At 54.3% G+C, this 460,099-nt stretch carries 425 protein-coding genes, 7 pseudogenes and 2 riboswitches (1 of these 434 cut by a window edge); of the genes and pseudogenes, 156 read left to right on the top strand and 276 right to left on the bottom strand.

The genetic code is table 11. The annotated features are described in order from the left end of the window. From PGQ95_RS07975 to PGQ95_RS07960, 4 genes are all read left to right on the top strand, one after another. Positions 1–135, top strand: the final stretch of a protein-coding gene (locus tag PGQ95_RS07975; RefSeq protein WP_087860770.1) for a CS1 type fimbrial major subunit. 372 nt of this gene lie to the left of the window's left edge; only the last 135 of its 507 coding nucleotides appear in the window; its start codon lies off the left edge, out of view; the stop codon is at positions 133–135. A 74-nt stretch (positions 136–209) separates the two neighbouring features. Next, on the top strand, positions 210–2,927 hold the full coding sequence (locus PGQ95_RS07970) for a TcfC E-set like domain-containing protein (protein WP_430917634.1): 2,718 nt from the start codon (positions 210–212) through the stop codon (positions 2,925–2,927). Position 2,928: 1 nt separating this feature from the next. Further along, the gene (locus tag PGQ95_RS07965) at positions 2,929–4,086 is read left to right on the top strand and encodes a CfaE/CblD family pilus tip adhesin (RefSeq protein ID WP_213794056.1); all 1,158 of its coding nucleotides are present in this window, start codon (positions 2,929–2,931) and stop codon (positions 4,084–4,086) included. 10 nt (positions 4,087–4,096) lie between these two features. Beyond that, a complete protein-coding gene (locus PGQ95_RS07960) occupies positions 4,097–4,648 on the top strand; it encodes a LuxR C-terminal-related transcriptional regulator (protein ID WP_087860773.1) in 552 nt (183 codons plus the stop codon). On the opposite strand, the gene PGQ95_RS07955 is transcribed toward PGQ95_RS07960, so the two are convergent. Beyond that, complete coding sequence (locus PGQ95_RS07955; RefSeq protein ID WP_213794055.1) at positions 4,631–5,554, bottom strand: LysR family transcriptional regulator; 924 nt, start codon at positions 5,552–5,554, stop codon at positions 4,631–4,633. The genes PGQ95_RS07960 and PGQ95_RS07955 overlap by 18 nt on opposite strands. Before the next feature lie 130 nt (positions 5,555–5,684). On the opposite strand from PGQ95_RS07955, the gene PGQ95_RS07950 reads away from it, so the two are divergent. Then, on the top strand, positions 5,685–7,073 hold the full coding sequence (locus tag PGQ95_RS07950; protein WP_430917631.1) for an MFS transporter: 1,389 nt from the start codon (positions 5,685–5,687) through the stop codon (positions 7,071–7,073). Between the two features lie 43 nt (positions 7,074–7,116). On the opposite strand, the gene hpxK is transcribed toward PGQ95_RS07950, so the two are convergent. The 7 genes from hpxK to hpxU all read right to left on the bottom strand — a co-directional run bounded on the left by hpxK (position 7,117) and on the right by hpxU (position 13,482). Then, positions 7,117–8,343, bottom strand: a complete 1,227-nt coding sequence (hpxK, locus tag PGQ95_RS07945) for an allantoate amidohydrolase (protein ID WP_430917629.1) — start codon at positions 8,341–8,343, stop codon at positions 7,117–7,119. Beyond that, the gene (locus PGQ95_RS07940; protein ID WP_348854667.1) at positions 8,340–9,581 is read right to left on the bottom strand and encodes a pyridoxal-phosphate-dependent aminotransferase family protein; all 1,242 of its coding nucleotides are present in this window, start codon (positions 9,579–9,581) and stop codon (positions 8,340–8,342) included. Before PGQ95_RS07940 ends, hpxK begins: the two co-directional genes overlap by 4 nt. A gap of 14 nt (positions 9,582–9,595) precedes the next feature. Next, the gene (locus tag PGQ95_RS07935) at positions 9,596–10,333 is read right to left on the bottom strand and encodes an amino acid ABC transporter ATP-binding protein (RefSeq protein WP_015705410.1); all 738 of its coding nucleotides are present in this window, start codon (positions 10,331–10,333) and stop codon (positions 9,596–9,598) included. Next, positions 10,314–10,970: an amino acid ABC transporter permease gene (locus PGQ95_RS07930; RefSeq protein ID WP_032715563.1), complete on the bottom strand. Its 657-nt coding sequence runs from the start codon at positions 10,968–10,970 to the stop codon at positions 10,314–10,316. Before PGQ95_RS07930 ends, PGQ95_RS07935 begins: the two co-directional genes overlap by 20 nt. Continuing rightward, entirely contained in the window at positions 10,970–11,635 is a 666-nt protein-coding gene (locus tag PGQ95_RS07925; RefSeq protein ID WP_430917626.1) for an amino acid ABC transporter permease, read from the bottom strand. The genes PGQ95_RS07930 and PGQ95_RS07925 overlap by 1 nt, the downstream gene beginning before the upstream one ends. A gap of 9 nt (positions 11,636–11,644) precedes the next feature. Continuing rightward, positions 11,645–12,430, bottom strand: a complete 786-nt coding sequence (locus PGQ95_RS07920) for a transporter substrate-binding domain-containing protein (protein WP_032712624.1) — start codon at positions 12,428–12,430, stop codon at positions 11,645–11,647. 212 nt (positions 12,431–12,642) lie between these two features. Further along, positions 12,643–13,482 (bottom strand): MurR/RpiR family transcriptional regulator HpxU, encoded by an 840-nt coding sequence (gene hpxU / locus PGQ95_RS07915; protein ID WP_430917624.1) that lies wholly within the window; start codon positions 13,480–13,482, stop codon positions 12,643–12,645. 178 nt (positions 13,483–13,660) lie between these two features. Here hpxU and hpxW point away from each other — a divergent pair, with 178 nt between their 5' ends. From hpxW to hpxZ, 4 genes are read left to right on the top strand one after another with little or no spacing between them, the layout of a single operon-like run. After that, positions 13,661–15,244, top strand: a complete 1,584-nt coding sequence (gene hpxW / locus PGQ95_RS07910) for an oxamate amidohydrolase (RefSeq protein ID WP_430917622.1) — start codon at positions 13,661–13,663, stop codon at positions 15,242–15,244. Positions 15,245–15,254: 10 nt separating this feature from the next. Next, positions 15,255–15,443, top strand: coding sequence for an oxalurate catabolism protein HpxX (gene hpxX, locus PGQ95_RS07905; RefSeq protein WP_430917620.1), 189 nt, complete (start codon positions 15,255–15,257; stop codon positions 15,441–15,443). Further along, the gene (locus tag PGQ95_RS07900; RefSeq protein WP_430917618.1) at positions 15,440–16,837 is read left to right on the top strand and encodes an AtzE family amidohydrolase; all 1,398 of its coding nucleotides are present in this window, start codon (positions 15,440–15,442) and stop codon (positions 16,835–16,837) included. Before hpxX ends, PGQ95_RS07900 begins: the two co-directional genes overlap by 4 nt. After that, entirely contained in the window at positions 16,834–17,223 is a 390-nt protein-coding gene (gene hpxZ / locus PGQ95_RS07895) for an oxalurate catabolism protein HpxZ (protein WP_430917616.1), read from the top strand. Before PGQ95_RS07900 ends, hpxZ begins: the two co-directional genes overlap by 4 nt. Positions 17,224–17,310: 87 nt before the next feature. On the opposite strand, the gene PGQ95_RS07890 is transcribed toward hpxZ, so the two are convergent. From PGQ95_RS07890 to PGQ95_RS07875, 4 genes are read right to left on the bottom strand one after another with little or no spacing between them, the layout of a single operon-like run. Beyond that, positions 17,311–17,520, bottom strand: a complete 210-nt coding sequence (locus PGQ95_RS07890) for a hypothetical protein (RefSeq protein WP_430917614.1) — start codon at positions 17,518–17,520, stop codon at positions 17,311–17,313. Between the two features lie 11 nt (positions 17,521–17,531). Then, a complete protein-coding gene (gene puuE, locus PGQ95_RS07885; protein ID WP_430917612.1) occupies positions 17,532–18,464 on the bottom strand; it encodes an allantoinase PuuE in 933 nt (310 codons plus the stop codon). A gap of 15 nt (positions 18,465–18,479) precedes the next feature. Then, positions 18,480–19,220 carry an allantoin racemase gene (gene hpxA, locus PGQ95_RS07880; protein WP_430917610.1) on the bottom strand — a complete coding sequence of 247 codons (741 nt, stop codon included), beginning with the start codon at positions 19,218–19,220 and terminating at the stop codon, positions 18,480–18,482. Then, the gene (locus PGQ95_RS07875) at positions 19,220–19,936 is read right to left on the bottom strand and encodes a GntR family transcriptional regulator (protein ID WP_087860784.1); all 717 of its coding nucleotides are present in this window, start codon (positions 19,934–19,936) and stop codon (positions 19,220–19,222) included. The genes hpxA and PGQ95_RS07875 overlap by 1 nt, the downstream gene beginning before the upstream one ends. Positions 19,937–20,079: 143 nt before the next feature. Between PGQ95_RS07875 and PGQ95_RS07870 the strand changes: the two genes are divergently transcribed. Both PGQ95_RS07870 and guaD read left to right on the top strand, forming a co-directional pair. Next, positions 20,080–21,576 (top strand): NCS1 family nucleobase:cation symporter-1, encoded by a 1,497-nt coding sequence (locus PGQ95_RS07870; RefSeq protein ID WP_430917607.1) that lies wholly within the window; start codon positions 20,080–20,082, stop codon positions 21,574–21,576. A gap of 94 nt (positions 21,577–21,670) precedes the next feature. Next, positions 21,671–22,984, top strand: a complete 1,314-nt coding sequence (guaD, locus tag PGQ95_RS07865) for a guanine deaminase (protein ID WP_430917605.1) — start codon at positions 21,671–21,673, stop codon at positions 22,982–22,984. Positions 22,985–23,027: 43 nt separating this feature from the next. Here the strand turns inward: guaD and uraH are convergent, their stop codons facing one another. From uraH to PGQ95_RS07850, 3 genes are read right to left on the bottom strand one after another with little or no spacing between them, the layout of a single operon-like run. Further along, positions 23,028–23,354 carry a hydroxyisourate hydrolase gene (gene uraH / locus PGQ95_RS07860; protein WP_087860786.1) on the bottom strand — a complete coding sequence of 109 codons (327 nt, stop codon included), beginning with the start codon at positions 23,352–23,354 and terminating at the stop codon, positions 23,028–23,030. Then, positions 23,351–23,851, bottom strand: coding sequence for a 2-oxo-4-hydroxy-4-carboxy-5-ureidoimidazoline decarboxylase (gene uraD, locus PGQ95_RS07855; protein WP_430917741.1), 501 nt, complete (start codon positions 23,849–23,851; stop codon positions 23,351–23,353). The genes uraH and uraD overlap by 4 nt, the downstream gene beginning before the upstream one ends. After that, entirely contained in the window at positions 23,829–25,211 is a 1,383-nt protein-coding gene (locus PGQ95_RS07850; RefSeq protein WP_430917603.1) for a nucleobase:cation symporter-2 family protein, read from the bottom strand. The genes uraD and PGQ95_RS07850 overlap by 23 nt, the downstream gene beginning before the upstream one ends. A 358-nt stretch (positions 25,212–25,569) precedes the next feature. Between PGQ95_RS07850 and hpxO the strand changes: the two genes are divergently transcribed. Beyond that, positions 25,570–26,724 carry an FAD-dependent urate hydroxylase HpxO gene (gene hpxO / locus PGQ95_RS07845; protein WP_430917601.1) on the top strand — a complete coding sequence of 385 codons (1,155 nt, stop codon included), beginning with the start codon at positions 25,570–25,572 and terminating at the stop codon, positions 26,722–26,724. Here the strand turns inward: hpxO and hpxR are convergent. Next, positions 26,703–27,638: a LysR family hpxDE operon transcriptional regulator HpxR gene (gene hpxR, locus PGQ95_RS07840; protein ID WP_430917599.1), complete on the bottom strand. Its 936-nt coding sequence runs from the start codon at positions 27,636–27,638 to the stop codon at positions 26,703–26,705. The genes hpxO and hpxR overlap by 22 nt on opposite strands. Positions 27,639–27,763: 125 nt before the next feature. Here hpxR and hpxD point away from each other — a divergent pair, with 125 nt between their 5' ends. Both hpxD and PGQ95_RS07830 read left to right on the top strand, forming a co-directional pair. Beyond that, positions 27,764–28,801, top strand: coding sequence for a molybdenum cofactor-independent xanthine hydroxylase subunit HpxD (gene hpxD, locus PGQ95_RS07835; RefSeq protein WP_430917597.1), 1,038 nt, complete (start codon positions 27,764–27,766; stop codon positions 28,799–28,801). 15 nt (positions 28,802–28,816) lie between these two features. Then, the gene (locus PGQ95_RS07830; protein WP_430917595.1) at positions 28,817–29,785 is read left to right on the top strand and encodes a PDR/VanB family oxidoreductase; all 969 of its coding nucleotides are present in this window, start codon (positions 28,817–28,819) and stop codon (positions 29,783–29,785) included. A 39-nt stretch (positions 29,786–29,824) separates the two neighbouring features. On the opposite strand, the gene PGQ95_RS07825 is transcribed toward PGQ95_RS07830, so the two are convergent. Together PGQ95_RS07825 and PGQ95_RS07820 are read right to left on the bottom strand one after the other, a co-directional pair. Then, positions 29,825–30,430, bottom strand: coding sequence for a hypothetical protein (locus PGQ95_RS07825; protein ID WP_430917593.1), 606 nt, complete (start codon positions 30,428–30,430; stop codon positions 29,825–29,827). A gap of 40 nt (positions 30,431–30,470) precedes the next feature. Beyond that, a complete protein-coding gene (locus tag PGQ95_RS07820; protein ID WP_087860792.1) occupies positions 30,471–31,730 on the bottom strand; it encodes a mechanosensitive ion channel family protein in 1,260 nt (419 codons plus the stop codon). A gap of 224 nt (positions 31,731–31,954) precedes the next feature. Between PGQ95_RS07820 and ivy the strand changes: the two genes are divergently transcribed. Then, positions 31,955–32,404, top strand: a complete 450-nt coding sequence (ivy, locus tag PGQ95_RS07815) for an Ivy family C-type lysozyme inhibitor (protein WP_430917591.1) — start codon at positions 31,955–31,957, stop codon at positions 32,402–32,404. Positions 32,405–32,652: 248 nt separating this feature from the next. Here ivy and PGQ95_RS07810 read toward each other — a convergent pair whose 3' ends face one another. The 38 genes from PGQ95_RS07810 to PGQ95_RS07625 form a co-directional block, all read right to left on the bottom strand. Then, positions 32,653–32,985 carry a thioredoxin family protein gene (locus PGQ95_RS07810; RefSeq protein WP_411324913.1) on the bottom strand — a complete coding sequence of 111 codons (333 nt, stop codon included), beginning with the start codon at positions 32,983–32,985 and terminating at the stop codon, positions 32,653–32,655. Positions 32,986–33,059: 74 nt separating this feature from the next. Beyond that, positions 33,060–33,452 carry a DUF4150 domain-containing protein gene (locus tag PGQ95_RS07805; protein WP_015366584.1) on the bottom strand — a complete coding sequence of 131 codons (393 nt, stop codon included), beginning with the start codon at positions 33,450–33,452 and terminating at the stop codon, positions 33,060–33,062. Positions 33,453–33,462: 10 nt separating this feature from the next. After that, positions 33,463–34,068, bottom strand: a complete 606-nt coding sequence (locus PGQ95_RS07800) for a DUF3540 domain-containing protein (RefSeq protein WP_015366583.1) — start codon at positions 34,066–34,068, stop codon at positions 33,463–33,465. A gap of 11 nt (positions 34,069–34,079) precedes the next feature. Further along, positions 34,080–35,150: a pentapeptide repeat-containing protein gene (locus tag PGQ95_RS07795; RefSeq protein WP_430917588.1), complete on the bottom strand. Its 1,071-nt coding sequence runs from the start codon at positions 35,148–35,150 to the stop codon at positions 34,080–34,082. Further along, positions 35,147–37,687 (bottom strand): DUF2169 family type VI secretion system accessory protein, encoded by a 2,541-nt coding sequence (locus PGQ95_RS07790; protein WP_430917586.1) that lies wholly within the window; start codon positions 37,685–37,687, stop codon positions 35,147–35,149. The genes PGQ95_RS07795 and PGQ95_RS07790 overlap by 4 nt, the downstream gene beginning before the upstream one ends. A 45-nt stretch (positions 37,688–37,732) precedes the next feature. After that, on the bottom strand, positions 37,733–38,104 hold the full coding sequence (locus tag PGQ95_RS07785; protein WP_045394322.1) for a hypothetical protein: 372 nt from the start codon (positions 38,102–38,104) through the stop codon (positions 37,733–37,735). 19 nt (positions 38,105–38,123) lie between these two features. Further along, positions 38,124–38,504, bottom strand: coding sequence for a DUF3592 domain-containing protein (locus tag PGQ95_RS07780; RefSeq protein ID WP_430917584.1), 381 nt, complete (start codon positions 38,502–38,504; stop codon positions 38,124–38,126). Between the two features lie 189 nt (positions 38,505–38,693). Continuing rightward, positions 38,694–39,041, bottom strand: coding sequence for a DUF3592 domain-containing protein (locus PGQ95_RS07775; RefSeq protein ID WP_430917582.1), 348 nt, complete (start codon positions 39,039–39,041; stop codon positions 38,694–38,696). A 328-nt stretch (positions 39,042–39,369) separates the two neighbouring features. Beyond that, positions 39,370–39,747, bottom strand: coding sequence for a hypothetical protein (locus PGQ95_RS07770; RefSeq protein ID WP_430917580.1), 378 nt, complete (start codon positions 39,745–39,747; stop codon positions 39,370–39,372). Positions 39,748–39,820: 73 nt separating this feature from the next. Beyond that, positions 39,821–40,195 (bottom strand): hypothetical protein, encoded by a 375-nt coding sequence (locus tag PGQ95_RS07765; protein WP_271032534.1) that lies wholly within the window; start codon positions 40,193–40,195, stop codon positions 39,821–39,823. Between the two features lie 32 nt (positions 40,196–40,227). Continuing rightward, the gene (locus PGQ95_RS07760; protein WP_045360889.1) at positions 40,228–40,626 is read right to left on the bottom strand and encodes a hypothetical protein; all 399 of its coding nucleotides are present in this window, start codon (positions 40,624–40,626) and stop codon (positions 40,228–40,230) included. Between the two features lie 12 nt (positions 40,627–40,638). Beyond that, positions 40,639–42,897 (bottom strand): type VI secretion system Vgr family protein, encoded by a 2,259-nt coding sequence (locus tag PGQ95_RS07755; RefSeq protein ID WP_271032535.1) that lies wholly within the window; start codon positions 42,895–42,897, stop codon positions 40,639–40,641. A 38-nt stretch (positions 42,898–42,935) separates the two neighbouring features. Further along, the gene (locus PGQ95_RS07750) at positions 42,936–43,310 is read right to left on the bottom strand and encodes a DUF3592 domain-containing protein (RefSeq protein ID WP_032708080.1); all 375 of its coding nucleotides are present in this window, start codon (positions 43,308–43,310) and stop codon (positions 42,936–42,938) included. 24 nt (positions 43,311–43,334) lie between these two features. Next, positions 43,335–44,774 carry a serine/threonine protein kinase gene (locus PGQ95_RS07745; RefSeq protein ID WP_430917577.1) on the bottom strand — a complete coding sequence of 480 codons (1,440 nt, stop codon included), beginning with the start codon at positions 44,772–44,774 and terminating at the stop codon, positions 43,335–43,337. 24 nt (positions 44,775–44,798) lie between these two features. Further along, entirely contained in the window at positions 44,799–47,411 is a 2,613-nt protein-coding gene (tssH, locus tag PGQ95_RS07740; protein WP_430917575.1) for a type VI secretion system ATPase TssH, read from the bottom strand. A 49-nt stretch (positions 47,412–47,460) separates the two neighbouring features. Further along, positions 47,461–48,504: a type VI secretion system baseplate subunit TssG gene (gene tssG / locus PGQ95_RS07735; RefSeq protein ID WP_430917573.1), complete on the bottom strand. Its 1,044-nt coding sequence runs from the start codon at positions 48,502–48,504 to the stop codon at positions 47,461–47,463. After that, positions 48,501–50,372, bottom strand: a complete 1,872-nt coding sequence (gene tssF, locus PGQ95_RS07730) for a type VI secretion system baseplate subunit TssF (RefSeq protein WP_020078759.1) — start codon at positions 50,370–50,372, stop codon at positions 48,501–48,503. The genes tssG (PGQ95_RS07735) and tssF (PGQ95_RS07730) overlap by 4 nt, the downstream gene beginning before the upstream one ends. A gap of 2 nt (positions 50,373–50,374) precedes the next feature. Further along, entirely contained in the window at positions 50,375–50,938 is a 564-nt protein-coding gene (gene tssE / locus PGQ95_RS07725) for a type VI secretion system baseplate subunit TssE (RefSeq protein WP_015705452.1), read from the bottom strand. Then, positions 50,935–51,729 carry a type VI secretion system accessory protein TagJ gene (locus PGQ95_RS07720; RefSeq protein ID WP_430917571.1) on the bottom strand — a complete coding sequence of 265 codons (795 nt, stop codon included), beginning with the start codon at positions 51,727–51,729 and terminating at the stop codon, positions 50,935–50,937. The genes tssE (PGQ95_RS07725) and PGQ95_RS07720 overlap by 4 nt, the downstream gene beginning before the upstream one ends. A gap of 9 nt (positions 51,730–51,738) precedes the next feature. Then, on the bottom strand, positions 51,739–52,719 hold the full coding sequence (locus tag PGQ95_RS07715) for a hypothetical protein (RefSeq protein WP_430917569.1): 981 nt from the start codon (positions 52,717–52,719) through the stop codon (positions 51,739–51,741). Positions 52,720–52,740: 21 nt separating this feature from the next. Continuing rightward, positions 52,741–53,535 (bottom strand): PP2C family protein-serine/threonine phosphatase, encoded by a 795-nt coding sequence (locus PGQ95_RS07710; RefSeq protein ID WP_015705455.1) that lies wholly within the window; start codon positions 53,533–53,535, stop codon positions 52,741–52,743. Beyond that, the gene (gene tagH, locus PGQ95_RS07705) at positions 53,535–55,262 is read right to left on the bottom strand and encodes a type VI secretion system-associated FHA domain protein TagH (protein ID WP_348854682.1); all 1,728 of its coding nucleotides are present in this window, start codon (positions 55,260–55,262) and stop codon (positions 53,535–53,537) included. The genes PGQ95_RS07710 and tagH overlap by 1 nt, the downstream gene beginning before the upstream one ends. An 80-nt stretch (positions 55,263–55,342) precedes the next feature. Next, entirely contained in the window at positions 55,343–55,750 is a 408-nt protein-coding gene (locus PGQ95_RS07700; protein WP_213316095.1) for a putative T6SS immunity periplasmic lipoprotein, read from the bottom strand. Between the two features lie 9 nt (positions 55,751–55,759). Then, positions 55,760–55,939: a hypothetical protein gene (locus tag PGQ95_RS07695; RefSeq protein WP_113373352.1), complete on the bottom strand. Its 180-nt coding sequence runs from the start codon at positions 55,937–55,939 to the stop codon at positions 55,760–55,762. Positions 55,940–55,994: 55 nt separating this feature from the next. Further along, positions 55,995–56,477: an Hcp family type VI secretion system effector gene (locus tag PGQ95_RS07690; RefSeq protein ID WP_015366565.1), complete on the bottom strand. Its 483-nt coding sequence runs from the start codon at positions 56,475–56,477 to the stop codon at positions 55,995–55,997. Between the two features lie 179 nt (positions 56,478–56,656). Beyond that, the gene (locus tag PGQ95_RS07685) at positions 56,657–57,079 is read right to left on the bottom strand and encodes a T6SS amidase immunity protein Tai4 family protein (RefSeq protein ID WP_113373351.1); all 423 of its coding nucleotides are present in this window, start codon (positions 57,077–57,079) and stop codon (positions 56,657–56,659) included. Continuing rightward, positions 57,076–57,582, bottom strand: coding sequence for a type VI secretion system amidase effector protein Tae4 (locus tag PGQ95_RS07680; protein WP_182941316.1), 507 nt, complete (start codon positions 57,580–57,582; stop codon positions 57,076–57,078). The genes PGQ95_RS07685 and PGQ95_RS07680 overlap by 4 nt, the downstream gene beginning before the upstream one ends. A gap of 16 nt (positions 57,583–57,598) precedes the next feature. Beyond that, positions 57,599–57,985, bottom strand: a complete 387-nt coding sequence (locus tag PGQ95_RS07675; protein ID WP_228302251.1) for a Rap1a/Tai family immunity protein — start codon at positions 57,983–57,985, stop codon at positions 57,599–57,601. 59 nt (positions 57,986–58,044) lie between these two features. Continuing rightward, positions 58,045–59,544 carry a type VI secretion system contractile sheath large subunit gene (gene tssC / locus PGQ95_RS07670; protein ID WP_015705459.1) on the bottom strand — a complete coding sequence of 500 codons (1,500 nt, stop codon included), beginning with the start codon at positions 59,542–59,544 and terminating at the stop codon, positions 58,045–58,047. Positions 59,545–59,547: 3 nt separating this feature from the next. Next, positions 59,548–60,072 (bottom strand): type VI secretion system contractile sheath small subunit, encoded by a 525-nt coding sequence (gene tssB / locus PGQ95_RS07665; protein WP_015366559.1) that lies wholly within the window; start codon positions 60,070–60,072, stop codon positions 59,548–59,550. Between the two features lie 75 nt (positions 60,073–60,147). Beyond that, a complete protein-coding gene (tssA, locus tag PGQ95_RS07660; protein ID WP_430917566.1) occupies positions 60,148–61,158 on the bottom strand; it encodes a type VI secretion system protein TssA in 1,011 nt (336 codons plus the stop codon). An 11-nt stretch (positions 61,159–61,169) separates the two neighbouring features. Then, positions 61,170–61,877 carry a type VI secretion system-associated protein TagF gene (tagF, locus tag PGQ95_RS07655; RefSeq protein WP_015366557.1) on the bottom strand — a complete coding sequence of 236 codons (708 nt, stop codon included), beginning with the start codon at positions 61,875–61,877 and terminating at the stop codon, positions 61,170–61,172. Positions 61,878–61,893: 16 nt separating this feature from the next. Further along, positions 61,894–65,505 carry a type VI secretion system membrane subunit TssM gene (tssM, locus tag PGQ95_RS07650; protein ID WP_430917564.1) on the bottom strand — a complete coding sequence of 1,204 codons (3,612 nt, stop codon included), beginning with the start codon at positions 65,503–65,505 and terminating at the stop codon, positions 61,894–61,896. A gap of 2 nt (positions 65,506–65,507) precedes the next feature. Continuing rightward, complete coding sequence (locus tag PGQ95_RS07645; protein ID WP_032714535.1) at positions 65,508–66,737, bottom strand: DotU family type VI secretion system protein; 1,230 nt, start codon at positions 66,735–66,737, stop codon at positions 65,508–65,510. A 14-nt stretch (positions 66,738–66,751) separates the two neighbouring features. Then, entirely contained in the window at positions 66,752–68,095 is a 1,344-nt protein-coding gene (tssK, locus tag PGQ95_RS07640; RefSeq protein WP_271032544.1) for a type VI secretion system baseplate subunit TssK, read from the bottom strand. 24 nt (positions 68,096–68,119) lie between these two features. After that, the gene (tssJ, locus tag PGQ95_RS07635) at positions 68,120–68,626 is read right to left on the bottom strand and encodes a type VI secretion system lipoprotein TssJ (RefSeq protein WP_101704605.1); all 507 of its coding nucleotides are present in this window, start codon (positions 68,624–68,626) and stop codon (positions 68,120–68,122) included. A gap of 24 nt (positions 68,627–68,650) precedes the next feature. Beyond that, entirely contained in the window at positions 68,651–69,145 is a 495-nt protein-coding gene (locus PGQ95_RS07630) for a hypothetical protein (protein ID WP_015366552.1), read from the bottom strand. 646 nt (positions 69,146–69,791) lie between these two features. Then, entirely contained in the window at positions 69,792–70,106 is a 315-nt protein-coding gene (locus PGQ95_RS07625) for a DUF2502 domain-containing protein (protein WP_015705463.1), read from the bottom strand. A 280-nt stretch (positions 70,107–70,386) separates the two neighbouring features. On the opposite strand from PGQ95_RS07625, the gene PGQ95_RS07620 reads away from it, so the two are divergent. After that, positions 70,387–71,670, top strand: a complete 1,284-nt coding sequence (locus PGQ95_RS07620) for a glycoside hydrolase family 10 protein (protein ID WP_430917739.1) — start codon at positions 70,387–70,389, stop codon at positions 71,668–71,670. A 74-nt stretch (positions 71,671–71,744) separates the two neighbouring features. On the opposite strand, the gene PGQ95_RS07615 is transcribed toward PGQ95_RS07620, so the two are convergent. Next, positions 71,745–72,722 (bottom strand): NAD(P)H-dependent flavin oxidoreductase, encoded by a 978-nt coding sequence (locus PGQ95_RS07615; protein WP_015705465.1) that lies wholly within the window; start codon positions 72,720–72,722, stop codon positions 71,745–71,747. A 162-nt stretch (positions 72,723–72,884) separates the two neighbouring features. Between PGQ95_RS07615 and PGQ95_RS07610 the strand changes: the two genes are divergently transcribed. Next, the gene (locus PGQ95_RS07610; protein WP_113373345.1) at positions 72,885–73,769 is read left to right on the top strand and encodes a LysR family transcriptional regulator; all 885 of its coding nucleotides are present in this window, start codon (positions 72,885–72,887) and stop codon (positions 73,767–73,769) included. A 47-nt stretch (positions 73,770–73,816) separates the two neighbouring features. Here the strand turns inward: PGQ95_RS07610 and PGQ95_RS07605 are convergent, their stop codons facing one another. From PGQ95_RS07605 to PGQ95_RS07580, 6 genes are all read right to left on the bottom strand, one after another. Further along, positions 73,817–74,365 (bottom strand): RNA polymerase sigma factor, encoded by a 549-nt coding sequence (locus PGQ95_RS07605; RefSeq protein ID WP_015366547.1) that lies wholly within the window; start codon positions 74,363–74,365, stop codon positions 73,817–73,819. A 17-nt stretch (positions 74,366–74,382) separates the two neighbouring features. Further along, complete coding sequence (locus PGQ95_RS07600) at positions 74,383–74,805, bottom strand: hypothetical protein (RefSeq protein WP_430917560.1); 423 nt, start codon at positions 74,803–74,805, stop codon at positions 74,383–74,385. A gap of 108 nt (positions 74,806–74,913) precedes the next feature. Then, positions 74,914–75,867 (bottom strand): hypothetical protein, encoded by a 954-nt coding sequence (locus PGQ95_RS07595; RefSeq protein ID WP_430917558.1) that lies wholly within the window; start codon positions 75,865–75,867, stop codon positions 74,914–74,916. Positions 75,868–75,939: 72 nt separating this feature from the next. Continuing rightward, positions 75,940–77,046, bottom strand: coding sequence for a DUF4056 domain-containing protein (locus PGQ95_RS07590; protein ID WP_430917556.1), 1,107 nt, complete (start codon positions 77,044–77,046; stop codon positions 75,940–75,942). A 66-nt stretch (positions 77,047–77,112) separates the two neighbouring features. Then, positions 77,113–78,066: a hypothetical protein gene (locus PGQ95_RS07585; protein WP_430917554.1), complete on the bottom strand. Its 954-nt coding sequence runs from the start codon at positions 78,064–78,066 to the stop codon at positions 77,113–77,115. A gap of 14 nt (positions 78,067–78,080) precedes the next feature. Beyond that, positions 78,081–79,205 (bottom strand): BamA/TamA family outer membrane protein, encoded by a 1,125-nt coding sequence (locus tag PGQ95_RS07580; RefSeq protein WP_430917552.1) that lies wholly within the window; start codon positions 79,203–79,205, stop codon positions 78,081–78,083. Between the two features lie 257 nt (positions 79,206–79,462). Next, a riboswitch (TPP riboswitch) is annotated at positions 79,463–79,566 on the top strand. Between the two features lie 66 nt (positions 79,567–79,632). On the opposite strand from PGQ95_RS07580, the gene PGQ95_RS07575 reads away from it, so the two are divergent. The 6 genes from PGQ95_RS07575 (at position 79,633) to PGQ95_RS07550 (ending at position 85,928) form a co-directional block, all read left to right on the top strand. Further along, positions 79,633–80,328 carry a TenA family protein gene (locus PGQ95_RS07575; protein ID WP_087860820.1) on the top strand — a complete coding sequence of 232 codons (696 nt, stop codon included), beginning with the start codon at positions 79,633–79,635 and terminating at the stop codon, positions 80,326–80,328. After that, complete coding sequence (locus PGQ95_RS07570) at positions 80,325–81,050, top strand: ABC transporter ATP-binding protein (protein WP_430917550.1); 726 nt, start codon at positions 80,325–80,327, stop codon at positions 81,048–81,050. The genes PGQ95_RS07575 and PGQ95_RS07570 overlap by 4 nt, the downstream gene beginning before the upstream one ends. Then, on the top strand, positions 81,047–81,787 hold the full coding sequence (locus PGQ95_RS07565; RefSeq protein ID WP_113373339.1) for an ABC transporter permease: 741 nt from the start codon (positions 81,047–81,049) through the stop codon (positions 81,785–81,787). The genes PGQ95_RS07570 and PGQ95_RS07565 overlap by 4 nt, the downstream gene beginning before the upstream one ends. A 27-nt stretch (positions 81,788–81,814) precedes the next feature. Continuing rightward, complete coding sequence (locus tag PGQ95_RS07560) at positions 81,815–82,744, top strand: ABC transporter substrate-binding protein (RefSeq protein ID WP_230249658.1); 930 nt, start codon at positions 81,815–81,817, stop codon at positions 82,742–82,744. A gap of 307 nt (positions 82,745–83,051) precedes the next feature. Beyond that, entirely contained in the window at positions 83,052–84,437 is a 1,386-nt protein-coding gene (locus tag PGQ95_RS07555) for a diaminobutyrate--2-oxoglutarate transaminase (protein ID WP_015366536.1), read from the top strand. Positions 84,438–84,446: 9 nt separating this feature from the next. Further along, a complete protein-coding gene (locus PGQ95_RS07550) occupies positions 84,447–85,928 on the top strand; it encodes a pyridoxal phosphate-dependent decarboxylase family protein (RefSeq protein ID WP_430917546.1) in 1,482 nt (493 codons plus the stop codon). Positions 85,929–85,996: 68 nt separating this feature from the next. Here the strand turns inward: PGQ95_RS07550 and PGQ95_RS07545 are convergent, their stop codons facing one another. The 4 genes from PGQ95_RS07545 to PGQ95_RS07530 all read right to left on the bottom strand — a co-directional run bounded on the left by PGQ95_RS07545 (position 85,997) and on the right by PGQ95_RS07530 (position 90,444). Then, positions 85,997–87,187, bottom strand: a complete 1,191-nt coding sequence (locus PGQ95_RS07545) for a cytochrome c biogenesis protein DipZ (RefSeq protein WP_430917544.1) — start codon at positions 87,185–87,187, stop codon at positions 85,997–85,999. 88 nt (positions 87,188–87,275) lie between these two features. Next, the gene (locus PGQ95_RS07540) at positions 87,276–88,628 is read right to left on the bottom strand and encodes an ATP-binding protein (RefSeq protein ID WP_430917542.1); all 1,353 of its coding nucleotides are present in this window, start codon (positions 88,626–88,628) and stop codon (positions 87,276–87,278) included. Further along, positions 88,628–89,365 carry a response regulator gene (locus PGQ95_RS07535; RefSeq protein WP_213316112.1) on the bottom strand — a complete coding sequence of 246 codons (738 nt, stop codon included), beginning with the start codon at positions 89,363–89,365 and terminating at the stop codon, positions 88,628–88,630. The genes PGQ95_RS07540 and PGQ95_RS07535 overlap by 1 nt, the downstream gene beginning before the upstream one ends. Before the next feature lie 86 nt (positions 89,366–89,451). Further along, the gene (locus PGQ95_RS07530) at positions 89,452–90,444 is read right to left on the bottom strand and encodes an alpha/beta fold hydrolase (RefSeq protein WP_430917540.1); all 993 of its coding nucleotides are present in this window, start codon (positions 90,442–90,444) and stop codon (positions 89,452–89,454) included. A gap of 247 nt (positions 90,445–90,691) precedes the next feature. Here PGQ95_RS07530 and PGQ95_RS07525 point away from each other — a divergent pair, with 247 nt between their 5' ends. The 7 genes from PGQ95_RS07525 (at position 90,692) to pqqF (ending at position 97,358) form a co-directional block, all read left to right on the top strand. After that, complete coding sequence (locus PGQ95_RS07525) at positions 90,692–91,711, top strand: dipeptidase (protein ID WP_430917538.1); 1,020 nt, start codon at positions 90,692–90,694, stop codon at positions 91,709–91,711. A gap of 138 nt (positions 91,712–91,849) precedes the next feature. Further along, positions 91,850–91,921 carry a pyrroloquinoline quinone precursor peptide PqqA gene (pqqA, locus tag PGQ95_RS07520; RefSeq protein WP_002905689.1) on the top strand — a complete coding sequence of 24 codons (72 nt, stop codon included), beginning with the start codon at positions 91,850–91,852 and terminating at the stop codon, positions 91,919–91,921. A 54-nt stretch (positions 91,922–91,975) separates the two neighbouring features. Continuing rightward, the gene (pqqB, locus tag PGQ95_RS07515) at positions 91,976–92,893 is read left to right on the top strand and encodes a pyrroloquinoline quinone biosynthesis protein PqqB (RefSeq protein ID WP_042897361.1); all 918 of its coding nucleotides are present in this window, start codon (positions 91,976–91,978) and stop codon (positions 92,891–92,893) included. A 2-nt stretch (positions 92,894–92,895) separates the two neighbouring features. Continuing rightward, positions 92,896–93,651 carry a pyrroloquinoline-quinone synthase PqqC gene (pqqC, locus tag PGQ95_RS07510; protein ID WP_045394234.1) on the top strand — a complete coding sequence of 252 codons (756 nt, stop codon included), beginning with the start codon at positions 92,896–92,898 and terminating at the stop codon, positions 93,649–93,651. A 2-nt stretch (positions 93,652–93,653) separates the two neighbouring features. After that, positions 93,654–93,932: a pyrroloquinoline quinone biosynthesis peptide chaperone PqqD gene (gene pqqD / locus PGQ95_RS07505; protein WP_430917535.1), complete on the top strand. Its 279-nt coding sequence runs from the start codon at positions 93,654–93,656 to the stop codon at positions 93,930–93,932. Then, the gene (pqqE, locus tag PGQ95_RS07500) at positions 93,919–95,061 is read left to right on the top strand and encodes a pyrroloquinoline quinone biosynthesis protein PqqE (protein WP_430917533.1); all 1,143 of its coding nucleotides are present in this window, start codon (positions 93,919–93,921) and stop codon (positions 95,059–95,061) included. Before pqqD ends, pqqE begins: the two co-directional genes overlap by 14 nt. Next, entirely contained in the window at positions 95,061–97,358 is a 2,298-nt protein-coding gene (gene pqqF / locus PGQ95_RS07495) for a pyrroloquinoline quinone biosynthesis protein PqqF (protein WP_430917531.1), read from the top strand. The genes pqqE and pqqF overlap by 1 nt, the downstream gene beginning before the upstream one ends. A gap of 5 nt (positions 97,359–97,363) precedes the next feature. Here the strand turns inward: pqqF and mrdA are convergent, their stop codons facing one another. Then, positions 97,364–99,283 (bottom strand): penicillin-binding protein 2, encoded by a 1,920-nt coding sequence (mrdA, locus tag PGQ95_RS07490; protein ID WP_183269073.1) that lies wholly within the window; start codon positions 99,281–99,283, stop codon positions 97,364–97,366. Positions 99,284–99,469: 186 nt separating this feature from the next. Next, positions 99,470–100,102, bottom strand: coding sequence for a LysE family translocator (locus tag PGQ95_RS07485; protein WP_087859615.1), 633 nt, complete (start codon positions 100,100–100,102; stop codon positions 99,470–99,472). 17 nt (positions 100,103–100,119) lie between these two features. Then, positions 100,120–100,199: riboswitch (ZMP/ZTP riboswitch) on the bottom strand. A 363-nt stretch (positions 100,200–100,562) separates the two neighbouring features. Here PGQ95_RS07485 and katG point away from each other — a divergent pair. Beyond that, a complete protein-coding gene (katG, locus tag PGQ95_RS07480; RefSeq protein WP_430917528.1) occupies positions 100,563–102,740 on the top strand; it encodes a catalase/peroxidase HPI in 2,178 nt (725 codons plus the stop codon). A 76-nt stretch (positions 102,741–102,816) separates the two neighbouring features. On the opposite strand, the gene zapE is transcribed toward katG, so the two are convergent. Both zapE and PGQ95_RS07470 read right to left on the bottom strand, forming a co-directional pair. Further along, on the bottom strand, positions 102,817–103,839 hold the full coding sequence (zapE, locus tag PGQ95_RS07475; protein ID WP_213316118.1) for a cell division protein ZapE: 1,023 nt from the start codon (positions 103,837–103,839) through the stop codon (positions 102,817–102,819). Next, the gene (locus PGQ95_RS07470; protein WP_087859612.1) at positions 103,823–104,431 is read right to left on the bottom strand and encodes a TetR/AcrR family transcriptional regulator; all 609 of its coding nucleotides are present in this window, start codon (positions 104,429–104,431) and stop codon (positions 103,823–103,825) included. The genes zapE and PGQ95_RS07470 overlap by 17 nt, the downstream gene beginning before the upstream one ends. 167 nt (positions 104,432–104,598) lie before the next feature. Here PGQ95_RS07470 and PGQ95_RS07465 point away from each other — a divergent pair, with 167 nt between their 5' ends. Further along, positions 104,599–105,468 carry an arginase family protein gene (locus PGQ95_RS07465; RefSeq protein WP_087859611.1) on the top strand — a complete coding sequence of 290 codons (870 nt, stop codon included), beginning with the start codon at positions 104,599–104,601 and terminating at the stop codon, positions 105,466–105,468. Positions 105,469–105,566: 98 nt separating this feature from the next. Here PGQ95_RS07465 and mgtU read toward each other — a convergent pair whose 3' ends face one another. Genes mgtU through mgtA form a run of 3 tightly spaced genes read right to left on the bottom strand, consistent with a single transcriptional unit; the run spans position 105,567 to position 108,510 of the window. Continuing rightward, a complete protein-coding gene (gene mgtU, locus PGQ95_RS07460; RefSeq protein WP_257880777.1) occupies positions 105,567–105,653 on the bottom strand; it encodes a magnesium transporter protection protein MgtU in 87 nt (28 codons plus the stop codon). Positions 105,654–105,664: 11 nt separating this feature from the next. Then, positions 105,665–105,757 (bottom strand): protein MgtR, encoded by a 93-nt coding sequence (gene mgtR, locus PGQ95_RS07455; protein WP_020078726.1) that lies wholly within the window; start codon positions 105,755–105,757, stop codon positions 105,665–105,667. 20 nt (positions 105,758–105,777) lie between these two features. Then, a complete protein-coding gene (gene mgtA / locus PGQ95_RS07450; RefSeq protein WP_430917526.1) occupies positions 105,778–108,510 on the bottom strand; it encodes a magnesium-translocating P-type ATPase in 2,733 nt (910 codons plus the stop codon). A 687-nt stretch (positions 108,511–109,197) separates the two neighbouring features. Here mgtA and PGQ95_RS07445 point away from each other — a divergent pair. Further along, positions 109,198–110,319 (top strand): polysaccharide pyruvyl transferase family protein, encoded by a 1,122-nt coding sequence (locus PGQ95_RS07445; RefSeq protein WP_113373328.1) that lies wholly within the window; start codon positions 109,198–109,200, stop codon positions 110,317–110,319. A 39-nt stretch (positions 110,320–110,358) separates the two neighbouring features. Here the strand turns inward: PGQ95_RS07445 and PGQ95_RS07440 are convergent, their stop codons facing one another. Further along, positions 110,359–110,877, bottom strand: coding sequence for an anti-virulence regulator CigR family protein (locus PGQ95_RS07440; RefSeq protein ID WP_087859608.1), 519 nt, complete (start codon positions 110,875–110,877; stop codon positions 110,359–110,361). A 272-nt stretch (positions 110,878–111,149) separates the two neighbouring features. On the opposite strand from PGQ95_RS07440, the gene PGQ95_RS07435 reads away from it, so the two are divergent. Further along, complete coding sequence (locus tag PGQ95_RS07435; protein ID WP_430917524.1) at positions 111,150–112,556, top strand: MFS transporter; 1,407 nt, start codon at positions 111,150–111,152, stop codon at positions 112,554–112,556. Here the strand turns inward: PGQ95_RS07435 and PGQ95_RS07430 are convergent. Beyond that, positions 112,553–112,753, bottom strand: coding sequence for a hypothetical protein (locus PGQ95_RS07430; RefSeq protein WP_228302254.1), 201 nt, complete (start codon positions 112,751–112,753; stop codon positions 112,553–112,555). The two genes, PGQ95_RS07435 and PGQ95_RS07430, sit on opposite strands and share 4 nt — an antisense overlap. Between PGQ95_RS07430 and PGQ95_RS07425 the strand changes: the two are divergent. Beyond that, positions 112,686–113,313: pseudogene (locus PGQ95_RS07425) on the top strand (substrate binding domain-containing protein); the annotation flags it as partial. The gene PGQ95_RS07430 and the pseudogene PGQ95_RS07425 sit on opposite strands and share 68 nt — an antisense overlap. On the opposite strand, the gene PGQ95_RS07420 reads toward PGQ95_RS07425, so the two are convergent. Both PGQ95_RS07420 and PGQ95_RS07415 read right to left on the bottom strand, forming a co-directional pair. Then, positions 113,310–114,206 carry a LysR family transcriptional regulator gene (locus PGQ95_RS07420; RefSeq protein WP_271032566.1) on the bottom strand — a complete coding sequence of 299 codons (897 nt, stop codon included), beginning with the start codon at positions 114,204–114,206 and terminating at the stop codon, positions 113,310–113,312. The pseudogene PGQ95_RS07425 and the gene PGQ95_RS07420 overlap by 4 nt on opposite strands. A 161-nt stretch (positions 114,207–114,367) precedes the next feature. After that, entirely contained in the window at positions 114,368–116,668 is a 2,301-nt protein-coding gene (locus tag PGQ95_RS07415; protein WP_430917521.1) for an FdhF/YdeP family oxidoreductase, read from the bottom strand. A 453-nt stretch (positions 116,669–117,121) separates the two neighbouring features. Between PGQ95_RS07415 and PGQ95_RS07410 the strand changes: the two genes are divergently transcribed. From PGQ95_RS07410 to PGQ95_RS07400, 3 genes are read left to right on the top strand one after another with little or no spacing between them, the layout of a single operon-like run. Then, positions 117,122–118,531: a cytochrome ubiquinol oxidase subunit I gene (locus tag PGQ95_RS07410; protein WP_015366505.1), complete on the top strand. Its 1,410-nt coding sequence runs from the start codon at positions 117,122–117,124 to the stop codon at positions 118,529–118,531. 1 nt (position 118,532) lies between these two features. Next, positions 118,533–119,543 (top strand): cytochrome d ubiquinol oxidase subunit II, encoded by a 1,011-nt coding sequence (cydB, locus tag PGQ95_RS07405; protein ID WP_015705494.1) that lies wholly within the window; start codon positions 118,533–118,535, stop codon positions 119,541–119,543. Beyond that, positions 119,543–119,704 carry a DUF2474 domain-containing protein gene (locus PGQ95_RS07400; RefSeq protein WP_064568862.1) on the top strand — a complete coding sequence of 54 codons (162 nt, stop codon included), beginning with the start codon at positions 119,543–119,545 and terminating at the stop codon, positions 119,702–119,704. Before cydB (PGQ95_RS07405) ends, PGQ95_RS07400 begins: the two co-directional genes overlap by 1 nt. 38 nt (positions 119,705–119,742) lie before the next feature. On the opposite strand, the gene PGQ95_RS07395 is transcribed toward PGQ95_RS07400, so the two are convergent. From PGQ95_RS07395 to PGQ95_RS07370, 6 genes are all read right to left on the bottom strand, one after another. Then, positions 119,743–120,660, bottom strand: a complete 918-nt coding sequence (locus PGQ95_RS07395) for a bestrophin family protein (RefSeq protein WP_113373325.1) — start codon at positions 120,658–120,660, stop codon at positions 119,743–119,745. Between the two features lie 458 nt (positions 120,661–121,118). Then, positions 121,119–122,063, bottom strand: coding sequence for a Dyp-type peroxidase (locus PGQ95_RS07390; protein ID WP_430917518.1), 945 nt, complete (start codon positions 122,061–122,063; stop codon positions 121,119–121,121). Positions 122,064–122,133: 70 nt separating this feature from the next. Next, a complete protein-coding gene (locus tag PGQ95_RS07385; protein WP_430917516.1) occupies positions 122,134–123,060 on the bottom strand; it encodes a cation diffusion facilitator family transporter in 927 nt (308 codons plus the stop codon). A gap of 166 nt (positions 123,061–123,226) precedes the next feature. Next, the gene (locus PGQ95_RS07380; RefSeq protein WP_430917513.1) at positions 123,227–124,096 is read right to left on the bottom strand and encodes an oxygenase MpaB family protein; all 870 of its coding nucleotides are present in this window, start codon (positions 124,094–124,096) and stop codon (positions 123,227–123,229) included. A gap of 117 nt (positions 124,097–124,213) precedes the next feature. After that, positions 124,214–124,645: an OsmC family protein gene (locus PGQ95_RS07375; RefSeq protein ID WP_015366497.1), complete on the bottom strand. Its 432-nt coding sequence runs from the start codon at positions 124,643–124,645 to the stop codon at positions 124,214–124,216. 44 nt (positions 124,646–124,689) lie between these two features. Next, entirely contained in the window at positions 124,690–125,574 is an 885-nt protein-coding gene (locus PGQ95_RS07370; RefSeq protein WP_430917510.1) for a LysR family transcriptional regulator, read from the bottom strand. Positions 125,575–125,686: 112 nt separating this feature from the next. Between PGQ95_RS07370 and PGQ95_RS07365 the strand changes: the two genes are divergently transcribed. From PGQ95_RS07365 to PGQ95_RS07330, 8 genes are all read left to right on the top strand, one after another. Further along, positions 125,687–126,538: a Vmh family MBL fold metallo-hydrolase gene (locus PGQ95_RS07365; protein ID WP_087859600.1), complete on the top strand. Its 852-nt coding sequence runs from the start codon at positions 125,687–125,689 to the stop codon at positions 126,536–126,538. Positions 126,539–126,712: 174 nt separating this feature from the next. Then, complete coding sequence (gene sra, locus PGQ95_RS07360; RefSeq protein ID WP_015366494.1) at positions 126,713–126,853, top strand: stationary-phase-induced ribosome-associated protein; 141 nt, start codon at positions 126,713–126,715, stop codon at positions 126,851–126,853. A 185-nt stretch (positions 126,854–127,038) separates the two neighbouring features. Further along, positions 127,039–128,736 (top strand): NAD-dependent malic enzyme, encoded by a 1,698-nt coding sequence (locus tag PGQ95_RS07355; protein WP_015366493.1) that lies wholly within the window; start codon positions 127,039–127,041, stop codon positions 128,734–128,736. Positions 128,737–128,974: 238 nt separating this feature from the next. After that, positions 128,975–130,021: a LacI family DNA-binding transcriptional regulator gene (locus PGQ95_RS07350; RefSeq protein WP_213316127.1), complete on the top strand. Its 1,047-nt coding sequence runs from the start codon at positions 128,975–128,977 to the stop codon at positions 130,019–130,021. 142 nt (positions 130,022–130,163) lie between these two features. Further along, the gene (locus tag PGQ95_RS07345) at positions 130,164–131,471 is read left to right on the top strand and encodes an MFS transporter (RefSeq protein WP_015705501.1); all 1,308 of its coding nucleotides are present in this window, start codon (positions 130,164–130,166) and stop codon (positions 131,469–131,471) included. A 17-nt stretch (positions 131,472–131,488) separates the two neighbouring features. Beyond that, a complete protein-coding gene (locus PGQ95_RS07340) occupies positions 131,489–132,253 on the top strand; it encodes an SDR family NAD(P)-dependent oxidoreductase (protein ID WP_087859597.1) in 765 nt (254 codons plus the stop codon). A 45-nt stretch (positions 132,254–132,298) separates the two neighbouring features. Further along, the gene (locus PGQ95_RS07335; protein WP_045360957.1) at positions 132,299–132,712 is read left to right on the top strand and encodes an RbsD/FucU domain-containing protein; all 414 of its coding nucleotides are present in this window, start codon (positions 132,299–132,301) and stop codon (positions 132,710–132,712) included. Between the two features lie 322 nt (positions 132,713–133,034). Next, positions 133,035–134,750, top strand: coding sequence for an ABC-F family ATP-binding cassette domain-containing protein (locus tag PGQ95_RS07330; protein WP_430917507.1), 1,716 nt, complete (start codon positions 133,035–133,037; stop codon positions 134,748–134,750). 45 nt (positions 134,751–134,795) lie between these two features. Here PGQ95_RS07330 and PGQ95_RS07325 read toward each other — a convergent pair whose 3' ends face one another. Continuing rightward, positions 134,796–135,737: a bifunctional helix-turn-helix transcriptional regulator/GNAT family N-acetyltransferase gene (locus PGQ95_RS07325; protein ID WP_430917504.1), complete on the bottom strand. Its 942-nt coding sequence runs from the start codon at positions 135,735–135,737 to the stop codon at positions 134,796–134,798. A 254-nt stretch (positions 135,738–135,991) separates the two neighbouring features. Between PGQ95_RS07325 and adhP the strand changes: the two genes are divergently transcribed. The 7 genes from adhP to PGQ95_RS07290 all read left to right on the top strand — a co-directional run bounded on the left by adhP (position 135,992) and on the right by PGQ95_RS07290 (position 144,270). Further along, positions 135,992–137,002, top strand: a complete 1,011-nt coding sequence (gene adhP, locus PGQ95_RS07320) for an alcohol dehydrogenase AdhP (protein ID WP_015366486.1) — start codon at positions 135,992–135,994, stop codon at positions 137,000–137,002. Between the two features lie 158 nt (positions 137,003–137,160). Further along, complete coding sequence (locus PGQ95_RS07315; RefSeq protein WP_430917502.1) at positions 137,161–138,783, top strand: TIGR04028 family ABC transporter substrate-binding protein; 1,623 nt, start codon at positions 137,161–137,163, stop codon at positions 138,781–138,783. A gap of 9 nt (positions 138,784–138,792) precedes the next feature. Next, positions 138,793–139,737, top strand: a complete 945-nt coding sequence (locus PGQ95_RS07310; protein WP_430917500.1) for an ABC transporter permease — start codon at positions 138,793–138,795, stop codon at positions 139,735–139,737. Then, positions 139,734–140,585 (top strand): ABC transporter permease, encoded by an 852-nt coding sequence (locus tag PGQ95_RS07305; RefSeq protein WP_430917498.1) that lies wholly within the window; start codon positions 139,734–139,736, stop codon positions 140,583–140,585. The genes PGQ95_RS07310 and PGQ95_RS07305 overlap by 4 nt, the downstream gene beginning before the upstream one ends. Next, positions 140,582–142,183, top strand: a complete 1,602-nt coding sequence (locus PGQ95_RS07300; protein WP_430917496.1) for a dipeptide ABC transporter ATP-binding protein — start codon at positions 140,582–140,584, stop codon at positions 142,181–142,183. The genes PGQ95_RS07305 and PGQ95_RS07300 overlap by 4 nt, the downstream gene beginning before the upstream one ends. After that, positions 142,183–143,169 carry a putative FMN-dependent luciferase-like monooxygenase gene (locus tag PGQ95_RS07295; protein ID WP_183269077.1) on the top strand — a complete coding sequence of 329 codons (987 nt, stop codon included), beginning with the start codon at positions 142,183–142,185 and terminating at the stop codon, positions 143,167–143,169. Before PGQ95_RS07300 ends, PGQ95_RS07295 begins: the two co-directional genes overlap by 1 nt. A 9-nt stretch (positions 143,170–143,178) precedes the next feature. Further along, a complete protein-coding gene (locus tag PGQ95_RS07290; RefSeq protein ID WP_430917494.1) occupies positions 143,179–144,270 on the top strand; it encodes an alkylhydroperoxidase domain protein in 1,092 nt (363 codons plus the stop codon). Here the strand turns inward: PGQ95_RS07290 and araJ are convergent, their stop codons facing one another. The 6 genes from araJ to PGQ95_RS07260 form a co-directional block, all read right to left on the bottom strand. Next, complete coding sequence (araJ, locus tag PGQ95_RS07285) at positions 144,271–145,452, bottom strand: MFS transporter AraJ (protein WP_213793988.1); 1,182 nt, start codon at positions 145,450–145,452, stop codon at positions 144,271–144,273. A gap of 84 nt (positions 145,453–145,536) precedes the next feature. Continuing rightward, the gene (locus tag PGQ95_RS07280; RefSeq protein ID WP_087859587.1) at positions 145,537–146,253 is read right to left on the bottom strand and encodes an ABC transporter ATP-binding protein; all 717 of its coding nucleotides are present in this window, start codon (positions 146,251–146,253) and stop codon (positions 145,537–145,539) included. Next, positions 146,253–147,125, bottom strand: a complete 873-nt coding sequence (locus PGQ95_RS07275; RefSeq protein ID WP_087859586.1) for an ABC transporter ATP-binding protein — start codon at positions 147,123–147,125, stop codon at positions 146,253–146,255. The genes PGQ95_RS07280 and PGQ95_RS07275 overlap by 1 nt, the downstream gene beginning before the upstream one ends. Further along, positions 147,122–148,408 carry a high-affinity branched-chain amino acid ABC transporter permease LivM gene (livM, locus tag PGQ95_RS07270; protein WP_430917491.1) on the bottom strand — a complete coding sequence of 429 codons (1,287 nt, stop codon included), beginning with the start codon at positions 148,406–148,408 and terminating at the stop codon, positions 147,122–147,124. The genes PGQ95_RS07275 and livM overlap by 4 nt, the downstream gene beginning before the upstream one ends. A 9-nt stretch (positions 148,409–148,417) precedes the next feature. Then, entirely contained in the window at positions 148,418–149,332 is a 915-nt protein-coding gene (locus tag PGQ95_RS07265; RefSeq protein ID WP_032711708.1) for an ABC transporter permease subunit, read from the bottom strand. Between the two features lie 111 nt (positions 149,333–149,443). After that, positions 149,444–150,559 carry a branched-chain amino acid ABC transporter substrate-binding protein gene (locus PGQ95_RS07260; protein WP_015366474.1) on the bottom strand — a complete coding sequence of 372 codons (1,116 nt, stop codon included), beginning with the start codon at positions 150,557–150,559 and terminating at the stop codon, positions 149,444–149,446. Positions 150,560–151,120: 561 nt separating this feature from the next. On the opposite strand from PGQ95_RS07260, the gene PGQ95_RS07255 reads away from it, so the two are divergent. Beyond that, on the top strand, positions 151,121–151,399 hold the full coding sequence (locus PGQ95_RS07255) for a hypothetical protein (protein ID WP_087859583.1): 279 nt from the start codon (positions 151,121–151,123) through the stop codon (positions 151,397–151,399). Positions 151,400–151,452: 53 nt separating this feature from the next. After that, on the top strand, positions 151,453–151,638 hold the full coding sequence (locus PGQ95_RS07250) for a hypothetical protein (protein ID WP_045382390.1): 186 nt from the start codon (positions 151,453–151,455) through the stop codon (positions 151,636–151,638). 13 nt (positions 151,639–151,651) lie between these two features. On the opposite strand, the gene PGQ95_RS07245 is transcribed toward PGQ95_RS07250, so the two are convergent. Next, a complete protein-coding gene (locus tag PGQ95_RS07245; RefSeq protein ID WP_213793987.1) occupies positions 151,652–151,960 on the bottom strand; it encodes a monooxygenase in 309 nt (102 codons plus the stop codon). 193 nt (positions 151,961–152,153) lie between these two features. Here PGQ95_RS07245 and ppk2 point away from each other — a divergent pair, with 193 nt between their 5' ends. From ppk2 to PGQ95_RS07230, 3 genes are all read left to right on the top strand, one after another. Further along, positions 152,154–152,972 (top strand): polyphosphate kinase 2, encoded by an 819-nt coding sequence (gene ppk2 / locus PGQ95_RS07240; protein WP_430917489.1) that lies wholly within the window; start codon positions 152,154–152,156, stop codon positions 152,970–152,972. A gap of 187 nt (positions 152,973–153,159) precedes the next feature. After that, positions 153,160–153,345: a hypothetical protein gene (locus tag PGQ95_RS07235; protein ID WP_113373308.1), complete on the top strand. Its 186-nt coding sequence runs from the start codon at positions 153,160–153,162 to the stop codon at positions 153,343–153,345. Next, positions 153,342–153,668 carry a CcdB family protein gene (locus tag PGQ95_RS07230; RefSeq protein ID WP_015705519.1) on the top strand — a complete coding sequence of 109 codons (327 nt, stop codon included), beginning with the start codon at positions 153,342–153,344 and terminating at the stop codon, positions 153,666–153,668. The genes PGQ95_RS07235 and PGQ95_RS07230 overlap by 4 nt, the downstream gene beginning before the upstream one ends. A 51-nt stretch (positions 153,669–153,719) precedes the next feature. Here the strand turns inward: PGQ95_RS07230 and fdnI are convergent, their stop codons facing one another. From fdnI to fdnG, 3 genes are read right to left on the bottom strand one after another with little or no spacing between them, the layout of a single operon-like run. Next, positions 153,720–154,376, bottom strand: coding sequence for a formate dehydrogenase-N subunit gamma (gene fdnI / locus PGQ95_RS07225; RefSeq protein ID WP_087859580.1), 657 nt, complete (start codon positions 154,374–154,376; stop codon positions 153,720–153,722). Beyond that, on the bottom strand, positions 154,369–155,253 hold the full coding sequence (gene fdxH / locus PGQ95_RS07220) for a formate dehydrogenase subunit beta (protein WP_430917486.1): 885 nt from the start codon (positions 155,251–155,253) through the stop codon (positions 154,369–154,371). The genes fdnI and fdxH overlap by 8 nt, the downstream gene beginning before the upstream one ends. An 11-nt stretch (positions 155,254–155,264) precedes the next feature. Then, the gene (gene fdnG, locus PGQ95_RS07215) at positions 155,265–158,312 is read right to left on the bottom strand and encodes a formate dehydrogenase-N subunit alpha (RefSeq protein WP_430917484.1); all 3,048 of its coding nucleotides are present in this window, start codon (positions 158,310–158,312) and stop codon (positions 155,265–155,267) included. Positions 158,313–158,536: 224 nt separating this feature from the next. On the opposite strand from fdnG, the gene yddG reads away from it, so the two are divergent. Beyond that, entirely contained in the window at positions 158,537–159,415 is an 879-nt protein-coding gene (yddG, locus tag PGQ95_RS07210) for an aromatic amino acid DMT transporter YddG (protein ID WP_087859576.1), read from the top strand. Here the strand turns inward: yddG and PGQ95_RS07205 are convergent. The 7 genes and pseudogenes from PGQ95_RS07205 to PGQ95_RS07175 all read right to left on the bottom strand — a co-directional run bounded on the left by PGQ95_RS07205 (position 159,412) and on the right by PGQ95_RS07175 (position 165,661). Continuing rightward, complete coding sequence (locus PGQ95_RS07205; protein WP_430917736.1) at positions 159,412–160,185, bottom strand: 1,6-dihydroxycyclohexa-2,4-diene-1-carboxylate dehydrogenase; 774 nt, start codon at positions 160,183–160,185, stop codon at positions 159,412–159,414. The genes yddG and PGQ95_RS07205 overlap by 4 nt on opposite strands. A 9-nt stretch (positions 160,186–160,194) precedes the next feature. Further along, entirely contained in the window at positions 160,195–161,211 is a 1,017-nt protein-coding gene (gene benC / locus PGQ95_RS07200; RefSeq protein ID WP_430917482.1) for a benzoate 1,2-dioxygenase electron transfer component BenC, read from the bottom strand. A 9-nt stretch (positions 161,212–161,220) separates the two neighbouring features. After that, on the bottom strand, positions 161,221–161,706 hold the full coding sequence (benB, locus tag PGQ95_RS07195; RefSeq protein WP_015366457.1) for a benzoate 1,2-dioxygenase small subunit: 486 nt from the start codon (positions 161,704–161,706) through the stop codon (positions 161,221–161,223). Further along, positions 161,706–163,088 carry a Rieske 2Fe-2S domain-containing protein gene (locus PGQ95_RS07190; protein ID WP_430917480.1) on the bottom strand — a complete coding sequence of 461 codons (1,383 nt, stop codon included), beginning with the start codon at positions 163,086–163,088 and terminating at the stop codon, positions 161,706–161,708. The genes benB and PGQ95_RS07190 overlap by 1 nt, the downstream gene beginning before the upstream one ends. Positions 163,089–163,199: 111 nt before the next feature. Continuing rightward, a complete protein-coding gene (gene catA, locus PGQ95_RS07185) occupies positions 163,200–164,126 on the bottom strand; it encodes a catechol 1,2-dioxygenase (RefSeq protein ID WP_087859571.1) in 927 nt (308 codons plus the stop codon). A gap of 69 nt (positions 164,127–164,195) precedes the next feature. Further along, the gene (gene catC / locus PGQ95_RS07180; RefSeq protein ID WP_015366454.1) at positions 164,196–164,486 is read right to left on the bottom strand and encodes a muconolactone Delta-isomerase; all 291 of its coding nucleotides are present in this window, start codon (positions 164,484–164,486) and stop codon (positions 164,196–164,198) included. A 12-nt stretch (positions 164,487–164,498) separates the two neighbouring features. Beyond that, a pseudogene (locus PGQ95_RS07175) lies at positions 164,499–165,661 on the bottom strand (muconate cycloisomerase family protein). 170 nt (positions 165,662–165,831) lie between these two features. On the opposite strand from PGQ95_RS07175, the gene PGQ95_RS07170 reads away from it, so the two are divergent. Further along, entirely contained in the window at positions 165,832–166,668 is an 837-nt protein-coding gene (locus PGQ95_RS07170; RefSeq protein WP_162750138.1) for an IclR family transcriptional regulator domain-containing protein, read from the top strand. Positions 166,669–166,670: 2 nt separating this feature from the next. Here PGQ95_RS07170 and PGQ95_RS07165 read toward each other — a convergent pair whose 3' ends face one another. Beyond that, entirely contained in the window at positions 166,671–168,161 is a 1,491-nt protein-coding gene (locus PGQ95_RS07165) for an MFS transporter (RefSeq protein WP_430917477.1), read from the bottom strand. 121 nt (positions 168,162–168,282) lie between these two features. Here PGQ95_RS07165 and PGQ95_RS07160 point away from each other — a divergent pair, with 121 nt between their 5' ends. The 6 genes from PGQ95_RS07160 (at position 168,283) to narI (ending at position 177,142) form a co-directional block, all read left to right on the top strand. Next, positions 168,283–168,864: a TetR family transcriptional regulator gene (locus PGQ95_RS07160; protein ID WP_087859567.1), complete on the top strand. Its 582-nt coding sequence runs from the start codon at positions 168,283–168,285 to the stop codon at positions 168,862–168,864. 180 nt (positions 168,865–169,044) lie between these two features. Next, positions 169,045–170,433: a NarK family nitrate/nitrite MFS transporter gene (locus PGQ95_RS07155; protein ID WP_087859566.1), complete on the top strand. Its 1,389-nt coding sequence runs from the start codon at positions 169,045–169,047 to the stop codon at positions 170,431–170,433. Between the two features lie 55 nt (positions 170,434–170,488). Next, a complete protein-coding gene (locus PGQ95_RS07150; RefSeq protein WP_430917475.1) occupies positions 170,489–174,229 on the top strand; it encodes a nitrate reductase subunit alpha in 3,741 nt (1,246 codons plus the stop codon). Continuing rightward, on the top strand, positions 174,226–175,770 hold the full coding sequence (narH, locus tag PGQ95_RS07145) for a nitrate reductase subunit beta (RefSeq protein ID WP_430917473.1): 1,545 nt from the start codon (positions 174,226–174,228) through the stop codon (positions 175,768–175,770). The genes PGQ95_RS07150 and narH overlap by 4 nt, the downstream gene beginning before the upstream one ends. After that, entirely contained in the window at positions 175,770–176,465 is a 696-nt protein-coding gene (gene narW / locus PGQ95_RS07140; protein ID WP_015705535.1) for a nitrate reductase molybdenum cofactor assembly chaperone, read from the top strand. Before narH ends, narW begins: the two co-directional genes overlap by 1 nt. Further along, positions 176,462–177,142, top strand: a complete 681-nt coding sequence (narI, locus tag PGQ95_RS07135; protein ID WP_015366445.1) for a respiratory nitrate reductase subunit gamma — start codon at positions 176,462–176,464, stop codon at positions 177,140–177,142. The genes narW and narI overlap by 4 nt, the downstream gene beginning before the upstream one ends. Positions 177,143–177,301: 159 nt before the next feature. On the opposite strand, the gene nhoA is transcribed toward narI, so the two are convergent. Further along, complete coding sequence (gene nhoA / locus PGQ95_RS07130; RefSeq protein ID WP_213316148.1) at positions 177,302–178,147, bottom strand: N-hydroxyarylamine O-acetyltransferase; 846 nt, start codon at positions 178,145–178,147, stop codon at positions 177,302–177,304. Positions 178,148–178,321: 174 nt separating this feature from the next. Between nhoA and PGQ95_RS07125 the strand changes: the two genes are divergently transcribed. Next, complete coding sequence (locus PGQ95_RS07125; RefSeq protein WP_213316149.1) at positions 178,322–178,903, top strand: flavin reductase family protein; 582 nt, start codon at positions 178,322–178,324, stop codon at positions 178,901–178,903. 42 nt (positions 178,904–178,945) lie between these two features. Here PGQ95_RS07125 and PGQ95_RS07120 read toward each other — a convergent pair whose 3' ends face one another. From PGQ95_RS07120 to PGQ95_RS07065, 12 genes and pseudogenes are all read right to left on the bottom strand, one after another. Continuing rightward, positions 178,946–179,539, bottom strand: a complete 594-nt coding sequence (locus tag PGQ95_RS07120) for a helix-turn-helix transcriptional regulator (RefSeq protein WP_223848511.1) — start codon at positions 179,537–179,539, stop codon at positions 178,946–178,948. Positions 179,540–179,605: 66 nt separating this feature from the next. Beyond that, complete coding sequence (locus tag PGQ95_RS07115; RefSeq protein WP_015705537.1) at positions 179,606–180,040, bottom strand: winged helix-turn-helix domain-containing protein; 435 nt, start codon at positions 180,038–180,040, stop codon at positions 179,606–179,608. Between the two features lie 355 nt (positions 180,041–180,395). Further along, positions 180,396–180,623 carry a tautomerase PptA gene (gene pptA / locus PGQ95_RS07110; protein WP_015366439.1) on the bottom strand — a complete coding sequence of 76 codons (228 nt, stop codon included), beginning with the start codon at positions 180,621–180,623 and terminating at the stop codon, positions 180,396–180,398. A 68-nt stretch (positions 180,624–180,691) separates the two neighbouring features. Beyond that, positions 180,692–181,309, bottom strand: coding sequence for a glutathione S-transferase family protein (locus PGQ95_RS07105; RefSeq protein ID WP_430917470.1), 618 nt, complete (start codon positions 181,307–181,309; stop codon positions 180,692–180,694). Positions 181,310–181,344: 35 nt separating this feature from the next. Continuing rightward, a complete protein-coding gene (locus PGQ95_RS07100) occupies positions 181,345–182,043 on the bottom strand; it encodes a YoaK family protein (RefSeq protein WP_430917468.1) in 699 nt (232 codons plus the stop codon). A 74-nt stretch (positions 182,044–182,117) separates the two neighbouring features. Next, on the bottom strand, positions 182,118–182,987 hold the full coding sequence (locus tag PGQ95_RS07095) for an ABC transporter substrate-binding protein (protein WP_113373291.1): 870 nt from the start codon (positions 182,985–182,987) through the stop codon (positions 182,118–182,120). A gap of 20 nt (positions 182,988–183,007) precedes the next feature. Further along, positions 183,008–183,784 (bottom strand): amino acid ABC transporter ATP-binding protein, encoded by a 777-nt coding sequence (locus PGQ95_RS07090; RefSeq protein ID WP_430917466.1) that lies wholly within the window; start codon positions 183,782–183,784, stop codon positions 183,008–183,010. Next, positions 183,768–184,688 (bottom strand): amino acid ABC transporter permease, encoded by a 921-nt coding sequence (locus tag PGQ95_RS07085; protein ID WP_087859556.1) that lies wholly within the window; start codon positions 184,686–184,688, stop codon positions 183,768–183,770. The genes PGQ95_RS07090 and PGQ95_RS07085 overlap by 17 nt, the downstream gene beginning before the upstream one ends. A gap of 9 nt (positions 184,689–184,697) precedes the next feature. Next, the gene (locus tag PGQ95_RS07080; RefSeq protein WP_430917463.1) at positions 184,698–185,207 is read right to left on the bottom strand and encodes a GNAT family N-acetyltransferase; all 510 of its coding nucleotides are present in this window, start codon (positions 185,205–185,207) and stop codon (positions 184,698–184,700) included. A gap of 11 nt (positions 185,208–185,218) precedes the next feature. Beyond that, positions 185,219–187,482: pseudogene (locus PGQ95_RS07075) on the bottom strand (NtaA/DmoA family FMN-dependent monooxygenase). A 24-nt stretch (positions 187,483–187,506) separates the two neighbouring features. After that, positions 187,507–188,628 carry an amidohydrolase gene (locus PGQ95_RS07070; protein ID WP_430917461.1) on the bottom strand — a complete coding sequence of 374 codons (1,122 nt, stop codon included), beginning with the start codon at positions 188,626–188,628 and terminating at the stop codon, positions 187,507–187,509. After that, complete coding sequence (locus tag PGQ95_RS07065) at positions 188,625–189,626, bottom strand: MsnO8 family LLM class oxidoreductase (RefSeq protein ID WP_087859551.1); 1,002 nt, start codon at positions 189,624–189,626, stop codon at positions 188,625–188,627. The genes PGQ95_RS07070 and PGQ95_RS07065 overlap by 4 nt, the downstream gene beginning before the upstream one ends. Positions 189,627–189,831: 205 nt before the next feature. On the opposite strand from PGQ95_RS07065, the gene PGQ95_RS07060 reads away from it, so the two are divergent. Continuing rightward, positions 189,832–190,719, top strand: coding sequence for a LysR family transcriptional regulator (locus tag PGQ95_RS07060; RefSeq protein ID WP_430917459.1), 888 nt, complete (start codon positions 189,832–189,834; stop codon positions 190,717–190,719). A gap of 187 nt (positions 190,720–190,906) precedes the next feature. After that, positions 190,907–192,364 (top strand): L-asparagine permease, encoded by a 1,458-nt coding sequence (gene ansP, locus PGQ95_RS07055; protein WP_045382500.1) that lies wholly within the window; start codon positions 190,907–190,909, stop codon positions 192,362–192,364. 51 nt (positions 192,365–192,415) lie between these two features. On the opposite strand, the gene PGQ95_RS07050 is transcribed toward ansP, so the two are convergent. Next, positions 192,416–192,637, bottom strand: a complete 222-nt coding sequence (locus PGQ95_RS07050) for a YgdI/YgdR family lipoprotein (RefSeq protein WP_015366425.1) — start codon at positions 192,635–192,637, stop codon at positions 192,416–192,418. A 144-nt stretch (positions 192,638–192,781) separates the two neighbouring features. After that, positions 192,782–193,843 carry a YncE family protein gene (locus tag PGQ95_RS07045; protein WP_430917457.1) on the bottom strand — a complete coding sequence of 354 codons (1,062 nt, stop codon included), beginning with the start codon at positions 193,841–193,843 and terminating at the stop codon, positions 192,782–192,784. 264 nt (positions 193,844–194,107) lie between these two features. Between PGQ95_RS07045 and pqqU the strand changes: the two genes are divergently transcribed. Then, a complete protein-coding gene (gene pqqU, locus PGQ95_RS07040; RefSeq protein WP_430917455.1) occupies positions 194,108–196,219 on the top strand; it encodes a TonB-dependent receptor PqqU in 2,112 nt (703 codons plus the stop codon). Between the two features lie 72 nt (positions 196,220–196,291). Here the strand turns inward: pqqU and PGQ95_RS07035 are convergent, their stop codons facing one another. The 3 genes from PGQ95_RS07035 to PGQ95_RS07025 all read right to left on the bottom strand — a co-directional run bounded on the left by PGQ95_RS07035 (position 196,292) and on the right by PGQ95_RS07025 (position 198,413). Next, positions 196,292–196,585, bottom strand: coding sequence for a DUF406 domain-containing protein (locus PGQ95_RS07035; RefSeq protein ID WP_047054792.1), 294 nt, complete (start codon positions 196,583–196,585; stop codon positions 196,292–196,294). Positions 196,586–196,734: 149 nt separating this feature from the next. After that, entirely contained in the window at positions 196,735–197,772 is a 1,038-nt protein-coding gene (locus PGQ95_RS07030) for an NADP-dependent oxidoreductase (protein WP_213316161.1), read from the bottom strand. A gap of 65 nt (positions 197,773–197,837) precedes the next feature. Further along, positions 197,838–198,413 (bottom strand): helix-turn-helix domain-containing protein, encoded by a 576-nt coding sequence (locus PGQ95_RS07025; protein WP_271032618.1) that lies wholly within the window; start codon positions 198,411–198,413, stop codon positions 197,838–197,840. A 159-nt stretch (positions 198,414–198,572) separates the two neighbouring features. Here PGQ95_RS07025 and PGQ95_RS07020 point away from each other — a divergent pair, with 159 nt between their 5' ends. Further along, entirely contained in the window at positions 198,573–199,091 is a 519-nt protein-coding gene (locus PGQ95_RS07020; protein ID WP_430917453.1) for a GNAT family N-acetyltransferase, read from the top strand. After that, positions 199,088–199,537, top strand: a complete 450-nt coding sequence (locus PGQ95_RS07015; protein ID WP_032708166.1) for a DMT family transporter — start codon at positions 199,088–199,090, stop codon at positions 199,535–199,537. Before PGQ95_RS07020 ends, PGQ95_RS07015 begins: the two co-directional genes overlap by 4 nt. Before the next feature lie 8 nt (positions 199,538–199,545). Here PGQ95_RS07015 and PGQ95_RS07010 read toward each other — a convergent pair whose 3' ends face one another. Further along, positions 199,546–199,779: a YdcY family protein gene (locus PGQ95_RS07010; protein WP_113373278.1), complete on the bottom strand. Its 234-nt coding sequence runs from the start codon at positions 199,777–199,779 to the stop codon at positions 199,546–199,548. Between the two features lie 17 nt (positions 199,780–199,796). Continuing rightward, a complete protein-coding gene (locus PGQ95_RS07005; protein WP_430917451.1) occupies positions 199,797–201,395 on the bottom strand; it encodes an ABC transporter substrate-binding protein in 1,599 nt (532 codons plus the stop codon). 233 nt (positions 201,396–201,628) lie between these two features. On the opposite strand from PGQ95_RS07005, the gene PGQ95_RS07000 reads away from it, so the two are divergent. Next, complete coding sequence (locus tag PGQ95_RS07000; protein ID WP_087859541.1) at positions 201,629–202,297, top strand: hypothetical protein; 669 nt, start codon at positions 201,629–201,631, stop codon at positions 202,295–202,297. Between the two features lie 188 nt (positions 202,298–202,485). Next, complete coding sequence (locus PGQ95_RS06995) at positions 202,486–203,919, top strand: aldehyde dehydrogenase (RefSeq protein ID WP_430917449.1); 1,434 nt, start codon at positions 202,486–202,488, stop codon at positions 203,917–203,919. A gap of 120 nt (positions 203,920–204,039) precedes the next feature. On the opposite strand, the gene PGQ95_RS06990 is transcribed toward PGQ95_RS06995, so the two are convergent. Further along, positions 204,040–204,213, bottom strand: a complete 174-nt coding sequence (locus PGQ95_RS06990; RefSeq protein WP_015366412.1) for a GhoT/OrtT family toxin — start codon at positions 204,211–204,213, stop codon at positions 204,040–204,042. Between the two features lie 193 nt (positions 204,214–204,406). Between PGQ95_RS06990 and yncL the strand changes: the two genes are divergently transcribed. Then, the gene (gene yncL / locus PGQ95_RS06985) at positions 204,407–204,499 is read left to right on the top strand and encodes a stress response membrane protein YncL (RefSeq protein WP_064571558.1); all 93 of its coding nucleotides are present in this window, start codon (positions 204,407–204,409) and stop codon (positions 204,497–204,499) included. A 51-nt stretch (positions 204,500–204,550) separates the two neighbouring features. Here the strand turns inward: yncL and PGQ95_RS06980 are convergent, their stop codons facing one another. Beyond that, positions 204,551–204,835 (bottom strand): hypothetical protein, encoded by a 285-nt coding sequence (locus tag PGQ95_RS06980; RefSeq protein ID WP_228302255.1) that lies wholly within the window; start codon positions 204,833–204,835, stop codon positions 204,551–204,553. 451 nt (positions 204,836–205,286) lie between these two features. Here PGQ95_RS06980 and PGQ95_RS06975 point away from each other — a divergent pair, with 451 nt between their 5' ends. Further along, on the top strand, positions 205,287–205,409 hold the full coding sequence (locus PGQ95_RS06975) for a small membrane protein (RefSeq protein ID WP_087859538.1): 123 nt from the start codon (positions 205,287–205,289) through the stop codon (positions 205,407–205,409). Between the two features lie 227 nt (positions 205,410–205,636). Here the strand turns inward: PGQ95_RS06975 and patD are convergent, their stop codons facing one another. From patD to PGQ95_RS06945, 6 genes are all read right to left on the bottom strand, one after another. Next, positions 205,637–207,061, bottom strand: coding sequence for an aminobutyraldehyde dehydrogenase (gene patD, locus PGQ95_RS06970; protein ID WP_430917447.1), 1,425 nt, complete (start codon positions 207,059–207,061; stop codon positions 205,637–205,639). Between the two features lie 21 nt (positions 207,062–207,082). Further along, the gene (locus PGQ95_RS06965; protein WP_113373273.1) at positions 207,083–207,889 is read right to left on the bottom strand and encodes an ABC transporter permease; all 807 of its coding nucleotides are present in this window, start codon (positions 207,887–207,889) and stop codon (positions 207,083–207,085) included. Then, positions 207,879–208,808 (bottom strand): ABC transporter permease, encoded by a 930-nt coding sequence (locus PGQ95_RS06960; RefSeq protein ID WP_087859534.1) that lies wholly within the window; start codon positions 208,806–208,808, stop codon positions 207,879–207,881. Before PGQ95_RS06960 ends, PGQ95_RS06965 begins: the two co-directional genes overlap by 11 nt. A 1-nt stretch (position 208,809) precedes the next feature. Further along, positions 208,810–209,823: an ABC transporter ATP-binding protein gene (locus PGQ95_RS06955; RefSeq protein ID WP_271032624.1), complete on the bottom strand. Its 1,014-nt coding sequence runs from the start codon at positions 209,821–209,823 to the stop codon at positions 208,810–208,812. 17 nt (positions 209,824–209,840) lie between these two features. Then, positions 209,841–210,986 carry a putative ABC transporter substrate-binding protein YdcS gene (ydcS, locus tag PGQ95_RS06950; protein WP_087859531.1) on the bottom strand — a complete coding sequence of 382 codons (1,146 nt, stop codon included), beginning with the start codon at positions 210,984–210,986 and terminating at the stop codon, positions 209,841–209,843. 318 nt (positions 210,987–211,304) lie between these two features. Further along, complete coding sequence (locus PGQ95_RS06945) at positions 211,305–212,717, bottom strand: PLP-dependent aminotransferase family protein (protein ID WP_087859530.1); 1,413 nt, start codon at positions 212,715–212,717, stop codon at positions 211,305–211,307. An 866-nt stretch (positions 212,718–213,583) separates the two neighbouring features. Between PGQ95_RS06945 and PGQ95_RS06940 the strand changes: the two genes are divergently transcribed. The 4 genes from PGQ95_RS06940 to PGQ95_RS06925 all read left to right on the top strand — a co-directional run bounded on the left by PGQ95_RS06940 (position 213,584) and on the right by PGQ95_RS06925 (position 216,517). Beyond that, positions 213,584–214,981: a cytochrome ubiquinol oxidase subunit I gene (locus PGQ95_RS06940; RefSeq protein ID WP_430917444.1), complete on the top strand. Its 1,398-nt coding sequence runs from the start codon at positions 213,584–213,586 to the stop codon at positions 214,979–214,981. After that, positions 214,981–215,991 carry a cytochrome d ubiquinol oxidase subunit II gene (cydB, locus tag PGQ95_RS06935; RefSeq protein ID WP_430917442.1) on the top strand — a complete coding sequence of 337 codons (1,011 nt, stop codon included), beginning with the start codon at positions 214,981–214,983 and terminating at the stop codon, positions 215,989–215,991. The genes PGQ95_RS06940 and cydB (PGQ95_RS06935) overlap by 1 nt, the downstream gene beginning before the upstream one ends. Continuing rightward, complete coding sequence (locus PGQ95_RS06930; RefSeq protein WP_087859527.1) at positions 215,991–216,116, top strand: DUF2474 domain-containing protein; 126 nt, start codon at positions 215,991–215,993, stop codon at positions 216,114–216,116. The genes cydB (PGQ95_RS06935) and PGQ95_RS06930 overlap by 1 nt, the downstream gene beginning before the upstream one ends. 164 nt (positions 216,117–216,280) lie before the next feature. After that, complete coding sequence (locus PGQ95_RS06925) at positions 216,281–216,517, top strand: DUF2554 family protein (RefSeq protein ID WP_087859526.1); 237 nt, start codon at positions 216,281–216,283, stop codon at positions 216,515–216,517. A 9-nt stretch (positions 216,518–216,526) separates the two neighbouring features. Here PGQ95_RS06925 and PGQ95_RS06920 read toward each other — a convergent pair whose 3' ends face one another. Further along, complete coding sequence (locus PGQ95_RS06920; protein ID WP_430917440.1) at positions 216,527–218,488, bottom strand: peptidase U32 family protein; 1,962 nt, start codon at positions 218,486–218,488, stop codon at positions 216,527–216,529. A 233-nt stretch (positions 218,489–218,721) separates the two neighbouring features. After that, complete coding sequence (locus PGQ95_RS06915) at positions 218,722–219,267, bottom strand: helix-turn-helix domain-containing protein (protein ID WP_430917438.1); 546 nt, start codon at positions 219,265–219,267, stop codon at positions 218,722–218,724. A gap of 88 nt (positions 219,268–219,355) precedes the next feature. On the opposite strand from PGQ95_RS06915, the gene PGQ95_RS06910 reads away from it, so the two are divergent. Further along, complete coding sequence (locus PGQ95_RS06910) at positions 219,356–220,528, top strand: benzoate/H(+) symporter BenE family transporter (RefSeq protein WP_271032627.1); 1,173 nt, start codon at positions 219,356–219,358, stop codon at positions 220,526–220,528. Here the strand turns inward: PGQ95_RS06910 and PGQ95_RS06905 are convergent. Continuing rightward, positions 220,505–221,374, bottom strand: coding sequence for a helix-turn-helix domain-containing protein (locus tag PGQ95_RS06905; RefSeq protein WP_087859524.1), 870 nt, complete (start codon positions 221,372–221,374; stop codon positions 220,505–220,507). The genes PGQ95_RS06910 and PGQ95_RS06905 overlap by 24 nt on opposite strands. 183 nt (positions 221,375–221,557) lie before the next feature. Here PGQ95_RS06905 and PGQ95_RS06900 point away from each other — a divergent pair, with 183 nt between their 5' ends. Continuing rightward, on the top strand, positions 221,558–222,454 hold the full coding sequence (locus PGQ95_RS06900; protein ID WP_213316169.1) for a DMT family transporter: 897 nt from the start codon (positions 221,558–221,560) through the stop codon (positions 222,452–222,454). Positions 222,455–222,499: 45 nt separating this feature from the next. Here the strand turns inward: PGQ95_RS06900 and PGQ95_RS06895 are convergent, their stop codons facing one another. Further along, on the bottom strand, positions 222,500–223,168 hold the full coding sequence (locus PGQ95_RS06895) for a DUF3313 domain-containing protein (protein WP_087859521.1): 669 nt from the start codon (positions 223,166–223,168) through the stop codon (positions 222,500–222,502). A gap of 135 nt (positions 223,169–223,303) precedes the next feature. Next, positions 223,304–224,896 carry an ABC transporter substrate-binding protein gene (locus tag PGQ95_RS06890; RefSeq protein WP_183269070.1) on the bottom strand — a complete coding sequence of 531 codons (1,593 nt, stop codon included), beginning with the start codon at positions 224,894–224,896 and terminating at the stop codon, positions 223,304–223,306. Positions 224,897–225,008: 112 nt separating this feature from the next. On the opposite strand from PGQ95_RS06890, the gene pepT reads away from it, so the two are divergent. Next, positions 225,009–226,238 (top strand): peptidase T, encoded by a 1,230-nt coding sequence (pepT, locus tag PGQ95_RS06885; RefSeq protein WP_430917435.1) that lies wholly within the window; start codon positions 225,009–225,011, stop codon positions 226,236–226,238. On the opposite strand, the gene tehB is transcribed toward pepT, so the two are convergent. Together tehB and tehA are read right to left on the bottom strand one after the other, a co-directional pair. After that, positions 226,235–226,831, bottom strand: a complete 597-nt coding sequence (tehB, locus tag PGQ95_RS06880; RefSeq protein WP_430917433.1) for a tellurite resistance methyltransferase TehB — start codon at positions 226,829–226,831, stop codon at positions 226,235–226,237. The two genes, pepT and tehB, sit on opposite strands and share 4 nt — an antisense overlap. A gap of 2 nt (positions 226,832–226,833) precedes the next feature. Continuing rightward, positions 226,834–227,832 (bottom strand): dicarboxylate transporter/tellurite-resistance protein TehA, encoded by a 999-nt coding sequence (tehA, locus tag PGQ95_RS06875; protein WP_430917431.1) that lies wholly within the window; start codon positions 227,830–227,832, stop codon positions 226,834–226,836. A gap of 111 nt (positions 227,833–227,943) precedes the next feature. Here tehA and ydcK point away from each other — a divergent pair, with 111 nt between their 5' ends. Continuing rightward, positions 227,944–228,924 (top strand): YdcK family protein, encoded by a 981-nt coding sequence (gene ydcK, locus PGQ95_RS06870; protein ID WP_430917429.1) that lies wholly within the window; start codon positions 227,944–227,946, stop codon positions 228,922–228,924. A 4-nt stretch (positions 228,925–228,928) separates the two neighbouring features. Here ydcK and rimL read toward each other — a convergent pair whose 3' ends face one another. After that, a complete protein-coding gene (rimL, locus tag PGQ95_RS06865; protein WP_430917427.1) occupies positions 228,929–229,489 on the bottom strand; it encodes a 50S ribosomal protein L7/L12-serine acetyltransferase in 561 nt (186 codons plus the stop codon). Between the two features lie 67 nt (positions 229,490–229,556). Then, a complete protein-coding gene (locus PGQ95_RS06860) occupies positions 229,557–231,212 on the bottom strand; it encodes a glucan biosynthesis protein D (protein WP_087859511.1) in 1,656 nt (551 codons plus the stop codon). Between the two features lie 322 nt (positions 231,213–231,534). Between PGQ95_RS06860 and PGQ95_RS06855 the strand changes: the two genes are divergently transcribed. Beyond that, complete coding sequence (locus tag PGQ95_RS06855; RefSeq protein ID WP_430917425.1) at positions 231,535–232,623, top strand: NAD(P)-dependent alcohol dehydrogenase; 1,089 nt, start codon at positions 231,535–231,537, stop codon at positions 232,621–232,623. 41 nt (positions 232,624–232,664) lie between these two features. On the opposite strand, the gene PGQ95_RS06850 is transcribed toward PGQ95_RS06855, so the two are convergent. Together PGQ95_RS06850 and PGQ95_RS06845 are read right to left on the bottom strand one after the other, a co-directional pair. Further along, positions 232,665–233,438 (bottom strand): ABC transporter substrate-binding protein, encoded by a 774-nt coding sequence (locus PGQ95_RS06850; RefSeq protein ID WP_087859510.1) that lies wholly within the window; start codon positions 233,436–233,438, stop codon positions 232,665–232,667. Positions 233,439–233,449: 11 nt separating this feature from the next. Continuing rightward, positions 233,450–234,619: a pyridoxal phosphate-dependent aminotransferase gene (locus PGQ95_RS06845; RefSeq protein ID WP_087859509.1), complete on the bottom strand. Its 1,170-nt coding sequence runs from the start codon at positions 234,617–234,619 to the stop codon at positions 233,450–233,452. A gap of 285 nt (positions 234,620–234,904) precedes the next feature. Here PGQ95_RS06845 and PGQ95_RS06840 point away from each other — a divergent pair, with 285 nt between their 5' ends. Further along, positions 234,905–236,251: a cation:dicarboxylate symporter family transporter gene (locus tag PGQ95_RS06840; RefSeq protein WP_430917422.1), complete on the top strand. Its 1,347-nt coding sequence runs from the start codon at positions 234,905–234,907 to the stop codon at positions 236,249–236,251. 50 nt (positions 236,252–236,301) lie between these two features. Here PGQ95_RS06840 and ycaC read toward each other — a convergent pair whose 3' ends face one another. After that, on the bottom strand, positions 236,302–236,925 hold the full coding sequence (ycaC, locus tag PGQ95_RS06835) for an isochorismate family cysteine hydrolase YcaC (protein WP_015366381.1): 624 nt from the start codon (positions 236,923–236,925) through the stop codon (positions 236,302–236,304). Positions 236,926–237,097: 172 nt separating this feature from the next. Here ycaC and PGQ95_RS06830 point away from each other — a divergent pair, with 172 nt between their 5' ends. Further along, a complete protein-coding gene (locus PGQ95_RS06830; protein WP_087859507.1) occupies positions 237,098–237,994 on the top strand; it encodes a LysR substrate-binding domain-containing protein in 897 nt (298 codons plus the stop codon). Here PGQ95_RS06830 and PGQ95_RS06825 read toward each other — a convergent pair. Further along, on the bottom strand, positions 237,933–239,441 hold the full coding sequence (locus PGQ95_RS06825) for a carboxylesterase/lipase family protein (protein ID WP_213316176.1): 1,509 nt from the start codon (positions 239,439–239,441) through the stop codon (positions 237,933–237,935). The two genes, PGQ95_RS06830 and PGQ95_RS06825, sit on opposite strands and share 62 nt — an antisense overlap. A 42-nt stretch (positions 239,442–239,483) precedes the next feature. Further along, on the bottom strand, positions 239,484–240,827 hold the full coding sequence (gene hglS, locus PGQ95_RS06820; protein ID WP_087859505.1) for a 2-oxoadipate dioxygenase/decarboxylase HglS: 1,344 nt from the start codon (positions 240,825–240,827) through the stop codon (positions 239,484–239,486). Between the two features lie 236 nt (positions 240,828–241,063). On the opposite strand from hglS, the gene pcaH reads away from it, so the two are divergent. The 6 genes from pcaH (at position 241,064) to PGQ95_RS06790 (ending at position 246,963) form a co-directional block, all read left to right on the top strand. After that, positions 241,064–241,804 (top strand): protocatechuate 3,4-dioxygenase subunit beta, encoded by a 741-nt coding sequence (gene pcaH, locus PGQ95_RS06815; RefSeq protein ID WP_087859504.1) that lies wholly within the window; start codon positions 241,064–241,066, stop codon positions 241,802–241,804. Continuing rightward, the gene (pcaG, locus tag PGQ95_RS06810; RefSeq protein ID WP_087859503.1) at positions 241,801–242,421 is read left to right on the top strand and encodes a protocatechuate 3,4-dioxygenase subunit alpha; all 621 of its coding nucleotides are present in this window, start codon (positions 241,801–241,803) and stop codon (positions 242,419–242,421) included. Before pcaH ends, pcaG begins: the two co-directional genes overlap by 4 nt. 177 nt (positions 242,422–242,598) lie before the next feature. After that, positions 242,599–243,522: a LysR substrate-binding domain-containing protein gene (locus tag PGQ95_RS06805; protein ID WP_045382604.1), complete on the top strand. Its 924-nt coding sequence runs from the start codon at positions 242,599–242,601 to the stop codon at positions 243,520–243,522. 300 nt (positions 243,523–243,822) lie between these two features. Next, entirely contained in the window at positions 243,823–246,195 is a 2,373-nt protein-coding gene (locus tag PGQ95_RS06800) for a glucose/quinate/shikimate family membrane-bound PQQ-dependent dehydrogenase (protein ID WP_430917420.1), read from the top strand. A gap of 83 nt (positions 246,196–246,278) precedes the next feature. Further along, on the top strand, positions 246,279–246,593 hold the full coding sequence (locus tag PGQ95_RS06795; protein WP_228302256.1) for a hypothetical protein: 315 nt from the start codon (positions 246,279–246,281) through the stop codon (positions 246,591–246,593). Positions 246,594–246,684: 91 nt separating this feature from the next. Continuing rightward, positions 246,685–246,963, top strand: coding sequence for a hypothetical protein (locus PGQ95_RS06790; RefSeq protein WP_430917418.1), 279 nt, complete (start codon positions 246,685–246,687; stop codon positions 246,961–246,963). 56 nt (positions 246,964–247,019) lie between these two features. Here the strand turns inward: PGQ95_RS06790 and PGQ95_RS06785 are convergent, their stop codons facing one another. From PGQ95_RS06785 to PGQ95_RS06740, 10 genes are all read right to left on the bottom strand, one after another. Then, entirely contained in the window at positions 247,020–248,138 is a 1,119-nt protein-coding gene (locus tag PGQ95_RS06785; RefSeq protein WP_045393936.1) for an S-(hydroxymethyl)glutathione dehydrogenase/class III alcohol dehydrogenase, read from the bottom strand. 23 nt (positions 248,139–248,161) lie between these two features. Beyond that, the gene (locus PGQ95_RS06780) at positions 248,162–248,437 is read right to left on the bottom strand and encodes a metal/formaldehyde-sensitive transcriptional repressor (RefSeq protein ID WP_015705585.1); all 276 of its coding nucleotides are present in this window, start codon (positions 248,435–248,437) and stop codon (positions 248,162–248,164) included. Between the two features lie 104 nt (positions 248,438–248,541). Beyond that, positions 248,542–249,015 (bottom strand): GNAT family N-acetyltransferase, encoded by a 474-nt coding sequence (locus PGQ95_RS06775; protein ID WP_430917416.1) that lies wholly within the window; start codon positions 249,013–249,015, stop codon positions 248,542–248,544. Between the two features lie 19 nt (positions 249,016–249,034). Next, complete coding sequence (hpaX, locus tag PGQ95_RS06770) at positions 249,035–250,417, bottom strand: 4-hydroxyphenylacetate permease (protein WP_430917414.1); 1,383 nt, start codon at positions 250,415–250,417, stop codon at positions 249,035–249,037. 285 nt (positions 250,418–250,702) lie between these two features. Beyond that, positions 250,703–251,230 (bottom strand): cytochrome b561, encoded by a 528-nt coding sequence (gene cybB, locus PGQ95_RS06765; protein WP_087859494.1) that lies wholly within the window; start codon positions 251,228–251,230, stop codon positions 250,703–250,705. 142 nt (positions 251,231–251,372) lie between these two features. Further along, on the bottom strand, positions 251,373–252,275 hold the full coding sequence (locus tag PGQ95_RS06760) for an endonuclease/exonuclease/phosphatase family protein (RefSeq protein ID WP_087859493.1): 903 nt from the start codon (positions 252,273–252,275) through the stop codon (positions 251,373–251,375). 267 nt (positions 252,276–252,542) lie between these two features. Then, on the bottom strand, positions 252,543–254,654 hold the full coding sequence (locus PGQ95_RS06755) for a peptidase domain-containing ABC transporter (RefSeq protein ID WP_430917412.1): 2,112 nt from the start codon (positions 254,652–254,654) through the stop codon (positions 252,543–252,545). Further along, entirely contained in the window at positions 254,644–255,921 is a 1,278-nt protein-coding gene (locus tag PGQ95_RS06750; protein WP_430917410.1) for an HlyD family secretion protein, read from the bottom strand. Before PGQ95_RS06750 ends, PGQ95_RS06755 begins: the two co-directional genes overlap by 11 nt. Positions 255,922–255,939: 18 nt before the next feature. Continuing rightward, positions 255,940–256,638 (bottom strand): lysostaphin resistance A-like protein, encoded by a 699-nt coding sequence (locus PGQ95_RS06745; protein ID WP_430917408.1) that lies wholly within the window; start codon positions 256,636–256,638, stop codon positions 255,940–255,942. 177 nt (positions 256,639–256,815) lie between these two features. Continuing rightward, on the bottom strand, positions 256,816–257,133 hold the full coding sequence (locus PGQ95_RS06740; RefSeq protein WP_042894619.1) for a colicin V family bacteriocin: 318 nt from the start codon (positions 257,131–257,133) through the stop codon (positions 256,816–256,818). 780 nt (positions 257,134–257,913) lie between these two features. Here PGQ95_RS06740 and gap point away from each other — a divergent pair. Next, complete coding sequence (gene gap, locus PGQ95_RS06735) at positions 257,914–258,912, top strand: type I glyceraldehyde-3-phosphate dehydrogenase (protein ID WP_015366361.1); 999 nt, start codon at positions 257,914–257,916, stop codon at positions 258,910–258,912. A gap of 41 nt (positions 258,913–258,953) precedes the next feature. Here the strand turns inward: gap and PGQ95_RS06730 are convergent, their stop codons facing one another. The 7 genes from PGQ95_RS06730 to PGQ95_RS06700 all read right to left on the bottom strand — a co-directional run bounded on the left by PGQ95_RS06730 (position 258,954) and on the right by PGQ95_RS06700 (position 267,375). Beyond that, positions 258,954–259,745, bottom strand: a complete 792-nt coding sequence (locus PGQ95_RS06730; protein WP_430917406.1) for a YdcF family protein — start codon at positions 259,743–259,745, stop codon at positions 258,954–258,956. Between the two features lie 110 nt (positions 259,746–259,855). Next, on the bottom strand, positions 259,856–261,292 hold the full coding sequence (locus PGQ95_RS06725) for an amino acid permease (protein WP_430917404.1): 1,437 nt from the start codon (positions 261,290–261,292) through the stop codon (positions 259,856–259,858). 10 nt (positions 261,293–261,302) lie between these two features. Further along, on the bottom strand, positions 261,303–262,298 hold the full coding sequence (gene astE, locus PGQ95_RS06720) for a succinylglutamate desuccinylase (protein ID WP_430917402.1): 996 nt from the start codon (positions 262,296–262,298) through the stop codon (positions 261,303–261,305). 10 nt (positions 262,299–262,308) lie between these two features. After that, positions 262,309–263,649, bottom strand: coding sequence for an N-succinylarginine dihydrolase (gene astB, locus PGQ95_RS06715; RefSeq protein WP_430917400.1), 1,341 nt, complete (start codon positions 263,647–263,649; stop codon positions 262,309–262,311). 22 nt (positions 263,650–263,671) lie between these two features. Beyond that, complete coding sequence (astD, locus tag PGQ95_RS06710) at positions 263,672–265,138, bottom strand: succinylglutamate-semialdehyde dehydrogenase (protein ID WP_015366356.1); 1,467 nt, start codon at positions 265,136–265,138, stop codon at positions 263,672–263,674. Continuing rightward, complete coding sequence (gene astA, locus PGQ95_RS06705) at positions 265,129–266,151, bottom strand: arginine N-succinyltransferase (RefSeq protein WP_161798757.1); 1,023 nt, start codon at positions 266,149–266,151, stop codon at positions 265,129–265,131. The genes astD and astA overlap by 10 nt, the downstream gene beginning before the upstream one ends. An 18-nt stretch (positions 266,152–266,169) precedes the next feature. Continuing rightward, the gene (locus PGQ95_RS06700; protein ID WP_015366354.1) at positions 266,170–267,375 is read right to left on the bottom strand and encodes a bifunctional succinylornithine transaminase/acetylornithine transaminase; all 1,206 of its coding nucleotides are present in this window, start codon (positions 267,373–267,375) and stop codon (positions 266,170–266,172) included. A 531-nt stretch (positions 267,376–267,906) separates the two neighbouring features. Between PGQ95_RS06700 and PGQ95_RS06695 the strand changes: the two genes are divergently transcribed. The 6 genes from PGQ95_RS06695 (at position 267,907) to PGQ95_RS06670 (ending at position 274,613) form a co-directional block, all read left to right on the top strand. Then, on the top strand, positions 267,907–269,181 hold the full coding sequence (locus tag PGQ95_RS06695) for a Glu/Leu/Phe/Val family dehydrogenase (RefSeq protein WP_015366353.1): 1,275 nt from the start codon (positions 267,907–267,909) through the stop codon (positions 269,179–269,181). 184 nt (positions 269,182–269,365) lie between these two features. After that, positions 269,366–269,797, top strand: coding sequence for a MarR family winged helix-turn-helix transcriptional regulator (locus PGQ95_RS06690; RefSeq protein WP_015366352.1), 432 nt, complete (start codon positions 269,366–269,368; stop codon positions 269,795–269,797). After that, positions 269,797–271,449, top strand: a complete 1,653-nt coding sequence (locus PGQ95_RS06685; protein ID WP_015366351.1) for an MFS transporter — start codon at positions 269,797–269,799, stop codon at positions 271,447–271,449. Before PGQ95_RS06690 ends, PGQ95_RS06685 begins: the two co-directional genes overlap by 1 nt. A gap of 27 nt (positions 271,450–271,476) precedes the next feature. Continuing rightward, entirely contained in the window at positions 271,477–272,562 is a 1,086-nt protein-coding gene (locus PGQ95_RS06680; protein ID WP_015366350.1) for an HlyD family secretion protein, read from the top strand. Continuing rightward, positions 272,559–273,938, top strand: coding sequence for an efflux transporter outer membrane subunit (locus PGQ95_RS06675; protein ID WP_015366349.1), 1,380 nt, complete (start codon positions 272,559–272,561; stop codon positions 273,936–273,938). The genes PGQ95_RS06680 and PGQ95_RS06675 overlap by 4 nt, the downstream gene beginning before the upstream one ends. Then, positions 273,939–274,613, top strand: coding sequence for an O-methyltransferase (locus PGQ95_RS06670; protein WP_072269040.1), 675 nt, complete (start codon positions 273,939–273,941; stop codon positions 274,611–274,613). Positions 274,614–274,660: 47 nt separating this feature from the next. Here PGQ95_RS06670 and hrpA read toward each other — a convergent pair whose 3' ends face one another. Then, positions 274,661–278,563 (bottom strand): ATP-dependent RNA helicase HrpA, encoded by a 3,903-nt coding sequence (hrpA, locus tag PGQ95_RS06665; RefSeq protein WP_430917396.1) that lies wholly within the window; start codon positions 278,561–278,563, stop codon positions 274,661–274,663. Between the two features lie 201 nt (positions 278,564–278,764). On the opposite strand from hrpA, the gene azoR reads away from it, so the two are divergent. Then, a complete protein-coding gene (gene azoR / locus PGQ95_RS06660) occupies positions 278,765–279,370 on the top strand; it encodes an FMN-dependent NADH-azoreductase (RefSeq protein ID WP_395226313.1) in 606 nt (201 codons plus the stop codon). A 47-nt stretch (positions 279,371–279,417) separates the two neighbouring features. Here the strand turns inward: azoR and PGQ95_RS06655 are convergent, their stop codons facing one another. Genes PGQ95_RS06655 through PGQ95_RS06630 form a run of 6 tightly spaced genes read right to left on the bottom strand, consistent with a single transcriptional unit; the run spans position 279,418 to position 283,945 of the window. Then, complete coding sequence (locus PGQ95_RS06655; RefSeq protein ID WP_087859478.1) at positions 279,418–279,993, bottom strand: TerD family protein; 576 nt, start codon at positions 279,991–279,993, stop codon at positions 279,418–279,420. 57 nt (positions 279,994–280,050) lie between these two features. Next, a complete protein-coding gene (locus PGQ95_RS06650; protein WP_087859477.1) occupies positions 280,051–280,629 on the bottom strand; it encodes a TerD family protein in 579 nt (192 codons plus the stop codon). Positions 280,630–280,675: 46 nt separating this feature from the next. Then, on the bottom strand, positions 280,676–281,716 hold the full coding sequence (locus PGQ95_RS06645; protein ID WP_087859476.1) for a TerC/Alx family metal homeostasis membrane protein: 1,041 nt from the start codon (positions 281,714–281,716) through the stop codon (positions 280,676–280,678). Between the two features lie 22 nt (positions 281,717–281,738). Beyond that, complete coding sequence (locus PGQ95_RS06640; RefSeq protein WP_087859475.1) at positions 281,739–282,194, bottom strand: tellurite resistance TerB family protein; 456 nt, start codon at positions 282,192–282,194, stop codon at positions 281,739–281,741. 21 nt (positions 282,195–282,215) lie between these two features. After that, a complete protein-coding gene (locus PGQ95_RS06635) occupies positions 282,216–283,355 on the bottom strand; it encodes a TerD family protein (RefSeq protein ID WP_213316196.1) in 1,140 nt (379 codons plus the stop codon). Further along, positions 283,355–283,945: a TerD family protein gene (locus PGQ95_RS06630; protein ID WP_395226316.1), complete on the bottom strand. Its 591-nt coding sequence runs from the start codon at positions 283,943–283,945 to the stop codon at positions 283,355–283,357. The genes PGQ95_RS06635 and PGQ95_RS06630 overlap by 1 nt, the downstream gene beginning before the upstream one ends. 286 nt (positions 283,946–284,231) lie before the next feature. On the opposite strand from PGQ95_RS06630, the gene PGQ95_RS06625 reads away from it, so the two are divergent. The 6 genes from PGQ95_RS06625 to PGQ95_RS06600 are packed head-to-tail and all read left to right on the top strand — an operon-like array spanning position 284,232 to position 289,738. Next, the gene (locus tag PGQ95_RS06625; protein WP_348854730.1) at positions 284,232–285,317 is read left to right on the top strand and encodes an ATP-grasp domain-containing protein; all 1,086 of its coding nucleotides are present in this window, start codon (positions 284,232–284,234) and stop codon (positions 285,315–285,317) included. After that, positions 285,314–286,444 (top strand): phosphoribosyltransferase domain-containing protein, encoded by a 1,131-nt coding sequence (locus PGQ95_RS06620; protein ID WP_308958703.1) that lies wholly within the window; start codon positions 285,314–285,316, stop codon positions 286,442–286,444. The genes PGQ95_RS06625 and PGQ95_RS06620 overlap by 4 nt, the downstream gene beginning before the upstream one ends. Beyond that, positions 286,437–287,210, top strand: coding sequence for a hypothetical protein (locus tag PGQ95_RS06615; RefSeq protein ID WP_113373232.1), 774 nt, complete (start codon positions 286,437–286,439; stop codon positions 287,208–287,210). The genes PGQ95_RS06620 and PGQ95_RS06615 overlap by 8 nt, the downstream gene beginning before the upstream one ends. A gap of 1 nt (position 287,211) precedes the next feature. After that, entirely contained in the window at positions 287,212–288,285 is a 1,074-nt protein-coding gene (locus PGQ95_RS06610; protein ID WP_087859470.1) for a cysteine protease StiP family protein, read from the top strand. After that, positions 288,285–289,232: an HpcH/HpaI aldolase/citrate lyase family protein gene (locus tag PGQ95_RS06605; protein WP_271032659.1), complete on the top strand. Its 948-nt coding sequence runs from the start codon at positions 288,285–288,287 to the stop codon at positions 289,230–289,232. Before PGQ95_RS06610 ends, PGQ95_RS06605 begins: the two co-directional genes overlap by 1 nt. A gap of 38 nt (positions 289,233–289,270) precedes the next feature. After that, positions 289,271–289,738: a tellurium resistance protein TerW gene (locus PGQ95_RS06600; RefSeq protein ID WP_113373229.1), complete on the top strand. Its 468-nt coding sequence runs from the start codon at positions 289,271–289,273 to the stop codon at positions 289,736–289,738. 101 nt (positions 289,739–289,839) lie between these two features. On the opposite strand, the gene PGQ95_RS06595 is transcribed toward PGQ95_RS06600, so the two are convergent. The 16 genes from PGQ95_RS06595 to paaA all read right to left on the bottom strand — a co-directional run bounded on the left by PGQ95_RS06595 (position 289,840) and on the right by paaA (position 303,264). Beyond that, complete coding sequence (locus PGQ95_RS06595) at positions 289,840–290,472, bottom strand: lysophospholipid acyltransferase family protein (protein WP_373431812.1); 633 nt, start codon at positions 290,470–290,472, stop codon at positions 289,840–289,842. A 4-nt stretch (positions 290,473–290,476) separates the two neighbouring features. Further along, a complete protein-coding gene (locus tag PGQ95_RS06590; protein ID WP_430917391.1) occupies positions 290,477–291,394 on the bottom strand; it encodes a phosphatidate cytidylyltransferase in 918 nt (305 codons plus the stop codon). Further along, positions 291,391–291,993 (bottom strand): CDP-alcohol phosphatidyltransferase family protein, encoded by a 603-nt coding sequence (locus tag PGQ95_RS06585; protein WP_430917389.1) that lies wholly within the window; start codon positions 291,991–291,993, stop codon positions 291,391–291,393. Before PGQ95_RS06585 ends, PGQ95_RS06590 begins: the two co-directional genes overlap by 4 nt. Positions 291,994–292,113: 120 nt before the next feature. Then, complete coding sequence (gene paaY, locus PGQ95_RS06580) at positions 292,114–292,710, bottom strand: phenylacetic acid degradation protein PaaY (protein WP_113373226.1); 597 nt, start codon at positions 292,708–292,710, stop codon at positions 292,114–292,116. Between the two features lie 9 nt (positions 292,711–292,719). Then, positions 292,720–293,646, bottom strand: coding sequence for a phenylacetic acid degradation operon negative regulatory protein PaaX (gene paaX, locus PGQ95_RS06575; RefSeq protein ID WP_430917387.1), 927 nt, complete (start codon positions 293,644–293,646; stop codon positions 292,720–292,722). Between the two features lie 99 nt (positions 293,647–293,745). Beyond that, on the bottom strand, positions 293,746–295,062 hold the full coding sequence (gene paaK, locus PGQ95_RS06570) for a phenylacetate--CoA ligase PaaK (protein WP_004224503.1): 1,317 nt from the start codon (positions 295,060–295,062) through the stop codon (positions 293,746–293,748). 26 nt (positions 295,063–295,088) lie between these two features. Next, on the bottom strand, positions 295,089–296,294 hold the full coding sequence (gene pcaF / locus PGQ95_RS06565; RefSeq protein ID WP_430917385.1) for a 3-oxoadipyl-CoA thiolase: 1,206 nt from the start codon (positions 296,292–296,294) through the stop codon (positions 295,089–295,091). Beyond that, entirely contained in the window at positions 296,294–296,716 is a 423-nt protein-coding gene (gene paaI, locus PGQ95_RS06560) for a hydroxyphenylacetyl-CoA thioesterase PaaI (RefSeq protein ID WP_023279988.1), read from the bottom strand. Before paaI ends, pcaF begins: the two co-directional genes overlap by 1 nt. After that, positions 296,706–298,127, bottom strand: a complete 1,422-nt coding sequence (locus PGQ95_RS06555) for a 3-hydroxyacyl-CoA dehydrogenase (RefSeq protein WP_430917383.1) — start codon at positions 298,125–298,127, stop codon at positions 296,706–296,708. Before PGQ95_RS06555 ends, paaI begins: the two co-directional genes overlap by 11 nt. A 3-nt stretch (positions 298,128–298,130) precedes the next feature. Further along, positions 298,131–298,919 (bottom strand): 2-(1,2-epoxy-1,2-dihydrophenyl)acetyl-CoA isomerase PaaG, encoded by a 789-nt coding sequence (paaG, locus tag PGQ95_RS06550; RefSeq protein WP_316424018.1) that lies wholly within the window; start codon positions 298,917–298,919, stop codon positions 298,131–298,133. Positions 298,920–298,921: 2 nt separating this feature from the next. Continuing rightward, a complete protein-coding gene (gene paaF / locus PGQ95_RS06545; protein WP_113373222.1) occupies positions 298,922–299,689 on the bottom strand; it encodes a 2,3-dehydroadipyl-CoA hydratase PaaF in 768 nt (255 codons plus the stop codon). Continuing rightward, complete coding sequence (paaE, locus tag PGQ95_RS06540) at positions 299,686–300,756, bottom strand: 1,2-phenylacetyl-CoA epoxidase subunit PaaE (RefSeq protein WP_430917380.1); 1,071 nt, start codon at positions 300,754–300,756, stop codon at positions 299,686–299,688. Before paaE ends, paaF begins: the two co-directional genes overlap by 4 nt. Before the next feature lie 7 nt (positions 300,757–300,763). Further along, a complete protein-coding gene (gene paaD, locus PGQ95_RS06535) occupies positions 300,764–301,261 on the bottom strand; it encodes a 1,2-phenylacetyl-CoA epoxidase subunit PaaD (RefSeq protein WP_136026575.1) in 498 nt (165 codons plus the stop codon). 11 nt (positions 301,262–301,272) lie between these two features. Next, complete coding sequence (gene paaC / locus PGQ95_RS06530; RefSeq protein WP_213793924.1) at positions 301,273–302,028, bottom strand: 1,2-phenylacetyl-CoA epoxidase subunit PaaC; 756 nt, start codon at positions 302,026–302,028, stop codon at positions 301,273–301,275. Between the two features lie 7 nt (positions 302,029–302,035). Beyond that, positions 302,036–302,323, bottom strand: coding sequence for a 1,2-phenylacetyl-CoA epoxidase subunit PaaB (gene paaB, locus PGQ95_RS06525; protein ID WP_004224492.1), 288 nt, complete (start codon positions 302,321–302,323; stop codon positions 302,036–302,038). A gap of 11 nt (positions 302,324–302,334) precedes the next feature. After that, positions 302,335–303,264 carry a 1,2-phenylacetyl-CoA epoxidase subunit PaaA gene (gene paaA / locus PGQ95_RS06520; protein WP_025713674.1) on the bottom strand — a complete coding sequence of 310 codons (930 nt, stop codon included), beginning with the start codon at positions 303,262–303,264 and terminating at the stop codon, positions 302,335–302,337. A 286-nt stretch (positions 303,265–303,550) separates the two neighbouring features. On the opposite strand from paaA, the gene paaZ reads away from it, so the two are divergent. Further along, entirely contained in the window at positions 303,551–305,596 is a 2,046-nt protein-coding gene (gene paaZ, locus PGQ95_RS06515; protein WP_430917378.1) for a phenylacetic acid degradation bifunctional protein PaaZ, read from the top strand. Between the two features lie 183 nt (positions 305,597–305,779). Then, complete coding sequence (gene tynA, locus PGQ95_RS06510; RefSeq protein ID WP_430917376.1) at positions 305,780–308,047, top strand: primary-amine oxidase; 2,268 nt, start codon at positions 305,780–305,782, stop codon at positions 308,045–308,047. A 2-nt stretch (positions 308,048–308,049) separates the two neighbouring features. Here the strand turns inward: tynA and PGQ95_RS06505 are convergent, their stop codons facing one another. Together PGQ95_RS06505 and PGQ95_RS06500 are read right to left on the bottom strand one after the other, a co-directional pair. Next, positions 308,050–309,000: a zinc-dependent alcohol dehydrogenase family protein gene (locus PGQ95_RS06505; protein ID WP_430917374.1), complete on the bottom strand. Its 951-nt coding sequence runs from the start codon at positions 308,998–309,000 to the stop codon at positions 308,050–308,052. Between the two features lie 259 nt (positions 309,001–309,259). Then, the gene (locus PGQ95_RS06500) at positions 309,260–310,759 is read right to left on the bottom strand and encodes an aldehyde dehydrogenase family protein (protein ID WP_395226332.1); all 1,500 of its coding nucleotides are present in this window, start codon (positions 310,757–310,759) and stop codon (positions 309,260–309,262) included. A 235-nt stretch (positions 310,760–310,994) separates the two neighbouring features. On the opposite strand from PGQ95_RS06500, the gene feaR reads away from it, so the two are divergent. Next, on the top strand, positions 310,995–311,903 hold the full coding sequence (gene feaR / locus PGQ95_RS06495) for a transcriptional regulator FeaR (protein ID WP_430917372.1): 909 nt from the start codon (positions 310,995–310,997) through the stop codon (positions 311,901–311,903). Here feaR and PGQ95_RS06490 read toward each other — a convergent pair whose 3' ends face one another. Genes PGQ95_RS06490 through PGQ95_RS06480 form a run of 3 tightly spaced genes read right to left on the bottom strand, consistent with a single transcriptional unit; the run spans position 311,904 to position 315,050 of the window. Next, positions 311,904–312,227, bottom strand: coding sequence for a YdbL family protein (locus tag PGQ95_RS06490; protein ID WP_015366327.1), 324 nt, complete (start codon positions 312,225–312,227; stop codon positions 311,904–311,906). A gap of 7 nt (positions 312,228–312,234) precedes the next feature. Further along, a complete protein-coding gene (locus PGQ95_RS06485; protein ID WP_015366326.1) occupies positions 312,235–312,420 on the bottom strand; it encodes a YnbE family lipoprotein in 186 nt (61 codons plus the stop codon). Further along, positions 312,417–315,050, bottom strand: a complete 2,634-nt coding sequence (locus PGQ95_RS06480) for a YdbH family protein (protein ID WP_430917370.1) — start codon at positions 315,048–315,050, stop codon at positions 312,417–312,419. Before PGQ95_RS06480 ends, PGQ95_RS06485 begins: the two co-directional genes overlap by 4 nt. Positions 315,051–315,236: 186 nt before the next feature. Between PGQ95_RS06480 and PGQ95_RS06475 the strand changes: the two genes are divergently transcribed. From PGQ95_RS06475 to hslJ, 3 genes are all read left to right on the top strand, one after another. Further along, positions 315,237–315,737, top strand: a complete 501-nt coding sequence (locus PGQ95_RS06475; protein WP_087859452.1) for a DedA family protein — start codon at positions 315,237–315,239, stop codon at positions 315,735–315,737. A 146-nt stretch (positions 315,738–315,883) separates the two neighbouring features. Beyond that, positions 315,884–316,873, top strand: coding sequence for a 2-hydroxyacid dehydrogenase (locus PGQ95_RS06470; RefSeq protein WP_015366323.1), 990 nt, complete (start codon positions 315,884–315,886; stop codon positions 316,871–316,873). 125 nt (positions 316,874–316,998) lie between these two features. Beyond that, positions 316,999–317,421 (top strand): heat shock protein HslJ, encoded by a 423-nt coding sequence (gene hslJ / locus PGQ95_RS06465; RefSeq protein ID WP_430917368.1) that lies wholly within the window; start codon positions 316,999–317,001, stop codon positions 317,419–317,421. 16 nt (positions 317,422–317,437) lie between these two features. Here hslJ and PGQ95_RS06460 read toward each other — a convergent pair whose 3' ends face one another. Further along, positions 317,438–317,704, bottom strand: coding sequence for a putative hemolysin (locus PGQ95_RS06460; RefSeq protein WP_032711780.1), 267 nt, complete (start codon positions 317,702–317,704; stop codon positions 317,438–317,440). A 655-nt stretch (positions 317,705–318,359) separates the two neighbouring features. Here PGQ95_RS06460 and nifJ point away from each other — a divergent pair. The 7 genes and pseudogenes from nifJ to ttcA all read left to right on the top strand — a co-directional run bounded on the left by nifJ (position 318,360) and on the right by ttcA (position 326,185). Then, positions 318,360–321,887, top strand: coding sequence for a pyruvate:ferredoxin (flavodoxin) oxidoreductase (gene nifJ, locus PGQ95_RS06455; RefSeq protein ID WP_430917366.1), 3,528 nt, complete (start codon positions 318,360–318,362; stop codon positions 321,885–321,887). Positions 321,888–322,248: 361 nt separating this feature from the next. Further along, a complete protein-coding gene (gene ompC, locus PGQ95_RS06450; RefSeq protein WP_087859449.1) occupies positions 322,249–323,391 on the top strand; it encodes a porin OmpC in 1,143 nt (380 codons plus the stop codon). Positions 323,392–323,535: 144 nt separating this feature from the next. Beyond that, the gene (gene uspF / locus PGQ95_RS06445; RefSeq protein WP_430917364.1) at positions 323,536–323,970 is read left to right on the top strand and encodes a universal stress protein UspF; all 435 of its coding nucleotides are present in this window, start codon (positions 323,536–323,538) and stop codon (positions 323,968–323,970) included. Positions 323,971–324,205: 235 nt separating this feature from the next. After that, complete coding sequence (locus PGQ95_RS06440; RefSeq protein WP_113373210.1) at positions 324,206–324,502, top strand: type II toxin-antitoxin system RelE/ParE family toxin; 297 nt, start codon at positions 324,206–324,208, stop codon at positions 324,500–324,502. A 58-nt stretch (positions 324,503–324,560) separates the two neighbouring features. After that, positions 324,561–324,896, top strand: coding sequence for a HigA family addiction module antitoxin (locus PGQ95_RS06435; protein ID WP_113373209.1), 336 nt, complete (start codon positions 324,561–324,563; stop codon positions 324,894–324,896). Positions 324,897–324,925: 29 nt separating this feature from the next. Further along, positions 324,926–325,201, top strand: a pseudogene (locus tag PGQ95_RS06430) (tyrosine-type recombinase/integrase); the annotation flags it as partial. 48 nt (positions 325,202–325,249) lie between these two features. Beyond that, positions 325,250–326,185 (top strand): tRNA 2-thiocytidine(32) synthetase TtcA, encoded by a 936-nt coding sequence (ttcA, locus tag PGQ95_RS06425; protein WP_032711785.1) that lies wholly within the window; start codon positions 325,250–325,252, stop codon positions 326,183–326,185. A gap of 47 nt (positions 326,186–326,232) precedes the next feature. Here ttcA and dbpA read toward each other — a convergent pair whose 3' ends face one another. The 3 genes from dbpA to zntB form a co-directional block, all read right to left on the bottom strand. Beyond that, positions 326,233–327,606 (bottom strand): ATP-dependent RNA helicase DbpA, encoded by a 1,374-nt coding sequence (gene dbpA, locus PGQ95_RS06420; protein ID WP_087859635.1) that lies wholly within the window; start codon positions 327,604–327,606, stop codon positions 326,233–326,235. A 14-nt stretch (positions 327,607–327,620) separates the two neighbouring features. Continuing rightward, positions 327,621–327,812 carry a hypothetical protein gene (locus tag PGQ95_RS06415; protein WP_087859447.1) on the bottom strand — a complete coding sequence of 64 codons (192 nt, stop codon included), beginning with the start codon at positions 327,810–327,812 and terminating at the stop codon, positions 327,621–327,623. Between the two features lie 278 nt (positions 327,813–328,090). Then, positions 328,091–329,074, bottom strand: coding sequence for a zinc transporter ZntB (gene zntB, locus PGQ95_RS06410; protein WP_045397470.1), 984 nt, complete (start codon positions 329,072–329,074; stop codon positions 328,091–328,093). Positions 329,075–329,254: 180 nt separating this feature from the next. Between zntB and PGQ95_RS06405 the strand changes: the two genes are divergently transcribed. Further along, positions 329,255–329,698: a GNAT family N-acetyltransferase gene (locus tag PGQ95_RS06405; protein ID WP_430917361.1), complete on the top strand. Its 444-nt coding sequence runs from the start codon at positions 329,255–329,257 to the stop codon at positions 329,696–329,698. A 403-nt stretch (positions 329,699–330,101) separates the two neighbouring features. On the opposite strand, the gene PGQ95_RS06400 is transcribed toward PGQ95_RS06405, so the two are convergent. Genes PGQ95_RS06400 through PGQ95_RS06385 form a run of 4 tightly spaced genes read right to left on the bottom strand, consistent with a single transcriptional unit; the run spans position 330,102 to position 334,355 of the window. Continuing rightward, positions 330,102–331,019 carry an ROK family protein gene (locus PGQ95_RS06400; protein WP_430917359.1) on the bottom strand — a complete coding sequence of 306 codons (918 nt, stop codon included), beginning with the start codon at positions 331,017–331,019 and terminating at the stop codon, positions 330,102–330,104. Continuing rightward, on the bottom strand, positions 331,016–331,876 hold the full coding sequence (locus tag PGQ95_RS06395; protein ID WP_101704734.1) for an ABC transporter permease: 861 nt from the start codon (positions 331,874–331,876) through the stop codon (positions 331,016–331,018). The genes PGQ95_RS06400 and PGQ95_RS06395 overlap by 4 nt, the downstream gene beginning before the upstream one ends. Position 331,877: 1 nt before the next feature. Further along, the gene (locus PGQ95_RS06390; protein WP_032711787.1) at positions 331,878–332,798 is read right to left on the bottom strand and encodes an ABC transporter permease; all 921 of its coding nucleotides are present in this window, start codon (positions 332,796–332,798) and stop codon (positions 331,878–331,880) included. A gap of 24 nt (positions 332,799–332,822) precedes the next feature. Beyond that, the gene (locus tag PGQ95_RS06385) at positions 332,823–334,355 is read right to left on the bottom strand and encodes an ABC transporter substrate-binding protein (RefSeq protein WP_430917356.1); all 1,533 of its coding nucleotides are present in this window, start codon (positions 334,353–334,355) and stop codon (positions 332,823–332,825) included. 232 nt (positions 334,356–334,587) lie between these two features. On the opposite strand from PGQ95_RS06385, the gene PGQ95_RS06380 reads away from it, so the two are divergent. The 5 genes from PGQ95_RS06380 to PGQ95_RS06360 all read left to right on the top strand — a co-directional run bounded on the left by PGQ95_RS06380 (position 334,588) and on the right by PGQ95_RS06360 (position 341,037). Beyond that, entirely contained in the window at positions 334,588–335,721 is a 1,134-nt protein-coding gene (locus PGQ95_RS06380; protein WP_430917354.1) for an ROK family transcriptional regulator, read from the top strand. 13 nt (positions 335,722–335,734) lie between these two features. Then, entirely contained in the window at positions 335,735–337,186 is a 1,452-nt protein-coding gene (locus PGQ95_RS06375) for a M81 family metallopeptidase (RefSeq protein ID WP_087859441.1), read from the top strand. A 3-nt stretch (positions 337,187–337,189) separates the two neighbouring features. Further along, entirely contained in the window at positions 337,190–339,007 is a 1,818-nt protein-coding gene (locus PGQ95_RS06370) for an ABC transporter ATP-binding protein (protein ID WP_213793913.1), read from the top strand. A gap of 187 nt (positions 339,008–339,194) precedes the next feature. Continuing rightward, complete coding sequence (locus PGQ95_RS06365; protein WP_430917351.1) at positions 339,195–339,941, top strand: DeoR/GlpR family DNA-binding transcription regulator; 747 nt, start codon at positions 339,195–339,197, stop codon at positions 339,939–339,941. A gap of 13 nt (positions 339,942–339,954) precedes the next feature. Beyond that, positions 339,955–341,037 (top strand): oxidoreductase, encoded by a 1,083-nt coding sequence (locus PGQ95_RS06360; RefSeq protein WP_087859438.1) that lies wholly within the window; start codon positions 339,955–339,957, stop codon positions 341,035–341,037. Between the two features lie 39 nt (positions 341,038–341,076). Here PGQ95_RS06360 and PGQ95_RS06355 read toward each other — a convergent pair whose 3' ends face one another. Both PGQ95_RS06355 and PGQ95_RS06350 read right to left on the bottom strand, forming a co-directional pair. After that, positions 341,077–341,709: a helix-turn-helix transcriptional regulator gene (locus PGQ95_RS06355; RefSeq protein WP_087859437.1), complete on the bottom strand. Its 633-nt coding sequence runs from the start codon at positions 341,707–341,709 to the stop codon at positions 341,077–341,079. After that, positions 341,706–342,683 carry a threo-3-hydroxy-L-aspartate ammonia-lyase gene (locus tag PGQ95_RS06350; RefSeq protein ID WP_430917348.1) on the bottom strand — a complete coding sequence of 326 codons (978 nt, stop codon included), beginning with the start codon at positions 342,681–342,683 and terminating at the stop codon, positions 341,706–341,708. The genes PGQ95_RS06355 and PGQ95_RS06350 overlap by 4 nt, the downstream gene beginning before the upstream one ends. A gap of 248 nt (positions 342,684–342,931) precedes the next feature. On the opposite strand from PGQ95_RS06350, the gene PGQ95_RS06345 reads away from it, so the two are divergent. After that, a complete protein-coding gene (locus tag PGQ95_RS06345) occupies positions 342,932–343,126 on the top strand; it encodes a hypothetical protein (protein ID WP_015366303.1) in 195 nt (64 codons plus the stop codon). 80 nt (positions 343,127–343,206) lie between these two features. Here the strand turns inward: PGQ95_RS06345 and PGQ95_RS06340 are convergent, their stop codons facing one another. Continuing rightward, positions 343,207–343,965, bottom strand: coding sequence for a hypothetical protein (locus PGQ95_RS06340; protein ID WP_430917346.1), 759 nt, complete (start codon positions 343,963–343,965; stop codon positions 343,207–343,209). 464 nt (positions 343,966–344,429) lie between these two features. Between PGQ95_RS06340 and PGQ95_RS06335 the strand changes: the two genes are divergently transcribed. Together PGQ95_RS06335 and bdcA are read left to right on the top strand one after the other, a co-directional pair. Then, positions 344,430–344,996 carry a DJ-1/PfpI family protein gene (locus tag PGQ95_RS06335; RefSeq protein WP_113373199.1) on the top strand — a complete coding sequence of 189 codons (567 nt, stop codon included), beginning with the start codon at positions 344,430–344,432 and terminating at the stop codon, positions 344,994–344,996. A 162-nt stretch (positions 344,997–345,158) separates the two neighbouring features. Then, the gene (gene bdcA / locus PGQ95_RS06330) at positions 345,159–345,872 is read left to right on the top strand and encodes an SDR family oxidoreductase (protein ID WP_087859433.1); all 714 of its coding nucleotides are present in this window, start codon (positions 345,159–345,161) and stop codon (positions 345,870–345,872) included. 50 nt (positions 345,873–345,922) lie between these two features. On the opposite strand, the gene PGQ95_RS06325 is transcribed toward bdcA, so the two are convergent. The 20 genes from PGQ95_RS06325 to PGQ95_RS06230 form a co-directional block, all read right to left on the bottom strand. Continuing rightward, a complete protein-coding gene (locus PGQ95_RS06325; protein WP_430917344.1) occupies positions 345,923–347,269 on the bottom strand; it encodes a VasL domain-containing protein in 1,347 nt (448 codons plus the stop codon). 21 nt (positions 347,270–347,290) lie between these two features. Then, positions 347,291–347,734: a type VI secretion system baseplate subunit TssE gene (gene tssE, locus PGQ95_RS06320; protein WP_087859431.1), complete on the bottom strand. Its 444-nt coding sequence runs from the start codon at positions 347,732–347,734 to the stop codon at positions 347,291–347,293. A gap of 1 nt (position 347,735) precedes the next feature. Then, positions 347,736–348,272 carry a type VI secretion system lipoprotein TssJ gene (gene tssJ / locus PGQ95_RS06315; protein ID WP_183269068.1) on the bottom strand — a complete coding sequence of 179 codons (537 nt, stop codon included), beginning with the start codon at positions 348,270–348,272 and terminating at the stop codon, positions 347,736–347,738. Further along, entirely contained in the window at positions 348,253–349,278 is a 1,026-nt protein-coding gene (tssG, locus tag PGQ95_RS06310; RefSeq protein ID WP_228306453.1) for a type VI secretion system baseplate subunit TssG, read from the bottom strand. Before tssG (PGQ95_RS06310) ends, tssJ (PGQ95_RS06315) begins: the two co-directional genes overlap by 20 nt. A 29-nt stretch (positions 349,279–349,307) precedes the next feature. Next, the gene (gene tssF, locus PGQ95_RS06305) at positions 349,308–351,071 is read right to left on the bottom strand and encodes a type VI secretion system baseplate subunit TssF (RefSeq protein ID WP_430917341.1); all 1,764 of its coding nucleotides are present in this window, start codon (positions 351,069–351,071) and stop codon (positions 349,308–349,310) included. Between the two features lie 38 nt (positions 351,072–351,109). Next, on the bottom strand, positions 351,110–352,681 hold the full coding sequence (gene tssA, locus PGQ95_RS06300) for a type VI secretion system protein TssA (protein ID WP_087859427.1): 1,572 nt from the start codon (positions 352,679–352,681) through the stop codon (positions 351,110–351,112). After that, positions 352,681–356,127, bottom strand: coding sequence for an ImcF-related family protein (locus tag PGQ95_RS06295; protein WP_430917339.1), 3,447 nt, complete (start codon positions 356,125–356,127; stop codon positions 352,681–352,683). Before PGQ95_RS06295 ends, tssA (PGQ95_RS06300) begins: the two co-directional genes overlap by 1 nt. Continuing rightward, positions 356,114–357,283, bottom strand: a complete 1,170-nt coding sequence (locus PGQ95_RS06290) for a hypothetical protein (protein WP_430917337.1) — start codon at positions 357,281–357,283, stop codon at positions 356,114–356,116. Before PGQ95_RS06290 ends, PGQ95_RS06295 begins: the two co-directional genes overlap by 14 nt. A 4-nt stretch (positions 357,284–357,287) precedes the next feature. Then, the gene (locus tag PGQ95_RS06285) at positions 357,288–357,554 is read right to left on the bottom strand and encodes a PAAR domain-containing protein (protein ID WP_430917335.1); all 267 of its coding nucleotides are present in this window, start codon (positions 357,552–357,554) and stop codon (positions 357,288–357,290) included. A 159-nt stretch (positions 357,555–357,713) separates the two neighbouring features. Beyond that, positions 357,714–360,602 carry a T6SS effector BTH_I2691 family protein gene (locus tag PGQ95_RS06280; RefSeq protein WP_430917333.1) on the bottom strand — a complete coding sequence of 963 codons (2,889 nt, stop codon included), beginning with the start codon at positions 360,600–360,602 and terminating at the stop codon, positions 357,714–357,716. Between the two features lie 13 nt (positions 360,603–360,615). Further along, a complete protein-coding gene (locus tag PGQ95_RS06275; protein ID WP_430917331.1) occupies positions 360,616–361,611 on the bottom strand; it encodes a DUF4123 domain-containing protein in 996 nt (331 codons plus the stop codon). Positions 361,612–361,621: 10 nt separating this feature from the next. After that, complete coding sequence (locus tag PGQ95_RS06270) at positions 361,622–363,991, bottom strand: type VI secretion system Vgr family protein (protein WP_430917733.1); 2,370 nt, start codon at positions 363,989–363,991, stop codon at positions 361,622–361,624. Positions 363,992–364,104: 113 nt separating this feature from the next. Next, positions 364,105–366,735 (bottom strand): type VI secretion system ATPase TssH, encoded by a 2,631-nt coding sequence (gene tssH / locus PGQ95_RS06265; RefSeq protein ID WP_430917329.1) that lies wholly within the window; start codon positions 366,733–366,735, stop codon positions 364,105–364,107. Positions 366,736–366,906: 171 nt separating this feature from the next. Further along, positions 366,907–367,398, bottom strand: a complete 492-nt coding sequence (hcp, locus tag PGQ95_RS06260) for a type VI secretion system effector Hcp (RefSeq protein ID WP_047067878.1) — start codon at positions 367,396–367,398, stop codon at positions 366,907–366,909. A gap of 5 nt (positions 367,399–367,403) precedes the next feature. Beyond that, a complete protein-coding gene (locus PGQ95_RS06255; protein ID WP_348854739.1) occupies positions 367,404–369,113 on the bottom strand; it encodes an OmpA family protein in 1,710 nt (569 codons plus the stop codon). Between the two features lie 3 nt (positions 369,114–369,116). Then, entirely contained in the window at positions 369,117–369,770 is a 654-nt protein-coding gene (gene tssL / locus PGQ95_RS06250; protein ID WP_411325013.1) for a type VI secretion system protein TssL, short form, read from the bottom strand. Continuing rightward, positions 369,767–371,107, bottom strand: coding sequence for a type VI secretion system baseplate subunit TssK (gene tssK, locus PGQ95_RS06245; RefSeq protein WP_087859418.1), 1,341 nt, complete (start codon positions 371,105–371,107; stop codon positions 369,767–369,769). The genes tssL and tssK (PGQ95_RS06245) overlap by 4 nt, the downstream gene beginning before the upstream one ends. A gap of 15 nt (positions 371,108–371,122) precedes the next feature. Further along, a complete protein-coding gene (tssC, locus tag PGQ95_RS06240) occupies positions 371,123–372,658 on the bottom strand; it encodes a type VI secretion system contractile sheath large subunit (protein WP_087859632.1) in 1,536 nt (511 codons plus the stop codon). Positions 372,659–372,699: 41 nt separating this feature from the next. After that, a complete protein-coding gene (tssB, locus tag PGQ95_RS06235) occupies positions 372,700–373,191 on the bottom strand; it encodes a type VI secretion system contractile sheath small subunit (protein ID WP_087859417.1) in 492 nt (163 codons plus the stop codon). Between the two features lie 526 nt (positions 373,192–373,717). Next, positions 373,718–375,100 (bottom strand): carbohydrate porin, encoded by a 1,383-nt coding sequence (locus PGQ95_RS06230; RefSeq protein WP_087859416.1) that lies wholly within the window; start codon positions 375,098–375,100, stop codon positions 373,718–373,720. A 594-nt stretch (positions 375,101–375,694) separates the two neighbouring features. Between PGQ95_RS06230 and PGQ95_RS06225 the strand changes: the two genes are divergently transcribed. Beyond that, positions 375,695–377,134, top strand: a complete 1,440-nt coding sequence (locus PGQ95_RS06225) for an MFS transporter (protein ID WP_308958413.1) — start codon at positions 375,695–375,697, stop codon at positions 377,132–377,134. A gap of 43 nt (positions 377,135–377,177) precedes the next feature. Continuing rightward, positions 377,178–378,857 carry a glycoside hydrolase family 43 protein gene (locus PGQ95_RS06220; RefSeq protein ID WP_430917326.1) on the top strand — a complete coding sequence of 560 codons (1,680 nt, stop codon included), beginning with the start codon at positions 377,178–377,180 and terminating at the stop codon, positions 378,855–378,857. A gap of 184 nt (positions 378,858–379,041) precedes the next feature. On the opposite strand, the gene PGQ95_RS06215 is transcribed toward PGQ95_RS06220, so the two are convergent. The 3 genes and pseudogenes from PGQ95_RS06215 to PGQ95_RS06205 form a co-directional block, all read right to left on the bottom strand. After that, positions 379,042–379,602, bottom strand: a complete 561-nt coding sequence (locus PGQ95_RS06215; RefSeq protein ID WP_113373183.1) for an Ail/Lom family outer membrane beta-barrel protein — start codon at positions 379,600–379,602, stop codon at positions 379,042–379,044. A 165-nt stretch (positions 379,603–379,767) separates the two neighbouring features. Beyond that, the gene (locus PGQ95_RS06210) at positions 379,768–379,947 is read right to left on the bottom strand and encodes a hypothetical protein (protein ID WP_430917324.1); all 180 of its coding nucleotides are present in this window, start codon (positions 379,945–379,947) and stop codon (positions 379,768–379,770) included. A gap of 8 nt (positions 379,948–379,955) precedes the next feature. Continuing rightward, a pseudogene (locus tag PGQ95_RS06205) lies at positions 379,956–380,863 on the bottom strand (LysR substrate-binding domain-containing protein). A gap of 141 nt (positions 380,864–381,004) precedes the next feature. On the opposite strand from PGQ95_RS06205, the gene PGQ95_RS06200 reads away from it, so the two are divergent. Further along, positions 381,005–381,934, top strand: a complete 930-nt coding sequence (locus tag PGQ95_RS06200) for an aromatic alcohol reductase (RefSeq protein WP_430917322.1) — start codon at positions 381,005–381,007, stop codon at positions 381,932–381,934. A 115-nt stretch (positions 381,935–382,049) separates the two neighbouring features. Here the strand turns inward: PGQ95_RS06200 and PGQ95_RS06195 are convergent, their stop codons facing one another. The 4 genes from PGQ95_RS06195 to PGQ95_RS06180 all read right to left on the bottom strand — a co-directional run bounded on the left by PGQ95_RS06195 (position 382,050) and on the right by PGQ95_RS06180 (position 386,496). After that, entirely contained in the window at positions 382,050–382,643 is a 594-nt protein-coding gene (locus tag PGQ95_RS06195; protein ID WP_259678458.1) for a TetR/AcrR family transcriptional regulator, read from the bottom strand. A 247-nt stretch (positions 382,644–382,890) separates the two neighbouring features. Continuing rightward, positions 382,891–383,760: an aldo/keto reductase gene (locus PGQ95_RS06190; protein WP_113373179.1), complete on the bottom strand. Its 870-nt coding sequence runs from the start codon at positions 383,758–383,760 to the stop codon at positions 382,891–382,893. Positions 383,761–384,126: 366 nt separating this feature from the next. Further along, entirely contained in the window at positions 384,127–385,329 is a 1,203-nt protein-coding gene (locus PGQ95_RS06185; protein WP_430917319.1) for a multidrug effflux MFS transporter, read from the bottom strand. Between the two features lie 375 nt (positions 385,330–385,704). Further along, positions 385,705–386,496, bottom strand: a complete 792-nt coding sequence (locus PGQ95_RS06180; protein ID WP_430917317.1) for an SDR family oxidoreductase — start codon at positions 386,494–386,496, stop codon at positions 385,705–385,707. Positions 386,497–386,643: 147 nt separating this feature from the next. On the opposite strand from PGQ95_RS06180, the gene PGQ95_RS06175 reads away from it, so the two are divergent. Beyond that, entirely contained in the window at positions 386,644–387,537 is an 894-nt protein-coding gene (locus tag PGQ95_RS06175; RefSeq protein WP_086630276.1) for a LysR family transcriptional regulator, read from the top strand. A 33-nt stretch (positions 387,538–387,570) separates the two neighbouring features. On the opposite strand, the gene PGQ95_RS06170 is transcribed toward PGQ95_RS06175, so the two are convergent. The 4 genes from PGQ95_RS06170 to PGQ95_RS06155 form a co-directional block, all read right to left on the bottom strand. Continuing rightward, entirely contained in the window at positions 387,571–388,560 is a 990-nt protein-coding gene (locus PGQ95_RS06170; protein ID WP_430917315.1) for an aldo/keto reductase, read from the bottom strand. A gap of 26 nt (positions 388,561–388,586) precedes the next feature. After that, the gene (locus tag PGQ95_RS06165) at positions 388,587–389,438 is read right to left on the bottom strand and encodes an aldo/keto reductase (RefSeq protein WP_430917313.1); all 852 of its coding nucleotides are present in this window, start codon (positions 389,436–389,438) and stop codon (positions 388,587–388,589) included. A 206-nt stretch (positions 389,439–389,644) separates the two neighbouring features. Beyond that, positions 389,645–390,127: a DMT family transporter gene (locus PGQ95_RS06160; RefSeq protein ID WP_430917311.1), complete on the bottom strand. Its 483-nt coding sequence runs from the start codon at positions 390,125–390,127 to the stop codon at positions 389,645–389,647. 8 nt (positions 390,128–390,135) lie between these two features. Further along, positions 390,136–390,570 (bottom strand): DMT family transporter, encoded by a 435-nt coding sequence (locus PGQ95_RS06155; protein WP_079774349.1) that lies wholly within the window; start codon positions 390,568–390,570, stop codon positions 390,136–390,138. A 99-nt stretch (positions 390,571–390,669) separates the two neighbouring features. On the opposite strand from PGQ95_RS06155, the gene PGQ95_RS06150 reads away from it, so the two are divergent. After that, positions 390,670–391,620, top strand: coding sequence for a LysR substrate-binding domain-containing protein (locus tag PGQ95_RS06150; RefSeq protein WP_430917309.1), 951 nt, complete (start codon positions 390,670–390,672; stop codon positions 391,618–391,620). Between the two features lie 166 nt (positions 391,621–391,786). On the opposite strand, the gene PGQ95_RS06145 is transcribed toward PGQ95_RS06150, so the two are convergent. From PGQ95_RS06145 to PGQ95_RS06115, 7 genes are all read right to left on the bottom strand, one after another. Then, positions 391,787–392,893 carry a PTS fructose transporter subunit IIC gene (locus PGQ95_RS06145; RefSeq protein WP_430917307.1) on the bottom strand — a complete coding sequence of 369 codons (1,107 nt, stop codon included), beginning with the start codon at positions 392,891–392,893 and terminating at the stop codon, positions 391,787–391,789. 43 nt (positions 392,894–392,936) lie between these two features. Continuing rightward, positions 392,937–393,248 (bottom strand): PTS fructose transporter subunit IIB, encoded by a 312-nt coding sequence (locus PGQ95_RS06140; protein ID WP_001028229.1) that lies wholly within the window; start codon positions 393,246–393,248, stop codon positions 392,937–392,939. A gap of 55 nt (positions 393,249–393,303) precedes the next feature. After that, the gene (locus PGQ95_RS06135) at positions 393,304–393,768 is read right to left on the bottom strand and encodes a PTS sugar transporter subunit IIA (RefSeq protein WP_430917305.1); all 465 of its coding nucleotides are present in this window, start codon (positions 393,766–393,768) and stop codon (positions 393,304–393,306) included. A 266-nt stretch (positions 393,769–394,034) separates the two neighbouring features. Then, the gene (gene alsE / locus PGQ95_RS06130) at positions 394,035–394,712 is read right to left on the bottom strand and encodes a D-allulose 6-phosphate 3-epimerase (protein ID WP_213316255.1); all 678 of its coding nucleotides are present in this window, start codon (positions 394,710–394,712) and stop codon (positions 394,035–394,037) included. A gap of 21 nt (positions 394,713–394,733) precedes the next feature. Next, on the bottom strand, positions 394,734–395,996 hold the full coding sequence (locus PGQ95_RS06125; protein ID WP_430917303.1) for a PTS ascorbate transporter subunit IIC: 1,263 nt from the start codon (positions 395,994–395,996) through the stop codon (positions 394,734–394,736). A 31-nt stretch (positions 395,997–396,027) separates the two neighbouring features. Next, on the bottom strand, positions 396,028–396,294 hold the full coding sequence (locus tag PGQ95_RS06120) for a PTS sugar transporter subunit IIB (RefSeq protein WP_087859397.1): 267 nt from the start codon (positions 396,292–396,294) through the stop codon (positions 396,028–396,030). Between the two features lie 10 nt (positions 396,295–396,304). Further along, the gene (locus PGQ95_RS06115) at positions 396,305–396,745 is read right to left on the bottom strand and encodes a PTS sugar transporter subunit IIA (RefSeq protein WP_020078611.1); all 441 of its coding nucleotides are present in this window, start codon (positions 396,743–396,745) and stop codon (positions 396,305–396,307) included. A gap of 222 nt (positions 396,746–396,967) precedes the next feature. Here PGQ95_RS06115 and PGQ95_RS06110 point away from each other — a divergent pair, with 222 nt between their 5' ends. Then, complete coding sequence (locus tag PGQ95_RS06110; RefSeq protein WP_015366285.1) at positions 396,968–398,020, top strand: LacI family DNA-binding transcriptional regulator; 1,053 nt, start codon at positions 396,968–396,970, stop codon at positions 398,018–398,020. Between the two features lie 51 nt (positions 398,021–398,071). Here PGQ95_RS06110 and PGQ95_RS06105 read toward each other — a convergent pair whose 3' ends face one another. Beyond that, positions 398,072–399,034: a LysR family transcriptional regulator gene (locus PGQ95_RS06105; protein WP_213795062.1), complete on the bottom strand. Its 963-nt coding sequence runs from the start codon at positions 399,032–399,034 to the stop codon at positions 398,072–398,074. Positions 399,035–399,166: 132 nt separating this feature from the next. Between PGQ95_RS06105 and PGQ95_RS06100 the strand changes: the two genes are divergently transcribed. The 5 genes from PGQ95_RS06100 (at position 399,167) to PGQ95_RS06080 (ending at position 403,883) form a co-directional block, all read left to right on the top strand. Then, positions 399,167–400,315, top strand: a complete 1,149-nt coding sequence (locus PGQ95_RS06100) for an iron-containing alcohol dehydrogenase (RefSeq protein ID WP_430917301.1) — start codon at positions 399,167–399,169, stop codon at positions 400,313–400,315. Between the two features lie 72 nt (positions 400,316–400,387). Further along, a complete protein-coding gene (locus tag PGQ95_RS06095; protein ID WP_430917299.1) occupies positions 400,388–401,215 on the top strand; it encodes an SDR family oxidoreductase in 828 nt (275 codons plus the stop codon). A gap of 334 nt (positions 401,216–401,549) precedes the next feature. Next, the gene (locus PGQ95_RS06090) at positions 401,550–402,461 is read left to right on the top strand and encodes an ArdC family protein (protein ID WP_430917297.1); all 912 of its coding nucleotides are present in this window, start codon (positions 401,550–401,552) and stop codon (positions 402,459–402,461) included. A 124-nt stretch (positions 402,462–402,585) separates the two neighbouring features. After that, entirely contained in the window at positions 402,586–402,948 is a 363-nt protein-coding gene (locus tag PGQ95_RS06085; protein ID WP_430917295.1) for a TraI domain-containing protein, read from the top strand. Continuing rightward, complete coding sequence (locus PGQ95_RS06080) at positions 402,945–403,883, top strand: TraI domain-containing protein (RefSeq protein ID WP_430917730.1); 939 nt, start codon at positions 402,945–402,947, stop codon at positions 403,881–403,883. Before PGQ95_RS06085 ends, PGQ95_RS06080 begins: the two co-directional genes overlap by 4 nt. On the opposite strand, the gene PGQ95_RS06075 is transcribed toward PGQ95_RS06080, so the two are convergent. Then, positions 403,812–405,428 (bottom strand): peptide ABC transporter substrate-binding protein, encoded by a 1,617-nt coding sequence (locus PGQ95_RS06075; protein WP_213795066.1) that lies wholly within the window; start codon positions 405,426–405,428, stop codon positions 403,812–403,814. The genes PGQ95_RS06080 and PGQ95_RS06075 overlap by 72 nt on opposite strands. 188 nt (positions 405,429–405,616) lie before the next feature. Here PGQ95_RS06075 and mpaA point away from each other — a divergent pair, with 188 nt between their 5' ends. Next, positions 405,617–406,330 (top strand): murein tripeptide amidase MpaA, encoded by a 714-nt coding sequence (gene mpaA / locus PGQ95_RS06070; RefSeq protein ID WP_015366282.1) that lies wholly within the window; start codon positions 405,617–405,619, stop codon positions 406,328–406,330. Here mpaA and ycjG read toward each other — a convergent pair. Then, the gene (gene ycjG / locus PGQ95_RS06065; protein ID WP_113373172.1) at positions 406,321–407,286 is read right to left on the bottom strand and encodes an L-Ala-D/L-Glu epimerase; all 966 of its coding nucleotides are present in this window, start codon (positions 407,284–407,286) and stop codon (positions 406,321–406,323) included. The two genes, mpaA and ycjG, sit on opposite strands and share 10 nt — an antisense overlap. A 102-nt stretch (positions 407,287–407,388) precedes the next feature. Here ycjG and tpx point away from each other — a divergent pair, with 102 nt between their 5' ends. Next, positions 407,389–407,895 (top strand): thiol peroxidase, encoded by a 507-nt coding sequence (gene tpx, locus PGQ95_RS06060; RefSeq protein ID WP_430917292.1) that lies wholly within the window; start codon positions 407,389–407,391, stop codon positions 407,893–407,895. A 28-nt stretch (positions 407,896–407,923) separates the two neighbouring features. On the opposite strand, the gene PGQ95_RS06055 is transcribed toward tpx, so the two are convergent. The 8 genes from PGQ95_RS06055 to pspA form a co-directional block, all read right to left on the bottom strand. Next, the gene (locus tag PGQ95_RS06055; RefSeq protein ID WP_430917290.1) at positions 407,924–408,961 is read right to left on the bottom strand and encodes an AbrB family transcriptional regulator; all 1,038 of its coding nucleotides are present in this window, start codon (positions 408,959–408,961) and stop codon (positions 407,924–407,926) included. Between the two features lie 133 nt (positions 408,962–409,094). Further along, a complete protein-coding gene (tyrR, locus tag PGQ95_RS06050; protein WP_015366278.1) occupies positions 409,095–410,636 on the bottom strand; it encodes a transcriptional regulator TyrR in 1,542 nt (513 codons plus the stop codon). A gap of 317 nt (positions 410,637–410,953) precedes the next feature. After that, positions 410,954–412,015 (bottom strand): TIGR01620 family protein, encoded by a 1,062-nt coding sequence (locus tag PGQ95_RS06045; RefSeq protein ID WP_045374644.1) that lies wholly within the window; start codon positions 412,013–412,015, stop codon positions 410,954–410,956. Continuing rightward, entirely contained in the window at positions 412,012–413,409 is a 1,398-nt protein-coding gene (locus PGQ95_RS06040) for a YcjX family protein (protein ID WP_113373168.1), read from the bottom strand. Before PGQ95_RS06040 ends, PGQ95_RS06045 begins: the two co-directional genes overlap by 4 nt. A 105-nt stretch (positions 413,410–413,514) precedes the next feature. Next, positions 413,515–413,733: a phage shock protein PspD gene (pspD, locus tag PGQ95_RS06035; protein ID WP_015366275.1), complete on the bottom strand. Its 219-nt coding sequence runs from the start codon at positions 413,731–413,733 to the stop codon at positions 413,515–413,517. 30 nt (positions 413,734–413,763) lie between these two features. Further along, complete coding sequence (gene pspC / locus PGQ95_RS06030; RefSeq protein WP_015366274.1) at positions 413,764–414,123, bottom strand: envelope stress response membrane protein PspC; 360 nt, start codon at positions 414,121–414,123, stop codon at positions 413,764–413,766. After that, on the bottom strand, positions 414,123–414,347 hold the full coding sequence (gene pspB, locus PGQ95_RS06025; RefSeq protein WP_045393114.1) for an envelope stress response membrane protein PspB: 225 nt from the start codon (positions 414,345–414,347) through the stop codon (positions 414,123–414,125). Before pspB ends, pspC begins: the two co-directional genes overlap by 1 nt. Before the next feature lie 55 nt (positions 414,348–414,402). After that, complete coding sequence (gene pspA / locus PGQ95_RS06020; protein ID WP_087859389.1) at positions 414,403–415,071, bottom strand: phage shock protein PspA; 669 nt, start codon at positions 415,069–415,071, stop codon at positions 414,403–414,405. Between the two features lie 152 nt (positions 415,072–415,223). Between pspA and pspF the strand changes: the two genes are divergently transcribed. After that, entirely contained in the window at positions 415,224–416,210 is a 987-nt protein-coding gene (gene pspF, locus PGQ95_RS06015) for a phage shock protein operon transcriptional activator (RefSeq protein WP_271032392.1), read from the top strand. On the opposite strand, the gene PGQ95_RS06010 is transcribed toward pspF, so the two are convergent. Both PGQ95_RS06010 and PGQ95_RS06005 read right to left on the bottom strand, forming a co-directional pair. Beyond that, a complete protein-coding gene (locus PGQ95_RS06010) occupies positions 416,201–417,592 on the bottom strand; it encodes an MFS transporter (protein WP_337071906.1) in 1,392 nt (463 codons plus the stop codon). The two genes, pspF and PGQ95_RS06010, sit on opposite strands and share 10 nt — an antisense overlap. A 25-nt stretch (positions 417,593–417,617) precedes the next feature. Then, positions 417,618–418,787 (bottom strand): M20 aminoacylase family protein, encoded by a 1,170-nt coding sequence (locus PGQ95_RS06005; protein WP_313768971.1) that lies wholly within the window; start codon positions 418,785–418,787, stop codon positions 417,618–417,620. A 171-nt stretch (positions 418,788–418,958) separates the two neighbouring features. Between PGQ95_RS06005 and PGQ95_RS06000 the strand changes: the two genes are divergently transcribed. From PGQ95_RS06000 to PGQ95_RS05980, 5 genes and pseudogenes are all read left to right on the top strand, one after another. Next, positions 418,959–421,256, top strand: coding sequence for a helix-turn-helix domain-containing protein (locus PGQ95_RS06000; protein ID WP_430917286.1), 2,298 nt, complete (start codon positions 418,959–418,961; stop codon positions 421,254–421,256). A 124-nt stretch (positions 421,257–421,380) separates the two neighbouring features. Further along, on the top strand, positions 421,381–421,665 hold the full coding sequence (locus PGQ95_RS05995; protein WP_015366267.1) for a hypothetical protein: 285 nt from the start codon (positions 421,381–421,383) through the stop codon (positions 421,663–421,665). A 238-nt stretch (positions 421,666–421,903) separates the two neighbouring features. Beyond that, on the top strand, positions 421,904–423,556 hold the full coding sequence (sapA, locus tag PGQ95_RS05990) for an ABC transporter substrate-binding protein SapA (RefSeq protein WP_087859384.1): 1,653 nt from the start codon (positions 421,904–421,906) through the stop codon (positions 423,554–423,556). After that, entirely contained in the window at positions 423,553–424,518 is a 966-nt protein-coding gene (gene sapB / locus PGQ95_RS05985; protein ID WP_015366265.1) for a putrescine export ABC transporter permease SapB, read from the top strand. Before sapA ends, sapB begins: the two co-directional genes overlap by 4 nt. 201 nt (positions 424,519–424,719) lie before the next feature. Next, positions 424,720–425,377 (top strand): annotated as a pseudogene (locus tag PGQ95_RS05980) (SOS response-associated peptidase). 433 nt (positions 425,378–425,810) lie between these two features. On the opposite strand, the gene PGQ95_RS05975 reads toward PGQ95_RS05980, so the two are convergent. Then, positions 425,811–426,038, bottom strand: coding sequence for a hypothetical protein (locus PGQ95_RS05975; protein WP_072051401.1), 228 nt, complete (start codon positions 426,036–426,038; stop codon positions 425,811–425,813). 380 nt (positions 426,039–426,418) lie between these two features. Beyond that, positions 426,419–426,637, bottom strand: coding sequence for a cold shock domain-containing protein (locus PGQ95_RS05970; protein WP_023279058.1), 219 nt, complete (start codon positions 426,635–426,637; stop codon positions 426,419–426,421). 279 nt (positions 426,638–426,916) lie between these two features. On the opposite strand from PGQ95_RS05970, the gene PGQ95_RS05965 reads away from it, so the two are divergent. The 3 genes from PGQ95_RS05965 (at position 426,917) to PGQ95_RS05955 (ending at position 436,099) form a co-directional block, all read left to right on the top strand. Then, the gene (locus PGQ95_RS05965) at positions 426,917–427,114 is read left to right on the top strand and encodes a cold shock domain-containing protein (protein ID WP_430917284.1); all 198 of its coding nucleotides are present in this window, start codon (positions 426,917–426,919) and stop codon (positions 427,112–427,114) included. 75 nt (positions 427,115–427,189) lie between these two features. After that, positions 427,190–427,360, top strand: coding sequence for a YnfU family zinc-binding protein (locus PGQ95_RS05960; RefSeq protein WP_306305617.1), 171 nt, complete (start codon positions 427,190–427,192; stop codon positions 427,358–427,360). A 156-nt stretch (positions 427,361–427,516) separates the two neighbouring features. After that, complete coding sequence (locus PGQ95_RS05955; RefSeq protein ID WP_320482703.1) at positions 427,517–436,099, top strand: GH36-type glycosyl hydrolase domain-containing protein; 8,583 nt, start codon at positions 427,517–427,519, stop codon at positions 436,097–436,099. Between the two features lie 19 nt (positions 436,100–436,118). Here the strand turns inward: PGQ95_RS05955 and PGQ95_RS05950 are convergent, their stop codons facing one another. Further along, a complete protein-coding gene (locus PGQ95_RS05950; RefSeq protein WP_004132711.1) occupies positions 436,119–436,352 on the bottom strand; it encodes a hypothetical protein in 234 nt (77 codons plus the stop codon). A 93-nt stretch (positions 436,353–436,445) separates the two neighbouring features. On the opposite strand from PGQ95_RS05950, the gene PGQ95_RS05945 reads away from it, so the two are divergent. From PGQ95_RS05945 to lpxP, 3 genes are all read left to right on the top strand, one after another. Then, on the top strand, positions 436,446–436,682 hold the full coding sequence (locus PGQ95_RS05945; protein WP_353888876.1) for a YnfU family zinc-binding protein: 237 nt from the start codon (positions 436,446–436,448) through the stop codon (positions 436,680–436,682). Between the two features lie 79 nt (positions 436,683–436,761). Further along, complete coding sequence (locus PGQ95_RS05940) at positions 436,762–437,034, top strand: hypothetical protein (protein WP_023279061.1); 273 nt, start codon at positions 436,762–436,764, stop codon at positions 437,032–437,034. 200 nt (positions 437,035–437,234) lie between these two features. Next, positions 437,235–438,143 carry a kdo(2)-lipid IV(A) palmitoleoyltransferase gene (gene lpxP / locus PGQ95_RS05935; protein ID WP_047053427.1) on the top strand — a complete coding sequence of 303 codons (909 nt, stop codon included), beginning with the start codon at positions 437,235–437,237 and terminating at the stop codon, positions 438,141–438,143. A gap of 431 nt (positions 438,144–438,574) precedes the next feature. Here the strand turns inward: lpxP and PGQ95_RS05930 are convergent, their stop codons facing one another. After that, positions 438,575–439,147 carry a recombinase family protein gene (locus PGQ95_RS05930; RefSeq protein ID WP_224108436.1) on the bottom strand — a complete coding sequence of 191 codons (573 nt, stop codon included), beginning with the start codon at positions 439,145–439,147 and terminating at the stop codon, positions 438,575–438,577. Positions 439,148–439,238: 91 nt separating this feature from the next. On the opposite strand from PGQ95_RS05930, the gene PGQ95_RS05925 reads away from it, so the two are divergent. Both PGQ95_RS05925 and PGQ95_RS05920 read left to right on the top strand, forming a co-directional pair. Further along, positions 439,239–441,530, top strand: coding sequence for a hypothetical protein (locus tag PGQ95_RS05925; protein WP_337071908.1), 2,292 nt, complete (start codon positions 439,239–439,241; stop codon positions 441,528–441,530). After that, positions 441,530–442,426, top strand: coding sequence for a hypothetical protein (locus PGQ95_RS05920; protein WP_320482700.1), 897 nt, complete (start codon positions 441,530–441,532; stop codon positions 442,424–442,426). Before PGQ95_RS05925 ends, PGQ95_RS05920 begins: the two co-directional genes overlap by 1 nt. A 112-nt stretch (positions 442,427–442,538) precedes the next feature. Here PGQ95_RS05920 and PGQ95_RS05915 read toward each other — a convergent pair whose 3' ends face one another. The 20 genes and pseudogenes from PGQ95_RS05915 to PGQ95_RS05820 form a co-directional block, all read right to left on the bottom strand. Further along, on the bottom strand, positions 442,539–443,237 hold the full coding sequence (locus PGQ95_RS05915; protein ID WP_320482701.1) for a LamG-like jellyroll fold domain-containing protein: 699 nt from the start codon (positions 443,235–443,237) through the stop codon (positions 442,539–442,541). Beyond that, the gene (locus PGQ95_RS05910; RefSeq protein WP_320482702.1) at positions 443,234–445,000 is read right to left on the bottom strand and encodes a GDSL-type esterase/lipase family protein; all 1,767 of its coding nucleotides are present in this window, start codon (positions 444,998–445,000) and stop codon (positions 443,234–443,236) included. The genes PGQ95_RS05915 and PGQ95_RS05910 overlap by 4 nt, the downstream gene beginning before the upstream one ends. A gap of 76 nt (positions 445,001–445,076) precedes the next feature. Next, positions 445,077–448,124, bottom strand: a complete 3,048-nt coding sequence (locus PGQ95_RS05905) for a host specificity factor TipJ family phage tail protein (protein WP_430917280.1) — start codon at positions 448,122–448,124, stop codon at positions 445,077–445,079. Beyond that, positions 448,121–448,501, bottom strand: a complete 381-nt coding sequence (locus PGQ95_RS05900) for a nitrite transporter (RefSeq protein ID WP_113373153.1) — start codon at positions 448,499–448,501, stop codon at positions 448,121–448,123. Before PGQ95_RS05900 ends, PGQ95_RS05905 begins: the two co-directional genes overlap by 4 nt. Before the next feature lie 9 nt (positions 448,502–448,510). Further along, positions 448,511–448,993 (bottom strand): DUF1833 family protein, encoded by a 483-nt coding sequence (locus PGQ95_RS05895; protein ID WP_113373152.1) that lies wholly within the window; start codon positions 448,991–448,993, stop codon positions 448,511–448,513. Next, positions 448,980–449,453: a hypothetical protein gene (locus PGQ95_RS05890; protein WP_113373151.1), complete on the bottom strand. Its 474-nt coding sequence runs from the start codon at positions 449,451–449,453 to the stop codon at positions 448,980–448,982. The genes PGQ95_RS05895 and PGQ95_RS05890 overlap by 14 nt, the downstream gene beginning before the upstream one ends. A gap of 1 nt (position 449,454) precedes the next feature. Continuing rightward, positions 449,455–452,157: a phage tail length tape measure family protein gene (locus PGQ95_RS05885; protein WP_430917278.1), complete on the bottom strand. Its 2,703-nt coding sequence runs from the start codon at positions 452,155–452,157 to the stop codon at positions 449,455–449,457. A 71-nt stretch (positions 452,158–452,228) separates the two neighbouring features. Next, entirely contained in the window at positions 452,229–452,660 is a 432-nt protein-coding gene (locus tag PGQ95_RS05880; protein ID WP_337071911.1) for a zinc ribbon domain-containing protein, read from the bottom strand. Positions 452,661–452,720: 60 nt separating this feature from the next. Continuing rightward, positions 452,721–453,392, bottom strand: a complete 672-nt coding sequence (locus PGQ95_RS05875) for a hypothetical protein (RefSeq protein WP_113373695.1) — start codon at positions 453,390–453,392, stop codon at positions 452,721–452,723. Positions 453,393–453,458: 66 nt separating this feature from the next. After that, the gene (locus tag PGQ95_RS05870; RefSeq protein WP_337071912.1) at positions 453,459–453,725 is read right to left on the bottom strand and encodes a hypothetical protein; all 267 of its coding nucleotides are present in this window, start codon (positions 453,723–453,725) and stop codon (positions 453,459–453,461) included. A gap of 68 nt (positions 453,726–453,793) precedes the next feature. Further along, positions 453,794–454,276: a hypothetical protein gene (locus PGQ95_RS05865; protein ID WP_113373694.1), complete on the bottom strand. Its 483-nt coding sequence runs from the start codon at positions 454,274–454,276 to the stop codon at positions 453,794–453,796. A 54-nt stretch (positions 454,277–454,330) separates the two neighbouring features. Beyond that, positions 454,331–455,503 (bottom strand): phage tail tube protein, encoded by a 1,173-nt coding sequence (locus PGQ95_RS05860; protein ID WP_113373693.1) that lies wholly within the window; start codon positions 455,501–455,503, stop codon positions 454,331–454,333. A gap of 23 nt (positions 455,504–455,526) precedes the next feature. Continuing rightward, positions 455,527–455,919, bottom strand: coding sequence for a phage tail terminator-like protein (locus tag PGQ95_RS05855; protein ID WP_113373692.1), 393 nt, complete (start codon positions 455,917–455,919; stop codon positions 455,527–455,529). Then, a complete protein-coding gene (locus tag PGQ95_RS05850; RefSeq protein ID WP_113373691.1) occupies positions 455,916–456,467 on the bottom strand; it encodes a hypothetical protein in 552 nt (183 codons plus the stop codon). The genes PGQ95_RS05855 and PGQ95_RS05850 overlap by 4 nt, the downstream gene beginning before the upstream one ends. 1 nt (position 456,468) lies before the next feature. Continuing rightward, on the bottom strand, positions 456,469–456,852 hold the full coding sequence (locus tag PGQ95_RS05845) for a glutamate 5-kinase (protein ID WP_113373690.1): 384 nt from the start codon (positions 456,850–456,852) through the stop codon (positions 456,469–456,471). A 1-nt stretch (position 456,853) separates the two neighbouring features. After that, entirely contained in the window at positions 456,854–457,264 is a 411-nt protein-coding gene (locus PGQ95_RS05840) for a protein singed (protein WP_113373689.1), read from the bottom strand. A 3-nt stretch (positions 457,265–457,267) separates the two neighbouring features. After that, positions 457,268–457,480, bottom strand: a complete 213-nt coding sequence (locus tag PGQ95_RS05835; protein WP_113373688.1) for a hypothetical protein — start codon at positions 457,478–457,480, stop codon at positions 457,268–457,270. A 40-nt stretch (positions 457,481–457,520) separates the two neighbouring features. Next, complete coding sequence (locus PGQ95_RS05830; protein ID WP_113373687.1) at positions 457,521–458,657, bottom strand: P22 phage major capsid protein family protein; 1,137 nt, start codon at positions 458,655–458,657, stop codon at positions 457,521–457,523. 87 nt (positions 458,658–458,744) lie between these two features. Then, on the bottom strand, positions 458,745–459,509 hold the full coding sequence (locus PGQ95_RS05825) for a DUF6651 domain-containing protein (protein ID WP_113373686.1): 765 nt from the start codon (positions 459,507–459,509) through the stop codon (positions 458,745–458,747). 106 nt (positions 459,510–459,615) lie between these two features. Further along, positions 459,616–460,020: pseudogene (locus tag PGQ95_RS05820) on the bottom strand (hypothetical protein); the annotation flags it as partial. Positions 460,021–460,099: the final 79 nt, after the last annotated feature.

Genomic DNA, 460,099 nt, shown 5'->3' with positions numbered 1-460,099 from the left:
AGCGTTGAAAACGGTTCTGCGGTCCTGCCGCTGACCATCTCTCAGACCACCAAAGGCATTCTGAAAACTGGTCAGTACAGCGGCGTGGTTAGCCTGATGCTGACTCAGGCGACTACCGCGGAAGGCGGCGCGTAACTCCATAATACGTATAAGGAAGTACATCAGAGGGCGCCTGCCCTCTGATGTCAGGATGACGTCGAGGCTCGTTCATGGCTTTTCACAGAAATGCTCTTCTTTTTGTCGTTTTGTTACCCGCTTCCGTTCAATTAGCCAGCGCCAGCATCGTCGTACCTGCGGGTTTTGAAGATCTGGCGAAAACGCAGCGCCTGTGGACGGAAGTCAGTCTGTATGGCGCGTCGCTCGGACTGTTTGAAGCCGATATTACGCTTGAAACGGTCACCTTTGTGGCGCCGGAAACGCTTGTCGCGGCAATTAAACGTCAGTTCAACGATGATCCTGCCTTGATCGCCTCTGTGACCGGCGCCCTTTCCTCTCCGCTTGCGCGTAACGGCAATCTCGCCTGCAGCAGCAATGGTTCCGCGCCGGGTTGCGATTTTATCGACACCAAAAGCGTGGCCCTGATTTATGACGAGAACAACGCGCGCATAAACCTGTTTTTCGACAGGCAGTATCTACCCAAACAAACGGCGGAAAATCAGTGGTATCAGCCTACGCGCAATACTGAAAATGCGTTGATCCACCAGCAAAATATCAATTTCGTGGCCGACGAAAACTATCAGTCGATGACCGTGCAGGGAAATGGCGCGCTGGCCATGACTGAGGACGGGTATTTTAACCTCGACTGGACCTGGCTTGGGCAGCGCTCTCGCCATCAACAGCAGCAGGAGATCACGGTCAATAACGCCTGGTTCCGTCAGGATCTGTGGCATGAATATTACGTGCAGTTAGGGGAAATGGATACGCGCGATCTCTTCAGCGCGGCGGGCGGCAATATCAACCTCAGCCAGTTACCGCTTGGAAAAATTCGCGGTTTGCGTGCCGGCTCGACGCGGGCGTGGATCAACCCCGTGCAGCAGTCCAGCGGAACGCCTATTACGGTGCTGCTTTCCCATGACGCGCGTATAGACGCCCGCCGAGGCAATCAACTGCTGGCCAGTTTTTATCTTAATGCCGGGGCGCAAACCCTGGACACCCGTTCGTTTCCGGACGGGAGCTATACCGTGACGCTGGCGATTTATGAAAACAACCGCCTGACCCGCACCGAGCAGGTTCCGTTTACCCGCACCGGCATCACGCCATTCGACCGCGTCGAGTGGTTTATGCAGGCCGGTGAAACCGATAACGACGATATGAGCGACGAACGCAGCGCCGTGGCGCAAGCGGGCATTCGCCTGCCGGTGACTTCTACGCTTGCGGTCACCAGCGGAGCAACGGTGAAAAAGAACCAGCGTTTTGTGGAAAGCGCCGTCGACTGGAGCCGCGGATTCAATACCGGCCCCATTGATGGGGTACTCAGCACACGCTTTAGCTACCTTTATGGCAGCCATGGCCAACGCGGCAATATCCAGCAAATCAGCTATAACGATGGCTTTTCACTGAGCTTTTATCGCAATGCCTTATCGGCCGACAACTGTAATTCCAACAGTACCGGATTTGACGCGGTGAATGGTTGCTACCGAAGCCTTTCGGTGATGTTCTCCGTTCCTGTCGGCTCGTGGTATGCCAACCTGGGTTATTCCGATAACCGCAATGAAGGCCGTTATGTCTCGCGGCGCGAATTACCGAATAATGACGATCGGCGCGACGACGGTTTGCCCTGGGAATCGGTGTATATGACCCGTTCCCGTTCGCAGGCATGGCAGGCCGGACTTAGCAACGCGTTCAGCACCCGCGGATTGAATATCAACAGCAGCATAAACCTGTTTATGCGTAACGATCATTCTGGTGATGGTAAGGATAAAGGCGGCTTCCTCAGCGTAAGCCTGTCGCTGGCACATAATCGTCAGGGCGATGCCTCCAGCTACACCTCGGTGGGGGCCACGTGGCAACAGCAGAAGCATGAAAAAAATCAGCTCAACTATAACGTCGCGCACAACTGGTACACCGATGCGCGCGGTGAAAATGAGTATGGTCTCAACGCATCCGGGATTAATAGCGACTCGCTGAATACTTCAGCCTATACCCGTCAGGGCGGCCGATTTGGTAACGGAAGTTTGACCGTCAGTGATTCGTGGGATCGCCAGGATCATCGCCACCGGTTCAGCAGCAGCGGAAACTATAGTTCTACGCTGGCGTTATCTCGTTCCGGCCTGTGGTTTGGCCGCTGGGGGGACGGACGCCCGGCGTCAGCCATTGCGGTCAATGTCGCCACACCGGAAGCGACTCCTGATTCTCGCATAGCTGTATCGCTTGATAACAGCGGTAGCGCCGATATCCCGGCAAACGCCCGTGCGTTGTTCGCCCTGCCCGGCTATCAGCAAACCACGCTGACTATTAATGAGTCGACGGACATTTCCCACGGCGCCAACAGTGAAATCACGCAGGGCTCAGGAAGCAGAACGGTATTTATGGTGCCAGGAAAAATGCTGCACAGAGAGGTGCAAACCACCACGCGTTACACCTGGCTTGGCCAGTTGACCGATGAACAACATACGCCGTTTATCGGCGGTATGCCGCTTAACGTCAGCGGCTGGAGCGATTTGGGTAACGGCGGCTTTAGCGCGGAAAGCGACAGCCTGATCCAGTCGCTCTACCTGGTAAAACAGCAACAGTTTTACCAGTGTGCGCTGAAGGTGAAGACCATGCGTGACGTCGTGCGCTATGTCGGCACGGTGACCTGCGAAGAACTGACTTATTCCGCGTTACCGGAAACCGTGCAGCAGCAGGCGCAATTGTTACTGGCTGGCCGTACGCCGGCGGTCAGCCCAACGGCGATGAATAACTCTACTCTCTCTACAGGAAAATGATGTGATAACGCGTCTTTTGATTTTACTGCTCGCCAGCATCTGTTTTGCCGAGGCTCAGGCCGGTAGTCCTGCCGGCAGAAATACCAGCGTGGCGTTTGCTTTCGATCGCCAGTCTCCGCCTGCCCGGATGGATATCTGGCTGCACGAATCCGGCGGTTATGATACGAGCGATCCGCAAAAATGGGGACGAAATACCCTGACCTGTCAGTCACGTACCGACACAACCTATGGCGCCTGCATGACCGCGCCGGTATGGTTTCCTGCGAACCCGGCCGCGCCGTATCCGATAAATCTGCGCTTTACCCACGCAATAACCAACAAGACGGTGGATGTAAAAGTCTATGGTGAACACCACATGTTCATTAATAACAAAACCTTTGTTTTCGCCAGCTACGTAACGGGCGGAACAGTAGATGCGTCAGCCTGGAACAGTGCGCCGTACTTCGATTTTTACATCGTTCGTAGCGAATTAAATAAACTCGATCAGGCCGGTATCTGGACGGCGACGCTGAAGCAGGATTTGCGCGAATGGGGAAGCGCCAGCTGCGGCGGCGACTTCAATAACGTCAATATTGGTTGTCCGGGTTATCTCACCATCGCCAAATGGCAGGCTAACCTGCGTATTGAGGTGGTCGACCCGGGCAATCAGCAGATTTATTTACCGGCATTTCCGCACTCCACGCCGGTGGTGAACCTCAACCTCACCAATTTCCCCGGCAGACCCGGCGGCAGTGAAATTAAGGGCGAAAACTCGTTGGATATGTGCCTCTATGACGGCAACAACAGCACCAGTTCGCGGGCGTTTCTACGCTTTGAAGACGATGGGCTTGACGCGACCGGGCGTGCCGAAGGGGCATTCTCCATCCGGCGGCGAGGGGGCAGCCAGACAGACCCAAGAGATCGTCTCGATTATCAGGTGCTGGTGACCAACCCGACCACCGGCGCAACTGAAGTTGCCGCTAACGGTAAAACGTTGACCTGGGAGGGCACCAATAATCGCCGCTATTTGCGCCAGGTGGTATTGCCGGGCGGCCGCGAAAGCGTGTTATGCATCCCGGCCCCCATTACCCTGAAGACCCCCGCCTTTGCCGCCAGCAGCAAAAACGCGGGTGACTATACCGGTACGTTACGCGTTATCTATACCCCCAGTACGTTATAAAGAGGCTACTGTGAGCTACGTTGTTCTTGATAATAATCGCTTTTATGCGGAGGGGCTGCGCTACGCCCTTCTCCGTCGTAACGTTAAGACGAAAGTGCATAGCGGCACGGTGCAGTGGCAGCCCTTACTGTTAGAGAGCACCACCCTTGTTATTCGCTGCCGTTTCTCCATTACCGGTACGCATCAGTCGCTGGTTGATATTTTACTTACCCTCGAAGCCCATGGCTGGCAGGGAACGGGCTACCTGGTGTGTAATGAAAAAAGCTGGGGGCTGGCCACCTATCTGCGCAAGCGTTTTGAAACGTTAACGTTGCATATCATTGATGACCGCATCTCCGTGGCGGATGCTGCCTGGCTGTTATCTAAAGAGCCAAGGCGGATCCGCACCCTGCGTTGTTGCCTGACTGAGATGGAATTTAACGTCCTCGACAGGCTGGTTAAGGGGCAGTCGGTAAGATATGTCGCGCATATGACGAAGATGAGTGAAAAACAGGTCTCGACCTATAAATGTAATGCCCTGAAGAAACTCAATGCGAATAATCTTCTACAGCTTCTGGTGTAACGACTTGTCCACGCGACATATCGCCACAATTTTCTCTCTGAGCCAGCGGTGAGCGGGATCGCGTTCCATTCTCGGGTGCCACATCTGCGAGACGGTAATCCGCCGGCTTTTAAACGGCAGCTCAAAAAGATGTACCTGCTCCATGACCTGCTGATTGACTATATAGAGAGCGGGGATCATGGCGATAAGATCCGATTGCAGCGCCACGGACAGCGCGGTCGGGAATCCGGGGACGACGCTGGCGATTTTGCGTTTCATGCCGAGCTCGGCCAGCACATCATCAACCGAACCGTGCAGTGTACCTTCAGGTGAAGCCACCACATGCCCCCAGGCAACATAATCCGCCACGGTTATCTCTCTCAGGGCGGCCAGCGGGTGCCGCTTACGCACCACCCCCACAAACCGATCTTCAAACAGTCGTTGCAGACGTATTTCAGGCCCCATATTGCTCTGGACGCCAATCTCCAGATCGACCAGCCCTTCCCGTAGATAGCGTGACGTTTTTTCGGGCTTAGGCGCAAAGCGTAGACAGACATTGGGCGCGGCTTCGGCTACTGCCGCAATGAGCGAAGGGCCAAACGCCACCACAAAACCATCGTTTGCCCTGATGGTAAAAAGACGCTCCAGATTTTGTACGTTGAGCGCTTCGGCCGCTGGCTGCAGCACCGCCTTCGCCTCGAGGACCGCGCGACGGGCGCGATCGCGGGTCGCCTCCGCCCACGGCGTTAGCACCATGTTACGCCCGGCGCGAACCAGTATCGGATCTCCGGTGACGTCGCGTAACCGGCTTAGCGTGCGGCTCATGGCTGACGTACTGAGATTCAAACGACGTGCTGCGCCCGCCACGCTGGCTTCGTTCAGTAATACATCGAGTGCAATCAATAAATTAAAATCGGGGTCTGACATGACCACAACTCCTGGAACATTCAGATAAGGCGTTTCATGCAACTATAGAGTGTAAATGGTGCGCCTTCCGCCCGGTAAAAGCCATCTTTATAGTTTCGTCATCCAGATATCCTCTGCAGGAGACAACACGATGACACTATTTTCCAGCCAACCTGGCGATGACGGCCTGCCAGGCCCGGCGCGAGCGCGGGTTATGGCCGCGGTAATGACCACCACCTTAATGGGCGTCTTTGATGGCACTATGGTAAACATTGCTCTGCCGTCGATGGCGCAGGAACTGCAGGCGTCAGCCAGTACCGCCGTCTGGTTCGCCAACGGGTATCTGCTGGCGGCGGCGATGACGCTGGCGATATTCGCCGCGCTGGCGGCGCGCTTCGGCTACCGCCCGGTGTTTCTGGCCGGACTGCCGACATTTATTGTGGCATCAGCAGGTTGCGCGCTGGCGACGACGCCTGAGCTGCTCATCGGCATGCGGGTGCTGCAGGGGATCGGCGGCGCGGCAACGCTCAGTATCGCACCCGCCATATTGCGCTCCATTTTTCCGGCGCGACTGCTGGGGCGTATTCTCGGGATACACGCCCTGCTTATCGCTTCAAGCTCCGCCATCGGGCCGGTATTGGGTGGCACGATCCTGCATACTTTGAGCTGGCAATGGCTGTTTGCAATAAACGTGCTCCCCGGTACCGTCGCCCTACTGCTGGCGGTCAGATCGCTCCCGCGGCCGACCGTTGACAGGCAAGCCGCTTTCGATACTCCCGGAGCGATATTGTCGGCGCTGCTATTGGGTTCAACGATCATGGCGGCGAATAGCATGCAGAGCGCTTCGCAGCATATCGATAGTCTGTACTGGACGTTGCTCGCAGCGATAAGCGGCACCGCCTTTATCTGGCGCATCCGGCAGACGGACAACCCGCTGCTGCCGCCTGCGATGTTTAAAAATGAACGCTTTACCCTTTCGGCCTTTACATCGCTGATCGCCTTCGTAAGCCAGGGGATCACTTTTATTGCCCTGCCGTTCCTGTTCCAGAACGAGTATGGCTATAGTCCGGTGCTCTCAGCGCTGCTGTTTACTCCGTGGCCATTAGGGATAGTGCTGATCGCACCGCACGCCGGCCGCTGGGCGGACTCAATCTCCGCTCCGCTCATCTCGACGCTGGGACTGATGATTTTTGTCGCGGGTTTAATCCTTCTGGCGATGCTCCCCGCTACGCCCGCCGCGTGGGATATCTGCCTGCGGAGCCTGCTATGCGGTATTGGCTTTGGCTGCTTCCAGAGCCCGAATAACCGGGAAATGCTGTCAAACGTGAGTCGCGAACAGGCGAGCTATGCCTCGGGCGTTTTATCCATCATGCGCACGTTCGGGCAGTGTCTGGGCGCCGCCGTGATGGGCGTACTGTTGGCAAAAGACGAAAGCGCCGTTCATCTTGCGCTGTGGATTGCCGCCGCGGCCTCGGCGTTGTCGGCGGCCGTCAGCGCCAGCCGACTGCGGAAAATAGCTTCTCCTGCAGGGGCGAGATAAGTCTGCGGCGCATCCCCGAAAAGAGGATGCGCCCGTTAGTGATTTACCCGGCAATTTTTATCACCGCCCGGCTGAAGGCATCAATCGCCAGTTCGACATCGGCTTCGCTGACCGCTTCCGCCGGATGGTGACTAATTCCCCCTTTACAGCGCACAAATAACATCCCTACCGGCCAGCGTTCCGCAATGGCAATCGCATCATGTCCGGCGCCGCTTGGCAGCGTCAATGCCGCGCCCTGTACCTCGCATACCGCTTCGGCAATCACCGCCTGTAATCGCGGATCGCAGGCGGTTGCCGCTATGCGATAGAACTCCTCAGCGGCAAACTGCAGGCCGCGACGCCCGGCAATCTCTGCGGCGGCCGCCAGCAATGACTCCAGTAATGCATCGAGCGGTTGATCCTGCGGACCGCGGATATCCAGAGTCAACGCGGCCTCGCCGGGAATGACGTTGACCGCCGCCGGCGAGCAGCGCAATGTCCCGACGGTGGCGACCAGGTTGCCTCCCTGCTGGCGCGTCGTGCTCTCAATATACAGCATCCACTCCGCGGCGGCGGCAAGCGCGTCCCGGCGCTGGTCCATCGGCACCGTGCCTGCATGACCTGCCTCGCCGGTAAAACAGCAATTGAGCCGCCGCGCGCCGTTGATCGCCTCGACCACGCCGAGTGCCGAACCGGCCTGTTCCAGCCTGGGCCCCTGCTCGATATGCAGTTCCAGATAGGCGGAAAAATCTTCCGCCGGGCGCGAGGCTGAATGGACGCGTGATGGATCCAACCCGGCGTTGACCATCGCCTGCGCCAGACTAATGCCTTCGGCATCGCGCTGGTCCAGCCAGGTTTGCGGCCAGCTTCCCGTCAGCCCCTTGCTGCCCAATAGCGTGATACCAAAGCGCGTTCCTTCTTCATCGCAGAAGCCGACGATTTCGATGGCCTGCGCCAGGCGGCGCGCCTGATTATGTAAGCTCTGCACCATTTCAATGGCGGCTAACACCCCCAACATGCCATCATATCGCCCGGCGTTGCGTACCGTATCGAGATGCGATCCGAGCAAAATCGCCGGCGCCCCTTCTTCTCTGCCTTCATAGCGCCCACAAATATTACCGACGCTGTCCTGCCAGACAATCATGCCTGCCTGACGCATCCAGTGGGCAACCTGCTGATTAGCTTCAAGATGTTGTGGCGAAAGGTAAACCCGCGTCAGGCCTTCCGGCGTTTCGCTTATCGCCGCTAATCTCTCTGCCCGCGCCATCACTCGCGCTGCGGCCAGGTTCATAGCGGTTTCTCGCTGCGATAATGATCCCACGCCGCCTGCATGGCTGCCCCTTGCGTGGTGGGGAATTTCAGGTAATTGAGTACTGATTCCAGCGCGCTGAGGGTGGTCATGACGCAATCTTTGCGCGCGTTGTAACCCATTGTGCCTATACGCCACACTTTGCCGTGCAGCGGGCCGAATGAGGTGCCAATCTCAATGGCGAAATCTTCCAGCATCAGTTGGCGTACCTGGTCGCCATTAATGCCCTGCGGGATGATCACGCCCAGTACGTTATTCATTTTGTGTTGCAGGTCGCCAAAAATTTCCAGCCCCATCGCCTGAATCCCTTTCACCAGCGCGTCGCCGTGTAGTTTGTGGCGGGCAATGCCGTTATCGAGCCCTTCTTCAAGCATCAGGCGCGCGCATTCGCGGGCGGCGAACAGTGCGGATGTCGCTTCAGTATGATGGTTAAGGCGTTCTGGCCCCCAGTAATCCATCACCATCCCGAGATCGAAATAGTTGGAGTAAACCATCTCATCGACGCCATCAAGGTGCTCGGCGGTGCGGATCCCCTGCTCAACGCATTTACGTCGACGAATAGTCTCTTCCATCCGCGGGCTCAGGGTAATGGGCGAGGTGCCGGAGGGGCCGCCGAGGCACTTTTGCATTCCCGCCGATACCGCATCCAGCCCCCAGGCATCGGTCTCCAGCGCATTGCCGCCCAATGAGGCGGTGGCGTCGGTATAAAACAGCACATCATAACGACGGCAGATCTCGCCCAGCTCCGCCAGCGGCTGCAGCATGGTGGTCGAGGTGTCTCCCTGCACCGTCAGCAGCATACGTGGACGCACCCGTTTGATCGCATCTTCAATCTGCTCGGGAGAGAACACTTCACCCCACGGCACCTCAATGGTATGCACTTCCGCCCGGCAGCGGCGAGCAATTTCACATAACAGATGGCCAAAGCGGCCAAATACCGGCACCAGTACTTTGTCGCCGGGGCGGATCGCGGAGATCAGAATGGCTTCAATCCCCGCTCGTGAGGTGCCATCCACCAGCATGGTCCAGCGGTTGCTGGTGCGGAATACCCCGCGGTATAACACCATGACTTCGTTCATATAGTGCGTCATTGCCGGATCGTATTGGCCGATAAGCTGGCTGGACATCGCGCGCAGGACGCGCGGGTCGGCGTTGATCGGCCCCGGCCCCATCAGCAGACGATGCGGAGGATTGATTGGTGAAAATTGAGCGATATCCATCGTAGATTCCTTTATTAATTCAGTCCGCGCACGGAGGAGATAAATTGTTTGAGTTCATTGGTTTGCGGCTGGCTGAACAGCGTTTTGCTGTCGCCCTGCTCCCAGACTCGCCCCTGGTGCATAAACACCACCCGGTCGCCGACTTCACGGGCAAAATTCATTTCATGAGTAACCAGAATCAGCGTCATTCCTTCCGCGGCCAGCTGTTCCAGCACTTTGAGCACCTCGCCCACCAGTTCCGGATCCAGCGCGGAGGTGATTTCGTCACAGAGTAAAACTTTTGGCGACATCGCCAGCGCGCGGGCGATAGCTACCCGCTGCTGTTGCCCGCCGGAGAGGCTGGAGGGATAGAAATCCAGCCGATCGCCAAGCCCGACTTTAACCAGCATTTGCTGCGCCAGTTCGCGGCATTCGGCAGGTTTTTTTTTCAATACCCGCCGCGGCGCCAGCATCACGTTTTCCAGCGCCGTCATATGCGGAAATAAATTGAAGTTCTGGAATACCATGCCAACGGAGCGGCTAATCTCCCGCGCCTGCGAATCGCTGTCGGTAATGGTCATGCCGCCGAGCTTAATACTGCCTTCCTGGTACCCCTCCAGCCCGTTAATGCAGCGCAATAAGGTGCTTTTCCCCGAGCCGCTTCGGCCGATGATGGAGATCACCTCACCCATATTGATATCGAGATCAACTCCCTTCAGCACGTGATTATCGCCGTAGAATTTCTGCACCTGATTAATGGTGATGAGCGGCATTGAATTTATTCTCCAGATAGCGGCTGTAACGGGACAGCGGATAACACAAGATGAAGTAGCCCAGCGCGACCAGCGCGAAAACTTTAAACGGCTGATATGTCACGTTGGTGAGCATGGTGCCAGCCTTGGTGAGCTCGACGAAACCGATAATCGACGCCAGCGCGGTGCCCTTTATTACCTGTACGGCGAAACCCACGGTGGGAGCGATGGCGATACGCACCGCCTGCGGCGCCACCACGCGACATAACGTCTGGGTGAAATTTAATCCCAGGCAACGCGATGCCTCCCACTGTCCTTTCGGCAAGGCCCGAATACTGCCGTACCAGATATCCAGCAAAAAGGCGCTGGTATAGAGGGTCAGCGCCAGCGCGGCGGCGGTCCATGGCGACACATCGATCCCGAATAACGCCACGCCGAAAAAGGCGAGAAACAGCTGCATCAGCAATGGCGTCCCCTGAAATAGCTCGATATAGCCGCGAATGAGGCGCTGCACCCACAATTTACCCCGCAGGCGCAGCAGCAACAGCGGTAATGTCACCAGCGCGCCGCCAATAAAGGCCGTCAGCGATAGCAGCACGGTCCAGCGTCCGGCCAGCAGCAGGTTGCGTACGATGTCCCAGTCGGTAAAGGTTGTTATCATGCCTGTACCCTCAGCCATCTACGTCCAGCCGCCATTAGCAGCTGGCGCATCGCTATCGATAACGCTAAATAGAGACCGGTCGTCACCAGATACACCTCGAAGCTCAAAAACGTTCGCGATTGAATTAAGTTGGCGGCAAAGGTCAGCTCTTCATAAGAGACCTGCGATACTACCGACGATCCGAGCATTACGATAATGCACTGGCTCACCAGCGCCGGATAAATACGCTGCAACGCCGGCGGTAAAACCACCTGAATAAAGGTCTGACTCCGGCTGAGCCCCAGTACCCGGCCGGCCTCCCACTGCCCTTTTGACGTCACCTGGATCCCGGCGCGGACGATCTCCGTACTGTAGGCGCCCAGGTTGACGATCATCGCCAGCAGCGCCGCTTCGCCCGCCGTCATCTTCAATCCCAGATTCGGCAGGCCGAAGACAATAAAGAACAGTTGAACCACGAACGGCGTATTACGGATAACCTCAACGTAAGCCCCCCATATCCGACTCAGCCAGCTTGTCCGTCCGCTACGCAGAGCGGCACCGATGATCCCGATAGCCAGGCCGCCGAGCGTGGCGAGTACCGTGAGTTGGATAGTGACCCAGAGTCCCGCCACGAGCTCCGGCCAATAAGGCCAGAGCGCGGAAAAATGTAATTGCTCCGTCATCGCCGTACCTTAAGCGGCAAAGTCGCTGGGCAACGGCGCTTTCAGCCACTGCTGCGATAACGTATTGAGGGTGCCGTCCTTAATGCCCTGCGCGATTAAGGCATTCACCTTTTCCTTCAGCGCCGGTTCATTTTTTTTCAGGCCAATCACGCACGGTGAATCCTTAAGCATAAAGTTGGCGACCGGGGCTTTCGCCGGGTTTTGCCGTGAGATAGCCGCCACCACCAGATTACCCGTCGCCACGTATTGCACCTGACCAGAAAGCCAGGCCGACAGCGTGGTGTTGTTATCTTCGTAACGCTTAATCTGCGCCGCTTTCGGCGCAATGCTGGTCAGCACCATATCCTCCACCGCGCCGCGGGTCACGCCGATACTCTTACCGCTCAGTTCGGCTGCGTCTTTCAGGGCAGCTCCCTGCGGGCCGAAGACGCCAAGGAAAAACGGCGCGTAGGGTTGGCTGAAATCGATGACCTTTTCACGCTCGGCGTTCTTACCCAGGCTTGAGATCACCAGATCCACTTTATCGGTCTGCAGATACGGTACCCGGTTGGCGCTGCTCACCGGAACCAGCTGCAGTTTTAGCTTCATCTGCTTTGCCAGATAGCGGGCCATATCAATGTCATACCCCTGTGGCTGGAGATCGGTGCCGACAGAACCAAACGGCGGGAAATCCTGGGGAACGGCGACGCGGATCACCCCGCGTTTTTCAATATCCTGGAGTTGGTCCGCGTGTGCGGCGGTGATTTGTGTCAACAGACAAGCGACCCCGGTCAGCGCAATCAGCAGTTTTTTCATCATCATTACCCGTTACGTTAGTATGAAACAAAAGATTCTTTAAATAAACTTCTGCAACTAATGTGCCAGATACGGACAAAAGAAATTTGCGCTGCTTAATCGGCTTTTAGCGAGAAATGACGCGAATATTAACCATGGCGGTAAGAAGAGTCGCCCTTCTCCTTACCGCACTTTGGCACCAAAAAGGTGCAAAGCACCAGACTGGCTCCCCATTATCGTTGTTCAAGCTCATCCAACTGCTGGTATAACGTGGCGATGTCATGAATGCGCGGGCGACCGCTATCGAGAATTTCATGTAGCAAGGCGTTCGCCAGCAGGTTGATAAGACTATTGGCCGATGCGTAGCTGTCGAAAGCCGACACGCTGTCCAGCGGGGCGCAAAGCCGCCAGCGGGCCAGAGTAAACAGGCTATGCGCCTGCGGCTCGCAGATTAGCAGCTGCGGAACTCCCCGCTGTTGCAGTTGCTGCATCAGAGGACGAATAATTCGCGGCCTACGGCGAAACGCCATCACCACCACGATATCTTCCGCGCTTAAATCGACCAGCTCTTCACTGAAACTTTGCCCCGGTTGCGGCAGCACCACCACTTGCCCGCGCGCCTGAAGTAACTGCTGGCGCAAATGCAGCGCCAGCGGCCAGGAGTTACGCATCCCAATAATGACGACGCGCCTGGCTTTCACCAGCGCGTTAATGGCTTCGGCAAACTGGCGGGCATCCAGCGCGTTTACCCACTGCGTCAGGTTTGCCATCTCCTGTTTATAATGCCGCGCCAGCAGCGTATTACCCTGCACCGCCTCGCGATGATCGGTCAACGGCATCCCGCTCTGGCGTAACGTGCGCAGCTCATCGCGCATATCGCGATACTTTTCATATCCCAGCCGTTTAAACAGGCGGCTTACCGTCGCTTTTGATACCCCGCTCAGTTGGGCCAGCTCGGCGCTGTTGTAGCTTATCAGGTCGTCAAAGTGGTCGACAATGAAATCCGCCACCCGCTGCTCCTGGGGGGATAACGACGCATATTGCGCTTTCAGCCGTTCATCGAGTTGTTCCATAGCGCCTCTGTAACTTTTGTTTCACTGAACTATACCGCTAACCCCCTTCACAATGCATGCCACAATGAGAAAAGACAAACGGCCGCCGCATCATTGAAACTTTCTTTTCAAAGTGGAACAGCTTTTGCACGGACAGCATTCGCAGCAGTGGCTGTACGATTCGTTACGAGGATAAGTTATGCAGAGTCATTTCTCGACCCAGGGGATGGCGGTCGCCCCCCATCATCTGGCTAGCCAAAGCGCGCTGTCCGTGCTGCGCGAAGGCGGAAGCGCAATAGAAGCGATGGTCGCCGCCGCCGCGACCATCGCGGTGGTCTATCCGCATATGAATGGTCTTGGCGGCGATGGATTCTGGCTGATCGTGCCGCCGCAGGGCGATCCGATCGCCATTGACGCCAGCGGCGCCGCGGGTTCACTGGCGACGCCGGAAGCCTATGCCGGGCTAACGCACATCCCGCATCGCGGCCCGCAATCCGCCCTGACCGTCGCCGGCACCGTCAGCGGCTGGGATGAGGCGCTGAAAGTTTCACACTCGCTGACCGGTAAATCACTACCGCTTTCGCGCCTGTTACAGGACGCGATTGGCTATGCCGATAACGGTATTCCGGTGACCGCCTCGCAAGCCAGCGCCACCGCCGGAAAATTAGATGAACTTCAGCGCCAGCCGGGCTTCGCTGAGACCTTTCTGGTCAATGGCCGCCCTCCGCAAAGCGGCAGCCGCTTTTGTCAGCCTGCGCTGGCCTCCACGCTAAAACGGCTGGTTGCGGAAGGGCTTGATAGTTTCTATCGCGGCTCTCTGGCGGAACAACTGGCGGCCGGCATGGCCCGTTATGGCCTGCCTATTACGCTTGACGATCTGCGCCAGCATCGCGCGCGCCGTCCGCAACCACTGCGGCTACAGCATCAACACGGTGAGTTATGGAACCTGGCGCCGCCGACGCAGGGGCTGGTATCGCTGGCCATCCTCGGCATCACTGACCGGCTGGCGATGGAACAGGCCGACGATGCGCAGACCATCCACCGTATCGTGGAAGCGACAAAAAAGGCCTTTAGCCTGCGAGATAAACATATTACCGACCCGCAGCATCTGGACGTGGATATTCAAAGCCTGCTGTCCCCGCAGGCGTTACAACCGCTGGCGGAGAAGATCGACGACCAGCGCGCCGCGCCATGGGGCGCAGGCAAAGGCCCCGGCGATACCGTTTGGATGGGCGTGATGGATAGTAGCGGGCTGGCGGTTTCCTTTATCCAGAGTCTCTATCATGAGTTTGGCAGCGGCGTGGTGCTGGCGGACAGCGGTATTGTCTGGCAAAACCGCGGTGCGTCGTTCAGCCTCGACCCGGCGCATTTGCTGGCCCTGGCGCCGGGCAAGCAACCCTTCCATACCCTTAATCCCGCCGCCGCGCGCCTGAACGATGGCCGGGTGATGGTTTATGGCTCAATGGGCGGCGACGGGCAGCCGCAAACGCAGGCGGCGCTTTTCACCCGCTATATCCTGCAGAATGTCCCGCTTCAGGAGAGTATTTCTCGTCCGCGCTGGCTGCTTGGACGCACCTGGGGACAGACCTCGGACTCACTAAAAGTAGAAGGCCGCTTTGCGCCGCAAACCCTCGCCCGGCTCAGGGACCTGGGGCATGAGGTTGAGGTACTGGCCGACTTCAGCGAGGCCATGGGACATGCCGGGGCTATTGTCCGCCATCCTGACGGCCTGTTTGAAGGCGCGTCTGACCCGCGCAGTAACGGCACCGCCGCTGGCTATTAGGGGGAGAAGCATGAAACAAACCGAAAAAGAGTGGCGCGACTGGCTTCTACAGATGGAACAGATCCTCACCCTTGAACTGGATGAATCGCGCCGCGCTGAGCTGCTGGCGCAATTTCGCCGCATTGCCGATATGGCTGAACCGCTGATGGCCTATCCGCTCGATCAGCGTCTGGAAATCGCCGGAGTGTATAAAGCATGAAGCTACATCAGATGACCATTGCCGACATTCAGCAGTCGCTGAGTCGCGGTGAATTTAGCGCCAGAGAGGTGGCTCGCCAGACGCTTGATGATATTGCGCAAAGTAACCCACTGCTCAATGCCTGGACGACTGTCACCGGGAAACGGATGCTCGACGAAGCGGACGCCATTGATGCCCTACGGCGCACGAATCAGCCGCTGCCTGCGCTGGCAGGCATTCCCTACGCGGTCAAAAATCTGTTTGATGTCGCGGGAGAAACCACCCTCGCCGGCGCGCAACTGTTCAGCAATAACCCGCCTGCCCGCGTCGATAGCTGGGCGGTAAGTCAAATCCATACCGCAGGCGGCCTGCTCAGCGGGATGCTGAATATGGACGCCTATGCTTACGGTTTTACTACGGAAAACAGCCACTATGGCGCGACGCGCAATCCGCACGATCTTAACCGCATTGCCGGCGGATCCTCCGGCGGCTCAGCGGCGGCGGTCGCCGCCGGGCTGGTTAATTTCTCGCTCGGTAGCGACACCAATGGTTCGATTCGCGTTCCGGCATCCCTGAGCGGGATTTTTGGTCTCAAGCCAACCTTCGGCCGTCTGTCGCGTACCGGCAGCCACCCTTTTGTTCCCAGCCTCGATCATATTGGTCCGTTTGCCCGTACGGTAGAGGATTTAGCCACAGTCTACGATGTTCTTCAGGGGCGAGACGTTAATGACGGTTTTCAGGCCGAACGCGGCGTCACCCCAGCTACGCCGCATCTGCAATATAGCCTCCAGGGGCTGCGTTGCGCGGTTTTAGGCGGCTATTTCAGCCGCTGGTGCGATGACGATGCCCGCGCGGCGGTGGCTCGCGTCGCCCGCTATCTCGAAGCCTCTGAAGAGTATCTCTTCCCCGAGGCGGAGCTGGCGCGCGCTTCTGCTTTTATCATTAGCGCTTCTGAAGGCGGAAACCAGTACCTGCCAGCCTTACGGCGTGAGCCGGAGCGCTTTGAACCGCACTCGCGCGAACGTCTGCTGGCGGGTGCGATGATCCCTTCCGCCTGGTACCTGCAGGCGCAGCGCTTCCGTCGGCACGCCCAGCAGCAAGTCGCGTCGCTATTCACCCATGCCGACGTGCTCATCGCCCCGGCAACACCATGCAGCGCCACGCTTATTGGCGAGCAGACGATGGAGATCAACGGCGAGTCTTTACCGATACGCGCCAGCATGGGCATGCTCACTCAACCAATCTCCTTTATCGGTCTGCCGGTGGTAACCGTCCCGCTACGTACCGCGACAGGGCTACCTGTCGGGGTGCAGTTAATTGCCGCACCGTTTAATGAACAGGCCTGTCTGCGCGCCGCCTATGCGCTGGAAGCGATGGGAATGACCGATTCCCGCCCGGTGGAGGTAGCCGCATGATCGCGTCGCAAGAAATCAATATTCCGCAGGTGGTCGCCGAAGTAACGGCGGCTTTTTATCGCTATGAACAGGCGCTGGTGAGTAACGATATCGCGGTGCTGGATGCGTTGTTCTGGCACGATACGCGCACGGTTCGCCTCGGCGCCGGAGAGAATCTGTATGGTATTGATGAGATCCGCGCCTTCCGCGCCGCACGCCCTGCCGCAGGGCTTGCGCGGGAGTTACGCCATACGGTGATCACCACCTATGGAGAGGATTATGCGGTATGCAGTACCGAGTTCACCCGTGAAGGCAGCGAACGTATCGGCCGTCAGCAGCAAACCTGGGTTCGTTTTTCCTGCGGCTGGCGTATCGTTGCCGCACAGGTTAGTTTGATGGGACATTGATGCCGTTGTCGCCCCCTGCTTGCGCTGCGCTTAGCAGGCCTACAGATCACATGCCGGCGTAGATACTGTTATCGATTTGCAACTTTTTTAAGAGGTTTTCCCGGACGCGGCGCGTTGCGCCTTCTCCGGGCTACCAAATCGCATTGTGCTGTAGCCCCGGTAAGCGGCAGCGCCACCGGGGATTTTGAGGCTACCAACACCGGCAGTTTCAGCCAGCGCGGTGAAGACATTAGGCAGGTCGTAATGACCGTAGGTCGGGTAAGGCGTTAGCCGCCACCCGACAAAATAACGGCGCAATGGGTCTGCCGCTATGGCTGGTACGGATGCACCCGCCGCCAGTGGTCGGCAATCTGCTGGCGGGTACAAATCCACACGCGCTCATGCTGCTGCACGTAATCGAGAAAACGTTGCAGAGCGCGAAAGCGTCCAGGGCGGCCCAGCAACCGGCAGTGCATGCCGATAGACATCATTTTCGGCGACGTTTCACCTTCCGCGTACAGCACATCAAAGCTGTCTTTCAGATAGGTATAAAACTGTTCAGCGGTATTAAACCCCTGAGCGGTGGCAAAGCGCATATCGTTGGCATCGAGCGTGTAAGGCACGATGAGATGCGGTTTACGCTGCCCGTCGGCGCAAGGCACTTCCGTCCAGAACGGCAAATCATCGCCATAATAGTCGCTGTCGTAATCAAATCCGCCATGTTCGACCACCAGTTGCCGGGTGTTAGGGCTATCGCGCCCTGTGTACCAGCCGGTGGGCGGTTTGCCAAACAGGTCGGTCAGCACCTGCACCGCTTTATGCAGATGGTCGCGCTCCTGTCCAATCGCCATATGCTGATAGTGGATCCAACGCCACCCGTGGCTGACCACATCGTAGTTGGCCGCTTTGATCGCCGCGACGATATCCGGATGACGCGCCAGCGCCATTGCCACGCCAAACACCGTCAGCGGTAACCCCCGCTCCTGAAAGGCATGATGGATACGCCAGAAACCCGCGCGGCTGCCATATTCATACAATGAGTCCATCGACATATGGCGGTCGGGATAGCTGGCAGCGCCGATGATATCGGAGAGAAACTGTTCAGAACCCGCATCGCCGTGCAGGACGTGATTCTCGGCGCCTTCTTCGTAATTAAGCACAAACTGCACCGCGATACGCGCCTGGTTTGGCCACTGCGCGTGCGGCGGCTTTCCCGCGTAGCCGCGCAAATCGCGCGGATATAATTCTGCTGCTGGTATCATCTCCCACCCCTTCATTTAATCATTAAACACGGCAAATTTACCGCTAAGCGTTTTACGTTCCGGATAAGCTAAATCGCCGTGCTTGCTGGTTGTCAGGCCTAGCGACACCAGAGATTCCACCATCTTCACCGCCGCGCTGACGCCATCAATAACGGGTACCTGAAGTTCCCGGGTCAGTTGCTGCGCCAGGGTCGCCATGCCGCCGCAGCCCAGCACGATAGCGCCGCAGCCATCCTCCTGTAGCGCCTGAATACAGCGGGCGCGTACTTTTTCCTGCGCCACGCCGCTGCCATCTTCCAGCGCCAGCACCGGTAGATCGATCGCATGCAGACCGGCGCAATGCTCATGGAAACCATACTGATGTAGCAGATGGCGAGCGATAATCAGCGTGCGCGGCAAGGTAGTGACCACCGAGAAGCGGGTAGCGACCAGCGTCGCCATATGCATCGCCGCCTCGGCAATACCAATAACCGGCCCCTGGGCCAGTTCACGGGCGGCAAGTAACCCCGGATCGCCAAAACAGGCGATAACATGCCCGGAAACGCCCTGCTGCTGCCCGGCTTTTATTTGCTCCAGCACGCCGACGGCGGCGATGGCTTCGTCAAAATGCCCTTCAATCGACGGCACGCCGTCTGGTGGACAGACCGCGACAATATCGGTTCCTGGCGACGCCGCGGCGCGGGCCGCCTCGGCGATGGTTTGCGTCATACCGGGATCGGTATTGGGATTGATAACTTGTATATAGATGGTGGACATTACCGCTCCTTATAGCCGGCAAACAGCCGGGCGAAATCGGGAACCGACTCCCCCGTGCGGGAAAAACATAAACTGGCGACGATGTGTTCAAAGTGATGGTTGAGTGCCTCGGTCAGCGCGGTTAGCGCTTTTTCGCGTAACAGGCCGACAAGGCGCTCGTGGTCATCGCAGCGGCACCCCTGCCGCCACGGCGCGCCCCAGGCGGCAATCACCAGCGATGAGCGTTGACTGAGTCGGGTGACCATCTCCGTTAGTACCTGGTTGCCGGAAATGGCCTGTAACTGAATATGAAAATTAGCGGAATGGCGGATAGCGGACGGGCCATCATAGGCCTCATGCGCCAGTTGCTCCTGCTGAATAATGGCTTCCAGCGCCGCCAGATGCGGAGGCTGGCAGCGTTGCAGTACATCCGGCAGATTCGCCACTTCCAGTAGCGCGCGGGTGCGGAATATATCCCGTGCCTCGTCAACCGTCGGACTGGCGACCTGTGCACCACGTTTGGGCGTTAATGTCACCATTTGCACAGCGGCGAGTCGTTGTAGCGCTTTGCGTACCCCCGTTCGGCTGACGCCAAACACCTCCGCCAGCGCCTCTTCCGGCAATTTGCTGCCCGGCAGCAGTTGTTGCTCGACAATCGCAGTCAGCAAGGCTTGGTAGATAGACTCATCCTTGTCATGCAGTCCGGCTGCGGCCTGCAGCGGATTTTCATTGCCCATTGGTCCACTCCACTTTCCATTTCGATATCAAATCGTATACATAAAATAAATATTTTGTATACAAGATTAACTATTCTGGCCTGGATCCTGCAACGCCTTCCGCTATCAACGGCAAAACGTTTGTCTTCAGAGGAGCAGGATCCATGCCAAATACACAAAACACGCATCAGCTCAACGCCGGAGACCCGGCATCAGGCTACAGCCCGCGTCTTTGCAACGAGGATCTGGCGCCGACGCGCGAGCAAAACTGGAACTGGTACAACATTTTTTCTTTCTGGATGTCGGACGTGCATAGCATGGGCGGCTATGTGGTGGCGGCGAGTTTCTTTACGCTGGGGCTGGCGAGCTGGCAGGTGCTTATCTGTCTGTTAGCCGGAATTGTTATCGTCCAGCTTTGCGCCAATCTGGTAGCCAAACCCAGCCAGATTGCCGGCGTGCCCTATGCGGTCATCTGCCGTCAGGCGTTCGGCGTATTCGGCGCCAATATTCCGGCGGTGATACGCGGGCTGATTGCTTTCGCCTGGTACGGGATCCAAACCTATCTGGCTGCGAACGCCTTAATGCTGGTGCTGCTGAAGTTCTGGCCCTCGCTGGCGGCAATGACGCAAACGTCATTGCTGGGTCTTTCATCGCTTGGCTGGATCTGTTTCGCCACCATGTGGCTGTTGCAGGCGATGGTGTTCTGGCACGGCATGAACGCGATTAAGCGCTTTATTGATATCGCCGGCCCGGCGGTATATGTGGTGATGCTGGCCCTGGCGGGCTGGATTGTATACAAGACAGGCCTCGATGGTATCTCCTTTACCCTCGCCAGTAAGACGCTGACCGCCGGTGAGCAAAGCTGGCAGATGATCACCGCCACCGCGCTGGTGGTCTCTTACTTCTCCGGTCCGCTGCTTAATTTTGGCGATTTCTCCCGTTATGCCAGAAGCATGGGCGAAATTCGCCGCGGCAACCGCTGGGGGCTGCCGTTTAACTTCCTGCTGTTCTCGGTAGTGACCGTAGTAATCGTCTCCGGAACGCAATCTTTATTTGGCCGGATGATCACCGACCCGATTGAAACGGTGAGCCATGTGGGTAACGATCTGGCGGTGGCCATCGGCCTGCTGACCATGATCACCGCCACTATCGGCATCAATATTGTCGCCAACTTCGTCTCGCCGGCATTTGATTTTTCCAACTGCGCGCCGCAAAAAATCAGCTTCCGCACTGGCGGGATGATTGCCGCCGTCGGCTCGATACTGCTCACCCCATGGAATCTGTTTAACTCCCCAGAACTTATCCACTACACACTGGATGTATTGGGAGCGTTTATCGGGCCGTTGTTTGGCATTCTGCTGGTTGATTTCTATTTGATTAAACGCGGGCAGGTATCGATCGACGATCTTTTCGATGATACCCCTAAAGGCAAATACTGGTACCGCAACGGCTTTAACCCGAAGGCCATCGCCGCGCTGCTGCCCTCGGTGGCGGTCGGCCTGATTATCAGCTTTATTCCCGCTCTGCATGAGGTGGCCAATTTTAGCTGGTTCATCGGCGTGCTGTTAAGCGGCAGCCTGTATCGCTGGATTGCCCGCGACGAGCGGCAGGCCGCTTCCTACGCCCGCTTTACCCCCGGCGCGCTGGCGCAGAAAGAATAATCCCGCCCGGCCGCGGTGCCTTCCGCGGCCTCCTGGCATTAAATTTGCAAATATTTGCGCAATAGCTATCACCCTACTTATATAAGGCGGCAACATGCTGGAATACCACACCGCGTTACGCGGTGCGTTTTTTGATATTAGCCAACCCGCCGCCAGCGCTGACGATATCGCCCGCTACGCGCGATATATTGATGATGGCGTGCTGTTTATTTACGCCGGGAAGATTCAGGCGCTACTGCCATGGCAGGAAGGCGAAGCATTACTCGATCCACATAAAGGCTATCGCGATCTGCGCGGTAAACTGCTGCTGCCGGGGTTTGTCGACGCCCATATTCATTATCCTCAAACTGAAATGATCGGCGCCTTTGGCGAACAACTGCTGGAATGGCTGACCACTTATACCTTTCCGGTGGAAAGCCAGTTTGCCGATGAACGGTACGCGGCAGATATCGCCCGTTTTTTTGTCAACCAGTTGCTCAGCCATGGCACTACCACCGCGCTGGTGTTTTGTACGCTTCATCCTGCGTCCGTGGAGGCTCTGTTTACCGAGGCGTTGCGCCTGAATATGCGCCTGCTGGCCGGTAAGGTGATGATGGATCGCCATACGCCGGAGTATTTAACCGAAACCGCCGAACAAAGCTATTGCCAGACCCGCGAACTGATCCAGCGCTGGCACCGGCGCGGCCGTCTGGGCTACGCTATTACGCCGCGTTTCGCTCCCACCTCTACGCCGGAACTCTTGCAAGCGGTTCAGCGGCTGCGGGAGGAGTTTCCTGATACCTGGCTGCATACCCATCTGAGTGAAAACCTTAATGAAATCGCGTGGGTAAAGCAGTTATGGCCGGAGCATGAGCACTATCTTGATGTTTATCATCACTATCAATTGACCGGTGCGCGCAGCGTCTTCGCCCACGGGATCCATCTGGCGGAGAAAGAGTGGCGGTGTTTGCATGAGACCGGTTCGGCAATCGCCTTTTGCCCGACGTCAAACCTGTTTCTGGGTAGCGGTCTATTTCGCCTGCCCGCCAGCTGGCAACATCAAGTCCGGATTGGCATCGGCAGCGATGTTGGCGCCGGAACCACCTTCAGCCTGCTGCGCACCCTCGGCGAGGCCTATAAAGTGGCGCAGCTACAGAGCTATCGCCTGCGCGCCTGCGAAGCGTTTTATCATGCGACATTGGGCGGCGCGCACGCGTTACGCCTGGATGACAAAATTGGTAATTTCCAGTCGGGAAAAGAGGCCGATTTGGTGGTTATCGACCCGGCGGTGACGCCGCTACAAAAGCTGCGCGGCGCACGCTGTCATGATGTCTATGAGCAGCTGTTCGTATTGATGACCTTAGGCGATGAACGGAACATTAGTGAAACCTGGGTCAATGGCGAACAGGTATGGTGTAACGAAGGCTGAACCGCTGCCCGGCGCTTTATTCTGGCCGGGCGGCGGACTCAACTTAACTTCCGCGATAGGTCGACCAGCCGCCGGGGGCAATTAAAAATGGCAGATGAAAATGGTCTTTGTCATCAATGGTAATCATAAAATCGATCTGCGCCTGCCGGTACAGGGTCTGGCGGCCATCGCGCGCAAACCACGATTGCAGTTCGGCCACCAGCTGATAGTTTCCGGGACGCAGTTGTCCCGTCGCCAGCTCGCCCAGGCGGCCATGGCTGTCTGTCACGCCTGATGCCAGGCTACGCCCTTCGCAGAACAGGGTGACCGCCACGCCTTGTGCAGGCTTGCCGGTAGAAATATCAAGAATATGGGTGCTCAGGGTGATCATTCGCTAATAACTCCCGCCAGTCTGAGTAAGGTGATTTCACGTAATTGTTCCAGTGCCGCTTCAATTTCCTGCGCGTCATTATGGGTCAGCCGTTGGGTCAGCGCCTGCAGGATCTCGGCGGCGCTGCGCCCTTTGGCGCGGATCAGAAACACGCGGCCAAAACGGGCTTCGTAACGGGCGTTCCCTTCTTTCAGCGCCCGAGCGATATCGGCATCGTCGGCATTAACCTCCGCCTGCTCCTGGCGAGACAGCGCGGCATGCGCTTCCCCGCCCGTCGGCTTTTCCCCGATCCGCGGATGGGCGCAGAGCGCCCGCGCCAGATCTGCCTCTCCCCAGTGCTGCATAAGTTGTTGCGCGCGATCCGTTAAGGCCGTAAGTGTGGCATAGGGCCGCTCCAGCGCCAGCGCTTCGCGCCAGGCGGGGAGCGCCACGCAGGGTTCAAGCTGGCGAATGGCTTCCGCCTGCGGCAGCTGATTAAAGTGGTTGAGTGTTATCATCATTGCTCCTTGCCGCTGCCGTCATGGCGGCTTTCTCTTGCGGAATAATCAGATTCAGTACAATCGCCACCAGCCCACCGCTGGTGGCCGCAGATCCAAACAGGTTGCCGATGATAGGCGGGAAATGGGCAAGGAAAGCGGGAACCGCCTCAATGCCGAGGCCAAAACCAAATGCCAGGCCAACAATCAGCATATCGCGGCGGGTTAGCGGGTTCTGGGTGATGATGCGGATCCCGGCCGCCACGACACAGCCAAACATGACCATCGTCGCGCCGCCTAACACCGGCGTGGGGATCTGGCGCAGGATCTCGCCAAAGGGAGGAAACAGCCCAAGCAGAATCAGCAATACGCCAATATAACGCCCGACATAGCGGCTGGCGACGCCGGTCATCTGGATGACGCCGTTATTCTGCGCGAAGGTGGTATTGGGAAACGCGCAGATCGCCGCGGCGATCAGGCAGCTAATGCCATCCGCGAGGATCCCGCCTTTCAGGCGTGAGCGAAACGCGCCGTCATCAATGGACTGTTTTGAGATCAGGCAGTTGGCGGTTAAATCGCCGACGGCTTCAAGAATGCAAACCAGCGATACCAGCGCGACCGGTAAAAATATGGCGCTATTAAACTGAAAGCCAAAAGGAAATATCGCCGGCAGACGAAACCAGCTATCGCCAATCGGCGCCAGATGAAATTTTCCGCTTAGCGCGGCGGCGATACAGCCCACCGCCATGCCGATGACCACCGACGATAAACGCAGCCAGCGGTTTTTCGCGCAGCTCAGCACCACGATAATCCCTAACGTTATGCCGCCCAATGCGATATTGCCCGGGCTGGCGAAATCCTTCGCGTGATCGCCGCCGCTCCAGTTAATAATACTGACCTTTATCAGGCTAATGCCGATCAGCGCAATGACGCTGCCGGTAATAATCGGGGTAAAGAGTTTTTTCAGCGGTTCGATAAAGCGGCTGACGACGACCGGTACCAGCGCGGCAACAACGTTAACACCGAACAGCATGGCCATAATGTCCTGCGGGCCGCCACCCTGTGCTTTTACCCACATGCCGCCGGCAATCGCTACGCCGAGAAAAGCGAAGCTGGTGCCCTGCATACAGATCATGCCCGCACCGATCCCCCAGACGCGGTTAGCCTGAAGAAAGGTGCCAATCCCGGAAGCCATTAGCGACATACTAATTAAATATGGCAGCCATTCGCCAAGCCCTAGCGCGGCGCCAATAATCAGCGGCGGCGTAATAATGCCGACCAGCCCCGCCAGCACGTGCTGTAAGGCGCTAAAAAAAGCCGGTAGCAGTGGGATGCGCTGCTCCAGGCCATAAAGCAGGTTGCTGTTCTTTTCATCAGACATGGGGTCACCGTCTCGTCGTGGATAAGCGTTGACGATGTAGTGCACAAAGCAGGCCACATTGCTTATTCCCTCTATCTTTATCCACGTAACAATCGTTTTATCTATTATTTTTCAGTGAAATAGCTTCATTAAAGAGCGGGTTTCTGTAACGAACGTTGGCGCGGGACGTTGAAACTTTTGATTCCTTAATTCACTAAAAGAAATCTTTGATTCATAAAAAGGCAACATAATCGCAACTTTGCCCTTCTTTGGTGCACCTCTCCGCTATCACCCGTCCGTCTACCGCTGATTTCGCAGGTTCTGCTACCTGGTATGCAAATTGCTGAACCCCTTAAACAACACACCTAAGGGGAAGACAATGAAAGCAATCGTGATTGGCGCGGGAATCGGCGGGTTGAGCGCCGCGGTGGCGCTACGTAATGCAGGCATCGCCTGCGAAGTGTTCGAAGCGGTAAAAGAGATTAAGCCGGTTGGCGCCGCGATCTCTATCTGGCCCAACGGCGTCAAGTGTATGAACCGCCTGGGGATGGGCGAGATCATCGACGCTTATGGCGGCCCGATGCATTATCTGGCGTATAAGGAGTATCAACGCGGGGAAACACTCACCCGCTTCAGCCTCGCGCCGCTGGTAGAACGTACGCAGGGCCGCCCTTCGCCAGTGTCGCGAACGGAACTGCAGCGCGAGATGCTCGATTTCTGGGGGCGTGAGCAGGTGCAGTTCGGCAAGCGGGTCACCCGCGTGGAAGAACATACCGACGGCGTCACCGTCTGGTTTACCGATGGTAGCGAGGCGCACGGCGATATGGTCATCGCCGCCGACGGCAGCCATTCGGCGCTGCGGCCATATGTGCTCGGCTATACGCCGGAACGCCGCTATGCCGGTTACGTTAACTGGAATGGTCTGGTCGATATTGATGAGTCCATTGCTCCCGCCGATCAGTGGACGACGTTTGTCGGCGAAGGGAAACGCGTGTCGCTGATGCCGGTGGCGGGCGGACGTTTCTACTTCTTCTTCGATGTGCCGTTGCCGGCCGGATTAGCGGAAGATCGCCTCACCCTGCGCGACGATTTAACCCGCTACTTCGCCGGCTGGGCGCCGCCGGTGCAAAAGCTTATCGCCGTACTCGACCCGCAGACCACCAATCGGATAGAAATTCACGATATTGAACCTTTTGATAAGCTGGTGCGTGGCAAGGTGGCGCTACTGGGCGATGCCGGGCACAGCACTACGCCGGATATCGGCCAGGGCGGCTGCGCGGCGATGGAGGACGCGGTCGTGCTGGATAATGTACTGCGCGACAATAGCGATATTGTCACCGCGCTGCGCCAGTACGAAGCATTGCGTTGTGAACGGGTGCGTGACCTGGTGCTCAAAGCGCGTAAACGCTGTGATATCACCCACGGTAAGGATATGGCGTTAACCAAAGCCTGGTACCAGGAACTGAAAACGGAAACCGGCGAGCGTATTATCAACGGCTTGTGCGAAACCATTCAGGGCGGGCCATTAGGCTGAGAGTGAGCAGCGCTACGCATCTCCTCCATCACCAGCGTTAGTTTTTGAATCGCCATTTGCGCCGGACGAGATAGCTGGCGCGATGGCGCGGTGCATAGCGCCAGGGTCAAAGGTCGCAGCAGCTTATTACGTAGCGGCACAAACGCCAGCGAACCGTTGTTTACCTCGTCCTGCACGTCCAGCAGGCTCAGGACCGTCACCCCGCCGCCTTTAAGCACCAGCGATTTAATCAGACGAATATCATTGCAGCTAACGGTGTTGGGCGGCGAAAAATCATAATGGCGATAGAGCATTGCCACCCGGTCATGCACTATTAACGGCGCGCCGGGAATAATATGCCGTTCATCGCTAAGTTCCCCCAGCGAGATCGCGGGCGCGGCGGCAAAAGGATGGTGCGGATGCAGTACCACCCCGACTTCCATTTCAATAAACGCCAGTACGTTGAGACCCGCCTGACCTTCAGGATCGAGGATCAGACCAAAATCGACATCGGACTGACGTACTCTGTCGCTGATGCTCTGGCTATCGGCGACCTGCAACATCAGTTCCAGCCACTCGCACTGGTTGATAATCTCTGCCAGCGCCGCGGCAAAACTCCCTTCGGCCAGCGCCTGCACCATACCGACATTCACCGTTCCGCGTTTTAGCCCCTGCAGTTCATCAAATTTCTGTTGGGTCACGCGAAACTCTTTTTGCCAGCGCAGCAGGTTGTCATACAACAGCTCGCCTGCGGTGGTCATCCGCAAACCTTCCGGCAGCCGTTCAAACAGCGGCGTGCCGAAGGACGCTTCAGCCTGCAGTATCTGGCGGTTAATCGCCGAAGCCGAAATATGCAGTTTTTCCGCCGCCCGGCGCAGGCTGCCGCTGCGGGCCACTTCCATAAAATAATTCGCAAAGCGCGAGAAAGGACTCATCGGTTACCTGTACTGATTTTTGCAACGGATAGCTGAATTAATGCTGATGGATGTCAACACCCTACTATGGCAACAATAAACTCACAACAATTAAACAATCAACTTAGCCATCAGGAAGCAAGACGATGAACAGACAACCGCTCGCGCCCCCCGCGCATTGCACCTTTGAACCCCAGGACTGGCTGCGGCTGGCAAAATGCTGGCATCCGGTGGCGCGTAGCGCGGATATCGGCCCGCAACCGGTGAAAGCCACCCTGCTGGATGAAAAACTGGTTATCTATCGCCTGCACGAACGAGTCGTGGTCGCCCGCGATGCCTGTCCCCACCGCGGGGTACCATTGACGTTAGGTTTTCATGACGAAGAAGGTATCATTTGCCCTTATCACGGCCTGCGCTTTGGGGAAGATGGCCGCTGTAACCGAATCCCCTCCAGCCCAAATCAGCCGATACCGGCGAAATTAAATCTGACCTGCTACGCGGCGGAAGAACACTATGGTCTGGTGTGGGTGTGTCTCGATTATGATGCTGACAATCCCCCGCGGTTACCGACCATGCCGCACTGGGCAGACGACGGATTCCAGCAACTGACCTGCCCGGCGTTTGAGGTCAATGGCTTTGCAGGCCGTCAGGTTGAAGGGTTTCTTGATGTGGCGCATTTTGCGTGGATCCATACCGACACCTTCGCCGATGCGGAGAATCAACAGGTTCCTGACTACCTGCCTGAGGAAACGGAAAACGGGTTTGTCGTCGACTACTGGAGTACGGTCGGCAATTATCCGGCGAGCGCCGGCTACCGCGCTCCGGAGGGATTTCAATGGCTGCGTCGCTTTGAGATGCATTTGCCCTTTACCGCCACCCTGACGATCCATTTTCCCGGCGAAGCCCGGCTGGTTATTATGAATGCCGCCTCGCCCGTCTCATCACGGGTCACGCGGATGTTTGCCCCTATCGCCCGCAATTTCGACCTGCATGTGCCGGTGGAGGAGGTCTACGCCTTCAACCTTCGCGTGTTCGAAGAAGACCGGCTGATGGTCGAGAGCCAGCGCCCGGAGACGCTACCTCTGGATCTTACCCTGGAAGCACATATTCCAGCCGACCGTAGCTCAATTGCCTACCGTCGCGGCTTGAAGCGGCTGGGTTTCGGTGAGTTTTTCCTGGTCTGAGCAAGGAGTTATACGATGAGTACTCTAATTGAGGTGGTTGTCGATGGTCTCTGGCGTGAAGGAGAACATAATCTGGCAGTCAGGCTGGTGACGCCTGACGGCGACCCATTACCCGCATGGCAGCCCGGCGCCCATATCGATCTGCATCTGGCGAACGGCGTGACCCGTCAGTACTCACTCACCGGGAGCCACCGTAGGCTGGAACGTTATCTGATTTGCGTGGCGCGATCGGCAGAGTCGCGCGGCGGTTCGCGCTACATCCATGAGACGCTGCGACCGGGTCAGAGGCTGATGATATCACCGCCGAGAAATCAGTTTGCCCTGCAGACGGCGCGACACGTCACCCTGCTGGCCGCCGGGATTGGCATTACGCCGCTGTATAGCATGGCACGGGCGTTAGCGGCGCAGGGAAATCCGTTTACCTTACAGTATTACCTCAAACGCCTTGAAAACGGCGCCCTGCTAGCCGCGATTGCTCGCAAGCTGGCACCTGAAAACGTGAGGATTTTTAGCTCAGCTGAAGGCGAGAGCCCGCGAGAAAATTTGCCAGGAAGGTTGAGCGTTCCTCATCGTGAAGATCGGCTTTACGTGTGTGGTCCGGCGGGATTTATGGCCGCCGCGCGCCAGGCGGCGGCGATACAAGGCTGGCAGGCCGAGCAGATCCATGAGGAGGCGTTTCAGGCGTCAATGCCCGCCAACGACGTTCGGCAGGAAGAGACGTTTACGGTGACGCTCGCCTCTTCTGGCCAGTGCTGGCCTGTCGCCGCCAATCAAACCATCGCGCAGGTATTGCAGGAAAATGGTGTGGCAGTGCCGCTCTCTTGTGAGATGGGGATTTGCGGCGCCTGTCTGACCAGGGTGGTTGAGGGAGAGGTGGATCATCGTGATACGGTGCAGTCATCAGCAGAAAAATGCGCCATCGTGCAGCATGTCGCGCTGTGCTGCTCCCGCAGCCGCAGCACGAATTTGCTCATTGATTTATAAAATAAGGCCAGGCTAAAACTGGCCTGTTGCCGCCCTTTTCTAACGTGAAGCGCGGCGCAGCGTCTGGCGCTGAATATTAAGCTGTTTTCGCCAGACCCTGTTATGTAGATAAAGGGCGTTTGCCCGGTAAAAAGTCTGGCTATTAATGCATCGGATACCGCCTAAAATGAATACTAGCCCCAGCACGGCGCTAATGAGAAATCCTGGTTTTAGTCCGGCGCCGAATAATGCCCCCAGGCAAACAGAAAGAAAATAAACAATCGCAAGCAGACCGCTAAAAGCCATCAAAGCCAGTGATAATTTAAGCGCCAGAAAATTGCCTCTGGCAACGAAGTACATCGTCAGAACCATTATCAGACTATAAATTAGCGATACAGGCACAATCGCCGCCATCACGGCATACTGCGGCAGCCCAAATAGCTCGAACACCGCCAACCAGAGATAAGGTTGAGCCAGGGCAAAAGCGAACATACTCAGAATCATAGCCCCTACCAGCGGTATTCCTGACATATGCCAGCCGACCGGAATACCCATCCGGTCTTTTAATCTGTCTTTAAGCTTTTCAAGCAACTGCGGATCGTTGGTTTTCATTCTGTCCCTGACGGCCGCACTGAGCAGCAAACTGTATTTAATGAACTTCAGCATCCTCTGAACATCCTGTTGCCGAGATGGATATACGCGCCAATTATGGCCCTTCCGTCGACGGCGGTGTCGTCGTCCGTGAACTGTTTTCCTGCGATAAGCGCCAGAAATCATGCCCGGCGGGATACTGGTAAAGACGCAGTGAAAACTGCCCGGCCACGGCGGTAATGTATTCAAAAATAGCGGACTGGGTGTTCTCGTAATCCATCCACAGCGTCGAGGAGGTAAAGCAGTAGATTTCCAGCGGCAGCCCGGACGGCGACGGTTTTAACGTTCGCGCCACGATGTACATATCTTTAACGATATCTGGCCGTTCGGCGAGATAGCTCATCAGGTAATGGCGAAACAGCGTCAGGTTAGTCAACCCGTTATCAATAAACCAGCGATCCGCGACGCCGCCCGGATCCCGGCCATCCAGTAATTTACTGAGCGGCTCACTCACCCCGCGGATTGCCAGCATCGGGGTTAACATCTCCTGATTCAGGAAGGTCACCGAGTGCTGATCGATATTAATACTACGCATGATCCGCCGTGCGCCGGACGAGAACATCGCCTGCCAGTTGGTATACGTTTCTGTAAGGAAATTCTTGGTCGGAATACGCGAAATGGTGTTGTCCCAGTTACGGATAGTAATGGTATGCAGCGCGATATCCGTCACTTCCCCGCTCAGGTTCTTGTCGGGCATTTCGATCCAGTCGCCCAGTTGCAGGACATCGTTGGACGATAGCTGGACGTTGGCCACCAGCGACAGCAAGGTATGTTGAAACACTAACATCAGCACCGCCGCGACGGCGCCGAGGCTGGAAATGATAATCACCGGTGATTTATTCGACATCACGGCGAGGATCATAATCGCGGCCAGAATGTGAACTAAGATTTTGCCTATCTGGATATAGCCTTTGATGGAATGGTTTTTGCGCTTGGTCTTACGCAGATAAGAGCTATTGACGATATCCAGCATTTCGTTGAAGAAGATCGACAGAAAAATAAAAAACAAAATTCCGCAGATGGTATTAATCGCCGTTACCAGCGATGCCGGCATATTGGGCATAAACTGCAGAACGTAGTAGACGATAATAACCGGAATGAAGTTTGACAGTTTCTCGGCGATACGGCGGTCTTTTTCCAGCGGTACGTCCTGCTTATGGCTGGCGAAGAACACCTTGCGTATCACTTTAATCAGCAAAAACTTGCACAAAAGATGGGCAAATATGCCGGAGACGACCAGCAGAATAAGGTTAAAGCCGATCGCTAATGCCGGATTACTTTCAATAAACGTCAACAGATGATTCAAATACGCCATGCGTTATCGCCTGAATAAATATGCCCTTTTGTATTAGCCCTTCACTCTCGGCTATTAATACAAAAATTTAACCAATGTGCATCATGACATGTCAAAGCCGGATAAGTCCACGCTTTGCGCGGGCGATGACATTCATTGTATAAATATGTTCATTTGCATTAATGATGCTCTGCGCCCACTATTAAGGGGCCCGAAATGAGGACATATCAACTCCAGGAGGAAACATGTTCAAAGCACTTGCCGCCATCGTCGCACTCACCGCATCCGCCAGCGTTATGGCGCAAAGTGATGTCACGCTGACTTCACTTGCCAAAGATAATGCGACCAAAGCGTCGTTCAGCCAGATGGTGAAAGGCCATAAACTCCCGGCCTGGGTTAACAGCGGCGGTACCGGTTCTCCGGCACAGACCGTGAAACTGGGCTCTGAGTCCTGGCAGGTATTAAGCGCCTGTAAACCACACGATTGTGGTCGCGAACGTATCGCCGTGATCTGGTCGGAAAAATCCAAACAGATGTCGGGCGTCTTCTCGGTGGTAGATGAGAAAACATCGCAGGAAAAACTGACCTGGCTTAACGTCAGCGATGCGCTGTCGATTGATGGCAAAACCGTGCTGTTTGCCGCGCTGAGCGGCAGCCTTGAAAACCATCCTGACGCGTTTAACTACCCGCAATAAACAAAACCCCTGGCTATCCGTTGATAGTCAGGGGTTGCTCACCGTCTTCGCCGCTCTCTATTTGCGCTGCCGGCGTAGTTTGCCCGCGAGAAGAGCCAACCGCTGGCTACGACAATAAATCGTGAACAGCACGAATCCCTGGCGGTTAAATATTAGCCGGCAACACAGTAATGCCAGCGCGGCGAATGCCCGACCATGCTGCAGGAGATCGTAGAAGACGGGCCCTACTATCGGAGAAACTATCGACATCAGATGAGGGCCTGGGCGCGAATTATCGCTGCCAAAATAGCGCTGAATGTTTGAGGGCCGCTAAGTCGCTCCACCACCTGACCATCGCGAAAAACAAGCGTATTAGGTAACCCCCAGACGCTATATTTCGCCGCCAGCACCGGAGCCTGAACGACATTTACTGTACCGACTAATACATCAGACGGTAGCCGGTCTGCCGCCTGGAGAAACAGACTTTCGCTGCTTTGACAAGGGCCGCACCACGGCGCATGAAAACGCACAACAGCCACGCCGTTATAGCGTTCAACTTGCGAGAAATTGTCTTCATTCCACTGAATAACGCTCGGATTCATCTTGACCCTTATAACTCTGCACAAAAAGTGATTCAGTTGGGCGATTGTAATCGTTTTCTCGCATAGCCGACAGCTTACGGCGCCAGCATCAATACCTTGAACTGGCTGGGGACGATGCGCATACCGACCGCATTTGTCGAATTTTGCAGGCTAACGCTGGTTAGACGCGTCGCCGGCGTGCCTTTCAGCAGCACGGTAAATGCGCCGGTCAGATGACGCGACGGCCCCATCACCGTACCTGACGCCACCCCGGTCGCCACGCCGGGGTTATCGCCGTTAGTGAGCGGCGTCACCGTCGCCATATTGTGCGCGGGCATGCCCATAAACAGAATATTGAGCGCGTTAGGGATCGCCGTCGGTCCCAGCGCGATGTCCGGATAGGGAATCGGCGTCGGCGCCGGCATCGGCGTCAGACAAACGTCGGGGAAGGCTAAATCGACACCGAATAGCTGGCAGTTAGCAAACATGATTAGCTCCTTAACCCATGTGGATCTGTTCTGAATCGACTTTGGTGATCGCTTTTGAGGTGATAACCGTATTGTGCGCATGCAGGCGGGCGTAATCTTCCGCTTTCATATCCAACTGCCCGGCGCGCACCTGCTCGGTCTGCCGGGTAGTGCGCAGCAGATTGTGGCTAATTTGCGTCACCGTTTGCCAGACCGATTCGGCGCGTTTGCCAACAATACGTGACAGTGTCACCCATGCCGATAGCTTATCGCCGCTGTAGTTCATCTCGCTGATATGGCAGTCCCCCTGCGCGGCATTGACGCACAGGCGCTGACCGCTGAGGCTGAGTTCCCCCTGGCTTTGAATATGCAGGTCACCCGGTACGCTGAGCTCCGCCTGGCGGCTTTCATCACGCTCCAGCACCGCTAACAGCCAGATCTGGTTGTCCACGCTGCTGATGAGTACGCGATCCCCAGCCTGCGGCGCGATCAGACAACTGACCGCTCGCCGACAGTGCCAGCCGCGCCCTTCGCTCTCGACGGTCACGCTACCGTCGGCAAAGCAATGGGTCACCGTGCCGGAAGCCTGCGCCGGCGGCATCACCGCCTGAGCCAGTTTGTGATTAATGGTTGTCATCTGTTGTCTCCTTAACAACGGCTGTGGCGCTGGGCGCTCCACGCCTCAGCGGCTAATAACTCTTCATCGTATTCCAGGATCCCCTGGCGGCCGGTAAACAGCGCTTCGTCCTGGCGGGCGCGATGCAGCCGGGTGCGGGAAAAGGTCGCACCGCGCAGATCCGCCTGGCGCAGGTCGGCGGCGGAAAAATCGCTCCACGTCAGATCGCAGAGCGCGAATCGCGCCCCGGCGGCCTGAACCCGCTGTAAAACGCTCTGGAACAACCTGCTCTGGCTAAAGTCGGCCTGCTCCAGTATCGCGCCGACAAATATCGCCTGGTCGAACAGGCTGCCGCGACACTGGGCGCCGCGCAGATCGGCCTCCATAAACAGCGCCTGGCTGGCGTTCACCTGATTGAGCTCTGCTTCACGCAATGACGCGCCTTTGAAATTGCACTGAGTTAGCTGGGCGCCGTTAAACTTCGCGCCGTCCAGCGGACAATCGGTGAACTGGCAGCCGGTAAAACCCTGCCTTGAATAGTCTTTGCCGCGCTGATCGCACTGGAAAAACACCAGCCGGTCGCACTGCATTCCGTCCAGCGCGGTGTACCGCAAATCGATATGGTAAAAGGTGGTCAACAGACCGCGGCTTTGTGCAAAGCTGGCGTGAGTCAGATCAGCCTCATAAAACACGCTGCGTTCCAGCGTTGAACCGCGAAAACGGCTCCTGCTCATCTGGCAACGCATAAACTGGCTGCTTTGCAGCGTCGTCGCCGAGAAATCGCTCTCTTGCAGGTCGCACTGATTAAACACGCAACTATCAAGCGTGGTTTCAGCGGCCTGAAGATGGGCCATTTCACACTGATTGAAGGTCGTCTGCTTAAGTTGGGCGCCTTGCAGCTGCAGGTTCTGCAGCTGGCACTCGGTAAACAGGGCTTCATGCAGATTGGCATTTTGCAGATTAGCGCCGCGTAGCGACACCTCCTGAAACAGTCCGCCGGAGAGATCGCAGCCCTGCAGGTTGATACCATCCAGCGATATTTCATTGAGTGGCTCGCCGTTTTTGATGCGCTGAACGATCTCCTCCGGGCTCAGTATCGTCATATCACTTCTCCATCGCGCTTCGGCAGGGTTTTAATGCGTTTGGTCCATGCGCCGTCCAGCCGCGTGGTTTTACTGGTAAAGGATTGTGAAAGATCGGCGCGGAACAGATTGGCACCTTCGAAATTGGCCCCGGCAAGCTGGCTTTTTTGCAGCAGCGCGCCCATCAGGTTGGCGTCGGTAAAATCGGCCTCGCGAAAGTCGGTGCGAACAAACAGACTGCCGACCAGATTCGCGCGCACAAAGCTGGCATCACGGCAATCGGCCTCACTCAGATCGCTGTTTTCGATTTTTGCCAGCGCAAAGCGCGCGCCCTGTAATGGCGTCTGGCGTAAATTGCTCTGCTGCAGCGTCGCGTGGCTGAAGTCGGCGCCGATAAGTGAACTTTCCGACACCGCAGCGCTGGCTAGCCATGTTGCAGCGCTAAAATCAGCGCGCTCCGCTATGGTCTGCACCAGCGAACAGCTTTCCAGCGTCGCCTGATGGAAAATGGCATGCTCCAGTTCAGATTGTAAAAACGAGCATTTGTGCAGCCGCGCGTGGCTGAAATCAGGTTGTGCCAGCGTCAGTTCCATAAAGACGCAGCCATCCAGGTCGGCACGCTGAAAACGGCAGTCAATCAGGCTGATTTCCCGAAGGATCAGCGTTTTTAGCGTCGCGTTATCGAAAATGCATTGCGCAAACAGCGCGTTCTGTAGCTGACTATCTTCAAAGCGAGCGCCGGTGAAGTCGCTTTGATGGCACTCCGCCAGTACCAGGCTGGCGCCGCTAAAATCACAGTTACGCAGCGACGAATGCTGTAGCTCCGTTCTGGCCAGCACGGCCCCCTGAAAAGAGGCGTTATCCAGCTGACAGTGGCTAAGGTCCGCGCATTCCAGTAACGCCTTTTCAAAATTGGCGCCGCGAAAATCCATGCCGGAAAAATCAACGCCGGTCAGATCCATCCCGCTAAAATTGCCGCCCTGCGCCATGGTACGCTCGGCGCGTTGGCGCAGGATCATCGCCAGATCGCCCTTCAGCCGGACCGCCGGCGGCTGATGCTGCACCGCGGCCAGGTACATCTGATGTAGCGCCTCGCGCGTTTGGGCGCGCTTTTTCTCGCTCAGTTCCTGCTGGTGCTGATGCAGCATTTCCTGCATCCGGTGCATGGATTCGGGGCCGCGCGGTTGGTTTTCATCGTTATTCAACTGCGGATAGTGCGCCTCCATCTCACGCTTGCGCTGTTGTGCATCATTCTCCATTTCCTGCGCCTGACGCTCCATGTCGGCGATAAACTCCGGCAGGTCTTCAAGCTTAGGCAACGTGGGTTCGTCGATATCCGCCAACAGGCTATCGATATCACCGCCGCTGGCTTCAATGGCGGCGCGGTGCTGTTCACGCAGCAGACGAGCGCGGTTTTTCATATTCTCCTGCTGCGGACTCGGCGACTGTTCAATTTCATTGTCGATCCACGGGCCGATGGTCTCTTCCGGTATGAGATCTTTTTCACGAAAGGAGAAGAGCGCGCCCTTCTCTTTATCCATTCGCTGGGCCAGTACCTTGCGATAGTGATTAAGCGAACGGGCGGCGCCCTCTTTTTCCAGCGCCGGGATCAGCTGCAGGACGTCGGCGGCATCGTCTTCATTGATACGAATGTGCCCCTGCCAGATAAGCATCATCTGTTCCCGATGGGGAAAGAACCATACCGTGGTGGCGCGTAAGGCAATTTCTTCGAATAGCGTTTCATCCGCGCGCTGGCGATGAATAAAACAGCGAGCCTGCCACGGCGGCAACTGGCCCTCCTGCATTGATTTCTCAGGATGCATATTCCAGATCCGCCATTTCGCCCCTGGCGGCAAGGTATCCCGATCCTCCCACCATTGATCCGAACTGGCGGCGTTAAAGACTTTCCAGTCAATATCGCGGGCAAAACCGGGAAACTCCTGTTGTAGCCAACTGGCATCATATTTTTTGCCCATTCGGCTAAAGCGCCGCGGCCACTGGATATCCAACGGGCCAAAACTTGCAGGCTGCGGTTTCTGCTGCGGCGAGCTTACTCTTCCCTCCAGCGGTTCAATATTCGGCAGAGGATGATGCTCGCGCCCCTGCTGTTTTACCGGCGCGACACCAAGACCGTGCGGGTTGTCGGCATAATCACCGCCGCCAAAGGCGCGGCTCCAGTCGAGGCGCATTTCGCTAAACGGCTGCGGTCGGGTCATACGTTGCCCCGTCCACTCGCGATCGCCGAACACCACCAACGACTTACTCAGTTTGTCGATATCGATGCGCGCCACGCAGGCGCTTTTTTCCTGCTGATGATGGGTATAGGCAAAACCGGTGGTAAGAAATTCGGCGCGGACTTTAGGGATGGCCATATCCACCACGCCGCCGCTGGTTTGCAGTTCGTCGGCGGCAAGCTGCCACAGTTCCATCTCGGGGCGCAGCTGGGGGTTTGGCCCCATATCCGCCAACGCCAGCACCGAAACGCCAAGATAATTTTTGCCCTGCCAGCGGAATGGCCGGTTCAGTACGCTCAGGCGTAAGGGTTTAATGATTTTCATATAGCCCTAATGCGATAGGTTCTTAAGGGGAATTGATGCTTAGCATCAGACATTACGATAATCGAGGTAGTAGAAATGTTGTGGGTCGTCCTGGTGAACGCGAATATTGATTAATTGATTCACCTGAACCTCAGATTGGTCTTGCGCGGGGAATATAACGCCGCGGATGCCCTGCAGTTCTTGCTCATGCCAATGATAACGAAGGGTCAAAATGGCTGAGTAGTGATTATTAATTCGCTGGTCGCGATCGTATTTGATCTGCAGGATGGTGGCCTTAACATTGACACCATTCATTTTCGTTTTTTTATCTTGTCGCGCAGAGCGTATATTCTGCATCGCAACCCAGGCCACAAAGAGCAATACTACCAGCGGAATGGCCCATGCCATGGTTAGCATTATGGTAGAGACGATTTCCATGTTATCTCCTGATTAGCTGTCACAAAAAAAGCGGCCTGTCATATAGCGCAATTCTCTGCGGGTTCGCCGGATCGTATTTAATCGTTGTGCCATTACCCGGCTTAAAACGCTCAATGTCGCTGAAATTCAGGGTGTAATTCAGGCTAGCCTGGACTTCCACCTGCTCGCGGGTCTTAAATTTAAAGATGAGACGATAGACCGGTTTACTTCCGCTCCAGGCGCTGGTCTGGTGTGCGGCAATTATATCCGCGTTGACCGCAATGCCGGATTGCAGGACCTCACTGTGGGTGAAACTATCCTTTAAATACGGGTAAAAATCCTGATAAAGAAAACGGGCCATGGGATAGATACCAAACACCAGGACAATCAGCCCCATGACGACAAAAAAGAGTATATCCATAGTGAATTAACCAGACTCCTCAATTTGCATTGCGGCAATTTTATTGCCACGCCCTTTTTTAACGACAATAGGTAACCCTTCATGTAATAAATGTATTTGTGATGGTGATATTAGCGCCTTGGCGCAAAGCAATGGGGGATGCCATCGATGCTAAAATATATATCGAAAAATAGATTATTACCGAGCATTTCACTCCATCTCCCAAGGTGTTGGTAATAACTTTTTGGGATTATCAGGCATGTAGTAGATGTAAATAGTATTGTTTCTCATGATTTTTACTATATTTTGCGGGGAAATATATTGTTTAGCCGTTGCCGTCACCGGCCCTGAGTCAGTATTGAAAGACAATTCCATTTTAAGTTTAGTGCTCCCTCCGCCACCCGCGCCAATTTTTTCCATGCTTAATATTTTAGCCTCGGTACGAATGCCATTTGCCTTAAATTTATCATAATTGGAGCCTGAACGATAACAATATAAGAACAAGCCAAACAAAATCACAATGGCTAGTATTAATGTTCCCCACATAGAGTCAAACATAATGATCCATTAATAATGAAGTTCACCACAAATTAGAAATTCTAAATGGTATATTGGCTTATTTCCACCCCACATACTAGTTTGATGTGCAGCAATAATATCGGCATTTACTGCGATTCCTGTTTTAAGAACAGCACTTTCAATAAACCCTGCTTTAATCATAGGGATAACGGAACTACGAAAATCTCGCCCAATAATATAGAATGCTATAAGGCATGCCGCAAGCAGAATATAAAACCACTTCGTATTTAAAAATCCATTTAATCAATTCCAGGTTATGATTTTATAGGCAGAATAAAACATCAAATATTACAGCGCCATTTAACATTTAATAATTAACGGAAGTAACCGCTATCTTTACAGGCGTGTCATTACTGTACTTTACTGATAATAACATTCCTTTCTTTAATTTATGAATGTCATTAGATCTCACAATGCCTTTCGCAATGTATTTTTTCACAGAGCCGGTTATATTCGCACTAAAATAGAAATCATAAATATAATCATTGCCGTACTTTGTTTCTGTCTGACGCCATGATTCTACCGGAACCTGGATTGTTTGACCGGGCCACTTATCTCTCGACAACCAGTTTTTAATTGCTGAAACTTCAGTTTTATTCGGTTTGAATGCAGCAAATGATATACCTAATGCTATGATTGTTATCATAATGCCAAAGATAAAAGATGGTTCCGTGATGACACTCATAGGGTTGCATCCGTTCTATTAACAAAAACATCATCGACAGTTTACTCCATATTATGTCGTGCATCGACTAGTATTAGCCTACGCTCATGACTGCTGTTTTTTTTGGGGGTACTCCCTGGTATTTGAACATTACAGGCATATCCTTTTTTAATTTAATGACTTCAGAGGTCTTTAACACAGTTGCTGCTTTATATATTTGAGCTTCACCACTCAAATTAGACTCGATAGTAAAAATATAGAAATGGTCAAAATTATTGGTAGTTGATGTTTGTTTCCATTCTTTTAATTTCCCTGTTGCTAATTCGCCGTTCCAGTTGTCCCTTGCAACCCAATTTCTTATTTCACTAAAATCTTCCTTCTGTCCCTTTAATCCTCTGAGACAGATGAAGATGAATATCAACATTACACCTAACGCAATAGGGCCTGAGTGTTCAGAAAGAAAATTCATACCTGCACCTGGCATGTTAAAACGCGTCGTTTCTAACGAGGCACATTAGAAATTGCCAAAGGTTTCCCATTGGAAGGGTCTGTAACAAAAACAATGGATTTAGTTTTACTATCTAGTTTAGCTCTATAAATAGAACCAACCTGGTAAGCATCAAGAGCTATTAATTGTATGGTTTCATCATGTTTTTCGAGTAGCCATGTTTTGTTATCAGCAGCATTTGCCACCCTCAAGTCCATTGTTACTACAGGATTATTGTTTATGAAAACCCCGCTTTGCTTCATTGATAAAATTGTAACATAAACATCGTCTCCCTGTTCCATTATACTGTGCTCTCTCTGTTGTGAATTTTTCACAATTCTATTTGCGAAATAAAAACACACAAAAATAATTAAAAACGTCAATACTGCATTTATAACCCAAGAGATAGACATATAATCCTCTGACTACATTAACATATGAAGTGCAAATAATGCGGTTCTTAGACTGCCGCTGTCAACCCGAGCCCCTTCGACTCGTTGAGCATTGATAACGGTACGACCAAATGTCATTCCTTGATGTGAAATATTTATTCCTGTTGCTGCATAGCTAACACCCTTAAAGGCGACACTTCCTGTTGAAATTGTAACATATTGGCCGATGAAATCCATTGCATTTTGGGCAAAGCTTTTCTTTTCTACATCGTTATGTTCAAAAACAGGAGAGTCAATAAAAACTTTTGTTTTGCTTTTTATTACTATTTCTTCTGGTGATTCAATCTTCACTTTTCCTGTAACGGCTTGCATCCAGGTGCCATCTATATCTACATTAACTTCCCCCTGAATATTTTGTTTTTGCCCTCCAGATTTTATAGTGAATACATCTCCGTTACCAATTGTCGTTTCTTTTTTTCCATTGATATGAATGGTTTCATTGGAGAGAACTTCCTCATTGTTATTCCCATCCAGAGTTAGCTTGCGATCACCTTTAATTTTTCGGATGTCACCTCCATTTTGTATATCTGTTTTTCGACCGTTTTTAATTATAGTTTCTTCACCATTATTATATTCTTTCAGCTCCAGATCTTCTACCTTAGTTGTTCTTTTCTTCTGATAATGAAAGGATGAATCACCAACGACAGTATCGCTTTGCTCTTTACCTATTGTGGTAGTACGGCAACCATCAATATTGACATGTTTATCATTCTCTACCGAGATCTTCATATCTTTCTCTGAATGCATCTCGACAGATTCATTGCCCGGATTATCTTCGAAGAACAAGAAACTGCTGTTATCAATATTCCCATCCTTACTCCGCGTCATAAAGCCCATCCGGGTGGCGTCGCCGGGGAGATCCCATGGCGGCATGCTGGCTTCATTATACACACGTCCGGTAACGATCGGGCGGTCAGGATCGCCGTTGATAAAATCAATGACCACTTCATCGCCGACGCGGGGAATTTGCACGCCGCCAAAGCCCTGGCCTGCCCAAGCGCTCGACACGCGAACCCAGCAGGAGCTGGTGTCATCGCCTTTAGCGTGGCGGTCCCAGTGAAACTTCACTTTGATGCGGCCATACCTGTCGGTCCAGATGCTTTCCCCTTCAGGCCCGACAACTTTCGCCGTCTGCGGGCCATAGGTGCGCGGCCAGTCGGTTACCTGCGCCGGGCGATAGACTACCGAAGAGGGGATCACTCTAAAATGGATTTGGTGCGAGATATCGCTATTGCCGCCGCTGGCGTAGCTGTTCTCTTCAAACAAGTAATCTGCGGCGGTCGTCAAATATTCGCCGTTATCGCTAAAGAATGGCGCATTGGTTAGGGTAAATGTTGCGCCGGGAGCGATGCCTACCGCGGTGGCGGACGCCTGGATCTGCTGATGTTCTACCTGCCAGCGCTCCTGGCGGATACGGGCGTAGAATTCACCGTGTCCGTGATCGACAAACCGCCCCGGCCAGTCGTACACGTCGATACTGCCCGGCGAGGGCGATGCCGGGTTCTGCCGCGCCTGAAACAGCCAGGCGTTAGGTTTACGGAAATCATAGTCATCGAGGCTGTAAATCCCCGGCGTCACGCTATCTTCCAGCGCCCACTGACCGATCCCCTCTTCAGTGGTAATACCGCCCGATGCTGTCTGGTGGTAGGGAATGGTTTCATAGCCGCTTACCGGTTGATGCTGGGTGGCTGAATCGGTCAGAACCATCGTATGTTTACCCGCCTCGTGGCGGAAATGGTAGGCAATCCCCTCCAGCTCCATCAGGCGGCTGATAAAGGCGAAACTACTTTCCTGATACTGGACGCAGTAATCCCAGACGCGGTAACTGCCGTTCAGCTTATCCTCAACGTTGACCTGGTATTCACTCAGCAACGTATTGATGATCTGCGGTACCGTCTGCCCCTGGAATATACGCAGGTTGCGGTCGCGTTTCATCGGCCATAAGTCGGGTTCAACGATCAGTTGGTAAGCGGCGTAGCGGATACCGCTCAGTTCAACGGCGCTCACCGCCACGCGGGTAATTTTACCGTTGAAATAACGCGAACTCAGCGCGTTTTGCGTCGGAATGGTCACGGTGACCGGCTGGCCAAGCAGCTTGCTGCGATCCAGACGCGCATCGCTGCCAAGCAGCGTTAAGCTGAGCTCGAACATTTCCGACATGGCTTCATGTCCGCTGAGTTTCCAGAAAAGCAGCCCCTCAACGGGGAGCTGAACGGTGATCCTGTTAGACATAATATTATTCCATTCAGGGGGATACAGTATATGCAGCACTAGCTGCGCGTTAACAATGGGTTCGGCAGATCGACCAGCACCTGTTGCGGGTCAAGGCGCAAGTAGCGTAACGGAATCGGCTTTCCCGGTTGAAAGTTTTGGATACGCGTAATATCAATAACGATATCCCGCTGACCGGTCAGCAATTCACCCTTTTCGTTAACGTAATTAAAATCGACGCTAATATTAATAAACCCGGAATTACCGCCCGAGCGGCTTCTCACATTTGTGATGGTGCCAGATACCGCAACGCCATCATTGTGGATAGCCGCTTTGAGTTTTTTATTTTTCGCATCGCGAATCAGCAATGACGCAAAAATATAAATAAACAGTAGGACCACGGCCAGAACGATTACGTTAGTAAAAATACTCATCTTCCACTCGTCAGTTTTGGCTTATCAACTCGATGGATTAATAAGCCAGGTTCCCGGTTTGGCGATCTCCAGCGTCTGCTCGCGGGTTTGTCCATTACCCTGCAGGGAAATTTCATAATGTCCCGGCGCCAGTTTCAGCGAGGCGAAGCCGTTTGTGGCCGGTTGCGTATTATGAGGTTCGCCATTGAGTTTAAGCTTTTCCCCTTCCCGCATGCGCACGTAAACCTGAGCAACAGGCGCCGCCGCGGCGGCAGGTTTGCTCTCTTGAACAGCAACGGGCGGAGCGGACTGCACGTTAGCGGACTGCACGTTAGCGGTCTGCGTTGTTACCGGTGGCGTAACTGCCGCTGGCGGCTGGGCGCTGGCGCTCTGTGCAGGTTGCACCTCGCTGCCGCCGCCGCTGAACAGCATACCGCCGGCAATAATGCCGACCAGTACGCCTGCGGCGACCATCCCCGGAACCTTATAGCGCCGCCAGTCTGTCGCGGCCGGCGCCTGTTCTTCCTCTTCGACCAGCGCCAGCATGGTGCCGGTTTTTTTGACCGACAAGACGTCATCGATACTGGACACCGGCATTTCAATCAGCTCGGCGAACGCGTCGATTGACTGGGGACGATCTTCCACCCGCAGCGCCAGAGCTTTATCCACCGCCTGTAGCAGCGGCAGCGAGTAACCCGCCGGCTTCAGTTCCGCCAGCGGCTGATAGTTGTCCTGAATACTCCGCACCACGCTCACCGGCGGCGGTGAACCCACGATCAGCGTATGCAGCACAGCGCCGACGGCATAAATATCGGTCCAGGCGCCCTGTTCGCTGTCATTATCGTCGGTATACTGCTCGATAGGCGCATAACCCGGGCGCAGCATAGTTTCGGTTTCGTCGGAGAGATTACCGATGGTCCGGCGCGCCGAACCGAAATCGAGTAGCACCGGCAGGCCGTTATCCTGGATCTGGATATTTTCCGGTGAGATATCACGGTGCAAATAGCCGGCGTCGTGAATGGTTTTAATGGCGCCGAATAGCATCGGCAGCATCCGGCGGATCCATGCCTCATCGATGAGGTTTGGCTGCTGTTCGCGCAGGCGGCTCAAGGTGGTGCCGCTATAAAACAGCGTGCCCATATAGGCGGTGTCGTTCTGAACCCAAAAGCGCAGCACGTGCAGCAAGTTGGGATGATTAAAGCGCGCCAGCAGCCGCGCCTCCTGGATAAAGCTGTTTAATCCAGCGGAGAACGCTTTGCTGAAGCGTTCGCTACGCAGTACCAGGGTCATATCTTCGTTACGTACCGCCAGCGACGAAGGCATAAACTCTTTTATCGCGATGGTACGTTCCAGCTGATGGTCCCAGGCGCGATACACAATGCCGAAACCGCCGCCGCCAATCACTTCCTTTATTTCAAATTCGTTAAAACGATACCCGACCGGCAGCGCGTTCAGGACAGTCCGATTGTTTTCGTGATCCGTCATCTTAAGACTCACTTTCTGATGGTGTTACGCGGCAAACTGACAATGAAACTCGCCTTGCGCATAGCTGATGCGCAGTTGCGTAAACTGCTCATCGTTACGGTTGGCGGTTAACAGAATTTGGCTCATCTGCGGCAGCAGCGTGTTGGTCAGAATCGCATCGACCATACGCCCGCCGGATTCCACTTCGGTACAACGCTGAACCACCTGCTCGACGACGCTGTCGTCAATCTCGCAGACAATGTTGTGATTGTCCTGCAGACGGCGCTGAATACGCGCCAGCTGCAGGCGCACGATTTGCCCCAGCATCGCATCGCTCAGCGGGTAGTACGGCACCACCAACAGGCGGCCGAGCAGCGCTGGCGGGAAGACCTGTAATAGCGGCTGACGCAGCGCGCCGCTCAGCGCGTCCGGCTCGGGTATCAGATCCGGGTCGGCACACATAGCGCTAATCAGCTCGGTACCGACGTTAGACGTTAAAATAATGATTGTATTGCGGAAATCGATATGGCGGCCTTCACCGTCTTCCATCCAGCCTTTATCAAACACCTGGAAAAAGATTTCGTGCACGTCCGGATGCGCCTTCTCGATTTCATCCAGCAGCACCACGCTATACGGGCGGCGACGCACCGCTTCAGTCAGCACCCCGCCTTCGCCGTAACCCACGTAACCCGGCGGCGCGCCCTTCAGGGTCGAGACGGTATGCGCCTCCTGGAACTCACTCATGTTGATGGTGATAACGTTCTGTTCGCCGCCGTACAGCGCTTCCGCCAGCGCCAGCGCGGTTTCGGTCTTACCCACGCCGGATGGCCCGCAAAGCATAAAGACGCCGACCGGCTTATTGGGATCGTCGAGCCGCGCGCGTGAAGTGCGCACACGTTTGGCGATCAGATCCAGACCGTGGCGTTGGCCAATCACTCGCTGGTTGAGCGTGTCGGCCAGGCTCAGTACGGCGTCAATTTCATTTTTGACCATCCGCCCCAGCGGAATGCCGGTCCAGTCAGCGACCACCGCCGCCACTACGTTCTCATCTACCGCCGCGAACAGCAGCGGCATCTCACCCTGCAGGGTTTTTAGCGCCAGCTGTTTTTCATTAAGCGTCTGGCGCAGCGCCGGCTCGGCGTCGTCATCAGCCTCCTGCAATTGCGCGCGCAACGCGATGACTTCATCAACCAACGCGCGTTCCTGCTCCCAGCGACGACTCAAGGTATCGCGTTCGGTTTCCTGCTGCTGACGCGCCTGCTTGAGTTGCTCAATGCGCTGAGCATCGCCAATCGCCACCCGGTTCTCGCGTTGGGCAATCTCCAGTTCCACATCCAGGGCGGCAATGCGCTGCAGGCAATCTTCCAACTGCGGCGGCGGCGCGCTTTGGCTGACGGCGACGCGGGCGCAGGCGGTATCCAGCAACGCGACCGCTTTATCCGGCAACTGCCGCGCGGGAATATAACGATGCGACAGCTTCACCGCCGCGTTAACCGCTTCATCAAGCAGCAGCACCCGATGGTGTTTCTCCAGCGGCGATACAGTACTGCGCAGCATCAGCAACGCTTTCTCTTCATCCGGCTCGTGGATTTGCACCGTCTGGAAACGGCGGGTCAGCGCCGGATCTTTTTCAATATATTTTTTGTACTCCGCCCAGGTGGTCGCGCCGATGGTGCGTAACTGTCCGCGCGCCAGCGCCGGTTTCAGCAGGTTCGCCGCATCGCCGGTGCCCTGCTGGCCGCCTGCGCCAATCAGGGTGTGGATCTCGTCGATAAACAGCACGATCGGCGTCGGGCTGGATTGCACTTCGTTAATTAACGCCTGAAGACGGGCTTCAAATTCGCCTTTCATGCCCGCACCGGCCTGCAGCATACCGATGTCCAGCAGCCACAGCTCAATATTACGCAACGGCTGCGGAACATCGCCTGCGGCGATCCGCCGCGCCAGCCCTTCCACCACCGCGGTTTTGCCGACGCCGGCTTCCCCGGTCAGCAGCGGGTTGTTCTGCCTGCGCCGCATCAGGATATCCACCATCTGGCGGATCTCCTCATCGCGGCCAACCACCGGATCGATCTTGCCCTCCTGCGCCCGCAGCGTCAGGTTCTGTCCGTACTGGGCCAGCGTACCCTGCGCCGTCGGCGTCGCGCCCGTGTTGGCCGTCTCCACCGCCGCCTGCTGGCTCTCTTTACTGGCGGTCAGCAGCGCTTCAAAGCTCTCGCTCAAGGCATCGACATTGATTTTGCTAAACTGCGGCGAAATGCCTTTCAGAACGTTAGCCAGATTCCAGGTTTTCAGCAGCCCTATTAACAAATGGCCGCCGCGGATGCGGTTGACGCCATATTTCAGCGAGCCATAAACCCACGCGCGTTCGACGGCGCTATCGATATGCTCAGAAAGGTCGGAGACCGAGCTGGCGCCGCGCGGCAGCGCATCCAGGGCCGCGATGATATCGCGGGTCAGCGCCTGCTCATCAAGGGCGAAATGGCGGATAATGTGTTGCAGATCGCCGTCCTGCTGCTGCATCAGCTGATGCAGCCAGTGCACCAGCTCAACGTAAGGGTTGCCGCGCAGTTTACAAAAGGCGGTTGCGCTTTCCAGCGAGGTAAACAACAGCGTATCCAGTTTGCCGAAGAGTACGGCACGGCTGATTTCTGACATGTTCGGTTCCATTGATAACATTAATAAAGGTGTCAGAGAGCAGACGACATCAGGCGTCGCTCTGCTCCACGCTAAACACTAAATCGCCACGCGGCTCGGGGGCTGGCTGGTGGCCAAGCCAGGTGCTGTAACCCAGTTTGCCGTCGCCGCTGAGGACCGTACCGGGTATTTCATCGCCGCGGATAAGTACCCTGACATCCCATGCATATTCGATCCCAAGATACTGACGGATCCAGTCGCGTAATTCGTTCACCGCGTTTTCGCCCGGCAAAAAACGGGCGTATTCGGCGGCGCTAAGCGGGCCGATTTCAAGGCGGAATTTATGCTGAACATCGCGTACCGCGACGCCGAGAAACGCCGAGACGCCCAGGCGAGGTAAACGCCTTCCCGCCCCCAGTTGCGCTTGTTCTCGCGAGGTCAGCGGCATCCACTGCGGCACGTTGCTGATAATGTTGACCGGGACTTTGAAGTAATTTCGCAGGATCTTCTCCAGCCCTTCCGGATCCCGACCATGGCGGCTGAGATGGCCTGCGTGGGTGAAACGCGCATGCGGGCTCAGGTCGCCCTTCTCCAGTTGCCCCGGCTGACCCATGCCGATGAGTGAGGCGAGATAGCGCTCAAAGCGGCGGTTATCCGCACGGTCTAACGATACCGTTGGCTGCGCGTCGGCCCAGGCGCGGTAGAACAGTAGTGTCAGGCGGTGGTGAAAGAGATCGGCAAAAGCGCTCAGGCTGTCGTCCTGATGATGATGAATACGCTCGCGGGCGTATTCGGTCATATGAACCGGCAGCGGGCCATTGGGGCCGAACAGACCGAAGCTGAGAATCGATATCTCATGCACCGCGCTATTTGCCCGTTTTTGCGCGCTGGCCAGCGTTGCTGGCGCAAACCCCATTGATGGCGTTTGCCCGATGCGCAGCGATTCAAATTTCGGCAGCGGCGCGCGCCCAAGCGGGTAACGTTCGCCCCCTTGCGCGTCAATGCGGCGCAGCAGATGAAAAAGATCGTAGCGCCAGGGCGCGGCGGTAACCTCGCGCCAGAAAACGTCCGCCAGCGGCTTCAGGCGATGAATGGTAGCCAACGTGTCACTCATATCAGCGCCCTTTTCCCCATTCGCGGCGCCCAGTAACCGATTTCGCCGCGCTGCTGGCTACATAAGGTGAATTCGGTAAAGCTGTTGAGCGACACCAGCCGGGCAAAGACCCGTTCCAGTACGCTGCCAAACAGCCACGGGCTGGCGCCGGAAAAAGCGCGTTCATCAACGGTTAAGGTAATGCCGATACCGCGGGCGAAGACGATCGGCCCCGGCTCCGGAACCCGGCGATGAACCGGCTCCAGCACGCAGTGGCGTACCCCTTCGATTTGGCGAGCCACGGCGGTCTCCGCCAGCCCGGCATACAGCCCAAGCAACTGGCGCAGCGCCGCGGCGCCTTCGCCATTTTCACCGTCCATCAGGCTGAGATAGTTCATCTGCAGCTGGCTTATCAGCCGCCAGGTGCTGAGCCCTTCCGCCAGCGCCGGTCGCGGCGGCGTTGGGCCGCTACGCATTTTCAATGTTTTTACCGGTAGCGAATCCGCCAGCACGAATTGCCCCAGCTCCTGTTGTAGCATCAACGGCAGATCGCGGCTGGTGCACAGCACCTCGGCGGTGATGTAACGCAGATCTTCCTGCCACGGCGCATGCTGCTCATCGACCAGTGAGACAAAGGTCTCAGAGCCGGTATAGCCGGTACGCGTGCCATAGCGCAGCGCGTGTTCGGAAAGCACCCGCTGTTCGCGGCGCAGTGAAAAATAAGCGCCGTAATCTCCGGCATCCTTGCTCCATGAACTCCAGAATGGACGGAACTCGCGATCGTCGCGGTGACCATCGGCACTGCCGTGAATTTTACTCACCGAATAGATTTCATAATCCAGCGGGCGGATGTTATCGACCACCAGATGGTATTCATGTTGGCTGTCGCTCAGCGACTGGCGGGCGGCGATTTTCGGAAACAGGTTAATCACCGGCGTGCAGTGCAACGCGAAGTGGTTAGCTTCCACCACTTGTTCCAGCCGGTCGTCGGTTTTATCCAGCAGAACAATAATATCGAAGGATTTTTCTTCCTTGCACTGACCGATTAACTTGCTGAGGCCGTTAATACTGATAAAGCGGAAGCGCGCCGGGAAGGCAAAGTATTCGTGCAGCAACCGGTAGCCGTCAAAATTGCGAAGATCTTCCGGTAACAGCGCCTGATTGGCGGCGAAACCCTCTTGTTGTATAGCCTCTTCGCTCAGCGAAAAACGCAGCGGATCGCGCCCGGTGGTCTGGCACACCACGCCGACCTGGTGGGCAAGAATCAGCTCCAGCAGGCGTAGCGCCTCAATATCCGGGCCGCTTAAGAAAAACGCCAGCCGGTCAAAGGTCAGATGGCCAAGATGTTGAGCCCCTTCACAGCTGATACGCAGGCGCAAAGCGCTGACGGCGCCGCGCTGGCTTAGCCCAAGCGCGGCCAGCGGCACATCGGCGGGGATCCCACCGAGTTCGGCTTTCTCAATACGCAGCGGCAACAGCGTGACATCGTGCGCGGTGGTATAGCTACAGGTGACGCCGTTTTTCTTCAGTACCTGGCTGTCCATCATCGTACCGCGCGGCACCACGAAACCTTTACTCAGATCGCCTTTATTAATGTCCGGCTGCAGTTCGGCTATCGCCATCGACGGCGTAGGCGCCAGATAATTGGGCGCGATCATCTCCAGCAGGCGCTGTGAAAAGCGCGGGAATTCGGCGTCCATTTTTAGCTGCACGCGCGAAGTCAGAAAGGCGAAACCCTCCATCATCCGCTCAACGTAAGGATCGGCGACCTCAATACCGCGCATGCCCAACCTGCCGGCAACCTTCGGATAGCGTTCGGCGAATTCAGCGCCCATCTCACGCAGATAGGCCAGCTCGCGGTTGTAATATTCAAGCAGTTTGCCTTCCATCGTTACCCCGCGTCTTTCAATTCAAAGTGGCCATTTTCGAGATCCACATCGGTACGGAACAAAAACTCTAATGGATACGGTACGCACCACAGACGCCCTTTAATTTCAATCGACAGGACGTTATGTAAATCCAGTGACTGGGTATCAGAAATACAGCGGACCTGCAGCCCCTGCGGCAGAATGCGCGGTTCGAAGCTAATAATCGCCTCGGTAAGTTTGCGTTGTATATCCTGCCATTCAATATCCGACATCCGTTTCCCGGCCAGCGGCGCGACGCCGAAATTAACCACCGAACGGCGCACGTGCGCCAACGCGGCCAACGCCTGCGGATCGTCATGATTGATGGTATTAAACAGCCACTGCAGATCGCGCAGCACGTGACGGCGCAGCGTACTGTGGGTGATCAGGTTGCTGTTAAGCGGCTCCGATTTTTTCTGCGGCTGATTATCGGTCAGGCGGTCGAGCAGCGACGGCTGCATCTTATCGCGGGCGCCAATGGTCTCTTGCTTACTACGCGCCTGCCAGCCGCTGCGCAGCGCGTCACCGTCGCGTACCGGTTTGTTCATGCAAAACTCACCACGTCGAGAGAGAGAATCGGGAATTCATCGTTATCGTTAAGCCACACTTTCTGCCCGTGGCCCTGATACAGCGCGCCTTCGTCGTCCAGCGGCTGCCACTCGGTGGCGCGGCCCAGCTGGAAGCGCGCCTCCGCCTGCGGCGTGACAGGGTAACGCGCGGGGATCTGACACACTTGCTCGCTACCATCGGTCAGGCGTACCAGCGCATGTCGCCACACCAGACAGGTGACACTCGCCGGGGCCTGAAAACGAATTTCGGCGATAGCGGCGAACGGCAGCCAGCAATACCGGCCATTGACGATAAGTTCGCAAACCGGGCCCAGACGCGCGTCGCCGTCCATCAACCAGTGAAAAGCGACCGCGGGGGTATCCGCCTGATTGAGATTGCCAGGATTAAGGGGCGCCTGTTCAAAGGCGGCCAGCCGCTGTCGCTGGGCGGTTTCTGAATCAGCACAAAGCGCGGAGGCCAGCGCAGACAGCCACGGCCACTGGCTGTCCGGCATCTGCGGGCGGGCGCTGCCGGCAAATACCGCATCGCGCTGCTGCTCGCCCTGAATGCTCTGTTCCAGCAGGGTGACCGTTGGCCTGGCCTGCGGCTTCAGCGCCAGCCAGCTTTTTAGCTGCGCCAACGCGCGCGTCCAGTTACCGCTCAGGCATAGAAACTGGACGAACGCCGCACGTAAATCGGCATCGGCGGGACGGCTTTTGATCTCGCTTTCCAGGCGCTGCAGCGCCGCGCCGACGCTTTCGCCAGCCAGCTGTTGATATAGCGTGTTCATCGTCGCTCCTTAGTTCGCCGCGCGCCATGCGCCTGCCGCCGGGTTACGCAGCAGCGGGTGCAGGCCGTCGATCAGCACAACGTTGAGTTTGATATCCGGCGCCAGCCACGGCGTCCAGACGCTACGCGCCGCCTCTATCCGCGCCTGTAGACGCGACGGATCGTTGGCCAGTTCGCGAGACATTTCGATAGCCAGCGTGCCGGTCATCTGCCAACCGTTTTGCCCGGGGTCATAAGGCAGGATCATCCAGCTTTGTTGAGCGTTTTCATTGCTGACTACCATGCGTTGGTTATTGACCGCGGTGATCAGCAGTTTGTTGGGGTCAGCGGCGGCATTGAGACCCGCCACCGGGAAGCCGTGCACAAACGTCACGGTGCTCTGCTTTTCTTTACCGTTAACGGATTGAGTGATGACGGTGCGACCGCTCAGCCAGCCGCCCTTTTCGCAACTACCGGATTCAACAGCGGGAATGAATAAGGCGGCGGCGCTTTCCTGCCAGAAGGTGCGCAGTCGACAGCCGCCCTGCAATGTGAACTCCTGCCACGGCGTACGGTCGGCGGCGGGGGACAGTTTTTCCGCCTTCTCTTCCGGCGGCAGCCAGGCTGGCGCGACGGGCTTTTCCGCCGCCGCGGTATCGGCCGGCGCGACTTTTACCGCCCATTTTTTGTTTTTCGCCGCGCTCCCCTGAGCGATATGCCCATTGTTAGCGTCAACCAGCGTCCAGTTCAACTGCTGCAAACGCGAACACTGATGCTCCATTAATGCGCCGACGCGCGGTAGGAAGTTATCCAGTATCTTAACGTTCTTATTGCCATTGGCGACGATGCGTAGCGCCACTTCATTAGCGCACCAGCTCTGCGCGGTATTACCCTTGATGTTATCGATCCAGACATCCAGTTTTTGCGAAGGCGATTGCACGATACGGTAGTTTTCCGCCTGCGCGACGCCGGTGGCGGCAAATAGTGCCGCACCCAATATCCAATGTTTCATAAAAATCCTTCTTAGCCTGTCTCAATCCCGCAGGGGGAAAAATTGCGCGGCGTCGGCCAGCGAGTGCAGCAGCGTCGCCTCTTCCGGACTGCCCATCCATACCGCGACGGCGCTGTAGTTGTCCTGCGAGGCCTGGTCGCCGTCATTGTTTCTCTGAAGATACTGATTCATCAGGGTTAACCACTCCTGCGGGGTGTTGACCATCTGCAGGGAGGATTTCATCTGCTCTTCGCCGACGCCGTGCCAGAAACCGTCGGTACAGAGCAAAAAGGCATCGCCATCTTCTACCGGCACCACATCGCTATAGCTGGCTTCCGCGCCGTCGCTGGCCATGCCTAACGCCCGGTACAGCAGATTACTGTTAATATCGTCGGTCTGATGTCCGGCATCTTTCATCTGTTGGACCAGACTGTGGTCAGTGGTGACGTGGTACAGCCAGCCGCGGCGAAACAGGTATAACCGGCTATCACCGGCGTGGGCCCAATAGGCCAGCTTATAATCGCGATCGATAAACAGGCTCACCAGCGTGGTGCCCATTCGCCGATAATCCGGCGTCGCCTGCTGTTGCTGGAGAATGGCGCCGTTGGCCTGCTGTACATACTGGCGAATGGTCTGGGCGTTCAGATGATTATCGCCGTCAAACCGATCCAGAATCGCGTTGCGCGCCAGTTCCGCCGCCACCTCGCCGCCGGGCAACCCGGCAATACCGTCGCAGACCACAAAGCAGGCGGAGCGCTCACCCACGCATTCGCCGGTCTGATCCTGATTGCTGGCGCGCGTTCCCTGGCGGGAAAGAGAAGCCGTGGTAATGTCCATTATTCTTCCGATCCGCTCTGTGAGTCTTTGTACTGATTCACTTCCATGTCATAGGCATAGAGGAACGCTTCGCCAAACAGGGTGTGGAAATCGTCTTCAATTTCCCCGGCGGTTTCGCCGTAGGTACGGACAAAATAGTCCCATAACGCCGCTTTGCGGCTGGCCGGAAGCGCCAGACGCGAAGTGTGGCCATCGCGTTTAGCCTCTTCTTCCAGCTGCTCGGGGTTAAAGGACTGCAGCATCGCGGCGATAATCGCGCGGATCCCCGAGATCATCCCTAACTGATGGGCCTGCAGGTCAATCAACGCATCGCGTACCGATTTTTTCGGCGGCATAAAGCCCGGCATCCGCGCGCCGAACATCTGCATCAGCACGGTTTTGCCCGAAGGCAACAGCTTGAACGGGTTATTGGCGTCGTCCAGTACCATGGTCATATCGGCTTTGACACCGCGTTTGAGGATCGAACGCGAAGAGAGCAGCGCGACGGTTCCCTGCGAGAACATGCTCAGCATTTGGCCAAGCTGTCGCATATTCTCTTTGTCGAACTGCGGGACCGGCTGCATATCGCCGAGCCCCATGCCTTCCAGTAAGGCCTCCAGTAACTCTCCCTGCAGCACTTCGCCGTTACTCGGCTGCGGCGTGCTGGTCGCCTGATGTTCATGACGCACGGGATCGATACGCAAGCGCCCTTTTGGCGTTTGGGCGGCTTGCCGCGCCACGGCCTGCGGCGTCGGTAAGGTTATTTCCGGCGCTTCTTCACGCGCTGCCGCGGGCGGCTCCTGCGGCGGCTGGGCCATCAATAATGGCGAATCAAAAGCGGCATCAGGCTCGTCGGCAACCGTTTTAGCAGGCTCTTCGTTGCTGAAGGCATCTACCGATGTCAGCGGCGCGCCGCCCATTAGCCCCAGCGGATCGTCATGACGCGCGGTTTTGGCGCTAGCGTCGCCGCCAAAGAGCGCCAGCGGATCTAATTCTGCCTGCGGCTCATCGGCGACAGGCTGAGCCGGTTTTTCAACTGGCGGCACCAGCGTCGTTGGCGTAACGTCGGCAAAGATACTATCGCGATCAAATGGGGTGTCATCGGCAAACAGGTCGTCCGTCGCCACCGGCGGGCGCTCAAACAGCGGTTCGCTATCAGCGAACATCGCCAGCGGATCTTCCGGATTACGTTCAGCAGGCTTCGGCTCTGCGAAGGGATTCGGCGCATTATCGGCCTGCGGCTTAGCCCGGCTGCTGGAAATACTGTCGGCAATCGAGAATTCCTGCATCAGGCTATCCCAGATTTCTGACGGCACCGCGGTTGGCGCGGCTTCCGCCACGGTGGGCGCTGCGGATGGCGCAGGTGTTGACGGTTTCGCAGTGACAGGCGGCTGACCGCTCGCCGCCATTCGGCTTATCGGTTGGCTATCCTGCAGCAGATCGCTGACTTCGATACGATAGTCGTCAATGGCGAGGATATCGCCATCCTGGAGTTCAACCTGACGCCCCCGCTCCAGCGGGATCTCGTTGAGTACCACCCGCGTCACGTTGCCGCGATTGGTAATTTTGCACTCGCCGTCTGCCGCCACGTGAACGATGGCCTGCAGGCGAGAAATGGCGCGGTCGTCATCCGGCAGCACCAGGTTATTGTCCGTACCGCGCCCAATGGTACCGCCCGGCGCGTAAAAGTCACAGCTGCCCTGCGGGGGCTGATGACCGGCTTTGGTCGAAATAATCGTGAATCGCATAGCCTATTCCTGCTGATATGATTGGCGCACAAACGCTGCCGCTCTCGAAATAAGAACGGCGGCGTTTGCGGGGGCACATTTTATTCAGTCTGTGTAAGCTTAAATTGCCCTGAAGCACTTTCTACTAAGGAGAATCGAGCACCATAACGAACGGAATCGTTTTTACCAGACACCTTTAGTGCAACATCATATTCTCCAGCTTGCCATGTAATACCACTCCATTGGTGACACTGCTGGCTATTTAACATCGCGGTAGGGCTGAACGTCGCTGGCGGTGATATTGGTTTCCATTCATTGGCCGTTTTTTTCATAATGGTGGGCGAAGAACTAGTGATAGGCGCTTCCAGCCCTGAGTTAACGGGGAGAGCAAAACAAGGTTCATTGTTTTTTAGTGTTACTGAAAACGTCTGATATTGTGCCGGGTGAGGTACACAGGCGTTTATCATGATTGTGAACGCCAATATAATAAAAAATTTACTCATAACCATGCCCGCCGATCAATACATTTCACCATTAGGCGTCATTACAACATTATTTGATTGCATGTTAAATGGTAAGTAAATTTTATTATGTCCTTTAACTTCAGAATATTTTATTGCGTCGCCAAAAACCAAACGTGCTAATGCTATCTCGCCGATAGTAAGAGAACGATAACCCCCTTCCTGCAAATTTGCCATGTATCCTTCCTCCTTGATTGAGAATGGCCGGGGAAAATCCCCGGCACGTAGGCAATTATGCTTCTTTATTTTCTTTGATATTCCAGCCGGCGCTGCTTTCTGCCCCTTTACCGCCAGCGGAAGTCTGCTCCCAGTACTGCTGTTTCACTTTCGCCGCCTGGAAGGCATAGGTTACGCCAACGGTGTCGCCGTTATCGGCGCCGGTGTACTGCACGGAAGTCACCAGTACATCTTCGAGGGTGATTCGCGCATATTCAACCTGCTGACCACCGGCTTTGCAGACCGAAAGTTCAACTTTGGTCAGGTGCTTGCCGCTGGAGCAGTGCTTCAGAATCGCGGTGGTGGATTTGTCGATCAGCGCATTTACGTGCAGGTCGTTGAAATTCACTTTACCCGCACCGCCACCGCCGCCCACGCTCATATTACCCGGCTGGGATGCGCCCCAGGAAAAAGAGGTAATATCAGTCCAACCGGTGTGATTAGAATCTTTTGATTCACCGGTTACACCCTCGACCTTCAGAAACATATCAATAGCCATAATATCTACTCTTCGTTAATGAAAATTATTGCTTTCGAAAAAGCACTTATATGGCAAACAGGAAAGCATGGGGCTGAATAAAACCATCCATATTTTACCTCTGCCTCAGAGCAACAGGCTTAAGCCCATTGCTGGTCTTAACACTCATGCTGTGAAATAGCAGGAATGCAAAGTTGAAATTAATGCGGGTTATCCTGATTCCAGGTTTTATTAGGATCACCGATGATTATCTGCGAAGTTAATTGATCCAGTTCCGTACTATGATAAAGGCGCAAACAATTCAAAGTGACGCCCTGAATTGCGGGTTGTCTCTCGGAATGAAAGTCATTGGTGGCACTTTTGTATTTAGTAATAATGGCGTTAATTTTGTCATTACCGTTTTCAATATCGAAAGGCACCCACTCCAGCAACGCATTGCTACTGCGCGCAGCATCCACAGAAAACTGACTTTTATCATCGGCTACCTGCGCCAGACAGCGGGATAAAACCACGTCTTTAACAACCTGCTTATAGGGTAGCTGTTTAACAAACAATACCGGGTCGTCCCAGGCATAAGCCGACGCACTGCTAGCAAGCAGCAGACTGATAATGATTCTGTTCATGGCAACTCCCAAAAATTGGCTTTGGTCGTCGTGTAATTAGTGTCCTGGGCATTGAAATAACAGTGATCCGAACAGGTTAAGCCATTCCAAAAAGTGGCATGGCCAGCGGCATCGCTCCAGCCCTGTACTTCGAACAAAATCACGCCTTTTGTATTAGCTAACTGCTGAACGGGTAAAGAAGGATAACTAACGATCATATCGGGGTTACCCCACTGGCGGGTCAGCCAGGCGATAACATCTTTAACCCGGAAGAAATACCATTTGTTATCTGCGCCAGATACTGTCAGTCCGGCAATACGCGGCACTGGATGCCCGGTATAGTTCAACACATAGCTCATGCGTACGGCACAGCTATTTGACCAGCCACCCTGCTGTTCCGGTATTTCAAAGTTGTGTTTCACTTTTCCACCGATGACTCGCTTAACTTTACCAATAGGATCGTTAGCGTCGTAAATGCGCGTTGCCGCCGCCCATGCGGCAACAAAAGAAGGTCTGGCGTTCATTTTTATTCTCCAGTGGTTATCCATGACAAGGCAACTCCTTCGCCAACGCTTCGGTAATCAGCATCGCCGCAGGCTGTTTTATTCGCTCGTCGGGCAGCTTTTTGAAATAGCTGTAGACGCTTTCTCGAAGCGATCCCGGCAGTGCCTGCTGATAACCGCACCAGGCTTTACCTTCTGTTGCATCCATCACGCCAAGCAGATACATATTGGCCTTTAACTGCTGCTGGGTATTGTCTTGCGCCAGCCAGGCCTTGAGAAACTTTTCGCCGCTCAACCGCACATCATTACGTGATAGTTGATTGGGATCGCGTAGTAAATTGGCGGAATCATCAGCCGCCTGGACGACAGTAAATGGCGTCAGCACCGTGAGCAGTCCCAGCGTGCAGAGTGGTAATAATTTCATTTCTTTACCTCCTTCCATGGCGTTGTACCTGCCGGGAGTCGCCTCCCGGCGGCATCATATTACGCTTCCTTGGTTTTCAGCGACGGCAGCTTGGAAACCAGACGCAGCGACACGGTAAGCCCTTCCAGCTGGTAGTGCGGACGCAGGAAGAACTTCGCGGTGTAGTAACCCGGGTTGTCTTCGATCTCCGCTACCTGCACTTCAGCCGCCGCCAGCGGTTTGCGCGCTTTGGTCTCCTGCGACGAGTTAGCCGGATCGCCATCAACGTAGTTCATCACCCAGTCGTTCAGCCAGCGTTCCATGTCATCGCGCTCGCGGAAGGAGCCGATTTTGTCGCGCACAATGCACTTCAGGTAGTGAGCAAAACGGCAGCAGGCGAACAAGTACGGCAGACGCGCGGCCAGACGTGCATTCGCCGTGGCGTCGGCATCATGATATTCCGCCGGTTTCTGCAACGACTGCGCGCCGATAAAGGCGGCAAAGTCGGAGTTTTTGCGATGGATCAGCGGCATAAAGCCGTTTTTCGCCAGCTCCGCCTCGCGGCGATCGCTGATGGCGATCTCGGTCGGGCATTTCATGTCCACGCCGCCATCGTCGCTCGGGAAGGTGTGGCAAGGCAGATTTTCCACCGCGCCGCCGGATTCCACGCCGCGAATGGAGGTGCACCAGCCAAACTCTTTGAAAGAGCGGTTAATGTTCGCCGCCATCGCATACGCCGAGTTGGCCCACGCGTAATTGTTGTGATCCGCGCCGTCGGTCTGCTCTTCAAAATCAAAACTGTCCACCGGGTTGGTTCGAATCCCGTAAGGCAGGCGCGACAGGAAGCGCGGCATCACCAGCCCCAGATAACGCGCGTCTTCCGACTCGCGCAGCGAACGCCAGGCGGCGTATTCGGTATTCTGGAAGATTTTGGTGAGGTCGCGCGGGTTCGCCAGCTCCTGCCAGGACTCCATCTGCATCACTTCCGGTGCGGTACCGGTAATAAACGGACAGTGCGCAGCCGATCCGATACGCGCCATTTCACCCAGTAATTCCACATCCTGCGGACTATGGTCGAAATAGTAATCGCCGACGATGCAGCCGAATGGCTCGCCGCCAAACTGGCCGTACTCCTGTTCATAAATTTTCTTAAAGATCGGGCTCTGGTCCCAGCCCACGCCTTTGTAGCGCTTCAGGGTACGCCCAAGCTCCTGCTTGGAGATGCTCATAAAGCGGATTTTCAGCATCTCGTCGGTTTCGCTGTTGTTGACCAGGTAGCTCAGGCCGCGCCATGCGCTTTCCAGTTTCTGGAACTCGTCATGATGCAGGATCTGATTCACCTGGCGCGACAGCTGCTCATCGATACCGGCAATCAGGTTTTGAATGGTGCGATAGGTGTCGTTGGAGAACGTGACGGTGTTTTCCAGCGCCTGCTGCGCGAGGGTTTTTACCGCGCTCTCAACGGCGGAACGCGCCTGGTCGGTTTTCGGGCGAAACTCTTTGTTCAGCAGCGCGCTGAATTCATCCTGGCTAAAGGCCTGGCTGGACTGCTGCTCATGTTGTTGAGTCGGGTTGCTCATCGATTACTCCTCGCTACCTTTCGCACTGTCGTCTTGTTTCGGCATCTGGCTCAACGATTTGAGCAGCGTCGGATCCTGCAAAATTTTGGCAATCAGCTCTTCCGCGCCGTTTTTACCGTCCATGTAGGTGAGCAGATTTGAAAGCTGGGTACGGGCTTCCAGCAGTTTGTTCAGCGGCTCCACTTTGCGGGCCACGGCATCCGGCAGGAAGTCGTCCATGCTGTCGAAGGTTAAGTCGACGTTCAGTTTGCCTTCGTTGGTCAGCGTATTGTCGACCTGGAAAGCGACGCGCGGTTTCAGCGCTTTCATACGTTCGTCGAAGTTATCAATGTCGATGTCGAGGAACTTACGTTCATCGACCGCCGGTTGATTGTCGACCGGTTTACCCACCAGATCCGCCATCACCCCCATTACAAACGGAAGCTGGATTTTGCGTTCCGCACCATAAATCTCTACGTCGTACTCGATCTGTACGCGGGGCGCACGGTTGCGTGCGATAAATTTCTGCCCACTTTTACTTATTGCCATGATGTTCTCCATCGAAGATGCGCGGTAAAGGTTGAGCGCCAGACCTTATGCCTGTCGCCATAATGTCCGGACGCGTCAGTCGCGACGTCCAAAAATGTTTTCCAGTTGATGAACGCCGTCCGGCGCTAAATCGCGGATGATGTCCATAAAATCCAGCTCAATCAGCCGCTGTACCCGTTCAATCATCAGCGGCGCGGGGTGACTCGGTTCGTGCTGAGCGAAGTACTGTTTTACTTTTTCCAGCATCTGCTGCGCCTCGGCGCGGCTGCTGATTTGCGCGCTGCGCCAGTCAACGGCAGACGGCGGCGGCGCGTTGGGAATCGCTTGATGTTCACTCACGGCACTCTCCTCGCGGGACGCGTGAAAGGACGAAATATCGGTTATCTGGCAGGCGCCGGCGACGATACCGACGGTCTTCTGCAGTTGTTCCATTTCCGGCACGCCGCTTTCACCCAGACAATCGCTTAATATTTCGCGGATGGTCTGCAAGCGCTGGTGAATGGCGAGGATGGCGTCAATCCCCGGCTGTCCGCCGCGGGCCAGTTCATCAATCAATCGCGAACGGCCGCCGGGATAATCCGCGCATTCGGTTTTACTGCCATCGAGCAGCGCCTGCGCATCGCGCAATAGCAGTTCATCGCCATTACTGCGTAACAATACGGCATTGCGTAACGCGCTGGTCAGCGCTGATTTATCACTCAGCCCCGCGAGCGCATTGATGCGGTAAAACGGATCAGTTTCGCCATACTCTTCCAGCAACGGGTAAATTGGCTGCCAGTAAAGCGACAGCGCCTGTTGCACCAACAGCAGGCCATCCGCGTAGCCACTCAGGCCGCGGCGTTTTGTCCACGCCTGAGTCAGCGCCAGCATGACGCGTAAATCTTTGGTGCGGCTAAGTAGCCCAGCCGCCAGCTTTTCTACCGTCGTCCAGTCAGCGGGTTCCGCCGGGATAATGGTGTCGCCGAACTGCTGCTCGGCTTTACCCTGCATCGCTTGTTCCATTGCCTGGAAATCGGCGTCATATTCGAGGTTTTCACCGCAGGGCTGCTCCTCGCTAATCGGAGCAAGGAATTCATCAATATTCATGGCCTACCTGCTTATTCAAACATCGGCGGATACAGACCGTGACGGCCCGGTCTCGCGCCCCCGGCGGGATCAAACAGCAGCGTGAACAGCTGGCCGGTCAAATTACCGCTATGGACGTGGGTATAGAGCGGATAACCATCGGCGCGGTTGGTCCACCAAAAACTGGTCTGACGCTGCGGATCAAAACAGTCCGCCGCCTGCTGCCAACCAAGGGAGCTTTGCCCATCTTGCTGATAGCCAATCACGTCGAGTATTTCCGAACGCTTTTCCGCCTCTACCAGCTTTGGCGCCGGAATGGCGAGTAGCGCCTGGTCAAGTTGTTCAGCGGAAAAGCCATTACGTACCGCATGCAGCAGCGTTCTGCCCACCTGTTGATACCACTCTCCGGCCTGAGTGAGGATTGAAGGCGACCACTCCAGCGGGTTGAAGGCCATTTGCGCGCAGATGGGATACTGGCGGCCTACCCGATCGCGTCCGGGGATCAGACACCCCATCTGTACCATCTGGCCGCTCAACATCGGCGGGACGATAAAATTCCAAACCGGCGCGTTGCTGAACTGGCGTTCGCCGCTACGCTGTTGCTCCTGTTGCCAGGCCAACAGCCCCACCTGAAACCATTGCGACCACTGGCGAACCAGCATGTCCGGAAATCGACGTTGTAAAAAATCGCCGGTACTGGGGAGTTTCCCGTACCAGCTCATCGCAGGGGCGTGAGTCATTCGGCTTTCCTTGCGGTTATGGACATGAGAAACGGGGAAGCTGGAACGGATTGCGAATACTGTTCGGCGCAAACTCCAGCGTGACCTGATAACCATCGACGTTAAACGTTGCCTGACGGCTCAAACTGCTGCTGCCGGGCGCGGTGCGCGCTTTATCAAAGAAGCGGTTCAGCGCCCATGAGCCGCTGGTCACCAGCGTCGAGGTGGTACCATCGGCCAGACCGAGTTGCATACGCACCTGATTGGTGCCGCCCGGCCCTGGCCAGCTCATCATTTGCACCGCCTGCGGACCGTGGCTGTAGCGCAACTGCTGGCCATCAACATCCAGCGTCAGGTTGAGGATCCGGTTGTCCATGCTGATGGTGCGCACCGTCACTTTAAATGACGGCGTGGTTGCGCCATTGGCAAAGAACGCGTCGCGGATCGATTGCGCCTGCTGGAAAGGCCTTAATAACCCTTCACTACCCGGCAACGTTTTGCCATCGATGCCGGGCATAAAACGCCAGCTGGACTGCGTGGTATCGACTTTATTGGTCAGGTTGTCACGGAAGAAGGTATCCATCATGCCGGTGCCCGGCGCGAACATACGCGCCAGATCGTCCGGCGTGACTTCGCTACTGGCGCTGCGAACCAGCGGATAGCGCCCGGCGATAGCCTGGCGGCAGAAACCGCCGACCTCCACGCTAATCCGTTTACGTACGTTTTCGAGATCGCGGCGCTGGGTATCACTACTGGCGCCGACCGCCATTTTGCTGAACATGGTTTGCAGGCCGCCCGGTAAGCGCCCGGCGCTGGCCTGCAGACGGCTAATGGCATCGCCGCCCGGCGGTTGCATACCGCTGTTGGCGGCATCCTGTACCGCCGTCAGGTAGCGATAAAGTTCGTCGATCTGTTTGAGGAAATCATCGAACACAATCGTTTTGCCGCCCTTTTCCAACGGCTGCGCCAGCTCGATCAGCGGCGCGTAGTGTTCGGTTACCAGCTGTTCCGGCGTCTGGCTAAGCGCCGCGCCCTGGGTTGCGCCGCCCTCATCATGGCGGAAAAGCGCTTCCAGCGTTCGGGTCGCGCGGTTGCCCTGCTCGGCTGAACTTTCGCTTTTAACCGTATCCGGCTCGGCGCGCGCCAGGTTCAGCACCTGACTCAGGCTGATAACCAGACGGCGCAGCGGCGAGTTACTGGCTGAAAGCAGACGCGCGGTGTTGATCCGCGATGACAGATCGGCGCTATTGTTGAGCTGAATATCGGCAAGGAAGCGATCCCAGTTGGCGATAAAATCACGCATATAGAGCTGACGGACGGCGTTATCGGTTTGCTGTTTATCTTCCGACGCGCTGGCGGCGCCCAGCACCCAGATATCATCTTCATGCAGCGCGCTGGTCACGTTATCGATCTGTTTATTGAACACCTGCCAGTAGCCATCTGGCGTGTACAGCCCGGGCACGCCTTCTGCGATCGGTGTACCGCTTTTACGCGAGAACACCAGTTCGCTCTGCGGCCCGCCGAGCGTCGCCAGCGAGACCGCTTTCAGATTGTCGTCATGCTCAAGCAGACGTTTCAGCCGACCATACACTCTTGAGGAGAGCGGCTGCTGGTTAATCAACGCCCGTTCGCGGGCGATCAGCGCATCGTCTTTGGCATACGGCGAGGACTGGATTTGCGGTTCCAGTAGCTGGACCAGATGCCCTTCCAGCTGCCGAAGCTGCGCCTGCGTCACGTTTTGCGGCAGGTTACGCTGCAGGTTAAGCATCACCCAGGAGAGTAAAAACTTGCCGTCATACTGCTTGGGCTGATAGAGCATTTGATAGGCTTTCAACGCCTCGTAGCTATATTCGGCGTCACTGCCATTGTCGTTGCGTAACCAGGTAGTGATACGCATGGCGACATCCGGTAGCAGCATTTGCTGCAGCGCTTTTTGATACAGCGTCTGCGAGGCGTCGCTGACATCATTACCGCGGTAGAGTCCCATCCGGCGGCTAACCGGCGGGTCGTTGACGTCAAAGTCGGCGCTCTTCGGCAATTCCAGCAGGCCGTTGAGTAGCGGCAGCATGGCGAACAGATCGCGCTGCTCGGGGTTTTGCAGCGCTTTGCTCTGCTGCTCAACCTGCGGCACTTTCGCCGAGACTTCTTGCAGGTAGGCCTTATTTTTGCCGTAGCTTGTCAGCCATAGTACGCATGAAATGATTAACAGCGCCGCGAGCGCCGCATAGCCTGACCAGATCGCTGCGCGGTTACGCAGTTCCCACCAACGGTTCTGCCCGGCGATGCCGGCTTCCTGGAAAATCACGTTTTGCAGCAGGTTTTTAATGAAATAACTCTGGCCCTTGGCGCCGGGGATGGGCGCTTCTTTACTGACCGAGTCCCAGTTGTCGTTTTCATTTCCCTGCGGCAAAGATAGCGCGCGATTGAGTTCGCCCATCACGCGGTCGAACGGTAACCCTTCCTGGGTGCCGCTGGCGAAATAAATGCCGCGCGGTGAAAACTCGGTTTCAAAGTTAGAGCGGGCAAAAACGGTACTAAGATAGTCCGCTAACAGCGGCCGCAACGCCGCAAACTCTTGCGGGAACAGCCAGGCTTCGGCGCGGGTTTTGGCATCATGCTCTTGCAGCATCGTATCCGGCAGCCCCGCTTCAAGCCGTTGTTGCAGTAACGCAAACTCCTGGGTAAAGCGGCCCATCAGATCGAAGTCAGCAAGGCTTGCCTGCTCCCACGGGAAAGTGAAGCCCCAGATTTGATCGCGCTGCGCCTTGTCGTAACCGGCAAACCAGGCGCGAAAGCCTTTAAGCAGGTCGGCCTTCGTCACCAGTACGTACACTGGGAAACGAATACCCAATTGTTCATGTAGTTCAGAGAGACGCTGGCGCAGATTAACCGCCTGCTGCCGCGAGGCCTCCGTCGATTGCGTTAACAGATCGGAGATACTTACCGTGACGATAACGCCGTTAATTGGCTGGCGGCGGCGGTATTTCCGCAATAACCCCATAAACTTCAGCCACTCGCTGGCGTCCTGCGCCTGCTCGCTCTCCTGGGTGGTATAGCGCCCGGCGGTGTCCAGCAGCACGGCTTCGTTGGTAAACCACCAGTCACAGTTGCGCGTGCCGCCGATGCCGCGTAACGCCGTTTTACCGAAGCGGTCGGCTAGCGGAAACTGCAGCCCGGAGTTGGCTAAGGCGGTGGTTTTACCGGAGCCGGATGCGCCAATAATCACATACCACGGCAGCTGATACAGATAGTGGGTGCTAAACCGCTGGGTCCACTGACCATTACCGGTTTTGCTGAAGTGCGCTTTTTTCAACATTTGCGCGGCTTCATCAAAGCGATCGGCGAGGATCTGGTCTTCGCTATTGAGGCGCTGCTGCGGATCGTTGCCCTTCGGCGTGTCTTCCTTCAGGTTATCCATCAGCTTGCGGTTGAGCCAGGCGTTGTACAGACGCGGCAGAATGTGGCTTTGCGCCCAGATGAGGTAGACCAGCGCAATAGATATAACGCGGTTTTGTTCCGATTCCAGCGGCCGGGTATCGACAATCGACAATAGCGGGCCAATCATCCAGATGACGGCCGCCACCGCCGTGGCGCCGAGAAAACCCCACAGCAGCCGGTTGGTCAGTATGGAAAGCAGAAGTGTCAGCATCCTTAATTTCCTTGGGGCAATCCGTTCAGCTCAGCCCGGGTATTATCGGGCGACACCAGCAGAGTAATTTCCACACGGCGGTTACGGGCACGGTTCTCAGGAGTGGTATTCGGCGCGATGGGGTTCATTTCCCCTCGCCCTTCGGCTTTTACGCGTTCGGGCTGCGTCAGATGATTTTGCAGTTGTTTTTGTACCGAACGCGCGCGTTCCAGGGACAGCTCGTAGTTCGAGGCAAAGCGCGCGCTGCGGATAGGCACGTTATCGCTATAGCCGACCACCAGAATGCGGCCGCTGACGTTGTTCATCGCTTGCGCAATACGGTCAATGACCGGGTCGTAGCGATCGCGCACCACCGTTGAGGCCGAAGCAAAGAGCCCGTCGCCTTTGAGAATCACGACGCTGCGGTCCGCTTCGTCACGGACCGCAACCAGCCCTTCGGCAATTTCCGGGCGCAGAAAACCTCGCAGGTTAAGTACCGCCGGCAATTTTTCCGCCGGCTGAGCAATCGATGCTTCCGGCAACGGCGTCTGGTAAATTTTCGCCAACACCGGGTTGGTGGCATCGCCAAGCCGCCAGTTAAGAATGATATAGAACAGACAGGCGGCGAACCCCGCCAGCGCGACGCAGGCCCATAGCGGCACCACCGGACGCCACAGTTTACGCAGCACCGGGCGATCCTCGCCGTGAACCGATAACGGCGGCGCGTAGCCGCCGCGTACGCCGCAAATCATCTGCCACAGGCGCTGTTTGATGGTTTCCAACTGCGTGCGGCCGTTATCCATTACCCGGTAGCGCCCTTCAAAACCGAGCAACAAACAGTAGTTGATCAGTTCCAAAAGATTGATGTGTTCGCGTGGATTCTGCGAAAGGCGCGCCAATAGCTGGAAGAACTTCTCCCCGCCCCAGGTTTCGTTATGAAAGGTCACTAAAAGACCACTGCCCGACCAGACGCCGCTACTCCCCCATGGCGTTAAAGCCGCAGCTTCGTCCAGCGCGGTACACAGGCAGTAACGAGCGCCGACTATCACCTCGTAGGGTAACCCCGCCTGCTGACCGCGCACTTCAAAACGGCGGATTTCATCAATCAAACGCTGGCGCAAACCGGCCTGGTCATCGTGCGATACCGAATGACGGATCTGGGGAATCGCATTTAGCAATGGGTTGGCGGCCGTCACCAGGGGATTATTGCCGCTCACGCCATGGCTGGCAGCGGCCTGTTGTTCCTGCATCATCAACGCTCGCTTTCTTATTCCGACGGGCTACGGATAGCCCAAAATTCCATATCCAGGCCGGGGAACTCGCCTGCCAGATGCAGGGCGAAGGCGCCGGATTTCTCCATGTCGTTCCACAGCTCGCCGCCCTTTTCGACTGCAAAGTAGTTGTAACCGGCATGCCACGGAATTTGCGGCGGCGCGGCGGGCATAGCGCGCAGAATTAAACCCGGTAGCTGTAGTTGCACCAGATCGCGAATTTTGCTCACCGGCGCGACTTTCATCTGCGCCGGGAAGTGCGTTTGCAGTACATCACCCGGTACGCTAGCTTTAACCGCCAATACGAATCCGAAATCGCGCACCATGCTGCTCTCAGGTACGGTCGCGATGTTTAGCCCATGCGACCGTTCTATCAGCGGCAGCTGGATGGCATTGTCTTCCATTACCTGTGATAACCCCTGGCGCAGCAACAACATCAGTTTGCCGAAGCAGCTCGCGAGATCGTCATGGTCATAAATCGGCAGCGCGGCATCCGGACCGCGCTGCGCCATCCAGGTCGTCAGCTCGGCGGCGAACGGCAGCCAGCTATTCCACAATGACTCGGGGTGAATTAACGGCAACGTTTTGAGATGTGAGAGATGGCCGAGATGGCGATTGACCAGCGCAAGTAGAGTGAACTCAATTAATTCAGAAGTATTAAAACGCCCCGGCTGTCGCAGCCGGCTGCCGATTTGCTGGCTACGCTGCGCCAGCAGACCATGCAAGTCGTTGATCATCGAGTAAATCAAAGGATGATTGATGCCGTTGAGCATCGGCGGGATATAGCCATTATCGAGTTTTACGGCGTTATCGTTGCGCTTTTCGGCGATGAACGCCACGCCGATGGCCGTCCACTCGGCGGTCAAATCCTTTTCCAGCATCAGGGTGAGCCGCGGGCGGGCAAACTGCACGGTGGCATCGCCGACCGACAGCGCATTGTCATCTTCCACATCCTGTTCAAACGCGGTAAATCGCGCCAGCGAGTCTTTTTCCTCGCTGAAGATAACCTCTTCCCGACCGCCGCGACGAACCGGCAAGGCCAATACGACTTTTTCGCCCGTGACGTTATCCGGGATTTGCAACGGCGCCGGGCCCTGACGAGCATCGCGAAACTGGAAGAACGTCCCATCCGGCAGCAGGCCGCTGGCATAGCTCAGGGCAATACAGCCCTGACGCAGCATCGCATCATCAAGTTCAATCTCAAGAAAACCCCACAGCCAGGAGCGCTGTAATCCGCCCCATTCGCGAATTTGCGTTTGCAGGTAGCTTTCTGCCCGCTGAAAGTGATGCGGACGCAAAAACATGCCTTCGGTCCAGACCACCTTTTCTGCTTTATTCATACAAATTTCCTGTTAGGGCTCGCGCTATTGCTGCACGACGCGGATCCCGTTAACGTCAAGATATAAATTGGCTTGCAGCTGATCTGCTGACAGTTTCCAGAACTGCCAGAAAGGGGTTTCGCCAGGCGTTGGCAGAGGAAGAGAAATGCGCCACTTTTTACCATCGAGAGATTGGTATTCCGCCATCACTCCGATATAACGCGCCTCCGGCGAGGACTGCCCGCTGAGTTTTTTTGCCAGTTGCCCCGGCATCAGGAAAAATTCATCGCTGTTCAGCAAGTTGCCGGCGAGAACTTTTTGCGCGTTATTTTGTAAGGAGTAGAAATCGGCGGACATGAATTCCGCATCGGATTTCAGCACTAACACTCTGACCTTTAATGGCGCAGAGCTGTTAATTTGCGGGTGGGCCTGGAACTGAAGATTGTATCGGGCAGGGTCGCTGTGTGAAGACGAACCACATCCACTAACCAACGTAAAAAGAAACAAATAAAACGCCAGCATGACCTGGCGTAAAAGAGAGTTATTATTCATACGGTGTCGCTCGTAAAGGCGGGATTAATCCAGAATCCAGGTACCGTTATTGCCGTTTTTGCAGGCTTTGGTATTTCCGTCGACGCTCACGCAGGTCGCTTTCTTACGCGCCTTCGGGCGCTTCGACTGTTCGCGAACCGTTTTATCATACAGCTCACTTTTGACAACGGCATTGGCCGGAGCATAGCCAATTAAATTTTCCTGACCTTCATTGGCTAACGCTATCCAGCCGTCCTGGGCCTGTCCCAATGCAATATAATTAGCACCTGGAACTAATTGCACAATCACTTTGCCGCCATACCCGGCCTGGCTCATTACCGCGGCGGAATACAGCGCGCGATATTCTGCGTTAATCGGGGTAAATTCCGTTGGAGGAACAACAATATGGCGATGGGTCAAATTGACGCCGTTAACCTGCGTGGTTTCAATGGTGTCATCGGTAATTTGCGGCTTCGGCGGCGCTTCGCACCCTGCCAGTGAAACCGCAATCATAGCGGCTAAAAACACTCGCGTTTTCATATGCTTTTCCATTGCAATGCTATTATTTTCTTAAGGGTTATCCCTGCTTGAATAACAAGTCTGAATATCCTTAATCACTGTGCGTAAAAGGGTTCCCGGTGTGGTATGGGCATAGCTACCGCACGAATCTTCACCGCAGCGGATCCCTTTATTACATTTCATTAACTATCACCACACAATTTTACAGATCGATCGAGTCAATTCAACACGCAATTTCGCCTCGTAGTTATGGGTGGTTAGCGTATTTAAATTTTTAGGATTAATCTCACTCACGCATTTAGCGCTGAAAGACGAACAATCGCCAAAAAAGTGTAATCCCAAAAACCATACAAAATAAAGTGTAATTTAACCATGTGATTTAAAAGATATATTTAATTATTTTGCAAATCGGATTTTTCATTCGCTGTGAATATGGAATAGTCTTAAAAAATATTTGGCGGCAAAATTGCCCACCAATCTTGGTAGGCTATTTTTATTGTCATCAGGTAATGCTGACACTGTAAAAACTCAAAGCGATATTTGACATTATTGCGGGGGGCTTCTAAAAGCAGATTACGCGAAGCAACTATAACAGCGCATAATGAGTTGAATCTTAGGAAGATGAAATGCAGGAACTAAAACGGAGCCTGATGGCCCCGTTGTTGTTTTAGTGATGATGATTCTTGTGGTGTTTATAGTATTCTTTCTCACGCTTCTTCGCGTCTTTACGACCGTCGTGATAGCCCTTCTCGTAGGCTTTACGCTGTTTTTTCTCTAGCTTTCGCCAGTGCTTGTCACGATATTCATAATGACGATGCCAGTAGTCTTTATCACGCCAACGGCCGCCGTCCCAGTAATGACCGTAGGAATCCCGGTCGCCTATCTGCAGTTTAATAGCCGGCAAAAGCGTAATCTCTTCGGCTTGGGTGACGATCGGTGCGGATGCCAGCAAAACGGCGGCCAGCAATAATATTTTTCGCATCGGATTCTCCTTAGCTGTGCGTCTCGTAATATGTTGTAACACAACTGGCCAGCTAATTATCCAGGTTAATTCTGCTTTTTCAGCTAACTGCTGTGAAAGGTTGTCGTTAGTTCTGCACGTAACGCGTACAGATACCAGACAAAAGGCATTTTCTTTTTCTTTGCATCGGAGCGCGGCTTGCCCTGGTGGGGGAATCATAAGACAATGTGATTTTTCAAGCGTCTACATGCCTACGGGAGTAATGATTATCGCTTCTCGTCGCCTTCTCTCCGTCACCTGCATGCCCCGGCTCGGCGCGGTTGCCGCCGCCGTACTGCTGCTCGTGACTTGCACCAGTAAAGCGCCAAAATCGCTGGTGACCGCCAGTAAACCGCCCGTTACGCAAAAATCGGCAAAAAATCAGCAGCCAGTACGCGGCGTCTGGATCACCACGGTTTCTCGTCTCGACTGGCCGCCGGTGGGTTCAATTATCGCCAGTAGCCCGGAAAGCCGCATCAGCCAGCAGAAGCTGGCGCTGATCGCCAAACTCGACAATCTGCAACGCCTGGGCATCAATACCGTCTTCTTCCAGGTCAAACCGGACGGCACCGCGCTGTGGGATTCCCACATCTTGCCGTGGTCAGACATGCTGACCGGCAAAATTGGCGAAAATCCCGGCTACGATCCGCTGCAGTTTATGCTCGATGAAGCGCATAAACGCGGGATGAAAGTTCACGCGTGGTTCAACCCGTATCGGGTATCGGTTAATACAAAACCCGCTACCATCGCCGAGCTTAACCACACCCTGACTCAGGTCCCCGCCAGCGTATTTGTCCTGCACCGCAACTGGATACGCACCGCCAGCGATCGCTTTGTGCTCGACCCTGGGATCCCGGAAGTCCGTGACTGGATAACCAGTATCGTGGCGGAAGTGGTGCAAAACTATCCCATCGACGGCGTGCAGTTTGATGACTATTTCTATACTGAGACGCCGGGATCGACGCTGAACGATAATCAAACCTATCAGCGATATGGTCAGGGTTATGCCTCAAAAGCCGACTGGCGGCGTCATAACACCCAACAGTTGATAGCGCAGGTCTCACAGACCATCAAGAAACTCAATCCGCAGGTTGAGTTTGGCGTCAGCCCGGCGGGGGTATGGCGCAACCGCTCCCACGATCCGGCCGGCTCTGACACCCGCGGCGCGGCGGCCTATGACGAGTCATATGCCGATACCCGCAGTTGGGTTCAACAAGGGCTGTTGGATTATATCGCGCCGCAGCTGTACTGGCCGTTCGCCCGCGACGCCGCGCGCTATGATGTGCTGGCTAAGTGGTGGGCCGATGTCGTGAAACCCACTCACACCCGGCTCTATATCGGCGTGGCGCTGTATAAAGTCGGTGCACCATCAAAAAATGAACCAGACTGGATGGTTGGCGGCGGCGTGCCGGAGCTGAAAAAGCAGATCGATCTCAATGAAACCACGCCGGGTATTCAGGGGACGATTCTGTTTCGTGAAAACAACCTTAACCAGCCGCAAACCCAGCAGGCGGTTCAGTATCTGCAGCAGCGCTGGGGGAGCTAATTTCTGCTAATCACCCTCCCCGTTGTCGCAAACGGGGAGTTTCTGTTTTCCGCATGAGAGCGCGGGAAGGCAGATTAAACCGTCAGTTCCTCCACCACTTCCGCTACGCTCTTGATCCGCTGAATACTGCCGATGCCGGTTCCCAGTGAAATGTAGCCTTCGTCAGTGTTGCCCTCCAGCATACCAATTCGCAGGCCGCGTAAACCGCCCATTTCCGCGGCTATGGTTTCATTACTGGCGCCGGATTTATCTAACGCCACCAGCCTGGCGGCTAATTTACCCGGCAGCGAACGATAGTAATCTGGCAATGTGCGAAATAGCTGCAAATCCAGACCGTTAGCTTGCACGATCATCTCTTTCACCGATGGCGGCACGCGGCTCTCGGTGGTGCTGATAAACACGGAGCCGGCAAATACCCCCTGCGCGCCCAGCGCGTGGGCGGCCCTGGCGGTGCGCCGGTCGGTAATCCCGCCAGCCGCCAGCACCGGCACACGCTTCACCGCATCAACAATCAATGGCACGATTGAAAACGTACCTAGCGCCGTTCCCGGAAGCGTTCCGCCTTCGTCGAAGCCGGTGGCGACAATAACATCAGCGCCCATCTCCTCGGCCTCGCGGCTGTTTTCCGGTGTTGGGTTAATATCACGATAAATAATGCTGATCCCGGCCTGCTTAAGCGTGGCAAACAGCGAGGGAATGATAGCTCCTTGACCATAGCCGGTATAAACCACCGCTTTAACCCCCTCTTCTTTTACTACTTCTACAATCGGCGGCGTCCAGATATCGTTTTCAACCGTCGGAATGAGATTTACAGCGAAAGGTTTCTCGGTGAGTCGTTTCGTTTTACGGATCTCTTCACGCATCTTTTCTGCCGTTTCCTGCGGCGTCGAGACGGCGGTTTGTGCGGTTAAACCTGCGTTCGGCCCTAATACGCCCAGCCCGCCGGCATTACTGACTGCGGCGACTAACCGGGCGTCGGTTAGCCAGGATAGCGGCCCCTGAATGACAGGTTTTTCAATACCGAGAATATGGCTAACAGAATGGTTTTGCATGATGCGGCTTCCTTAGTGTGTTTTCTGGCGCTTAGCGCTGGGATGACGCCACTGTAGGCCGCTTTATTGTTGGGAAAAATAGTAAAAGTTATCCTTCACTGTTATTAAATAAGTAATAATCAAAGTGAAATACGATGTTGTCATCGGAGCACATTGGCACAAATGAACTTAAATCTGTTTGAATCTATTAAGATTTTTATCGAGATTATCGAGTCTGGCAGCTTTACGCGCGCCGCCGAGAATCTGCAGATCCATCGCCCGGCGGTTACGAAAGCGCTACAGCAGCTTGAGCAGCACTGCGGCGTTCGGCTTCTGCAGCGTACCACCCGACAGATCCACCTCACCCCTGATGGCGAGGCGTTTTATCGTCGTAGTAAACCTCTGCTGGCGCAGGCCGATGATCTTATGGAGTCTTTCGCCCCGCAGCGTCCGCTACGTGGTCAACTGCGCATAGATATGCCTATCGCTCTGGCGAAGTTAGTGGTCGTGCCGAATCTCCCCGCCTTTTATCAGCAACATCCGGAGATTGAAATTGTGCTGAGCAGCTCCGACCGGCGGCGGGATATGCTTCGCGAGGGCCTCGATTGCGTCCTGCGCATTGGCGAGCTTGAAGACGGTGACTATATCGCACGTCATCTCGGTACCGTCGGTATGAAAACCTGCGCCAGCCCGGCCTATCTGGCGAAATACGGCGTTCCCGCAACCCTTGACGACCTGCGGCATCATCAGGCGATCAACTGGCTGAATAACAGTAATCATCAGACCATGCGCTGGGTGTTTCAGACTGACGCCGGGCAGCAGGACATTTCGCTAGCGGGTAAACTGGTGGTGGATAATTCAGAGACTTACATCGCCGCTGGCCTTGCTGGACTCGGCATTATGCAGGGTCTGGATCTTTTCCTTCACCCCTGGTTGAAAAGCGGCGAGCTGGTTGAAGTCCTGCCGAATAATCCGGTTCCCTCCAGGAAGTTATCGCTTATTTATCCCCATCGTCATGTATCGCGCAAGGTGCGCGTCTTCGCCGAGTGGCTGGCGACAATGTTATAGGAATACGGATAAAATAAAGCCCGGCGCTATCTGCCGCCGGGCATGAATTAAGGTGCGGTAAGTTCATCGTAAAGCGTTCGCAAACGGCTGCGCAGAAACAGCACCGCTTTGTGTTTACGCGACAGCCACGCCTGCTCGCTGGCGCCGCTCTCTGCCGCCAGCTCCCTGTAGCTATAGCCCTGCAGCTCGGTTTTCTCGAAGGCTTCACGCTGCAGCGGCGGCAGCTCCGCCAGCGCCTCGGTTAAAGCCTCCCACAGCAGTTCTTTAAGATAGGCTTCCTCCGGCGTCTGCGCGACGCCAAACAGCGTTTCCGCCAGCTCATCCTCGGCAAAGCCGCCATCGCCATCTTCATCAGTATCGAATGTTAATGGCAACTCGCGCTTCTTACGCGACCGGTCGGTCATTTCATTACGCGCCGCCCGGAATAACCATGCCGCCACGTTCTCCACCGGTTGCTCGACCTTCATCAGTTGCAGGGTGACTTCCTGCAGGATGTCATCGGCATCGTCACGTACGGCGGTTCTACCGCGAATAAACGCGCTTAGTCGCGCACGGCAGGCGGCAAGCGCGGACAGCAGCCGTGATTCCCCCGCCATCGCGTTTTTCACCTCGTTCACTCGGCATCCGGCGTTTTCGCCGATGGGTTATCGTCAGTCGGTTGCCCGCCGCGACGTTCATGCCAACCGCAGCGGCCGTGATGTCCGTGGCGGCCAAAACGTTGAGCAAACTCCTCTCGCTGCTCCGGGGTCATGGTCATCCAGCGTTCATGCATGCGTCGACGCGCCTGCGCCATACCAAACATACCGCGATGAAAACCTAAACCGCCAAACAAAATACGGCACAGCGCCAGTAATCCCAAAGCCTGCCAGAAACCGATGCTTTTCACCCCGAAGATAGCTGGCAGCAATGCGTTCCATAGCGACATCACGACCAGACTCAGCACCACAACAATCACCGCGCCGATAATCAGCGGCCGCGCCATTCTGTGACGTCCAAAACCCTGGTGATGATGCCCGTGTCGTTCAAAATCTCTCATCGTCAATTACCTCATAAAAATGTATGTATCGAGGTAGACGAATCAGCGAAGAAAATATTGCCAATAAAAATGAAAAAAATAGCGCAATCATGAAAACGGGTAAATCACTCAGAAACTCATCGCTAAACCGAGGCCATACCCTTCTGTGTTATTACCGAACATATAGCGGGCCACCAGTCGGGTGCGGGTGATGAATACCGGATACTGGCTGCTGTCGAGCTCCAGGCCAATGCCGAGCGAACTCAGGCTATCAAAGCCGAGTTCACCGCGCTGGTCGCCAAGATAGATAGTATGAGCCCCTTCCAGCACATAGCGTACCGGGCTTTTCAGCAACATCCAATCGGCTATCGGCGCGCGTCGACGAAGGTAGATACCCAGATTTTCGGCGCTGGCCTGCCCCTGGACCGCTTCTGATGTGCTACCGAAGGTTTGCAAATTCATCGCGGAATAGCGCGCTTCTATGTCAATATCCTGCGTGTTGGAAAACAGTTCATAATCAAGCATTAACGAACCGCCCAACCCATAAGCGTTCAGTCGCCCACCATCGAGGAAGCGAATATCGGCATCCGTTTTACGTTCGAGCGCCCAGCGACCGAGGCGCGCATCACTGGCCATGGTGCCCAGCATCATATTGAAGATAGGCCGTAGCACCAGTTTTCCGCCCCATCGGTCCTGATACAATGGAAAGTCCCAGCCGACGCCGCCAGTAGCGGTCAGACTGTTCCATTTGGTGGGAATGGTACGGCTCTGGGCACCATCGCTGACCACAAATTGCGGATCGTAGCGACTGTAACCGAGGGTGCCTTCCAGATAGAGCGGAAAAACCTCACTCAAGGTGGCGCCGCCGCCAAATTGCGTGAGGGTTAGTTCGTTTTTCTCATTCGCGCCGGAGCCAATATTCAGATCGCTGGCGGTAACGTCAGGTACCACGGTGTAACTCATTAAGGTGAGCACCGCATCCGCGCGCTGCTTTAGCCGACTGCCGTCAAGGGCATAGCATTCCTGACTAACTAAAAGCACCGTCAGTAGCAGCCAGCACGCACGCGGAACACCAAATACCATAGCCTGATGCTACCTCATCAATAACGGGGGAATTCGTTTGATTGAGTATAGCCAGCAGCGTCCAAACGTTAGTTATTTTTCAATACGCTGCAGCTGAATGGCATCCGCCTGCTGCGCTTTATCAGCAAGCTGCTGGAACTGTTGCGGAGAATAAAAAATATGCGGCGCTGGCAGCGACTGCATATCCTGCCCCGGATGGATTTGCAGTTGACCCAGTTCAGCGAGCGTAAATCCGGCAACTTCCTTTGGCATCGTCAGGCGATACGGCGGCGTGCGTTCAAAAGGAACCGGCGTTGGTAGGCGATTTTCGCTGAGATCGTAATTCCGCTTCAGCACCAAAAATTTGTCCGGTACCCTGCGCTTACTGTTCCACCAGTCGCCATCAATCTCGCGAAACATCCGTTCCGTCTCACTTTGCGGCGCGACCAGCAGTTTGACCAACGCCTGTTTTAACGCCGCTTCCATCGCCCGGTTGTAGGCATCGACTGAACCGGCTTGCCCTTGCAATATGACGTTGATCGCCAGACGTGCGCCTAGCAGATTGGAATAGAGATCTTCCGGTGAAAAGGCGGAAATTTCTTCTGAAAAACCCGGAACCGACTGGAAACCATACCATTGGGCGATCTCATGCCACTGCGCAATTTCGAAGGCCAGATGGCCGGCAAGCCAGGCGGCAATGGTATATCGCTGCGGCATTGAAGCCGGCGGCGTAAAGGCATTTAACTGGACGCGGCGTATGCCCAGTTCCTCGCTATAAAAGATGCGTCCTGACTGCCCGAGCGTCGGGTAAATTCGGCTGAATAAATAAAAGGTGTAATCAGCGGTATCACGCACATGGGCAATATCAATAAAACCGCCGCGGCGGGTATAAATAAGGCCATTGTGCTCATCGCTTAAGCCAACCAGATTTTTGACCGCGCCGAGCGCGCTATCGTTGTAATGATGCTCACCTAAGGTATCGAGCGTCAGCACATTGCCAATCTGATAAACCGGGATTGGCACGCCAATGGCGCGCACCCGCAGATCGAAACCGAAGGCGCAGCATGGGCGCAGCGATTCCGGCGGCGATAATTCACCCACTACCGGGCTGACATGGTTAACGGGAATCGTCGGTAATACCGGGTCCTGGGCAAATACCGAAAAAGCAGCCGCCAATAACCACCACAAACTCTTACGCATCAAAAGCGTTCTCCATGACACAAAAACAGCGCGCATCATACTCGCCGATGGCTACACGCCGTTAAGTCAAAAACGGTATTCACCGGCGACAAAGAAACTATTGCGATCGTTAAAGCCAAATTCGGTCAGAACGTTGAAGTTACGCGTGATTTCGTACTGGGCGCCGATCAGCATATTCCATGGTGAAGTGAGTTTCTGTTTGACATCAAACTTGCCGTTGCCGTCTTTATTGACCGCGGCAATCAATGGCTGCAGCTGTGGCGGCATATGCAAATCGGCCAGGTTGCCTTTAAATTCCTGCTGCACATCCTGATACATACTGCCGACCCACACGCTGAGATGCGAAGGGCCGGAAATCCCCTGAAGGTTGAAGCGATAGCCAACGCGAGGTGACACTGTCACGGCAGAAATACTGCCGTCGAGAATATCGAAATCGGTGCGGGTGTAGTTTGTATCGACGAGGGCAAACCAGTTCTCATAGCCGCCAGCCAGCGTGAACCCGCCTCCCCAGGTGGTACCTTTGAAATCAAGAACAAAATCGATGTTTTGCAACTCGCCGCTTTGGTTGAGGTTATGCACCGCGCCGGCGATGATGCGATCCAGACCGCGGTATTGCGTTGGGTCGGCATCGACCGACACATTCGACACTGACGAACCGCGGGTGTGGCCTAGAATCCCGTAGATATTAAGGAAGGGAAACACCCACATATCGAGCCGCAGGTTCTCAGTTTTGCTCTTCTCTCGCGTGTGTCCGGCATCAATGGCGAACATATCGCTGGGGATCGGATGGTTACCCAGCTTCAGTCCGGAAAAGGTGATGCTGTCGACCATAATATCCTGGCGCATATTCATATAGCTGAGATTGACGCCAAACGGCAGCGGGATGGAATAACCGCGGGCGCGCGCTTCGTCTCCCCAGATGGGAAAGTAGCTATCACTGTCGTCACTTTCCGCCGCACAGGCATTCCACACGGCGCCAGAGGTCAACAGCAGCGTGATGACGGTTGTTTTCCATCTCATTTTTATTCGTACCTTTACAGTCCGGAACCCACGTTAAAATAGACCGCCTGCTCGTGTTCGCTAAATGCGACATCGACGCCGGTAAATAAACCATACTGACGGGCGACCAGATAACGAAAACCGGTGCCCCACGCCACTTCGTTTTGCTGCCACAGCGACCTCGCCTCATCGCTCGCGCTGCCGATACCGACAAACCCTTGCAGGATCCAGCGCGGCGCAAACTGCCAGGCCAGTTGCGTCTGGGCGACAGCGACATAATCGCCCTGATAGCGAAAACGCGAGATGCCGCGCAGTTCGATGTAAGGCCGGGCCATTGGCGTTAGATGCTTGTCATGATGAGTTAGCGACTGATAATTCGCCGCCAGCGCCAGGGTTAAGGTCGGCGCCAGCGGTAGAAAGAATTTACCATCCAGCGACAACTGATTGTAATGATAGTCGCCGCCGAGAAGAGCGCGGTAAAAACGGTACTCGCCCTGCAGCGATAACCCTTTCTTAGGGTAGAAAAAATTATCGGTAGTGTCATATTCCGCCACCACGCCCACCGCCGAAGAGGTGCTGTTTTCCCCCAGCACCCGTTGCCACACCTTGTTGATCAGCGGATTGTCCGCGGTTACATCGGTGTGCGCATAGAATTGCGAGGCGCCAAGAAAAACCGGTGAATCCCCCACGCGGAATAACAGCTTTTGTAAACCGCCAAAGCCTTTGGTATGGGTTTGCACTGCCACATTTTTGTTAAACCCGGCAATGTCACCGGAGTAGATATCGAGATTCACATTGGCGTAACCCGCGCCAACCAGATAACGAATACTGTCGTGATTCCAGGTATGACGATGCGCGGCGCCGATGAACCAGGTCCCATTTTGCGTCCCACCACCGCCGAACCCGGTCAGCGCCGGTGGAATAAAACGATCGCCCTCGCGGGAGCCTTTACCATGCAGAAATAAACCAAACAGACCGCCGCCGTAGCCGATAGCCGGCTCGGTAATCATCACAGGTACCGGCAGAAAACCGTACGGGTTATCCTGCAGATACTGGCTCATATCGAGCATGCCGTCTTCAGGGTCGAATAATTGCGCTGCGATAGACGCGCCAGGCGCGAGGGCAAGCATCAGTAAAAGAGTAAGGCCTGCCAGCTTCATGCGGTCTCCAGCACTGACGCATTCATAAGAGGATATTAATGTAATGTGCTAAAAATATATCGTAAGCCCTTGTTCTACGCCAACTTACCCTCTTCTTACTTTGCTTATTTTTGGATAAAAAAGCGTGGTTAATCACACAAATTGATAAATGTTATTTATCGATCCGTCCCATCGCTCCTTAAAAGTGACAGCGTCACAGATATCGCCGTTTTTTACCTTGCCGCCGTTGTAATCAAAAAGTGAATGACGTATAACATGTCTCAACCGAGGGGTGTCCCGTGAGGGCTGAGATGGCGTAAAAGCCGAACCCTTTGAACCTGATCTGGGTCATGCCAGCGAAGGGACGGGTCGGCATGTTCGCCAGTTTTCAGTTTTGCCTGTTCACACTTCTGCACGCCCGGATCTCCCCCTATTTTCAGGAGGTCCCATGATGATTCCCGCTTTTACCCAAGGTCTTTACGGCCGACTGCGCGAGCAGGCCGGTGGCGAATGGCAACGCTACGTGTCGCACCCTTTCCTCCAGCAATTAGCCGCAGGCACGCTACCGCAGGCAGCCTTTCGTCGTTATTTGACCCAGGATTATCTGTTCCTGATCCATTTCGCTCGCAGCTACGCCCTGCTGGTCAGCAAACTTCGCACATTACCAGAGATGCGCGCCGCCGCCGCCTCGATGAATGCCATCCTTGCTGAGCTACCGCTACATGTAGGCTATTGCGAGCAATGGGGATTAAATGAAGACGCTATGGCCCTGCAAAGCGAAGCGATGGAAACCGTCAACTACACCCGTTACGTTCTGGATATCGGTCACTCCGGCGACGCGTTGGATCTGCTGGCGGCGCTGCTGCCCTGCGTTGCGGGTTATGCGGAAATCGGGCTCGGTCTGTTGCACAACCCACAAACCAACTTGCACGATAATCCCTATGCTTCATGGATCCGCAACTACGGCGACGAGAGCTATCTACAGGGCGTCAATGCAGCGATCGGCCTGCTGGAAACGCTCTGGCAACAGCGCGGCGCGGAATCACGGTTCGCCGGGCTGAGCGACATATTTACTACCGCTACCCGGCTGGAAGGCAATTTCTGGCAAATGGGACTGAATGCCGCCGGGCAGGACAAGGCGTGATGGCGCCAGGTATTCACGTTCGCGATTTATGTCTGCGTTTTGGCTCGCGGGAGATCTTTCACGATCTCTCTTTCGATATTGCCGCCGGGCAATGGGTGTCGCTCCTTGGCGCCAGCGGCGCGGGCAAAACCAGCCTGTTGCGTATTATCGCCGGGCTGGCGGCGCCAACCCGCGGAACCGTAATCGCCAGCGATGGCCTTCCCGTCACTACACGACTGGCGTGGATGGGGCAAAAAGATCTGCTCTATCCGTGGCTTAACGTGCGGGAAAATGTCGCCCTCGGCGCCAGGCTGCGCGGTGAGAAGGTCGACAACGCCCGCGTCAACGAGCTTCTTGAGCAGGTAGGACTGGCCTCCTGCGCTGATGAACGCCCGGCCGCGCTGTCTGGCGGGATGCGCCAGCGCGCGGCGTTGGCGCGCACCCTTTATGAAGATCGCCCCATTGTGCTGATGGATGAACCGTTTTCCGCTCTCGATACCCTCACCCGCACACGCATTCAGACCCTGGCCGCGCGCTTACTGACCGGACGTACCGTGGTGCTCATCACTCATGACCCGATGGAAGCCTGCCGCCTCAGCCATCGTCTGCTGGTACTCTCGCCTGATGGTGAAATTGATGATAGCCATCATTTAAGTGGCGTCCCGCCTCGCGCCCCGGATGATGGCGCGCTGCTGGCAAGCCAGGCGCAGCTGCTGCAGCAATTGATGAGGGCGAACGGATGAGGGGCAAGTTACTGCGCGGGTGCAGCGTATTTTGTGGCCTACTGTTGCTCTGGCAGCTGGCGTGCTACAGCGGCATTCCCACTTTTTTGTTGCCTTCTCCGGCGGCGGTCGCTGAAGCGCTGTGGAATAACCGCAGCTATCTGGCCAGCCACACTCTGGTCACCCTAAGCGAAATTCTCAGCGGAATGGCGCTCGGCGTCGCGCTCGGTATGGTGTTAGCGTTCTGTATGACCATGTCTCCGCGATTACAACGGTGGGTAATGCCGCTGGTACTGACCAGCCAGGCCATTCCGGTATTCGCCCTCGCCCCGCTGCTGGTACTGTGGTTTGGTTTTGGTATGAGCGCCAAGGTTATGATGGCGGTGCTGGTTATCTTCTTCCCCGTTACCTCGGCTTTCTTTGACGGTCTGCAACGGGTCAATCGCGACTATCTCGATCTGGCCCGTACCATGGGCGCCTCCTTTGGTGCTCAATTGCGCCATGTTCGACTGATGGCGGCGCTACCCGCGCTCGGTTCCGGCCTGCGGATGGCCGCCGCCGTCGCCCCCATTGGCGCGATTATTGGCGAATGGGTCGGCTCCGCCGAGGGGCTTGGCTACGTAATGCTGAATGCCAATGCTCGCCTGCAAACCGATATCTGCTTCGCCGCATTGTTTATTTTAGTGCTGCTGACCATCGCGCTGTGGTTGGCGGTCGACGCCTTTTTGCACCGGCTGATCAACTGGTCGCCGGAATAACTTATCAAGAGATAATAAGGAAGAGATATGCGTATACCTCTGTTGGCCGGCCTCACTCTGCTGGTCTGCGGCCAGGCATCGGCAAATGAAAAGTTGACCCTGGTACTGGACTGGTACATCAACCCGGATCATGCGCCCATTATGGTGGCGGAACAGATTGGCGCCTTTCGGGATGCCGGGCTGGATGTCAACATCATCCCCCCTTCCGACCCGGCGCTCCCTCCGCGTCTGGTTGCCGCTCGCCAGGCGGATTTAGCGATAACCTATCAACCGCAGGTTCACTTCTTCGCCGATGAAGGACTGCCGCTGGTTCGCGTCGGGACGCTGATCCATTCGCCGCTGAATACCGTGATTGCGCTGGATCCGCGCATCAAATCTCCGGCCGATCTGCAAGGGAAAAAAGTGGGATACTCGGTGAGCGGTATTGAACAAGCGACGCTGGCCACCATGGCGCAGCACGCCAACATCGACCCTAACAGCATTAAACTGATCAACGTTAATTTCCAGCTCACCAGCGCTCTGCTGGCCGGCCAGGTCGATGCTGTTATCGGCGGTTATCGCAATATTGAAGCGCTGGAACTCAAACTGCAGGGCAAAAAACCGGTGGTCATGAATGTGGAAGACTATGGCGTGCCCGCTTACGACGAACTGGTGATCGTGGCAAACAAAGCCGAGGTCAACGCCCCTAAAATCAAAAAATTCCTCGACGCATTACAGCAGGGAGTGAGCTATTTGCGCGCGCATCCGCAACAAACCTGGCAGCGATTTGCCAAAGCGCATCCGGAACTCAATACCGAACTGAACCAGCAGGCGTGGTTGCAGAGCGTGCCGCTGTTCGCCACCGATCCGGCAGCGTTAGATAAGCCGCGCTACGACGCGTATGAACAATTTTTATATAACAATAAGTTGGTGAAAAAAGTAACACCTTTAGCAAATTATGCGATCGAACTGCGTTAAGTAACCATAAAACTGACGGAAGTATTTCCGTCAGTCATTCAGCGAAGCGGTAATAAAAATATATAGACTTTCTCACTAATAATTACACTTTCCATGGTTTTAAAAACAATCGAAATTTACTTTTAAAATCAGCCAATTATATTGACATTCCTGTATGTAATAATCGCGTCAAAATAGCGCCTTAAATTAAAGATTGAATGCGGATTTAAAAAGCCATATATTGTGCGCGCTTTATGAATGCCGATTCAATTTTCTAAACCTTTTTATTCAACCAGAGTTCAAACGTAACGCTGGTTGTGGGAGTGATATGATGACGGATAAAGTCCGTATTGATACTTTAAGTGCAGATTTATTGGACGCGAACAACGAAACCTTTTTGGCCCGTCAGGCTGAATTCGAATCGAATGTCAGGAGTTACCCTCGCAAGTTGCCGCTCGCCATCACCAAAGCCGAAGGCGTTTGGCTGACCGATGCGGATAACAAACAGTACCTGGACTGCCTCGCCGGCGCCGGGACCCTCGCTCTGGGCCATAACCATCCTGAAGTACTGCAGAGCATCCAAAGTGTCATTACCAGCGGCTTGCCGTTACATACCCTCGATCTGACAACACCGTTAAAAGATCGCTTTTCTGAATACCTGCTCTCCTGCCTGCCAGGCGAAGGGAAAGAGTATTGCCTGCAATTCACCGGTCCTTCCGGCGCTGACGCCGTTGAAGCCGCGCTGAAGCTGGCGAAAAAATACACCGGCCGTACGGCGGTGATCAGCTTCTCCGGCGGTTATCACGGGATGACCCACGGCGCGCTGTCCGTGACCGGTAATCTGTCGCCAAAAGCGGCGGTCAACGGCATGATGCCGGAAGTCCAGTTTATGCCTTATCCGCACCTGTATCGTTGCCCGCTGGGCATCGGCGGCGAAGCGGGCGTGAAGGCATTGACCTATTACTTCGAAAACCTGATCAACGACGTGGAAAGCGGCGTTCGCAAACCTGCAGCGGTTATCCTTGAAGCCGTGCAGGGTGAAGGCGGCGTGAACCCGGCGCCGGTTGAGTGGCTGCAACGCATCCGCAAAGTCACCAAAGAGCACGGCATTCTGCTGATCATCGATGAAGTTCAGGCAGGCTTTGCCCGTACCGGTAAATTCTTCGCCTTCGAACACGCCGGCATCGAGCCGGACATTATCGTGATGTCTAAAGCCGTCGGCGGTGGTCTGCCAATGGCGGTTCTGGGCATTAAGAAAGAGTTCGATGCCTGGGAACCTGGCCATCATACCGGCACCTTCCGCGGCAACCAGCTGGCGATGGCCACCGGCCTGACCACCCTGCGCCACCTGCGTGATAACAAGATTGCCGACAAAGTCGCCGCCCAGGGCGAGTGGCTGAAAGGCAAACTGGCGGAAATGCAGAAACGCTATCCGGTTATCGGTCACGTGCGCGGTCTCGGTCTGATGATCGGTATCGAAATCGTGAAGCCGAACGAGGCGCAGGATCATATGGGCTGCTACCCGGCTGACGGCGAACTCTCCGCGCTGCTGCAGAAGAAATGCTTCGAAGCTGGCCTGATCCTGGAACGCGGTGGCCGTCACGGTTGCGTACTGCGTCTGCTGCCGTCCCTGCTGATTAGCGACGCGGAGCTGGAAGTGTTCCTCGATAAATTTGAACAGGCCCTGCTGGCCGCCGGCGTAAAACCGGTCTGAGTGGAGTAAGTGACCGCAATGTCCAAATTGAATCCGATTCTGGCTGGGTCCGCGGCAAGCATTGACGCTTACCAGCAGGTCATTTCCCAGACCAGCCAGGCGGTTGCGCAGTGGCTGCAACAACCTGAAATGTATCAGGGGAAAAGCGTTGATGAACTCCGTGAGCGCATCACCCTTGATTTTAACGAACAGGGTCTGGGCAACCAGGCGGCGATTGAACGTGCGATCGAGTACTTCCTGAAAGACAGCCTGTCGGTGCACCATCCGCAGTGCGTGGCGCACCTGCACTGCCCAAGCCTGGTTATCAGCCAGGCGGCGGAAGTGCTGATCAACGCCACCAACCAGAGCATGGACTCCTGGGATCAGAGCCCTTCAGCCACCATCATTGAGATGAAGCTGATCGAATGGCTGCGCGCCCAGGTTGGTTATCCGGCTGGCGATGCCGGCGTCTTCACCAGCGGCGGTACCCAGAGTAACCTGATGGGCCTGATGCTGGCGCGCGACGCCTTCTTTGCCCGTCAGGGGCATTCCATCCAGCAGGATGGTATTCCGGGCGACATTCGTCAGTACAAAGTACTGTGCTCGGAAAACGCCCACTTCTCGGTGCAGAAGAACATGGCGCTGATGGGGCTTGGCTATCGCTCGGTCACGTTGGTGAAAACCGATGAATTCGCCCGTATGGACGTCACCGACCTGAAGGCGAAGATTGCGCAAGCGCAGGCCAACGGCGAGCAGATCATGGCCATCGTCGCCACCGCCGGTACCACCGACGCGGGCGCGATTGACCCGCTGCGTGATATTGCCGGTATCGCGGCGGAGCACCAGATCTGGCTGCACGTTGATGCCGCATGGGGCGGCGCGCTGCTGCTGTCCGAGCAGTATCGCGATTACCTTGACGGCCTGGAGTTAGTGGATTCAGTAACCCTGGACTTCCATAAGCAGTTCTTCCAGACCATTAGCTGCGGCGCCTTCCTGCTGAAAGATGCTCGCCACTACGAGCTGATGCGCTATCAGGCGGCCTATCTGAACTCCGAGTTTGATGAAGAACACGGCGTTCCGAACCTGGTCTCCAAATCGCTGCAGACCACCCGCCGCTTCGATGCGCTGAAGCTGTGGATGGGGCTTGAGGCACTGGGCAAGAAACAGTACGCTTCAATCATCGATCATGGCGTGACGATGGCGAAAAACGTCGCGGAATTCGTGAAGTCTCAGCCAACGCTGGAGCTGGTCATGCAGCCGCAGCTGGCAAGCGTGCTGTTCCGCTCACGTCCGGCGCAAATGGCTGGTAGTGATACCGCCGCGATCGCCCTGCTCAACCAGCGCGTGGGCGACGCCCTGCTGGAATCCGGCCGCGCCAACGTCGGCGTGACCGAGCATAACGGCGTAACCTGCCTGAAGCTGACGCTGCTCAACCCGGTGGTGACGCTGGACGATGTGAAGGTCTTGCTGAGCCTCGTTGAACGCACCGCCCAGGAACTGCTGGCGAAATAAGACGCTGCCGATTAGCGAGTGTCCTGCAAAAGCCGATAACTGCTGTTATCGGCTTTTTTATTTCCTCCTCACGTCCGCGCTTCGCGCAGCAGTTGTTGGATCACCTGCTCCTGACGGGCATAATCACCTTCGCCAAAGGCGGTATAACGCAGTTGTCCCCGCGCATCGAAGAAATAATGCGCCGGCCAGTACTGATTACCAAACGCATTCCAGATGGCGTAGTTGTTATCTGCGACAACCGGATAGTTTAGCTGCCGCTGGCTGACCGCTTCACGAAGCTGCGGCAACGACCGTTCCCACGGATATTCCGGCGTATGTACGCCAATCACCACCAGCCCCGCATCGCGATACTTATTGGCCCACGCCCGTACATAAGGCAGCGTATGCTGACAGTTGATGCAATCGCGGGTCCAAAAATCAATCAGCACCACCTTACCCTTTAACGCCGCATTGGTAAGGGGTGGGCTATTAATCCATGCGGTACCGCCTTGCAATTCTGGCATAGCGCTGGTTGGCCGCGGCGCAACGATCGGCTCCAGCCGAACTCGTTGTGGATCCTGGGGCATAAACGCGCTGAGCCGCTGCTCCAGACGATGGGTTAAACCGCTGGCGCCCTGCAGATAACGATCGCTACCGCTGGCGATTAATGCCACTGCGGCCAACATTGCCACGCCAGCCAGTTGGCGTAACCGCCCACTTATCACCTGACCACCGCGCAAACGGGAAATCAGCCGCGCCCCGAACCACCCCAATAGCAGCAACATCAGCGCGCATCCGCTGGCATAGGAAAGCAGCAAGATGCCGGTCGTCACTGAATTTCCTTGCAACAACGCCAGGCTAAATATCGCCCCCAGCACCGGTCCCGCGCACGGCGCCCAAAGTAGTCCAATCGCCAGTCCGGCGAATACTGAAGCGAGCCCACTGCCATAACGATAGCTCTGTTGGTTAAGTTGATTACCCAACGCAACCGCTGGCGATCCGAGCCAGCCTGCAACGCGTGTTGACAGCAAACTGATAGCCACAACGACCAAAAAGCCCAGCGCCAGCCAACGCCCGACGATAGTCAGATTGACTAACCATCCCCCTGCCGCCGTGGCCAGCAGCGATACAGCGGTAAACATCAACCCCATACCGAACAACAACAGGATGAGTTGTCCCTTACGCCCGCTTACGCTGGCAAACACCAGCGGGATCACCGGTAAGGTACAGGGGCTAAGCAGCGTCAACATACCGGCCAAAAATGCAATCACAACAGCCATGATCATTCTCCTTTGCAACGTTGCCGAAGTGGCAACGTCAGCATTACAACAGGCGATTGTATGGCGGATATGTCCGTGAAACGGCGGTTTAGTATAGGGATTTATCTGCAGTTGGAATGGATACAGAAGGATACAAAGCGGCGGCATTGAGACGTACCCGCGCCTCAAGACCGCCCTGTTGAAGATTGTGCAGGGTCAAACTTCCCTGCATCTGTCCGGCGAGCTGGGCGGCGATTGCCAGCCCCAAACCGGTACCGCCGGTATCGCGATTACGTGACTGCTCGAGCCGATAAAACGGCTGCAGTACGGCGGTGAGCTCTTCTTCCGGGATGCCGGGGCCATCATCAGCAACGTGAATGATAACATCGCCATTCGGCGAATAACTCAGGCTGATTTCCACCTTTTCGGCGTATTTCAGCCCATTATCGATTAAATTACTAATGATTCGCCGCAGCGCCTGCGGCTGAAGCGCCATGACGTCCGCCCCTTTAGCGGCATGAAAACTGACCGCTTTACCGATGTCGGCATAATCACAGGCGATGCTATCCAGTAATGCATTGAGACTCATCCGCTGCGGCGCTTCTGCCAGCGGTTCGGCCGATCGTGCCAGCGCGATGCCTTCACGGACCAGCCGGGTCATGCTATCGAGATCCTGTAACAGCTTATCGCGGAGTGCCGGTTGCTCGGCCATCTCGACCCTTAGCTTCATACGGGTAATCGGCGTCTGCAAATCGTGGGAGACCGCCGCCAGGATCCGCGTGCGCTCCTGCAAATGGTCCTGTATTCGCTTTTGCATCGCGTTGAAGGCGCGCGCCGCGCGCTGCACCTCTTGTGGTCCCTTCTCGGCCAGCGGCCCTGCAGCCGGAGTAGCCGGTTGCAGCGTATCAATGGCGCGGGTAAAGCGGGTCATCGGTGCGACCACCTGGCGGACGGCGTACCAGGCGCAAAATAGCAGTAACAGAAACTGCGCGACCAGCACCAGCGGTAGCCAACGTGCGATGGCCGGCAGCTTTGGCCACAGGTCAATGCTGAGCGGCGCGCCGTCGCGCAGGGTGACGTGGGCCTGAATATGTTCGCGCGGTCCAGGGACGGCGATAATACTCACAGGATAGCGACCGCTCAGGGCTTCCTGTAACGAGCGTACCGCATCGCGGGTACGCCAGCTGGTGGGATAATCGCCAGTTTGTCCGGCAGAAAGCTGATAGCGGTAGTTACCGCGCGCCAGACGCGCCAACCAATGCGGCCGTTCTTGCGCAGGAAGACGATCAAGGATAGCCACGCTGGTGGCGACATCGTATTCAAGGTTGCCCAGCATGACGCTACGGGCGCTGCTCATGCGCTCGTAGAGCAGAAGCGATAGCGTCAGGGCATTCGCGAGCAGCAGAGCGAGGAAAATCATTATCATTAAGCGCGACTGCAGTGACGCCGGCCACACTTTCATTATCGCGCCTCGCGGATCGACACCGGCACTGACAGCACGTAACCCTCGCTGCGCACGGTTTTGATATAGGCGGGCTCACGCGCGTCCTCCCGCAGGCGCTGACGCAGGCGGCTCACCAACAGATCGATAGACCGTTCAAACAGTTCGGCATCACGCCCCTGGGTAAGATTCAACAACTGATCGCGGTTGAGCACCCGTTGAGGATGATCAAGAAACACCCGCAGCAGGCGATATTCCGCCCCGCTTAGCGCCACAATTGTGCCACTCTCGTCCAATAGATGCCGCGCCGAGGTATCGAGCTGCCAGTCGCCAAAAGCGATAAGCCTGCCGGCTTCGCTGATTTGTAAATTGGGGGGAAGCGCGCGGGCGCGGCGTAAGATGGCTTTGATCCGCGCCAGTAGCTCCCGCGCCACGAAGGGTTTCACCAGATAATCGTCGGCCCCCATCTCGAGACCAAGTATACGGTCGCTATCTTCGCTACGCGCGGTCAACATCAGCACCGGGATATCCTGTTGGTCATCATTGCGCAACTGGCGACAAAGGGTTAAACCATCGTCGCCGGGCAGCATGATATCGAGGACAATCAGATCGATTTGATGGTTTTTAAGTACAGACCACATCGCTTTGCCATTAGCTGCGCCGCTGGCGCGATAGCCCGATTTCTCCAGATAACCCACGATCAGTTCGCGGATATCGCGATCGTCATCGACAACCAGGATGTGGTCAATACGTTCCAAAGGCGTCTCCTGCGGAAAAATAAGCTCATGAAAAGCATATGCGGCTTCTCCGTAAGCGCAACTCTGCGCTTGCGGCGCGGTGAGGCTTATAAGCGATCGGCGTCAATAACCGCCTGAACAAATTCCGCTGGCGCCTCCTGCGGCGGGTTATGTCCCACTGCGCCTTTGAAATCCCGATGCTCATATTTACCGGTGAATTTCGCCCGATAGCTATCCGGCGCCGGATGCGGCGCGCCATTGTTTTCCCCCTCGATGGTAATCGTGGGTACGATAATCGCCGGCAGTTTCGCGAGTCGCTGTTCGTAGGCCGCATATTTCGCTTCACCCTGCTCCAACCCCAGGCGCCAGCGGTAGTTGCTGATGGTGACGGCAACGTGATCCGGGTTATCCAGCGCTTTCGCGCTATTGGCGAACGTGGCATCCGTGAATGTCCACCGCGGCGAAGCCTGATGCCAGATAAATTTAGCAAAGTCATGGGTATTTTGCCGGTAGCCCGCCTCGCCGCGCGGGGTGGCAAAGTAGAATTGATACCACCACGACAGTTCCGCCTGCGGCGGTAACGGCTTCTCGCCAATTTGCTGGCTGCTAATCAGATATCCGCTCACCGATACCAGCGACTTAACCCGCTGCGGCCAGAGCGCCGCGACGATATCCGCTGTACGCGCGCCCCAGTCAAAGCCGGCGAAATCCGCTTGCTTAATATTTAGCGCATCCATTAGATGCACAATATCCGCCGCCATCGCCGATGGCTGACCGTTACGCGGCGTTTTAGCCGACAGGAAACGGGTGGAGCCGTAGCCGCGCAGATACGGCACGATGACCCGGTAACCCTTCTGCGCCAGCGCCGGGGCCACCTGCGCGTAGCTTTGAATATCATACGGCCAGCCGTGCAGCAAAATTACCGCCTGGCCATCGCGTGGCCCCATATCGACATAACCGATATTCAAATCGCCGGCGTTGATTTGTTGCACCTTGTCGAAAGCGCCTGCGTCTTCAGCAGCGCACACGCTGGCAGACCACAGCGCGGAGAGACACAGCGCCGCCGCGCTGACATGACGGATTGCGGATAATCTGTTCATCCTCATTTCACCTTTTATCTGGAAGTGTTAAGCAAGTACGTGAACAGTTAATCAGGCCTGTGTATCCAGCATGTGTGGGATTTATCGTGTTTTTGCATCGCCATGTATGTGGATTGCCGATTGATACAGTGTGATACAAACGCCAGATTTGGCGATTGTTGCTAAGTTGTGAATTTCCGCTTGCCGCAGCGAACAAATCAGTTACCGTGTCAGGCATTTCCAGTACAACCAGCAGATGGAGCGCGCTATGGCGATTTTTGATGGTCACAATGACCTGCTGCTCAATTTATGGCTTCACCATCGCGAGGATCCTGCAACCGCTTTCTTTGCCGGGATTGAGAACGGTCATCTCGACTATCCGCGCATGCAGCGAGGCGGATTTGCCGGCGGGCTGTTCGCGCTATTCGTGCCGCCGCAGGAATATATTGCCCGTATGGCGCCGCAACACGCCAACCAACGGTGGGATCCGATCGCTATCCTCTGGCAGCAACTGGCCATTCTGAAGCAACTTGTCGCGCAGTCCGCTGGACGCGTGAGATTGTGTCTGAGCGCGGCGGATATCGAACGCTGCCGCCAGGATAATGTACTGGCGATGGTGGCGCATATTGAGGGCGCCGGGGGTTTTGATGGCGAGGGCCGCGACCTGCAGGCCTTTTATGCCGCCGGGGTACGCAGCATTGGTCCGTTCTGGAATATTGCAAACCGCTTCGGCAGCGGCGTTAACGGTTCGTTTCCCGGTAGCCCGGACACTGGACCTGGACTGACAGCGGCAGGTATCTTTCTGATTAAGCAGGCCAATGCCTTGAAGCTGCAGATTGACGTGTCTCATATGAATGAAAAAGCGTTCTGGGATACCGCCCATCACTCGACGTCTCCGCTGGTCGCCACCCACTCTAATGCCCATGCGCTATGCCCGCAGCCGCGTAATCTTACCGATGAACAACTGCTGGCGATTCGCGACAGCGGCGGCGTGGTCGGCGTCAATTTTGGCAACGCCTTCCTGCGCGCCGACGGCAAACGCGACAGCGATACTCCATTACGTACCATCGTTCACCATATCGACTATCTTATTAACATCATGGGCGTCGATCACGTGGCGCTGGGATCCGATTTTGACGGCATTACGCTACCGGACGAATTGGGCGACGTCAGCGGTTTACCACGGCTAATCAACGCATTGCGCGATAGCGGTTATGAACAATTGGTGCTGGATAAACTGCTGTGGGGTAACTGGCAAAGCGTATTAAAAAATGTTTGGCAACAATAGGTTATATTGTAAACATAAGGTTAAATACTTACATGTTGCCGGTTGACCTTTATCCCCCTGAGGGGCAATATTTGATTGCCATCACAAAACCGACACAACCGACGATGTTGATGTCGCATTTTTATAGAGGAAAAAACAATGTGGAAGAAACCTGCTTTTATTGATTTACGTCTGGGTCTGGAAGTTACGCTGTACATTTCCAACCGCTAATCGCTCCGCCCGCCGTCCGTGCGGGCATTTTGTTTTTTTATCTGGTCCGTCTTCATGTTTATAAAAGTCCTCGGTTCCGCCGCTGGCGGAGGCTTTCCCCAGTGGAATTGTAACTGCGCCAACTGTCAGGGTCTGCGCAATGGCACGATTCAGGCCACCGCCCGTACTCAATCTTCCATTATCGTGAGTGATAACGGTAAAGAGTGGGTGCTGTGTAACGCCTCTCCCGATATCAGCCAGCAGATTGCCCATACGCCAGAGTTAAATAAACAAGGCGTTCTGCGCGGCACGCATATTGGCGGCATTATCCTTACCGATAGCCAGATTGACCATACAACCGGGCTGCTGAGCCTGCGCGAAGGGTGTCCCCATCAGGTCTGGTGCACGCCGGAGGTACATGAGGATCTCAGCACGGGTTTTCCCATTTTTACTATGTTACGGCACTGGAACGGCGGCCTGATTCACCATCCTGTCACCCCGCTGGATAGTTTTACCGTTGACGCCTGTCCCGACCTGCAGTTTACCGCCGTCCCCATCGCCAGCAATGCGCCGCCCTACTCGCCGTTTCGCGATCGCCCGCTGCCGGGCCATAACGTGGCGCTGTTTATCGAAAACCGCCGTAACGGCCAGACGCTGTTCTATGCGCCAGGGCTTGGCGAACCGGACGAAGCGCTCCTGCCGTGGCTGAAAAAAGCGGACTGCCTGCTAATTGACGGTACCGTCTGGCAGGATGATGAACTGCAGGCTGCCGGCGTCGGGCGCAATACCGGTCGTGATATGGGCCACCTGGCGCTTGGCGATGAACACGGCATGATGGCGTTGCTGGCCTCACTCCCGGCAAAGCGCAAAATTCTGATTCATATCAATAACACGAATCCTATCCTTAACGAGCAATCGCCGCAGCGCAAGGCCCTGACGCAACAGGGAATTGAAGTGAGCTGGGACGGGATGCCTATCACGCTTCAGGACTAACTATGCAGATACGCGAAACCCTATCGCCACAAGCGTTTGAACAAGCGCTACGGGAAAAAGGCGCCTACTACCATATCCATCATCCGTACCATATTGCGATGCATAACGGCGAGGCCAGCCGCGAACAAATCCAGGGCTGGGTGGCGAACCGTTTTTACTACCAGACCAATATCCCGCTAAAAGACGCGGCGATTATGGCAAACTGCCCCGATCCACACACCCGACGCAAATGGGTACAGCGGATCCTCGACCACGATGGCAGTCACGGCCAGGAAGGCGGTATTGAAGCCTGGCTGCAGTTGGGTGAAGCCGTGGGGCTAAGCCGTGATGAGTTACTCAGCGAGCGCCACGTGCTGCCCGGGGTGCGTTTTGCCGTCGACGCCTACGTCAATTTTGCCCGCAGGGCCAACTGGCAGGAAGCGGCGTGCAGTTCGCTGACCGAACTGTTTGCCCCGCAAATTCATCAGTCGCGCCTCGACAGCTGGCCGCAGCACTATCCATGGATCAAAGAAGAAGGCTATTTCTACTTCCGCAGCCGCTTAAGCCAGGCCAATCGCGACGTCGAACATGGGCTGGAGCTGGCGAAGATCTACTGCGATAGCGCGGAAAAGCAGAACCGGATGCTGGAGATCCTGCAGTTTAAGCTCGACATTCTGTGGTCGATGCTGGATGCCATGACCATGGCCTACGCGTTGCAGCGCCCGCCCTATCATACGGTCACCGACAAGGCGGCCTGGCACACGACCCGACTGGTATAACTATGCAAAAAAGCGCAATCATCGCCTTTCGTCGCGGCTACCGCCTGCAGTGGGAAGCTGCTCAGGATAGCCACGTGATCCTCTATCCGGAAGGAATGGCGAAACTGAATGAGACCGCCGCCGCGATCCTCGAACTGGTCGATGGTCAACGCGACGCGTCAAAAATAATCGCCGAACTCAACGCCCGTTTCCCGGAAGCCGGCGGCGTCGATGACGACGTCATCGAATTCCTGCAGATAGCTTACCAACAGAAGTGGATTATCTTCCGTGAGCCAGAATAAACCCGCCGTTAATCCGCCGCTGTGGCTACTGGCGGAGCTGACCTATCGCTGTCCGTTGCAGTGCCCCTACTGCTCTAACCCGCTGGACTTTGCTCAGCAGGAGAAAGAACTCACCACCGAACAGTGGATTGAGGTCTTTCGCCAGGCGCGGGCCATGGGTAGCGTGCAGATGGGGTTCTCCGGCGGCGAACCGCTGACGCGTAAAGATCTGCCGGAGCTGATTCGCGCCGCGCGCGACCTCGGTTTTTACACCAATCTGATTACGTCAGGCATTGGGCTCACCGAGAGCAAACTCGACGCCTTCAGCGAGGCCGGGCTGGATCATATCCAGATTAGCTTCCAGGCCAGCGATGAAGTGCTTAACGCGGCGCTGGCGGGCAACAAAAAAGCGTTCCAGCAGAAGCTGGCGATGGCGAAAGCGGTAAAAGCACGCGACTACCCGATGGTGCTGAACTTTGTCCTGCATCGCCACAACATCGACCAGATCGATAAAATCATCGAGCTGTGTATCGAGCTGGAAGCGGATGACGTTGAGCTCGCCACCTGCCAGTTTTACGGCTGGGCGTTCCTCAATCGTCAAGGGTTACTGCCGACCCGCGAACAGATCGCCCGTGCTGAACAGGTCGTTGCTGATTACCGACACAAAATGGCGGCTAACGGTAATCTGACCAATCTGCTTTTTGTCACCCCGGACTACTACGAAGAACGACCCAAAGGCTGTATGGGCGGCTGGGGCTCGATATTCCTCAGCGTAACCCCGGAAGGCACCGCACTGCCGTGCCACAGCGCTCGCCAGTTACCGGTCGAGTTCCCGTCGGTGCTGGAACAGAGTCTGGAATCGATCTGGTATGACTCATTTGGCTTCAACCGCTACCGCGGATTTGAATGGATGCCGGAGCCGTGCCGTTCCTGTGATGAAAAAGAGAAAGATTTCGGCGGTTGCCGCTGTCAGGCCTTTATGCTAACCGGCAATGCCGATAACGCTGACCCGGTGTGCAGCAAATCGCCGCACCACCATAAAATCCTCGAAGCGCGGCGCGAAGCGGCCTGCAGCGACATAAAAATCAGCCAGCTGCAGTTCCGCAACCGCACCCGTTCACAGCTGATTTATAAAACCCGGGAATTGTGATGACCACCGCCACCCGCATCGTGGAACTGGCAGGCGGCATGCGCGCAACGCTGATTCATCAGCCGCAGACGACGCGTGCGGCGGCGTTGGTTAAGGTGGGCGCCGGAAGCCATCACGAAACCGATGCCCTGCCGGGGCTGGCCCATTTACTGGAACATTTGCTGTTTCGCGGCAGCCAGCGCTATCACGATGATGAGCGATTAATGGCGTGGATCCAACGCCAGGGCGGCAGCATCAACGCCACCACCCTTGCCCGCCACAGCGCCTATTTCTTCGAGGTCGCCCCCAATAGTCTGGCCGAGGGCATCACCCGTCTACGGGATACGCTCCAGGCGCCGCTGCTGTCGCCTGAAGATATCCGTCAGGAACTGGCGGTCATCGATGCGGAAAATCGGCTTATCCAGCAGCACGATCCCTCCCGCCGTGAAGCCGCGGCCCGTCACGCGATGGCGGCGCCCACGGCTTTTCGCCGTTTTCAGGTCGGCAGCATGGATTCGCTGGGCGGAAACTTGCCTGCGTTGCGGAGCGCGCTCGGCGAGTTTCATCAGCGCTATTATGTCGCCAGCCATCTGCAGCTATGGCTTCAGGGGCCGCAGTCGCTTGATGAATTAGCCGAATTGGCCCATTTTTTTGCCGCGGGGTTCCCTGGCGGCCTGCCGCCGGAAAGCCCGTCGTCTGCGTATTTTAGCAATAATGTGGATTTTCAACTGGCCGTTGAAGACAAACCGGCGGTATGGCGTTGTCCGCTGATCGATATAAGTGACAACGTCACTACTTTTCGCGAATTCTTACTGGATGAAGCGCCCGGCAGCCTGCTGGCCGGGCTGCGTGAATGCGGGCTCGCGGACGATATCGCGTTGAACTGGCTTTATCAGGATGAACGCGTCGGCTGGCTGGCGCTGGTATTTAGCAGCGACCATCCCGACGCCATCTATCAGCATGTCGAGCAATGGCTGCAGGCATTGCGGCACACCTCGCCTGAACAGCAGATGCACTATTACAGGCTGGCGCAGCGGCGTTTTGACGCACTGACCCCGCTCGAACAGCTCCGCCAGCGGGCATTGGGTTTTGCGCCCGATTCCCCGCCCGTCGATTTTGCTGGCTTCTGCGCCAGCTTGCTGTCTGCACCTGCCTCTTCGCTGGTTTGCCGCAAAATAGCGGCTGGCGATGGCGTGGCAACCCAGGGCTTTACCTTACCGCTCAGCCGCTGGCAGCCACGGACAGTCGTGATTGATCCGCTGGCATTTAGCTTTTATCCGCAGGCGGCGACCATTGTTACATCTGACCTGCCGCCAACGACCAGCCCGCTGTTGCACGTCATTGCAGATAATCAAACGCCAACGCTGATCGTTCGCAAACCTTTCTATAGCGTGCTTAGCCAGGCGCAAGGGATGGCGATAAGCCAGCAGATCCGTCCCTTGCTCGCGCAACTTCGCCATACAGGCGGCAGCGGCGAGTGGCAAACGGTGGACGGCAACTGGCAGCTTACTCTACAGCTACCTGAATCCGACGGCGTAGCGGAGCGCGTCGTCACCGCGCTCATGCGCCGATTATCTCAACCCGCGCCGGGGACGACATTCGCGTCTGAAACCGTTGCGATTCGCCAGCTACTGCAACAATTACCTGAACATCTGACTAACACCCCGGCGCAAGAGGGTTGGCTGGCGGCGATGGTGGGCGGCAGCGGCAATCTGGCGCAGCAGGTTGCCCGTCAGTTGACGCTGCTCAACGCCCCGGTCAACGCCGAACTTCACTCTTCGGCGGGCTGTAACCGCGGTATTCAGCGTATTCCTCATGCCAGCTCTGATAGCGCGCTACTGGTTTTTATTCCATTGCCTGAGGGGGCATCGCTGGCCGCGCTGCAACTGCTGGCGCTACTTTGCGAGCCGCAATTCTTCCAGCGTCTGCGGGTCGAACAGCAGATTGGCTACGTGGTGAGCTGCCGTTTTCAGCGGATCGCCGATCGCGATGGCCTGCTGCTGGCGCTGCAGTCGCCAGATCGTTCTATCAGTAATCTACTACGCTGCTGTAAAATCTTTCTCCGCCAGTTAACGCTGTGTGGGCAAGCCGAGTTCAGCCAGTTACAACACCAACTGGCTGAGCAGAACGGTCAGGCGCGGGACGCCAGCGCAACCGCGCTCGCCGCCCTGCGCCAGCGCTATCATCTACCGTTAGCCACGCCGCAGGACGTTAACGAGCTGCAGTTGGGCGAGGTCATCGCGCTATGGCGTGAGATAACTCGCCGTCGCCGTAGTTGGCAAATCTTATATAGCGCGCCGACGACTTCCACCACTTAAGGTCGTTACTGCGCATCAGCGCTTTCGACCTGCGGAACGTTGCTTTGCGCGCTATCCGCAGCTGGCGCATTCGCCGGGTCGAAGATATGGTCGAGAATCGCGCGCGCCGTCGGGCCAGCGACAACGCCATCGCCGCCGCCATTTTCGAGAATGAGCGCCATCGCCACTTTCGGATGCTGATACGGCGCAAACAGGGTATAAAAAATATGGTCGCGCAGACGCACCGGGATCATTTTGGCATTGTAGGTTTGATTCTCCTTCAGGCTAAATACCTGCGAGGTCCCCGATTTCGCCGCAATCTGGTACGGCGCGGTATGGAACAGCTTATATCCCGTTCCGTTCGGCAGGTTCGCCATCCCATACATACCATTGCGGACAATCCCCCAGTATGGCGATTTCGGGTCGCCGACCTGCGGTAAATTGGCCGGCTGCTGGAAGCGTTCGACCTTATTCCCCTGCTTCATTGAATACAAAAGATGCGGGTTTTGTACCTTGCCGTTGTTGATTAGGGTGGTCAGCGCTTTCACCATTTGAATAGGAGTGGCGATCCAGTAGCCCTGGCCGATACCGACGGAAATCGTATCGCCCTGATACCACGGTTTTTTATGGACCCGCTGTTTCCATTCGCGGCTCGGCAAAACCCCGGCGTATTCTTCATTGAGATCGATGCCGGTCGATTGTCCGTAACCAAACTTGCTCAACCACTCGTGTATACGGTCGATGCCCATCTCAAAAGCGACCTGGTAGAAGAAGGTATCCGCCGACTCTTCAATCGCTTTGGTCACATTCAACATACCATGTCCCGTTTTTAACCAGTCGCGATAGCGGCGCTGAGTACCCGGTAGCGTCCAGGTCGGCGCGCCAAAGAAGGTGGTATTTGGCGTAATCACCCCGGCGGAAAGTGCTGAGAGCGCCATATACGGCTTGACCGTGGAAGCCGGGGGATACAAGCCCTGAGTGACGCGGTTAATCAGCGGGCGATCCTGGTTATCGAGCAGCGATTTGTAAGCCTGGTAGCCAATCCCCTTAACGAAGGGATTAGGGTCATAGCTGGGGCTGGAGACCATTGCCAGTACGCCGCCGTCGCGCGGGTCGACGGCCACGACCGCGGCGCGCTGGCCCTTCAGGACCGACTCAATATACTGCTGCAAATGCAGGTCGAGCGTCAGATAGATATTTTTGCCGGCGACCGGCGGGACTTCTTTCAACAGGCGAACAACGCGGCCATGATTGTCTACCTCGACTTCCTGATAACCAGTGGTGCCGTGTAGTTCTTTTTCGTAATAGCCTTCAATCCCCTGTTTACCGATATTGCGATCGGCCGCGTAGTTTTCTGCTTCGCCGTTTTTCGCCAGCCGTTGCAAATCGTTATCGTTAATTTTCGAAACGTAACCGACAACGTGCGCCAGTTCCGCGCCATAGGGATAACTTCGCTGCTGGTAGCTCTCGACGGTGACGCCTGGAAAACGGAATTCGTTGACCGCGAAGCGCGCCACTTCCACATCGGTAAGATCGGATTTCAGCGTCACTTCTTTATAGCGGCTATTGTGGTGCATATCGTCGCGGAAACTGGCGATATCATCCGCCGTCAGGTCGACAATCGGGCTTAACGCCTGAAGCAGCGCCGACATATCGGCAATCTTGCTGGGGATCACCTGCAGGCGATACAGGGTGATATTTTGCACCAGCGGAATACCGTTGCGGTCGAAAATCAGCCCCCGGCTTGGCGCGATCGGCAGCATTTTAATGTCGTTTTGATTGGAACGAGTCTGATAAAAATCGTGCTGCTCTACCTGGAGATGGTAGAGATTGAAAATCAACACGCCAAAGCAAACCACCACCAACAGGAAAGCAATAACGGCGCGGCGGATAAACAGCATCTCTTCTGCCGAGTGGTCGCGGATCTCATCTCTCAATAGGGGCATTGGCGGCAATTTACCTGCGTCACTGGAAAGCACAAAAAATAAAGGCGGGGAAGAATAGCTTTATTGACGCATTAGCCCTACAGAAAGGTTGCTAATGAACTGGCAGAAATGTATCAGTATGTTAGAACGTGAGATGCCTTTCTCCGGTTGAGAAAGGCATAAGCATGCGGGGTTTGCCAGCAACGGTTATTTTCTGGCCTCAAAAGCTATTTTCACGGCCATTCCGGCAAGTACCGTCGCCATCAGCCAACGTTGAAATTGTTGCCAGCCCGGCCGCCGCCCAAGAAAAAGCGCCACCTGTCCGGCCAGCATAATAATAAGTCCGTTTACCGCCACGCTTATTAGCGCCTGGGTGCAGCCTAGTATGAGCGACTGACTCAGCACGCTGCCGAGTCCGGGGGTGATAAACTGCGGCAGCAAAGACAAATACATAATAGCCACTTTAGGATTCGCCAGGCTGGTAAGAAAGCCCATCAGAAACAGCTTACGCCCGCTATCTGCCGGTAAGTCGCGTACCGCGAAAATCGGCCGCCCGCCGGGTTTAATCGCCTGCCACGCTAAATAGAGTAAATAAGCCACTCCGCAAATTCGCAACGCATCGTAGGCATAGGGTACGGCGAAAACCAGCGCGGTTATGCCAAAAGCGGCGCACAGCATATAACAGAAAAATCCCACCGCAACGCCAGCAAGAGATATAAAGCCGGCGCGTTTTCCCTGGCAAATCGACCGTGAAGTGAGGTACATCATGTTGGGGCCAGGCGTTAACACCAACCCCAACGCCACCGCGGCAAAAGCCGATAATGAAGCTAATTCAGGCATAACTTATCTCCAGATAGGGGTAATGCCCAGGCGCGCGGCGTACTTGACCATGCTCCCCAACAGTATTCTGTCTTTAGCGCCAGTCACATGGTGTCTAAGTATTAGCTTATTCCCGTTCGGTCGACAACCATTTCGCCCTTCCCGACCGTTTGGGTTTACCGGCGTTTTCGGCACGCCGCTTGACTGGCAACGCTAATCCTTTCATCGCAGTAAAATTGTCATATCTCAAACAATTAGCGATCCGTAGCGGTTAACGCATCATAACGTTTCCTTTACCGCTGCGTTACGACTATGTTTAAAGGTGTGGTTTTGAATTTCGCCGATTACACACAATAAAACGCTGGTTTTATTTATGTTTGTTGAACGGTAAAAGCTATTAAATCCGTAGACTCATTCAAATATCGCTTATTGGTAGCAGTGTATATCGTAATGGCATTCACAAAAGCAAACGGAGCCTGATATGAGCACGTCAAATGATCCCACTAACAACCCATCCGCAGGGAAATGCCCTTTCCACGCCGAGACGCCGAAGCAAAGCGCCGGCAGCGGTACCGCTAACCGTGATTGGTGGCCCAACCAACTTCGTGTTGACCTGCTGAATCAGCACTCCAACCGTTCTAACCCGCTGGGTGAAAACTTCAACTATCGGGAAGAGTTTAAAAAGCTCGACTACTCCGCATTAAAAGCCGACCTTCGCGCACTGCTGACCGACTCCCAGGAGTGGTGGCCCGCCGATTGGGGTAGCTACATTGGCCTGTTTATTCGCATGGCGTGGCACGGCGCGGGGACCTACCGTACCGTTGATGGCCGCGGCGGCGCGGGTCGCGGGCAGCAGCGTTTCGCTCCGCTTAACTCCTGGCCGGATAACGTCAGCCTTGATAAAGCCCGTCGCCTGCTGTGGCCGGTAAAACAAAAATACGGTCAGAAAATTTCCTGGGCCGACCTGTATATACTGGCGGGTAACGTCGCATTAGAAAACGCCGGCTTCCGTACCTTCGGTTTCGGCGCAGGCCGCGAAGACGTGTGGGAACCAGACCTCGACGTTGACTGGGGCGATGAAAAAGAGTGGTTGAAGCACCGCCACCCGGAAAGCCTGGAAAAACAAGCGCTGGGCGCCACCGAAATGGGTCTGATCTATGTCAACCCGGAAGGCCCTAACGCCAGCGGCGATCCGCTTTCCGCCGCGGCAGCCATTCGTGCCACCTTCGGCAATATGGCGATGGACGATGAAGAAATCGTCGCGCTGATCGCCGGCGGGCATACGCTGGGTAAAACGCACGGCGCCGCACCGGCAAGCCACGTTGGCCCAGAACCAGAAGCCGCCCCGCTGGAATCTCAGGGTCTCGGCTGGAGCAGTACTTACGGCAGCGGTGTAGGCGCGGACGCTATCACTTCGGGTCTGGAAGTGGTATGGACGCAAACCCCGACCCAATGGAGCAACTACTTCTTCGAGAACCTGTTCAAATATGAATGGGTGCAGACGCGCAGCCCGGCGGGCGCAATTCAGTTTGAAGCGAAAGATGCGCCGGAGATTATTCCCGATCCGTTTGATCCGAATAAAAAACGTAAACCGACGATGCTGGTAACGGACCTGACGCTGCGCTTCGACCCGGAATTCGGCAAAATCTCACGCCGTTTCCTGAACGATCCGCAGGCCTTCAACGAAGCCTTCGCACGTGCCTGGTTTAAGCTGATTCACCGTGATATGGGGCCAAAATCCCGTTATCTCGGCCCGGAAGTGCCAAAAGAAGATCTGATTTGGCAGGATCCATTACCGGCACCGACACATAACCCAACCGCCTCCGATATCGCCACATTGAAAACGGCCATTGCGGATTCAGGCCTGTCGGTTAGCGAACTGGTCTCCGTTGCCTGGGCTTCCGCCTCAACCTTCCGCGGCGGTGACAAGCGCGGCGGCGCTAACGGCGCGCGTCTGGCCCTGCTGCCACAGAGAGAATGGCCGGTAAATGCCATTGCCAGCAAAGTGCTGCCAACGCTACAGGCAATCCAGAAAGCATCCGGTAAAGCTTCGTTGGCGGATATCATTGTTCTGGCGGGCGTCGTGGGAGTTGAGCAAGCCGCTGCCGCTGCCGGCGTTCGCGTAAACGTGCCATTCGCGCCGGGTCGCGTTGATGCGCGCCAGGATCAGACCGATGTTGAAGCAATGGATCTGCTGCAGCCGCTGGCCGACGGTTTCCGTAATTACCGTCGCATCGAAGGCGGAGTGTCGACGGAAACGCTGCTGATCGATAAGGCGCAGCAGCTCACCCTGACGGCGCCGGAAATGACGGCGCTGGTCGGCGGCCTGCGCGTGTTGGGCGCTAACTTCGATGGCAGCCAACATGGCGTCTTCACCGATCGCGTCGGCGTCCTCAGCACTGATTTCTTCGTCAACCTGCTGGATATGGGCACGGTCTGGAAAGCCGCTGATGATCAGGCGGAGCTGTTTACCGGTCGCGACCGTAAGAGCGGCGAAGAGAAATATACCGCCACTCGCGTCGATCTGGTGTTCGGTTCTAACTCGGTCCTGCGCGCGTTGGCCGAAGTCTATGCCTGCGCCGATGCGCAACAGAAATTCGTCACGGATTTCGTTGCCGCGTGGACGAAAGTGATGAATCTGGACCGCTTCGATCTGTAATTCCCCTGCCCGCCGGTGAATAACCAGCGGCAGGTTACTCGGTTAAAGCGCCGCTCATTATCGAGAGGCGCTTTTTTTATGCTTCCCGCGCGAGCTGCTGTAACCGACTAAAGGTGCGTTGAATATCATCCAGCTCCACATCCGCCACCAGTGTTTCCAGCCCGCAATCGGTAATTAATATTAAGCGGCACTGCTTTTCATACAAGATATCCACCACGTTGATAAAACGCTGCTGCGCCGCAGGGCTAACTCGCCCCAACGGTGGAACATTCTCGACGAGCCAGTTCTTATGCTGCTCACATAGCGTCAGGTAATCCATGACCGAGGTAGGCGCAAGGCAGAGCTGGTCGAAAGTGAAATGTAAAAAAGCGCTGCCTTGCGATGCCGTTTGCAAGGTCCGGTAACCCACCTCCAGAGTCTGCGCCTGCTGGGCAATATCCGGCAATCCGAGCGCCGCGCGGGTGCTGAGAGTTGGCTGTTCCAGCAGCTTCCCCCGGCAGAAATCATTCTCCAGCGAGGTATGTCGCTCGCGATAATCCTGTTCGCCGTTTAGCGCCGTTACCCTCATATGGTGTTTAATGAGGTTAATGGAAGGCAAAAAGCGTTCGTGATAAAGCGGATTCGCCAGCAAACGGTCGGGCGGATAATTGGAAGTCGCTAATAAGACGATATTTCGCGCGAACAAATGCTCCAGTAGCACCTTTATCAACATCGCATCAGCCGGGTCATGAAGATGAAACTCATCAAAACAGAGCAGACGACAGTTGTCGGTCATTTGCGCGACGACTTGCGGCAATCGCGGCGCCGAAGGGGCGTTCAGCCGCTGATGGAGCTCGCGGAAAAAGTGATGAAAATGCACCCGCCGCTTTTCACGCAGCGGCAAGCTGGCAAAGAAACTATCGAGAATAAAGCTCTTCCCGCGCCCGGTTCGCCCCCAGACGTACAATCCTTGTATTGCCGTTTGCTGCCGGAATAACTGCTGGCTCAGCGTTTGCAAGTTGGCGACCAACGCGAGCTGGTCGGCATCAAGGGTGAGATTTTCTTTTGCCGCCCGTTGGGCCATCACGGCGCTAAAACAGAAATCAGCGTACTGTGGCATGCGATTCACTGGCGCTATTTTTATCGAGAATGGCCGCCATGACGTTGTCAAAATGCGGCAGATCCGTAGCCACGCTAAATGCGGGATTCATCGCTTTACGGCCAATCAGGCCATCGATGAACGCAAAGATGGTGAGCGTTGCTTCTTCGACGTTAACGTGTGGGCTGAGCTCGCCTGCGGCAATTCCTTGAGCAATAATCTGTGCCATTCCGTCGCGCATAACCCTGTCGCTTTTGACGAAAATCTGCCGCAGCGCCGGCTTTCTTGCCGATTCCGCAATAATTTCCACCCACAGCTGATGCGAAGAGGGATACCCCACTTCTTCTATACAGGAAACGGCTAAGGCGCAAATCTGCGCAAAATGGGAACCTTCGAAGCGCTCCTGATGCTTAGCTAATGCCGATTTTTGCTCTTCAAGGATAATCGCCTCAATGAGTTCATCTTTGCCTTTGAAGTAGGTGTACATCGCGCCGAGGCTAATACCTGCGCGCAGTGCAATTTCGCGCACGCTGGTTCCATTAAATCCTTTTTCGGCAAAGCACGCCGCCGCGGCGACAATCAGCTTATGGTACGTTTCTGAATTATTTAACATTTCAACTACCTCCGGCGATGGGCAATTCTACCTGCTTCAACCGCTTTTTGGCTAGCAACCTAATGTTAGGGTAAATAACCATTTTACTTGCCATCACCGACAGTGCGCTTCATTATAAATGAATGAACGTTCGTTCATTTACTATGATAAATATGAGGAGAACCATGATGCCAAATACCCAAGCCAGTCTGCGTTTACTTTTCCCGCAGTGGCAAGGCGGTAACAATCCGCCCTACTTTTTCGGTTCGCAGCTACTGGCCTGGCTGGCGCCCCCAGCGCAAGGCGTCGTTCTGGAAATCAGCGTACCTGAACCCACAGACGCTGAACTCGCAAATGAAGAAGGTATTGTCGGCCGCCGGGCGATCGTTGAACAGTTGCTTGAGGCACAAGACAAAATCACGCGAAATCAGCCAGAGACCATCGTCACCTTAGGGGGCGATTGCCTGGTCTCTCTGGCTCCTTTTGCCTGGCTTGCGGAAAAATATGGCGATAAATTGGGGGTGTTATGGATTGATTCTCACCCTGACGTCATGACGCCCCAGCAGTACCCACATGCCCATGCCCACGTTCTTGGGGCGTTAATGGGCAATGGCGACGTGGAACTAACCCAGGTGGTCAGAAAGCCATTATCGCCTGGCAAAGCCCTTATTGCCGGGATCCATAGCCCGCTGGATGTTGAAAGGCAGTTTATCAGCGAACACGGTATTACGACCTTGAGCCCGGCAGAACTACGCCAACATCCTCAAGCAATAGACGAGTGGATTGCGCGGGAAGGTATTGAGTACCTTGCCGTCCACCTCGATCTGGATGTCCTCGACCCGGCCCTGTTTCGCGCGGTGCTGTTTGCCCGACCGGGGCGCGGCGTACACGATTTTGGCGACGTCGCAGAAGGGAAACTAACAATTGACGAAGTGGTTAACCTTATCCACAAGGCCGCCGTGCAGGCCAAACCGGTGGGGCTCACCGTCGCCGAACACTTGCCCTGGGATGCCTTAAACCTGAAGAATATGCTCGAAGCTCTACCATTATTGAGCTAATCGTCGTGGGAAGTGTCGTTTGCCATGTTGCAGGCGCCAGAGCGAATACCGCAGGGACGTTACATCATGCCCGGAGCAATAATGCCCCGGGCCTTAAACTACCTAATCCAGACGGTGAGTAAGACTATCACCACCATCATCAACACAGCCTGGATAAAGATTGGGTCTAACGACGTTTTGCGCATAGTCCCCTCCGCTATTCAAAAATTTGCCGTATCGCCAGCGCCAGTACCAGCAAACCGGCCAGTAAAAACATCCAGGCGATGAGATCCTCCGGTGAACGATTCATCGTCATCCTCCTTTTTGTCATCAGAACCACTGGCCGAAGCGCTTGATATAGAAACGTTTCATACCCTGCGCCACCAGGCAGTAGCTCAGCAGCGTGGCAACCAACCACGGGAAATAACTTAGCGGCAGCGGCTCAAGCCCCACCATGGCGCCAAGCGGCGAGAATGGGATATAAATGCCGATGGCCATAATAGCGGCGGTGGTGAGCAATACAGGGAGCGTCGCGCGGCTTTGGATGAACGGTATTTTCTGCGTCCTCAACATATGCACCACCAGCGTCTGCGACAGCAGCCCTTCGATAAACCAGCCGGACTGGAACAGCGCCTGCGCCTCCACATGATTGGCGGCGAAGACGTACCACATCAGAGCAAAGGTGGTGATATCGAATATCGACGATGTGGGGCCAATCCACAGCATAAAGCGGCCAATGTTCTTCGCATCCCACTTGCGCGGTTTACGCAAAAACTCCTTATCCATTTTGTCCCACGGCAGCGACAGCTGTGAGATGTCGTACATCAGATTCTGGATCAGCAGATGAATAGCCAGCATCGGCAGGAACGGGATAAAGGCGCTGGCGACTAACACCGAAAACACGTTGCCGAAGTTGGAGCTGGCGGTCATGTTCAGGTATTTAATAATGTTGCCAAAGGTCTCACGTCCTTTAATAACGCCCTCTTCCAGCACCATCAGGTCTTTTTCCAGCAGAATAATATCCGATGACTCCTTCGCGATATCCGCCGCGCTATCGACGGAAATACCCACATCGGCATCGCGCAGCGCCGGGGCATCGTTAATGCCATCGCCCAGAAAACCAACGGTATGGCCATTTTTCTGTAGCATCTGCAGAATGCGCGACTTCTGCAGCGGCGTCAGTTTGGCGAACACCGCGCGTTTCTCCACCTCCTGCTGAAGCTGACGGTCAGTCATTGACTCAACCTGTTGGCCGGTGAGAATGTCGTGCGCATCAATACCCACTTCAAGACAAATCCGCGCCGTTACGACCGGGTTATCACCGGTAAGCACCTTAACCGCGACACCGTTATCACGCAGTGCGGTAATGGCTTTGCCCGCGCTTTCCTTCGGCGGGTCGAGGAACGTCAACATGCCTTCGACAGTGAGCCCCTGTTCGTCGGCGGCAGTGAGCGGTACGCTTATCGCGGCATCATCCAGCTTGCGGGTAGCGACCAGCAATACCCGGAAGCCCTGAGCGTTATAATCTTCGGTTTTCGTCAGCAGTAGTTCCCGGCGCAGCGCGTCCAGTTCAACGACCTTGTCGCCCTCACGGATATGGGTCGCGGCTTCGAGCATCTCTTCAACCGCCCCTTTGCAAATCAGGCTCTTATCGCCATAGCGGCTATCTTCCACCGAGACCGATACGCGGCGGCGAACAAAATCGAACGGCAGTTCATCGAGCTTCACAAAGCGCTCTTTTTCCGTCGGCGCCAGCCGTCCTTCTCCATAACGAAGCACGGCTCTATCCATCAGATTGCGCGCCCCGCTTTGGCTGCTGCTATTCAGCCACGCCAGCATTAATACCCGATTGCTTTCCGCGCCGCCGACGTCGAGATGATGCTCAAGGATGATATTATCCTGGGTCAGAGTGCCGGTTTTATCCGTACACAGCACATCCATTGCGCCGAAGTTTTGAATGGCATTGAGACGCTTAACGATCACTTTGCGTCGCGACATGGCGATCGCGCCCTTCGCCAGATTCGAACTGACGATCATGGGTAACATTTCCGGCGTTAAACCGACCGCCACCGCCAGGGCGAAAAGCGAGGCTTCCACCCAATCACCTTTACTGAAGCCGTTAATCAACAACACGATCGGTACCATGATCAGCATGAAGCGAATTAACAACCAGCTGACGCTATTCACGCCGCGATCGAATGCGGTCTGCGTACGGGTGCCGACGATCGATTTTGCCAGTGAGCCAAACCAGGTTCGGTCGCCGGTCGCCACCACTACCGCCTGCGCTCTACCGCTGGTAACGTTCGTCCCCATCAGACAGATATTACCCATCTCTAACAGACTGTTATTTTTATCCGGCGTCGGTAAACGATCGCTGCATTTACCCGACACGCTGGCCATGAGATCATATTTTTCTACCGGTAGTGATTCACCGCTAAGAATAGACTGACTGACAAAGAGGTCCCGTGATTCCAGCAGACGAACATCTGCCGGCACCAGATCGCCTGCGGCAAGAAATATAATATCTCCCGGCACCAGCTCTTCTATGGGTATTTCCTCCTGGCTGGGGCCAATATTGCCCGGCCCGCGGCGCAGTACCGTTGCGGTGGTACGGACCATGGATTTCAGCGCCTGCGCGGCTTTGTTGGTCCTGAACTCCTGCCAGAAGCGTAATAAACCGCTCAAACTTACCATCGTCAGGATAATAATGACGCCGGTAAGATCGGTCTCTTCACCGTTACGCAGCGGTAGCCAGTAATCGGTAATAAAACTGACCGCCGCCAGCGCCATCAGCACGTAAATAAACGGGTTATTAAATGCCTGCAGTAATTGAATAAAAAACGGCGGCGCGGTTTCTCGTGCCACTTCGTTACGGCCATAGTCTTCCAGCCGCTCCAGCGCATCGGCGGTCGTCAGCCCCTGCCGACTGCTATTTAAACGCGCCAGCGTGTGATCCGGGCTATTAAAGGCCTCCGTTTCAATCGCAAAGCACTTTTTATGCTGCTTATCATTTTCTGACGCAGACCGGTTGGTATTCCGGTTTTCTAATTTCATGTCAGTCATGATTCATCCCCAAATTTAGATGTGGTTGTCCCTGCATAAATAAATCATGCATAGCTAGATATTATTTTTTTCACACTCACCAATTCCGCGCAGTAAATATCCCTACGTAGTTTGCTAAACCGCAGTGAGATAGCCTTAAGGGCCTGTGTGAGCGTGTATTACCGCGTCAAAGGCGGAGGGAACAGCGCGTAGAAAAATAATAGCATGGTGAATTACCTCGCAAAAAAGCGAATTCCAGTTCTCAGGAGGCAATCAGGGGCGGGAAAGGATTGCTGCCTGCCGGTTGGCAAACAGCGCAGAGTAGATAGCGTCAGTTTGCCTTGATGTTTAAATAAGGGTGACTGTCCAACATATCTCTCCAGTGTAAAGTTGTGCTTAGTATAGACGTGACTAGCAAGGAGTAAAGTGCCGCAAGCCCGTCAGTGAGGTTTGGTTTAGATTCGAGTTCGTTCAAAGCCTCTCGTTGGAGGGGGCACAGCGCGCATTCAGCCGACGCCTCACGCGCCCGGCCGCCAGCATGCTGCAGTCATTGTGAACATTGTGCCACCCACATCACCAAATCAGACTACATACCTATACGATAAACATTATTTATATTAACATCTTAAATATTCGCATTATTTATTTATCTGTACGAAATACCATCATAATTTAAGCAAATTTACACAACTACATAAAGGAAACGGTATGAGCAAGAGAGTTTATTTGGTTTCATGTTCCGGAAGACCAAATTATGGCGATGAATTAATCACCGCCACCTGGCTATCTTTCCTTTATAAAAATTATCCACAGTATGAAGTTTGGCTTGATACCCCTGAACCGGGTAACGTGCAATCGTTGTTTATGAAATATCACCCAAATTTCAAAGCCATTAATACTCTGTGGAAAATATGCTGGCGTTCCGTCAACGATCTTAAGGATATAAATCATAAAACCGCCAGTCTTATTAAGGATTATGGTTCTCCTGATATTGACCTGAATATCGATATTTTACGCTCGGCTGATATTGTTCACATTCTCGGCGGCGGCTATATCAATGCCAACTGGAAGGAAAATTATGCCATCCTGTTCGCTTGCCAGGCGTTAAAACAGGTCTCTCATGCTAAAACGATTGCTACCGGCATCAGCATTTACCCGCACGAAGAGTTCCTTGCCGCTGAAATTTTTAACGATGCGATAACCTCTTTTGATTACTTTTCCGTTCGCGATCCTGCTACTGCCAGTCGATTTGCGGTTGAAAATACTCAGGACGATGTGTTCCTGGGTTATGACCTGGATGTGGTATACAAAAACGATAGCCCCGATCTGCCGGATATTTTATGCTGCATTCAGAATGAACTCTCTGAAGACGATATATTTCAAAAACTTGTTTCCCAGGTTGCCGATTACCTTCAGCAACAGCATCAATGCGGCAAGAAAATAGGTTATATAGAAGCTATTCCAGGCGCCGACAACACGGCATTTGTCGAACTGCAGAAGGCCATCCCTGATATTGAGTTTTATCCTTTCTCGCATGTCTGGCATGGAGGTATCCCGGTTCAGGCTGATGGGGAGATGATTAGTACCCGTTTTCATCACCATCTGGTAGGCGCTTGCCTTGGGATTAAAGGCACCGCACTTAATATTGATAGTGAATATTATAAGAACAAGCACGAATCGTTGAACCTGCTGGGCACCGGCTGGAATGTGCAATCGGCAGACACCCTTGCTGGTAATTTACACTCAACTATCAATGACGATTTTCAAGCGCAACTCAGTAATATTGCCTCTGCCAAGTCAATAAAGGCTTTGGCGCTGTATCAGGAATAACGACACTCCAGTCCCCCGGCAACGCCGGGGGCTTCAGGTTTAATCAAATACGCTATTAATAATCGCGGTGACCACAGCGGTACTCAGCGCAATCAGTACCAGATCGTCACCGACGACCCGCCACTCATAGCCAGGATAATAAGGTAATTGGTTGAGCATCGAGGCGGGCACCGCTTTTTTAGCGATGCCCGGAGGTAATGGTTTTCCTCGTGCAAGATTTTTCGCAATCCCCGGAGGCAGCGCCTGATAGCCGGTTAAACCATAGTTCACCGCCAGCGCGCGAGCAGTGGTATAGCTGATATCACTGTTGACGTGATCCGGTTTGCCGTAGTTCTTACGCTGTCCCTTGCCTGCGGCGTTATCGCTTTGGCTGGCGCTATGGCCATTGTTGCCTTTGTCTCCATGGTTGCCGTTATTACCACTATTACCATGGTTGCCGCTATTACCATGACCACCGTTGCCATTACCGTTTCCGGGATTAGCAAGCGCCGGTGCCGCGGCCATTGTTAGCGACAGCACCATAGCCAATGTCGCTTTCACTACCTGACGCTTTAACATGATCTTTTCCTTTAAATGCACAGAGTACACGCTGCAAATGTAGGTGATATTCGCCAACGATACCATTTCACTTATTCTGATTTCTATCGCCGGTCGTTTACTTCAATTCCGCCGTGACTCCAGGCAAAAAACCAGCATATTCGCCATCCATAAACGCATTAAGCATGATTTCTGACTGTTAAATCGTGATGCCGCTAACAATTAAAAATTTAAAACCATTAACAACCAATTAACATTAGCAGGCAAACATTTCTCCTGAGGAAAATAATAATATGTCTACCACCCAGGTTCTCGGCGAGGCCTCCTTTAGCCCGCCAGGACAACATCCCGACAGCTTAACCGCGCGTATCGACGCTTTGCCCTCTTCGCCCGGTCTTTGGTCTTTTATCACCCTGCTGGCATTAGGCGGTTTTTTCGAACTCTACGACCTGTTCCAGACCGGTTATATCAGCACTGGCCTGCTCGCCGAGAATATTTTTCATACCGGAAAAGACGGGGTATTCGGTATTGCCGATCAGGCAGCCTTCGCTTCCTCGACCTTTATGGGGTTGTTTATCGGCGCCAGTCTGCTCGCGCCGCTCGCTGACAGGCTCGGACGCCGCCTGACCTTTATGTTCGCGCTGGCATGGTATGGCATCTTTTCGCTGATTATGGCGCTACAAAATAGCGCTGAAGGGGTCATTTTCTTTCGTTTCCTGGTCGGGGTCGGCCTGGGGATTGAACTGGTAACAATTGATACTTATCTCAGCGAGTGGATGCCGACGCATTTACGTAATAAAGCCTTCGCCTACGCCTTCTTTATTCAGTTTCTCTCGGTCCCGACGGTCGCGCTGATGTCCTGGCTACTGGTGCCAATGACCATCCTCGGCCTGAGCGGCTGGCGTTGGGTGATTATTCTTGGCGCCCTGTGTTCATTGGTCATTTGGGTCATCCGTAAAAAGCTGCCGGAATCCGCCCGCTGGCTGGAAAGCAAAGGCCGCCACGATGACGCGCACCGGGTGATGTGTGAAATGGAACAGCGCTGCGGTTTATCGCCTTCCCGACGCCCTGCTACGTCGGCGGTAGCGGCGCCGCAGCGCGGTAATTTTAAAGAAATTTGGGCGCCGCATTACCGGCAACGTACCCTCATGTTAATGGTGATGAACTTTTTCCAGGCCATCGGCTTCTTTGGTTTCGGTAACTGGCTGCCCGCGCTGCTTTCCGGCCAGGGCGCCAGCATTACCCACAGCCTGCTGTACGCCTTCTTTATCACCCTTGCCTATCCGCTTGGTTGCCTGTTCTGCACTCGTTTTGTCCATCGTTTTGAAAACAAATGGCAAATTGTCCTGTCAGCGCTGATGACGGTGATCTTCGGCACACTGTTCGCTTTACAAAATAACCCAGTACTGCTGGTTATCTGCGGCTTTATGATCACCTGGTCTAATGCCTGGCTCACTATCAGCTATCACGCGTATCAGGCCGAAGTGTTCCCGACCCACATCCGCGCTCGGGCGGTAGGTTTTTGCTACTCCTTTAGCCGTCTGTCTACCGCGGTCACCAGTATTATGATTGGTGTGATCCTGCAATATGCCGGTACCCCGGGAGTAATTAGCTTTATCGTCGCCAGTATGTTGATGGTCATGTTGTCGGTAGGCGTGTTTGGGCCAAGAACCCGGGGAATTCGCCTGGAGAATATTTAAACCTCACTAACGCCGCCGGGCGCCCGTTCGGCGGCGTTGCGTACGAGTATTTTTTCTTGATAGCGCAGTAAACATGGCAGCAGCAAGGCGCTAACTCCGCTAAATGCAATCAAGCCAGTAGACGCCTGCCGACTCATCTCGCCATCGGCCAGCCACAGTGAGCAGAGCATAAAAGCAAGCGCGGTACTGAATGACATGAAACCTCCTTGCAGTCAACAGCAGGCCGATCCTGAAGGACTGTTGCGCTTATGTCTGCCCAACGAGATAGGACCGACGATTTTTGGCCCCTTGCTGGCGCAGTTCGCCATGCGTTATCCCAACATTGAAGTAAGCTGTGTGGTCAGCCTTGCCGGAGCCGACGCGCTTAAAGAGGATATTGACATTGCCGTCGCCATCGTTCGTGGCAAGATGGATGATGCCAGCTATATCGCCAGGCCGTTAGCGACATTTCCCTGCTGTGTTGTCGCAGCACCTTCTCTGTTAGAAAAATACGGCCAACCAGTACGTTGCGAGCAGCTTGCCTCGCTTCCCTGTATCACCACCGTCAGCGCGCTGAAGGGGCAAGCCTGGCAATTCATCACCGCACGGAACGTGTTTAAAAAAGTGAACGTCCAGGCCCACTTTCGGGTGAATAGCGGAGAGATCGCCCTTCATGCCGCCGTCGCTGGCGTGGGTTTCGCCATCCTTGCTGAACAGGCCTGCCGCCCGATCTCGCGTCTGGCTCGATTTCATGCAACAACATTTTGCCGCCGATTAAGTGTGCGGCGTTTCGCCAAAAATCATCTGCGCATCGGCGAAACATTTTTCCGCCAGCGACGACACCGGCTCCTGATTGCGCATGATGAGCGCAAGCGTGGAATCTACTTCGGTTTCCGCGATGGGAATAATCGCCAGATTGTCGCTCAGCGCTTCCAGGCCGTTATTGAGCGGCATGATGGCGCAACAGATCCCGGCCTGTACCGCCTGGATTATCTGAAATGTCGAATCGCTTTCAAAGACATATTTCGGCGTTAGCCCTTTGGCTTTGAAGCTCATTTCGATCGATTCACGATAATACATTCCCTTGGTAAGGAAACCGAGCGGTAGCCCCGCTAATGTCTCCCACTCGGGTATGCCTGCGTCAAACTGGAAATGGCGACTGTCATGCAGCAGGCCCATTCGCGTTTTCGGCAGCCAGGTGACGTTAAATAATTCGCTATCGACGTGGTGCAAATAGCAGATGCCAAGATCGAGCTGGTTACGGCTGACGCCGTCAATAATTTGCTCAGAGGTCATCGACAGCAGACTGAACTGCAGTTCTGGGTATTTTTCCGCCAGCGGTTTGATCAATTGCATCGGGTTCAGGCTGGCTAACGGCACCATGCCTACGCGTAACTGGCCCACCATCTGGCCGCGACAAATCGCCGCTTCAGCCGCCAGGCCGTCGTGCGCAGCCAGTAGCGCCCGCGCCCAGGCGAGGATGCGTTCCCCTTCAGGGGTGAAGCCTTCGAAGCGTTGGCCGCGCTGAATCAGCGTGAGATTAAGTTCGTCTTCCAGGTTGCGAATGCGCATTGAAAGCGTCGGTTGGGTGATATGGCAGGCCGCCGCGGCCTGGCCGAAATGGCGCGTCTGATCGAGCGCGATCAGATATTTCAGCTGTTTAATGTCCATCTTAACTTCCAGAATAGTGACGTCCGCTGGTCATTCGTGGACGCGATGCAGAACACAGCTGCGATAAGATATGTTATTTAAATGTTACTTGCGGTAGGGGCTTATTTCAAGATGCCATTTGCCAGTAGCCCGGTCTTAGGCCACTGGCAACATTCAGCAAATTAACGCAGACCGGGGACGGCGCGCACCTCTTTAGAACGCAGCGTCAGGCGGATAGGAACTGACTTGTACGACGGCGTTCCGCTCTCTTCATCGATGTAATCCAGCGGCACCAACACGTTGGCTTCCGGATAATAAGCGCCCACGGTGCCCGGCGCGATGCTATAAGCAACCACGGTGATATCCTCAAGGCGCAGGTCGCTATTCGGGAGCGCGGTGAAAATGTCGACACGGTCGCCATGCTCCAGCCCCTGCTCGGCCATATCCTGCTCATTCATAAACAGCACATCGCGGCGGCCAAACACCCCGCGATAGCGATCGTCCATCGCGTAAATCGTGGTGTTGTACTGATCGTGACTGCGCAGCGTAACCAGGCGCATCACGTCGTCGCCATCAACGCGGGTGTTCTCATGGACGCCTTTGAACACCGAGAACATCGCTTTGCCGGTCGGCGTCGGCCAGATCCGCTCGGTTGGCGGCAGCGGCATACGGAAACCGCCCGGATGACGAATACGTTCGTTATAATCCTCGAACCCGGGGATAGTCTGCTCGATGAGATCGCGGATGCGGTCGTAATCCGCCACCAGCGATAACCAGTCGATCTTACTGTTCGGCAGCGTCGCCGCCGCCATCCCGGCGACGATAGCCGGTTCCGAGCGCAGACGGTCAGAGGCCGGTTTCAGTTTGCCGGATGAGGCGTGGACCATCGACATCGAGTCTTCTACGGTGATTGACTGGCGTCCGCTCTCCTGCATATCGAGTTCGGTGCGGCCCAGACAAGGCAGAATAAAGGTCTCTTTGGCTGCCAGCAGATGCGAACGGTTCAGTTTGGTGCCGATGTGCACGCTAAGATCCAGCCCACGCATCGCCGGGAACGCCCGCTCATGATCCGGCATCGCCACCGCAAAATTACCGCCAAGGCAGATCAGCGCTTTCGCTTCACCGGCAACCATCGCCTGCAGGGCTTTTACCGCATCATGGCCATGTCCGCGCGGTGCGACAAAGCCGAACACGCTTTCAAGATTATTCAGAAAATCGGCACTCGGTTTTTCGGTAATACCAACGGTACGGTTGCCCTGAACGTTAGAGTGACCGCGCAGCGGGCAGATGCCGGCCCCCGGTTTGCCGATATTGCCGCGCATCAGCAGAAGGTCGGCGATCAATCGGACGTTAGAGGTGCCTTTGTTATGCTGGGTGATCCCCATGCCATAGGTCACGATAGTGGCGTTGGATTTGGCGTAGGCAACGGCAACGCGCTGCAGATCGTCACGAGTTAATCCGGACTCACGCTCAATTTCCGGCCAACTAGTCTGACGTAAATCTTCGGCAAAAGCGTCGAAGCCGAGGGTGTGCTCGTTAATAAACGTCTGGACCAGCACCTGGCCCTGGTCCGCTTCAATCTCCAGTAACGCCTTAGCGATCCCTTTCAGCGCCGCGGCATCGCCGCCCGCTCTCACCTGGAAATAGGTTGAGGCGATATTCGTCGAGCTGTAGGTCGCCATTTCAATAACGTTCTGTGGGTCGGCAAAACGTTCCAGTGCCCTTTCACGCAGCGGGTTAAAGACGATAATCGGCACACCGCGGCGAGACAGTTCATGCAACGTGCCCATCATGCGCGGATGGTTGGTTCCGGGGTTGTGACCGATGGAAATAACCAGTTCCGTTTTGTCAAAGTCGTCCAAAGACACCGTGCCTTTACCGATACCGATCGATTGTGGTAGACCGACGCTGGTCGCCTCGTGGCACATATTGGAGCAGTCCGGGAAATTATTGGTGCCGAACTCGCGGGCGTAAAGCTGGAACAGATATGCCGCTTCGTTAGAGGCGCGCCCGGAGGTATAGAACTCAACTTCATCGGGCTGCATGCCCTGTAATACTTCGCCAATGCGGGCAAACGCGCTTTCCCAGGAGACCGGACGCAGCGTGTCGCTTTCACGATCGTAAGACAAGGGATGGGTAATACGTCCGTAACCTTCCAGTTCAAAGTCGCTTTTCGCCAGCAGCGAGGTCACGGTATTGGCGGCGAGGAACTCTGGTGTCACGCGTTTGCTGGTGGCTTCCCAGGTAACCGCCTTCGCGCCGTTCTCACAAAACTGGAAGGTTGATTTATGTTCTTTATCCGGCCAGGCGCAGCCGGGGCAGTCAAAACCGTCAGGCTGGTTGGTACGCAGCAGCGTGACCGGGGCGTCAAGCGCGTCCATTTGCGTACGCACGGCGATGGCGGTCGCTTTTAACGCCCCCCATCCACCCGCTGGGCCATCATAGGGATGAACACCGGGGACAGCGCGTTTTTTCTTATTCATATGAACTCCTGAATACTCTCTTCAGCTAACGAATGTTATTAACAACATTGGTCACGGTTTTTTGCGGCGATGTTAAATAACCACAGTAATTAAGCGGGAAATACCACATTTCATTTTCCAATGAATAGCAAATGACAGGGTTAACTTGTTGTTTTTAATCTTTAACTAAATGTCTGGTTAAAATGAAATGAGCAATTTTATTCGTTAACTAAATAATAACATGTCATTTCGTGTTGTATAATAGATGTTATCTATCGGGTGTTAAATTTAACCTATTTGATAATTAAAGAATTAATTTTAAACTTTATTATCAAGGGCATTAACATATTTCAATGCCCGGCAACGCCGTAATTTAATTGTCATTAACAGGAGGCTTTGCGCAGGTAAAGCCGTATCCGCTATGCAGAAAATATTCCATAAATACAATGAAGTAATGTCGTACAGGGGTGAGCCATGTTCGGATTAGATGCCTTTTATTTAGCCCGGATACAGTTTGCATTTACTGTATCTTTCCACATCATTTTCCCCGCTATTACCATTGGTCTCGCCAGCTACCTTGCGGTACTGGAAGGCCTGTGGTTAAAAACAAAAGAGGATACCTACCGCCAGCTCTATCATTTCTGGTCAAAAATATTTGCCGTTAATTTTGGTATGGGCGTCGTTTCCGGCCTGGTGATGGCCTATCAGTTCGGCACCAACTGGAGCGGGTTCTCGCAGTTCGCCGGTAGTATTACCGGACCGCTATTGACCTATGAAGTCCTGACCGCCTTCTTCCTCGAAGCCGGCTTTCTTGGCGTCATGCTGTTCGGCTGGCATCGCGTCGGCCGCGGCCTGCACTTCTTCGCGACCTGTATGGTGGCGCTGGGCACGCTGTTTTCCACCTTCTGGATCCTCGCGTCCAATAGCTGGATGCATACGCCGCAGGGCTACATTATCGAGAATGGCATCGTGGTGCCGGTAGACTGGCTGAAGGTCGTTTTTAACCCTTCATTCCCGTATCGCCTGCTGCACATGTCCACCGCCGCCTTCCTTGCCAGCGCCTTTTTCGTCGGCGCTTCGGCGGCCTGGCATCTGCTGAAGGGCAATGACACGCCGGCAATCCGCAAGATGTTCTCGATGGCGCTGTGGATGGCGCTGATCGTCGCCCCCATTCAGGCGATGATTGGCGATGCGCACGGTCTGAATACGCTCGAACATCAACCGGCAAAAATCGCCGCGATTGAAGGACACTGGGAGAATAAACCGGGTGAGGCCACGCCATTAGTGCTGTTTGGTCTGCCGGATATGGATGAGGAGCGCACCAAATATAAAATTGAGGTTCCCTATCTTGGCAGCATCATCCTGACCCATAGCCTCGATAAACAGGTTCCAGCCTTAAAAAGTTTCCCGAAAGAAGACCGACCAAATTCCACCATTATCTTCTGGTCGTTCAGGGTGATGGCCGGGCTCGGTATGTTAATGGTACTGCTCGGCGTGGTCAGCGCCTGGCTGCGCTGGCGTGGCCGGCTTTACACGTCAAAACCGTTCCTGCGTTTTGCCCTGTTGATGGGCCCTTCCGGGCTGGTCGCGCTACTGGCAGGCTGGTTTACTACTGAGATTGGCCGTCAGCCGTGGGTAGTCTATGGCGTTCAGCGCACCCGGGATGCGGTCTCCGCCCATGGCGATCTGCATATGTCCCTCAGCCTGCTGGCCTTTATCGTGGTCTACGCCTCGGTGTTTGGCGTCGGCTACGTGTATCTGATTCGCCTGATAAAGAAAGGGCCGGAAAGTGCGCACACGCCGGAAGACCCGACTCAGAACCAAACCCCTGCCCGCCCGCTGTCCGCAGTGCGCGAACCTATGAATACCTCAGGGAGAAAATAATATGGGTATCGACCTGTCAATTATCTGGTTCACGATCATCGTTTTTGCCACCTTGATGTATATCGTGATGGACGGTTTCGATCTCGGGATCGGCATTCTGTTCCCGTTTAATAAAAATGAAACCGACCGCGACATGATGATGAATAGCGTCGCGCCGGTGTGGGACGGCAACGAAACCTGGATGGTGCTGGGCGGCGCGGCGCTGTATGGCGCGTTTCCGCTGGCCTACGCGGTGATCATCGATGCGCTCAGCATCCCGTTAACCGCTATGTTACTGGGGCTGATTTTCCGCGGCGTAGCGTTTGAGTTCCGCTTTAAGGCGACGCCGGAACATCGTCCGTTGTGGGATAAAGCGTTTATCGGCGGTTCGCTATTGGCGACGTTTAGTCAGGGGATCGCCGTTGGCACCCTGCTCAACGGCCTCAGCGTCACGGGTCGTGAATTTAGCGGCTCAACCCTCGACTGGCTGGCGCCCTTCCCGCTGTTTTGCGGCGTCGGGCTGGTGATTGCCTACGCGCTGTTGGGCTGTACCTGGCTGATAATGAAAACCGAAGGCGCTCTGCATCGCAAAATGTCCGAGCTGGCGATCCCGCTGACGCTGGCGTTGCTGGCAGTGGTCGCCATTATCAGCATCTGGACGCCGCTGACTCACCCGGAAATCGCTCACCGCTGGTTTACGTTCCCCAATATCATCTGGTTTATGCCGGTGCCGTTGTTGGTGCTGGTTTGCTGCTGGGGGATTGTCCGTAGCGCCTACAATCGTCAGGCCAGCTATGGGCCGTTTTTACTCACCCTGGCGCTGGTGTTCCTCGGGTTCAGCGGCCTTGGGATCAGCATCTGGCCGAATATTATTCCACCGGCAATCTCTATCTGGCAGGCCGCTTCACCGCCGCAGAGCCAGGGCTTTATGCTGGTCGGCGGGCTGCTGATCATTCCGGTTATTTTGATGTACACCTGCTGGAGCTACTACGTGTTCCGCGGCAAAATCAAACCCGATGAGGGGTATCATTGATGGCGACTCAATCTGATAAAACGTTAACGACGCATCATCGTCCGTTCTGGCACAAACTGATGTGGCTGGTGATTATCTGGGGGGCCAGCGTGCTGGCGCTCGGCGTGGTCGCCACCTTCTTTAAGTTATTGATGACGGCGGCAGGAATGCGCACTCACTAATACTCAACGCCGGACGGGCTGACCCGCCCGGCGTTTTTTTATGTAAGGTTGTAATAACGGTCAGGCTGCATTTTTTCCGGCAACGGATGTTGCCCGGTCATATCCATCAAATTACGTTCAATGGTATTGCACATTGCATTGAGCGGTAGATCGTTTGCCGAAGTGCCAAACGGATCCTCCAGCTCTTCCGCCAGGGAATCCCATGACAGGAAGGTGTAGGATATAAATACCGAAACAAACGGCGTCATATAATGCAAATCGCCCACCAGCGCGAACGGCAGCAACGTACAAAAAAGATACACCGTGCGCTGTAAAATCAAGGTGTAAGCAAACGGCACCGGCGTACTCGCCAGACGCTCGCAGCCGCCCAGGACATGGGCTAACTCGTCGAGTTTATTATCCATCAAGCCGTAGGTAATATCGCTGAGCATACCCTGCTCGCGCAGCTTCCCTAACTCATTACCAATCAATAATAAAATTCGGTTAGTCGGCATTGAGCTGGCGAGAATTTCCGCCACTTTCTCTTTCGGCAACAGGCGATACAGGTCGACCGCCGGGTCGGTTTTACGCAACTGATGCTTAAGGCTCCAGCTGAACGCCACCAGGTAACTGACTAACGTTTTATGCGTTTCCGCCTCGGCTGGAAGGATATTTTTCAGCTGCCGCACCAGCGTTCGTTCGGCAATCAGCACGGTTCCCCATAAATTACGCGCCTCAACGAAGCGGCTGTAGCTCGCGCTATTACGAAAGCCGAGAAAAATCGCAATCGCGATCCCCAACAGGCTAAATGGCGCAACGGTTAAGTGAATGCCAAGTTGTTCATACCATTGATAGCTGATGATGGCGATGACCGACATCAGGACGTTCAATAGCAGGCGGAAAACAATTTTTGACAGCACGGAACCGTGCCAGTCAAACAGACGAAAAAACCAGTGTTGTTCTGGCCGGATGATCATTGTATTACTTCCTGAAGACCCAATGATGCTCAGTACATACCCTAATGAAAAATGATGGGTATATACCCGTCATACTTCAAGTTGCATGTGCGTTGGCAATAACTCGGCCCATCCCTGGGCCTCGCCCTTACGGGCGCAGTGAACTGCGTTCAAATTCGTTCCTGACGAATTTGTCCTCGCTCACCCCAGTCACTTACTGGAGTAAGCTCCTGGGGATTCCCTGCGTCGCCGCCTTCCTGCAACTCGAATTATTTAGGGTATAGATATTATCTATTAAGCCATTGGTTAATTTTATTGTACACAAACACGACATCGCGTTGATAACCGCCATTAATTAGCGATGAATTAATGGTGGTTTAATTATGGGCTGTTTTTATTTTTCACGCAATATTCGGCCTGCAAAGCAGGCCGGAGAAATAAACCATCAGCGGCTGCGTAATGGCGGATATTATGCAGGGTTATTCAGCCTGACGACTGGATAATTCTTCAAGTAGCGTCGCAGAAGGTACAAAGAACAGACTGCCGGTAACCGGGCGGCTATAATCGAGCAGTCGATCGTAATTACCGACTGGGCGACCGACAAACATGTTTTCCAGCATCTGTTCGATGGGCGCCGGGCTGCGCGCATAACCGATAAAATAGGTACCAAACTCGCCCATGCCGGGTTTGCCGAACGGCATGTTGTCGCGCAGGATTTTAATCTCCTCGCCGTTCTCTTCAAGGGTGGTGAGCGAACTGTGCGAACAGCTTGGTTTGACGTCGGCATCCAGTTCGATGTTGGTCATTTTTTTACGCCCGATAATACGCTCCTGCTGCTCGACGGTTAACGCATTCCAGCCCGCCATATCGTGCAGATATTTCTGCACAATCACGTAGCTACCACCGGCGAAATCCGGGTCTTCATCGCCGATAATGGTGAAATCCGCCGCCGCGCGCCCCTGCGGGTTTTCGCTACCGTCAACGAAACCGATCATCGCCCGACGGTCGAAATAGCGGAAGCCGTGCACTTCATCGACAACCGTTACGGCATCCCCCAACTTGTCCATCAACTGCGTCGCCAGTTCGAAGCTAAGCCCCATATCATCGGAACGGATATGCAGCAGCAGATCGCCCGGCGTAGAGACCGCCACGCGCTCTCCGCTGCCCACGCGGCGAAAAGGATGCAGCTGCTGCGGGGTGGGCTGGCCAAACAACTGCGGCCAGATTTCAGCGCCAAATCCGCAGATGCAGGAAATCCCCGCCTCCGGCATGCGGGTACCAACGGAACGCACCACCGCGGCGAAATCATCGCACCAGTCGCGCACGCGGCTCAGGCTCTCTGCGCTGCGCGCTACGGTCGCGACGATAAATATCGCCGTTCGCGGCAGGGGTAAAGTAATCGCCTGAGGTTCGTTAATTTTCATATCATCCTCTGTTATTGCCAATTAACGGCAAGGTAGCGTTGGCTCCTGCAGGCAGGAGTCGAAATGTTGTTTACGCGTGAACCGGTTCGCCGCAGGGCGCTTCGTATGGATCAATGTGAATCATCACCTGTAGCACCTCATGGCGCGCGAGCACATTTTCCCGCACCGCCAGCGCGATAGCATGGCCTGCGCGAACCGACAGCTCGCCCGGAACTTCTATATGGACATCGACGAGGATCAGGTCGCCCGCCTTACGAGTTTTTAGATCATGCAGACCCACTACGCCGCCGGTTGCGGCGATGGTGTCGCGTATCGCATTCTGAGTTTGCGCGTCGACCGAGCGATCCATTAAATCATGTAAAGCATCGCCGGCAAAAGTGTAACCCATTCGGGAAATCAATACCCCTACTAACAATGCCGCTACAGGATCCAACCAGACCATCCCCGCGAGATTGCCAACGATCCCCACCGCCACCACTACCGACGATGCTGCATCCGAGCGCGCATGCCAGGCGTTCGCAATTAATAATGACGATTGAATGCGCTTTGCTACCGCCAGCATGTAACGGAACAGCGTCTCTTTTGCGATCAGCGCCGTCAGGGCCACCCAAAGTGCCGTAATATGCACGGATTGAATGGTTTCCGGATGGAGTAGTTTATCCACCGCCGACCACAACATGCCCACGCCGACAACCATTAAAATCGCGCCCAATATCAGCGACGCGCCATTTTCGTAGCGCCAGTGGCCATAATGATGATCGCTGTCGGAAGGTTTACGGCTTTTCTTATTGGCAATCAGAACTACAAAATCAGCAATTAAATCGGAAAGAGAGTGGATGCCATCGGCAATAAGCCCTTGCGACCCTGAAAACAGGCCGGCGATAATTTGCCCGGTCGATAAAAACAGATTAACGACTACGCTGACCAGGGTGCTTTTTCGCGCAGCCTGTGAACGCTGATGATATTTATTATCACTCTGCTGTTTTTTATTTTCCATCATCCCTCCCGAATAAAGTGTGGATGATAGCCTGATATGAATCAGCGATATTCAATATTAATAGCTTGTTGATAATAAATTTAAAATAAATAGCCTGAGTTATAATATATAAATGCGAATGATTGCGCTTTAAAAATAGCCGACATTGAGCGGCTATTTTTTATTTTTATGACGTTGCCATTCGACGCATAGCGCAATGATAAGCCCCATTGCGCACCGAAGCGCGGAGCACCCGCGCCACGCCATTGACCGCCACTCTGGCGGTTCGCCGCTGCAACGGATTGATGGGGATCGCCAGCATCTGCTGCGCCCAATCGGGGAGCAGATCGATTCCGGCGACCATCATCCAGCGTCCTACCGGCTGGCTTAGCCGGCCCGGCAGACGGGTGGTGAGCAGCACCTGCGCCACCTCCCGCGTTCGTTCATCACAACGTAACTGAGGGCGCATATCCTGCAAATACTCCGCCACCTGACGTGGCGTTTCGGGGATGTCTTCGGCGCCAAGTCGCCGGGCGACTTCCGCCGCTTCGCGGTAGTATTGCTCCTGCCGCGCGGCAGTGACGATGGTGCGCTTATAACGCAGATGAGAGGCCATAAAGCTGCTGCATTCGGCCACGTGAACCCAGGTTAAGAGCGCCGGATCGCTGGCGTGATAGGGTGTGCCGTCCGGCGCAACGCCGCTGATGCGCTGATGGATCCCCTGCACTTTAGCGATTAATCTTTCGGCATCCGCGGTAGCGCCAAACGTGGTGGCTGAGATAAATTGACTGGTGCGGCGCAGACGGCCAAAGATATCTTCACGAAAACGCGAATGATCCCACACACCGGCCAGCGCCAGCGGATGCAGCATCTGTAACAGTAGCGCGCTAATGCCGCCGCAGAGCATTGAGGTAAAGTCGCCGTGTACCTGCCAGATAGCCGACCGCGGGCCAAATAAGCCCGGCTCGCCCTTCGGGTTTTCAAAATCAATCTCTTTTAACGCCATCCCGGTTAAACCCAGGACCTGTGATTCAATCATGCCGCGTATGCTGGTCATTGCGTTATCCGTCGCTATCCGTAACGCCACCAACATATCACCATTCGCGGCGGCAGGCATTTGCCGACGGTGACTTTAAACGGCAACGCGCCCGCGCTACCGCGGGCGCGCCACGGATTAAGCGTTGAGCTGATAATCGAGGGAGATGTCGGCCTTCAGCACCTGCGAAACCGGGCAGCCAGCTTTGGCTTTTTGGATAATCGGATCAAAGGCGGCTTTATCGATACCCGGCAGGACAATATTGCTCTGCAGCGCGATCTTCGTGATGGCGAAGCCACCGCCGCTCTTATCCAGCGTGACCACCGCAACGGTATCGATAGAGGTCGCCGTATAGCCCTCTTCGCTGAGCATTAATGACAGCGCCATTGAGAAGCAGGCGGCATGGGCCGCGCCGATAAGCTCTTCCGGGTTAGTCCCTTTAACGCCTTCAAAGCGGGTATTAAAACCATAAGGTTGTTGGTTCAGCGCACCGCTTTCCGTCGAGACGGTGCCTTTACCGCTTTTCAAATCCCCTTCCCAATGCGCCTGACCTTTCTTATGAATTGCCATCGTTTCACTCCTTTTTGACGTTAAAGGAGTAAGTATAGACAGCTCTAGCTGACCTGGGACAACTGTTGCTGAATGGCCTCCAGAAACAGCGGCAGCGCGCTGGGCTGATAATCTCGTGACAGATAGATACCATAGACGGCCAGGGATTTTGGCGTATAGCCAGGCAGCACCTGTTTTAGCGCGCCGCTGTTAAGCGCGCGCCGGGCTTCCAGTTCCGGCAGCATGGCGATGCCGCACCCCGCCACCGCCGCTTCCATCAGCAGAGAGGAGATCCCGGCGCTCAGGTTGCCGGAGACGGCCACCGACACGGGTTCGCCCTGCGGATCGGTAAACTGCCATGTTGGGGTGGCGAAATGGCTATAGTGCAAACAGTTATGTTGACTGAGCTCCTCCGGCGAATTTATCTGGCCATGCTGCTTTAGCCATCGCGGCGATGCGCAGAGTACCGATCGGCAAATGCCGAGCCGCCGGGCTATTGCCCCCGGCTCCGGATTATCGGTGATCCGGATGGCGACATCGATACGCTCGCCAATCAGGCTCACCGGATGGTTGTTGATATCCAGTTCGAGACGCAGTTGGGGGTAACGGGCCAAAAATTCCGGTAGCAGCGGTGAGAGCAACTGCATGGCGGTAAAGTGCGCGCAGGCGACCCGCAACGTGCCGCTCGGCACCGCGCGTTCCGTCTGCCCCGCTATCTCATCCGCCAATTGCGTGAGGCTACGCGTTTTCTGCAATACCTTTTCACCTGCGCTGGTTAAGGTCAGTTTGCGCGTCGAACGATGAATGAGCCGGGTACCGGCCCAATGTTCCATCTGCTCCAGATAGCGACTCACCATCGGCCGCGACATTCCAAGCGCCCTGGCAGCCGCGCTCAAACTGCCCAGCTCGCATATCCGCATGTATACCTGGGCGGCGATAACTCGATCCATATCCGTATCCATCTGCACGTTTTATGAAACTCAGCATCTCTTTTTTCAGGAATTTTCGCAAATCGAGAATGACGTAAAATAAACCTATTCACCTGAAAGAGAGAAAACCAACATGAAAGTATCTGCCCTGGCTATCGCCACCGCCCTGTTCAGCACCACCGCTTTTGCCGCGCCGTTGACCCTGCAAACCTACAACCCGCAGGAGAACGCGATTTTCGCGGTGAACTCCACGCTGGCCTCCGGCCCGCACGAGGCGGTATTGTTTGACGCCCAGTTCAGCGTTAAAGATGGCGAAAAGCTGGTTGAGATGATCAACAAAAGCGGTAAGAAGCTCACGCACATTGTGATCACCTCTGGCGATCCGGATTTCTATTTTGGCCTTGAGCCGCTGGTGAAAGCCTTCCCGCAGGCCAAAGTGGTAGCGACCCCTCAAGTGGTTAAGCATATTGAAGAGACCAAAGCGGCGAAGCTGGCATACTGGGGCCCGCAGATGAAAGACGGCGCGCCGAAGCAGGTCTATGTTCCGCAGGTATTAGCCGCAGATAGCTTCACCATCGACGGCGAGAAAGTGGAAATTCGTCAGCCGCAGAACTACGGCGCATTCGTCTGGATCCCGGCGAATAAAGCGATTCTTGGCGGCACCGGCATCGCCTGGGGCATGCACGTCTGGACCGCCGATACCCAAAGCGCGGCGAGCCGTCAGCAGTGGCGCCAGACCCTTAACGATATGGCTGCGCTGCATCCGCAACAGGTGATCCCGGGCCACTACCTCGGCACGCCGCCGGCGGGCGACAAGGCTATCGTCTTCACCCGCGACTACCTGGAGAAATTCGAGCAGGCGCTGAAAGCGCATAAAGATTCCGCCAGCGTCATTAAAGCCATGCAGGCGCAGTATCCGGGTCTCGCTGAAGAAAGTTCGCTGGAGCTGAGCGCGAAAGTGAACACCGGCGAAATGAAGTGGTAATCGCCCGCGCCTGAATCGAGAACGCTCTTAATCTACCGACGCAAGGTTGCTATTCGCAAAAAAATGGACCACGATAATCCCGTCGCGTTAAAAAGCGCGGCGTACTTAGGGTTACGTTTCGTCCGGCCTGCGTCGGGCTTGTCCTTGAAACCAGAACAGGATTAAGGAGTAAGAATGAAATCGAACCATCAGGCACGTCATCTTCTCGGTCTGAACTACAAGCTTTCCCGCCAGAAAAAAGTGGTGCTGGAAGGCGACGAAGAAACTACCGTTAACCATATCCATGCTACAGGCCGCAAACGCCGCGGTGGTTAATTTTTCAGCTGAGTGATGATAAAAACACCATCCGCTAAACAGGATGGTGTTTTTTTAAGACAATCCCACGCTTCGCATCCTTCTTTTGTTACCATCTGCTCTATACTCTGCCCGCTGCATTTCCTGCCAGCCCGATCGCTTATCGCCGCGCCCGGGTCTGAAGTGAACATCAAGGAGTTAGTGCGATGCAATTCATCTATAAAAAAAACCGTTCTCTTTATATCCCCTACGCTGGCCCGGTTCTGCTTGAGTTTCCGTTACTCAACAAAGGAAGCGCCTTCAGCATGGAAGAGCGTAGCAGCTTCAACCTGCTGGGCCTGCTGCCGGAAGTGGTCGAAACCATCGAAGAACAAGCTGAACGCGCGTGGATCCAGTATCAGGGATTTAAAACCGAGATCGATAAGCACATTTATCTGCGCAACATCCAGGACACCAACGAAACCCTGTTTTATCGCCTGATTGGCAATCATCTCGATGAGATGATGCCGGTTATCTATACCCCCACCGTCGGCGCCGCCTGTGAGCGTTTCTCGGAAATCTACCGTCGCGCGCGCGGCGTGTTCATCTCCTACCAGAATAGGCACAACCTCGACGATATCCTGCAAAACGTACCGAACCATAACGTCAAAGTGATCGTTGTGACAGACGGCGAGCGTATTCTCGGTCTCGGCGACCAGGGTATCGGCGGTATGGGCATTCCTATCGGTAAGCTGTCGCTCTATACTACCTGCGGCGGTATCAGCCCGGCCTACACCCTGCCTATCGTGCTGGATGTCGGCACCAACAACCAGCAACTGCTCGACGACCCGCTGTATATGGGCTGGCGTCATCCGCGCGTTACTGACGACGAGTATTATCAATTCGTTGACGACGTTATCCAGGCTATCAAAAACCGTTGGCCGGACGTGCTGCTGCAGTTTGAAGATTTCGCGCAGAAAAACGCCATGCCGCTGCTTAACCGCTACCGTAACGAGATTTGCTCGTTTAACGATGATATTCAGGGCACCGCGGCGGTCACCGTCGGCACATTGATCGCCGCCAGCCGTGGCGCGGGCAGCCAACTCAGCGAGCAAAAAATTGTCTTCCTCGGCGCGGGCTCCGCCGGTTGCGGTATTGCTGAACAGATCATCGCGCAAATCATGCGCGAAGGGCTAAGCGAAGAAGAAGCCCGCCAGCGCGTATTTATGGTGGACCGCTTCGGCCTGTTGACCGACGGTATGCCGAATCTGCTGTCGTTCCAGAGCAAGCTGGTGCAGAAGCGCGAAAACCTGCAAGGTTGGGATACGACCAACGAAGCGCTTTCGCTGCTCGACGTGGTGCGTAATGTGAAGCCAAATATTCTGATCGGCGTCTCCGGCCAGCCGGGGCTGTTCACGGAAGAAATTATTCGTGAAATGCACAAGCACTGCCCGCGGCCGATCGTCATGCCGCTGTCGAACCCGACCTCCCGCGTCGAAGCCACGCCGCAGAATATCCTGACCTGGACCGACGGCGAAGCGCTGGTGGCCACCGGCAGTCCGTTCACCCCGGTGACGGTTAAGGGAAAACAGTACGCCATCGCGCAGTGCAACAACTCCTATATCTTCCCGGGCATCGGCCTTGGCGTGATCGCCGCGGGGGCATCGCGCGTCACCGACGAGATGCTGATGGCGGCAAGCGAAACCTTAGCCAACCACTCGCCGCTGGTGAATAACGGCGAAGGTCCGGTACTGCCGGAACTGAAAGATATTCAGGCCGTGTCGCGCGCTATTGCGTTTGCGGTCGGTAAAGTGGCTCAGGAACAGGGCGTGGCGGTGAAAACATCGGCCGAAGCGCTGCTGCAAGCCATTAGCGATAATTTCTGGCAACCGGAATATCGCAACTATCGCCGAACCTCGATTTAACGCTTTATTTCTACGGGCCCGAACTCCGGGCCCATTTTTTTATCCCCGCCCTTTGCCGTTATTTATTCCACTTTGTTTACTAAACACCTGCCCATCCTTACGAGGCGCTTCACAGATGTTTTATTTCACTCGCTTGGCGGGTGGTAAATACCTTGCCCGCCTGTTCGCTCATCGATAAATTAGCAATCAGATACCGCGGCGCTGAAATAAGCGCGCAGCAAAAAGAGAAGGTTTTGGTATGGCGAATATTCGTGATGTCGCCCGGCGGGCCGGAGTTTCAATTAGTAGCGTGTCCAACGTACTTAATAATCGCACGCAACAGATGCGCGAAGAGACCCGACAGCGGATAGTCAAAACGATGGCTGAGCTAAATTACCGCCCTGCGCGTTGCGCCCCGCCGGTCGCCGACTCAGCAACCAAAATGCTCGGCCTGATGGTACCGTCTATCGTCAATCCCAGCTTTTCAGCGCTGGCACATGAACTGGATACTGCGGCACGCGCGTTTCGCCACCGGCTGTTATTAGGCATTTGCTGCCGCGATGCCGCCGAGGAGTCAGCCTTTATCGCGGATATGTTCTCCCACGGCGTACGCGGGTTGATTGTCGCCGCCAGCGACGTACGCAAAACCCACTTTGTGCGCGCAGCGGAACAAGGCATGACCATTATTAGCTATGATAACCGGTTGGCCGAAAGCGTCCCGCCTCGGGCACGCTACTTCGATAGTGTCTCAATGGACAACGTTGAAGCGGGACGTCTGGCGGCGCAACATCTGCTGGACAACGGTTGCCGTAATATCGTCTTCGCCACCGAAAGCGGGTTAACGCTGGGACGCAGCCATAAAATCCTCGGCTTTCAGTCCGCGCTTGCCCAAAGTGATACAGCGGCCAGGGGCGTGGTGATAGAAGGCAAAGGCAATCGGGAGTTCGGGGACGCCGAAATGTTCGAACTGGGCGTAAGCCTGGCGCAAAAAATTAGCGCCCTAACGCCGCGAGTGGATGGCGTAGTAGCGATTAACGATGCTCTAGCCATCGGTCTGATGGTTGGGCTACGCGCGCAGGGCCTGAAAATAGCGCAAGATATTTCGGTGATTGGCATCGATAATATCTCCCTGTCGGCGTTATCGTCACCGGGCCTCACTTCGGTAATGGCCCCGCTTTCGGCAATGGCGTCGATGATGGTTGAGCGGCTCGTCCAGAGAATTGCTGAGCCGGGATTACAAACCGACGAATTTATCTTTGCTCCGGAAGTTATTCAGCGCCAGTCGGTAAAAATAAAGCAACCATAGTTGTTTTTATAAAAATAGCATGATGCAGATAATATTTATTATCTGCAGGGAGGCTTACACCCCATCACATTTAAAACGCATATTAATGTCGGGATTCCTATCCCATTCTTTTGTACTTTAACGAGTATAACCGGAAATAATGATGAACCTACAATCTGCGCAAGATATAGAAAAGAGCGCCATTAAGAAATTGACATGGCACATTGTTCCATTAATGATATTGCTTTATTTTCTGGCTTTTCTTGATCGTAATAATATGGCCTACGCCGCAATGGCGCTGGAAGATAGCCTTGGCCTGACGGCCACCGCCTTTGGCTTTGCTTCGGGAATATTTTTCATCGGTTATTTTATGTTTGAAATCCCCAGCAACGCCGGCACGATTAAGTTCGGTCCGCGGCTGTGGTTTGCGCGTATTCTGATAACCTGGGGAATCTTTGCCACTTTGATGGGTTTCGTCAGAACGCCGACCGAACTCTATATCTGTCGTTTTATGCTCGGCGTGTGCGAAGCCGGTTTCTTCCCTTCGGTGGTGTACTACTTCACGATCTTTTTTCCGCCCGCCTGGCGGACCAAAATTCTCGGCATGTTCATTATTGTTCAGCCGCTATCCAATGCCGTCGGCTCACCGATTTCAGGCTTAATTCTGCATATCGATAACGGCTGGTTTGGCCTTGAATCCTGGCAGTGGTTATTTATCCTCGAAGGTATTCCGCCGATCGTTATCGGCCTGTTCATCCCTTTTATTATTAAGAATTCACCGCAAGAAGTCGGCTATCTCAACGCTGAAGAAAAGGCGTGGTTAATGAGTAGTACAAACCGTTCAAAATCAGGTAGCAAAGTCTCGCTGGCTGAGTTTGCCAGCGGTATTAAAAATCCCAAATATCTGCTTTATGCGCTGCTGAACTTCGGGATGGTTTGCGGGATTTACGGCTTCGGGATGTGGCTACCGTCGATTATTACCGCCATTTCCGGCGATGATATTCTGCGCGTTAGCCTGATTGCCCTCATCCCCTACGGCCTGGCGGCGCTACTGGTTTATCCATGGAGTATGCTGGCCAGTAAAACGCGAAAAATCGCCGTTTTTGCCGGTATCAGTATGGTCGTTGCCGCATTAGGACTCGCCGGCGCGGTGGTGTTCTTTAAGTTCAACGTCGCGATTTCACTCTCATTCCTGACCATTGCCGCCATTGGTATCTATACCGCGGTACCGTGTTTCTTATCGATGCCTGCCAACGTCTCGGCAGGCGCAGCGACGGCCGCGGGTCTCGCCGTGGTGAGCTGCATCGGCAACCTGGGCGGCTTCGTCGCTCCCTACGTGGTCGGCCTCCTTAACGATTTCAGCCACAGCAGCACGCCGGGCCTGATATTCCTCGCTATGTGCCTGCTGATCACCGGCCTGATTTGCATTTTCTACTGCGCCAGACAGCGCGAAGGCGTCATTCAATCCTGAAAATTTAAGGAAACATCATGGGAACTCTTATTGGAAAAAAAGCATTTATCACCGGCTCTGAACAAGGTATCGGCTGGGCTACGGCGGAAAAACTGATTCTGGCGGGATGCGATGTCTTTTTGCACTATCACAGCGGAGAAGAAGGCCCGCAAAAATTGGCGGCTATCGCCAGCGCGCGAGGGCAAAAAGCGGCCTGGCGCTATGCGGATTTGATTGACACTGAGGACGCGACCGCCTGCGTGCAGGCCGCCGCGGAATTCCTCGGCGGTATCGACATCCTGGTGAATAACGTTGGCGGGATCGTCGGGCGTAAGTGGCTTGGCGAAATTGATCGTCAGTTCTGGCAAACGGTGTTAGACGTCAATATGACCACCATGCTTAACGTCACCCAGGCGGCGCTTCCCTGGCTTAAATCGGCAACGGATGGCGCCAGCATTATTAACCTCGCCTCGCTGGCGGGGCGCTCCGGGGGGCATGCCGGTTCTCTCGCCTATTCAACCACAAAAGGGGCAATTCTGACCTGGACACGCTCGCTGGCGGCTGAGTTGGGCGAGCACGGCGTGCGCGTCAATGCGGTTGCGCCAGGACTTATCCTCGGCACCCGTTTTCATAACCGCCACACCACACAGGCTTCGGCTGACGAAACCATCCGGCAAATTCCGCTTAAGCGCGCGGGAACGCCCGATGACGTCGCCCGCGCTATCACTTTCCTTGCCGGCGAGTATGACGGATTTATCTCCGGCGCCACTATCGACATTAACGGCGGAATTTATCGCATGTAATGCAAACCGGGCGGCCAGAAATCGCCGCCCGCCAGGGAGTTCCTGATGATCAAATTCGAAATTATCCATCCACAACTGCTGGCTGCTCTGGCGTGCTGCGGCCATAAATCACAAATTCTCATCGCGGATAGCAATTTTGCCTGTCGCGTTAATGCCAATGCCGATGCCACGTTGATTCAGCTCAACCTCGCGCCAGGCATGGTTCCGGCAACTTATATCGTCGAAAAACTGCTTACCTGCGTTAATGTCGAACACGCGACGCTGATGGCATCGCCAGCGGAATTCACTAACACCATCGCCAGTGAATACCGGGAACTTCTACCGACAAACTGCCCGCTTGAATATGTCGAACGCGAAGCTTTCTACGCAAAGTCCCGGTTGCCATTGACCCAACTGGTCATTGCTTCCGGCGAACAGCGTCGTTTTGCCAACCTACTTCTCACCGTGGCCCCGGCCTAACCGTCATACCCGCCGCCGATGAGACCGGCGGCGCGATCCTCAATGCTGGTATCTGGTCAAAAGACAATTTAGCCACTACACTCCCTGCATCCATCAACCTACTGAAAAAATAAGGAGGATCCCCATGCTGTACTGTGAACTGTTTAATGTTTCACATACATTTGGCGATCGCACCAGCTCAAGCGTTATCGGTATCGTGCTGCGATAACTTTAGCTTGAGCGAAGAAGCCAACGTCTAAATCCCTTCCTCGGGCTTACCGGGTTATCGTCAGCGATGTTTGACGAGGCATTCTCATGCCTGTAACTCTTGAGTAAGTTCACAATGAGCACACTTTTAAGCGCACAATCTCTCCACGTTGATACGGCCTTTGGCCCACTTTTCAACGACCTCTCCTTTACCCTGAAAAAAGGCGACCGAATTGGCCTTATCGGCTATAACGGTTGCGGGAAAAGCACGCTATTGCAGGTGCTGGACGGCACTCTCACGCCGAATTCAGGCAGCGTATCGCGGGCTAATCACTGCCTGCTGGCGCGCGTGGAACAACATCTGCCTGACACCCTACTCAGCCAACCGCTATTGCAGGTGGTACTGGAAAAACTGGCGCCAGGCGAACGGGATTCGCTGCGCTGGCAAGCGGAGCGGCTGCTCGCTGAAATGGGTTTTACCGTTCAACAGACCCAACAGCAAGCCGCCACCCTGAGCGGCGGACAACATACCCGTCTGTTGCTCGCCCGCGCGTTGATCCAACAACCCGATTTGCTGTTACTGGATGAGCCTGGCAACCATCTCGATCTGCCGACCCTGCTGTGGCTGGAAAGCTTCTTGCAAACCTGGCAGGGGAGCTTCGTGGTGGTGTCGCACGATAACCTCTTACTGGATGCTGTAACTAATACCAGTTGGATTTTACGCGATAAAACGCTGCACGCTTTCTCACTACCCTGCAGCGCCGCCCGTCGGGCGCTGCAGGAGCAAGATGCAAGCGATGCTCTGCGCCACAAAGCGGAACAAAAGGAGATCGACCGCGTCGCTGCCAGCGCCAAACGGCTGGCCATCTGGGGCCGGGTTTACGATAACGAAGATCTGGCGCGTAAAGCCAAGCAGATGGAAAAACAGGTTTCACGCTTGAAGGATAGCCAGACGGAGCTCACCGCCGGCACGCCGTGGCGTCTGGAGGTGCATGGCGACGCCGTTCGCGCCGATCGTCTGCTGGAGATGGAAAATCTCCCCGTGCCGCCGGCGCCCGGTCTCCCCGCCCTGTTCACCACCGGTCTGGCGCGGCTGCAAAGCGGCGACCGGGTAGCGATAATGGGGCGCAACGGCGGCGGGAAATCGTCGCTGCTGCGCCTGTTATGGCGGCAAATGCAGCAACCGGCTACCGAAGCCGGGTTGCGTTTACATCCGCGGCTACATCCGGGTTATTACGATCAAACCCTGCATCAACTGGCGGATGAGGCCAGCCTGCTGGAGGCGCTGGAGCCCTTTGAGCCTTCGCCGGAAACGCGCAAGCGCGCGCTGATTTCCGCCGGCTTCGGCTGGGCGCGACACGGACAGAAGGTCAGCACTCTCAGCGGCGGCGAACGTTCGCGGCTGCTATTTGTCGGCCTGTCGCTGGCGAGCTATAGCCTGCTGCTACTCGATGAACCCACCAACCATCTGGATATGGAGGGTAAAGAGGCGCTGGCGGCGACGTTGCGGGAGTATCCCGGGGGGCTGCTGCTGGTTAGCCACGATCGACAGCTCATCAGCCAGAGCTGTAACCGCTTCTGGTTAATTGATGAAAACGGGTTAAGCGAGTGGCACGACGTCGACGAGGTGTACGCCCGTCTGCGCGGCAACGAGCGCCTTCCGAGCCCGGCGACGCAAACGCCGCCGCAGGCGCCGTCCGTCGACGAGCTGCAAGAGGATTTGCTGGAACGTCTGGTGATGCTGGAGCAGTTGTTGGCGGACGACCTGCAGCGCAAACCGAAACATCAGAAGCCGCAGCTACAGGCGCTGTGGCGTCAGGAGATTGAGGAGATAAATATACAGTTGAGTTAAATGCCTATGCCACCGGAGCGTCAGCGCCCCGGTGGCATGACGGCTTTAGCGGCGGGTAAACTGCTGCTCAAGCATGGTCTTCCCCCATTGATCGCCCTGCCACTCTTTACTCAGCGTAAACCCAAAGGATTCATATAATTTACGCGCCGCCTGCAAGCCGCTAAATGTCCATAGCTGAACCGCATCGAAGCGCTGATTATCACAAAAGTTAATGGCTTCAGTCAGCAAGCGCCGCCCCACGCCGCTGCCCCGACAGCCATCGCCGAGAATAAACCAGCGCAGATGCGCTTCATTATTACCAAGATCTTCGCCATCAATGGCGACAGAGCCGACGACGACGCCATTTTTGACCGCCAGCCAAATCTGGTTACGTTGGTTGTTCAGACGGCCAGAAAACTCAGCCAGACCGCTGGCGACTTTACCTTCAAAAAAATGGCCAAAACCGTAATGATGGGCATAATACTCACCGTGCATTTGCGCAATGCGGCCAATCATTCCCGGCTGATAGCCGGTAACTATCGTGATGTCGTTTGGTCTGCTCGTAACCGGCTGCTGACGACAGCGCTCAAGCGCCCACGAATAGGCCGTCAACCCCTCGGCAACGATCTGCTGCTGTGCGCTATCCAAATGCGCCAGCGCCTCAATCACCCGCATGGCGCCGTACTCATGAATGCGGGTGACCGTCACCTGCCCTTTGGTTGTCAATGAGAGTTGTTTAAAACGCCCGTCATCAACACAACCATTTTCCTCTATCTCGTTAGCGGCCTGCAGGCGCGAAAGCATGCGGCTGACGCTCGATTTGTCCAGCCCCAATACCTGCACAAGTTGCGCGGCGGTCATCGCGCCATGAGTAGAAATCTCCAGCAGCGCATGCACCGCGGAAGGCGAATAGTCGGTCGCCGCCAGCGTGCTGTTCATAAAACCGAGCTCGCGCACCATCAATCGTGATGCGGAACGAATTTGATTGATAAGTAAAGTGTCAGGCATGGTGATATCCATGAATAAAGATAGTTGCACAATACAACCATCATTCACTCCCCCCTGTCAATAAATCTGACGCACGCAGAGCAATGCCGATCAACCCCCCTAAAATTGGTATAAACGGATGAATATTGTGCCAAATATGCGGCAAATCCCCCCATTCCCAACCATACCGCTTGTAATTAGCGACATAAGATCTAATCCTTAATGAGTATTATTTTCGCTGCTAGCACCTTCGTATCATTAACAAGGAGAAACGCATGAAAGCTGCTGTAGTCACCCACGACCACCAGATTGATGTAACCGATAAAAAGTTACGCCCGCTGGAGCATGGCGAAGCGCTGCTGAAAATGGAATGCTGCGGGGTCTGCCACACTGACCTGCACGTGAAAAACGGCGATTTCGGCGATAAAACCGGCGTCATTCTCGGCCATGAGGGCATCGGCATCGTGGAAAAAGTCGGCCCTGGCGTGACGTCGCTGAAGCCGGGCGATCGCGCCAGCGTGGCGTGGTTCTTCGAAGGCTGCGGCCACTGCGAATACTGTAACAGCGGCAACGAAACCCTGTGCCGCTCGGTGAAAAATGCCGGTTATACCGTCGATGGCGGGATGGCCGAAGAGTGCATCGTCACCGCTGATTACGCGGTCAAAGTACCGGATGGGCTGGATTCAGCCGCCGCCAGCAGCATCACCTGCGCCGGCGTTACCACTTATAAAGCGGTGAAGGTCTCGCATATCAAACCCGGCCAGTGGATTGCCATTTATGGCCTCGGCGGCCTGGGCAACCTGGCGCTGCAGTATGCCAAAAACGTCTTTAATGCCAAAGTGATCGCCGTTGATGTCAACGACGGGCAGTTGGAGCTTGCCGCCTCTATGGGCGCCGATCTGACCGTGAATTCACGCAATGAAGACGCCGCCAAAATCATTCAGGAGAAAACCGGCGGCGCCCACGCGGCCGTGGTTACCGCCGTTGCCAAAGCGGCATTTAACTCCGCCGTGGATGCGGTTCGCGCCGGTGGCCGCGTCGTCGCCGTTGGCCTACCGCCAGAAGCGATGAGCCTCGATATTCCGCGCCTGGTGCTGGACGGAATTGAAGTAGTAGGTTCGCTGGTAGGTACCCGTCAGGATCTGATTGAAGCCTTCCAGTTTGCCGCCGAAGGCAAAGTGGTGCCGAAAGTCACTCTGCGACCGCTTGGTGATATCAACGCCATCTTTAAGGAGATGGAACAGGGGCAAATCCGCGGCCGCATGGTTATCGATTTCCGCCGTTAATTCTGTCTGACTCTGCCAGACGAAAAAGTCTAACCTGCTGACTATTCCCGCATCTTGGGAATAGTCAGATTTCGCAAATGCTTAGCGCAAATCGTTGGTTCCTTTGTATTCCGTCGCGCCCGATGATGGCAAGACAATAGATAACAAAGGAATTCACCATGCAAAATCGCTTTCGCCTGCCTACGCTTGCCGCCCTTTTTATCGCAGGCGCGTTTTCGGTTTCGGCTGCGCAAACGCCGATCAAAGGCGGCACCTTAATTTATCTGGAACAACAGCCGCACACCAATCTCTATCCGCCGGCTGGCGGTTTTTACCCTAACGGCGGGATCCTCAATCAGATAACCGACAAGCTAACCTGGCAGAACCCGGAAACGCTAGCTATCGAGCCGTGGATCGCCGAAAGCTGGAGTAGCAACGACGAGAAGACCGAATATACCTTTAAGCTGCGGCCTGGGGTCACCTTCTCTGACGGTACCCCGCTCGATGCCAATGCGGTCGCAAAGAATTTTGATACCTACGGTTTGGGCAATAAAGCACTGCGCCTGCCGGTTTCCGAAGTGATCAACAATTACGATCGTAGTGAAGTCATCGATCCGTTGACCGTCAAATTCTATTTCAAAAAGCCCTCACCGGGATTCCTGCAAGGGACCGCAACGATTGGCTCCGGGCTGGTTTCCCTCAGCACCCTGGCGCGGAGCTTTGAGGCGCTGGGCGATGCCCGCAATATCATCGGTTCAGGCCCCTTTACGGTAAAAGATGAAAAACCGGGACGCGAATTAACGCTGGTGGCGCGTAAAGATTATCAATGGGGGCCGAAAAATCTTGCTCAGCAAGGCCCGGCGAACCTCGACGGCATTACCTATATCGTAACGCCGGAAGATAGCGTACGTATTGGCGCGCTGCTGGCGGGACAGGCCGGATTTATTCGCCAGGTGCAGGCCTATGATGAAAAACAGGCAACCGACCAGGGCTTTAATATTTATGCCGCGCCGACGCGCGGCGTTAACGATAGCCTGAGCTTCCGTCCGGATAACCCGCTGGTTGCCGACCAGCGAGTACGCCAGGCATTACTGCATGCGACCAACGCCAAACAGATTGTTGAGACCCTTTTCTCGCCAAACTATCCGCAGGCAAGTTCCGTTATCGCCCGCACCGCGGCGGGATACGTCGATTTGAGCGACAAACTGGCCTTCGATCAGCAGAAAGCTAAACAGCTGCTGGATGAGGCGGGCTGGACAGCGGGCGCGGATGGTATCCGACAAAAAGCGGGACAACGGCTGGCGCTAACCGTCTATGAATCCCTACCGCAGCCGCAGAACAAAGAGGTGCTACAGCTGGTCGCGCAGCAGTGGCGTCAGGTTGGCGTGGCCTTAAGCGTGAAAGCCGGCGACGCCGGCAGCCGGGTACTGGATAATCTCGACCCGCTGAAAACGCCATTGACCGTTTCTGAAGTCGGCCGCGCCGACCCGGATGTGGTGAAGAGTATGTTCTTCCCCGCCAACCGCGATGCCCTACTGCAACAGGGCGGTTCGAGCGACAAAGTAAAAACCTTCCGTGACGATAAGCTCAACGCCCTGTTAACCGCAATCTCTGCCGAAGTGGATGGGCAAAAGCGTCTGCAGCTAACTGGCGATGCACAGCGTTACCTGCTGGATAACGCCTACGTCATTCCTATCTTTGAAGAACCGCAGGTCTTTGCCGGCGCGTCATGGGTAAAAGGCGTACGTTTTGAAGCCGTAGGCCGTCCGTCGTTTTACGGCGTATGGCTGGATAAACACTAAGGGGGCGCCATGAGCCACTATCTTTGGCGACGGTTGGGACAAGGCGTGCTGGTGCTGTGGGCGGCCTTCACCCTGACCTTTTTTCTGCTGCAGATCCTGCCCGGCGACGCGATTTTGATTAAGTTTCAGAACCCCGATCTGGGGCTGAGTCCGCAACAGATCGCCGAAATGCGCGTGGCCTATGGTGCTGACAGTCCGCTGTGGCGGCAATATTTCCACACTTTATTGGCCATGCTGCGGGGGGATTTCGGCTATTCACTGCAGGCGGGACTGCCTGTCAGTTCCCTGATTGCCAGCAATTTACCCGACACGCTGGCGCTGGCGTTGCCGGCCTTTGCGCTGGCGGTTCTGCTGGCCTTTGCGATCGCTATCGCTTCGCGTTTGCCGGGGCTACGCGGTATCAGCAATTTGCTACAGTCGTTGCCGGTGCTGTTTATTTCACTGCCGACCTTTTGGCTCGGCATCGCCTTAATCCAGATCTTTTCATTCCAATTGCACTGGGTTCCGGTTATCAATCCCGGACCACTGCAAGGGCTGGTGCTGCCGGTTATCGCGGTGGCGATACCGATTTCCGCGCCGCTGGCGCAAATTCTGTTACGCGCCATGGATCATATCGCCGCACAACCCTTCGTTGCCGTTGCTCGTGCCAAGGGAATGAGCGAAACGCGGGTGTTATGGCGGCATGTCATCGGTAATGCCCTGTTGCCGACATTAAACATTGCCGGCCTGCTGTTGGGAGAACTGATTGCCGGGGCCTTAATTACCGAAACCGTTTTTGGCCGCAGCGGGCTCGGCCAACTGACGCAACAGGCGGTGAATAATCAGGATATTGCCATTCTTCAGGCCGTGGTGATGATTTCAGCGCTGGGCTTTGTCGCGATCAATCTGCTGGTCGATCTGCTGATGCCGATGCTCGACCCGCGCTTAAAACCCCTGCGCGGAGGTGCGCTATGAGTTTGGTCGATTACGCCTCGGCGGTGCGACGCCGTCCGGTCAACTGGCGCCGTTTTTCCTTGCAGCCGGGGCTGTGGCTGGCATGGTCGGTGATGACGGTTGCGGTACTAATGGCTTGCGCGCCGCAATGGTTCACCGCGTTTAATCCGCTCGACGGCATCGCCGGCGCTCAGCGTCTGGCGCCGCAGGCCGGACACTGGTTGGGTACCGACCAGCTCGGGCGCGATGTGTGGAGCCGCATCGTCTACGGCGCTGGGCATTCGCTTTCCGCGGCCCTGGCCACCGTCGCCATGGGACTGGTTGTCGGCACCGCGTTGGGCACTGTTGCCGGCGCGTTGGGCGGACGGGTCGAAGCGGTCGTCATGCGGATTGTCGATATTCTGCTGGCTATCCCCTCGCTCCTGCTTTCGCTAACGGTAATCATACTGCTCGGTTTTGGCACCCTGAACGCCGCCATGGCGGTCGGGGTTGCCGCTATCGCCAGTTTCGCCCGTCTGTCGCGCGCCGAAGTCGTCCGCATTCGTCACAGCGACTATGTCGAAGCGGCCTACGGAAGTGGAGGCACTTTTTTAGCCGTATTCTGGCGGCATATTCTGCCTAACTCGCTTTCGCCGGTGCTGGCTTTCGCCACCCTACAATTCGGCCAGGCTATTCTCGCCCTCTCAACCCTGAGTTTCCTCGGCTACGGCACTCCGCCGCCGGTGCCGGAATGGGGATTACTCATCGCCGAGGGACGTAACTATCTTTCCACCGCCTGGTGGCTCACCACTTTCCCAGGGATCGCGGTCATTGCCGTGGTACTGGCAGCCAATCGTATCAGCCAACAACTCAATAGGGATCGCCGATGAACGTGCTTAGCGTAGAAAACCTGACCATTAGCTACTGCTCGGGCGGGCAGTGGCGCGAAGTGGTTCATCGGGTGAGTTTTACGGTTAAACGCGGCGAGATGCTGGCGTTCGTCGGCGAATCCGGTTCGGGTAAAACGACAACCGCTCAGGCGATTATCGGCCTGCTGGCGGAAAACGCCCGCCTCGATGCCGGGGCGGTTCGCCTCAACGGTGAAGAGATTAGCCGCTGGTCTGGCAAGCGGCTGGATAGCCTGCGCGGGGCCAGAATCAGCCTGGTGCCGCAGGATCCCGGCAACTCGCTGAACCCGGTGCAAACCATTGGCGCACAGGTCGGCGAAATACTCCGCCTGCATCAAAAAAGCAGTAAAACGGAGCGTCGACAGCAAGTTATCGCCCTGCTGGAAAAAGTCGGCTTAAGCCATCCTGAGCTGCGCGTAGACCAATATCCGCACCAGCTCTCCGGCGGTATGAAACAGCGGGTGCTGATCGCCATTGCCATCGCCCTGAAGCCGGATTTGATTATTGCCGACGAACCCACCAGCGCGCTCGACGTGACGGTCCAAAAAAGAATCCTCGATCTGCTCGATCATCTGCGTCGTGAATCCGGCACCGCGGTGCTATTTGTCACTCATGACCTCGCGCTGGCGGCGCAGCGTGCCGACCGGCTGGTAGTCTTTCGTCACGGTGAAATTCAGGAGCAGGGCAATACGGGTGATGTGATTCGCACCCCGCAGCACGGCTATACCCGCCAGTTGCTGTGCGATCTGCAGGGACAGAACCTGCACTTAACCACCGCCATTCGCCCGTTTGTTACGCCGGCAATACGGGTTGAAGGCCTGAGCAAACGCTTTGCGTTAGGAGGGAGTCATCTCCAGGCGCTGGATAACGTAAGCTTTATTTTACCGCGTGGCAGTACCCATGCGCTGGTCGGCGAATCGGGTTCAGGAAAAACCACCCTCGCCCGCGTCTTGCTGGGTTTTGAGCAGGCCGATAGCGGACAGGTGACCATCGATGGTATTGCCAGCGGACAATTGAGCCGCGAGGCCCAGCGCCAGCTGCGGCGCAAAATTCAGTTTGTTTATCAAAACCCTTTCGCCTCCCTCGATCCCCGCCAGACCCTGTTCGACATCATCGAAGAGCCGTTGAAGAATTTTCAGCGCCTGACCAAAGATACGCGGCGTCGACGGGTAGAGTCCGTCGCCGCCCGCGTCGCGCTGGCGCCGGAGCTACTCAACCGAACCGCTCGCGAGCTCTCCGGCGGCCAGCGTCAGCGGGTCGCTATCGCCAGGGCGTTGATCCTCGACCCCACGATTCTGGTGCTTGATGAGGCCACCTCAGCGCTGGATGTCACGGTGCAGGCGCAAATTCTCGCCCTGTTGCTGCAATTACAGCAACAGCTAGGGTTGAGTTATCTGTTCATCACCCACGATCTGGCGACGGTAAGCCGCATCGCCCATAGCGTGACGGTACTGCGCGCCGGGCAAGTCATCGAACAAGGCGAGGTTAAGCAGTTGTTCGCCGCGCCGCAGCGCGACTATACCCGCGAGCTGCTTGCCGCCATTCCTCATTATCACGCACCCAGCACGGAGATTGCATGATGCCTAAACGCCTCGGATTTTTCACCCGCCTACTTGACCGCGCCACGCCGCAAGAGCGCTATCGCCTGGCGACAGAGCAGATCCGCCACGCGGAACGGCTGGGCTTTGATAGCGCCTGGGTGGCGCAACACCATTTCCATGAAAATGAAGGCGGTTTACCGTCGCCGCTGGTGTTTCTTGCCCACGCGGCGGCCCATACGCAACGGATCCGTCTCGGTACCGCCATCATTACACTGCCGATGGAAAACCCACTGCGCGTCGCGGAAGACGCGGCAGTGTTAGATTTACTCGCTGATGGTCGCCTGGAAGTGGGTTTTGGTTCCGGCGGGACGCCAACCTCCTTTCTCCCCTTTGGCCTGGCCTGCGAACAACGCGGCGCGGTCTTCGCCGATCATCTGCATTTGATTGAAAGCGCCTGGCGCGGCGATACGTTGGCTCATCCGGACAATCATCTTTATCCGCCCGCGCCGCAGCTGGCGGAGCGAATTTGGATCGCCACCTTTTCGATTGAAGGCGCTATTCGGGCCGCTAAATCCGGCCACGGGTTGATGCTATCGCGCACGCAGCCGCGCCCGCCAGGTCAAAGCGAGCTGCCGCTGGATGCGATTCAGAACCCGATTATCGATGCCTACCTCGCCGCGCTGCCTGCCGGCGTGTCGCCGCGAATTCTGGCCTCCCGTACCGCGTTTATTGCCGACAGCCAGGCGTACGCGCTACAGACCGCGGAGCCAGGATTAAGTAAACAGGCGGCAGCCCATCGCGCTGCCGGGCATGAGATCATTGGTGACAACGTCACGGATTATGCCCGCCAGCTTGATGCCCATATTGGCGATGCGCCACATGTGCTTGCATCGCTTGCCAAAGATAGCGTGCTAACCCGCGTGACTGACATTTCGTTTCAGGTCCATTCGGTGGAGCCATCGCATCAGGACACGCTGCGTTCTATCGAACTCATCGCTAAACACATTGCCCCGCAATTCAGATAAGGAGTCGCTATGAGCTTAAGTCAGGATATTTTGGCTGAACTGGCGGAGATCGCCGCCGATTCACCGCTGGGCAAGGCCCGCGCGTTGCGCGACGCTGCGACCCGCCACGCCCAGGGAAGCTACGAGGTGCTATTTAGCCAACAGGATGAGGATTTTCCGCTCGAGGAACGTTTCGCCATCGCCGCAAAAGTGGCCAGACTTCATCAGGCAGATGCGCTGGCGGCGCATTACGCCGGTTTCGGCCTTGCCGACCCGACAACCCCACGGCTTGCCGCCGCGCTGGGATTTGCCCGCCTGCTGACCTTCACCCCGGTGGAAGCGACGTCAGCGGCGTTACAAACGCTCAGCGACGCGGGCTGGAGCCTGCGCGGCATTGTGACGCTGGCACAGCTTATTGCGTTTGTCAGTTTTCAAAGCCGATTACTGAGCGGCTTGCGTTTGTTAAATGGTAAATCAATTTCCGAAGCCGAGACCCCGGTGGTCGCCGGATACTGGCACACTCATCCCAGGACGGCCAGCGGTAAACCTGCGCCGGTGGCCTTTACGCGCGATGAATTACACTGGGAACCGTGGATTGCCGATAAGCCGCTTGCTGAATTTAATCACGCCGAGCAGGCGCTACTGGCGCAGTTCGGCCACAGTGACTCCCCCTACTTCCGCCTGCTGGCGCGTAACCAACCGGTGCTTGAACAGCGCACGCTAACCGATAAAGGGATCTTTTATACGCCGGGGGGATTGCCGCGTGCCGAACGTGAACTGGCGGCAACGGTGGCCAGCAAAATCAACGGCTGCATCTACTGCGCGTCGGTACACGCGCGCAAGGCGGCGCAGTTGGCAAAAGATGAGCGAGCGGTGGAGACCCTGCTGGCGGTGACGCCTGGGGAAAATCTCAGCGATGGTCAAGGGCCGCGTTGGCAGGCGGAGATTGACGCCGCCGCCGCGCTTTCCGTTACCCCGCCCGCGATAACCCCAGCGCATCTCAGCGCGCTGGAGAAGCAAGGGCTGGATATCGTCGAACAGCTGGACTTGCTGCAATCGGCGGCATTCTTCGCCTGGGCTAACCGCCTGATGCTAACCCTTGGCGAACCGTGGCGAGATTAATCAGGCCTGCTCTGCCTGAGTAACGCGATGACGCGTTACCCGCCGCTGATATCGCGCATACAGCAGCAATGAACTCATCGCCAGGAACGACAGCGCTGCCGCCGGCAGCGCAACCGAACGCCAACCCGCGCCAAAGGTAATCATCATCCCGCCGCAGTAGGCGCCAATCGCGCTGCCGAGGTTAAACGCTATCTGCCCGCCCGCCGCTCCGAGCATTTCGCCGCCTCTGGCATTTTGTAGCAGTAATATTTGCAGCGGCGCGGCGAGTGCGAAGAGCCCGGCGCAGCAGATAAACGCCAGCGCCAGCGAAGCCAGAGGCTGTATGCCGAAGGCAAAGATGAGCAGTAACGCCGCGACAATGACGCCGTTGGTCATCGCCGCAATACGCAGCGGACTGTAGCGTCCAGAGATCCTGCCGCTAAAGAGATTACCTAAAACCATCCCCAATCCGACCAGCATCATAATTAGCATCATCGCCGACTCGCTAAAGCCGGAGACATTCATCATGAAGGGCTTGATATAGCTAAACCAGGCAAAAACGCCGGCATTGCCGAACATCGTGGCGGCGAAAATAAACCACGGCGCCGGGGATTTAAGGAAATGGAATTGTTCGCTGAGCCGGGAGGCGGATTTGTCATATAGCGTCGGCACCCAGCGCAGTATCGCCAATAGCACCAGCACATCAAATAGCGCGATGGCCGTGAAGGTATAGCGCCAGCTGAACTGATGGCCAAGCCAGGTGCCAGCCGGTACGCCAAGCAGGTTCGCCACCGTCATTCCCGCTATCATCCCGGCGACCGCCGCGGTAACCCTGCCCGGCGAGGCGATTTTCGACAAAATAATCGCCCCGACGCCAAAATAAGCGCCGTGAGGAAAACCTGAAATAAAGCGACCGAGCGCCAGCATGGGATAACTTGAGGAGCAGGTAAATAACGCGTTGCCTGCCACACATAGCGCCACCAGAAACAGCATCACCGATTTCAGCGAAAAACGGCTGGAAAACAACGCCATGACAGGCGCGCCAAACACCACGCCAAAGGCGTACCAGGAGATCATGTTGCCGGCCGCGGGGATGGTAATACCGACATCATGGGCGATTTCCGGCAATACCCCCATGATGCCAAACTCCGCCATTCCGAGGCCAAAGGTTCCCAGCGCTAAGGAAAAAATCGTTTTCTTCATCTAGTCGGTCACTTTAATGTGCATTCACAACGTTAGTGTAACCGATTTCACACCCTGTTTTCTCCCCCTACGACTGACGAAAACTTAACCCATCCCCAGGTAAGCATTTCTGACTTCCGGGTTATCCAGCAACTCTGCGCCGCTACCGCTCAGACGTATTTCGCCGTTGACCAGCACATACGCGCGGTTAGCCAGTTTTAGCGCGTGGTACGCATTTTGCTCCACCAGTAGCAGCGTCATCCCCTGGGCGGTCAACTCGCGCAAGATGCTGAAAATTTGCTTCACCACCAGCGGCGCCAGACCCAGGCTCGGTTCATCTAATAGTAATAGCTTTGGCCGACTCATCAGCGCGCGGGCGATCGCCAGCATTTGCTGCTCGCCGCCGGAGAGCGTCATCGCCCGCTGCGCGCGACGCTCTTCCAGCCGTGGAAACAGCTGATACATCCGCGCTTTATCTTCATTCTGATAACGATTACCAATGGGAATAGTGCCCATCAGCAGGTTCTCTTCCACCGTCATATCGGCAAAAATGCGCCGTCCCTCCGGCGCCTGGGCAATACCGTTGGTGGCGATATAGTGCGTCGACTGGCGGCTAATATCATGTCCGCGATAGATAATACTGCCATCGGTAATCCGCGGCTGGCCGAAAATGGACATCAGCAGCGTGGATTTTCCGGCGCCGTTAGCGCCGATTAACGCCACCGTTTCGCCTTCATTGACCGTTAGCGATACCGACTTCAGCGCCTGAATTTGCCCGTAAAAAACATTAACCTCGCGAAATTCCAGCAACGGTTGGCTCATCAGGCGATCTCCTGTTCATCGGTACCAAGGTATGCGGCGATCACGCTCAGGTTGGATTGGATCTCAGCCGGGGTGCCATGAGCAATAACATCGCCGTGGTCGAGTACAATCACACGATCGGAGATTTCCATCACCATGCTCATATCATGTTCGATCAGCAGTATGGTGACGCCATGATGTTCTCGCAGAAAACGAATAATCCGGCTCAGGGCGCGCGTTTCCGCCGGATTGAGTCCGGCTGCGGGTTCGTCAAGACACAGTATTTCCGGCCCGGTACACATCGCGCGGGCGATCTCCAGTCGCCGCTGCTGGCCATAAGAGAGCGTTCCCGCCAGTCGATTGGCGCAGTCGACCATCTCCACCACTTCCAGCCAGTAAAAGGCCCGCTCTAATGCGCGGTTCTCCGCCTGCCGATAGCCTCGGGTATTCAGGATCCCGGCGATCAGATGGCGGTTGACCTGCATATGCTGGGCCACCATCAGATTTTCAATCACCGTCATTTCGCGAAACAAGCGGATGTTCTGGAAGGTACGCGCCAGCCCGGCGCGGTTGACCAGATGCGCGCCGCCGAACATTTTGTAGTACATCCGCCGCCCCAGGCGCGCGGGATGGAAAAAATCATCGGCATGCAGTTTCTGCCCGAGAACCTGAATCACATCGGTTATTCGTTGCCGGGCATTAAGCCGAATGGCGCCGCCGCTGGCGCGGTAAAATCCGGTCAGGCAATTGAACACCGTGGTCTTGCCCGCGCCGTTCGGGCCAATCAGGGCGGTGATCGATCCGCGTTCAACCTCGAGATTGACATCATTCAGCGCTTTAATCCCGCCAAAATGCATCATCAGATGCTCGACCTGCAATATTGCATCGCTCATGGCGCGACTCCTTTGCGGATTTCCACCCCGGTACGCCCGGTACGCACCAGCCCGCGCGGCCGCCAGATCATCATCAGGACCATCAGCACGCCAAAGAGCAGAACCCGGTATTCGTCAAAGCCACGCAGCAGCTCCGGCGTGACAGTCAGCACGAAAGCCGCCAGCACAACACCCAATGTCGAGCCCATGCCGCCTAATACCACGATAGCGAGAATCAGCGCCGACTCGAAAAAGGTAAACGACGTCGGGTTCACGAAGCCCTGATAAGTGGCGAAAAAGATACCGGCGATGCCGGCCGTCGAGGCGCCGAGCATAAACGCGGACAGCTTAACCAGTACGTGATTCAGCCCCATCGCCCGGCAGGCGATTTCATCTTCCCGCAGCGCCTCCCAGGCACGTCCAATCGGCATTCGGGTCAGGCGGTGCTTTATCAGCAGCACCATCAGTACCACGATAAATAACACGGCATAGATAAAAATAAATTTAAGGTTGGGGTTGTAGGCGATATGCAGAAATTCATGAATCGGGGTACCGCCCTCTTTGGCTCGCCGGGCAAACTCGAGGCCGAAAAGCGTTGGCGACGGCACCGAAACGCCGTTGGGGCCGCCGGTGAAACTTACCCAGTTGTTGAGCACCAGACGGATGATTTCGCCGAATCCCAGAGTCACAATAGCCAGGTAGTCGCCATGCATTCGTAAAACCGGAAAACCCAATAACGCCCCCGCCAGCGCCGCCATCACCGCCCCCAGCGGCAACATTGCCCAGAACCCCAAGCCAAGGTATTGATAGCCGAGCGCCAGACCGTAGGCGCCAATGGCGTAAAAGGCGACGTACCCCAAATCAAGTAACCCCGCGAGACCCACCACGATGTTTAATCCCAGCCCCAGCAGGACGTAGATAAGCCCGAGGATCGCCACGGTGAGCAGGTATTTACTGGCCATTAACGGGAAAGCGATAGCCGCAATCGCCAGCAGCGGCAGGACAAAACGTAGCCGACTACGATAGCCAGGGGGGCGGACGAATACCCCCTGGTCGTTGCCTTCAAAACGTCCGACAAACCGCTTTCCCCTGCGGGTTTGCAAAAGCAGGCTGAGCAGCAGACGCCCCACCATTACCACCGCTACCAGCACGATGACGCGCTGTGGGGAAAGCGTAAAACTGTACCCCTTCAGCACGATCCCCACGATCGGGCCAAAGACTATCAGCGCGCATAAACCGGCCAGCACGCTATCGATAAGGCTGCGCTTGACGTCGATGCCGTCTAAACGGGAAATATCGGTCATATGCCCCCCTTAGACCTTGGCCACAACAGGACGGCCCAGAAGCCCCTGCGGACGGAAAATCAGAATCGCCACCAGCAATGCGAACGAGAAGACATCCTTATAATCCGAGTTTACTAACCCAGCGAACTGCGCCTCGGCGACGCCCAGCAGCAGGCCGCCAAGCATCGCCCCCGGCAGCGAACCGATCCCGCCCAGTACCGCGGCGGTGAAGGCCTTAATGCCGATAATAAAACCGATATAAAAATCAAACGTGCCGTAATTCATGGTCACCAGTACCCCGGCGAGTCCCGCCATGGCCGCGCCAATCATAAATACCAGCGAGATCACCCGATCGGTGTTAATGCCGAGAATGGCCGCCATCCGCCGGTCCTGCTGGGTCGCTCGGCATACCCGCCCAAGCTGCGTATGGTTGATTATCCAGCTCAGCACCACCATGCCGACGAAAGCGGCGAGCAGGATGAAGATTTTGGTCCAGGTGATTTGCACCACGCCATCACCTACCGTAATCCGCAATACGCCGTGCATCAACGTCGGGATCCCCTGTTGATTAGGGCCCTGACTCAGTTGCACGTAGTTTTGTAAAATCAGCGACATGCCGATTGCCGAAATCAGCGGCGCCAGACGCGTTGAATTCCGTAGCGGCCGATAAGCAATGCGTTCGATGGCCCAGCCGTACACCCCGGTGACGATAATCGTAAACACCAGCGTGCCGAAAATAAGCAGCGGGAAAGAGTGAATACCGAAGTAGGCCAGCAGCGCCAGCCCGATAGCGCACAGGTAGGCTGAGACCATATATACCTCGCCGTGGGCGAAGTTAATCATACCGATGATGCCATAAACCATGGTGTAGCCAATGGCGATAAGCCCATATACCGCGCCAAGCGTTAAGCCATTGATCAGTTGTTGCAGAAAGAATGCCGCCATAGGAACCATCCTGCCAGTCAAGGTGCAGCAGACGCAGAGGCCTTAACGTCTGCTGCTTACGGTGGTACGACGCCCCTCTGATGAGGGCGTTATGCGCACTACAATCCTGGGTTACAGCTGATGATATTTGCCTTTATCATCCCATTGATAAACCACGTAATCCGATACTTTCAGGTCGCCTTTGCCGTCCCAGGCTTTTTTACCCATCACGGTATCGACGCTGTGGTTTTTCAACCATTCGCTGGCTTTGGCATTATCGGTACCGGCGGCGTTATAGGCGGCGGCGATAGCCTGAATGGACGCATAGGCGTAAAGGGTATAGCCTTCCGGTTCAAAACCGCTGGCGCGGAATTTGTCGATCACCGCTTTACCTTCAGGAATGGTGCGCGGATCCTTACCGAAGGTCATTAACACGCCATTAGTAAACTGCGGCCCGCCCGCGGCGGTAACCAACTCTTCGGTCACCACGCAGTCGCCGGAGAAGAACTTAGCCTGGACGCCCTGCTCGCGCATCTGGCGCACCAGCGGGCCGGCTTCCGGATGGCAGCCGCCAAAATAAACCACATCCGGTTTCAGGGCGCCGATTTTAGTTACCAGGGCATTGAAATCTTTTTCCCCGCGGGATAAGCCTTCATACAACACCTCTTTCGTCCCGCGTTTAGCGAGCGCCGCACGCGTCGCGTCGGCTAATCCCTGACCGTAGGTGTCTTTATCGTGAATGACGGCGATCTTCTTCGCCTTCAGCACATCCAGCATGTAGTTGGCGGCAATCACCCCTTGCTGGTCATCGCGCCCGCACATGCGGAACATATCTTTCATTCCGCGTTCGGTGATTTGCGGATTGGTGGAACCCGGCGTGATGGTCAGGATCCCGGCTTCGTCATAGACCTCGGAGGCGGGCATTGTCGAGGAAGAGCAGAAGTGGCCTACCACCGCCGAGACGCCGGAGTCGTCAACCAGGCGGTTAGCCACCGCCACCGCCTGCTTGGGTTCACAGGCATCATCGCCCTGCACCAGCACAATTTTTTCGCCTTTAATTCCCCCGGCGGCATTAATATCAGCCGCCGCCTGCGATGCCCCTTTCCAGTATTGGGCGCCATAGGTCGCATTCGGCCCGGTAAAGGGGCCGGCCACGCCAATCTTCACATCCGCCTGTGCGTAAAATGCCGCGCTCAAACAACCTGCTATTGCAAAATGCAGAGTCAACTTTTTAAGTTTTAAAGACATTCGGATAGTCCTCAGCGATATCGAACAGACGCCATAAACTGGCGCAGTAAAAACCACTTACAGCGTAACGTGCCAATGCTGGAATAAGCCGTAGCGGCTTCGGTAGATAAAGCAAAAAACCCGCCAGGAAGAGAGGTATCGCCAGATCGATTACTAATAGTCGCGTAGCGTGACCGCAATCGGTACCACCCGGCAATACGCCAGTCTTTACAGGTCAGGAGGTCTGTTGCCGTCACGTGGCCTGCCGGGAACGCTGGTGTCCATACCGACAGTGAGCTAAACATAGAACGACTTTAGCAACCTTGCGCACCGGGCTGGTGCAAAAGTGCGGAGATGATCAAAACTAGTGAAAATTTTGCTGCATTAATGTGAAATTAACGACAAGGGCATGGGGAATGCTCGGTAATACAAGTAGCTACCATAAAGAATTGCCGATGAATAGCAACTTTATACTAGCAGAGGGCGATTACGCTTTGAAACATTAACTTCTTTTACGTATTATCTTAACCCTTGCTCTTTTTACCTGCCGCCGTGGCGGGTTTCGTCTCATGGATGAAAAGTATGACTTTAAAAAAATTAATTATTATCGCCATCAGCGCGCTTTCTATTAACGCCAGCGCCTTCGCGGCGGGCAGTCTCGCCGACCAGTTACACTATACGCCGCCGGAACCGGCAGACCTTGCCGCTAATCCACAGACAGAATCGCCTGAATCGAAAACGGAACAACCAAAATTAACGATGACCCCCGACGTTAATGCCTACACCTATTACAACGAAAAGGTGAATCCTGTCACCAATGATATTGACCGTATTGAACAAGGCGGCGTCGTTGAATTCTGATTTATACCGGCGCAGCGTTCGCGCCGGTAAACATTGACCACGGAGTATTCGCCATGATGAAGGATTATCTGATCATTGCCTGGATTACTATTGTCGCCTGCTGGCCCATTACGTTACCGGTGTTAGCCGTGGTCGCGGGAATACTTTTCTATTCCCGCCATCGCGTGGCGGGAATCGTGGTATCCGGGCTATTTATCCTCGAAGCCGTGGCGGCCTGGCAGTTTGAACGCTATATGTAACCACGGTCTCATTTTAATTGAGCGGCCCGCGGTTAATCTGGCTTAGCGGTAAATTGACGTCGAAAATTTTGTAGAACATCTCCTGCACACCAAATTGCTGCAGGCGGGCGGCGTGTTTTTTCGCATAAGCCTGCGCGCTTTGTTCATCTTCAAACAGATATATGCCACCGGCTTCCTGCGTAGCGCTATTCTCCGTCCAGATCTTCCAGATAAAACCGGGCTCGTGGTTAATAGATTGCGCGAGTTCGGCTAATTGCGTCGACATTTCATCGCCAAACGGGCCGCTAAAAGCAAAGTGCACTTGCAGAAGTTTATTCGACATACTCTCTCCCTGAATGATTTCAGTTAATTAACCAGCCTATCCTACCCGATTCCTGATTAAGCAGCAGTGAGATGGCGCGCTTAATGCTTATCTTTTCTCTCAGGCAGATGAGAAGTTTTCCGCCGCTTTGCCTGGGTCTGATTACACTTTAAACAGCGACCTGCCTTTCAGGCCACCACGCATGAGGACAGCCATGGGAAACAAGAAGAAAGCCGTTGCGCCCGTCATACCCGCCAAAACGGAGCCGTTAAGCGAGAAAGCGTATCAGCAGGCGTTACGTAAACTGCACGTCGAGTTGGTCAAGCTACAGCGGTGGGTCGTGCATAAAGGGCTTAAGGTATGCATCGTATTCGAGGGACGCGATGGCGCCGGCAAAGGCGGCACCATCAAAGCGATAACCGAACGCGTCAGCCCGCGGGTTTTCCGTGTTGTCGCCCTGCCCGCCCCAACCGAGCGCGAACGCAGCCAGCTCTATTTTCAGCGCTATATCAAGCATCTTCCCGCCGCCGGGGAGATAGTGATTTTCGATCGCAGCTGGTACAACCGGGCCGGCGTTGAACGGGTGATGGGATTTTGTACCGAGGAGGAGGTGCAAAAATTCCTCGACGGCGCACCAATGGTGGAGCGTGGGATGGTCGATTCCGGCATTATTTTACTGAAATACTGGCTGGAGGTGACGCCGCAGGAACAAGAACGGCGCCTGCGCGACCGTATTGATGACGGACGCAAAATCTGGAAACTATCGCCGATGGATATTAAATCTTTCAACCGCTGGGATGATTACACCGCAGCGCGCGATGCGATGTTTGCCGCCACCGATACCGCCTGGGCGCCGTGGTTTGTCGCCCGCTCGGAAGATAAAAAACGCGTGCGCCTGAATATTATTACCCACCTGCTTTCGCAGATCCCCTACGAGTCTCTACCAACGGAACACATTACCCTACCGAAACGTAAAATTGGCAAAGTGAAACCGACTCATTTTCCTTTCCGGTTTATTCCTGAGAAATTTTAATGGAATGGTTTTATCACCTTTGCGCAGTATTCCCCCTGCGCAAAGGGTTATTACAACAAACGTTAATATTTCATCTGTTGCGTTGCGCTGGAATCCGGCTCGCAAAATAAATATTAAACTTACTGCTGAGGTTTATTTTTATGTGAGTAAAGAGAATAATCACTGAACCACCAGTAAGGAGCCTACGATGAAAAGTAATACGCTACGTAAAAGATGTATTGACGTGCCAGCCCAGAAGGAGTCAGCGCAGGCAGGAAAGGATTTACGAGAAGCCGATAAACAGCAACAGCATAAGGAATTCATTGCCGCAATGAATGAATTTATTGCAAAAGCAGGTACTCTCACAGATGATGAATTTTTCAGGGTGCTATGATGCTTGAACAATTCAATGTCTATCGAAATTGTTCTGCACAAACAAATAACACCCTGCCGTATTATATGATAGTGCAGAATGATTACTATGCTGACCTGGCCACTAGAGTCATTATTCCTTTAATGCGGGCGCGACAGTTACCTCGTTGGCATCAGCATGTCGCCCCAAGGATAAATATAGAGTTTGACAGCTTTTTACTTTGTACGCCGATGATCAGTAATTTAAATAATAAACGAATCCAGCCACAGGATTTCGTCTGTAATCTGAGTTGTGCGCGTCAGGGGGTCATTGATTCAATCGATACACTTATCACTAACTGCTGAATGCCGGGAGCCCGCCCCGATATCTTCGGAGCGGGTTTCCCCCGTAAAGGCTTACTTCATTCCCTCACGGCTCTCTTTTTGCGCTTCCAGGCGTTCGACATCGCGATACCAGCGCGGGTGATGTTTCTTCGCCCAACGGCGGCTGACCTTGCCTTCGATCATGCCTTTAATCGACCCTTTCACCCAGAATGCCATATACATATGGATGAGGATCGCGTGGATCAGGATAATCGCCGAAGTGGCGTGTATCAGCAGACTGTAACGGATAACCGGAATCGGGAAATAGTCCGCAAAATACGGGCGCCAGATAATCACCCCGGTCACCAGCAGCACAAAAATCATGCTCATAATGGTCCAGAACATCATCTTCTGCCCGGCGTTATATTTACCGACGCGCGCGACCTTATGTTCATTGCCTTTCAGAACCTCCACAATGCCTTTCAGCCAGGGGATATCCTGTTTATCAGGGATATTGTGGTGGACAAAACGCACAAACATAAACATCAGCGCGACAAAAATCAGCACACCGAAAAACGGATGCAGGATACGCCCCATCTGCGGGGTGCCGAAGGTTTCCGTCAACCATTGTAGCGTCGGGAAGAAAAACGAAATCCCCGACAGCGCCACCAGGAAGAAACAGATAACCACCGTCCAGTGACAGGCGCGGTCGATGAATTTGGTGCGCACTATCATTTTCGATTTACTCATCGTGTTCCTCCTCGTCATCGTCAACTTCCTTGTTCGGCCCGATACCAATGTAGTGATAAATCAGCCCAGCAAAGGTAGCGATAAAGCCCGCCGCCGACAGCGGTTTCAGCGCCCCCTTCCATAGATTGATACTGGTGTCGATCTGCGGCTCCTTCGGCAGCTTGTGATACAGCTCCGGCTGGTCGGCATGATGCAGTACGTACATCACGTGGGTGCCGCCAACGCCCTGCGGGTTGTAAATCCCGGCATTGGCATAACCGCGTTTTTTCAGCTTATCCACCCGCTCCTGCGCCACTTCCAGCATCTCTTTTTTCGTGCCGAAGTGGATAGCGCCGGTAGGACAGGTTTTCACGCAGGCCGGTTCCTGACCAACGCTGACCCGATCCACACACAGCGTGCATTTATAGACCCGGTTATCCTCTTTATTGAGGCGCGGGATATTAAACGGGCACCCTGCTATGCAGTAACCGCAGCCGATGCAGTTTTCCTGCTGAAAATCGACAATGCCGTTGGCGTACTGAATGATCGCCCCGGCGGACGGGCAGGCTTTCAGGCAGCCCGGCTCTTCGCAGTGCATGCAGCCATCTTTGCGGATAAGCCACTCCAGCTTGCCGTTCTGTTCGGTCTCGCTAAAGCGCATTACCGTCCAGGATTTAGCGCTGAGGTCCGCCGGGTTGTCGTACACGCCGACGCAGTGCCCCACTTCATCACGAATGTTATTCCACTCGGAACAGGCCACCTGGCAGGCTTTACAGCCTACGCAGGAGGAGACATCGATAAGCTTGGCGACTTCGGCCTTATAGTCCCGCGCGCGTGGCGCGGGAGTTATCGGGTTGGTCGCGGAGCGTTTAATAATGTCTTGTGTTTCCATCGCCATTTAATCGCTCCTTACGCTTTCTCGATGTTGACCAGAAACGCCTTATACTCCGGCGTTTGCGAGTTGGAATCGCCGACATTAGGCGTCAGGGTGTTGGCGATATAGCCTTTACGGGCCACGCCTTCAAAGCCCCAGTGCAGCGGGATACCGACGGTTTCTACCTGCTGCCCGTTGACGTTCAGCGTGCGCAGTCGGCGGGTCACCACGGCAACCGCGCGAATAAACCCGCGCTTGCTGCTGACTTTCACCCAATCGCCGTTAACGATACCTTTGCTTTTCGCCAACCCTTCGCTGATTTCGACAAACTGTTCCGGCTGCGCAATTGCGTTAAGCAGCGCATGTTTGGTCCAGGTATGGAAGTGTTCGGTCAGACGATAGGTAGTACCGACATACGGGAACTTATCCTTCTTACCCAGGCGAAGGGCGTCATCTTCATACAAACGCACCACCGGGCTTGAGACCACATTGGGGTGCAGCGGGTTGGTGCCAAGCGGCGTTTCCATCGGCTCGTAGTGTTCCGGGAACGGCCCTTCCGCCAGTTTATCGAGCGCAAACAGGCGCCCAAGCCCCTCTTGCTGCATAATAAACGGCCCGGTGTTGCTCCCCGGCGGCGCGGTATTGAAGTCCGGAATATCATTACCGACCCACTTACTGCCGTTCCACTGGATCAGCATCCGCTTCGCATCCCACGGCTTGCCGTTAATGTCAGCTGATGCGCGGTTATACAACACGCGGCGATTGAGCGGCCAGGCCCAGGCCCATCCCAGCGTATTGCCAAGCCCAGAAGGATCGGCGTTATCGCGATTCGCCATCTGGTTACCCTGCTCGGTCCAGCAGCCGGTGTAGATCCAGCAAGATGACGCGGTGCTGCCGTCATCGCGCAGTAACGCGAAGCTATTCAGCAACTGTCCTTTTTTCGCCAGCAGCACCCCATTGCCATCGTAGAGATCCGCCAGCGCGTAGCCGTTGTTCTCTTTTGCTACTTCTTCCGATTCCGGATGATCTGGCTGCTTATAGCTCCAGCTCATTTTCAGCAGCGGTTCCGCTCCCTTACCGCCTTCGCGACGGTACAGCTCACGTAGACGGTGATAGATCCCGGCAAGAATTTCGCCATCGTTGCGTGCTTCGCCCGGCGCGTCCTGGCCTTTCCAGTGCCACTGCAGCCAGCGACCGGAGTTGGCGATCGAGCCATCCTCTTCGGCAAAGCAGGTCGACGGCAGACGGAAGACTTCGGTCTGAATAGCCGACGGGTCGACATCATTGGACTCGCCGTGGTTCTGCCAGAAGGTCGAAGTTTCGGTCACCAGCGGGTCGATAACCACCATATATTTCAGCTTACTGAGGCTACGAACCACTTTGTTTTTGTCCGGGAAGGACGCAACCGGGTTGAAGCCCTGGCAGATATAGCCGGTGACTTTGCCGTTATCCATCATATTGAAGTACTTGATAACGTCGTAAGCCTGATCCCATTTCGGCAACCAGTTGAAGCCCCAGTCGTTCTCTTTCTGCGCCGCATCGCCGTAGAACGATTTCATCAGGCTGACGAAGAATTTCGGGTAGTTGCTCCAGTAGTTCACCTGGTCGGCCAGCGTCGCTTTCGGCGTGTTGGCGCTAAGATAACTTTGCAGATCGCTCTGTTTATCGGACGGCAGCGTCAAATAACCCGGCAGGCTGGTCGACAACAGGCCCAAATCGGTCAGACCCTGAATATTGGAGTGTCCGCGCAGCGCGTTGACGCCGCCGCCTGCCATACCCATGTTGCCGAGCAGCAGCTGGATCATCGCCATGGTGCGGATGTTCTGCGCGCCGACGGTGTGCTGCGTCCAGCCCAGCGCATACAGGAAGGTGGTGGTGCGATCCGCGACGCTGGTTGAAGCCAGTACCTCGCACACTTTGAGGAAGTCTTCTTTCGGCGTACCGCAGATATTTTCGACCACTTCCGGGGTGTAGCGGGAAACGTGCTGCTTGAGCAGATTCCACACGCAGCGCGGATGGGAGAGCGTTTCATCGCGTTTCGCGTAGCCATTTTCATCGAACTGGTAGTTCCAGGACGATTTATCATACTGGCGCTTTTCCGCATCGTAGCCGCTGAACAGGCCATCTTCGAAGGTAAAATCATCCCGTACCAGCAGGCTGGCATTGGTGTAATGCTTTACGTACTCGGCATTGATCTTATTATTTTCGATCAGGTAGCGCAGCACGCCCGACAGGAACGTAATGTCGGTACCGGAACGAATCGGCGCATAGATATCGGCCACCGACGCGGTACGCGTAAAGCGTGGGTCGACAACGATAAGCGTGGCATCGTTATTGTTCTTCGCTTCCATCGCCCAGCGGAATCCCACCGGATGCGCTTCCGCGGCGTTGCCGCCCATCACCATCACGACGTTAGCGTTTTTGATATCAACCCAGTGGTTGGTCATCGCACCGCGACCAAATGTTGGAGCAAGACTTGCTACCGTTGGTCCGTGTCAGACGCGCGCCTGGTTGTCTACCGCCAGCATGCCGAGCGAGCGCACAAATTTTTGCGTCAGCATGCCGGTCTCATTACTCGCCGCCGAGGCGCACAGCATCCCGGTGGAAAGCCAGCGGTTAACCGTCACGCCCTGCTCGTTCTTTTCAATAAAGTTGGCGTCGCGGTCGGCTTTCATCAGTTTGGCGATGCGGTTAAAAGCTTCATCCCAGGAGATGCGCTGCCATTTATCCGAGCCCGGAGCGCGGTATTGCGGATAACGCAGGCGATTTTCGCTGTGGACGTAGTCCAGCAGACCGGCGCCTTTCGGGCACAGCGCGCCGCGGCTTACCGGATGATCCGGATCCCCTTCGATATGATAAATCGCTTCTTTGGCGTTTTTCGCGCCGTCGCCCAGGCTATACATTAATAGCCCGCAGCCCACGGAGCAGTAAGTGCAGGTGTTGCGGATCTCTTTTGCGCGCAGCAATTTGAAATTGCGTGCCTGAGCCAGCGCCATTTTTGGGGCGAAGCCCAGTGCGGCAGCTGTTGTTCCGGCCATACCGCCTGCGCAGATTTTAAAAAACTTTCTGCGGCTGACGTCCATTGATTCCTCCATGCAGGATGTGTGTTCATCGCGCGGAGGAAACTAACAGCAATGTCCCTTTTTTTATTGCGTCAAATCAAGGTCGCCAACGCTCGCCCCCTAAAGAGTCAGCGCTAGCGAGTTTGACTAACCCCAAAGAGTTATGCGCTACGGAAAAGATCGACCGCCGGGAGCGAAAAGATGTTATAAATTCTGGCTGCGTGTGAGTCACTATCAGGTTAAACATGGAAAAAAAGAGAGCGACGTCAATCGGCTTCGCCGCCATTATATTATGGAGCACGATGGTCGGTTTGATCCGCGGCGTCAGCGAAGGGCTAGGCGCTGTCGGCGGCGCGGCGATGATTTATAGCCTTAGCGGCCTGCTGCTCATTTTTACCGTCGGCTTTCCCAACCTGCGCCAAATCCCGCGCCGCTATCTGTTGGCCGGCAGCGTGCTGTTTGTTAGCTATGAGATCTGCCTCGCCCTGTCGCTGGGTTTCGCCGCCACCCGCCAGCAGGCCATTGAAGTGGGGATGGTCAATTACCTGTGGCCCAGCCTGACTATTTTATTCGCCATTCTTTTTAACGGTCAGAAAAGCAGCTGGCTGGTGATCCCCGGCTTACTACTGGCGCTGTTCGGCGTGAGCTGGGTGCTCGGCGGCGAGCACGGACTCAACCTCAGTGAAATTATCAATAACGTCATTTCGAGCCCGCTGAGCTACTTTCTGGCATTTATCGGCGCATTTATCTGGGCAGCTTACTGCACGGTGACCGCGAAGTATGCCAAAGGCAAAAATGGCATTACCCTCTTCGTCTTATTAACGGCGCTGACCCTGTGGCTGAAGTTTTTGGCCAGCACGCAGCCGCCGATGCAGTTTAGCTGGCCGGTAGTCATTAAGCTGATTACGGTCTCCGTGGCGCTGGGGCTGGCCTACGCGGCGTGGAACGTTGGCATCCTGCACGGCAACGTCAGCCTGCTGGCGGCGGCCTCGTACTTCACGCCGGTACTCTCCTCCGCACTGGCGGCAGTACTGCTCAGCGCCACGCTCTCATGGTCCTTCTGGCAGGGAGCCGGGATGGTGTGTCTCGGCTCCCTGCTCTGCTGGTATGCCACCCGCCGCTAGCCGAGATCGCCGCCCGCCACCGGTATCGTTACGCCGGTGATATAGCTGGCCTCATCGCTGGCGAGAAACAGGATCGCATTCGCCTGTTCCGCCAGCGTGCCGTAACGATGCATCAGGCTGCTCTCCACCGTCTGATCGACAACCTGCTGATACCACGCCTTTTCCTGCTCGCTCGGCTGCTCATCGTTGCGCGGCGTCAGGCGCGGCGGCGCCTCCGTGCCGCCCGGCGCGACGGCGTTAATCCGAATGCCGCTGCCGCTGTACTCCATAGCAATCGACCGGGTCAGCGCGTTAACGCCGCCTTTCGCCGCCGAGTATGGCACCCGGTTCACCCCTGCCGTCGCCACCGACGAGATATTGACGATGCTGCCTTTCCCCTGCTTCAGCATCCAGGGGAGCGCCGCGCGGCAGCCCCACAAGGTAGGGAACAGCGAGCGGCGGATCTCTTTCTCAATTTGTTCTGGCTGATACTCGGCGAAAGGTCGCGCCCAGATGGTGCCGCCGACGTTGTTGATGAGCACGTCGAGCCGGCCGAAATGCGCGACCCCGGCGGCAAACGCCTGTTCGGTACTCTGCCACTGCTCAAGGTCAGCCTCCAGCGCCAGTACCTGGCTTCCGGTCTGGGCTAAAACGGCAGCCAGTTCGTGCACGTAAGGCGAGCGGTCAATCAGCAATAGGGCGGCGCCTTCAGTTGCCGCCTGTTCCGCGGTCTGGCGACCAATGCCCTGCGCCGCGCCGGTAATAGCGACGACTTTATCGGTAAAACGCATCATGTCTCCTTATGCCGCCGCGCTCTGGCTGGCGATAAATTTCTCATACCAGAACCCTGCCGGGGAAATTCCTCTTTCGCGCAGCGCCGTGGCGACCGCATTCACCATCGGCGGCGGTCCGCAAAGATAGATGTCGACGTCGCCGTTATTCAGCATGGCATCGTCAAGATGTTCAGTCACAAAGCCGCGCTGCGGGCAGGAACTGCTTTCATCCGCCACCACCGGCAGCCAGCGATATCCCGTCAGTTGCTGGTTAAACGCATCCAGCGCGTCGGTTTTCACCAGATCGTCGTCACGGGTCACCCCGTACAGTAATGTCACCGAACGCGGGCTACCTTGTGTCTGCAGGGTGTGTAACATGGACAGCAGCGGCGCCAGCCCGGTGCCGCCCGCCAGCATGAGCAGCGGGCGTTCGCCGCTGCGTAAATAGAAGCTGCCCATGGGGCCGCTGAGAGTCAGACGATCTCCGGGCCGCGCCTGCTGGGTTAACCACTGGCTCATCATGCCGCCAGGCACGTTACGGATCAGGAAGCGCCCTTCGAGAGAACCCGGTAGCGAGCTGAATGAGTAGGCGCGCACATGAGGCGTGCCCGGTACCTGAATGTTGATGTACTGCCCCGGTAGAAAAGCCATCGGCTCATCCAGCGCGACCACCAGTTCGATGGCGGTATCGGACAGTAAATTCACCTGTCGCACCTGCGCCCCGGTGTTGGTCAACGCGATTTTACACTGCGCGGCGGCCACCGGCACATCGATCACACAATCGCTGGTCGGTACCATCTGGCAGGTCAGCACCTGGCGAGCCTGCGCTTCGTCATCGCTTAACGCCTCGTCGAGATAATCTTCACCCAAATCGTATTCACCGCTGGCGCAATGGCATTTGCAGGTGCCGCAAACGCCGTCCGAACAGTCCATCGGCAGGTTTACCTTCTGGCGATAGGCCGCATCCAGTACTTTCTCCTCAGCATTGCATTGAATAAAGCGGGTAATGCCGTCCTCAAAATTAAGAGCAATATTAAAAGTCATAAGCGCCTCTTAAATGTGGTACACGTCGATAACCTGACGGATATAGTCGTTATTCAGGCGTACCGTTTTACGAACGATCTGCGGCCTGCCGTCCTGCTCAATTAGCGTGCAGCAGGTAGAGCCAAAATAGGCATCCGTGTGTTGATAGCGATGGCTCCAGGTGACCCAGTTGTAGCGCACCGCAAGCCCCTCATCGCTCTCGCCCATCAGCTCGACATTGCTGATAATGTGCGTGGTACGCGGCTCCGGCGTGCTGGCGCCGGAACGTTCGGTTTTAATACGGTAGACACGATCCTCCAGTCCTTCCCTGTTGGGGTAGTAGATAAGGGAAATCTCTTTTTGCGGGTCGCGCGTCAGCTGATCATCGTCGCCCCATGCCGGCATCCAGTAGACCACCTGCGGGCTGTAACAGCTCAGCCACTCATCCCACTGACGGTCATCTAACAGACGGGCTTCGTAATAGAGAAACTGGCGAACTTGTTCGAGATTCAACATCAGGCCACCTCCACGCGCTGGGTAATGGACTGGTCGTAATGCTGCTGTTCCTGTTCCAGCGCCGCCAGCATGACCGTTTGCCAGTGGTGGTGATGAGCGATATACAGCGCTTCATCTTCCGATTTCACCCCGCTTAGCCGCGGCGTAAAGCCCGCGTGCCTGGCGTGTTCATCCGGGCCGTCGACCCAACGTAGCGCGCCGCGGCTGAGGTCGCTCCATGGCAGATTTTCGCCAAGATAGCCGCGCTGACAGGCGCTGAACTCTTCCAGATCGTCCGGCGTCCCCATTCCGCTGACGTTAAAGAAATCCTCGTACTGGCGGATGCGTAACGCCCGCGCCTGGTCGGATTCCCCTTTCGGCGCAAAACACCAGATAGTGACTTCGGTTTTATCGACCGCAATCGGGCGGATCACGCGGATCTGGGTAGAGAACTGATCCATCAGGTAGACGTTGGGATAAAGGCACAGATTGCGGGTTTCGTTAACCATCTGGTCGGCGCGCAGTTCACCGAACTCCGCCTGCAGACGCTCGCGGTGGGCATAGACCGGGCGCACTTCCGGGTTCAGCGCCCGGGTCCACAGCAACATGTGACCATTGTCAAAACCGTAGCCGCCGCCGACGCTCTTTGACCAACCGTTGGCGTCAACCGCATGCGTCCCTTCCGCTTCATAGTTGCGGCGTGACATGGTAGAGGCGTAGTTCCAGTGCACCACGCTGACATGATAACCATCGGCGCCGTTCTCCGCGCCCAGCTTCCAGTTGCCTTCGTAAACATAGCTCGACGAGCCCTTCAGCACTTCCAGCCCTTCCGGCGCCTGATCGACGATCAGATCGATGATTTTGCGGGTTTCGCCGAGATACGCCTCCAGCGGCTGCACGTCCGCATTGAGGCTACCGAATAAGAAGCCGCGGTAAGACTGAAAACGCGGCAGTTTTTGCAAATCGTGAGACCCTTCATGTTTGAAGGTATCGGGATAGGCACCGGTGTTCTCATCTTTGGCTTTTAATAATTTACCGTTATTGCTGAAGGTCCAGCCGTGGAACGGACAGGTGAACGAATTTTTATTCCCGGTTTTGCGTCGGCATAACATGGCGCCGCGGTGGGCACAGCTATTAATTAATGCATGCAATTCATTCTTTTTATCGCGAGTAATAATAACCGGCTGCCGTCCCAGTGTCAGGGTATAATAGTCTCCCGGTTCGGCAATTTGACTTTCATGGGCAAGAAAAACCCAATTACCTTCGAAGATATGTTTCATTTCAAAATCAAATAACTGCTGGTCGGTAAATATAGAACGGTGGCAACGGTAAATATGATTTTCACGGTCGACAATTAACGCGTTGTTAATTTTGTCTTTAAGCGCTGATAGCGTTTTTTGCATGAGTTAACTCCTCCTGCAGGATTCAGGATTAAAGATATTTGGCGAATGTGGTGACTATCGGGTGCAGAGCGCGGCCCGGGCCAGCAGCGTAGCCGGGGCCGCTAAAGCAGATTACTCTTTGGCGCGCAGACGGGTGCCGCGGTGCTCTTCGTCGGGGCTCAGCGCTTTACAGAGGGTGAAATCAAAGCGCACTTCAGTGTGTTCTCCGTCCAGTTCACGCTGTGCAATCGTCTGGCGGTCGCTCACTTTCACCGGGTCAGCAATCAGACCATCGCGGGTGGCAAAGGCAAAATCATCCCACAGGTATTTGTCGCCGCTGAGATTGATCTGGCTGGTCAGATGTTTATGGCCCGGCGCGGAGACGAAGAAGTGAATATGCGCCGGACGGTTGCCGTGGCGACCCAGTTGGTCCAGAAGTTTCTGCGTCGGTCCATCCGGCGGACAACCGTAGCCTGACGGCATGATGCTGCGTACGCTGTAACGGCCATCGGCACCGGTGCGGATACGACGACGCAGGTTGTAGTCGCTCTGACTCTGATCGAAGAACGAATAATTACCCAGAGTATTGGCATGCCAGATATCAACGATGGCATTAGCGATCGGCTGGCCCTGGCTATCTTTAACCTGGCCGTGCAGCCACATCACTTCGCCGGCATCGGTGCCATCATCCATGCGGGCATGGCTGTCGGCCAGCGGCGCATTGGCTACATACAGCGGCCCTTCGATGGTGCGCGGGGTGCCGGTTTCACGATGTGCCGCCGCGTCGATAGCGTCCTGACGCAGGTCGAGGAAATGCTCAAGGCCTAGCCCTGCCGCCAGCAGCGCCGCTTCCTGGCGCCCACCCAGCTCGTGCAAATAGTTTACCGCGTGCCAGAACTCTTCTTCTGTGACGTTATAGTCATCGATCAGCGTGCAGATATTTTCCAGCAAACGGTGGACAATGGCTTTAAAGCGTTCGTTGCCGCCAGGAACATTTAACCCCGCGCCTTCACGTAATAATTTCTGCACGGCTTCTTGTTGTACGAAAGCATTACTCATAATTATTCTCTCTTATCGTTGTAGGATATTTGCCGGGTGACCCCGGCATGAGGTCATGGGTTATTATTATTAGCTATCGTCTTCACGAATCGACGAGGGATGACGGCACAGCGCCTCTACGCGAATATCCATAAATGGATACAGCGGCAATCCCATTAAAATTTGATGCAACTCTTCGGCATCTTTTACATCGAAAATGCTGACATTGGCGTAAAGACCGGCGACGCGCCAGATATGTCGCCATTTGCCTTCACGTTGTAATTGTTGCGAATAAGCTTTTTCGCGTTGTTTAATTTCATCCGCCTCGGCGGCGGGAAAACCGATCGGAATATTAACGGTCATATCAACTTTAAATAGCATTATTTTCTCCTGTTATGCTTTACGGGAATAGAAGCGCAGCTTGTCTTCATCCAGCTCCACACCTAGCCCTGGCGTTTGCGGCAACACCACCTGACCGTCGGCAAAGGTCAGCGGTACGCTGACGATATCGTCTTTGAGTAGCAGCGGGCCGAACATCTCGGTTCCCCACTGCAGCGACAATGTCGACCAGGCGTGCAGAGAAGCGACGGTCCCCACGGTCCCTTCCAGCATCGTGCCGCCATACAGGCCAATCCCCGCCGCCTGCGCGACGCGGGCCAGCGCCAGCACGCTATTCGGCCCGCCCGCCTTGGCGATTTTCAGCGCGTAAGCGCCGGTAAAGCCCTGCTGCGCTAGTTGGTAACCATCGTAAGCGGTCGCGACCGCTTCATCCGCCAGAATTGCGGTCTCGATTTGCTGGCTCAGGCGCACCAGTGCGGCATTATCCTGTGCGCTCACCGGCTGTTCGATGAGATCGACCCCCATCGCCGCCAGCTCGCGGCAGCCTTTCGCGCCGGTTGCGGCGTCCCAGGCCTGGTTAACGTCAACGCGAATGCTAGCGCGATCGCCTAAGGCTTCGACAATGGCGCGGGTATGGCGGAGGTCGGTGGCTAATTCCCGTGCGCCAATCTTCAGCTTGAATGCCTGATGACGGCGCTCGGCTAACAGCTTTTCCCCTTCGGCAATATCTTTTGCGGTGTCGCCGCTGGCTAACGTCCACAACACCGGCAACGACGTTTGCAACGCGCCGCCGAGCAGCGCCGAAACCGGTAGCCCTAAAGCTTTGCCCTGGGCATCAAGGAGGGCGGTTTCAATGGCAGACTTTGCAAAGGTATTGCCTTTAATGGCGCTATTCATCCGCGCCGTAAGCACATTCAGGTTATCCGCCGGCTGCCCTTTCAGCAGCGGCGTCAGATAGTGGGTCAAGGCCGATGAGATAGCCTCCGGGCTCTCGACGCCGTAGCTCAGTCCGCCGATGGTCGTCGCTTCACCGATACCGCATACGCCATCGGAACGGGTAATGCGCACGATGACCAGCGTCTGGCAGCCCATGGTGGTCATCGATAATTTATGTGGCCGGATAGTCGGTACATCCACTAACCAGCTCTCAATGCGTTCTACGGTCGCAGTCATTTTTTGTTCCTGAAAGATGCATAACTTTTTGTACCCACATCCATAACGGGGATGTCTGTGCTTTGACAATAGGGTCCAGCCTGGCGGATGGTCAACGGCGATAATCGAAATGTTGTGCGATTATCGGCACGCTTGTTAAATTGCGGTTAATAATGTGATCGAGGTGGTAAAACAGGCACAATTCGGCGCGCCCTGGTTTGCGCGCGGTATAGTGATGCCCCGTGAGCTTTTAGTTGCAACGGAGAAAGATGCAATGAGCGACAATACCCACACTACGCTGAGCGCCAGGCAGGCCGAGCACGACCCCAATTTTATGCTGTCTCTCGCCCGCGGGCTGGAAGTGCTCAATGCTTTTACTCCGCAGCGCCAGCGGCTGACCATTTCGCAGTTAAGTCAAAAAACGCAAATTTCCCGCGCGGCGGTGCGCCGCTGCCTGTATACCCTGGCGGCGCTGGGGATGGTGCACAGCCCGGACGGCCGCAGCTATGAACTGCTGCCGCGCGTGCTGGCAGTGGGCCATGCCTATCTGGCGGGAACCCCGCTGGCGAAGGTGGCGCAGACGGCGCTGGACAATCTTGGTAAGACGTTAGGTGAAAGCTGCTCCGCCGCCACCCTTGATGGCGACAACGTGCTGTATATCGCCCGCGCGGCGGTCAATAACTTACTGAGCGTCGATCTGGGGCGCGGCAGCCGCCTCCCGGCATGGACGACTTCAATGGGACGGGTATTGCTGAGCGCGCTGCCAGAAGAACAACTTGAAGTGACACTGTCACGAGCACATCTTATGCGCTATACCCCGTATACCCTGTGCGACCCCACGGCATTGCGCGCGGAAATCGCCAAAGTTCGCATGCAGGGCTATGCGCTAGCGGACCGACAAATTGAAGTTGGATTATGCTCGCTCGCGGTACCGCTGCTGTCGCGCAGCGGCCAGGTGGTGGCAGCGCTCAACGTTGGCGTTCCCGCCTCTTCGATGAGCGCCGCGGCGCTGAAGGAGAAAGCCCTGGCGCCGCTGCGTCGCGCGGCGATGGAGCTTTCTCTTCAGCTATGACATTACCGTGGCGCCGGCGTATTGGCCAGCCCGCGCCAGATCCCCAGCGCCAGTAACAACAGCAGAACGCCAGCCGTTGCCAGAGAAATGCTGTGAGCGCTGATGAATGCGGTTTTCGCCGCCGTGATTAGTGAATCCGCCGGTATCGCAGGTAGGGATTGCGCGACCTTCATCGCCTCGCCGATGGACGATGAGGCCTGTACCGCTGCTTCACCGCCAATCCCGGCAGGCAGTTCAATCGCCGAACTGTAGCTGCGGGTCAGGATCAGGCCGAACAGCGCAATACCGAGCCCCGCGCCCAGTTCATAGGCCATGGTCTCAATGGCGCCTGCCGCCGAAGCCTTTTCTTTCGGCGCCGCCGCCATGATCGCCGACGTTGACGCCAGTAGCGCGCTGGCGGCGCTAAAGCCCAGCAGCGTCATTAACCCCCACGCCTGCCACTGTTGCGTGCTGAAGTCGGTCATCGACAGTCCTAAAAAGCTTAAAGCGCTCAGCAACATACCGCCGGTCGCCACCTGCCGCAGCCCCAGTTTCGACACCAGCATTCCGGCAATCGGCCCGCTAAAGCCGCTGGCGACCATCACCGGTAGCATAAACAGCCCGGCCTCAAACGGCGTTTTCTGATGCACGAACTGCAGCTCCTGCGCCATCAGCAATTCAAAACCGACCAGCGTAATGAGCGCGGTCATCGCCATCATCACCCCGCTCAAAATAATGCGGTGGGTGAAGAGACGCATATCCACCATCGGCGTGGGCATCGACAGCTGCTTGCGGACAAACCAGGTCAGCATAGCCGCGCCGCCGATGGCCACCAGCGCAATCAACCACAGCGCCAGTTGCCCCTTTAACGCTGACTTAGCGCTAAATACCAGCATCAGAATGGCCGCAATCAGGATCAGCGCCTGCGGCAGATTCAGCGGCTGCTCGCGGCGTGCGGGCTGACGGGGCACGACCTTAGCGTTGATGGCGATGACCAGCAGCACGATTGGCACGTTGATCAGGAAAACAGATCCCCAATAGAAGTGTTCCAGCAGCATGCCGCCCACCAGCGGGCCAAATGCCGCGCCGCCGGAGCCCACGGCGGCCCATAATCCCAGCGCCATGTTACGTTGGCTGGCTTCGGCGAAAGTGCCGCGGATCCCGGCAAGCGTCGCCGGCACGATCATCGCCGCGCCAACCGCCAGCAGCGCCCGGGAGATAATCAGCGTTATCGCCGACGGCGACAGCGCGGCGCACAGCGAAGCGATGCCGAAAATGGCGCTACCGAGCAGCAGCAAGCGCTTAAAGCCGATTTTATCGCCTAATGCGCCCATCGGCAGCACCATACCGGCCATCACCAACGAATAGATATCAATGATCCACAGTAGCTCATTGCCGCTGGTGCCAAGCGCGACGCTGAGCGTCGGGGCGGCCACATGCAGCACCGTTGCGTCAATTGCTACCGGGATATAAACCAGCAAAATCGCCATCAGCGTTAACCATTGCCGAGACATACTACTTTTCCTCAATTTTCGAAATTGGACACGCGTCCAGGATTGCGATCCTGCCGGATTGTTGAACGTCTGTCCAACTTTTTGTTACCATCGCCCTATCACCTTTTTGTCACGGGTCGCTATGCACTACTTAAATCGGGAAGCGCGTCGGGAAGTTATCATGCAGGCCGCCATGCGGGTGGCGCTAAACGGCGGATTCAGCGCCATGACCGTGCGCCAGATAGCCAGCGAGGCCGGCGTCGCCGCAGGTCAGTTACATCATCATTTTGCCTCGACCGGCGAGCTAAAAGCGCAGGCCTTTGTCCGCTTGATCCGCGAAATGCTCGATATCCAGTTGTTGACCGATGACGCCTCCTGGAGCGAACGCCTGTTTTCATTACTCGGCAGTGAAGATGGCCGTCTAGAGCCCTATATCCGCTTGTGGCGGGAAGCGCAGATTTTGTCCGATAGCGATGAGGAAATTAAGGCCGCGTATCTGCTTACCATGAGCATGTGGCATGACGAAACGGTAACGGCGATTAATCGCGGCGCCGACGCCGGTGAATTTAAGCCGCAGGATACAGCAGAAAATATCGCCTGGCGTCTGATTGCCCTGGTTTGCGGGCTGGATGGCATTTACGCGCTGGGGATGCAAGCGATTGACGATGCAGCGTTTACTCGTTATTTAACACATTACATAGCGCTAGAGCTGCCTCAAGCTTAGGTTACATTTAGTAACAATTGACCACCCTTCATTGCCGGTGTGAATTCTTTCACGTCTCGAATCTTATCTATTCTCAAACAATACAATTATTAAAAACAGCTGAGCCTTAATTCCAGCCTGCACAGCTTCAGCTGTTTTTTTATTTATCCTTTTGATCTCGTACGCTTTAGTGAGGGTGTTATGTCGATAGAAGGTGATAAAAAGAATCATTATCTTTTAAAGGATTGGCGACCAGAAAATGAAGCCTTCTGGGAAAATAAAGGAAAAGCCATTGCACGCAGGAACTTATGGATTTCCGTATTTTGTCTGTTACTCGCCTTCTGCGTCTGGATGTTATTTAGCGCGGTTGCGGTCAATCTCAATAAAGTGGGTTTTAATTTCACTACCGACCAGCTTTTTTTATTAACGGCGCTACCTTCGCTTTCTGGCGCAATATTACGCGTACCCTACTCCTTTATGGTACCTATAATGGGTGGGCGCTACTGGACGGTTATTAGCACGGTTATTCTGGTGATTCCCTGTTTATGGCTGGGGTTGGCAGTACAAAATCCAACTACCCCGTACTGGGTATTTATCGCTATTTCGTTACTTTGCGGTTTTGCCGGCGCCAACTTCGCCTCCAGTATGGGCAATATCAGCTTCTTCTTCCCCAAAGCCAAACAAGGCAGCGCGTTAGGGATTAACGGCGGGCTCGGCAATCTCGGGGTCAGCGTGATGCAACTGGTCTCCCCCATTTTTATCTTTCTGCCGATTTTTACCTTTCTGGGCGTGCGCGGCGTTGAGCAACCGGGCGGCGCCATGCTGTGGCTCGGCAACTCACCGCTGCTTTGGGTGCCGCTACTGGTCATCGCCACCGTTTTCGCGTGGTTCGGCATGAACGATATTGCCAGTTCTAAAGCCTCGATTCGCGATCAGCTACCGGTGTTGAAGCGCCCGCATATGTGGCTGCTAAGTCTGCTGTATCTGGCCACCTTCGGCTCGTTTATTGGCTTCTCCGCCGGCTTCGCGATGCTGGCGAAAACCCAGTTTCCGGATGTCGATATCCTGAAACTGGCCTTCTTTGGCCCGTTTATCGGCGCGCTGGCGCGCTCCTTCGGCGGCATCATTTCCGACCGTCTGGGCGGCGTGCGGGTGACGCTGGTCAACTTCGTTCTGATGGCGGTCTTTACCGGCCTGCTTTTCCTCACCCTGCCGGGATCCGGTTCCGGCAGCTTCCTCGCTTTCTACGTGGTGTTTATGGGCCTGTTCCTAACCGCCGGTCTCGGTAGCGGATCCACCTTCCAGATGATCGCCGTGATCTTCCGCCAGCTCACCATCGACAGTGTGAAAAAGCGCGGCGGCAGCGACGAACAGGCCCAGCACGAAGCGGTGACCGATACCGCCGCCGCGCTCGGTTTTATCGCCGCTATCGGCGCCATCGGCGGCTTCTTTATCCCAAAAGCCTTCGGTACCTCTCTGGCCATGACCGGCTCGCCGGTAGGCGCGATGAAAGTCTTTTTTGTCTTCTATGTGGTTTGCGTGCTGGTGACCTGGCTGGTCTACGGCCGCCGTAAACCAGCACAACCATAACGACCTATTTACCGGATGGCACGATGCCGGACATTAGCGGAGCAGGAGAAATGTCATGAGTAAATTACTGGATCGCTTTCGCTACTTTAAGCAGAAACGCGAAACCTTCGCCAACGGCCACGGTCAGGTCTACGACAATAACCGTGACTGGGAAGATAGCTACCGGCAACGCTGGCAATTCGACAAAATTGTCCGCTCCACACATGGGGTGAACTGTACCGGCTCCTGCAGCTGGAAAATTTATGTCAAAAACGGCCTGGTCACCTGGGAAACCCAGCAGACCGATTATCCGCGCACCCGGCCGGACCTGCCAAACCACGAACCGCGCGGCTGCCCGCGCGGCGCCAGTTACTCCTGGTATCTCTACAGCGCCAATCGCCTTAAGTACCCGCTGGCGCGTAAACGGCTAATTGAGCTGTGGCGCGAAGCCCTGGCGCAGCATCCCGACCCGCTACTGGCCTGGGATAGCATCATGCAGGACCCGCTGAAAACCCGCAGCTACAAAGAAATTCGCGGTAAAGGCGGCTTTGTTCGCTCCAGTTGGAAAGAGTTAAATCAACTGATCGCCGCGGCCAACGTCTGGACCATTAAAAACTACGGTCCGGATCGCGTCGCGGGTTTTTCGCCGATCCCGGCGATGTCGATGGTTTCCTACGCCGCGGGTACCCGCTATTTATCGTTGATCGGCGGTACCTGCCTGAGCTTCTATGACTGGTACTGCGATTTACCGCCCGCTTCGCCGATGACCTGGGGTGAACAGACCGACGTGCCGGAATCCGCCGACTGGTACAACTCCAGCTACATTATTGCCTGGGGTTCAAACGTCCCGCAGACCCGAACCCCGGACGCCCACTTCTTCACCGAAGTGCGCTACAAGGGCACCAAAACCATCGCCATTACTCCGGATTATTCGGAAGTCGCCAAGCTCTGCGACCAGTGGCTGGCGCCGAAGCAAGGTACCGACAGCGCGCTGGCGATGGCGATGGGCCACGTGATCCTCAAAACTTTCCACCTCGATAATCCGAGCGATTACTTTCTCAACTACTGCCGTACCTATACCGATATGCCGATGCTGGTGATGCTCGACCGTCGAGATGACGGCAGCTATGCGCCGGGCCGTATGCTACGCGCCGCCGACCTGCTTGACGGATTGGGAGAAAGTAATAACCCGGAATGGAAAACCGTCGCCTTTAACGCTGACGGCGAACTGGTCGCGCCGAACGGCTCCATCGGCTTTCGTTGGGGCGAAAAAGGCAAATGGAATCTCGAACAACGGGCTAACGGCCGGGACGTCGAATTAAAACTATCGCTGTTGGATATGCACGATAGCGTGGTGTCGGTCGGCTTCCCCTACTTCGGCGGCAACGAAAACCCGCATTTCCGCAGCGTGAAGCAGGAGCCGATAACGCTTCATCAACTGCCTGCTAAACAACTGCCGCTAGCCAGTGGAGAAAACGCTCTGGTAGTGAGCGTGTATGACCTGGTGCTGGCTAACTACGGTCTGGATCGCGGCCTTGACGATGCCAACACCGCGCGTGACTTCGCGGATGTCAAAGCCTATACCCCGGCATGGGCCGAGCAGATCACCGGCGTACCGCGTCAACATATCGAACAAATCGCCCGCGAGTTCGCCGATACGGCGCATAAAACCCATGGTCGTTCGATGATTATCCTCGGCGCCGGTGTGAACCACTGGTACCACATGGATATGAACTACCGCGGAATGATCAACATGCTGGTGTTCTGCGGCTGCGTCGGCCAGAGCGGCGGCGGCTGGTCGCACTATGTCGGCCAGGAGAAACTGCGCCCGCAGACCGGCTGGCTGCCGCTGGCGTTCGCGCTGGACTGGACTCGTCCGCCGCGGCAGATGAACAGTACCTCCTATTTCTACAACCATGCCAGCCAGTGGCGCTACGAAAAACTAACCGCTCAGGAGCTGCTGTCGCCGCTGGCCGACACCAGCAAATTCAGCGGCCATATGATTGACTTCAACGTTCGCGCCGAACGCATGGGATGGCTGCCCTCCGCGCCGCAGCTTAACGTTAACCCGCTGAGCATCAAGCAGCAGGCCGACGCCGCCGGGCTATCCCCGGCCGATTTCACCGTCCAGTCGTTAAAAACAGGCGATATTCGCTTTGCCGCCGAGCAGCCGGATAGCGGCAACAACCACCCGCGCAACCTGTTTATCTGGCGTTCGAACCTGTTGGGATCGTCCGGTAAGGGCCATGAGTACATGCTCAAGTATCTGCTCGGTACCGATAACGGTATTCAGGGCGAGGAGTTTGGCTCCTCCTCTGACGTGAAGCCGGAGGAAGTCGACTGGCAGACCGCGGCGATTGAGGGCAAGCTCGATCTGCTGGTGACCCTCGATTTCCGTATGTCCAGTACCTGCCTGTTCTCCGATATCGTCTTGCCGACCGCCACCTGGTATGAAAAAGACGATATGAACACCTCGGATATGCACCCGTTTATACACCCGCTTTCCGCCGCCGTCGATCCGGCCTGGGAGGCGAAAAGCGATTGGGAAATCTATAAGGACATTGCAAAAAGTTTCTCTGAAGTGTGCATCGGCCACCTTGATAAAGAGACCGATGTAGTACTGGTGCCGCTGCAGCATGACTCTCCGGCTGAGCTGTCACAGCCGTTCGATGTCCTCGACTGGCGCAAGGGCGAATGCGATCTCATTCCAGGCAAAACCGCGCCGTCAATTGCGCTGGTTGAACGTGACTACCCTGCCACCTGGGAACGCTTCACCTCGCTGGGACCATTACTCGATAAGCTCGGCAACGGCGGTAAAGGCATTTCGTGGAATACGCAAAGCGAGGTCGACTTCCTCGGCAAACTTAACTATGTCAAGCCCGACGGTCCGGCTAAAGGTCGTCCGCGTATCGACAGCGCTATCGACGCCAGTGAAGTCATCTTAAGTCTGGCGCCGGAAACCAACGGCCAGGTGGCGGTGAAAGCCTGGCAAGCGCTGGGAGAATTTACCGGCCGCGACCACACCCATCTGGCGCTGAATAAAGAGGATGAGAAAATCCGCTTCCGCGATATTCAGGCGCAGCCGCGCAAGATCATCTCCAGCCCAACGTGGTCCGGCCTGGAAAGCGAACATGTCTCTTATAATGCCGGTTATACCAACGTTCACGAACTGATCCCGTGGCGCACCCTCTCCGGACGGCAACAGCTGTATCAGGATCATCCCTGGATGCGCGCCTTCGGCGAAAGTCTGGTGGCCTATCGCCCACCGATCGATACGCGCAGCGTCAGCCAGATGAAAGAAGTGCCGCCAAACGGCTTCCCGGAAAAAGCGCTCAACTTCCTGACCCCGCATCAGAAATGGGGTATCCACTCTACCTATAGCGAAAACCTGCTGATGCTGACGTTGTCGCGCGGCGGGCCTATCGTCTGGCTAAGCGAAACCGACGCAAAAGAACTGGGGATTGAAGATAACGACTGGATTGAAGCCTTCAACGCCAACGGCGCCCTCACCGCGCGTGCGGTGGTAAGCCAGCGCGTGCCGCCGGGCATGACCATGATGTATCACGCCCAGGAACGCATTATGAATATCCCAGGTTCGGAAGTGACCGGTCGTCGCGGCGGTATCCACAACTCCGTCACCCGCGTCTGTCCAAAACCCACGCATATGATTGGCGGCTACGCCCAACTGGCTTACGGCTTTAACTACTACGGCACCGTCGGTTCCAACCGCGACGAGTTCATTATGATCCGCAAAATGAAAAACATTGACTGGCTGGATGGCGAAGGTCGCGACCAGGTACAGGAGGCGAAGAAATGAAAATACGTTCACAAGTCGGAATGGTGCTGAATCTGGATAAATGCATCGGCTGCCATACCTGCTCCGTCACCTGTAAAAACGTGTGGAGCAGCCGCGAAGGGATGGAATATGCGTGGTTCAACAACGTGGAAACCAAGCCTGGTATCGGTTACCCCAAAAACTGGGAAGATCAGGACGAGTGGCAAGGCGGCTGGATCCGCGGTATCAGCGGCAAGCTTACTCCGCGTCTGGGCAACCGCGTCAGCGTGTTGTCGAAGATTTTCGCCAACCCGGTACTGCCGCAGATTGACGATTATTACGAACCCTTTACCTACGATTATCAGCACCTGCACAACGCGCCGGAGGGCAAATACTTGCCTACCGCCCGCCCGCGTTCGCTGATTAGCGGCGAACGGATGGATAAGATCACCTGGGGGCCAAACTGGGAGGAATTACTCGGCGGCGAGTTTGAAAAACGCGCCAAAGACCGTAACTTCGAAGCGATGCAAAAGGAGATGTACGGACAGTTTGAAAACACCTTCATGATGTATCTGCCGCGTCTTTGCGAACATTGCCTCAATCCGAGCTGCGTGGCGACCTGCCCAAGCGGCGCCATCTACAAGCGCGAAGAAGACGGTATCGTGCTGATCGACCAGGATAAATGCCGCGGCTGGCGGATGTGCATCAGCGGTTGTCCGTACAAAAAAATCTACTTTAACTGGAAGAGCGGCAAATCGGAAAAATGCATCTTCTGCTATCCGCGCATTGAGTCCGGGCAACCGACGGTGTGCTCCGAAACCTGCGTCGGCCGTATCCGCTATCTCGGCGTGCTGCTGTACGATACGGACCGCATCGAAGAAGCGGCCAGCACCGAGCATGAAACCGACCTCTACGAGCGCCAGTGCGATGTGTTCCTTAATCCGAACGATCCGGCGGTCATCGAAGAGGCCTTGAAACAGGGTATTCCGCATAACGTTATTGAAGCGGCGCAGAAATCACCGGTGTATAAACTGGCGATGGACTGGAAGCTGGCGCTACCTCTGCACCCGGAATATCGCACCTTACCGATGGTCTGGTACGTGCCGCCGCTGTCGCCGATTCAGTCAGTCGCGGACGCCGGCGGCCTGCCGAGCAACGGCAACATTCTGCCGGCGGTAGAAAGCCTGCGTATACCGGTACAGTATCTGGCGAACCTGCTGAGCGCCGGCGATACCGGCCCGGTCCTGCGCGCGTTAAAACGCATGATGGCGATGCGCCATTACAAACGTTCGCAAACCGTCGAAGGCGTGACCGATACACGCGCCATTGAAGAAGTGGGCCTCAGCGTCGAACAGGTGGAAGAGATGTATCGCTACCTGGCGATCGCCAATTATGAAGACCGCTTCGTGATCCCCACCAGCCACCGCGAACTGGCGGAGGACGCCTTCCCTGAACGCAACGGCTGCGGTTTTACCTTCGGCGATGGTTGCCACGGTTCTGATACTAAATTCAACCTGTTCAACAGTCGTCGCATCGACGCTATTGACGTCGGAGATGTTCGTCGACATGGGGAGGGAGAGTAATGCGGATCCTCAAAGTCATTGCTCTGTTGCTGGAGTATCCCGACGACGCGCTGTGGGATAACCGCGAGGAGGCGCTGGCGCTGGTCAGCGCCGATGCGCCTGCCCTGACGCCGTTTGTTAGGCGATTACTGGCGGCGCCGCTGCTCGACCGCCAGGCCGAATGGTGTGAGGTGTTTGAGCGTGGTCGCGCCACCTCGCTGCTGCTGTTTGAACACGTACACGCCGAATCGCGTGACCGCGGCCAGGCGATGGTCGATCTGATGAACCAGTATGAACAGGCGGGCCTGCAGATCGATTGTCGCGAACTGCCGGACCACCTGCCTTTATATCTTGAATACCTCAGCATTCTCCCATTAGCCGATGCCCGTGAAGGACTGCAGAACGTCGCGCCTATTCTGGCGTTGCTCGGTGGACGCTTAAAGCAGCGCGAATGCGATTACTATCAACTCTTTGACACCCTTCTTGCGCTGGCGGATAGCCCACTCAATAGTGACAGCGTCACCAGGCAGGTAGCGAGTGAGAAGCGTGACGACACCCGCCAGGCGCTGGATGCGGTGTGGGAAGAGGAACAGGTGAAGTTTATTGAAGATAATGCAACCGCTTGCGATAGCTCGCCAATGCAAGCTTATCAACGACGCTTTAGCCAGGATGTGGCGCCGCAGTACGTCGACATCCGCGCCGGAGGCCCGAAATGATACAGTACTTAAACGTCTTCTTTTACGATATCTACCCTTATCTCTGCGGCACCGTGTTCCTGGTAGGCAGTTGGCTGCGCTATGATTACGGGCAGTATACCTGGCGCGCGTCATCCAGCCAGATGCTCGATAAACGGGGCATGGTGCTGTGGTCGAACTTATTCCATATCGGCATCCTCGGCATCTTCTTCGGCCACTTCTTCGGGATGCTAACGCCGCACTGGGTCTATTCATGGTTCCTGCCGATGTCGCAGAAACAGGTGATGGCGATGGTGCTGGGCGGCGTCTGCGGCGTGCTGACCCTGGTCGGCGGCATTGGCCTGCTGGCGCGCCGCCTGACCAACCCGCGCATTCGCGCCACCTCCACCACCGCGGATATCCTGATCCTGTGCATTCTGCTGATTCAGTGCGCGCTGGGGCTAACGACCATCCCGTTCTCCGCCCAGCATCCGGACGGCAGCGAAATGCTGAAACTGGTGGATTGGGCGCAGGCGGTGGTCACCTTCCACGGCGGTGCATCAGCGCATCTGGACGGCGTCGCGTGGGTGTATCGCGTCCATCTGGTGTTGGGGATGACTATCTTCCTTATCTTCCCGTTCACTCGACTTGTTCACGTCTGGAGCGCACCGATAGAGTATTTCACCCGCCGCTACCAGGTGGTGCGTTCCCGGCGCTGAGAGTTGGCGGCAGACATGCCCGTTTACCGGTAGCCCGGACGAGGCGCTCGCGCCGACTCCGGGTTTTTATTGACCCAGACTCCAGCCTGTATGCCGGATGGCGGCTACGCCTTATCCGGCCTACGACGACAATGCGCTTTCCTCGTCCCGTTATAAACGTTATTTCCCGGCTTCAGGATGGGTATCGAATGCCGCCATTACCGCTGCCAGCGCGGCTTCGCTGAAGCCGTGCTTCGGGTCGTCTACACCTAATCCGAAGCGGGTTTGCAGCGCTTCATACAGCGCCGACACGTCCGCAAGATCCACCTTCTCCACCACGTGGTTCTTGTCCCAGTGGGTAAAATGGAAATTGGTCAGCGTCATTTTCCCGCCGTCCGGCAGATGACGACACATCAGCAGATGGTGACGAAAATGGGACTGCGGCCAGTGCGCCGACCAGAAGTTGCCCATCACATAATCAGAAGCATACTGCCGCCCCAGATCAAAATGGTACATCGACTGCCAGTGTTCATGATGATTGAACTGCAGTGTCCACTCATCGCCTTCGTGCACCAGTCGATATACACCATGCGGTGTATGCTGCGGAATATCGGCCAGTAGCTTAATCGGCGCGGTCAGCGTCTGGCCGCCGAAGCCGACGTCGGCAATCCAGCGTTCGCCTTCGACCTCTACCAGCAGCAAGCGATGGGTACGCGGCGGCATTTGCGGCGGATTAGCCAACACCACGCGCCCCAGCAGGCTGCGAACCGAAAAACCGATCTCGCTTAACGCCCGCTGCAAAAGCCCGTTCTGTTCAAAGCAGTAGCCGCCGCGGCGGGCGGTGATTAACTTCTCTTCCAGCGCGCGATCGTCAAGATGGATTTCACGCGGCAACAATACATCCAGGTTCTCAAACGGGATCGCGCTATTGTGATGGCTATGCAACTCCCGCAGGGTGTCTATGGAAACATCGGGGGTTCCCGTCCAGGCCAGACGAGTAAAATACGCGCTTAAAAATGGGGTCATCAACGCCTCCAGCTTTTGGTGTCCGACATTTATAGCCTATTTTTTCCCCGCGACGGTGTATTTTGTGCGATCGCGCCAGCTGATATCTGATTTACATAGCCGTTGATGTATTGATTACCTTTGTATTGTGAATAAACTACTTACAGGCATTCGCCCACTCACCAAGGAACGCTTATGAGCCGTTTTCGCCACGTGGAACTTCAGTACGCCAGCCGCCTGCTCAACCACGGCCCGACCATTATGATCACCAGTTATGATGCGCAGTCAGGGCGGCGTAACGTGATGTCCGCCGCATGGTCGATGCCGGTTGAATTTGCCCCGCCGCGAGTGGCTATTGTGGTGGATAAAAGCACCTGGACGCGGGAGATCATTGAGCGTAACGGCGCCTTTGGCATTGTGGTGCCGGGCGTGGCCGCCGCCAGTTGGGTCTATGCGGTCGGCAGCGTGAGCGGGCGTGATGAAGATAAGTTCAATGCTTACGGTATCCCGGTGGTGAATGGGCCCGAACTGGGGCTACCGTTAATTGAAGAGAAATGTCTGGCGTGGATGGAATGCCGTTTGCTCCCCGCCACCGCGGCACAAGAGCAATACGATACGCTGTTTGGCGAAGTGGTTGCCGCCGCGGCCGATGAGCGAGCCTTCACCAGCGGGCGCTGGCAGTTTGATGATGACAAACTCAACACTATTCACCACCTCGGTACCGGCAATTTTGTCGCCAGCGGCCGTCACGTGCAGGCGAATACGCCACATAATTAACAGAACGACGGCAACTCTGCCGTCATTCCCTTTCACCATCTTTTAGAGTAAGTGATAAGACGGCGGGCTTATCATGAAGCGATGAAAGTGACTTCCACCTTTAAGGTTGAAGTTAGCTTTAATTTTATCTAAATGCGCATAAATGGTTTTTACCCGCAGACCCAACGCTCTGGCAATGGCGTTCACCGGAGTGCCTTTGGCGACATGATCAATAATCATCATTTCTCTTTCGCTGAGCGGAGCCCCATCTTTTGCCTTCATTACACTAAAATCCGGTTGACCATCATGATGATATAATTGCCGATGCTTGATCGTTAACAATAATTTTTGAACATTGTCTATGGTTTCACGACTGCTTATCCATAATATATTTTGGCGAAATAAAAGCCGACGTGAGTGAACGTTTCTGGAGGTGCTCACACCCAGAATCATGCCCTGATAAAATTGAGATAGCGCATAAATATGCTTGTAATCTTGATAGCCATGTAACGGCAATATAATGAGATCCGCTTGCTGTATAGAATGATTACAAAAATCCAAATCAGCGTAATCGATCTCATTATCGTCAGAAGCTATCTGTTGCAGACAGTGTTCCACGCCCAGTCGGAACCAAATATCCTTACTATTAATTATCACCTTCAATTTTATAACCTTAACATGAAAACGACAGGCATACCTTGAATACGGCAGACCCTATGGCTATTAATTTAGCTCGGACAGCTCACAAAGCTGAACGGTCGCATCATTATTCTGGCAGAATGGTTTATGAGTTCTTACCGAATAAACACTCGTAACGTAATGACTATTGATATAATAACCCTGAGTCTTAACGCGTAATATAATATCTTGTTCGATGCCGATATCCTTCAGGATCCGACGTAAATTTTGCATCACTTGCCATAAACGTTGTGATGAGGGCCTTAAATCATTTTTCTCCCAGACATGTACCATCAACTCTTCATCACTAACCATTCTTTCAAGACCATGTTCAAATAAATACTCAATTAAACAGGCCATCGTTTTTCGTAGACGGATGTTTTTTCTATTACCACTTACAGTAGCTATTTCCCGGTACTTCAAGAAGTAAAAAAAATCATCCTCTAATTGGTAACCAAGTAACGCACTACCTATTATCATTCATCTCTCCATGATAAAAATCATCATTTCAAAGGCAGGTTACATGGCAAATCAGCAATCGCCTAAACAATTTTGATATGCATAATAATCAAAACATAAAACTACATTTAAATACATACAAAGCGCAATGCACTATATAGTGCAGTATTATCAGTTATTTATGTTGATTAGGATTATTCTTAAATGGCCAATTACTTTACAAAAGGTAAATTAATGAAAGGTATGGAAATCAAAAAAAAGCCACTTTTATTGATCTGGATCAATAAAGTGGCATATCTTTCGCTCAAGTAAAATTGACCTCGGCCGATGGTAGTCTATTTAGCGTGACGAAAATGCGCTAACGGCGGCCGGTCTTTTACATTCGGTATCCCGGTTTCTTAATCAAAGAATCCATCTGCGGCGCGATTTCATTATCCCATACCTGCTGCCAGTCGCTCTGCTGCACCTGATTGAGCGCAACGCTAACTGAACTGTCTTTTGTACTAAGATGGCGGATCAGAACTTCAGTGATTTCCGCAGCCAGCGCATTTTTTTGCTCTTCGCTCAGTTCACGGGGAAAACATTTAATATCAACATGTGGCATAGCAGGCTCCTTATTCTTGGGAAATTAAAACTATCACATGTTTCCTGATGCAAGTCACAATTAGTGCTTTAAAGAAGATTGTTGTCATGCAGTACCTGCTGCAGCTCCGTACGGCGATAAACCGCCTGCGCCACGGCGGCAAACTTTGGCGTATGCGCCGCGAACCACTCTCGGCGCGGCCCCCAACTGTACATCGCGGCAATATAGCAATCCAACAACGTAATATCTCCGCCTAAGGCGTATGGCTCGGCAGCCAGCTGTTGTTCCAGCCATAGATAGAGTGATTTGCGGTATTGCTGACAGCTCTCACGCAGTTCGTCAGGCGCAGAGGCTGTCCAGCGTTCGGGATAGTCGGCATAGGTGAAGGTAGGATAAACGTTAGCCACCAGCCAGATCAGCAAACGTTGAAACTGCCGGCGCTGTGGCGTACCGGCTGGCGGCGCCAGATCCGGGCGCTCGTCAAGAATCATCAGCGCGATCGCCGCCGACTCCGTCATTACGCCGCCATCAGCCAGCAGCAAAGTAGGCACCTGACACAAGGGGTTGATCGCCAGCAGTTTCTCTCGCTGCGCGCCTGGCTGGTCAAAGCCATCGACATTGATAAATTGATAAGGGATGTTGGCCAAGGTCAACATCATCTCGCTTATTGCCGAGCCCCACCCCGGCACACCATACAATTTCATCATCGTCAGCTCCCAGGCAGAAAACTTTTAGCGTAGCACTAATTCCGCGCGGCGCTGAATTCACGCCAGGCGACGATGGCCACCAGTACCACCGGAATAAGTACCGAGTAAAAGCCCGTCAGGATGTAACCCAGCGCTCCGAGCCCTGCGCCCAGCAGAAAACCGAGCACCGAAGCCCCCGATTTTTTGATTTTCTCTCTATTCTCGCGGTTGGGCGCCTGACACCAGTTCACCACATCGATGGTTAACTGCGTAACGTTGCCGGTCATCATCGTACTCGGGCTGGTGGTGGGTAATAATAAACGGGTGGTTGCATTCCTCACCCCCATCGCCATTACGCCTGCCATCCCGGTAATTAACGCGGTCGCGCTATCCGCGCCGACAAAGGGCTGCCACAGCAGCCCCAACAGGCCAAAAAGCAGCAACAGCAGGATCTCGACAACGAACAAGCCGCCAAGGAAGCGCGGCGTGATAATTTTTCGACGTTTGATAACGAGCGTAACGATCGCCACCGCCAGCATAAAAACAGGTATGGCGAGCAGTTTCGATAAAATACCTTCGCTGTTGGTGGCCAGGGTCGCCCCCGCCACCACCAGGTTTCCCGTGACGTGGGCGGTAAACAGGCCAAACAAGGTGATGAAGCTGATGGTGTCGATAGCGCCGCCGGAAGCGGCGAGCAACGCGGGCTCACGATGATGCTGCCAGCGTTGCTCCAGTAAGAGTTGGTTTTCGGCCACAGTGATTAATCCATTAAAAAGACACACGATGTAGCCATGAGTATAGCAATCCCTGGCTATGAATAATCATTGCATCAATAGGTTATCCCCGGCGGATTAACCTCCGATTGCCTGACTTCCTCCCCCTGTTCCCCCCAGCGCGCGAGCACCTGCTGATATTCGCCGCGAGCGATCGCGCCATTCAGCGCCGCCTGCAGCGCGTATACCAGCCCATTGCCTTTTTTAGTGGTGGTTGCCACCCAGGCTTTTTTGGGACCGAGCCCGACAACTTTGGTTTTCCCGTTTAATGCCGCCTTATAAGAGGCCACCGACTGCGGGCCAAAAAAGACGTCCGCCCTGCCCGACTGAATATACAAATTGCCGGAGGCATCGTCGGTAAGGTATACCGGTAATGCCGGTCGCCTTCCCGCGGCTTCGTTTTCCGCATTCCACCCCAGCAGGATCCGCTCCTGGTTGGTGCCAGAACCGACAATGACTTTACGTCCTGACAGATCCTCTGCATTAGCGATATGGGTAATCTCACTGGTTGATTTCACCGAAAAGGCCAGCGAGTCAACGCGGTAGGTGGCGAAATCGAACTTTTCTTTACGCTTCTCGGTCACAGCGATGTTAATCAACGCCACATCGTAACGCCCTGACGCGATCCCCAAAGGCCAGTCCTCCCAGGCCGTTGGCACCAGTTTCAGTTTCAACCCCAGACTACCCGCCAGCAAACGGGCAATGTCCGGGTCGCTGCCGATACGCGTGCGGTTGTCGCTGGCCAACAGCGCCAGCGGCGGAGAATTTAACGCCGAAATCGCCACCGTTAGCACACCAGGCTCCACAAAACGGTAGTTCGGCGGGATTTTACTCACCGCGTTATCATCTCGCGTTACCGGCAATGGCCGTTCATTGGCGCGCAAATCGAGTTCGGCGCGCGCCTCGCCGATGCTCAGGAGCAGCATGAGCGCTGCAGCTAATTTCCTCATGCCAGCACCCGCGATAAAAATTGCCTGGTGCGCTGATGTTGCGGATTATTTAAAACTTCATCGCTGCTGCCCTGTTCAACGATTTTGCCATCGACCATAAACACCACCTGGTCGGCGACCTCGCGGGCGAAGCCGATCTCGTGTGTTACCACCACAAGCGTCGTCCCGGAGCGGGCAAGTTTTTTAATTACATCGAGCACTTCGCCCACCAGTTCCGGATCCAGCGCGGAAGTAGGTTCATCAAACAAGATCACACGCGGATTGAGCGCCAGCGCGCGGGCGATGGCGATGCGTTGCTGCTGGCCGCCGGAAAGATGCCGCGACCAGGCATCCGCTTTGCTGCGCAAACCGACAATGTCCAACAATTCATACGCACGAGCAATCGCCTCTTTCCGACTGGCCTGTTTATGGGCAATCGGCGCTTCAATCAGATTCTCCAGCACCGTCAGATGCGGGAACAAATTGAAGTTCTGAAATACGTAGCCCACGTTGACCCGCTGGCGGAGAATCTCTTTTTCTTTCAGCTCGTACAGCTTGTCGCCTTTACGGCGATAGCCGATATAGTCGCCATCAATCTGGATAAACCCTTCATCGACCCGTTCAAGATGGTTAATTGTGCGCAGCAATGTCGATTTTCCCGAACCGGACGGCCCCAGGATAACCGTCACCGTCCCCGGTGCTATTTCCAGCGAAACATCATCCAGCGCTTTATGACGGCCAAAGTATTTACTGACCCCGGTTATCGAAATATGACCATTACGAGAGTTGAGCATGGACGGCCTCCTGCGGCTGACGAGCCGGCTGGGTCACGCGATTATTACGCACGCTGTTCACCGCCGAGCGGCGTTCGCTGCGCGCCAGCGCGCGTTCAACCAGGTACTGAATTGCGGAGAGCACGCTGGTAATCACCAGGTACCACGCGGCGCCCACCATCAGTAGCGGGATCACTTCCTGGGTACGGTTATAGATCATCTGAATGGTGTAGAACAATTCCGGCATCGCCAGCACGTAAACCATCGCCGTCCCTTTTGCCAGGCTGATGATTTCATTGAACCCTGCGGGCAAAATGGTGCGCAGCGCTTGCGGCAAGATGATCCGCAGCGTGCGTCGCCAGGCCGGGAGTCCCAGCGCGGCGGCGGCCTCATACTGCCCGTGATCCACGCCCAAAAAGCCTCCGCGGATAATTTCAGCGGTATAGGCGCTCTGCACCAGCGTCAGGCCAACCACTGCCGTGGAGAACTGCCCCAGTACGTTGATAGTCTGGTAGCTCGCCCAGGTTACGCCGGTGAAGGGGATCCCCAGCGATAAGCTGTCGTACAGATAAGAGAAGTTATACAGAATGATCAACACCACGATTAGCGGCAGCGAACGAAACAGCCAAATATACCCCCATGCCAGACTGCTGAGCAGCCATGAGGACGACAAGCGGGCCAGCGCCAGCAGGCCGCCGAAGATGACGCTTAAAAGGGTGCCAAGTAGCGTGAGCAGCAGCGTTTGCCCCAACCCCTCAAGGATCACCGGATCGAAGAACCAGCGGGCGAATACCCCCCACTCCCAGCGCGGATTGAATGCGACCGACTGCAAGACAATCGCCAGCACCAACAGGGCCAATATCGCCCCGGCGATGCGCAGCGGATAGCGAGCAGGAACCACTTTGATCGTTTCAGATGATTGCATGATGCCTCCTTAAGCGCTGTGGCTGAGGGTGCTAACCGCCAGCGCTTTACTGAACCGCAACCGCCCGTCATAGGGCGGGCGGCTGTACTCTTCCGGGTCGCGAGTGAGATCAAATTGCGCCTCGTACCCCTGGCTTAAATAGAGCTTTACCGCTTCCGGCTGGCGAAAACCGGTGGTGAGAAAAATATGGCTATAACCTGCCAGCACAGCCCGACGCTCCAGTTCTTGTACAACCCTGGCGGCCAGCCCCTGTTGACGCAGGCGTCGATGCGTCCAGATCCGCTTAATTTCCGCGGTGTGGGTGTCTTTCGGCTTGTAGGCGCCGGTGGCGATGATTTCACCATCACGCTCCAGCACAATAAACAGACCCTGCGGCGGCAGATACCATTCGGTTAATTCCACTTCCACATCACGAGAAAAATAGTCGCCGTAACGGGCGGCGTACTCGGCAAACAGGCCGCTAATAATCGGCTGTAGTTCCGGCGCGTCCGGAGAGATATCACGAAATGCTTCGCTCATAGCGCCTCCTGTTAATCGCCCAGCCCGGCGGGGTTGATTTCCGATTGTGGGATACTCTCCACTCCCTCACCCCAGCGGTTGAGCACTTTGGCGTAGTCACCGCTGGCGATAGCGCCGTTGAGCGCCGCCTGGACGGCATTAACCAGCCCGCTGCCTTTCTTCAGCGTCACCGCGATATGCGCCGCCTTCGGCCACCCGCCGTCCACGCTGCCCACCAGCTTGGTTTTGCCAGTAAGGGCCGCTTTCCAGGCGCCTATGACGTTAGGGCCGAAGAACGCGTCGGCGCGGCCCGTTTGCAGAGCCAGCGTCTGCGCGGCGTCATCCTTGGTATAGACCGGTATAAACGGTTTAAGCCCGCGCTTAACGTTTTCCGCATTCCATGCCAGTAAGATTGCTTCCTGATTGGTGCCGGAGCCGACGATAATCTTCAGTCCGGCAATATCTTCCGCGTGGTCGATCTTGTTCAATGGGCTGGTGCTTTTGACATAAAAGCCCAGCGAATCTTTACGATAAGTGGCGAAATCGAACTTCTCTTTGCGCTCTTTGGTGACGGTAATATTGCTGATCGCGGCATCATATTTGCCTGAGGCGACGCCAAGCGGCCAGTCTTCCCACGAGGTCGGAACAACGTTGACTTCGAGGCCGAGGCTGTCAGCCACCAGACGCGCAATATCCGCCTCGCTGCCTAGCAACGTTTTATTGTCATCAGAAAACACCGTCAGCGGCGGCGAGTTCAGCGCCGCAACCGCGACGGTGAATTTGCCGGGAACCGCCAGATGCAGATCTTTCGGCAACAGCGCAATTGCCTGCGGATTTTTTGCCGTACGAATCGGGGTTTTATTGGCTTCCAGGCTAACCCCGGTGCCATTGATATTGACGTCCTGCGCCCACGACGAGGCGCTAAATGCCAACGCGAAGGCCAGCAATAATGTTGATTTCTGCATAGCGCGATTCTCTTTTATTATTTTTCGAATTGGTTAATGGGCAGATCCAGCCCCAGGCTTTCCCGCAGCGTGGTGCCTGGATAGTCGCGGCGGAACAATCCGCGCGCCTGCAGCAATGGCACCACTTCATCAACGAAACGCGGGAAGGTTTCCGGCGTACCGCCCTGAATAATGAAGCCATCGGCGGCGCGTTGTTCGAACCACTGCTGCAGGCCGTCGGCAACTTCGCTGGCCGTGCCGGAAAACCGTGGGCGCGGGCTGGCAGCCTCCAGCGCCACCTGGCGCAGGGTTAATCCCCGTTCCCGAGCATTGCGTTTAATCTCATCGGTGGTGCTGCGAAAGCTGTTTTGCCCAAGATCGCCAATATCCGGGAAGGGTTCATCCAGTGGATATTGCGCAAAGTCGTGATGCTCGAAGTAACGACCCAGGTAATTCAACGCGTCGTCGATAGAGACCAGCGCCGCCGTGGTCTGGTATTGACGCTCCGCATCCTCCGCGTCGTCACCGACGATTACGCTGACGCCCTGGAAAATATGCAATTGATCCGCACTGCGCTGATAGGCAGCCAGTTGGCTTTTGACATCCTGATAAAACGCCTGCGCCTCGGCTAACGATTCCTGGTGGGTAAAAATGGCATCGGCGTGGCGAGCGGCTAATTTTTTGCCGTCATCGGAGGCGCCGGCCTGGAATATAATGGGCCGTCCTTGTGGCGTGCGGGCAATATTCAAAGGGCCAGCGACTTTAAAGAAATCGCCATGATGATTAAGCGTATGCAGTTTATTTTTATCAAAAAACTGTCCGCTCTCTTTATTACGCACAAAAGCGCCATCTTCCCAGGAATCCCACAAGCCTTTAACCACCTGAAGATATTCGTCGGCGATGCGATAGCGCAGCGCATGATCGGGATGCTGGGCGCGGGAGAAGTTTTTCGCCGAGCCTTCCAGCGGTGATGTCACCACGTTCCAGCCGGCGCGCCCGTGACTTAAATGATCAAGGCTGGCGAACTGTCGCGCGGTCGTGAACGGTTCGCTATAGGAGGTGGAGAGCGTGCCGACCAGCCCCAGACGATCGGTCACCGCCGCCAGCGTTGATAATACCGTTAACGGCTCAAAACGATTTAAAAAGTGCGGGATGGATTTTTCGTTAATATATAACCCGTCGGCGACAAAAATAAAATCGAGTTTCCCCTGCTCGGCTTTTTGCGCCGTTTCTTTCACAAATTCAAAATTAATACTGGCATCCGCCAGCGCCGCCGGATGACGCCAGGCGGACATATTTCCAGAGGCGCCATGTAAAATCGTCCCCAGACGTAATTGCCGTTTTTCAGACATAGTGACCCCTTACCCTGTCAAAAATTAAATATGGTGTAATGCCTGTTCCGCCAGATCCGCGAAATAGCGCGCGGCTGGGGCAATGACGTTTTCATCCGGATTAAAGGCCGGGTGATGCAGGCCGAATTCACTGGCGCTACCAATGCTGACGAAAGCGCCCGGGATATGCTGCAGATAGACGGCAAAGTCTTCGCCGCCCAGGTGCAAATCGGCGTGATGCGTGCGATAACCGAAGCGGTCGGCCGCCTCGCCGGCAAATGCCGCCCAACGTTCATCATTGACCAGCGCCGTTGGCCCGGCGTACCAGAAGACATCGATTTGCGCGCCGAAGGCGCTGGCGAAGCCGGCGGCGATTTCGCTGACTCTCACCTTAACCCGCTGCTGCACCTCACTGCTGTGGGTGCGCAGCGTTCCTTCGAGCTCCACGCTTTCCGGCAAAACGTTCCAGGTATTCCCCCCCTGGATGCGCGTTACGCTAAGCACCACCGAATCCAGGGTGTTCACTTCGCGGCTGGCGACGCTCTGCAGCAGCGTCACCAGTTGACTCGCCAGCAGGATGGCATCTTTTCCTTCATGCGGCCGGGCGGCATGCGCCCCTTTGCCGGTCACTTTGAATACGAAGCGGTCGACGTTGGCGTAAAACGGGCCGCCGCGGGTGGCGAATTCGCCAACGGGTAAATTGGGCTCATTGTGCATGCCAAAGATGGCCGATACGCCGTCAAGCGCCCCAACGCGGATCAGCGTTTTTGCACCGCCGAAACTCTCTTCCGCTGGCTGGAACAGGATCCGCACTCGCCCCGTCAGTTGCGCTTCTCGTTCCTTTAACAACAACGCTGCGCCAAGCATTACGCTGGTATGTATATCGTGACCGCAGGCATGCATGACGCCGGGATTTTGCGAGCGGAACGGCAGCCCGGTGGCCTCTTCTATCGGTAGCGCGTCAATATCGGCCCGCAGGGCGATGATTTTGTCGCCGCTACCGACTTCCGTCACCACGCCGGTGGTTAACTCGTAAGGTAGCAGCGGGAGGCCGCCGCTTTGCAACCAGTCGCGAATACGCGCGGTGGTTGCCACTTCCTGTAACGAGAGTTCCGGGTTCTGATGCAGTTCGCGCCGCCAGCTAATCAACTGTTGTTCGAAATTCATGGCGTTACCTCCGCGCCAAGATGCGCCTGCGCCAGCAACCCCAGCGATTCCAGCCGCGCACGGCCTTCGGCAATAGGGGTATCGATAATAAACTCATCAATTCCCCACTGCGCCTGAAGGGCATCGAGTTTTGCTTTAACCTCGTCTGCAGTACCGAATATGAGAGAAGACTCGCGGCGTTCGATGCGCGTGGGCGGACTCCCCGCCTGACGGGCAAAGGCCGCTGCCTGAGCTTCGCTACCCACCGTTACCCGCTGGCCGTTTGCCAGCTCGACGCCCCAGACTTCCACCTGCTTCGCCAGTTCGGCCGCGCTGGCGGTGTCTTGCGCAACAATTACCTGTACGGCCACGATGACCTCGCGGCGGCTCAACTCACGCCAGTTCGTCAGCACCTTCTGCAACAGATTTTTATCGCCATTGAGATGCGCGGCGAAAACGAAGTTCCAGTCCAGGCTCGCCGCCAGACGCGCACTTTCAACGCTGGCGCCGAGCAGGAAACCGTCCGCGCGGCGCGGCGGGATGGGGGTCGCGCGCAGGCTCTCCTCACCCTGACTTTCGGTCAACGTTAGCCAGTTATCAAGCTGGGCAAGCTGTTCGGCAAAACTGCCCTTCTCATACTGATGGACGCCCTGTTGTAGCGCGCGAGTGGCGAGCGGCAGACCGCCTGGCGCTTTACCAACGCCGAGATCGACGCGTCCTGGCGCAATACTGGCGAGCAAATTGAAGTTTTCAGCGACTTTGTAGGGGCTATAGTGCTGGAGCATCACGCCGCCGGATCCGACGCGGATCTGCCGGGTTTGCCCGAGGATCCAGGCAATCAGCAGCTCCGGCGACGGACTCGCCAGTTGTTCCGCGTTGTGATGCTCGGCAATCCAGAAACGATGATATCCCCAGCGTTCTGCCTGTTGCGCAAGCATTAACGTACGCGCCAGCGCCTGAGCGGCAGTTTCGCCGGGAGCCAGAGGACTTTTATCCAGGATACTGATTCGATAAGACATTTCGCAGGCTCGTTTTAATTAACATGCCTGCATTATTAGAATCTGCAGCGCGTGCTGAGAAACAATTTATTCACATGTACTCTGCCGGAAATTAGATATGCGCAATAAAAGACGCGTGCAATAGGGTGTCTTCGTGGCGGATCTGCCGCACAAGGTTTAGACTCAACTTCCAGCCATGAATCAAATTCATTAATGCGGAATAATAATGCTAAAAGATAACTTCAACGATCTCCTGTCGTTTATGGTGGTCGCCCGCGAACGCAGTTTCACCCGCGCCGCTGCCCAACTTGGGGTGTCGCAATCCGCGCTGAGTCATGCGATGCGCAACCTCGAAGCCCGGCTTGATGTTCGTCTGTTAACCCGTACCACCCGCAGCGTCGCTCCCACCGAAGCGGGTGAAAAATTGTTCCAGAATTTACGTCCACATCTCACGGAAATTGAACGCGAGCTCAGCGCCTTGAGGGATAGCCGCGCCCTTCCGGCGGGTAATATTCGTCTTAACGCCGGTGAACACGCCGTCAGCGCGATATTATGGCCGGCATTAAAACCCTTTATGTTGCGTTATCCCGATATCAATATCGAAATTACCGTCGATAACGGCCTGGCCGATATCGTCGATGGCCGCTTTGACGCCGGCGTACGCCTTGGCGATCAGGTGGCAAAGGACATGATTGCGGTGCGCATCGCCCCGGACATGCGCATGGTTGTCGTGGGCTCGCCCGATTATCTACAACGCTACGGCGCCCCGCAGACGCCCTATCAACTGGATCAGCACCGCTGTATTAATATGCGCCTACCTACCCGCGGCGGGATTTACGCCTGGGAATTCACCGACGATGGTAAAAGTTTTCAGGTTTATGTGGATGGCCAACTGACGCTGAATAGTTTGCCGCAACGCATTGATGCCGCTGAATCTGGTCTCGGCCTGGCCTATGTGCCGGATGATTGCGTCGAGGAGGCGCTGGTTGCCGGTCGTTTAGTACGGGTGCTCGATGCCTGGACACCCTCCTTCCCTGGTTATCATCTGTATTATCCCAGCCGCCGTCAGCATACCGCTGCGTTTGCGCTACTCGTCGACGCGTTGCGTCATTGAACTCATTGATATTTAAGTAAGTGCTGTAGTGAAATGTTTTACGTGCGTCACTATCACGTTACGTGTAGGATGCAGCGCCGTGCCTGATTTATCTCTACGACAGAATAGTGAGAAAGCCAGCACGATGTATCGCCGCTGCGCGATACGACAACCACTCATGGACATTGACAGGAAAATGGGTACATCAATGAATAACAAACACACTGACGCGGCGGAACATCATGCCGCGAAACGCCACTGGCTCAACTCGCACGAATCGGGTTACCACAAAGCAATGGGCAACCGTCAGGTACAGATGATCGCCATTGGCGGCGCCATCGGTACCGGTCTGTTTCTCGGCGCCGGGGCGCGTTTACAAATGGCAGGCCCGGCGCTGGCGCTGGTTTATCTGGTTTGCGGTATCTTCTCCTTCTTCATCCTTCGCGCCCTCGGCGAACTGGTTCTCCATCGCCCCTCCAGCGGTAGTTTCGTCTCTTACGCTCGTGAATTTCTCGGTGAAAAAGCCGCCTACGTCGCCGGCTGGATGTATTTCGTCAACTGGGCAATGACCGGTATCGTCGATATCACCGCCGTCGCCTTGTATATGCACTATTGGGGCGCTTTCGGCGATGTCCCGCAGTGGGTCTTCGCCCTTGGCGCGCTGGCGATCGTCGGCACCATGAATATGATCGGCGTGAAATGGTTTGCTGAGATGGAGTTCTGGTTCGCGTTGGTGAAAGTACTCGCTATCGTTGCGTTCCTGGTTGTCGGCACGATTTTCCTCGGTACCGGCAAACCGCTGGATGGCAATGCCACCGGCTTCCATCTGATTACCGACAACGGCGGTTTCTTCCCGCACGGTCTGTTGCCGGCTCTGGTACTGGTTCAGGGGGTCGTCTTCGCCTTCGCTTCTATCGAGCTGGTGGGTACCGCGGCGGGCGAATGTAAAGATCCGGAAACCATGGTACCGAAAGCGATTAACAGCGTGATCTGGCGTATCGGCCTGTTCTACGTCGGTTCCGTCGTACTGTTGGTGCTGCTGCTGCCGTGGAACGCCTATCAGGCAGGACAAAGCCCATTCGTCACCTTCTTCTCGAAGCTCGGCGTACCGTACATCGGCAGCGTGATGAACATCGTCGTGTTAACTGCCGCCCTCTCCAGCCTGAACTCCGGCCTGTACTGCACCGGGCGCATTCTGCGTTCGATGTCGATGGGAGGTTCAGCGCCGAAGTTTATGTCGAAGATGAGCCGCCATCACGTCCCTTACGCCGGGATCCTCGCGACACTGGCAGTTTACGTGGTGGGAGTCTTTCTCAACTATCTGGTGCCGTCGCAGGTATTTGAGATCGTGCTTAACGTCGCCTCTCTGGGGATTATCGCCTCATGGGGCTTTATCGTGATCTGCCAGATGCGTCTGCGTAAGGCTATCAAGGAAGGAAAAGCGGCGGATGTAAGCTTCAAGATGCCGGGCGCGCCGTTTACTTCATGGCTGACGCTGCTGTTCTTGCTGAGCGTACTGGTGTTGATGGCTTTTGACTACCCGAACGGCACCTATACCATCGGGTCCATTCCGCTGCTGGCGGTGCTGCTGGTCGCAGGCTGGTTCGGCGTACGTAAACGCGTGGCTGATGTTCACAGCACGGCGCCGGGCGTTGAAAAACGCTAAGCGCTTTTCCATAACGGTTTGCCCCTCAGCGGGCAAACCGTCACCAAAAAATTAATTATCTTCCACCAGCTGAGCAACATCGCTGCTGTTGATTTCGCGTTTGTTGCCAGACTCATCGATATAGCTGGTCATGCCGGTCTCTTTATCCAACTGCGGTTTGCCGTGGGTCACAATAGTTTGCCCACTTTTTGTCGTCATGACGTAATTCGAGCTGCAGCCTGCCAGAAGCGCCAGCATTGCCGCCGCGCAGATCACCATATATGGCTTTTTCATAATTTCTCCAGAATGATTACCACTTTCCCGCCGCGCGCGGGAAAAAGTAAGTGTATAACCTTTATAGTAATCAGGCTAATAGCGGTTTGTAACAGAGGATGAGACCCGGAGTGGAGTAAGGAGGGGTCGCCCCCTCCCTTGAGATTACAGGGCAATGCGGATTACGTCGTCCGGCGCGGTGGCCTCTTTCTGACGAGTTGACTCCTGTTTCACGCTAACAAACAGCGTTTTTCCATCGGCGGACAGCGCCAGGCTATTCGGGAAGGTTGGCGTTTTGAAGGTTTTAACGACCTTATAGGTCTTAGCATCAATGACGCTGACTTCACCCGCTTTGCGATGGGTGACATAGACTTCGTTGCGGGCCGGGTTAAAAAGTACCGCCAGAGATTCCGGCGCGGCGATTTTTTGCAGTACTTTCCCGTCACGAATATCTACCACCAGCACTTCCGGCTGCTTGCTGTCGGTAATGAAAGCACGGTGACCAGCTGTATCCAGGCTCAGGTTCAGGTAGAAATGCTCCTTACCATCATCCTGCAGCTTCTTGCGCGAGAGGATCTTATTGCTATCGGTATCGATAGTCAGTAGTTCGCCATCGGCATTGGTGGTGTAAAGACGTTTAGCGTCAGCATCGATTGCCAGTCCGGTGGCCATCGCGCCGGTATTGGCGATGGTATCTTTCAGCGTCAGCTTGTCGCCATCCACCACCCAGATGACGCTCTCTTTACCCAGCCCGGAGATATACACGGTATTGGTTTTCTCATTCACCACCAGCTCACGCGGCTGCAGCGGGCGTACGGTATCACTACGTTTACGGTCATCGAGCACCAGTCGCCCTTTCACCACGCTGGTTTTGGCATCTATTGCGGTGACGCTGCTATCAACGGTGTTGCCAAACCACAATGTCTGGGTGGTGTTATTGATGGTGGCGCCGAACGGTTTCAGGTCGTTATGAATAACCTGGGTGATGTCGAGCGTAATCGGATCCAGACGATAGACGATGCCGCCCTTATCAAGGGAACGGCTTTGCGAGGTCGCAACCCACAGCGCATTTTCCTGCTGGCTGTACGCCATTTCGTACGCGCCTTTACCAACCGCTTTGCGCAGGAGCTCTTCGGCGGCGTGGGCGCTGAAGCTGCCTGCCAACAGTAACGACGTTAATAACAGAGAACGACGCAGACGCGGCGCGGATAACTGACGTAATGACATAACGATTCCCTTTATAGAACAATTAATTACCGGTTAGAGATGGCTTCCACAGCGTAAAGTTTAACTTCACTCGTTTTGTAAATGAGAATAGTAATCATTATTTATCTTAATGTGGAGCGTTAATTGTCTTTTTTGCTTAAAAGAATCACCTTTGCTGGCTATTACTTAACGACTGGTTAGTTAATTATTTTCAAAGAATTTACAAACGGTGTAACATATATACATATGTTCCATTTGGTACGTTTCTCTTTGCGAGTCGCTTTAATGAAGATTATTGCCATGCGCACGGTCGCGCTCCCCGCTTTATTACTCCCTCTCGTCGCCAACGTGCATGCCAGCACCAACGACGAACAAACCATGGTCGTCACGGCGACGCCTACCGCGGTTTCCGAACTGGATACCCCTGCCGCCGTCAGCGTAGTGAATGGCGATGATATGCGACAGGCCGCCCCGCGAATTAACCTCTCGGAATCGCTCGGCGCGGTACCCGGTTTACAGGTACAAAACCGGCAAAACTATGCTCAGGATTTGCAGTTGTCGATTCGTGGTTTCGGTTCCCGCTCCACCTACGGCGTCCGTGGCCTGCGGCTATACGTTGACGGTATCCCTGCCACCATGCCCGATGGCCAGGGGCAGACATCGAATATCGATATCGGCAGCATCGATAGCCTGGAAGTGTTACGCGGACCTTTTTCCGCGCTCTATGGCAACTCTTCCGGCGGCGTAATTAACGTCAATACCCAAACCGGCAGCCAGCCGCCGACCATTGAGGCCAGCAGCTACTACGGCAGCTTCGGTACCTGGCATTATGGACTGAAAGCTACCGGCGCCGTCGGCGACGGCACTCAGGCAGGCGACGTCGACTACACGGTGTCTACCAACCGTTTCACTACCCATGGTTCACGCGACCATAGCGGCGCGCGGAAAAATCTCGCCAACGCAAAATTAGGCGTGCGTATTGATGACGTCAGTAAATTAACGTTGCTGTTCAATAGTGTGGATATTAAAGCTAACGACCCGGGCGGATTGAGCTACGACGAGTGGCAGAATAACCCGCGCCAGTCGCCCCGCGGCGACCAGTACAACACACGTAAAACGGTGAAGCAGACTCAGGCCGGATTACGCTATGAGCGCCAGCTTAGCCAGCAGGACGATCTGAGCGTGATGATGTATGCCGGCGAGCGCGAAACCACTCAGTACCAGTCAATCCCCATGGCGCCGCAGCTGAAGCCCTCGCATTCCGGGGGAGTCATCGATTTGACTCGCCATTATCAGGGGATCGATACCCGCTGGACCCACCGCGGCGAATTGCTGGTGCCGGTGACCTTTACCACCGGTCTTGATTACGAAAATATGAGCGAACGGCGTAAGGGTTACGAAAACTACGTTCTGATGAACGGCGCGCCGCAATATGGCGAACAGGGCAACCTGCGCCGTAATGAACGTAATCTGATGTGGAACCTGGACCCATACTTGCAAACCCAGTGGCAGCTGACCGACAAGCTCACATTCGATGCTGGCGTTCGCTACAGTTCCGTGTGGTTTGACTCTAACGACTATTACGTCACCCCGGGTAACGGCGACGATAGCGGCGATGCCAGCTATCACAAATGGCTGCCAGCCGGTTCATTGAAATATGCCGTCACGGATGCCTGGAATATCTATCTTTCCGCCGGGCGCGGTTTTGAAACGCCGACGATCAATGAGCTCTCTTATCGTTCTGGCAACCAGAGCGGATTAAATTTCGATCTTAAACCTTCCACAAATGAAACCGTGGAAATTGGCAGCAAAACGCGGATAGGCAACGGACTGTTCACCGCCGCGCTTTTCCAGACCGATACCGACAATGAGATTGTGGTCGATTCCAGCAGTGGCGGTCGCACCAGCTATAAAAACGCCGGTAAGACCCGTCGTCAGGGAATGGAATTAGGTCTCGACCAGCAGTTTGGCGACAGTTGGAAATTAAAAGCAGCATGGACCTGGCTCGACGCCACCTATCGCACGAACGTTTGCGGTTCGTCGGACTGCAACGGCAATCGTATTCCGGGTATCGCCCGCAATATGGGCTATGCCTCTTTCGGCTACCAACCGGAACAGGGCTGGTACGCGGGTAGCGATATCCGTTATATGGGCGACATTATGGCCAACGACGCCAACACCGCCAAAGCGCCATCGTGGACCGTAGTTGGCCTGACCACCGGCTATAAGTGGAGCTACGGGAAAATGGATATGGATCTGTTCGGCCGCGTCGATAACCTGTTTGATCGCAATTACGTGGGCTCAGTGATTGTCAACGAATCCAATGGTCGTTATTACGAACCGGCGCCGGGCCGTAACTTCGGCATCGGTATGAATGTCGCGTGGCGTTTCGAGTAATGACGCCTGTCGATGAGTGATAAAAAAAGCAGGGTCCCAACTGGGAGCCCTGCTTTATTCCGCCGCATTCTGTTAGAAGGCGCTTCTTAAAGACAATTCGAAAATAATTTTTTCCGCCTGGCAGGAGAAATTCACCGCCGCGTCCAGTTTCGCCTCATTACCCACCGGTTCAATAGTGTAATCCACGGTCGGCGTTTCGCTGGCGGCGGCAACGGCGCGTTCACGAATGGCCGCTACCGCGGACTCCGCTTCTTCACGGGTGGGGAAAAGTTTCTCGACCCGGTAAACGCAGTCTTCGTTATCGATAATGGTGCCAACATCAATGGCGCAGCCTTTGGTACTGCATTTATCAACTACATCTTTCATCGCATTAACCTCTTAAGTTTCCTTAAGGATAAAAAGCCGCTCACGGAAAAGCAAACCATTAATAAAAGTATGGATTAATCATTTTTTGGTTAAAGGCGGCGAAAGCGCCCCCGCATGCTTCTTCGGGGGCATTGGAGAAAACGGCGACGTTACTCGTCCGCTGCGACGTTAATCACCACTTTGCCGAAGTTTTCCCCCTTCAGCAGGCCAATCAGCGCCTGCGGCGCCTGCGCCAGGCCGTCAATCTGCTGCTCGCGATATTTGATTTTACCTTCCTGTACCCAGCGCCCCATTTGCTGCTGGAACTCGGCAATGCGATGGCCATAATCCTGGCCGATGATAAAGCCCTGCATACGAATGCGTTTTTTAAGGATGGTCGCCATCAGCAGCGGCAGCCGATCCGGGCCATCCGGTAAGGCGGTGGCGTTGTAGCCGCTAACCAGTCCGCACACGGGAACACGCGCCGCAGTATTCAGCAACGGCAGAACCGCATCAAAGACTTTACCGCCGACGTTTTCATAGTAGACATCGATTCCCTGCGGACACGCCTGCGCCAGCTGCTGGCTGAAATCCGCAGCGCGATGGTCAAGACAAATATCAAAGCCTAACGTCTCTACCGCATAACGACATTTCTCGGCGCCGCCGGCAATACCGACGGTGCGGCAACCCTTAAGTTTGCCAATCTGCCCGACGGTGGCCCCTACCGGCCCGGTTGCCGCCGCCACCACCAGCGTTTCGCCCGCTTTCGGCTGGCCGATATCCAGCAGCCCCATATAAGCGGTAAATCCCGGCATGCCTAACACCCCCAGCGCCCAGGAAGGGTGTTCAGGATTGTCGCCGAGCTTAACCAGATCGCTACCATCGGAAAGCGCATAATCCTGCCAGCCACTATAGCCAAGCACCCACTCACCGGGTTTAAAATCAGGGTGATTAGAGCTCACCACGCGACTTACCGTCCCCCCGACCATCACCGCGCCAATGTCCACCGGTGGCGAATAAGAAGGCGCATCGCTCATCCGTCCGCGCATATAAGGGTCGAGTGACAAATAAATAGTCCGCAGCAGGATCTGATTCGCCCCCGGCGTTGGTAGATCGCCCTCTTCCAGTCTGAAATTTTCGGCGGTAGGTTCACCGTGCGGGCGTGAAGCCAATACCCAGCGGTGATGGCGTTGTGGATTAGCGGTCATAGCAAACTCCTCTTGTTAACGGCCTGTACTGAGGCTAGCCGTTTTATGCTTAACGCGCTTTAACATTATGAGCCGGATTGATTCAGACGCACTACCAGGTAGACGCAAGTCTCGCTGGACTCATTGATAAACCGGCAATCGTTGGGCGGCCCCAATTCCAGACAATCCCCCGTCTGCATCTGATGGCGAGTGTTCCCTTCAACAAAAACTAACTCACCTTGCTGTAGCCAGATGAGCTGTCGCGCCAGCGCATACGAAGAAGCAGGCATCGGTACATCGCTGCCGGCCGGCAGCTCTATTTGCACCAGATCGAGCGGCAGATCGCTACGCGGCGAGACGTGACGGCGCAAATAGTGGCTTTGTGGATCGCGCCACACCGGCTGGTTGGCAAAGCGCAAAAGCTTACCCTCCTGCATCTCTGCACGCGCAATCAACGTCGACATGCTGATACCAAACGCGCCGGAGAGACGGCCCAGCATCGTCGCGGTGGGGCTACTTTCGCCACGTTCTATTTTATGCACCATTGCACGCGAGGCCCCTGCGCGTTCAGCCAGATCGCTTAGCGACCAGCCGCGGGACTCGCGTTCGATACGAATGCGTGCGCTAATGCGCTGATTGAGATTGTCTTCTATAGTATTCATGACGTAACAATATAGTGCGCACTACCGTATTACACAACTGTCCGCTATCCCCGATACTGCGCTGTTCCACGTAAAATTTATCGTAAAATTGATGACAGCCGGACGTTCATTATTGTAATAATACCGTACTACTATAGTGTACAAACTTTGAGGCTTGCTATGTCCATCCGCCATGCCAGTAAAGACGATTGCGCGGCGATCGCCGAAATCTATAATCACGCCGTATTGCATACCGCCGCCATCTGGAATGACAAAACCGTCGATATCGATAACCGTATTGCCTGGTTTGAGGCCCGGCAGATTGCCGGCTATCCGGTGCTGGTGAGTGAAGAAAACGACGTGATTACCGGGTACTCCTCGTTCGGCGACTGGCGCGCATTTGACGGTTTCCGCCATACCGTTGAACATTCGGTCTATGTCCATCCCGATCATCAGGGTAAGGGGATCGGCCGTAAGTTGTTAGTCGCGCTTATCGCTGAAGCGCGGCGTCTGCACAAACATGTGATGGTGGCCGGAATTGAATCCCGCAACCATGCTTCGTTGCATCTACATGAAACCCTGGGGTTTATCACCAGCGGGCAGATGCCGCAGGTGGGAACTAAATTCGGTCGCTGGCTGGATCTGACCTTTATGCAGCTACAGCTCGACGATCGCCAGGATCCGGACGGCGAGGCATGAATCAGTCGCTCACCCTTGCCTGCCTGATAGCGGCGGGCGTCGGTCTGGTATTGCAAAACACCCTGATGGTCCGCATTACCCAATCCGCCTCGACGATTCTTATCGCCATGCTGCTCAATTCACTGGTGGGAATTGTTATTTTTGTCACCATTTTGCTATTGCGCCACGGCGCGGCAGGCTTTCAGGAACTGGCGCTGAACATCAAATGGTGGACCCTTATTCCCGGTCTGCTGGGATCGTTTTTCGTCTTCGCCAGCATCAGCGGTTATCAAAACGTAGGGGCGGCGACAACCATTGCGGTGCTGGTGGCCAGTCAGTTGGTTGGCGGATTGGTTATTGATTTGATTCGCGCCCACGGCGTGCCGATTAGGGCGTTAATCGGGCCAGTATGCGGGGCGGTGATGTTGGTGGTAGGCGCCTGGCTGGTGGCCAGACGCCAGTTCTGACATCACCCTTAAAGGATCTCGCCGCCTTTGGTTAATTGCTCGCGGCGTGCTTCCTGATCTTCATGATGTTGACGCCCGTGATGGGCTATCGCCGTCCGTAAACGCTGCTGCTGGGTATAGCGTTCTTCGCGGCCCAGCTCAGCATCATCGCTTAACGCAATCAGTAGCTCGTTCATATGGCTAATCACGCCCCCGGCAATGGTGTCATCGACCCTGGCAATGACATCGTCCAGATGTGCCATCCTGTTCTCCTTTTCGATCAATTCAGCTTAGCTTTGGAAAAATCGCTTCCCATCAGACTCACGCTATAGCCGCTGACGTTGCTGCGGGTGGCGTAGAAAGTTTTCCCCGTCGCCAGCGTGATCCACGGCGCCTGCTGATAGAAAATTTCCTGTGCCTGTTGGTAAAGTTTGGCGCGCGCCTGCGGATCGCTCACCAGAAGCGCTTTTTTCACCAGCGCGTCATAGGACTTATCGCACCAGCGCGCTACGTTAGAGCCGGTTTTGATATTATCACAGCTGAGCAGCGTACCGGCGAAGTTGTCCGGATCGCCATTATCGGACATCCAGCCAAACAACGCGCTATCATGCTCGCCCTTGCGCATACCGGAAAGGTATTCGCCCCACTCATAGCTGACGATTTTCGCTTTTATGCCGACTTTGCTCCAGTCGTTCTGAATCATTTCAGCGACACGTTTCGAGTTCGGGTTATACGGGCGCTGTACCGGCATCGACCACAGAGTCACTTCTGCGCCCTGCGCCACCCCCGCCTGCTTAAGCAGCTCTTTCGCCTTCTGTGGATTGTAGTCGTAATCCGGTAAATCCTTCTTGTAACCGAGCATATTGGCCGGGATCGGCGATTTCGCCACGTTGCCGGAATCCAGGAAGACCGCCTTCACGATCGCCTGCTTATCGGTGGCGTAGTTCAGCGCCTGACGTACCAGCACGTTATCAAACGGTTTCTTTTCAGTATTAAATGCCAGATAGCCCACGTTCAAGGCTTCCACCGCGTGTAGCGCCAGATCTTTATTCCCTTTAATTACCGGAAACTGTACCGCCGATGGCGCGGGAATGATCTGGCATTCGTTGGTTTGCAGCTTAGCCAGGCGGGTTTCAACGTTCGGCGTGATGGAGAAGATCAGATGTTTAGTCGGCACCTCGCCTTCCCAATAGTGCGGGTTGGCGATATAACGGATTTGTGAATCTACCTTGTACTGCTGCAGCGCGTAAGGGCCGGTGCCAATAGGCCAGCTATCAACGTATTCCGGCGTCCCCTTTTTCAACATCGCGTCGGCATATTCCGCAGAAAGAATCGAGGCGAAGTCCATCCCCCAGTCGGCGAGAAACGCCGCATTGGGCTCGCTCAGCACAAACTGAACGTGATAATCATCAATCTTCTTCACTTCTTTAATCAGCTTATCGAGACCAACGTCGTGAAAATATTCATAATTGCCCTGCGACACGTTGTGATATGGATGTTGCGGATCCTGCTGGCGCAGCACCGAGAACAACACATCATCCGCATTGAAATCGCGGGTCGGTTTAAAGTATTTATTGCTGTTGAACTGCACGCCTTTACGCAGCGTAAAGGTCCAGGTTTTACCATCCGGAGAGACTTTCCATTCGGTCGCCAGCGACGGAATCGGCGTGTTTTTAAGCGGATCAAAGGTTATCAGGCGATTATAAAGTACCTGTGAGCTGGCAACGAATGAAGGACCAGAGCTGGCGATTTGCGGGTTAAAGGATTCCGGCGAGGCTTCCGAACAGTAGACCAACGTGTCGTTGGCCGCAGCCAACGCGGCGCCGGTCGGCAACAGCGCGCTTAAGGCCAGCGCAAGTAGTGATTTCCCTGTAGACATGGTTATAAACCTTATAAATTTGTTATATGCACACTAATAACAGCACAGTGGAATACAACCAGCAAATAATGAATCGCTATTAGATTCACACTTTAACTCATAAGGTTAGTGCTGTTTGCTTTGCTTAACGGCACTATCATCGGCTACGCCCGCACCGGTACGACAAAATGATTATTTACGACTAAGATCCAATCGCGTGCCGCATTGTCCCTTTTCAGTCAAAGGAGCGTTACATGACGAATTCGATTTATCAGCCTATCACCCTCAACGATCCGCGGTTGTTGCAATTTGCCGAACAGTTGAATCCTGGCGCCAGTCCGATCTATCTCCCGGTCATTGATAGACCTGGGCCTGAGGGAAACGCCTATTGGAATGTCAGCGCGGCGATCGAACAGGTCGGTGGAAAAATGCTGCTGGGCTGGGAGATAAACTACTGGCCGGGCTGTTTTCTGGTCGCAACGCATCACGCCGCCTTACAGGCCGATGATGGTGGTGTCTATGATGTGACTCAACGTTCGCAAGCCGCGGCGGTCCCTAACGTTAATCTTTTTGTTCCCGACGACTCAATTGCTATTGATCTTGATAAAACACCGGCGGTCAAATCACGATTTTACATATTACATTCCGCCGTCCAAATTACGGACTATCTCCGGGCATATGATAATCTCAACGCTTTCGAGAAAAAGCTAAGCGATAAGCTATATGATATCGGCTATCGTTGTGAAACGAATAAAGCGTTGGCGAGCGGTGTCGTTGGCGCAACGCCTGCCTTCACGGAAAACAGTTCGGTCGATGTTGACGAAATAAAAATGAATATTTCGGAATTAAGCTGGATATTAAAAGATAAAATTAAAAAGCTAAAACAATATTCTGACGCACTACAGGTACAGCCATTACATTAACTGTCCTCTTTGGGCCGTGGCGAATGGATTATGTCTGCTACGGCCCATGTTCACCGTTCTCATTATTGTACTAAGTTGTGACCCGCTGAGTAATCTGCAAAAAAGTTGTGCGATAACCGCCCTTTCGCCGCTGCGCAATGAGGTAAGGCGGTAGACTCGACGCTCCGCAGACCAATGAGGTTACGCTAATGACAATAACCTGCAGCTTATATAGCGGCGGCCGCTGGCATGATGCCGAAGGCCACGCTACTTTCACTCGCCGACATCCGCAAAATAGCGAGATTGTCTCTACCGCCGCAGCGGCCAGCCTCAATGACGCCCGTCGCTGCGCAGAAGCCGCCGCCGCCGCATTCCCGTCATGGCGCGACACCATCCCCTCCGAACGTCGCCGTCTGTTGTTGGAAGCCGCCGAGCAAATGCAGCGTAGAGAGGCGAAATTTATCGCCACTATGGCGGCGGAGACCGGCGCGACAGCGCACTGGGCCGGATTCAACGTGCACCTGGCGGCAGATATTTTGCGTGAAGCCGCGGCCTTGACCACGCAAATCGAAGGTCAAATTATTCCCTCCAACGTGGCCGGCAATCTGGCGATGGGCGTGCGTCAGGGGGCCGGCGTGGTGCTGGCTATGGCGCCGTGGAACGCGCCGCTCATTCTGGCAACCAGAGCCATCGCTACGCCGCTGGCCTGCGGCAATACGGTGATACTCAAGGGTTCGGAACTCTCGCCCGCCACGCAAAGCTTAATCGTCGATGCCCTTGCCGCGGCGGGCTTTCCCGACGGCGTGGTGAATTATCTCACCTGCTCGCCAGCCGAAGCGCCTGCGCTGGTGGAGACGCTGATTGCTCACCCCGCCATACGACGCGTCAATTTTACCGGGTCGACCCCGGTTGGGCGCATTATTGCCCGCACCTGTGGAGAACACCTTAAGCCTGCGATACTGGAGCTGGGCGGCAAAGCGCCTCTACTGGTACTGGATGATGCCGATCTGCAGCAGGCAGCGGCGGGCGCGATTTTCGGCGCTTTTGCCAACGCCGGGCAGATTTGTATGTCCACCGAGCGCATTATTGTCGATGAGAGCATCGCGGATGACTTTGTCGCTTTAATCAGCCAACGAGCTTCCGCGCTGCCTGCTACGCTTCTCGGCCCGGTGGTCGATTTGAAAACGGTACAACGCTGCAACGCGTTGATTGATGATGCGCTAAGTAAAGGCGCACATTTACTCTGCGGTGGAAAAGCGGATTCGACGCAAATGCGCGCCACCCTGCTGGATGGCGTAACGAGCGAAATGCGCATATGGCATGAAGAATCTTTTGGCCCGGTCAAATCGGTGATCCGGGTTAACGGTGAGGAAGAGGCGCTGGCCGTGGCAAACGATAGCGAGTACGGGCTGGCGGCAGCGGTTTATAGCCGCGATACCGCTCGCGCCTGGAATGTGGCGCAAAACCTGCAAACCGGTATTTGCCATATTAACGGCCCTACCGTACATGATGAAGCGCAGATGCCGTTCGGCGGCTGTAAAGCGTCCGGCTATGGCCGCTTCGGCGGACGCGCCGGGACCGCTGAATTCACCGAGCTTCGCTGGATAACCATGCAAACTCGCCCGCGCGAATTACCGTTCTGATTTACCACGATGCTTTCAGACCAGCCCGGCAATCGCGCGCGCCAGCGCGGCCGGGTTTTCCCATGCCATCGAATGCCCCGCCAGTGGTACCACAGCCCATGCCGGGTCAGAAATCACCGTTCAGAACAGTGAAACCAGCAACGCCATAGGAAAGCTGAACGGCCATGTTGCACCAATCAACAGCGCCGCCAGCAGGCGAATGCAGCGGCTTTCCTTAGTTAAAAACCAGCTTATCAACGCACAAATACAGCCCATTACGGCATAAAAAACCAGCATCTTCTGGTATAAAGTCATTTTTTTCCTTCCCTGTCAGACATCGCGCCATACGCGTTATCCTGTCCCGCACCACTTAGCACGTCAGAGATCAATACTTCACAAAACAAATCGCTGCAAAGACCATGGAAAAACGGTTGATTCAGTGTTGTCCGATAGCGCAACTCTACGCCACCGACTATAAATGTAGGGGCTTACTCATAAAGGTGGCGTTATGGATGTTTCCAGCAAAACCGTAATTCTGATTAATGTCGGCGCAGCGCTTGCGCTTATTAGCCTGTTATCCGTTCGTTTTGGTTGGTTTTAGTAATTTTTTCAGCAACTAAACCTAAAAAAGCAGCCTCAGCGGCTGCTTTTTTTATGATTTAACCGTCGCGCGTTTCCCGGCGCCTGACTGCTGAAGCGCAGCAATAGTCTTAAGATTTTCCGGGTTATATTGCGGCAAGAAATTCAGCTTTTCGTTATCCCACTCTACCGCTGCGCAAACGTCCTCATTTGCCCCCAGGCTTTCACAGTCACTAATACGCTGGGCAGGGAGATTGCCGTAAAGCATCGCGCTTACGCCGGTGAGTAACAGGAGAAATACTAGCTTTTTCAAAACCAATTCAACTTCAGAATAACAAATTTTGTAAAATTTTCTCATGAGCGATGCGATAAAGTCAAATCACATACATGCAAACAACGGCCCGGTGGCGATCTCTACCCATATTTAACATTATTGCTACAACCATTACCTTCCAGAAGCGCGTTTCTAAGAAGTGGGATCCGCCATGCCCGCACCGCCAGGGAGAGAATATTTATATAATTGGAAATAACAAATTGATCTGGTTTTTCGTATACCGGATTATTGATATTTAACTATACTTGGCTTTAAGGGGTGAGGATTTTCTTAAATTGACTGCGCAAAATAATCAGCAATCGACTTCTGATCCTTACGCTTAATGCGGACTGTAGATTTTCTACTTGTTATTTTGTGCTGTATATTGCGGTAGGTGAACGAAATTATTATTTGCAAATTCACGGATTTCCGCATAGTTTCATTACTATTCGTTATAACGTATTTGCTTTTTTTCTCACTTATTTTGAGGTCGCTTATGTCAGGAATAGTTGCCCTGCTAATGGCTTTAGTTCTATTGGTGATCGCAATCTACAGCCTTGTCTCTTATATTCGTGAGCGCCGCCACTCGGGCCTGCCATCTAAAAAAGATAAACATTAATTATTGCATCGCTCTTAAAAGTCGATACAAAAAAAATCCCCGCATCATCCTGCAGGGATCTAACAATTAATAACATGCTTAGTAGTTTACACCCCATCCGGCGCTTATCTCCGGCACTCACAATGGCTTAGCTCTTGAAGGGGTATAAGAATACTCTCATATTACCCCTTATCTTTTTTAACAATTGTTGCTATTGCAACTATTAGCCTGGTAATGCTGCCGGTACGTTAATGTTTCACCATCACATGGCGAACCACCGTGTAGTCCTCCAGCCCATACATCGACATATCCTTGCCGTAACCAGAAAGCTTCTGTCCGCCGTGCGGCATTTCGCTCACCAGCATGAAATGGGTATTCACCCAGGTGCAACCGTACTGCAAACGCGCGCTCAGACGATGGGCGCGGCCAACGTCCTGCGTCCAGACCGAGGAGGCCAGACCATACTGTGAATCATTAGCCCAGGTTAATACTTGTTCCTCATCGCTAAACGACGTTACGCTGACTACCGGACCAAAAACTTCGCGTTGTACGATAGCATCATCCTGCTGCGCGCCAGCCAACAGCGTGGGCTGGAAATAGTAACCATTCCCCGCCGCGCGACTGCCGCCGGTCACCACTTTAATATGCGGTAAGGCGCGTGCGGCGTTGACAGCCGCGGTCACCCGTTCAAGATGGGCAAGAGAACTTACCGGCCCCAGCTCCGTGGACGGATCGTCAGGCTGCCCCATTTTCAGGCTGGCCACGGCAGCGCCTAGCTTTTCAACCAGCCGTTCGTAGACGCCCTGTTGCGCATAAATACGGCAGGCGGCGGTACAGTCCTGGCCCGCGTTATAAAAACCAAAGGTACGAATGCCCTCAACGACGGCATCGATATCGGCATCATCAAAAACAATGACCGGCGCTTTACCGCCCAGCTCCATATGGGTGCGTTTAATCGACGTCGCCGTGTGACCAATAATATGGGCGCCGGTGGCGATCGATCCAGTCAACGAAACCATACGCACTTTACTATGGCCTGTGAGCGGATCGCCAACAGTCGGGCCGCGGCCAAAAAGCACGTTAATGACGCCAGCCGGGAAAATATCCTTCGCGAGCTCCGCCAGCTTCAATGCCGTAAGCGGAGTGATTTCCGAAGGTTTAATCACCACGCAGTTACCAGCCGCCAGCGCGGGCGCCAGCTTCCAGGCCGCCATCATCAGCGGATAGTTCCAGGGTGCAATCGAGGCCACTACGCCAACCGGGTCGCGGCGGATCATTGAGGTATGCCCCTCAAGGTACTCTCCGGCCGCCATTCCCGGCAGGCAACGCGCGGCGCCGGCGAAGAAGCGAAATACATCGGCAATCGCCGGCATTTCATCATTGATAACACAATGTAGCGGTTTACCGCAGTTTAAAGACTCCAGTTTGGCGAGCGTTTCTGCATGTTCAGTAATCACATTCGCCATTTTCAGCAAACATTCGGCGCGGGTTTTCGGCGTTGTCTGGCTCCAGCTGACAAACGCACGATCTGCAGCATTGACGGCGGCATCAACCTGCGCCTCGGTCGCCTCCGCAATCTCAATAATCGTTTCGCCATTGGCAGGATTGAATACCGGCAGCACCTCGCCTTCACCCGCCACTAATTGACCGTTTATCAAAAGGTTATGTTGCATAGCATGATCCTGTAAAGTGTATTATTTTCCGCTTTCGGCGTTATTCTCACCGTCACGGGTTAGCCACCAGGCCCCCAGGATGGGTACAGTCGTCACTAACATCACCAACAGAGCGACGACGTTGGTGACCGGCACATCGCGCGGACGCCCCAGCTGATTTAGCAACCACAGAGGAAGCGTCCGTTCATGACCGGCGGTAAAGGTAGTGACGATAATTTCATCAAAGGACAGGGCGAACGCCAGCATGCCGCCTGCCAGCAGCGCCGACCCCAGATTGGGTAGCACCACATAGCGGAAGGTTTGCCAGCCTGTTGCGCCGAGGTCCATTGATGCTTCTACCAGACTCCATGATGTCCGGCGAAATCGGGCAATAACGTTGTTAAACACTACGACTACGCAGAAGGTCGCATGACCCACCACGATAGTTAGCAAGCCAGGCTCAAGATTAACGGCTTTAAATGCCGTCAACAGCGCCAGGCCGGTAATAATGCCGGGCAGCGCAATAGGTAACAGCAACAGCAGCGACACGGCATTCTTACCAAAAAACGTACTCCGCCACAGCGCGCCGGCAGCGAGAGTACCTAACACCAGGGCAATCCCCGTAGATAAAGCGGCGATCTTAAGTGACAACGTCACTGATTCAATGATATCTGCACGAGCGGCAGCCTCGCTGAACCAGCGGAGCGTCAGCCCTTTCGGCGGGAAGCTGAAAGCGGCATCCTCTGTATTAAAGGCGTACAAGGCGATAATCAGCAGTGGAAAATGGAGAAATATCACCCCGCCCCAGGTGGCAATTTTGAGAAACAACGGTGCGCGTTCAGAGTGCATCAAACGCTCCCAGGCGCTTAACAAACGCCAGATACAGTGCAATAAGAACAATCGGCACCAACGTGAACGCCGCCGCCATCGGCATATTGCCAATCGCGCCCTGCTGCGAATAGACCATGTTGCCGATAAAGAAACCGGGCGGCCCCACCAGTTGCGGGACAATAAAATCCCCAAGCGTGAGGGAAAAGGTAAAGATAGAACCTGCCGCGATACCCGGTATGGCTAAAGGCAGTACCACGTAGCGGAAGGTTTGTTGCGGACGGGCGCCTAAATCGGCTGAGGCCTGCAACAGCGATGGCGGCAGACGTTCCAGCGCCGCCTGCACCGGCAGGATCATGAACGGTAGCCAGATATAGACAAATACCATGAATCGCCCGAGCCCGGAGGTCGATAAGGTATTGCCGCCGACCGCCGGGATGGTCAATACCATATTTAACACGCTCTCCAGACCAAGGTGGCCGAGGAACCATTGCGCCACGCCATCTTTCGCCAGTAATAGCGTCCAGGCGTACGCCTTGACGATATAACTTGCCCACATCGGCAACATCACCGCGATATAAAAGAAGGCTTTCATCTTGCCGCGGGTATAACGCGCCATATACCACGCCATCGGCAATGCCAGGATTGCGCTGGCAATAGTCACGCAGATGGCCATCACCAGGGTACGAACAATGATGTCGTAGTTGGCGGGATTAAACAGAGCCTTCAGGTTAGCGAGCGTCAAATCCGTGGTGACCGACATCGTAAAGTCATCAAAGGTATAGAAGCTTTGCCACAACAGCGTCAGGAGCGACCCCAGATAGACAATGCCAAACCACATCAGCGGACCCAGCAGCAGTAAAAACAGACCCAGTGAGGGTTTTCGCCAGAACAGCCCTGACACTCGCCCGGTCGTTGGTTGCACAAGCGCCATCGTCATCTCAGCCTCCGCTTTCCAGGGAAACCATCGCCGAACGCGACCAACAGGCCAATACCTGTTGCCCCAACTGTGGCGCGCTCAACGCTGCCCCGCCATCGACGTTGGCCTGACTGACTAGCAGTTTATCGCCCGCAGCAAGTTTCAGTTCAATACGCGTTGACGCCCCCTGAAACTGCACCGCCTGCACGGTCCCCTGAACCTGGATATCACCGCCACTATTCAGTCGAATATGTTCAGGACGCAACGACCAGGCGCCGGGCAAGCCGCATAGGCGCTGAGAAACGTCTGGGGTAAAAACGTTCGCGGTGCCGACAAATCCGGCAACAAAGGCGGTTTTAGGCTGTAAATAGAGCGAGTGCGGCGAGTCGACCTGTTCAATACGCCCATTGTTAAACACCGCCACGCGATCGGACATCGACAGCGCCTCACCCTGATCGTGAGTAACAAAAATGAAAGTGATGCCCAACGACTGCTGAAGTTTTTTTAACTCCACCTGCATCTGTTCACGCAGTTTTAAATCCAGCGCGCCAAGCGGTTCATCTAATAACAGCACACGAGGTTGGTTGACCAGCGCGCGAGCTATGGCGACCCGTTGCCGCTGACCGCCGGATAGCTGCGAAGGCTTGCGCGCGTGAACGAACCCAAGCGCCACTTTTTCTAAGGCTTCCTGGGCGCGAAGCTGACGTTCTTTTTTGCCCACGCCTTTCACCATCAGCCCATAGGCGACGTTGTCGATAATCGACATATGCGGAAATAGCGCGTAATCCTGAAAAACCGTATTGACGTCACGCTGCCATGGCGGTAATTCGCTGGCCTGCTGGCCAAAGATACGAATCGAACCGCCGGATAGCTGTTCAAAGCCCGCAATTAAGCGCAGGCAGGTGGTTTTGCCGGAGCCGGACGGCCCCAGCATGGAAAAAAACTCACCATCGCGAATGGCGATAGTCACGCCATCTACCGCGCGCACGTCACCGTAAAGACGCGAAACGTCATCAAACTCTACCGCGTACGTCATGTTCAGTCTCCAGGCGCTTAGCGGCCACCCATAATCGCGATATAGTCCTGGGTCCAACGGCTATAAGGAACATACTTCCCGCCTTCGGCAATCGGCGTTTTCCAGAACGCAATCTTGTCGAATTGGTTGTAGCCGTTGGTTTCGCAACCTTTGTCTCCCAGTAACGTACTGGCTTTACAGCCCTGTGGCACCACGGGCAGCGATCCAAACCAGGCGGCGACATCGCCCTGTACTTTCGGCGTCAGCGACCAGTTCATCCACTTGTAAGCGCATACCGGATGCTTTGCCTCACTATGCAGCATCGTGGTATCGGACCAGCCGGTTACACCTTCTTTTGGGAACACGGTAGCAATAGGCTGACCTTCGCCTTTCAGACCATTGGCCTGATACGGCCAGGAGCCCGAAGCAACCACTCCTTCGTTTTTAAAGTCGCTCATCTGCACGGTCGCATCGTGCCAGTAACGGTGAACCAGCGGATGCTGATCCTGCAGAACCTTCAACACCGCCTGATACTGCGCTTCGGTGAGTTCATAGGGATCGTTAATTCCTAACTGCGGCTGTGTTGCTTTGACAAATAGCGCCGCATCAGCGATATAAATCGGACCATCATAGGCCTGAACTCGCCCCTGGTTGCTTTTTCCGTCCGGCAGGTCCTGTTTGACGAAAACCACTTTCCAGCTATCAGGCGGTGTCGGGAAAGTTTTAGTGTTGTACATCAGCAGGTTCGGCCCCCATTGATAGGGCGTGCCGTACACTTTATCGCCGACGTTAAACCACGCGCCTTTGGCAACTCGCGGGTCAAGCGTTTTCCAGTTTGGGATCAGCGCGGTATTAATCGCCTGTACACGCTTACCCATAATCAGGCGTAACGAGGCGTCGCCGGAGGCGGTCACCAGGTCGTAACCGCCCTTCGCCATCAGGCTGACCATTTCGTCAGAGGTGGCGGCAGTTTTCACATTAACCTGACAGCCGCTCTCTTTTTCAAATTGGCTTACCCAGTCATAATTCTTATCCGTCTGACCGCGTTCGATATAACCCGGCCAGGCAATAATATCGAGCCGCCCTTCGCCTTTATCCAGCGAAGTCGGCGGTTCAGCGGCTTGCGCTGTCAGCACAACCATACTCAGCGCGCACAGGCTGCCACGGGCAAATTTTTTGCTCATTTGAACTTACTCCTGTCAGAATAAAAGTAGCGGCAGCCGTGCCGTAAAAATATCTCCCTTAATAAGGGTAGACGGCGGCCTGCGGGGCTCTGGGGAAATTTCCTCAGGTTGTGACCAGGTGCGCATTCCGCAAAAATCGCCACCACGATTCGATAATATGGATTATAGACAAAGAGTTATGGCAAAAGGACGAGTATGCATATTCCCTATGACGACCCGCTAATGGTGGATATTTTAAGCTGATAAATGAATACGAGAATGAAGGGGATAAATTGCCGGGAAAATAAAAGCCGGCAATTAAAAAAAGCGATGAATAAACTAAGGCAAAAGTTGACGTATAAGTTCGCCGAGCCGTTTCACACCCTGCTCTTCTTTTTCTCCCCAGCCCCAGGCGGTATTAAAACGGAAAAATGAAGTCCAGTCGGCCGTGGTCGAAAACATTTTACCCGGTGCAATACTGATGTTATCCCGCAACGCCAGTGCGCTGAGTTCGCCTGAATCGATACCAGCGGGCAACTCCAGCCACAGGAAATAGCCGCTGTCGCTATGATGAATTTTGACCTCTGCGGGTAAAAAGCGCAGTAGCGCTTGCCAGGCCAGCTGTTTCCGCTCAGCAAGCTGACGACGTAAACGGCGCAAATGCGCGTCGTAGCGTTTGGTAGAAAGATAATCGACCAGCGCCAACTGCATTGGCGAACTCGTAGATAGCGTACTCATCAGCTGTAACTGCTGAATACGGCGGGCATGTCGGCCAGCAGCGACCCAGCCGATACGAAACCCCGGAACCAGACATTTTGAAAATGAGCTACAGTGCAACGTCATCTCATCACGATCCCAGTACTTTGCGGGTAGCGGTTTTTCCCGACCAAAGTACAGCTCACTGTAAACGTCATCTTCAATTAACATGACGTTGTAGCGCGTCAATAGCGACACCAGCCGCGCTTTTTTGTCCGCCGTCAGCGTAAATCCGAGCGGGTTTTGGCTATTGGTCATCAGCCAGCAGGCTTTTACCGGGTAGCTCTGCAAAGCCTGTTCCAGCGCCGCCAGATCGATCCCCTCTTTCACATCGCTGGCCACCGATAGCGCTTTTAGCCGCAAACGTTCAAGCGCCTGCAGCGCGCCGTAAAAGCACGGATTTTCTACGACGACCCAATCGCCGGGTTCAGTCACCGCCTGCAGGCTGAGGTTTAATGCCTCCAACGCACCGGCGGTGATGACTATCTCATCCGGCGATACGTTCATTCCCTGCAACGCATAACGCCGGGCAATCGCATGACGAAGCTCATCGTTACCCGGCGGCAGGTTCTCAATCACACTCATGGCGGTAGCGGTTTTACTCACCTGCGCCAGAGAACGATTTAGCTGCTGCAGGGGGAACAGGCGCGGGTCGGGAAAGGCGGAAGCAAAAGGCAGCATCGAAGCCTGACGGCTTGCCTGCAGGACGTCGAAAATATAGGTGTTGATATCCACCGACTCATGGCGCGTGACTTGCGCCGGAGGTTCAGGCTGGCGCTGTTTTACCGGCTGCGGCGCCACATAATAACCCGATTGCGGGCGAGCGATAATTCGTCCCTGACTTTCCAGTAACTGGTAGGCATGGCTGACGGTCATAAAACTCATTCCGCTGCTGACAACCTGCTCGCGTAATGAAGGTAGGCGATCGCCGGGTTGCCAAACGCCGAGCGCGATCTGTTCCGTGAGCCGTTGCGCAAGCTGCTGATATTTTTTCATTACCGCATCCATTTAACCAACGAGACCCGTATCTTATAACAGATGGTCAAAAATGGCAGGTTTTAAAAACTGATATAGCTAATAGATATCACCGGATAAATACTGGTTTCGCACTGCAAGCGATGACGCTGATGTTCAAATAACATGAAATTGTATTATCACTAATGAAATATGCGCATTTGAGAATAGTAATAAAATATTATTCGAGCCAGAACGTCATGAGGCACATCCATTAAACGCACGGTATATCAATGCAAAACCCAATCGTTTGAACGTTGATATGAGTTGTTTCTCATGTTGTGAACCAACGATTAAAAAAGCTCGCTAACCTCGCATGAGATAAATTCATCACGCATCTAAAAATGAAGTAATTTCATGCTGAGGATAATAATAACTCAAATCATCAGATAGACTCCGCCACCCACAGCAAGCCAAAAAATAGTCATTATCAACAATGAGATAAGTAAACTTCGCAGTCCTTTCTTTGACAAACCGTCTCCCTTTTTTCATCAACTTAATATATAAAACCACAATGAATAACCAATTCACATAATAAATATGGATATTTAAAAACCAAACCCTGCAGCTAAACTCAGCACCGTTACAGGCTAGCAGAATAATTAATGAAATACAGCGCAAGCAATAAGGAAAATCGTAAACAAAAATGTGAAGTATCACAGGAATAAATTCACAATACGTAATTTATTATTTATAGTGACATGAGGATTGACTTCACAAATATGAAACAGAGATAGAAAGAATAACAATCCGCAACTGTTATCATAAAAAAGCGCTTTTCTGCCTCTGCTATCACTCCCCGCCACCCCTTAAAATTGCGCTGAATCAATTTTGTTGTGGAGTCCTGCATGTTCGGTCTTGATGCATTTCATCTGGCGCGGATCCAATTCGCCTTTACCGTCTCATTTCATATCATCTTTCCCGCGATCACCATCGGTCTTGCCAGCTACCTGGCGGTACTTGAAGGATTGTGGTTAAAAACAAAAAATCCTGTCTGGCGCTCGCTATATCATTTCTGGTCGAAAATCTTTGCCGTCAACTTTGGTATGGGGGTGGTCTCGGGGCTGGTTATGGCCTACCAGTTCGGCACCAACTGGAGTGGTTTCTCGCAGTTCGCAGGCAGTATTACCGGCCCGCTGCTAACTTATGAAGTTCTTACCGCCTTCTTCCTTGAGGCCGGTTTCCTTGGCGTGATGTTATTTGGCTGGAACCGCGTCGGCCCCGGCCTGCATTTTTTCGCCACCTGCATGGTGGCGCTGGGCACCATCATTTCCACGTTCTGGATCCTGGCCTCAAACAGCTGGATGCAAACGCCGCAAGGTTTTGAAATCGTTAACGGCCAGGTGGTACCCGTTGACTGGTTGGCCGTTATCTTTAATCCCTCTTTCCCCTACCGCTTATTCCATATGTCCGTTGCTGCGTTTCTTAGCAGCGCGTTATTCGTGGGCGCCTCCGCCGCATGGCATTTGCTTCGTGGCAACCGAACGCCTGCTATCCGCGCGATGTTCTCTATGGCGCTATGGATGACGCTGCTTGTCGCCCCCATTCAGACATTAATCGGCGATATGCATGGGCTTAACACCCTGAAACATCAACCAGCGAAAATTGCCGCTATCGAAGGACACTGGGAAAATCCGCCCGGCGAACCGACGCCGCTGCTGCTGTTCGGCTGGCCGGACATGCAACAAGAACGTACCCGCTACGGGCTGGAGATACCTGCCCTCGGCAGTCTGATCCTCACCCACAGCCTCGATAAACAGGTGCCGGCGCTGAAGGAATTCGCCCCGCAAGATCGCCCTAACTCAACCATTGTCTTCTGGTCATTTCGTCTGATGGCGGGCCTGGGAATGCTGATGATTCTGCTTGGCGTCATTGCCCTATGGCTGCGCTATCGCCAGCGTTTGTATACCTCAAAACCTTTCCTGCGCTTCGCGTTATGGATGGGGCCTTCCGGACTGATTGCGATTCTGGCTGGCTGGGTGACCACCGAAGTCGGCCGCCAGCCGTGGGTGGTCTACGGCGTACAGCGCACTTCCGAGGCCGTATCAGCTCACGGCGATCTGCATATGACCGTTAGCCTGCTGGCCTTTATTGCCGTCTACAGCTCGGTATTCGGTGTTGGCTATAGCTATATGCTGCGCCTGATCCGCAAAGGGCCGCAAGAGCAGGTACCTGTGCCATCAGGAACGCCCGCGCGTCCGCTTTCTGCCGTTACGGATGGTTTTCAGCACAAGGAGTCCCGCTAATGGGTATTGATTTATCGGTTATTTGGTTTGTTATCATCGTGTTCGCCACCCTGATGTACATCGTCATGGACGGTTTCGACTTAGGGATCGGGATACTATTTGCCGCCGTACGCGGCGGTGAAGAGCGCGACGTGATGGTTAACAGCGTCGCACCGGTATGGGATGGCAATGAAACCTGGCTGGTGCTTGGCGGCGCAGGCCTCTTCGGCGCTTTTCCGCTGGCCTATGCGGTGATTATCGACGCGCTGTCGGTGCCGCTCACCCTGATGCTGATCGGGCTTATTTTTCGCGGCGTGGCCTTTGAGTTTCGCTTCAAAGCGACCCCCTCGCACCGCCCTTTCTGGGATAAGGCTTTTCTGGGCGGATCGCTACTGGCGACATTCACCCAGGGCATGGTCGTCGGCGCGGTCATTCATGGTTTTCCGGTCAGCGGTCGCAGCTTTAGAGGCGGAATGTGGGATTGGCTCACGCCATTTACCCTATTCTGCGGTCTCGGCCTCACCGTTGCCTACGCGTTGCTGGGCGCCAGTTGGCTGGTAATGAAAAGCGAGAATCCGCTGCAGAATACCATGCGCAGAATTTCACGCCTTCTGCTGCTGGCCTTACTGATAGTGATAGCGGCGATTAGTCTGTGGACGCCGCTCTCCCAGCCGGCGATCGCCGAGCGCTGGTTTAGCCTGCCGAATCTGGTTTACCTGCTGCCGGTACCGCTGCTGGTTATCGCCATCAGCGCCTGGCTATGGCGCACGCTTGGGCAACGCGACGGTCATTGCCTGCCGTTCGTGTTGACCCTGGGGCTCGTTTTTCTTGGGTTTAGCGGACTTGGGATCAGCATTTGGCCGAATATTATCCCGCCGGGAATCACGTTGTGGCAGGCCGCGGCGCCGCCGCAAAGCCAGGGCTTTATGCTGGTTGGCGCGCTACTGATTATTCCCGTCATTCTTGGTTATACCTTTTGGAGCTACTACGTCTTCCGCGGCAAAGTTCAACCTGGCGAGGGATATCACTGATGGAGAGATCATGGATAAAACGTTTACTATGGCTGGCAGCCATATGGGGAGCTAGCGTGCTGGCGCTGGGCGCCATCAGCATGATTTTCCGCCTGCTGATGAACGCCGCCGGGCTTCGCGCCTGAAAAAAAATCTATTCCCTGGCCTGGCGCTTATCGCGTCAGGCTTTTTTTTCATCTTTCTTCAGCCTTGCCTGACAAAGCCTTGCGCTTCTTTGATAACCAGGCAGAAAAACCAATATTAAATCAATCATATTAATCATGCGTTATTTATTGATATGGAAAATGATATGTGGCGGAGAGGAATAGCGGCAGTGGTGCTGATGTGCGGATTATTCTCCGGGCATCTGCTCGCCCAACGTCAGGGGCATGATTATTTCCCGGTGCAAAGCCTCGAACAGCAGTTACTGCACGAGGCTGATTGCGATGAGCTACGCAGCCGGGCTGAGGATACCGCCAGCTCGCTGCGCGAGCATCACCACCGGCAGTATGCGCGCAAAGCAAAGGCGCATAACTGTCCGCCGTGAGAACGGCCCTTACGCGCCTTTACGCTTGGGCAACGTTTTCATCAGCTCGTCAGGACTGACGGAGGCGACGATACTGCCCGGATGCGGCATCTTGAGGATGTGATTTTTGATTTTACCCACCACGTGCATTTCGCATGGACGGCAATCAAATTTCAGCGTTAACACTTCGTCACCATGGATCAGCTGCATCGGCGTCGCCTTCCAGCTCTTAATCGAGCCTTTAGCCTGCTTCGGACATAGGTTGAAGGCAAAACGCAGGCAGTGCTTGGTGATCATCACCGGCACGTCGCCCTTCTCTTCATGAGCTTCATACGCCGCATCGATCAGCTGTACGCCATAGCGCTGGTAGAAAGCGCGCGCTTTGTGGTTATAAACGTTCGCCAGGAACGACAAATGCGTTTCCGGATACACCGGCGGTGGTACGGAGACCGGTTTACGCGTACCGCGCTGCCAGGCATCGAGGCGCGCCCGATCGAGCATCTCTGCCGTTTCACGGCGCAGTTGGTTAAGCATACTGTTCGGTACAAACAGCGCAGGCAGATTAATCTGCACATCACGCGGGTAGTAAATAGTCTGCCCGAGCTTCGCCACGCCATCTCGCAGATTGGCCAGCGCTTTTTCCGCCTGGGTCGCTTCGGCGAATTCGCCATCCAGTGTATGCGTGACGCTGACGCCGTCTTCGCAGGTCATGGTCAGCACCAGCTGTTCCTGCCAGCCGCTCAGCGCGATATCAACCGCAATGCGGCGCTCGCTGGAAGTTTTCAGTAGCGCCTGCTGCCAGTTATGATCGAGGTTACGATTAAGCGCCTCGTGCGGACGCACTTTATGCAGGTCTGCCGGCATTTCGTTTGGCCAGACGCGATAACGATTTTGCCCCGTTTTCTCCACCGTATTGGCGCGGAAGCCGACAACTTCACGTTTGATCATCACATTCAGACCGTCGCCGTTAGTCAACGCGTCGGTCACTTCGACATCGAGATAATCTTTTCCGACTTTTAATACTTCGCCTACCGGCAGGCCGATAAATTTCGGCGAATCAAACGCGCCGATATCGCCCTTACGCGCGTTAACAAAATAGTCGGTGCTGCCGCGATGGAACGTTTTATCGGTCGACGGCACGAAGAAGTGTTCGGTGCGCCCGGCGGAAGAACGCGCGAGATCGCCGCGGTCTTCAATAATACGATCCAGCATCTGACGATAGTGAGCGGTGATATTTTTCACATAACTCATATCCTTATAACGCCCTTCAATCTTAAAGGAGCGCACGCCGGCGTCGATCAATGCCGCCAGGTTGGCAGTCTGATCGTTATCTTTCATCGACAATAAATGTTTTTCATAGGCCACGACGCGCCCCTGATCGTCTTTCAGGGTGTAAGGCAGGCGGCAAGCCTGAGAGCAGTCGCCGCGGTTGGCGCTACGTCCGGTTTGCGCGTGAGAAATATAGCACTGACCGGAATAGGCTACACATAAGGCGCCGTGAATAAAGAACTCGATAGTCGCGTCGGTATTATCGTAGATCGCTTTAATTTGATCGAGGTTGAGTTCGCGGGCCAGAACAATCTGGCTGAAGCCTGCATCAGAGAGAAACTTAGCCTTCTCGACGCTGCGAATATCGCACTGGGTGCTCGCGTGCAGCTCAATCGGCGGCAGATCCAGCTCCATAATCCCCATATCCTGCACGATCAGCGCATCAACGCCGGTCTCGTACAGATCGGTAATCAGCCGTTGCGCGGGTTCCAGTTCATCATCATGAAGAATGGTATTCAGCGTCACAAACACCTTCGCGCCAAAGCGATGCGCAAAAGGCACCAGGTTGGCGATATCGCTCAGGCTATTGCTGGCATTATGCCGCGCGCCGAAGCCCGGCCCGCCGATATAGACCGCGTCGGCGCCGTGTAAAATCGCTTCACGGGCGATCCCGGCATCGCGGGCAGGACTAAGAAGTTCAAGATGATGGTTTTGCAGGCGCATACGCTCGTCGTTATCCGTTATAGGGGGTCGAAATGGCGGCTATTGTAGTCAGAACTGGGCGTAGACGAAAACATTTTCCGCCGCACCCACACAGCGAATTTGCAGAAATCGGCAAAGCATTGAAGAAAAAGCTATTTCTCATGAAAACCCGGCAAGGTTACAGTGGCTGCGTATTCCGGATTTTCCTCGTCACGTTGTGAATTTTAGTCTCAGTCATCTTGATTGGCCGCGGATTAATCCGCGGCTTTTTCTTTTGGATAATGAATCAGTGAATGAAAGTGCGCCGTCTGCGCGCCGCTATTGCGGTAAGCGTGCGTCAGGTCGCCGGCAAAGCGCCGCCCTTCTCCCGCCTGCAATGAATGCCACTGCCCCTGCAGACATAAATCCAGCGTACCGCTAATGACCACGACATGTTCAATGACGCCGGTCTCATGCGGCGTCGATTCGCTCAGCGCGCCGGGGGCGAGGGTAATTGAAAAATGGTCAAAACGTAGCTCAGGATCCCAGGGAAAAATCGGCGTCACCACCATCGCCTGCTGCTGTGGGTCGAAGGCAGCGGGCGCTGCGGCCTCATCAGCGACAATAAAAGTCGAAAACGCCACATTGAGGCCAGTGGCTATCTTCCACAACGTCGCGACCGTTGGACTGGATTCATTACGTTCAATTTGCCCGAGCATCGCCTTTGATACTCCGGTTTCTTCCGCCAGCCGCGACAAACTCCAGCCGCGCTGCTGACGCAGGCTTTTCAGCGTCAATGCCAGATGTTGGGCAATATTCATTGGGGGCTCCTCGTCATTTTCTTGATATTACCAGTTGTACGCTATAACGCACAATGCTACCTTCGTCGTATGTTATAACGCACAAGAGGTGTTCATGCGTTCGTTTACCCTTCCCATCCCCACGCTGCTCGCGGGATTTGTCGCCGTGCTGGTAGGCTACGCCAGCTCCGCCGCCATCATCTGGCAAGCGGCCGCCGCCGCTGGCGCCGACGCCGGGCAAATAGCTGGCTGGATGACCGCCCTTGGCCTGGCAATGGGCGTCAGCACGCTGGTATTAACGCTATGGCGGAAAGTCCCCATTCTCACCGCATGGTCAACTCCAGGCGCGGCTTTACTGGTCAGTGGATTACAGGGAGCGACGCTGGCGCAGGCGGTGGGAATATTTGTTTTCGCCAACGCCCTGATTCTGCTATGCGGCGTGACGGGACTGTTTGCCCGCCTCATGAAGATCATTCCGCATTCGCTGGCGGCGGCAATGCTGGCGGGGATCCTACTGCGTTTTGGTCTGCAGGCATTTGGCAGTTTGCAGGATAATCTCCCGCTATGCGGCGGGATGTTCGCCGCCTGGCTGTTATGCAAAGCGCTTTACCCACGTTTTGCGGTCGTTGCGGCGTTAGCGGCGGGCGGGATCATCGCCCTGCTAACCGGCGCGCTGTCGCCAGTGGCAAACGATATGGTTTTTGTTGCTCCGCAGTGGATTACGCCGCAGTTCACCCCTTCGCTACTGCTCAGCGTCGGTGTACCGTTTTTCCTTGTCACCATGGCGTCACAGAACGCGCCCGGCCTGGCGACCATTCAGGCATCAGGCTATCGGGTTCCGGTCTCGCCGCTTATCGTATTCACCGGCGCGCTGGCGCTGCTATTCTCACCATTTGGCGTCTATTCCGTGTGCATCGCCGCCATTACCGCCGCCATCTGCCAAAGCCCGGATGCGCATCCGGATGCGGATAAGCGCTGGCTCGCCGCAGCGGCGGCCGGTGTGTTTTATCTGTTGGCGGGGCTATTTGGCGGTTCGATAACCGCGCTAATGGCGGCGCTGCCGCCGGTGTGGATCCAGATGCTGGCGGGGCTGGCATTGTTAGGAACCATTAGCGGCAGCCTCTATCAGGCGCTGGGGCATGAAAACGAGCGCGACGCCGCAGTAGTAACATTTTTAGTCACCGCCAGCGGTGTTAGCCTTGCAGGCGTCGGTTCGGCCTTTTGGGGGCTGGTCCTCGGCGGTATCAGCTATATGCTGTTAACCACGCTGCGCCGCGCGTAGCTGGCTTGGCGTAAGACCCGTGGCGCTCTTAACCCGGTGACTAAAATGGCTGGCGGAGCTAAATCCGCAGGCCAGCGCTATCTCGGTCAACGGCCGTTGGGTGTGGCAAATCAGATGTTGCGCCTTGATCATCCGCCGCTGCATCACATACTGGTGCGGCGCCATATTCATTGACTGGCGGAACATCCGCGCAAAATGGTATTCGCTAAGCGACGCCTGGGCGGCAAGATCGGCAAGCGTAAGCGGCTGCTCGAGGTGCTCCTCAATCCACGCCAACAGATTACGCAACAGATGCGGCGCCAGGCCACCGGTAACCGTCGGCAGACGCCACTGGACGTTCGAATAGTTTTGAATCAGATGCGTTAACAGCAGCGTACTGGCCGAGCTTAACAGTAATTGATTAGCCTGCTGGCGCCAGTCGTTATCGAGCAGAAACTGACGATAAACCGCGGTAATTTTGTCATCGCTGGCGAAGGTTTTTTCCTGCAAGGTGAAAGACGCCGGGCTGCGGTCCCAAATTTGCTCGCCGACGCGGCGTAGGTGCTCATCGGTGCAATAGAGATGAACGAACGAAAGATCGCCGCGAATATCCCAGGTGCTTTCGTCCCCCTTTGGCATCAGACAAAAACGATCCGGCCCGCCGCCGTTCCTCCAGCCGTAGGGCGTTTTTTGGTAGCTTTCGTAACCATCGGCAATATACAGGCTCAATGTGTGGTGGTCGCTGCGCACCGTGATCCGGTCAAGGTCGTTGTACCACGCGGCAAGCTGGATCCCGGAATTGAGTTCTACGGTCCCCCGCAGCACCGCATTCTGTTGTTGTAATGTTTCGAACGTCCCGTATGCCATAGCCTTCACATCGTTTTTAATCCGCAGACCTCTAGTCTATGAATTGTCATCACCGCTTACCAGCATTGACCATGAGCTTGTGAAAAATAAGCGCAAGATTTTGCAAGTCAGCAACAAAACGGTGACAGCGCTTTGCCAGGAAAAATCGCACACTTACGCCAGGCATATTAAAGGAGAGACATTTTGAACGCATTACTCTACGGGCTGGTGGTGGTTATCTGGGGTACCACATGGATTGCTATCTTTTTACAACAAGGGCCCGTCGCCGCGCCGGTATCGATTTTCTGGCGCTTTGCCGTCGCCAGCGTCACTATGCTGACAATTTTGCTGATTACCCGCCGCCTGCGCCCGCTGGCGATGCGCGATCATCTGTTTTGCATGCTGCAAGGCTGCTGCGTCTTTTGCTTTAACTTCTGGTGTTTTTATACCGCCGCGGCGCATATCAATACCGGCCTTGAGTCGGTGATCTTTTCGATGGCGGTATTATTTAACGCGATCAATAGTTTTATTTTCTTCCGCCAGCAGCCACCGGGGCGCTTTTGGCTGGCTGCGGCACTGGGGCTCGCAGGAATTGTCACCCTTTTCTGGGACGATCTCCTCGCCAATGGTCTAAACGCGTCGCTGCTGTGGGGAATTGGCCTGAGCGCCCTGGGAACGTACGGTTTTTCATTAGGCAACATGTTGAGTATTCGCCACCAGCGCCGCGGGCTTGAGACATTAACCACCAATAGCTGGGCCATGTTTTACGGCACCCTGGTGATGGGGGCGATCGCGCTGCTGCGCGGCGATAACTTTACGCCGCAGTGGACCTGGAGTTATATGGGCGCCCTGCTGTATCTGGCGTTGTTCGGTTCGGTTATCGCGTTCGGCGCTTATTTCACTCTGGTAGGCCGTATCGGGGCCAGCAAAGCGGCCTATAGCACGCTGCTTTTCCCGCTGGTGGCATTAACTATCTCCACCTTCTACGAAGGTTACGTCTGGCATAGCAATGCGGTGATAGGTCTGGCGTTAATACTGGTAGGAAATCTTGTGATGTTCGCCCGCCCCGAACAGCTGTTTTTGCGCCGCCGGCTGGCCTAATAATAAGCCCGTCAGGCATCGCGCCAGACGGGCTTAACGCATCAATTACTTCTGTGACGGATCGAATTTCACCGCGTCGATCGCCATATCATCAATCACCTGTTTCAACGTATCAGCGGTCAGCGGCGTGCTCTCATTAGACAGCGTTTTGCCTTCGCCCTTACGTACAACTTTAATAACCGGTTTATTGGTCTTCGCGTCGATCAGTTCGCCTTCGAAGTAGAGATTCGTGTCCATCGTGCGATGGCCGGTTGCCGCCTGGGTACCCGCGACAATCATCGCCACCGGGATCACTTCATAGAACTGCAGACCTTCTTTACTGGTATCAACACCGGTGATTGCGCCGCGGAAAATCAGGCTGCGCGGGCCAGCCGTAGTCGCCAACGGTTTACGTTCGCTGATGGCCTGTTTCATCTGCTTGTTGGTGTAATTGAGGATGTCCTGCAGCGCTTTCTCCCCTACCTGAGTCGTTGGTTTCGGCACCGGGTAGTAGGTGATTGGACGGTAGACAACATTGTCGTAATTGCTCGGATTGTAGTCCGGGGAGATCCAGCGCAGCTCTGGTTTGCCGGAAGCCGAGGTAGTCTCTTTTAACTTAGAGTAATCTTTTAAGAACCCGGAATACTGATTCGGTTGCGCCAGTTTGGATGCACAACCGGTTAATGCCAGTAGCCCGGCCAGAGCGGCTACTTTAAATAACGTTTTCGTACGCATGGATGATCCCTGTAAATGCAGTTTGTCGGCAAGATTTATAACAAATTCCCACGCTAAGTTTTGTGACAAAAAAGGTGGTCCGTCAACTCCTTGCAAAAAATAAATCCGCCAACGCGGCGGATTTATTTATGGTGTTTATTTTACGTCCACTTGATAAAAAATATGTTTACCAAACGGGTCGATTTCATACCCGGTCACCGATTTACTTACCGGCTCAAAAATAGTTGAGTGCGCAATCATCACGGCCGGCATTTGATCGTGCATCATCTGCTGCGCCTGTTTATACAAAGCTTCTCGTTGTGGCCTGTCGGTGATGGTTTTGGCTTCGGCGATAATTTTATCAAACGGCGCGTAGCACCATTTCGCCGAATTAGAACCGCCGTTGGCCGACTGGCAGGTAAATAATGGGCCAAAGAAGTTATCCGGGTCGCCGGTCGCGGTGGTCCAGCCCATCAACGCCGCCTGATGCTCGCCGTCTTTCACCCGCTTAAGGTATTCGCCCCATTCATAGGTGGTGATTTTGGTCTGCACGCCGATTTTAGCCCAGTCGGCCTGGATCATTTCCGCCATCCGTTTCGCATTCGGGTTATAGGGACGCTGAACCGGCATCGCCCACAGGTCGATGGTGATGGGACCCTTCACGCCGGATTCACGCAGCAGCACTTTGGCTTTTTCCAGATCCCAACTGTAGTCCTGCAGATCGGCATCTGCACTCCAGACGCCAGGCGGCAGCAGATTTTTCGCTACCGTACCGGTACCGTGGAACACCGCGTCAATAATTGCCGGTTTGTTGATAGCCATAGCCAATGCCTGGCGTACCTTAACGTTATCCAGCGGCGCTTTCTGCGTGTTGAAGGCAAGGAACCCGGTATTAAGCCCGGCTTTGCTCATCAGATTGATCTGCGGATTCTCTTTCATCCGCGGTAAATCGGCGGGATTGGGGAATGGCATGACCTGACACTCATTTTTCTCAAGCTTAGCGTAACGCACCGAGGCATCAGGCGTAATACTAAATACTAGACGATCGATTTTCGCTTTTCCCTGCCAGTAATCAGGGAATGCGGTAAACAAAATCCGCGAATCTTTTTGGTATTGCGCCAGCTTAAATGGCCCGGTCCCGATGGGATCCATATCAACGCGCTGCGGGGTTCCGGCTTTCAGCATCGCATCGGCATATTCTGCAGAGAGGATTGAAGCAAAATACCAGCCGAGGTCAGCGACAAAAGGCGCCTCGGGGTGCGCGAGGGTAAAACGCACCGTATATTCATCCGGTTTATCAATTGCGGTAATTAACGAACCAAACTCCAGGCTTTCAAAATTGGAGTAGTTGCCATTAGAGACGTTATGATAAGGGTTATTCGGATCCTTTTGCCGCATAAAGGAAAAAATAACGTCATCGGCATTAAAATCACGGGTCGGTTTAAAATACTTATTACTTTGGAATTTAACGCCCTTGCGTAAGTGGAAAGTATAAACTTTGCCATCGTCGCTCACCTCCCAGCTTTCCGCCAGGCTGGGCTGCAATTCCGTGGTGCCAACTTTAAAGTCCACCAGCCGGTTATATATCGGTACCGCGCTGGCATCGACGCTGGTCCCGGAAGTATAAAGCTGCGGATTAAAGTTTTCCGGCGAGCCTTCAGAGCAATAAACCAGTGTTTTCGCATTCACAGCGGAACTCACCGCTAATGCCGCTATCGTCAGAGCTATTGAAGTAAATGTGCGTTGCATGCGTTTCCCTTTTCATTTTTTGACTAATGAATAGCTTTTTGTTTTATTGCCCATAGATAACACTAAAGCCAGATTGCAAACACCCGAAATAATAAATTAAGAAGGAAACACTATGGCCTCGCCCTTAACCAGACAATTAACCCAGCGCTTCTTTCGCTATCTGGCTATCACCAGCCAAAGCGATCCACGAGCAACCACGTTACCCACGACGCCCGGACAACATCAGATGGCGCAGGCGTTAGCGGACGAGCTACGTCAGTTTGGCCTTGACGATATCGTTGTCGACGAGCACGCGACCGTAACGGCGGTAAAAAAAGGCACCGTCCCCGGTGCGCCGCGGATCGGCTTTATCACGCATATTGATACCGTTGATGTCGGACTGTCGCCGGATATTCATCCGCAAATTCTGCGATTTACTGGTGAAGATCTCTGCCTTAATTCGGAACAGCAAATCTGGCTGCGGGTTAACGAGCATCCGGAAATTCTGGCCTACCGTGATGAAGAGATTATTTTCAGCGACGGCACCAGCGTACTGGGTGCCGATAACAAAGCGGCGGTGACCGTTGTCATGACGCTGCTGGAAAACCTGACCGCCGAACATAAGCATGGCGATATCGTCGTGGCGTTCGTCCCGGATGAAGAAGTGGGTCTTCGCGGGGCAAAAGCGCTGGATCTCTCGCGTTTTGCCGTCGATTTTGCCTGGACCATCGACTGCTGCGAACTGGGCGAGATCGTTTATGAAAACTTTAACGCCGCCTCTGCGGAGATACGGTTTACCGGCGTAACCGCACACCCGATGTCCGCCAAAGGCGTATTAGTTAACCCGCTGTTAATGGCTACCGACTTCATGAGCTATTTCGACCGCCAGCAGACGCCGGAGCACACCGCCGGGCGCGAAGGCTACGTATGGTTTAACGGTATTCATGGCGATCAGAACAGCACAAGGTTGCAGGCCAACATTCGCGATTTCGATCTGGACAGCTTTAACCGCCGTAAACAACAGATTGGCGAAGCGGCAGAGAAAATCGCCGCCCAGTACCCTACTGCCAGGGTTGAATTCACGATAAGCGATACTTACAGCAATATCAGTAACGCCATTGGCGAAGACCGCCGGGCTATTGACCTGATGTTCACCGCGATGGAAAGCCTCGGTATAACGCCAAAACCCACGCCGATGCGCGGCGGTACCGACGGCGCAGCGTTATCGGCAAAGGGGCTGCTGACGCCGAACTTCTTCACCGGCGCGCATAATTTCCATTCGAAATTCGAATTTTTGCCGCTGCGCGCCTTTGAGGCCTCCTATCTAACCGCCCTGCAGCTGTGCCTGCTGGCGGCGGATTAAGCCGGTTTACGCGCCAGCATCGTGGCGAAGCGTAGCTTGATGCGGTTGCCGCTGGCGTCGGTGCGGTGCAATTCGCCGACATCTTCGTTGTACTTGAGGAACTGCCAGCCAGCATAATAGTCGCGCAGTTCTTCAGGTTTGAAGGCGAACGGGAAACCCACGGTACAAGGGTAATCTTCGGTATCCATGGCTGCCACAATCAGGTTATAGCCGCCAGGCTTCGTGCAGCGCTGCATGTTGGCGATAAGACCAGGGATGGTTTTAGCTTCCAGGAACATCATCACCACTGTAGAAAGAATAAAATCATACTCGCCATCAAAACTCAGCGTATTCAGATCCTTAATCGCCGTCTGCAGGTTTTCCAGTCCTTCTGCCTGACGAATGGTCTCCAGATTATCGATACTCATGGGATTCTTATCCCACGCAGTGACGTTGTAACCTTTCGCCGCCAGATACAGGCTGTTGCGACCATTGCCGCAGCCGAGGTCAAGCGTTTGGCCCGGCTGCATCAGCGAGGCGGCATACACCACTTCTGAGTGGGTGCGCGTGAGGCCATATTTTTCTGTAAAGTAGTTTTCGTCACGAGTCGTCATGATTAATCCTTGTTTGGCAATAAAGTGGCACGGTCTACGCGAATTAACAGTTTACCCCGCACCAGCAGAAGAAAGGTACGCAGCAGCAGCAGGCCGATAATCAGGTTGCTAAAAATAAATAAGGGGATCGCCAGCGTATGGAAAAAACCGTGCGGCTGAGCGTGCCCCAGATGCAGGCCGGTGGTCGCCAGTGCGGAAATCCCGAACGAGAAGCTCCAGAATGAAGCATTAAACGGCTGCTGCAGATACCACGGCATCAGGCGCAGCATAAATAGCAACTGCAACAGCCCGTAACCAAATAACATTTTGGCAAACGTATCACCGTCGCCGCCATTGACGCTGAGCCACGCGCTACAGGCCACCAGAGCAGGCGCCAGCTGGATGCCCAACGATGTCCGCAATGCCGCCGGTAGCTCGCCGTTGCTGCGCAAACGCTGTAGGATTACCGGCTCCAGGCTGAGCCAGGAGAAGACGCCGGCGCCGAGAAACACCAGTCCGGCATCGCTGAATCCCAGCGCGCCGCAGGCCATGGCGCTGATAAAATTGTTGGCGACAGTCGGCAGATATAAACCGGGCGTCGTCGCCGCTCCCGGATGTTTACCCCGCCACAGCCCGGCGCTCTGCCAGGCCGCATAGCATAGCTGCAGCACTACCCCGATAATAAATAACCCCAATGATAACGCTCGGTACCAGGGGACAAAGCCGATTGCCACCAACAGCGTTGTCGCCGGAAGCAAACTGACAAAACTGCTGGCCACTGGATGACGCATCTCCTGTAGCACGCTCCACGGGAAACGGATGGCCCGTGCAATAAACGCTATCATTAATAGTGCCCAAATAATCGTCGCCAGCACCACCAACGCATCGCCAATAATCCTGCTCACCGGCCAGAGGGTACTGGCATAGCGCCAGGCGAATCCCATGCCAATAATTCCCAGCACTATACCAAAATAGCCAGCCGGTAGATTCAGCACCCGGTCGCTTACTGCGTTTTTATTCATTTTATTTAAACTTTCAATTTAATTTTAAGTTGCATTTTAAAGGAACCTTATAAAACGCGCTACGGAGATTTTTGCTATGTTTATGTTAACCAACGGTAAAGAGAGATACTGATGAATAAATATCGTCTGAGCGAGCACGCCCGCCTGTATCATTTCGAAGAAGACGGAATTAAACATAGCGTAAATCTGCGGCAAATCGTGGCGCTGATTGATTTCTCGGACGTTAAGGCGGGTAGCGAAGGTGGCTGGCTCGATGATGAAGCCGCTTTAAGCCAGGGCGGCGACTGCTGGATATATGACGCCAATAGCGTCGTCTTTGCTGGCGCGCACGTTGACGACAACGCCCGTCTGACCGGCACCTGCGTAATAAGCCACGGGGCGACGATTAGCGATAACGCCTGGCTTGATAATGTTGAGGTAAGTCACGGCGCCAGGATAAGTGACAACGTCACTATAAAGCAATCGCAAATCCGTGGTGTCTGCCGAATCGCCGACCAGGCGCGTATTCTCCCCCATTGTCTGGTGATTGCCGCTCAGGGGCTGACTTCTGATGCCGACAAAGTGCTGCAAATTTATCAGCGCGCCACGGTCAGCGCCTCACGGATTGTTCATCAGGCGCAAATCTACGGTGATGCCGTAGTTGAGCATGCTTTTGTTGAACACCGTGCCGAAGTGTTCGATAACGCACGTATTGAAGGTAATGAAGATAACGATGTATGGATATGTGACAACGCCCGGGTCTACGATTGCGCGCGACTGGTTGCCGGGCGCGGCGAGGATCAAATCCCGACTCTGCGCTATAGTGCGCAAGTGGGTGAAAACGCCGTGGTCGAAGGCAACTGCCTGTTAAAGCATCGCGTCATGGTCGGCGGGCACGCCCATCTTCTCGGCGGGCCCATTCTGCTGGATGACGAGATACTCATCGAAGGACATGCGACGATTCGTGGCGATGTGATTATCGAACATCAGGTAGAAATCTGCGGTAACGCCTGTATCGAAGCGCTGGAGGGTGACAAAATTCATCTTCGCGGGCGCAAAATCGTCAGCGGCGACGAGCATATCACCCGTACGCCGCTGCTGGGTTCGCTATAGCCACTTATTGCGGGTCGATAATCCGCGCGTAGATATTCTGATCGTCATACGCGCCATTTAAAAACTCGGCCTGCTTCAGACAACCTTCCAGTTGGAAACCATTGCGCAGCGCCACCTGATTACTGCGCTGGTTGGCGACCCGACATTTAATAACGAAACGGCGCACGATGCCCGTTTGCGCATAATGGTGGATAAACGCCTGTAACGCCTGTGATAACAGTCCCTGCCCCTGATGGTTTTGATCGATCCAGTAGCCGATATAGGCCGTCTTGTTCAACGGTTCAATCTGGTTAAATGACAGTACGCCGATCATCTGCCTCTGTAAAAACAGCAGGAACATTTTTGCATAACCGCGCTGGTGCAGCATCACGTTTCCCTGCACATGGCGCCGGGTTTCATCTTCACTCAGCACTTCCGCAGGCCAGCTTAACGTATGCTGCAACCAGTCACGGTTTTTGAGCACCAGTTGATGTAGCTCACTGACGTAACGTTCGTCAACCGCACGCAGCGCCAGCTGTTCGTTGACCGGGATAGTTTCGATGGTGGGGCCGTTTTCGGCAGTCATGGCAATATCTCACTGATAAACAACAACGCCCGCAGAAGCGCGCCGCGGGCGGGTATCAACGACCTGGTTATTTCATAATCCGGTCATCAACGTAGTTACGCCGATCCGCCGCAGGCGGGAAGTACTGATACAGCCACGTTTCGCTGATAGCGTCGCCACGGCAGCGCAGGAACATGCGCATCTCCACCGGATCGGTGGAATCTGAAGTCGGATACCAGTCAAAGAGAATTCGATAGCCGTCAAACGGCTCGACGTAGAGGATCTCTACCTGCTTAGCCTCGCCGCTGGAGAGCGTAATCACCGGCTCAATGCCTTTCGGCGCCGCGGCTTTCAGGTCGCCGCCAACAAAATCGATAGCAAAGCGGCGCGCCCATTTGTCCGGATAATGTTCACCCGGCGCCCATCCTTCCGGGAAGCCGCCCATTCCGGTACGTGTCGCCAGCACTCGCGCCAGCGGAGAGCGTACCGGCGGTTGCGCGCTCCAGTACAAGCGGTAGCTAAAGTCCAGTTGATCACCCGCTTTTACCGGTTTTTCCGGCTGCCAGAAGCAGACGATATTGTCCAACGTTTCGCCGGTAGTCGGGATTTCCATCAGGCTAACGGCCCCTTTTCCCCACTGATTACGGGGCTCCACCCACAGGCTCGGGCGCTTGTTATACCAGCCCATCACATCCTGATAATGGCTGAAATCGCGATCCAGCTGCAGCAGGCCAAATCCCTTCGGGTTTTTATCCTGGAACGCGTTGAACTGCAGCTTTTGCGGATTATTCAGCGGACGACAAATCCACTCGCCGTTGCCGCGCCACATCGACAGGCGGTCAGAATCGTGGATTTGCGGATGGATGGTATCGCACATCCGGCGTTCGTTATTACCGCAGCTGAACATGCTGGTCATCGGCGCAATGCCCAACTGCTTAATGTCTTTGCGCGCATAGAGATGATTTTCGACATCCATGATCACCTGCGTTTCCTGGCAATTCACGGTGAACTTATAAGCGCCGGTGACGCTTGGGCTATCGAGCAGCGCGTAAACGGTGAACACCGTCGCGCCAGGTTTGACGGTTTCAAACCAGAATGACGTGAAATCCGGGAACTCTTCCGGCGTATCGGTAAAGGTGTCGACGGCCAGACCACGCGCCGACAGGCCGTACTGGTAAGTGCTGTCGACCGCGCGGAAGTAGCTGGCGCCCAGGAAGGCGACGATATCGCGGCGCGCCAGTTCCGGCGCCTTAAACACGCGGAAACCGGCGAAACCAAGATCGGTCTGCCCTTCCAGCTGTTTGGTGTCAACGCCGGCGTCGTTGTACTGGAACAGCTCCGGACGGAAATGTATCTCCCGCGCCTGCTGAGACTGCGCGTCCAGCGAGAACATGCGCACCCGGCGGCGGAAGCCCATACCAACATGGAAAAACTGGATATCCAGCTTACGCTCTTCAACGTTATTCCACAGCGAATGCGCCGCATCATACTGAATGCTGTTATAGGCCTGAGGGGTCAGATTCGCCAGCGTCGGCGGCAGGTCACGCGGCGCGCCGCCCCACGGCTGACGGGCTAAGTCATGAGCCATCGCCTGCAGGACGGAAAAGTCAAAGCGGCGCGTCTGGCCATCGGCGATAGCAGAGTCCGCGGCGAAAGCCGCTTTAGTGAATAACGAGGCGACTCCTGACGTTCCGCATACGGCGGCAACAGCCATGGATGATTTAAGAAAACGTCTGCGGTTCATGCCTGGAAAAGCGTCCTTTTTGAGAGTTCGACGGATACGCAACGTTGCAAACATCTGCGTCGTGAATTCCGCTCACTCTAGACAAAAATGATTGATAATCCAATTGTTGGCAGGCGAAAAGCATGAAAAAAAAGATGTCCACCGGAACAGACTGAATAACCACCCAGCGATCGCTATCGCTGAGCTGTTTTGGCGAACACGCGCCGATCCGATACCTAACCGTTTTTACCCGCATTTTGTTTATTTTCAGCACGAACAGGATAAATTTTCATCAGGCCAGGTGTAATCTCTACTCTCCAGGGAAAAATGTCAGGAGTATCTAATGAAAGTAAAAGCCGCCGTGACGTTGGGTTATCAACAGCCATTTAGCATTAAAAATATTCAGGTTAGCGCCCCTAAAAAAGACGAAGTGATGGTAAAAATTGTCGCCACAGGCGTTTGTCATACCGACGCGGTGATCCGCGATAACGCCGGGATCCTGCCGATGCCCGCCATTCTTGGCCACGAAGGCGCAGGTATCGTGGTTAACGTCGGTGATGCCGTTCGTGGGGTCGAAATTGGCGATCACGTGGTACTGAGCTACGCCGCCTGCCATCACTGCGAAAACTGCCTCACCAACCATCCTTCCGCGTGCGAAAGTTTCAATGACTTAAACTTTGGTGGACGCTTAGACGATGGCACCACCCCTTATCGTCTGGATGATCAAGAATTATCCGTCTTCTTCGGTCAATCTTCGTTTAGTCAGTATGTGGTCACCAAAGCGACGAATGCTATTGTTGTCGACCGTGAAGTCGAACTATCGCTTCTTGGTCCGCTGGGTTGCGGAATTCAAACCGGTAGCGGCACGGTGTTAAATCGACTAAAACCGGTGGCCGGGGAATCGCTGGTGGTATTCGGCTGCGGCGCGGTTGGTTTAAGCGCCATTATGGCTGCAAAGCTCACCGGCTGTAGCCAAATCATCGCCGTCGATATTCATGCGAACCGCCTTGAGCTGGCAAGTGAACTCGGCGCAACCCACGTGATCAATGGCAAACAGGAAGATAGCGTTGCGGTTATTCGCCAACTGACCGGCAAAGGCGCGCACTACGCCATCGAAACTACCGGCGTCGCCGCCATCGTTCTGCAGGCAATCCACGCGATTAAGCCGTTAGGCACGGTGGCGGTCGTCGGCTTTACGGGCGATATCACCTTTAATGTCCAAAACGATCTAATGGCGGAAGGTAAATCATTGATAGGAGTAATCGAAGGAGACGCCGTGCCGCAGCTGTTTATCCCGCAGCTGGTACAGTTTTATAAACAAGGAAAATTCCCCATTGATAAGCTTATCGAATTCTATCCGCTCGAAGAGATTAATCAGGCTTTCGCAGATTCAGCTTCCGGTAAAGTCATCAAACCGGTGGTGCTGATGTAATGCGGGCGGCTCTTTGCGAAACAAAGAGCCGCAAGTAAAGATTATTTCACACTGACGTCGATACCGGGGAAGTACTTCGCCGCCAGGCGGGTGATAGTGCCGTCGGCGCGCACTTTATCAATTGCCGCGTCGAGCTGTTTTTTAGTTGCCTCATCGCCCTTGCGCAAGCCGTAGCCAATACCGCTGCCCAGAATCGTATCATCAGCCACCGGCTTACCGATAAAACCGAATCCTTTACCCTGCGGCTTACTGAGGAACCCGGCCTGCCCGGCCGCGGACATCACCAGCGAGGCGTCGATACGGCCGTTAAGCAGATCGGCCCACGCCATGTTCTGGTCTTTATAGGAAACCACCGTGACGCCGTGTTTTTCCCAATGCTCTTTGGCAAAGGTTTCCTGAATCGAGCCCTGTAGCACGCCGATGGTTTTGCCCTTCAGCCCATCCGGCGTCGCCTGCATACCGCTGTCGGCCTTGCCCACCAGCTGTGAAGGAATACGGTAGATCGGCTGGGTGAAATCAATACTCTTGCGCCGCTGTTCGGTAATGTTCATCGCCGAATTAATCGCGTCGAATTTCTTCGCCACCAGTCCCGGAATGAGCGCATCAAAGGAGGTTTCGACCCAGCTGCATTTCAACTGCGCGGCCTGACAAATCGCGTTGCCGAGGTCAATATCAAAACCCTGCAACTCCCCTGCCGGATTACGGCTTTCGAACGGCGGATATTCCGCCTCCACGCCGTAGCGTAATTCGCTGGCGGCAAAGCTTGATACGGTACACAGCATTCCCAAAGCAAGAGTTAGGGCTTTTATTTTCATCGTCTGGCTCCTTAACGCGGCTTAACGCGGCACAGCGCCTGCGCGCCAGCCCGCAATGTGGCTTCATCTTTGGCAAAAGAGAGCCGAATCAGTTTGTTATCAGTACCATCGGTATAAAATGCCGATAGCGGAATCGTGGCGACGCCGTATTCGGTAATCAGCCGCTTAACCATCTCGCTGTCATGCTCATCGCTGAAATGGCGATAATCCGCCAGCATGAAGAAAGAGCCGGCGCTCGGCAATAAGCGGAACGGCGAGTCTTGCAGCAGTTGCTGGAGCAAATCACGCTTTTGCTGATAAAAAGCAGCCAGCGACAGCCATGAAGCCGGGTTCTGCATATGCTCTGCAAAAGCGTACTGCATCGGCGTATCGGCAGAAAACATGAGGAACTGATGTACCTTGCAGATCTCATCCATCAGCGCCGCTGGCGCCACGCAATAACCAACCCGCCAGCCGGTCACGTGGTAGGTCTTGCCGAAGGAAGAGATAATCACGCTGCGTTCCGCTAGCTGCGGATGGGTCGCCATGCCGTGATGCTTTTCGCCGTCGAAGACTACGTGCTCGTAGACTTCGTCGGACAAAACCACGATATCGGTATTGCGGATCAGCATCGCCAGTTGATTAAGGTCGTCGGCGGATAGTACCTGGCCGCTTGGATTATGCGGCGTATTAATGATGATCATCCGCGTCTTCGGGGTAATCGCGGCGCGCACCTCGTCCCAGTTAATCGCGAAATCCGGCACGGTGAGCTTAATCGCCACCGGCGTCGCGCCTTGCAGACGCACTATCGGGGCATAGCTATCAAACGAAGGCTCAAAGTAAATCACCTCGTCGCCAGCATGTACCAGCCCGGCAATGGCGGAATAGATCCCCTGGCTGGCGCTAGCGGTAACCAACACTTCGTTATCGACATCATATTGCGTGCCATATAACGTGGCGATTTTGTCAGCGATACGCTCTTTTAAAGCCCGCAGGCCGGTCATCGGCGCGTATTGATTATGTCCGGCGGTCATCGCCTGCGTCACGCCGGCCACCAGATGTGGGTCGCAGGCAAAATTAGGCGCACCCTGAGAGAGATTAATCGCGTTATGCTGCGCTGAAAGCTGGCCAATAACGGTAAAAATCGTGGTGCCGACATCCGGCAATTTCGAGCGAGTGGTGACCGAAGCACTAAGAGCCATGATTAATCCTTTCTCGTTTTATTTGCATATCCATTCAAACCAAAGCGACTTCAGGCGACAAGCGAATTGTTATCATAAGAGCTATGCATTCCGATCATGGCTCAGGACGCCTTTAAAACATGACGGGGCTAACACTCAGGCCATAAACCACAATTTTTGTATGCCTTATACTATTCAATTCTTTATAATCCCCAGCGGTTCTAAGGCTACTGACCGTCTTAGAGAAATTTAGAATATATCTCTTTCCGGCATTTCAGGTGCTGAATGGGGCAAGAGGCAAATCTTATGTTTATTACGCCAGCGTATATCGCGTTATTTATAATCGCATCATGGGGACTTTTTAAACTCGACCAAAAAAGCAACTCGTTATCAAAAAGCGTTTTTATCGCTATCTTTCTCGGCGCCCTTCTCGGATTATCGCTCCATTTCATTGCCAACGAACCGCGTAAAACGGTCATTGATTGGTACAGTATCGTCGGCAACGGCTATGTTAATTTGCTGAAACTTGTCGCGGTTCCGCTGATTTTTATTTCAATTTTGTCAGCGATTAACAAACTCGAAAATAGCGCCGGTATTGGCCGAATGTCCTTAACCATCGTCGCCTGCATGCTGTGTCTGGTAATGATTGCGGGTTGGGTCGGCCTGTTTACCGCTAACCTGATCGGTCTCGACGCCAGCGCATTCAGCCATATGCAATCGACGCTGACCGCCGAAGACGTCAGCAAAACCGCAGCCGTTTCGCTACCCCAACTGGTCACTTCGCTGATCCCGACAAATATTTTTCTCGACCTGACCGGCGCGCGCAGCGTATCGGTTATCGGCATCGTCATCTTTACCCTGCTGGCCGGCGTGGCGTTATTGAAGGTGAAAAAAGAGGCGCCGGAGGAAGGTCAAAAATTAAGTAGCGGGATTAACGCGATTCAAATTTGGGTGATGAAGATGGTACGTATCGTCATAGCGCTGACGCCATACGGTGTCCTCGCATTGATGGCAAAAGTCTTTTCAACCTATCAGCTAGCGCAATTCACCAGCCTGCTAGGCTTTATCGCCGCCTGTTATCTGGCAGTCGCCATGATGTTTATCGTGCATGCGATTCTGCTGACTATTAGCGGTCAAAATCCTCTGCGCTACTTTAAAACGGTGTGGCCGGTGCTTACCTTCGCTTTTGTTTCCCGCAGCAGCGCGGCTTCGATTCCATTAGCGATTACCGCTCAGGAAAAATTCGGCGTGCCGAATACCATCGCCAACATTGCCGCCTCTTTTGGTTCCAGTATGGGGCAAAACGGCTGCGCCGGAATCTATCCGGCCATCATGGTGGCCATGATTGCGCCCACGCTAGGTATCGACCCACTGTCGTTCTCGTTTTTAGCCAGCTTACTTCCGGCTATCGCTCTGGGCTCAATTGGCGTCGCAGGCGTCGGCGGCGGCGGGACATTTGCGGCGTTGATTGTCCTGTCTACGCTCAACTTCCCGGTGGCGCTGGTCGGCATTTTTATCGCCATTGAGCCAATTGTCGATATGGCGCGTACCGCGCTGAATGTGAATGGGTCGATGATGTCTGGCGTACTGGCGACGCGGCTATTGAAAAATCAACGTACAAAGTCGCACCCTGTCGCCTCGATGAGTGAATAATCCCGTCTGATTGAAGCGGCGGCCAGGCCTGAAAACTGGCCGCCAGCTGTTTATTTCTTGCTCAACAGGTTAAAACTGGTCATCAGGTTCCGATAATCCGGAATGTGGTTAGAGAACAGGGTTCCCAATCCTTCAATATCATTGCGCCAGTCGCGGTGCAGCTCACAGGCCACGCCAAACCACGACATTAACTGCACGCCCGCCTGAGACATACGATCCCACGCCGCATCACGGGTGATCGGGTTAAAAGTACCGGAAGCATCGGTCACCACAAAGACGTCGAATCCCTCTTCAATCGCCGACAGCGCCGGGAAGGCCACGCAGACTTCAGTGACGACACCGGCGATAATCAGCTGTTTCTTACCGGTGGCTTTTACCGCGTTGACGAAATCTTCATTATCCCAGGCGTTAATATTGCCGGGACGAGCGATATAAGGGGCGTCAGGGAACTGTTCTTTCAGTTCCGGCACCAATGGGCCATTAGGGCCATTCTCAAAACTGGTGGTCAGAATCGTCGGTAGTTTAAAGTATTTAGCCAGATCGCTGAGAGCAAGGACGTTGTTCTTAAATTTATCCGGCTCGATATCACGAACCAGTGAGAGCAGCCCGGTCTGGTGGTCAACCAGTAATACTGCCGCATCATTTTTATCCAGACGAACATAAGGTTTAGACATGGTGGCTCCTTTTATACACATCAACTAATCGGTGAGAGACGTTGTATCAACGAGACTAATAATAGTGTAAGCACTGGATGACGATTAGATGGCAAAAACGGGACGCATCGTCCCAATTTCGCAACGATGCGTGGCATACTGCCCATGATCAAAATGCATAGCTGGAGCCAACATGTCGCGTAGCGCCCTGCCTTTTCATACCGTAGAAACGTTTCTGATAACCGCGAGGCATCTCAACTTAACCCATGCCGCGCAGGAGCTGTGCCTGACGCAGGGGGCGGTCAGCCGACAGATCGCCGCGCTGGAGAGCTGGTTTGGCTTCCCGCTATTTGAACGCCACGCCCGCGGGCTGCGGCTATCTCCGCAAGGCAGCGCGCTTTATCCTGAGCTGCAGTCGGCATTCGGCCGCCTGTTAACGGTAGCCGAGCAGGCGCGCCAGCAGCAAACTGTCGTGCGCCTGAAAGCGCCTACCTGTGCGATCCGCTGGCTGGTGCCGAAACTACTGGAGATAGAACGACGTTATCCGGAATTGCAGGTGGCGTTGACCACCACCACCGAGCATAGCGTCAACTTTAAGACTGAGCCCTACGACGCGGCGATTATCTTCGGCACCCATCAAAGCGCCGGCGACTTGCTGTTTGAAGAGGCCCTCACGCCGGTGGCCAGTCCCGATACGCCGTGCGATCCCCAGCTATCAGGCACTACATTTCTCCATCCGACGCGCGATAAAACCGACTGGCTGCTGTGGCTGGCGCACTTCCCGCATGAACCTGCGCTAAAAATGCATAAAAACCAATATTTCGACACCATGGACCTCGCCATCACCGCCGCGATGCAGGGGCTCGGCGTGGCCATGGCGGACGAAACGCTGGTTGCGGAGGATCTTCGTACCGGGCGACTATGTCGCCCCTTCTCGCTCAGCGTCAAAACCGGCGCCAGCTACCGGCTGGTCGTTCGCCGCTCGCAAAGTAAGGCCGACGGTCTGGCGCGCTTTCGCGCCGCGCTGGTTAATCCAGCGTCACATGATGCTTCATCACCCGGCGAAACAGCGCCAGCCGCGCGCGCATAAAGCGGTTCTCCACTTTAAAGCCCGCGCGCTTGTTGAGTCCGATACGCAATAAACGGTCCCGCCCACGCTGACAGGCAGGCCAGCGTACAGGGCCCGTTAACTCGCTGCACTGATTGCCTGCCAGCCTGGCAAAATTAGTCCAGTAGTCGGCGACCTGCGCGGCGAAGGCTTGATCCGCCTCACTGGCGTACTGACACACCGGCTCGGCGCGGGTCAGGTTGTCAAAAACGTAAACCACTTCGTTGCCATGCCAGGCGCCATGGAGATAAGTTTCATGTTCCGCTTCGGCCACATAGTCAAACCAGTAGCGCCAGCACGGTTGCCCGAGACGCTGCTGCGCCTGCATGACAACATACCCCAAAGTCGTGAACGCCATATCGCGGCACACTTCTCTGCCTAACGCTTCATCACCTTTGACGCCTGGATACAGCAGTTTGATAAGCCCAAGGCCAAAACGGCGTTCGCGCCGCAGTTTTTGAATCTGCCCGGCAATATCGACGCCAAATACCGCCATCACGCTAGCCTCATCGCTATTGGAGCCAATCATCACCGGCATCGCATGCTGACGTCCTTTAAAGAACGTGTCGAGCATAGGCTCCGGTAGCACCGCATCGCCGACAATCGGCGCCGGGCCAATATTCAGCGGCGCTGTCAGCGCCCAAAAAGCATCGGCAGGGATTGCCCGCAGCTGTTCCGCGCTGGCATCGGCAAGAGAAAAATGTTCCGCCAGCAGCTTTCCCTTCGCCAGCGCCTTTTCCCGCGGTAAATCCGGTAAGGTATAACCGCTTTGTACGATCGCTTTATGGAACAATCCCTTCGCTTTCGGCGACGCCATTAACGACAGGACGCTGCGCGCCCCCGCGGATTCGCCGAACAAGGTGACATTGGCGGCGTCGCCACCGAAAGCGTGGATATTGTCCTGTACCCAGCGTAGCGCGGCTATCTGATCGAGCAGCGCAAAATTATACAACCGCTCGCCCTCTTCGCCTTCCAACGCCGGATGAGCGAAAAAGCCGAGGTGTCCAAGACGATAGTTCACCGTGACCACCACCACCTCGCGGCTGGCCAATGCGCTACCGTCGTAGGGCGGCAGGCTGCCGGCGCCGATGGTGTAGCCGCCGCCGTGCAGCCAGACCATCACCGGGAGCGGCTGCGAGCGGGCGGCGGGCGCCCACACGTTGAGATACAGACAATCTTCTGAGAAACGGCCAGGATCGCCGCCGCCCAGTTCACGACAATATTCGATATCCTGCCAGCTGGCGGCGGAAAAGGTATCGGCCTGACGCACGCCCTGCCAGCGCTCTGGTGGCTGCGGCGAACGCCAACGCAGCTCGCCAACCGGCGGCTGCGCGTAGGGAATACCGCGCCAGATATGGATACCCTGTTCACTGGTGCCGGATAGCGTGCCCTGCCGCGTTTTCACAAGCGGCGTAGATGAATTCTGCATAACAACGTCCTCTTGCAAGTTATGCCATGCAGAGTACCGATTTTAGAGCAGACCGCAACGGCGTTTACTGCGTTCCTCCGCCTGTTGATATAGCTCGAACTCATCGAGGACCTCACAGCCTAACGCCGCTTCAAAAGCGTCACGGCTGGCGTTACCGTGGCTGCGGGCCTGGGTTTCGTTGCCAAGATTTGATTGGAAGATCCCCGCGGCGCTTACCGGTAAAAAATCCTCATAAACAATCGGCTGCGCGACTACCCAACCGCGTTCGATCAGCGGTTGCGGATCGTCGCCGGGGCCAAAAGCATGGCGGTGCGCTTCTCCTGCGGGGGTCAGGCGATAGCGGAACCACGCCAGCCCCTGCTGACGCAACAGAAATTCGCTGTCAGGAAACTGGCAAAAGACCTCCTGCAAATGGCGCTGATGGTTAAGGTTGTCTTTACCGACCCCGGCCTCATTCAGTAAGCGGTCATACAGCGCTCGTCCTTTCGGCGTCAACGCGACGCCGCGTTGTTCAATTTCGCCAAAGCGCGCGCTGTGCGTGCCTTTATGTTCACCGGCGAACATCACCGGCTCTTCCAGCGCTTTAAAACTGGTTTGTCGCAATAAAATCGGCACCTCGCGGCGCGGTGGCCCTTCAATGAGCGCTTTCGGTTCAATACCACACTGCGGCATCAGCGCCTGAACCCGATCGATATCGAGCGTACGCGGCGTCAGATGGTTGATGTGGCAACCGGGGAAACAGACCACATCGGCAATCAACCGGTGCTCATTATGCAGTGCGTGATAGGTTTGCTCGTCAACGGTGGCGTGACGGTGCCAACGAAAAGTTTCCAACGCTTCGTTGACGAATTCGCGCGCTTCTGCTGCCGTGAATTCCCCCCTATCTTCGTGTAACGCAATCAGCTCACGGCAGCGCGGCGTAAAGATATCGCGACGCGCGAGAATATCCGCCGCTTGCTGGCGCAACGCCTCGTTGCCGATCAGTTCAAGACGCAGCAAGGAGGTGAAAATGCGAAACGGGTTACGCGCCAGCGCCGCATCATCGACCGGGCGAAAAGCGGTAGAATGCACGGGTACCCCAGCCTGCGACAGATCGTAATAGCTAACGGGATACATCCCCATAATGGCAAACATGCGACGCAGGGTCGCCAGTTCTTCCGCCGTTCCCACGCGGATCGCGCCGTGGCGCTCAACGTTCAGCCGTGCCAGTTCGTCGGCATTAGCCAATTGTTCATGTAATTTCGGGTTGTGTTCCAGGACCGCCAGATTCACATCCGCCACCAACTCCAGGAGGGTTCCATACTGCGGAACTTCCTGCTGGTACATTGCCGACATAGCCTGTGAAAAGTTTTCCCGAATCTCATCAGCCGTGATGGTGTTCGCCATGATGTCTTACCTCCAGTGAATACTTCCTGGAGTGTAGGAAAGCGCGTTAAGAGTGGCGGGAAGAATTTACAAACTGTGATGCGGATAACCTGCTACCGCGTTTCGCCTGTACAAATCATAACCGCTGGTTATGAAAAATTAGATTTAATTTCACTTTAAATTAACAAAACATTTACAGAGACTGTTTCTGGCGAAATTACAACAACATGCCTCTCTTCCGTTTGATGGAGTACCCTATGAATAATAAATGGTCACCGCGCGAGGTTGTACATCGCGATTACAATAGCCATCCGCCGGCGCTGGCGCCGGGATACAAAACCAGCGTGCTACGCTCGCCGCGCAATGCGCTCATCTCCCTGCAAAATTCACTTTCTGAGATTACCGGCCCGGTGTTCAGCAGCGAAGACCTTGGTCCGCTGGATAACGATCTCATTCTCAACTACGCCAAAGACGGCCTGCCGATTGGCGAACGAATTATCGTCCACGGTTACGTGCGCGACGGCTTTGGCCGGCCAATGAAAAATACGCTGGTCGAAGTGTGGCAGGCCAATGCCGGCGGCCGCTACCGTCATAAGAAAGACCAGTATCTGGCGCCGATTGACCCCAACTTCGGCGGCTGCGGACGGGTACTGACCGATGAAAACGGTTATTACTGTTTTCGCACGATCAAACCCGGCCCCTACCCGTGGCGTAATCAGGTTAGCGACTGGCGACCGGCGCATATTCACTTTTCGCTCTCCGGCGATGCCTGGGCGCAACGGCTGATTACCCAAATGTACTTTGAAGGCGATCCGCTTATTAAACAGTGTCCGATTGTCAGAACCATCAATAACGATGATGCCGTGCGTACCCTGATTGCCGAGCTGGATACCCACGCCGCCGTGCCGCTCGACAGCCTGGCCTATCGTTTTGACCTTGTGCTGCGCGGCCACCGCGCCACGCTGTTCGAAAATCGTACTCAGGGGGCCGCCCAATGAAAGACTATTTAGCTGAAACCGCCTCGCAGACTGCCGGGCCCTATGTGCATATTGGTCTGGCGCCGGACGCTGCAGGGTTTCATATTTTCGAAAAAAACTTCGGCCCCAACTTAGTGAGCGCGGAAACCAAAGGCCAACGTATTACGATTGAAGGCCGGGTTTTCGATGGTTCCGGAACGCCGGTACGCGACGTGCTGCTGGAACTCTGGCAGGCTAACGCCGACGGGCGTTATAACCATCCCGACGACCGTCAGCAGAGTAAGGCTCTGGACCCGAACTTCCGCGGCTGGGGGCGCACGTGTTCAGACTTTGCATCCGGCGTCTGGCGCTTTCAAACCATCAAACCCGGCGCGGTCGTCGGCCGTGACGGACGTGTGATGGCGCCGCACCTCAATCTGTGGGTGGTGGCGCGGGGTATCAACATTGGCCTGAATACGCGGATGTATTTCGCTGATGAACAGGCGGCAAATGAACAGGATCCGGTACTGAATCTGATTGAGTGGGAAGTTCGCCGCCAGACGCTTATCGCGCAACGTGAAGTGCGTGGAGATGAAATCGTCTACCGCTTTGATATTTATTTACAGGGCGATAAAGAGACCGTGTTCTTCGATATTTAATTTCCCACCAAAACATCCCTTTTTTCCTTGCCCCGCCGAGTGCGGGGCTTTTTATCGCGCCTGACAGAAATGACTTGTAAGACAATAAGATCAAATGTTAATAATATTTTGCTAACTAGTTATCAAAATTAAACAACTTCGCTTGCTACCGAGACAGCTCTGTTTTTAACATCGATTATGGAAAAAAATGGTCTCTTCAGTCAGCGCATTCGCTTGCGCCATTTACATACTTTTGTCGCCGTCGCACAACAGGGAACCCTGGGGCGGGCGGCAGAAACCCTGAATCTTAGCCAACCTGCGCTATCAAAAACCCTCAACGAGCTTGAGCAGTTGACCGGTACCCGGCTCTTTGAGCGCGGGCGGCTTGGCGCGCAGTTGACGCTGGTTGGCGAACAGTTTCTTACCCATGCGGTCAAGGTGCTGGATGCCCTCAATACCGCGGGCCAGGCTCTCAATCGTAAAGAGGGCATGAATAGCGATGTGGTACGAATTGGCGCCCTGCCAACCGCAGCGCTCGGTATTTTGCCTACGGTGATTGGTCAATTTCATAAACAGCAAAAAGACATCACCTTACAGGTCGCCACCATGAATAACACCATGCTGCTGGCGGGGCTGAAATCCGGCGATGTCGATATTGGTATTGGGCGCATGTCCGATCCGGAGCTCATGAGCGGCCTCAACTATGAACTGCTGTTTCTTGAATCGCTAAAACTGGTCGTCCGCCCCGGCCACCCGCTACTGCAGGAGACGGTAACGCTCAGCCGGGTGATGGAATGGCCGGTAGTGGTCTCACCAAAAGGGACCATTCCGCGGCAGAATGCGGAAACGCTACTGCAAAGCCAGGGCTGTAAAATTCCTCCCGGCTGTATTGAAACGCTGTCGGCCTCGCTTTCGCGCCAGCTCACCGTCGATTACGATTATGTCTGGTTCGTCCCTTCCGGCGCGGTGAAAGACGACCTGCGTCGCGGTTTGTTAACCTCATTACCTATCGCCACCGAAGGCGCCGGCGAGCCTATCGGTATTCTTACCCGGGTGGACGCCAGCTTGTCGCAGGGGGCGCAAACTCTACTGAGCGCGATACGCAAATCCATGCCTGCCTGACCCTCAATGGCCGTTACCCCGAATCAACACATTGGGGTAATGGCACCGCTACGTTCATTCTTCTGCCACTTAATATATACATCACGCTAATCAATTAGTGCGAAATCATTCATTAACATTTGCGCTCATTTCATTAACAGATTTATCATAGCCATGATTTCACCATTTGGTTCATGTGAAATGAATTCATCTTTTGAAATCACCTTTATGAAGCTTTTCAGAGCTTCACTCAAAAGCAACTTCCATTTGCACTTGATTCATTTGGTACACGCCTGGCAAGGGGTGGTATAAGGAGACAACATGGCTACGGGCAACGTGCCGCGCGGATTCCCCCGGATCCTGCAGTGGCTACTCGCCGGACTGATGTTAATCATCGGTCTGGCAATCGGCATTTTAGGCGCCAAACTGGCAAGCGTCGGCGGCACCTGGTATTTCGCCATTATGGGACTGGTGATGGTTATCGCCTCCCTGCTTATTTTCCGCAATCGTCGCGGCGGTATCGTTCTTTATGCCGTCGCCTTCGCAGCTTCCATTGTTTGGGCTATCAGCGACGCAGGCTGGACCTACTGGCCGCTGTTCTCACGCCTGTTTGCGCTTGGCGTTCTGGCTTTTCTGTGCGCCATTGTTTGGCCTTTCCTTTCCAGCGCTCCGGCCAAAAAAGGCGCGGCCTTCACCCTCGCGGGCGTGCTGGCCGTGGTACTGCTGGTCAGCTTTGGCTGGATGTTCAAATCCCAGCCGCTGGTCAGCGCCAGCGAACCCGTGCCGGTAAAACCGGTACAGCCAGGTGAAGAACAAAAAAACTGGGAGCACTGGGGTAATACCACTCACGGCGACCGTTTTGCCGCGTTGGATCAGATCAATAAAAACAATATCAACCGGCTACAGGTTGCCTGGATTGCCCATACCGGCGATATTCCGCAGAGTAACGGTTCCGGCGCGGAAGACCAGAATACACCGCTGCAGATTGGCGATACACTCTATGTTTGTACGCCATATAGCAAAGTCCTGGCGCTGGATGTCGATAGCGGCAAAGAAAAATGGCGCTACGACTCGAAAGCGACGGCGCCGAACTGGCAACGTTGCCGCGGTTTAGGCTACTACGAAGATAGCCAGGCACAGGCTAATGCCGTTGCCGGGACTCAGCCTGCCGCCTGTGCCCGCCGCCTTTTCCTGCCGACTACCGATGCGCGTCTGATCGCAATCGATGCCGATACTGGTAAAGCCTGTGAAGCATTTGGCGAACACGGTACCGTCGATCTCAGCGTCGGCATGGGGGAAATCAAACCTGGTTATTATCAGCAGACCTCTACCCCGCTGGTGGCCGGTAACCTTGTTGTCGTTGGTGGTCGCATCGCGGATAACTACTCCACCGGTGAACCACCGGGCGTAGTTCGCGCTTTTGACGTGCATACCGGTAAACTGGCCTGGGCCTGGGATCCGGGTAATCCGCAACTGACCGGCGTACCTCCGGAGGGACAGACCTACACGCGCGGGACGCCGAACGTCTGGTCCGCAATGTCTTACGATGCCAAACTGAATCTTATTTATCTGCCAACCGGTAACGCCACGCCAGATTTTTTCGGCGGCGAACGTACGGCGCTAGATGATAAATACAGCTCATCAATCGTTGCGGTCGATGCGACCACCGGTAAAGTGCGCTGGCATTTCCAGACCACCCATCACGATCTGTGGGACTTCGACCTGCCTTCGCAACCGCTGCTGTACGATCTGCCGGACGGTAAAGGCGGTACGACGCCGGTACTGGTGCAAACCAGCAAGCAGGGCATGATCTTTATGCTTAACCGCGCGACGGGCGAACCGGTCGCTAAAGTGGAAGAACGTCCGGTCCCGGCTGGTAACGTTAAAGGTGAACGCTACTCGCTGACGCAACCGTACTCCGTCGGCATGCCGATGATCGGCAACGAAACGTTGAAAGAATCGGATATGTGGGGCGCCACCCCGGTTGACCTGCTGCTGTGCCGTATTCAGTTCAAAGAGATGCGCCATCAGGGTGTCTTTACACCGCCAGGTGAGGACCGCTCCCTGCAATATCCGGGCTCGCTTGGCGGGATGAACTGGGGCAGCGTGTCGGTTGATCCGAATAACGGCCTGATGTTCGTCAATGACATGCGACTTGGACTGGCTAACTACATGGTGCCGCGAGCGAAAGTGGCCAAAGATGCCAGCGGTATCGAAATGGGTATCGTACCGATGGAAGGTACGCCGTATGGCGCAATGCGTGAGCGTTTCCTGTCGCCGCTGGGAATCCCCTGCCAGAAGCCGCCGTTCGGCACCATGTCGGCGGTCGATCTGAAAAGCGGTAAGCTGGTCTGGCAGGTTCCGGTGGGTACGGTAGAAGATACCGGTCCGTTGGGTATCCGCATGCATATGCCGATCCCTATCGGCATGCCAACGCTGGGAGCTTCGCTGTCTACCCAGTCTGGTCTGCTGTTCTTCGCCGGCACCCAGGATTTCTATCTGCGCGCCTTTGATACCGCCAACGGCAAAGAGATTTGGAAATCTCGCCTACCGGTGGGCAGCCAATCCGGCCCGATGACCTACGTTTCACCGAAAACCGGTAAGCAGTACATCATTATCAACGCCGGCGGCGCGCGTCAGTCTCCCGATCGCGGCGATTACATCATCGCTTACGCTTTACCCGATCAAAAATAAAACCAGGGCCCCGTTCAGGGGCCTTTCTTTATCTCCCCGGTTTCAGATTCCATTTAGGCGCCGATCTTCAGGCTTTTGTTACTATGGAAGCTCATTTCTCAGGCTGGATAAACAGGGAGGAAGCCATCATGGTTTTGATGAAAGGCTCAAGCGCGCTGCTTTTGGCCGCGTTACTATCGGGATGCGCCAACGAGGAACCACCACAGCTTTATCGCCACGACTTTGTGTTGAAGAATCCGCATACGGGTATGCCGCTGCCCTATCTCCCTTACCAAATCACCACGCCAGACGGTATAGTCTTTAAGGGCAGAACCGATAAAAACGGTTTAACCGTAGAAGCGATATCGACTATGCCGGGAGAATTTAAGATCAATATGATCCCTGAGTCAGCACTATAAGTTTCTTCGGCAGGTTCTGATTTTAGAATGTTTTATTACGTTATGTTATTATTGCGAACAGTTATCAATAACAACATGACAAGGATAAAAGATGAAAGGAGCCCTCTATCACCTACCGATCGGCGCACTCTTATTAGCCGCAACCACCTCGGCCCAGGCGCTGAAAGCGCCAGAAGTGGATTTACGCGACCCGACGCTGTGGGAAGAGAAAAAGGTCAATCCGCTAAACGATGTTTCGGCCCCCTGCGAAGTGGCAAACGGCCCTGATTGTCCCATCTGGGAAGATCAAAAGTCCGATATTCAGCGTGAGAGAGAGCGGCGGGAGCAGCGACGTTGGCAATCCGGCTATGAGCACTGGCGCAAGTATTAACGCAACCAGAAGTCAACCCGGGCGATAAATGGCCCGGGTTTCGCTATCAGCAATACTTAGTTATCACCGAAGTGAATCACGGTACGAATCGATTTACCTTCATGCATCAGATCGAAGGCTTCGTTGATCTGGTCGAGCGGCAACCGGTGGGTGATAAACGGATCGAGGCGAATCTTACCCGCCATCGCGTCTTCAACCATTCCTGGTAGCTGGCTACGCCCTTTCACCCCGCCGAAGGCGGATCCGCGCCATACCCGGCCGGTGACTAACTGGAACGGACGGGTCTTGATTTCCTGACCGGCGCCCGCGACACCGATGATGACGCTCTCACCCCAACCTTTATGGCAGCACTCCAGCGCCGCGCGCATGACGTTGACGTTACCGATACATTCAAAACTGAAATCAACGCCGCCATCGGTTAGCTCGACAATCACGTCCTGAATCGGTTTATCGTAGTCGTTCGGGTTGATAAAGTCGGTGGCGCCCATCTCTTTGGCGAGGGTAAATTTATCCGGATTAGTGTCGACCGCCAAAATGCGTCCGGCTTTCGCCTGCACCGCGCCCTGAATCACCGCCAGGCCAATACCGCCCAGCCCGAACACCGCGACGCTGTCTCCCTCTTTCACCTTCGCGGTATTATGTACCGCGCCGATACCGGTGGTGACGCCGCAGCCCAACAGACACACTTTTTCCAGCGGCGCCTGCGGGTTAACTTTTGCCAGAGAAATCTCGGCGCAAACGGTGTATTCGCTGAAGGTGCTGGTGCCCATATAGTGATAAATCGGCTCGCCGTTATAGGAGAATCGCGTGGTGCCATCCGGCATCAGACCTTTCCCCTGCGTGGCGCGGACCGCCTGGCAGAGGTTAGTTTTGCCAGACTTGCAGAATTTGCATTCGCCGCACTCGGCGGTATACAGCGGAATAACGTGATCGCCAGGTTTCAGGCTTGTCACGCCCTCGCCGACTTCAACGACGATACCGCCGCCTTCATGGCCCAACACCGCCGGGAACACGCCTTCCGGATCGTCGCCAGAGAGAGTAAAAGCATCGGTGTGGCAAACGCCGGTGTGGGTGATTTTTACCAAAACTTCGCCTTTCTTTGGCGGCGCGACGTCAATCTCCACGATTTTTAACGGCTGACCGGGGCCAAAGGCAACTGCTGCACGTGATTTCATACTGTCCATTCCTCGTCGTGATTTTATTTTAAATAGGATCGTAGCAGGTGACCGACTTCCGCCATGCGGGCGGCGCGTTGGTCCGGGGTGGTATCGCCGCTAACCAGTTCATCCTGCAGATGCATCTCCACCAGCTCGCCCATCAAACCGTTGGCGGCGCCGCGAATGGAGGCAATCTGTTGCAGGATAGTCATGCAGGGTTCGCCGGACTCCAGCGCGCGTTCCAGCGCTTCAACCTGCCCGCGAATACGGCGTACGCGGCTAAGCGCACGCTTCTTGTCTTCTGGTGAATGTGGCACGAGATGCCCTCCATATCATATAGGGGGGTATACTATATTTATTTAGTTAAAGTGGCAAATTGAAACGCCGCTAACAACCATAGCATAGCGGCGCAGGTTTACCGTTAATCGAGAGTGAGGCTCATGGCTATACAGCGTAGCTCGGCGTTGGCCATTTTCGAATAATGACTCTTTTCGCCTTGTGAAACAAAGCCATGGCGTAGATAAAAGCCCGCCGCATTGGGGGTCGCCTCAAGCGTAATCGTTTCGAGCCCCCGTCGGCGAGCTTCGGCAATAACCGCCCTCATGATCAAATCTGCGCATCCCTGCCCGCCCCACTCCGGCAGCGTAAAGATCGCTTCCACGCTTAAGGACTCAATATCGAGATAGCCGGTAGCGACGGGTTGGCCCAGCCTATTTTCCACGATATAAAACGGATTATCGGCAACGGCGTGACGATACCCTTCGGGCATCTGTTCCGGCGTCCAGGCGTGAATCACTTCAGCGCCATAGCTTTGATGACAGCCATGGCGAATCGCCTGATTACGGATATTCCACAACGCAGGGGCTTCATCGGGTATCGCGCGTCTCACTCTCATCACTACTCCTTTATCTTTTTTATGGCGTCGCTCGCGGACGGCTGGCCTTCATTGGGATGCGCGATACCACCAGCGCCCCCAATACCAGGAACCCGGCCACGAGGTAAAATCCGGCGTTAAAGCTGCCGGTTAAATCCTTCAGCCAGCCGAATAACAGCGGACTCATGGCCGATCCCATATTACCCGTCGCGTTAATCACCGCAATGCCGATCGCTCGTGAGCGCAGGCTGATGGACTGATCTGGCGTGGTCCAGAATATCACCATCGCCGCATAGGCCCCTGCCGAGGCCATAATTACCCCCAACAGTTGCATCACGCTATTTGCCCCGTGCGCCGCTAGCATCCAGCCCGCGGCAGCAAACAGATAGGGCAATAACGTGTGCAGCTTACGTTCCTGTAAGCGGTCAGAACGTTTACTCCACCAGATCATCGCCACAATGGTACAGATATGTGGTACGGCGCTAAGCAAACCTATGGCGATATTGCTGCTGCCCTGATTAAAGCTCTTGAGGATCAGCGGCGTCCAGACGCTGAGCGCGCTTAAGGTATTACAGAGAAAGAAATAGGCCAGCGTATACATCAACACCACCGGGGTGAAGACGTCGCGCCAGAGGCTGCTTTTCCCCTGCTGCAGCGCGCTCAGGCTGGCGCTACCGTTCGGTTGTACCAGTCGTAGTTTGTCCTTCTCCATCATTTCGCCAAGGCAACGTTTGTCCTCATCGGTGAGCCATTTGGCCTTTTGCGGACTGTCGTCAAGATAGAACCAGACTACCGCCCCCAACAGCACCGATGGAAATCCTTCCAGCAGGAACAGCCACTGCCAGCCTTTAAGCGCCAGCATGCCATCCATACTGAGAATATAGCCGGAGACCAGCGACCCCAGCGCCATCGTCACCGGCATGGCAATCATAAACAGCGCATTAGCACGCGCTCGGTAGTACGCCGGGAACCAGTAGGTTAAGTAGAGCAGAAGCCCCGGAAGAAAGCCGGCTTCGGCAATCCCCACCAGCATGCGCAGCAGATACAGGCTATTTGGCCCGGTCGCGAACATGGTCGCGGTCGATGCTATCCCCCAAACCACCATAATGCTGGCGATCCAGCGGCGGGCGCCAACGATCCCCAGCATGATGTTACTGGGAATACCGAAGATGACATACATCGCGTAGAACAACGTCGTCGCGAGGCCGAACATGGTGCTACTCAGTCCCAAATCCTGGCTCATGGTGAGCCCGGCAAAGCCGATATTGATACGATCAAGAAATGAAAAGATAAAAAGCAGAAACAGAAAAGGAATTAAGCGACGGAACAATTTATTGATAACCACCTGTTCGCGCGGGCTCAAGCGTTCAGCGCCCCCCGCATCGGCGACAGGAGGGGAAGTGGCCGGTATATTATCGGTCATGTCAGGTTTTCCTTTTGCTCATCGGTATTGAAAATGCAGGCGTTTTAGCCAATGACGCTGCGGATACCGCTGAACGTGCCTGGGTGTCGTTTCGACGACCTCCCGGCTGGATTCAATCCACCGCACTGAGATTCTTATAGAACCTTTCGTTTCGTTTAGACATTTTTATTTACATACTCGATACAAATTTGCAGCATAAGTAACATTTCACGAATCATTTATTGGCGAGTTAACGGAAACAAAAAACCCGCCGGTGGGCGGGTTCAGGCATGTCAGGCGTAGTACTCAACGCTTGCGCGGCATCATGCGCAGCAGCGTATTATCTTTCCATAAATAGTGATGCAGCAGCGCCGCCAGCGCGTGCAGGCCAATCACGAAATAGCCGATATTGGCAAGTAAGCCGTGCAGCCCCTTAAGGCTGTCGACCAAAGCGAAGTTGCTTTGCGCCGCAAAGGGCATCGTCAGGCCGAAAGCAAACCACGGGTTACCGCGGTAGTACATCATTGCCATGCCAATCGCCGGTAGCGCGATAAACAGCAGATATATCACCAGATGGCCAAGATGGGCGAAACCGGTCATCATCGGCGAGGGTTTAGGAACAATCGGCGGCGCCGGAGACTTCAGGCGCACCAACAGTCGTGCAATCATCAAGACAAAAATGGAAATGCCGCAGGAGACATGGATCATGTTTATCACCGGACGGTCGCTGCGCGGGAAAAAACCGCGCAGTTCCATCGCCGCGTAGGCGACGACAACCAGTAAAAAGACCAGCCAGTGAATTCCTATCTGCAGGCCAGAATATTTATCGCGCATGAATAAACCTTAATGGAAGTGTGATGTTGTTAACATAACCGCCTTCCCTTAAATTTTCATTAACCTTTACCGAGGCTTAAAAAACAGCGTTAGCGCGAATTGAATAGCATCAGGGCTCTTTTGCAAAGAGCCCTGGGCGATGTTACTGCTCGGTGAGTTGCAGTTCAGCAATGACCGGCAGATGGTCACTGGCCGCTGACCAGTTAAATTCCGTCGAGTTATGCGGAATCTCCAGCTTCTTCACATCCCACTTTTGCCCTTTGAAGGTGAAAATATGGTCGATATCAATAGCCGGGTTAACGGCAGGCCAGCTACGCGTATCGGTCCCCTGCTTCGACACTTCGTTAAAGAAATAACCGATCTCTTTCACCGGCTGTTCTTCACGGGTTGAATTGAAATCGCCGGCCAGGATCTTAATTGAAGAAGCGATATCTTTAAAATCAGACGCCGCATCGCCAATACTCAAATCGAGAAGATAACGAGCCTGCTCTGTACGCATGGTGGGATCTTTTTGCCAGTCGAGATGGGTCACCATAATAATCGGCGCGGAATCAAAACCCGGTACATCAACCTGCGCCAGTAGCGCCACGCGCTGTTCCGCATTGCCTGACGGCAGCTTCACCACCTGAGAATGCAGGATTTTGTATTTTGACAGCAGCCCCAGCCCGTACTCTCCGCCGTCAAAATCAAGCGCTTTACCAAAGGCATAATGCATATTGTTGGCATCGGCAATCGTCTTAAGCTGATCGATTTTCTGGCTGCGCTGGGTTTTGTTATCGACTTCCGGAACGGCGATAATATCGGCGTTAATTTTTTTAATCGCTGAATTAAGTGCCGTAAAATCGGCCACATTATCAGAAGCTTCATTCTTGCCAATATTATAGGTTGCTATGCGTAGTTTCGGCTGATGCTGGGTATAGACTTTATCCGGCACCCCGCCTTTTTGTACCGCAAGTATTTCATTACCAGCAAGTTTCTCAGCTGCCTGGACGTTGGCCGCCAGACAAGCCAGCGCCACCATAGTCAGTGCAATGCTCTTTTTCATTGGTATGCTATTCCCCTTGTTTAAGTATTCTTATATTAAGGGTACCGAGTGAAGACATTGATTATCGTGATGTATAGCGCAAACTTATAACGCAGAGTGAATTAAGTATCCCGAAAGATTTGAGGTTATCCACAAAACGAGTCGGTATCAGATCGCATAGTTTGTGGATAACTCGCTACAGGCCCCGCCACTCCAGCCATCCCGCCTTGTGTTCATTATTCAACCACATAGCGAACCAAATGCCGCAATAGAGTAGGATATTGGCTGTTAATCGGATTCGCCGAGGGTGATGATTCTGTCCGCGGTTTGCAGGGTCGTTTCACGGTGAGCAATAATTATTCGGGTTATATTCAACTTTTTCATTGCCAGACTGACGTCTTTTTCACACTCTGCGTCCAGTGCGCTGGTGGCTTCATCCATGAATAATATATCCGGACGGCGGTAAAGCGCTCGGGCAATAAAAATCCTCTGTCTCTGTCCCCCAGATAGCCCCTCCCCCAGTTCTCCGATTAACGTCTCATACCCCATTGGCAGAGCCAATATCACGTCATGAATGCTGCTTGTCCGGGCACATTCTCTCATCCAGGCATCATCAACATTTTCAGTGAATCCGCAGATATTCTCCCGAATAGAGCCAGAAAACAGCCGGTCATCCTGCATCACGCAGGCGATCAAGCGATGATAGTTATTTATACCCAGTTGCCTGATATCCGTACCATTCATTAAGACAGCCCCTGATATCGGTTCAGACAAGCCGCACAGTACTTTAAGCAGCGTGGTTTTCCCCGAACCAGAGGGCCCGGTAATGGCCACACTCTCGCCTGCTCGAATCTTGAAACTGAGGCCGCTAAAGACGGGTGCTGACCGGCTGTCGTAACGGAAGCTTAGCGCTTTAATCTCCAGGCTGGCCGGAGACATGGTTGCCTTTAATCCTGAATCTGGTTTTCTTTCTTCCTTTTCATTCAACGCGATATCCGAAATCCTTTCGTTATGCAGGCTCATCATACGCAGCTGTAATAAGAAGTTGATCAGCGATCCTACCCGGTCAGAAAACTGTGCGCGGAATGCGCCAAATGCCACAAACATGCCGATGGTCATTTGGTTCTCCATAACCAGACTGATGCCCAGCCACAGAATAGTCACCTGATCGCACGTCGCCACAAACGTGTTAATGCCGCCGAAGAACATATCAAGACGGCTGAGTCTGATACCGGTATTGATGGCATCAATCTTCAGGTTCAGCCAGTGGCTCCCACGCCGTTCTGCCATTCCCTGCATTTTAACCGTAGCTATTCCGTAGAGTGTTTCCATAAAATATGAACCAGCACGGGCTCCGGTGATTAACGCTTCTTCCGACAGCTGGCGGTACCGGCTATAGGTCAATATACGAATGAAGACATATACCGCTGTAAAGCCCAGTACAAAAACCGTCAATTTTCCACCGTACAGGATAAGCATCAACAAGAGACCGGCAACCATGATGCTGTCCATCATTGCCCCCACCACACTGGTTGTAAACGTGGCGCGAAGCGCATCCAACGAGCTGAAGCGGGAGTGAATATCGCCCATCTTTCGTCGCTCAAAATAGGTCAACGGCAACTGAAGCAGATGACGGAATAGCCCCGACTGCCATTGCACATTTATCAATGACTCCATCGCAAGGGATGACCATGCGCGGATCACGCTAACCAAAGTACGCCCCAAAATAAAAAACATCAGGACTCCACAGATAAGCATGAGCAGTCCCCGGTCATTCGCAGGAATAGCATGATCCATTACCAATTGGGTACCGACAGGCATCACCAGGCCGATAGCTTCAATAATCAGCGACAGACAGAAAATTTTGCTCAGTACGCCCCGGATACCCTGCACGCTGCTGATTAACGCCCGTATTCCGATTCGGCTTTTTATCGTTTCCTGCACAAATGTACTTCCGGGCCAGACCTCCAGCGCCACTCCGGTGAAGCACTGTGACATTTCATCGGTCCCGACAGTTCTTCGCCCCCTGGCTGGATCATGAAGCACGAAGCGATTCTTACGTACGCTGACGAGCACCACGAAATGATTAAAATTCCAGTGCAGGATACAGGGCATTCTGAGAGCATTAAGTTCATGGAGATCCAGTGACAATGCCCGGCTTTCCATCCCTAACTCAATCCCGGTTTGCTGAACACTGGCAAGCGAGGCTCCACGGGCAGACAGATTTATTTGGCGACGTAGGGCGATCAGGTCGATATTACGACCATAATGTCCGCATATCATCGCCAGACAGGCCAGACCACATTCTGACGTTTCTGTCTGATGAACGACCGGGACTCGCCGCCGAAATTTCAGATCCAATTTCTCCTCGATGGATGATATGAAGTGGTTACGGTTCATGAATCGGCCCCGTAACACTGCGCTTCATATCGTAGAATGGCGAGAGCATCCACTGATAGATTTTACGTTTTTCCAGAAATAACGTGCTCTGTGCCTTCATGCCATTTTCCAGAGGCAGACGCTTGCCGGCGTAGTTGACAGCCTGCTTTTCTGGACTAATCACAACTTTGTAGTAAGCAGCCGCACCTGCCGCAGAGTTAATCGGGGCGGTCGTATAGGTCTGCATTTCGCGGTAGGAGGCTGGCGTCCGGGAAATGAGTGTGACTTTTGCCGAGAACTGACCAAATTTTTCAGCCGGAAAGGCTTCGTAGCGTATACTCACCCTATCACCGACTGAAATATATGGAACGGCTTCATTGGGTACCCAAAGAACCAAATAATAGCGTTGTATTTTTTCTGGAATTATCTGCAGCAGACTGTCGCCTTCGCTGACCATCTGACCTGGGGTGACGCTTAATGAATCAATTTTGCCGTCTGATGAGGCACGAATGATAATATCGCCTCCCGCATCAGTATTAATCCGCTCTTTCTGTAGCTCATAACGCTGCAGTTCCATCTGATAAACCCGATTGTCAAATTCCGCCGCCTGCGTCTGAATTTGACTTTCCAGATTGGTTAACTGTAGAGCATTTTGTTCATGCTGCGCGCTCAGGCTGAGCAAACTATTATGCTGCTGGTAGTACAAGGCCACCAGACTGGTTAACTGGTCTTTATTAATCAACCCCTGCTGCTGGTACCGTCGGTAATTATCCATGTTATTTTTCATTAATTTTATTCCCTCCTCAGCGCGCCTGACAATGCCTGCCGAGCGTTCAAAAGAGGCGCTATACTGTATTTTCTGTTGCTCAAGCATCCGCAAAGTGGTTTCCTTACTCTCTCTAAGGCGAGTGATAATCTCGGCGATGCGCTTCAATTGGTTTTCGATATCCTGTCGTTGAGTCTCATTGACCACGCCTCTACGTGTACTTTTACTGACATCAATTTGATAAACAGGATCACCCTTTTTTACAGGGTCCCCTTCCCGGACGAACTGTGTCGCGACAAATCCCTGGACACCGGAATAGACATTAACCGGTCTCGGCCAGGTGGTAACTTCACCTTGCACGCTAATACGTCGTGTATAAGTGCCGGTGCTAATTAAAACAATGAAGCAGACGAAAAAAAGCGCGCTGGTAATTATAACCAGCCGAGAGGAGAGTCCCGGTAGTAATACTGCTTTGCCACACCATGTTTTATCCCTGTTTTCGAGCGCTTCCTTACGAAACATATTTCATTCCCGCTATGGCTAAGCCTCTCCGGAATACTGGAGGAATGACACATACTGAATACCAATTACTACCGCGTTCATCAGCGCATGAAGAATAATTGGCATCAGTATTCCGCCGGTTTTTATTCTCCCGATAACCAGCATCAGCGAAACCAGAAATAATATCAGGAACGATCGCCAGTCTATGTACTGTAAATGACAGGCTGAAAATACAACAGACACAGTGACAGCCGCCGCATAATTGTTATTCCCGAGCCAGTATTTAAACACACTGAAAAGACAGCCGCGGAAGACCATCTCTTCATAAACAGGAACCAATAGAATCATCACAATGGCATTTAGCCAGAATACATGCCCATCCAGTCGCATCTGTGAAGCTGACCAGTTTTCAGTCTGATAGCCTGCAGTGACAAAAGGCAACAGAAATTGGATCAACAGAATACACAGGAAAAGTATAATAAAAATGCCGAAACGAAAATTCCCTCTCCCCATGCCCTCGCGTTTGTAGAAATAGAGATAATAAAGGGGGGAAATTGCCAGAAACTCCAGTCCGAAAAGTAGTGGATAGAGATATCCCGTTATCATAAGGTCTTTGCTGCCCTCGAAAAAAAGCGGCAAACATGTGATGCCAAAAAATAGCGCAAACATGGCAAAACAGCCGGTTACGGCTTTGTTTCTTGCAATATTGTACTCGCGGTTATATCCGTCAACGTTCATTTTTTATTCCATCGGCGCCAAAAGGCGTGGACGACTCCCACTCGACTGACAAACTTTAATTATGGCTAGTTTTAAAGGTTAAGAGATGGAAGAGCTGATAACATGCTCTTCCATACGCTAACAGCTATCCTTATTGGCTTTTAGACTGGTTTATACCCGTACGCCAATCAGCATCTGTCAGTAACAAATATCATTGAGGTTATTCGGACTCCAGTAGCATTCTCTGCCTGCTGCTGCATTCCACGCTTCGGATGGAAGGTTAGCTGGTTTTTGTTTGAGCGTTCCGCCCAAACCAGATGGGGACATCGCTGGGTCCGGTGTTTTTGTTGCAGCCCAGTCATAAACCTGTCCCCCTGCGATCCCACCGGTTATGGCACCAGGAGTTCCGCCTACAAATGTGCCAGCTCCAGCGCCTATTCCCTGAGCAATTTCCCGCCCAATATCCCCCCCTGCACCGGAGACCATACCCAACTGTTTATTTGTCAGCTCTTTCATCTTTCATATTCCTTATGTAATTCAATAGCCAAAAATAAGCATTGCTCAGAAAATATATACATCCAACGGCAAACACAGGCAGCAGTGCTCTGGGTGCCGATAAAATATCTGCATCATCAACAAAACATCGCACAACGAGAAAACAGAATATAAGATAGAAAAGAGAATGCTCCCGGCAAGGATAATATCTTTAAACACCCGCATTATGATTTACCCTGCAGATTTTCCTTCCCGCATTTCATGCCAGCAGGATGGAATTTCGGCATGATTTTTAAATTTTTAAGCTATGGGTTGATAATTATTCCTCAGGCCGCAATCCATTTTCTATTCATCCCTGTATTATTCCTAATGCAAGGTTACATTAATATGACCAGATGTCAATGAATGATATTCATTCTCATTATCAATATTGTGCTGAACCACCGCTATAGTTATCAATACAGCCTCGATGTAGCTATATCCTTCTGCGCTTTTTCTAATTTCTGTTATTGTGATGTAGATCATATTTACCACTCAACGCCGCATGAAATAGCGAACAATGGTAGGCACTCTTTTTGTTGTACTGTCGCGGTAAGAACATTGGAACCACCTCCGACCCGGCGTTATACTTCCTTCGCACCATCTGGCTCCACGTGACAGTTACTGAAGACGCTTCAGGCAGGTAACTTAGCAATAGAAACACCTCAGGTGAACTGCTAAGCCACTGAAAGGTAGGATTTACTCTTCCCGCTCTGCCTGAAGAAGTTTTAACGTATCAACTTCACCACCAGGAGAGTATCCATGAGTAAACTTGGGATTAATGGATTTGGTCGTATTGGACGCTTAGTACTTCGTCGTCTGTTAGAAGTGAATAGCCCGCTGGAGGTCGTGGCCATCAACGATCTCACCTCACCGAAAGTCTTAGCCTACCTGCTTAAACATGACTCTAACTACGGTCCTTTCCCATGGAGCGTTGATTTTACAGAAGATGCGCTGATCGTTAATGGTAAAAAAATCACCGTTTATGCGGAAAAAGAGGCTCAGCATATTCCGTGGAAAGCCGCAGGCGCTGAGGTGATTGTTGAATGTACCGGTTTCTATACGTCGGCGGAAAAATCGCAGGCACACCTGACCGCCGGCGCGAAGAAAGTGCTGATTTCCGCCCCTGCCGGCGAGATGAAAACCATCGTTTATCACGTCAACGACGACACCATGAGCCCAGATGATACCATCATTTCGGTTGCATCCTGCACCACCAACTGTCTGGCGCCAATGGCTAAAGTGCTCAACGATGCTTTCGGCATTACCGTGGGCACCATGACCACTATTCACGCTTATACCGGTACGCAATCGCTGGTGGACGGGCCGCGTGGCAAAGACCTGCGCGCCTCGCGAGCGGCAGCGGAGAACATTATTCCGCACACCACCGGCGCGGCAAAAGCCATTGGTCTGGTGATCCCGGAACTTAGCGGGAAACTGAAAGGTCACGCCCAGCGCGTGCCGACTAAAACCGGCTCAGTGACGGAACTGGTTTCCGTATTGGCGAAGAAAGTCACCGCTGAAGAGGTTAATCAGGCCATGAAAAATGCGGCGGCGAACAATGAATCTTTTGGCTACACCGAAGAAGAAATTGTCTCCTCCGACATTATCGGCAGCCATTTCGGCTCAATCTATGATGCGACTCAACTGGAGATCATGGAGGCCGGCGGCGTACAGCTTGTGAAAACCGTGGCCTGGTACGATAACGAGTACGGCTTTGTTACCCAGCTTGTCCGCGTACTGGATAAATTCGCGAAGTAAACTCAGAACCAGCGGATAGCTGCGGCTATCCGCCTTGCTCACTACCCCAGCGTTCTGGCGTTCAGCGCCTCGCTCAATAGCGTATCTTCACGCAAGCATTGCCACGCCGCGCTAACATCGCGTGGGAAATCGACGTGGGTAATAAACCCTTTACCGTTGGGGCCATAACCCTGCGCGTTATCCAGCAGACGCGGCAGCTCGCCAAGCAGCAGCGCCAGATAACGCCCCACTGGCCACAATCCACTATCGTCTCCGTTGAATCTCAGGCCAGCAGCGCTGTTTTCAAGCCGCGGCGAACAACCGGGATAGCTCCACCACTGCGGCTGCGCCGGTGCCTCCTGCCAGGCGCGGGCAAAGGTCGCCATCGTCCGACGCTGCATCGTCGGATCCTGAATCACCACGCCAGAGGAATGATCCAGCCCGCGTTCTTCCAGTAACCGGCGAGTAAACCACGCGTTTTCGCCGCAGTTGGTTGAACGATCTTCCACCACAATGCGATCGCGCGGTATTTGCCAGAAACGTTCGGCGATATCCGCCAGGATATGCGATTCCGGACGCCCCTCTACCTGCAGCGCCTGATAGTGCGGATGCTTTCGTACGACGTCGTAAAGAAAGGTCGTCGAATGACCAATACCGCCGCTTATCAATAGTGGAATCTGCCTCTGTGCCGCGAGCCGACAGGCGGCGTCAATGGTCGGGATCACCGCGTTACCGGCCAACACCGCAATCTGCGGCTGCGCATTCTGCGGCAAATCATCCTGCGCCAACCAGTCGCCGATGAGATTGGCCGCCGCTAACGTGTCGTGTGAAAGCGCCGGGAAATGCTCTGTCATACCCTTTCCTTCTTCTGTCCTGATCCAACAATGAAGTGTCGGGCGACATCATAAACCGCGCTACGGCGAAAAGGAAAATCCGGCAGCCACGCTTCAGCTGCCGGGTATCATCAGGCGCTGGCGTTATCCAATGCCAGTTGCCCTTCGCGCTTCTGTTTCACTTTCCAGAAGCACCATAGCGCAATAAACCACAGCGGCGAGGCCAGCAGCGCCAGCAGCGTATCCGGGTCGAAAATCATAATGAAGATTGAGAAGGCGAAAAACAGCAGGCTTAGCCAGCACATCACCACTCCCGCCGGCATTTTGAATTTCGACCGCGCGTGCAGGTCCGGGCGTTTATGGCGATACACCAGGTACGCCACGAGGATCATACCCCAGCTGAAAACCACCATGATCGCCGCCAGCGTTGAAACGATGGTGAACAACGTCATCACGTTTGGCACCAGGAACAGCAGTAACGTACCGCTTAGCATGCAGAAGCAGGAGAACAGGAGGCTACGTACCGGAATGCGGGTATTACGCGATAGTATACGGAACTGCCAGTGCGCATGTTTTTCCACCGACAGGCCGTACAGCATGCGGGTACTGGAATAAACGCCGCTGTTCGCCGACGACATGGCTGACGTCAAGGCGACAAAGTTTATCACCGCGGCGGCGGCAGGTAGCCCGGCCTTGGCGAACAGGGTCACGAACGGACTGGCATCCGGCGAGACGCCCGGCCATGAAGCCACGGCAATAATCACCACCATCGACAGCAGATAGAAAATAATGATGCGCAGCGGCAGCGCGTTAATCGCCTTCGGCAGGATGCGCTCAGGATCGCGTGTTTCCGCCGTCATGGTGCCGAGCAGCTCAATACCGGTGAAGGAGAAGATCGCTATCTGGAAACCGGCGAAGAAACCGGTCACCCCGTGCGGCATAAAGGCCGTCGGGTCGGTAATATGACCTAACGAAGCCTTCACGCCATCCGGCGAAGTCCAGCCAATAGCAATCATCCACGCGCCGGTCAAAATCAGCGCGATAATGGTGATGACCTTAATCAGCGCAAACCAGAATTCGGCCTCGCCGAACATCTTTACCGACAACAGATTAAACAAGAACAGGATCCCAAGCGTACTCAGCGCGGGCATCCACGCCGACATCTCCGGGAACCAGTACTGCATATAGCTACCGCAAACCACCACGTCGGCGATACAGGTCACCACCCAGCTAAGCCAGTAGGTCCAACCCAGATAGAAACTGGCCTGCGGGCCAAGATAGTCGCCGACGAAATCCGCAAACGAACGGTAATCCAGGCGGGTCAGCAACAGCTCCCCCATCGCCCGCATCACCATATAGGTAAAGAAACCTACCAGTAGATAGATAAGCAGAATGGATGTTCCGGCGACGGCGATGTTTCTGCCCGCCCCCATAAACAGTCCGGTGCCGATAGCGCCGCCCAGCGCAATCATCTGAATGTGCCGGGCGCCAAGGCCGCGTTTGAGCTGCGACGGGCACTCCCCGTCGGCGGCAGGATGAACCTGCCCCTCGCGTTGATGTTCAGTCATGTTGATTCCTTCAAGCAGGCATGGAAAGGCTTGGCGCGGTAGCGGTCAGCAGCAGCCCGGCGCGTTGACCGGCGGCGACGCCCGCATTCGGAAACAGGATGTAGGGGGCGTCGGCATTGACCACCCAGGTTTTCTGTGCCTGACGGGCGATTTCATAGCCTGCCGGCAGCGCGGTAAAGTTTTCGATTTTCGGGTCGAGATTCAGGGTAAAACCGTTCTCGCCCTTGATGATGCTCTGCTGCACCACAAAGTATTCGACCGGCGCTTTGCTACGCGGCGGCATGATGCCGTCGGCGATCAGCGCGCCGATCGCCAGTTCGGTGGCGGCAAACAAGCGCAGATCATTTTCACCGAATGGCATCACCTTCCCCAGTTCCAGCGTGGCGCTTTGCGCGCCGAACTTCTCGCTGGTGAAGTGGGTAAAGGTGCCGCCCGGTTCGGTATGGCGCACGATGGCATCCATACCGCTGGCCTGCAACAGCTGATAAAAATCTGCGCTGTAGTCGCCATCATGAGCGGGCAGCAGCGCAAACTGCCGATATTTCGACCCGCGAATAGCGGTATGCAGATCGAGATGCGTGCGCGGCACCTTGCCGTGGACATCGGCGCTACGGAAGAAGGCCTGTACGGCCATCTCCAGTTCAAAAGCGCGACGCGACTCGTTCCCGGGCATCGCCGCCAGATGGCGGCCGCCAAACAGCCGGTTGAGATCGTTATGCAGATAGCGACGACCGGCGCGAATGGCGGGCAAATTGCCGAACACCACCAGTAGCGCCTGGGTCAGCGGCTGTTCGCCATGGCTTAACCCCTGCAGGATCTGCAGCAACATTTCAATCGGCGCGGTTTCGTTACCGTGCACCCCGGCAGAAAGCACCGTCGCCTGTCGCCATGACGTTTTTGGCAGCAGTTGCAGAATGCCATCGCCTAACCAACTGGCTTCGATAGTCGGCGGAAAGGTCCATGTCTGCAGTTTACAATGCAGTAAATCGTTGACGTTTTGTTCCATTCCCGGCCCCTTATCGCTGGAAGTCATAAATCGCGCCCAGATGTAAAATCTGCGTCAGCTCGTCCAGCGCCTGATAAACCTCGCGCAGCAGCTGCGGGTCGGCGAGGTCGCTGGCATGCAGGCGATCGCGATAATGCTTTTCAACCCACGCGGTCAGTTGCTGGTAGCGTTCGTCATTCATCAGGCTGTGAGCGTTGACCGCCGCACGCTCAGCGTCATTAAGCACCACCCGCAGACGTAAACAGGCCGGGCCGCCGCCGTTGCGCATGCTTTCACGTAGATCGAATGCGGCCACTTCATCGATAGGCGATGCGCTATCGGCGGCGAGAGCAGAGAGATAACGCCAGACGTTTTCACGCTGACGGCACTCTTCCGGCACCACAATCAACATTTTGCCATCGGCTTTGCTCAGTAACTGGCTGTTGAACAGATAAGAGGCCACCGCGTCATCGAGGCTAACCTGCTCGTCCGGCACTTCAACGCTGGTGAATGGAATATTCAGCCTGGCGTTGCTCTCCTTCAGCGTCGCCAGCACCTCCCGCTGCTGCAGGAAGGCGTGCTGATGATGGAACAGCACGTGGCGGTTGCTGACGGCGATAACATCATTGTGGAATACGCCATGGTCGATAGCCTGCGGATTTTGCTGAGCGAATACGGTGTACTGCAGGTCGAGCTGATGCAGACGCGCCACCGCTTCGCTGGCCTCCAGCGTCTGGCGTGCGGGGTATTTAGCTGGCGCAATGCCGCCGCTGGCGCGCTTACCATAGACAAAAAACTGCACGCCCTGGCGATCATAATCCCCACAGAAACGGTTATGGTTCGCCGCCCCTTCATCACCTAAATCGCCATGCTGCGGCAGCGCCGCGTGATGCGCGAAGTAACGCTCATCGGCGAAGGTGGCCCTGAGGATAGCCGAGGTGATCGGCGCTTCCTGCATGCGGTGCAGCTTATTGTTCAGGTTGGCGACCGTAAAGTGCACTTTTCCATCAGCGCTATCCGCCGACGGCGACACGGTGGCGGCGTTGGCGGTCCACATCGAGGAAGCGGAGCTAAAGGCCGACAATAGCTGCGGGGCCTCTTTAGCTGCACGCTGGATCACCTGCTCGTCGCTACCCTGAAAACCAATACTGCGCAGCATCGTCATATTTGGCCGCGGCTGCGGCGGCAGAATGCCCTGTACAAAGCCACGATCGGCCAGGGTCTTCATCTTATAAAGTCCCTGCAGCGCCGCCTTCTTCGGGTTAGATAAACCGTCGCGGTTGTTTTGTGACGCTTCGTTGCCTACCGACAACCCGGCGTAGTGGTGCGTTGGCCCCACCAGGCCGTCAAAATTCGCTTCAAATCCAGACATAGTGTCCTCACAAAAACGGTTATCAGAATGGCAGACCTGGCGACGTCGTCGCCGGCAGCGTCAGCGTTTCGCTGACCAGAGAAGCCATCGGCCAGGCGCAATAATCGGCGGCATACCACGCCGAGGCGCGATGGTTGCCGGAGGCGCCGACACCGCCGAAAGGCGCTTTACTGGAGGCCCCGGTGAGCGGTTTGTTCCAGTTAACAATCCCGGCGCGCGCTTCGTCGGCCAGCTTGTCGAACAGCGCCGGGTCGGCGGAAATCAGCCCCACCGCCAGGCCGTAGCGGGTGTTATTGGCGATCGCGATCGCCTCATCGAACTGGTCATAACGAATCACGGTCAGCAGCGGGCCGAAGTACTCTTCATCCGGTACCGCGATCCCGGTAACATCGATAATTCCCGGCGTCAGCACGGTTGAGCGCGGATCAGGCTGGCTCATGCGCAGCAGAACATTGCCGCCCAGCGCTTCCAGCTTCGCCTGCGCCGCCAGCATGCCCTGCGCGGCGGTTTGCGAAATCACCCCGCCCATAAACGGCTGCGGATCGGCGTCCCATTTACCGGCGCGGATCTGCCGGCTGGCAGCAATCAGTTGTTCAAGTAGCGCATCGCCCTGTTCGCCGCGCGGTACCAGTAAACGACGCGCGCAGGTGCAGCGCTGCCCGGCGGAGATAAAGGCCGATTGAATAATCACGTTCAGCGCCGCAACGCTATCGACAACGTCGGCCACGATCAGCGAGTTATTGCCGCCCATCTCCAGCGCCAACATTTTCTCCGGCTGGCCGCCGAGGTAGCGGTGGAAATGGAAGCCAGCGGCGGCACTCCCGGTAAACAGCACCCCGTCGATATCGCGGTTTTCCAGCAGCGCCTGGCCGGTATCTTTCGCCCCCTGCACCAGGTTTAGCACCCCATCCGGGATCCCGGCCTGCTGCCATAGCTGAACGGTGAGTTCCGCGGTCGCGGGCGTCAATTCGCTCGGTTTAAATACCACGGTGTTACCGGCGATCAGCGCCGGGATAATATGGCCATTCGGCAGATGCCCCGGGAAGTTGTAAGGGCCAAACACCGCCATCACGCCGTGCGGCTTATGGCGCAGCAGCGCTTTGCCGTCCGGCATAGCGGACTCGCGATAACCGGTACGTTCGGCGTAGGCATCAATGGAAATCCCGGCCTTGCCGATCATCGCCTGTACTTCAGTACGCGTTTCCCACAGCGGCTTGCTGGTTTCACGGGAAATTAACGTCGCCAGCGCCTCTTTATTCTCTTCCAGCAGTGCAGCGAAACGCTGAACCACGGCAATGCGTTCGCTTAATGGGCGATGCGACCAGCTATAAAACGCCTCGCGCGCGGCAGTACAGGCGGCCTGCACATCGGCCGCGCCGGCGCTGCTCGCCTGCCATAAAATAGACTGGTCTTCCGGCGCCAGCTTGGTTAACGGCGCGCCTGCGCCCTGCTGCCACTTACCTGCTATAAACTGTGCGTTTACCGCCATGATCTGTTTTCCTCTGGATTGAGTGTCACCGCGTGAACCCGGTCGGTGGCATTGACCTGCAGGGCGTCCAGCGCCTGCTGATCGAGCGCTCCCGGCGTCTCTTGCGCGATGAGCACCGCGCGGAAATTATCAAACTGTCCGTTGGCGACGATGGTTGGCGTCGCCTGCGGCGTCATGAGTTGCAGCGCCGGCAGCGAGTAGCTCTCTCTGATGGCGCGAATATTATCGGTTTCTGCTTCCAGTACCGGGCCGGCATCGAAGATGTCGACGGACCCGCGCCAGCCAAACCCCTCTTTTTCGAGAATAGCCCGCGCCGGCGCGGTATTAGCATGAACCTGGCCTATCACCTCGCGGGCATCATCCGGCAGCAGCGAGATGTAAATCGGGTAAGCCGGCATCAATTCGGCGATAAAGGTTTTCATCCCTGTACCGGTGAGGCGGTCGGCATCGGCGAAAGGAATATCGAAAAAGTGGTGCCCCAACGCATCCCAGAACGGCGAATTACCCTGCTCGTCGCTGCGCCCGCGCAGCTCGGCGAACAGATGCGGTGAAAACCACTCGCGGAACGCGGCAATAAAGACAAACCGCGCTTTGGAAAGCAGCAGGCCATTGCGGTTCTTCTGGTACTCAGGGTCCAGAAACAGGGTACAGAGTTCGCTGTGGCCGGTATGGTCGTAGCTTAAATTGAGCAAATCCTGATGCTTGTAAACCCCAAGCTCTTTGGATGCCCGTACCGTTTTCTGAATACGAAAATTGTAGAACGGTTCGTCGAGCCCCACCGCGACCTCAATGGCGCTGACGCCGACAACCCGGCTCAGTTCGGTATCTTCCAGAACAAACAGAAACCCCTGTTCGCCGCGCGTCAGCTTGCCGGCAAAGGTCTCCACGCTGCGTTTGATCCGTGCGGCGAGGCGCACGGCATCATTGGGCAGCGAGGTCATTCCCACGCCCGCCCGGGAGGCCAGGCGGACAATATCATCGAGGTCGTTTTCCCGTACGGGACGAAATAACATCATAGGCCGTCTCCCGGATTAGCTGGTTAAGCGGGCGACGGCGCGCTCAAGGCGCACGAAGGCTTCATCAATATCCGCCAGGGGAATATTGAGCGCCGGGGCGAAACGCAGTACGTCCGGCCCGGCTATCAGCGCGATCAGTCCCTCTTCCGCCGCCAGATTGGTCAGCGCTTTGGCTTTGCCGCGCAGATGGCTTGCCAGTTCGGCGCCAATCAGCAGCCCCATCCCACGCACGGCGCTAAAGAGATCATATTTGGCGTTCAGCGCATTGAGTTTATCGACGATAAGGGTATGGCGTTCGCCCACGCCCGCCAGCAGCGCACTATCTATTTGCGCCAGCACGCTATTGGCGACGGTCGCCGCCAGCGGGTTGCCGCCGAAAGTCGTGCCGTGGGTACCCGGCTGGAACACCTGCGCCCAGGCCTCTTTCGCCAGCATCGCGCCAATTGGGAAGCCGCCGCCCAGCCCTTTCGCGCTGGTGAGAATGTCCGGAACCACGTTGTAGTGCTGGTAAGCATACAGTTGGCCGGTACGCCCGGCGCCGGTCTGCACTTCATCAAAAATCAGCGTCGCTTCATGCTCATCACACAGCTCGCGCAGTGCCTGCAGGAATTGCGGATCCGCTGGCATGACGCCGCCTTCGCCGATAATCGGCTCGACGATGACCGCGCAGGTGCGGGAAGAGAACGCCGCTTTCACCGCGTCGATATCGTTATACGGCAGATGGGTGATGTCCTGCGGTAATGGCGCATAGTCGCTGGAGTATTTCGGCTGCCCCCCTACGGTTACGGTAAACAGAGTGCGGCCATGGAAAGAGTTTTTGAAGGCGATAATTTCGCTCTTGTCGGCGCCGAATTTGTCGTGAGCATACTTGCGCGCCAGCTTCAGCGCGGCTTCGTTGGCTTCAGCACCGGAGTTACAGAAGAAAATTTTATCGGCGAAGGTTGACTCCACCAGGGTTTTCGCCAGCTGCAGTACCGGTTCGTTGGTATAGCCGTTGCCGATGTGCCACAGCTTATCCAGCTGCGCTTTCAGCGCGTTAGCCAGCGCCGGATTCGCATGACCCAGCGCGTTAACCGCAATGCCGCCAGCCACGTCAATGTACTCTTTACCCTGCTGGTCCCAGACGCGGGAGCCCGCCGCTTTCACCGGGATAAACGGCGCGGGAGCGAAACACGGAACCATATAAGCATCAAAATCTTCGCGAGTGATACTGCCTGACATAACAATTCTCCGGAACGAGGATCGGCGGCATAAATTGGCCAATCGTGAATAGTCGAATTTAACAATTTCCCTTTAGCCGTTTTCAGGGCGCACACGTCCCGCTGCGATGACAAATATTTTCACCACAACTGAAATAAGCCATTTTATTTGTATGGATATATGTTAATTCACGGTTAATACCTTGTGTATTGCGTGAGCTAATGCTGGGCCCTGACGAGCAACAAAGTCAATACAACCATGAATCATTTTATTCACTTTTAGAGGATCATCAAGATAATGAAAAATATGAAAAAATTATTTCTATATTCACTTATCTGCATAAAATATGCATATCCATGCATGACATACAGGCACCTGGTCGTGCTTATTTATTCAAATGCAACCCCAAAAAACTAACAAAAATGTAAAATTCGGAATAGCCGTCAAATACTGGTTTATAAAATTGGTGATAACATTCATCACACAGATTTTACTGCTGTACCTATTCCACGGTTTTACACGACACAAATAACATTGAGATACAGGACTCTTATGGAAAAGTTATCTTACGCATCTGAAAGTAGTACATCTCCATGGACCACTTACCTGCGCCAGATCGACCGCGTCGCGCCGTATCTGGGCGACCTCGCCTACTGGGTGGAAACTCTGCGTCACCCGAAACGCGCGCTGATCGTTGATATTCCAGTGCAGATGGATGATGGCACCATCCGCCATTTCGAAGGCTATCGCGTACAGCACAATCTATCGCGTGGACCGGGTAAAGGTGGTGTTCGCTACCATCCGGATGTCGATCTTAACGAGGTAATGGCGCTTTCTGCCTGGATGACCATTAAGTGCGCCGCGGTCAATATTCCTTACGGCGGAGCCAAAGGCGGCATCCGCGTCGACCCGTTCTCACTGTCTGAAGGCGAGCTGGAACGTCTGACTCGTCGCTATACCAGCGAAATCGGCATTATCATTGGGCCACAGAAAGATATCCCGGCGCCGGACGTTGGCACCAACGGTAAAGTGATGGCGTGGATGATGGACACCTACTCCATGAATCACGGCACCACTATCACCGGCGTGGTTACCGGTAAGCCGATTCATCTCGGCGGTTCGCTGGGCCGTGAAAAAGCCACCGGCCGCGGCGTCTTCGTCACCGGTCGTGAAGTGGCTCGTCGCAACGGTATCGAAATCGAAGGCGCGAAAGTGGCGCTGCAAGGTTTTGGTAACGTCGGCAGCGAAGCCGCTCGTCTGTTTGCAGACGTTGGCGCGCGCATTGTCGTGATCCAGGACCATACCGCGACCCTGTTCAACGAAGGCGGCATCGACATGCAGGCGCTGACCGCATGGCAGGCCGAGAACAAGAAGATTGCTGGTTTCCCGGGCGCGCGTGAAATCGCCAAAGAAGATTTCTGGACCACCGAGATGGATATCCTGATCCCGGCGGCGCTGGAAGGCCAAATCACCCGTGAACGCGCGGAAAAAATCAGCTGTAAGCTGATCCTCGAAGGCGCCAACGGCCCGACCTATCCGGACGCCGACGACGTGCTGGCCGACCGCGGGGTGATCGTGGTTCCGGACGTTATCTGTAACGCCGGCGGCGTGACCGTCAGCTACTTCGAATGGGTGCAGGACATGGCAAGCTTCTTCTGGAGCGAAGAAGAGATCAACGCCAAGATGGACCGCATCATGACGGATGCTATTGTTCACGTCTGCGATAAAGCCGCCGAGAAAGCGTGTTCTCTGCGTACCGCGGCCTACATCGTCGCCTGCGAGCGCATTCTGCTGGCGCGTAAAGATCGCGGCATCTATCCGGGCTAATGTCCAGGTAATCCAGATACGAAACCCGGGCTCGCCCGGGTTTTTTATTTTTTTCTCCACGTGCCAGCCTGCCTTTCCCACAAAAAACGCACATTGCGTTAACCTATTTTTATCTTCGTGACTTGAAATCAGTAAATCGCCGCGCCTAAAATCATTAGAGCTCTAATGATTTTGCAGGCGGAACATGGATAACCGACAGCTTAACTTTTCCCATCTCTTATACTTAACCGCGCATCACTGGCGGCTGGCGGTTAACCGGCGGTTAAAAAATCTAGGCATGAGCCAGGCGTCATGGGTGGCGGTGTCAGCCATTGCCCGCAACGAGCAGCCCCTCTCGCAAAGCGAACTGGCGCAGGAACTGGGTGTCGAAAGCGCCACCATCGTCCCGCTCATTAACCGCCTGGTCGAACTTGAACTGGTGGAGCGCGTTAAGCCTGACAGCGATAAACGTAAGCGTCTGTTGGTTGCCACCGCCAAAGGGATGGCGCTCTTTCATCAGGTGAAAGCGGTCGCCGACGACCTGCGCGAGGAGATCCTCACCGCCATTACTCCGGAAGAGCGTGAGCAAACCCACCGGGTTCTGGAAAAGCTGCTGCACGAGGTGGAAAAGAAATAATGCCTCGTCGCGAAGCTAATCCTTATGTGCCCCACGACTGGGCGCCGCATGAAAAACCGGCGATGCTCGGCTCGCCGTCGACGCCGATTCACAGTACGCCAAAACGCGTCGCTTACGGCATCGTCGGGCTGCTGGTGTGCCTGACCGGCGCGCTGGGTAACGCCGTCGTTACCGCCAACCTGCAGCTGCTGCAGGGCACTTTTGCCGCCTGGTCGACGGAAATCGCATGGCTGCCGGCGGTCTACGTTATGACTAACGTTTCCATCAACCTGCTGCTGGTGAAATTTCGCCAACAGTTCGGCCTGCGCGCCTTTACCGAAGGCTTCCTGGTACTGTATGTACTGGTCACTTTCTTCCACCTGTTCGTCAACGACCTCAGCTCGGCAATGATGGTGCGCGCGGCGCACGGCATGGTGGCAGCGGCGTTGAGTTCACTGGGAATTTACTATCAGGTGCAGGCCTGGCCGGCGCGCCACCGCCTGAAGGCGTTGACCATCGGTATCACCGGATCGTCGCTGGCGATCCCGCTGGCGCGTCTGTTCTCGACCGAACTGCTGCAGATTGACGAATGGCGCGGGCTCTACTTCTTTGAGCTCGGCCTGGCGCTGGTGTCGCTGGCCTGCGTCATCGCGCTGAAACTGCCGCCAAGCGACCGCAAAAAGGTGTTTGAGAAGAAGGACTTTATTACCTTCTTCCTGCTGGCGCCCGGTATGGCTTTAGTCTGCGCGGTCCTGTCGCTGGGCCGTCTGGACTGGTGGTTTGAGGCGCCGTGGCTTGGCTGGTCGCTGGCGGGAGCGGTGGTGCTGATCGTTTCGGCTATCGCCTTCGAGCATAATCGCACTAACCCGCTGCTTAACACCAAATGGCTTTCCAGCGGCAGTATCCTTCGTCTGGGACTGATTATGTTGCTGATTCGCATCGTGCTGGCGGAACAGAATACCGGGGTCATCGGTTGGCTGCAGTACGTCGGCTTGCAAAACGAGCAGATGACCAACCTGGCATGGTCGATTTTCGCCGGTATCGTCTGCGGTATCGTCGCCAGTTGCCTGACGCTTAACCCGCAGCGCCTCTACTGGCCCACCGCGACCGCGCTGGCGTTGATTATGATTGCGTCATTGCTTGATAGCCAGTCCACTGCCCTGACCCGTCCGGAACAGTTGATGTTCAGCCAGTTTTTACTTGGCTTCGGCAGTGCCTTCTTCCTCGCGCCGGCCATGCTGGCGGGAATTGGCGGGGTGATTGCCGACCAGCGGAATCTGGTCAGCTTCTCGGTTCTGTTTGGCATGAGCCAAAATATCGGCGGCCTGCTCGGCTCAGCTATCCTCGGTACTTTTCAGACCTGGCGCGAAAAATTTCATTCCAGCCAGTTGGCCGATCAGATAACCACGCTGAACCCGTTGATCGCCGAGCGACTGCAGCAGTACAGCCAGATGTATCAAAGCCAGATTGGCGACAGCACGCTATTGAACGTGCAGGCTACCACGCTGCTGCAAAACGCCTCGACGCTACAGGCCAATATTCTCGCCTACAATGACACTTATCTCCTGACGGCGGCGATCTCTGCCGCAACGCTGGTGTGGATTTTCTGGCGCTTAATCAGATTGCGAATCACCGCCCGTATCGCGTTAAAACGCGCAACCGGCAACAAATAATAAGATAATTTTTACTCTGGAGTGGTTATGAGTCAGCAGGACGCGGCCAGGCAACAGGCCAATACCCGAAACAACATCCGCGTGGTGTCTATTTTTACCGCCGCGGCGATCGGCATCGTCGGCGTATTGGTTATTCTTTACGCCTGGCAGTTGCCCCCTTTCACCCGGCATAGTCAGTTTACCGATAACGCTTACGTGCGTGGTCAGACGACGTTTATCAGCCCGCAGGTTAACGGGTATATCACCGCGGTGAACGTCAAAGATTTCGATACCGTTCAGCCGGGACAGGTGCTGTTCCAGATTGACGATCGCATCTATAAACAGCGGGTGCACCAGGCGCAGGCAACGTTGGCGATGAAACAGGCAGCGCTGAAAAACAACCAGCAGCAGCGGAAAAGCGCCGAAGCGACGATCGTCAAAAACGAGGCCGCCTTGCAAAACGCCCGCGCGCAGAATCAGAAAAGCCAAGCCGATTTAAAACGCGTACAGGAACTCACCGCGGACGGTTCGTTATCCATTCGCGAACGCGACTCTGCGCGGGCCAGCGCGGCTCAAGGCGCAGCCGATATCGAACAGGCGAAAGCCACACTGGAGATGTCGCGCCAGGATCTGCAGTCCACTATCGTCAATCGCGATTCGCTGGAGGCCGATGTGGCCAGCGCCAAAGCGGCGTTGGAGCTTGCCGAAATCGACCTGCAGAATACGCGGATTATCGCCCCGACGGCCGGGCAACTGGGGCAGATCTCCGTACGCCTCGGCGCCTATGTCAGCGCCGGTACGCATTTGACCTCGCTGGTACCGCCTCAGCACTGGGTTATCGCCAACCTGAAAGAGACACAGCTCGCCGAGGTGCGCGTCGGCCAGCCGGTCACCTTCTCGGTCGATGCGTTGAACAGCGAAACCTTCCACGGCAAAGTACAAAGTATTTCGCCAGCGACCGGCGTCGAATTCAGCGCGATCTCGCCGGATAACGCGACCGGCAACTTTGTCAAAATCGCCCAGCGGATCCCTGTCCGTATCGCGGTCGATGAGGGACAGAAAAACAGCTATCGTCTGCGTCCGGGGATGTCGGTGCAGGTGACGATTGATACCCGCGCGGAGAATAAACAATGATCCGCCCGTTAACCCTTGCCGTGGCGCTGGCGCTGGTCGGTTGTCAGTCTGCCGATGTCCCACGTGCGGAGCCTACGCTGGCGATCCCCGCCGCCTGGCGTGCCGATGTGGGTCCCTCCAGCCCGGTGGAAGGCGTGTGGTGGCGCAATTTTCACGATAGCGCGCTTAATCAGTATGTCGATCGGGCGTTGCGCTACAACAGCGACGTCCTGATCGCCCGCGAGCGGGTTAACGAGTATCAGGCGCGCGCGTACGCTGCTGATAGCAGCTTATTCCCCTCGCTTGATGCCAGCCTGACCGGTACCCGCGCTCGCGCACAGTCCGCCGCGACCGGTCTGCCCATCCACAGCACGCTGTACAAAGGGGGCCTGACCGCCAGCTATGACGTCGATATTTGGGGGGCCAACCGCAGCGCCGCCAGCGCAGCCGAAGCCAGCCTTGAAGCGCAGAAAGCCGCTGCCGCTGCCGCTAATCTGACCGTGGCGACATCGGTCGCCGTCGGCTACGTCACCTTGTTGTCATTAGACGAGCAGTTGCGAGTCACCCGCCAAACGCTGAAATCGCGAGAAGATGCGTGGAATCTGGCTAAACGGCAGTATGAAACCGGCTATACCTCGCGCCTGGAGCTCATGCAGGCGGATTCCGAACTGCGCTCGACGCGGGCGCAGATCCCGCCATTGCAGCATCAAATCGCGCAACAAGAGAACGCCCTGAGCGTTCTCTTGGGCGACAATCCCGGTGCGCTAAAACGTAACGAGTTCGCACAACTTAGCCCGCTACGCCTGCCCTCACAGTTACCCTCGACGCTAATGAGCCGCCGTCCGGACATTGTGCAAGCTCAACGCCAACTGGTGGCCGCTGATGCCACCCTCGCGTCGTCGCAGGCGCAGTTGCTGCCTTCCATCAACCTGACCGCCACCGGCAGCCTGCAGGACAGAACGCTGCCGGATCTGCTCGACAACCCGCTGCGGTTATGGAGCCTTGGCGGCAGTATTCTGGCGCCGTTACTCAACCGCCAGGCGCTAAATGCGCAGGTTGATGTCTCGATGGCCCAGCGAAATCAGGCGTTATACGGATATGAGAAAACCGTACGCGGCGCGTTCAAAGAGGTGAACGATAGCCTGGATGCCATCAGCCGCTACGGCGAACAGTTAAGCGAGCTCCAGGAGCAGGAATCGGTCGCCGCAGAAACGTTGCGTATCGCGCAGAACCGCTATCGTAACGGCTATTCTTCCTATCTGGACGTGTTGGATGCGCAACGTACGTTATTCTCCACTCAGTTGAGCGTGGTGCAGGTGAAAAATAACCTGCTGCTGGCGCAGATTGATTTGTACCGGGCGCTGGGAGGCGGCTGGTCTGACTCATCAGGGAGCTAAATGGGGAAGCGTAATATGCAACAACAGTGGTCGGCAGTAGACAATTATTTGATTGAGGCCTTAATCCCCGGCGATCCTGTGCTCGATCGGGTACTGGAAAACAACCATCGAGCCGGGCTGCCGGCACACGATGTCGCCGCCAATCAGGGGCAGTTTCTCGCCCTGCTGGTAAGACTTACCCAGGCTAAGCGGATACTGGAGATCGGTACTCTCGGCGGCTATAGCACCATCTGGATGGCGCGCGAGCTTCCTGCCGACGGCCAACTACTCACGCTGGAGGCCGACGCGCATCATGCCCAGGTGGCGCGGGAGAATCTGCAGCTGGCGGGCGTTGACCAGCGGGTCACGCTGCGGGAGGGGCCGGCGCTACAGTCTCTGGAGGCGCTTGGCGAATGTCCCGCTTTCGACCTGATCTTCATCGATGCCGATAAGCCGAATAATCCCCATTATCTGCGCTGGGCGCTACGTTATTCCCGCCCAGGAACCTTAATTATTGGCGATAACGTGGTACGCGACGGTGAAGTGGTCAACCCACAGAGCGCCGACGAGCGCGTTCAGGGCGTGCGTCAATTCATTGAGATGATGGGCGCCGAGCCACGGTTGACGGCAACGGCGCTGCAGACCGTGGGCACTAAAGGCTGGGACGGCTTTACTCTGGCGTGGGTAAACGCTTAAGCGAGTAGCCCCGGTAAGCGCAGCGCCACCGGGGACAACCAGCCAGGCTACGGCGTAATTTGCTCCATCGCCTGCAACACGCGTTTGTCCGAGATCGGATACGGGGTACCCAACTGCTGAGCAAAGAAGCTGACGCGCAGCTCTTCGATCATCCAGCGGATCTCCTGTACGTCGTCGTCATCGCGGCGATTCGGCGGCAGCTTATTCAACCACTGCTGCCACGCCTGTTGCACACTCTCGACTTTCAGCATCTGCGCGCGGTCACGATGCGGGTCGATTGCCAGCTTCTCAAGACGCTTTTCAATTGCCTGCAGATAACGCAGCGTATCGCCAAGGCGGCGGAAACCGTTGCCGGTAACAAAGCCGCGATAAACCAGACCCGCCATCTGCGCTTTAATATCCGACAGCCCCAGGGCCATCGTCATATCTACCCGCCCTTTCAGACGCTTATTGATGTTAAACACCGCCGTCAGGATCTGCTCGACCTGCTTTGCGATATCGACCACCGTGTCGTTCAGTTCGGCGCGCACTTTATCGTGCAGTTTACTAAAGCCCTCTTCGGTCCACACCGGGCCGCCGGCTTCATCGATAAGCTTGTCAACGCCGCAGGAGATGCAGTCGTCAATCAGATCCAGCACCTTGCCATACGGGTTGAAATAGAGTCCCAGTTTGGCTTTGTTGGGCAGTTTCTCGTGCAGATATTTAATCGGCGACGGAATATTAAGCAACAGCAAACGGCGTAGACCACGCCACATCGCCAGCTGCTGTTCCTGTGGATTATCAAACAGTTTGATGGCGACGCTGTCACGCTCGTCCACCAGCGCCGGCCAGGCTTTAACCTTATAGTTGCCGCGCTTCTGTTCGTAACTCTCCGCCAGGGTGCCGAAACTCCAGATATGCAGCCCGCTCTGTTCAATACCATCGTCGGCCACCGCCGATAGCGTCTCCTGAACTTTACCTTTTAGCGCGTCTTTTAAGGCCTGCAAAGAGCGCCCTTCCTGCAGTTTCTTATTTTTGTCATCCACCACCCGGAAAGTGATTTTCAGGTGATCGGGCACCTGATCCCACTGCCAGGATTCGCGGTCGATGGTCACGCCGGTCATTTTACGCAACTCACGCTCCAGCGAATCCAGCAGAGGCAACGCCAGCGGCGTCGCGCGGCCTAAAAACGCCTCGGCGTAATTAGGCGCTGGGACGAAATTACGCCGAACGGGTTTCGGCAACGATTTGATTAACGCGATGACCAGCTCGCGACGCAGGCCGGGGATCTGCCATTCAAATCCGGCTTCCTCTACCTGGTTGAGCAACGGCAGCGGAATATGAACCGTTACGCCATCGGCATCCGCGCCGGGTTCAAACTGATAGCTAAGACGCAGTTTAAGATTGCCCTGATGCCAGAAATTCGGGTAGTCCAGTTTACTGACCTGCTCAGCCCCCTCTTTAATCAGCATGCTCTTTTCAAAATTGAGCAAGTCTGGCGTTTCGCGGCTGGCCTGCTTCCACCACTTATCAAAGTGGCGAGCGGAGATGACATCGTGGCTAATGCGCTGGTCGTAAAACTCGAACATGGTCTCGTCATCCACCAGGATGTCGCGACGGCGCGACTTATGCTCCAGCTCTTCGATTTCAGCGCGCAGCTTCAGATTATCGCGGAAGAAAGCATGCCGCGTCTGCCAGTCGCCCTCTACCAACGCGTGGCGAATGAACAGCTCACGGCACAGCGCCGGGTCAATCTGGCTATAGTTCACTTTACGTGCGGCGACGATCGGCAGACCGTAGACGGTAACCTTTTCTGTCGCCATTACCGCGCCCTGCGACCGCTCCCAGTGCGGTTCGCTGTAGGAACGTTTGATCAGATGCTGCGCCACCGGCTCGACCCACTCCGGCTCAATGCGGGCGGCGATGCGCCCCCACAGGCGGCTGGTCTCCACCAGTTCCGCGACCATCGTCCACTTCGGCGGTTTCTTGAATAGACCGGAGCCGGGGAAGATAGAGAACCGGGCATTACGGGCGCCGGTATACTCCTGTTTATCAGAGTCTTTCATCCCGATATGCGACAACAAACCGGTCAGCAGCGCGGTATGAATCTCCCGGTACTCCGCCGGCTCGCTGTTGATCGGCAGGCCGAGTTCTTTCACGACCTGGCGCAGCTGGGTGTAAATATCCTGCCATTCACGCACGCGTAAATAGTTGAGGAAATCCACCCGGCACTGGCGGCGGAACTGATTCGAGGAGAGCGCCTTTTGTTGTTCGCCGAGATAGTTCCACAAATTGACAAACGCAAGGAAATCAGACTCTTTATCGTGGAAGCGACGATGCTTTTCATCAGACGCCTGCTGCTTGTCCATGGGGCGCTCGCGCGGATCCTGAATCGACAGCGCGGAAGTGATGATCATCGCTTCACGCACGCAGCCATGTTTCTGCGCTTCCAGCACCATCCGCGCCAGACGAGGATCCACCGGTAGCTGGCTAAGCTGGCGGCCCAGTGGGGTTAGCTTATAAGCCGTTGCCTGCTCATCGGTAGTGATAGCGCCGAGCTCTTCTAACAGACGCACGCCATCCTGGATGTTGCGCTTATCCGGCGCTTCGACAAACGGAAACGCGGCGATATCGCCCAGCCCCAGAGCGGTCATTTGCAGAATGACCGACGCCAGGTTAGTACGCAGAATTTCCGGGTCGGTAAATTCCGGCCGCGACAGGAAATCGTCTTCCGAGTAAAGACGAATACAGATGCCTTCCGACACACGTCCGCAACGGCCTTTACGCTGATTAGCGGAGGCCTGTGATACCGGCTCGATAGGCAGGCGCTGCACTTTTGTACGGTAGCTGTAGCGACTGATGCGAGCGGTACCCGGATCGATAACGTATTTGATACCCGGAACCGTTAGCGAGGTTTCAGCAACGTTGGTTGCCAGGACAATACGCCGCCCGCTATGGGACTGGAAGACCCGGTTTTGCTCACTGTTTGATAAACGAGCATACAGCGGCAGCACTTCGGTATGACGCAGATTGAGCTTATTCAACGCATCTGCGGTATCGCGGATTTCCCGCTCGCCGCTCATAAAGATCAGGATATCGCCGGGGCTTTCGCGCCCCAGTTCATCGACGGCATCAAAAATCGCCTGGAGCTGATCGCGTTCGCTATCGTCCGCCTCTTCAACAATCGGACGATAACGTACTTCAACCGGGTAAGTCCGCCCGGAAACTTCGATAATCGGCGCATTATTGAAATGCTTTGAGAAACGTTCCGGGTCGATGGTTGCGGAGGTTATGATGATTTTCAGGTCCGGGCGGCGCGGCAGGAGCTCTTTCAGATAGCCCAGCAGAAAATCAATGTTCAGACTGCGCTCGTGCGCCTCATCAATAATGATGGTGTCATACTGCATCAGCAGGCGATCCTGCTGGATTTCCGCCAGCAGGATACCGTCGGTCATCAGCTTAACCATGGTGTTTTCGCTGACGTGGTCGCTGAAGCGGACTTTATAACCGATACAGCCGCCTGGCTCGCTCTGCAGCTCTTCGGCAATACGGTTAGCGACGGTTCGCGCCGCCAGTCGACGCGGCTGGGTGTGGCCAATCAGGCCTTTCAGGCCGCGCCCCAGCTCCATGCAAATTTTGGGTAACTGAGTGGTTTTGCCAGAACCGGTCTCTCCGGCGACGATCACCACCTGGTGATCGCGCACCGCTTCGAGAATTTCTTGTTTTTTCTGGCTAACCGGCAGGTTTTCCGGATAGGTAATTGCCGGACGCGCGGCTTCGCGTAGCAGGACTTTCCCTGCGGCCTGTTCTATCTCCTGCGCCATCTCGTGGAGAATGGCCTGCTGGGCATCAGGATTTTTAACCTTCTTTGCGCCATGCAGGCGGCGGCTGTAGCGCGATTTATCGCGCAGCATCAGGCCATCGAGCCGTTCATAGAGCTGCGAGAAAGTGATTTTTTGTTGTTCTGTCATAGCGTTATCGGGCAGTGCTCTGCCGGAAAAATCTCTCATGTAATATTGCTGTAGATTACCACATCTGTAGAATTCATGCCTTGTTCAAAAAAATTGAACATAGAATTCGATATATTGCGCTATCTCTGCGGCATGATTGTGAATACAGTGTCATCAAGCACCAGGGCATTGACCCGTCAATCACATTAAAAGGAAACACCCATGAGCAAAGTATTAGTTCTGAAGTCCAGTATTCTTGCAGGGTACTCGCAATCCGGCCAACTGTCCGACTATTTTGTTGAACAATGGCGCGAAAAACACGCAGGCGACGTTATCACCGTGCGCGATCTGGCGGCAAACCCGATTCCGGTACTGGATGGTGAACTGGTTGGCGCGCTGCGTCCGAGCGATGCGCAGTTGACTGCGCGTCAGCAGGAAGCGCTGGCACTCTCCGATGAGCTGATCGCTGAACTGAAAGCTAACGATGTGATTGTTATCGCTGCGCCGATGTACAACTTCAACATCCCGACTCAGCTGAAAAACTATTTCGACCTGGTTGCCCGCGCAGGCGTCACCTTCCGTTACACCGAGAAGGGGCCTGAAGGTCTGGTTACCGGCAAACGTGCGATAGTGCTAACCAGCCGCGGTGGTATCCATAAAGATACGCCGACCGATCTGGTTACGCCGTATCTGTCTACCTTCCTTGGCTTCATCGGCATCACCGACGTGAACTTCGTGTTTGCAGAGGGTATTGCTTATGGTCCAGAAGTTGCGGCCAAAGCGCAGTCCGATGCCAAAGCGGCGATCGACAGCGTGGTTGCAGCCTAATAAAACAAACCTCCCGCACCAGCGGGAGGTTTTATTCTTGCCAAGAATTAAACGCTAACGCCATGCGCGGAAGCTAACGCCGCCAGACCGCCAGCGAATCCCTGACCTACCGCTTTAAATTTCCATTCAGCACCGTGACGATACAGTTCGCCAAAGATCATCGCCGTTTCCGTTGATGCATCTTCCGACAGATCAAAACGCGCGATTTCTTCACCATTGTCGTGGTTATACACGCGCATATAGCTATTCTGTACCATACCGAAGTTCTGCTTACGGGCTTCGGCGTCGTAGATGGTGACCGAGAAAACCAGTTTTTTCACCTCTGCGGCAACCTGGGAAAGCGTGATTTTAACCTGTTCATCATCGCCGTCTCCTTCACCGGTACGGTTATCACCCTGGTGCTCAACACCGCCGCAAGGGCTCTTCTTGTTATTAAAGAAGATGAAATTCGCATCCGAGAGCACCTTGCCATCCTCGCCAACCATAAAGACCGACGCGTCAAGGTCGAAGCCCTGCCCGTCAGTGACCCGAGCATCCCAACCTAACCCCACCATCGCGATATTCATCGACGGCGCTTCTTTAGTGAGTGATACGTTACCACCCTTAACCAGGGAAACAGCCATTTAAACCTCCTGTTATAAATCTACCGTATTGCCCGATTCGCAATCAGGCAGCACGAGTCACGATGCGTTGATTCCATACTGGGCACAGACGCTGGACAAGCCGCCTGCGTATCCCTGACCGACGGCACGGAACTTCCACTCGCCGTTATGGCGATAAAGTTCTCCGAAAAGCATCGCCGTTTCGCTGGAAGCGTCTTCGGTCAAATCATAGCGGGCTACTTCATGCTGCGAATCGTTGTTGACCAAACGAATAAAAGCGCCAGAAACCTGACCGAAGCTTTGGCGACGCATTTGCGCGTCGTGAATGGTCACCACAAAGATAATTTTCGCGACATTCGCGGGGATCATATCCAGTTTGACGATCAGCGATTCATCATCGCCGTCTCCTTCACCGGTCCGGTTATCACCGGTATGAGTGACCGAACCATCTGCCGATTTTAAGTTGTTGTAGAAGATGAAATCGCTGTCGCTGCGCACCTTTCCTGTCTCAGATAACAGGAAGGCGGAAGCGTCAAGGTCAAAATCCTGGCCGTCGGTGGTACGAACATCCCACCCTAATCCAACCAGCACGTTTTTCATTGACGGATCGCTTTTGCTAAGAGAAACGTTACCGCCTTTTGACAGTGATACGCTCATATTAAATCCTTTTTAAAGTGAACATGAATAAGGACAGTGCAAAGAATTAACTACCTCCCGGCTGTTCCTCGTTTTTTTCCTGAAATACAAAACTAGCGACAATCCCAAGAATAAGCACCACCAGAACGACATATAGACTGGCGGTAGCCGAAATACTATAGCCATGGTGCCAAAGATGATCGGTGGCATTCAGACCAAGCTTAAAGGCAATAAAGAAAAGTAATACGATGACCGCTTTTTCAAGATGCACTAAATAATGTTTAAGCGCCTCCAGTACGAAATAAAGCGTACGTAGGCCAAGAATGGCAAACATCATCGCGCTATAGACAATCAGCGGCTCCTGGCTTATTGCTATAATGGCCGGTACGGAATCAAAAGCGAACATCACATCAGACAGTTCAACGACCGCCACGCATAACATCAGCGGCGTTGCATATAGCGCGACGCGTTTACCAGCGCTAATAATGAGATCTTTATTCTCCGGCTTCGCCCGTTCACGGTCGACCTCTTTAGCGGTAAGTAAAAAAGCATGTCCCACCAATTTTGGCCAGATGGGGAACACACGTTTTACCAGTCGGTAAGCGATATGCTGCGAATAGTCTTCTATTTCATCGCTCTCCTCCCCGCTTTTTAACATCATGACGGCAGTCCATAGCACAATTAAGGCAAAGACTATTTCAACATACGGACCCAGTGCTAATAGACCTGTGCCGATGGCGACAAAAATAGCGCGGAAAATAATCGCGCCAATCACCCCCCAGTACAGGACGCGGTGGCGATAGCGTTCCGGGATACCAAACCAGGAGAAGATCGCCATCATCACGAAAAGATTATCGACCGAAAGCACTTTTTCTAAGGCGTAACCAGTAACAAATAAACTAGCCACTTCCGCGCCGTGGTGCACCAGCAGAAATCCGGCAAAAGCCATTGCCACCACAACCCAAAATAGTGACCATAGTGCCGCGCTTTTCAGCGATATCACGCTATCGTTACGATGCATCACGAGGTCAATAACGATAGCCCCGATGGCGAGAATAATAAAAACGCTCACCGTTTCAACGGGAAAACCTAAATGCGTGGAGACCATGAAATACCTTTAAATGCTGGGGTTAAAGACCAAACTCTTCAGCGTTAAAACCAAGCGCGGCGATTATCTCTCTGGTTGCCGCCTGTTCATCCGGGTCGAAATGGCCATCGCTTTTGCCCACCGCAATGCCTACTCGCACGGCCAGTTGTGCTGCTTCTGGCTGATCTTTTAAAGCCAGAATATATTTCATGGTTTCGCCTTTGCCGATTTCCATATCGAAATCGAAGCTGGATACCAATTTATTAAAAAAGTCGATCACTTCGTTGGTATCAAAAACTTTCATTTCCTCCGACGAACGAAGAAAGCCCATCATTTTCTGTTTTTCTTCGGCGCTAACACCATCGCTGGAAACGGCAATGCGAGCACATACCGCAACCGTTCCTTGCATGAATTTCTTATTTTTAAAACGCCCAACCTGTTTGACCAGTTCATCGCGGCTGGCGTTCAATGTCGATTTTACTTTATTAAATAATCCCATCGTTCCCTCACTTGGTTTTCTTTATTTAGAACCTGCTCGCCAGCGGAATCCCCAACCGAATGCGCGATCCATCTCTTTATGGCCGGTGAAATATTGATTTATACGCTCAACTTTTATGGCGCCGTTGTCATTCACTAAGCGAGCAATAGCGCACATTGTTCGACGATTATTGCCTTCGGTCAGTCGGGTTTCGATTGGCGGCTGTCCGGGGACATGTAGCGTAACTACGCCATCTGTTTTATCCCAGCTGGCAACACCTTCATAAATAAAGGCGTAGATTAATATCTGCTGAATATTTTGCCATTCGCTGCCATTGATACAGATCCATTCGCCATCGTTAACTGCCCCCGTACGATCGTCACCCTGAAGCTGAATAAAGGGCGGTTGTTGATATCGCCCAAATGCATTACCCAATGCCTGAACTACGCTTAAATCGCCATTTTTTAATTCGACAAAAGCGCCAAGATCCAGATCAACGTTGCTGGCCCCTCCCCCTAATAATGAACCAAATAAGCCTGTGGCCGAGCTTTGGCGATGCCAATTCAGATTAACGCGTATCTCGCCATAGTCGTCTCGTTTAGCGAGGCTGATTGCCGGTTTCTCTTTAGTCAAAGTGACTTTGCTGAGGTTCACTTTCGCGGCTTCAGCAGCAGGAGGTGTAACTTCATCGGCAATATCAACGCCATAGTATTCAGCGAGCGGTTTTAGTCCGCCCGTAAAACCCTGAGCGACAAAGCGAAACTTCCACTCGCCATTACGCCGGTAAAACTCGCCCAGAATCAGTGCGGCTTCATTTCGACCGTGAACATCGACCTGACAGTCAATCAGCGTATTGCCGTTATGCTCCACCGCGATCGTCAAATGGCCTAATTCACCGATAGTCCTGTTATTATCGCAGGTTGCGGTAAATGCCACCTTTTGGACGTCCGCCTGCAGCAGCCCTAATGCAACCTGAAATACAGTAACAGAATTATTAGCGCTAACCTGTATGGTATTATCATCATTTCGCGGCTGGCCGTAAAAACACATATCCGCATCGCCTCTTACTTTATTATTGGCATAGAGACGAAATGACGACACATCAACACCGCTTCCCGCGCTTATTTTGATACTAAGATTAGCTGCAGGAACCGCGCTATTTCCTCCGGGTAATAATTTCATTAGCGCACCACAATGCGTAATACGTCACTTTCCATATCTTCGATAGTGCGCCCCTGAGCAGCTTGACCATGGGCGGTAAAATCCCAACTGCCATTCTGACGGCTTAATGAAGCAATAATAATACCGGTATGAGAACCCTGCTCGGTTAGCTGGTAGCGGGCCAACTCCTGATTATTTTGATCGAGCACGCGGCAATGGGCATTCTCAACTTCGTTAAAAGTTTGGCCGCGAAAACTATTGACGGTAAAAGCCAGATACTCCACATTAGAGGAAAGTTTTTCCAGATTGACGCGAATGACTTCATCATCACCCTCACCCTCTCCAGTTAAATTATCGCCGCTATGAACGACAGCGCCACAGCGAGATTTCAGCTGTCCAAACCAAATGGTATCCAGCACGTTGCCATTCTTATTCAATAGAATGCAGCTGGCATCAAGGTCGATAGAACCGGCGCCACCGGAGAACAATCCGCCGAATAACCCTTTTTTCTTCGCCTGCAGCGGATCCCAGCCTAAACCGAAAGTCAGCTGCGATAATGCCGGAGACGCTTTGCTTAATGAAATTGTCTGATTCTTAGTAAGTGAGACCATTTATTATTCCCTATAAAATATATTTAGCAAATCAATATGCATTAAAGACTCGAAAAAAATCATATCATGATAAAGAACTGAGACAAGGCAATTTATAAAATTAGGAAAAAGAAAAATACGCCACTGATAGCAATGCATTCCCAAAATCATTAAAAAATATAAAAATATTCACTGCACAAATACTCATTCCGAAAACAAAAAAGCACCTCATATTATGATTGACATGCCATTATAGCGAACCTAGACTCCAGTTAAATTTAACGCTGGACGCGTGGAAGTAATATTAATGGAAAGAAAAATATGGATTATGGAGGGGCTCGCCTCCCAACGCGATATCATTTTCGGCATTAATGATTTCACAATCAATAATAACAAACACCCAATAACCACCTACGCTTCACATAGTCAATCACGACATGAAATATTATCAACGGCACATTTTTCATTAAGTGAACCCACAGACATCAATTCACGAATGTCATTTATTTCATCAATAACAAAGGAATATGGCATATCCGCCATTCAGGTTGGCAAAGCGTGCCGTTGGTACGAACAGCACCGACGCCAAATTGAAGCGCTAGGCGTGAGTCTCACCACGGGCGCAAGCCAGGTATCCACATTTGATATTGCCGATGACAAAGTCAGCTTTGCAAAAGCCATGCAAGCGTATGGGCTTCCCGTGGTGCCATCTATTCGAATCACTGATACCAACACGCTGGAATATCTCCTCAAAGCGTCACCTTTTCCCGGTTGCCGTTTATGTGTGAAACCCGTGACCGGTATTTATGGCATGGGGTTTTGGCTATTTGATGAGCACGCGCTTTCTACAGATATTATTAACCACCCGGAACAACGACGCATTCAGCCGGAACAGTATCTTGCCGCCGTTAAGAGCAGTGAGGTGTTTACTCCACTGACCCTCATGCCCTGGTTACCCGGGCCCGAATACTCTGTCGACATGCTGCTTAGTCACGGCAAAGTACTGACAGCCATTGGTAGACGAAAAGAAGGCGCGCTGCAGTATCTGGAAAATAGCGGGCCGGCGATAGAACTTGCCTGCGCCTGCGCCGAAGCACTGCACGCTGATGGCCTGGTTAACGTGCAGACCCGGAACGATACAGAAGGCAAACCACTTTTACTGGAAATAAATCTACGCCCTTCCGGTGGTATTGGTTATACCCGTCACAGCGGCGTTAATCTGCCCGGGTTGTTCGCCGCGCAGCGGCTGGATTTACTGACAGCGGATGACATTATACGGCGCGTAGCGCATCAGTTCACCCCTGCAACCATCAGAGTAATGACAGAGAGCAGGCGATACCCTCAGCAACTCAACAACGTTCTTGCGCCTTCGTACAATGCGGAGGTGAAATGATGAAACACGAAAACTGCTACCGCCGTCAGCTCTCAAGTGGCGAATTACGCGTGTTTCACCACGGCGAGGATAACGAACTTCATGCACTGTTTGACATCGCTGAACGGCGCAATCCTAAACGGGCATTTCTGTTTGTCAGTCAGGTGTTAGGTCGACATATCCCTGTTTCGCCGGCAACGATGCGCGCAGTTTACCAGCGACTTGCCGTTGGTTTCCCCGCCGACCTCGCCGGGCCGGTGTTGTTCGTCGGGATGGCTGAGACTGCCGTTGGCCTCGGCGCAGGCGTGTTTGACGAACTCCGCAAACGTGTTGACCAGGCAATCTATCTCACCTCTACGCGTCATCCGCAAGAGGCGGAACTGCTGTGCGAATTTAAAGAAGCGCATAGCCATGCCACGGACCATTTGATTTATCTCCCCGACGATCGAGAAATGCGCCGACGGGTGCTGGAAGCAAAAACTCTGGTGCTCATCGATGATGAAGCAACGACCGGTAATACCTTCATCAATCTTGTGTCCGCGTTGCACCCGCATCTGACACATTTGCAAAGGGTTGTCTCCGTGACCCTCACCGACTGGAGCGGCGATGCCTTCGCCAGGCGTTGTAACCTGCCTGTCAGCCAGGTCGCGTTAGTTAAAGGACGCTGGGAATGGTATCCACAGTCCAACGCTACGCCTCCTGAAATGCCTGCCGTCAATATTACCTCGCGTGGAGAGTATGCCCTTTCACGGCGCCAGACGTGGGGGCGCCTGGGAATGATACGTCCCGCCGCTGACCTCGGCTGCGAGATCGTCGCAGCCACAGGCGAAACTATCCTGGTACTAGGCAGCGGTGAGTTTGTCTGGGAACCATTTTTGCTAGCTGAGCGTCTTGAGCAGCAAGGGGCCAGCATTAAGTTCAGCGCCACTAGTCGCTCGCCGATTGCGCCCGGCATGGCCATCCAATCGCTGCTGTCATTTAACGATAATTACGGGCTGGGCATCCCAAACTTTGTCTACAACGTCGCCCACCAGCGTTTCGATCGCATTATTTTATGTATTGAGACCCCAAAGGAAAGCGTTGATCCCCACCTGGTACACGCGCTGGAGTCGCTTTGTTCGCGACTGGAGATTTTATCTTATGAATAAGCCAGTAGTATTTTCCGATCTCGACGATACGTTATTTCAGACCAGACGGAAAATGGTCAATGAACTCTCTGCGGCCCCCTTTCGTTGCGCCGCGCTGGACCGGGAAATGCGTCCACGCAGCTATATGAACGAAGAGCAGGCCATGCTCGTCGATTGGCTGCTGGAACATGCCGAACTGATCCCCGTCACCGCCAGAGGAAGCGAAGAGTTGGCGCGGGTGCAAATCGCGTTTGACTCATGGGCTATAACCACCCACGGCGCGGTCATCATCACGCCTGAAGGGCTAGCGGATGCTGAGTGGCAACAGCATATGTTGGCTAACCTGGCGCCGTATGCTGACAAACTGACAGCCATGCAACACGACATCACTACCCAGATGGCTATTCAAGGCGTCGACGGCTGGGCGCGCATCAACAAAGAGTATGACGAAGTGCCCGTTTACCTGGTGATGAAACATCGCGACAGCACCAGAATCGCCGAACTTTACGCCTTTGCCGACTGGCTGACGCAGCGCTTCACCCTGCAGGGCTTTTATCTTCACCGCAACGGTAATAATGTTGCCTGGATACCTGAACCTGTCGATAAAGGGTCGGCCGTCGCTTGGCTAGTAAATAAATTGCAGGCCCAGCGCGGCAAATTCCCGGTGCTCGGTTTTGGCGACAGCCTTAGCGATCATCGCTTTTTGCAACTTTGCCATTGGTTTGCCATCCCCAGGCAAAGCCAGTTTGCCGCAGCCATTAATCACCATATTTTCGCAGGTTCTTAATATGCACGAGCTCCATCACTTTTCCGGCGCTTTTCCGCAAAATGACGTCCGCTTTCTACTCAGTCCGGTGAATATCGCCATGACGTCGGTTGATGAAAAAGAGGTGTTGATTCAATCGGGTAAAGCGCACTATTCCGACCTGCTCAGCCAGGAGCCCGCGCCAAGTCAGTGGCATCTTAATCTTTTTGCCAAGGCCCTGCAGCGTGAAACGCCACGCATGGCTAACGAGGTGCAGCAGCTCTGTCACACGCTCATCGCGCAGTTCACTGATACGCCTATCATACTGGTGAGTTTAGTGCGCGCGGGTGTGCCGCTAGGGGTGATGCTACAGCGTGCGCTGCGTGATGCGGGTAAAACGTCCTTCCACTACGGTATTAGCATCATTCGCGATCGCGGTATTGATAGCGCCGCGCTTGACTGGATTGAACACCGTCACGGCACGCAAGGTATCGTCTTTGTCGACGGATGGACCGGGAAAGGCGCCATTCGTTCGCAGCTGCAACGTTCGCTACATGGCCGTAAAGGCTACCCCGCCGATCCCAGACTGGTGGTGTTAGCCGATCCCTGCGGCTGCGCGTGGTTGTCCGCGTCCGACGATGACTGGTTAATCCCCTTCGGAATCATGGGCGCGCCGGTATCGGGTCTGATTTCTCGCTCTTTGTGGTCGCCGGTCGGCTTTCACGGTTGTGTGCAATGCGATCATTTAGCTGATTTTGAATGCGGCCAGCTACTGGTTGATACCGTTGACAACTATCGACAGACGCTACTATCCGCCGCGCAGATTAAACCTGATTTAGCGCAGAAAGCCAGACTTCGACGCAAAAGCGAAGCTGTAGTGCTCCACCTTGCTGAACGATATGCCGTCGACAATCTTAACCGCATCAAACCAGGCATCGCAGAAGCAACACGAGCGGTGCTTCGCAGGGTACCCGATCATGTTCTGGTGCGCGCCATTAACGATCCGGATGTTGCGCTATTGATTGCGTTAGCCCGCGATAAAGGTATTCACGTAAGCGAAGTTGGCGATGAAATCGGCCAATACCGTGCCGTCACTATTATCAAGAAGGTATTTTAATGAAAACACGTCTCTCGGCATGGAATCTGGGAGCGACCCTATACATGCCCGCCACGCGCCATGATATTGCCTCAACCATCATTGACGGCAAAATGAAAGGACTACGCTCATTAGTGATCTGTCTTGAGGATTCGGTTAGCGATAGCGATATCAGCCACGCTCTGGTAAACCTCAAAAAGCTCTGTACACAGCTGGCCCATGCCAAAGCAACACAAGAGCACCGTCTCTGGCCGCTGGTATTTATTCGTCCACGACATCTAACCATGGCGAAACAACTAATCGAGAACTTTGATTTGACGGCCATTGACGGCATGGTCATACCCAAATTCACTCACCATTCACTGGCTGGCTGGTGGCAAGCGATCGGCAGCACTTCTCTGAGCATGATGCCAACGCTGGAAACCGAAGAGGTATTTGATTGCGAGAAAATGCGCCAGCTTGCCGTAGAACTCAGCGCTCATCCCTGTCGAGCCCGGATAATCGCCTTGCGTATCGGTGGTAACGATCTCATGAATGTTATCTCGCTGCGTCGTTCGCGTAACCTGACGCTGTACGACGGGCCAATGGGATACGTTATCAAAATGCTGGTATCTGTTTTCTCTCCTTATCATTTCGCCCTTACCGCGCCGGTTTGCGAACATATCGATAGCCAGGAGATCATGGCGCGGGAACTGCAGCTGGATATGGCCCACGGTCTGGTCGGAAAAACAGCTATTCATCCCAATCAATTGCTGACGATTGAACGCGCGCTAATGGTCACACCCGGCGAACACGCTGATGCGCTACGGATCCTTAACTCCAGCCAGGCTGTGTTTAAATCTCAAGGGACAATGTGCGAACCGGCCACCCATCGCAACTGGGCTGCAGCCATCCTGGCCAGAGCAGCCCATTACGGTATCGTTAGCGAATTCGCCCAAGACGCTTTTGCCCAAGGGTCGATAAATTAACCGACACACTACACTATGGATAATGCGATGGCCTCAGGATGAGATTAAATAGTAAACAAGAGCGCATTTTTAAACTGGCGCTGATTCTCGGCAACGGGCAACCGGTCCCCTCAACGGAACTGCTGGAAAAGCTAGGTTGTTCGGATCCAACGTTATCAAGAACGCTGAAAACGTTGCGTGATACCTATGCGGCGGAAATAAAATACAGTAAAGCCGCCCATACCTATCAACTTGTCGCTAGTGGCTCCTTGACGAAGGAGATGATGGAGCGAATGGCAGAAGCGATCCGTGTCAATAGCGACCTAAAAATGCCGATGACTTCGGGTAAAGTCGTATTGAATAAGGATCAAAAAACGGCTATTTCGCTGTCGGTTAAACGCTCGGTGCTACGTAAACTGGACCGGCTGGCCTGCCTGGCGATGCTTACCCGTAGCGGCGCGGTAGAGATGCTGGCGCAAAAGTTTATTGATGAATTAATTGATTCATTTTACAACCAAAAGCGCTGATTATATCGTTCGCCGCCCTATGTCCGGGCGGCAACAAACATCTACTTGAGCTGTCACGCTATCAACCCCGTTATCTCAATTTAGCCACTCAATATCTGCAGTCAGGTAGCGCCGGGAATCGTACCGGCCAGCAACAGTAACTGCCGCCCTATCTGGTCTTTAAACTGCTGTTTATCCGGATGGAAATATAACGGCTCGCCAATATTGACGTCGATGAACAGGGGTAAAGGAATGCGGTTGCCTTTAGCCATCACCCGTTCGGTACCTTTGAGCCCTATAGGGATAATAGCGACCTGCGGCAAACTTTGGCTGAGATACCAAAGCCCTGATTTTATCGGCGCTATCACTCCCGGTTGTCCGCGGGTACCTTCAGGAAAAAGGATCAGGATTTGTTCATCACGTAGCGCTTGTTCACAGGCCGCTAACGGATTTTTCCCCTGCCCGCGGCGCGCTACGGGAATAATATTCAGTACATTCAGGGTGAACCAGGCCAGGGCTTTATTACGTAAAAAATAGTCCGCCGCCGCCACTGGATGAACTTGTCTCTGCGTTCGCAACGAAAATAGCGCCAGCAGCGCGAACACATCCATATGGCTGTTATGATTAGCCACCACGATCGCCGGCCCCTTTTCCGGCAGGCGCTCACGATGTTTCACCCGCAGCCCTAGCCACAGCCAGGCTAATGGCCAGATAACCACTATCGCAAACAGCATTCTAAAGCCATTTTTTAGCATCATGTCAGTAGCAGGAATAACGAATAAAATGGAAGAATACCGGCGCGGTAAAGATAAGAGAGTCCAGCCGGTCAAGAATGCCGCCGTGGCCCGGCAGCAAGGTACCGCTGTCTTTCACCCCAATATCGCGTTTCACCGCCGACATCACCACATCTCCGCAGAAACCCGCGCTGCCGATCATCGCGCCCGCCAATAACGACATCTGCCAGTTAAGCGGCGTCATTATCGGCCCCAGCAGCCATGCGGCCAGCGTGGTGCAGCCAATACCGCCAAGCAACCCGGCCAGGGTCTTATTTGGGCTCACGGTTGGCGTGATTTTGATCCGCCCCAATGATTTACCCCAAAGATACTGCGCAATGTCGTTGAATTCGGTTAAGCCCACCAGAAACAGCACCAGCAGCGCGCCGGTTTGCTGACCGTTGGTTGGCAACACCAGCAAAGAAGCCACGTGGCTAAAAGCGAAGACGGTGGTCATCAGCCCCCAATGGTGCTGCGCGGCGCTATGTAAAAACCCCCGGGTATCCCCCGCCAGAACCATTCTCGCAGGCAGGAATAAAAAGGCGTACACCGGAATGAAAATGATATACAGACCGTACCAGCCAATACTGATTAGCCAATAGTTGATGGGGATGGCGATGAACATCCACAGTACGGGCATGCGGTCAGCCTGTCGGGAGGGCTCCAGAGTCAAGAACTCTTTCAGCGCCATAAAGCTGACCAGCGCGAAAAAGGTCAGCGCCAACCAGCGCGGGCTGAGCAACGCCAGCGAAAAAAGGACGATAATCACCCACCAAGTGTGGATCCGTAAGGTCAACTCACGCCAGTTTTTCTCAGGCTTCCGCCAGCGCAGCAGACCATCCACCGCTGTCGCCAATAGCAATAGCAAAAAGATAACCGCCAGAGAACGCAGCAATAGCGTCATGCCCTGGCTCCGGGCAGAACGCTGGAACAGCGGTTGATAATGGTCCAGATAAGCAGCAAGGTAACGAGCCCCCACAGCATATTGCTCCATACCGCCACGTCCGGCCACAGGTTCAATGCTATCCCCCAACCGCCAAATACCATAGCGCGATCGCTTTTCCCCATCGGCCCGGCGTAACTACGCACGCCGCCAATCGCCTGCGTCAGCACTCCGGCAAACTCACTGAGAACCGTACAAAGCAGCATTGTTAACACCAGCGTCAGATGGCTACCGGGAAGCAATAAAAAAGGAAGATATAACGCAACATCGGAGATCACGTCGCCAAATTCGTTGAGCACCGCGCCGAGTCGGGACTGCTGACGACACTCTCGGGCCAGCATGCCATCAAGCGCATTCAGCGCCATACGGATAAACAGAACGACTGGAAGTATCCAGTAAAGAGTGTAATGCGGAAAGATCGCCAGGACTAAGCCGGTCAGAACGGATAATAACAAGGCGGCGAGCGTCACCTGATTGGCGGTGACCGCTCGCTTCGCCAACCAGAACATGATTGGCCGCAGCAGCGCCTGAAACGCAGGCTTCACGCTGTAAAGCGTCATTGTCGATCCTCGATAAAGTCAAAGGACCATATTGCGCTTAGCCGCTGCGTGACAAAAGACGGCAAAGTAAAATTCAGAATCCGTTAATATTCAACAAGCTAATAAAAAAATTAATAACATTCAGCTCGACGATTTTGGCCGCAGGTTTTCGTCAAATTCCAGACGCTTGCGCCCGGCCTCCATCTCTTTTAATGGCTCCACCTGATGCAGCGTCTGCTTACAGCGTTCGACCAGCACCTGGTATTCACGGGTACCGTGTTTTTTCCACTCCAGCTCCTGTTCGCTCAGCGTACGAATCGCTTTTGCCGGGCTGCCGATAATTAAATGGTTAGCGGGCATTTCCGCTTTCGCTTTTACGAAAGCAGAAGCGCCGACAATACTATTTTCGCCAATTACCGCCCCGTCGATAATCACCGCGCTCATTCCCACCAGCGCGTTGCGGCCAATCACACAGCCATGCAGGATGGCGCCGTGGCCGATGTGACCGTCCTCTTCCACCACGGTATCCTGACCGGGGAAGCCGTGCATGACGCAGTTATCCTGAATATTGGCTCCGTCTTTTACTACAATACGGCCAAAATCGCCGCGCAGGCTGGCATTAGGCCCAACATAGACCCCTTTTCCCAGGATCACGTCGCCAATGAGTACCGCCGTCGGATGAACATAGCTCTCATCCGGCACCACTGGCGTAAGCCCATCAATCTGATAAATCGGCATGCAACCTCCTTAGACGCCCGGCAAACCGCCAAAACGTTGAAAATAAAGCGGTCCCGGCGCGGGAAGCTCGCCAACCGAGCTTTCACCTTTCTCGCCGACAAACGCCAGCGCGCCGGGCGTCACGCGTTGATAAATATTGATGCACAGCTGCCGCGCGGTTTGCCCGGCCCAGTGTGCGGGAAGCAGCTCTTCCGGCAGCAGCGGGTCTTTAAGCACCACACGGCGATAGAAATGGATAAGGAGCAGTTGGAGCTGGAAACAGCGCTCCGGCGTCAATTCTGACGGTTCGCTGTCGCGCAGCAGCGGCAGTAACGGTCGGAACAATGTGATAAACGCCTCGTACATCTCATTTTGTTCGGTGAGATGCCAGCACTCTTCTACGCGGTCGCGCAGCGCCGCCCTTGAGAGCGCCAGCGGCGAATGGGCTTCAAAACAGATGACGTTTTCGGCAACGCCCGCTTCATGTAGCAGCGATTGGACATCGGCCAGTTTTTGCGACGGCGAGGCCAGCAGGCTCGGCGCCAGCGCGCCAAATCCCTGCCATAACAGTTGCTTTTTGACTTCCGCCAGAACCGTTTTTTCTAACCCTTCCGACAATAGCAGCAGCCAGGTTCCGTCCCATTCCGGGGCATTCGCCCGATAGATTTTATGTTCCGCGCGCCGGGTCAGACGTAGTCCTTTATCGCTCAGGCGATAGAAGCTACGCCGGCCGATACGCACGACGTCGAGCCACTCTTCTTTATTGAGGCGAAATAGCGCGGTGCGAACAAAGCGCTCGCCAAATCCTAATCCTTCCAGCAGCGCCGCGACGCTACCCAGCCACACTTCCCCACCGCGTTGTAATAAGGCGTCGCCATACAGCGAGGCAATCAATGACGTGCCGCTTATCGGCATCGCCGTCACCGCTTGTTGAATAAAGGCGTCGAGTTTACTCATCTGATTCATTCTGTTGTTATATTTTTCCTTTATGAATCATAGCACAGGAAATTCCCGGCTTACGGCGTAAAGGCCTCAGCCGGGTTACCGGGGAGAGAATTAACCGCTAACCACCGCTTTACGCAGGTCGAATACCCGACAGGCTTTCCCTTCAGAGCGAGGAATGCTGCCGCAGTTGACGATAGTAATATCGGTGGAGATCCCGACCATCGACTTAATACGGTGACGCAACTGATGGCAAATCTGGCAGCGTTGTTCATGACTTAACGCCAGCCCGCTCTCTTTCAGCTCAACGCGTACCGCCAGCGAATCAAGATGACCGCGGCGATTGACCTCTAACTGATAGTGCGGCGCCAGGTGTTCAAACTTGAGGATCTCCTCTTCCAGCTGCGAGGGGAAGACGTTAACCCCGCGGATAATCAACATATCGTCGCTGCGTCCACTGATGCGATCCATGCGGCGCATGGTCCGCGCGGTTCCCGGCAGCAGGCGCGTCAGGTCGCGGGTACGATAGCGGATCACCGGCAGCGCTTCTTTGGTCAACGTGGTAAACAACAGTTCGCCATGCTCGCCATCCTCCAGCGGCGTACCGTCGTCCGGGTTGACGATTTCCGGGAAGAAGTGGTCTTCCCAGATGGTCGGGCCATCAACGGTTTCCAGACACTCCATCGCCACCCCCGGCCCCATCACCTCTGACAGACCGTAAATATCCAGCGCGGTGATCCCCAGGCGGCGCTCGATTTCCGCGCGCATCGCCAGCGTCCACGGCTCGGCGCCAAACACGCCGACCCGCAATGAACAGCCGCGGGCATCGCCGCCCATCTGGCGCTCCAGCTCTTCAATCAGATTCAGGCAGTAGGACGGCGTCACCATGATCATATCCGGCTGGAAGTCGCGGATCAGCTGCGCCTGTTTTTCGGTCTGTCCGCCGGACATCGGGATCACCGTCGCGCCTAAACGCTCCGCGCCGTAGTGCGCGCCAAGGCCGCCGGTAAACAGGCCGTAGCCGTAGGCGACGTGAATTTTATCTTTCGCTGAACCTCCGGCCGCACGCAGCGAACGGGCGACAATATTGGCCCAGTTATCAATATCGTTTTGCGTATAACCTACCACCGTCGGTTTGCCGGTGGTGCCGGAAGAGGCGTGAATGCGCACCACCTGCTCCATCGGCACCGCAAAGGTATCGAAGGGATAGTTGTCGCGCAGATCTTGTTTAGTGGTACAGGGGAATTTTTTCAGATCGTTTAATTCCCGAAAATCGTCAGGGTGCACACCGGCGGCGTCGAATTTGCGGCGATACATCGGCACATTTTCATACGCATGCTTGAGCGTCCATTTCAGGCGCTGGGTTTGCAGGGCCTGCAGTTCATCACGCGATGCGGTTTCAATCGGATCTAATTTTGTAGTAGTTATCATTGTAGGGTACTCGCAGGTAAATTAGCTCACACTCGCTCGAGGATCATGGCAATGCCCTGACCCACGCCAATACACATCGTACACAGCGCATAACGTCCGCCCCGGCGTTGCAGCTCAAGGCTGGCGCTGAGCGCCAGCCGCGCGCCGCTCATGCCCAGCGGATGGCCTAACGCGATGGCGCCGCCGTTGGGGTTCACGTGCGCCGCATCATCCGGCACGCCGAGTTGTCTGAGCACCCCCAGCGCCTGCGCGGCGAAGGCCTCATTCAGCTCAATCAGGTCCATATCGTTAATATTGAGCCCGGCTCGCTCCAGCACTTTACGCACTGCCGGTACCGGCCCCAGGCCCATCAGGCGCGGCTCAACACCCGCCGTCGCCATCGCCACAATACGCGCGCGCGGCGTGAGCCCCTGCACGCTGGCCTGCTGTTCACTGGCGATAATCAGCGCCGCTGCGCCATCGTTAACGCCGGATGCATTTCCAGCCGTAATGACCCCGCCTTTCCGGAACGGCGCTTTTAATAGCGCGAGTTGCTCAAGCGTGGTTTCCGGTCGAGGATGCTCATCATCGCGTACCGCGCTGACCGCTCCTTTCTTGCCGATGATCTGCACCGGCACGATTTCCTGCGCCAGAATGCCGTCGCGCTGGGCCTGCGCCGTGCGCTGTTGGCTGCGCCAGGCGAAAGCGTCCTGATCGACTCGGCTAATATTTAACAATTCAGCTACATTCTCTGCCGTTTCCGGCATGCTGTCAGTTCCGAATTGTTGCGCCATGAGCGGGTTCACAAAACGCCAGCCAATCGTGGTATCAAAGAGTTCCGCCTGACGCTGGTACGGCGTGCTGGCTTTTCCCATCACGAATGGCGCGCGCGACATCGATTCGACGCCGCCGGCAATCAGCAGATCGGCATCGCCGGCTTTGATCGCCCTGGCGGCAAAACCGATTGCATCCAGACCCGATCCGCACAAGCGGTTAATCGTGGTGCCCGGTACGGTATGCGGATAACCGGCCAATAGCGTCGCCATGTGCGCCACGTTGCGGTTATCTTCACCGGCCTGGTTAGCACAACCGAAAATCACATCATCAATCGCTGCCGGATCGAGCCCGGGGTTACGGCTTAGCAGCTCACGCAGCGGGATCGCCGCCAGATCGTCGGCGCGGACGCCGGCCAGCGCTCCGCCGTAGCGGCCAATCGGCGTGCGGATCCCGTCACAAATAAAGGCGTCGCGCATTACACTTCTCCCGTGATTGTGCCGCCGATGCGGTGCGATTTGCCGCGGAACAGGGCCACAATCTTTTGCTGTTGATTAACAATTTCGATGTCGTAGACGCCGGTCAGCTTGCCCTGCTGTTTGACTCTGGCGGTGGCGACCAGCCTGTCGCCGGCAAACGCCGGACGAAGAAAATCAATGCTCGCCGCCGAGGCCACCGCCGCCAGCCCCTGGCTATTACAGGCGTAAGCGAAAGCGGTATCGGCAAGCGTAAATAGTTGACCGCCGTGACAGGTTTGATGGCCGTTAAGCATGTCCGCCGAGACGGTCATGCTCATCTGCGCAAAACCGTCGTCCATTTCGATAAGTTCGATCCCCATCTTTCTGGCGCAGGTATCTTTTTCGTACATCACGCGCGCGTTGCGCCACGGATCATTGCTCATGGTGCTTCTCCATCAGCGCCTTCTGGCGCAACAGGGAACTGGGGCGATAGCGCTCCTCGCCATAATGGTGTTGCAGGTTCTCCAGCAGTTGCAGCACCCGCCGCCAGCCAAGGCTTTCTCCCCACGCCAGCGGGCCGTACGGATAGTTGACGCCAAGGCGCATGGCGGTATCGATGTCTTGCGGGCTGGCGACGCCTTTTTGCACCGCATCCAGCGCTTCGTTAATCAGCATCGCCACCGTGCGCCACACCAGCAGGCCGGGATAATCGGCAATACGCAGCACTTTCTTGCCCTGCTGCTGGAAGTAATGCACGGCCTTGTCAGTGGCCGCAGGCGCGTTGGTCGCCGCTGCGGCCAGCACCACCGTATCGCTGGCGCACAGGTCATACACCACCACCGGGCGGTGATGCTTAACGCTTAGCGCCAGCGCGGTCTCGCCTTCGGTCTCCAGCAATAAGAGCTCATCGAGCTCTGTGACACTGTCACTTATAGCTATAATGGATTGAGCGCCAATAGATACCGGCGGCAGCGCCGCGTCCGGCTGCGTCTCCGCGGGCCAGCGATAGACGCCGTGACCGCTCTTTTTACCCAATCGCCCGGCCAGCGCCAGCTCTTGCTGGAGGAGCGACGGCAAGTAACGGCGGTCCTGCCAGAAGGCGTTAAACACCGAACAGGTCACGGCGAAGTTGACGTCCTGGCCAATCAGGTCAGTCAGCGCCAACGGTCCCATCGGAAAACCGCCGCCGTCACGCAAAGCGGCATCGATAACCTCAGGAGCGGCAACCTGTTCTTCCAGCGCGCGCCAGGCCTCAGCGTAGAACGGACGCGCTACGCGGTTAACGATAAAACCGGGCGTTGAGCGGCAGCGCACCGGCTGTTTCCCCCAGCCGCTTACGCACTGGCACAGCTGCTCGACCACCTCATCAGACGTCTCGAGCCCACTCACTACCTCGACCAGTTTCATCACCGGCGCCGGATTAAAAAAGTGCAGCCCGGCCACCCGCTCCGGGTTTTTGACCCCGGCGGCGATGGCGGTAATCGAAATAGACGAGGTATTACTGGTCAACAGCGTTGACGGCGCGCATATCTCCGCCAGCTGTGCGAACAGCGCCGTTTTGACCTCCAGCCGTTCAGAGGCCGCTTCAATTACTAAATCTGCGTCGGCAAGCGCGGATAAATCGTGGGCCGGATGCAGGCGCGCCAGCAACGCATTGGCCTGCTCTGAGGCCAGTTTGCCGCGCTCGACACGTGATGCCAGACGCCTGGCAATGCCGTCGATCGCCTGGGCGATCGCGGTTGCATTAATATCGAAAATAAGCACCGGATGTCCGGCGGCAGCGGCCACTTCGGCAATACCGGCCCCCATGGTGCCGCTGCCAATCACCGCCACGGTGGCTAAAAATGTTGTCATGGCCTATTTCCCGCTGAACTGTGGTGGCCGTTTGGCCAGAAACGCGCTGACCCCTTCGCGGTAATCATCGCTGCGCCCGGCCAGGCGCTGATAATCGCGCTCAAGATCCAGCTGCGCATCGAGACTGTTGGTTTCAGAAGCCATCAGCGCCTTTTTAATCAGCCCAAGACCAAACGTCGGTTGCGCCGCCAGATGGCGCGCCAGCTGCAGACTGGTATCCGCCAGTTCTGAATCGTCCACCAGTTGCCAGATAATCCCCCACTGTGCGGCCTGTTCCGCGCTGAGGCTATCGCCCAACAGCGCCAGCCCCATCGCGCGCGCACGGCCGGCCACCCGTGGCAGGAACCAGCTGCCGCCGCAGTCCGGCACCAGGCCGAGCTTGCTGAACGCCATCACAAATTTGGCCGAACGCGCGGCCAGCACGATATCGCAGCCCAGCGCCAGGGTAGCGCCCGCGCCGGCGGCAACGCCGTTGACCGCGCAGATAACCGGCTTCGGCAGCGCCGCCAGACGGCGTACCAGCGGGTTATAAAAACGTTCTACCGACAGGCCGAGATCCGGCGGCGGGCCGCTGGGGTCGACATTGCGGTCGTTCAAATCCTGGCCGGCGCAAAAGCCGCGACCAGCGCCGGTGATCAGCAAGCAGCGCACGCCGTCATCACGCTCGGCCTGCTTCAGACATTCCGCCAGCTGTTGATGCATCAGATCGTTAAAACTGTTGAGGCGGTCCGGGCGATTGAGGGTAATGGTCATGACGCCCTGTTCCACTGCGCTGAGAATGAAAGCTTCCACGATTAGCGTCCTTTAAATTCCGGTGTACGTTTTTGTAAGAAGGCGTCGATGCCTTCGCGACGGTCCTCGGTGGCGCTCAGCAGACTAAACAGCTGGCGCTCCTGTTGCAGACCGGCCTGCAGGCTGACTTCCTGCGACAGGCGCAGCGACTGTTTTGCCGCCCGTAGCGCCAGCGGCGAATGGCTGGCAATGGTGGTTGCCAGTTTCAGGGCATACTCATCGGTTAACGCCGCCGGATGGATATCGCTAACCAGCCCGGCCTGCTGCGCCTGGCGGGCGTCAATACTCTCACCGCTCAGCACCATCCGGCTGGCCAACGCCTTGCCAACGCTGCGGATCAAACGCTGGGTGCCGCCCGCGCCCGGCATAATGCCGAGGGTAATTTCCGGCAGGCCAAAGCGGGCATTGTCACCGGCAACAATCAGGTCACACAGCAGGGCCAACTCGCAGCCGGCGCCAAGCGCGTAGCCGTTGACCGAAGCGATGAGCGGTTTAGTGAAAGCATCGATACGCGCCCACAGCCGCGGGCGAACATCATCAAGCGTGGCTGGCAGATCTTTTTCCGCCATCTCGTTGAGATCGGCCCCGGCGGCGAAAAAACGCGCGTTACCGCTGATAACGCATACGCCGACGCTGTCATCAATTGACGCCGCCTCCAGCACCTCGGCAATCTGGGTTAAGAGGGCATTGTTCAGCGCGTTGCGGGCCTGCGGGCGGTTCAGCGTCAGCTGTAACACCCGGCCATGACGGTGGATCAGCAGGTCACTCATGCCATCCCCCGCGCGTCAAAGTCGACCACCACATCGCCGCTGGTTGGCAGCGACTGGCAGCTCAGCACGTAACCCGCCGCCAGCTCATCCGCTTCCAGGCTGTAATTGGCGGCCATCGCCACTTCACCGCGTAGCACTTTGCATTTACAGGTAGCGCATACCCCGCCCTTACAGGCGAACGGCAGATCGGCGCCCTGACGCAATGCGGCATCCAGGATGCTGTCGTCTTCGGCGCTGAGGGCGATAAGCCGATCGCGCCCATCCTGGCGGATGGTCACCGTGCGCCCTTCCGCCTGCACACCGGCAGCGCGCTTCACATTGCCGCCTGGCGTATTGAAGCGTTCGAGATGAATGGACTTCTCCGGCACGCCAAGTTCGCGCAGCGTCGTTTCCGCCTCATCCATCATCACCGCCGGACCGCAGATAAAGGCCTCGTCGAAACGGCTAAAATCCAGCAGATGGTCAGCGAGCTGGCGCAGTTTGTCGCCGTCAATGCGGCCCTGTAGCAGATCGCTGTCCATCGACTCCTGGCTAAGCAGATGTATCACCTGCAGGCGCTGCGGATAGCGGTCTTTTAAATCGGCCAGCGCCTGGCGGAACATCATGCTATGGCTGCTGCGGTTACCGTAGATCAGCGTGAAGCGGCTTTGCACCTCGGTCGCCAGCGTCGCGCTAATGATAGCCATCATCGGCGTGATCCCGGAACCGGCGGCAATCGCCAGATATTCACCCTGCCGTTCAGCCTGCGGTTGATAACCGAAATGCCCCTGCGGCACCATCACCTCCAGCTCCATACCCTGCTGGATATCGTGCTGGGCGTAGCGCGAGAAGCGCCCGCCGTCGATGGCTTTGACCGCGACGCTAATTTCCCCTGGCGTGCGGCTGCGACAAATGGAGTAACAGCGGCGCAGTTCTTCGCCGCCCAGACGGGCTTTTAGCGTCAGATGCTGGCCCGGGCGAAAACAGTATTCCGCCTGCAGGGCTTGCGGAATCGCAAAAGTGATGGTCACCGCATCGCGGGTTTCCGGCTCGACTCTCGCCACCTTAAGCGAATGGAACGTCGTCATGGCAACCTCAAATACATTTAAAGTAATCAAAAGGTTCGCGGCAGCTGTCGCAGCGATAGAGCGCTTTACAGGCCGTGGAACCGAATTCGCTAATCAGCGAGGTATGGGTGCTGCCGCAGCGCGGACAGCTCACCTCAGCGGGCATGTCCGCATGGCAGGCGTGCCCCTGGGGCGGGCTGATGCCGTACTGGCGCAGGCGCTCGCGGGCATCCTGACTCATCCAGTCGGTGGTCCACGGCGGATCCAGCTGCAGGACGATATGTACCGGCACAAAGCCATGCTCGCTCATGACCGTACGGATCTCGCCCAGCAGATGCTCCGTCGCCGGACAGCCCGAATAGGTCGGGGTAAAGCCAATCACCCAGCCGTCGCCGTGGCGCGCGACGCTGCGCACCATTCCGAGGTCGGTGATGGTGAGTACCGGCACTTCCGGATCCGGGATCGCGCTTAATAATCCCCAGATGGTGCGAACCTCTGCAGGAGCGATATCGGCAAGACGTTGCATAGTCACCTCACTTACCACTGCAGTCCGGGATGCGAACGCTGCAGATACTGCATCTCCGCCAGCAGCGGGCCGAGATGTTCACTGTGCAGCCCCTGTTTGCCGCCGCTGCGGAAGACAGCTTCCTGCGGGATCTGTAGCCCAGAGTCAAGCAGCGCGGTTTGCACAATGCTCTGCCACTCGGCCTGCAGTTCACGCGGATCAACCGCAATGCCCTGCTCAACCAGGCTGAGCTCCACTTCATCAGCCAGGAACAGTTCGCCGGTGAAGCGCCACAGATTGTCGACCGCCTGCTGCATTTTGCGGTTTGATATCTCGGTGCCGTTACCCAGTCGCTCCAGCCAGCCGCGGCTAAAACGCTGGTGGTAACGCACCTCTTTCAGCCCTTTAGCGGCAATGGCCGCCAGCTGCGTATCGCGGCTGTTCACCAAGCGGCTGAACAGGGCGACGTGCCAGACGTCGATAAAGAACTGGCGGGCGATAGTGTCGGCAAAATTGCCGTTTGGCTGCTCCACCAGCAGCAGGTTGCTGAACTGGCGCTCATCGCGGCCAAAGGCCAGCGTATCTTCGTCGCCGCAGCCATTAAGCTCGGCGGCATAGCTTAAAAAATTGCGCGCCTGGCCGAGCAGGTCGAGGCCGATGTTGGCCAGAGCAAGATCGATCTCGAGCTCGGGCGCATGGCCGCACCAGGCGCCTAAACGCTGGGCCAGAACCAGACCATTGTCGCCAAGACGCAGGGCGTAGGTGGCTACGGGGTTAGGGTTATTCATCGCCGCCTCACATATGTTCCATGCCGTCCGGCACGGTATAGAAAGTCGGATGACGGTAGACTTTGCTTTCCGCCGGGTCGAAGAATTCGCCGCGTTCTTCCGGCTGCGAAGCAACGATTTCGCTGGCCTTCACCACCCAAATTGAGCAGCCTTCGCTGCGGCGGGTGTAGGCATCGCGGGCATTCTCCAACGCCATTTGATCATCGGCAGCGTGCAGACTGCCGACGTGACGATGGGATAACCCCTGTTTGCTGCGAACGAACACTTCATATAACGGCCAGTAAACTTTGCTCATGTTGTCTCTCCTCATGCCGCGCTGCGGGCCTGCTGTTTTTGCGCATGGGCCAGCGCGGCTTCGCGCACCCATTCGCCCTCTTCCCAGGCCTTACGCTTGGCGGCCAGCCGCTCGTGGTTGCAAATGCCACGGCCGCTAATCACCTCGTTAAATTCCTGCCAGTCGATTTCGCCGAAGCGGTAGTGGCCGCTGGCTTCATCAAAGCGCAAATCCGGGTCCGGTACGGTCATACCGAGGATCTCTACCTGCGGCACGGTGTTATCGACGAAGCGCTGACGTAGCTCGTCGTTGGAGTGCAGTTTGATTTTCCACGCCATGCTGCGGGCGCTGTTCGGCGAGTTGTCATCGTTGGGGCCAAACATCATCAGCGCCGGCCACCAGAAGCGGTTAATGGCGTCCTGCAGCATCTGCCGCTGCGCGTCATTACCCTGCGCCAGCGCCATGCAGGCTTCAAATCCCTGGCGCTGGTGAAAGCTCTCTTCTTTGCAGATTTTGACCATCGCCCGGGCATAGGGGCCGTAGGAGGTCCGGCACAGCGCCACCTGGTTGACGATGGCCGCGCCATCGACCAGCCAGCCGATCACGCCGATATCGGCCCAGCTGAGGGTCGGGTAGTTAAAAATAGAGGAATATTTCATCTGCCCGTCGAGCATTTTCTGATACAGGTCTTCTCGGGCGCAGCCCAGCGTTTCCGCGGCGCTATAGAGATACAGCCCGTGTCCGGCCTCATCCTGTACCTTAGCCAACAGAATCGCTTTACGGCGCAGCGTCGGCGCGCGGGTGATCCAGTTGCCTTCCGGCAGCATGCCGACGATCTCCGAGTGCGCGTGTTGACCTATCTGACGAATCAAGGTCTTACGGTAGGCATCCGGCATCCAGTCCTGCGGTTCGATGGCCGTTTCCTGCGCGATGCGCTGGTCAAAGCGTTGTTCTTCTGTCACGTCATCACCTTTATGATTCCGATATTCACAACAAAAACATTTATGTGAATCACTTTGTTTATTGAAGGTTACATATTGGTTAAATAAAACCACAAATTTTGTTTGTTCTTTTTGTGATGATAACCGCAAAACCTTTTGTAAATAGCATTAATAACAGTCACATAAACAAAAACCCCAATTAACCACCGATCACAATGTTAATAAAATATTAAATATAGACTTGCATTTTATGATTCATAAAAGAACTATTTATAGTAATCATGCGTAACACATTTGGAGATTTGCGATGCAGCAGTTAGCCAGTTACTTATCCGGCGCCTGGCAGACCGGCCGGGGCCGCGCCCGTACTATCCATCACGCCATCACCGGCGCGGCGCTTTGGGAGGCGACCAGTGAAGGCCTGGATATGGCGCAGGCGCGTCGTTTCGCGATTGAACGCGGTGGCAAAGCCCTGCAGGCGATGACCTTTATTGAACGCAGCGCGATGCTGAAAGCGGTAGCAAAACGGTTGCTGGAGCAGAAAGACGAGTTCTACGCCATCTCCGCGCAAACCGGCGCCACTCGCGCCGACAGTTGGGTGGATATTGAAGGCGGTATCGGTACTTTGTTCACTTATGCCGGGCTCGGTAGCCGCGAACTACCGGACGATATCCTGTGGCCGGAGGACGAGCTAATTCCGCTCTCCAAACAGGGCGGTTTTGCCGCACGTCATGTGCTGACCTCGAAGTCGGGCGTCGCCGTACATATCAACGCCTTCAACTTCCCCTGCTGGGGAATGCTGGAAAAACTGGCGCCCACGTGGCTTGCCGGTATGCCGGCTATCATTAAACCGGCAACCGCTACCGCCCAGCTCACCCAGGCGATGGTAAAAGCGATTGTCGACAGCGGCCTGGTGCCGGAAGGCGCCATCAGCCTGATTTGCGGCGGCGCGGGCGATCTTCTCGACCATCTCGATAGCCAGGACGTGGTGACCTTTACCGGCTCTGCCGCCACCGGCCAGCAGCTACGGACTCACCCTAACCTGGTGGCCAAATCTATTCCCTTTACCATGGAAGCAGATTCGCTCAACTGCTGCGTATTAGGTGAAGACGTCACGCCGGAGCAACCGGAATTTGCGCTGTTTATTCGGGAAGTGGTCCGCGAGATGACGGCGAAAGCCGGGCAAAAATGTACCGCTATCCGCAGAATCATCGTGCCACTGGCTCAGTTTAATGCGGTTAGCGATGCACTGATCTCCCGCCTGCATAAAGTAACCGTCGGTGACCCTGCGCAGGAGGGCATTAAGATGGGGGCCCTGGTTAACAGCGAACAGCGTCAGGATGTGCAGGATAACGTCAATAAACTGATTGCCGCCGGCTGCGAAGCGCTACTCGGCGGACAGGCAGATCTTAACGCTGATGGCGCGTTCTTCCCGCCGACCCTGCTGTACTGCCCGCAGCCGGATGAAACGCCAGCGGTTCACGCCATTGAAGCCTTTGGCCCGGTGGCGACGCTGATGCCGTATCGCGACCGCCAGCATGCGCTCACGCTGGCACGCGCCGGCGGCGGTAGCCTGGCTGGTACGCTGGTCACCGCCAGCGGCGAGCTGGCGCGTGAGTTTATCCTTGGCGCCGCACGCGCGCATGGCCGTATTCAGATTCTGAACGAAGCATCCTCCGTAGAATCAACCGGCCACGGTTCGCCGCTGCCGCAGCTGGTACACGGCGGCCCCGGCCGTGCTGGCGGCGGAGAAGAGCTCGGCGGACTGCGTTCGGTGAAACACTATATGCAGCGTACCGCGATTCAGGGCAGCCCAACGATGCTGGCGACCATAAGCCAGCAGTGGGTGCGCGGCGCTCAGGTGAGCGAAGACCGCATTCACCCGTTCCGTAAATACTTCGAAGAGATCCAACCTGGCGATAGCCTATTAACCCCGCGCCGAACGCTGACCGAAGCGGATATCGTTAATTTCGCCTGCCTGAGCGGCGATCACTTCTACGCGCACATGGACAAAATCGCCGCCGCCGAGTCGATTTTCGGCGAACGGGTGGTCCACGGCTATTTCCTGATTTCAGCTGCGGCCGGGCTGTTCGTTGATGCCGGCGTCGGGCCGGTTATCGCCAACTACGGCATGGAAAACCTGCGCTTTATTGAGCCGGTCAAACCGGGAGACACCATTCAGGTTCGTCTGACCTGTAAGCGGAAAACGGTTAAACGTCAGCGCAGCGCCGATGAAAAAGCCACCGGTGTGGTGGAATGGGCAGTCGAGATTTTCAACCAGCATCAGCAGGCGGTGGCGCTGTATTCCATTCTTACCCTGGTGGCGCGCCAGCAGGGAGACTTCCCGGCGTAGTCAACACGCAGGTACCACGCGCTTAATGCCTCTACGGAGGCATTTTTTACGTCCGTCTGGCAAAACTGACAAACAAGCTGGCAAAAGCAAACAAACGTTCGCGGGCGGCAGACTGCTAGGGTAAGCGTAACAAAGCCGACATTCGCAGCGGCAACAACAACACAACAATAAGATGAGGTCACAATGGCAAACGGCTTGATGTTTTCCCCTCGTAAAACCGCGCTGGCGCTGGCTGTCGCGGTGGTTTGCGCCTGGCAATCACCGGTTTTCGCTCACGGTAGCGAAGCACACATGGTGCCGTTGGATAAAACGCTGCAGGCGTTCGGCGCCGATGTGCAGTGGGATGACTACGCGCAAATGTTCACCCTGATAAAAGACGGCGCTTACGTCAAAGTAAAGCCCGGCGCCAAAACGGCGATCGTCAACGGTAAACCCCTTGATCTACAGGTGCCGGTGGTAATGAAGGAGGGTAAAGCCTGGGTCTCCGATACCTTTATCAACGATGTGTTCCAGTCCGGTCTCGATCAGACCTTCCAGGTCGAAAAGCGCCCTCACCCGTTAAACTCGCTCTCGGCGGCGGAAATCAGTGACGCAGTGACCATTGTTAAAGCCGCGCCGGAGTTCCAGCCAAATACCCGCTTCACTGAGATTTCGCTGCACGAGCCGGATAAAGCGGCGGTATGGGCCTTTGCCCTGCAGGGAACGCCCGTTGATGCCCCGCGCACCGCCGATGTGGTGATGCTTGATGGCAAACATGTCATTGAAGCCGTCGTCGATCTGCAAAACAAAAAAATCCTCTCATGGACGCCGATTAAAGGCGCCCACGGGATGGTGCTGCTCGATGACTTCGTCAGCGTGCAGAACATCATCAATGCCAGCAGCGAATTCGCTGAGGTGCTGAAAAAGCACGGTATCACCGATCCCAGCAAAGTGGTCACCACCCCGCTCACCGTTGGCTACTTTGATGGCAAAGATGGCCTGCAGCAGGATGCGCGTCTGCTGAAGGTCGTCAGTTATCTCGATACCGGCGACGGCAACTACTGGGCGCACCCGATTGAAAACCTGGTGGCGGTGGTCGACCTTGAAGCGAAGAAAATCATCAAAATTGAAGAAGGCCCGGTGATCCCGGTCCCAATGGAACCCCGTCCTTATGATGGTCGCGACCGCAACGCCCCGGCGGTGAAACCGCTGGATATTACCGAACCGGAAGGCAAAAACTACACGATCACCGGCGATACCATTCACTGGCGGAACTGGGATTTTCATCTGCGCCTGAACTCGCGCGTCGGGCCCATTCTCTCGACGGTGACTTACAACGATAACGGCACAAAACGCCAGGTAATGTATGAAGGTTCCCTCGGCGGGATGATCGTCCCCTATGGCGACCCTGACGTCGGCTGGTATTTCAAAGCCTATCTGGACTCCGGCGATTACGGCATGGGCACCCTAACATCGCCGATTGTTCGCGGTAAAGATGCGCCGTCAAATGCGGTACTGCTGGACGAAACTATCGCCGATTACACCGGCAAACCGACCACTATTCCAGGCGCGGTCGCCATATTCGAACGCTATGCCGGGCCGGAATATAAGCATCTGGAAATGGGCAAACCCAACGTCAGCACCGAACGCCGGGAACTGGTGGTGCGCTGGATTAGTACCGTCGGGAACTATGATTATATCTTTGACTGGGTGTTCCATGACAACGGCACCATCGGTATCGATGCCGGCGCCACCGGCATTGAAGCGGTGAAAGGCGTGATGGCGAAGACCATGCACGACCCCAGCGCCAAAGAGGATACCCGCTACGGGACGCTGATCGACCATAATATTGTCGGCACCACTCACCAGCACATCTATAACTTCCGCCTCGACCTCGATGTGGACGGCGAGAACAACACCCTGGTGGCGATGGATCCTGAAGTGAAGCCAAACACCGCCGGCGGCCCGCGCACCAGCACCATGCAGGTGAATCAGTACACAATCGATAGCGAGCAGAAAGCGGCGCAGAAATTCGACCCTGGCACCATCCGCCTGCTGAGCAACACCAGCAAAGAGAACCGCATGGGTAACCCGGTCTCTTACCAGATTATCCCTTATGCCGGCGGCACGCATCCGGCGGCGACCGGCGCCAAGTTCGCCCCGGACGAGTGGATATATCATCGTCTGAGCTTTATGGATAAACAGCTGTGGGTGACGCGTTACCACCCGACAGAGCGTTATCCGGAAGGGAAATATCCCAACCGTTCCGCCCAGGATACCGGCTTAGGGCAGTACGCGAAGGATGATGAGTCGCTGACAAACCACGACGACGTCGTGTGGATTACCACCGGCACCACTCACGTCGCGCGCGCCGAAGAGTGGCCGATCATGCCGACCGAATGGGCGCATGCGTTGCTCAAGCCGTGGAACTTCTTTGACGAAACCCCAACCCTTGGCGAGAAGAAAAAGTAATCTTAACCCGCGGTGAAATCGAGCAGGATTTTACCGCCTCTTCCCGGCTGGCCTGCGGCGGCAATCGCCTCACGCCAGTCGCACAGCTTTATCACCTGCGCCGCGGGCTGCGCCGTGGTCGGCAGTTGTCGCCAGATCCCGGCAAACGCCGCCTGCCACGCATCAACGCTGAGTGTCGGTAAGGCCTCCCGCAGATGAAATTTGCGTACCGATGCGCTGCCTCGCGTCTGGATGAGCGGTTTACCGGATAACAAGCCATAAGAGACCAGCGTTGACGACACCGGCAGTACCGCCAGCAGAAAATTCGCCAGCTCACCGCCAACCGCGTCAAACACCAAATCGCTGTACTGACTGACTTGTTCAATCAGCGCGCTATCGCCTTCAAGTAGCGGGTAGACGCCATACTGCTGCAAGCGCGGGATGTGCTGCGGCGAGCGAATAATACCGCTGACCGATCGCGCCCCCATGGCGAGCGCCCATTGCGCCAGCAAACTGGCGCAGGACGATGAAGCAGCGGTCAAAAGCACATGCTTTCCCGCTACCGGCCAGCGCGTGAGCATCAGCATCGCGGTCAGCGGATTGATATAGCCGCGCGCGGCCACGATGTCATCGATGTCTTCAGCGACCGGCACCAGCCAGCGCGGGTCAATATCAAGATAACGCTGCCAGGTTCCGGCGCCGCGTAGCGGTAGGACCCGCTGCCCCAGTCGTGGGCGCCCACTCGTCGAGTCTTCAATCACCACCCCAACGCCTTCATAGCCCGCCACCGATGGCAGCGTCGTACGATGGCGGTAAGCGCCGGTAATGGGGATCAGATCGGAAGGGTTGACCGGGGCATAGCGCATTTGTACCCGAACAAGTCCGGGCGCCAGCGGCGGCAACGGCAGGTGATGCAGCGCGAGCACCGTTTCCGGCGCGCCGTACTGCTGATAGCAAAGCGCATCATTCCACATAGCGGGGCAACATCAGAAAAAAGAGCGCCGATCATAGCAAATCAGCGCTCAGGGGGAAGAGGTATGTCCAACCACCGGGGAGTTTCCCGGAGGCGGCGCATTGCGCCTTCTCCGGGCTACCAAATCGCACAATGCTGTAGCCCCGGTAAGCGATAGCGCCACCGGGGAGTTTACCGCAGGCGGCACATGGCGCCTTCTCCGGGCTACCAAACTCCACCACGCTGTAGGTCGGATAAGCGTAGCGCCATCCGACAAAAAATCAGTAGCGCACGCACACCGATTTGGTTTCGCACCAGTCGTCCAGCCAGTCCGGGCCAAAATCGCGCCCGGTACCGGACTGCTTCATTCCGCCGAACGGCAGGTTGGCATCAATCAGCGTATGGCTGTTAACCCATACCGTACCGGCCTGCAGGCGATCGGTATAGTTCAGCGCCTGAGTCAGGTCGCGGGTCCAGACGCTAGCGGTAAGACCGAAATCGCTGTCGTTGGCTAAACGTAGCGCCTCTTCGCCATCGGCGACGCGCACCAGGTTTACCACCGGGCCGAACACCTCTTCGCGATTCAGGCGCAGCCCGGAATCCGGATTAATCACCAGCGTCGGCGCAATATAAAAACCGTTGCCATTTGGCCCAACGTTACCGCTAATCAGCTCGGCGTTTTGTTGACGCGCTTCATCCAGATAAGCGGCAACTTTGGCGCAGTGCGCCTGCGACACCACCGGGTTAATCTGCGTCGTTTCAACCATTCCCGGCCCCACCTGCAGCGACTTAACCGCCTGCTCAAAGCCTGCCACCAGGTTATCAAACAGCGGCGCTTCGATATAGATCCGCGAACTGGCGGCGCATACCTGCCCCTGATTGAGGAAACTTCCGGTCATTAACCCTTCAATCACCCACTGCGGGTCGGCATCTTTCAGCACGATGGCCGGGTTTTTGCCGCCGAGCTCAAGGGTTACGCGAGTCAGACGGTCAGCTGCCGCGCGGGCAATATGCTTGCCGGTGGCGGTCGAACCGGTGAAGCTCACTTTCGCTACCTGCGGATGGGTAGTTAAGGCCGCGCCGCACTCGCCGCCGCTGCCGGTGACAACGTTAAAGACGCCATCCGGGATCCCGGCTTCCGTTGCCAGCTCCGCTACCCGTAGCAACGTTAACGGCGTCGTCTCGGAGGGTTTAATCACAATGGAACAGCCAGAAGCCAGCGCCGGCATCACTTTCCACATGCCGATCATCAGCGGGAAGTTCCACGGAACAATCCCCGCCACTACCCCAACCGGCTCTTTACGGGTCCACGCCTGATAGCGCGCGCCTTCCGGGAACGGAATGGAAACGTCCAGCGTACGGCCGCTGATTTTGGTGGTCAGCCCGGCGGTGTAGCGCATCCAGTTGAGGGTGCAACCGACTTCAAACGCGCGCGAAATATTGATCGACTTCCCCTGTTCAAGGGTTTCGAGCTGCGCCAGCTCTTCACCATGCTGTTCCACCAGATCGGCGAAACGCAGCAGGATCCGCTCGCGGTCGGCCGGCGTGCGCCCGGCCCAGCTACGGGCGACAAAAGCGCGCCAGGCGGACATCACCGCGCGGTCAACGTCGGCGGCATTAGCATCTGCCGTAGTGGCAATCGCCTGGCCGGTGGCCGGGTCCCAGACGGTTAAGCGTTTTTCACTCTGCGCCGCCTGCTGGTTGCCATCAATATATAAGCCATGCTGTCTATCGAGAAACTGCTGTACGCTGGCGAGCAGCGCGACCTGTGATGTGGACATGCGACTTCCTTATTGTTCGCGGATAGTGAACACAGTCTAGGATGGGTCAGCCATTTGCGCTTTTTTCTCTGTGACAATCGTTGTTGCCGCTGTGACAGGTCCCGCAATTAAGCACCCAGAAAGGCGGTGAAATGTGCCGCAGGTAATAGTTCTTTCATATACTCCACGCTGCGCTCTTGCCACTCACGGCATAAATGCAACAATGCAGAAACATTATTTTTACAAGGTGCAGACGATGGCGACGGTAGAAAGCGGGCAGGACTATCAGCGTTGGTTAGCAAAGATTAATCAAGTGTGCGGCCATTTTGCCGCTCGTCCGCTGGGCGACGAATTCCATGGCGAGATTGATGCAAGCTATACCGGTAGTCTCAAAGTCAGTACCGTCACCGCCCGCGGCGTCAATCTTTACCGCACCCGTAACGAAATCAAACGCGACAACGACGCCTGGTTCTATACCGTTTTTCAGCTCGACGGCCAGGCGGCAATCGAGCAGGACGAGCGCCAGGTGGTGCTCGAGGCCGGCGATATCACGCTCATTGATGCTTCTCGTCCCTGCTCTATCTTCTGGCAACACACGTCAAAACAGGCTTCGCTGCTGCTGCCTCGCCAGCTCGTGGAAAGCCAGCTGCACGGCAGCGACATCAGCATCGCCACCCGGCTGAAAAAAACGCTGCCGATGGTCCAACTTAGCCAGCGGCTGCTGCAAGAAAGCATGCGCAGCCCGGCGCTCTCAGAAAGCGAAGGCGAAGCGGCGCTGGAGGCCATCGTCTGTCTGCTGCGACCGATGCTACAGCAGCATGAAGCGCCGCCGACGCGCCGCGACAAGCAATTTCAAAAAATCATGGCGTTGATTGATGAGTCGATACAGTCGGAACAGCTGCGTCCGGAGTGGTTGGCCGGGGAAACCGGCATGTCGGTACGCAGCCTGTACCGCCTGTTTGCCGATAAGGGTCTGGTGGTCGCGCAGTATATTAAAAACCGGCGTCTTGACCTGTGTGCCCGGTCGTTACAAAACGCGCATGATGAAGAGAAACTGGCGGGAATTGGCTACAGTTGGGGCTTTAGCGACCATAGCCATTTTTCAACGGCGTTTAAGCAGCGCTTCGGCGTGTCGCCCGGCGAATACCGCAAGCGCTATCGTTAACTATTTGCGCAGCCATTTACCGTTAATCCCCTGCACATATTCCCCCGGCTGCGCCCGGGCGACCAGCTTCTGCCCGGCCATTTTCGCTACTTCATCCACCGGCAGGTTATTGTCATCCGCCAGTTGCTGATAACTTTCGCTGCGCGCGGCATTAATCTGTTTAACTAACGCCAACGTCTGCGCATCCTGTTTCAGCGGCGCCAGATAGCCGTTCAGCGTTTCTCCTACTCGCCCCTGCGCCCGCGCCTCATTCAAGGTCAGCGCCAGCGCCGGGCTACTCAACAGCATTAACGCCAGGGTGGCAGTCAGCAGTCGTTTTCTCATCATCGCCTCAGAACAGATCGCTACGCGACTTCAGCAAATTTTCGACGTCCTTATCCACCTTAATATGAATCTCATGCTCAATTTTGACATTCATATTGATGGTGATCGGCTCCTTGGACGCGGCGATTTCAATACGCGGCGTACAGCCTGCCAGCAGCAGGGTCGCCAGCGCCGCGGCGAACAGTTTTATCATTTTGGTTCCTTACATGTATCCGTACAGCGCGGGGCGGGCAGTTTCGCATTCTGCTCAAGCCATGCCTGCAAATTATCGCCGAAGCGCAAACTGCGCCACAGATCGAAAATATTCTCTTCATGGGTATAGTTTAAATGCACGGTGCTGCTTTTTCCGTCCACTCGACTGGTGCCGCTAATCGCCGCGCTCATCGTCAGCTTGCCAAGATTATCAAGGTTGATACGCGTCCAGGATTTCGAGACCTCCATATAGCGCAGCCAGTTAATCGCCGCGCCCGCGGAGACATTATCGGCCACCAGCGCATCGGCGGTGTCTTTATCCAGCCGCAGGGTCATCGGGCCGGGGTTGCTAAACCAGCCGTCTTTAATGATCCATTTCTCGTTGTTCAGCCATAGCGGTAACGCGCCGTTAAACGCGCCAGAGACCGCAAATTGTTTTACCTTGATGGCGCTGATTAATTCACTACTGGATATATTCTGCAGACGCAGCAGCGCCGGCTGGTGCTGCGGCATCCTTAGCTGCTGCATGGTCAGCTTGCCGCCAAGGATATCAACATTGACGTTGCTCAACTCCAGCGGATCCTGCTCGCTCCAGGGCCATGTTCCCTGGAGATCGGCGCTGAGGTTTTTGGCGGTAAACTGGTTGACGATTTCGCCAATACGCAGCGAAACCGGACGGCGGGTACCGAGCTGCCAGCTCCCGCCGCTGAAGCGGAACGGCAGAACAAAGTCGACGCCGTTGATCTGGTTGTCCGGCATCCAGGCGCTACCGCCTTTTAAGACCCCATGCCCACCGGCCTCAAAGCCCTGCCCGGCGGCCGCGGAAAATGCTACCTGCGCATACATATCACCTTCACGCAGGGTCATTTTCCAGTCCGGCGGGATCAGCGGCTGGAATACGCTTAGCGCCTGTTTCGGCCACCATGCCTGGCCACGCAGGCGTTCGCCGTCCCAGCGCCCGGTCAGACGAATCGGGCCGATTTTCTCCGCGTGTAATGAGCCGTTGAACAGGAACCAGGTCGGATCGCGGCCATCAATATTAAATTTGAGCGTTGACGGCGGCAACACGCTGCCGCCGCTGAAGGTGGTTTTACCGGCATCCAGCGACAACGCGCCGCTAAATTTCGGATGCTGCTCATTACGCAGCCAGTGAATGGGTTTATCGAGGGTCAGGCGCGGCGTGCTGACCAGCATGGTGCCGTACTGTAGCTTATCGAACCCGGTCGACAGGCTGTTAAGGATAATGGCGCTGTCCCGCCACTCACCGGCGCCTTTCACATCCCAGCGCGCCTGCATCGGCGTAAAGTGACCATCGCCCCAATAACGCCACGACCAGCGACCGCGGTCGGGCATAAAGTTGTCGGCCTGCCCATCCAGATGCAGAGTAAAATCGCCCATTTCCTGTTCATGGGCGCGCAGTATCGCCTGCAGGCGGCCATCCACTCCCTGCTGAGTCACTTTCACCCCCGCCAACGGCAGGCGGATCTCATCGATATTCAGCGAGTCGATCACCCTCCCGCGCGAGCGCAGCAGCGCCCCGGGATGAAAAGCCAGCTCTGGCGTCATCAGCGGGCCGCTCAGTTTAGCGGGCAGCACGGCATAAAAAATCATATCGTCGAGCTTGGCTTCGCCGGTCAGGCTAAGCGGCATGTCGCTGTGGTCCATACTCAGCTTACCTGGGCCGATATTCAACACGGCGTTCCCCTTACCCGCTTCGCCGTGCGTTAACACGTTGAGCCGGCCGCTGATTTCCATCTCTTCGGTGCCTTTCTGCCAGTCGCCAACCGATAGCGCAACCCGCCCGCTAAGCGGATAGCCGGCATACACCGCGTTCCAACGCCCATCGCTGATGGTGATACGTTCAGGGGTTATCTCCCACGGCAGGTCGAGCATCGGCTCAACCTCGCCGCGCGGCGTGACCAGCAGCTGGCCGCGGTTTTTCTGCCATTCCAGTTCCGCATCCACCAGACCCGGCGTTTGCGGGAATTCGAAGGTGCTGACCAGATGACCATCGACCGGTAGCCCATCCGGCACCAACGGCATTTCGAATTCACCGACCAGCTTAACCGGCGCCTGATCTTCCACCAGCCGCGCGCTGAAATTGCTGACCGTTAAGGTCTGGCCGCGCAGTTTCGCCTGTAGCGTAACCTCTTTGCCGGAATAGCCGATATCCTGCTGCCCAGGCGTCAACGACATCACCAGTTTCCCTTGCCATTTTTCCCACGGCGACAGGCGCAGATTGTCGATAGTTAACCAGCTATACGGCAGCATCGATTGCCACTCGGCGAGGGTTCGCGGCGCGCCGGAGAGCGGCTCGCTGGCGGGGATCTTAGCCAGGCATGCGCTATTGATATCCAGTTCACTCAGGTGTAGCCGCCAACGGCTGGGACGGGTAAGGCGCGCATTGCTGACGCGAGCAATTTCACAATCGCCCACCAGGTAGCGTAGATCGGGGATGACCAGCGAGGAGCGCGTCAGGCGCGGACTTTCACCAAGCGAGATACGCGTCCCGACCGGCAGCCAGATACCCGCCAGCGTCGGAACCCAATGCGTTAATGTGGCCAACAGGGCCAGCGGCAGCAAAATAAGTGCTAATAACAGCGCAAGAGCGGCTTTATATTTACCCTTCATGGGCAGTCAAATCCTGATTCTAAGTATAAGCCGATAGGCGCCTATTGTGGCACGTTCGACCCGCGAGTGAAAGTTAACGTCCTGATTAAGGATAGTCGCACTCATTTCTGCTGAATAACTATTTAGTCTTCGTTTAAATTGTGCCTGCGACACTTGGAAAAACAGGTAATAAGGAGCCGTTATTTCGTGGAGCTCATTATCTCGCTGATCGAACGCGCGCAGAGCCACTATTCATTGGTATTACTGATTGTTTTTCTACTGACGTTCAGTAAATCCTGCGCCCTCATTTCTTTTGTGATCCCCGGCACCTCCGGTTTGCTGGTGCTCGGGGCGCTGGCGTCAACCAGCATCGGTCATTTCCTGCTAATGTGGCTAAGCGCCAGCCTGGGCGCAATCGGCGGATTCTGGCTCTCATGGCAAATTGGCCGTCGCTATCAGCATCATCTGCCGCGTCTGCGCTGGCTCAGTGCCGAGCGAGTACTGCGCAGCCAGCTATTCCTGCGCCGTCACGGCGGTTGGGCAGTATTCTTTGGCCGCTTTCTGTCGCCGCTGCGCGCAACGTTACCGCTGGTCACCGGCGCCAGCGGTACCTCGCTATGGCGTTTCCAGATTGCCAATGTGGCATCGGGTTTACTCTGGCCATTTATCCTGCTGGCGCCGGGGGCATTCAGCCTCAGTTTTTGGTGAAACGTATTGTCTTTTAAAGAGATTTCTTAAGACTGCGATATGCTCTAGAATTAATATCATAACCTGATGATTAAACTAATTTTTAATATTTGTAAGATTATTTTAATTATGCTACCGTGACGGTATTATCACTAGAGGAAAGCCTTATGAAAATCGCTGTTTATAGTACCAAGCAGTACGATAAAAAGTATCTGCAGCATGTTAACGACGCATACGGCTTTGAACTGGAATTTTTTGACTTCCTGCTGACCGAAAAGACCGCGAAAACGGCCAACGGTTGTGAAGCGGTATGTATCTTCGTTAACGACGACGGCAGCCGCCCGGTGCTGGAAGAGCTGAAAGCCCACGGCGTGAAATACATCGCGCTGCGCTGCGCCGGGTTTAACAACGTCGATCTTGACGCGGCTAAAGAGCTGGGCCTGCGCGTCGTGCGCGTTCCGGCCTACTCGCCGGAAGCCGTTGCTGAACACGCCATCGGTATGATGATGTCGCTAAACCGTCGCATCCACCGCGCCTATCAACGTACCCGCGATGCCAACTTCTCGCTAGAAGGGCTGACCGGCTTCACCATGTACGGTAAAACCGCAGGGGTGATCGGCACCGGCAAAATTGGCGTCGCAACGCTGCGGATCCTCAAAGGTTTCGGTATGCGCCTGCTGGCGTTTGATCCCTATCCGAGCGCGGCGGCGCTGGATCTCGGCGTTGAATATGTCGACCTGCCGACGCTGTACGCGCAGTCCGACGTCATCTCTCTGCACTGCCCGCTTACCAACGAAAACTATCACCTGCTCAATCAGGCGGCGTTTGATCAGATGAAAGACGGCGTGATGGTCATTAATACCAGCCGCGGCGCGCTTATCGATTCACAAGCGGCTATCGACGCGCTGAAGCATCAGAAAATCGGCGCGCTGGGAATGGACGTGTATGAAAATGAACGCGATCTGTTCTTTGAAGATAAATCGAATGATGTCATCCAGGATGACGTGTTCCGCCGGCTCTCCGCCTGCCACAACGTGTTGTTTACCGGTCACCAGGCGTTCCTGACCGCTGAAGCGCTGATCGGTATTTCCGAAACAACGTTGGGTAATCTGCAACAGGTTGCTAAAGGCGAAACCTGCCCGAACGCGCTGGTCTAAGTATCTTTCCCCTTTTGTGCTCCCCGCTAGCGGGGGGCACATTCAGACAATCCCCACAGATCCTGCCTGCATTACAGTTACACTGTTTTTCGTTTTATTGATATGACAAATGTTTTGGAGTACGAATGAATAAGTTTGCTGCACTGCTGGCGGCGGGCATGCTGCTATCGGGCTGCGTATACAACAGCAAAGTTTCTACCAACGCCGAACAACTACAACATCATCGTTTTGTGCTGACCAGCGTTAACGGCCAGGCGCTACCGGCAAGCCAGACGCCGCCGCCGGAAATTAGCTTCGGCGAAAAAATGTATGTGTCAGGCACGATGTGCAACGGCTTCAGCGGCCAGGGCAAACTGTCAGACGGCGAGCTAAAAGTTAAACAGCTGGCGATGACGCGTAAGTTGTGCGCGGATCCACAGCGGAACGCGCTGGATAATACCCTCAGCAAAATGCTGCGCGATGGCGCGCAGGTCGATCTGACGGAGAATCAGCTCACGCTGGCGACCGCCGACCAATCGCTGGTGTATAAACTCGCCGATTTAATGTAGCGAGACGCCTTGCGTACTAGTAGTTTCCGCAGCTTCCGCCCGCTAATGCCTGCTCGCTGCAGCGTTTACCATTCGGTAGCGCGCACATGCCAATAGCGCTGCCATCAAGCTGGCGGGCAACGGATAATGAACCGCCAACCATCGCGCAATTCGCCTGGCCGCTGTCGCTCATCGCCGCGCGCATGCCGGGCGGTACGTGTGCCGCGGTGGCCTGTTGCACCGGCTCGTTGCTACAAGCCGACAGTAATAACGCAGCGCACCCCACTAAAAACGCAGCTCGCATCCTCTCCCCCTTTCAGAAACATCTTAGAATAAACAAACTCAAGAATAATAGGCAGCGCAGCGCCTGCCGTCGAGAGGCGAAATACGTATTTATGCGCCTCATTAACATTTTCTAGCAAATTTTCCGCTTAAAGCTTGATCCCGGCAGGCAAAGCGCCGCACCAGCGCGGCTTTCGTCCCAGTCCGTAATATTTTCCCGACGAAAAAATCACGGTTGCAGCGACCGGGCGGCATAGTTTGCACATGATGATTGCGGTGCCGGGTGCCTCCCGGTGAATTAGCCAGTTCGAGCTAATTCGCGTGCTAATTTTCGCCAACAGGGAACTGAACTGAACGCTCCGCCGCAGAGGGGAATTCACCGCAGCAAATAAATAGCACGCGATTGCCGGTTGGCTAAAAGCTATTAAATTTAAAAATATATTTTGCTTTGTTTAAGCGATGCATCGCCGGTATCCGTCACTACCTTTTGAGCTCTCTGGTCAGCCACTTTTCTGTTTTTCCGCCAAAAAATTGATCCAAACATAGATAAGGACATTCCCAAGGACACAAATGCGAAAATGGTCGCGGCGGGCGTTTGCTAAAATATGGAAATAACAACAGGACTCGTCGCCGTTTCACGAGTCCCTTCTTTTTGCGCAATGTAAGGGTGTCTTCTTATGATTACGATTGACGGTAATGGCGCGGTCGCTTCAGTCGCGTTTCGCACGAGTGAAGTTATCGCCATCTACCCGATTACGCCCAGTTCAACGATGGCGGAGCAGGCCGACGCCTGGTCTGGCGATGGGCTGAAAAACGTCTGGGGGGACGTCCCCCGCGTGGTCGAAATGCAGTCGGAAGCCGGGGCTATCGGCGCCGTGCACGGCGCGCTGCAGACCGGCGCCCTTTCCACTTCCTTTACGTCATCGCAGGGCCTGCTGCTGATGATCCCGACGCTGTACAAGCTGGCCGGCCAGTTGATGCCTTTTGTCCTGCATGTCGCCGCCCGTACCGTCGCCACTCATGCGCTGTCAATTTTCGGCGATCATTCCGACGTGATGGCCGTGCGTCAGACCGGCTGCGCGATGCTCTGCGCCAGCAGCGTCCAGGAAGCGCAGGACTTCGCGCTGATTTCCCATATCGCCACGCTGCAAAGCCGCGTGCCGTTTATTCATTTCTTTGATGGGTTCCGCACCTCGCACGAAATCAACAAAATCGCTCCGCTGGCGGATGACACTATTCGTTCCCTGCTGCCGCAGGATAAAATCGCCGAGCATCGCCAGCGCGCCCTTAACCCGGAGCATCCGGTCATTCGCGGCACCTCCGCCAATCCGGACACTTACTTCCAGTCCCGCGAAGCAACCAACCCTTGGTACGACGCGGTATATGAGCACGTTGAAACGGCGATGAATGATTTCGCCGCCGCAACCGGTCGCCAGTACAAACCGTTCGAGTTTTACGGTCATCCGCAGGCGGAACGAGTTATTGTCATCATGGGGTCCGCTATCGGTACCTGTGAAGAGGTCGTTGATGAACTGCTGAGCCGTGGGGAAAAAGTCGGCGTGCTGAAAGTTCGCCTCTATCGCCCGTTCTCCGCCGCACATCTGCTGCAGGCCTTACCGGAAAGCGCCCGCGCGGTTGCCGTACTGGATCGCACCAAAGAACCCGGCGCGCTGGCCGAACCGCTATACCTCGATGTTATGACCGCACTGGCGGAAGCCTTCAACCGCGGCGAGCGCGAAACGCTACCGCGTACTATCGGCGGCCGTTATGGTCTCTCGTCCAAAGAGTTTGGCCCGGAATGCGTGCTGGCTATCTTCAATGAATTACAAGCCGCACAGCCCAAGCCTCGTTTTACCGTTGGCATTTACGATGATGTGACGAACCTTTCGCTGCCGCTGGGGGAAAACACGTTACCTGCGGAAGCGAAGCTGGAAGCGCTGTTTTACGGCCTCGGCAGCGACGGTAGCGTCTCGGCGACCAAAAACAATATCAAGATTATCGGCAACTCCACGCCGTGGTTCTCGCAGGGCTATTTTGTCTATGATTCGAAGAAGGCCGGCGGCCTGACCGTCTCGCACCTGCGCGTTAGCGAAAAACCGATCCGTTCGTCGTATCTGATCTCGCAGGCCGATTTCGTTGGCTGCCACCAGCTGCAATTTATCGATAAATATCAGATGGTAGAGCGGTTGAAGCCCGGCGGCATTTTCCTGCTCAATACGCCCTACAGCGCTGATGAGGTATGGTCCCGCCTGCCGCAGGAAGTACAGGCCGCGCTGAATCAAAAGCAAGCGCGCTTTTATGTGGTTAACGCGGCGAAAATCGCCCGCGAGTGCAGCCTTGGCGCGCGCATCAACACCGTTATGCAGATGGCTTTTTTCCATTTAACCCAAATCCTGCCGGGCGACAGCGCGCTGGCCGAACTGCAGGGTGCGATTGCCAAAAGTTATAGCAGTAAAGGTCAGGAGCTGGTGGAACGCAACTGGCAGGCACTGGCGCTGGCCCGCGAATCGCTGGCGGAAGTGCCGCTGCAGCCGGTTAACGCCAGCAGCCCTAATCGTCCGCCAGTGGTCTCCGATGCCGCGCCGGACTTTGTCAAAACCGTCACCGCGGCGATGCTTGCCGGTCTTGGCGATGCGCTGCCGGTCTCCGCGCTGCCGCCAGATGGTACCTGGCCCATGGGCACAACCCGTTGGGAAAAACGCAACATTGCCGAAGAGATCCCTATCTGGAAGGAGGAGCTGTGCACCCAGTGCAACCACTGCGTCGCCGCCTGTCCGCATTCGGCGATCCGCGCCAAAGTGGTCGCTCCGCAAGAAATGGAAAACGCGCCATCCAGCCTGCACTCGCTGGATGTGAAATCCCGCGATATGCGCGGGCAGAAATACGTTCTGCAGGTCGCGCCGGAAGATTGCACCGGCTGCAACCTGTGCGTTGAAGTGTGTCCGGCGAAAGATCGCCAGAATCCGGACATCAAGGCCATCAATATGATGTCGCGCCTTGAGCACGTTGAAGAAGAGAAAGTCAATTACGATTACTTCCTCAACCTGCCGGAAATCGATCGCACGAAACTTGAGCGCATTGATATTCGTACCTCGCAGCTGATTAGTCCGCTGTTTGAATACTCCGGCGCCTGCTCGGGCTGCGGCGAAACGCCGTATATCAAACTGTTGACCCAGCTGTATGGCGATCGGATGTTGATTGCCAACGCCACCGGTTGTTCGTCCATTTACGGCGGCAACCTCCCCTCAACGCCTTATACCACTGATGCTAACGGTCGCGGTCCGGCATGGGCCAACTCGTTGTTTGAAGATAACGCTGAATTCGGCCTGGGCTTCCGCTTAACCGTCGACCAACACCGCCAGCGTGTGATGCGGTTGTTGAGCGAATTTGCCGATAAACTCCCGGCTGAACTAAATACCGCGCTACATGCGCAAGCGACGCCGGAAGCGCGCCGCGAACAGGTAGCCGAGCTGCGTCAGGCGCTGACGGGCGTCGCCGGGGCCGAAGAGCTGCTCATCGATGCGGATGCGTTAGTCGAGAAGTCGGTCTGGCTTATCGGCGGTGATGGCTGGGCCTATGATATTGGCTTTGGCGGCCTTGACCACGTGCTGAGCCTGACGGAAAACGTCAATATCCTGGTACTCGATACCCAGTGTTACTCCAACACCGGCGGGCAGGCATCGAAGGCGACGCCGCTCGGCGCGGTCACCAAATTTGGCGAGCACGGCAAACGTAAGGCACGCAAAGATCTCGGCGTGAGCATGATGATGTACGGTCATGTCTATGTGGCGCAGATTTCGCTCGGCGCGCAGCTTAACCAAACGGTGAAAGCCATTCAGGAAGCGGAAGCCTATCCGGGTCCTTCGTTGATTATCGCCTATAGCCCGTGCGAGGAGCACGGTTACGACCTGGCGCTAAGCCACGACCAGATGCGTCAGCTAACGGCCACCGGCTTCTGGCCGCTGTATCGCTTCGACCCGCGCCGCGCCGATGAAGGCAAGCTGCCGCTGGCGCTGGACTCACGCCCGCCATCAGACGCGCTGGCTGAGACGCTGCTTAACGAGCAACGCTTCCGCCGCCTTAACGCCCAGCAGCCGGAAGTGGCCGAGCAGTTGTGGAAAGACGCGGCCGCCGATCTACAAAAACGCTATGACTTCCTGGCCCAGTTGGCAGGTAAAGCGGAGAAACCGACAACCGAAAGCTAAACCGGCTGACGGAAATCTGGCGCTATAAAAAAAGCCCGAATAGTAAATCTATTCGGGCTTGTCATTTTCCGACAAATTAATCATTCAATATGAATGAGACGGCAATAATATAAATTCTCAATGACAATAAAGGCATATAACGCAGCCAGAATACGATATTCAACCTATATTGTATAATTTTTATTTTATATATATCAAGCTCAAACATTCACGCTAGAAATTATCATTACTGTATATTTATTTGCTTTAGAATTTACTTATATTGTAACAATTGATACTTATCATATCAGAATGCGCTCCTTTAGCATGACCATACTTCCACCCAGGAAGTTAAAACAAAAAAAGTTAAAGGAATATCCAAATGAAAAGAAAAGTACTGGCATTGGTTATCCCGGCATTATTGGCTGCCGGCGCTGCTCACGCGGCAGAAATTTATAATAAAGATGGCAACAAATTAGATCTCTACGGCAAGGTAGACGGTTTACATTATTTCTCCAGCGACTCCAGTAAAGACGGCGATCAGACCTACCTGCGCTTCGGCTTTAAAGGTGAAACGCAAATTAACGATATGCTCACCGGCTATGGTCAGTGGGAATACAACGTTCAGGCTAACAACACCGAAAGCTCTGGCGATCAGGCGTGGACTCGTCTGGCGTTCGCCGGGATCAAAGCGGGCGACTACGGTTCATTCGACTATGGCCGTAACTACGGCGTCCTGTACGACGTAGAAGCCTGGACCGATATGCTGCCAGAGTTCGGCGGCGACTCTTATACCCAGTCCGACAACTTTATGACCGGCCGCGCCAACGGTGTCGCAACTTACCGTAACAGCGATTTCTTCGGCCTGGTTAACGGCCTGAACTTCGCGCTCCAGTATCAGGGTAAAAACGAAAACCAAGCCAGCCATGAATTTAATTCTTCCGCCAGCCAGGAAGGAACCGCTAACGGCGATGGCCGCAGCGTGAAAAACTCCAACGGCGACGGTTTCGGTATCTCCTCTACCTATGATTTAGGTATGGGCGTCAGCCTCGGCGCGGCCTACAGTTCTTCTGACCGCACCAACGAACAGACCCATCAGTCTACCGCGGGCGGCGATAAAGCCGATGCCTGGACCGCAGGCGTGAAATATGATGCGAACAACATCTATCTGGCGACCATGTATTCAGAAACCCGTAACATGACGCCGTACGGCAATCAGAACGGCACCATTGCTAATAAAACGCAGAACTTTGAAGTAACCGCACAGTATCAGTTCGATTTCGGCCTGCGTCCGGCAATTTCCTACCTGCAATCCAAAGGTAAAGATCTGGTTTACAAAGGTCAGTATGCCGATCAAGATCTGGTTAAATATATGGATGTCGGCGCGACCTATTACTTCAACCGTAATATGTCCACCTACGTTGATTACAAAATCAACCTGCTCGACGGCAATGACGACTTCTATAAAGACAACGGTATTTCTACCGACAATATCGTAGCACTGGGTCTGGTATATCAGTTCTAATGCTTGCGCCCGCCGTGAACGGCGGGCGCTTCACTTAAACCAACAATAAATTGCCAGTTGTCGTACCAATTTGTGATTCACGCTATAGTAGAACCTCAATCCTGATGGCATACTGTTTTGGTGGTTATTAAAACAGGAGGTTTTATGAGTAGAATGATTCTGGTACCCATCGATATTTCTGATAAAGAATTTACTCAACGTGTGATCCGCCACGTTGAATCCGAAGCACGCGTCGATGACGCGCAGGTGCATTTCCTCACCGTTATCCCTTCGCTACCCTACTACGCCTCTCTGGGTATGGCCTATACCGCTGAACTACCGACTATGGATGAACTGCGCGCCGAATCGGAAGCACAGTTGCGTGAGCTGGCAAAAGGCTTCGCCATTCCGGAAGACAGAATGCATTTCCATGTTGCCGAGGGCTCGCCAAAAGATAAGATTCTGGCGCTGGCTAAATCGCTGCCCGCTGACCTGGTCATTATCGCCTCGCATCGCCCGGACATCACCACTTATCTGCTCGGCTCTAACGCCGCGGCGGTGGTGCGCCATGCCGAGTGCTCGGTGCTGGTCGTCAGGTAATCGCAAGCCCGCCGCCCGGCGGGCTTTACGCATTCTACCTCTCGAGTGACATATTCAGTATGTCGGAGGTGCATGGTTCTTTTGCAGGAATACCTACAACCCCACCAGCAAACGCACCCTCACAATAAGTGTTCTGCTTTTCAACCTGTAATCTGAAGAAGATTAAAACGCACTTGCGCACTGTGCGTGAGTGCATTACAATATCCACATAAAGGATCAGGGAGGCTTAAATGGAATGCAGAATCACATAGGTAGCTTCCGTGATGTATGGTTGGAAGAATTTTTTTTACACTCGGCGCCACATAAAAAAGTTCCTCCAGACATACATACCACGCTAGCCCGCAAGCTCGATATCATCAATGCTGCCACTACCTATCTGGATTTACGATCGCCACCTGGCAATAGATATGAAGAGCTAAACGGCAAATTGGAAGGTTATTCGTCAATCAGAATTAACCAGCAGTACCGCTTAATATTTAAGTGGGTGGATGGTAAAGCGGAAGACCTTTACCTGGATCCACACAAGTACTAAATAAGGATGCCAGTTGCAGCTGGCTCCTTTTGAAACTCAAAAACCTCAAGGGAATACTATGAAACAGGCAACCAGAAAACCAACTACCGTAGGTGACATCCTGCTGTATGAATACCTGGAGCCGCTAGATTTGAAAATCAACCAACTTGCGGAAATGATACATGTGCATCGTAATAGTGTAAGTGCATTAGTTAACAATAACCGCAAACTCACTACTGATATGGCATTTCGCTTGTCTAAAGCCTTCGATACCACCGTTGATTTCTGGCTTAACCTTCAGGCGGCGGTGGATTTGTGGGAGGTTGAAAATGACACCCGCGCGCAGGAAGAATTTAGCCGCATTGTTCCCGTCTCCAAATTTATCGCCAGCAAAGCTGATAAGAAAGTCGCCTGATTCCACGCGAGCCCGCTTAATTGCGGGCAGTTCATAATGGCGAGCAAAAACCGCACTACTCAAACAACAGTCCAGGAAGCCGTTGGCAGTCTGCAGTAAAACGCGCTGGTATTCGCCGCAAGAATCCGTACCATACGCGGCATACTTTCGCTTGCTGGCTCCTGTCGGCTGGCGCTAACCCGTCTTTTATAGCCAATCAGATGGGGCATGAAAACACGCAGATGGTGTACGAAGTTTACAGTACATGGATTGAAGAGATGAACGGCGACCAGGTTTCAATGCTGAAATCCCGGCTTGGGCTTTAAATCATTTTGCCCTCTATATGCCCCTTTTAGTTTCAGAGAACGTTAATAATGCAAGATAATCAGCAAGTTACAAAGAAAGAAAAATACAACATCGACAAACTGCAGAAACGTCTGCGCCGCAATGTCGGTGAGGCGATCGCCGACTTCAACATGATTGAAGATGGCGACCGCATTATGGTCTGTCTTTCCGGCGGCAAAGACAGCTATACCATGCTGGAAATTCTGCGCAGTCTGCAGAAAAGCGCGCCTATTTCTTTCTCGCTGGTGGCCGTTAACCTCGATCAGAAACAGCCGGGCTTCCCGGAACACATTTTGCCGGCCTATCTGGAACAGCTGGGCGTTGAGTACAAGATCGTCGAAGAGAACACTTACGGCATCGTTAAAGAGAAAATCCCGGAAGGCAAAACCACTTGCTCACTGTGTTCTCGTCTGCGTCGCGGCATTCTCTACCGTACGGCGACCGAACTGGGCGCAACCAAAATCGCGCTCGGCCATCACCGCGACGATATTCTGCAGACGCTGTTCCTCAACATGTTCTACGGCGGCAAAATGAAAGGTATGCCGCCGAAACTGATGAGCGATGACGGCAAACATATCGTTATCCGCCCGCTGGCCTACTGTCGCGAAAAAGATATCGAACGCTTCTCGCAGGCCAAAGGCTTCCCGATTATTCCTTGTAACCTGTGCGGCTCCCAGCCTAACCTGCAGCGTCAGGTGATCGCCGATATGCTGCGCGATTGGGATAAACGCTATCCTGGCCGTATCGAAACCATGTTTAGCGCAATGCAGAACGTGGTGCCGTCGCACCTGAGCGACGTCAATCTGTTTGATTTTAAATCCATCACACACGGTTCTGCGGTAGTTGACGGCGGCGATCTGGCCTTTGACCGCGAAGAGATTCCGCTGCAGCCTGCGGGCTGGCAGCCGGAAGAAGAAGACGCTCAGTTAGATGAACTGCGTCTGAATGTGGTTGAAGTAAAATAATACGCAACGCGTCTCCGGCAACCGCCGGAGACCGTCACTTGCCGCCCTTACTTCAGCAAACGTACGCGGCAGGACTTGCCTTTGATCTTGCCGTTTTGCAGCTGCTTATAGGCCTTTTGCGCCACGCCCTGACGAATAGCGACATAAACATGCGCGGGATGAACGTTGATCTTACCGATATCGGCGCCATCAAACCCCATATCGCCAGTTAACGCCCCCAGCACATCGCCCGGACGCATTTTCGCCTTCTTACCGCCATCAATACACAGGGTCGCCATCTCCGCCTGCAGCGGCGCAATATTATTACCCGCCGGCGCGTTAACCCAGTTGAGTTTGATCTGCAGCATTTCAGCAAGAATGTTAGCGCGCTGCGCCTCTTCCGGCGCGCAGAAACTAATCGCCAGGCCGCTTTCACCTGCGCGAGCGGTTCGCCCGATACGGTGAACGTGAACTTCAGGATCCCACGCCAGTTCAAAGTTAACCACCAGCTCCAGCGATTTGATATCCAGGCCGCGCGCCGCAACGTCGGTCGCCACCAGTACGCGCGCGCTACCGTTGGCAAAACGCACCAACGTCTGATCGCGGTCACGCTGCTCCAGGTCGCCATGCAGCGACAGCGCGCTCTGGCCGGCAGCATTCAACGCATCGCATACCGCCTGACAGTCGCGCTTAGTATTACAAAATACCACGCAGGAAGCCGGCTGATGCTGGCTGAGCAATTTTTGCAGCAGCTTGATTTTACCGCTTTGCGAAACGTCGAAGAACTGCTGTTCAATAGACGGCAGCGCATCAACGCTATCGATTTCAATCGTCTGCGGATCCCGCTGCACCCGGCCGCTGATGGCGGCGATAGCTTCCGGCCAGGTCGCGGAGAACAGTAATGTCTGGCGCGAAGCTGGCGCATAACGAATCACTTCATCAATAGCATCGCTGAAGCCCATATCGAGCATACGATCGGCTTCATCCATAACCAGCGTCTGCAGCGCATCCAGCGATACGGTCCCCTTCTGCAGGTGGTCAAGCAGGCGGCCAGGCGTGGCGACAATAATATGCGGCGCGTGCTGTAAGGAATCGCGCTGGGCTCCGAAAGGCTGGCCGCCGCAGAGGGTTAATACTTTAATATTTGGCAAAAAGCGCGCCAGGCGACGCAGTTCGCCAGCGACCTGATCCGCCAGTTCGCGGGTCGGGCACAGCACCAGTGATTGGGTCTGGAACAGACCGGCGTCAACGTGCTGTAGCAATCCCAGACCAAAGGCCGCCGTTTTACCGCTGCCGGTTTTCGCCTGTACGCGCACATCCTTCCCGGCCAGGATAGCCGGCAATGCGGCGGCCTGCACCGGCGTCATCGCGTGGTATCCCAGTTCGTTAAGGTTGTTCAGTTGAGCTTCGGGCAAAAGGTTCAGTGTTGAAAAAGCGGTCACAATGTTTTCTCGCATTAAAGGGCGGACAATCTGCAGGCGCGTATCCTCGCAGATCTCCGCTCTTGATGCGACAATTTAATCGGATCATCGTCCGGCGGCGGGTCGGGAAGCGGGTGCGGACGGGGCCGCGGATCGGGTACGGGCACCGGGTCGTTGGGCTCAGGGCCGATGGGTATCGACTGCAAGGAAAGCGCCAGGTTACGCATAGTTTATCCCCTCTCTTTACAGGACTATTCTTTAAGCGTAGAAGTTAGCTGGCAGAGGGCAAAAAAAAAGCCGACTCAATGAAGTCGGCGTCGTACGAATCAATTGTGCTATGCAGTAATTCAAAAAAGGAAGTAAGACAATATGGAGCGCAACGCCCATCGCTTGACGTTGCATTCACCTGCGAGAGAGATATTGCCCTGAATGGGTAGATGGTTTATTGATTTCGCTCAAATATTGCCGGGGTTTCAGCGGCAAAATCGCCTGAAAAGACAATTTCTTACAACCATTTACTACGATGTAACCACCAGGTAACACCACCGATTAGAACGACTAACATTACGCAAAATATCGAAAAACCAAGATGCCAGCTGTTACCCGGGATACCGCCAAGGTTGACGCCAAACAGCCCGGTCAGGAAGGTGCTGGGCAAAAAAACCATCGCCATCAACGACATCGTGTAAGTCCGTCGCGACAGCGACTCCTGCATAATCTGCGCGATTTCATCGCTCATGATTGCCGTACGGGCAATACAGCTGTCAATCTCATCAAGACCGCGGCCAAGGCGGTCGGCAATATCCTGCATCCGGCGACGGTGATCGTCACTCATCCACGGCAAGCGCTCACTGGCAAGACGGGCGTAGACATCGCGCTGGGGAGCCATATAGCGGCGCATCACGATGAGCTGCTTACGCAGCAGCGCCAGAAATCCGCGCGGCGGCACCTGCTGGTCGAGCAGGTCATCTTCAAGGTCGATAATCCGGTCATGCAGCTGTTCGATAAACTCGCTGGCGTGATCGGTCAACGCATCGCAGATTTCCACCAGCCAGCTGCCGCAATCCGTCGGCCCGTTGCCCTCCTGCAGATCGCCCAGCACGTCATCCAGCGCCAGCACCTTGCGCTGACGGGTAGAGACAATCAGCCGCTCGTCCATATACAGACGCATCGCCACCAGTTGATCGGGGCGTTCATCGGTGCTGCCGTTGATACAACGCAAGGTAATCAGCGCGCCATCGCCGATGCGCGTCACCCGCGGACGAGTGCTTTCCCCGGCCAGCGCGTCACGAACGTTATTCGGCAACAGCGGCGTGGCGGCTAACCAGTCGGCGCTGTCGGTATGGGTATAATTGAGATGTAGCCAGCAGGGATTACTCTTATCGATATTATCGTTATCAGCCAGCGGCTTTACGCCGCCCTGCCCGTCGAGCACCCATGCAAAGATGGCGTCCGGCACTTTCAGCTCCGAGCCCTTAATCGCGTCCACTGAACCTCCATTAATGCATGCCTGTAAAAAGCGTGAATAATCCATAAGGTACGCTATTCGGCTGAATTTCGCCTCCCGCAATCGTCGCAATCGCCTAACAAATACGCAGCATAGCGCGTTTGGCGACAGCTGATCATATTTGTATTACAATTACATCCGTAATTGTAATGAGGTTTTAGTATGAATATTTATCAAGCCCAGCCCCAGGATGTCGATACCGTCCTGCCGCTGTATCTCGCCTATCGTCGTTTCTATCAGGTCGAAGAAAATCTCGTTCAGGCGCGGGAGTTCATCCTTAAGCGCCTGCAACTGAATGAGTCGGTCATTTTCTTCGCAGAAGTGGACGGCAAAGCGGTGGGCTTTACCCAGCTCTATCCCCTGTTCTGCTCGCTGGAAATGAAGCGCATCTGGTTGCTTTACGATCTGTACGTTGATGAGTCTGCCCGCCATCACGGCGTGGCGCAGCAACTGATTGCCCGTGCCGAACAACTGGCAAAAGAGAGTGATTCCGCATTTATTATGCTCAGCACGGCAACCGATAATACTAAAGCGCAGGCGTTATACGAGCGTAGCGGCTTCGTACGTGATACGGATTTTTACGTCTATAACAAAATGTTGAAGTAAGTTGTTCAGGCCGTCAGAAAGGGAGAACCCGCCATTGGCGGGTTCTTATTAGTTCGTATCAGTCGTCGGCTAATCCACAGTATTAACCCTTGCCATCGTCCGGGCGGGCGCAGGGCAGGATTAGCAGGAAGCGTTCATTTTTTCTCTTCCGCATAGCGGCGGGCGTTATCGTGTAAATTGGTGCACATGGTTATTACTCCATTTTTATAAGCAGACTAAGAGCCTATCCCATTAGGGCTATTTTACTTGCCATTTTGAACCAGGGCAGTGCTCGAAATCCTCACGTACTACGTGTACGCTCCGGTTTCTGCGCGCTGTCCGTGTTCAAACTGGCTGCGCCAATTACGCCTACTGGGATAGGCTCTAATCCTAGAAGCTTCCGTCAAATTCGCCACATTTCTGGCTAAAATTTTTCCCAGCCTAGCACCGATGCCCCCAGTAATCCCCCTTCGCGACTAAATTGCCCGGCGACCAGTAGTGGCTCAGCGCTCTTCAGCAGAATCTTTGCCCGCAACGCTGTATCAAGGCGCGCCAGCAACGCCGTTTCACCCGCCAGCCCGCCGCCAGCGACGATTTTATGCGGCCCGAGAATGTTCACCGTATGGGCCAACGGTTCGCTCACCAGATCGAGCCATACTTCGAGGGTCAACACCGCAGTCTCTTCCCCCGCCATGCCTCGCGTTACGATTTCGACACTGCTTAGCGCCTGACCGCTAAGCAGTTGGTGCAGCCGCTGCATCCCTTTTGCCCCGCCGAGCGTATCGAGGCAGCCCTGCTGTCCGCAGCCGCAGGCCAGCCGAGGCAACTCAATTCCCCGCAGATGAGTGCGCGTAATGGGTCCGTGCCCCCACTCGGCGCCGATTCCCTGATTGCCGTAGAGAATGTTACCGTTGATGGCAATCCCCCCGCCGATCCCGCTGCCGAGGATCACGCCCAACACCACCGGCAGATCTTTTGCCGCGCCGAAACGCGCCTCGGCTAAGGTAAAACAGTCCGCATCGTTGGCCATCGTCACCGGACGCCCAAGCTCAGCCTGCAGCGATTGGGTAATATCAATACCGGTGAACGGCGGAATGTTGCTCGACAGAATACGGTCATTGGCGACATCCACCACTCCGGCGCAGGAGAGCGCCAGTGGACTCTGTTCACTAATCGCATCGCCATATTGCGCGATAATCTCCTGCACGGCGCAAACGAAGTCGGGCCAGGAGCTTAGCGGCATCGCCCGCTGGCGCGGCATAACCAGTTTCCCCGGCGCTGGAGAAACCGCGCTTTTAATAAAGGAGCCGCCAATATCCAGACACAGCACGCTGTTACTCATAGGCGCGAATCCATTAAATCACGCAGGCCATCTCCCAACAGGTTGAAGCCCAATACCGAAAAGACAATAGCCAGTCCCGGCCATAGCGAAATTCCCAGGCTGATGCCAAGGAAGTTACGCCCGTCGCTCATCATTGTCCCCCACTCCGGCATCGGCGGTTGCACGCCCATGCCGAGGAAGGAGAGCGAAGCCGCGGCGAGGATCACCGAGCCGCCGGTCAATGTCGCCTGCACGGTAATCGGCCCCAGGGTATTACGCAGAATGTAGTGAATTATCTGTCGGCGGTAGCCAATCCCCAGCGCCCGCGCCGCTTCCATGTACTCCATATTCTTGATGCCCAAGGTAAGGTTACGGCTGAGACGCGCGTAAACCGGCACCGAGAAGATGGCGATCGCCAACAGCATATTCATCAACCCTGCGCCGAGGACGCTGACCAGCAGGATAGCCAGCACGATGCCGGGAAAAGCGAAAATGACATCCATCACCCACATAATCAGGTGGTCGACACTTTTACCGCACAGGGCGGCGATAATTCCCAGAGGCAGCCCCATCAGTAGCGACAGCGCCACGCTGACCACCACTTCAATCAGCGAGATCCTGGCGCCGTAAATGGTGCGGGAAAAGATATCGCGGCCATAGTCATCGGTGCCCAGCCAGTGGTCGGCCGACGGCGCGGAGAGAATATTCAGCAGGTCCTGCGCATAGGGATCGTAGTGGCTTAACCACGGCGCGAAGAGGGCACATACCATGATTAAGGCGACGATGAAGCCGCCGAGGGTCAGCGAGGGATGCTCCATCCCCCAGCGCAGGCCGCTGAGCACACCGCTGCGCGATTTGGCGAGTGAAATTTCCGACATATCAGTCAAACCTTATTTTCGGGTTGATTCTGGCGATAATCATCTCGCCAACCAGGTTCATCACCACCACGCTTGCCACCGTAATCATCGTCACTCCCTGAATAACGGGATAATCGCGATAGCGTACCGAATCCACCAGATAGCGGCCTATCCCAGGCCAGTTAAACACCGACTCGGTCACCACCGCGCCGCCGATCAGGCTGCCGAAGTTCAGTGCGATAATCGTCACGATGGGGATCAGCGCATTGCGCAGCGCATGCTTGAAATAGACCTGAAACGGCGCCAGCCCTTTGGCCCTCGCGGTGCGGATGTAATCCTCGCCTAACACATCAACCATACTGGAGCGGGTCATCCGCGACATCACCGCCATCGGGAAAATCCCCAGGCAAACCGACGGCAGGATATAGCTTTTCCAGCCTTCGGCGCCCAGTAGCGGTAGCCAGCCCAGCTTCACCGAAAAGGTATCCATGGCGATCAGCGCTAGCCAGAAATTGGCTATCGACGCGCCGGCAATCGCCACCAGCATCAGCACATGGTCGGCCACATGATTGCGGTAAATCGCCGCGCACATTCCCATTGGAATGCCGAGGATCACCGCCATCATCCACGCCAGCAATGCCAGGCCTAAAGTATAAGGAACCCGCTCGCTCATTTCGGCGGAGACCGGCTGGCCGGACTTCAACGAAGTGCCAAAATCACCCTTCAGCATTCCGCTAACGAAATGGCCATACTGCACCGCCAGCGGATCGTCCAGACCGAGGCGCGTATGCATACGGCTGACATCATCCTGGGTGGCCTGCGGCCCGGCCATCAGGCGGGCCGGGTCACCGGGGAGCATTCTGATCGCCATAAAGACAATCAGCGATGCCCCCAGTAGGATCAGCGGCAAAGAAAGCAGTTTTTTAATCACATAAGCTTTCATAACAACTCCACGCTGGCCCCAGCGTTATGGTTTTTGCGCTTCGGTAACGATAATTTCGCCGCCCGGTTCCATTCGCACGCCTTTAATGGTGGCGCGGGTGGCGTACAAATCGTCCTGGAAGTAGAGCATCACATGCGGCGCGTCCTGCATAATGGCCTTTTGCGCCGCCACATATTCGGCGATACGCGCGTTGTCATCCATGGTGGTCGCCGCTTTGTCTAACAGCTCATCCACCTGCGGGTTGCGGTAGAATCCGAGATTGGCCCCAGTCGGCGCGGCGCTCTGCGAATAGTAAAGCGGGCGCAACTGCAAATCAGATCCATTAAGCCCGGAAGACCAGGAAGCCAGCACCGCATCGGTACGGTTGGCCAACTTTTCCGCCGCCGGGGCAAACGCCGCTTTGCTCCAGACGCCGCTCTCCATCTGCTGGATATTGAGCTTGACGCCAACTTTGGCCCACATCGCCTGCAGGATTTGCGCGGTACGCGCATCCGGTCCCTGCACGGCGATGTTCATCTCAAAACCCTGCGGATAACCGGCCTCTTTTAATAGCGCTTTCGCTTTATTGAGATCCCACGGATAGTCGTTGAGGGTTTTATCATATCCTTCGTTCACCGGGGCCAGCGGTGAGTTGGCGGCAGAAGCAAACCCAAACATCACCGCCTTCAGCAGCGCTTCTTTGTCGGTCGCCAGGTTCAGCGCCTGACGCACGCGGACATTATTTAGCGGTTTTTGCTCAACGTTGAGCGCCACCCAGAATACGGATGCACCCTGCCCCTGCTCCAGCTTCACCTGCGGGTTGCTTTTCAACTGCAGACCAAACTGCGGCGGTACCGGGTTAATCACATCGACCTGACCGGAAAGCAGCGCCATGTTCATCACCGACGGCTCCGCGCTCCAGGTCCACTTAATCTCATCCGGGCCGTGATTCTCGCCCCAGTATTTCGGGTTTTTCTTCTCCAGCACGTATTCACCGGTTTTATACTCCTGCAGCATATATGGGCCGGTACCGTCCGCTTTCCGGCCAATGGTGCCAGCTTTCGCCGCCGCAGGGCTCACCATCTTCGCCGAGCCGCCGGTCAACAGATTGAGGAAAGAGGGATAGACCTTTTTCAGCGTAATCTCGACGTTGTCATCATCGAGCTTCTTCACGGATGCGATCACGTTGCGCATCCGCGAACTGGCTGCCAGTCCGCCTTTCGGGTCGATATGTCGTTCGATATTGGCGACTACCGCATCGGCATTGAACGGCGAGCCGTCATGGAAAGTGACGTTTTTACGCAGGGTAAAAGTCCAGACTTTACCGTCATCGCTGACCTTCCAGGCGGTAGCCAGCGCCGGGGCGATTTTGAAATCCGGCGACAAATCCACCAGACCTTCATACATCGGTTTTAATACGGTATCGGTAAAGGTCGCGGTTTGGTCGCCCGGATCCATGCTACGCGGAGGTTCGTTTTGCATCACGTTCAGCGTTGCCGCCTGCAGCGCCGTCGCTCCGCCGGCTGCCAGTAAGCCTGCCAGAATGGCAAGTCGATATTTATTCATAATTGCCTTCATCCGTTAACCCCTACCTGTCTGTTATGTCGCCAGTTGTGGCTGTTATGTTGCGATTAGGTTTTCTTTTTACCCAAAACAGAGTCCCATAAATGTGATATTAGCCATGATTAACGCTTAATTAGGTAATAAATTTAACTTATATGTGATGGTTTAGTTATTTTTGAAAATAAACTGATTGCTAAAGCGCCAGTCCGCGATTATGTTCAGAAAAAAGCGTTATGGCTGAGTAACTATGCTGAACAAACTCCACCAACAATTGATTCATCTGGTCTGCAGCGAGGAAGGCGCCAGCCGCGCAGATCTCGCCCGCCTGACGGGTATGAGTAAGGCGGCCATTGGCGCACTGGTAAAAGAGATGCTGGCTGATGGTCTGCTACAGGAGAGCGATATGGCCGCTTCCGGCGGTCAGGGACGCCCCTCCGTCACCCTTTCGCTGGCGCCGGACGCCGCTTACGCCATCGGCATCTCGCTGATTGATAACCAGTTGGTGTTGGTACTGATGAATGCCAGCGGTGAGAAAATCGCCGAGCGCCTGCTCACGCCGCAGCTTGAAATTCCCGACGTAATCCAGCAACTGGCGGGTGAAATCCGCAGTTTGTTAAGCGATACGCTCATTGAGCGCCAACGGCTGGTCGGCATCGGTTTTGCCCTGTCTGCCTTTGTCGACGCTGCGCAATCGGTCTGCGTACAGTCGGCGTTGCTCGGCTGGCATCAGGTGCCGCTGGCTGAACTGTTAAGCCGCGCGACCGGCGGGATCCCGGTATTTATTGAAAACGACACCCGGGCGCTGGCGAACTGGGAGAAAACGTTTGGCCATCTACGCAAGCTGGAGAGCGCAGTGGTGATATCGCACGGCAGCGGCATCGGCAGCGCGGCGGTTATCTATAACCGAATCTGGCGCGGCGCCCACGGCGGCGCAGGCGAAATAGCCCACTGCACCATCGTGCCGGCGGGCACGCCTTGTCGCTGCGGGAAGCGTGGCTGTCTCGACACCATCGCGTCTCTCACCGCCATCTTTGAACAGGCGCGCATGGCTGGTATCCATACCGACCACCTGGATGAACTGGAGGCCATGGCGCGTAAGGGCCACACCGCCGCCATCCAGATCCTGCATCGGGCCGGCGACGCCTTAGGATTGGCTATTTCACATCAGATCCAGACCCACGATCCGGCGGCGATCATGCTTGCCCACCAGCCGGATAGCTTTAACGGTTTACTGAATACCGTGATGCAACAAGCCATTGAAACCAACCTGCTGCCGGGGATGGCGGGGAAAACGCCGCTTATCTATCGCCCGCTGGCTCCAGATAGCTGGGCGCTCGCCGCGGCGAGCGTCGCTCTGACTCACGTTCTCTTTCCAGGATAATTTCGAGGTCCCTATGCGCATTGCCGTTGGTGGAATACATATTGAATGCAGCACGTTTAACCCGGTACTGACTCATGAAGCAGAGTTTCGCACCGTCAGAGGCGATGCCCTGCTGCAGGCGCCCCACTTTCAGTTTTTACGTGAGTATCCGGCGACGTTTCTGCCGACGCTGCACACCCGGGCGATTCCCGGCGGCCCGGTAGCTCGGGAAACTTACGAACAGTTCAAGGCCGAATTCTTAAGCCGTCTGCAGGCGCAACTGCCGATCGACGGCCTGTACCTCGCGATGCACGGCGCAATGTACGTTGAAGGTATGGAAGACGCTGAAGGCGACTGGATCGCTGCTGCCCGCGCCTGCGTCGGCGATGACTGCCCGATTGCCGTCAGCTACGATCTACACGGTAACGTGACCCAGCGCATTATCGACGCCATCGACATGTTCTCAACCTATCGCACCGCGCCGCATATCGATATTGAAGAAACCATGCGCCGTTCGGTCAGTATGCTGGTGGATAGTCTGCAAAGCGGCGTGCGCCCGGGCATAGTGTGGGCCCCCATCCCGGTATTACTCCCTGGCGAGCGGACCAGTACGGAAGATGAGCCAGCGAAAAGCCTCTATGCCATGCTGCCAAACAGCGACCAGATAGACGGCGTACTCGATAGCTCATTAATGGTCGGCTACGTGTGGGCCGACGAACCGCGCGCCACCGCCGCGGCCATTTTTACCGGCACCGATCGCGCGGTACTGGAACAACAGGCCGCGAAACTGGCGCAGGCTTATTGGGACGTGCGGGAAGATTTTGTTTTCGGCTGCCGGACGGGCAGCGTCGCCGAATGCGTCGCTCAGGCTATCGCCAGCGCCACGGGCCCGGTTATCCTGGCGGATTCGGGCGATAATCCCACCGGCGGCGGCGTCGGCGATCGCGGCGACGTGCTCGCTGAACTGCTACGTCAGCAGGCGCAAAATACCCTTGTCGCCGGCATTACCGACGCGCCGGCAACACGTTCGGCGTTTGAAGCCGGCATCGGCGCAGAACTGCAGTTAACGGTCGGCGCCAGCCTCGATCCGACGGGCGTCAGCGCGAGCGCGCGTTTTACCGTCACTGGTCTGCTGGCGGCGGATCCGCAGCGCCCGGCCAATCAGGCGGTGCTACAGACAGATGGGATTACCGTAGTGGTGGCCGACCGTCGTCGTCCGTATCACGATATCGCTGACTTTAGCGCGCTGGGACTCGACCCGCGGCAGGTGAAAATTCTGGTGGTCAAATCCGGCTATTTATCGCCGGAACTGGCGCCGCTGGCCAATCCGAACCTGATGGCGCTCTCGGAAGGGGTCGTCGATCAGGATATTGAACGGGTGGCGCGTCTGCGAATGCTGACCCCCACCTGGCCGTTTAAGCGTGACCTCGAATTCACTCCACTGGTGCGGGTTTCCGCCCGCGCGCCCTTTGCCAGGGAGTCCTGAGTCATGAACCGTGAAACGCCTGCGCCAGTGCTGGCCGTCGACAATCTGAGCGTCTCATTCCGCCACGGCGAGAGCTGGCAGAAGGTGGTGCGTAATATTAGTTTTAGCCTTTATCCTGGTAAGACGCTGGCGATTGTTGGCGAATCCGGCTCAGGCAAAAGCGTGACGGCGATGGCCATTATGCGCCTGCTTTCTACCCGCCATAGCCGTACCGAGGGACAGGTGCTGCTCGGCGGTAAATCACTGCTCGAGATTCCTGAAGAGGAAATGCGTCGCGTACGCGGCGCCGAGGTAGCGATGATTTTTCAGGAGCCGATGACCAGTCTCAATCCGGCATTTACCATTGGCAACCAAATAGCGGAAGTCTTTATTCGCCATCAAGGTTTATCGGCGCGCCAGGCGAAGCAGGAGGCCATCGCCCTGCTGGATAAAGTCCGCATTCCGCATGCTGCGCAGCGTTTCGATGAATATCCGCATCAGTTTTCCGGTGGTATGCGCCAGCGCGCGATGATCGCGATGGCGCTGGCCCTGAAGCCTAAACTGCTGATCGCCGATGAACCCACGACCGCGCTGGACGTCACTATCCAGGGGCAAATCCTTGATCTGATCAAAACCCTGCAGGCAGAAAACAATACCGCGGTGCTGTTTATTACCCATGATATGGGCGTAGTCGCGGAAACCGCCGACGATACGCTGGTGATGTTCCGCGGCGATGCCATCGAATGCGAGCGCACGCCGACGCTATTCGCCGCCCCGCAGCAGCCCTATACCCGCGCGCTGCTGGCCTCGGTACCCGCGGCAGGTGAAATGGATATGAGCTCGACACCCTGTAAGTTCCCATCGGTGAACCTACAAACGGGGGACATTCGTCGTTTTCCGCCAGAGCCAGACCTTAGCCTGACCAGCAACGAACCGGTGTTATCCGTCAAAAACCTGGTCACCCGGTTTCCGGTTAAAAAAGGTTTTTTTAATCAGTTAGCCGGGCATATTCACGCCGTAGAAAACGTCAGCTTTGATTTATGGCCCGGCGAAACGCTATCGCTGGTGGGCGAATCAGGTTGCGGTAAATCGACCACCGGTCGCAGTCTCATTCGTCTGGTCCAGGCGCAATCCGGTCATGTTCGCCTGAATGGCTATGACGTCCTGCAAGCCGGGCGCCTGCAGCAAAAGCGGATGCGCCAGGATATCCAGATGATTTTTCAGGATCCGTTCGCCAGTCTGAATCCACGGCTGAAAATCCAGGAAACGCTGATTGAACCGCTGCTGGAAAATGGCCTTGCCACCCGCCAGCAGGCGCTGGCGCGCGCCCATGAATTAATTGAGAAAGTGGGTCTCAGCGTCGCGGTGCTTAACCGCTATCCACATGAATTCTCCGGTGGTCAGCGCCAGCGCATCTGCATTGCCCGCGCGCTGGCGATGAATCCCAAGGTGATTATCGCCGACGAGTCGGTGTCGGCGCTGGATGTGTCGGTCAAGGCGCAGGTGGTCAATCTGATTATCGAACTGCAGCGAACGATGAAAATCGCTTTTCTGTTCATCTCGCATGATATGGCGGTGATTGAACGCATCAGCCACCGGGTGGCGGTGATGTATCTTGGTGAAATCGTCGAAATTGGCCCACGGCAGGCCATTTTCGCTAATCCGCAGCACCCGTATACGCAAAAGCTGATTGCGGCGATCCCGAAAACCGATCCGTCTCGTCGCCATCTGTTGCGTGAAGTCAATAACGATGAACTGCCCTCGCCGTTTCGCGATAAAGACTGGCAGCCGCCGACCCGCCGCTACGAACAAGTCGGTAATCAGCACTGGGTAATGCGCTGAGCGCATTATATTTAAATAGACCGGTTGAACGCGCCTCAGGCTGCGCTAAGCCGGTCCCCCTTCCCAAAAAGCGATGCACAATCACCCTTTTAACTGGTAACGCATTTTTTGCTGTTTATTGCGATTCACATTCTCACATAATGCTGTATTATGCAGGTTATTGCAGCATTTTGCAGGAAAAGCGATTATGCATAAAACCGCACGACAACAGTTTTTGCTCGAACTACTGAGCGAAAACGGTCAAATTAGCATCAGTGAACTGGTTGAACGATTGCAGGTCTCGCCCGATACCGTCCGCCGCGATCTTGGTGACCTGGAAAAACGCGGACTGGTACAGAAAAACCATGGCGGCGCTATCGCTCTCGATCTTCCAGCCATGAATCGTCAGGGGCGCAATGCGCTGCTGCCCGAGACTAAACAGCGCCTCGGCGCGCTGGTCGCCCGTGAGGTTCCACCGGGAGTAACACTATTTTTAGACGCCGGCAGCACGGTACTCGCCGTCGCCGCTCATCTAAAAGGGCCGCTGACGGTCATCACCCCTTCGCTGGATATTGCACAACTATTTAGCGAACGGCCCGATATCGAGTTGGTTTTACTCGGCGGTAGATGGGATATGCGGCAGCGGTTGTTTGCCGGTAGCGCTACGCTTACGCTGCTTTCCCGTTACCGCGCGGATATCGCCATTCTGGGCGCCTGCGCGATCCATGCACGGCAAGGGCTTAGCGCCAGCCAGGAAGCAGATGCGGAAGTAAAACGCGCCATGCTGGCAGCCAGCATCGAGCACTGGCTGGTGGCTGACCATCTAAAACTTGATCGCTGCGAGCCTTACCTGGTCGCCGAACTGAAACACATCGATCGTCTGTTCCTCGACAAGCCGTGGCACGCGCTTGGCGAAGACAATTCAATGCAGGTCAGCATTGCTGACGCTGAATAACGTGGAGAAAGTCATGCATAAAGTTATCACCGGCGCAGGTAAACCCATTAATATTGCGCTGATCGGCTATGGATTTGTCGGCAAAACGTTTCACGCGCCGCTCATTAACTCGGTCGAAGGGTTAAAGCTTGCCGTCGTCGCCTCCCGCGATGAAGCCAAAGTGAAGCAGGACCTGCCGGATGTCACGGTAATCGCTTCGCCGGAAGAGGCCATTCAGCATCCGGACGTTGACCTGGTGGTACTCGCTTCGCCGAACGCCACCCACGCCCCGCTGGCTCGACTGGCGTTGAACGCCGGAAAACACGTGGTGGTGGATAAGCCCTTCACTCTCGATATGCAGGAAGCGCGCGAGCTGATCGCGCTGGCTGAAGAAAAGCAACGCCTGCTTTCAGTATTCCATAACCGCCGTTGGGATAGCGATTATCTTGGCATTAAGCAAACCATCGAGCAGGGGCTAATCGGCAAGGTTAAGCATTTCGAGTCGCATATCGATCGCTTCCGCCCGGAAGTACGCGTCCGCTGGCGCGAGCAGAACGTGCCCGGCAGCGGCCTGTGGTTTGATATTGGCCCCCATCTGATCGACCAGACGCTACAACTTTTCGGCCTGCCGCAAACTGTACAGGGCAATATCGCCACCCTGCGACAGGGTGCGGAGATCAACGATTGGGCGCACGTGGTACTGAACTATCCGCAGCACAAAGTGATTCTGCACTGTAGTATGCTGGTTGCCGGCGGCGTCTCGCGTTTTACGGTCCACGGCGATAGCGGCAGCGTTGTGAAACTGAAAGCAGACCAGCAGGAGAGCCAGTTGCTGGCTGGGGTCATCCCTGGGAGCGAAAGCTGGGGCCAGGATGACGACAGCATGACGCTGTTCGATGCCAGCCTGCAGACGCACACGCTCGCCACGCCGAAAGGCGATCAGCGCCAGTACTATATTCAGGTTCGCGATGCCCTGCTGGGCAAAGTCGCCAACCCGGTGCCGCCGCTACAGGCGCTGGCGGTAATGGCGGTGCTGGAAGCCGCCGTTGCCTCATCAGAAAGCGGCAGCGTGCAAAAGCTGGCGTTAACCGCCGACGAACTGGCCGGGCTTCAGTAAATATCCAGATGGAATAGCGGCTGCACCTCCTCGCGGCCGCTAGGCTTCTCTCTCCTGCCGGGCGTATAAATAAGCTGTCGCCCGCGAAATACCAAGATGCTGCGCAACCATTTCCATCGACTTGCGCAGATCTAATAGCCCCTCTTTACGCAACTGTTGAATGACCATTTTACGATCCGCTGCGCTCAGCGCCCTGGCTGTCGTCGCCCGCTCGGCGGCAAATGCATCAATTCGTTGGCGAATGGCCGCCGCACCGCCGGGTTCAAGATGTTCGGTCACCGCGGCGCTTTCCGTAGCGGTAAAACGCGTTAACGCGCTTTGCATACCGCGAAACAACGTGATATCGACATTAAGACAAAGCGCGGCTACATATTCACCACTCTCCCCTTTAATACCGATAGAGGTACTTTTCACCGCACGACCGTCAGCAAACTGATTAGCATAGTTGGCGACAACGGCCGGGAACTCGGCGCTGGCAATCCGCGCTAACCCCATCTCGGTCGCCGCTTGACCAACCTCTCTGCCCGAGAGGTTATTGTGAATTGATAAAATGGCGTGCTGAGGATGCGTGAGGTCATGCACGACCACTTCGCAAAACGGCGCAAAGGTTTCGCTTAACCCCTGAGCGAGGATATCAAGCTGCGCCAGCAAGGGTGACATCTCACTACTCATAAGCCGTTCCCGGTGCCTAATAAGGCGCTATAACGACTCATATCCACATTACCGCCGCTGATGATAATGCCGACTTTTTTACCCCGCAGCTGCGCCATAGCGTTCCGGGCGGCAGCAAAACCCAGACAACCTGTCGGTTCAACCACCATTTTCATTCGCTCAGCGAGAAATGTCATCGACGCGACTAATTCATCGTCACTCACGGTCAGGATATCGTCGACGTGTTGCTGTATTAGCGGAAAAGTATATTGCCCCAGATGCTGGGTTTGCGCGCCGTCGGCGATGGTTTTCGGCGTCTCAATGTGCACAATGCTTCCGCAACGAAACGACTGCTGGCCGTCATTGCCAGCTTCAGGCTCTACGCCATAGACTTTACACCCCGGAGACAGATGACGTGCCGCCAGCGCCGAGCCTGACAGCAGACCGCCGCCGCCGAGGCAGACAAACAGCGCATCGAGCGGACCGACCTCTTCTATTAACTCTTTCGCCGCTGTCCCCTGCCCGGCAATCACGTGCGGATGATCGTAAGGAGGGATAAGCGTAAACCCATGCTGCTGAGACAGGTCACGTCCGATCTGTTCGCGATCCTCCGTGTAACGGTCATAAAAAACCACTTTGCCGCCGTAGCCCCGGGTGGCGGCGACTTTCGCCGCTGGCGCATCATGTGGCATCACGATGGTTGCCGGAATGCCCAGCAGTTTGGCCGCCAGCGCGATGGCCTGCGCATGATTGCCAGAAGAAAACGCCACTACCCCGGCCCGTTTTTGCGCTGGGCTAAACTGTTGCAACGCGTTCATTGCGCCGCGAAATTTAAACGCCCCCATGCGCTGAAAGTTTTCACACTTTAAAAACAGCTGCGCTGAGTATCGTTCATCCAGGGTACGCGAGGTCATCACAGGCGTTCGGTTGGCGTAGTCGGCAATGCGCTGCGCGGCTGCCGCCACGTCGCGATAATCGGGGAGTTGTAGAGTCATTGTTTCGCCTTGTTGATCAATGGGTAGCCATCTTTAATACATTTAGTCTAATTAAATACATTATGTATGATCAACAATCAATCGCAAATGGTATAGTTCGCAACCAGAGGAAAATGTGCCCCGCCGGGCTAATGCCTGCTGGAAATTTCCCACATTTGGGAGCAGGATATAATCAAATACCTGATTATTGTGGTAACGCCCCATTAGCTTCTGCGGACGCAGCCCGACACACTGGACAGGAGAATGTCATGTATTACACGTTAGGAGAAAAGACCCTCCACTTTTATCGCTATCAGTGCCGTTACTACGTCGCCCATTGGGACGGCGGCCACGTGATGACCGAGCAGTTCAAGCCTTTTATCGCCGGGATCAGCGAAAAGACCGGCCTGGAAGCAAAGCGTGTGGAAGCGGTCGCTCGCGATTACTTTACCAACGTGGATTAACGCAACGCTTCAGTATCACCAGAAAATACTAAAACGGCACCTTAAAGGTGCCGTTTTACATTCACTTCACTGATAAATAATTACGCTACGGGGATTTTTGAAATAATATATTCTAATGATTCATCAATATTCTCACCTGCCAGCATTTTCTTGCGCACGTCAAACACCCGTCCGGTACGTAAGAACTTTAAAGAAACCTTATCATTATTCACCCCTTTATCGGTTAATACGACTTCACTCAACGGAACGATAAAGGTGTCTGAGTACAACTTTGGTTTAACTATCAATTTATCGACAGAAAGACCAATCATAACGCGCTCCTTGAGGCGTACCCCATTCCAGATATTGAGAACTCCTACTGCGACCAATAAGTAGCCAATTCCCACGCCCATCACCAGAACAATAACTCCCATGCATAAAGCAATAGCACCAGTAGGAACAAATCGGGATGTATCGCATGTTAATTTATAGTTTTTATCTTCAGGTTTCGATATATCAACCGCGGCTTCAGGGTTATAAACATCAAGGTTTGCATTGCAGTATCGTTCGTAGCTAAAAAGATAACCGATTAAAAATACCAAACCAATCGGCACCATAGTAATTCCACCGATATAAGCAAACACAATACCAACACGCGGAGCTTTCGGTAATAACAGAACGCTTGCAACCTGAGCAACTATAGCAAGGGGAAGTACTATTGTGACCAAATCTTTAATCAAACGCAGCGTTCGATCGTAGCCATAATAATCTGAAAGCGAGTTAACCTCATTGAGCACCAAAAGAAACATGGTTAAGTTAATAATAATACCAATCAATGTCAGACGGTGAATTTTATTCATTCATACTCCATTATGCTTACTCATCGTAAAATATTACTTTAAATAATAAATTTACACTATACCGGCAATATTAAAAGCCATTATTAACGCCCACCAACGCTCAACCACTCGAGATACCCGAATATATTCACAGGTGTGAAAAATGGAAAGCATATATACGGCAGACAGTATATCCCAACGGATTACCCCCCCAATTAAATAGAGAATAAGCCGATATTAACAAATACATTGCACCCGTCAACCAAAAAGGCAAAACTTAGAAAATAGAAGTTATTTATTTATCGATAAATTTTTTGCCACTCCATTTAATTCATATTTTAAATTTATTAGACATTATCCAATACACCCAAACTATATTTTATCGCTATTGTCGCTATCCTGTCTTATTCATACGCTAACTGTTGGCATTGTTCATTTTACCAGGCTATACCTTAGGCATCATTATTCATCAAGGAGCTGTCGCAATGGGCAAGAAAATATTGATGCTGGTGGGCGATTACGCCGAAGATTACGAAACCATGGTACCGTTTCAGGCGCTACAGATGATCGGCTATCAGGTTGATGCCGTTTGTCCTGATAAAAGCAAAGGCGACTATATTTTGACGGCGATTCATGATTTTGACGGCGCGCAAACCTACAGCGAAAAACCCGGTCATCGCTTCGTGCTGAACGCCGACTTCGAAAGCGCAGAAGAGCAAGACTACGACGCGCTGCTCATCCCCGGCGGCCGTGCGCCCGAATATTTACGCCTGAATGAGCAGGTAATTAAGCTGGTACAGGCTTTTGACGCTGCGCAAAAGCCGATTGCCGCCGTCTGCCACGGCCCGCAAATTCTCGCCGCGGCGGGGATTCTCAAAGGCCGTACCTGTAGCGCTTATCCGGCTTGCGCCCCGGAAGTGCGGCTAAGCGGCGGCCAGTATGCGGATATCGGCATCGACCAGGCGCACGTTGACGGTAATCTGGTCACCGCCCCCGCCTGGCCCGCGCACCCACAGTGGCTGGCTAAATTCATCGAATTACTCCCGCAGTAAGGTTAAGGTCTTATCAGGGACTGGCATTCATTATCGCGTATCTGCTGTAGTGCCAGTCCTGCTAATCACGGACATTTTGTATCACTCACTATATTATTTCTTGACAGCTTTCACCGCTGAACAATATTGTATCGATCACTACAATATAGTGAGGCAAAGGTCATGGCTGTATTTGATAACAAATCGGTGCTGGTATTGGGCGGGAGTCGCGGCATTGGCGCGGCGATTGTACGGCGCTTTCGTGCCGACGGCGCGTCGGTGGCTTTCAGCTACGCGGGTTCAGAGCAAGCGGCACAGCAGTTGGCTGGCGAAACCGGCAGTACCGCGGTATTTACCGATAGCGCCGATCGCGATGAAGTGATCAAGCTAGTTCGCGATAGCGGGCCGTTGGATGTACTGGTCGTTAATGCCGGTATAGCCCTCTTTGGCGATGCGCTGGAGCAAGATAGCGATGCGATCGACCGTCTGTTCCGCATCAACATTCATGCCCCCTACCATGCGGCCGTCGAGGCGGCGCGCACGATGCCGGAAGGCGGTAGAATTATCATAATTGGTTCGGTGAATGGGGATCGCATGCCGATGCCTGGCATGGCGGCTTACGCGTTAAGCAAGTCCGCGTTGCAGGGACTGGCGCGCGGGCTGGCGCGAGATTTTGGCCCCCGCGGTATTACGGTGAATATCGTGCAGCCGGGCCCTATTGATACCGATGCCAACCCGGAGAACGGCCCTATGAAAGAACTGATGCACAGTTTTATGGCGATTAAGCGGCATGGCCGCCCGGAAGAAGTTGCGTCAATGGTTGCCTGGCTGGCAGGCCCGGAATCATCGTTTGTGACGGGGGCAATGCACACCATAGATGGCGCATTTGGCGCCTGATATACAGGAGGGCTAGATTAGCTAGCCCTTTATCGCAGCAACCATAACGACTATTCCTTCATGTCTAATTTCAGCAAGGCATAACGAGTAATCAACTGCTGCAAATGCTGTTCTGCCTGATGTTGCTGCGCTGAACTTTGGGCCTGCTCTTGCGGCATCTCCGCCAGCTGACGCAGTTGTTCTTCGACCGGAACAGTACGATTAAACGACTGGGTCATTGCGAACACCGCTGATTTCAGCTCGCTTACGGTTAGATATTTTCCCTTTTGTTCATCCAGCGCATCAAGGCGCTGGGCCAATTGCTGCAACTGCTTCATTCCTTGATGCCATCCATTGAGATTTTCAACCGGCAGCGCGACGGCGGCGAGCTGTTGCCGCCACTGCCGGGAGAGCGTTTGAGCCTGCTCAGGCCACAGCGTTAGCGCCTGCTGCACCAATCGCTCTCCATCATCGATAGCCCAATCCGGATTGAGCTCAGCCAGCCGCGCCAGCTGCTGCTGGGTCTGTAGTATCCCCTTATCAGCTGACGGCGAGCGCGGCTGAAAGGAACGCAGCTGCTCAGCCGAAAGCGCCACGGGCAATGGCGCCAGGCTGGCGGCGAATTGCACTTGCTCCTGGTCTGATGAATAGAGAACCCGCCATCCCCATATCGTCGCCACCGTTAACAACAGCATGGTGATCATACCGGCAGCAAAGGGGCGCCAGCGCTGTACCGCCGACGGAAGGTCACAACCTGTCGCCATCTCCGCAGTGGTATCCGCGGGGGCAATGTACACCCGTTTTATCCGTTCAACCGACTCATCAACCTCAATAATTGCGTTCCCCGGCACGGTCACGCCGGCGTGCTGCGAATTATCGGCGCGAGCTATGCCATCGCTGTTTTCCAGCCGCACGGCGGCGTTATGTATCAGAGCGATCAGGACATCCAACTGACCGGCATGCTTTAGCTCGAGCCGTTGCAGGGCTGCATCGAGCGCTTTTAGATGTGTTTCCGCTTGATATAATTCGCTGAGGTCGGCATATGCCAGGGTTAACGTGCGCAGCGCCTGCTGTAACCGCTTGCTCAACCCGCAGACGATTTCCATCCGCGCATGCACCGGCTGCGGCCACAAAGCGCCCCATTGACGTGTAATCAACGTTTCAAGAATAGCGAGACCTTCATTGAGACCAAATAATCCAGCCAACTGCGTGCGGGCCAGCGTGTACCAGGCTGCTGTCTGAAGATCCACACCGTTGCGATCAAACAGCGACAGGCATAACTGTTCCGCATATCGCCAGTTAACGTCCGGGCGCGCCGGGTGGCTGAGCTTTTGCATTTCTTCACGCAGCTTTGCGTAGTCCGCCTGCGTGCGCGGGTCCCCCCCGGTAGTGAGGTGGCGTTCAGAATGTGTCGTCATAAGGTTTAACCAAAGTGAGTACTAAATGGCGGTACGGGCGTCCAGGTACTGTTGCTGTTTGAGATGGCGAATTAGCACCCTGCCCTCAGGCATAAACTCCGTGCCGTAACGTACCAGACCAATTTCCTTCAGTTCCGCGTCAATGGCATAACGCAGTTCGCCAGGCTGTGTCTGTTCCAACATCTCAACACGGATGCTGCTTAGACGCGGCTCGTATTTGAGTAGTACTGCAGACAGCGTGGTCATAAGCTGGTGCGCGGTGCCCGGCATCCCCTGGAGGATTTTTGTCATATCCGGCAGCCCGTAGTCCGGGAGATGCGCCAATGCTCCCGCCCGGCAATTAAGAATACGCTGCATGTTATCGAGCACCGAAAGAATGACCTGATTTTCTTCGCTGACCTGATGCAGGTCGAGACCGCCGGAAAAATTACCGAACAACGTGTCGTAAAGCGAGGGGCGCGGCATCTTAGTTATCCTTCAACGGTTGCAAGGTTAAACGGTTATGGCCGGCCTCAATAACCCGCGGTTTGTCCGCGTCAAGATCGTCGCGAGTCAACACCAGCCGCCAGCTGTTCCCAGCCAGGTCAGGCGCCATAAACATCCCCGCGATCGCGACGTATTGCGTTGCCGCCTCCAGCGGCATATCAACAGCCACGGATTCTCCGGGGCGCAGACGAATATCTTTCTCGGCAAGCCAATCGCCTTGGATCGCCTGGCTATCCTCAGCAAACAGCGAAGGATAATCTGTATCATCAAACACCTTACGATCTTTGAGCTGGTATATACGTACTACGGTCGCCAGCGATGCCCCTTGCGCGTTATTATTCACCCCTTCCCGGGCGCGAATATCCAGATGCAGTGTTTTCACCTGCTTATAAAAAATAGACCTGGTCACTGAGACCGCCCCGTCCTTCACACTCTGCGTCAAGCCGCAACCGGCCAAGGCCGTCGAGAAAATCATCGCCAATAACGCAGCGGAATATTTACCAGCGATAGTCGCCATCTTCATCGTGCTCCCTTCGGTGAATATTTTCCTGGACGCGCTGATAACGCCCTGGATGAATGGTGATAATGTCATTCGAACTGCGATGTGGATTTAGCGGGCGCAGCACTGCAGTACGCCCTAACCGCACCGCTTTTGTTAACTGGCAGGTAAGCTGCGCTTCCGGCAATAAATGACGGGCGACGCATAGTTGAATGCGCACATCCAGGTGTGTGCCGAGCCAAACATGCAGCAACGCCATGAGGTCCTGGAGTCGTTCCCCCCCGGGCAACCATCCCTGCGCTTCCTCATGGTTGCTGGTCGTTAAACGTAACAACACCTGACCATTAACATCCGTGCCGTGGGTTCCCATGACCGGCCTGGCCGCCAGGCTAACGGGATGCCTCACGCTCATGGTCAGCGCCTTTTTCAGCGGAATACGACAGCGGTCGTGATGAAAGATCTCGGCACGAGTTTCCGGCGCCAGCAGTTCAATCAACGCCCTCATTCCTTCCTCCGTTCGTCCCGGAAGAAGCATCAATGGCAGCAGCGCCAAAAAGCGTGATAACGGTATATCCACCGCGGCCGCGCACCCCGTAATCCCCAACCCGGCTAATCCCAATAGGTACTGCGAGGTATTGTCTGTGCCGCCAGCCTGAAATGTCGCCGGGTATGAATATTTACGCCAGATGCGGTAATACTGGCTAATCAACCGATGGTTGAAAATATCCAGAAAATCCGCTGCGGTGGCATACCCCTCGCGGCGCTGCGCGATATCATCAATATAGTGCGTCGGCAGCGGCGACTCGACTCCGTACAATCCCATAAACGTGACGCGAAGCGAGGGCGGTAAGTGCGAAACATCCGCTTCAGGCATTTCAAGTTGCCGAATTTCACTGGCCGGGAATCCCATTCCCGGATGTGGTCGAAAGCGTATCGGTTCATGCCGTATTTGCCAGCCTCCACCGGTCAACGGCGCCTCTGGCTGGCTCTGTTCAAGCAGCTGACTGAAGCGATAAAAATTCATGTACGGCAACCGCTCCCGAGCCTTCGCTATCAACCGGGCAGGCGCGGATTGTGATTCTCTTTCCACCGAATATATTTCCCTTCTGGCTGAACAATAAGCGTAAGCTGGTTGAATTGATTCATATCGGCATAGAGGGCAAAAAAGCGATTCAGCATTTCGCCGAACAGATGAATATCCCCTTCGCCGGTGAACCCTCGGCTGTCGAGGGTCACTTCAATTTCCAACCCTCGTAACAGAAACCCATCTTCAAAACGCTGAAGACGATGATGCTTGACCGACTGGATTGCCTCAAGACGGCGGTAATTCAGCTCATCGTCACGCCAGTTATAGAGTGACAGCGTGCCGCGAAGTACCTCGGCGTTACTCATCATATTTAAAAAACGAGTACCCAGATGGCTCATAACCCGCCAGTGAAAGCGATCCTCTGCGGGCGGATAAGCAGGCAACGTCGGCTTACACAGATTCCGCACGCTCAGCTGCGTTTCTGAAACCTGGTCACAGCGGTCAAGCACGGTGCTTTGCAACGCCCGGCGCGGTAATTGCCCGTTGGTGCCAGTGATACGTAGCGATACGGTTTCTCTTTCAAAACCCCGATCGGCTTCCCAGCGCTGGCCGCCCAGGATTAACCAGGTGTCGTGCATTCCGCTGACGCCGCGCTTCACGCGTGTATGGTAATACCGCTCCGGCGCATGGCGGCGCATCATTCCTCCCCGATGTCGGAAACTGGTAAAAGGGACATATCGCGCCTCGCCCGATCGCCCTGAGCCGGTGACGCTATCAACGGAATAAATCTCAGTATGTCCGTCCTGCAAACGTTTCGGCCGCAGCAGGTATTCGCTCTCCAGGCCGCTGATAGTTAACGGATCCGCTTCCAGGGTGAACAGGTTAATCACCGGTACGCAGTGCAGGCGTAGGCAGTCTTCGGTTATGGGTAAATCGCTTTGCCAAAGTTGGTTGAACACCACCTCGATATCAAAATGAGTTATCCCAGCAGGAAAGGTGTAATTGTCCAGACCCTGCAGATGGACAAACATAAATTTTTCGCGGAAGGAAAAATATTCCAGCAATAGCTGATAACCGCTAAAAGCACTCTCTCCCTTCGGCCACAGGCCGTCCTCCTCGCCGAATCCACCCGGTGAGAAATAGCCGTTAATCTTTATCCGCTCAGCTTGCGTTGGCAGGCGCAGATACATCGCGGCCTGGCGTTTGGTAAGCCACAAATGCAGGGCGCTGCCGGTTACAGCGTCTTCTCCGAGATAAAGCGGCAGGCGGCGCAGATCGGCGTGGGACCAGTCAGCCTGGCCACTGCAGGCAAAACGAATCCTCAGGAGCGAACGCCCGTCCGGCTCGCTGACCATGGCAATTTTCGCCACCGTTATCGGATTCAGCGTCACATCGCGAGTGGTACGGTAGCGGCAAAGGGTATTTTTCGGCCCCACCGGGCGGGACGTTATCTCCAGACCAGCAGGTACCGTTTCCGCCATTTTCATCGCCGTAAGTTCCGGCATGAGAGCCACTATCGATAATGACGGAATAGTGCGCAGGTAATGTGGCCACAGCATACTGACCAACCCTTCGGTGAGCTCCGGTAGATCATCGTCGATCTTTTCACGCAGGCGGCCCATCGAAAACGCAAAGCCTTCAAGCAGCCGCTCCACGTAGGGATCCGGCGTACCGGCTTTGTCGAGATCCAACATTGCCGCCCGATCGGGGTGCGTTTGGGCGAACTCTTTTGCCGCTTCGCGTAGATAACGCATTTCAGCGTCAAAATAGCGTAGGGTTAAATCTTCCATCGTAGGTTTTCCGTTATTCATCCATGACGATCGGGCTTTTAAACACAGAGTACCGCCGCGCGGGCGGGATTAATGGCGATCAATTCCGCCAGTAAGCGGTCCATCAGCGGCTGCAAACGATTTTTGTCCGTTTCACTGCGCCCGGCCTTACCCCGCAAAAGTCGAAGATGACGGGCCCAGACCTCAAACAGCAGCTCTGGTTCCCATTGCGCCAGAGAAAGTGTGGCGGCCTGCGCGTCAAGATCCGCCAACAAATGCTGCGCCAGTTCATTTTTTCCAGTCTGTTCGGCAACCCTCGCCATCAATAATCGCAGCAGCCAACGGCTTCGCGGAGTCGTTATTCCTGGACGATGCTGTAACCAGGACAGCGCCGCATCGGCTCCCTCGCTGTCGGCTAGCGCCAGCGCTTCGGGCTCCAGTTGAAGGATAGGGTCATCGCCGGAAGCCGTTACAGCGCCAGACACGGCATCGTCCCGGAAGGCGGCATTATCCAGCACCAGTTGCTGAATCCAGTTTTGGGTCACCTCATCGGCAAACGGCGTGCCGTCGTTGAACGCCAGCTCCTCCAGGCCAATTAAGCGAGCCAGAAGTCCTTGTAGGTCATGTTGAATAATATTGGCTTCCGCCTCGCGCCCGGATTTCAGCAACGCCTGGTGAACATACCACTGCAAATCCAGCCACAGATGATTCGCTGCGCGGGAAAACATCTCGCTGGCCTGCTCCAGCAGCTCCAGCCAGCTCTGCTGCAGATACAATCGCTTCAGCAACGCCCGCTGATCAGGTTTTGGCGGATCGATACGGGTCCTGCCGTCCGCCAACAGAGGGGGTAATTGGTGCAGCGTGTCATGGCGGATACTTCGTATCAGGTGATAGGCAGAGAGCCAACCGTCCGGTCGATCGCTGAGATATTTTGCCAGCACCCGCGCCTGTGTCAGAAGTTCCTGACCAGACGTAATCGTACCTGTCTGCGGCGCACTACTGACTGCTGCCGTTAGCGGTGTATCGCTGATATTCTGCGGTACTACGGCCTCCGGGCCGCCGGATTTCATCAACCGGGTTTCGAGGACGCCGCACAGCGCGCCGGGGACGGCCCCCTCTTCTGCCTGCTCGATAAGCAACAAGGCTCCGGTAATGCGCATCGCGACGCTATTATTCACTTCGGGGAATAGCGAGAGGCTGTCGAGCATTCGCTGGCTGGCCAGCCAGTCAAGAGCCGCTTTTCTGCTGCGCTCCCGCTGCGGGTGCAGATGAAGGCCAAAACGCTGCATTAACCCCGCCAGCAATTCCAGCCCATCGGCCAGGCCGGCTTCGCCATCGCGATGCAGGCGAGCCCAGGCGTAGTAGGAAGCGACGCGGATATCACGAGTCACGGTCGTTAACAGTTTTTCCGCAAGCTGGCAAATGAGATCGGTATCCGCTCCCGAAAGCTTATTCACCTCTTCGCGCATCAGCTGGAAATCATCGTTATAGCCAGGGTCGTTGCCGGTCGGCGAATCGGCTGCGACTGGCTGCAGCCAGCTTTCCCATAGCAGCAGACGTTGCTGCGTTTGGGCAACCAGCGTTTCAGGCACGGCCTGGCAAGCATTAATCAATGTAAGAACCGATGCCATTAATAAATATCCTCCCCTCGGCTTTCACTCTCCAGGTCACTGTCTGTCGTTTCTGCGCTGACCATAAAAATGGTCTCTGGCAGGGTAAAGTTGCGCAGCGCCAACAGCGCCAGCGGCCCCTCGCCGGCTTCGGTACGGAGCGTATAGTTCAGCATCAGTCCATCCGGCGCTTTCCAGCTCAGGCTCCAGCTACTGCCTGTGCCCGGATAAGCTCTCACCGTGGCTTTATCCAGTAACCGGATCCAGCCCCACGCCCCGGTCAGGTCAGCGTACTGGCGTGTTCCCGCCCGGGTGCTGATCCAACTTAAACTGGCCCCCGGCGCTTCGGTGTCCGCCGGCCAGCTAAAGCGACGCCAGGTCGGCATCTGGTTCATGTAATTCAGTTTTTGACGATCGACCTCCAGCATTGTTTGCATCACGCCTTCCGCGGTTCCCGGACGCAGTTCGAAGTGCATTCCAGCCTCGCCGTTGGTAAATGCCACATCCGCAATATGGCTCAGGGTATTCATCGCGCGCAGGAAGGCTGGGTTAAATGTCAGCCCCTGGGCATTGATGCTGTCCGCCACCCAACGGCTTCCCTCTTTATGCAGCACCCCATTAAGCCGGGTCTGCAGGAAATGACTGATGCGGCCACTTTCTGCGTTGAGATACTTCGCCAGCAGAGGTAAAGAGACCTCGCTGCTCACATTTTTGAAGGGATAGCGCCCGCCGAATGCCCGGTTCCAGTCATCAAACACCGCGCTACGCCAGCGGGCATTGAGGCTTTCTGCCGCCGGAGTCAGCACCTGCTGCCAGGCTTGCTCCATCGGGCGGACAAACACCGTTTGGCCGAAGCCACGCCACTCCTGCCCTAGCCCTGCCGCCACCAGGCTACCGTAGTCTCGGGTGTCGGTAAGATCCACCGCCCGACCTTCAAAAACCGTCTGCGCCAGCGCCAGCGTCATCGCCTGCGGATCGGCCGCATTAGTCACCTGCTGCAGACGCAAACGAACCTGTGTCACGCGGGTCAGAAACGTTTGTAGATTCAAACGACTACCAGACATGCTGCCATCGCGATTATCCATCAGGGCGAGCACCGGGCCGAAAGTCGCATCCAGTGGCCCCCGCAGGCCGCCTTGCTGATCGATAAGCGGCTGATCTTCACGGTTAAACAAATTTTTCGCTGATTTGACCAGCGAATCGGTTATCGCCTCGCCGCGCTGTCCGGTTCGTCCCTGTACATTCAAGGTATTCATCAACGCAATCAGCGGCGACTGACGCACATCCGCCATCAGAGTCAGCTGATCGATGGCATCCGACAGCGTGGCGGCGCGCTGCCAACGTAGACTATTGAGAAAGTTCAGCCAGGCGCCGCTGAAATCGGCAAAATAGCGTTCCGCCAGGCGTTCGCGAAGCGCTTCCGGCGTCGCCGCCTGCGCTACCGGAAGCTGGTTATCGCTGAGCACCCAGTCGATTTCATCGCGGCGCGCGTTAACCACTTTATCAATAGCCGGCTGCACGGCATGCTCCCAGGCGTTGCGGGTGAACATACCCGGGACTACCGCATCGGTGGTATACAGGCGTGAGGCGTCGGTGTCACCGGTCATATCCGCCAGATGCATATCAGCATACTGGTTCGCCACCTGCGCCAACATTTGCTGATAGAGGGTGGATTCGCTATTACGTTTACCTAACTGGCGAATTAACAGTGTACGGGCCTGGCTGACCAGCGTGGGATCGGCCGGCAACCGCCACTGCGGATGTAACGCCAGGCTGGCTGCGTAAAATCTCAGTAGAGACGTTCCGCGGCCCTGCCAGAAGCCGTCCGTCACGCCATCCCGCTGCGGCCAGTTGCGCATCAGCTCGCGAGCAAACCAGCCTGCATCCATTTTTTCCGGGCGGGCGAGCATGAGATAGAGCTTCAATTGGTTATAGGCGGTTTTAGCCAGCCGTTCACGTAGCGGACTTTCCGGCGGCAATTGCACGAAAGCCTGTAACTGCTGCTGAAGATGTTCCGCCGCCGCATCACGAACCAGCGGTAGCGCCATGACGCCGTAGCGTGGGTAGAGCGCCGCCAGCAAATCATCATTCTGGCTTAATCCGGCGCGCGCGTACCAAGGCGCCCCGTGCGCTTTGCGGTATGTCAGTTGAGCCAGCGTTTTCTGCACGGCGGCCAGCGCATGCAGGCGTTCGGCAAGTGGCTGTTTTTGCGCTGCTGCTCGTTGCACCTGCTCCTGCGCTGTGACCAGCAAATGGCGGTTGGCCGCAAAAGAGACGAACATAGCGCCTCCCCACAACAACATCAGCACCGCGCTGATAACGGTCATGATTTTTGCTAGAGAATAACCCGTTTTATGGGCTTTCAGTCCCGCGGGTAACGTCGCAAGCGACTCTAGCAGAACATCCCAGCGATTATCCTTCCGCCAGTAATGATCCGCGCCATGGGAGAGCTCCTGGACCTGAGATCCGAACATGATACCGGCCAACGGCAAAGGCCGCGCGGGTGACAAGAATGCGGATAAGGGACTAACAATAGATTCAGGAAACCGGGTCAATTGCTCGGCAAGGCGCAATAAAAATGCGTCTTCATGGCTGTCACTTACTGAGTGTATTCCACGAGCGATCAGCTGCCCGGCCAGATTATCCACCAACTGACGGAATTGCTCTGGCGTGCAATTGGCAGGCAACAGGCAACCTATTGATTGTGTTATTTGTCCTCGTCGTTCCCCAGCTCGCGGGTGTAAGGACCAGACGTATAGCGGTAGACGCCTGCGCTGCTGAACATAACGGGCATTCAGGGTATGGGCGATGCTGTCTATATCCATAGTGGATAAAGCCGGAGTTATTGCATCCCCACTCAGCACGGTCAGCTGGTCGAAGGCCGATGTTATCCATATGACGCCATCGGGTTGGCGGCGAAGCTTACAAACCGCATTACGCTTGGTGCGATCGCCCTGTTTTGTCAACTCAGCGTCCCACAGCAAAACGGTTCCATTCGCCTCAAGCCAGTATTGATCGATCAGGCCAGGAATAGCTTGCTCCACATCAGCGCTTTTACCCGTCACCATCAGGATACGAACTTTCGACGGCCAGAAATAACCATACTGCTGTTTCAGGTAGTCGTTTAATTCAGCGTAATACCTATTTTCTTCGCCATTGGTTTCATCATTTTCAGGCGTGCGGTAGGTATGTAGCGCTGAAAAGCGTTTCGCCAGGTATGATGTCGATGGATTTGCTTTGGTTGCATAAGCGTAGCGTTTGAATACTGAAAAATAGGAATTTAATCTAAGGAGTTTAAATGCGCATAAAAAAACAAACATAAAAGCAAACCAGCAAGATACTTTCCCGGCCTTACCTGTCAGTCCAAAATCATCTCCCCATAAATGTATTGCTATTGCAGCCAAAATGCCAATCACGCCGACCAATATGGCAACACCCAGTAATCTTAGTAAACTATATTTTTGCATCGCGCTTCCCCAGGATCTTTATTTTAGATAGCACGATCCCAGCCTCATCCTCTGACGCAATAAGATTTACAGAACCGTTATCACCTGATGATGCCAGTGATAGAGATAACGCTGCCCACATATTATTTCTTCCCTGCCTACCCAGTATAAATTCCGTGAAATGATGTCTGACTTTTTCTTCACCATTATTAGCATTGAGAATTTTAATAGCTTGACCTAATGCTGCTTGATTCTTAAGTTTACCAATCCATATTTTTTCGATAATACCCGTAGACGACTGAAAGTTGAGAACATCTGCCAGGTCTTGAGTTAACCCAGCGGAATTTGTCGCCATCGCACGATAAATTCTGATTTTTTCCTTTAGCTGTTCATTCTTATCTGTTGCAGGAGGTGCGCAAAGCCACGCGCAAACACCATCGCTGGCACTATTTGCCCCATTACCGACAAGCGAAACCAGGGGATCATAAGTGATAATTAAGCGAAAGTTATTATCGGTATAATTAAGCCATTCATCAATTTGCTCAGCATAGTGAGTCATCATCCACGCAGGTGTTTGAATGCTCTCCTCCTGCATCCCTAATTTTCGCCATGCCAGCGTGAAGGATTGCCATGCTGCAGTATCAAGAGGCATACCCATAGGGAAGACAACTTTCAATTTATTCTTTTTTGCTAATGTAATTAAAACAGAACGTAGTGGTGAAAGCAGTTCGTAAAATAATGTATTATAATCAACGTTAACAGGAAACATCACCGGTTGTTGCCCGATAATGTGTATCTCACCGCCTTGTTTCAGGTTCTCAACTTGCGCCTGCTCCGGGAACATGAAGTGATAATCTACAATACTGATATATTCCGACGCCCACGCAGAGTAAATCTTGTCCAATGCAGCATTCTCTGCCTTAATTACTGCATTTTTTTCAAGACAAATACCAAGCTGAAATGAACGCCATCCGGCGAACAGCAAAAGTATAGCCAGATTGCTTGCACATAATATAAGCGCATACAGGACAGAATTCGCATCATGCGTAAAATAATACCATGAGACACATGCAACCGCGATCGAAATTAGAGAGACAATGAAGAATAGTGTCATTTTTCCCCATGCGACTGGTGACACATCAATTAATTTTTGTTTCTCCGGTATATTCCAGGCCATTATATTATCCTATTCCCGTATCAGACAGACTAGAGATAACATAACAACCGCACAGGCATGCACAGTGATCAACGGCAACGGGTTTGTTATCGGATATCCACTGAAGACAACCCTCAATAATATAATTCTCACCATGGCCATCTAGCGGACATATTACTTTATCACCCAACAAAGCAACTGGTTGTCCGTCAACGATCGTTGTTGACGATGCCGAAATGACACGGCCACCACTATTTAGCCGATCATTTAACCTCACAACACCTGTTAACATAAGCTTTCAATAATCCTTTACAAACAGTTTCCGTTAATATTACTCAATTACTGCGTAAGGTCGCCACAATAAGCTGAAGAGAGATAGATGGTTGAATAGTTCAGGTTTATACGCCCTATTACTTCATCAATCAATACCTGTTGCCAGTACAGAAACAACTTAACCCTTATAAATAGGGTATGGTGATCTCTTTTTCCATTCATCCTGTTTGGTTTTTTCCTCTAGTTTAGAAACTAGCGGATCTTTATAAAGTGGATAAGATGACTCCTGAATTATTACATCTTGTTTAATCTCTTCTTGCGGTTCCGCCATTTTACTTAGCGCATATTCTAATGACTGCTGGCAGCGAGCTATTTCAGTACTGATGTCCTCTGCAGTAAAATCATCGGTGTTTTTTTCACACTCATTGCCAAAGATGCCTTGTTCAAACCACTTTTGCAGCTCATCGCGAGAATAGTATTGCGTCGCGACATAATCAACGAGCATGATCAGCAGCGACACTTGCCAGGAGGAAAGTAATCCTACCCATTCGATAGCTATTAGTGGACTGAGTGCCGGCTTTACCAGTCTTCCCAGCCATGTTCCGCGCGAAGCAACGGCGGTTTCCCAGCCAAAGCGGGCAATCAGCGCTTCCAGCAGCTTACCATTCGCTTTAAATATCGCTGCGAGATCGCTCAGGACTTTTACACTATAAAGACCAAGGAATAATTCTCGTTGTTCTGTATTATATTCTTGATACACCTTAGCTACATCCAGGCCAAGCAAAATGGCCGACGCAATCATCGTGCAACCGGCGCCCGACATTTTCAGATACTGCAAGCCATTTTTCCCCTGCCAGGCCTTTTCCATTGCAGGCATAGCTACATCGATGATTCCGCTGGTCGTCACAAGGGCGGAGCTGGCGATTTTCGCCTGGCTGGCGGCATCCCCATTGTTGTGACGATACAGATTGCCAAGTTCGTAAATATTCAAGAAAGTTACCAGGATTCTGATGCTGGTCGTCTTAAATGCCGCTGCCCCCTCCTGCTCCCGACCATACTCGGCAAAGGATTCATTCAGTTTGGCAAACCGTTCTTTGGCCGAATTAAGATTAGACTGTGCTTTGGGCTTATCCGGATTATAAAAAACGTTGCCGGCAACATAGGTATGACGTTCATACATCCAGCCAAAATACCGGCTGGCAAAGGCTTTGGTTTGCGCTACGGTTTTCCCGGCTGCAAGGGAAAATATCGCATGGGTAATAACGCCGCGTATATTATCCAATATTCGGCCGATTCCCGTGGCCGAAAAAATTCGTGCGCCGACGGTCGCCATATATTGGTCCATACTGTAAAGCACTTTTTGCGATAGTACGGCATTCTTAGCTAAATTACTTTTCAGGGCATCCGTGGCTTTTTCAAAACCTTTAAAAATCTTAATCAGCTTAACACTATTGGCGTCAAAGAATTCAAGAACCTGCTCCGGCAGTACCACGTCAGTTTCCGCCTGCCGGGCAAGGGTAAGTAATGCCTCGGCTTCGGCCATGATTTCCGGGTTATTATAAAAGTGCGTTCGCCAGACCAAATTCTCCGCATTAGCGGTACTATATTCAGCAATCCAGCGATCCAACAGTAGTTGGCCGTGGGGATGGATATCAATACCCGAAATCGCGAAGGCGACTATTTCACGGTAGCTAAGATTATCGACCGGATCGTTTGAATTGAAATCCTGCGTCTCGGCAATAAATAAGGGGGTTTGTAACCACTCAATACGGAACTCAATTAACCAGGTCAGCAGGTTACTCACTCGCGTAGTCAGTAAATCGACGGTTTCATTAAACGAACCCAACCGCGTTGGATTCAACATCCAGTCGTATTTCTCCAGTTCGTCTTCGGCGATGCTGAACGCCCTGAAGTCTATATAACCACGCGTATTCCAGGTTTCAAAATCCTCACGGCTACGAATATCCCGTATATCAGTACCATCATTTTTTTTATCCTCAAGATATCGTCGATATGTCTCATCCATCGCGGCTTGATCCAGCCGCGTTTTTTCAAGGCGTTCGGTTAACTGCGGATAATTACTCTTGATAATAAGCTGTCTTACACCATTAATAAGATTCAGGGTCGATAATTCAACTTGCCGCTCGTCGGAAAATTTCTGCTGTAACGCTAAAATACCGTTAGACCAGCCGGTGAGTTCATGGATTATACCCGTGGCATCATGTAATGCCATCATCAAAGGCTTAATCGGCGTACCCTCAGCGCTGACCCCTCGTTGCTGCATTTGCTGCAGCGTACTTCCTACCCCGCGACTAGATCGCCAGGGGTATAAGGTCCACTGCGGCTTTATCGCAGAGCCCGCTTTTATCTCCTCTCCCCATAACGAGGCTCGCCAGCGCCGCCATTGCGGCAGCGTTTCATCGCACAGATGATATTCATATTTGGAAAAATAACTCACTTGATCAACAACCCCGTCATAAGGAAGTAGTTGGGCCGGACTTAATTGATTTCCCCGCATAGGGATATAATCAAGCACCGACGACAAACTGTCTTCCGTCGCTTCCGTTACTGGAGCTGTTGATGTTGGCCTATCCCAGTGCGATTGGCTCAGGCATTGCATTCTGGCCTCGCGACGATCGCTGTCGTTTTGATAACTATCCAGCGTTGTCTTGCTCCATTGACGCTGGCTGAACGCTATCCAGATATCATTTTCCAGCACATGCGCAGGCAGGGTTATGAAATCTTTGCCGCCCTGATTGTAGGACCCTTTAATACAATCAGGTTGCGATTTCGGCTGCACGTTTTCAGCGGAAAGTTGTTTCCATAAGCTGCCATCATCGCTTACCGACCAGGCCTCCCATGAAGGTATATGCGGGTAGTAGATATAAATAAATCCCCGGCGCATAGCACGTAACGCATAATGATAGCCGTCGTGATGCGGATAATCACTCGTCGCCGGCCGCGCCCACTGTGGTAATTCCCCTTCGATACTGTCTGGCACCACAGCATAACGTACCGGTAATAATGCCGGCCCCTGCGCCTTACAATCGCATTGATGATTAGACATCCCTGTACTCCTCTTATTGTTCGCCCTGGTATTGATATTGCGTGCACTCTTCCTTTATTCGCTGCCATTGGCGCTCACTGAAATTTGCCACCCTTGCACGATATGTTTGATTGCTTTCTATTGGGCCTTTCTGAAGCGCCTGCAATAAATCTATATGGCGATCAAAATCGGGAGATATGGTTAAAGCATGCGTGCCATAAAGGGTCAAATCTTGTGGGTGATGAAATGGAAATTCCCATGCACGGCGGAGCGCCGGAATAATCCGGGTAAATACCTGCTGCTCGGAAAATCTCAACTCATTAATATATGAACAGCGATATTGGCACATAATGCGATTTACAATGCCGATAAACTGAATATCGCGCCAATTATCTTCACTCAATGACAGAGAATAAGATAATCTAATATTCTGTTGTTCCGCCCCCTTCCTTTGAACCCATTGACCATCTCCATCAATAGAAAACCAGGCTGCTAATGGTCCAAATAAACGTTGCTGCTGCCAGTTATCTAATAATGACCATAACGGCAGCGCGACGGCAGGATCATAAAAGCGTAGCAGCGTATCCTGCCCTTCACGCTCCTGCAGCGCGCTTTTCGCTAAATGAAGTGCTAATGCCTCCGGCGAAGTCGAACAAGAAAGCCAGCCACATATTAACCGGCCATATCCTTGAGTGATACTTTGCGGATGAATTTCATTACAAGCCAGCTCTGCGCTCATCTCCAGCAACAGCACATCATCAGCAATGGATAAATCGAGGGGAATTAAACGTGGTTCGAACTCCGCTGACAGATAACGAGGCGCAACAGGAACTCTGATATATTCCCTTGCCAGTAGAGGCGTATATAGCGATTGTTCTTGCTGACGAAATCTGGCGATCGCGGCGTCGATCATTAAAATACACAACTGATTTTTGGTGACAAAGCTATTATGAAGTTGCTGCTTGGTATTTTTAATCTTCAAGCGCAAGACATCTTCAGCATAATTACAATTTACTGACGCTTTCATCATTTATTGTTCTTTAATTAAAGGTTACCGTTGGACTTTGAGTTCCGCCAGCGGTATCCATGGCTGAAGCACAGGGTGCAGGGAGATCTATGCTGGAATGCAAGGACGCAGCCGCCATTTTTTGCAGGTTTGTACATTTCAGGCGAAGACTACCTGGAGCGCCGATTTCAACATCGCCATTTTTCAAGCGAATATAGGCGCCGCCGCAGTTCAGCAACAGTTCTGTCGCCGCCGAAATAATCACTTGTTCGTCTTTGCTGGCAATAGTGAGCGTTTTTTGGGCCAGAAGATCCAGTGCATCATTTTGAGCCTGAATGTCGACTTTACCTTTACCGGCATAAATTTTTATTCCCATCAATTGCGCAAATAAACTAATCGTTTCTTTCACCCCGAGACGGAATTTCTTGCCAATGCTGATATCCGCATTCGAGCCGGAAGTAACAATTAAATTATCGCCTGATGACAGCTGCATAGTGGCGGGAGTAACCTGCGCAATCCCGGCAGGGGCTGACAGTAACAGCGCCTGTTGTTTTAATTCCGCTAATGTTTCGGTCAGTAGTTGTTTTTGCTTTTCAATATCCGCCAGTTCAGCTTTTGCTTTCTCGGCGGCAGCACGAATACCTTCCACGTCCTGAAGCGCAGCCTGCAACACATCCTTCGCAGCCTGCATATCCAGCTGTAACCCTCCGGCTTTTGGTTGCAGATCGGCGCTAATAAACAGGCCTTTCCCCGCACGTATCGCCCCCCACGAATCAGTACGTAGTTCAAAGCCTTCCCCGCGTAGCGCGCGCTCGGCATTCACCTGATGCCCCAGATTCAGCTGTGTTTTACCGCCATATTCGGTACTGAGTTTGATATGCTCTTCACCGCGCTTATCCTCCATCCGCAGCTTGTTGTTGGTCGGCGTGCGGATCACGTTGCGCGTACTGTTCTTTTCCGTCACCAGATCAACATGGCGGGAATCGTGTAAGGCATGTGCGATATATGGGCGGTCCGGGTCGCCTTCATGGAAGGCGATTGCCACTTCCGTTCCCTGGATCAGTGGGAAATGAAAACCGTACTCGTCACCACCGTAAGGTTTGGCGAGGCGCACCAGCATACTTTCCCGTCCCGGCGACTTTCCGTCCCGGTCGGCGTCAAATTTCACCCGATACAATCCGCAGGCATCCTGCCAGGCATAGATATCACCGGTTTTAGCGCTGGTCACTCGTGCCGTCATCGTGCCGGTCACCAATGGACGCGGTAGCAGCGGCGGACGCCAACAGATTGTCTCACGGTATGGTACCGCCTGCAGGCTGACCTGCAGCGCGTCTTTGCGGCTGGCGCTTAGCGCAACGCCGGTGATCAACAGAGGGTCTTGCAATAATGCAGGTAAAGCCGGCGGCAGATTATCAATAAGAGTCAGGACTTGTGCCGGCGCTAGCCATGGCGCCGTGCTAACGCCAGTAACTAACGTTTGACTGGCCAGAAAACGCTCATGGTCGAGACGCGCGTAAAAGTTGGCGGTTTCCACCTGCGGCTCGATTTTGTCTCCGCGCGCCAGATGACGCGGCTGGTAGTGATACACTTCGCCATACGTGTTGCCTTCGCCATCCCCGCGAGTCATGTCCGCAGGCGCTGACTGAAGGATGCTCTGCGCGTCTCGGTGGTTATAATCCCGGGTGATAACACTCGCTTCAACCACGTTATGCGTCGAACTCAGTCCCCAAATCGATTCTTCTCCGCTGTCGCTCATCCCTGATGGGCTATTAACCGGAAGGGTTTTACCAAAGATCAACGCGCGCTGCGCATCAGCAAAATGCACAACTTCGCTCTGCGCCTCCTGCTGCAAAGTGAAGTAATAAAATATGCCTACTTCGGCCAGCAAGCGCTGAATGAATGCCAGATCGCTTTCCTGATATTGGTTTATCTGCTCACGTTTTGGATAATTATGTTTGAGATTAAACTCATACTCCCAGCCGTGTAGGTTATGTTCCTGCAGGATCTGCACGACCACTTCCGGCACCGACTGGTTAACGAAAAACCGGTGGCTGCGAAATTGTTTATCGAGCAAGGATAAATACGGTTCCAGGGTGATCTGATAGGCAGCCTGATCGGCAGAGCTGCTGATGCGGCTGAAGGCGGTGATAACGCCGTGAACCCGCCGACTTTGCGCCAGGCTTCGTAGAATACCGCCCCCCATAGTCAGCGAGGCGGGTTTGCTCAGCATATGCTCGACATCAATATCTTTATCCGCGCTGGTAAAGCTGATGCTGTAATGATAAAGCTGGCTTAACATTTCTGTGCCGCTAAACGATTCCACATCAAGCGGCGATGGGCATGAGGGTATATCCAACTGATAGCGATTCAGGGCAATTGTACGTTCACCGATCAGCGCATCCATCAAACTCATTCTCTTCTCTCCATGAAGGCCTCAACGCCCTGCAAGTTTAGTTTTGCTTTTTCATCTCCCGCGCCATAACGTTTATTACCGTCACTGGCGCGGCAAAATAACCATCAGGCCTCGCGGAACTCTATAACCACTCCGCCGTCTTCATCGACCCCCAGGAACAGATGCTGAGGTTTTTGACCTGCCGCTATATGGCTTAACAGTTGCTGACTCAGGACCGGAAGGATTTGCTGATTAAGCAGACTATCTACGTTCCGTGCGCCGGTATCAGGCAGCAGGCAGGCATCCGTCAATGCGTCATAGAGGCCTTCAGCTACCTCAGTTGTCATACCGTAATGACGATGCAAACGCTGACAGACCTGCTCGAGCTTCATGCCGACAATCCTGCGCATTGCTGGCTGGCTGAGCGGCTGATATATCACCGTCTGAAAACGAGCAAGTAAGGCGGGCTGAAAATGATCGCGCAACACGGGTCGCAACAGCTCATGCAATTCGGGACCCGTCGCTTGCGGCGCCTCCTCCAGCATTTGCATTAGCAGATCGCTACCGAGGTTTGAAGTCATCAGGATCACCGTATTGCGAAAGTCGATTTCCCGGCCTTCGCCGTCGCGCATAAAGCCGCGGTCAAACACCTGATAGAATAGATTCATCACATCTCGGTGGGCTTTTTCGACTTCATCAAGCAGCACCACGCTGTACGGCCGCTTACGTACCGCCTCGGTAAGAATACCGCCCTGCCCGTAACCGACATATCCCGGAGGGGAGCCCTTCAACTGAGAAACGGTGTGCGGTTCCTGGTACTCGGAAAGATTGATGGTAATAAGCGATTTCTCACCGCCGAAAAGCTCATCAGCCAGCGCCAGCGCGGTTTCCGTTTTGCCGGTGCCGCTCGGCCCCACCAGCAGAAATACGCCCTGCGGGCCGTGTTCAGACGCGAGCCCGGTTTTGGCGGCCCGCAGTCTCTGGGCGATGGCGCTCAGCGCATTATCCTGCCCCACAACCCGTTTACCAAGATTCAACTCGAGGCTTAAAACTTCGCTCTGCTCGTCCTTCAGTAATGAAGAGAGCGGAACCCCCGTCCAGTCGGCAATTACCGTCGCCACGGTGCGTACATCCACATCCAGTCCCAGCAGCGGGCTATTACGTTGTACATCGGCGAGCTGGCGCTGTAATTCGCCGCTCTCTCCCCGGCGTGAGGGGTCGGCCCGGCAAACCAGCAATTGCTCTGTCAGCTTCAATTCCTGGCCGTACTGTGTTTCCAGTTCGTCGAGCTGTAAAATGATGCGCACTTCTTCCTGCTCAATTGTCGCCAGCCGTCCATTGTCGCTATCGTTACCGAGTATGGCATCTTCCAACAGCGCCTGTTTTTCCAGTTCCAGCGCCGTGATTTGCCCCTTCATCCGCGTCAGCGGTTCCGGTACGGTATCGATACCCATGCGAATACGGGCGGATGCGGTATCCAGCAGATCCACCGCCTTATCTGGTAACTGTCGGCCGGTAAGGTAACGGCGGGAGAGCGTAACGGCCGCGCATATCGCTTCATCAGTGATATGCACACCATGGTGTTCGGCGTAGCGGGATTTCAGCCCGCGCAACATCAGGCAGGCGGTATCGTCGTCCGGTTCATCAACTTTGACCATCTGAAAACGACGCTCCAGCGCAGCGTCGCGCTCGAAGTACTGCTTGTATTCACTCCAGGTTGTCGCAGCAATAGTGCGCAGTTCGCCACGGGCCAGCGCGGGCTTCAGCAGATTGGCGGCATCCGCGCCTCCTGCCTGGTTACCTGCGCCGATAATGGTATGGGCTTCATCGATGAACAGCAGCACCGGTACGGGCGACTGCTGTACCGCTGCGATAATATTCTTCAGCCGCTGTTCGAACTCGCCTTTAACGCCCGCCCCGGCCTGCAACAAGCCAAGATCCAGCGTGCGTACCGTAACTGGCTTCAGGCTGTCGGGAACGTTACCCTCCGCGATACGTAACGCCAGCCCTTCCACCAGCGCGGTCTTGCCGACGCCAGGCTCGCCTACCAGTATTGGATTGTTTTTTCTCCTGCGTGACAGGATGTCTACCATTTGGCGAATTTCACTGTCGCGACCAAATACCGGGTCGATCTTGCCCTCACGAGCACGGGTGGTGACATCAAGAGTGAATTTATCCAGCGCGTTCTGTAGCGCAGGATTCAGCTCGCCGGCTTTTTCAACGGTTTCTGCCGGGCGGCCGACAAACTCGACGTCGCCAGCATGATTCAGTTCTTCTGATTGTAATTCCGGACGTTCATCTGATTGCGTATCCAGTAGCGGGCGCAGATGCTCAAGCTGCTTTTGCCCCAGAGTTAATAGCGGCCATAGACTATCGCAACGCACCCGGGCAGGATTATTGACCAGCGCCATCAGCAGATGAACGCTGCGAATAGACGTTTCTCCCGCCAGCGAAGCTCTCAGCCACGCCTCCTGCATCAGACTCTGAATGCTGCCGGATAGTTGCGGCCGACTATGCACCGAACGCGGTAGTTTTTCCAAAAAAGAGAGCAGGTCTTGCCAGATAGCATCCATATCCCACTCATAACGCCGCGCCAGCACCGTCAGGTCGCCCTCGCCCTGCTCTAACAGTTTCAACAGCCAGTGTTCGGGAAGAATTTGTGCATGCGCGCGGGCCTGACACAGCGAGGCTGCGCCTTCCAACGCACGGGCGCAGTAAGGGTTTAAACGGCGTAACAGGATGGCTGGATTTTCCATGAGACTCTCTCTTTATCGATTCCGGACACGCTACCGCCCATCGCTGTTTCCCGTTATACAGGAGACCAAAGCGCACGAGGTCGAGCAGGCAAATTGTGTTTTCTTTGCTAAGCACCTGCGATAACAGAGGCTTAGCAAAGAAAAGCAGACGGAAACCGTCTGCTTACGGGATTAGGCAGTCGTACGTTCATTCCATGAATCGGAATGAATGATGTTGCCGTCTTTATAGGTCCAGGTGATTTTTTCGTAGCGCAGTTCAATCTGCTCCAGATGATTGTGCTTCTCGTAGGCTGGATTCTTAATGTCGTGCATCATTGGATTAACTTTCACCACCTTCACGTTTTCCAGTTTGGTGTTGAAGTACTCGACTTCCTGACCGGCATCGTTGATTTTGTACCACTTGAACTCGGCAGATTTCAGGGTCTGGCCGGTGGTGACCGCCTTGTACAGGTACGGGCTGGAGGAGTCGATTTCCTTGGTAAACAGGAACGGCGTATGGATACGCGTGCCGGTCAGTTTGCCGGTGTTGTTATCGGTCGGGATGTACAGGTTATGTTCCTGTGCGACAACTTCAATGCTGCCTTCACGATCTTTCACATCCACGGAACCTTTGATGTCCGCGCCGCCATCATCCTTGAGCCAGAGATAGACTGGTATTGCCATGTTAATTACTCCATTTCATTTTTTGACGCGCCATCATCCTGAGATGGCGCAGGTGTGTTGTCTGACGCCAGACAGGCGGTCGCCTGTGGTACCAGACTGATTTCGACACGACGGTTCAGCGCCCGGCCTTGCGGCGTGTCGTTGCTGGCGACAGGACGGCTTTCGCCATAACCCTGCACCGCAAAACAGCTCTCCGGCACATCGCCGGTGTCACGCATCCAGTTGCGCACAGATTCCGCACGTTTCAAGGACAACGCCCGGTTTGCAGCATCATGTCCGACGCTATCGGTATGTCCGGCAACTACGATAAGCCAGCCAGGTTTTGCCTTAATATTCACCAGTGAATTCACCAGCAGCCTGGTGGAGCCGGGTTTCAGCGTCCATTTGCCAATGTCAAACAACGACATGCTATTGAGACGGATAGTTTGTGGCCCTTGTATAATCTTTTTGATTACTGGCCGGGGCGGCGGCGGCGGCGTCCAGTTATTAATCGCGGTTTCAAGCAGCGGTATCAGCCGTGCCCCAGGATAGAGTCCGAGCCCGTAACGCAGCGGCTCGCCGCGCCGCTGCCAATCGTCCAGTAAACGGCTGTCGGCCTGCAGACGCCGTTGCGCCAACAGCTTGGGCGCAGGTGGTGTTCCACTAAGCTGCTGATACGCAGCCAGATGGTCGCCAATGCTATCCAGCAGCCGCTGGTTATTAATAAAAGATGCCAGCATTGCCAGCGCCAGAAAGAGGAAACATGCCCCCCCAAACAGGCGCGCGTCCTGCATGCGGCGACCGATCCCGTGATTGCGGGGTAAATAAGAAAGAAGGAGATCCGGAAGCGGTAATATTCCGCTTGTTTTAGCGCATGCCGGGGAGAGCGAGGTCACCTCAGCAAGCTGCTGTTGCCACATATTCCCGGCGCATGCCGCTACCGGCGTAAGGCAGATACCAACGGCGGAGAAGCCCAGGGGAGGAAGCTCTCCCTGCCGGACGGACAAAGGTTGAAATATATGCTTCGCCATTAGCGCCAGGATACTGTCTAACCAGAGTACGTGCCCAAGAGCTGACGCGTCATGTCCGTTTGCCCGCTGCCATTCGGCAATCGGTACCGCCACATCGTCATTCTGTCGCACCTGCATTCCCGCTAGTTCAGGCGTTACCGTGAACCAGCGGTGCTCGTCTGCGTTCTCGAGGCTTGGCGGCGAAACCCAGGACACGCACCAGACCGGCGGTTTGCCATTCAACCATGTCCGACACAGCCCAATACTACGACGCCATCCCTGCAAGAACTGCGTAAAGCGCTCAGCGCAGTCGTGAGATTCCGGGGTGATTGCCAATAGTACGGAAACCTGCGATACCAACGCAGGACGCGCCGCTGACAGACGCTGCGCCAGCAGGGGGAGCTGTTCCGTATTTGCCGCCCGTAAATACCAGGCTTTTTGAGTTTCGCGGTAAGCCGTGTTAGCTGGAAATAAAGTGAGGTTATCGCCGCAAACCAGCACCACCGCCCCCAGGAAATTCTCCGGCGGCAGGTCAACTACGCAGATCTGTCCCGCTAGCAAATGACGTCGACGATGCTGGCGCCAGAGCTCGGCGCCGCATATCAATAAAATACCGGCGCAGAGCACCGCTCGATTACCGGCGGAAAATGAGCAGAAACCCAGCACCAGCCACAGCGCCAGTATGGCGGCAACGACCGTGAGTAGACCACGGAATCCAATGCGCATGCCTTAACCTCGCCCTGCTATCTGTAATACCATTTGCGATAACACAGACGAGAAGGTGAACCATAACCCAGCCAGTACAACGATGCCCGCTACCCAGCCCAGCCAATAGCGGCGGCGACCGCTGCGTAGCCTCGCGGCCCGAACCACTACCGGCGCCTCCTGCGTCAGTGAGAATGGCGGTACCCGCTGGCTGAGCATCCGTACCACATCCTCCCGCCGTTCGTCGTCAACGGCGCGATATGCTCCGACAAAACCGAGTTGTAGCGTTCTGAACAAGCAGGTTAGCACCATGACATCAGCGGCTGGTTCACGCAAAATCGCACGAATGCGATCCCACAATTCTTCTCCGGCATTCAGAGTCCCGAAGAATTGCGCCTGCAGAGGGTCCTTGCGCCAACGGCGATAGCCGTCATCCTGTAGGTCGCGGTTCAACACGCTTTCATCAAGCAGTGCGCAGTAGGCATAGAGCATCCGTTCGCTGTTTGTCGTGCTGACCCCGGCCTTCGTCAGAAACTCGCGAGCCTCAGATATCCACCGACAGGCGCGGCGATACAGCGCATCGCCGTCTTTAATCTGCTGACCGTTACGTAACTGGCTAACCATCAACCAGCCTGGATAAAAGACTCTATTGATCATATCGATATCAGGCGTTTTCATGAGCGCAGCACCGCAAACAGTTCAAGTTTCACTTCACCGAGAGACTCCGGGGTATAAAACGTACAGTTTCCAGCTTCCAGCATGGTGCGAGCCGCATCTGTCGACAGATCCAACGCAAAGTATTGGTTTTCCAGCCGTAAGGGAATTGCAGCAGGCACATGACTCAACGGTTTTATGACTATGCCGCTGAGAGCAACATTCACGACTTCTGACACATCGTCATGGCTACCAGCCTTACACAGCTGCGGAAAACGATTCTGCAACTGGTAATTAGGCATCGAAGAGCGTACGGACAGATAGAAGTCCGCGCCTTCGCGCAGCCGCGGATCGTGTAATTTCCCACGCCAAATCTCCCTGTCCGCGCCCTGCTCCAGCGCGATGGCGATGACACGGGACGGCAGGCTGGCCTCAAGTAAGCTATCCAGTAGCGCAAACAAAGGCGGGAAAACTAGCTCCGGAGATTGGTGCTGGTAAAGGGGAATATCCTCCACGTGGTGTTCGAGGGAAAATGTCAGCAAACTCCCCGCAAGCCTTACTAGTTCACGGTATAACAACTCCGGATGACGCGAGGGCGTTTGGTGTAATTCGGTCAGCACCGGCGCCATGCTATTCAGCGCGTTAAGCAACCAGAACAAAGCGACGTCCGCTACCGCAAAATCAGCCATCCGTTCGTTACTTTCCCGGCGCATAGCCATCAGGCGCCCACGCCGTATCTGCAGGCGATGCAGTAAATCGCCAAGTTCGCCGACCAAGGTTGGGCAAGCGGATAGCGCCAGCATCGGCGGAATAAATCGCCGATCGAGAGTCCATACTCCCTGCGCATTGCGGATGAGCCTCGCGACCGGGCATGTCAACCATGCGTCGTTTTCCTGAGTGGAAACACGTAGCGTTAGCCCATGCCGCAATACCGCCAGTTCGCTACGTTCGTGGCCCGCAAGTTCCTGTACGATTACCCTCTCGGATCGCCAACGATACGGACGAACGCTCTCTTGTCCGTCGTCGAGATTACCGCCGCTGGCACTGAGCAGCGGTAAGCACAGTAAAACATCAACGCTTTCCTGTTGCAGACCCGAGAGATCGCAGACCGGCGGCAAGGTATCGGCCAGATCGGTGTCAATCAGCGTACCGTCCGTAAAACGAACCACCAGACGAGTGGCATTGAGTCGGGATAACGCCAGCGCACCTTCATCAAACTCAGCCGCCAGTACCCCCCAGGGAAAACCTAGCGCCATCTTTGAGACCGTATCCGCAACATGAGCTTCCCAACGAGACTGCTGCTGGAACTGTTGCGGCGTCAGAAAGGCGCCATCACTCCATAACGGACGGTAAATCTTCATCACACCTCCTGTACGTTACGCTTTTGCCTTCGGCATCTGGCTAACCAGCGACAAATTGACGTCCATACCTTCAACCTGGAAGTGCGGTACCGCATACAGCTTCACGCGGAAGAAACCAGGATTATCCTCAATATCTTCCACTACCACTTTCGCGTCTCGCAGCGGGTGAGAAGCCTGCAGTTCATCGCCCGGATCGGTCATCTCAGTCACCAGGCCACGAATCCAGGTGTTGAGCTCGAGCTCAAGCAGGCGTCGGTCCTTAGTGGTACCGATGTTTTCACGTTGAATCAGCTTCAGGTAATGCGCGATGCGAGACAGCAAGAAAATATACGGCAGGCGCGCGTTGATACGGCTGTTGGCGGTCGCATCAGCGGTGTCATACAGCGCTGGTTTTTGAGTAGAGTTAGCCGAGAAGAAACAGGCGTAGTCGCGGTTCTTGTAATAAGACAGCGGAATGAAGCCCAAATTAGCGAATTCGAATTCGCGAGTTTCCGGGATCATCACCTCAGAGGGGATTTTCACCTGGTTGCCCGTGCCGAGGTCGTAGAGGTGAATAGGCAGATCTTTCACCGCGCCGCCCGCCTGCGGGCCACGGATTTGTACGCACCATCCGTTCTGGATGAAGCTGCGGACCATATTGGAAGCAAAGGCGAATGATGCGCTGGTCCAAAGGTATTTTTCGTGATCCGGACCTTTAACCTGTTCTACGTAGTTAAAACTGCGTACCGGTACGGTATCCGGACCATATGGTAGTCGACCCAATACGCGCGGCATCACCAGCCCGATATAGCGGGCATCATCAGTTTCGCGGAACGATTTCCACTTTATATATTCGGCACGATCGAAGTAGTTGCCGATATCTTTAATCGCCGCTACTTCTTCCATGGTATCTTTCATAAAGAACGCAGGCCCAACTGCGCCGATAAACGGCATATGGGCAGCCGCGGAGACTTTAGAAATATTGCGCAGCAGCGTCATATCCTGCGGGCTGGCATCAAACTCATATGCCGAGATGACCGAACCGATTGGCTCGCCGCCCGGGGTGTCATATTCCGCCGTGTAGGTATGCCAGTACAGACCACTCTGAATCAGCTCAGGCGCGTCTTCGAAGTCCTGGCGGAGATCATCCTTGGAAACATCCAGAATTTCGGTTTTTACGTTCTGACGATAATCAGTGTTGTCCACCAGCTGTTTTAATCCCCGCCACAGAGATTCCACTTTCTGGAATTCCTGATGATGCATGACGACATCAAGCTGACGGCTAATTTGATAATCCAGTTCGGCGATATGGTGGTCTATCAGCGTTTTGTCGAGCTTTTCCACCTGTTTGCCAGATTGGCGGATGCAGTCCATAAAGACCTGCATCGCAGCCGTCAGGCGTTCGCCTGCCGTCGCATCTGACAGCACGGTATCATCTAAAAAGGCATTAATATCTCCCAGGCTTGATGCTGGGCTCAGATTAATTTTTTCAAACAGGGAAGCGTATACCCCCTCTTTGTTCAGTACGGTCGTCTGCCCCTGAACGAGGCTTGTTTCAGTATTTACAGACATCAGCATATTCCCGGTTAATCCATTAAAAGAGACGATCCAGATTATTTCTCGGCAAGCGCATTCATTTCAGCGCGCAATTCGTCGGACAGTGCCGGATCTTTAAGAATTCGCTCAAGCTCTTTTCTGAAAGTTACGTTATCAAGTAGGTTTGATTTGAGATCACGCAATAAATTACGCATCGCCAGCATGGCACGGAGTTGAGGTATTTGCCGGGCCACCTGCTCTGGTTCAAAATCTTTTATATTGGAAAAGCTCAGTTTAATGCCTTCCTCTGAACCGTCTCCCGATAGCGTATTTGCAACAGTGAGGTTGACCTCCGGGTTTAATTCCGAAAGTACATTGTTAAAATTATTTTTGTTGATATCTAGCTTCTGGCGCTCAGCTAGTGGCCGATGTTCTTTGCCATTGCTGAAATCGCCAACGGTCAGGAGTTTAAGCGGCAGCTCAACTTTCTTCTGCGCCCCTCCGGTATGTAACGCCAATTTTAAATTGATACGTGCCTTTGGCACCTCATTCTGGAATGAATCAGCCATAACGCTCCCTTTTCCTTAAGGAATGAATGTGGAGGAAATCTCATTTGGTCAAAAGTCATGTTTGAAAAAACCCGCACAATATAACAAGCGCGTCATTCTAAAATCCAGCGCAAATAAGATTACCAGTAATTTAACACAAACACTCACAGCACCAGACGCTATAAAGTAGCGACACTTCACAAAAGAATGTTGACGAATAAAACAAAGACAACATAAAAACCCAAAACAATAGTGAAAGGCAGTTTTTTATATAAACTCATTGTTTTTATTGGCGCAGATCAATATTCCCCTTGAGAAATAATCATGATCAATGCATTAAGTCATCACAATCTTTAAATCAATAAACATCGCAGAAAATATATAATTAAGGAAATTATTAAAACGCAGAGTTATAAAATTATTCGATGGAAACGGATTGGTTGAATTGGAGTCAGAAAAAGAACGGCCATCTAGTCCGTATAAGATAAAAGAATTAATGAACAGGCTGGCATAGGCCAGCCTGATTTTTTGTTAAATCCATCAATTTTTAGAACCATGCCTCAAACATACCGCCGATGTTCAGCGAATCCAGTCGCTCGTCGCTGGTGCCGTCTACTTTCGCGGTGTGCTCGTTATTCACCTGACCGCCGGTAACATAGAAGCGCAGCATCGGGCGGAACTCCGGCCCCATGCCGATGGCGATATTCTGCGACAGCGTCAGCTTCCAGCCGTGGTTATCCCCGCCCTGGTCGTAGTCAACGCGCTGGTAGCCCGCTTCCAGCCAGGTCGAGTGCACATCGTTCCAGAAGTACATCGGCCGGACGATCGCACCGTAGTTTTTACGGTTGTCGGTATTGTCCTTGCCGTTGTCGTAGTCGTGGAAGGCCAGCAGATATTCGATCTGCGCCTGCTGGGTGAATTTATGGCTGCCCTCAAAGCTGGCGTAGACCGTGGTCAGGTCGTCGGTTTTGTTGTAGACGCTGTTATCCGAGTTGTCGGAGTAGCGCAGGATCACCTTATTCACCCCGCTGTCGTTGGTGTGGCTCAGCACCAGCCCGCCCTGCCAGGCATCGAGGCGCGCGTCGCTGTCCACCGCTTTTGAGTCAAAGCCATAGTTGGCATATACCTCGACGTCGATCGGCCCGGCCTTGATGTTGTGGGTTTTGGTGGTCAACGCGTAGTGGCCGTTATCGCCGGTATCGGAGCTGCCGGTACAGGTGATGCGCGACGGGTTGGTCTCGTCGGCCATCACTTCCGGGCTACAGGATTTCACCTGCGACACCGTCGCCACGTCGAACTGCACGCCGCCGATATCGAAATTCTTCACCCCGGCGCCCTGGCCGTCGTGGTTCATCCAGAAGTAGTCGTTGATCCCCTGTTGCGGGCGCTGGTGGAAGTCGCGGCCGGCCCAGATATAGGCGTTGGGGTTGGATTCGAGGACGTTGGTGACGCCGACGTAGGCTTTTTTCAGGTTAACCTCGTCGCTCCAGTGGTCAAACATGACGTTGAGATCCCAGATGGCCCCCTGCGTGCTTTTGAACGCTTTGCTGATCTGGAATTCGCCACCGTTGCTTTCGTTGCCGAGACGGCCGATCGCCGAGGCGCCGTTATAGGAGCCGTCGACGCCGACATATTTCTGGTCGCCGGTCTGGAAGTGGGCGCCATAGCGGGCGTAACCGCTAAATTTCAGGCCGAAGGGGATCGCCAGATCCGGCGAAGCGGCGGTGGTTTGCGGGTTGGTAATAACATCGACCTTTTTATTGGCCGCGGCGTCGATTTTCGCCTGGCGGTCGGCCAGCGCTTTATCAACCGCTTTCGCGACGATGGCGTCGATCTGCTCCTGGGTAAACTCTTGGGCTGTTACAGAGGTAAACGGAGAAAACGCGGCGATGACCGCCATAGTTAATGGAAGCTTTCTTATCATTGTCATCATTATCTCAATAGAGGTTAATTTTATTCAGGCAATAACAACCTCACTCTGGCCACGCAGAATATGTTGCTACTGTGAGAACAATTTAATTTTTATTTTGTACGGCTACAGAGGTTTTATACGAATAACGTTCTCCTTTCCCACAATTAAATTAATGATTAGCGCTAAAACAAGCAACGCCGCAGAGACTTGCCGCATGGATTTCATTGTATGGTGAACAAAACTATTAATCGTGCTGCACTTGACCTAAGATTGCATGAACGCTCCAATATTGGTGGATGTAAGAAATGTAACAACTATGACACATCCTGTATTCTATAAACCGGTTGCTCAATTACGTTATTTCACTCAGCGATTGAGAAAACACTCAAATGTGAGCCATCTCGCAAATATCACTTTCATATAATCAACATCATAAAATCCATATAGAGTACAGAGATAATGCCAAACGACCTTTGCTTTGAGGATCACAGAAGTAAAAAAACATAATTAATTAATTTAAAAACGTAATAGATTCTTCGAGATCATTTGTGTCAGAAAGTGTTTCACATTCACACAACAAACCGGAGTCTGCTCAGAATGAGTAAAAACATAATGCAAAATCGCAATGATGAATATCATAAATTAACTCGCGGGGAACGTATTGGCTACGGTATGGGCGATTTTGCGCAAAACCTGGTTTTTGGCACGATCGGCGGCTTTCTTGCTCTACATATGTTGACGGTAAATACGATCAGTACAGCCACTGCGGGGTTCATTTTTCTTTTTGTCAGAATCATCAATGTTTTTTGGGATCCGATGGTTGGAACCTATGTGGACAAAAGGACATCCGCGGCAGGGAAATATCGTCCCTGGCTATTAAGAGCCGGCGTGCCGCTAGTGATCCTTTCCGCTTTGCTTTTTGCCCCTATTCCGGGCGTCAGAGGCTCCGTACCGTTTGCTTTTATCATCTATTTAGCGCTGGATTTAGTTTATTCCCTGGTCAATATTCCTTACGGTTCTCTTAATGCCTCGCTAACAAGAGACCCGGAGTCGATTGATAAATTAACCAGTACGCGAATGATGCTGGCTAATAGCGCCAATCTTCTGGTGTATACCCTGTTCCCAATGTTCGTGCAAATGGCGTCACCAAAAGATCGTAGCCTAAAGGATACTGGTTTTTTTGGCATAGAACTCAATCTGGGAAACTATACCGACCCATCCGCGAATTACGCATGGTTCGGCGTCTACTCCGTTTATATGTTATTAGGCGCGGTGGCACTTTTTATTTGCTATAAATTCACTAAAGAACGTGTCGTTGCAACCGCAGAGCAGACGGCAAACGTCAAAACAACCGATTTGTTCCTTGAGCTCAAAAATAACCGCCCCCTTGTCATTCTTGGATTATTTTTTATGCTGGCCTTTACCTTCATGTTCTTTATGAACACGGTTAATGGCTTTTTCAATCAATATGTGGTTGGTCACTCTGAGTGGATGGGTGCCGTTGGCCTGGTCGCCTCAATACCGGGTATTGCGTTCCCCATTTTTTGGCCAAAACTCAAGAAAATTTTTGGAAAGAAAGGCTTCTTCCACATTTTCCTGGGGATGTTTATTGTCGGTGAGTTATTAACGTATGTCTGGTCACGGGAAGGTATGCACGATGCGCTGTGGCTTGCTTATATCGCCACATTTATTAAACAGTGGGGCTTAACCTCAGCCACCGGATTTATGTGGGCACTGGTACCTGAAGTTATTGCCTATGGCGAATTAAAGTCTGGTAAGCGAAATGCGGCAATCATCAACGCCATTATGGGACTCTTTTTCAAGATTGGCTTTACCATCGGCGGAGCCATTCCTCTGTGGCTGCTGGCCGTCTATGGTTTTAATGAAACCGGCGCACAACAAAGCGCGAGCGCTATCGACGGGATCATGATGACAGCGGTTTGGATCCCCATCGCCTTAGCGGTTGTCTCGATGATCGTCATGCAAATTTATCCTATCTCAGACAAACACGTCGGCGACATTAACCGCCAGCTTGATGAGATTCGGGTGTAAAACCAATACGAATTAAATTTTAAATTTATAAAGGTGTAATGATATGTCTCTTATCCAAAACCCTATTTTGCGTGGTTTTAATGCCGACCCCAGCATTATCCGTGTTGAGGACACCTACTATATCGCCAACTCAACGTTTGAGTGGTTTCCCGGCGTCCGTTTGCATGAGTCAAAGGATCTACAGCACTGGAATCTGCTGCCGTCACCATTGTCGACCACTACTCTTTTAGATATGAAAGGCAATCCGTCTTCAGGCGGCATCTGGGCTCCGGCGCTCTCTTACGCGGATGGCAAATTCTGGTTAGTGTATACCGATGTGAAAGTCACCGAAGGTGCCTTTAAAGACATGACAAACTACCTGACTACCGCAACAGATATTCGCGGCCCGTGGAGTTCGCCGATAAAACTGAATGGCGTAGGTTTTGACGCTTCACTTTTCCATGACGATGATGGCCGTAAATATATCGTGCAACAGACGTGGGACCATCGGGAGTACCACCATCCTTTTGATGGGATTACCTTAACAGAACTTGACACAACAACTTTAAAATTAATGCCGGAAACTGCGCGTACCATCTATCGCGGTACCGCGGTGGCGCTCGTTGAGGGACCGCATCTCTACAAACTGAACGGTTATTACTATCTCTTTGCCGCTCAAGGGGGGACGGTATTTACTCATCAGGAGGTGGTTGCCCGTTCCACGACGTTAAACGCGGACAGCTTCGAAACTGAACCAGGAGAAGTATTTTTAACTAACGTTGATACCCCGGACAGCTATATCCAGAAGCAAGGACACGGCGCTTTGGTTTCGACGCCCGAAGGCGAGTGGTATTATGCTTCGCTGTGCGCGCGTCCGTGGAATCGTCCTGGGGAATCAATCTATGATCCTCGCGGCTGGTCCACGCTTGGCCGGGAAACGGCTATCCAAAAAGTGTACTGGGATGAAGATGGCTGGCCGCGCATTGTAGGCGGTCACGGCGGTAAAACGTTTGTCGAGGGGCCAAAAGACGCCATTTATACTGAAAGCGCGAAAGATAATAGCCAGCACGATGAATTTACAACGCCAACGCTTAATCTTAACTGGAATACCCTGCGGGTCCCTTTTAGCAAAAAAATGGGTACTACAGGCGACGGAAAGCTCACCTTAATCGGCCAGGGATCATTAGCGAATACCCATGATCTGTCGTTGATTGCCCGCCGCTGGCAAGCCTTTTATTTTAATGCCCAGGTTAAAGTCGCCTTTAATCCTTTCAGTTACCAACAGATGGCCGGATTAACCAATTACTACAACGATCGCCACTGGAGCTTTGCTTTTGTTACCTGGAATGAAATTAACGGAAGAGTCATCGAGGTTGCCGAGAACAATCGCGGAAAATATACTTCGAACCTGAAAGATAATGCGATTAAGGTTCCTGACGACGTCGAATACGTATGGTTACGGACGAAAGTCAGAAAGCAGACCTATAGCTATGAGTATAGTTTTGACGGCGTCGAGTTTATTGAAATTCCGGTAGTTTTAGATGCCGCCGTTCTTTCTGATGACTATGTCCTACAGAGCTATGGCGGTTTCTTTACCGGGGCATTTGTAGGGCTTGCGGCAGTAGACTACTCCGGCTACGGCGCCAGTGCTGATTTTTATGATTTCGATTATCAAGAGCTTGGCGACTCGTTAATTGGCACGGATGTTTATAGTTGGGAGGCCGGGGAACGACGAGCTAATTAACCAGCACTGCGGCGGTTTAAAATCACTACAAACAGGAACTGGCCTGGCAAGCCGGTTCCTGACCAACTGTGACACCGCCAGACTCCTCCGGCGTAAACCTGTCACCTCTGTTGCCCGTTTTGTAGGCGGGCAATAAAATTCTCCCGAGCGGAAGATCCGACCGGGAGGGAGGCTGTTTTTATTATCAGAAACGATAGCCAATGCCAACGTTAAAGCCATTAATTGAGTAATTACCTGCCAGGTCGGCCTGAGTTCCTTCATATCCGATATTAACGGAAAGGTTCTCCACAGGATTAATAATCACACCGGCGCCGTAAGCGAAAGAGGTCGATTTTTCAGAGATATCTTCATAATTAGCGGTAACATCTCCTGCATTTATCCATTTCGTCGAGCCTGTAGCTTTAACATAGGCCGCACCGCCCAGCGCATATAACGAGACATAATTGTTAATGCGGTACGCTGGCCCCACGAGTAAGGAGTAGTATTTCACATCGACACTATTTTTTATTGAGTCGCCATAGTATAAATAATTCTGCTCACCGTCGCCCTGCATATAAGAAAAAGAGGCAACGACACTTAACGTGGAGTTAAACTCATAACGATATTGCAGATTTACACCATTGATATCATCAAAGTCCTGCACTTTACTTTGCGCATAACCGATTGATACCGTATGATTATCAGCAAGCGCCATGCCGCTTGCCATCGCCGTTGTCAGTAATACCGCCACACAGATTTTATTCATATGTATAGTCCCTTAACATTAATCCTTAAAATATAATATCAGCAAATACATTACGCAGTACTCAGGCTTACTATTTGCGCTATGCATACTGAAATAAAACCACGAACAATTCTATACCTTGCCTCGAAAATAATAACAATTAGGATTTCGTTTAGACGGAGCTGATTATATAAAAACCATAAACAATGACGTTTTATATATTTTCGGAAGCCTGGTACTCTTCTTATCCCCTGCATTTTTTGCTGTTTTTTTAATCCCCACACAGATATCCGTAGCGATGCATTTTTTAGCTTCCGCCAGCTTTCTTCTCACTTCAGCAACGCTAGTTTGAATCAGCCATGCCACGATTTTAATCATCCGTTAATGGTTTGATGCAAAACCGCTCTGCTCCACTCATAAAAAGCGCGTACCGAAGGAGGAAGATAGCGGTTTTGCGGATAAACCAGAGAAAGCGGTAAATCAAAAGAGAGGTGCTCCATACAGAGAACGAGCGCTCCGCTTTGCACATAGGGCGCAACCAGATAGCTGGCGACACGAATCAAACCAAAGCCTTGTATTCCAGCCTGGATGTAAGCGTCAGTATCATCAACTATCAGCGTCTCTTTCATACGGAGCGCGCAGTCACCATACCATCATCCAACGTAAAAAACCAGTCGGTGGTACGCCCGGAGCGATGATTCAGGTAGCCAACGGCGTGATGTCTTTGCAGGCTGTCTACGTTATCCGGTTTACCATGGGCGGCAATATAGTCTGGCGAAGCCAGAACCATCCATCTGAAGTTCGCGAGCGGGCGGGCGACCAGCGTCGTTGAATCTTCGATCCTGCCGGCGCGGATCACGCAGTCATATCCCGCCTGAATGATGTCTTCGACGTTATCACTGGAACAAAGTATCAATTCCAGCTCAGGATACTGATGCAGAAATGCAGGCAGCCGGGGAAGTATGCAATGGCGGGCGAGCGACTGCGGCATTCCAACTTTGAAACGGCCTCTGGGTTGTGCAGACCTGCCGGGAAATGAAGACTCCATCGTCGCAATATCAGCCAGCACCTTTTTGCATTCATGATAGTAACGTCGGCCGTCGGCGGTCACGCTGAGTTTGCGGGTGGTGCGTTGTAATAGTTGAATACCCAGGTACGTCTCAAGTTCCTTAACGACCCGCGATACCGTTGAACGCGGTAGTCCCAGCACTTCTGCCGCCCTTGCGAAGCTATGGACATCTACCACGCAAACATAGACCTGCATTGATTCCAGCTTATCCATATACCCACCGCGCCTGAACGCATTGATTATCCCATTTATACGAACAGTCTAACCTGCATTCATTGTCTTATCGAATACAGAACACTGACATAACCTCTCTCTACTCGCTAGTAACCGGCGATTTACCAAAAGAGGTTCAATATGAAAGAGCGTGATATTACAACGGGTGAAAAAGTATTAGTGCTTGGCGCGGGACAACTGGGCGCTGCTGTGCTGCACTATCTGCTTCCAGAGGTCATAGCGCGTAATGGCAGCATCTGCGTTATTGTGTCGCCAGGCGCCATGGATGAACAGGGCAAATTGTTTTCTGATGTTCATCAAAAACTGGCTGACGCGGGAGCTGAGTTTATCTCTCTTGATGTCGCCGCCAGCACGACTGAAACGTTAACAACCTGCTTTATGAATTTTGAGACCATTATCAACTGCATGGGCTTTGTCGCCGGTCCCGGAACACAGATAAAGATCGCACACGCCGTCGTGGATGCTGGCGTTAACCGCTATTTCCCCTGGCAGTTTGGCGTAAATTACGATGTGGTAGGTAAAGGCAGCGGTCAGCCCGTCTGGGATGAACAGTATGACGTCAGAATACTGCTGCGGGCACAGAAGACAACGGAATGGGTCATTGTTTCAACCGGCATGTTCACCAGTTTTCTCTTCGAACCCGCATTTGATGTGGTGAACCTATCTGAAAAAACCATCAAGGCATTAGGAGGATGGGAAACTCAAGTCACTGTGACATCACCGGAAGATATTGGTCGGCTAACCAGCGAAATTTATTTGCATCAGCCGCGGATCGCTAACGAAGTGCTCTTTGTCGCAGGAGAGACGACTTCTTATGGAAAGCTGGCTGAAACGGTTGAACGCGTGACCAAACACACCTTTGACAAGAGCGTATTAACACTCTCAGGCTTACTGGACGCCCTGCATTTAAATCCTGACGATCCGATGCTTCGCTATCGCGCAGCTTTCGCGCGAGGAGATGGCATGTGGTGGCCAATGAGCGACACCTGGAATGTACAGAATCATATAGCGACCCAGGATATTGAAGCCTGGCTTAAAACCGTTATTTAACTCACACAATACTGTAGCCTGGTCCGCGACAACACCGATGCTCACGCGCAGTTTTACGCCCCGCAGAGAGGTGTCGCGCGGACAAACCTTCTCACCCGCAGAAGCAAGGCCTGTATCACCGTGAAAGTACTTGCCGCAGCGCCAGCCCCGCCAGGCGCACGGTTTCCAGTAACCGCTCCAGGCTATCCCCTGCCCGCGCTTTCGCAGAAAGGCCGGACATCAGCGTACTCATAAAGTCAGTTAAGCGAACGGCATCCTGCGGATATTGCTCCGCAATATAGTTCCGAATACTCTCTTCGGCAGCAACATGCAATTCACAAGCCGCTTCACGTGCCTCAGGATCGTTGCAATGGGTTCCTTCCAGTACCAGGCAACCAGCAGCGCTCCGGTCGGCAACGTAGCGCCTTGCCGCCTCATGCAGAACATCAATCAAACATTCAACCACCGGACGATCGGCACGTAAAAGCGTCGCAAAAGGGATTGCGCCGGTGCGGCTATAGCGATCCAGTACGCAGGTATATAACCCAAGTTTACTGCCAAAAGCGGCATAGAAGCTGGGCGGGTTAATCCCGAACGCTTTTGTCAGGTCGGCAACGCTCACCGCATCATAACCTCGCGAGTGGAAAAGGTGTTGCGCCGTTTCCACCGCCTGCATTGGATCGAACTTACGTGGGCGCCCTGGGGTTCGATTCGCTTTCGTCGTGCTCACGACATTACTCCTTGAAGACATGATCTTTCGAAGCATATTGTAATCGTTATTACAATATCATAAGAAACAGGTCTAAGGTCATCCAACGATACAGATGCACTGAAGAAGTGGTGGGTTGGTTTACAACGTTCGGCTTACTTTTTCTCCGCGTTTTTGGCTGCGGTTGTCGCATTATTGCAGGCAGCCACTTTTGTACCGTGGGATAAATAGTACTCCGCTATCCGATCTCGCGCCCTTTTCTACCCGCTCAGTCATGGATTTTAACCCCCAGACAACCGCGAACAAATTCAGGATTAAAATGTTTCACCGCTTCACCCACATAGCCTAAATCCAGCGCGCTGATTTGCGCCATTTCGCTATCAGTCAATGAGAAATCCCAGAGGGAAAAGTTTTCTGCAATACGTTCCTGCCGGGTAGATTTAGGAATTACCGTGACACCGCGCTGCACGTTCCAGCGCAGAACAATCTGAGCAATGGTTTTTTGATGGGCAGCGGCAATCCCCTGAAGCATTTCATCTTCATACGGTTTATGTCTTCCGCCGCCTAACGGCGCCCAGGCTTCAGGCTGAACGTTATAGCGCTTCATGGTTTCCAGCGCGGCGGGTTGCGCGAAGTAAGGATGTAATTCTACCTGGTTCACCATAGGCTTAATTCTGACGGTTTCACAGAAATTGGCTAAGACATGCGCATAGAAGTTGGATACGCCAATGGCTCTCAATTTACCGGCTTCATAAGCCTGTTCCAACGCGCGCCAGGCGCTGAAATAATCGCCCATGGCCTGATGCAACAAATAGAGATCAAAGTATTCCAGACCCGATTTTTTCAGCGACGCCTCGATACCGGCTTTGGCCATATCGCCGTTGGCCATGTCCTGAACCCACAGTTTTGAGGTAATAAATAATTCCTCACGGGTACACAGCCCTTCGGCGATGGCCTCACGAACCGCGTCACCTACGGCATCTTCATTACCGTAGACGGCTGCGGTGTCAATAAGGCGATAACCGGTACGAATAGCGCTTAACACCGACTGCTTACACTCTTCCTTATCGGTGACCTTAAACACGCCAAAACCGACCATCGGCATTTTGAGGTTGTTACTTAATACTGAGTATTCCACGGCAAAGCTCCCGTTATGTTAAAACACCATTTTAGGCGAGGAACGCCACCATGATTAGCCCGTCATTCATGATTTGACCTATGCAGTGAATTCATAAATACAGACAGGTTATTTTGGTAAAGGCGCCAGAACCCCAGGAAAGAATCAGGACTCAGCGATCAGGTTTATTACCCTGACTGTAAAGTAAATGACAGAGATACTCACTCAAGGACCAACCTCTACGTTCTGTATGATCCGGCCAGGTGACCCCATTTCAGGGGTACCAGGAAATTAAGTTGGCGATGTCAGAAGCGCCGGAGAACACCACAGAAAAATGATGGCAAATAAAACGCGGATCCCCTGAAAACGCAACGGACCGTTCCGCCATCAATGCACTTTTCGTTTGATTACCATCACCAGGCTCAACAGTGTAAATACCATCATGATCCACGACATTGTCCACGGCGTGCCGTCGCTCATCGCCGAGAGTAAAAGCGATGACACAATCCCGCTGCCGTACTGCAACGAGCCGATCAGCGCAGAAGCCGACCCCGCCATATTGGATGGCACGGTATCCAGCGCCGCCGCCGTCGATGCTGCGGCAATAATGCCGTTCATGGAGAAAAAGATAAAAATCGTCACGACCATCATCGCCATGCCGCCAGTCTGCATTTTCGCGCCAGCGGCCAGCACAACAGTTGCCAGAGCGGCAACAAGCGCCGCAACCCGCAACAACGTATGCAACGGATGACGCTGCACCAGACGGCGATTAATGGAGCTCAGTCCCATCACACCAATGATATTGATGCTAAACAGCCAGCCGTAATGCTGTGGGTCAACATGGAAATAGCTGATGTAGACAAACGGCGAACCGGCAATAAAGGCGTAAGCGGCCACGTAGAAAAAGCTGACGCAGAGGGTATAACGCATAAATTCGCGATTCTGCAGTAACGAAATATAGTTGCCGAAGGCGCTGCTCAGCGGCGTTGTCAGTCGCTTTTCACCCGGCAGCGTTTCCGGTAACCACCAGAGCGCAATAAACATCGTCCCACCCAGTACCACCAACAGCCAGAACACGGCGCGCCAGGAGGCAACGGTGACAATCTGTCCGCCCAGCAGAGGGCCAATCACCGGCGCGATAGCACTGATGATGACCAGCGTCGAAAGCATTTGCGCCGCGCGCGTGCGGACATAGAGATCGCGGATCATCGCCCTTGCCAGCATTGGTCCGGTACAGGCACCAAAGGCCTGAAACACGCGCCAGAAAACAATCTGCGGCATACTGGAAGACATCGCGCATCCGGCTGAACCGATCACAAACAATACCATGCCGATAAACAATGGCACGCGGCGCCCGATACGATCGCTGATTGGTCCCCAAATCAACTGCGCCAGCGAGAACCCTATCAGAAAACCGGTAATGGTCAGCTCCACATTCCCCTGCAATTCAGAGGCCATCATCGGCATAGAAGGCAGATAAATATCGGTGGAAAGAGAGGTAAAGGCCATTAATGCGCCGAGAATAACGATAAAAAAGACGCCGGATGTCGCAGCGCGCCCTGCCGGAGAAATGTTTTTTTGCTTGTTCATAATGTCCTGATAATGTTCTGATGGGGAAAATCGTAAACGCGTTACCAGCATTCATCGCAGGGAATAGATCAATGCGGCAGAGGCTGAAGTTTTGTGAAGCCGCGCCCCAACCGGGACGGGCACCGCAGAAATTCTCGCTGAGACTATGCTCATCTCTTCTTTCCATCTGCATAATTTATTTGCTGAGCTGCAGATACGGTATTTGCAGAAATAAATTCTATGACCAATGTAGTAATAAGCAGTGTTTTCATCTCTAATGACTGTTTATAAAATATATCTGAAGCCGGACACATATCAGGAGAAACCTTCTAAGTCTGTATATTTAAATATACAAACCTCAGCTATCATAAGACTGCCCACTATTTAACAAAATTGTCAGGCTTTTTGATTGGTTAAATTTTTTAAATTGAAATTCAGCTCGTTAATAATGCACTCAGGTTCTTCCACGAGTGGCATATTGTCCATATCTAAAACCCCATCATTTTTTTGCAGATTATCCGCCTGCAGGTCTGCAAATAGAGGCGTAAGATCCTGCTGCGCTTCGCCTCGTTCAGCCACTAGCTCAAACGTTTTATTTTTTGCCGCGTGGTTGCCCAGGGCACTGACCAGAACCCTGGCGATTTGCTCCCGGGATATCACACCATCTTCTGGTGTTCCTGTATGGCGTCGATCCCCCTGGAGCATAACGATTTTGTGCTCATCATCATTGTTGTAATCAAACCAGCCGGGCCTGACGATGGTATAGGGGTGACCACTGGCCCTGACCAGACGTTCGGCACGCCTTTTCCAGTCATGAACTTCAGTGCGTTGATTCCAGATGCTGAGCCGTTCAGTTACGCCTATCGTGGTCATTAAGGCGATGTGAACAGTCGTCTCCCTGAACATTCGGACAATGTTACGCACACCGCCGTAATCTATCGCTCTGGCGCCAATACGCCCCTGTCCATCTGAGCCGAGCGTAAAGACGATGGCATCAATATCTTTTGGCAGATCGATGAGAGTTTCAGGCATTGAAACATCGCCGTAAAATACCTCCGTTCCACGAGGAAGCAATTTTACTTTGCGCCTATTTCTGACCAGCGCAACGGGCTGATGGCCCATTTCAATAGCGATATTGACGACATGAAGGCCAATGCTTCCTGTTGCCCCCGCCACGAGTATTTTCATGATAAACCTTCTGAAAGTTCAGACTTATTTTCGATACAGTCAGAATATCAATTATCATTATTGTCAGTAATGGGGCTAAAATGATTGTGTCTATGAACCCCCTTCATGAATGCATATTGAAGGGTATGCTCCCCTAGGAAATCACCGATGCTCAAAGAAAACTTCAATGAACTCCAGATCTTTCTTGTGGTGGCAAGAGAGCGAAGTTTTACCAAAGCAGCGGGTAAGCTCGGTGTGTCTCAGTCAGCTCTCAGCCATGCGATGAAGGCACTGGAGGAAAGGCTAAATATCCGCCTTCTGACCCGCACGACACGAAGCGTTGCCCCTACAGAAGCCGGTGAGAGAATTATTGCCTGCCTTGAACCCCGTATCGCCTCCCTTGAGCAGGAGCTGGAAGCGCTGGTGCAACTCAACGGCACCGCCTCCGGTAATATCCGTTTATCCGCCGGGGAGCATGCTGCGCGGAGCGTGGTATGGCCAAAACTGAAACCTTTCCTCAGGGAATATCCGGAAATTAACCTGGAGCTGGTGGTCGATAACGGTTTTGTCGATATTGTCGAGGGGCGCTTTGATGCCGGGATACGACTGGGTGAAAGCGTTGATAAAGACATGATTGCGGTGCGAATTGGCCCGGACATGCGCATGGCTATTGTCGGTGCCCCATCCTATTTCGCCACGAACCCTGCACCTCACACGCCGCACGAGCTACAACATCATCGCTGCATCAATATGCGGTTACCGACTGCCGGTGGTCTTTATCACTGGGAATTTGAGAAGGAAGGAAAACCTTTACGGGTCAGAGTTGAAGGACAGGTAACGTTTAATCTGCAGGCGGAAAGGCTTGATGCGGCCTTATCTGGTTTTGGCATCGCCTGTATACCTGAGGACAGGGTGCAGGACTATATAAAGTCAGGAGAGCTCATTCAGATTCTGCAGGAATGGTGCCCTTCCTTCCCTGGATATTACCTTTATTACCCCAGCCGCAAACAGCATCCACCGGCCTTTGCGCTGATGATCGATGCGCTTCGCTACCAGGAATAACGGGTCCGCCATTCGTGCGGACCCGCCCGGCTATTAACGACCCACGCGAGCCTGATGCTCAGGCGAGTAACGGTCGCCGACAATTTTAATTGACTCAAGCGCCTGGGTTATCTGTCGCAACGCATCCGGAGAAAGAATGATGTCAGCAGCCCCCAGGTTTTCCTCCAGCCGGTACAATTTCGTGGTACCAGGGATGGGAACAATCCACGGCTTTTGCGCCAGCAGCCATGCCAGCGCGATTTGCGCAGATGTCACACCTTTTTCTGCAGCCAGTTCACCCAACAACGAGACCAGCTTTTCATTGGCTGCAATCGCCTGTTCGGCGAAGCGTGGCACACGGCTGCGGAAATCATCCTGACCAAACGTCGTTCCTGACTTAATCGCTCCCGTCAGGAAGCCTTTGCCTAACGGACTGAATGGCACAAAACCGATACCCAGTTCCTCCAGCAATGGCAGGACCTCCTGCTCAGGTTCACTCCACCACATGGAGTACTCGCTTTGCAGGGCTGTGACGGGTTGTACCGCATGCGCACGACGAATGGTTTGCGCACCCGCTTCGGACAGACCGAAATGTTTGACTTTGCCTTCCGCTATCAGGTCTTTCACTGTTCCCGCAACCTCTTCAATCGGGACATCCGGGTCGACACGGTGTTGATACAGCAGATCAATGACATCCGTCTTCAGGCGGCGTAATGATCCTTCCACCGCTTCACGGATATGCTCCGGACGGCTGTTTAAAATCTGCTGCTTGTTGTCCGCACCGAAGGTAAAACCAAACTTGGTGGCGATGACCACGCGGTCACGAAATGGTTTTAAGGCTTCACCGACAACCTCTTCATTAAGGAAGGGGCCATACACTTCAGCGGTATCGAAGAAGGTGACGCCACGTTCAACTGCAGCGCGAATGAGCTCGATAGCCTGACGCGTATCGGTCGCCGGGCCATAGCCGTGGCTTAAGCCCATGCAGCCGAGCCCAAGCGCGGACACTTCGAGTCCTGATTGACCCAGATAACGTTTTTGCATTGATTAATTGCCTCTTTTATCGCGACTTAAACATCCAGTTTGCGACCGGCCAACCATTCAACTCTGGCAGGATCGCGGTGTGAGAAGAAAGCACTTGTTGCGGTGTCGATAGCGGTAATCTGCAACATATCTTCATCACTCAGTTCGAAATCGAGAATGTTGATGTTCTCTTCCATGCGTTCTTTTCGCACTGTTTTTGCCAGCGAAACGATGCCTCGCTGGAAAATCCACCGCAGCACAACCTGTCCCACGCTTTTACCGTACTTCTGGCCAATCGCCGTTAATACGGGATGCTCAAACAGACCATTTTTACCTTCTGCAAACGGCGCCCAGGCTTCCGGCTGAATACCCCGGCTTTGCATCCACGCCACGGGATGCAGCTGTTGGTTGAAGGGGTTAACTTCAATCTGGTTTACCGCAGGGACAACGTTGTTGAAAGCAATAAGATCGGCCAGTCGGTCAGGATGGAAGTTGCTGACGCCAATGGCGCGAATTTTGCCTGCCTGTTGCAATTCTTCCATGGCACGCCACGCCCCATGGACATCACCATAAGGCTGGTGAATCAGGTACAGGTCAACATAATCAAGTTGCAGCCGATTCAGGGAGCGTTCGAACTGTGCTTTAGCGCCTTCGTAATGAGTATCCTGAAGCCATAGTTTGGTAGTTACAAAGAGCTCGTCACGGGCGATACCGGTCTGTTGCAGTGTATTCCCGACCTGGGTTTCATTCTGGTAAGACGCGGCGGTATCAATCAGACGGTATCCCGTATCGATGGCATCGATAACGGCTCTTTCGCATTCAGCGGCATCCGTCATCTGGAAGACACCAAAGCCCAGCAGGGGCATTTCAATACCGTTGTTCAGTTTTACAGTTTGCATCACGTTATCCTTTGGCTGTTGTCCAGGAAAAGCATAACGCAAACTGATTTATTCGATTAGATGGAGGAATTAGCTAGGGTTTATTAGGTGTATTCATCAATTTGGCGATATTAGCTCTGTATATCATCAACGGAGCATTTACCTTCCATAAGGGATGCAGATATTTTTAGTCCGTATCCCTTATAGATGAACGAGACTGATTCTATTTAGCTCGATGACAGAACGTCTTGTTTTAAGGCGGTCGCCTTTACTTTATTACTTGAATAAATGAAGAAAAGTGCGATACCTAAGCAGACGATGGCACCCAAACGACTCATCGAAAACGAAATGGATTGATTTCCCAACCAGCCAAAGTTATCGATTAACATGCTCATGGTTAACTGTCCGAAGATCACGGCGACTGTGGCAATCGCGGTCCCTATTCGTTGTACGGCTAAAACCATGATAACGATATAGGGTACGCCAAACATGGCACCCAGCAGTTGCCATTTAGGGACATCCATCAGTGTAACCAACTGTTTTGGTTCAAAAAAGAAAATAAGCAAAGCGGTGATAATTGCGCCTACGGAAAAGGTCAGGAACGCGCTTTTAAATACCCCTACCTGACTACCCAATTGTCCATTAATGGCCGCCTGAATACTCAACATGGAGCCGCCTATAATGGCTAAAACGATCATAATAAATGTCATAGTCTAACTTATCCTCTGGCAACCAGAATTAATGCTGCGATGATAAAAATAAGGGCGATAATTCGCTTGCTGTCTATTTTTCTACGGGGTGTACCGAGTAAACCAAAATGGTCTATTATCAGGCTCTTAAATACCTGACCAGCTAAGATACCGATCATCGTCATCGCTATCCCAATGACTGGCGTGGCCACGGTCAGAATAACGACATAAACTGGCCCGAGTACGCCACCAAGTAGCTGCCACCCAGGCAAAGAGAAAAATGACGGGCTATTGCGTGGGCTGAAAAAAAGCATCAGCAGGAAAGTCAGTGCAGCGCCTACGCCAAATATGCTGAACGTTGCCCATAAATCACCAACCTCCCCCCCTAGCGGCCCCAGTAAGCCTGCCTCGACTGACAGCCCCATACCGCCAGCGATAACTAACAAAATCAGTACAAATTGCATAGCAAACAATCTCCAGATGTGCAGGCGATGAAGACTACGCCTGAACATGAATGAGAAAAATGCCATAATGCAATAAACACCTGTGCAGGAATTGCATTAATGTATGATTTAAGCCATATCAATATTCGATCGCTCTTCATTTTCATTGCAGTGTATGAAGTGCAGAACTTTTCCACTGTGGCTCGTCGCGAAGGCATTTCTGCCTCTCAGGTTTCACGCGTCATTCATCAGCTAGAAGATGCGGTCGGTCAGCAACTTTTCTATCGCAATACGCGCGCCATTATTCCGACAGAGAACGGTCATATTTTTATCCGTTATGTTCGGGCGGTTACCAGTAGCCTGGACGATGCCCGACGGGAACTCAATGAAAGGACGCTTGAGCCTTCCGGGCTAATACGCATAAATGCTCCCGTTTTTTTTGGGCAAAAGCATGTCGCACCCAAATTGGCGGGGCTGACGGAACGTTACCCACGCCTCAGTATTGAGCTGACGTTAACTGATGATTACATTGACCCTCATAAAGATGCTGCTGATGTCATTTTTCGTATCGGTGAGCTTACTGACTCATCTTTTCATGCACGCATTTTTGGACAGCAGTGCTATCGCCTGGCAGCATCACCGGCTTATCTTCAAAAGTATGGCGTACCTGATAACCCGGCGGATTTAAGCCGACATAAGTGTCTCGTTTACCGTGGTTCATCCGGGCCGAATCGCTGGCTGTTGCGTCGAAAAGGTGGAGAGTGGATACACTATCCGGTCTCTGCGTTGATGTCTTCTAATAATGCCGAGACTTTACTTATTGCAGCATTGGGCGGTATGGGAATAGTCCTTTTTCCGGACTGGTTGATTGGCGAAACGCTACAGAGCGGCGAGCTTATTGAATTAATGCCGGATATGGAAACGGCGATTAAGACCGAGCCACAAAATATTGCTGCTATTTATCCACATACTCGTCATCCAACGTTAAACGTCAGGGCCGTAATTGATTATTACGTAGAAGCATTCGGTTCGCCGCTATACTGGCAGCTAAGCGATACTCTTTCTAAGTAATTGTGATGATATGCCTGTAAGAAATGGGTCACCCTGGCGACCCATTTCTTACTCGTGACGATTAAAAGAGAATGCAGCAAATAGTATATAACGCGATAATAATATTCTATTATCACAATTCATTGTGAGCGCGACATCATGTTACTGCATACCATTATGTATATACTTAACTAATTTTAATGTCATCGAAGTTGATATCTTCCTCCTCTTGATCATTGTTTATAACAACATCACGAGGAACATCTTTTTTGATGACAGCATAGATAGTCGCTGTTACTAATATATTAACTATCAGCGCCATAATACCTGCCATGGGGTTTGACATTGTTGGCAGCATCAATACACCACCAAAAGGTACAGTTGCATCTGCGCCATATACCATGGTAATTGCACCGCCACAAGCACCGCCGATTGCCGCTGCTGCAATACCGCGAACGATATCATTCATCACTATAGGTATAGCTCCTTCAACAATATTCACTACCCCCATAGGAACCGCCGATTTTAGCATTTCGATTTCTTCGTTATTATAAATGTTTTTGCGAAACAGTTTGGCGATGAAAAATGCCAGTCCAAAACCGATGGGTGTTGCTGTGTTAACTAACTGCAGGGCCGTAACTGGCTCATTTATACCCTGTGCCTGGAGAGTTAAGACGAATGCGAAGCACGTCTTATTGATCGGCCCACCAAAGTCAACGATACACAACGCTCCAATAACAGCACCTAATAGTAAATTAGATGAAGTACCCATACTTCTCAGGAACGATGTGAGTGCATCGGTAAAAATACCAATAGGCGTGCCGATGATATAGACCATGAGCAGAGCACTGAAAATGGATGCAAAAAAAGGCACAATCAATGTAGGCATTAAACCCCGGGCCCAGCCGGGAACCTTTACATTTTTAATGATAGCAACAGCAATATACCCGGAAATATAGCCGCCGATCATGCCACCGATAAAACCCGCACCAATAGCATTAGCTGCCAGACCGACAACAAAACCAGGGGCAATACCCGGCTTACCCGCGATTGAACCGGAAATTCCGATAGCAATAACGACGGGCAATAGTCCGAGCGCCTTAGCCCCCATGGTAGCGAAAGCCTGCCACAGGTCAAATTGACCCGATACTAAAGAGTCCTGAACCGTCCCTCCAAAACCCATACCGATGGCAATAATAAACCCAGCACCACAGACAATCGGAATCAAGAATGAGATGGCAGTCAGCAGATGACCTTTAGGGTTTGCTGCTTTCCATATTTCTTTTATATTCATAAATTACGCCCTTTATTTTATATAGGATACGCATAGGTAGGTGTTATGAATTGACTAATTCACCAAGCTTTTCAATAAGCTTATTTGGTGATTTAACGGCCATTTCCGTAGGTACTTTGACGACTTTCTTGCCGGCAAACCTTTCTTCACCGGAAACTTTAACATCGGCGGCTAACAGGACGATGTCGGCTTGGGCAATTTCTTCAGCGGTCAAGGCATTCTCGATACCTATAGTGCCTTGCGTTTCAATTTTGACATTGTGCCCGGCTTTTTTTGCTGCTATTTCAATTTTCTTTTGCGCAATATAAGTGTGTGCAATGCCTACAGTGCAAGCGGTAATCCCAACAATATTCATCACTACTCTCCAGGAGTTGATTATTTACGATGCTATGATAGATATGATAATTAAATTAAGCGCTGGCGCCTTCAGCGTTTAAAAGATCAATGATTTTCTGAGGAGAATCTTCCATCAGTAATTTGTCCACTATCTCTTCATCGGCAAGTGAACCTGAAACCTGCGATAACAATCGGATGTGGGTGGTATTTTGGTCGACCAGGCATACGGCAAACAAAATAATACAGCGAACGTCGCTACCATCCATCGTTTCCCATGGGATTTGATGTTGGGTGCGTCCAATGGCCAATGCCGTACGGGCTACTCCTGAGGATTTACCGTGCGGGATCGCAATATGATTTTCGAATCCAGTTGAGCCCTGTTCCTCACGTAGCCAGACATCTTTCAGAAAAATATCTTTATTAATGACCGCCCCATCACAAACTAATAAGTCAGCTAATTCTTCAATTGCCTCTTCTTTACTCTTAGCCATCATGTTCAATTTGATATTACTTACATTCAGCACACTCGAAATGTCCATAAGTCACCTTCGTTAATGTAAATAAATGATCATCAGTAATCAGCAATACCGGCTTCTACCACCACGCAGTCTGCCAAAGCCGCCGGGGCCCACAGCATCAATAGAAAGCATTCGCAAGCGTGCGATGAGTCGTCACGAACTCCAGATATAAAAGGGTTACAGCGCTCTCAACCATATAAATCTAACGCGAAGGCAAAGAGACAGACCGGTTAAATAGACTCTTTGCACTGCACAATGGCTCAATACGGCTGAGCGCGCTGCAATTTTCAGGCAGCGACTTCGCGCTGATATATATCGACCATTTTATCCCATGCATCGCTGACGTTATCCGCCAGGGAGAACAGGCCCGAGGTTCCCACAATAAAGACGTCAACGCCCGACCGGGAGATAACATTGAAGGTTTTCTCGTTGCAGGAGCCGTCGATCTCGGTCAGATAGTGGTAACCATGCGCTTCGCGCATCGCAATCAGTTGTTTGATTTTGTTGAGTGATTCCGGGATAAACTTCTGGCCTGCGTAGCCTGGGTCAACCGACATGACGGTCACTTTATCCAGCAGGTGCGCGTACTCTTTAATAGCCTCCGCCGGAGTAGCCGGGTTCAACACCACACCGCAGCGACGGCCCGCATCTTTAATCTGGTTCAACAGCCGGAATATTTTGTTATTCGCCGTCTCAGGATGGAAACTGATAATATCGGCCCCGGCATCAATACACATTGGAATAATATCTTCCGGATGATTCACCATCAGATGTACGTCGATCGGCACATCGGTAATTTTTTTCAGGTTTTCGATAAAAAACGGAGATAGAGTAATATTCTTCACATAGTTACCGTCCATTATATCGACGTGATAAAAATCAGCCCTACCGTTCATTGCCGTAATTTGCTCTCTGAACTGCGTTAAATCCATACACATTAACGAGGGCGAAAATTTAGCTGCCATACCTCACCTCTATAAAATTAGTTAGTTAAACAGTGACACGACATGCCCAAGAATGATGCCAACAACGCCAAAGTCCGCATCGCCAAAGGTGGTGGATGCAAAGCCAAGGTCGCCCATCAGAGGCAGCAAAATCGCGGGCAAAAATGAAATCAACAGACCGTGAGCGAATGCCCCCACCACCGCGCCGCGACGACCGCCGCAGATGTTGCCGTAAACGCCCGCCGTCGCGCCGCAGAAAAAGTGCGGCACCAGGCCAGGAACAATGACGCTTAGACCAAACAGTGGGCACAGGAACATACTCACCAGACCAGCGGCAAAACTTGACAGGAAGCCGACTATCACCGCGTTCGGGGCGAACGGAAAGACGGTTGGACAGTCGAGCGCCGGTTTAGCGTCTTTCACCAGCTTGTCGGCGATGCCTTTAAAGGCCGGAACAATTTCGGCAATAATCATGCGAACACCCGCAAGGATGATCCACACGCCTGCCGCGAAGGTCAGCGACTGGATAATGGCGAAGATGATAAAGTTCTGACCACCGCTGATGCTGGTCTCAACAAACGCTTTACCTGCGACCAGTACCAGAATCAGGAACAGGATCATCATCGTCAGTGAGATGGCCACCGAGGAGTCACGCAGGAAGTTCAGCGTTTTCGGCACCTTCAGCTCTTCAATCGACGGGCTGCCTTTACCGATCGCTTTTCCCACCAGCGCCGAAAGCAGATATCCGGTTGAACCAAAGTGGCCCAGCGCCAGGTCATCAGTGCCGGTAATTTTGCGGGTAAATGGCTGCAGAATAGCCGGAGAGACCACCATCATGATGCCGAGGATCACCGCCCCCACCAGTACCACCCAGAACGGTGACAGACCACCGACAGAGAGGATGACGGCCAGCATCGCCGACATATACAGCGTGTGGTGGCCCGTCAGGAAGATGTATTTCAGCGGCGTAATTCGGGCAAGGACAATGTTAAACAACATCCCCAGCACCATGATCATGGCTGTCGCGGTACCATAGTTTTTCTGCGCCAGCGCCGCCATGGCGTCAGTATTGGGGACAACACCCTGAATATGGAAGGAGTGCTCAAACAGCTGGCTAAACGTCGTTAACGTCGTGGCGACAATCGCCGCCCCGGATGTTAATATCACAAACCCCATAATGGTTTTGAGGGTCCCGGAAATAACGTCGGAAACTGCTTTTTTCTGCAATAATAAGCCAATCAGGGAAAACAGACCGACCAGTATTGCTGGTGTGCCCAACACATCATGAATAATAAACTGCAGCATAGAATGACTCCGTAAGGCCGCAAATAATTAATCAGAGATTCTCGGAAAGAATTTCTTTTATTTTATTGTTATCCAGCAGGTTAGATAAACCAAAAACCTGCGCAGAATGGCTGGACAGATGTTCAGCTATATCCCTGGCGCTAAGAATAATATCGGCAGTTTCGCTTTTTGCCGAAGTCAGATCGGTATGGGAAACCTCTGCTTCTTTATTCAGCTCTTTAATAATTTTTTTTACATTCATTTCAACGATAAAGCTACTACCTAAACCGTTACCACAAACAATCAGAACCTTTTTCATCTCTACCTCACTATCCATTGATAACGGCTTGAATTTTCGTCATTGATGAGGCTTTCAGCAGTGCTGAGAGTCGTTCATCATCGCTAAAAATGTCCGCCAGGGCTGTAATCATATTGATGTGTTCATCTCCCGAAAGCGCACACAGCATAATCACGACGTAAATAGGGTCATTCTCTTCCGAGCCAAAAGAAACGCCTTTTTTAATATGCAAAAGCGATAAACCATTTTTAATTGCACCTTGCTCCGGGCGAGCATGAGGCATCGCCAGACCAGGCGCTAAAACATAATAAGGACCAAGTTTTTCATGGCTGTTAAAAATGGCCTGAATATAATCTTCAGTAATCGCCTCTTTCGCCAATAAGGGTTGAGCCGATAACGTAATTGCCTGTTTCCAGTCACTGACTGAATCCACAATCTGGATATTTTCCGTTGGTAACCAGGTCGTGATCATAAATTCCCCGATAGCATTGAAAGTGAGCCTACTATAGTGGAATCTCTTCGCGGCTTACCGTGATCTTCATCTCAAAGTTAGCGCTAACACGGCAATAATGTTAAAATTCTTGTTACCGCTAACTTTGTTATCCATACTTATCATTACTTTGCAGTTGGGCAATGCGCAAAATGCCAAACATCATTTACAATGGCTGCCCAGTCAGGCGAAAGGAGGACACCAGTGCAGACGTTAGAAGCGGACGATAGCGCGAGAGAAAAACGCAGGAAAAACACCGGTAAAATTACGCTTGCTGAAGTGGCAAAACTGGTCGGCGTGAGCACGATGACCGTGTCACGCGCGTTACGCATGCCTGAAAAAGTGAATCCTGAACTGCGTACACGCATTGAAGCCGCAGTAAGCGAGCTGGGCTATGTGCCAAATCTGCAGGCCCGCAACCTTGCCTCTGCTGACTCCAGTCTGGTGATGGGCGTGGTTCCCTCTTTTTCCTCCCCGGGCTTTCTTGCCGTCTCCGAAACACTACAGACCGTGCTCACGACCCAGGGCTATAGCATGATGTTTATCGAGTCCGGTCAGGGTGGACAGAGTGAAGAAAAAGCTTTTGCGCAAATGCTCGCTTACAACCCGGCTGCGATTGTTCAATTCAATATTGATAACATCAGCAGTTGTTCGCAAATGATAAGTAACACCGGCGTGCCGGTGGTTGAGATTGGCGCCATCAATCGCGATGCGAGCTGGGTCAGCATTGGCGTTGACTATGCCGCAGCCATCAAAAAGTTGGTCACATCGCTTGTACAGACCGGATATAAAAATATCGGCCTGCTTTGCACGGCTTCCAATAACATTATGTTTCGCCAGGTACTAAGCGGTTGGAACAGCGCGATGCTCTCCGTTAACCACTCCCCGCATCGCGTGGTGACCTCTCACCTGCCGGCAGGCATTACGACCGGCCTGAACCTGCTCGGCGATATTCGTATCACCTGGCCTGAGCTTGATGCGCTGATTTGCACATCCGATGAAATCGCCTGCGGTTGCATTATGGCCTGCCATGGCGCGGGGCAAAAAGTGCCCGACTCTCTGGCACTGGCAAGCCTGAGCGGGGGGACTCTTGCCGCCGTTTGCTCACCGGCGCTGACTGCCGTCGAATTCCCCTGGAGTGAAACGGGAACCCTCGCAGGACAAACATTGCTTGAGCTACTGGCGGGTAATTCGACGGATAAATTCATTGAATTACCCTCAGCGTTACAAGTTCGCGCCAGCACCAGAAAGCAGTAGTGTTGGCGACATATTTATTGATTTGTTATCCCGCCGAATACGGCAGGATAACTATGAGTAACTGGTTGTCCCCTGAATATGCGCAAGGCTGATTTCCTCTGCTGATAACACTACGTCCTGCCTGTTGGCTAAGCGTTCAATCGCAAGGTCGATGAAGCGGCGAACCCTGAGCGGTTGTGCGACACGACTTCCGTAATACAAAAATAAGCTGTGTATATCGGCAATAGTCTCAGGTAACAACGGAACAAGCTGGCCCGTCCGGATATATTGCGCCGCCGTCGGCCCGGCCAGTTGCGCAATGACCTCTCCCATCAATACAGCATGTAACTCCAGCATCTCATCATTGGTCGACATGGCAGGGTTAACATGATGATCCTGCACATTGTCCCCGGACTTCACTGTCCAGGGGATCAGGCGCCCGGTTGCGGCATGACGAAACACACTACACCGGTGGGCACTGAGATCGTGCAGCGTTTTCGGTACGCCATATTTACGCAAATAGGCTGGCGAAGCACAAATGATCAACTGTAGGGGGAACAAGCGACGGGCAATCAGCCCTTCCTGCGGCGAAACACTGATACGAAAACCGACATCCACTCGCTTCTCAACCCAGTTAGTTATCCCGTCATCAAGTTGCACATCGGGCTGAACTTCCGGGTAGAGTCGGCTGTATTCAATCAGTACTGGCTTAATAACCTGCTGAACTACTGAACGCGGACCGACGATACGTAACGGTCCGGCAAACTCCTCGCGCGTCTGTTGCACCGTCGCCAGCGCCTGTTGCAGCCCCATTAATGCAGGTTTTGCCGCTTCAAAGAAACGTTGTCCCTCCTCCGTTAATGACATATTTCGCGTGGTACGGTGGAACAACCTCACCCCCAGATGCGTTTCCAGTTGTTTTAAGGCTTTGCTCGCCGCCTGGGGTGATATCTGCTGAGCATCTGCGGCTTTACTCAGGCTTCCCAGCTCAACCGTACGGACAAACGTCGTCATAGAGCGCAATTCATTAATCATGGTCGCATCCACTTATTTACATCATTTAGTTGTAACTGATTCATCCGGTTACCGTCTAGTTGGTTGTAAATCATTTTCTTATAGTAGTGGCACTTCGCAAATATCGAGACTTAATTTCAGAGAGGCAGTGAGATGGATAACTTCAGTTTTTATAATCCGACCCGTATTGAGTTCGGCTCAGACAAAGAAAAGCTTATTGGCCAGATTCTGGCTGAACATAACGTCAAAAATGTCCTGCTGGCTTACGGCAGCGAGCGCATCAAACACGATGGCTTGTTTGCGACGATTAGCCAGAGCCTGACGCAGCATGGGATCCGCTATGTTGAGTTTGGCGGCATTGTCAGTAACCCGTTACTCTCTAAGGTTCGGGAAGGTATTCAGGCGGCGCGGGAACATCAGGTTGATGCGGTGTTGAGCGTGGGCGGCGGCTCGGTGCTTGATAGCGCCAAATCCATTGCGGCAGGTACCCTGTATGAGGGGGATGTCTGGGATCTGTTTATTGGTAAAGGGCAGATCAATGCGGCGTTACCGGTGTTTTCGATTATGACGCTTGCGGCAACCGGCAGCGAAATGAACAGCGGCGCCGTCATCACCAATGACGTCACCCGGGAGAAGTTTGCTCTTCACTCTGTACATACATTTCCGAAGGTCTCTGTCGTCAATCCGGCGCTGATGCAGACTGTTTCCCGTGATTATCTGGTCTATTCCGCCGCCGACATTATCGCCCATTCGATTGAAGGCTATTTCACCGCAGCGGTACAACCAAAAATCCAGTCGCGTCTGGTTGAGTCAGTGATTGCCACGGTACTGGAAACAACAGAAATGTTGTTAAAAGATCCGGGAGATTACAACGCCCGCGCCGAATTTGCCTGGGCGTCCACGCTGGCGCTAAATGGGCTGACTTATACCGGGACCTCGGGCTTCAGCTACCCTAACCACATGATTGAACACTCACTTTCCGCGCTGTTTAACGTCCCGCACGGGGCGGGATTGTCGGTGGTCATGCCTGCGTGGATGAAGTGGTATCACAGCCAAAACCCGACACAGTTTGCGCGCTTTGCCCGGACGCTATTTGGTAAAGGAACCGCAGAAGAAGGCATTACCGCGCTCGAAGCGTGGTTCGATAAAATTGGCACACCAACCCGTCTGTCACAGTTAGGCATTACAGAGGCCGATATGCCAGCCATACTGGAAAACCTGAAAGGAAATACCCGCTGGTTTGGCCTGGCGGAGACCTATACTCAGGAAACACTGACCACCATTCTTAAACTGGCGTTATAACACTAAACCGCAAAGGTGTGCGCTGGCGAAAAAGCGCGGCGCACATTCGCCCATGAGATTGAGGTATTTTGCATGAAAGAAGTCATTGTTGTTATTGGCAGTGGGGCCATTGCCCAGGCGATTGCGCGAAGAGTCGGCGTGGGTAAGCATATTTTGCTGGCAGATATCAAATCCGAAAATACCCAGCAAGCTGAAAACACCCTGACCCGCGCAGGTTTCACGGTCAGTACCGCAATTGTCGATGTCGCTTGCCGAAAATCCGTACAGGATTTAGTCGAAATAGCAACACGACATGGCGAAATTAAAGGGGTAATCAACACGGCAGGCTTATCCCCTTCACAGGCCAAAGCACAGGATATTCTGCGTGTGGATCTGTATGGCACTGCGGTGGTATTTGAAGAGTTCGGAAAAGTCATTGCACCGGGTGGCTCCGCCGTGGTGATTGGCTCTCAGTCCAGCCACCGCCTGAATATTGATGCGCTTTCACAGGCACAGGCTGATGCGCTGGCAACCCTGTCACCGGAGGCATTGCTGGAACTGCCGCTGGTTAAAGAAATTGATGACAGCCTGTACGCCTATCAAATCTCTAAACGCGGGAATGCGCTGCGGGTGATGGCCGAGGCCGTAAAATGGGGGAAACGCGGGGCTCGCATCAACTGTATCAGCGCGGGAATTGTTTTCACCCCTCTGGCCTACGATGAACTGACCAGCGCTGAACGTGGCGATTTTTACCGAAACATGCTTGAAAAGTCACCTGCCGGGCGCGGCGGAACGCCGGATGAGATTGGCGCGTTAGCCGAATTTCTGTTCGGGCCAGCGGGAACGTACATCAGCGGCAGCGATATTCTGATTGATGGCGGCGTGACGGCCTCTTATAAGTACGGAGAGCTCCGCCCCTGAATCGTTTTTGTTTACATAAAAAACTTCATTCTAAGTGGCCGAACGGGGCATCGCGGGATGTCTCGTTCGTCCATCAACTATCGCGACCGTCCACTTATTCTTAGTAGAAATCTTTTCATCGCTGTTTCAATTCTTTGTTCCCCTGCCCGCCACTCCGCCAGACACTTTCCCTGTTTCAGGCTGATCCGATCAGCGCCCGCAGCCAGAACCGACAGGCTGCACACCATTACGGTGCGGTTCATAACCTGCGTTCATCAGAGCGCTGAATCTTCCCTTTGCCGGGGTTCTCTCCGGTTGGGGAAGAACACCGGCTTCTTTCCATGAGGATAACGATATGGACAGAAGCAACAATATTTACCAGAAAGTGACGGATGAAATTATCGAGGCACTACAACAGGGATGTCCGCCCTGGGTACGTCCCTGGCGGGATGGTGAACCGGTGTTCCCGATTAATGCAGCTTCCGGTCGGGCCTATCACGGCATCAACGTGCCGTTTTTATGGCGCAGCGCCGACAAAAACGGCTATGAAAATGATCGCTGGCTGACCTTCCACCAGGCCATTGAAGCAGGCGGCAATGTCCGCAAGGGTGAGAAATCCTCTCTGGCGGTGCTGTATCTGCCGCAGGAGAAAGAGGTGCTGGGCAGCAACGGTGCGCCGGTAGCGGATAAAGATGGCAACCCGCAGGTTCGCCATTTTGCGCTCGTACGGGAGTTCCGGTTATTTAACGTGGCACAGTGTGAAGGACTGCCTGCCGCCTTTTTTGAGCCGATAGCCCAGGTTGATGCGCCACAGGAGACGGCAGAAGCGATCAGGCGATACTCCGGGGTGCCGGTAATCCATCGCCGCCAGCAGCGGGCATATTACTATCCTTCGCGGGATATTGTCGTACTGCCGCATCCGGAACAGTTCGAGAGTCAGGAGCACTATTACAGTACCCTGCTGCATGAACTGACCCACGCGACCGGACATGCCTCGCGGCTCAACCGGGAAGCGATAACCTCTGGCGCGGCGCAGTTTGGTAATGCGATGTATGCCGCCGAAGAGCTGACGGCGGAGCTGGGTTCTGCGTTTCTCTGCGCCCACGCGGGGATCCCCGGCAGGCTGCAACATGCCAGCTATATCGCAAGCTGGTTGCAGATATTGCAGGAGGACAATCGGGCCATCTTCCGCGCCAGCGGGCAGGCCCGTAACGCCTGTGACTGGTTGCTGAAACAGACGGAACAACCGCAACGGCTCTCTGCCTGAATTGAAAATTATGTTGTTTTTTGACTGACCGGCAGCGCGATGCCGGTCATTTTTTAAGGATAAGGGCCAAAGACAAAGGAAGGGAGGACAAGGGGAACGGGCCTTCCCGAAAAGGGGGATTATCATGATGAAATGGCTGTTCAGACACGAGGAAACACCACACCCTGCGCCAGAAGCCACGTTACCCGAAGGCTGGTTCACACCACTCCCCGCGCAACAGTTACTGGCCTCTCCGCTGCGACAGTCGCTCATCCACCAGTTGCGTCAGCTTGTCGCGCTGCCTGACCCCTTGTTTCGCTCGCTGTATCTGACGCCAGTAGCACGCTACGCCGCACTGACACAGCAATTCCCGGCATCGGAACATCACCATCATGCTTACCCCGGCGGCCTGCTGGATCACAGTCTGGAAGTGGCCGTTTACGCCGTCCGGTTGCGCCAGAGTCGGCTGCTTCCCCCGGTGCGCCGCCAGAAGAACAGGCCCGGATAGCCGACAGATGGACAGCGGCGGTCGCGCTGGCTGCGCTGTTGCACGACAGTGGTAAGCTCATCGCGGATGTACAAACAGAGCTCAGCAACGGTGAACGCTGGTTTCCGTGGTCAGGCGCACCAGAATTACCTTACCGGCTGAGATATTTGCCGGGGCGGGATTATCATCTGCATCCCGTCGCCGCCGGATGCCTGCTCCCTTCTCTCCTGCCGGAGGCGGTTTTACGCTGGCTGGCGGAATCGCCAGATCTGTTCGCCGCTTTTCTTTATGCACTCACCGGGCATCCCGATAAATCAGTGGTCATTGGCGAACTGGTACAACAGGCTGACTGCGCCTCGGTCTCCGCCAGCCTGGGCGGCGATATCAACACCGCGCTGAACCAGCCTCGCCCTGCTCTGCCGCAGCAGTGCCTTATTGGGATCCGCTGGTTGTTGCAGCATGAGCTGGCGCTCAATCGTCAGGCGTGCGGTTCCGATGGCTGGCTTACCGATGACGCCTTATGGCTGGTGAGCAAGACCTGCGCCGATAAGCTAAGAGCCTGGCTACTGCAACATGGGGTGAATGGCGTACCGGATAACAACAGCCGACTGTTTGACGAACTACTGGCGCAACGGTTGCTGCTGCCAAACGGCGATCGGGCCATCTGGCGCTGTGATATACGTGATGCCACTGGCTGGACGCCAGGCACGCCGCTGACGCTACTGAAACTGTCTCCCGCCCCCCTCTGGCCGGACGTCTCGCTGCGACCTCACGTCTTTCAGGGGGAAGTCATCCCGGAAATGGTGTCCGGCAATACGAATGGAAATGCTGACGCTGATTGCGAACCGCTCCCGCAAAAAGCGCCAGCAATACCGGAGTACCGATTAGTGCTTCACAATATACATCGTGCGGCTGTAGGCCACGTCTTCCGGATTGGTGATCGGGTATCCTTTTAACCACGGCTTGATCAGGCGGCCGTTGGTATACTGATAGATTGGCGCAATGGGCGCTTTGGCCATGATGATTTTCTCTGCCGCGTTGTAATCATCGTTACGCGCTTTTTCCGAGGTTTCCTGCGCCGCCTGGGCGAGGATCTTATCGTAAGCCGGATCGTTAAAGCGCGAAATATTGCCCGTATGGGTTGATGTGAGCAGCGACAGGAAGGTCGAAGGCTCGTTGTAATCCCCTACCCACGATGCGCGAATAACGTCAAAATTACCGGTATTTCGGCTATCGATATAGGTCTTCCACTCCTGGTTTTGTAGCTTCACATCCACACCGAGATTTTTCTTCCACATCGACGCCACGGCGATGGCGATTTTCTGGTGATTTTCCGACGTGTTGTACAGCAGCGTCAGCTTCAGCGGACGGTCCGGGCCATATCCTGCCGCCGATAGCAGCGCTTTAGCCTGGGCATTCAGCTCGGCCTGGCTCATGCTCTCAAACTGCGAAGGCTGCGGGGTAAAGCCTGCGGTAACGTCAGGGGTGAATCGCCAGGCCGGTTTCTCACCGGTGCCGAGGATCTTCTCCGCCATAATCCGCCGGTCGATGGTCATACTTAACGCCAGACGCACGCGTTCATCGGCGGTTGGCCCTTTCTGGGTATTGAAGGCGTAATAATAGGTACCTAACTGCGGCGGCGTATAGACCTGTCCGGGAATATCCTTCAGCAGTTTCTGATACATATTTTTCGGGAAGGATTCGGTGATATCAATATCACCCGCCAGATAACGTTTGGTCGCCGACGATTCCTGGTTAATCGGCACGAAAGTCACCTGCTTAATCACCGTTTTGGCGTTATCCCAGTACTGTGTATTCGGCACGACGACCAGCTTCTCATTCACCACCCGGTCTTTCAGCACATAGGCGCCGTTGCCGATAAGACTGCCCGGGCGCGTCCAGTTAGCGCCGCTTTCGACATTCGCTTTTTGCACCGGGTAGAACGCAAAGCTGGCTGTCAGGTTGCTGAACCACGGCAGCGGTTTATCCAGCTGCACGCGGAGCGTGTGGGCATCGACCGCCGTCACACCGAGAGTGTCCGGCGCCGCTTTACCATCAATAATATTTTGCGCATTACTGATACCCGCTAAGGCGGCAAACCAGGCGAATGGCGAAGTGGTTTTCGGATCCACCAGACGCTGCCAGCTATAGACGAAATCCTGCGCCGTCACCGGGCTACCGTCGGACCAGCGCGCGTTATCGCGCAGGGTAAAGGTCCAGACGCGGTTGTCGTTGCTCTGCCAGCGGGTCGCCACGCCAGGGATGATATTGCCTTTCGCATCCTGGTTTACCAGCCCTTCGAACAAATCGCGGATAACCTGAATTTCCGGCAGGCCGACGGCTTTAGCGGGATCTAATGAAGCGGGCTCGTCTTTTATATGGCGTACCAGCTGCTGTTTTTCAGCTAATACGGTTCCTGGAGGCACATCCGCCGCCCAGGCAAGAGAAGAAACGCTGGCTAACCACAGCGCGCCGCATGTCAATGTGACAGGATACTTCATGAGATCCCCTTTTAAATGAACAAACCAGTGCTGGCAGAGCGATAATTATTTGTTTCCCCACCTGAAATTGCAAACGGCTTATGATAGAAAATTGACATGACGAGTTTTTTCGCCAGAGAAGGAAAGCGTTTGATTCCGGGACGCTTTTCTACAACACTGCTAACAATAACCTGATGACAGGATACCCTATGCCCGTTTCACGTCCTCGCCCCCTGCGCGGCGCTTTCCCGCCGGGTACGCAACGTTACGGCCAGTCGCATCTCGGCGCGCCGTTGCTGTGGTTCCCCGCTCCGCTGGCTGATAGCCGCAGCGGTCTGATTATCGCCGGCACGCACGGCGACGAAAACTCGTCGATCGTCACCCTCTCCTGCGCGTTGCGCACGCTAAAACCGGAGCTGCGTCGCCATCACGTGGTATTAACGGTCAACCCTGACGGCTGTCAGCTAGGGTTACGCGCCAACGCCCGCGGTATCGATCTCAATCGAAACTTCCCGGCCGCTAACTGGAAGGCGGGAGAAACGGTGTATCGCTGGAATAGCGCAGCAGAAGAGCGTGATGTGGTACTGCTGACCGGGGAAAAACCGGGTTCGGAGCCCGAAACCCAGGCGCTGTGCCAGCTGATCCACCAGATCCATCCGGCGTGGGTAGTCTCCTTCCACGATCCGCTAGCCTGCATTGAGGACCCCGGGCACAGCGAGCTGGGACAATGGCTCGCCGGGGCCTTTAATTTACCGCTGGTAGGCAGCGTCGGTTACGAAACGCCGGGCTCTTTTGGCAGCTGGTGCGCCGATATCGGCCTGCCGTGCATTACCGCCGAATTTCCGCCCGTCTCCGCCGACGAAGCGACAGAAAAGTACCTCGCGGCGATGACCGATTTACTGCACTGGCACACTCACAGATGAAGCACGCCGGTGCTGAACTGCAGCGCCGGCTCCACATCCACCGCCAGCCACGTCGGACCATCGAGATCCGCGAAACGGGCCAACGGCGCCAGCGGCAGCGCGGCGGAAATGGCCCGTGAAGTACAAAGCATACAGCCCAGCATCCTCTTATATCCCAGCCGTTCAGCCTCCTGCGCCAATAGCAATGCCTCGGTCAGACCACCGGTTTTATCCAACTTAATGTTGACCATTTCGTAGCGACCCTGCAGAGCCGGCAGGCTTTCCCGCGTATGACAGCTCTCATCGGCGCAGATCGGCAGCGGATGAATAAAGTTTTCCAACGCCTCATCGGCGCCGGCCGGTAACGGCTGCTCCAGCATCGCCACGCCAAGATCGGCCAAAAGCTGACAGCGCGCCGCCAGACCTTCTCCACGCCACGCTTCGTTAGCATCAACGATCAACGTCGCCTGCGGCACCGCGTCGCGAATAGCAACCAGCCGCTCGCTAATCAAATGATCGTCGAGCTTGACCTTCAGCAGCCGCGCGCCTTTCTCCCACAGCGCGGCGGCGCTGGCCGCCATCTGCTCCGGCGTGCCGATAACCACGGTTTGCGCCGTCACCACTTCGCGCGGCAGGTTGACGCCAAGCAGCTGTGGCAACGTTTTCCCCTCGCGGCGCGCCTCCAGATCCCACAGCGCGCAGTCAACGGCATTGCGCGCGGCTCCTGCCGGCAGTAGCTGTTGTACCTGCTCGCGGGTGGCGCCGCGCTCAAGCTGCTCGCCGATCGCCATAATCTGCGCCATCACCGAGGCGATGCTTTCCCCGTAGCGCGGATAAGGCGTACATTCTCCGGCCCCTTTTACCCCATCCTCTTCTATTTCCACCACCACCACTTTGGCCTCGCTGCGGCTGCCGCGAGAGATAACAAACGGCGTGTGTAGCGGCCATGATTCTTCAAAAACTCGAAGGTTGCGCATTCCCTGGGCCTCTTAGGTAAATGTTAAATAGAGTTTGCCGTGTTGCTGGCTGATGTCATACACTAACTACGACGTTAACTATATGTAAACAGGAAGATAACCATGTCGCAAACCGTACATTTCCAGGGTAACCCAGTGTCTGTTCAGGGCTCCATTCCGCAGGCTGGCGCGAAGGCGCAGCCGTTTACGCTGGTCGCCAAAGATCTCTCTGACGTCACGCTGAGCCAATACACTGGTAAACGTAAAGTACTGAATATTTTCCCAAGCATCGATACCGGCGTCTGCGCGGCATCGGTTCGCAAATTCAACCAACTGGCTTCTGAGCTGAACAACACCGTCGTGCTGTGCATCTCCGCTGACCTGCCGTTCGCGCAGTCCCGTTTCTGCGGCGCAGAAGGCCTGAGCAATGTGATCACCCTGTCTACCCTGCGCGCGCCGCAGTTCCTGGCAGATTATGGCGTTGCTATCTCCGCAGGCCCGCTGGCCGGTCTGGCAGCACGTGCAGTCGTTGTTCTCGATGAAAACGACCAGGTGGTTTACAGCCAACTGGTTAACGAAATCACCGAAGAGCCGGATTACGATGCGGCGCTGGCTGCGCTGAAAGCGTAATCGCCCTCTTTCTGTTATCAAGCCTCCTTCAACGGAGGCTTTTTTCTTTGCGCGGCGCATAGCGCGAAATCAACCGCGCGGTGGCCGGGCCGGTGAGCAATATGGTAAACAGGCGCAGCGTTTGCATCGCCATGATAAAGGACATATCCGCCCGGGTACCGACGGCAATTATCGCCACCGTATCCAGACCCCCGGGGCTGGTCGCCAGATAGGCGGTGAGAAAATCCAGCGGCAGCAGGTGCGTTAACGCTAAAGCCATCAGCGCGCACAGCGCGATCAGGCCGACGATGGCGGCGATGATTTGCGGTAGCGTCTTCAGCGCCAGCATAAAAATCTCGCGATTAAACTGCAGGCCAACCGTCCAGCCAAGCGCGGTATACGCCAGCACCAGTAACCATTCCGGTAGCTCCAGCAATAGCATGCCTTCACCCTGCGCCAGCGCACCGGCCAGCATCGGTAACAACATTGCCCCGGAAGGGATGCGTAAACGTAACCCTAACCAACCGGCGACCGCAGTCAATAGCAACGTTAACGGTAGATTAAAAGTCAGCGGCGGGAACCAGACGATCTGCTGGGTCATCTCCTGCGCCTCGCCGCCGAGCGCGAAACGCACCACCATTACCGCCGCGCCAACCACGAACAGTACCCGCAGATACTGCATCAGGGCCACCAGACGAACGTCGGCGCCATACTCTTGCGCCATCACCACCATCGCCGAAGCGCCGCCCGGCGAGCTTCCCCACGCGCCGGTTGCCCCGGGTAGCGAACTGTAACGCACCAGCAGCCAGCCGGTCAGCGCGCTGATGGCTAGCGTGGAAAAGAGGATAATCAACACCAGCGCCCAGTTGGCGGCCAGAACGCCGAAAATAGACGGGGTGAGCGCACGGGCGATCATGCAGCCGATGATAGCCTGAGCGGCGATAAAGAAGGGACGAGGGAGACGAATCGTGGCGCCGCGCAGACTAAGGGTAATTCCGGCGATAAGCGGGCCAAGCAGCGGCGCAGCGGGAAGATGGAGCCGGAACAGCACAAAGGAGAGCACGGCGGAGAGTGCCAGTAATATCATCCACTGAGGCCAATCCCGTTGCAGCGCCAACCGTCACCTTCCCGGAAAAAGAAAAATAAAATAAGTATATACAGAAATATCGCTGAAAAAACGCTGAAAATCGCGGCCGCGCCGAGCCGGCCGCACCGGTGATTTATTCTTCGCCTTTCTTCTGGCTCAGACCATACTCGCGCAGCTTGTTAGCAATCGCGGTATGCGAAACGCCGAGACGTTTGGCTAATTTACGCGTGCTGGGGAAGCTGCGATACAACTGGGTCAATACCGAACGCTCAAAGCGGCGGGTAATATCGTCGAGCGATCCTTCCATCGCCTCTTCACCTACCGGCAGCGACGACACATCGTGATCTGGCAGCAGAATATCCTGCGGGCGCAGTTCGAAGCCCTCGAGCTGGGTTAACGCCCGGTACACTGCGTTTTTCAACTGACGCACGTTGCCCGGCCAGCTATAGCGGGTCAACACGGTATTAAGGTCAGCGGAGAGTTTTGGCCGCGGGATGCCCTGCTCATCGGCAAAGCGCGCGACGAACAGTTCGGTCAACGGCATGATGTCCTGCGGACAATCGCGCAGCGGCGGCAGGTTCAGCGTCAGCACATTCAGACGATAATAAAGATCTTCGCGGAACAGCCCTTTCTGCACCAGCTCGACGAGATTTTTTTGCGTCGCGCAGATAACCCGGACATCGACATGCACTTCGTGATCTTCACCGACGCGACGGAAAGTACCATCGTTGAGAAAGCGCAACAGCTTCGTTTGCATGCCAGGCGACATTTCGCCGATCTCATCCAGCAGCACAGAGCCGCCGTTGGCCTGCTCAAAGAAACCTTTTTTCCCCTGCGACGCATCGCCGAATAGCTCGCTCTCCACCGCATTTTCCGGAATCGAACCGCAGTTCAGCGCCAGATACGGTTTGCTGGCGCGCGGGCTGGCCAGATGGCAGGCATGGGCCAGCAGATCTTTACCGGTACCGGTATCGCCGACAATCAGCAACGGGGCGCTAAGCATCGCCAGCTTGCGGGCCTGTTCTACGACGTGGCGCATTTTCGGCCCAACGGCGAGGATCTGGCTGAAGGCGCTGGTATCCTGGGTCGTTAGCGTTTGCAGTTGACGCCCCATACGTACGGTGGAGCGCAACATCACCACGGCGCCGGTCAGCACGCGTTCGGCGTGTTCGCCTTCCAGATACACCGGCGTTACTTCCAGCATAAAGTTTTGGCCATTCACGACCACATGCTCGGTATGCGACTCCAGCGGGTTACCTTCCAGCCAGCGCTGCAGGTTGAAATCAGTAATGAGCTGCGCCACCGGATGGCTGCGTAAACGAGCCTGAGTTTGACCAAACAGCTGGCAGCTGGCCGGGTTGGCAAGTTCTACTTTGCCTTTGGCATCCAGCGACAGCACCGGTTCCGGCATTGCCACCAGCAGCGCGCTCAGCGCCAGATGTTCCCGCTCTGACGGCATCCACGCCACGGTTCGAACATCGGTTACGCCGGAGATACGGCGGATTTCCGCCATTAAACTGCTGAAACTGGCGAACTCCAGCTCGGCGAAATTAAGATAGATTCGGCCAATCGGGTCGATATCGATACCGCGCAGATCAATACCGCGCAGCACCAGCAAATCGAGTAATTCACGGGTCAGACCAAGACGGTCCTGACAAAAGACTTCCAGACGCATAGGAGTTTTCACCCTAAAAAGGCCAATGACGGATGAATGATAGGACAGATATGTGCTTACGGGAAGATAGCTGTCAACAATTATTGACAGTATGGCGGAAAAATGGGCTTTATGCCGTAAAGTTATGCGGGCATTTCTTTTGCGTTATGGCTCGCATGGCACAGAGAGCGCACAGAAGGCTCTGGTCGCCAAGGGTTTTCCCGGAGGCGGCGCGTTGCGCCTTCTCCGGGCTACCAAATCGCGCAGCGCTATAGCCCCGGTAAGCGGCAGCGCCACCGGGGGGTGAGGCCACCACCTGGCATTTACCCTTGCCGACGTTATTTCTCCGCGCCGGTTTTGCTTTTCTGCAGCGTCTCTTTCAACTGGCCGATCAGCTCTCGGCGGAAATCGCCGAGCCGCGGTTTATCATCCGCGATCCACGGCAGCGGACGGCACAGCTCCATCGCTTTAATCCCCAGACGGGCGGTCAACAACCCGGCGCCGATACCCTGGGCGGCGCGCGCCGACAGGCGGGCCGCCAGATCCTGCGACATCCAGTCCATTCCGACTTCGCGCACCAGTTCGCTGGCGCCGGCAAAGGCGATATTCAGCAACACCAGGCGGAATAAACGCAGGCGGCTATAATAACCAAGTTCAATACCGTAGAGGGTGGCGATACGGTTAATCAGCCGCAGGTTACGCCAGGCGATAAACGCCATATCGACCAGCGCCAGCGGGCTGACGGCGATCATCAGCGTCGATTCCGCCGCCGAACGGCTGATTTCCCGCCGCGCCTGCGCGTCCAGCACCGGCTGCACCAGTTGCGCGTACAGGCTCACCACTTCGCGATCGTTTTGCGTTTCATGGATGGCCGCATACCAGCGCTGCAGCGCCGGATGCGATTGATCCAGCCCGGCCTGCTGCGCCAGCTTCTCACAGAACGCGCGCCCTTTGCCTACCGCGTGGCTATGCATCAGATCCCGCGCTTCATCGCGTTCGTGCGCGCGCTGGCGCAGCCGCCACAGGCGACGCCATTCGGTCGCTACCGATCCCACGCCCGCGCCGACAATCAGCGCCCCGGCCGCACAGCCGCCAAGCGCAATCCAGTCTTGGGTCTGCCAGGCCGTCACCGTCCACTGCACGCCCTGCGCCACCACGCTAATGCCAAAAATCGCCAGCCCGGCGCTAACCATCCGTCGCCACAGGCTGCGTTTCGGGCGCAGTACCGATTCCACCACCGCTTCGGCGGCCCCCTCCTCTTCAGCGACCATTTCAGGCAGCATCGGAGCGAAGGTTTGCGCATCGGCCGCGTCAAAGGCGCGGGCCGATTTTAAGGTCTGACTCTTTTCCGTTTCCAGAGGGCCATCGAAATCGATCCGCGGTTTTATCGGCTCGCTCATCGCAATTTATCTCCAATCAAAAATTCCAGCGCCGCGTCGAGGCGAATATGCGGCAGCGGTTTATCGACATCCATCGCTCTCGGGCGGAAGTTCTCAAACTGGAAACCCTGCTGTTCCCAGAAGGCCTGACCCGGCAGCCGCGCCGGCACCTCGCCTGGGAAAATAGTGAGCGGCTGCCCATCGCTCAGACGATCGCCGCGCAGCGCCGGGATCTTCTCGCCGTTAACCTCGATAAGCCCGCCCTGGGTGGCCTGAATGGACGCCAGCCCCAGACAATCCATGCTGATACCCTCAAAGGCGGCATTCTGCCAGGCGTCCTGAATCAGTTGCTGAAGTAGCGACACCATGTTGCCGTGCTGATCGACGGTCACGTGATCGGCTTTGGTGGCGGCGAACAGTAGCTTGTCGATAACCGGTGAAAACAGGCGACGGAACAGCGTTCGCTGGCCGTAATGGAAACTTTGCATCAACTGGGTCAGCGCCAGACGCATATCGTTAAACGCCTGCGGCCCGCTGTTTAACGGCTGCAGGCAGTCCACCAGTACAATCTGGCGGTCAAAGCGCAGGAAGTGGTCTTTATAAAAGCCTTTCACCACTTTCTCGCAGTAGTATTTGAAACGCTCGCGCAGCATCCCCGCATTGGTGTGTTTATCTGCCTGCGCAAGTCTGGCTTCGCCAGCCGCATCGACATCCGGCCAGGGGAAAAACTGCAGCGCCGGCGCGCCCGCCATGTCGCCAGGAAGCACAAACCGCCCCGGCTGAATAAAGTGCAACCCCTCGCGCTTGCAGGCGTGTAGATAATCGGTCCAGGCGGCGGCGATCTCCGCCAGCCGGGTTTCGTCGGCGGGCGCCAGCGGATCGAGCCCCTCGCACAGCTGCCGCCAGCGGGCAGACCACTCTCCGCGCTGCCCCTGTAACAGCCCGGTCATCTGCCGCGACCAGCTTAAATAATCTTGCGCCAACATCGGCAGGTCGAGCAGCCATTCGCCCGGATAATCCACGATTTCCAGATACAGGGTTGAGGTGTCTTTGAAATGACGTAGCAGAGAATCGTTAGAGCGATAGCGCAGTGCGAGGCGAATTTCGCTCACCCCGCGGGTTGGCGTCGGCCAGGCCGGGGGCTGGCCATAAAGCTGCGCCAGGCCTTCATCATAGGTAAAACGCGGAATGCCGAAATCACGCTGCGGAACCCGCTTCACGCCCAACAGGCGTTCTTCACGCGCCGCGCTCAGCAGCGGCAACCGGGCCCCGGCGTGGATATTCAGCAGTTGATTAACCATCGCGGTGATAAAAGCCGTTTTACCGCTACGGCTTAGCCCGGTTACGGCAAGACGTAAATGCCGGTCAACCCCGCGGTTGACCAGCGCATTGAATTCAGTTTTGAGTCGCTTCATCGCCAGTCCGTTATGCCCAGAAGGAATGTCGTTTAATGATAAGCTATTTAGATGGGGATAATTAGGGTCAATATAAAGCGCGCCGGTATTCCTCCCCCTGAGGAATTATTTCATTCCGCGGGCAAAACGATTGGCCAGCCGACTGAGCAGCGGCTCAAGCGCTACCGCCAGCAACATTTTCAGCGGCCGACGCGCCACCGATTTCACCGCCCAACCGGCAACGCCCGCCGGGCCGTAGCGCAGCGCGGTCAGCAGCACCAGCTTACCGGCGATCTTAAGACCCGGTTTCACTTTTTGCCCTGCCTGTTGCCATTTCATATTCATGCGTTGCCTCGTGGTTATATGGAAAAAGTTTTACAGTTGACGAAAACGGCTGCGCAGCGTGAAGGTATCGGAGGTGATATAACGCTCCATATCACGCAGGCGCTGTTCGCCGGAAGCCAGTTCGGCATCCACGGCGGCCAGTAAATCACCATTGCTCGGCCCTTTTTCGCCGTACAGTTCGCTATCCGGTATCGGGTCCAGCGCGAAAGTCAGAATGATGTAGGCCACCAGCACAAAAAAGAACAGGCCAAAAATCATCGCCAGCACGGTTATCAGACGCACCAGCTTCACCGGCACATCCAGGTGCTGCGCAATACCGGCGCAGACCCCCTTCACCATTCCGCGCTGCGGGATACGCCACAGTTTTTTATTAAAATCCAATCCGGCCATTATTTGTCTCTCCAGTTCGGATGTTCCGCATCAAGGATCGCTTCCAGCGCCTGAATACGTTCGCGCATCCGTTTCGCCTCATCGGTCAGCTGCAGCAGGCGCTGCTGTTCGTTCTGGGTTAACGCCCCGTCCGCCGAGCGATTGTTGTAGTGCAGCCATAACCAGACCGGCAACACGAACAGCACAAACAGCGTGAGCGGGATGGCAAGAAAAAGCATGCTCATGTGTACTCCTTACAGGTGGTGAGCCGCGGCGCAACACCGCGCCGCGCAATATGCATTACTGGTTATTCTGATTCATTTTGGCTTTCAGCGCCGCCAGTTGCTCGCTGATTTCATCATCCGCTTTCAGTTCGGCAAACTGCTGATCCAGCGATTGTTGTTTGCCAAAACGATGGCTCTCCGCCTCGGCTTCCATTTGGTCAATACGGCGTTCGAAAGACTCAAAACGCGCCATCGCTTCATCCATTTTACCGCTATCGAGCTGGCGGCGAACATCACGCGAAGAGCTGGCCGCCTGATGGCGCAGCATCAGCGCCTGCTGACGAGCGCGGGTTTCGCTGAGCTTATTCTCCAGCTCGCCAATCTCTTTTTTCATCCGCGCCAGGGTTTCATCCACCAGTTGCGCTTCGTGCTCCAGGCTGCCGATAAGGTCAGTCAGCTTCTGTTTTTCGATCAGCGCCGCACGCGCCAGATCTTCTTTCTCTTTACGCAGGGCCAGCTCGGCCTTTTCTTGCCATTCCAGTTGCTGCGCCTGCGCCTGTTCGATACGGCGGGTCAGCTGTTTCTTTTCCGCCAGCGCGCGGGCGGAGGTAGAACGCACTTCAACCAGCGTGTCTTCCATCTCCTGAATCATAAGACGGACCAGTTTCTGCGGATCCTCCGCTTTCTCCAGCAGGGAGTTGATGTTGGCGTTCACGATGTCGGCAAAGCGAGAAAAAATACCCATAATTTCAATCCTCATAGTTCTGATAGCAGGCAGCGGCCTGTGCAGTAATTAATACAAATGGCGTGCCAACTTTTTATCTTGTTGATTTTAAACAAGGTGGTTGAGGAATGGCCGCCTGCTTGCTACAGTGAGTTGGTGAATCACACTACTTAATGGCGAAATTCATCATGGCGGAATACAAGGATAACCTGCTTGGCGAGGCAAATAGCTTTCTGGAGGTGCTCGAGCAGGTCTCGCAGCTGGCGCCGCTGGATAAACCGGTACTGGTGATCGGCGAACGCGGGACCGGCAAAGAGCTCATTGCCAACCGACTGCACTTTCTCTCTTCGCGCTGGCAGGGGCCGTTTATTTCGCTCAACTGCGCGGCGCTGAATGAAAACCTTCTCGATTCCGAATTGTTTGGTCATGAAGCTGGCGCCTTTACCGGCGCCAGCAAACGGCATCCGGGGCGCTTTGAACGTGCCGACGGCGGCACGCTGTTTCTCGATGAGCTGGCCACCGCTCCGATGCTGGTGCAAGAAAAATTGCTGCGGGTAATTGAATACGGCGAACTCGAACGCGTCGGCGGCAGCCAGCCGCTGCAGGTTAACGTACGGCTGGTGTGCGCCACCAACGCCGATCTGCCCAAAATGGTCGAGGAAGGTCATTTCCGCGCCGACCTGCTCGACCGGCTGGCGTTTGATGTCGTGCAACTACCGCCACTGCGCGAGCGCCAGAGCGACATCATGCTGCTTGCCAACCAGTTTGCCATTCAGATGTGCCGCGAACTGGGGCTTCCTCTGTTTCCCGGCTTTAGCGAGCGAGCCGTCGACACGCTGCTTGCATACCGCTGGCCGGGCAATATTCGTGAGCTGAAAAATGTGGTTGAACGTTCGGTTTACCGCCACGGCAGCAGTGATAGCGAGCTGGATAATATCATTATCAATCCATTTAACAGCGCCGCTCCTGCGCCTGCTCCGGTCGCCGAACATGCGCTTCCCGCGTTGCCGCTGGACCTGCGCGCCTTTCAGCTGGAGCAAGAAAAAAGCCTGCTGCAGTCAAGCCTGCAGCAGGCGAAGTACAATCAAAAGCAGGCGGCGGACCTGCTGGGGCTTACCTACCACCAGCTACGCGCATTACTGAAGAAGCATCAGCTATGAGCGACGCGCGGCAGCATCGCCGCGCTGACCAGCATTGAGCCTAAACACAGCGCGGCGTTAAACCACAGCGCGTACTGCGCGGCGCTGGCCATCCCCAACGGCAGGAACAGCGCAAAAAGTGACGCCGTCACGGCAATACCCATCGCACCGCCAAGCGAGCTTCCCATCTTATAAACCCCTGACGCGACGCCAATTTTATTCTCCGGCGCATTGGCGACGGCGGTATCGGTCGAAGGCGTGGCATAACAACCAAGACCGAGGCCAAACAGAATATTGCTGAAAAAGACGGTCCCGATATACAGCGACTTATCGAGGAAGGTACAGGAGATCAGCAGAATACCGATAGCGGTAAACACCGGCCCGGTCATCATCGGCAACCGCGCGCCATAGCGCTGGAGCAGTTTTTCTCCGACGCGAATCATCGCCAGTACCGTCACCAGATAACCCAGCGTCATCATGCCGGTTTCCAACGGGGTGAGATGATGCCCCTGCTGTAGCCAGATGCTGGTGATCATCATCGTGCCGATAGCGCCATTAAGCATGAAGTTCGACAGCACCGCCGCGCCGTAGGCTCGGTTGCGAAATAAAGCGAAGTCGATCAGCGCCGCTTCACCTTTACGCAAACCGCTGCGAATAAACAAACCTCCCATAACCACCGCGCCGCCCAACATCGACAGCGTTAAACCGCTGCTCCAGCCCCATTGATGACCCTTGCTGATAAACAGATTAAGCAGCACCAGCGACGCGATCAGGCTTAATAATCCGCCCACATCCAGCTTATGCCGATCGGCGCTGGCGCTGCGGCTCTCCGGGGTGCCACGTAGCAGCAATAACGCAAGCAGCGCCACCGCAATCGAAAACACGAAGATCCATCGCCAGCCAAGACCGGTGGCAATCGCGCCGCCGACAAACGAGCAAAGCCCGCTGCCGCCCCAGGAGCCAATGACCCAGAAACTCACCGCCCGCTGCCGCGCCCTACCTTCATACCAGGTTTTGATCAGCGCCAGCGTCGCCGGCATAATGCAGGCCGCCGAGAGCCCCTGCAGGATACGGCCGGTGATAAATAGTCCCGGCCCCTGCGACGCCGCCAGAAACGCGCTACCGATAATACTCAGCGCCAGGCCGAGATAGGTCATCCGCACCCTGCCGAATTTATCCGCCAGCCCGCCGCTGGCCACCACAAAACAGCCGCTGAATAAAGCGCTGAGACTCACCGCCAGGGTTAACGTCTCCAGTGAAATATCGAGGCTGCTTTTCATCGCCGGAACAACATTGATAACCGATTGCGCAAACAGCCAGAACGTCAGCACGCTGAGCACAATACCCGCTAGCAGGCGATCGCTGCCGACGAACTGAGATTCGCTTAACGATACAGAACTCATAATCGGGTCCCCCCGTCGCGATAGGTTAACGCAGATAGCGTTCCGTCAGGCCGCACCAGAGCGCCGCACCGGTAAGCAGGATTTGATCGTTAAAATCGTATCCCGGGTTATGCACCATACAGCGGTCGGCTTCATCACCCGCGCCGATAGTGAAGTAGCAACCGTTTGGATTGCTCTCCAGCATGAAGGCGAAATCTTCGCTGCCCATAAATGGATTCACGGTACCAACCTGTTCTTTGCCAAACAGCGAGGTCGCCACTTCACGAACCAGCTCATTAGCCGCCGGATCGTTACGTAAAACCGGGCTGCCGTTGACGTGGGTTAAGGTAGCGCTGGCGTTAAAACTTTCTGCCTGAGCGACCGCAATATCGTGAATGCGCTGCAGCACCGTCTCGCGCACCTGCTGGTTAAGGGTACGGACCGTCAGCTTCATCAACACTTTATCGTTGATGATGTTCGGCGCATGGCCTGCCTGAATGCTGCCGACGGTGACTACCGCGGGTTCAAATGGCGTGATATTGCGTGAAACGATCGATTGCAGCGCGAGAGTAATATGGCAGGCAACCAGCGTCGCATCGACGGTATGCTCCGGTACCGCACCATGGCCGCCAACGCCCTTCACCTCGATATGCAGCGTATCGGAAGAGGCCATCATCGCGCCGTCGCGCAGGCCGATTTTGCCCAGTTTCTGGCCCGGCATGTTATGCAGGCCAAAGATGGCATCGCAGGGGAATTTTGTGAACAGGCCATCTTCGACCATCACCCGTCCGCCGTACAGCAGCTCTTCTGCCGGTTGGAAAATTAACTGCAGCGTACCGTTAAACTGACGCGTGCGCGCCAGATATTCCGCCGCATACAGCAGCGTGGTGGTGTGACCGTCATGGCCGCAGCCGTGAAAACGCCCGTCTACCTGGCTTGCCCATGCTTTACCGCTCATTTCCTGCATCGGTAGCGCATCCATATCCGCGCGCAGACCCAAACGTTTTTCGCCGTTGCCGACTTTCAGCGTCCCGACCACGCCGGTACCGGCGAGGCCGCGATGCACTTCATACCCCCACTCAGCAAGCAGCCGGGCGACTTCATCGCTGGTTTTATGTTCTTCAAAGCCAATCTCGGGCTGTTGGTGGAAGCGGCGACGTAACGCCACAAACTGCGCTTCATTAACTTGCAAAGATTCAATCAATGGATGTGTCATTTTTATTATTCCTGTGTTGTGTTGGCACGACACTTTCGAGTTTATGCGCCCCACCCGGCTTTAAAATGCGCTTTTTTGTTTTATATTGACGAATTATCAATGACTGTTTTCTATACAATTCTGTTATGACAAAAAATACCCTGTTATTTTTTGTCTCTGAAGGAGCGGCGCATGGAACACCACCTCGGCGATTTCAGCCTCACGGTTCGCGATATTCGTCATTTCAGCCCACCGGAAAGCGACGGATTAACGCTGCTGTGGCTGCTGGAAGGCAGCGCGATGTTGCAACTCGGCGAAGCGCCGCAACCGATGCGGGTTGATGACCTGGCGCTTATTAACCGCCGCCAGCGCTGGCAGATTGCCGGCGAAGAGGCCAATGCGGTCATGATCCTCAACCTTGCCGCCGGTTGGCTCACCCGCCTTGATAGCGATTTTTTTGCCTGTGATTATCGGGTTAACGGCGAAAATAAGGATGCGGCAGATAACCTGCGTCAGCTGATGCGCCAGCTGCTGGTGGCAGGGCTGGTCAATCATCATTCGCGCTACCGCTTAGAGGCCAACCGCTGGCTCAGCGAAATCGCCCTGCTGCTGGCGACCCGCTTTACGCAGCCCATCGTGCCCAGCCTGCGCCGCGGCGCCGAAAACTGGAGCCGACGAATTATCAACGTAGTAGCGCGCATCGAAGCCAACTATCAGCGGCGGATCTCGCTGCAGGAAGTGGCCGTCGCTGAGTTTGTCTCGGAGGCCTGGCTTTCCCGCCTGTTTCATAAAGAGGTCGGCGTCAGCTTCGTGCAGTACATTACCGCCCTGCGTCTCGGCAAGGCCGCCGAGCAACTGCTGACCACCCGACGCTCGGTGCAGCAGGTGGCGCAGGACAACGGCTTCGCCAGTACCCGCATCATGAGCGATCTGTTTAAGCGCCAGCATGGCGTCACGCCGCGGCAGTTTCGCCAGCAGCAGCCGCAGTCCGCCGCTCGTCCGCGGGTCAACGCCAGTGAAGTCTGGCATCCGGTCGCGGTCGAACGGCTTTACGCCCGCCTTAACGAGGCGGAAAAAAGCAGCGATGATACGCCTCCGCTACTGCTCAACCCACGTCAGACACGACAGGTGGATATCCGCCAGCTGCCAGCGCGCGCGCCGGTATTGCGCCATACCCGTACCATCGTTACCGTCCGAGAACTCGATGATTTACTCCGCGAAGATGTCCGCCGCGAGCTGGAGCAACTGCAGCAGACGCTACCCGTCTACGGCATCGATATTCACGATCCGTTTCTCAGTAGCCGCCTGTTTGGCGAAGGCTGGGACGACCCGACGCTCGCGGGTTATGCCTGTTGGTACAATCTTCAGCAGCTGTTTAGCTGGCTGGCGCAAAAAGGCTGGACGGTGCTACTCCACACCGGTTTAACCACCCGCTGCGATTTACTACAGCGTTTTCTGCAACTTGCCGCCAATCACTTTTCACCCACGACGCTTGCGAGCTGGCGCTTTGTCTGGCACTGGTCGCCGCAGGCCGGTGAAGCCGCGCGACAGCTGGCCTGGCGACAACAGCGCGAAGTGCTTGCGTCCACCTTGCAACAACCGCAAATGGGTATCTGGCATCGTTTCCCGCAAAGCGGTATTGCCGACGATCCGCTACTGTCTTCCCCGCTGCTCAGCGAGGCCGATTTTCTCGCCTGCCAGGCGGATGCTAATGAACTGCTTGACCTGGCGCAGGCCGATAGCAGCAAGCTTGCCGCCAGTGAAAGCTATCCGCGACAGAAATTACGCCAAATCCATAATGCCCTGCGGCAACGGCAGCTTTCGTTGCCGCTGTGGCTGCTATCGTGGAATACGTTAACCGGCGATACCCGCGATACCAACGGGCGTTTTTTTCGCGGCGCGCTGTTGATGGATAACCTGCTGGGCATTGCCGAACAGGTGTGGCTGGCAGGCTTCTGGCTTAATTCCGGGCTGCAGGGGGAGGCGCGGGACAACGGTAAACTCGACACCTCCAGCCTGGCGTTGCACTACCTGCATGGTCTGCCGCGCCCGGTTTACTGGGTATTATGGCTGTGGCGGCGTCTGCGCGGCGAAGTCTTAATCAATGACAAAAACCTGTTGTTGTTACGTCATAACGGACATTACCAGTTGCTGTTGCGCAATACGGTGATTTTCAACCCCTGGCTGTCGAGCGAAGAGGCCTTTACTCAGCGCTTTCGCCAACCCTATACCCTGCGGCTTGCAGGGCTGGAGGGACGCTGGCGCATCAAACAGCATTTGTTCGATCAACATCACGGCGCGCTATTTCCGCTGTTCGAGGCATTCCGTAGCCGCAGCGGCCCGGACGAAGAAGATTATCGCTGGCTCCAGCACCACGCCCGTCCGGCGCTGAGCGTGCATGAGGAACAACTGGATGATGGCTGGCTACGGGTGGATTCATTGCAGAGCAATGCGCTGGCATTATATGAATTCACACCGCTGAATGATTGAAGCGTGACAACGTCACTATCATTTCATGTATGAAAACGCGAGGAGTTAATAATATGTAACTGGTAAGATGTCTTAATGTGAATTATCATCGGCGGCAATTATATTCAATGGACTGAAAATTCACGTGATTCCGGTTAATTCTCATACGCTAACCCGCTATGCCGCCCATGCCAGTTTGATCCACACCATGAAAAATCATCATGCCCCAGCCCTCTCTTTAATGATGATTTTCTCGGATCTCTGCGTGCGCTCCACGCGTGATGCCTACAGCGAACAAGGCTGGGAAATATCAGAACGTAAAAGCGGACTGGTACTGCGTACTTTCGTCGCCATCCATCGCGACGGCGGAGAACTGGAGATCACGCCAAAAGATTATATTGCCCGCTACAATCAGCTCCTTCCGCTCTGATCCCCGCCACTCGCGCCCGCCGATTGCAGAACGCCAGCAGATGGCTAACTGGAGAAATTGGCGATAAAAAGATACCATGTTTCATAATACTGGTTTATTTCCGACACTAAATTGACCAACTGGCTGGACAACATGCGCTGCCGCTGACCGCATTATCCCCCTCGATGTCGTAAAGGTGGTGGTAAATGTCATTTAATATTAATAAGATAGAGCTCTGCTCTATGATCAAAAAGAAAATATGCGCCTGAAATTGTCCTCTCTTTTAGCGGCAGCCTCGATGCTGTGCGGGCAGGCTTTTGCCGCACCGGCCTTGACTCCGGCGCTGCCAGCTAATGCCGATATCCGCGATAGCGGATTTGTCTATTGCGTCAGCGGACAGGTAAATACCTTTAACCCGCAAAAAGTCAGCAGCGGCCTGATTGTCGACACCCTAGCCGCCCAGATCTACGATCGCCTGCTCGACGTCGACCCCTATACCTATCGTCTGGTACCTGAACTGGCGGAAAGCTGGGAAGTGCTTGATAACGGCGCCACCTACCGCTTCCATCTGCGCGATAAGGTCCAGTTCCAGACCACCGACTGGTTTAAACCGACCCGCGCCTTTAACGCTGATGATGTCATCTTTACCTTCGGGCGCATCTTTAACCGCGACGATCCGTGGCACAGCGTTAACGGCAGTAGCTTCCCCTATTTTGATAGCCTGCAGTTCGCCGATACCGTAGAAAGCGTTCGTAAGCTGGATAACCATACCGTCGAGTTTCGCCTGAAACGGCCGGATGCTTCGTTCCTGTGGCATCTGGCAACACACTATGCTTCGGTCATGTCGGCGGAGTATGCCGCGCAATTGACCAAAAGCGACCGCGAAGAACAACTTGACCGCGAGCCCGTCGGCACCGGTCCGTTTAAGCTGGAAGAGTATCGCACCGGGCAGTACATCCGCCTGCAGCGCCACGCGGCCTACTGGCGCGGCAAACCCTTGATGCCTCAGGTGGTAGTGGATCTCGGTTCCGGCGGCACCGGTCGTCTGTCAAAACTGCTGACCGGCGAATGCGACGTGCTCGCCTGGCCGGCCGCCAGCCAGCTCACCATCCTGCGCGACGATCCGCGCCTGCGTCTGACGCTGCGCCCGGGTATGAATATCGCCTGGCTGGCTTTCAACACCGCTAAACCGCCGCTGGATAACCCGGAAGTTCGCCACGCGCTGGCGCTGGCGATCAACAACCAGCGTCTGATGCAATCGATCTACTACGGCACCGCGGAAACCGCGGCCTCGATGCTGCCTCGCGCCTCGTGGGCCTACGACAACGACGCTAAAATTACCGAATACAACCCCGCGGAGGCGCGTCGTCGCCTGCAGGCCCTGGGTTTGAGTAATTTGACTTTAAAACTGTGGGTGCCGACCAGTTCCCAGGCGTGGAACCCCAGCCCATTGAAAACCGCCGAGCTGATACAGGCGGATATGGCGCAGGTGGGTGTCAAAGTGATTATTATTCCTGTTGAAGGCCGTTTCCAGGAGGCGCGATTGATGGACATGAGCCACGATTTAACGCTTTCCGGCTGGGCCACCGACAGTAATGATCCGGACAGTTTCTTCCGCCCGCTGTTAAGCTGCGCGGCGATTGGTTCGCAGACCAACCTCGCCCACTGGTGCAACCGCGAGTTTGATGAGGTATTACAGAAAGCGCTGATTTCGCAGCAGCTGGCCTCGCGCATCGAAGCCTATAAAGAGGCGCAGCATATTCTCGCCCGCGAGCTGCCGGTGCTGCCGCTGGCCTCTTCGCTGCGGCTGCAGGCTTATCGTTATGATATGAAAGGACTGGTGCTGAGTCCGTTTGGCAACGCCTCCTTCGCAGGCGTGTCGCGCGAAAAAGAAGAGGTGAAAAAACCATGATTATTTTTACCCTGCGCCGCCTGCTGCTGTTGCTTGTGACGCTGTTTTTCCTCACCTTTATCGGCTTTAGTCTCAGCTATTTCACGCCGCACGCGCCGCTGCAGGGCGCATCGCTGTGGAATGCCTGGCTGTTTTGGTTTAAAGGGGTGCTGCACTGGGATTTTGGCGTCTCCAGCATCAACGGCCAGCTGATTTCCGAACAGCTGAAAGTGGTCTTCCCGGCAACGATGGAGCTGTGCATTCTGGCATTTGGTTTTGCGTTATTGGTCGGCATTCCCGTGGGAATGATTGCCGGGATCATGCGTAATAAATGGCCGGATACGCTCATTAGCGCCCTGGCGCTGGTGGGCTTCTCTATCCCGGTATTTTGGCTGGCGTTGCTGTTTACCCTTTTCTTCTCGCTAACGCTGGGTTGGTTACCTGTCTCCGGCCGCTTTGATCTGTTGTACGAAGTAAAAACGGTGACCGGTTTCGCGCTCATTGATGCCTGGCTATCCGATTCACCCTGGCGCCATGAGATGATCGTTAGCGCCGCACGACATATGGTCCTGCCGGTGTTAACCCTGGCCGTCGCGCCGACCACCGAAGTGATCCGTCTGATGCGCATCAGTACCAGCGAAGTCTATGATACAAACTATGTTAAAGCCGCGGCGACCCGTGGCGTCACCCGCAGGACGATTCTCCACCGCCACGTGTTGCACAACGCCCTGCCGCCGGTGATCCCGCGCCTGGGGCTGCAGTTCTCCACTATGTTAACGCTGGCAATGATTACCGAAATGGTCTTCAGTTGGCCGGGGCTGGGGCGCTGGCTGATCAACGCTATCCGCCAGCAGGATTACGCGGCGATTTCCGCCGGAGTGATGGTGATCGGCGCGCTGGTCATTATCGTCAACGTGATCTCGGATATTTTAGGAGCCATGGCTAACCCACTGAAACATAAGGAATGGTATGCCCTACGATAGCACCTACAAAGCAAAAACCTTTATCAATTAAAAACAATGAGTTAAATTTTAAAATTGTTCGATATTCCTGTCTTTAATACACAATTTTGTACACATTGTTTTTAACGTTAGCTCCGACAGTCATCAGTTTGATTGCTGTCGGAGTTCTCTTCCTACTCCTCCACACATTCTATACTTTCAGTCTGCAAACGGGAGGTAACCATGTGCGGACGCTTTGCTCAATCACAAACCCGTGAAGAGTACCTGGCTTATTTGGCTGAAGAAGCTGAGCGGGATATCGCTTATGACCCCGAACCAATCGGCCGGTACAACGTGTCGCCAGGTACAAAAGTTTTGCTCCTGAGCGAACGCGACGAACAACTGCATATCGATCCTGTCTTCTGGGGTTATGCACCCGGGTGGTGGGATAAGGCTCCACTGATTAACGCGCGTGTTGAAACTGTGGCCACCTGCAGGATGTTTAAGGCGCTATGGCAACATGGCCGGGCGATCTGCTTTACTGATGGGGGCTTCGGATGGAAGAAAGAAGGTGACAAGAAGCAACCCACTCTACTTTATCCATCGCGCCGATGGCCAGCCGATATTCATGGCTGCAATCGGAAGCACACCATTTGAACGTGGAGACGAAACAGAAGGCTTTCTGATCGTCACCGCAGCAACAGAAAAAGGTCTAATAGATATCCACGACCACCAGCCTCTGGTACTGTCGCCAGAAGCAGCAAGATAATGGATGAGACAGGACATTGGAGGGAAAGAGTCAGAGGAGTTAGCTGCGAATGGCACCGTGCCCGCAGACAAATTTATCTGGCATGCAGTGACGCGCGCCGTAAGAAATGTGAAAAATCAGGGGAATAATTGATTGAGGCAATCAAATGCACATAGCCAGACGTACGCCTAATGCCAAAAGCGGAAATAAATAATAATTTTTCGATAATAACTTACTGGGTCAGAAAACGGAATATCCGGTGAAAAAGCCCTTGTTGCATTGTCTGGATGTATCAATATGATGCCGGGTTCCTCCCGGTAAATATTTAGGTATCCCCCCATGACTCGCGGCTTCAGTCGTGCATGATGAACATTCCAGCAGCAAAGTCATCAGGTTAGAAAGATATCTGCATTTTGTCAGTACACAAAGAGTGACTTCCTTATATGAGAACGATTATTAAAAATGAACATGTAAAAAAAAGGCCTGCTATTAGCAAGCCACAAAGATTTTAACTCATTTTTTGTTCGCTTCTGATAAATAGGGTAAATACGCAATTCAATTTGAAGCAGAGAAGATAACGAAAATGCTATAAATATTTCCGGAACGCATCGAGTATTTCCTGTGACATTAACTGTCTGTCAGAGGCCACGTAAATAACATCATGATCACCGGTTAATGAAGGAAAGCCTGCAGACATAATCTGTAGATGTATTTCTTCACCGTTTGGGTATTCCTGTCTGATTGAGGATGTACCCTCCGGAACGGTCATGACTTTACAGGATTCGGTATTAAAGAAAACGAGTACTTTTATCATATGCCACCATAATTCTGTTAGTCTTTCCCGTCACTCTCTTCTATCAGTGATGTTAAATGCCGATGCCATTAAAATACAATCAGGGACGTGATGCTTTCGAAGGCAGTCTCGTCTCTTACGCACTTTATTATTTAACAAGCAGTTAGCTTCTGCTTTCAGGCTTTCAGGCTTTCAGGCTTTCAGGCTTTCAGGCTTTCAGGCTTTCAGGCTTTCAGGCTTTCAGGCAGCAGTCCTGCACTTCATCACATCGGTCAGCACACTCATAATTGCGAAAAACATGTTGACCTGATATTAAAAAAACAACCGACTTTCTCTGATTTAATTTATGGACCTGTCTACTCAGGAATAATCCTTCATCGTTGTCGCGGGCCCACAAATCTTCATTTATCGCAAAGTATTACGTTTGTAGCAGCAGGCCCTTTTTCACCACTCTGCATGGCGAACTCAACTTTCTGCCCTTCAAATAAGGTATTGAAATTCTCACCATGGAGTGCGGAAAAATGGACGAAGACATCCTTGCTTCCGTCAAGAGGTGAAATGAAACCAAAACCTTTATCTTCGTTAAACCATTTTACCAAACCTTTAATTCTTGTGGACATACTGACTCCCGTTATACATGATAGTATTAATAGTAAACGTATAGTATTAAAGGTATGACTCAAAAGGAGGGGATATCAGCGATAGCGCCTGGTAATGAGAACTGACCAGAAAATGTTTAACGTTCGTTTGTACATTGAACTAACAGGATTCATTAAGACACGGGAGATACTAATACGCAAATTATTTTTTAGCCATCCAGAAGTCCTGCAGGAAAATTAAGTGTGGCAATATACTATTTTGAATGTATAGTCTTTACGTTTTTTTAATAAGGAATCGACTTGTCCCATAAAATGACAGGCATTGTCAAAAGCTTTGACATTCTCAGTGGTAAAGGCCTCATCATCCCTTCAGATGGGCGAAAAGATGTTCTGCTTCACATTTCAGCCGTTAACTCCCGCGACCCAGGAAGCCGCATAGAATTCTGTCGGATCAATGGTCCCAGAGGGCCTGTGGCTGCGAACATTTACCTCTCCTGAATTTCAGGGTCACAAAATAAACAGATCAAAACTTAACCATATGTGATACGGTGAAGTTCATTCATTGAAAGGTTAATGGTTATGTCTATTATCAATTACGCAATGAAATTCTTCAGCGGTGCATCTACTGCCACTGTTGTCTGCACTGTTTGTGGTTTCAAATCAGTTCAACCGATGGCAAAAATCCGGCGCAATCAGGCCATGCTTTGCCCACGGTGTAAAGCCCTGTTTATCTCACGGCGCTAGTATCAACTGATCCGCCGTGGACAGAACCATCTTCTATACTTAAGTTAAATCCCAGCAGCTGTTAAATCCCTGATGCCTTACGCCCATCCTGAGAGAACGTTTCTGAACTGATTTCGCAACTGCTCCTGCGCGCTAATGTCGCATCAGAGCAATGCTATGAAAATGAACCCCAGAGCGTGGTTTAACCGCTCCCGTATTCCGGTGAATGCTGCCGAAAACGTAACGTTTTCGGCGAACGATCCTGCAAGCGAAAGCACTCCGCGGTCAGAACTCTTTTCGACTGCCCAGATGGAACGCTATGGTCAGAAGCTGGCGCGGACCCATAAAGTATCACCGGATAAACATCCCTATTATCTTCTGAAACGGCTTGGCGACAATGAGGCCGTTATCACCCAAAACTGCTATGAGCTTAATGCAGGTAAAAAGACCAGTATCATGCCCGCCGGGGAGTGGTTGCTGGACAATTATTATCTGATTGAGGAACAAATCCGTACCGTCCGCCAGCACTTGCCGAAAAGTTTTGGTAAAGGTCTCCCGTCGCTGATGTCGCCGCTGAATTGCCCAAGAATTTATCATATCGCATCAGAGGCCATTGCTCACGGTGATGGCCGCTGGGATGCCACCAGTCTGACCAGCTATCTCGCTGCCTATCAACAGGTGACGCCGCTGACGCTGGGTGAAGTCTGGGCATTACCGGGAATGCTTCGACTGGCGCTGATTGAAAATCTTCGTCGTATCAGTATGGAAGTGATAAAAGCGCAACAGGACAGAAACCTGGCAGATACGTGGATAACCAGGATTTTCGAATGTGCAGAGAGTGCGCCTGGTGATTTAATTATGGTGGTTGCCGATTTGGCGCGCTCCCGTCCTCCGTTATCCAGCGCGTTTGTCGCAGAACTGGTGCGGCGTCTGCAGGGTCACGGCAACGCGCTGTCGTTACCTCTTACCTGGGTTGATCAGTGCCTTCGGGAACAGGGAGTCACCACTGACATTCTCATAAATAACTTCAATCAACAGCTTGCCGCCAGCCAGCTGTCTGTCAGTAACAGCATCGCAGGTCTGCGATTACTGGGTGAAACGGACTGGGCTGATTTCGCCGAAACGATAAGCGTCGTCGAACAGGTATTAAGCAATGATCCTGCCGGTATCTATCCCCGGATGCACTTCAATACCCGGGATCATTACCGGCACATAGTTGAGGTCCTGGCCAGAGACAGTGGGCTCAGCGAGCCTGAGGTTGCTGACAGGGTGCTGGCGCTTTCAGAGGGAAAAGCCCCCAATACACCGGAACATCATGTTGGTTATTATCTCGCCGGCGAAGGTCGACAGGCACTGGATATACATCTCCTGGCAGACACCTCAAGACTCATACGCTTGCGGCACAGTTTCAACAGAATAACCCTGCTGTCATGGCTTGGTAGCCTGGCGTTGTTGACAACCGCAGCGACCGCGGCAATATTGCACGAAACTGCCATGCAGGGCGCAGGTTGGTTGTTAATCGCGGTGATATTACCTCTGGTTATCGCTTTAACTCAGTTAATGAGTGATTTACTCAGTGACGCAACCACCCGTTTTCGCGTTCCTCGCCCCTTGCCGGGGATGGATTTTTCAACCGGCATTCCCGCTGACAGTGCCACCATGATCGTCATCCCCTGCATGCTGACCAGCCACGAAAGTTTCAGCCAGCTCCTCTCCTGTCTTGAAGTCTGTTGGTTGGGGAATGAAAACGAAAATCTCAGGTTCGCGCTGCTCACTGATTTTGCAGATTCTGAAAATGAACCCTCGCCGGAAAGTCACGCGCTGCTCAGACAGGCTATCGCTGATACGCAGGTGCTGAATCGCCGCTACCCCTCCGGCCGACCACGTTTTTATCTGTTACATCGTCAGCCTGAATGGAACCCCTCGGAAGGAGCGTGGATGGGCTATGAACGCAAGCGGGGAAAACTGGCGTTACTGAACAGCTGGTTGCGCCATCCCGGAACGCAATTCGTCAGCGTTGCAGACATGCCTGCCCACCTTTTACCGGGTCACATAAAATACGTCATTACCCTGGACAGTGATACGGTGTTACCGCGCGATACGGCTCACAAACTGGTCGCGGCGATGGCCCATCCGTTGAATACGCCAGAGTATGATCCGGTACGCCAGAGGGTGGTCAAAGGATTTGGTATTTTACAACCCGGTCTTGCTGAGGAGATACCACGTAACGGTCAGGGGCGTTACGCCGCCCTGCGCAGCAGCATACCGGGTAATAACCCCTATTCTATGATGTCTTCGGATATCTATCAGGATCTCTTTGGGGAAGGGTCGTTCGTGGGCAAAGGGATTTACGATGTTGACATTTTTATGCAGGCCACTGCCAATACCTGCCCGGAAAATCTGGTTCTCAGCCATGATCTCCTCGAAGGGTGCTATGCGCGCTCGGGTCTGCTGAGTGAGGTGTTACTCTACGAACAGTACCCTAATAATTATCTGTCGGACGTTGCACGCCGTTCACGCTGGATCCGGGGTGACTGGCAACTGCTTAACTGGCTGAAACCACACGTCAGAAAAGCCGATGGAACCCGTACCCGGAATCCACTGACCGCGCTTTCTTACTGGAAATTACTCGACAATCTGCGTCGCAGCCTGGTCGCCCCCTCTTTAGTGGTATTGCTCTACTTCACCCTGCTTTGGGTTCCCAATCCGGTTTACTGGCTGTGCATACTGTCACTGATTTGGCTGTTGCCAGCCCTCCTCTGCATCACCCATGACCTTCTCAATAAACCTCTGCGCCGTCGCCTGAAGCCGCATCTGTTACTTGTAATGGCGGGCGCGCTGAAGCGTCTGTCAGGTATCGGTCTTAATTTTGCGATACTGCCACACGAAGCCGGATATTCGCTGAAAGCGATCGCCGTGACGCTATGGCGACTGGGGATAAGCAGGCGTCACCTCAGCCAGTGGGTCAGCCACAGCCAGGACAGCAATCAGGCCAGATCCACTGTTGCACGTTTTTATCAGGCGATGTGGCTGAATGTTGCCGGTGGCGTGACGCTGATAATTCTGACCGGAAAATTGGCCCCCCAGCTGCTGGGGATTGTGTTACCGATCGGTTTGGTATGGTGTGTGGCGCCGTTGCTGATGAGCTGGCTGAGTCGTCAGCCCGTGCGTAAGGTTTTTTCGCCAGGTCAGGAACAAAAACAGCTGTTACGCCAGACAAGCCGTGAAATCTGGGCATTTTTTGAAACCTTTGCCACAGAAAAAGAGAACTGGCTTCCGCCTGATAATTATCAGGAAATACCACAACCGACGGTGGCACACCGAACTTCTCCTACCAATATTGGTCTTTCACTAATGGCTAACCTGACGGCATGGGACTTTGGCTACCTGCCCGGCGGAGAGGTGCTCCGGCGCGTGTCGCTCACACTCGACACGCTGGATAAAATGGAGCACTACCGGGGCCATCTGTACAACTGGTATGACACCCGTACGCTGGCCCCCCTCAGTCCACGCTATATCTCCAGCGTCGACAGCGGCAACATGGCCGGGCATTTGTTGACGCTGCGTGCAGGGCTGTCCGCCATGCGTCATCAGCCTGTTTTAAGCAGCCAACAGATACTGGCAGGACTGAACGATACGCTGGATATTCTGGAAAAACAGTGGGGTAAGAACCCACCTGACAGCCTGAGACTGCTGCGCAAGCATTGCCTGAATGCGGTGTCGCTCTCTCCGCAGGCGTTTATCAGCGAACTGAAAAACATGCGCACCCAGTGCAACCATCTGACCATGTTATGCCATCAGGGGTCACCTCTTCAGATGCGCTGGGCAGGACATCTGGAGCATCAACTGGTTCAGCTTTGCCATGAGTGGTCTCTGTTGCTTGGCTGGTTACCTGTATCCTGGAATGAGCAGACGCTGCCGACGCTGAGCGAGCTTGCCCGTCCGACATTAACCGGTACAGAAACGCCTCCGGCGTCAGTGGCGGAGCAGGCCCGAATGCGACTCAATATTATCACCGAGCTGGAACAGCGGCTGGATGAGCATGCCCGGATGGATTTCGCCTTTCTGTACAGTGAAGCAACCAGTCTGCTCAGCGTCGGTTATAACTGTGACACGAATACGCCTGACAAGAGCCACTACGATCTCCTGCCGTCTGAAATCCGCCTGACCAGTTTTCTTGCCATTGCGACTAATCAGCTACCTCTTAAAAGCTGGTACGCACTGGGTCGATTGTTTACCACGATTGATAATGAAACGGCCCTGATGTCATGGAGCGGATCCATGTTTGAATATCTGATGCCGAATCTGGTGATGCCCACCTGGCCCGGCAGCCTGCTCGATGAAATGAGTCAGTCGGCGGTTATGCGCCAGATTCACTGGGGGAAAGAACGCGGGGTACCATGGGGTGTTTCAGAGTCTGGCTATCATGCTTTTGATGTTCAGCATAATTATCAGTATCAGGCATTTGGCGTACCGGGGCTCGGTCTACGCAGGGGACTTGCCGATGACATGGTTGTCGCTCCTTACGCCACGCTGCTGGCGCTGATGGTTTCCCCGCAGAAAGCTTGTGAGAACCTGTTCAGGCTGCAAAAAAATGGTGCATGCGGAGAATACGGTTTTTATGAAGCGCTGGACTATACCCCCTCACGTCTTGCAACCGGTCAGCTCTATGCGGTGGTACAGTCCTGGATGGCGCATCACCAGGGTATGGCATTTCAGGCGCTGGCTCATGTGCTGCTTGATGCCCCCATGACTGAACGCTTTATGTCCAGTACGGTATTCCGGTCAGCGAGTCTGCTGTTACAGGAGCGCGTGCCGGATGCGGTCGATCTGTACAGTCCGCGCCGTCATTTTGAATCTCATGAGGGCATGGTCAAACCCGTTCGCTATGAACCCCGTATTTTCTATAGCGTGGATACCCCCGCCCCGGATATTCAACTCCTGTCCAACGGCCATTATCATCTGATGTTGACCGCGGGCGGCGGCGGTTACAGTCGCTGGAATGATATTGCACTAACGCGCTGGCGCAGTGATACCACCCGTGATAACTGGGGAGCTTTCTGCTACATCCGCGATACCCAGACGGGAGATGTGTGGAGCAATACCTGGCAACCAACAGGCTACACCAGCGGACAAGACGAGGAAGTGTTGTTCACCGATGCGGGGGCAGAATTCAGACGCAGCTTAGGGGGACTCAGCGTCAAAACTCAGGTGGTGATCTCTCCGGAGGATGATGTTGAATTGCGACGGCTCACACTGATTCATCGTGGTCGCAAGCCTCGCTCTCTGGAGCTGACGACCTATGCTGAAGTGGTACTGGCACCTGATGCCAGCGATCTGGCACACCCGGCATTCAGCAATTTGTTTATTCAGACTGAGCTGGCTCCTGAGCGTGACGCTATTCTTTGCCACCGGCGCCCGCGCTCACCGGATGAACCGGGCCCTTGCCTGTTTCACATGATGGTGGTGCACGGCGATAACCGACATAACGTGTCGTTTGAAACGGACAGGGCAAGGTTTATTGGACGTGGCAGAAACCCTGCGAATGCACAGGCAATAGAGACGGGAGGGATGCTAGGCAACACGTCGGGCTCGGTGCTGGATCCGATACTGGCAATTCGCAACGCCATTATTCTGCAGCCGGGGCAGCCGGTTACGATTGATATCATTTATGGCATCAGCGAGACCCGTCAGCAGAGCCTGGCGTTGCTGGAGAAATATCGCGATTACCCTATCGCCGATCGCGTCTTTGAACTGGCCTGGTCTCACAGTCTGGTGGTATTGCGCCAGATGAACGCCAGTGAAGATGATGCCACGTTGTTCAATAGTCTCGCCAGCGCTGTGCTTTACCCTGTCCAGGAGCTGCGCGCCGAAGGCCAGGCGATCGGCCGCAACCGGCGTGGCCAGTCCGGACTGTGGGGCTGGGGAATTTCAGGGGATCTGCCGATAGTGCTGCTGAGTATAACCAGCGAGGAAGGTATCACCTCAGTGACCACACTGATTCAGGCACACCGTTACTGGAGACAGAAAGGGCTGGATGTTGATTTAGTTATCCTGAATAACAGCCCCGGCGGCTACCAGCAGGGATTACAAAATCAGATTATGGAGTTAATTTATGCCGGGTCTGAAGCCAGTCTGCTGGATAAAAAGGGCGGGCTTTTTGTCCGCAACGGTGAGCATCTCTCCGCTGAGGATAAGTTGCTTTTGATGAGCGTGGCCTGTCTTTATCTTGATGACCGCGCAGGGGGGATTAATGAGCAGCTTAACCAGCGTATTCATACCCTGAAATCGCCGGCAAGGGCATTCATTCCGCGTGCTGTGCGCGAGCGTAATCAACATACGGACTGGAGCCCTGATACCAGTCAGTTATGCCATTTCAATGGGTACGGTGGATTTTCTCAGGATGGGCGGGAGTATCAGATCGTCCTTCGGGAAAATGCGCTTACACCGGCTCCCTGGTCGAACATACTGGCAAATTCTCGTTTTGGCAGTGTGATCTCAGAGGCAGGGCAGGCCTATACCTGGTATGAGAATGCCCATGAATACCGGTTGACGCCGTGGGAGAACGATCCGGTGAGCGATCGCAGCGGCGAGGCATTTTACCTGCGCGATGAAGAGAGCGGGGAGTGCTGGTCGCCGACGGCTTTACCTGTTCGCGGACACGGTGATTACCTGACCCGCCATGGTTTTGGCTACAGCGTTTTTGCCCATCGTGAGAGTGGTATAGACAGCGAGTTGACGGTCCTGGTTGCTGAAGAAGATCCGGTTAAACTGGTGCTCCTGACGCTCAGTAACTCTTCGGGACGGACACGTCAACTTTCCGTCACAGGCTATGTAGAGTGGACGCTCGGAGAAACACGAACGCGCTCAGCCCCTCACATTGTGACACATGTGGCCAGAACGCCCGGCGGCTGCGGGATACTTGCGAATAACTTTTATGGTGATAATGGTGGCGGCCGAACTACATTTTTTGCCGTCAGCGGTAATGACTGTTCTCTGACAGGGGACCGCCGGGAGTTTATTGGCCGTAATGGTTCCCTTCACGCCCCTTCGGCTATGAAACTGCAAAAGCTTTCTGGTAAGACGGGGGCCGGTCTGGATCCCTGCGGAGCGGTGCAATCGGCGGTTACATTAATTGACGGGGACCAGAGGACGTTTATTTTTATCCTCGGCGCAGAGGAGAATGATGTTTGTGCTCAGGAGACGCTGGCCCGCTACATGAACGAGGATACGGTCCGCCAGGAGCTGAACCGGATTCATAATCACTGGCACAATGTTCTCGATAAAATCGTAGTTAACACCCCCGACACGTCCGTAAATTTACTGGTTAATGGCTGGCTGTTGTATCAGACAGTCGCCTGCCGTCTTATGGCCCGGAGTGGCTACTATCAGTCTGGCGGTGCATTTGGTTTTCGCGATCAGCTGCAGGATACGCTGGCTCTGAGCCACGCTGCTCCGGACCGGATGCGTGAACAGATAATACTCTGTGCATCACGGCAGTTTATCGAGGGGGATGTGCAGCACTGGTGGCACCCGCCACACGGCAACGGTGTGCGTACCCGCTGTTCCGATGACTATCTTTGGCTGCCGCTTGCTGTTTGCCACTATGTTGAAACGACGGGGGATATGGATGCACTGGAAATACGCATTCCTTATCTGGAGGGACGCTCGCTTCAGCCTGGTGAAGAGTCTGTCTATGACACGCCGGTCATCAGCGGCACCGAAGAGACACTCTGGTTACACTGCGTCAAAGCTATTCACTATGGACTTCGCTTCGGGGAGCATGGCCTGCCGCTGATGGGGGCTGGTGACTGGAATGACGGGATGAACCGGGTGGGTATCGAAGGCAAAGGTGAAAGCGTCTGGCTGGGCTTCTTCCTGTACGACATTTTGCAGCGGTTTGCAGCGCTGGCGGAGCGCAGGCTGGATGAAAGCGTCGCCGCGATGTGCCATTCACAGGCTCTGCGCCTGCAAAGCAATCTCGAAGCCCACGCCTGGGATGGGGAATGGTACCGGCGCGGGTATTTTGACGATGGTACTCCCCTGGGATCGAAAACCTCACAGGACTGCCGGATTGATGCGATTGCGCAGAGCTGGTCTGTATTGTCCGGCGCCGCGAGCCCGGGACGGTGCGCAAAGGCCCTGCAGGCGCTGGATAAGCACCTTGTGGATAACAAAGGCGGGCTGATCAAACTGTTAACGCCTCCTTTCGACGGACACGGTCCAAATCCGGGCTACATACAGGGGTACCTGCCCGGTGTGCGGGAAAACGGAGGGCAGTATACTCATGGCGCCATCTGGGCCGTGATGGCATTTGCCCGGATGGGGAATGCCAAACGTGCCTGGCAACTCTGGTCAATGCTCAACCCTGTAAATCATACTCTCAATGCGGGCTCTGTCGGGATTTATAAAGCTGAACCTTATGTCATGAGTGCTGATGTCTACAGCGTAGCTCCCCATACTGGTCGTGCAGGCTGGAGCTGGTACACCGGTTCTGCAGGCTGGGCCTGGCGTTTACTTACCGAGGAATTACTGGGGATAAAACGCACCGGCACTGACTTTAGTGTTCATGCCCTATTACCGGATGCGTGGCCGTCTTTTTCTATTGCTTATCAGTATGGTGAAAGCCACTATCAGATTAGTGTCTCACGCGGCGATGCAGAATATTCCGTGACGCTGGATGGTGTTCTCCTCCCTGATGACAGAATACTGCTGAAGGATGATGGACAAAACCATACGGTTGAGATCATTCAGAACTGACACTGATCCCGGAGGTGCATTAACGTCTGCCGTTAATGCGCTGATTATCCCTGAGAACATCAATCGCAGTCTGCATGGCGATTTTGTCATCCCGCCTTTTTTGTTTGTCCTGCATGACCTGAAGGTATTCCAGCAAGGTGCGGGTATTAATCGGTCTGCCCTGTTTACCCACAGCCAGCACGGCTTCACCAAGAATAATTTTCACAGGCGGTAGTTGTGCCGGATACCAGTCAAGGGTGTCTTCTGATTTCATCATAAATTTCTCACGGAAGGATAGTGTATCATAAATCAGACGTTCAATTTTCAATATCTTACATCCTGATTCAGACACAACTTAACATAACTTATGCCAGTTATTTTTATATCAAAGCGTATAATAATTACTGTATTCCTCAGAGAATCATTTATGTCTTATACAAAAGGGCTCAGATATTTTAAAGAAAGACCGGTTCATGTTGCCTGCCCGGTATGCGCACACAGAGCTGATCAGAAAGCAGGTAAGCTAAGAAAAGATGCGGTTCTTGAGTGCCCTGCCTGCGGACTGTTGTTCAGACCTTCAGAATGCTGGTGTATCGGCGGCTGATCAGCTTCTGCCACTTAACGTCAGTGATGTCGGAAAATGACAACGTTCCTCCTGTACTGCAGTTGTCGAGGGTATGATAATGAAATCTAAAAAATCTGTTTTTATTGAAGGACGTATCCTGTCGAACAGCTGTCACGGGCAGGCTGGCCAACCTTTCTGTATTCACCGGGTCAGGTTTAGTAATGGTAAATATGCCATTATCCGGGTGGCATCCGGGATATGTTTCAAACCAGGCGAAATTATTCAACGAAACGATTGTGAGTGGTTTTATAAACTTACCAAAATTCGCCTTCTTTCTTTTGAGTACCTTGATGATGATGAATCCAGAAGACAATTTCTTGAATATCAATGAAAAACCCATGAAGTTATAACAGCATAACTTTGCTGATTTACAATGTATCCCTGACTATTCAAAAACTGTTGCCAGTAATTGAAATTGTTTCTTCTGAATTTATACGAATTCAAACTGTCTAAAAGAATGAGTATCGCTAAAGACGAATTTTCTCAGCATTTCCCTTTTGCGTTATAACTCCATTAGCATTAAGGAAATTTATGTCACAGACTTTTACTTATAATTTACTCCATCCCCGCTACTGGCTTACCTGGACTGGTTTGGGTCTGCTGTGGCTTCTCGTTCAGCTTCCTTACCCGGTTTTACATATTCTGGGCTCTGGTCTTGGAAAAATATCCAGACCCTTTCTGAAACGTCGGGAAGGAATTGCGATTAGAAATATCGAACTCTGCTTTCCAGGAATGACACCGTTTGCCCGAAACCAGATGGTCAAGAAAAACTTTGTTTCTCTCGGACTGGGACTGATGGAAACAGGAATGGCCTGGTTCTGGAGTGATGCGAGAGTCAAAAAATGGTTTGATGTCGAAGGGCTTGAAAACCTGACCGGTGCGACCAGAGGGGTAATGGTTGTCGGGATTCATTTTATGTCCCTTGAGTTGTGTGGAAGAGTAATGGGTTTATGCCATCCTATGATGGCTACGTATCGCCCACACAATAATCTATTAATGGAATGGGTACAGACAAAAGGTCGTATGCGTTCAAATAAGGCGATGATTAATAGGCGTAATTTATCTGGTTTTGTTCATGCATTGAAAGCTGGTGAAGCCGTGTGGTTTGCACCAGATCAGGATTATGGGCCTAAGGGAAGCGTTTTTGCACCTTTTTTCTCGGTAAAAAAAGCAGCCTCAACGAACGGAACATATGCTCTGTCAAAACTCGCAGGTGCACAACTGATCACACTTAGCATGATTCGACGTAGCGATAAAAAAGGTTATCGCATGTATATCAGCAATCCGTTGTCAGGCTATCCAGGGGAAGACAAGGTCGCCGCAGCGGGTTATATGAATAAGATCATCGAGCATGAAATTCTCCGAGCCCCTGAGCAATACCTGTGGATGCATCGCAGATTCAAAACGCGTCCTGAAGGAGAAGCCTCTTTATATAAATGAACCATTCTACTTGTCATGTACCATGAATCTATCTTGCTGGCTACTTTGTAATAGCAGCAGGCTTTACCACGTTGAAATCCTTAAGTTTATAAGGATGAGGCAATGTTTTCCGGGGAAATATCTTAGTAGTCTTCAAACTATCTCCGATTATCCCTGCAATTCTTTACCAAGAGGTTCCCGAGTAAGTACTTGGTGGTTCCCAACTAACTCTTACATATAGCCATTGGCCGTTTACTTAACCAAAAAACGATTGCCAGAAATTTGTAAAGCTCACAACCTTCTACAGTTCCTGCTGTCTAATGAATGACAACACACACCTCAAGGAACTATATGACATTTTTAATCATCTCAGGCGTATCTGTAACCTTATTTGCCATGACTATACTTGGCCTGATTATCGTGTGGGGCGGTATCTCCAACATCCCTGACGATTACTGATTCTCAAAATTCCCTACGCCAGCTACAGGGAAATATTTGTAAATCGTCTTTACCCCAACCCCAATCACATCTGCGGCCTGCTGTCGGGTAGCTCCGTTTGCGAGCATTCGACGACAATGCTCCACAGCGTCGCTAGTCATTATCCGGCGACGTCCGCCAACTCTTCCCTGCTCCCTCGCCGCAGCTAAACCTGCGCGTGTGCGCTCGACGATCAATTCTCGCTCCATTTCAGCCAACGCACTCATGACATGAAAGAAGAAACGGCCGGCAGGCGTCGACGTGTCGATCGAGTCAGTCAGGCTGCGGAAATTCACTCCGCGCGCCTGCAGCTCCGATACCAGTGTGATCAGGTCGCGCACGCTGCGCCCGAGCCGATCCAGTTTCCAGACCACCAGCACATCACCCGGTTTGAGTCTGCGTAACGCACGCTTTAAACCAGGTCGCCGGGCATTTTTCCCGCTGGCCATATCTTCAAAAACCAGCTCACATTCTGCTCGAATCAGTGCGTTTTTCTGTAAATCGAGATTCTGATCCCCGGTAGACACCCTGGCGTAACCAATCAGCATCATATAACCCTTTGAAATAGCTGATTGTAAAAAGCTCAGGGCTTTCGCTCAAACCCTCGTTTGAGCGAAGCCTCTTTTTGGAGCAAAAAACATGGCCTTTAATCCGCCGCTGGGGAGTACCTCTCCCGCTGTGTTGCTCGATAACGCCACGCGCCTGGATAGGCTGGTCAACGGACAGCCGACGACCGTTCCCGACCGCGCCGGTGATCCGCTTTATTCGTGGCGGGGTATCCATCAGAACCTTATTCCGCTGAGCAAGCAGTATATGACGCTGGCTGATGCTCAGGCGGATATTGCCAATATCCCCGAAGGCTCAACCACGTATTACCGCAGCCCGGATGATAGCGCACTGGCTATCGAGGTTATCAACAGCGGAGGAGCACTAGCACCTACCGGGCGTAGGATGCCTTCACAGGCATTCGTTGCAGGTATCGATCAATTCACCGCAGAGCTTTCTGCACAAATCGCTTCTCTTAAGCTAAAAACAGCAATTCTGTCACAATACAGCTCAGATGAGTGGCAATGGATTTTAACCGGGTTACAGGGGCCATCGGCAACAGCGCTTGCACTGGATAACGATTTCGGGCTATGGCTCGCAGGTCTTAAATCATCATTGCAGGATTATGTTGAGCAGCTAATCCCCAAACAACAGGCAAATCTTTATCAGGGATTACAACATGTCATTGTGGCTCAAAACGGCGTTGATGGTCTTCTGACTATTAATGACAATGGTGATATACGTATTGTCGGCACTGATGATGTTCTTCAGGACAGGCTTAACGCGCTATGTTCCACTAACTTTTCCCGCACCATTATTGGCTTCCAGCATGTCGTTTTTGCAGCCGATTTAAAAACCGCCATTTTTGCAATAGATGATGATGGCGGGGTCCATATTCCCGGTATTGATGGCCCGTTACAGGACAATCTTGGCGAATCACTGGCGACCATCAAAACCGTGGGCGGTGTACCAGCAGCAGCATGGCGCGGAGAGGTGGTCTGGTCAGAATGTCCCGTACTGACTACGCAAAAACTGACGCCTTCCGGTTTCGTTTTCAGTTATCTACCTGGCGGAGAGGCAGTATCTGGTTCCGGGGTGATGTATGTACCGTCAATACGTGAAATGCCGCTTGATGCACCTGAAATTCAGGGAGGCGGTTCAAGTGGACAGTCTCTGAACATGGAAGCGGATCATGTCGGACAGAATATTGTTAATCGTAATCCCATTTATCGCGGGCGGTTATTGGCCGGGATGAACGGACGGCCTGAAGGTAAAAATATACAGGCGGTGAATGAGGATGACGTATCCACATTGAACGATATGAATTATCCATCGTACCGGCAGGGTAATATTTTACCTATGTACGATGTCCTGATGAATAAGGGGGTAGGAAATACCATATTTATTCATGCGCCTTTTGCAGCAGGTGGTCGTTCATTTAAACAAATCAGCAAAGGGACAATCCCATATCAGAACGGGCAGAAATTTGTGCAGATGGGTAAAGATGCCGCTGATGGTGTTGGTAAGCCGTATACATTCCGGTTTCTGACGTTTGAGCACGGTGAAACAGACTCCGATAATGGCGACAATCTTTTACCTGGTGATTACCTTACCAAAGCAAACACCTATTTCTCCGGTCTCCAGTCTGATTTCAAGGCTATTTCCGGACAGACGACTGATTTCGCTGTCATCATCGGTCAGGTGGGAAGCCGCTTTTATACAAGGTCACAGCCAGTGGATGAAGCCGGTAATGCCCAGGGTGACCCGGTAATCGTTCAGCCTTACTCTATCCCCGCGGTGGATCAGCTGACTTATGTCCGTCAGAATCCGAATACGGCAATCATGTACGGGCCAAAATACCCGCTTAACTGGCTATATAGCGACGGGTCACTCAGCCACATCAATGCAAAAGGCAAGGTGTTACAGGGTGAATATACCGCGCAGGCAATCTACTGGCATCTGTACGATACCGAAAAGAAAGGAACATGGACGGGATGTAAAGTCAGGGATATTACATTATCAGGAAACCTTTTAGAGCTTGCCTGTGATGTTCCCTTTCCGCCACTGATCATCGATACAGATTTTATTGCCAACTGTCCGAACTACGGGATAAGCCTGGAGAAAAACTCAGCCACGGTACAGGCTGTTTCTGTTATCAATGGGAACACAATTCACGTTGAACTGAACCAGCCTCCCGCACCTGATGACGTCCTGTTAATCGGATTTACCAATACCACACCACATACCAATGGAAATCTGTATCCGCTTACCTGTTTCAGGGATTCTTCACAGACCGTGTCACGTTGGGTGACGCTCAATGGCGCACCTTTCCCTCTGTATAACTGGTTATGTCTGGATCGTCTTCCCCTCACTGGAGAAATATAATGGTTGCTGCAATTAATACAGGTAAAGTCTATTCCGGCGCGCGAGCCGCTCTGGACCTTTCTTCCTCAATCCTTGATCCCGCAGTCCTTTTTCAAAACTATAAAGCACGCATAACTGCTGATGGTGGTCATATTCCTGACGAGGCTGGCTGTCTTGAGCGTTTTCGCTTTTTATTGCTGAATGGCATGTATGAGCGAACAGCCGTTTCTGTCACTCCCGCTTTTGGTATCAAAACCGATGGAAGTGGAAATGTGCAGACAATCTATAACCTGACCGGGGGAAATGGCGATCTTCTTGCGGTTGCTAATGGCGTACCGCCTGAACAGATGTTATACAACCCGACATCACGCTCGGTTAACGTTCGTATCTCCTCTGCCGGTGGGAACAGGCTACTGAGCCGCGGGGAAATCACGGTACAAAAATCATCAAGCTACCTTATCGCTGGATGTATTAGCGATACCAACAGAACGGATGGCAATGGTTTAACGCTTGGTTATGCTGTAAATGGTCTGGCAATGGCTTATATGCGGACAATGATAATCAACAATGAAACGACTGCAGAATCCTGGCGTTTTGGTACCCGTGATTCGGGATGGCCTGCAGGAAATGGCGGTGCTGTACTGGTTAATTCAAATCACTATGAGGATTACGTACCCGCAGCCGGGTTATTTAAAGTTGCTGCCGGCAAAGTTGAAGGTTACGAGAGAGGTAAACTTTCCATGACTGCCAGTTCCGTCACGGGATCGCTTGCGGACCTGAGAGGACGTCAGTTCCAGCTTGTTATAGGTATCGTAGGAAGCGGAAGTGTCGGATGTGAAGGAACGTTCAGGGATGTACTTCAACTGCATACGGCTTCTGAAGCTGATGGGGTACTGACGTCTAGAATTGGAATGTAAAGAAATTCGCTTTCATTTTATATTTCTGGATGCACTCAAGATGAAACCAACCCGGTAACCGTATGCAAGAGTTACCGGGTGGATTTAGCTCATGAGAGTATGTAGATCTGTTCTAGTTCACTACCACGCCTCGCATAGCCATGATAGTTTTCATTTTACTACGAACATCTGTTTGCTCTGCATCGGTCAGCACGCGATTATAGACAGCGAATATCCCCATTATGCCGGGAAGCCCCATGTTCTGTTCCGGGCTCTGGCCACCATTCAGGATCAACGGAAGTGTCGATTTCTTTCTAACTGTGATAGCAGAAGAACGTTTTTCTCCACTTGCGCGGGTGATAGACGCTTCTGTATTTGATACCGATACGGTGAAGCGTGTCCATCCACCTACTGCGCCACCGTGGCTCACCTGAACAGTCGACTCAACACTATTCCCCGTAGCCACCTGTAAAATGAGCGTGCCAGCGGCTTCAATTCGCAGCTGCAGACCACCAAACGGGGCGATACCAGGAAATAAGTTGGAGAACAGACGGCCCGACACGGTGGGCTGATTCATATTGATACACAGCGCAAACGTCATTTCATCGGATTCAATGATCCCCGTATTTGCACCGTGCGCACTGTCTGCGACGGTACGCATCCCCAGCTCAGTAAACTCATTGCCGGTAACCAGATCATACCCGTTGCCGCTTGAATCATACTGGTCATGCATCCCGTAAGTCGCGATGCTGGCGCTGTCATTCAGAATCATTTCAGGCTCGGCCAGTTCCAGATCGTCGGCATTTACCACGCCATCACATACAAGAATCATACTTCCTCCTGTTTTAATAATCCCATCTGGCCCACGCTGGTAATGGCTCCATTCGCTACAATGGTCAATTTCATTTCGGACATCCCCTCCGGGATCACCACGTCATAACTGAACGTTCTGAATCCGTCCGTCGAATGGTTCCAGGGGCGAATTCCGGCAATATTGGCTCCGTTGGCTTCGAGAAAGCAGGCGGTTGCCGCGTTTTCATCTACATCAAATTTCACTCTGAAACTGAATTTCCGGCGCTCACCGGGCGTAACCGGGATAGTCTGTGACACGCGCGCGCTGGTATTCCCGGCGCCAGTCACCACCAGAACGTTACCAACGACATCAGGATCAGTGGTTAATGACACGGTTCCGCTTTCAACAACCCATCCTGACGGCAGACCATTCACAATATCGAGAAAGAGTGGGTTGATAATGGCATTTGGTCCTCCTGACGTGACCGGGTTGGAGATGGCCATCTGCGGATAAACCGGCATCATGAAAGGTGCCAGCGCTTCCTCCAGTGCTTTACCCATATGAAAAGCACCGAGTGGCGCAGGGTGTGATGGGTCAGGAGAGCCATCCTGAAGTTTGCCGTTATAGCCCGCCTTCCAGCCGTCGGTTTCAGGATCAACAGTGACTGACCGCATATCAACGAACGGAAATCCCTGCTCAATTGCATACGCGCGGGTAAAAGCGTTTATCGCGTTTTCTCTGGCTTTCAGCGCCGGATCGCTGTTGTTCTGTGCCGCCATGCTACACACCACCGGGATAATGCCATTCTTTCGAAACTGGGTGAGGATGTACCGAATATTGCTGGTGACTGTTGCAATGGTGAATTTAAAGTTCCCGGCACTATCTTTCTGAATAACATCGTTACGACCACCCAGGAAGGTAATGAATCTGGGCTTTGCTTCAATGGCTGGCTGTAAGTGGACGCGGATCATATCGGCAGTGGTATAGCCGCCGGTAGCCCACTGGCCAACATACTGCAGCTGCCCGTTGCTGAACAATGATGCCCATACCTGCCATGACCTGGCGTTATAAGCATTACCATCCAGCCCATTCGCCGTTAATGAATCCCCGAACCCGCCGAACGTGTTTTGCAAAAGCCCCTGGTGGGTTTCCAGCGGGATTCCTCGATACTCAAGCGTGGCGTTGCCGTCGTCGCGAACAGCCAGAACCCTGAATCCTCCAATGACCAGATTAAATAAATAGCCTGCTCTGGCCCGACGAATTGATGAGGTTCCGACGAGAAGAGATCGCAAGATATTCAGGTAATCAGCAAAGGATTTGCCTGGTAACTCTTTCTCACCATTTTCATTGATTGAGAATAACCGACGGCCTTGCCGGGTCAGAATATCCAATGGCCTTTTTTTACGACTCACGGTGTTTATTCCGCGCGTTCGCATATCTGTCGCGCGCGCAAAGTTATGGACCATATCAATGAATTCCTGAGAGGCCTGTTTCCGTCCAGTCGGTTGCAGGATGCCGTTAACGTTCATTACTTCATAGGCAAGATAATCGTTATCCTGGCTGCGTATGAACGTTGTGCTTCCCTGCATAATGTTTGCAATATCAGCCTGCGCAGCCTCAATTGTCATGTACTGACGGCTCAGTGGGATCAGGTTCTGATGGATACCCCGCCACGAATAAAGCGGATCACCGGCGCGGTCGGGAACGGTCGTCGGCTGTCCGTTGACCAGCCTATCCAGGCGCGTGGCGTTATCGAGCAACACAGCGGGAGAGGTACTCCCCAGCGGCGGATTAAAGGCCATGTTTTTTGCTCCAAAAAGAGGCTTCGCTCAAACGAGGGTTTGAGCGAAAGAAAGTTAATTGGGGAAATTTTTGGTTTTAAGAGATGTTGCCGGGATAGATGGCGTCGTCGTACTGGTAGAAAACGTCGCTGTATTGTCTTGTCGTTACCTGGCAGGTTCCGTCGGCCTGCGGGGCTATCTCCTCAAAAATGGCATCATAGACACTTCGCGTTGAGCTGCAGAACACCAGCCGCGGTGGCTCAATGCTCGGATCGTTCAGAAGAATTTCATCAAAAGCAGCCTGCCACGGAACGGACAACTGATAATCCCCGACAAAAGTGGCCACCAGCAGCCCGGAGGCAGAACCATCCTGGTAACGCAGAATTGCGCGCGGGTTTTCAAAGGACCAGTCCAGCGGCTCAGAGACGGTAAATATCGTCTGACCGCCAGATGTGGCCATATCCATAACCAGGCTACTTACCGTTTTATTCCCCGGAATATCGTCAGTCAGCAAAATGCGATCGCCATACTGATAGACCAGCGCATCCAGTTCTGTCGTCGTGTTATGCCCCAGCCGCTGATACAGGTATTTCATCAGGCGGCGCATGCCGATTTGATAGGCACGGTTCGGGTCAAGCACCCCATCGAGGGTATAACTCTCAATTTTCCTCGGTGTGGGGTTATCCGGAGTCCGGCATTGCACCGTTTCTTCTGACCACGTCGTGCCATTGATATAGGTGACATCCACACCATCGTAATCATCGGCAGACGGCGCCGAAAAGGTGGTCTGTAACTCTTCGGTCATTTCATGCGGGCTGATAATGCCGGACCAGTTTTTAATCCCTTCCCTGCCTACAGATGCGAGTCCGTCACTCAGCAAGAAATATGATTTCCCCGCCGTGGTGATCTTCTGCAGCATTTCCAGCGCGGAGACACTGTCGCCTGTCGCGAAGTCGAAATACTCATTTTTCGGTGTCCAGTAGGTTGCCTCAAGGGTGTTAATGGCTTCGGTATCCATCGCCAGGCCAAGAGAATTACCGACATGAAACAGCGCGCTGGAGATTCGCCGTGGTGCGCCGGTATCATAAATACGCGTGGCCACAACGTTTACGCGCCTGTCAGACTGCGCCGCCAGTTTGCCCCCGGTCTCGACCGTCACACCCATTAGCGTAACGCCGGCGTAAGAGGCAGGACGGTTAAGCAAACGGCCACGTAACGACTGCCAGTACATCGAGTCACGCGCATTATTGCTGCCCTGCTCGTTCTGGCGGCGCATCCGGACTTCAACCAGCGCAGGAGTGTTTAGCGTGATTCTGTGCGTATAACCCAGGGCATTAACGTTTTTGTTTTCATACTGGAATGATGCGGTCTGCCAGCCGCCGCCACTTCCATATGTCCGGTACTGAATATCCACCCCGGTATGACGGACGCGTTTTTTCCCTTTGTTATCAAATCCACATAACCCACTAGGGAAAGAAACGTTGACCTCAAAGGCATCAACCACCTCATTATCAGGACAAGCCAGGAATGGCCCCATCCACGTATTGCTGTCGTTAATCCCTGTCGCCTGGTAATCGATCATTGTCCTGGATGAAAAGCCAGGCCAGGTTGCATCAATGGCACCATTCACCATACGCTGAACCGTTGCGGTCGTACCGTCTGCTGAGGCGATACGATATTCATTACCGCGGTGCGCAAGTGATAATCGCTGAGTTCCTTCAGGAACGCCGGAGAATGCCGCGCCGGTTCCGCTGCCATAAGCAAGGGTGACATTGGCGGTGATCGCCGGGCTGCCGCCGCTGGATGCGGTTCCATCTGTAAACGTCGGGTTATCCCCGAATACAGAAGCCGGGAGTGATGAGGCGGTAATACTGCCACCCAGCCACGGACTGGACTTCTCAACGATGCGAACAACCCCGCCATCATCCTGCGCGACCAGGTTAGACCCGGCGATCGCTTCATTGATTGCCGCCAGCAGGCCAGACATATTGCCGTAGTTGGCGATAAGCGAAACGGTATAAGTTGTCGCCTGCCAGGTCAGATTAAACGTCTGGCTGTTAGTCGAAAAATCATAGGTTGTTGGTGCTGCACTTGCACGCAAAGAAGCAGCCGCCCCCCCCACACCTGGAACAGCATCCTGTTTGGGCGTGAACGTAGCGATAAAGAGATCATATTCCGCCCCGTTAATTTCCAGCGTAACGGGCATGCCGGCATAGGGATTAATCTCAGTCAGCGTGTCACTGAACAGAACGCTGTAACCCGATGAAGAAGAGATCAGGTAATTGGTCGGCGCGATAATAGTCACCAGCGCCCCCTCCACCCAGGACTCGGGCAGTGAATTATCATCATCACCATCACTCAGCCCGGTGAACGAAACCGACGATCCTGAAACGGTCATGCTGTCGGCGGTAATATCGGATGAGTCCGGCGCCGTCTGCGCCATATCAAGGCCACTGCCGCTGGACGTTCCGCCCACCTCGGTGGAGTTAAACCAGTTTTCGCTGCGACGATCGCCAGCAACATTAGCCCCTGGCGGATAAAGCGTATAAGAAAATGAACCGCCAAGAGCCGAAACAGGCGTTGAGCCAATCCTGATATCGCCGTTTGTAAAAGCAACATTCCCGCGGCTCACACAAATCATCATTTCAACCGTCATTCTGGTTGGATCATCAGGGTTAAAACGACTTACCGCCTGAACAACATAATCCGGATAAACCCGCGCACGTCCGAACAATTCCCGAATAGGATCGCCAAGTTTTGCCGTGTTCGCTTTTGCCGGGTTTAAATCGAGCCCTAACCCATTTGAGGATGAATTTCCGCCGCCTTTGTCCATTGTGGACATCATATATACCGAGTAGGCAGCAGACGCCACAGCGACAGATATCGCCGCCCAGGCAGCTATTTCAGCGCCAGTGCCGTAGGGAGTTGGATATATTCTGACATCACTATCCGGCGTTAATGGGTAATAAGGCCATTTCTCTGGCGGAACTGGAGAGCCATTAATTTCAACCGTTACTGGATGCTGTTGCTCAAGAGAGTAATGTTCTACGTTGGTTTTCATCCATTCATGCAGAGTCGTTCGCGCATGCTGATGGGTTTCCAGCGGTTCGCCGGGGAGCCGGGAGGGATAAATGCGGATCGTCATCGCCAGAATTCCACCTTGATAAATCGCCGTTTAAATTTCCAGATCGGCATAAAAGAAACGTTTGATCCGGGGTTGCATTCGGCCACCTGCAGCAACCCATTCAGCTCAACGACAATCCCCACATGGGTGACCATTGTTCCAGAATAACACGCCACGCCAGCGCCGACGCATGGCTCACAACGCTCAAGCTTTAACATCAGTTTTCGGGCTTCTTTATCAAGGCCGCCGCCGTCTTTGGTCACACCTGCAAAGTCAGGCCATTCAGGTAGGCCAAGGTCACGGCGTATCTCATTCACAATGCCAAAACAGTCGAGTTTGGGAAAAGAGCGTCCGCCCTTCAGCCAGGTGACCGAAAGGTATTTATCAGGATTGAACATGGAGAAACCTCAATTCATGTAGCGAAGAGCGGGAAAATCATTAAGTGTGTAGCGATAGCGTGGCCAGGCCGTATCGAGAACGTTCATATAGCCAGCGGTAATTTGTGCCTGCAGCGCCGTCCATGAGCCCGATTTGATAGCGAGCGTATACGGCACTGAAGCCGGAGCATTAAGATCTGTTGAGACATATTGCCTATAGGTCATAGAGCCATCTTGTCTCGCTGCCAGGGCATCGCGAATCGCCGTACTCACCTCCCCTTTTATGTTGCTGACAGCGAACTGCAAATCCTGTGTACCGTCACTGTTTCTGGCCGGGATGGCGATATCGATAGCTGCGGCTGAAAAGGTTAAAACAGCGCCATTTTCGGTCGTCGCTGTAATATCGTCGTAGCCCTTGCAGAAATAATGCACCGTCGAACCGATATTGATTTGTAGCGTTTCAATGATGACTTCCGATCCGCTACTGGCATAAAGCCGGTTAAGCACCGTCATGCTTTGGCCACTCCCTGTTTAATGCGATATCAAGCAGTGAACTACCTGCGATCCACTCGGGGTAGTTACCCCACGGCGAAGGCAATAGTGGACGTTCCCATAACTCCAGCGTCGCCGAATACCGCCAGTAGATAGGAGCCACCAGCACTGGCCCCTGATAGATATCCGTAAAACGACATTTGTAGAATTTTATGCCTGCGGGGGTTTGCAACTTCATCATAAACCAGGCCGCACCATCAGAGAGCGCATCACGGTACCACGATTCAAACGTGAGCCCCTGAACATTGCTCTCCATAAACCAGGATACAGTCGCTTGCGTAGGAGTCGAGGTATACGCCCTGCGTTGTCGCGCGCGGCCAGTAGTGAGTTGAGTTCGTTTCAAAGGGCTGACTGGCTGGAACCCATAGCCTTCCTGCAGCGGCATTGGGAGATAGTCATGTGGGTAGAGGATATCTGCCATGTTATTCCTTATACCCCCTCACGTAGCGACTCTTTAAAGCGCGGCCAAAATCGCCCTGTGGCATCATGACCTCCTTCGTAAGCTCCCCTTTCAACTGTCTGGTAAGCTGTCTGTTATTCTGGTTGAGCGTAGAATTAAGTTGCTCAGGCGTGACCCCCTGAAGGTTAAACTCTTGGGTAATCGGCGCATGAACAGTGGTTCGCCGGCTGTTGTCGCTGCTAACGTTCTGAACGCCAGTCCCAAACCCCGAACGCCCCAATGTCGCATCAAGCGGCTTGCCGTTCCGTAACGCCTCAAGCTGCGACACGCCGATTCGATTTGTGGACTCCTGATCGAAGACATATTCCCCTTTATGGACAATACCTGCCGGCTGATACTTTCCGCCTGAGCCAGTATATCCACCAGAAGCAAAGCCGACGGCGGCAGCACTGGAGATGCTGGACGTTATTGTAGCCATGAGACCTGCAACAGTAGCCATCGCTGCTAAGTTGTATGGGAATGGCTGGCTTGAAAGCGCCTGCGCCATTGCCATTGGCAATTGAACAGCCGCCTGAGCAAGCGCAAAAGCTTTTTGCGTAACAAATGCCGCTTTATACATTACGGATTGCTCGCCGAACATCGCCCCCATCGAATCGGTGATACTGGAGAAAGAATTTTGCGCTGATTGCATCTGTGCGGCATAAACTGCGGTGCTTAGTGCTTGCTGGTTCTGTTGTCCTTGCTGTTGGAGAGCCAGCAATTGCTGCTGCTTCTGCTGCTCATTCAGTAAAGTATTTTGTGTGATCGCCTGCTGCTGCTGGTTCAGCCAGGTAGCATAATCAGTCTGGGCTTGCTTCAGCTTTTCGATAACCTCCAGCTGCGGATCAATTTGCAGCCCTATCATGTTCATTCCCTGTCCTGACAGGTCGCTATTGGTTGCTCCAGAGGTCAGCGTACCACCGGCCTTGTTCACACCTGATATAACGGAATCAGGCAGGACCGATTTACTAATCAGGTCACTTGCCTGCTTCCCAGCAGTCTCCGGCGTCAGTTTCTTCAGCTCAACCATCTTTTGAAGAATTTCTAGACGTTTTTGCAGCGTCCCATTTTGGCGCAATTCCTTTGGTGCAATTTGCTCCTGCATTTTCCTGTAATCATCCAGCGTCTTAACTGAATTCTGCAAAGCCTCCTGCTGCTTATAAGCCTGCAATATTTCGTCAGAACGGGAAAGAATCGACTTCTGGTCGGCGGTTAGCTGAGTTTTAGACTTGAGGTCTGCGATCTGCTGCTCGAACTTAACCCGTGCCTGCGTAGCGCTATTAAGTTTATCGCTGGCATCCAATTGTGACTGCATCGCGGCAGTCTGCTGATGTATCTGCTCAAGAAGCCGAGTCGCTGCGTCCTCTGTAAATGTTTTACCTTTTATCTCTTTCTTAGGTTTTTCATTTCCCTGTTGTTTGGCCTGATCCAATTCCTTTTCACGAACGGCAATGAGCGCATTAGCTTGTTCAATCGCCTCTTTGTTCCCTGAGAAAGCTATTTTTCTTGATTGCGCCCTCGCTTCCTTTAGCCTTGCTTCGGCGCCAGCGACTCTGTCAGCCGCCAAATACTCCTTATTAATCCAATCAACAGACTCTGCAACAGCTTTATTACCCTCAATAGTCAGGACATTCATCGTTGATTGTAGGTCAATGGCCTGTCCAATAAATCTCATCGTGGGGTCTATTGCGCCACCAAGAGCAACAGCCTGCTTACCTTTGTCTGCAGCTGTGTAATAGTTTTTTACCTTTATTGCCGCTGCCGTCCAGGAGTCGCCAATTTTCAGTATCTCTCGACGATGCATGTCAATATCAGCATTCAGAGCCGTAAAATTAGCTGAATCCTTATATTGAGAAATTTTTTGTCGTGCTTCATCGTAGCTATATCCGACATCAATTAATTTATTTACTGCCTCGCTGGCACCGTCATTGGTCGTAATAAACATATTGCGAACTTCTTCAATAGCCAGCCCCGTCTTATCGGATATCGCAACCATGTTAAGCGCAAGGCGTTCGGCAGCATCACCGTTAGCACCAAGCGATGTTGTAGCAATTTTCGTTGCTGCTTCAATCTCCAGCCGATTTTGGTAAACAGCATAAGTAAGGAGGCCAACTGCCCCCGCAGCTACGGTATATGGATTTACCAACCCCATTACGTAGGTGGATACACCTTTAATCGCAGGAATAATTCCACCGAACATATCTTTTAACTGCCCGCCCTGCTGCATAAGCACCATAAAAGGGGACTGGCCTGTAGAGAGTCCGACTACGATGTCCGTCATCTGAGCGGGGATCATGCGCATTGCAAAAGCTGTCTGGGCGGCAGACTGCCCAGTTTTTTTCAAGTCGTCACTAAAGCCGGTTAATTTGTTACGAGTCTCTTCGATTCGCTTTGAATAAAGCTCAAATGTATCTGTATCTACCATCCCTTCGGATTTGAATTTCACCAAATCCTGTTGTTGTTTGTCCAGCTTATTCAGGGCGGCATTCACCGGGTCAATACGATCGAGAAGTTCAGATAGAGCCTGCTTTTCTTCGTCCGTAGCCTTTGTCACCTTGCCAGCGCTCGTAGATGCACGGTCTCCAGCTTGGGTCATTTTAACCAATGCAGTTGCGAGATTATCGGCCTGCTTTTCTTCCCCAGAGCTGTCGATAATGATTGCGAGGCGTGAGGTTTGTTCTGTCATTTAGCGATCTCCGGGCAATAAAAAACCCCGCCGAAGCGAGGTTAGAGCTTTAAAACTGTTAGGCTTTTAATTCATTGACGGTAAAACATTATTGCGCCGATAATCGCCGCAAAGACCGCCAGCACAATCCCCGCGATTAACTTTACATTAACGTCAGCCAGCCTATCACTGTCCCCAGCATCGTCAGTGTTAACTATTGTCTTCAAAGGGGTTACATCACTCCCGCAATGCTTACACTTCACCGCCTCAGGATTTATTAATTCTGCGCAGTAAGGGCATTTAACTGAAGTTTCGGACCCTTTTAGCTTATCTCCCACCAGAGCGATGATGATACCTGCGATGGCTACGAACCCTCCAAATATCATGTAATTTTGGCGCGATGACATTAATCCAAGATTGTTAACCCTGTAACCACCGCTTGTCGCTACTGTCACATCCATGAACAACGCGGATACAGCAAAGATCAACCCTATTGCAATCGCTATATAACCAATAATCTTCACTTGCCTACCCCATTAGTTAAAAAGCCTCCCCCAAATGGGCATGAATAATCACAACAAAGATTATCTAAAGTTACTAATTACTTTGTATCGGATGCTCTGGTTGGTAGCTTCAAGAACTTCAATTTTGGCACCTTTATAACCTATAACTTTAGATTCAGATAAGTCATATTCAACATCGTTGTTGAAAGCTGGTCTAGCCATATCAGATGACGACTCACGGTAGCCTATGTTGATTTTGTTACCAACACGCCCGTTATACAGCAGTGTCTGCTGAAAATTATTAGAAGAACTAATGTTCAGGTTAGTTTTTTCAATAGGCATGTTGTCTTCACATGTTGATACTGAGAAGACGGTAATCACACAGAGTGTTTTGGTGCCATCTTTAACCATTAATGCCTGCCACATGTCAGCCAACGCAGCTTTCTGAACATTTGCTGAATCGGCCATGCCTGTAGGCATATAGAACTCGGATTTGCCATCCTGACCGACTTTTTTTAGATTCCCTGGCGTTACAGTATAAGCCCATGAAACCCTGGCAGGAGCAGTAACTTTTATCCCTTCATATTTTGCTAAAATTCCTTGAGATAACAGAGAGTCTCCAACATACGATGTGTTTACGGAACCTACTGGCGGTTCACTTAAACTTTGCGTTGTTGGTGCATAGTTGTACTTAGGCGAAGTACACCCCGTCAGTAAAACAGCCCCCAATGCCACTGCCAATATTTTATTCATTCCATGCTTCCTATGATTACAATCGGAAAAATCCTAACACATGGATGCAGACAGACAATGATATGACTATTTCACTTTTGCCTGTCTTTTCTGCTCCGCTGCCCACTCGTCACGCCACGCATCGTCGAGCGCCAGGATAGCGGCGTCAAACTCGGTGCGGTCAATCAGGATGGTTCGCGATGCCAGATATAGCTCAATATCATTCAGGGATAAAGGGAGCGGTACTCCGGCCATGCCAGCATATTTTCTGCTGCGCGATATCATGGCATAGGCATTGAGGATCTCCCCTGTTACTGGATCAATTTCTGGCTCAGGAATCGGCGGAAGGTTCAATTGCTCCCGGCGCCATTTTGCCTTATCTCCCCTTTCGCCCCCGAACTCCTTTAGCCACGTCTGCGCCTCTAGGGCTTTTTTACGGTTTCCTGAGTCTGCTGCTCCTTACCCTGAGCTATGTTCGCAGCCTCTGCCAGAATCAGCCAATACAACGAGGGATTCTGCTTCAGTAACGCGACGCCAAGTTCAGGCGTATACGCAACCGCCGTCTCAATACCATCCACCAGCTCACCTACTCCCTCCCAGTCTTTCAAAAGAAAGCGCGCGCAGTTATCGATGAGCAGATCATCAATTGAGTCAATTTCACCCACGCTGGCGAGATCGAACGCGTCGGTACCGACCTGATAGCTCGCGTCCATTTTGTCGATATGGCGCCGCACCAGCGCATTGCGTGAGCGGTATTGTGGATTCTCGCTGCTGGCCACCAGCAGGCGAAGTTTAAACAGTGCTTCTTCTTCAGGTGTGAATTTCTTTTTACGGCCATCAGGCTTTTTAAAAGGGAAGAACCAACGCTCGCCACTCAGATCAAGTCGAGACGAAATAATCAGCATACAGACTCCATAAAAAGCCCGAACCGCGATGTTCTGCGGAACGGGTCAGGGAAATTAAGGTGCGGTGACAGTGATTTCAGAGGTTGCCGTAAAGGTGCGAGCCTTCCCGGTGATCGTGGCGTTCCCGGCAGCATTGCGGGTCACTTTCGCCGTTTTTTGCCCGGTAGAAACTACACTGGCAATCGCAGGATCCGATGACGTCCACTGGACGATATCTGTTGAATCAGCAGGCGTAAGCGTGGCGGTTAATGTCACCGTAGAGCCGACTGCGCCATTTGAAGTGGCTGGCGCAACACTGATTGCCGTCGCCGGTACTTTTGGCGCGCGGGTAATGGTTGGCGGCGTATTGGCGGCCGTGATATCAAGCTGAACCTGTACGATGTCAGTATTCCCGGCGTCCGGCCAGTCGCCAGAAATTTGCACTTCAGGAAAACTGAAGGTATAAGCGCCTTCGGCGTTCTCCAGCGTGAAGGTAAACGGCACTGTTTCGCCGGTGAAGGTTTTTTTGTAGATCTCCCAGGCCGCCTTGGACCATGACAGAGTGATCTGACCAGACGGTGTAAAGGTCGTCGGAATGTTTGCGCCAGCAAATGCTGAGCCGGTACCGATACAGCGCTGAGTCTGCATGTTGTTATCAAACTGGATATTAAACGTATCCACACAGAAGCCGGCACCACCCGCCACCCCGTTCAGACTCAGGCCTGTCACTTCCTTAAACGAATAGCGCAGCGCGCCAGCACCATCCACCGGGTTAGTGAAATAGCTGGTATCGTCGGCTTTGGTTTCCCAGTCAAGCCCGGCGAATGTAATGGTCGAAGTGATGTCGCCATCATTCGGGATTTCAATCTGGAAAGTGGCAACCTGGCAACCGCGGGCAATCTGTGCGATCCCTACATCATCAGCGTATGAAGAAACTGAAAAAGTAATGCGGTTGTTGCCCATCGTCAGCACATTATCGAGCCAATCCGCTCCGAAACAGCTCGCCAGAAAATCATCATGCTGATTCCAGCGAAATTTGGTGCCGACATCACCGCCGACATCAATCGTGCCACGGGAAACGCCCTGTGCCATACGGTCACCGCCGATTTCATCGTTATCGTTGGTGTTCTGCGTTGGCATCAGCCCGAACGACGAACGGCGTAACAGGTTCCAGACACCAGCAGAGGGTGTCTCTCCCGGTGTGGTTTCGCGAATAAACGCGGTAACTACTTTTGCGCCTGAACTCACAGGTGCCTCCTGTTGATTGTGCGCTACAGAGCGCGATAAGGGATTTGAAGATTGAGCTGAGACCAGCCATCGGTTTCACCTGCCGGGATGGCGGATACGGCGAAATAACTCAGTGCTCCGTCGTCCTGAAACTCGAAGAGTTGCGTTAATTTGTCGGCGGCCTGAGTCAGCTGCAGAGTGCCTGAACCAACAGGGACGAAAAGCTGGATGATGAGAACCCCTGTTCGGTGGACAGTCGGCCCCGCTCCAATTTCGTTAGCACCTGCTTGTCCGGGTATGTCAGTAAGACGCGCCCAGATTTTTCGACCGCTGAGATCGAATACAGGACCGTTTGGGTAGTCCACCGCATCCTGGGCAATAGCGGTCTGCGTCGTCATTCGTCTGATGACAACGTTTCTTATTTCTGTGAGGGTCATTTGTAGGCCTGAATCACACCATTAAATGAGACGGCATAGACGCCTGTCGGCGCTTGCGTAGAGTGGCCATTCTCCAGCGGTACGGAGTAAGGGAGGTTTGACTGAATGTAAATCACCGAGTAGGCCGGCGCCTGATTGATGATATTTTTCCCGTTGAGGAATGTCATTGTTCCGCGCGGGTCAGGCTCGGATGGTATTGACTGATCCGGTTCGCCGATGCTGACAAAATGCGACGCCCGAAAGGTTCCTGCTCGATACTCAGCCGGACGCCTGATATCCATGCCATCGTTAACACGGACTTTCTTTCTGAGACGGCCAGTCTTTGTCAGGTTGGCAGAATCGGCATAAAGAGCTTCGTTCCATTCACCTACCGCTTTGTTGTACTGAACCGCGGTGGCGTTTATGGCCCATAACTCCGGGTTACCTACAGGCGATCGCTGGACGATTTCATTCAGCAACTGAATGGCGATGGTTCTTTGCCGTAACCTGACGTCGTCCTCCACCAGCCCGGCGAATGCCGCCGGGTCAATGTTCCAGCCCTTAGCCATATCACGCCCTCCGCAGTTGAATGGAGTACGCAGCGCCAGCAGAGTCTGCAGAAGCGGTAATGACCTCATAGCGCTGGAGTACGCCAGTAATCGGGTCAGGTGCCGTGATGATGTGCTCAACCGCTGGCTTGTCGGTGACCTCATTAACGAGGGCGGTGAGTTTCACATCACCATGAAGGATGTTAACACCATCGATGCGGCGGAGTTTATAGCGCGCCAGCACTCCGCGCCCCGAGTAAGTCACCTGCGCTTCAGTGCCGGTTTCCATCACCGGGTCCCAGGCACCCCGAACGGTGTATGCCCCAGTGAAATCCTTAACGGCATCCTGCAGGTCGGTATTAAATGCCGCGGCAACTTCAACCTGCAATTCGTCACGAATCCCCACATCACCCCCTTACCAGCCGCACCTGAGACTGACTAACGCCATATGGCTTTAGCATTGCAAGCGCCAGCTGCAGATCAGAATCAAGCAATGCCGAGCTGTTGGTAGCGAGTTCTGCGAAAGTCTTCGAAACGCTGACATCGTCGGCATCTACCGTCTTGCTGAGGAGCACGCCAGAATCAGTTTTCTGCTGATACAACCCACCATTTGCCGCCGCCAGCGCCGCATAGGCGCCTGCCTGTTTTACATCGTCAGGAATGATGGTTTCGTGAGTTGCCTTATCGCACGGCATTCTCAGGTTAAGCCCATTCATCCAGGTATTAGCCATCAGCACAGATTTGGTTTTTTTGCTTTCAACCGCCCAGGTGGCACCGAGAATCGAATTGACATCTTCAACAGTGATGAAAGTGATCATGCATCACTCCATTTCTTTCCAGCCGTGCGCCTTCCAGTTCTCCACTTCATCAAGGTGAACGTTGGCGGTATTAGGAGCGCCGGGGAATGCCGGGAAATCGGTAACCATCGCCACCAACTGCGATGTGGTCGATACAGATACGTTGTTATCCGCCTGCGTAAACGCAGTTTGCTCAGCAGCTCGTTGTGCGCGCTGCTCTTTTGTTAATCCGGCCATAAGCCCTCCACAAAAATAAAGGGGCCGAAGCCCCTATTTATCAGCCCAGCAACAACGCTGAGTGCGCCGACTTAACTGCTGCTACGCCCCAGGACAAACCGACTTCGTAACGCACCTGGCGATACTGGCGGTACAGAGCAACCTGATAAGTGATGCCTGACACCGGGTCAGTAACGTTCATGACGTCATCCGCAGTATCACCGCCCTGCGGCATTGCCGGGGTACGCGCAGCCAGCAGGAACGCGTTACGGTCGAATGCCATGTTTGCGGTATATCCACCTACGGTAGTAATCGCGGAGTTATCCGCCAGCGCCTGACGCAAGCCCGGTGCCGCCAGGGTAATAGTGGTAGCAGTAGCTGCAGCAACGAGGTATTTGTTGCTGTCACCGTCAAACGTCACAATATCACCTGCCGTGAAAGAACCCGTGCCGGTATCAATCGCGATCAGGATGTCACCCTCAGATTTTGCACCATTTACCAGATAATCAGCGGCAGCCGATGCTGCACGTTTTTTGACGTGTGCAGATTCGTGGATGTTGAATCCCTCCAGACGGCCCACGATACCTTCACGCAGCAGCGCATCGGTACCAGACTCGTTCACCTTGAACAGAACTGACTGTTTACCACGGAGGTTAGCAATCGCAGAGGAACCAAGGACCATCTGCAAATCGGTAGTCGGGGAGCCGTTATCGGACAATACCTGGCGCGCATTTGCCGCATCTGACAGATCGCCCGCAATCCCGAATGGAGCAGTACCAGCCGTACCGACAGCGCGGGAGGAAGCGAAATACAAAGCCGCGAGATCTGCATCCATCTCATTAGCCAGCGCTCGAAAAGCCTGCTTAAACTGATCAGCAAGGATGGTGTTGTATGTCCCTGCAGGCCCCAGCGCCAGTTGTTCCTCACCGTTCCATTTGACCGGGGCCATTTTGGATTTGGTGATTTTGACATCAACGCTGCCGATCGTCTGGTCACCGTCATTAGGCGCAGTAGCCCCCGGGGTAATATCAACAGTGGTTGCCGGTGGCGCAACCGGCGCAGTAACAGTCTGGTCCTTCGCCGCCGCATCAGCTTTCGCATTGCGCGATACAGCCGGGATAAAACCGACCTGTTCGCGAGATACGGTATCCAGAGCCGTGAAGATAGTCGGGATCAACCCGGTAAGCGTATTAGCCATGTGTATGGATTCCTTGGAGATTAAAATATAGGGTTGGTTGAGCTATCCAGCTCCGGCACCAGCAGCCATCCGGCGGCTGGCAAAGAATTAATCGACGATGGTGATACCGTCTTTGAGAGTTGATTGCTGATCTGTCGGGCTCAAACTGGTAAACGCATCGCGTTTCATCGTTTTCTGCCCGAGTGAATGCTGAGACTGCCGTGAGCCGCCTCCCTGGTTGCCGCTGGCCTTCAGAATGTGGTCTTTCTGTGGGTACTGCTCCACCAGGAACTCCAGCGCCTCATCAAAGGCCGCCAGTTCGCCCGGTTTAGAGCGGGAATAAATTTTGTTGCCTGAACCGTCATAGGCAACGACTTTGCCATCCTCGACTTTGAAGGACTGACCGAACCGCGCCTGAAGCATATCTGCCGGGATTGCTACTTTATCTGCGATGAATTTCGACCCAGAGAAACGGCCGCCGATCATTTCCTGATAAAGCTGGCCTTCAAGGGTCGTCGCACGCTGGGTAGCTTCATCAAGCTGCGCCTGGAAGGATTTGGTGATATCCGCTTTAACCTGATCAACAGCACCTGCGTCGATCAGTTTTTTCTGGTCGATTTTAGTCATCATCTCCAGCGCTTCGAGCGCCTTCGCCGGATCACCGATTTTGGCAAACTTGGCCAGACCGGCTTCAGCTGCTTCTTTGGCTTCACGATGAGATTTCGCCTCGCCATTCAGAGAGGAGATTTTCCCAACGGCCTGCACAGCATCAAAACCAACTTCCTGGCCGTCATCGTGAACGTAGACGGGTAAACCGCTGGCATCAACTTCTGCATAACTTTTGCCGTTAACTTCGACTGTTTTCAGTTTCATGTGGTTACCTTTTTGGGGTCATCCGACCGTTTCACCGCTCACCATCCGGATCACGGCAATAAAAAAAGGCCGCCCGGAGGCAGCCTGATTGAAGACTTAAAAAGCTTTAAAGTCTGGCGTTGCTGAACGCCTGAGCATCCAGGTTACGCAGTTGTTCCAGAGTCAGCCATTCGCCCTTGTCGTTGTAGAAGTCATCGGGCGACATGCCGCCGTCACGAATCAGCCGGGCCCGAGTTACGCCAACGATCTGGGACTGGCGCGTGAACGACTGGCGCGAGAACCAGCCCTGATAATCGGTACCCGAAGGCACCTGCCCGTCCATACTGGCACGTGAGCTATCGGATATTTGCCCTACAGCAATACCGAGCTCATCAGACGATTTCAGGATGTAGGTTTCGACGCTGCGACAGCAGAAATGGATTTTCCCGGGGCCCTGCAGATACGGCATCTTATGGCCGATCGGCTTGTTATCAAGTGTGTACTTGAGGCGGTCGCTGTCACGAACGGTGCAATAGTGATCCACACCCAACGCCTGAAATCAGATCCAGGGGGTAATCTGCTCTCCTGATTCAGGAGAGCTTATGGTCACT

Origin of the sequence: Klebsiella sp. 141240 (assembly GCF_050600805.1) — a bacterium.
Classification (GTDB): Bacteria; Pseudomonadota; Gammaproteobacteria; order Enterobacterales; family Enterobacteriaceae; genus Klebsiella; species Klebsiella aerogenes.
Note: the sequence above shows the minus strand (reverse complement) of the source record. Positions and strands in the feature narration are given on the sequence as shown.

What these genes read in the sequence shown, in the direction of transcription:
- PGQ95_RS06825 (WP_213316176.1), bottom strand. Translation starts at nt 239,441, where the DNA reads ATGCAGAATTCATCTACGCCGCTTGTGAAAACGCGGCAGGGCACGCTA.
- PGQ95_RS06725 (WP_430917404.1), bottom strand. Translation starts at nt 261,292, where the DNA reads ATGACTGAACATCAACGCGAGGGGCAGGTTCATCCTGCCGCCGACGGG.
- PGQ95_RS06090 (WP_430917297.1), top strand. Translation starts at nt 401,550, where the DNA reads ATGGACAGAAGCAACAATATTTACCAGAAAGTGACGGATGAAATTATC.
- PGQ95_RS07035 (WP_047054792.1), bottom strand. Translation starts at nt 196,585, where the DNA reads ATGAAAGATGTAGTTGATAAATGCAGTACCAAAGGCTGCGCCATTGAT.
- PGQ95_RS06135 (WP_430917305.1), bottom strand. Translation starts at nt 393,768, where the DNA reads ATGGACATTTCGAGTGTGCTGAATGTAAGTAATATCAAATTGAACATG.
- PGQ95_RS07680 (WP_182941316.1), bottom strand. Translation starts at nt 57,582, where the DNA reads ATGAACGCCAGACCTTCTTTTGTTGCCGCATGGGCGGCGGCAACGCGC.
- PGQ95_RS07560 (WP_230249658.1), top strand. Translation starts at nt 81,815, where the DNA reads ATGCGTATACCTCTGTTGGCCGGCCTCACTCTGCTGGTCTGCGGCCAG.
- PGQ95_RS07615 (WP_015705465.1), bottom strand. Translation starts at nt 72,722, where the DNA reads ATGCAAAACCATTCTGTTAGCCATATTCTCGGTATTGAAAAACCTGTC.
- PGQ95_RS05950 (WP_004132711.1), bottom strand. Translation starts at nt 436,352, where the DNA reads ATGAAATCAGAAGACACCCTTGACTGGTATCCGGCACAACTACCGCCT.
- tssB (WP_087859417.1), bottom strand. Translation starts at nt 373,191, where the DNA reads ATGGCTGATTCATTCCAGAATGAGGTGCCAAAGGCACGTATCAATTTA.
- PGQ95_RS07765 (WP_271032534.1), bottom strand. Translation starts at nt 40,195, where the DNA reads ATGAATTTTCTTTCTGAACACTCAGGCCCTATTGCGTTAGGTGTAATG.
- tpx (WP_430917292.1), top strand. Translation starts at nt 407,389, where the DNA reads ATGTCGCAAACCGTACATTTCCAGGGTAACCCAGTGTCTGTTCAGGGC.
- PGQ95_RS06800 (WP_430917420.1), top strand. Translation starts at nt 243,823, where the DNA reads ATGGCTACGGGCAACGTGCCGCGCGGATTCCCCCGGATCCTGCAGTGG.
- PGQ95_RS07700 (WP_213316095.1), bottom strand. Translation starts at nt 55,750, where the DNA reads ATGGTTATGAGTAAATTTTTTATTATATTGGCGTTCACAATCATGATA.
- paaY (WP_113373226.1), bottom strand. Translation starts at nt 292,710, where the DNA reads ATGCCGATTTATCAGATTGATGGGCTTACGCCAGTGGTGCCGGATGAG.
- pspC (WP_015366274.1), bottom strand. Translation starts at nt 414,123, where the DNA reads ATGGCCGGATTGGATTTTAATAAAAAACTGTGGCGTATCCCGCAGCGC.
- PGQ95_RS06740 (WP_042894619.1), bottom strand. Translation starts at nt 257,133, where the DNA reads ATGAAAGAGCTGACAAATAAACAGTTGGGTATGGTCTCCGGTGCAGGG.
- PGQ95_RS06895 (WP_087859521.1), bottom strand. Translation starts at nt 223,168, where the DNA reads ATGCGTACGAAAACGTTATTTAAAGTAGCCGCTCTGGCCGGGCTACTG.
- tynA (WP_430917376.1), top strand. Translation starts at nt 305,780, where the DNA reads ATGGCAAACGGCTTGATGTTTTCCCCTCGTAAAACCGCGCTGGCGCTG.
- PGQ95_RS06615 (WP_113373232.1), top strand. Translation starts at nt 286,437, where the DNA reads ATGAATAAGCCAGTAGTATTTTCCGATCTCGACGATACGTTATTTCAG.
- PGQ95_RS06290 (WP_430917337.1), bottom strand. Translation starts at nt 357,283, where the DNA reads ATGGCCTGGAATATACCGGAGAAACAAAAATTAATTGATGTGTCACCA.
- pqqD (WP_430917535.1), top strand. Translation starts at nt 93,654, where the DNA reads ATGCAAAAAAGCGCAATCATCGCCTTTCGTCGCGGCTACCGCCTGCAG.
- astE (WP_430917402.1), bottom strand. Translation starts at nt 262,298, where the DNA reads ATGGAACAAAACGTCAACGATTTACTGCATTGTAAACTGCAGACATGG.
- PGQ95_RS07325 (WP_430917504.1), bottom strand. Translation starts at nt 135,737, where the DNA reads ATGCCTGACACTTTACTTATCAATCAAATTCGTTCCGCATCACGATTG.
- PGQ95_RS07275 (WP_087859586.1), bottom strand. Translation starts at nt 147,125, where the DNA reads ATGAGCGATGCAATATTGCAGGTCGAGCATCTGATGATGCATTTTGGC.
- PGQ95_RS07955 (WP_213794055.1), bottom strand. Translation starts at nt 5,554, where the DNA reads ATGTCAGACCCCGATTTTAATTTATTGATTGCACTCGATGTATTACTG.
- paaZ (WP_430917378.1), top strand. Translation starts at nt 303,551, where the DNA reads ATGCAGCAGTTAGCCAGTTACTTATCCGGCGCCTGGCAGACCGGCCGG.
- PGQ95_RS07080 (WP_430917463.1), bottom strand. Translation starts at nt 185,207, where the DNA reads ATGAGCGAAGCATTTCGTGATATCTCTCCGGACGCGCCGGAACTACAG.
- PGQ95_RS07810 (WP_411324913.1), bottom strand. Translation starts at nt 32,985, where the DNA reads ATGAATCCGAGCGTTATTCAGTGGAATGAAGACAATTTCTCGCAAGTT.
- fdnI (WP_087859580.1), bottom strand. Translation starts at nt 154,376, where the DNA reads ATGAGTAAATCGAAAATGATAGTGCGCACCAAATTCATCGACCGCGCC.
- tssE (WP_015705452.1), bottom strand. Translation starts at nt 50,938, where the DNA reads ATGAACAAACCGGTACGCGACGGTGACGCGCTGCGCAGCGGCTGGCAG.
- PGQ95_RS07305 (WP_430917498.1), top strand. Translation starts at nt 139,734, where the DNA reads ATGAGTTTGGTCGATTACGCCTCGGCGGTGCGACGCCGTCCGGTCAAC.
- PGQ95_RS06860 (WP_087859511.1), bottom strand. Translation starts at nt 231,212, where the DNA reads ATGAACCGCAGACGTTTTCTTAAATCATCCATGGCTGTTGCCGCCGTA.
- sapA (WP_087859384.1), top strand. Translation starts at nt 421,904, where the DNA reads ATGCGCCTGAAATTGTCCTCTCTTTTAGCGGCAGCCTCGATGCTGTGC.
- ansP (WP_045382500.1), top strand. Translation starts at nt 190,907, where the DNA reads ATGAATAACAAACACACTGACGCGGCGGAACATCATGCCGCGAAACGC.
- astB (WP_430917400.1), bottom strand. Translation starts at nt 263,649, where the DNA reads ATGTCTGGATTTGAAGCGAATTTTGACGGCCTGGTGGGGCCAACGCAC.
- katG (WP_430917528.1), top strand. Translation starts at nt 100,563, where the DNA reads ATGAGCACGTCAAATGATCCCACTAACAACCCATCCGCAGGGAAATGC.
- PGQ95_RS07610 (WP_113373345.1), top strand. Translation starts at nt 72,885, where the DNA reads ATGAACTTAAATCTGTTTGAATCTATTAAGATTTTTATCGAGATTATC.
- PGQ95_RS07315 (WP_430917502.1), top strand. Translation starts at nt 137,161, where the DNA reads ATGCAAAATCGCTTTCGCCTGCCTACGCTTGCCGCCCTTTTTATCGCA.
- cydB (WP_015705494.1), top strand. Translation starts at nt 118,533, where the DNA reads ATGGGTATCGACCTGTCAATTATCTGGTTCACGATCATCGTTTTTGCC.
- PGQ95_RS07605 (WP_015366547.1), bottom strand. Translation starts at nt 74,365, where the DNA reads ATGGCGGGGGAATCACGGCTGCTGTCCGCGCTTGCCGCCTGCCGTGCG.
- lpxP (WP_047053427.1), top strand. Translation starts at nt 437,235, where the DNA reads ATGTCACAGACTTTTACTTATAATTTACTCCATCCCCGCTACTGGCTT.
- PGQ95_RS05915 (WP_320482701.1), bottom strand. Translation starts at nt 443,237, where the DNA reads ATGATTCTTGTATGTGATGGCGTGGTAAATGCCGACGATCTGGAACTG.
- PGQ95_RS05885 (WP_430917278.1), bottom strand. Translation starts at nt 452,157, where the DNA reads ATGACAGAACAAACCTCACGCCTCGCAATCATTATCGACAGCTCTGGG.
- PGQ95_RS05875 (WP_113373695.1), bottom strand. Translation starts at nt 453,392, where the DNA reads ATGAATAAAATATTGGCAGTGGCATTGGGGGCTGTTTTACTGACGGGG.
- PGQ95_RS07310 (WP_430917500.1), top strand. Translation starts at nt 138,793, where the DNA reads ATGAGCCACTATCTTTGGCGACGGTTGGGACAAGGCGTGCTGGTGCTG.
- PGQ95_RS06915 (WP_430917438.1), bottom strand. Translation starts at nt 219,267, where the DNA reads ATGAATATTGCCCAACATCTGGCATTGACGCTGAAAAGCCTGCGTCAG.
- PGQ95_RS06435 (WP_113373209.1), top strand. Translation starts at nt 324,561, where the DNA reads ATGAAACAGGCAACCAGAAAACCAACTACCGTAGGTGACATCCTGCTG.
- PGQ95_RS07165 (WP_430917477.1), bottom strand. Translation starts at nt 168,161, where the DNA reads ATGTCTCGGCAATGGTTAACGCTGATGGCGATTTTGCTGGTTTATATC.
- PGQ95_RS07470 (WP_087859612.1), bottom strand. Translation starts at nt 104,431, where the DNA reads ATGTTAAATAATTCAGAAACGTACCATAAGCTGATTGTCGCCGCGGCG.
- tssC (WP_087859632.1), bottom strand. Translation starts at nt 372,658, where the DNA reads ATGTCTGTAAATACTGAAACAAGCCTCGTTCAGGGGCAGACGACCGTA.
- PGQ95_RS07645 (WP_032714535.1), bottom strand. Translation starts at nt 66,737, where the DNA reads ATGATGCAGGAACAACAGGCCGCTGCCAGCCATGGCGTGAGCGGCAAT.
- tssH (WP_430917329.1), bottom strand. Translation starts at nt 366,735, where the DNA reads ATGGAAAATCCAGCCATCCTGTTACGCCGTTTAAACCCTTACTGCGCC.
- PGQ95_RS06180 (WP_430917317.1), bottom strand. Translation starts at nt 386,496, where the DNA reads ATGAAAATACTCGTGGCGGGGGCAACAGGAAGCATTGGCCTTCATGTC.
- PGQ95_RS07795 (WP_430917588.1), bottom strand. Translation starts at nt 35,150, where the DNA reads ATGACGATACTGAGCCCGGAGGAGATCGTTCAGCGCATCAAAAACGGC.
- PGQ95_RS06220 (WP_430917326.1), top strand. Translation starts at nt 377,178, where the DNA reads ATGTCTCTTATCCAAAACCCTATTTTGCGTGGTTTTAATGCCGACCCC.
- PGQ95_RS06805 (WP_045382604.1), top strand. Translation starts at nt 242,599, where the DNA reads ATGGAAAAAAATGGTCTCTTCAGTCAGCGCATTCGCTTGCGCCATTTA.
- PGQ95_RS06230 (WP_087859416.1), bottom strand. Translation starts at nt 375,100, where the DNA reads ATGACAATGATAAGAAAGCTTCCATTAACTATGGCGGTCATCGCCGCG.
- PGQ95_RS06980 (WP_228302255.1), bottom strand. Translation starts at nt 204,835, where the DNA reads ATGAGAAAATTTTACAAAATTTGTTATTCTGAAGTTGAATTGGTTTTG.
- PGQ95_RS07590 (WP_430917556.1), bottom strand. Translation starts at nt 77,046, where the DNA reads ATGCGTAAGAGTTTGTGGTGGTTATTGGCGGCTGCTTTTTCGGTATTT.
- PGQ95_RS06965 (WP_113373273.1), bottom strand. Translation starts at nt 207,889, where the DNA reads ATGCACTCTGAACGCGCACCGTTGTTTCTCAAAATTGCCACCTGGGGC.
- PGQ95_RS07125 (WP_213316149.1), top strand. Translation starts at nt 178,322, where the DNA reads ATGAGCCGTTTTCGCCACGTGGAACTTCAGTACGCCAGCCGCCTGCTC.
- nhoA (WP_213316148.1), bottom strand. Translation starts at nt 178,147, where the DNA reads ATGACCCCATTTTTAAGCGCGTATTTTACTCGTCTGGCCTGGACGGGA.
- pspB (WP_045393114.1), bottom strand. Translation starts at nt 414,347, where the DNA reads ATGAGCATGCTTTTTCTTGCCATCCCGCTCACGCTGTTTGTGCTGTTC.
- tssH (WP_430917575.1), bottom strand. Translation starts at nt 47,411, where the DNA reads ATGTCAGAAATCAGCCGTGCCGTACTCTTCGGCAAACTGGATACGCTG.
- tssE (WP_087859431.1), bottom strand. Translation starts at nt 347,734, where the DNA reads ATGCCGCGCCCCTCGCTTTACGACACGTTGTTCGGTAATTTTTCCGGC.
- PGQ95_RS06045 (WP_045374644.1), bottom strand. Translation starts at nt 412,015, where the DNA reads ATGAGCGAGCCGATAAAACCGCGGATCGATTTCGATGGCCCTCTGGAA.
- PGQ95_RS07800 (WP_015366583.1), bottom strand. Translation starts at nt 34,068, where the DNA reads ATGACAACCATTAATCACAAACTGGCTCAGGCGGTGATGCCGCCGGCG.
- PGQ95_RS07600 (WP_430917560.1), bottom strand. Translation starts at nt 74,805, where the DNA reads ATGAGAGATTTTGAACGACACGGGCATCATCACCAGGGTTTTGGACGT.
- zapE (WP_213316118.1), bottom strand. Translation starts at nt 103,839, where the DNA reads ATGCCACAGTACGCTGATTTCTGTTTTAGCGCCGTGATGGCCCAACGG.
- PGQ95_RS07565 (WP_113373339.1), top strand. Translation starts at nt 81,047, where the DNA reads ATGAGGGGCAAGTTACTGCGCGGGTGCAGCGTATTTTGTGGCCTACTG.
- PGQ95_RS07115 (WP_015705537.1), bottom strand. Translation starts at nt 180,040, where the DNA reads ATGATAATAGGTAGTGCGTTACTTGGTTACCAATTAGAGGATGATTTT.
- PGQ95_RS07095 (WP_113373291.1), bottom strand. Translation starts at nt 182,987, where the DNA reads ATGCTGCTCCTGAGCATCGGCGAGGCGCGCGCCGAACTCGATTTGCGC.
- PGQ95_RS07770 (WP_430917580.1), bottom strand. Translation starts at nt 39,747, where the DNA reads ATGAGTGTCATCACGGAACCATCTTTTATCTTTGGCATTATGATAACA.
- hpxZ (WP_430917616.1), top strand. Translation starts at nt 16,834, where the DNA reads ATGATCGCGTCGCAAGAAATCAATATTCCGCAGGTGGTCGCCGAAGTA.
- PGQ95_RS07585 (WP_430917554.1), bottom strand. Translation starts at nt 78,066, where the DNA reads ATGAGATGGAAAACAACCGTCATCACGCTGCTGTTGACCTCTGGCGCC.
- ycaC (WP_015366381.1), bottom strand. Translation starts at nt 236,925, where the DNA reads ATGTCTAAACCTTATGTTCGTCTGGATAAAAATGATGCGGCAGTATTA.
- PGQ95_RS06405 (WP_430917361.1), top strand. Translation starts at nt 329,255, where the DNA reads ATGAATATTTATCAAGCCCAGCCCCAGGATGTCGATACCGTCCTGCCG.
- PGQ95_RS07290 (WP_430917494.1), top strand. Translation starts at nt 143,179, where the DNA reads ATGAGCTTAAGTCAGGATATTTTGGCTGAACTGGCGGAGATCGCCGCC.
- PGQ95_RS06055 (WP_430917290.1), bottom strand. Translation starts at nt 408,961, where the DNA reads ATGATATTACTGGCACTCTCCGCCGTGCTCTCCTTTGTGCTGTTCCGG.
- PGQ95_RS06440 (WP_113373210.1), top strand. Translation starts at nt 324,206, where the DNA reads ATGCAGAATCACATAGGTAGCTTCCGTGATGTATGGTTGGAAGAATTT.
- PGQ95_RS06920 (WP_430917440.1), bottom strand. Translation starts at nt 218,488, where the DNA reads ATGCGCCTGCAAAACCATCATCTTGAACTTCTTAGTCCTGCCCGCGAT.
- PGQ95_RS06350 (WP_430917348.1), bottom strand. Translation starts at nt 342,683, where the DNA reads ATGACTCTACAACTCCCCGATTATCGCGACGTGGCGGCAGCCGCGCAG.
- PGQ95_RS05865 (WP_113373694.1), bottom strand. Translation starts at nt 454,276, where the DNA reads ATGCTGATTATTTCGTCTCGACTTGATCTGAGTGGCGAGCGTTGGTTC.
- PGQ95_RS07170 (WP_162750138.1), top strand. Translation starts at nt 165,832, where the DNA reads ATGCCCCGTGAGCTTTTAGTTGCAACGGAGAAAGATGCAATGAGCGAC.
- ydcS (WP_087859531.1), bottom strand. Translation starts at nt 210,986, where the DNA reads ATGAGCAAAAAATTTGCCCGTGGCAGCCTGTGCGCGCTGAGTATGGTT.
- hpxW (WP_430917622.1), top strand. Translation starts at nt 13,661, where the DNA reads ATGCAGAGTCATTTCTCGACCCAGGGGATGGCGGTCGCCCCCCATCAT.
- PGQ95_RS06620 (WP_308958703.1), top strand. Translation starts at nt 285,314, where the DNA reads ATGATGAAACACGAAAACTGCTACCGCCGTCAGCTCTCAAGTGGCGAA.
- rimL (WP_430917427.1), bottom strand. Translation starts at nt 229,489, where the DNA reads ATGACTGCCGAAAACGGCCCCACCATCGAAACTATCCCGGTCAACGAA.
- PGQ95_RS07370 (WP_430917510.1), bottom strand. Translation starts at nt 125,574, where the DNA reads ATGGATCGAGTTATCGCCGCCCAGGTATACATGCGGATATGCGAGCTG.
- pcaF (WP_430917385.1), bottom strand. Translation starts at nt 296,294, where the DNA reads ATGCGCGACGCCTTTATTTGTGACGGGATCCGCACGCCGATTGGCCGC.
- PGQ95_RS07790 (WP_430917586.1), bottom strand. Translation starts at nt 37,687, where the DNA reads ATGAAAATCATTAAACCCTTACGCCTGAGCGTACTGAACCGGCCATTC.
- PGQ95_RS07030 (WP_213316161.1), bottom strand. Translation starts at nt 197,772, where the DNA reads ATGACCGCTAATCCACAACGCCATCACCGCTGGGTATTGGCTTCACGC.
- PGQ95_RS07355 (WP_015366493.1), top strand. Translation starts at nt 127,039, where the DNA reads ATGCAATTCATCTATAAAAAAAACCGTTCTCTTTATATCCCCTACGCT.
- PGQ95_RS06850 (WP_087859510.1), bottom strand. Translation starts at nt 233,438, where the DNA reads ATGAAAATAAAAGCCCTAACTCTTGCTTTGGGAATGCTGTGTACCGTA.
- PGQ95_RS07190 (WP_430917480.1), bottom strand. Translation starts at nt 163,088, where the DNA reads ATGCAAAAAACGCTATCAGCGCTTAAAGACAAAATTAACAACGCGTTA.
- catA (WP_087859571.1), bottom strand. Translation starts at nt 164,126, where the DNA reads ATGAGTAATGCTTTCGTACAACAAGAAGCCGTGCAGAAATTATTACGT.
- PGQ95_RS06345 (WP_015366303.1), top strand. Translation starts at nt 342,932, where the DNA reads ATGTATTACACGTTAGGAGAAAAGACCCTCCACTTTTATCGCTATCAG.
- PGQ95_RS05855 (WP_113373692.1), bottom strand. Translation starts at nt 455,919, where the DNA reads ATGACCCTCACAGAAATAAGAAACGTTGTCATCAGACGAATGACGACG.
- ppk2 (WP_430917489.1), top strand. Translation starts at nt 152,154, where the DNA reads ATGGGAAACAAGAAGAAAGCCGTTGCGCCCGTCATACCCGCCAAAACG.
- PGQ95_RS06600 (WP_113373229.1), top strand. Translation starts at nt 289,271, where the DNA reads ATGAGATTAAATAGTAAACAAGAGCGCATTTTTAAACTGGCGCTGATT.
- PGQ95_RS07485 (WP_087859615.1), bottom strand. Translation starts at nt 100,102, where the DNA reads ATGCCTGAATTAGCTTCATTATCGGCTTTTGCCGCGGTGGCGTTGGGG.
- astA (WP_161798757.1), bottom strand. Translation starts at nt 266,151, where the DNA reads ATGTTATTTCGTCCCGTACGGGAAAACGACCTCGATGATATTGTCCGC.
- PGQ95_RS07375 (WP_015366497.1), bottom strand. Translation starts at nt 124,645, where the DNA reads ATGGCAATTCATAAGAAAGGTCAGGCGCATTGGGAAGGGGATTTGAAA.
- PGQ95_RS07020 (WP_430917453.1), top strand. Translation starts at nt 198,573, where the DNA reads ATGTCCATCCGCCATGCCAGTAAAGACGATTGCGCGGCGATCGCCGAA.
- hglS (WP_087859505.1), bottom strand. Translation starts at nt 240,827, where the DNA reads ATGGCGAACACCATCACGGCTGATGAGATTCGGGAAAACTTTTCACAG.
- tssA (WP_087859427.1), bottom strand. Translation starts at nt 352,681, where the DNA reads ATGGCATCGGTTCTTACATTGATTAATGCTTGCCAGGCCGTGCCTGAA.
- alsE (WP_213316255.1), bottom strand. Translation starts at nt 394,712, where the DNA reads ATGGCAGCTAAATTTTCGCCCTCGTTAATGTGTATGGATTTAACGCAG.
- PGQ95_RS06285 (WP_430917335.1), bottom strand. Translation starts at nt 357,554, where the DNA reads ATGTTAACAGGTGTTGTGAGGTTAAATGATCGGCTAAATAGTGGTGGC.
- PGQ95_RS07630 (WP_015366552.1), bottom strand. Translation starts at nt 69,145, where the DNA reads ATGAAAACGCGAGTGTTTTTAGCCGCTATGATTGCGGTTTCACTGGCA.
- PGQ95_RS07205 (WP_430917736.1), bottom strand. Translation starts at nt 160,185, where the DNA reads ATGCGTTTTACCGATAAAGTCGTCGCTATTACCGGCGCGGCGCAGGGC.
- PGQ95_RS07350 (WP_213316127.1), top strand. Translation starts at nt 128,975, where the DNA reads ATGGCGAATATTCGTGATGTCGCCCGGCGGGCCGGAGTTTCAATTAGT.
- PGQ95_RS07870 (WP_430917607.1), top strand. Translation starts at nt 20,080, where the DNA reads ATGCCAAATACACAAAACACGCATCAGCTCAACGCCGGAGACCCGGCA.
- PGQ95_RS07900 (WP_430917618.1), top strand. Translation starts at nt 15,440, where the DNA reads ATGAAGCTACATCAGATGACCATTGCCGACATTCAGCAGTCGCTGAGT.
- pspF (WP_271032392.1), top strand. Translation starts at nt 415,224, where the DNA reads ATGGCGAAATTCATCATGGCGGAATACAAGGATAACCTGCTTGGCGAG.
- PGQ95_RS07300 (WP_430917496.1), top strand. Translation starts at nt 140,582, where the DNA reads ATGAACGTGCTTAGCGTAGAAAACCTGACCATTAGCTACTGCTCGGGC.
- pcaG (WP_087859503.1), top strand. Translation starts at nt 241,801, where the DNA reads ATGAAAGACTATTTAGCTGAAACCGCCTCGCAGACTGCCGGGCCCTAT.
- PGQ95_RS07365 (WP_087859600.1), top strand. Translation starts at nt 125,687, where the DNA reads ATGAAAGTATCTGCCCTGGCTATCGCCACCGCCCTGTTCAGCACCACC.
- PGQ95_RS07755 (WP_271032535.1), bottom strand. Translation starts at nt 42,897, where the DNA reads ATGTCTAACAGGATCACCGTTCAGCTCCCCGTTGAGGGGCTGCTTTTC.
- PGQ95_RS06745 (WP_430917408.1), bottom strand. Translation starts at nt 256,638, where the DNA reads ATGAACGTTGACGGATATAACCGCGAGTACAATATTGCAAGAAACAAA.
- PGQ95_RS07280 (WP_087859587.1), bottom strand. Translation starts at nt 146,253, where the DNA reads ATGAGCCAACCGTTGCTGGAATTTCGCGAGGTTAATGTTTTTTACGGG.
- PGQ95_RS06680 (WP_015366350.1), top strand. Translation starts at nt 271,477, where the DNA reads ATGAGTCAGCAGGACGCGGCCAGGCAACAGGCCAATACCCGAAACAAC.
- PGQ95_RS06335 (WP_113373199.1), top strand. Translation starts at nt 344,430, where the DNA reads ATGGGCAAGAAAATATTGATGCTGGTGGGCGATTACGCCGAAGATTAC.
- PGQ95_RS07390 (WP_430917518.1), bottom strand. Translation starts at nt 122,063, where the DNA reads ATGAAAATTAACGAACCTCAGGCGATTACTTTACCCCTGCCGCGAACG.
- PGQ95_RS06625 (WP_348854730.1), top strand. Translation starts at nt 284,232, where the DNA reads ATGGAAAGAAAAATATGGATTATGGAGGGGCTCGCCTCCCAACGCGAT.
- narI (WP_015366445.1), top strand. Translation starts at nt 176,462, where the DNA reads ATGATACAGTACTTAAACGTCTTCTTTTACGATATCTACCCTTATCTC.
- PGQ95_RS07540 (WP_430917542.1), bottom strand. Translation starts at nt 88,628, where the DNA reads ATGAAAGTGTGGCCGGCGTCACTGCAGTCGCGCTTAATGATAATGATT.
- PGQ95_RS06150 (WP_430917309.1), top strand. Translation starts at nt 390,670, where the DNA reads ATGTATGATTTAAGCCATATCAATATTCGATCGCTCTTCATTTTCATT.
- PGQ95_RS07530 (WP_430917540.1), bottom strand. Translation starts at nt 90,444, where the DNA reads ATGAACAGATTATCCGCAATCCGTCATGTCAGCGCGGCGGCGCTGTGT.
- PGQ95_RS07340 (WP_087859597.1), top strand. Translation starts at nt 131,489, where the DNA reads ATGGGAACTCTTATTGGAAAAAAAGCATTTATCACCGGCTCTGAACAA.
- PGQ95_RS05905 (WP_430917280.1), bottom strand. Translation starts at nt 448,124, where the DNA reads ATGACGATCCGCATTTATCCCTCCCGGCTCCCCGGCGAACCGCTGGAA.
- PGQ95_RS06750 (WP_430917410.1), bottom strand. Translation starts at nt 255,921, where the DNA reads ATGTTTCGTAAGGAAGCGCTCGAAAACAGGGATAAAACATGGTGTGGC.
- tssG (WP_430917573.1), bottom strand. Translation starts at nt 48,504, where the DNA reads ATGAGTGACACGTTGGCTACCATTCATCGCCTGAAGCCGCTGGCGGAC.
- PGQ95_RS07435 (WP_430917524.1), top strand. Translation starts at nt 111,150, where the DNA reads ATGTCTACCACCCAGGTTCTCGGCGAGGCCTCCTTTAGCCCGCCAGGA.
- PGQ95_RS07820 (WP_087860792.1), bottom strand. Translation starts at nt 31,730, where the DNA reads ATGGCGTATTTGAATCATCTGTTGACGTTTATTGAAAGTAATCCGGCA.
- tagF (WP_015366557.1), bottom strand. Translation starts at nt 61,877, where the DNA reads ATGACTCACGCCCCTGCGATGAGCTGGTACGGGAAACTCCCCAGTACC.
- PGQ95_RS06840 (WP_430917422.1), top strand. Translation starts at nt 234,905, where the DNA reads ATGTTTATTACGCCAGCGTATATCGCGTTATTTATAATCGCATCATGG.
- hrpA (WP_430917396.1), bottom strand. Translation starts at nt 278,563, where the DNA reads ATGACAGAACAACAAAAAATCACTTTCTCGCAGCTCTATGAACGGCTC.
- PGQ95_RS06100 (WP_430917301.1), top strand. Translation starts at nt 399,167, where the DNA reads ATGGATAACTTCAGTTTTTATAATCCGACCCGTATTGAGTTCGGCTCA.
- tehA (WP_430917431.1), bottom strand. Translation starts at nt 227,832, where the DNA reads ATGAATAAAAACGCAGTAAGCGACCGGGTGCTGAATCTACCGGCTGGC.
- PGQ95_RS07580 (WP_430917552.1), bottom strand. Translation starts at nt 79,205, where the DNA reads ATGAAGCTGGCAGGCCTTACTCTTTTACTGATGCTTGCCCTCGCGCCT.
- tyrR (WP_015366278.1), bottom strand. Translation starts at nt 410,636, where the DNA reads ATGCGTCTGGAAGTCTTTTGTCAGGACCGTCTTGGTCTGACCCGTGAA.
- benB (WP_015366457.1), bottom strand. Translation starts at nt 161,706, where the DNA reads ATGTTGAATCTCGAACAAGTTCGCCAGTTTCTCTATTACGAAGCCCGT.
- PGQ95_RS07805 (WP_015366584.1), bottom strand. Translation starts at nt 33,452, where the DNA reads ATGTTTGCTAACTGCCAGCTATTCGGTGTCGATTTAGCCTTCCCCGAC.
- PGQ95_RS07010 (WP_113373278.1), bottom strand. Translation starts at nt 199,779, where the DNA reads ATGGCACATCTGGACGATGTCATTGCCAGGGTCGATGACACCATTGCC.
- PGQ95_RS07160 (WP_087859567.1), top strand. Translation starts at nt 168,283, where the DNA reads ATGCACTACTTAAATCGGGAAGCGCGTCGGGAAGTTATCATGCAGGCC.
- PGQ95_RS07675 (WP_228302251.1), bottom strand. Translation starts at nt 57,985, where the DNA reads ATGAAATTATTACCACTCTGCACGCTGGGACTGCTCACGGTGCTGACG.
- PGQ95_RS06690 (WP_015366352.1), top strand. Translation starts at nt 269,366, where the DNA reads ATGGATAACCGACAGCTTAACTTTTCCCATCTCTTATACTTAACCGCG.
- puuE (WP_430917612.1), bottom strand. Translation starts at nt 18,464, where the DNA reads ATGATACCAGCAGCAGAATTATATCCGCGCGATTTGCGCGGCTACGCG.
- PGQ95_RS07950 (WP_430917631.1), top strand. Translation starts at nt 5,685, where the DNA reads ATGACACTATTTTCCAGCCAACCTGGCGATGACGGCCTGCCAGGCCCG.
- PGQ95_RS07345 (WP_015705501.1), top strand. Translation starts at nt 130,164, where the DNA reads ATGAACCTACAATCTGCGCAAGATATAGAAAAGAGCGCCATTAAGAAA.
- PGQ95_RS07720 (WP_430917571.1), bottom strand. Translation starts at nt 51,729, where the DNA reads ATGAACACGCTATATCAACAGCTGGCTGGCGAAAGCGTCGGCGCGGCG.
- tssC (WP_015705459.1), bottom strand. Translation starts at nt 59,544, where the DNA reads ATGAGCAACCCGACTCAACAACATGAGCAGCAGTCCAGCCAGGCCTTT.
- PGQ95_RS06140 (WP_001028229.1), bottom strand. Translation starts at nt 393,248, where the DNA reads ATGAATATTGTTGGGATTACCGCTTGCACTGTAGGCATTGCACACACT.
- PGQ95_RS07785 (WP_045394322.1), bottom strand. Translation starts at nt 38,104, where the DNA reads ATGGAAATCGTCTCTACCATAATGCTAACCATGGCATGGGCCATTCCG.
- PGQ95_RS07420 (WP_271032566.1), bottom strand. Translation starts at nt 114,206, where the DNA reads ATGGACATTAAACAGCTGAAATATCTGATCGCGCTCGATCAGACGCGC.
- PGQ95_RS06095 (WP_430917299.1), top strand. Translation starts at nt 400,388, where the DNA reads ATGAAAGAAGTCATTGTTGTTATTGGCAGTGGGGCCATTGCCCAGGCG.
- araJ (WP_213793988.1), bottom strand. Translation starts at nt 145,452, where the DNA reads ATGAAGAAAACGATTTTTTCCTTAGCGCTGGGAACCTTTGGCCTCGGA.
- PGQ95_RS06225 (WP_308958413.1), top strand. Translation starts at nt 375,695, where the DNA reads ATGCAAAATCGCAATGATGAATATCATAAATTAACTCGCGGGGAACGT.
- PGQ95_RS05890 (WP_113373151.1), bottom strand. Translation starts at nt 449,453, where the DNA reads ATGGCAGATATCCTCTACCCACATGACTATCTCCCAATGCCGCTGCAG.
- PGQ95_RS06590 (WP_430917391.1), bottom strand. Translation starts at nt 291,394, where the DNA reads ATGACGCTATTGCTGCGTTCTCTGGCGGTTATCTTTTTGCTATTGCTA.
- tssK (WP_087859418.1), bottom strand. Translation starts at nt 371,107, where the DNA reads ATGAAGATTTACCGTCCGTTATGGAGTGATGGCGCCTTTCTGACGCCG.
- tssJ (WP_183269068.1), bottom strand. Translation starts at nt 348,272, where the DNA reads ATGGCGACTATCGCTGGTAAATATTCCGCTGCGTTATTGGCGATGATT.
- PGQ95_RS05825 (WP_113373686.1), bottom strand. Translation starts at nt 459,509, where the DNA reads ATGAAACTGAAAACAGTCGAAGTTAACGGCAAAAGTTATGCAGAAGTT.
- PGQ95_RS06325 (WP_430917344.1), bottom strand. Translation starts at nt 347,269, where the DNA reads ATGACGACACATTCTGAACGCCACCTCACTACCGGGGGGGACCCGCGC.
- PGQ95_RS06270 (WP_430917733.1), bottom strand. Translation starts at nt 363,991, where the DNA reads ATGGATGCGCTGATCGGTGAACGTACAATTGCCCTGAATCGCTATCAG.
- tssB (WP_015366559.1), bottom strand. Translation starts at nt 60,072, where the DNA reads ATGGCAATAAGTAAAAGTGGGCAGAAATTTATCGCACGCAACCGTGCG.
- paaE (WP_430917380.1), bottom strand. Translation starts at nt 300,756, where the DNA reads ATGACGACGTTCCATTCGCTTAAGGTGGCGAGAGTCGAGCCGGAAACC.
- mgtA (WP_430917526.1), bottom strand. Translation starts at nt 108,510, where the DNA reads ATGACTGACATGAAATTAGAAAACCGGAATACCAACCGGTCTGCGTCA.
- tssF (WP_430917341.1), bottom strand. Translation starts at nt 351,071, where the DNA reads ATGGAAGATTTAACCCTACGCTATTTTGACGCTGAAATGCGTTATCTA.
- PGQ95_RS07265 (WP_032711708.1), bottom strand. Translation starts at nt 149,332, where the DNA reads ATGGCGGCATTCTTTCTGCAACAACTGATCAATGGCTTAACGCTTGGC.
- PGQ95_RS06945 (WP_087859530.1), bottom strand. Translation starts at nt 212,717, where the DNA reads ATGAAAAAATATCAGCAGCTTGCGCAACGGCTCACGGAACAGATCGCG.
- PGQ95_RS05940 (WP_023279061.1), top strand. Translation starts at nt 436,762, where the DNA reads ATGAAATCTAAAAAATCTGTTTTTATTGAAGGACGTATCCTGTCGAAC.
- paaC (WP_213793924.1), bottom strand. Translation starts at nt 302,028, where the DNA reads ATGAATAACCCTAACCCCGTAGCCACCTACGCCCTGCGTCTTGGCGAC.
- PGQ95_RS06085 (WP_430917295.1), top strand. Translation starts at nt 402,586, where the DNA reads ATGATGAAATGGCTGTTCAGACACGAGGAAACACCACACCCTGCGCCA.
- PGQ95_RS05920 (WP_320482700.1), top strand. Translation starts at nt 441,530, where the DNA reads ATGGTTGCTGCAATTAATACAGGTAAAGTCTATTCCGGCGCGCGAGCC.
- cydB (WP_430917442.1), top strand. Translation starts at nt 214,981, where the DNA reads ATGGGTATTGATTTATCGGTTATTTGGTTTGTTATCATCGTGTTCGCC.
- PGQ95_RS07230 (WP_015705519.1), top strand. Translation starts at nt 153,342, where the DNA reads ATGATGCTTGAACAATTCAATGTCTATCGAAATTGTTCTGCACAAACA.
- PGQ95_RS07685 (WP_113373351.1), bottom strand. Translation starts at nt 57,079, where the DNA reads ATGAACAGAATCATTATCAGTCTGCTGCTTGCTAGCAGTGCGTCGGCT.
- PGQ95_RS06685 (WP_015366351.1), top strand. Translation starts at nt 269,797, where the DNA reads ATGCCTCGTCGCGAAGCTAATCCTTATGTGCCCCACGACTGGGCGCCG.
- pqqB (WP_042897361.1), top strand. Translation starts at nt 91,976, where the DNA reads ATGTTTATAAAAGTCCTCGGTTCCGCCGCTGGCGGAGGCTTTCCCCAG.
- PGQ95_RS07070 (WP_430917461.1), bottom strand. Translation starts at nt 188,628, where the DNA reads ATGAATTTCGAACAACAGTTGATTAGCTGGCGGCGCGAACTGCATCAG.
- PGQ95_RS06380 (WP_430917354.1), top strand. Translation starts at nt 334,588, where the DNA reads ATGCTGAACAAACTCCACCAACAATTGATTCATCTGGTCTGCAGCGAG.
- tssM (WP_430917564.1), bottom strand. Translation starts at nt 65,505, where the DNA reads ATGCTGACACTTCTGCTTTCCATACTGACCAACCGGCTGCTGTGGGGT.
- feaR (WP_430917372.1), top strand. Translation starts at nt 310,995, where the DNA reads ATGGCGACGGTAGAAAGCGGGCAGGACTATCAGCGTTGGTTAGCAAAG.
- PGQ95_RS06755 (WP_430917412.1), bottom strand. Translation starts at nt 254,654, where the DNA reads ATGAACCGTAACCACTTCATATCATCCATCGAGGAGAAATTGGATCTG.
- PGQ95_RS06855 (WP_430917425.1), top strand. Translation starts at nt 231,535, where the DNA reads ATGAAAGTAAAAGCCGCCGTGACGTTGGGTTATCAACAGCCATTTAGC.
- PGQ95_RS07555 (WP_015366536.1), top strand. Translation starts at nt 83,052, where the DNA reads ATGATGACGGATAAAGTCCGTATTGATACTTTAAGTGCAGATTTATTG.
- pspA (WP_087859389.1), bottom strand. Translation starts at nt 415,071, where the DNA reads ATGGGTATTTTTTCTCGCTTTGCCGACATCGTGAACGCCAACATCAAC.
- hpxK (WP_430917629.1), bottom strand. Translation starts at nt 8,343, where the DNA reads ATGAACCTGGCCGCAGCGCGAGTGATGGCGCGGGCAGAGAGATTAGCG.
- PGQ95_RS07940 (WP_348854667.1), bottom strand. Translation starts at nt 9,581, where the DNA reads ATGGATATCGCTCAATTTTCACCAATCAATCCTCCGCATCGTCTGCTG.
- PGQ95_RS07000 (WP_087859541.1), top strand. Translation starts at nt 201,629, where the DNA reads ATGACGAATTCGATTTATCAGCCTATCACCCTCAACGATCCGCGGTTG.
- PGQ95_RS06040 (WP_113373168.1), bottom strand. Translation starts at nt 413,409, where the DNA reads ATGAAGCGACTCAAAACTGAATTCAATGCGCTGGTCAACCGCGGGGTT.
- mpaA (WP_015366282.1), top strand. Translation starts at nt 405,617, where the DNA reads ATGCCCGTTTCACGTCCTCGCCCCCTGCGCGGCGCTTTCCCGCCGGGT.
- PGQ95_RS07875 (WP_087860784.1), bottom strand. Translation starts at nt 19,936, where the DNA reads ATGGGCAATGAAAATCCGCTGCAGGCCGCAGCCGGACTGCATGACAAG.
- catC (WP_015366454.1), bottom strand. Translation starts at nt 164,486, where the DNA reads ATGCTATTTAAAGTTGATATGACCGTTAATATTCCGATCGGTTTTCCC.
- benC (WP_430917482.1), bottom strand. Translation starts at nt 161,211, where the DNA reads ATGACTTTTAATATTGCTCTTAATTTTGAGGACGGCATTACCCGCTTT.
- PGQ95_RS07065 (WP_087859551.1), bottom strand. Translation starts at nt 189,626, where the DNA reads ATGTCTTATCGAATCAGTATCCTGGATAAAAGTCCTCTGGCTCCCGGC.
- PGQ95_RS05895 (WP_113373152.1), bottom strand. Translation starts at nt 448,993, where the DNA reads ATGACGGTGCTTAACCGGCTTTATGCCAGTAGCGGATCGGAAGTCATC.
- PGQ95_RS06005 (WP_313768971.1), bottom strand. Translation starts at nt 418,787, where the DNA reads ATGACACATCCATTGATTGAATCTTTGCAAGTTAATGAAGCGCAGTTT.
- tssL (WP_411325013.1), bottom strand. Translation starts at nt 369,770, where the DNA reads ATGAAAACGCCTGATATCGATATGATCAATAGAGTCTTTTATCCAGGC.
- nifJ (WP_430917366.1), top strand. Translation starts at nt 318,360, where the DNA reads ATGATTACGATTGACGGTAATGGCGCGGTCGCTTCAGTCGCGTTTCGC.
- PGQ95_RS07830 (WP_430917595.1), top strand. Translation starts at nt 28,817, where the DNA reads ATGAGTACTCTAATTGAGGTGGTTGTCGATGGTCTCTGGCGTGAAGGA.
- PGQ95_RS07105 (WP_430917470.1), bottom strand. Translation starts at nt 181,309, where the DNA reads ATGATGAAATTGTATGGTGTGCCGGGGTGGGGCTCGGCAATAAGCGAG.
- PGQ95_RS07085 (WP_087859556.1), bottom strand. Translation starts at nt 184,688, where the DNA reads ATGCAATCATCTGAAACGATCAAAGTGGTTCCTGCTCGCTATCCGCTG.
- PGQ95_RS05945 (WP_353888876.1), top strand. Translation starts at nt 436,446, where the DNA reads ATGCCAGTTATTTTTATATCAAAGCGTATAATAATTACTGTATTCCTC.
- mgtR (WP_020078726.1), bottom strand. Translation starts at nt 105,757, where the DNA reads ATGAATCGTTCACCGGAGGATCTCATCGCCTGGATGTTTTTACTGGCC.
- PGQ95_RS06010 (WP_337071906.1), bottom strand. Translation starts at nt 417,592, where the DNA reads ATGAGTTCTGTATCGTTAAGCGAATCTCAGTTCGTCGGCAGCGATCGC.
- PGQ95_RS07380 (WP_430917513.1), bottom strand. Translation starts at nt 124,096, where the DNA reads ATGACCAGCATACGCGGCATGATTGAATCACAGGTCCTGGGTTTAACC.
- tssF (WP_020078759.1), bottom strand. Translation starts at nt 50,372, where the DNA reads ATGGAAGGCAAACTGCTTGAATATTACAACCGCGAGCTGGCCTATCTG.
- paaI (WP_023279988.1), bottom strand. Translation starts at nt 296,716, where the DNA reads ATGAGCAATGATCCGTGGCGCAACGCGCGCGTGATGTACGAAAAAGAT.
- PGQ95_RS06385 (WP_430917356.1), bottom strand. Translation starts at nt 334,355, where the DNA reads ATGAAGGCAATTATGAATAAATATCGACTTGCCATTCTGGCAGGCTTA.
- PGQ95_RS06360 (WP_087859438.1), top strand. Translation starts at nt 339,955, where the DNA reads ATGCATAAAGTTATCACCGGCGCAGGTAAACCCATTAATATTGCGCTG.
- PGQ95_RS06185 (WP_430917319.1), bottom strand. Translation starts at nt 385,329, where the DNA reads ATGAACAAGCAAAAAAACATTTCTCCGGCAGGGCGCGCTGCGACATCC.
- PGQ95_RS06115 (WP_020078611.1), bottom strand. Translation starts at nt 396,745, where the DNA reads ATGATCACGACCTGGTTACCAACGGAAAATATCCAGATTGTGGATTCA.
- hpxD (WP_430917597.1), top strand. Translation starts at nt 27,764, where the DNA reads ATGAACAGACAACCGCTCGCGCCCCCCGCGCATTGCACCTTTGAACCC.
- uraD (WP_430917741.1), bottom strand. Translation starts at nt 23,851, where the DNA reads ATGATAACACTCAACCACTTTAATCAGCTGCCGCAGGCGGAAGCCATT.
- PGQ95_RS06145 (WP_430917307.1), bottom strand. Translation starts at nt 392,893, where the DNA reads ATGAATATAAAAGAAATATGGAAAGCAGCAAACCCTAAAGGTCATCTG.
- PGQ95_RS07255 (WP_087859583.1), top strand. Translation starts at nt 151,121, where the DNA reads ATGACTTTAAAAAAATTAATTATTATCGCCATCAGCGCGCTTTCTATT.
- PGQ95_RS05970 (WP_023279058.1), bottom strand. Translation starts at nt 426,637, where the DNA reads ATGTCCACAAGAATTAAAGGTTTGGTAAAATGGTTTAACGAAGATAAA.
- PGQ95_RS06370 (WP_213793913.1), top strand. Translation starts at nt 337,190, where the DNA reads ATGAACCGTGAAACGCCTGCGCCAGTGCTGGCCGTCGACAATCTGAGC.
- PGQ95_RS07330 (WP_430917507.1), top strand. Translation starts at nt 133,035, where the DNA reads ATGAGCACACTTTTAAGCGCACAATCTCTCCACGTTGATACGGCCTTT.
- PGQ95_RS06975 (WP_087859538.1), top strand. Translation starts at nt 205,287, where the DNA reads ATGTCAGGAATAGTTGCCCTGCTAATGGCTTTAGTTCTATTGGTGATC.
- PGQ95_RS07385 (WP_430917516.1), bottom strand. Translation starts at nt 123,060, where the DNA reads ATGGAAAATAAAAAACAGCAGAGTGATAATAAATATCATCAGCGTTCA.
- paaK (WP_004224503.1), bottom strand. Translation starts at nt 295,062, where the DNA reads ATGATAACTACTACAAAATTAGATCCGATTGAAACCGCATCGCGTGAT.
- PGQ95_RS06605 (WP_271032659.1), top strand. Translation starts at nt 288,285, where the DNA reads ATGAAAACACGTCTCTCGGCATGGAATCTGGGAGCGACCCTATACATG.
- PGQ95_RS06160 (WP_430917311.1), bottom strand. Translation starts at nt 390,127, where the DNA reads ATGACATTTATTATGATCGTTTTAGCCATTATAGGCGGCTCCATGTTG.
- PGQ95_RS07090 (WP_430917466.1), bottom strand. Translation starts at nt 183,784, where the DNA reads ATGCTCAACTCTCGTAATGGTCATATTTCGATAACCGGGGTCAGTAAA.
- PGQ95_RS07710 (WP_015705455.1), bottom strand. Translation starts at nt 53,535, where the DNA reads ATGGACATTACCACGGCTTCTCTTTCCCGCCAGGGAACGCGCGCCAGC.
- PGQ95_RS06650 (WP_087859477.1), bottom strand. Translation starts at nt 280,629, where the DNA reads ATGAGCGTATCACTGTCAAAAGGCGGTAACGTTTCTCTTAGCAAAAGC.
- PGQ95_RS06120 (WP_087859397.1), bottom strand. Translation starts at nt 396,294, where the DNA reads ATGAAAAAGGTTCTGATTGTTTGTGGTAACGGTTTAGGTAGTAGCTTT.
- PGQ95_RS07775 (WP_430917582.1), bottom strand. Translation starts at nt 39,041, where the DNA reads ATGTTTGACTCTATGTGGGGAACATTAATACTAGCCATTGTGATTTTG.
- patD (WP_430917447.1), bottom strand. Translation starts at nt 207,061, where the DNA reads ATGCAACATAACCTTTTGATAAACGGTCAATTAGTGGCGGGTGAAGGC.
- PGQ95_RS07060 (WP_430917459.1), top strand. Translation starts at nt 189,832, where the DNA reads ATGCTAAAAGATAACTTCAACGATCTCCTGTCGTTTATGGTGGTCGCC.
- PGQ95_RS07715 (WP_430917569.1), bottom strand. Translation starts at nt 52,719, where the DNA reads ATGAAACATTGGATATTGGGTGCGGCACTATTTGCCGCCACCGGCGTC.
- PGQ95_RS07760 (WP_045360889.1), bottom strand. Translation starts at nt 40,626, where the DNA reads ATGTCTATCTCTTGGGTTATAAATGCAGTATTGACGTTTTTAATTATT.
- PGQ95_RS06635 (WP_213316196.1), bottom strand. Translation starts at nt 283,355, where the DNA reads ATGAAATTATTACCCGGAGGAAATAGCGCGGTTCCTGCAGCTAATCTT.
- PGQ95_RS06645 (WP_087859476.1), bottom strand. Translation starts at nt 281,716, where the DNA reads ATGGTCTCCACGCATTTAGGTTTTCCCGTTGAAACGGTGAGCGTTTTT.
- PGQ95_RS06595 (WP_373431812.1), bottom strand. Translation starts at nt 290,472, where the DNA reads ATGCTAAAAAATGGCTTTAGAATGCTGTTTGCGATAGTGGTTATCTGG.
- PGQ95_RS07465 (WP_087859611.1), top strand. Translation starts at nt 104,599, where the DNA reads ATGCCAAATACCCAAGCCAGTCTGCGTTTACTTTTCCCGCAGTGGCAA.
- mrdA (WP_183269073.1), bottom strand. Translation starts at nt 99,283, where the DNA reads ATGCCCCTATTGAGAGATGAGATCCGCGACCACTCGGCAGAAGAGATG.
- PGQ95_RS07745 (WP_430917577.1), bottom strand. Translation starts at nt 44,774, where the DNA reads ATGACGGATCACGAAAACAATCGGACTGTCCTGAACGCGCTGCCGGTC.
- PGQ95_RS06990 (WP_015366412.1), bottom strand. Translation starts at nt 204,213, where the DNA reads ATGACTTTATACCAGAAGATGCTGGTTTTTTATGCCGTAATGGGCTGT.
- PGQ95_RS06630 (WP_395226316.1), bottom strand. Translation starts at nt 283,945, where the DNA reads ATGGTCTCACTTACTAAGAATCAGACAATTTCATTAAGCAAAGCGTCT.
- PGQ95_RS06470 (WP_015366323.1), top strand. Translation starts at nt 315,884, where the DNA reads ATGAAAATCGCTGTTTATAGTACCAAGCAGTACGATAAAAAGTATCTG.
- PGQ95_RS06795 (WP_228302256.1), top strand. Translation starts at nt 246,279, where the DNA reads ATGGAAGCTCATTTCTCAGGCTGGATAAACAGGGAGGAAGCCATCATG.
- PGQ95_RS07575 (WP_087860820.1), top strand. Translation starts at nt 79,633, where the DNA reads ATGATGATTCCCGCTTTTACCCAAGGTCTTTACGGCCGACTGCGCGAG.
- PGQ95_RS05910 (WP_320482702.1), bottom strand. Translation starts at nt 445,000, where the DNA reads ATGGCCTTTAATCCGCCGCTGGGGAGTACCTCTCCCGCTGTGTTGCTC.
- PGQ95_RS06170 (WP_430917315.1), bottom strand. Translation starts at nt 388,560, where the DNA reads ATGCAAAAACGTTATCTGGGTCAATCAGGACTCGAAGTGTCCGCGCTT.
- yddG (WP_087859576.1), top strand. Translation starts at nt 158,537, where the DNA reads ATGGAAAAAAAGAGAGCGACGTCAATCGGCTTCGCCGCCATTATATTA.
- tehB (WP_430917433.1), bottom strand. Translation starts at nt 226,831, where the DNA reads ATGACGACTCGTGACGAAAACTACTTTACAGAAAAATATGGCCTCACG.
- PGQ95_RS07415 (WP_430917521.1), bottom strand. Translation starts at nt 116,668, where the DNA reads ATGAATAAGAAAAAACGCGCTGTCCCCGGTGTTCATCCCTATGATGGC.
- sapB (WP_015366265.1), top strand. Translation starts at nt 423,553, where the DNA reads ATGATTATTTTTACCCTGCGCCGCCTGCTGCTGTTGCTTGTGACGCTG.
- PGQ95_RS07295 (WP_183269077.1), top strand. Translation starts at nt 142,183, where the DNA reads ATGCCTAAACGCCTCGGATTTTTCACCCGCCTACTTGACCGCGCCACG.
- PGQ95_RS06280 (WP_430917333.1), bottom strand. Translation starts at nt 360,602, where the DNA reads ATGTCTAATCATCAATGCGATTGTAAGGCGCAGGGGCCGGCATTATTA.
- PGQ95_RS07015 (WP_032708166.1), top strand. Translation starts at nt 199,088, where the DNA reads ATGAATCAGTCGCTCACCCTTGCCTGCCTGATAGCGGCGGGCGTCGGT.
- PGQ95_RS05975 (WP_072051401.1), bottom strand. Translation starts at nt 426,038, where the DNA reads ATGATAAAAGTACTCGTTTTCTTTAATACCGAATCCTGTAAAGTCATG.
- paaX (WP_430917387.1), bottom strand. Translation starts at nt 293,646, where the DNA reads ATGAGTAAACTCGACGCCTTTATTCAACAAGCGGTGACGGCGATGCCG.
- yncL (WP_064571558.1), top strand. Translation starts at nt 204,407, where the DNA reads ATGGATGTTTCCAGCAAAACCGTAATTCTGATTAATGTCGGCGCAGCG.
- pqqF (WP_430917531.1), top strand. Translation starts at nt 95,061, where the DNA reads ATGACCACCGCCACCCGCATCGTGGAACTGGCAGGCGGCATGCGCGCA.
- PGQ95_RS07545 (WP_430917544.1), bottom strand. Translation starts at nt 87,187, where the DNA reads ATGGCTGTTGTGATTGCATTTTTGGCCGGTATGTTGACGCTGCTTAGC.
- narW (WP_015705535.1), top strand. Translation starts at nt 175,770, where the DNA reads ATGCGGATCCTCAAAGTCATTGCTCTGTTGCTGGAGTATCCCGACGAC.
- PGQ95_RS07005 (WP_430917451.1), bottom strand. Translation starts at nt 201,395, where the DNA reads ATGTCTACAGGGAAATCACTACTTGCGCTGGCCTTAAGCGCGCTGTTG.
- gap (WP_015366361.1), top strand. Translation starts at nt 257,914, where the DNA reads ATGAGTAAACTTGGGATTAATGGATTTGGTCGTATTGGACGCTTAGTA.
- PGQ95_RS05840 (WP_113373689.1), bottom strand. Translation starts at nt 457,264, where the DNA reads ATGATCACTTTCATCACTGTTGAAGATGTCAATTCGATTCTCGGTGCC.
- PGQ95_RS05930 (WP_224108436.1), bottom strand. Translation starts at nt 439,147, where the DNA reads ATGCTGATTGGTTACGCCAGGGTGTCTACCGGGGATCAGAATCTCGAT.
- PGQ95_RS06395 (WP_101704734.1), bottom strand. Translation starts at nt 331,876, where the DNA reads ATGTCGGAAATTTCACTCGCCAAATCGCGCAGCGGTGTGCTCAGCGGC.
- mgtU (WP_257880777.1), bottom strand. Translation starts at nt 105,653, where the DNA reads ATGCGCAAAACGTCGTTAGACCCAATCTTTATCCAGGCTGTGTTGATG.
- PGQ95_RS06000 (WP_430917286.1), top strand. Translation starts at nt 418,959, where the DNA reads ATGGAACACCACCTCGGCGATTTCAGCCTCACGGTTCGCGATATTCGT.
- PGQ95_RS06905 (WP_087859524.1), bottom strand. Translation starts at nt 221,374, where the DNA reads ATGGCATACGGGACGTTCGAAACATTACAACAACAGAATGCGGTGCTG.
- PGQ95_RS07970 (WP_430917634.1), top strand. Translation starts at nt 210, where the DNA reads ATGGCTTTTCACAGAAATGCTCTTCTTTTTGTCGTTTTGTTACCCGCT.
- PGQ95_RS06365 (WP_430917351.1), top strand. Translation starts at nt 339,195, where the DNA reads ATGCATAAAACCGCACGACAACAGTTTTTGCTCGAACTACTGAGCGAA.
- PGQ95_RS06695 (WP_015366353.1), top strand. Translation starts at nt 267,907, where the DNA reads ATGGAAAAGTTATCTTACGCATCTGAAAGTAGTACATCTCCATGGACC.
- sra (WP_015366494.1), top strand. Translation starts at nt 126,713, where the DNA reads ATGAAATCGAACCATCAGGCACGTCATCTTCTCGGTCTGAACTACAAG.
- pqqU (WP_430917455.1), top strand. Translation starts at nt 194,108, where the DNA reads ATGAAGATTATTGCCATGCGCACGGTCGCGCTCCCCGCTTTATTACTC.
- PGQ95_RS06165 (WP_430917313.1), bottom strand. Translation starts at nt 389,438, where the DNA reads ATGCAAACTGTAAAACTGAACAACGGTATTGAAATGCCCCTGCTGGGC.
- PGQ95_RS07935 (WP_015705410.1), bottom strand. Translation starts at nt 10,333, where the DNA reads ATGCCGCTCATCACCATTAATCAGGTGCAGAAATTCTACGGCGATAAT.
- hpxU (WP_430917624.1), bottom strand. Translation starts at nt 13,482, where the DNA reads ATGGAACAACTCGATGAACGGCTGAAAGCGCAATATGCGTCGTTATCC.
- hpxO (WP_430917601.1), top strand. Translation starts at nt 25,570, where the DNA reads ATGAAAGCAATCGTGATTGGCGCGGGAATCGGCGGGTTGAGCGCCGCG.
- PGQ95_RS06790 (WP_430917418.1), top strand. Translation starts at nt 246,685, where the DNA reads ATGAAAGGAGCCCTCTATCACCTACCGATCGGCGCACTCTTATTAGCC.
- PGQ95_RS06415 (WP_087859447.1), bottom strand. Translation starts at nt 327,812, where the DNA reads ATGCGTAACCTGGCGCTTTCCTTGCAGTCGATACCCATCGGCCCTGAG.
- PGQ95_RS07245 (WP_213793987.1), bottom strand. Translation starts at nt 151,960, where the DNA reads ATGTCGAATAAACTTCTGCAAGTGCACTTTGCTTTTAGCGGCCCGTTT.
- tssK (WP_271032544.1), bottom strand. Translation starts at nt 68,095, where the DNA reads ATGAATAAAGCAGAAAAGGTGGTCTGGACCGAAGGCATGTTTTTGCGT.
- astD (WP_015366356.1), bottom strand. Translation starts at nt 265,138, where the DNA reads ATGGCGGTAAACGCACAGTTTATAGCAGGTAAGTGGCAGCAGGGCGCA.
- PGQ95_RS07400 (WP_064568862.1), top strand. Translation starts at nt 119,543, where the DNA reads ATGGCGACTCAATCTGATAAAACGTTAACGACGCATCATCGTCCGTTC.
- PGQ95_RS06655 (WP_087859478.1), bottom strand. Translation starts at nt 279,993, where the DNA reads ATGGCTGTTTCCCTGGTTAAGGGTGGTAACGTATCACTCACTAAAGAA.
- PGQ95_RS06955 (WP_271032624.1), bottom strand. Translation starts at nt 209,823, where the DNA reads ATGACGTACGCGGTAGAGTTTGATGACGTTTCGCGTCTTTACGGTGAC.
- PGQ95_RS05900 (WP_113373153.1), bottom strand. Translation starts at nt 448,501, where the DNA reads ATGTTCAATCCTGATAAATACCTTTCGGTCACCTGGCTGAAGGGCGGA.
- PGQ95_RS06610 (WP_087859470.1), top strand. Translation starts at nt 287,212, where the DNA reads ATGCACGAGCTCCATCACTTTTCCGGCGCTTTTCCGCAAAATGACGTC.
- tssJ (WP_101704605.1), bottom strand. Translation starts at nt 68,626, where the DNA reads ATGAATAATAACTCTCTTTTACGCCAGGTCATGCTGGCGTTTTATTTG.
- PGQ95_RS06785 (WP_045393936.1), bottom strand. Translation starts at nt 248,138, where the DNA reads ATGAAATCACGTGCAGCAGTTGCCTTTGGCCCCGGTCAGCCGTTAAAA.
- PGQ95_RS06255 (WP_348854739.1), bottom strand. Translation starts at nt 369,113, where the DNA reads ATGCGCATTGGATTCCGTGGTCTACTCACGGTCGTTGCCGCCATACTG.
- ivy (WP_430917591.1), top strand. Translation starts at nt 31,955, where the DNA reads ATGTTCAAAGCACTTGCCGCCATCGTCGCACTCACCGCATCCGCCAGC.
- PGQ95_RS07335 (WP_045360957.1), top strand. Translation starts at nt 132,299, where the DNA reads ATGATCAAATTCGAAATTATCCATCCACAACTGCTGGCTGCTCTGGCG.
- pptA (WP_015366439.1), bottom strand. Translation starts at nt 180,623, where the DNA reads ATGCCACATGTTGATATTAAATGTTTTCCCCGTGAACTGAGCGAAGAG.
- pcaH (WP_087859504.1), top strand. Translation starts at nt 241,064, where the DNA reads ATGAATAATAAATGGTCACCGCGCGAGGTTGTACATCGCGATTACAAT.
- adhP (WP_015366486.1), top strand. Translation starts at nt 135,992, where the DNA reads ATGAAAGCTGCTGTAGTCACCCACGACCACCAGATTGATGTAACCGAT.
- PGQ95_RS06890 (WP_183269070.1), bottom strand. Translation starts at nt 224,896, where the DNA reads ATGCAACGCACATTTACTTCAATAGCTCTGACGATAGCGGCATTAGCG.
- tssG (WP_228306453.1), bottom strand. Translation starts at nt 349,278, where the DNA reads ATGAATTTTTATCGCTTCAGTCAGCTGCTTGAACAGAGCCAGCCAGAG.
- PGQ95_RS06175 (WP_086630276.1), top strand. Translation starts at nt 386,644, where the DNA reads ATGCTCAAAGAAAACTTCAATGAACTCCAGATCTTTCTTGTGGTGGCA.
- PGQ95_RS07410 (WP_015366505.1), top strand. Translation starts at nt 117,122, where the DNA reads ATGTTCGGATTAGATGCCTTTTATTTAGCCCGGATACAGTTTGCATTT.
- PGQ95_RS06925 (WP_087859526.1), top strand. Translation starts at nt 216,281, where the DNA reads ATGTGGCGGAGAGGAATAGCGGCAGTGGTGCTGATGTGCGGATTATTC.
- PGQ95_RS06730 (WP_430917406.1), bottom strand. Translation starts at nt 259,745, where the DNA reads ATGACAGAGCATTTCCCGGCGCTTTCACACGACACGTTAGCGGCGGCC.
- PGQ95_RS07690 (WP_015366565.1), bottom strand. Translation starts at nt 56,477, where the DNA reads ATGGCTATTGATATGTTTCTGAAGGTCGAGGGTGTAACCGGTGAATCA.
- PGQ95_RS06485 (WP_015366326.1), bottom strand. Translation starts at nt 312,420, where the DNA reads ATGATAAAACTGTTCGCCGCGGCGCTGGCGACCCTGCTGCTGGCAGGC.
- PGQ95_RS07250 (WP_045382390.1), top strand. Translation starts at nt 151,453, where the DNA reads ATGATGAAGGATTATCTGATCATTGCCTGGATTACTATTGTCGCCTGC.
- PGQ95_RS06275 (WP_430917331.1), bottom strand. Translation starts at nt 361,611, where the DNA reads ATGATGAAAGCGTCAGTAAATTGTAATTATGCTGAAGATGTCTTGCGC.
- PGQ95_RS07625 (WP_015705463.1), bottom strand. Translation starts at nt 70,106, where the DNA reads ATGCGAAAAATATTATTGCTGGCCGCCGTTTTGCTGGCATCCGCACCG.
- PGQ95_RS06585 (WP_430917389.1), bottom strand. Translation starts at nt 291,993, where the DNA reads ATGACGCTTTACAGCGTGAAGCCTGCGTTTCAGGCGCTGCTGCGGCCA.
- PGQ95_RS06480 (WP_430917370.1), bottom strand. Translation starts at nt 315,050, where the DNA reads ATGAAGGGTAAATATAAAGCCGCTCTTGCGCTGTTATTAGCACTTATT.
- PGQ95_RS06105 (WP_213795062.1), bottom strand. Translation starts at nt 399,034, where the DNA reads ATGATTAATGAATTGCGCTCTATGACGACGTTTGTCCGTACGGTTGAG.
- PGQ95_RS06670 (WP_072269040.1), top strand. Translation starts at nt 273,939, where the DNA reads ATGGGGAAGCGTAATATGCAACAACAGTGGTCGGCAGTAGACAATTAT.
- PGQ95_RS06960 (WP_087859534.1), bottom strand. Translation starts at nt 208,808, where the DNA reads ATGACGATGGCGCTTGTGCAACCAACGACCGGGCGAGTGTCAGGGCTG.
- PGQ95_RS06390 (WP_032711787.1), bottom strand. Translation starts at nt 332,798, where the DNA reads ATGAAAGCTTATGTGATTAAAAAACTGCTTTCTTTGCCGCTGATCCTA.
- PGQ95_RS07235 (WP_113373308.1), top strand. Translation starts at nt 153,160, where the DNA reads ATGAAAAGTAATACGCTACGTAAAAGATGTATTGACGTGCCAGCCCAG.
- PGQ95_RS06555 (WP_430917383.1), bottom strand. Translation starts at nt 298,127, where the DNA reads ATGACAACATTTTTAGCCACCGTGGCGGTGATTGGCAGCGGCACCATG.
- pspD (WP_015366275.1), bottom strand. Translation starts at nt 413,733, where the DNA reads ATGAATATGAAATGGCAACAGGCAGGGCAAAAAGTGAAACCGGGTCTT.
- PGQ95_RS06400 (WP_430917359.1), bottom strand. Translation starts at nt 331,019, where the DNA reads ATGAGTAACAGCGTGCTGTGTCTGGATATTGGCGGCTCCTTTATTAAA.
- PGQ95_RS06295 (WP_430917339.1), bottom strand. Translation starts at nt 356,127, where the DNA reads ATGCAAAAATATAGTTTACTAAGATTACTGGGTGTTGCCATATTGGTC.
- PGQ95_RS05925 (WP_337071908.1), top strand. Translation starts at nt 439,239, where the DNA reads ATGGCCTTTAATCCGCCGCTGGGGAGTACCTCTCCCGCTGTGTTGCTC.
- PGQ95_RS06675 (WP_015366349.1), top strand. Translation starts at nt 272,559, where the DNA reads ATGATCCGCCCGTTAACCCTTGCCGTGGCGCTGGCGCTGGTCGGTTGT.
- PGQ95_RS06340 (WP_430917346.1), bottom strand. Translation starts at nt 343,965, where the DNA reads ATGAATAAAATTCACCGTCTGACATTGATTGGTATTATTATTAACTTA.
- PGQ95_RS06940 (WP_430917444.1), top strand. Translation starts at nt 213,584, where the DNA reads ATGTTCGGTCTTGATGCATTTCATCTGGCGCGGATCCAATTCGCCTTT.
- PGQ95_RS07780 (WP_430917584.1), bottom strand. Translation starts at nt 38,504, where the DNA reads ATGGATATACTCTTTTTTGTCGTCATGGGGCTGATTGTCCTGGTGTTT.
- PGQ95_RS07440 (WP_087859608.1), bottom strand. Translation starts at nt 110,877, where the DNA reads ATGTTAAAGCGTCAGGTAGTGAAAGCGACATTGGCTATGGTGCTGTCG.
- PGQ95_RS07825 (WP_430917593.1), bottom strand. Translation starts at nt 30,430, where the DNA reads ATGCTGAAGTTCATTAAATACAGTTTGCTGCTCAGTGCGGCCGTCAGG.
- PGQ95_RS07850 (WP_430917603.1), bottom strand. Translation starts at nt 25,211, where the DNA reads ATGTCTGATGAAAAGAACAGCAACCTGCTTTATGGCCTGGAGCAGCGC.
- uspF (WP_430917364.1), top strand. Translation starts at nt 323,536, where the DNA reads ATGAGTAGAATGATTCTGGTACCCATCGATATTTCTGATAAAGAATTT.
- PGQ95_RS07050 (WP_015366425.1), bottom strand. Translation starts at nt 192,637, where the DNA reads ATGAAAAAGCCATATATGGTGATCTGCGCGGCGGCAATGCTGGCGCTT.
- PGQ95_RS07260 (WP_015366474.1), bottom strand. Translation starts at nt 150,559, where the DNA reads ATGTCTTTAAAACTTAAAAAGTTGACTCTGCATTTTGCAATAGCAGGT.
- PGQ95_RS07925 (WP_430917626.1), bottom strand. Translation starts at nt 11,635, where the DNA reads ATGACGGAGCAATTACATTTTTCCGCGCTCTGGCCTTATTGGCCGGAG.
- PGQ95_RS05835 (WP_113373688.1), bottom strand. Translation starts at nt 457,480, where the DNA reads ATGGCCGGATTAACAAAAGAGCAGCGCGCACAACGAGCTGCTGAGCAA.
- narH (WP_430917473.1), top strand. Translation starts at nt 174,226, where the DNA reads ATGAAAATACGTTCACAAGTCGGAATGGTGCTGAATCTGGATAAATGC.
- hpxA (WP_430917610.1), bottom strand. Translation starts at nt 19,220, where the DNA reads ATGTCCACCATCTATATACAAGTTATCAATCCCAATACCGATCCCGGT.
- PGQ95_RS07920 (WP_032712624.1), bottom strand. Translation starts at nt 12,430, where the DNA reads ATGAAAAAACTGCTGATTGCGCTGACCGGGGTCGCTTGTCTGTTGACA.
- PGQ95_RS06640 (WP_087859475.1), bottom strand. Translation starts at nt 282,194, where the DNA reads ATGGGATTATTTAATAAAGTAAAATCGACATTGAACGCCAGCCGCGAT.
- PGQ95_RS06460 (WP_032711780.1), bottom strand. Translation starts at nt 317,704, where the DNA reads ATGCGAGCTGCGTTTTTAGTGGGGTGCGCTGCGTTATTACTGTCGGCT.
- ycjG (WP_113373172.1), bottom strand. Translation starts at nt 407,286, where the DNA reads ATGCGCAACCTTCGAGTTTTTGAAGAATCATGGCCGCTACACACGCCG.
- PGQ95_RS06500 (WP_395226332.1), bottom strand. Translation starts at nt 310,759, where the DNA reads ATGTCCACATCACAGGTCGCGCTGCTCGCCAGCGTACAGCAGTTTCTC.
- hcp (WP_047067878.1), bottom strand. Translation starts at nt 367,398, where the DNA reads ATGGCAATACCAGTCTATCTCTGGCTCAAGGATGATGGCGGCGCGGAC.
- PGQ95_RS06200 (WP_430917322.1), top strand. Translation starts at nt 381,005, where the DNA reads ATGAAAGAGCGTGATATTACAACGGGTGAAAAAGTATTAGTGCTTGGC.
- livM (WP_430917491.1), bottom strand. Translation starts at nt 148,408, where the DNA reads ATGACCGATATTTCCCGTTTAGACGGCATCGACGTCAAGCGCAGCCTT.
- PGQ95_RS07430 (WP_228302254.1), bottom strand. Translation starts at nt 112,753, where the DNA reads ATGTCATTCAGTACCGCGCTTGCTTTTATGCTCTGCTCACTGTGGCTG.
- PGQ95_RS07525 (WP_430917538.1), top strand. Translation starts at nt 90,692, where the DNA reads ATGGCGATTTTTGATGGTCACAATGACCTGCTGCTCAATTTATGGCTT.
- PGQ95_RS06830 (WP_087859507.1), top strand. Translation starts at nt 237,098, where the DNA reads ATGTCGCGTAGCGCCCTGCCTTTTCATACCGTAGAAACGTTTCTGATA.
- PGQ95_RS06215 (WP_113373183.1), bottom strand. Translation starts at nt 379,602, where the DNA reads ATGAATAAAATCTGTGTGGCGGTATTACTGACAACGGCGATGGCAAGC.
- PGQ95_RS07695 (WP_113373352.1), bottom strand. Translation starts at nt 55,939, where the DNA reads ATGGCAAATTTGCAGGAAGGGGGTTATCGTTCTCTTACTATCGGCGAG.
- azoR (WP_395226313.1), top strand. Translation starts at nt 278,765, where the DNA reads ATGAGCAAAGTATTAGTTCTGAAGTCCAGTATTCTTGCAGGGTACTCG.
- guaD (WP_430917605.1), top strand. Translation starts at nt 21,671, where the DNA reads ATGCTGGAATACCACACCGCGTTACGCGGTGCGTTTTTTGATATTAGC.
- PGQ95_RS07445 (WP_113373328.1), top strand. Translation starts at nt 109,198, where the DNA reads ATGAGCAAGAGAGTTTATTTGGTTTCATGTTCCGGAAGACCAAATTAT.
- PGQ95_RS06125 (WP_430917303.1), bottom strand. Translation starts at nt 395,996, where the DNA reads ATGCTGCAGTTTATTATTCATGATGTGTTGGGCACACCAGCAATACTG.
- PGQ95_RS07595 (WP_430917558.1), bottom strand. Translation starts at nt 75,867, where the DNA reads ATGGTATTTGGTGTTCCGCGTGCGTGCTGGCTGCTACTGACGGTGCTT.
- PGQ95_RS06930 (WP_087859527.1), top strand. Translation starts at nt 215,991, where the DNA reads ATGGAGAGATCATGGATAAAACGTTTACTATGGCTGGCAGCCATATGG.
- PGQ95_RS06355 (WP_087859437.1), bottom strand. Translation starts at nt 341,709, where the DNA reads ATGAGTAGTGAGATGTCACCCTTGCTGGCGCAGCTTGATATCCTCGCT.
- ydcK (WP_430917429.1), top strand. Translation starts at nt 227,944, where the DNA reads ATGAATAAATATCGTCTGAGCGAGCACGCCCGCCTGTATCATTTCGAA.
- tssA (WP_430917566.1), bottom strand. Translation starts at nt 61,158, where the DNA reads ATGAATATTGATGAATTCCTTGCTCCGATTAGCGAGGAGCAGCCCTGC.
- paaF (WP_113373222.1), bottom strand. Translation starts at nt 299,689, where the DNA reads ATGAGTGACCTGCTGATCCACCGTCATGGCCGGGTGTTACAGCTGACG.
- PGQ95_RS06155 (WP_079774349.1), bottom strand. Translation starts at nt 390,570, where the DNA reads ATGCAATTTGTACTGATTTTGTTAGTTATCGCTGGCGGTATGGGGCTG.
- paaB (WP_004224492.1), bottom strand. Translation starts at nt 302,323, where the DNA reads ATGAGCAAAGTTTACTGGCCGTTATATGAAGTGTTCGTTCGCAGCAAA.
- PGQ95_RS06760 (WP_087859493.1), bottom strand. Translation starts at nt 252,275, where the DNA reads ATGAAAAAGAGCATTGCACTGACTATGGTGGCGCTGGCTTGTCTGGCG.
- PGQ95_RS07395 (WP_113373325.1), bottom strand. Translation starts at nt 120,660, where the DNA reads ATGATCATCCGGCCAGAACAACACTGGTTTTTTCGTCTGTTTGACTGG.
- PGQ95_RS06505 (WP_430917374.1), bottom strand. Translation starts at nt 309,000, where the DNA reads ATGTGGAATGATGCGCTTTGCTATCAGCAGTACGGCGCGCCGGAAACG.
- PGQ95_RS07150 (WP_430917475.1), top strand. Translation starts at nt 170,489, where the DNA reads ATGAGTAAATTACTGGATCGCTTTCGCTACTTTAAGCAGAAACGCGAA.
- cybB (WP_087859494.1), bottom strand. Translation starts at nt 251,230, where the DNA reads ATGCGCGATAAATATTCTGGCCTGCAGATAGGAATTCACTGGCTGGTC.
- paaD (WP_136026575.1), bottom strand. Translation starts at nt 301,261, where the DNA reads ATGCAACGTCTTGCCGATATCGCTCCTGCAGAGGTTCGCACCATCTGG.
- PGQ95_RS07620 (WP_430917739.1), top strand. Translation starts at nt 70,387, where the DNA reads ATGCCCCGGCTCGGCGCGGTTGCCGCCGCCGTACTGCTGCTCGTGACT.
- PGQ95_RS06490 (WP_015366327.1), bottom strand. Translation starts at nt 312,227, where the DNA reads ATGAGAAAACGACTGCTGACTGCCACCCTGGCGTTAATGCTGTTGAGT.
- PGQ95_RS07155 (WP_087859566.1), top strand. Translation starts at nt 169,045, where the DNA reads ATGTCGATAGAAGGTGATAAAAAGAATCATTATCTTTTAAAGGATTGG.
- uraH (WP_087860786.1), bottom strand. Translation starts at nt 23,354, where the DNA reads ATGATCACCCTGAGCACCCATATTCTTGATATTTCTACCGGCAAGCCT.
- PGQ95_RS05955 (WP_320482703.1), top strand. Translation starts at nt 427,517, where the DNA reads ATGAAAATGAACCCCAGAGCGTGGTTTAACCGCTCCCGTATTCCGGTG.
- PGQ95_RS06995 (WP_430917449.1), top strand. Translation starts at nt 202,486, where the DNA reads ATGACAATAACCTGCAGCTTATATAGCGGCGGCCGCTGGCATGATGCC.
- ompC (WP_087859449.1), top strand. Translation starts at nt 322,249, where the DNA reads ATGAAAAGAAAAGTACTGGCATTGGTTATCCCGGCATTATTGGCTGCC.
- PGQ95_RS06075 (WP_213795066.1), bottom strand. Translation starts at nt 405,428, where the DNA reads ATGAAGTATCCTGTCACATTGACATGCGGCGCGCTGTGGTTAGCCAGC.
- pepT (WP_430917435.1), top strand. Translation starts at nt 225,009, where the DNA reads ATGGCCTCGCCCTTAACCAGACAATTAACCCAGCGCTTCTTTCGCTAT.
- PGQ95_RS06775 (WP_430917416.1), bottom strand. Translation starts at nt 249,015, where the DNA reads ATGAGAGTGAGACGCGCGATACCCGATGAAGCCCCTGCGTTGTGGAAT.
- hpxR (WP_430917599.1), bottom strand. Translation starts at nt 27,638, where the DNA reads ATGAGTCCTTTCTCGCGCTTTGCGAATTATTTTATGGAAGTGGCCCGC.
- PGQ95_RS07025 (WP_271032618.1), bottom strand. Translation starts at nt 198,413, where the DNA reads ATGAATACTATAGAAGACAATCTCAATCAGCGCATTAGCGCACGCATT.
- hpxX (WP_430917620.1), top strand. Translation starts at nt 15,255, where the DNA reads ATGAAACAAACCGAAAAAGAGTGGCGCGACTGGCTTCTACAGATGGAA.
- tagH (WP_348854682.1), bottom strand. Translation starts at nt 55,262, where the DNA reads ATGCGATTCACGATTATTTCGACCAAAGCCGGTCATCAGCCCCCGCAG.
- hpaX (WP_430917414.1), bottom strand. Translation starts at nt 250,417, where the DNA reads ATGACCGATAATATACCGGCCACTTCCCCTCCTGTCGCCGATGCGGGG.
- fdxH (WP_430917486.1), bottom strand. Translation starts at nt 155,253, where the DNA reads ATGGCGATGGAAACACAAGACATTATTAAACGCTCCGCGACCAACCCG.
- PGQ95_RS05850 (WP_113373691.1), bottom strand. Translation starts at nt 456,467, where the DNA reads ATGGCTAAGGGCTGGAACATTGACCCGGCGGCATTCGCCGGGCTGGTG.
- PGQ95_RS06375 (WP_087859441.1), top strand. Translation starts at nt 335,735, where the DNA reads ATGCGCATTGCCGTTGGTGGAATACATATTGAATGCAGCACGTTTAAC.
- PGQ95_RS07750 (WP_032708080.1), bottom strand. Translation starts at nt 43,310, where the DNA reads ATGAGTATTTTTACTAACGTAATCGTTCTGGCCGTGGTCCTACTGTTT.
- ttcA (WP_032711785.1), top strand. Translation starts at nt 325,250, where the DNA reads ATGCAAGATAATCAGCAAGTTACAAAGAAAGAAAAATACAACATCGAC.
- PGQ95_RS06845 (WP_087859509.1), bottom strand. Translation starts at nt 234,619, where the DNA reads ATGGCTCTTAGTGCTTCGGTCACCACTCGCTCGAAATTGCCGGATGTC.
- PGQ95_RS05960 (WP_306305617.1), top strand. Translation starts at nt 427,190, where the DNA reads ATGGTTATGTCTATTATCAATTACGCAATGAAATTCTTCAGCGGTGCA.
- bdcA (WP_087859433.1), top strand. Translation starts at nt 345,159, where the DNA reads ATGGCTGTATTTGATAACAAATCGGTGCTGGTATTGGGCGGGAGTCGC.
- PGQ95_RS06700 (WP_015366354.1), bottom strand. Translation starts at nt 267,375, where the DNA reads ATGTCAGGCAGTATCACTCGCGAAGATTTTGATGCTTATATGGTTCCG.
- PGQ95_RS07045 (WP_430917457.1), bottom strand. Translation starts at nt 193,843, where the DNA reads ATGTCATTACGTCAGTTATCCGCGCCGCGTCTGCGTCGTTCTCTGTTA.
- pqqC (WP_045394234.1), top strand. Translation starts at nt 92,896, where the DNA reads ATGCAGATACGCGAAACCCTATCGCCACAAGCGTTTGAACAAGCGCTA.
- PGQ95_RS05830 (WP_113373687.1), bottom strand. Translation starts at nt 458,657, where the DNA reads ATGGCTAATACGCTTACCGGGTTGATCCCGACTATCTTCACGGCTCTG.
- hslJ (WP_430917368.1), top strand. Translation starts at nt 316,999, where the DNA reads ATGAATAAGTTTGCTGCACTGCTGGCGGCGGGCATGCTGCTATCGGGC.